Origin of the sequence: Mucilaginibacter sp. cycad4, from assembly GCF_034263275.1 — a bacterium.
Classification (GTDB): Bacteria; Bacteroidota; Bacteroidia; order Sphingobacteriales; family Sphingobacteriaceae; genus Mucilaginibacter.
The window spans coordinates 576,714-1,038,086 of sequence record NZ_CP139559.1 but is presented as its reverse complement, the minus strand read 5'-3'; the positions used below and the strand labels follow the sequence as shown (position 1 = coordinate 1,038,086).

The window sequence follows — 461,373 nt, the reverse complement described above, 5'->3', positions numbered from 1 at the left end:
GCCAATACCCATATAAGGATCGCCGGTTAACGCGCCCGACAGGTAATTTGTTGCTGTTTTTATGGTTTCAAAGCGGGTAAAAGCATTGATAAAGCCACCTGTTTTATAATAAGGAGAGTACCCTAAAACTATTTGCACACCGCTTGTAAAATTGGCTGCCATACGGCTTATCCAATTTTCGGAGGCCGGCTTACAATCGGCATCCGTAAATAAAAGGTGCTCATTTTTTGAGGCCTTGATGCCTAAGGTAAGGGCAAACTTTTTACCGGTTTTAAAGCGGTCATGCTCGGTTATGGTAACAACTTTCAGGTGGGGGTATTTTTTTTGCATGGCTTCCAGCACCTCATCGGAGGCATCAAAAGAGCAATCATTGATAACAACTACCTCAAAATCGGGATAGTTTTGCTCCAGTATGAAGGGCAGGTTTTCCTCTAAATTACGTGCTTCGTTGCGGGCACTGATAATAACAGAAACGGGGATCAGGACCCGGGGAGGCGGCCCTTCGGTTGGTTTATAGCCTGCAAGGCGGGTATGCCTGCTTACCAGGTAATATAGCTGAACTATAAAACAAAGCTGAAAAAGAATAAAAAGCGCGTCGTGTAAGTACGTTTCCAAACAAAAAAAATAATGAGGCAAATTTGTTAAAAATCAATGAAATTAAGGCTCAATATCAGCGTTAATTTGAAGTTTAATGTACTCTTATTTAATCCCCCTTAAAATAAAAGTACTTTAATTAACATGGTTTTAATATTCAGCACGTTTATAAATAGCTTTTATCCTGCCGCCGCCTTGGAAAGGGCGGGCATGAGGGTTTTTTTTGCTAATTTTGCAACCCTAAAATGAAATTTAACTTAACAGCACAAGACCCGCTTTCAAAGGCCCGAGCCGGCGAGATCACTACCGACCACGGTATCATACAAACCCCCATTTTTATGCCTGTAGGTACTGCGGGCACTGTAAAGGCGGTGCACCAGCACGAGCTTAAACAGGATATTTCGGCGCAAATTATACTGGGCAACACCTATCACCTATACCTGCGCCCGGGCTTAAACACTCTTGAAAGCGCAGGAGGACTGCATAAATTTAATGGCTGGGATGGCCCTGTCTTAACCGATAGCGGCGGCTACCAGGTGTATTCATTAACCGAGGTACGCAAAATAAAAGAGGAAGGGGTTACTTTCCGCTCGCATATTGACGGGTCAAAACACCTCTTTACTCCCGAAAATGTGATGGATATTCAGCGCATAATTGGTGCCGATATAATCATGGCCTTTGATGAGTGCACCCCCTACCCATGTGATTACAACTATGCAAAACGATCGATAGAAATGACCCACCGCTGGCTGAAACGCTGCTGCGACAGGTTTGACAGCACCGAGCCAAAATATGGTTACAGCCAAACACTTTTCCCCATTGTACAGGGTTCGGTATATAAAGACCTGCGTGTACGGTCGGCCGAAGTAATAGCTTCATACGAGCGTGAAGGCAATGCCATTGGTGGCCTTTCGGTAGGTGAACCGGCCGAGGAAATGTATGCCATGACCGAAATTGTATGCAATATATTACCACAGCAAAAACCGCGTTACTTAATGGGTGTAGGTACGCCTGTAAACATTTTGGAAAACATAGCCCTGGGTATTGATATGTTTGATTGCGTTATGCCAACCCGTAACGCGCGCAATGGCATGCTTTTCACTAAAAACGGAATCATCAATATAAAAAATGAGAAGTGGAAAAACGACTTTTCGGCCATTGAAGATGACAGTGATCTGTTTGCCGACAGGGATTATAGCAAAGCCTATTTACGTCATTTGATCCACTCGGGCGAAATGTTAGGCGCTCAAATTGCAACCTTGCACAACCTCCATTTTTATCTTTGGCTGGTTAAAGAGGCGCGAAAAAAGATCATAGCTGGCGAGTTTTACGACTGGAAAAATAGCATGGTAAAGCGCCTTGGTCAGCGTTTATAACGCTCACAGTAAATAAAAAAAATCTCCAGGAAAAACATGGAAATTAACAATCAAACAACCGGCAGATGAAAGCTTTTTTTTATAGACATTTAAAGATCATCGACAGGTTTATTATTGGCAAATACCTGGGTACTTTTATATTCACGATGGGTATTTTCATGGTGATATCTGTAGTATTTGACGTATCAGAAAAGCTGGATAATTTCCTGAACAAACACGCCAGTCTGCACGATATCGTGTTTAGATATTACGCGGGTTTTATTCCGTTTTATCTTAATATGCTATCGCCGCTGATCAATTTTTTGGCGGTAATTTTCTTTACAGCCAAGATGGCAAACCAAACAGAAATTGTTCCGATCCTGAGCGGCCGGGCAAGTTTTAACCGGTTTCTAAGGCCCTATGTAATTGCCTCATCCATCATATTTGTGGTGTCATTTTTTGCAAATGTATACCTCATTCCGTTTACTAACCGCCTAAAAATCGACTTTGAAAATGCGAATGGGATGATGGATAATGACCCAACCAAAGTGGAGGTACACATGCAGATTGATAAGCACACCTTTGTTTATCTCGCCAATTATGACCCTACAACGCACCTTGGTTACAATTTTATTATGGAAAAATTTAACGGCGATACCTTGCGCGAGAAGCTAATTGCCAATACAATTCAGTACGATTCTGTAAAGAGAATATGGTCGATCAAGGATTATACCGTTAAATATGTAAGGGGAATGAAGGAGCAATTCATTAAAAGCTACACACCAAAAGACACTGTTTTGGATATGCACCCGAGCGATTTTATTGTATATGATAACGTATACCAGGCTATGTCATTAAGCGATCTGAACAAAAATATTGACAAGGAAAAGCTGCGTCGTCCGGAGTATTTAAAGGCTATTTATTTTGAAAAGTACCACCGTTTTGTATACCCTTTATCAGCCTTTGTACTTACTTTAATCGGTGTTTCCATATCATCAAGAAAGGTACGCGGAGGTGTTGGTTTACCCTTGGGGATCGGCATTTTATTATGCTTCGCTTATATCATATTAGAACGGTTTGCGCTTGTATTTTCGGTAAAAGGAGGTATGACACCTTTAGTAGCCGTATTCATTCCTAACATCATTTTCGGCATTTTAGGCTATTATCTACTTTTAAAAGCACCAAAATAATGGCACAAAACGCCCCCTCAAGCCTAAATAAGAACCTTATAATACTCCATTTTACGGTTTTTGTGTGGGGATTTACCGGAATTTTAGGCGCTCTGATTACCATTTCGGCCGTACAATTGGTGTGGTACAGGGTACTTATTGCCTTTGTTTCGCTGTTTTTGTATTTTAAGTTCAATAAAACCGATTTTAAAGTCGACAAAAAAACCCGGATAAAATTGGTGTTTACAGGGGCAATTGTGGGCGGTCATTGGATCCTTTTCTTTGCCGCCATCAAGCTTTCAACCGTTGCGGTAACCCTGGTTTGCCTCTCGTCAATCACACTTTTCACCGCCATTTTTGAGCCAATTATCAATAAAAAAAGCATTTCAAAATTGGAGATTTTGGCCGGGCTCTTAATCATTTCGGGCATCGTTTTGATTTTTAAATTTGAAGGAAGATACACTAAGGGTATTATAGCCGGACTTGTGAGCGCTGTTTGCGCCAGCCTTTTTTCAATTATTAACTCGCGCCAGGTACAAAAATTACAGGCGCCGGTCATAGCATTTTATGAACTATCCGGCGCTTTTGTATGGATCTCGATATACCTTTTTATAACCTCCGGCTATACCCGGGCCATGTTGTTAAAGCCCGCTGATATTGGTTACCTGGTACTGCTTGGTACAGTGTGCACGTCACTGGCCTATGTTGCCGGCGTATCTGTAATGCGCGAACTTTCTGCATTCAGGGTAGCGCTCATCACCAACCTTGAACCGGTGTACGGCATCATTATGTCATTTATTTTTTTTGGCGACATGAATAAAATGACACTTGGATTTTGGGGTGGCGCACTCCTTATCTTGTCTACAATCTTCTTATACCCTGTTGCCCAAAAGCAAATTGTCAGGCGTAAAAACAGGGCCTGAATTTTCACTTTCCTGCATCGTGCTTCATAACTATAGTTGCCTGAACGCACTGCAGCCGACTACCGGAGAGCCCGTGCGAAAACTCAAATACGCGCTATCTTTCCCTTACCCAAATCATAATAGGGGTGAAATCCCCATGCCCGTCTTAGCGATTTTTAGCCCCTCTGAGCGATTCTAATTTTCAGAGACATTCCGGGCTCAATCAACACTTCAGCACAAAACAGCGGCAAAATCCAATTTTTACTTAGTGTATTAAATTCAAATTTAAAAATCAGCTCAGCAACTCCAACATTTTCAATTTTACTCAATACCATCCACTATAAAAATTAAAATAATTCATTTATATAACTAAAATATAAAACTAAAAATCAGATAATTATATACTTTATATAAATAGTTAATTAAACAAAAACAATGCAAGTAAAATTACAAAAAGCTAAAAGTATTAGCAACTCGGGTTTTATTAAGGTAAACAACTTATAATAATTTAAAAATCAAATATTTAAACATTATTATATCAGGTAAAACTTCCGGAACAGGCAACGAGAAGATATGTTTACCAAAGTGTAGTGAAGTAATTATTCAGGAATTAAAAAAAAACGAAGTATCTCTCCTGCTTGTATACGGAATTTATTTACGGGCCATTTTTTTTGCGCTCTCGTGCGATTGTCGCGAAGAAATTTCTGACATAAAAATTTGTTATTCCATCCAATCCAAGAAAGATCAACACCCTTTTTTTAGCGGTTGAAAAATGTGCAAAATTCAACCAGGATTGTGATCGCTCTATTTTTGAAAGAGCGATTATTAATATCGGGTAAAGTCGGGGCGACTTAATAATCGCAGAGATACGGGACATTGATCTGGCAATAAAATTCGAACATAAAAACACCGGGGCTCTGCCCGCCACGGCCCGCCACATTCCAGGGCATCAATTTATCAGAGATCAATTTTTATTAAACATTTAAAAAGCGGATATTGTATTAACTCTAAAACCACATCCATCATGAGCATAAAAACAATAGTCATTGTAGTCATCGCTGTTTTGCTTACCATCGTACTGATGCAAAATACCGACGAGGTTTACTTCAAATTTTTGTTCGCCACTTTCAGGGTATCCAAACTAATGATGATGCTGGTGGTTGCGGTAACAGGTTTTATATTGGGCTTGATCGTGGCATGGCCTAAAAAACAAAAGTTCGATATTGAAGGCTATCATGACGCCATGCACAAAAAAGACGACACCGATACACTAAGTGACGAAGACAGGGAATACATCAGCTAAAATATGAAAACAAAGATTGGATTTATAGGCCTTGGCAACATGGGTACCAGCATAGCCAAAAACCTCATCGACTCGGGGTACCATCTGCAGGTTTACAACCGCACACTTTCAAAGATAGATGAGCTTGGAACCGACCGTGTAACCAAATGTCAGAGCCCTGCCGAAGCAGCGGCAAATGTGCCGTTTTTGATCACCATGGTATCGGATGATGAGGTGCTGCGAGAATCGGCTGTAGGCGACGGCGGAATTTTAAAAACGCTACAGCCAAATGCTGTGCATATCTCCATGAGCACTATTTCGCCTGGTACTTCTGAAGAACTTGCCAAATTACATGAGCAAGCCGGCAGCCGTTACCTTGCCTCTCCGGTGTTTGGCAGGCCCGAAGCGGCTGCTGCGCGTAAGCTCTGGATCTGCGTTTCGGGCGACGAGCAAACTAAAGCTGATGCCCGGCCAATTCTTGATTTACTTGGCCAGGGGGTGATAGATTTCGGCCCTTCAACAGGTGGCGCAAACGTGGTGAAAATTGCCGGCAATTTCATGATCATGGCATCAATGGAAATGATGGCCGAAGCGTTTACCCTCGCCGAAAAAAACGGGTTGAGCAGAACGCAGGTTTTCGAGTTTTTTGGCTCGACACTTTTTAACGCTCCTATTTTTCAAAACTATGGTAAGCTCATTGCAGGTAAGCAATATGAACCTATAGGCTTCAAATCAAAATTAGGCTATAAGGACGCGCGGCTTGCATTCAAATTATCGCAGACAAGCGAGATGCCTATGCCCATTGCAAACGCCGTACACAGCCGCTTATTAACGGCTGTAGCCAAAGGCCGGGGCGAGAGCGATTGGGTAGAAGGAATAGGGCGCGGCGTGAGTGAAGATGCGGGGGTGTGATATTGGGTTTCGGATTTGTTCAAAAGTAAAAAAGCGTCATTGCGAGGCACGAAGCAGTCCCCTGTTAGCAGAGCAGCTATACAAGTTTCTCTGTATAGTTTGGAATTGCTTCGTACCTCGCAATGACGCTTTAATATTTATGCATTTGTCGAGGTTTTAAATTCGCCAGCTGAGCAAATCCGAAATCGAAAATCCGAATTCCGACATCATAAATAGAACACTCCGTTCTCTGCTTCCAAAAATTTCAAATCGGGGGTTTCGGCAAAAATACCGAACACTGATGCACCGCTTCCGCTCATACTGGCGTAGATAGCGCCGGCTTCATAAAGGGCAGCTTTGATACCGCGGATCCCCGCGTGATTTTTAAACACGGTTTGTTCGAAATCATTTTTGATAAACTTCTTCCAATCTGCTATTGGCTCATTGATCAAATCGAACAATGAATCTTTTACCGCGGTTGGTTTTATGCCCCTGAAAGCCTCCCCTGTCGACACGTGAACGGGCGGCATTACCAACACAATTTTGTAAGCTGACAGATCGAGTCTGATATGCTCAAACTCGTCGCCGCGCTCAAAAGCAAACACGGGTTTATTCTCAATAAAGAAAGCACAGTCGGCACCGAGGCGGCGGGCGTAATTGGTCATTTCATCAACCGATAAACCGAGCTTAAATTCATCATTCATCAGCCTGATAAAAAACGCAGCATCGGCCGATCCCCCGCCCAGTCCAGCGCCTATCGGGATGTGTTTATGCAGGTGGATGCTCACTGGTGGCAGGTCATGATCCTGCTTAAGCATGTAATAACCCCTAATGCAGAGGTTATCCTCCATCAGGCCGGGAATATCCAGGCCGGTTGATGTGAAGCTAAGCTTATCGCTTGGTACTACTTCAAGGGCATCTTTAATATCGATAGGATAAAAAATGGTTTCGAGATTATGATAACCATCCGGCCGGCGTTCGGTAATATTAAGGCCAATGTTTATTTTTGCATTCGGAAATAAAATCATACAAAGTAATTAACACGTGATGTATTTGCCAACATCCGTAGGAAACCAAAGGTAGATTATTTTTCTTTGCCCTTTGAAATTGTTCATTAGTTCATTGGTTCATTAGTTCATTGGTGCCTTATCCAATCAACCCCAATAACCACTCACCTAATCAACTACTCACTTAATCAACTAACATAATGAAACAGTATCTCGACCTGATGAGGCATGTGATGGAAACCGGCGCGCAGAAGCATGACAGAACCGGCACCGGTACGGTAAGTGTGTTTGGCTACCAGATGCGTTTCAACCTTAAGGATGGTTTCCCGATGGTGACCACCAAAAAGCTTCACCTCAAATCAATTATCCACGAGCTCATCTGGTTTTTGAGCGGCGACAGCAATATCCGTTACCTGAAAGAAAACGGCGTACGCATCTGGGACGAATGGGCCGACGAAAACGGCGACCTCGGTCCGGTGTATGGTAAGCAATGGCGCTCATGGCCCACACCTGATGGCGGGCATATTGATCAGATCCAGCAGGTAGTAAATCAGCTTAAAAACAATCCCGATTCGCGCCGCATTATTGTATCGGCCTGGAACGTTGCCGAGGTTAACCAGATGGCCCTGCCGCCATGCCATAGTTTGTTCCAGTTTTACGTAGAGCCCCCTAACCCCCTGAAGGGGGAACTGAAGGGAAAACTTTCATGCCAATTGTATCAAAGAAGTGCCGATATATTTTTAGGCGTTCCGTTCAACATTGCATCGTATGCCCTGCTCACTATAATGATGGCGCAGGTATGCGACCTCGAAGCCGGCGACTTTGTACATACCTTTGGCGATGCCCACCTGTACAACAACCATATCGACCAGGCCCGCCTGCAACTAAGCCGCGATCCTCGTCCCCTGCCAACCATGAAGATCAACCCGGAGGTTAAAGATATCTTCTCATTTAAGTTTGAAGATTTCACTTTGGAAAATTATGACCCATGGCCGCATATTAAGGCGGAAGTGGCGGTGTAAGTTTGAACCGTGATTTATAGGATTAGAGGATTGATAGGATTTTACTATCCTTAAAATTTACCACCATCACGTCATTGCGAGGCACGAAGCAATCCCAAACTATACAGGGCGGATCTGCATAGCCCCCTCTGCCTATTGGGGATTGCTTCGTACCTCGCAATGACGCGTTGAAAAATATGGGTGCTTTTAGAAACCCACCCATTTTAATAAACGCAGACACTTTTGAAAAACATGTAGGTTCATCTGCTTAGCATCAATGAACCATTGAACAAATGAACTAATGATACTATCTATAATCGTAGCCATAGCCAAAAACCATGTTATTGGCAAAGACAATAAATTACTCTGGTACCTGCCTAATGACTTGAAACATTTTAAAGATGTTACTACCGGGCATACCGTGATCATGGGGCGTAAAACTTTTGATTCGGTTGGTAAGCCTTTACCCAAGCGCCGCAACATTGTTGTTACACGGCAGGCTATCAGCATTGAGGGTTGCGAGGTGGTACCATCTATTGAGGCTGCAATTGAACTTTGCAGGGCCGAGGATGAAGTTTTTATTGTTGGCGGAGCCGAGATTTACCGGCAGGCTATTCCGCTTACAAACCGCATATATCTCACCATTATCGACCAGGATTTTGAGGGTGATACCTTCTTCCCGGAGTTAAATCCTGATGAGTGGCAGGAAACAGATCGTGAAGATTTTGAGCCCGACGAAAAAAACAAGTATAAATATTCTTTTATCACACTTGTGCGGGGCTAACATTTTTTGTCATGATTTTGTTTTAATTTAAAATTTTGTGCTTACGAAATTTTATTAGATTTGCTGCCTTATTGAAAAAAAGCTTATAAACTAATTTATTACATATTACAAATTCGATGCAAGGCAAAGGGGTTATTAAATTTTTCGCCATACTACTGGCAGTGGTGTGCTTATACCAGCTATCATTTACGTGGGTGGCCCATAAGGTTAGGGAGGATGCCAAAGTATACTCAAAGGGAGATCCTGAGAAAGAAAAAGCTTATTTGGATTCTATTTCCAATCAACCGGTTTATCCGCTATTAAAACACGATTACGCTTATGTATTGCAAAGGGAAATTGCATTAGGCCTTGACCTTAAGGGTGGCATGAACGTTACCATGCAGATCCAGCTCAACGATGTTATACGCAAAGTTGCCAATGACAATCCTGATCCGACTTTTAACCAGGCTTTGGCTAACGCCGATAAATTGCAGGCAAATGCTCAAACCAACCAAAAAGATTACATCGCGTTATTTGTAAGCGAGTACGAAAAGCTAAACCCCAACGGTAAGCTTGCCGCTATCTTTTCAACAAAAGATAACCAGGACCACCTGAAGTTCAACGCTTCAAACAGCGAGGTAAAAACTTATCTTGAGGACTTGGCTTCAACAGCGGTTAAACAATCATTCACCGTTTTGAACACCCGTATCAACCAGTTTGGTGTAACCCAGCCAAACATCCAGTTGCAACAAGGTTCAAACAGGATTTTAGTTGAACTGCCGGGCGTTAAAGAGCCGGAGCGTGTTCGCAAATTGCTTTCAGGCTCTGCAAAACTGGAGTTCTATGAAACTTTTGATAATGCCGAGGCTTACCAATACCTGATCAACATTGACAACCTGCTTGCTGCAAAAAGCAAAACAGTTAAAGCCGATACCGGCAAATCAGCAAAAGCTGATTCTGCCGCTACCATTGCAGCTGCAAAAGCTGATACCGCTAAAGGTGGTTCATTGTTAAGCAAGGTTCAAAAGAACGCTGCTAAAAACGATACTTCAGCGGCTTCATTAAGCAAAACAAAATTAGCCGCGCAACACCCGCTGTTTGCAGTGATGTCATTAAACGTTGGCCAGGGTGCAAACGGCCAGCAGCAATTAGGCCAGGGCCCGGTTGTTGGTTATGCTCCGTTACAGGATACGGCCAAAGTTAACGCATACTTGCACAGTGCCGATGTTTTAGCGGTTATTCCACGTAATATCAAATTTTTGTGGGAAGTAAAACCTATCAAAAACACCAAAACTTTCGCGTTATACGCTATCAAACTTACAGGTGCTGATAACGGGCCGGTATTATCGGGCGACGTAATTAACGATGCCCGTGCAGATAACGACCAAAAAGGCAGCCCTGAGGTTGTGATGATCATGAATTCGGAAGGTGCCCAAAAATGGCGTACTGTTACTGCAGAGGCATCATCAGGCACTAACAAAAAAGCTATCGCCATCGTTTTGGATGATAACGTATACTCTGCACCTACCGTTCAGAATGAAATTTCAGGTGGTGTGTCATCAATCTCCGGTAACTTTACCATTGATGATACCCGCGACTTAGCCAACGTATTAAAAGCAGGCCGTTTACCGGCTCCTGCCCACATTGTATCTGAATCAATCGTAGGTCCGTCATTAGGCCAGGAAGCTATCTCTGCAGGTATTACTTCAAGTATCTTAGGTTTGGTGGTTGTATTGATCTTCATGATTGCTTACTACAACCGTGCGGGTACTGTAGCGGTAGTTGCGGTGATCATCAACATCTTCTTCCTGATGGGTGTATTGACCAGCTTAGGCGCGGTATTAACCGTACCGGGTGTTGCAGGTATCGTATTAACCTTAGGTATAGCGGTAGATGCCAACGTACTGGTTTACGAACGTGTACGTGAAGAATTAAACTTAGGCAAATCATTAAGAATTGCCGTTGCCGACGGTTTCAAACATGCATTGCCTTCAATCCTTGATTCACAGATCAGTACCTTCCTTACAGGTTTAATCCTGTTTGTGTTTGGTTCAGGTCCTATCCAGGGTTTTGCTACTACATTGATGATCGGTATCGCAACTTCATTGTTCTGCTCATTGCTTATCTCAAGGGTTATATTTGAGTGGATGCTTGACAAGGGCATGGATATCAAGTTCTCAAACCCATGGAGCTCACATACCTTTAAAAATGCAAACTTCGCGTTTGTAAAAAACCGTGGTAAGTTCTACATTTTCTCAGGCTTGTTTATTGCTGCAGGTTTGGTATCTATCTTCACCCGCGGCTTTACCTACGGTGTGGATTTTGAAGGCGGCCGTAACTACATTGTTAGCTTCCCTAACAAAACCGTTACTACCGAACAGATCCACGATGCTGTTGATGCTACTTTAGGCCGCAGCACCGAGGTTAAAACTATGGGTACCGATAAATTCAGCATCACTACCAACTACCTGTTCAATGATAACTCAACTGCTGCTGATGCTAAAGTAAGGGCAACCCTTGTTAGCACATTAGCTGCTAAAGCTGAAACTAAAATTACCGACAGCAACATTTTAGGTGGTTCAAAAGTAAGCGCTACTATTGCAGATGAGTTAAAAACATCAGCTATCTACACAGTATTGTTCGCCATCTTCGTAATCTCGGCTTATATCCTGATCCGTTTCCGTAAATGGCAGTTCAGCTTAGGCGCGATGATCGCGACCGCGCACGATGCCTTGCTGGTATTGTCGTTCTTCTCATTGTTCAATGGTTTCCTTCCATTCTCACTGGATATTGACCAGGCGTTCATCGCGGCTATCCTTACTGTTATCGGTTATTCAATTAACGATACTGTGGTAGTATTTGACAGGATCCGTGAGTTCCTTGATCATTCTAATAAGAACGAAAAACCGGAAGAAGTTATTAACAGGGCCATCAACAGCACGTTAAGCCGTACCATTATCACAGCTTTAACCGTGGTATTCGTATTGTTAGTATTGTTCATCTTTGGTGGCGACGTTATCAAAGGCTTCTCATTCGCGTTATTGATTGGTGTACTTTTCGGTACATACTCGTCGATCTGCGTGGCAACACCGGTAATCGTTGACTTTGGAAAGAAAGACCTCAAATAAGAAAAAGAATAAATTTATTAAAAGGCTCCAAAGTAATTTGGGGCCTTTTTTGTTGATGCACAACGCCATAATACTCATTAGGAAAAGCTATAATATCACCGACAGATGGTGTTGCATATCGCGTACAATGAACTATACTTGCACCGTATTTCATATAAATAGTTATTGGCGGCACGGAGATTGCGCTATACTCCCAAAAGTGCATTACGTTGCCCTTAAAAAGTTTTTTAACAGATAACCTGCACAAATGAACACATCAAATAATTCAAAATTTCCACTTGTAGTGATCGTAGGCGGCGGCTTCGGCGGCCTGCAGGTGGCAAAACAACTAAAGGATAAACCTGTAGACGTTTTGATGCTCGATAAGCACAACTACCATACTTTCCAACCCCTTTTATACCAGGTTGCAATGGGCAGCCTCGAGTCCGAGTCGATTGCATTTTCTTTAAGGAAAAATTTTGCCAATCAAAAAAATTTCCGGTTCCGGATAGCCGAAGTAACCAAAGTAGATGCGGAAAACAACACGCTCGAAACCACTATAGGTAATATAGCCTATGATTACCTGGTGATAGCAACCGGCTCAACCACCAACTTTTTCGGCAATAAGGATATCGAACACTATTCCATGCCGATGAAATCGATCCCCGAGGCACTGAACCTCCGTTATTCCATTCTGCAGAATATCGAAGAAGCCCTGCTTAAAGTAGGCAAGGCCGAGCGCGATCCCTACCTTACCTTTGTACTGGTAGGCGCCGGGCCAACCGGTGTTGAGCTTGCAGGTTCATTAGCCGAACTCCGTAACCACGTTTTAACAAAAGATTACCCGGAGCTTAAAAAAGAGGACATGAAGGTTTACCTGGTTGACTTTTTGCCGAAAGTACTGGGGCCTTTCTCCGACCAGGCATCCAACGCGGCCCGCACTTTCCTGACCAATATGGGTGTTGAAGTACTAACAGGCGTAAAGGTTGAAAGCTACGATGGAGAGGAAATTAAGTTTGAAGGCGGTAAAACCATCCGTACCAAAAACGTGATCTGGAGCGCCGGGGTGATGGGCGTTGTGCCCGAAGGCTTTGATAAAGACGTTATTGAGCGCGGAAACAAAATAAAGGTGGATAGCATTGGCCGGGTTATAGGTAGCAATAACATCTTTGCCATTGGCGATGTTGCAGCCATGATCACCGAGGAAACACCTAAGGGCCATCCCGGTGTAGCGCAGGTAGCTATACAAATGGGCCAGCATGTTGCCAAAAACATTATCCACATCATCAACGGGGAGCAAACCTCGCCATTTAAATACAACGACAAAGGCTCACTGGCAACCATTGGCCGTAATAAAGCGGTTGCCGATTTGGGCAAGGTAAAGTTCCAGGGATTTTTTGCATGGCTGGTATGGATGTTTGTGCACCTGATATCGCTTTTAGGAGGCCGTAATAAGGTGATCGTGTTCATTAACTGGGTATCGAGCTATGTAACTTACAATGGCGGCACAAGGCTTATAATCCGCAAATTTGAGCGTGAAGGTTTAACTGAGGAGCAGCATTTGCCTAATACGGTTGATTGAGTTTGAAAAGTCAAGTGAATAATTTTTACTTTAGATTTAAAACCTAAAGTAACAAAGCGTCATTGCGAGGTATGAAGCAATCGCGAACTATGGAGAGCGGACCTACAAATCGGGGATTGCTTCGTACCTCGCAATGACGGCTGTTATTATTCCATTGGAGTTAACTCTTAAAAGATGAACATCAAGATAACCGAATGTCCCCGCGACGCCATGCAGGGCATTCATGATTTTATTCCTACCGATATCAAGGCAGGTTATATCAACCTGCTTTTACAGGTGGGATTTGATACGATAGATTTTGGCAGCTTTGTATCGCCGAAGGCCATTCCCCAGCTACAGGATACCGCTGAAGTGCTAAAAAAACTTGATCTGAGCAGTACCCGCTCAAAGCTGCTGGCTATTATTGCCAACTACCGCGGTGCCGAAGATGCGGTGAAGCATGAAGAGATCACCTATCTTGGGTATCCATTTTCCATATCCGAAACTTTCCAGCTTCGAAATACAAATTCAACCATTGAGCAGGCCTTTGAAACGGTACAGCGGATAAATGAATTGAGTAATAAAAATGGTAAACAACTATTGGTTTATCTTTCCATGGGCTTTGGTAACCCCTACGGCGATGAATGGAACACCGGCATCATTGAGCACTGGGCAGAAAAGATGATTGGCGAAGGAATAAAGAACATTGCCCTTGCCGATACCATTGGCATTGCAGATGCGGCGCAGATCAGCAGTATCTATCCAAATCTTTGCCGCTTATTTCCCGATACAGACTTTGGCATCCATCTGCACTCCACACCCGATACATGGCAACCTAAAATAGCAGCAGCCTATCAAAGCGGCTGTAAACGATTTGATACTGCAATAAAAGGCTATGGGGGTTGCCCAATGGCTAAAGACGACCTTACAGGCAACATCGCCACCGAAAACCTGATAAGTTACCTTAAAATACAAAACGAGCCCACAGGACTTAATATGGATAAATTTCAGGAAGCTGTGGATTACTCGGGGAGGGTGTTTGTCTGAAGTTTAAATAACCTCTCCACTTCGTCATTATAAGTATCCATCAGGAAAATCCTAAAAAAAACCGTAATGACGTATAAAATATCTTAGCGGCAGTGCGCGGGGCCGCGTTAGTGATAGGAGCGGATACCGTCCGTCAGCTGACGGATACTGCCTGTGCAGTATGAGCGTATATCACGGCCCGTTGGCTAACGGGAACACCCATATTTATAAAATCACTCCAAAAAATTCAATTGATAATCAACAACTTACAATCACATCATTATAAGGTACGAAGCAATCGCGAACCATACAGAGCAGCTCTGCACATCGGGGATTGCTTCGTGCCGCAATGACGCGCGTTGAATGTTTTTATTCTTTACGCTGCTGCGATCTTAGCCGCTTTAGATGCCTTATTCTTTACCACCCTGTCAAAGTTTTCCATTACCAGTACAGCCGCACCAATTAACTCAGCATCAAACCCAAGCTCAGATACGAGCAATTCGGTACCGCCGGCAAGGCGCGGGATACAATACTTGTGAAGGGCTTGTTGTATCGGAGCCATTAATATTTTAGCCACTTTGGCGCCGCGACCACTTAATACAATGATGGCCGGGTTCATGATATGGATAAGAATGGCAAGGGCCTTCCCTATTTTATAGCCGGCGTCGGATAACAGTTCGATGGCAAACTGGTCGCCGTTGTTGGCCGCCTCTATAAGGGCATCCCCCATTAGTTTGGAGTGATCTTCCTCATTATATTTTAAGCTGGTTACGCGGCCTTTTTTGATGCCTGCTATAGCTTTTTGGGCTACTACCAATAATGAGGCTTCAGCTTCAAGGCAGCCACGTTTACCGCATTCGCAAAGGGAACCATCTTCCGATAACGGGATATGGCTTAGCTCGCCCGCAAAACCATTGTGCCCACGGAACAGTTTTCCGTTTACGATCATCCCCAGGCCAATGCCCCAGCCCAGGTTGATTACCATAACTTCCTGCTGTGATTTGGCTATACCAAATTTCTGTTCGGCAAGGGCTATCAGGCTCGAATCGTTATCGATATAAGTGGCGATGCCTGTTTTTGAAGTAAGGTAGGCCGTTAAGCTTTGCCCGCCGGCATCAAGGTAAGTGTAATTGATACCTTCGGTAATATTGATGAAGCCGGGCATACCAATCCCAATGCCGGCAATCTTATCTTTAGGGATGCCGCTGTGTGTTATGTAGTTATTTATCTGATCAACCAGCGTGGGCAATGCCTCGGGGTTATTGAGCAGTTTAAGCTCAAAGGTGAGCATATCGGCAACGGGATTATTCAGCAGATCAAACATCTGGATGCGGGCAGTGAGCTGATCGAGCGCTATGGCTAAAATATGCATAGCACTTGACTTTACCGAATACATTAACGGGCGGCGGCCGCCGCTTGAAGGGGCATAGCCCTGTTCAACCACAAAACCCTCATGCATTAATTCGTTTATGGCTTTGGCTATTGAAGGGATACTTTTATCAAATAACTCGCTCAACCCCGCGCAGGACATGGCCTTATTAAAATAAAGCCTTTTAATGATCATATTTTTTAACTGGCTGCCCTTTACCCCTTTATTTGTAAGTTCCATCAACAATTTCTATAGTTTGGTTTATAACAGGCAACACCTTAGTGTTCTGAATTTTATAAAATTAAAAATAAAGTTATTAAGTACAACTGTAAATATTACAGTATTAAACCTGTTGTAAGTACATGGACATCATTAACGTACCATTTGCCTACAACGTACAAAAATATCTATTTATTCGCGTTCGATATAAAATATGCGAAAGTTTTGATTAAAACTTACCATTCCGGATGTTTAAACCCAATAATTTACTACGGCAACAGCCAAAACCGCCAGCCGCTCCAGTATTCATCATACTGCGATCTGAAATCTTTTAAGTGGCGCGATAAGGGTAAGCCGTATGAAACAGCAAAAGCGTTATACATTGGCTCATCACTGAAATTAACAACACCTTTCGTTCTTAAGTTATAAACTTTATACCCCGAATCAACCGACATACAAAGGTTATCGCCTTTTAAAAGATAAGTATCCACATGGATTTGTTCACTTTTCCCTTTGGGTACAAAATAAGCAAACTGGTCACTCTCTCCCATAGCCTCACCATGTCCCAAAGGGATCCGGGATTCATCGCCCAGGCCGTGATCGCCATAATAGGTAAAGGAAAACACGATCAGCGATATACTGACAATTTTATAAACTGCAAATACCCTGAACCATTTAAAACCGGTATACTTTTTCCGTGCTTTTAAAAACAGCACCCATAAAAACCAGACTACAGGTGTGTAAAGCAAACTAAGCATGGATGATTTAATTACAACAAACAAAAAATGGAGCAGCGTAGTCATAAGGCAGTTTAATCTCTTTCAATTTGCATAAACATCCAGCGCTGGCCCTCCAGGTCGGCAGCGCGATAGCGGGTGCCGGGGAAACCATATTCCAATTCGCTCAATATCGTTGCGGCTTTACTTTTAGCAGTTTTGTAGTGCCGCTCAATATCATCCACATAAACCAAAAGCCCGTTAATAATATAAGGCACAGCACTCCATTTGGCAGCGATGTCACAGTTTTGGGCATGGTGCGCCGGGCTTTGATAATGTGGCGTAGGCTCTGCCAGTATCACCAAACTATCGCCCATTTTAAGTTCTCCATGAGTAAGGCGGCCGGCATCATCCATCATCCGCATATTTTCAGTGAAACCAAAAACATCGCACAGCCAGTTCATAGCCGCAATGCCGTCTTCATAGGCAAGCATGGGGATTATTTGTTGGTTATTGTTCATTGGTTTACGCCTGGCTGTTAGCAGCACTAAAGGTAAACTATTGCAGCCTATTTATCAAAGCAGCCTATTTCTCTTCCAATTGCTTCTTAAGCTGCGCTATTTCATATTCTAATTTAAGCACATATTCGTTTTGGGGGGTGAAGGCTTCTTTGATTTCATCAACGGTATACCGGGGAGTGATGTGCTGCGGACAATTCCAGTCGAAGGCTTTTATATCGAATATCATCATCCGTTCAGGACTGTGCTTGTATTCGGCAGGATCGATCAGTTCAAACAATCCGGGGTTATCAGTAAGTTCAACAATGCGTGCATCGGCATAAATCTTGAGCCTTGTTTTTCGGGGATAATCCATTAAAAACAAAGATACCTGCGGATGAGCCAACACATTGCCTACCGAAATGTATTGTTTATTTCCCCTGAAATCAACCAGTCCGATGGTATGGCTATCTATCACTTTGATAAAACCTGCAGGCCCTCCCCTGTGCTGAATATACGGATAGCCATTCTCGCCTATGCTGGCCATATAAAAACTGTCGCGGCTTTCAATAAACATTTGTTCAGATTCGGTAATGCCGTCCTTATCGGCCAAGGGGTTCTCCATACGGGCGTAGGCTTCCCGGCTGCCATATTTTTCCTGTAGTTTTTTAACACCGTCGGTAAAAGCAAAGCGTGCAAAATTCATGATATAACAATTTTAAAGGAATAAAATACTTATGCCCGCCTTGCGGTGCAAGGCGGGCATAAGGGTGTAAACTATAATTATAAACTGAGGATCTTATTTAACCAATTCAGGAATAGCAGGCCAGTCGACAGGTACCTGGGTTAAGGCGTATACATAGTTGGTAATAGTTTTATCGCCAACAGCTACAGCTACATCAATCAGGTTGGCCTGGGTATAACCGGCAGCGTAAAAGTTTTCTACCAACTGATGATCGGCATGGCCTTTATTTTCGGTGATGGATTTAGCCACCTTAACAAGGGCGTCAATTTTTGCATCAAATGAAGCTGAACCACCGCGGATCTCCACTATTTGCTCATCAGTATAGCCATTAAGTTTTGCAATGGCAGTATGGGCGCTTAAACAGTATATACAGTCGTTTACCTCGCTCACTATAAGGTTAACGGCTTCTTTTTCTTTGGCACGCAATGAGGTTTTACCGTTAGAAAGTGTCAAATAATTAGCTAATGCATGATCTGAAGTTGCAAAAACAGCATACAGGTTTGGCACACGGCCTACTACTTTAGTAAGGGTATCAAAAAGGGTTTGGTTTTCGGTTGATACTTGTTCTCTGGTTGGAACTGCGAAGGTTTTCATATTATTTAGTGTTAAAATTTGTTGTTTTGATTTAACACTACAAAGTTGGCAACTTTAGCAGCCCTGCGGAATGGGCAAACTTCCCGACTGCTTGTAATTATTTCCCTTCGGCAACCAAAGCTTTGTTATTTCTGAAATCGGTGGGTGAAAAAGAGGTGTGTTTTTTGAAGAAATTACTGAAATAGGCCGCATCGTCAAAACCAAGCTCATAAGTTATTTCCTTGGCCGATTTATCAGTATAATACAATAACCGTTTGGCTTCAATAATGAGCCGTTCCTGTATCACCTGTAAAGGCGGTTTGTGGTTATACAATGCAAAAAGGTTGGACAATGTTTTTGGTGATTTATTTAATTGCTGTGCATAATAGGCTACGGTATGGTGCTCCCGGTAGTTATTCTCTACCAGTAAGTTAAACTTGCGGATTGTACCAAATTTTTCATCAGCAACTGCCGAACCGGGCAGGCGGTTAGCCTTAGCCAGGCGGGTTACAATAATAATAAGCCGCTTCAGCAGCATCCGGAGCATATCTATCTGGATATTATCGGCAGTTTCAAATTCTTCAATGAAAATATCAAGAAGCCGCTGCATTTTAAACTGCATAGCTTCATCAAGATTAACAAATACCTGCCCGGCGCTGCCATAAAACAGGAAGCCCACGCAGCTTACCTCTTCATCATGGTCAACAATACAATAAAAATCACGGTTAAACTGCCATGCCACTATATTTTCCGGTCGCTCAAAACGAAAGGACTGATTAACCATTAACGGCAGGATGGTATCAGGCAAAAAATCATAATCCACCTCATCTATGGTAACGGTTTGCTTTTCGCTCCGGTTCCAGGCTATGGTGAGATATTTATGCTGACGGTCGCGTGTAAAAAACATCCTGTCGAAATGTTTTTCATTGATAAGCAGCAGCAGATCGCCGCCTGTAGATTGTTCTGTAACCGATAGTTTCATTTTGCGTAATCGCAAAGATATTTAAAAGTAAGGATTAAGCATTAACAACCATCGGTTTATCAGGTCCCGATGACCAGTCGTGCTGAACATTGGTCATGAGTAAAGCATCATCGAACTTTACAGAGCCTTTGGGGAATATGGCTTCATCTTCAAAAAAGCTATTCTTCCTCCTCTCCAAAATCCTCCATTACGCCAAAATATTCTTCCCATTCAGGGTCGTCGCTAACTGTAATTTCGATGGGGAGCTCATCAAATTCGGCTAAGGCATGGTTCAGCCTTTCGCCTGCTATGTCTATATCTGTTGTGTACCAGGCCCACCATCTTTCGCCTTCGCCGGTAAAAACAAAAGCAAGGATGGTTTGATGATCGTCTTCAAAGATCTCAACCAAAGCATCTTCTACCGCACTCATATAATCCTGAATTTCGGGCAGTGGCAATAATGTTTCGTAAACCGGCTCGTAAGTCCAGATCACGTCCATCCGCCACAGGTATGCACCTGCTTCAACAAAATTGATAAGGTTGGGCCTGTACCTTACCAATAAAGGTGTATTTTCCTGGTCATTAAATGCCTCAATGGCTACCCAGGTGTCATCTAACAGCATTGGTAATATTTTATGTGGAAGTTATAAAAAATCGGGGAGGAAATAGGCTTAAGAAGTTTTAAAAACTTCTTAAGCCTTTAACATCTTTTTTTATTCTATCTCAAATTCTTTTTTTAGTTTAATATCAACCGATGAACTACCAATCATCACCATAAATTTACCGGGTTCAACTGTCCAGTTCATGTTTTTATCCAGCAATGCCAGGTCATCGGGGTGCAGTGTAAACTGTACGGTTTTCTTTTCGCCGGGGTTAAGGGTAATGCGATCAAAGCCACGCAAATCATAATCATAGGTGGTAACGCTGCTCACCTCATCCTTAAGGTAAAGCTGCACCACATCGTCGCCTTTGCGCTGGCCTGTATTAGTTATATCAACACTTACCTGGATTAGTCCCTGTGAATTTCCTTTTTCGGGCGATACCTGCAAATTGCTGTACTCAAACGTTGTATAGCTTAAGCCGTAACCATAAGGGTATAAAGCCCCTTTTACACTGGTTTTCCCCCAGCTGTTTTGCCCGCCCTGCTCGGCCTGAGATGAGGGTTTGAAAGGGAAATTATATTCCAGTTGTCCCGTAGTTTTAGGGAAAGTCATTGGCAGCCTTCCACCCGGGTTGTTGTCACCAAACAAGGTTTCGGCAATAACCTGCCCGCTTTGAACACTGGGAAACCAGGCCTCCAATATAGCCGGCACATATTTATTTTCCCAGTTAATGGTTAGAGGCTGCCCGTTGATCATTACCATCACCACAGGCTTACCGGTGGCCTGTAAAGCCTGGATCAGCTTCAATTGCCTGCCGGGCAGGTTCAAACCTGTACGCGATAAACTTTCGCCTACACGGTCAACATCCTCACCTACCACAGCAATCACAATATCCGATTGTTTAGCCTGTGCCACCGCCGAATCTATCCCTGCCTGTTCCTGCGCGGTTAGCGGTGTTTCAATGATCTCGCTCTCCGGCCAGGTAGCATCAATGATATCGCAGCCTTTAACATAGCTAACTTTGGCATCATTGCCAACGTAATTTTTAATACCATCCAATACAGTAACAACCGGGTTGTGCGATGGGCCATACCTGCTGGTAGCGTAGTTGGCTTCCTGAGCCAGCGGACCGGTTACCAGGATCTTAGGATATTTCTTTTTATCCAGCGGCAGCAGGTTATTGTCATTTTTCAGCAACACCATCGATTCCCGGTTCATTTTCAGGCTCATGGCTTTATCCGCATCGGTGTGCACTATTTTATCAGCTGCTTTCGGGTCTTTAACATACGGGCTGTCAAACAATCCAAGCCTGAATTTCACTTTCAGCACTTCACCAACGCGGGTATCAATGATCTTCATCGAAATGCGGTTCTCTTTAATCAGCTCACGCAGGGGCATGATAAAAGTTTGCGGCATAGTAAAGTTGGTGCGCACATTAAGGCCAGCCTCAACAGCCTGCCTTACAGCTTCCTTATAATCGGCGGCTACGTGGTGCTTAGAGTATAGAAACTCAACAGCTTCGCTATCGCTCACTACATAACCGTCAAAGCCAAATTGCTGGCGCAAAAGCTGGGTTAAAAAGTAATAGCTACCGGTTATGGGCACACCATCCCAGTCATTATAACTGCTCATTACCCCCATAGGATGCGCCTCCTGGATCACCCTGCGGAATGGATATAAATATAACTGATGCATTTCCCTCGGTGCCACATGCGGATCGGTACGGGCGCTGCCGTCACGGCCTCCCTTAGGTACGCTATATACTGCGAAGTGTTTAAGTGTTGAGGCTACGCCTTCTTCCTGGATGCCCAGCACCATCTGCTTGCCCATTTCGGCAATGTGAAAAGGGTCTTCGCCATAGCATTCAACCACACGGCCCCAGCGCTGATCGCGGGCAGGGTCAAGTATGGGGGCATAAACGTTGGTATACCCCAGGGCTTTGGCTTCGCGGCCAACGGTTTTACCTGCCTGGTATACCAGTGCCTTATCAAAAGTGCTGCCTATAGATATTGGCGCCGGCAATGGTGTGGCCCGGTCATGGTTAAGGCCGTGGATACCTTCGTTGGTAAAATCAACAGGGATGCCCAGGCGTGTTTCCTCAACAAACCATTTTTGTATGGTGTTGATGGCCGAAGCGTGTTTGCTGAAGGGATATGAATACTGGGTAGGTGCAGCATCCGTATGCGAGGTAAGGTTATTCAGTTCTTCATCAATATTGGCTATGCCATCTTTCCACACTTCGTTTTTCCAGTTGGGTACGGGCATTTCATCTTTCAACACGCGCTTGTAGCCATAGAGGGTGGCCATTTGGCAGGTTTTCTCTTCAATGGTCATCTGGCTTAACAAATCGGCCACACGCTTATCAGTGTTTTGCGCCGGATCTTCGAACACATCCATTTTGCCGTTCTTGTTAAAATCTACCCAGCCTTTATGGTAGATGTTTTTTTCCTGTGCCGATGCAGCCAGGCCAAAGCTAAGCGATAAAGCGGATGCTACGAATACCCGCGGCAGATAGTACTTAATTCTCATGAGGTTGTATTGAAGTTGGTGTTCCAAATATATAAACCTGCACGAGCGCCGCCATGCCCGGGGCCGTATATTTTAACTATATCGTTTGAGTAGGGTGGCGATTAAACCTGCCACTTGCAATATTCACAAACTTTATATTACATTTAGATTTTAAATGAGCTTAAAGCAACCTGTAACCCTAATTTCACAAGCAATTATTCAGGCTGGTATTTGTGTGCCTTTCCTAATTTTAACACTAATCATTTATGGCATCTGCCGGGAAGGCAGCGAGATAGTGGCAGCTATCATGTATGGTTTGTTTGCCATTCCTGGTTACGTAATTGCCGTTTGCAGCTATTTGATATACAATATCATCGAAAACAGGATAAAAACTACCTGGAGCATGCTCAAATATGCTGCTCCACTGTTTTTGCTGATTGTCGGCCTATTGGCATTATCCGGTTATAAACAAAGTGACCGGCAGGTATTTTTTGTTATTATAGCTACCGTTTTATTCATTGAACCCCTTAAGATCGTTTACCGGCGTGTATTGAAAACCTTATAACCTTAACGGGCATCAGCCCAATCGACATCGGTAAAGGCAGGGTTTATTTTATAGTCATTATAGGTGATGCTACTTTTTTGCGCACCCTCGGTTTGTAATTCGGCGGCGGGAAAAACAATACCATCAACCGTTTTAAAACCGGTAAAAGCCGATATCTGTACTACCGAACCCACTTTAGTACCTTCGCCAACCAGCTGATTTTTACCGTCGAGCACTGCAAAACTGGTTACGCCGTCAAAGCTATAGCTCACTATCATTACGTTATTTTTACCTTCCTGTGCCTTAACATTTTGAATATGGTCGAGGTTTTCTTTCCTGAACAATAGCGCCCCTGAGCGGAACCCTTGTTTCAATTGTGCTAAACGCTGGGTCGACAGCGGTTTTTTATTGCCATCGTGCCATTGCCAGCCATTATCACCTTCCATTTGCTCAACTTGTAATAGCTTCCCGCCTTTGCGGATCTCCGAGCGGACACGATGAGCGGGCAGATCAATCTTAATAGTAAAATCAAAGCCTGTCATGGTTGCGGAGATTTGCATGGTTTTAATTGCATTGAGCTTTGCACCACCGTGAACTTCGGCAGCCTTGTTTAATAAGCCCGCAGCATCACTATCACCAGTTTCAGCTGCCTGGTTTCCGGCAGTTGTTTTAGCATTACCGGAAGCCCCGGATGTTGTTTTAGATGAGGATGATGCACTTTTGGGCGCTTTATCCTCCATAAAATAAATATTACCGTCTATAGCAGCCATTACCGGCTTTTCACCGGGGCGGCAAAAGAAGCTATGCGTTTCGGTTTTACCTGTATTATAATTGAGGATAAGTATTCCATCTTTAATCGTATAGGTACCTGCCCCGCTGTCTTTGTGACCTCCTCCGCCGCCGATCCCTTCACCCGATACCATGGTGGCTGAAGAACTATTTTGGCTAAAATTACCCTTCCCATCAAAATAAAGACTTTTTGAGCCCGATGTGCCAACAAATACCTGCCCGGTATTCCCCCCTCCCATGCTACTTGCATGGGTAAATTGATAATAACCGGCTGGTACCCTGTCGGCCGTATTGAGCTTTAGGATACTGAAAGAGCCGGCATCGATATCGCCATCAGATTCAATTTTATATTCCTGTTTGGAACCTTTGAGATACTGCAGTTTGAGCGTATTGCCCTGTACCTGGTAATGGCCGGCAACATGTGTTTTCCAGTCGGGTTTTTCAAGCAGATCGTTAAAAGTACCATCTGGCCTTAACTGGAAAACTACATCACTGCGGCCCATGCCTCCCCCCATAGTAACAGGTAGGGTGATTTCAATACCGGCGTAAACGCCGCTTACATTTTTTGATTGTGCGCCGGCATTAACACCGGCAAAAAGTGTGATAAGCAAACCAAACACAAAAGCTTTCATAGTAGCAGCAGGAAAAAATTTACTATTCAGATTTAACTATCAACTCCTGCACGATAAAAATGTTTTTAGCTTAATGATAAGGTTCTGTTAAATTTTACCAGCCAACTAATACTTTAACTCGGTCCTGAAAAAACCGACAGCCAAACTGTCCACTTGTAAATGAATGGCATGCCTGTTAACCGAAGCATCATCGGTAAAGTATATCGGGGCTTCCTTTTTTAAAGTATCAATGGCTTCACCAAGCATAACGTAATGGCCTACCTTACCGGGCAGTTCTGTGTATTTTGATTTGCCGATTAACTGATGATAATGCCTTGCATTGGTTTTAACCGGGGCTATGCTATCACTTTGCGAGCCTACAATATACAAGGCGCCTTTAATGTCGGCTACCTGCTGTTTACGTGTGAAACCAAAGCCTAATGCGGGCGATATGGAAAAGAAAGCTTTAATTCTTTTATCTTTTAGCAGGGGCACATGTTTGGAATCGGCAATCATGGAGCTATCGTCCAGTAATTTTACCAAACCCGGAAACTCGGGGATCTCCAGTTCTTTGCGGCCTGTGGTTTTGTAATAGTTACGGGCCTGTTCAAAATCGAGCTTTGCACCGGCAAGAACGATCATGGTATAGCCGCCAAAAGAAAACCCGGCTGCCCCTATTTTTTGCAGATCGACAAGGGGGCCAATCTCAGGATTATTCAGCAAGGAAGTAAGGGCAAAGCTGATATCCAGAGGACGCTCCCATGGCTTAACAAATTCAAGAGGAATTTTATGATCGTATGTGTTGCCGTAATGATCGACAGCAGCAACTATGCAACCGCTGTTTGCAATGGCCTGGGCAAGCCACTCCAGCGTTAACCTACCGCCGCCTGTACCATGCGACAGCAGGATAAGCGGTAGTTTATTTGCCGGAAGTTTGCCATTACGTACCGTTGGCTGCCGTAAAAAGGGCGAAAAATGCTGATCTGCAACTTTTAACGTATCCGCAGTAGGATACCAGATTTCGGTAACCACCGGGCGGTTATTGCGGCTTTCATCTTTAAAACTGAAGGTACGCTCACCTAAATTTTGGGCAATCGTAATATGGCCTGATAGCAAGATTATAATAGCGGCGAAGATTTGTTTGCACATCATATTTAGCGTTTATATCACAAAACAAGGCATTTAGTGATTCAAAAAGATTGACAATAGTCAATAAATCATTTTTTTGATTTCAGCCGGCTCAGGGTTTCCTGCGAGATGCCAAGGTAATCAGCAACTATTTTATTGGGCAGCCTTTTGATAATTTCGGGTTGTGTTTGCATCAGGATATTATAGCGGGCTTTTGAATCCAAGGTGATGAGGCTTTCTATTCGCTGTATGGATGCGATATAATCAAACTCAAGGCCCACGCGGTACATGGTTTCAAACCCGGGGATCTCCTGGAGAAGCAGGTCGCGGTCGGCATAACTCAATACCAATAGCTCAGACGGTTCCGGGCTTTGAATAGATGCAACAGAAGGCTCTTTTAGTATAAAACTCGGGAATGCGGTGCCCATGCGCCCTTCAAATATCAGGAACCGGGTTGATTCGTTGCCCTCATCATCGGTTAAAAATACGCGGAGGCATCCCTTTACCACAAAATATAGATGCTTTGCAATGCTCCCCTTTTCAACCAGGATCTCGTTACGTTTGGTGAAGCGGGCTTTAAAACAATTTGCGATCAGCCGCTCATGTTCAGGCGAGAGGATTAATTTACCTTCAAGATGTTGTTTTAAAGCAGGATGCATAGCTGCAATTTATGCACTTAGCATCGGGTTGACAAATTCCTGATTATTTTTGAGCAAGCAAATCCTGGTACAAGCCAAAGTTTTCATCATCAAAACAAACAAATATTAGTTTCTCAACAACATCATCCTCTGCCAAAAAATCCTTAACAGTTTTAACGGCAATTGCCGCGGCTTTATCCTTTGGAAAATGATAGATGCCTGTACTGATATTAGGAAAAGCTATAGTATGCACATCATTTTCGGCAGCAAGCTTCAAACTATTTAAATAAGCGGATTGCAACAGTTCGTCCTCTCCCCGTTTACCGCCGTTATAAACAGGGCCAACCGTATGGATCACATATTTAGCAGGCAGCTTACCGCCGGTGGTTATGACAGACTGCCCGGTTTTGCAGCCACCCTGCCGGGCTACTATCTTACGGCAATCTTCCAGGATCTCCGGGCCGCCGGCACGGTGTATAGCGCCATCAACACCGCCGCCGCCCATGAGCGAGGTGTTTGCCGCGTTTACAATGGCATCGGCTTTAATTTTTGTGATATCGCCCTGTACCAGTTCAATAGTGCCCATAATATTTTAAATTATAGCTTATATAACAAACAGGAAAGTAATTTGCTTTTAAAAATACAACTGCACCATTTTACGCCAGTAACGGGCGCGGTGAGCTTCCTCGTGCCAGATATACAGGCTGTTTTGGATGCCTTTGCCGGCCAGCACCGTACTTAAATATTTGTTATCTTCTAAAAATGCATCTTCTTCGCCCACGGCCAGGATAATTTGAAGGCGCTTGATCTGGTCAATAATTTCGGGACTGTGCAGATCATTTAAAAACTGGTTGGGCATATTGAAATATACATTTTCGTCGCGGTACCCATCAAGCAGGTCGCGAAAATTGCCCATGGCCTGGGTAATATCATAACGACCGCTCATGCCTACCACCTTAACAAATACCGACGGATGTTTAAACGCAATATTAACCGCGTGATAAGCCCCCATACTGCAACCTGCCGAAATAATTGAGCCTGCCGCGTTAAGTGTTTTCATCAATGGTACTACTTCCTGCAAAATGTATTGTTCATAATGAAGGTGCCTTTCCATACGGTGATAAGGGTGACTGAACTCGTTGTAAAAACTTTCGAGGTCGATACTATCAACACAATAGACCTGCAGGTGCCCGGCTTCAATTTTGCTGCGTAAGGCTTCAATTACTTTCCAGTCCTCATAATCATAAAACCGGGCTGTGCGGGTAGGAAAAAATAAAACAGAGGCGCCCGCATGGCCGAAAACCAGCAATTCCATATTACGCTGAAGCGACGGACTGAACCACTTGTGGTACTCTCTTTTCATCTTTTAAACCGCTGAAAGATGACAAATGCGTGTAAACCCTATATTAAGCTAATTTGATACTTTGTGGCATTCGCTGTAAAACTGCACTTTTCCACAAATTGTAACCGGCGCTGCTCAAATGCAAACCATCTTTATCATAATATTCTCGTATTGGTTTACCGGAAGCATCTATCATCTGATTAAATATATTGATGAACTGCCAGTTTTTATGGCGGTGTATTATCTCGTTTTCAATTAAGCTGTTGGTGTACCTGTATTTTTCAACAATAGGCCAGCGGGCAAGGCTTGGCTTAAGCGATATATAATAGCAGGGAATATTACCAAAAAGCCGCTCCACCTCAACAGTAAGCTGCTTAAAAAATATAAAAACCTCTTCGGGATTGCGGCCATCGCCAAGATCATTATCGCCTGCATACACTACAATGGATTCGGGATTATAGGAATGCATTATACGCTCAAAAAACCACACACAAGCGGCCAGGGTCGAACCTCCAAAACCAAGGTTAACGGGCTGCATATCATCAAAATCAGCATCAAGCGTATTCCATAAACGAATGGATGAGCTTCCGTAAAAAATTACCCGCGGCACATAATTAAGTTTCGTTCGCTTAATTTCCAGCTGCTTCACATCCTCTTCGTACCAAATCATATTCTTTCTGTAGTAGGGCCGTATTAATTTAAGCGCTAAAGATAATACAATAGCCCTAACTTAATGTAACTATGATAAAACAATGGTGTTAAAATTACAAAAATGATTATTCTGCCGCCTCTTCACCTTTGGTGCCCAGGTCAACAATATCACCCGCTTTAAAAAGGATAGCCTGCAGCGTAGTACGCCAAACAGGCTTTTTGCGCAGTAAAAACTCAAGGTCCATACCAAAGTGCTTAAACTCCTCCTGCTGTGCATTTTGCATAATAGCTTTGGCCTGGTTATCTTTTTCAACCGAGATCCGCTGCTCGTACCAGTTTATAGCTTCAGCCTCCTCGGTTAATGAAACTATCATCCGGGCAAAGGTTCGGGTTTCGTCGGATAGCTCATTTGCCGGTTCGTGATATTGATCAAATGACATAATACTTTTTTAGGAGATAAGTATTATGTAAACGTTTTTGTTTTAAGTGTGTAAATATTTAGAATGGTTATTAAGCCACATGTTTCCTGATCTTGATATTAACCAGTTTTGATGTCGGTGTATTGCTTTGCTCGGCAACGCTGTTAATGGGGATCAGTACATTGGCCTCGGGGTAATAGGTAGCTGTATTACCTTCGGGGATGTTGTAGGGCACAACTACAAACAGCCTCGCTACCCGTTCAATGCCATCATCGTAATTAAACAAATCAACTTTTTCCTGCGCACTGAAACCGGCTTTTTGCATATCGTTTTCGTTCATCAAAATTACCCGGCGCTCGTTGTGAATACCCCGGTAGCGGTCATCAAGACCATATATGGTTGTATTGAACTGATCATGACTACGGATAGTGGCCATATGGTATTCGCCGGCTGCCAGTTCATGCCTGGGCAACGGGGCGATATTGAAAGGCACAACGGCGCCATTTTTTTCGGTGACAAACTTACCCTCCCGTGCAGCATTGGGCAGGTAAAAACCGCCGGGCAAACGAACTTTTTGGTTATAATCCTCACAACCGGGAATTACTTTGGCTATTGCATCGCGCACAGCATCGTAGCTTTGGGCGTATTTATACCAGTCGACAACCGAGCGGTTACCTAATGTGGCTTTCGCGAGGTTACAAACAATCTGGTTCTCATTCATAAGATGTTCAGATACCGGTTTCAACATCCCTTTTGACATTTGGACAACCCCCATGGAATTTTCGCAGCTTATAAATTGCTCTTCGCCATTTACCAGGTCCTTATCACTTCGTGACAGTGTTGGCAGGATCAAGGCTTCCTCACCATGCACCAAATGACTGCGGTTTAATTTGGTTGATACATGTACCGAAAGCTTAAGTTTACGCATGGCCTGCGCCGTAAACAGGGTATCCGGCGTAGCCGAAAGGAAGTTACCGCCCATGGCAAAAAACACTTTAAGTTTGCCTTCGTCCATAGCTTTGATGGATTCGACAACATCATAACCATGCCCCCGCGGAGGCTCAAAACCAAAAACCTCTTTGAGTTTATCCAACTGTTTAGGCTTGGGTTTATCCCAGATCATCATGGTACGGTTGCCCTGTACATTGCTGTGGCCGCGCACCGGGCACAAACCTGCACCGGGTTTGCCAATGGCGCCTTTAAGCATGGCCAGGTTCACAATTTCTTTTACGGTATCCACTCCGTTTTTATGCTGGGTGATGCCCATCGCCCAGCAAATAATAATGCGGCTCTTATTTTCAATCAGATCAACTGCCTGCTCAATTTCGTTTAATGTTAAACCGGCAGCTTTAGCCAGATCGTCAACCTCATATTGGTTCAGGCTCTCTAAAAAGGCTACATAACCGGTGGTATTCTTTTTAATAAATTCGTGATCGAAAACGCTGCCGGGATTTTCCTGCTCGGCTCTGTACAACAGTTTTTCCATGGCTTTTAGCAAGGCCATATCGCCGTTTATTTTTACCTGCAAATACAGATCGGCCAGTTGTGTTTTGATACCTAAAACACCTTTTATCGTTTGCGGGTTTTTAAAGCCCATTAACCCGGCCTCGTGCAGCGGATTCACTGCAATGATCTTTGCGCCTTTCTCTTTAGCCTTTTCGAGCGCACTAAGCATCCGGGGGTGATTGGTACCAGGGTTTTGCCCCATAATGATGATCACGTCAGTATCGTAAAAATCATTAAGCGTAACGGTACCCTTGCCAATACCAATAGTATCTGCAAGGCCAACACCGGTACTTTCATGGCACATATTGGAGCAATCGGGCATATTGTTGGTACCAAACTCGCGCACAAACAACTGGTACGTAAATGAAGCCTCGTTACTGGTACGCCCTGAGGTGTAAAACGCAGCCTCATCGGGTGATGCCAAAGCATTAAGCTCATCTGCTATTTTTTTAAAGGCGAAGTCCCAGCTTACCGGAGTGTAATGAGTGGCGCCCTTAGCAAGATAAACCGGCTGGGCGATACGGCCTTTTTTGCCTATTTCGTAATCGTTAAGTTTAGCGAGATCCGCCACAGAATTTTCGGCGAAGAACTCACCGGTAAGTTTTTTAGTCGTAGCTTCTTCGGCAAGCGCTTTGGCCCCATTTTCACAATATTCAGCAATTGGCGAACGGTCGTCATCAGGGTCGGGCCAGGCACAGCCTGAACAATCAAAACCACCCTTCTTGTTCATTTTGAACAGTCCCTCCATACCCCTTACTGCTCCGGTTTCCTTGAGTATATCAACCATGGCAACTGTTACAGCAGGGATCCCCGCTGCCCAATCTTTTGGATGTGTTATTTTCAGGCCGAGCAGTTCTTCGGGGTTTTCAGCTGCAGGTTCCTGTTCTGTTTGCTTGCTCATTTCTTTTTAGCCGCTAAGGGATTGGGGTAATTATCGCTCTGATCTTCGGCCACTTCATCCAAACACGTAAAATCTTTTTCAACCAATAAATGCAAACTTCCATGTTTACCTGCATAACCTACCTTATCATCGTCGGCAAAGCCGGCAACCATAGCTTTTGGTGCATATAGTGTTATGGCATTCTCCTTATAGGTTGCCGAAAGGTGCTCATCATCAACCAGCCTCAAAGCATAAATAAGCTGCTGGCTGCCAAAATCGACCGTTTCCCGCACATAACCCTCTTCGGCTAATTTGGCTACATCAGTTTTAGTAAGCCTGTATCTAAGCGAATTACCCTTTATCCTTATTTTCATTAGTATCAATCAGTTTATGCCGATGGAGACGTTAGTACAGCCTCATCGGCAAGGACCATTACGCGGTGCGAGCCTGTATAAATATTAAAGCGCTCATCGCGTAAAAAGCCAATTAGTGTAATATTAAATTCGTTTGCCAGCTCTACCGCCAGGCTTGAGGGAGCGCCTACTGCGGCGATGATACTGATACCTGCCATGGCGGCTTTTTGGACAAGCTCAAAACTGGCCCTACCGCTCAACATCAATACTGTTTGCTGCAATGGCAGCCAGTTATACATCATGGCGGCACCTATCAGTTTATCTAACGCGTTATGCCTGCCTACATCTTCCCTCAATAACAATAACTCGCCCAATGGGGTAAACAAAGCCGAGGCGTGCAAGCCTCCCGTATCATCAAATACGCGCTGATGACGGCGCAAAATCTTCGGCAACTGATTAAGTACAACACTGTGGATCACATTGCCATCATCTGTACCGGCGGTAAAACTGCTTACCGTACGGATGGCGCTGATAGAACCCTTACCGCATACACCGCAGCTGCTGGTGGTATAAAAATTACGTTCGGTATTTTGGAGGTTCGGCAGAACGCCCTCCTCCAATGTCACCAGTATCGTGTTATCCTTGTTTTCGGCACAGGCTATAAAGCTATGCCTGGCCGATTTTACCTCATCGCCATTTTTAATAATGCCTTCGGTAAAAAGAAAACCTGTTGCCAGTTCGGAATCGTGCCCCGGTGTGCGCATGGTTACTGAGATGTTACGGACCTCTCTGGTGTCGGCAGGGCCATATTTCAGCTTAATTTCCAGGGGTTCTTCAATGGCAATACTATCCTCTTCCCTGGCGCTTTGGTTAGCCTTAACTTTTACTACAGGGATATGGATAACTGATGACGAAGACATATTCAAAGATACAATTTATAGCATGGTTTGTTTATGCGAGTTTACCTGTAGAAGGCAAGTTCAAGCGTTTGCGTTTGAATTATTTTTGAGGCAAGCGTCCACATAATAGCCGTTAACTTAGATCAGAAGAGGGTTAACAGGGTTAACAGAAATCTGAACCATATTTATACATTAAATTGACAATCAACATATTAAATAAAAAACAGTATTAACACGTGCAAACCCCGGCAAGGTCAAGCGTTCACACTTAAGTTGCAGGAAAGTAAGCGTGGACGCCTACTTTTTGTTTAGGTTCAAGCGCAGACGCTTAAACCTGCTAATGTTAAATTTAATCCTTTGCTCATTTTGTAAGCTAATTTGAATATTTTTGAGATATGAAGATCAACATACTGGCTTTTGGAGTGGCTAAGGAGATATTTGGAAGCAGCGAAGTTAGCCTGGAAATGACCAACGATGCTACTATCTCCAATTTAAAATACCTGCTTGAACAGCAATATCCACGTTTAAAACAGCTTTCATCATACATGCTGGCGGTAAATAACGAATACGCCCTGCCCGGTGATACCATCCACGAACGCGATGAGATTGCGATCATTCCGCCGGTAAGCGGGGGGTGATCAGTTTGCAGTTTTTAGTGGGCAGTTTGCAGTTCCTAACAGCCCTAACAAATCTATTTGAAAGAATCAAACTAATACGCCAATACAATGTCCATCAGAAGCGCAACGCTTACCGATCATATTTCAATATCAAACCTGCTAACGCAATTGGGCTATCCCGGCACTGAAGATTTTTTGCCGGGAAACCTTGAAAAAATGCTGGGGCAATCTTCATCACGGGTTTTGGTTTATGAAAATGACGGCGAGGTTGCGGGGTTCATCGCTATTGATTTTTTAACGCAGCTGGTAGTTAAAGGCGATTTTATCCGCATCAGCTGTTTTTCTGTAGATGAAAACACGCGTGGTAAAGGCATTGGTAAAGCCCTTGAGGATTATATTACTGAGCTCGGCAAAGAGCACAATGCCGACCGGATAGAGGTACATTGCCATACACGGCGTGTTGATGCACATCGTTTTTATTACAGGCAGGGCTATTCCGAATCGCCTAAATACCTCATGAAATCATTGGCAGATAAAATATAGATTTGCATTGCTATGAAAACACAGATCCTCCTATCGGCCCAAACACTGGAGATCCAATCATGTATCGACTGGATCATGTCGCCCGAATCCGGGGGGATAGATGTATTTATTGGTACCGTACGCAATGCAACCAAAGGGAAAAAAGTTTTAAGGCTCGATTTTGAAGCTTATGAACCTATGGCCGTCAGCGAAATGAACAAGATTGCTGCCCGGGCCTTTGACCGCTGGCCGGTGCAAAAAATATTGATCCATCACCGTACAGGTTTGCTGAATGTTGGCGAAGTACCGGTTGTTATAGCCGTATCGGCGGCTCATCGTGATGCTGCCTTTGATGCCTGCAGATATATCATTGACACACTTAAACAAACCGTCCCCATCTGGAAAAAAGAAAGCTTTGAAGATGGCGATGTATGGGTGGCAGCACATCCTTAGGATTTCGAATTTGGGATGTTCGATTTCGGATTTTTGATTTTAAATTAGAACGAACCGTCATCCTGAACTTGTTTCAGGATCCCACAGGACATGTATACGCCATACTCTTATCGCCTACTTAGCAAGTGGGGTGCTGAAATAAGTTCAGCATGACATAGGGGGAAACTATACCTTAAAAAACTAAAATTTCAATTCCGAAATCGAAAATCCGAACTCCGAAATCAAATCATCTAATCATCACTCCACTCTTCCAATCCACCTTCCAGCGAAAACACATCTGCTTCGGGGATCATTTTAAGGATCAGCTTTACGGCTTCGTCGCTTCGTTTGCCCGATGAACAGTAAAGCACTTTGGTATTCGGGCTGGTAAAGTAGGCCAGGTATTCTTCTACTTCGTCAAGAGGGATATGCGTACCGCCAATGTCATAGGCTTCGCGCTCCTGGATGGTACGCACATCAATAAGTTCTACGGTATCATCCAAAAGAATCCGTTTTTTTAGTTCATCAGCATTAATGGTAGGAATGGTAATGGTTGTTTTTAACCTGCGGATATGCGTTTTAGTAACCGGGCCGATCTTAAAGATGCGGCTTTGCATGCTTTGCGCATCAAAGATGAGCACTTTACCAGCCAATAATTCGCCTGTTTTGGTAATATATTTGATCACTTCATTGGCCTGCATACAGCCAATGATACCGGCCAGCGTAGGGACTACCCCGCCTTCAGTACAGTTAGGGATCTGGGTGGCATCCACTTCGGGGAACAGATCACGGTAATTGGGTGAATTTGCCCCTTTAGGATTGCTGACGTTCCAAACCGCAACCTGCCCTTCAAACTGGTAAATAGCACCGTATACAAGTGGTTTACCGGCCAAAACACAGGCATCATTAAGCAGGTAGCGGGTTTCAAAATTATCGGTGCCATCCAGCACAATGTCGTAGTTGCTGATCACATCCATCACATTATCGGATGTTATTTTGATAGTATGAGGCGCAAGCTTAATACCCGGATTTTGCGCCTGCAGGCGTGAGCAGGCCACTTCAGCTTTATTTTCGCCCTCATCGGCAGGGTTATATAATACCTGGCGGTGCAGGTTACTTACCGATACCAGGTCGAAATCGGCTATGCCTAATGTGCCAATACCCGTTGACGCCAGGTATTGTGCAGCCGGGCAGCCTAACCCTCCTGCCCCAACAACCAGTACACGGGCTTGCTGCAATAATTGCTGGGCTTCCTCACCAAAACCAGGCAGTGCTATCTGGCAGTTATATCGTTGTAAATCCTCATTCATTAGTAGCAACTATTTTATGGTGGATCATTGATTTTACTTTCTCCAATTCTTCGGGCGTGTTTACGTTGGTCAGCGCCTCCTGTTGTGGGGCGTTTAACAATGTAATATCACTATTGATCAAAACCTTGCGCGGACATGAATATCCCTGCGCCAAAAAAGATAACAGTACGGGGTAGCTTTTGGGCTCCCATATGGCTATCAAAGGTTCAGGGAAATCGGTTACCGGGCTATGATAAGCCGTAGCCACCGACGAGCTGTTTCGCCACGCCACTAAATTACGAAGCGTACTTTCATCCATCAGAGGCAAATCGCAGGCAATTACCAGCCAGGCAGCATCCGGCTGTTCGCGAAAAGCCGAAAGAATAGCCCCGTAAGGGCCCAAGCCTGTAAATGTATCCTCAATAACCGGATAAGCCGGGTCAATTTCCTGCTGCTGGCCCGGGCGACCGGAGATATAAACTTCCTTACAAAAGTTTTTAAGCAGATCGGCCATATAATAGCGTTGCTGCTTGCCGTGCCAGTTAGCCGCTCCTTTATCAAAACCCATTCGGGTACTTTTACCGCCGGCCAATACCAGTCCGTTTAAAACAGGTTTGGCCTGTTTTAACGCCGCTTCAAAAAAGGCTACGATCTTTTCCCGTTCATCTATTTTTAAAACAGGGACCTGTTGCCAGTAAGGGATAACCTCCTGTATAAAATCAGGGATCTCACTTGCATTATCGGCTAGCAGAAAAAGCTGAACATTATTGAGCTGACCTATCCTTTTTTGCAGCGAAGCTTTTTTATTAACGTCGATAATAACTACCTGGGCCTTAGCCTGCTGATGATTGCCGTTAACTAATACCAGATCGGCAGATGAAAATTGCTGTTTAAGCTGGTAGGGATATACCGGGTTTTGATAATTGAATTGCTGATAGTTTACCTGGTCGGTATATTCGAGCGAGGCACCGCTCACCAATCTGCCGGGCAGCAAAGTTATATCATCGTTATGTGACATATCCACATAAGCACATTTATAAACCGGCGAAAGTGACCGGATCACATCATCGGCTAATAATTTGATCACTGTACAGGGGCCACCCAAAATTGCCCATTCGTTACGGCCAAAGTTACCTGTGGAAGGCCTGGCAAGTTTGGCGTGTTTTTTATGTGTGCCTGATGGCTGGTTATGATCTTTTAAAGTCACGTTTACCTCCTGTTTTTGAGATCAGTTTGGTTTCTTTTATCACTATATCATGGCTCATGGCCTTGCACATATCATAAATGGTAAGTGCTGCTATTGAAGCGCCTACCAGTGCTTCCATTTCAACTCCTGTTTTCGCGGTGATGCTGGCGGTACAATCAACCACTACCTCCTGCTGTTCATTTATCCGGATAGCAACATTACAGTTATCCAAACCCAGCGGGTGACAAAGCGGGATCAGGTCGCCCGTTTTTTTGGCAGCCATAATACCGGCAATAATTGCCGTTTGAAAAACCGGGCCTTTTTTGCTCTGCAATTCATTCCCTGCTAAAAGTTCAAACACTTCAGCCGGCAAAGCAACCACGCTGCGAGCAGTAGCGGTGCGGTGTGTAACCTGTTTTTCAGTTACATCAACCATATTCGGATCGCCTTGTTTGTTTATGTGGGTTAACATTATGAACCTTTATTTACTTGATTATTTGTCTGAACCTGGATTTTAAGGATTTTTTTGATTACAGGATTTATTTTGTCGCCCAGCGATTATTATTTATCAAAATCCAATAAATCCTAAAATCCTACAAATCATGGTTAAAGCTCCAAACCTTAAACACCTCCCCTGCTTTAAAATTATTCTTTTCAGGCGGAAGTTCTAAAAAGGCTTCGGTATCTGCTAAGTTAGCAAAATCACCCGAACCATTTCCCTCAACAGGGGTAGCTATCAACTGGCCCTGATGGTTACTTTGCAGCTTTACCTGCAGATAGTATTGCAATGCCGGTTGAAACGTAAAATTTTTCCCTAATACCGCATATGTTGTGGCTTTTGCGGGTAAACCAAGTGTTGCGTTAAGCCATGTTAAAAAGTACCGGTGCAGGCACATGAATGTGGCTACCGGGTTACCGGGAAAGGCAAACACCAATGACACCAATGGCCCATTGTTATGCATGCCAAACCAAAAAGGCTTGCCCGGGCGTTGGGCTACTTTATGAAACAGTTTTTCAACCTTTAGGTCCTCAAGTGCCTGGGGGATATAATCAAACTTCCCCATTGAAATACCACCACTCAGCAGCAGCACATCATAGTTTTGCAAACAGTGTTGGATCTTTTCGCTGGTAACAGCTGGCTCATCAGGGATATGCAAAATATCGGCATCAACACCATGCTGTTTTAAAACCGCCTTTACCATATAGCTGTTTGATTTGCGGATCTGGTATGGCAGCGGCGTTTCGTGCACATCAACCAGTTCATCGCCCGACGAAACTACTACCACCCGCGGCATCTTTTTAACAAGCAGGTGGGTTTTTCCTACTGATGCCGCCACACTGATGATAGCTGGGCTTACCAACTGACCTGATGTTGATATAACATCATTTTGTTTTTTATCAACGCCCTGCAAATGCAGGTTCTGCCCTTTTTTTATGTCGCGGGTATGTACGCTGGCCGACCCGGCGATGATCTCCACATCCTCATAACGGATCACTGTATCAACCGAAGCAGGCAATACAGCACCGGTCATGATCTCGATGCATTCGTGGGCCCCATTGATCTGTACGGGTTCGTCACCGGCGGCCTGGGTTGCTTTTATATGGAAAATAGTGGTACCGTTTTCAATGGCTTCATATTTTACAGCTATGCCATCCATGGTTACCCGGTTAAAGGGGGGCAGGTCGCGGTCGGCCTTCAGGTCTTCGGCCAGCACATAGCCCAAAGCCTGTTCAAACGGGAGGCTTTGGGCACCATAATCCCTCATTTGCGCCAGTACCAGTTTTTCAGCTTCTTCAACCGTTGTCATATTATATATAGTTTTTAAACTACCCGCCAATGGTGGCCATTGATTCATGGATGCCGGTTTTGGCTACCCGCGCCCGCTCGGCTTCCCAGCCATCTGCCGGGCGATGGCTAAAAGCATTTAACAGGGCATCCTCCAATACTTCGTCAGAAGCCCCCGCACGCATCAGATCTTTTAAGTTAAGCACGCCATCATCATACAAACAGGTTTTTAATTCGCCCTGCGGTGTTATTCGGATCCGGTTACAGCTACCGCAAAATGTACGCGAATAAGCGGCTATAACACCAATAGTACCCTTATGCCCCGGGATCTGATAATTGTATGAAGTAGAATAAGCCGGATCATCCAGCTTTTTTATTTGCGGATATTTGCCTCTTATTTCATCTAAAATGCGCACGTAGTCCCAGTGCAATCCATCATATACATGGCCATCGCCATTAAAAGGCATCTCTTCAATGAACCTGACACTTACCGGCAGCTCTTTAGCCAGTTCAACCAGCGGGATAATATCCTGAATGTTCTTGCCATCCATCACTACTGCATTGATCTTTACTTCCATATCATTGCTCAACATGGCATCCAAGGCAGCCATCACACTGGCAAATTCGTCGCGGCGGGTAATGGTAAAAAAGCGGTTGGCATCCAGCGTATCCAGGCTCAGGTTTACTGATCGTACACCTATCTTTTTCAGCTCTGGCACATAAGGTGCCGTCAGTACGCCGTTTGTGGTAAGGCCCAGCTCTTTTAAGCCATCCAGTTGGGATATGCCGGTGAGCAAATGCATAATATCTTTGCGTACAAAAGGCTCGCCCCCGGTAATACGGATTTTTTCGATACCCATTTTCACCAGTAAGCGGCAGCATTGCAGCATTTCCTCATAGGTCATGAGCTCGGTACGTGAAAGCCAGTTCAGGCCATCCTCCGGCATGCAGTAAAAACAGCGCAGATTGCACCTGTCTGTCACCGCGAGGCGCATGTAGCTTATCTTCCGTCCATGATTATCTGTTAACAAAATATAGCCCGTTTATCCTGTAAATTTAATTAATAACAGCCATTACACTTTTAAGTTTATGCATGGCAATTGTAAAAATAAGCATTACTATGCTGGGGGATGTTTACGAAATGTATTTTTATTTCCTTTGTTAGTGATATATCTGATCTCAAATAAAATTATAAAAAACTTTGCTGGCTTATACTCAGTTTGTAACAAGCGCATAAAACACAAAAAATCAAATTGTTATAAATGCACGGTTCTAACTAAAACTTTAATTAAACTATTACCGTATTAAGACAAGCATCCGCCCGAAAGAAATTATTAAAAAGGGAGCCCTGAGCCCTAACCAACATAAAACACAGGACCGGAAGCTGTAAAATAGTAATGCATGACAATTAACCAGGCATTACAGCAACAGTTATACTAACACCTAATGTAACAGTTATAAAAAATGACAGGGATTATTATTCTGGCAGCAGGCGCATCAAATCGTTTTGGCTCACCCAAGCAAAATCAAATTTACCAGGGTAAAACCCTTTTACAGCGGGCAATTCAAACTGCACTTACCTGCCTGCATTGCGAAAAAGTTATGGTGGTGCTGGGGGCCAATGAAGGATTAATCCGTCCCAACATAGATGAACAGCTTGTAGATGTTACCTATAATCCGCATTGGAAAGAGGGAATGGGCTCGTCAATAAAAGTTGGTGTAGCCGAAATTTTGCGGCTCGAACCACGTATAACCACAGTGATCCTGATGCTTTGTGATCAACCATTTGTTGATTCATTCCTGATATCACAACTAATGGAAAAAAAGGAAGTTAATGACTGTGGCATCATTGCCTGCGGCTATCGTGATGTTTTGGGCGCCCCGGCTTTGTTTGATATAAAATATTTCCCCGAACTACTTAGCCTGCAAGGGCCCGAAGGTGCAAAAAAAATCATTGAAGCGCACACCGATGATGTTTTTATACTTCCTTTTCCGCTGGGGGCCATTGATATTGACACAGCCGACGATTTAGAAAGGCTTAACCAGGTAGGATAGGAAGATAATTAAGCCGAAGCAACCAGTTTATTTACGCTGCGATATATAAACTCGTTAAAAATATGCCTGCGGGCAAATCTGCCGGGCGAGTCGGCGTTGATCAGTTTGATATAAACCGCTTTGGGCACACCAAAATATTCATACACATTACCATCAAGGAAAGTTACTTTCAGTACCTGTTGCTTGTACTCAAAATCGGCTATGTTTGATAATGTAGTGGTAGCTGTATAATCAGGTAAAGTTTGGGCGCGGGTTTCAGGGGCAATACTTACCAAAAAGTGATAAGCCTCAATAATTGTTTTGCTTTTCTCTTCAGCTTCTACCCTGCTCTCATCCTGGAACCTGTCGGGATGCCATGTTTTCATCATGCTTTTATAAACCGAACGCAACTCGCTTAACTCTGCATTTTCGGTCACGTTCAGGAGTTTCCTGAAGTCGCCAATTTTTTTCATTGTTTATTTAATTCTTTTTTTATTGTCGATGAAGGGATTACAGGCAAAACCAGGCTTAACACCACCATGAAAATAACGGCGCGAAGGTACACTTTTTTAACGAGGAAAAATAGGGAGTTTTATTTATTAAGCAATAATGATATGGAGTAAATATTAGCTAAAACTTTTATTAACATTCAAACTAATTTCATACCCTGTTTGCAGCCTTAATTTGGCAGCACAAATGAATAAAATACGGTGATAGCTGTTTAAATTATAAACTGTATTTTTGCGGGCTATGAAGTTTCCCAAATTTGCCGATCTCATATTGTTTGAGAACGATGACGTTATTGTTGTGAACAAACCGCCTTTTATAAGCTCGCTTGATGAACGGGGCGAAGGCAGCAGCGAGATCAGCATGTTAAGGCTGGCTAAGGCTTATTGGGATGACGCGCAGATTTGCCACCGCCTGGACAAGGAAACATCCGGCGCGCTTATTTTTGCCAAAAATCCCGAGGCTTACCGGTCGGTTTCTATTCAGTTTGAAAAACGTAAGGTTAAAAAAGTATACCACGCCGTTATTGACGGTACACATACTTTTGATAACCTGCTTGTTGATTTGCCTATATTAAATGTTGGCAAGGGCAGTGTAACCATCAGCAGGCAGGAAGGCAAACGTGCAGAAACCTGGTTTCAGTCGTTAAAATATTATAAACATTACACTTTGGTTGAATGCCGTCCTGTCACAGGCCGTATGCACCAGATCCGGATCCACCTGGCTACACAAAGGGCCTCTATAGCCGGCGATGAGATGTATAAAGGCGAGCCTGTTTTTCTCTCCAAAATAAAGCGCAAATACCATTTGGGTAAAGATCAGGAAGAGCTGCCCATCATGAAGCGCTTTGCCCTGCACGCCTATGAAGTAACATTTCGTATCAATCCCGAAACCGAGGTTACCATTCATGCTCCATACCCGAAAGACTTTGAAACGCTTTTGAAGCTGCTTGATAAGTTTGACAGTTAAAATTAAATGGTATAAAGTGTTTGAAATTAACATACGCCAACGTATTTTTATGCTCCATGCCGCGTAGCTTAAAAAAATCCCTCTTCTGTATTTTGCTGATAATATCTGGTGTGAGCTATTCAAAAGCTGATCCATATATATATCTTCCGGAAGACAGTCTTGTTCATTTTTTAAAGATCCAGAACAGGGACCTTCAGGATAAAAAACTGGTTAATTATATTAAGCTCCGTTTTCAGCAAGGGCCCGAAAATACTATCCCGCAGGGTAAAAATGAAGTTTATAAAGAGCTTGATAAATACGATGTGGGCGACAGGGAAGCTTTAAAATACTTTATTGAAAGCATTATTCAAAAACGCTTTTTAAAGCTCACTGAAGCTGAAAGCGCAATGGTTAAAGCCATTAACCAGGCATCAAAGAACAAAGCCGATTTTTTGCTTTATTCGTTTATCAGCCATCTTGCTTTTATTCAAACCGATAAAGGCAACCCTATAGGCGCTATATACAGTTACGGCCTGGCTCAAAAACAAGCTTTAAAACTTAATGACCCGCTATTGCAGGTATTTCTGAATATTAATATATCCGATCTGTATTACAAGCTCAACCTGTATACCCAGTCATTGTATTATCTTAACCAGGCATTTCATATCAAGGAAGAAAATAAGATCGGGGACGACAGGTTTTACACGATAATAAGCTATAACAAGGCCGAAAACTTTTTCAGGATGAAAAATCTTGATTCGCTGCAGCGATGTCATGATGATTTAATGGGGCCAAACAACAAAAGTTATAAACTATTCAGCTACCAAAATCGTACAGCCTATTATATATCGTTGTTAAAACATGATTATAACAAAGCGATAACACAAATCAAAAGTCTTCAAAGTGACAAAAGGTATGTGCCCAACGATGTTGAGAAACAAAACCTGGCCGATGCTTTTTACCTGAACGGGCAGCCGGATTCGGCAAGCTTTATAGCTCACCAGTTGCTTGCTCTTCCATATTCTGATAATCACCCCGAAATAAAGCATCACCTTTATCAATTGCTGGGAAAAATAGCCCGGGACAAGGGCGATTACAAACTGGCTGCCGAGAACTTTGACCTTGCATTAAAACAATCAGAAGAAAGCCTGAATAATACTACGCAGGTGGGCAATGTATCGGCACAAATAAAAATTGATAAAATTGAAACCTCGTTTACTGATACTGCCGAAAAGTACAGGCGCGAACGCCTTATCTTAATCCTCATCAGCATTACCACAGTTTTCATGTTTGCTGTTATTGCCCTGTTATATCGCAGTGCCAGGCAAAAACGGCACTATGAAAAATTATTATACGATACCAAAAAACGCGAGCTGGCTTTTATCAACTCGCACGAGGTACGTAAACATCTAACCAATGTATCGTCCTAAAATAAGTTTACAGTTTAATTGATTAATCCTGCTATAGGTTTACATTATTGATTAGTCCTAAAATAGGTTTACAGATTGACATTTTTTGAATTATAATAACTTTTCCAATTTCGCTGTACAGATAGGTTATTTTGATGTACGATCTCAGGTGTAAGCATATTGCAACTCATGTGAGGCCTTAGCTTATTATAAGTGTTTACAGACTTAGCTAAAAGTTCCATAACCTGGTTTTTATCATTAAGTATATGATGTTCCAGGTACTCCTGTTTCATTATTCCATTTATCCGTTCCGCTACTGCGTTCTCTAAAGGGTCTCCGTTTTCGGTCATGCTGATGATTATTTCATTGTCCTGTAATAGCTTTACATAATCATAGCTACAGTACTGAACACCTCTGTCTGAATGATGTATTAAGCCAGTCAAAGGCTGGTCACTTTCTTTAATGGCCATTTGTAAAGCACTAAGTGTGTGAACTGCATCCAGTGTATCAGCGGCATGATAGCCGACGATCTTTTTACTATAGGCATCCGTTATAAAACTGATATAAACGAATCCCTTCTTTGTCCTGTAGTAAGTGATATCTGACACCCATATTTCGTTCACTTTAGTCGGAATAATTTCTCTTATGCAATTAGGATATTTTCTTAGCCAATGAAAAGATTGAGTAGTATGTATGCGCCGCCTTTTCTTTCTAACTAACAAGTAGTGAGCAGCAAGCAGATCAAAAAGCGCATCCCTGCCCATTTTTATCCGGTGCTCAAGCAAAAAAGGCTGCAGCAAAACATAGAGTTTTTTACCGCCAATAATCGGATGTATGGCCCTTATTGCCCGGACCTCATTTAATAATATTTCCTGCTCAAAGCTTATCGCTTCTGTCTCCCAAAAATGCTGGTAATAGGCCTGCCGGGTAACTCCAAGTAAACAACAGCACTTCACCAGGCTCATCCCAGGGTAGCTGTCTTTAATCTCACGGATTACTTGGTATCGGACTTTTTTCGGATATTGATCTTAAGATCTCTTTCGGCCACTTCTATCATTTTACGATAAAGCTCCTTCTCCAGCAATGCATCTTCAAGTTGCTTTTTTAATAACTTAATTGATGCGCTGTTTTCGGCCGGGACATCCTGATCTTTCTTGGTTGGCATATCATTCGAAGATACATAAATTGTTTTCTTCATCTCCAATCCGAATGATTTGAGCCAAAACGCAATACGGCTATTGCCTAATTTGTATTTCCTTTCAATCGTTGTTCGGCTTTCCTGACCTTCTAAATATTCTTGACAAACTTTACGCTTAAACTCCTCGCTGTACTGGCTTTGCCATTTGCTGCCATACACTTTTGAATATCTTTCCATTTTTGTTTACTGTTGTGTAAACCTATTTTAGGACAAGACACAATATATTAGGCCTTGTTGAGCTGATGAGCGAAAGCAAAGACAAAAAAGAGGAGTTTTTACAGGTTGAAAAGCACCTTTATGATTCGGCCACCAGGCTTGATGACGCTATTAAGAACATCTCCGAAAAATTAAGCGACTAACTTACTATATCAATAATTTTTATCTTAGCCTTATTGGGTGGGGATAAGTAAATCTGCTTGTGTTAGGCCTGCAGGGCCATCCTGTTCAAGCACATTTGCATTATTGATAAAAAACGCCCCTCATTTATTTCCGAAAATATGAAATTGTTAAAAACGCAGTTTTACAGATTCTTTTTTACAGGTTTACAGCTATAATTAACATGTTATTGAAAAAAAATACAAAATTTCTTAACATTTGTAATGAATTTTGTAAAAATAATTTAAATTCGCCTTAATAATTATTGAGATTAATACAAAAACTATAATTAGAACCCCAACTTTACAAATTAATTAAAAAATGGCAACGAAACTCGAGTACATTTGGCTTGATGGCTATAAACCAACACAAAGCCTGCGCAGCAAAACAAAAATCGTTAAAGAATTTAGCGGTAAAGTAGAAGATTTAGAAAACTGGAGCTTTGATGGTTCTTCAACTGAGCAGGCACCAGGTGGTTCATCTGATTGTATCTTAAAGCCAGTTTTTGTTGTTCCTGATCCACAAAGAAAAAGCGCTTACTTAGTAATGTGCGAAGTATTAAGTGCAGATGGCAAACCACATGAATCAAACGGCCGTGCTACTATCGCTGATGATGATAATGATTTTTGGTTCGGTTTTGAGCAGGAATACTTCCTGTGGGATCCATCAACCAGCAAACCACTTGGTTTCCCGGCTGCTGGCTACCCGGCTCCACAAGGCCCTTACTACTGTTCAGTAGGTGCTAAAAACGCTTTCGGTCGCGAGATTGTTGAAGAGCACTTAGATGCTTGTTTAGAAGCAGGCTTAAACGTTGAAGGTATCAACGCTGAGGTTGCTGCTGGTCAGTGGGAATTCCAGATCTTCGCTAAAGGCGCTAAAGAAGCTGGTGACCAAATCTGGGTTGCACGTTATTTATTAGAGAGAATTGGCGAAAAATATGGAGTTGCTATTAACTGGCATTGCAAACCACTTGGTCAATTAGACTGGAACGGTTCTGGTATGCACGCTAACTTCTCAAATACTACTTTACGTACTGCAAACAGCAAAGAAATTTTCACAGCTATCTGCGAATCTTTCCGCCCTGCAGTTGCTGAATGTATTGCTGTTTACGGTGCTGACAACGATCAGCGTTTAACCGGTAAACACGAAACCGCTTCTATCCATGACTTTAGCTATGGTGTATCTGACCGTGGTGCGTCTATCCGTATCCCTCTGTACGCTGTTGACCACAACTGGAGCGGTTACCTGGAAGATCGCCGCCCTAACTCTGCTGCCGATCCATACAAAGTTGCTGCTGTTATCATCAAAACTGTAAAATCAGCTAAGCTTTAATCCCCCTAATAAATAGTTATTATTTAATCCCCCGGCTTTATAAACCGGGGGATTTTTTTTGCACTACAGTCAATTTGTCAATTATATAATTAATCAAGCCATTAGCTTTATACATTCTAAGTTCAGTTCTATTTAGCAACGTTGTTTTTGGCAGAAGTATCTTTTAAATATTGAATATAATCACCCGTGGTAACCTCATGGTAAGCAACTACAGGTAAATTATAAAGATACATCCAACAATTTATTATATCGTTAGCGGTGTAGATCCCCACCTTCTGCCTTATATATTCCTGTGGATGATGGTATAACTTGCCGATACCTTCATAATCGTCAATGACTTTTAATATAGCTTCGGGATCATCCATCATAAAAATACTGCCGTAAATGTAGCGTTCTTCAGTACTACCGATCACAGCGCCGGGATACTCGCCGATATCATAAAGCCGCCCTCTTATTTTCCCATCACCTATAAATTTGCAGTGTTTATTAAGATACGCTGCAAACTCATTACCGGGCTGCAGCAATGTACCATAAACAAATAAAAATTGACTTGTTGTTTCCATAAATAGCCCAAACAAAGGTAAACGCTATTGCGTATTATACACGCACAGGCTATTTTTTTATAGTTTAAGCCATAATAGCTATCTTGCTGCACCTTAACCGGCCATACTTTTATACCATGAACGAAGAACAGATCAAAGCATATATTGAGCAAAATGACATCCAGAAAATAAAATTCGCCTTTGCCGATATTGATGGCATTTTGCGCGGAAAGGTGATCCACCCTAAAAAATTTATTGATGGATTACAAAGTGGCTACGGCTTTTGCGATGTGGTTTTTGGCTGGGACAGCAGCGATGTTTGTTATGATAACGTGCAGTTAACCGGCTGGCAAAGCGGTTATCCTGACAAGCTTTGCCGTATTGACCTGTCGACCCTGCGTAATGTGCCATGGCAGGATGATATCCCCTTCTTTTTGGCCGATTTTAGCAAACCCGACGGCAACGATCTGCCGGCTTGTCCGCGTAGCCTTCTCAAACATATCAAGGCACAATGTAATGATATGGGCTACCACGCCGAGTTTGCTCAGGAGTTTGAATGGTTCAATTTTAAAGAAACCCCGCAATCCCTCGCCGATAAAAAGTTCACCAATATTGAACCGCTTACACCGGGCATGTTCGGCTATTCTATATTGCGTACATCAGAAAACAGCGATTTTTATTACGACCTGTTTAACCTGCTTACCAAATTCAATGTCCCCATTGAGGGCCTGCATACTGAGACCGGTCCTGGAGTATATGAAGCTGCCATACTGCATGATGAGGTTTTAGCTGCCGCTGATAAAGCAACCCTGTTTAAAACCGCTGTCAAGGAAATAGCTTACAAACATGGCATCATCGCATCATTTATGGCCAAATGGACTGAAACGCTGCCCGGCTGCAGCGGCCATATCCACCAAAGCCTGTGGACTAAAGACCAATCAAAAAATCTGTTTTACGATGCCAGTGATGTAAACAAAATGAGCGACCTGCATAAGCATTACCTTGCAGGCCAGCTATATTGCATGCCTCACCTGCTGCCGATGTACGCACCAACCATCAATAGCTATAAACGCCTGGTTGAGGGCGCCTGGGCGCCAACTACCATTACCTGGGGTGTGGAAAACCGTACTACCGCGTTACGTGTTATCAATACCACCGAAAACTATACCCGCCTGGAAACCCGCATCCCGGGCTCTGATACCAACCCTTACCTGGCCATGGCTGCAGCGCTGGCATCAGGCCTGTACGGCATTAAAAATAAGCTTGAGCTAAACATTGAGTCAACAACAGGCAATGGCTACCAGGACAAAAGCAATGGCGTACTATGGCCAAACCTGCATGCCGCCGCCACAGCCATGCAAAACTCCGATATTGCCAAAGAACTCTTCGGCGAAGGTTTCGTTGATCACTTTACCCAAACCCGCCTGTGGGAATACCGCCAGTTTGCCAAAAGCGTTACCGACTGGGAGTTGAAGAGGTATTTTGAGATTATCTGAACCGGAACCGGGATTTGGGGGGATTTTTCAGATTTATAGGATTTTGATTTGCATGAGGGCAAAGATTGTTATGCTGATGGCTCTTCTAGTTTGTTTTCAAAATGAATCAACTTAAACATACCGATATAACTGGTAAAATAATTGGCTGCGCCATGCAAGTGCATTCTACCCTGGGTAATGGCTTTCAGGAAGTCATTTATCAAAAAGCTTTGGAAATTGAGATGGCATTAAACGGCCTTGTATTTGAACGGGAGAAGGAGATGCCAATCTATTACAGGGATTTTCATATTGGAACACGCAGGGTTGATTTCTTTGTATCCTGGATGATTATGGTTGAATTGAAAGCCATCATCCAACTGGAGGATGTTCATTTGGCACAAGCTTTAAATTATCTGGAAGCTTACAATGTAGAGATCGGTTTATTACTAAACTTTGGAAGTAAATCATTAATCGTAAAGCGGCTTCTAAACAAGAAATATAAACCCTAAAGATAAAATCCAATAAATCCTAAAAATCCGTTTAATCCCGGTTCAGAAAAAAGGCCGTAAGTCAAAATCCTAAAAATCCCCCCAAATCCCGGTTCAGAAATTAATAATATATTTACACCCTTAATTATAAACCGAATGCTGCCATTGGCGTAACTTTGCCGGCAGATATATACAAATGGACTATTCTTTTATTATCCGCAAGGCCTGGGAGGGGTATGACGCGTCAAAAACTATCCGCGATATTGAAGATATCAGCGCTATGGTTTCAACCAATCACGTGTACCGCATTACGTTTGATGACGACGATATTATCATAGCCAAGCTCTCGTACTTTGGCAAGTTCGAACATTTTAAGGAGGATCACCGCATTATTCAAACACTGGCAATTAACCTGCTTTACCCGTTTGAGAACTTCCTGGCCCGTTCTTTACAAAAAAACAACCGCGTTTACATCTATCACCATAAACACGGCAAAACCGATGCCTGGGTGGTTTTCTATAACCCTACACGTATTTTACAGCGCCTGCCGCGCCGGCTGGATGAAAACCATATTAAAAAGCTTGGCCAGCAGGTTGGCAAGTTCCATAAAGCCTGCTCAAGGGTTAAAAATGTATTGCCTAAATCATCAAAAACTTTACGTACCGATATCTGGACACTGCAGCAACAGATTGAGACCGACCCAAAACAATTTGGTACCGGTATGCAGGCCGACTTTTTAAAATACCACTGCGAAACCTTTTTAAAGAACCGCTCCAAATACAATATGAGCTCGTTCGAGATCATCCCTGTATTTATCGACTGGAATATCGGTAACTTTTCGGTAACGCCTGATCTTGAGCTGTACTCGCGCTGGGACTATGACTGGTTCAGGATGAGCTACCGTTTACTCGATTTCTATTTCTTCAGTCGGGTAGTTTCTGATATTGGCGACCGTACTGTGTTCAGCTACGTGATTAATACCATGATGGAAGACCGTTTTATCATCTTTTTAAAAGAATACCATAAAGTTAACCCGCTCACTGCCGATGAGATCCGCTTTTTAAAAGAAGCTTATCGATTTTTTATCCTGAATTACGTAATTAAAGATGGCAAGCACTTTTTCAGCGAACAATACGCCAAAAAACTACAGGCTGAGGCTTTCGACATCTATTTACCATCGGTAGACAGGGATTTTGATGCCGAAAAGATCATCGGGGCCTTAAAATTAAAATAGGTTAGCTATCTTTCGGGCTGATTTTATAAAAAGCCCTAAAAACAGATAAGTATGACCAGGATAGACAACTTTAAATCCATAATTGATAAATACGAAGTTGTTTTTTTTGATGCTTTTGGGGTTCTGAAAAACTATGGCGGCCTGCTTCCTGGCATTGAACGTACTTTTTCTTACCTGGCAGAACAAGGCAAGGAGTATTATATTGTAACCAATGATGCTTCACGAAGCCCGGCGCAATTAGCGGAATCTTATACCACCAAAGGATTGACAGCCATAACACCCGACAGGATCATATCATCGGGCATGCTTACCAAAGAGTATCTTGACCTGAAGGTGAACGACGGCATTGTAGCTTATTTAGGTACGCCCGATTCTGCCCATTACATTGACAGCTCGGGGCTGCATACGTTGCCTATCAGCGAAGTAAACGAAAGCAATATTGACAGGGTTAATGCGCTGGTATTTTTAGATGATGAAGGTTTTGACTGGGGACGTGACCTGAACAAATCAGTTAACCTGATGCGTAAACGTACTATTCCGGCCATTGTAGCTAATACCGATCATGCCTATCCCCTAACCAAACATGATGTATCCATAGCAATAGGTGGTTTAGCCAGTATGATAGAAAAAATTGTAGGTAAAGAGTTCATTCGTTTCGGTAAACCGGATTCGCAGATGTTCATGTTTGCCTATGATCTGCTCCGCGAGCGCAGGCCGATCAGTAAAAGAGATATTGTGATGGTAGGCGATACCCTGCAAACAGATATCTTGGGCGGTAATAAATTTGGTTTGGATACCGTACTGGTGCTATCCGGTAATACCCAGGCCAAAGACGCCGAAAACCGCATCACCGCCACCGGCATTGTGCCAACTTATATCTGCGATTCGGCAGTGGTCGAAGCTGGTGGATTGGGATTTTAAGCTTCCAAAACATGTCATTGTTAATGAGGTCCTCCCCTTCCTTTCTACAAATCCTATCAATCTTTCTACGATAACTATTTATTCAGAAAAAGATATTTTAAATGTATGATTTACATTTATTTTTACCAACTTTGAAATCGCTAAGGTATAACTGTCTACCTTACATGTATAAGCCAATTATTACCTGATTTTAAACTAATGGACACTAATTTTGATCTTAAAGAGCACCCTCACAGTAGGTTAAACATTTTAACAGGCGACTGGATCCTGGTATCGCCGCATCGTACAAAACGCCCGTGGCAAGGCAAAGTTGAAGCTACGCAAGCCGACGACCGCCCGCAGTATGATCCGGCCTGTTACCTGTGCCCCACAAATAAAAGGGCCGATGGCAGCGAAAACCCTGATTATAAAGGGAGCTTTGTTTTCACCAATGACTATTCATCACTATTGCTGAACACGCCCGATGGCGGTTTAAATGAAGATGAACTACTGGTAGCTAACAGCCAGAAAGGTATTTGCCGCGTAATCAGTTTTTCGCCAAAGCATGACCTTACCCTACCACAAATGACCACCAAAGAGATCAGCAAAGTGGTTGACGTATGGCAGTCGGAATTTGAGGACCTGGCTTCTTATCCGTGGATCAAACACATCCAGATCTTTGAAAACAAGGGCGATATCATGGGCTGCAGTAACCCGCATCCGCATGGGCAAATCTGGGCGCAAAACAGCCTGCCGGTTGAAGTAGCCAAAGAAACCCAGCAGCAAAAGCTTCATTTTGAGCAAAAAGGAACAAGCCTTTTAGCCGATTACCTCGCATTGGAACTTAAAAAGCAGGACCGCATAGTTTTTGAGAATGAACATTTTGTTGTGCTTGTGCCGTTTTGGGCAGTTTGGCCATACGAAACTATGATTGTAAGCAAAAGGCATATAACAAGCATTTTATACTTTACAGAGCAGGAAAAACATGCCCTTGCCGACGCTATCAGGAGGCTCACCATCAGGTATGATAACATGTTTGAAACATCGTTCCCTTATTCGGCGGGTATGCACCAGTCACCGGTTAATTCGGGCGATCACCCCTACTGGCACTGGCATATGCATTTTTACCCGCCGTTGTTGCGCTCGGCCACGGTTAAAAAGTTTATGGTAGGCTATGAGATGCTTGCCAATCCGCAACGCGATATCACAGCAGAGTTTGCTGCTGAAAAATTGCGTGGTTTAAGTGAGATCCATTATAAAACGAGGGAATAATGAAAAAACGCTATTTTTAAACCAAACTATAACCAACCTATTTATGAGAAACTTAATTAAAGGTATTTCTTTAACAATTTTACCTGCTTGTAGCCTATATTTGGCTGCCTGTAATCAAAATTCAACCTCACAGAAAAACACTACTATGGCGGATAGCACCCAAACCACTGTATCAGCATTCGAAAAAACAATCGATGGTAAACAAACCCATTTATTTACCCTTAAAAACAAAAACGGCGTTATTGCAACCATCACCAATTATGGCGGCCGTGTGGTAAGCCTGTTAGTGCCCGATAAAAATGGCAAGTTAACTGATGTTGTTTTGGGTTTTGATGATGTGGAAGGTTTTGAAAAATCAACCGAACGTTATTATGGCGCTACTATTGGCCGTTACGGCAACCGTATTGCCAAAGGCCATTTTAAAATAGACGGTAAGGATTATCAATCGTCAATTAACAACACCCCCAATACGCTGCATGGTGGTAAACATGGTTTCCAGGAAGTGGTATGGGATGGTAAAATGATCGATTCATCTACCGTAGAGCTTACCTATCTTTCAAAAGATATGGAAGAAGGTTTCCCCGGCAACCTTAATGTTAAAGTAATTTACAGCCTTACCAACGATAATTCATTTAAGTGCCAGTACGAAGCTACAACTGATAAAAAAACAGTTGTTAACCTTACCAATCACGCGTTCTTCAACCTGAATGGCGAAGGCAGCGGTACTATCCTTGATCATTTGGTGCAGATAGATGCCGATAATTATTTGCCGGTTGACGCCGGTTTGATCCCTACCGGGAAACTTGAAAAAGTTGCAGGTACCCCGTTTGACTTCACTAAGCCCGAAACCATTGGCAAACGCATTAACGAAGACAATGTGCAGTTAAAAGATGGCAAAGGTTACGACCACAACTTTGTGCTTAACAAACATGATCTAAGCACTCCTATCGCTACAGTTATTGGCGACAAGAGCGGCATAAAAATGGAAGTGTTTACCGAAGAGCCGGGCTTACAGTTTTACAGCGGAAACTTTATGCAGGCTAAAAACGCAATGAAACGCGGTATCAAAGATGAGTACCGTACATCGTTCGCTATGGAAACCCAACATTTCCCTGATTCACCAAACCAGCCGCAATTCCCTTCAACCGAGTTAAAACCGGGCGATACTTATAAAACCCAATCGCTTTATAAGTTTTCAGTTGTAAAATAATTAACTGGTTCTCCGATATAAAAGTCTCGCCCAAACAGCGGGACTTTTTATTTTATATTAGTACAGATATTAACAGGAAACAAATATTTTATGAGCACCTGGCGAAAACGGGCTATTGAATGCCTCCCTTCCTCAAAAAAAGAGTTTGAAGATCCTGAAACCTCTATTTATGGCGTGTTCATGGAGCTATTACCTGCTACAGTAGCTGCCCATAAAAACAATGATACCGTACAACTCAAAAAGAATTATGAGTTTGCCGAATGGTGTTTGAGGCAAAAATCCGAAGACCTATGGAACGCTGCCGGAGTATCCTTTTATGAACATCTGGGTGATAAGACCGAAACACTTCAGACTATACATCTATGGGTTAAACAGGATACCTATATCAAAATAAGGTCGCTTTTGAAGCAAAGACTTAATGATGCCACTTTGAAAGCCATAGATAGCTTATATGGGCTAAGTAAGGGCAAGTTTAAAATATAATCTTTCCGCTATTATGTTTACCGTCATGATGTACTTGTTAAGCAGATTTAAAACAAAGCTTAACCTTTTATGGTTAAATGGTTAATTAATAACAATCTGTTTATCTATCTATAAAAAACATCATGAGTGATCATTCAACCGAACCAGAAGAAAAAGGATTTTTCGAGAAGGTTAAAGAAACAATTGAAAGCCTTTGGGAAGGCACAAAAGACAAAGCCGAAGACGTAAAAGAAGTAGCCGAAGAAAAATTTGAAGATATAAAGGACAAAGTAACCGCTAAAAAGGCAACCGCTACCCAAAAAGCAGCAGCCACAAAAAAAACGGTTATTAAAAAAGCTGACGAGGTAACTGCAAAAGCAAAAACTGAGGTAGCTGATGTAAAAGCTAAAGCCGAAACGAAAGCGAAAGCCATCACCGCCAAAGTAAAGGAGGATGCCGCTGCCGCTAAAAAAGTTGTTGCCGATGTAAAAGCTAAAGCAGCAACCAAGGCAAAGGCCGTTACAGCTAAAGCAAAAACCGAAGCCACAGAAGCTAAAAAAGCTGTTGCCTCAAAAACAGCTAAAGCGGCTACAACAGTTAAGAAAAAAGCTGTTACTGCCTCAAAGTAATTTACAGCCTTGCAGACTTACGAAGTTTTAAAAAACTTCGTAAGTCTTTGCCACATTTCCTCCTTGCCTACCCTCATTCAACATCGCCTAAAATAATTAGATTAAAATGCCTTGACATTAATTTAATTAATCGTAATATTGCAATATAATTATGGGAATTACCAAAACAGAAATATTCACCGACGAGCAGAACAAACTGGCTGTGCAGCTTAAAGCCATCGCGCATCCGGCACGCATTGCTATTCTTCAGCTCATTATTGAAGCAAAGGCTTGTATCTGCGGCGATCTGTCGACAGAATTAGGTTTGGCCCAGCCCACGGTGTCCCAACATCTTAAGGAATTAAAGAATGCAGGCCTTATACAAGGTACCATTGAAGGTGTAAGCGTTTGCTACTGCATTGAACCCGAAGCCTGGAAAAACCTGAATAATGAGTTGAATAAACTGTTCTCATCATACAAAGACTTTAATAACTGTTGTTAAAATTTTTTGATCATATCAATCGTAATATTGCAATACACAAATGAAAACAAACGAGGAATTAAAAGCATTGGTAAAGCTGAAATACAGCGAAATTGCCTTACAGGATAAGGATATCAATCAATCGTCATGCTGTGGCGCTGGCGGATGCTCAACCGAGGTTTATAACATCATGAGTGAAGATTATACCGAGTTGCAGGGCTACAACGCCAATGCAGACCTTGGTTTAGGCTGCGGTTTACCCACTCAGTTTGCTCAAATTAAAAAAGGCGATACCGTTATTGACCTTGGCAGCGGCGCGGGCAATGATTGCTTTATAGCACGCTCCGAAACCGGCGAAACGGGCAAAGTAATAGGCATTGATTTTACAGAAGCGATGATCAGCAAAGCCCGCGAAAATGCGGACAAGCTTGGTTTTAATAATGTGGAGTTTCGCTTGGGGGATATCGAGCATATGCCGGTAACAGCCAACGCTGCTGATGTAATTGTAAGCAACTGTGTATTAAACCTGGTGCCTGATAAAAACGCTGTTATTAAAGACATCTACCGGGTATTGAAACCAGGGGGCCACTTTAGCATTTCGGACATCGTATTAACCGGCGAATTACCTGAAAAGATCAGAACAGCCGCCGAAATGTATGCAGGCTGCGTATCAGGGGCTATTCAAAAAGAGGAATATCTTGAGCTGATCAGCAAAAATGGTTTTGCCAATATCATCGTACAAAAAGAAAAACCAATTATTATCCCGGATGATATATTGAGCAACTATCTATCGGCAGAAGAAATTGAGGAATTTAAAAACGGTAAGGGCGACATTGTAAGTGTCACAGTTTATGCCGAAAAACCTGAAGTAAAAACATGCTGCGAACCAGGCTGCTGTTAATAAAAAATTATGAAAAATGTATTAGTACTGTGCACAGGCAATAGTTGCCGGAGCCAGATAGCCGAAGGGTATTTAAAGCATTTTGCGGGCAGCAATGTCAATATATACAGCGCGGGTATCGAAACCCATGGTGTAAACCCCAAAGCTATTAAAACAATGGCAGAGGATCATATTGATATTTCCAATCATACCTCAAACCATGTGGATGAGTATACCAACATCCCTTTTGATTATTTAATAACCGTTTGCGATAATGCTAACGAAGCCTGCCCCTACTTTCCGGGGAATGTGAAACGCTTTCATTATAACTTCCCGGATCCGGCCAAAGCCCGCGGCACCGAAGATGAGGTAATGGATGAATTCAGAAAAGTGCGGGAACAGATCAAAGCGTATACCCAACAATTTGTAGAACAGCATTTAACCGAAGCGCAGTAATATGGCTGCCAATAATTGCACGCCGGTTGCTGAACGGAAACGGCTCGGCTTTATTGATCGCTACCTCACCATCTGGATTTTCCTGGCTATGGCTACGGGGGTTATAACAGGATATTTTATACCCTCGTCGTCCGATTTTATCAATTCGTTTTCGAGCGGGACTACTAATATTCCGTTGGCGATCGGCCTCATATTAATGATGTACCCGCCGCTTGCCAAAGTAAAATATGAGCAAATGGGCAGGGTATTTAAAGATGTAAAAGTGCTAAGTGCCTCCCTTGTTTTAAACTGGATAATAGGCCCCATCCTAATGTTCGTTTTAGCTGTCGTTTTCCTGCGCGGCTATCCCGAATATATGGCAGGACTGATACTGATTGGGCTTGCCCGTTGTATTGCCATGGTTGTAGTATGGAATGAGCTTGCCGATGGTAGCCGCGAATATGCGGCCGGCTTGATAGCCCTGAACAGTATTTTCCAGGTACTTTTATATAGCGTATATGCTTACATTTTTATAACCGTACTGCCGCCGCTGTTTGGCTTTAAAAGTCTTGAAATCCATATCACCATACTTCAAATTGCCAAAAGTGTGGGCATCTATCTCGGTATTCCTTTTGCCGCAGGCATTATAAGCCGTTATACGTTGATCAAACTAAAGGGCGAAGATTGGTTTCAGCAAAAATTTGTTCCCTTTATTTCGCCGGTAACGCTTATTGCGCTGTTGTTTACCATTATACTCATGTTTAGCCTTAAAGGGAGGCTTATAGTGCAAATCCCCATGGATGTGGTTCATATTGCCATACCATTGGTATTTTACTTTGCAATTATGTTCCTGCTCAGTTTTTTCATCGGCAAATATTTTGGCGCCGATTACTCAAAAAGCACATCCATTGCTTTTACGGCAACCGGCAATAATTTTGAACTGGCTATTGCAGTATCCATTGGTGTATTCGGTATTAACTCCGGGCAGGCTTTTACCGGAGTGATCGGTCCGCTGGTTGAGGTTCCGGCACTAATAGCACTGGTTAACGTGGCATTTTGGCTTCGCCGAAAATACTATAGTAATGAAGTGATGGCTAAAAACTGAAAGCAAAACGCTTAAGCTTAAAACAATATTTATTCCACAAAAAAAGCGATTGGATAACCAATCGCTTTTTTAATATTATTTAAGTTCCCAATCAGCGAGTTAGGGGCTTAAGCTTCAAACTTATAACCTACCCCTTTTACTGTAGCAACACAATCGTCGCCCAGTTTTTCGCGCAGTTTACGGATGTGTACATCAATAGTACGGTTAGTAACCACTACCGAATCTTCCCAGATGTTTTTAAGGATCACCTCGCGGGTGTAAACTTTGCCTGGTTTTGAGGCCAGCAGGTACAACAGCTCAAATTCTTTTTTCGCCAATACAACTTTAACACCGTTTTTGTAAACCAGGTAAGCTTCACGGTCAATAACCAGGTCGCCTATTTCCAGTTTATTATCAATTACGTCTTCGGCAGGGGCATTACGGCGAAGTATGGCATTTATGCGGCTAACCAGCGCGCGTGGTTTGATAGGTTTTGCAATGTAATCATCGGCACCTACGTTAAAACCGGCAATTTCGGAATACTCTTCGCTGCGGGCTGTTAAAAATACCATAAAGGTATTTTTAAACTCGGGCATGGTGCGCATAATACGACATGCTTCTATCCCATCCATTTTAGGCATCATGATATCCAGTACAATCAAATCGGGCAGGGCTTTCTTCGCTTCGGCAACAGCTTCCTGGCCGTTACGTGCTAAAAACACCTGGTAACCTTCCTTTTTGAGGTTATACTCAATCAGTTCTAAAATATCCGGTTCATCATCAACAATAAGTATTTTCTGTTTTGCGGTGCTGCTCATGTTGCGTTAATTTTTTTGTATAAAAGTATACGCTTTACAACAGCTAATAGTTAAGCTAATATTAACAAATTGTTAAACGTTACCTTATATTAACCGTAAGTTGAGGCTATTTAAATGTTTTATTTAAAAAAGCTTCAAGATCGGCGCCTGTAATATTCTTGGCAACAATGTTTCCCTGCGGATCGATAATGAAATTTGAAGGGATAGCTTCGATGTGGTAAAGCCTTTCTGTAGGGCCTTCAAAGCCGTTTAAATCAGAACCATGGGCCCAGGTAAGCTTATCATCGTTAATAGCTTTTTGCCATGGCGCCTTGTCTTTATCAAGCGAAACACCTAAAATATTAAACCCTTTACCTTTAAATGCATTGTATTGTTTAACCACGTTTGGATTTTCCTGGCGGCAGGGTTGGCACCATGAAGCCCAAAAATCAATCATTACATATTTGCCTTTGTAATCAGACAAATTAATTTGCTTGCCATCAATACCGTTAACGGTAAACTCAGGCGCTTTATGACCAAGTGATATCGGCTTAGCTTTATCCATTTGTGCAATAAACTTTTGCACGGTAGGGTTATCTTTAAAATCGCCCCTGATGTCATCGGCAAATTTAATCAGCTGCGCTTCGTATTTGGTAGGATCGAGCGTTGTAGCCGCATAAAAGCCTGCAAGCGACTTTTTGTTATCGTTCACAAATTTCAAAACAGCTTCACCGCTTTCATTCACATTCTTTAAAAATATAGGCATGTATATTTTCAGCAGCGAATCGTTACGTTCACCGTGCGATTTTTCCTGGTATTCGGCAAATAGTTTGGCGTTTTTATCGCCGTAAAGATTACTGATGCGGTTAAACTCTTTTATTTTATCCGAATCATCAGAACCTTTAATAATGTACTCGTGGTTTTTGTTGTTATTGTCTGTTTCAAAATCAATATCGTCGCCATTTTTAGCGATGAAATCATACAAATTCTCGCCCTGCATTTCGCTGCCCTGCGGCCCTGTACTGCCTATACGAAGTTTAAACAGGTTTGGATAAAGCGCAACATGCTTAAACTCAAACTTGCCGCCCTCGCCCAATGAAGTTGAATCAACAACTTTTAAACCCGAGCTATCAGCCTCAATCAAATAAACAGCTTTAAGATTACCCGGGTTTTTGATAGTCCCCGAAACGGCGAACTGCGATTCGTTTTTACAAGAGTACATGCCCGCGCTAAGCAATAACAGTGCGCCGGCAGCTATATTTTTAACTTCCATTTATTTAGCTTCTAATTCCTTTATCAACAGCTGGTTAGTTTTCTGCGGATCGATCTTGCCTTTTGAGCTTTTCATGATCTCGCCCATAAACAGGCCTAAAACGCCCTTTTTCCCCTTTTGGTATTCCTTAACCTTATCAGGGAACTTGGCGATAGCATCCTTTATAAAGCGGGTTACATCATCGCCATCGGCACTGATCAGCAGGTTAAGTTCTTTAGCCAGATCATCCGGTTTTTTACCCGGTTCTCTGACCATGGCAGGGAACAATTTGTGCGAAGCTACAGAATTATTTATCACCCCGGTGTCAATTAGTTTGATGAGGGAGGCAAGGTTTTGCGGTGTAACAGCAAAGTTACCAATGGTTTGATTATGATCATTCAGGTATGAACGTACAGCACCCATCAGCCAGTTGGCAGCAGCTTTATAATGATCGGTATGTTTTATCAGCGATTCAAAATAAAAAGCGGTATCCCTATCGGCAGTAATTACCGAAGCATCATAGGCCGTTAAACCCAATTGTTCGGTATACTTATGATATAACTGCGCGGGTAATGCAGGCAGGTTTTTGCGAATGTTTTCTACATACTCATTGGTGAGTTTCAGCGGCGGCAGGTCCGGCTCGGGAAAATAGCGGTAATCGTTGGCCATTTCTTTTGAGCGGAGTACCGAAGTTTCGCCGGTATCGGCATTAAAGTTCAGTGTGTTTTGATCGATATGGCCGCCGGCTTCAATAATATTAACCTGGCGTACAAACTCGTGCTCAATGGCCCGTTGCACGTTACGGATGGAGTTAAGGTTTTTTACCTCGCAACGGTTACCGTAAGCTGTCGCGCCTTTAAGCCTCACCGAGATATTGGCGTCGCAACGCATGCTGCCTTCTTCCATGTTGCCGTCACAAATATCGAGGTAGCGTAAGATCTTACGCATTTCGGTCAGGAACTGGCCTGCTTCTTCGGCACTGCGCATATCGGGTTCAGATACGATCTCCACCAGCGGCACACCGGCGCGGTTAAGGTCGATCAACGAATCGGCGTGGTGCTGATCATGCATACTTTTCCCGGCGTCCTCTTCCATGTGGATATGGTGCAGGGCGATATTCTTTTCGGTGCCGTCGGCCAGTTTCACAGGCACATAACCTTTCAGGCATATCGGCGCCTGGTCCTGGCTGATCTGGTAGCCTTTAGGCAAATCAGCATAAAAATAGTTTTTACGGGCGAAGCTATTATTAAGGTTGATAGTGCAATTACAGGCCAGGCCCATTTTAACTGCATACTCAACCGCTTTTTTATTGATAAAAGGCAGTGTACCAGGATGCCCCAGTGATACCGCGCTAACATGTCGGTTAGGTTCGGCACCAAAGGCAGCTGAATCTGCCGAGAATACCTTACTTGATGTGGATAGCTGGGCATGTACTTCGAGGCCTATCACCAACTCGTACTTTTCACCTAATCCGTCTGCGAGAACTGTCATAAAAATAAAAATTCAGCTATGATTTTACTGATGTATAAAAGTCAAATATATAAAGATTAATACAGTAAAAGCACCATTTTGCTTTTAAAACAACGGTAAAAGTACAATTATATAGTTGCAAGGTAGGGGTTATAGAGATTGCACCTGGTGATTGGAGATCAGGTGATGAGAATATTCAATTCAAATATGCCTGTCATCAGCATAATTAAACTTTCCGCACCTTTCGCCGTCTATTTATTTAAAAGGCACAGAAATTGAATAAGTGTCCATACTTAGATAGACACCATGAAAAAATTAATTTTAGGAATGCTTGCAGGATGTTTTTTACTTGCAGCTTCGGTTACAAAGGTAAATGCACAGGTAAATGTAAATTTAAACGTTGGCTTATGGAACCCACCTGCCGAATATGCCGGTGTTAATTATTATTACTTACCCGATGTAGAAAGCTATTATTATGCACCCACCCATCAATATGTTTATTTAGATGGCGGGAACTGGGTTTGGAGGCGCTCATTGCCGCCACGCTATGCCAGCTACAATATTGCAACAGGTTACAAAGTGGCCGTAAACCGTCCAAGAGCGTATACCTACTTTACACACGACCGTGATACCTATGCCCGCTACCGCGGTACAAAGAATGTTATAGTGCGAGACAACTACCGCACCAGGGTGGTGAACCGTACCCGCATTGTTAACCGCACAAGAGTGGTTAATCATTACCAAAAGCCGCATAAAACCGTAGTAAAACGTACCCGCGTAGTTGAACACCGTGGACACAAAAATGGACATCACCATTAATTATCCAATAAGGCTTTTGCTCAAAAAGCATATAAAATAAAAACGACCGCTTCTGTTGAGACGGTCGTTTTTCATTAAAAGTTATAAACCTCCGTCATTGCGAGGTACGAAGCAGTCCCCTATTAGCAGAGCAGCTTTGCAAATCTCTCTGTACAGTTCGCGATTGCTTCGTGCCCCGCAATGACACCGTTTTGATTTTTCCGCGGTCTACCCTACAAAGCTCCTTGCCTTCACCAGCACATTATCCAATCCGCTTACATCACTGCCGCCTGCGGTAGCGAAAAACGGCTGACCGCCGCCGCCGCCTTTAACCTCTTTGGCCAGCTCTTTTACGATATTACCGGCATGCAGGCCATTGTCCTTCACCAGGTTTTCGGCAATCATTACGGTAATGCTTGGCTTACCGTCGAAATCGGCAACCAGCACCAGGAACAAGTTGGATACGATGTCCTTCAGCTGATAAGCCAGGTTTTTAACTGCATCGGCATTGGGCAGGGCCACTTTTTGGGCGATGAAATTAATATCGCCAATAGCTTCTGCTTTTTGAGCCAGCTCGGTTTTTAAGCCTGATGATTTTTCGAGGATCGATTTCTCGATCTCTTTTTTCAGTTTAGCATTTTCGTCCAGCAAACCTTCAATGCTTTTTGAAAGATCCTTTGGATTTTTAAGCAGCTCCTTTAACTGGTTAACCAAAGCGTTTTGGGTAACGATGTATTTTTCGGCAGCAACACCGGTAATAGCCTCAATGCGGCGTACACCGGCGGCAACCGCGCTTTCGGCAATAATTTTGAAGAAACCTATTTGCCCGGTAGCTTTCACATGCGTACCGCCGCAAAGCTCTTTGCTAAAGTTATCATCAAAAGTGATCACGCGCACGTACTCGCCATATTTTTCACCAAACAAAGCAGTTACCCCGCTGCTGATAGCTTCGGCATATAAAACGCTGCGCTCCTCTTTCAGCGGGATATTTTCGCGCACCTTTTGGTTTACGATAGCTTCGATCTGCGCCAGCTCCTCATCGGTAACTTTAGCAAAGTGCGAAAAATCGAACCTCAGGTAATCGGCATTAACTAACGAACCTTTTTGGTTTACGTGTGTACCCAGCACCTGTTTCATTGCAGCATGCAGCAAGTGCGTGGCCGAGTGGTTACTATTAGTTTGGCCGCGTAAAGCAGGGTCAACAATAGCGGTTAAAGCATCGTCAATATCCTGCGGTAATTTATCGGTAAAGTGCACGATCAGGCCGTTCTCTTTTTTGGTATCGGTAACCAGGATGATCTCGCCATCCGGAAAAACCAGCTCGCCCTTATCCCCTACCTGGCCGCCGCTTTCAGCATAAAACGGTGTTTTATCCAATACCAGCTGATATTGCTCCTTACCTTTAGCAGTTACCTTACGGTATTTTACTATATGGGCTACAGTTTCTGTTTCATCATAACCGGTAAACTCAACCGATTCATCATCTTTTAATACGATCCAGTCGCCGGTATCAATGGCAGTGGCTGCGCGGGAACGTTCTTTTTGCTTTTGAAGTTCCTTTTCGAAACCTTCCAAATCAACAGTGAGTCCATTTTCACGAGCCATTAATTCAGTTAAATCTACCGGGAAACCGTAAGTATCGGACAATTCGAAAGCGACTTTTCCGGAAATAACTTTCACATCCCCCAACATAGATTCCCTGAATTTTCTGATACCTGACGATAATGTTCTCAAAAAAGACACTTCTTCTTCTAAAACAACTTTTTGTACAAAATCTTTTTGGTTGTACAGCTCATCAAATACCCCTTTAAACTGTTCTGCTAATATTGGCACTAACTGATTTATAAAGGGCCCCTTAAATCCCAAATATTGATAGCTATATCTTACTGCACGACGTAAAATTCGGCGGATTACATAACCTGCTTTGTTGTTTGAAGGTAATTGACCGTCAGCAATCGCAAAACTTATGGCCCGAATATGGTCAGCTATTACTCGCATCGCAACCGCATTATTCCAATTATCAGTATACTGTCCCCATCGATCTCCATAACCCGATCCATCTTCCTCACCAGCTCCACCTGCTGATCCGCCTCCAAATCCTTCACCAAATCCATCTCCAGCACCATCTCCAGTTCCCCCTAACTGAGCAATTTCATCATCGCTTAGCTCATCGTTAAAAGGTGTCGCAGAAGAATAATAAGTTTTGTGTGATTTTTGTGAGATAAATTGTATAAGTGGCTGGAAAACATCTGTATCGTAATTAGATGTCTTGCCCTGTAGCACACGTACCAGGCGTTCAAAACCCATCCCGGTATCAACGTGCTTATTAGGGAGAGGCTGCAATACACCACCTTTAAGGCGGTTAAACTGCATAAATACGTCGTTCCAGATCTCAATAACCTGGTCATGGTCAGCATTTACTAAGGTAGCGCCGCTTACTTCGGCACGCTCTTTATCCGGGCGGCTGTCAAAGTGAATCTCCGAGCAGGGGCCACATGGACCGGTTTCGCCCATTTCCCAGAAGTTGTCTTTTTTGTTACCGCGGAGGATGTGATCTTCATTCACATACTGTTTCCACAGTTCGTAGGTTTCGGTATCAGCTTCAAGGCCTTCCTTTTCGTCGCCTTCAAAATAGGTAACGTACAGGCGATCTTTAGGCAGTTTGTAAACTTCGGTAAGCAGTTCCCAGCTCCAGGCAATGGCTTCCTTTTTAAAGTAGTCGCCAAAGCTCCAGTTGCCCAGCATCTCAAACATGGTATGGTGATAGGTATCGATACCTACTTCTTCCAGATCGTTATGCTTGCCTGATACGCGTAAACAACGCTGCGTATCGGCTACGCGGGAGGCTTTGGGCGCCGCCTCGCCTAAAAATATATCTTTAAACTGGTTCATCCCCGCGTTGGTGAACATCAGGGTTGGATCGTTTTTAATTACAATTGGTGCCGAAGGAACGATGGTGTGTCCCTTTGAAACAAAAAAATCAAGAAAAGCCTGTCGTATTTCGGTAGCAGTCATAGGGAGCAAAGGTAAATAATAGTCGGGAAGTCAGAAAGTCCGGAAGTCGGAAAGTAGAAAGCGATTAATTATTTCGGATATCGGATTTTCAATTTCGGATTTATTTATTAATTATAGTCGATTTATCCCTCGTTCGTCGATACATATTAGTGCAATTCACCTTATTTGCTTTAAATTTGTATATGGAAACTTTAAGAGTAGACATTCAAAACGAACAGGAGAAACGAGTACTCCTGGCTTTTCTTGATAGTTTGGATTATAACTACCGTATAGATAATGAAAGCGATGCTGTGCTTGAGCAGCAAGCTAAAGATCTGGAGCAGCGAAAAGCCGATTTTTTAGCAGGAAAAACCACATCCCTACCCTGGAGTGAAACCAAATAGCTGACACAACGACGATTAATGTACGCCGGCCAGAGGCCGTGAAATAGCTGACACCCGGCTGGAGCCGGGCGACGGCAAATATTGCGGCAACATACTGGCTAATACAAAATTCCGAAATCGAAATTCCCAATTCCGAAATCAAATAGATACATTTGTATTATGCCTTATAAAGAACGTGAAATAAGCAAGATGTACTACACCATGGGCGAGGTATCGGCCATGTTTGATGTTAATCAGTCGCTTATACGTTTTTACGAAAAGGAATTTGATGTGCTGCAGCCCAAGAAAAACAAAAAGGGCAACCGGTATTTCACTCCCGAGGATATAGAAAATTTCAAGGTCATCTTCCACCTTATCCGTGACAAGGGCTATACTTTAAATGGCGCCAAAGAACACCTTAAAAACAACATGGGCGATACCAGGGATAACCAGCGCGTTATCGATTCGCTCGAAAACCTTAAAAAATTCCTGCTTGAGGTGCGCGACCAGTTGTAATCCTCCGCATAAAAACTATCTTTATTTCTAAAAACTATCGGGTTAACCTATAACCATGCAATCACCTGTAATAACAATCCGTAACTAAAATATGATCGCTAATCATAAGGGCGAGATCCCGGTTGTTATTCTACTCCTCCCTTTTTTATTGGGTATAAGTATTGGTATCCATTTCAGCTCCGGAATATATTTAATGCCTTTGGCAGTTGGTTTTACAAGTCTGCTGATATTATTTCTGCTGCTCAATTTTTATTACAACCGCTTTAAAGTTTACAAAAAACGATGGCTTGGCGGGATAACCATTCACCTGTTATTGTTCCTTGCAGGCTGGATAGCCGCCATCAACAATAACGAGCTTAACAGTCCCAGACATTTCTCCAAGCTCCCTGCACAAACACTGCTTGTGCGCATTAACAATGAACCGCAAATAAAAAACGGACTGATCCGCTTTACAGCCAATGTTGTGGCAAGCATCAATCAAAAACAACCAGCCGTAGCAACCGGGACGTTGATGATCACTATAAAAGACAGCAGCGCAATCAAACTGGCTTATGGCGATGAACTGATCATACCCGGCAAGTACACCCCTATCGACCCTCCTTTTAACCCCGCCGAGTTCAGCTATAAAAAGTACATGGCGCACCAAAACATTTATTACCAGGAGTTTTTATATCCGGGACAATACCGCCTGGTGCAATCACACGCCGGCAACGTATTCATAGCAAACGCATTGGCGCTAAGGCGGGAAATGGTTCAGAAACTAAAACAGCAACTGCATGATCCAAACGCGATAGCTGTAGCTTCTACGTTAATATTGGGTTACAAAGCCGACCTAAGTGAAGATGTATTGCAAGCCTATTCCAAAACCGGCACCATCCATGTGTTATCGGTTTCTGGTGCGCATGTGGCCATCATTTGGGCTTTGCTGGCATTTATGCTCAATTTCCTGAACAGGTTCAGGCACGGCAGGGTGGTCAGGGCGATCATCATTATTCTCATCATCTGGTATTATGCCATGCTCACCGGCTTTTCGCCTGCGGTTTGCCGGGCAGCGGTGATGATCAGCACGGTTATCATCGGCAAAACTTATAACCGGTATATCAACAATTTAAACATCCTGGCTATATCGGCTTTCATATTATTGCTTTATAATCCTTTGTTGATAACCGACGTTGGCTTTCAGCTTTCATACCTTGCAGTTGCCGGGCTTGTTGTTTTACAACCTGTGGTTTATGCATGGTTTACGTTTAACAATAATTGGGTTGATAAAATCTGGCTTCCGTGTTCGGTATCTATAGCTGCTCAGGTTATTACATTTCCGCTGAGCGCTTTTTATTTTCACCAGTTCCCGGTTTATTTTTTGTTTAGCAACTTGTTCATCATCATTCCTACAGCTGTTATTATGTACAGCGGGATCTTTTACCTGCTATTACCACAAATCCCCTTCGTATCTGCCGGCCTTGCCTGGCTGCTCGAAAAAACCATCCTGCTCATGAACTATGTACTGGCATCGGTTGAGCAGCTGCCCTTTGCAAGCATCAGTAAAATTTGGCTTACTGCAACCGAGTACCTGCTGCTTTATGCCATTATTATATGTGTGTTTTACTTTTTGTATGATAGAAAAGCCTGGTTGTTACGAGCGGGCATTGCATTGGTATTCATATTCGCGGTAAGCATCAGCATCAAAAGATATCGCTCATACAGTACAAACAGCATAGCTTTTTTAAATCTGCGTAAAAACACCGGGATAGTATTTAAAAGTAGCAATCACGCCATTATACTAACTAACCTTGCCGATACCGACAAAAACTACAATTATTCCATCAGGCCATACCTGGATAGCTGTAAAATAAGTGATGCTATTTTGTACAAACCCGACCAGGAGATCCGGTCGGCATTTTTAAAAAAACAAGGAGATTTTATACAGTTCCGGGATCAATCTGTAGCCATCATCAATAAAAGCTTTATAGATACTTTATCGAACATAAAACTAAAGACCGACTACCTGTACATTACAGAGAACCCTAAAATTTCGCTTGCTATTATTAATAAAAATCACGAATATCATACCATAATTATTGATGCCACCAATGCCCCTAAAACTGTGCAGCTTATTGTGGACCAGGCACGTGCCCAGCATGTCAATTATGTAGCATTAAAACGTAACAAATCGTTCATAACGGCATCTAATTGAAAAACATATTAAACTACGTACCTTTAAATTTGTCTTTTAATTAATAAAAGTTAATTTGGTATTAAATCAAACTCAAAACATGAACATTAAAATTTTCAATGTTGCTTTAGGCCTTGCCCTTACCGCAACAGCTATCAGCGCAAACGCCCAAAAAGCTTACAAAGAGGGTGTGGTAACTATTTCAACGGCTATGCAGGGACAACAGGTTGAAGCTAAAAGTTATTTCCGCGCCGATTCGGCCGCTATGCAATTTACTACAGGGCCCGCTACCATAAAAATATTAACCGATGCCGATGGCAAATCATTAGTTGTAATGGTTGATGTACCTGTTGCATCTATCAAAAAAGCAGCAGTAGCAACACCAGATGAGGTTGATCAGGCCCTGGCAACCCTGCCTACGCTTACTTTTGCTCCTGGTACCGAAACCAAGGTAATTTCGGGCTTTAACTGCAAAAAAGTAGTTGCTACCGATACCAAAACAAGTAAAACTTACGATGTATGGGTAACCAACGATGTTACTTTACCTGTAACCGGTATTGCTAAATATTACCGCAGCATTGGTGGCTTCCCTGTGCAGTACACTTCATTTTCGCAAGGCCAAAGCACCGAGGTTACTGTTAAAAGCATAACCGAACAAAAAAACCCTGCCGGTACATTCGGGATCCCTGCTGATTTTGAAAAGATCACCCTGGATGACCTGAAAGCTATGAGCGGCGGCAGGTAATCGAAAATATTTCATTAACAATTCATTAAAGGTTCCTTAACATTGTAGCAAATATTATTTTTGTTATACCAATGTTAAGGAACCTTTTCAGTTTTTTCAGATTCTTTGTCTTCTGGCTCGTCTTCTTCGCTATAACGAGGGCTACGTTTGAGATCTATTTTCTGCACAAGCTTGATAACGCCCGGATGGGTGAAATCCTTCAAACGTTTTTCTGGGGCTTAAGGCTTGATGTTTCGGCAACTGCTTATATCTGCATCATACCAATCGTTGTATTCGCCATCAACTGGTTCATTCCAAAGGTTAGGATAAAGCCCATCTGGTTAAAAACATATGTTTGGTTTTGCCTGTTCTGTATCTCGTTAAACACTGTACTTAACTTCAATATTTTTCGCGAGTGGGGCACCAAGGTTAGTTTCAGGGTATTTACATCCTTTTACCATGCCCCTTCAGAGGCAATCGCATCAAGCGGCTCATCGCCGGTTGGTAAATGCATTTTTATCGGGATTGCCTTACTGGCAACAGGCATAGTTTTATCTCATTTCATTATCAATTATCAGTTTAAAAAGCCCGATGCCCGGCCAAGCCTTAAGGTTTCGCTTACCACACTGCTGCTTTTTGTAAATTTTGTGCTGATGCGCGGCGGCTTGCAAGCCAAGCCCGTAAGTCAAAACTCTGCCTATTTCTCCGAAAAGCAGATCCTGAACCAAAGCGCCCTCAACACTGAGTGGAACCTGTTCAACAATGTGTTTGAAAATTTGCGCAAACCTTATAACCCCTATACTTATCTGCAACCACAAGAAGCATTAAAACTGGTTGAAGATTTATATAACGTTAAAACTGACCCGACCACGCAAATACTAACTACTCCACGACCTAATGTGGTGATCATCCAGTTGGAAAGTTATACAGCCGATGTGATCGAATCATTAGACGGAGATAAAGGCGTAGCGCCAAACTTTGAGAAGTTTATCAAAGGCGGATTGTTCTTTAACAACATTTACGCCTCCGGCGATCGTACCGACAAAGGCATTGTAGCCCTTATGAGTGGCTTTCCATCCCAGGCTATCCGCACCATTATCAGTGATACGGTTAAACATAAAAAGCTTCCGGCTATATCTGCATCATTTAAAAATGCAGGTTATGAAACCGCTTATTTTTATGGAGGTAAAAGTAATTACATGAATTTCGATAAGTTCATGACTTCGCACAATATCGATCATATTATCGATGAAGCCAGCTTTGATAACAGCCATATAAAAACACAATGGGGTGTTTATGATGATGACCTTCTTACCCGAAACCTTCAATATTTGGTCCGGCAAAAACAGCCGTTCTTTAACTATGTGCAAACATCATCAAATCATGAGCCTTTTGTACTACCTGTTAAACATCATTTTGACGATGATGCTGATGTAAGCAACAAATTCAGAAGCACAGCCTATTTTACCGACTCGTGCCTGAACGCTTATTTTGAGCAGGCCAGAAAACAATCCTGGTATAAAAACACACTGTTTATATTAGTGGCTGATCACGGCCACCGCCTGCCCCGCAATACCGCCGAGGCTTACGACCCGGCCAAATACCACATCCCGTTATTGTTTTTTGGCGAGGTGATCAAGCCCCAATACCGGGGCAAAAAGATCAGCAAACTGGGCGGACAAACAGATGTTGCGGCTACTCTGCTGGCGCAATTAGGCATGCCTCACAATCAGTTTAAATGGTCGAAAGATTTATTAAACCCCAATACTAAAGATTTTGCTTTTTTTGATTGGGATAACGGTTTCGGCTTTATGCAACCGGGACAGGTTGTATCTTATGATAATTCCGGGCGTACCATGATCTACAATAGCAAGCCCAATGCTGATGTACGGAACACCCAAGCCGCGCTTGCTTATGGGAAAGCTTACCTGCAGCAGGTGTTTACGGAGTACATGGGGTATTGATTATCCCAAACGCGTCATTGCGTTGCGAGACGAAGCAATCCCCTATAAACAGGTCCGCCCTGTACGGTTTGGGATTGCTTCGTTCCTTATAATGACGTGATTGTAAGTTATTGATTATTAAGTGTGTTTTAGGAGACGATTTTTATAATATGGGCGTTGCCTGCGGCCGGGCTGTACGCTCATACTGCACAGGCATTATCCGTTGGCTAACGGACGGTATCCGCTCCCATCCCTAACGCGGCCCACACACCATCCCTGAAATATATTCTACACGTCATCACGGTTTTTTTCAGGGTTGCCCTGACGGTTACTCGCAATGACGGGAGTTTACAAAGCTATTTCCTTACCCAACTGCACAACCCATTGGTTAAACAGTTTGGTTTCAAATTCGACAGATTTTTGAGCGTGCAGCTCCCAATCTGGGGAAAAATGCTGTAGTTGATTGATCATTTCTTCCAGGTGGCCTTCCTCTTCTAAAATGATGGATTTTACGTTCACTTTACTACCCGCCTCGTCAAGGGCATCCTGGTATATAGGATAAAGTTCATCAGCACGAACCTCAATAGCATAGGTAACCAGCAGATAGGCGGCAAAACGGAGTTCAGCACCTTTCAGGTTAAGTTCAGTTTTAAGGTAACGGCACACATCTACATCCAGTTGGTTTAAATAATATTTGCTTGAGCCGGGGGCCAGCAGGTATTCAGCAGCATAAGTTGGTAATGTTACGCCTGTTTTTTCCAGTTGTTTTTTAAGGTAGAAGGCATGACGGTGTTCTTCGGCAGCATGCTTTAATATGATATAAGTAACCGTAAGCGGGTCTTCGCTGGCCGAGATCTTGCGCGCACCGGTGTTTTCCATTAATGATAATGTATTTAACCAGCGAGAGTGCAGTTCGTTATCGGCTATTATAGTAGGTAGTATTTTGTTCAGCATAATTTATAATTCTTCAAGGGCTTGCTCAATTTTGCTGTAAACATAATTGAGTTGCTCATTAGTAATGCAATATGGCGGTAAAATATAAATAACGTTACCTAAAGGGCGCAATATGATCCCTGCGGCCAAAAAGTAATGATACAATTGATCTCTGAGCGAACTGAAGTAGGAAGTATTATCACCTGTTTCCCATTCCATGGCCAGGATCGTGCCGGTTTGCCTTACTGTTTTTATTTTAGGGTGATTGCGGATCTTATCTGCAAATGCAGTATGGGCAGCTTTGATCCTGGCAATATTTTCTGCCGTTTCAGGCTGTTGAAACAGATCCAGGCTTGCTAATGCCGAGGCACAGGCTATAGGGTTAGCAGTGAATGAATGCCCGTGAAAAAGGGTTTTCAGTTTATCATCCGATAAAAAGGCGTCATAAGTCTGCTGCGTACAGGTAGTTAACCCAAGGGCCATGGTCCCCCCTGTAAGCCCTTTGGAAAAACACATGATATCCGGCTCAACTTGTACATGGTTTGTAGCGAAAGGTTTGCCGGTACGTCCGAAACCGGTGAAAACTTCATCCGCAATCAGCATCACTTCCTCCTCACGGCAATGTGCCATCAATTCATCCAGATATTCGGCCTCATACATGATCATCCCTGCCGAGCCCTGAACAAGCGGCTCAAAAATAAAGCAGGCAGTTTGAGATTTGAGATTTGAGATTTGAGATTTGAGACGTTCGATATTTTCTTTGGTAGGGATATCGATAAATTCCACCTCAAAAAGCAAGCTATCAAAAGCTTTGGTAAACGCACTGCGGCCGCTTACAGCCATAGCGCCGAAGGTATCGCCATGATAAGCGTTATTAAAAGCGATGATTTTAGTACGTTGGTCGCCTTTGTTAAGCCAGTATTGCAGGCACATTTTTATGGCTACTTCAATTGCAGTTGAGCCATTATCCGAGTAAAAGGCTTTCTTCTGATTAGCCGGTAAAATGGCAAGCAGGCGTTCGGCCAGTTCAACAGCACCTTCATGGGTAAAACCCGCAAAAATCACGTGCTCCAGTTTATGCAGCTGCTCCGATACTTTTTTAGCGATATAGGGATGTGCATGCCCGTGGATATTTACCCACCATGACGATACCGCATCTATATATTGTTTTCCTTCTTCATCAAATAACAGCGCCCCTTCGCCGCGTACAATGCCTACAGGCGGCTGCGCAGTTTTCATTTGGGTATAGGGGTGCCATATTACTTTTAAATCCCTTTCGGTAAGGCTCATAGTTCGTTTTGTAAAAGTTCAACCACACGCTTATCTGTCGGGAATTCAAAATCGGCTACACTCAAAGCGGTAAGCGGCACCCATCTGAAAGCCTGCAACACCTCTCCTTCTCCGTCAAAATCAAATGCAACGGCTTTAATATTCAAATTAATCGGGGTAATGCTTCTCACCAGATAATATACACTGATCACCTGCGAGTTATTAAAGGCTGATTTTACTGCGAAATCGGTAGTGTAAAAATGACCGACAACTTCAATCTCTATATTGCATTCTTCCATAAACTCGCGTTTAAGCCCGTCAATCAGGCCCTCACCAAGTTCCAGGCCCCCGCCCGGGAATTTTGAAAAACGAATGCCATATTCCTGTTCATCGCTTATCAGCAATTCATCATCATCGTTCAGCAACAGGCCGTAAACCCTTACATTAAAGTATTCCATTATTCAAAGTGTTTTTTATTACGTACAACCTTTTCCATTGTCCAGGCAATGGTTTCGGTTTTTGCTTCCGACCGGATAGGGCAATTAGGCATACTGCAGTAGTGGCAGCAATTGGGCACACAAGGATCAGCGTGGATAAAAAGCTCCGTTTTGATGCCCATATCATTATTGATCATCTTATCAACCAATGATATTTCCGTATGTACTGTGTTCAAATCAAAATAGTTAGGCAGCGTCATGTGACAGTCGATATGCAGCTCATGGCCATATTTCTGCGCACGCAGGTTATGTACATCAATCCATGACTCCCGGCGTTTTTCACTTAAAACATGCACAATATCGGTTACTACCTGAAAATCGGCTTCGTCCATCAACCCTCCTACCGATTTACGCACCAGTTTGTAACTGCTGTATACTATATAAAGGCCAACCAGTATAGACAATACACTATCCAGCCATAAAATCCTTGTAAATTCAATTAATAATAAGCCCACCACCAAACCACCGCTGGTAACGGTATCTGCTAATAAATGCCGACCGTCGGCATCAAGGGTCATAGAGCGAAGTTCTTTACCCTTCCGAATCATGTAATAGCCAAGCGCTCCATTAATGGTACCTGTAATACCTATAATAATAGCGCCTGTAAACAGATCATGGATAATATTGGGGAAGAAAAAGCTGTAAACCGATTTTACGATGATAATGCAGCCTGCAATGCCTATTAATGAACCTTCAATAAAAACAGAAAAGAACTCCACTTTACCGTGCCCGTAAGGGTGATTTTCATCACGCGGCAAAGCCGACAGATAAATACTATAAAAGGCAAATGAGCTTGCTATGACGTTTACAATACTTTCGGCGGCATCGGTAAGTACAAAATTGGAGGCTGTTAAAAAGTAGGCGCCAAATTTCGCCAGCATCAGCACAATCCCCGTTATCAGCGAAATTAATATGATCCTTTTTTGTTGATTCAAAGCAAGGTGTTATTAGGCCGCAAATTTAAAAAATAACAACCGTAAGTAGCAGTAAAGTTATTTTCTATATTTGCCGCGATAACATAATTTATATGAGCGCATTAAGTACCCGGATACAAAACCTGTCCGAATCTGCAACAATTAAAATGGCCAAACTGGGCCGTGAACTTGCCGCTAAAGGTGTCGACGTGATCAGCCTTAGCTTCGGCGAACCTGATTTTCATACCCCTGAACACATCAAGGAAGCCGCCAAGCAGGCCATGGACAAGAACTTCACCTACTACACACCCGTAGCGGGCTACCCTGAACTTCGTAAAGCCGTAGTTGCCAAGCTGAAGAACGAGAACAATCTTGATTATGATTTTAGCGAGATCGTGGTTTCTACAGGTGCCAAGCAGGCCATCGCCAACGCGGTATTATGTTTGGTTAACCCCGGCGAAGAAGTGATCATCCCTACACCTTACTGGGTTTCATACAGCGAAGTAGTTAAATTGGCCGAAGGTAAAAGTGTTTTCATCAACACCACTGTTGATACCAACTTTAAAATTACCCCGGAGCAATTAGAAGCAGCTATTACACCTAATACCAAGCTGTTCATGTTTTCATCGCCATGTAACCCTACTGGCAGCGTTTACACTAAAGACGAGCTGGAAGGTTTGGCAAAAGTATTTGAAAAGCACCCCCATGTTTACATCCTGAGCGACGAGATCTACGAGCACATCAACTTTGTTGACAAGCACGAGTCTATCGCGCAGTTTGATTATATTAAAGACCGTGTAGTGATCATCAACGGCTGGTCGAAAGCGTTTGCCATGACTGGTTGGAGGATAGGTTACACCGCCAGCACTAAGGAGCTTGCCGCTGCTTTTGATAAAATGCAGGGTCAGGTAACTTCTGGTACCTGCTCAATCACCCAGCGTGCCGGTGTTGCTGCTTACGAAGGCGGTTTGGAAAGCGTACTTGAAATGCGTGCCGCATTCAAAAAACGCCGGGATATTGTTTATAAATTATTGAGCGAAATAGATGGGATTAAAGTGAACCTGCCCGATGGCGCATTCTACTTTTTCCCTAACGTTACCTCGTTCTTTGGTAAAAGTTATGAAGGCCGGGTAATTAACGACTCTGACGATTTGAGCCTTTACCTGCTTGAAGAAGGCCACGTAGCCACTGTAGGCGGCGATTCATTTGGCGATCCGTCTTCAATCCGCTTATCATACGCCGCGGCCGAAGATAAGCTGATAGAAGCTATGAGAAGGTTAAAAGAAGCGTTGGGTAAATTGGCGTAATCAGAACCGGGATTTTTGTCTGAACCGGGATTTTATAGGATTAAAGGGATTACCTCGATTTTCTTATCCGTTGCAAATCAAATCCTGTAAATCCGATAAATCCCCCAAATCCTGGTTCAGAAACAAAGGAATCCGCTTGCTGTTCGCAAGCGGATTTTTCTGTTTATTATTATATCAAAAATTATAATCCAAATCCATAAGCTAAACGCAAACCAACCAGGCCATAGTTATTGCTTTGCCCAGAGAAGTTTTCGTAGCGCACGCCTATATCCCATGATTTGGTGGCATAGCCCAAACCTGGAGCAAGGATAAGTTTAGTATTCTTATCAGCCCCGGCAATTGGTGGGTGAACTTCAAAACCGGCACCCACTTCGCCTGCAAAATAAAAGCCATCGCCAACAAAAGCTTTAATACCGGCTTTTACCGGCACTACGCCTAATGATCTGCCTTTTACAGTTATAGTTGTGGTTGAATTAGCATCAGAAAATGACGAGGTATACGATTTACCAAAAAAGTTGTAATAGCCGGATGTAAGTGTAAGAGCCAGGTCATTACTCACACCATACTGCAAGCGCGCTGTACCGCCTAATTCAAAATTTGAAATATCGTGCGCGTTACCTGTAGGGACACCGGCCTCTAAGCCAATGCCAAAGCGTAACGCATTTGCCGGTGTAGTTTGAGCTTTAACATTTGTTCCGATAAAGATAGCCGCCGCAGTAAATGCCGAAGCTATCATTTTAGTCATTGTTTTCATAGTTGTGTTTTTTAGTCAAATTCTACAATGTTCATGTTTTAACTTTCCATTGTATTAACTCCTCCTTAACAAATACTTTGCCATTATTAGCATCATTTACTATCGAAGATATTATTTAAACTATTAAAACAACCGCGTTTAATCCAATCATCCATAGCTTAATAATTGAAAATCAGCTCTGTTTAAAGTGATAAGATCAATACAAAACAATTACTGGTTAGTATATTTCATAATTACCAGCTTTATTAAAAACTGCCCTGCATAAACTTCAAAAGTGTATACTAACACCAAATTTCGAGGCTATAAATGGTTAAATAGCGAAGTATAGCAGTATACCAAACCTGCTGTAAAACAAAAAAGAGAGACTTGCGCCTCTCTTTTTACAAAACTTTAACAATTATTAGGCCTCCGGCCCGTGCTTTTTAGGGTCATAATTCTTTTCAAGCTCGGCAAGTTTCTCTTTACCATAAGCCATTTTGGTGATCAGGTAAAATAAAACCGGCACTATAAATATAGCTAAGGAAGTGGCGGTAAGCATCCCTCCAAATACTGTCCAGCCTATGGTTTTACGGGCTTCGGCACCGGCCCCTGATGAGATCATCAATGGCACCACACCTAATATAAAGGCCATGGATGTCATGATAATAGGCCTTAACCGAAGGCGTACGGCTTCAAGCGTCGCTTTTTCTAATTCCATGCCCGCGTCTACACGTTCCTTGGCAAACTCCACAATCAGGATGGCGTTTTTGGCCGCCAAACCTATCAGCGTTATCAAACCAATTTGGGCATATACGTTATTGGTCAGATCGGGCCAGAAAGTAAGGAACAGGATAGCACCAAATGCACCCAACGGTACCGATAACAATACAGAGAACGGCACCGACCAGCTCTCATACAACGCCGCCAGGAACAGGAACACAAACCCGATTGACAGCGCAAAGATGTAAACAGTTTTAGAACCCGACAATAATTCCTCACGGCTCAGGCCCGAAAACTCGTAACCATATCCCTGCGGCAACACCTGTGCAGCTGTTTCCCGCAGAGCGGTAATAGCGTCACCGCTGCTATAGCCGGGTTTGGTACTACCATTGATCTCGGCCGAACGGAACAGGTTATAGTGTGATATCAGCGGTGAGTTTTCTATTACTTTGTATGATGTTAATGTACTCAGCGGCACCATGGCACCGGCAGAGTTACGCACAAAATACTGCCCTATGTTTTGCACATTGGTACGGTAGCTGGTATCGGCCTGTGCCACTACCCTGAAGTTACGCCCATAAATGGTAAAATCGTTAATATAGGTACTGCCTAAATAAGTTTGCAGCGCGTTGTTGATATCAGATATAGCTACACCCAGCTTTTTAGCTTTCTCCCTGTCGACAGTTAACTGGTAAGCCGGTGTACTTGCCGTGAAGAAGGAGAACGCCCTTGCAATTTCCTTACGCTGATTAATGGCCCCCAAAAACGAACGAAGTGTTTTTTCAAATACCTTGATATCCCCGCCGGCTTGTTTTTCTTCCAAAATGAAGGAGAAACCGCCCGTGCTACCCAAACCAGGGATTGCAGGCGGTTGAATTACCACCACATTGGCTTCCTTATATTTAGCCAGTTTTTGATTTAAACGACCAACTAATGCAGTTATCTGCTGTGATTTTTCTTTACGCTCATCCCAGGGTTTAAGCTGCACAAATATGGTTGCACTGTTTGATTTGCTTGCAAAGCTGATGGCATTTAAACCTCCCAAAGCCGCGTAGTGCGCAATTTCGGGTACGCTATCAAGCGTTTTCATCATATTGTGCAATACATCCACGGTACGGCCGGTTGATGACGCTTCAGGTAAGTCAAAGGTTATATATACACGACCGTCGTCCTCCAGCGGGATAAACCCTGATGGTTTGCTTCTGAATAACAATATCGCGCCAATGATAATACATACCAGTACAATGATCACGTATTTAGAGTTCTTAATGCTCTTGTCAACGGTATTACGGTACCTGCCGGTTACACGCGTAAACCAGGTGTTGAATTTAAAGAAGAACCTGTCCAGTCCCCTTGATTTCTCATCGATCTTATGCGGTTTTAATAATAAGGTACACAATGCCGGAGTTAATGACAGCGCCACAAAAGCTGATATCAATACCGATATAGCGATGGTGATAGCAAACTGTTGATATAATCGTCCTACTATGCCCGGTACAAAGCCTACAGGCACAAACACTGCCGCAAGGATCAGTGCAATGGCAATTACCGGTGCCGAGATATCGGCCATGGCGTGCTGGGTTGCCTCCTTAGGGGTCATCCCCTCTTCATCCATATAATGCTGAACAGCCTCCACCACCACAATGGCATCATCAACCACAATACCAATAGCAAGCACGAACCCGAAAAGGGTTAATGTATTAATGGTAAAATTGAGCGGAATAAAGAAGATAAATGCGCCTATAATAGATACCGGGATAGCCAATACCGGTATCAATGTAGTGCGCCAGCTCTGCAGGAACAAGAACACCACGATAATTACCAGTACCAAAGCTATAACTAAAGTTTCCACTACCTCACTTACTGATACCTTAACAACAGTTACGGCTTCAAAAGGTACCACATAGTCAATATCCTTGGGAAAGCTCTTTTTAAGCTCATTCATTGTGGCATATACATTGTCGGCTGTTTGGAGCGAGTTACTGTTCGGGGCCTGGTAAACCAGCAGGTAAGAAGCCCTTTTGCCATCAACAAATGAGTTACCCGAATAGTTGAATTTACCAAGCTCAATCCTGGCAACATCCTTAAGATGTACTACACCACCGTTGTTAGGCTGGGTTTTAACAACCACGTTGCCAAACTCTTCCGGTTTACTTAAACGGCCTTTTACAATTACCGAATACTCAAAGGTTTGTCCTTTTAATTGCGGTGTTGCACCTACCGTACCGGCAGCTACCTGCGCATTTTGTTCCTGCAGGGCAGTGGTTACGTCGGCGGCGCTCATACCTAAGGCAGCAAGCTTATCGGGATTAAGCCAGAGACGCATACTAAAGTCGTCGGCACGGGTAACAACGTCACCAACACCCTTGGTGCGCAAAACAGCGTCTTTTATAAATACGTTGGTATAGTTATCGGTAAAAGTAACGTCGTGGCTGCCGTTAGGGCTGTACATAGCCACGAGCATTAATATACTCGGGTTACGTTTACGCACCACCATACCCAAACGCTGTACTTCCTGCGGTAAGGTTGGCAGGGCGATCCCTACACGGTTTTGCACGTCGAGGGCGGCGATATTGATATCAGTACCTACGTCAAAGTTAACGGTCATGCTCATTTGCCCGTTGCTGCTGCTGTTACTTTGCAGGTAGGTCATGCCCGGTACACCGTTTACCTGTACCTCAACCGGCGTAGCTACTGTTTGTTCAACCGTTAGTGCATCGGCACCGGTATAAGTACCGCTTACAGATACGGTAGGCGGTGTAATATCGGGGTACTGGCCTATTGGCAGGCTGGTTATTGACAGGATACCCACTATTAATATCACCAGGGATATAACAATGGCGGTAACCGGTCGTCGTATAAAAGTATCTGCGATCATTCTTTCTTTATATTAAGTTTTCCAGGGTAGATGTGCCCCTTGTTCCGCTTAAAATTCCTTCTGTTGATATCAAAATTATTTTTTAGGCGCTGCACCTGCCGGCGCGGCTGATCCGGTAGTTACCCTGCCTCCATCCCGTAAACGTTGAAATCCGTCGGTAATCACCTTATCGCCTTGTTTTATACCACTCATTATCACCACATCCTCATTAATGCGCGGCCCTAATTTTACTTTCACTTGCTTTGCAATCGTATCGCGCCTGTCTTTAACCGATTTATCGGCTGCAGTATCTTTTACAACGGTATCCCTGGTGGCAAATACAAAAAATTCGCCCATTTGCTCGGTTACCGCTTTAAACGGAATCTGCACCCGCTCGCCCGATTGGCTGTTCAGCACCTGCAAAACACAGCTCATACCATCCTTCAGCACATCATCCTCGTTCGGAAACTGGATCCTTACCCTAATGCTGCCGGTTTGATTGCTAACGCCCCTGTCAATCGCCAGTACTTTACCTGTTTTGTTGTATTTACTTCCATCGGGCAACACCAGTTTAAAGGTACTGTCGGTACTTGATTTTTGAAGACCATAAAAGCGGTTGATATCCTGCTCGTTGATCACTACGTCAACGCCGATAGGATGCTCGGCCGATATGGTGTTCATCAATGTAGTACCTGCTGCCACCTGTGTTCCAAGCCTCACCTGTGAGATTCCTATGCGCCCTGTAAAAGGTGCGGTAATGGTGGCATATGATAAATCGGTACGGGCCGACTCAAGCGCGGCCTTAGCTACAGCAACCTGGCTTTTATTGGTTTCGTAAGTAGCCTGCGCCTGATCCACTGTCTGGCGGGCAATGGCATCGCTCTTAAGCAGCATGTTATACCTGTCAATGTCTTTTTGTGCTTTAACCAGATTGGCCTCGGCGCTTAATACATTGGCTTTGGCCTGGTCAAAAGCGGCCTGGTATTTGCGTTTATCTATTTCATATAATACTTTTCCCTTTTGCACAACATCGCCCTCTTTAAAAAATATACCGGTTACAAAACCCGGTACCTGGCTGCGCAGTTCGACGGTGTTTACCGAAACCACAATACCCTGGTATTTATCATAGTATATTGCTTCGGCTGTTTTAGCGTCGGCAAGGTATACAGGGGTTGGGGACATGGCCGCCGGCCCGCCCTTTTGAGGTTTACCGCATGATGCCCATGTTAAAAGTGCTGCAGGGGCTAACCAATATATATATGTATGTTTCATGTAGAATAGGTTGTTCGTGTGTTGCTGTAGTTTTTTGTTTTTTTATGACGATATTTTATGGCTGCTGTACAGGCAGGATCCCCAGGGCCCTCTGCAGGTCAATTTTACTGCTGAGCAAATTGAACAGGGCATTATAATAGCTCAGTTCGGCTGTACGCAGATCAGCCTGCGATACAATCACATCCAGGTAGGTTTTTACCCCCTCGCGGTATTGCAGGCTTACTACCTTATATACATCTTTTGCAAGTGTTACATTTTCGCGAATGAGCTGGTAGCTGGTATAATTGCTTTTATATGCTGCCAGGGCCTGGGTGTACTCGGTATAAATACTATTTTTTGTATTGATCAGGTCCAGGTCGGTACGTTCAACCTGCAGCCTGGCTTTGGCAAGGTTTTGCAGGCGTTTTGTCCCCTGGAAAATAGGTACAGCCAGTGTTAAGCCAACATAACCTGTAGGGAAAGACTTGTTATACAAATCACCAAAATCATGACTGAAGTATGCATGCTGGTAGCTGCCTACTGCCGATAATGAAGGCAAAAACCCAAAGCGGTAGTAATTTACGTTGAGATTATTGAGCGCTTTTGTTGTTTCAAGCAAACGATATTCGATGCGGTTATTTACGTTAAGCGACTGCAAAGTATCAATACTGGCCTCCTGCTCATACCGGCTCGAATCATACGAGAGGCTTAACGGTGTAGCCGCGCCTACGCCCATGATCTGCTTTAATAAAGCCGTTTTACTTTTGATGGCTTCCTCGGTTTGCTTACGGGTAGCTAATGAATTATTTAAAGCAATGGTAGCCTGCTTATAATCTGTAGGATCGGATACACCGGCGGTATACCTGCTTTTGGCATCCTTCAGGCTTCTTTGTAACCTGATGATATCCTCGTTTGTAATGTCAAGTTGTTTGCCGGATAGTAAAACATCAAAAAAAGCTTTGCTTACATCGCTTACTACATCAATCTGGCTGCTTAAGGTGTTCTGTTTATAGTACTCCCGTGAATATCTTTTGGCCCTTGAAGCAAGAAATACATCGTTGTTATATAATACCTGCGAGGCTGTAACGCCCAGGGTTGAAAGGTTACGGATGCTGCCTGCATTGCTGGGGATGTTAGCACCCGACGCACCGGCCTGCGGACTGCCCTTATAGTAATAATTATAAAGGCCCGAACCATTGACCTGCGGCAGCCAGGCCGACAGGCCAATTTTAATATCACGCTCATTAATCTGTTCATCAATTGAAGCCTGCCTTACCGTTGGTTGGTTACGTAAAGCAAAGTCAATAGCCTGCTTTAGCGAAACCGGGCCGCTGATACTATCAGCTGCAGTTTGGGCATAACTATTGCTGTGTAAATTCAATGTTAAATTAAGTACAAGAAGCGCTAAAAAGTACTTGTGTTTTTTCATACGGTAGCTATAGATAACAATGTATATCAGGCAAAAATCATAAGAAAAAATTTTATAATTAGTGCAGGATTGTTATGGGGAATGCGAATATGTAATTAATATTACTAATTTAAAATCAGGAACAAGAATTTTACGTAAAAAATTACAAAAACTCGGGATAGTGTCAGCTTTTTGGGCTTTTTACAAAAAAATGAAAATAATAGGCTCGATATAAATAAAAAAATTAATTAATTTGCCGTGTAAGAATTTGTGTGCTTCTTAAGTAGTATTGATACGTTAATAGGCATTATTTTAAAAAAATTTACACACACCGTATAAGTTATATGCTTATTCATGGTATTTTTACACAAAATTTAAGCAGAGTTAATATACATGGTTAAAAAACTACATGGGAAAATCGCTCAGTTTCAAGTAGCAAATATGCTGCGTGAACGGGGGTTATATCCTTATTTCAGGCCTATTGAGTCTGCACAAGACACTGAGGTAATTATTGACAACAAGCGGGTATTAATGTTTGGTTCTAACTCATACTTGGGCCTTACCAATCATCCAAAAATCAAAGAAGCTTCAAAAAAAGCAATTGACAAATATGGCACAGGCTGTGCCGGTTCACGTTTTTTGAACGGTACACTTGATATCCACATTGAGCTTGAAAACAGGCTGGCCAGTTATGTAGGTAAAGAAGCCACTGTTTTATTCAGCACAGGTTACCAGGTTAACCTTGGTGTACTTTCGTGTGTTACCGGCAGGAATGATTATATCATACTTGATGAGTATGACCATGCCTGTATCATTGACGGCAGCCGCCTGTCGTTTTCAAAAGTGATCAAGTACGCCCATAACGATATGGCCGATCTTGAGCGCAAATTAAGCATACTTCCTGAAGATGCTGTGAAGATCATTGCAGTTGACGGTATTTTCAGCATGGAGGGCGATATCGTTAAATTGCCTAAAATTGTTGAGCTTGCCGATACCTACGGTGCCAACATCATGGTTGATGACGCGCATAGCCTTGGTGTAATTGGTGATAAAGGCGCAGGTACCGCTTCACACTTTAACCTTACCAATGAAGTTGACCTCATCATGGGTACCTTCAGTAAGTCATTAGCCTCATTAGGTGGTTTCATCGCCAGCGACCAGGACACTATTGATTATATCAAACACCGTGCACGTTCATTGATGTTCAGCGCAAGCATGCCTCCGGGCTCTGTTGCCAGCGTAATTGCAGCATTGGATATTATTGAAACTGAGCCCGAAAGGATCGAAAAATTATGGGATAATACCAATTATGCCATGAAGCTTTTACTGGAAGAAGGTTTTGACCTTGGCCCTACCGAAAGCCCTATTTTACCGATCTACGTTCGTGATAACGAAAAAACATTCGCAGTTACCAAACACCTGCAGGCATCTGGTGTATTTGTTAACCCGGTTGTATCCCCTGCTGTTCCTTCCGATTCGTCGCTGCTTCGTTTCTCATTAATGGCTACCCATACCTTTGAGCAAATTGACGAAGCCGTTGAAAAACTGGCAAAAGCCTTTAAAGAAGTTGGTGTAACCTCTTCTGTTAAAGAAAAAATATAATGAAATACCCTTTTGTGCATTTAGCTGCTTTTATTTTAAAGTAAGCTAAATGCACATTTTTATTTAAAGCATACCAATTTGCTTTATTAATCATTTACCACACATGATTACAATAGTAACGGTTAAATCAAAAAAAGAACTGGCTTCATTTATTGATTTCCCGCATGACCTTTACCAGGACGATCCTTACTATGTTCCTGAGCTGTTTATTGCCCAAAGGGATTTGTTAACCAAGCACCCTTTCCATAAGCACAATACCGTACAACCGTTTTTAGCTTATGACGGGGATAAAATTGTTGGCCGGATAGCTGCTATCCTCAATAACGGCCATAACGAATACAGCCACGTTAACGATGGCTTTTTTGGTTTTTTTGATTGTATAAACGATACAGCTGTATCTAACCTGCTTTTTGAAACGGTTACCAAATGGCTTAAAGAAAAAGGCGTTACCGGCAAACTGTTAGGGCCTACCAATTTTTCGACCAATGAACCCTGCGGGTTGTTAATACAAGGTTTTGACAGTTCACCATTCCTGATGAACACCTATAACTTTGCCTATTATGCCAACCTGGTTGAAAACTTTGGCTTTACCAAAGATGTTGACCTGATAGGATGGCACTGGGAAGGGCAAGCCTATGACGATAAATCGGTACGGTTATTAAACGCGCTTGAAGAACGGTTAAAGCGAAATGATATCGTTATCCGGAAGATCAACCTTAAAAACTTTAAGGAAGAGGCTGCTAAGCTGCGCGAAGTCTATAACTCGGCCTGGGACAAAAATACTGGTTTTGTGCCCCTGACCAACGAAGAGTACGATTACCTGGCCAAAGATCTTAAACTGATCCTCGATCCTGATTTTGCCATCGTTGCCGAGCAGCGCGGTAAAATTGTTGCATTTGGCCTGGCTTTGCCTGATTACAACGATATCTTCAAAAAAATAAAACGCGGCCGTTTGTTGCCTACCGGTATTTTCAAATTGCTGTTCGGCAAAAAGAGCATCACGGGGATCCGCATTTACGCTTTGGGTGTTATTGAAGATTACCGTAAAATGGGCATCGAAGCCTGTTTATATGGCACCATCATCAAGGAGTATAAGGCCAAGGGTTATAAACATGCAGAAGCCGGCTGGACACTGGAGAATAACGATATGATGAACCGTGCCATTGAAGCCATAAAAGGCGATCCGTATAAAAAATACAGGCTATATCAAAAAGCGATATGAGGGAACGGGTTTTAATAACCGGTGCAAGCGGTTTTGTTGGATCTCATTTAATTGAAGAAGCCATGCAAAACAACCTGGAGGTATTTATAGCTGTACGCAAAAGCAGCAAAATTGATCACCTGAAAAATTTAGACATTCAATATATTTACCCCGAATTTAACAATAAGGAAACATTAAAAAAACAACTGGCAGAAATAAAACCCGACTATATCATACACGCAGCAGGTGTAACCAGCGCCCGCTCCGAAGCCGAATATAACCGGATCAATGCCACATATACCCATAACCTTGCTTCGGCAGCTTATGAGGCCTGTGCCGACTTAAAAAAGTTTGTACTTATTGGCAGCCTGGCCTCGGTTGGGCCGCTTAATACGTTAACGGGCACTATAACCGAAGAAACCCCTCCGCATCCTGTTACAGCATACGGCAGGAGCAAACTGCTTGCCGAAGAGAAACTAAAAACAATAAGCGGCCTAAATTATACCATACTACGACCTACCGCGGTTTACGGGCCAAGGGATACAGGCATATTTATATTTTTTAAACAGATAGTGAAGGGGATTGAGCCATATATAGGCAATGCACAGCAAAAGCTCAGCTTTATATATGTTAAAGACCTGGCCAAAGCAAGTATCAAGGCCTTGTATGGTGGTAATAACAAGACATTTAACCTCAGCGACGGCAATTTTTACAACCGTTATGAGTTAGGGAACATTACCAAAGAGGTGTTGATGCTCAAAACGATCAAATTTCATCTGCCTGTAAATTTTGTTAAAATGATTGCAGCTGTATCTGAAAAAATAAGTTCTTTGAGCAACAAAGCTGCGGTACTGAATATTGAAAAGCTTAATGAATTGACCGCCATTAACTGGAATTGTGATATTGAAGCAGCTAAATCCGACCTGGGATTTTATCCTTTATACAACCTGCAAAACGGTATGGCCGAAACGCTAAAATGGTATAAGGCCAACAAATGGCTTTAGCCAATTAATTTTAAATAAATAATAGTTACATAAATGAAAATCAACATTACACCTGCTAAAGGTAAGCTTGGTATCCTGATCCCCGGGTTAGGCGCTGTAGCAACTACCTTAATTGCCGGCGTAGAGGCCGTAAAAAAAGGCATCTCGCAACCAATTGGCTCCCTTACTCAAATGGGTCACATACGTTTAGGAAAAAGAACCGAAAACCGTAACCCGAAAATTAAAGAATTTGTTCCTTTAGCTGATTTGAACGATATCGTATTTGGCGGTTGGGATGTTTATGAAGATAACGTATTTGAAGCTGCCTCAAACGCCCAGGTACTGGAAGCAGGACTTTTACATTCGGTTAAAGCCGAATTGGAAGCTATTAAACCAATGAAAGCTGCGTTTGATAAAAACTACGCTAAAAACCTTGATGGTACCCACGTTAAAACCGGAACCAGGCTTGAGCTTGCCGAGCAGGTAATGGCAGATATCAAAAACTTTAAAGAGGCTAATGGTCTTGACAGGGTTGTGTTGGTATGGTGCGGTTCAACCGAGATCTATTATGAAGCATCGGCTGTACACCAGTCATTAGCTGCTTTTGAAGAAGGTTTGAAAAATGATGACAAGCTGATAGCCCCAAGTATGATCTATGCTTATGCGGCTTTAAAATTAGGCGTACCTTTTGCTAACGGCGCCCCTAACTTAACAGTTGATATCCCTGCATTGATCGAACTGGCTAAATTAACCAAAACCCCTATTGCAGGTAAAGATTTCAAAACCGGTCAAACCTTAATGAAAACTGTATTGGCACCAGGCCTTGCAGCACGTTCATTAGGCGTACATGGCTGGTTCTCAACTAACATTTTGGGTAACCGCGATGGCTGGGTTCTTGACGATCCGGATAACTTCAAAACTAAAGAAGTATCAAAACTGGGTGTATTGGAAGATATCTTCAAACCAGAAGATAACCAGGAGCTTTACGGTAACATCTACCACAAGATCCGTATCAACTACTACCCTCCGCATGGCGATAACAAAGAGAGCTGGGATAACATCGACATTTTTGGCTGGTTAGGTTACAAAATGCAGATCAAGATTAACTTCCTTTGCCGCGACTCGATCCTTGCTGCGCCTATCGCGCTTGACTTAGCTATCTTCTGCGACCTGGCTAAACGCGCAGGCATGAGCGGCATCCAGGAGTGGTTATCATTCTACCTGAAATCGCCTCAAACAGCACCAGGTTTACATGCAGAAAATGATATCTTCAAACAACTGATCAAATTGGAGAATACCCTTCGTTACCTGATGGGCGAAGACCTGATCACCCACCTTGGGTTGGATTATTATGACGATATGTTCGCGACCGAATAATCGTTAAATTACTAAATACCGTTAAAACAGCCGTAAGCAACTAAACCCTGCTTTGCGGCTGTTTTGTTTTTGTGAGGTAAAAAAATCCGGGGGGCGGGTAACATTATTTTAAAGCTACAGTCTTATTACCGCTAAGTATAAATTGTTAAATAATGTTATTTGTATAGCCCGGCAGCCTTCCTGCCGACAACAAAAACAATAAATTATATCTAATTATCAGCACATTACACAAATAACAACATAGTAAACCGAGAAGTAACGGGCATACTAATAGCAGCTCAGGGCCGTTGTTTGGATTACTATAGCTACTTAATATAATGATATAAATAGCTGTAAACAATATTTGACTTTTTGACCACATTAGTCTGTTCTGATTTTTTTTACCTTTGGCCTGTTAATTGTAAACTCCGTAATAACCATCTGCCGGGAGTGTACAAAACAGGGTAAGCGCGGGGAGATTCAGGGGGCGGAATAACAAAAAACATACAGGGGCAGGCTTAATAAATCTGCCAAAGATATTTGAATAATTAATACACACCTCTTTATCCAATAATAACAGTATTGAGCTGAAAAAAGAAGTTTGTATTTGCACAATTGCACAAAGTACATGGATTGTAAAAAATTTTATAAAAGCTTATTTTTCTTAATACTGTTCTTTTCTGCTTCGGCATTATATGCACAGCAAACGGTAATAACGGGTACCGTTACCGATGCAGGTAACAAACAAACCCTGCCTTCTGTTAGTATTTCTTTTACAGGCAGCACTACCGGTACCACCACAGATGTTAACGGTAAATTTCGCCTGGCCACAAACAATCAGCAATATAAACAAATCAAAATTTCGTTTTTAGGTTATAAAGATGCCTTTTTAGCTGTTGTTCCCGGTAAAGAGCAGGTTATAAATGTGAGGATGTTCCCGGCTTCGCAACAACTTAACGAAGTTGTGGTAAAATCGGGAAAAAAACCTAAATACCGTAACAAAGATAACCCAGCCGTTGAGCTGATCCGTAAGGTTATCGAAAACAAAGAAAAGAACCGTCCCGAAGCATATAACTACGTAGAGTACAAGGAATACGATAAAATGATGTTTGCGCTGAGCAATGTATCGGCCCAGTTTTCGGACAGGAAGTTTTTCCGCAAGTATAAGTTCATTTTAGATAACCGCGATAGCTCATTGATACCGGGTAAATCACTGCTGCCTATTTACCTTGATGAAAAACTGCAGCAGGTTTATTACCGTAAAAACCCCGAAAAAACGAGGGAAGATATAACCGGCCAAAAAAGCGTTAACTACGGTGCGGGTATCGATAATGAAGGCCTTACCCAATATTTCAAGCACCTATACAACAAGGTTGATATTTATACCAACAACGTATTTTTGATAACCAGCCAGTTTCTTAGCCCTATATCTGATAACTCGCCAAATTATTATAAATACTTTATTACCGATACCGTTGTTGATGCACATAATAACAAGCTGGTGAAGCTTGACTTTACCCCCCGCAATACAACCGACGTACTTTTTGAAGGTAGTATCTACATTACGCTTGATGGTAACTACGCTGTACAAAAGTGCGACCTGACCATCAATAAACATATCAATATCAACTTCATCAGGTCGATGACCGTTAACCTGGAGTTTCAGCAAAACCCTGATGGCCGCTATCACCTGAGCAAAAGTACCACCATTGCAGATTTTGGCGCATCCAAAAAAGATGCAAAGAGCGGTTTATTTGGTATCCGTGCCATAACCTACAGCAATTACGTTGTTAATAAGCCCCGGCCCGATACAACTTACCAGGGATCTCAATATGCCGAATTAAGCGATGAAGTGAAACACCGCCCCGAATCGTTCTGGCAGGAAAACAGACCAGATACTTTAACGCTTGCAGAATCAAAAGTTTATAAAAACATCGACAGCCTGCGTAACATGCCTTCGTTTAAACGTACGGTTGATATAGCAACCCTCCTGCTTGCAGGTTACAAAGGCTTTGGTAAATTTGAGTTAGGCCCCGCCAATACATTTTACAGCTTTAACCCGGTTGAAGGTTTCCGTTTACGTGTAGGCGGTCGTACCACGCCCGAATTAAGCAAACGTTATTATTTTGAAACTTATGCAGCTTATGGATTTAAAGATGAGCGCTGGAAGTACTTTTTAAGTGCAACGTATTCGCTTAACGATAAATCTATCTATCGTTTCCCTCAAAATTATATCAGGGCAAGTTTTCAGCGTGATACCAAGATCCCTGGTGCAAGCCTGCAGTTTGTACAGGAGGATAACTTTCTTTTGTCATTTAAGCGCGGCGTGAACGATAAGTTCCTGTATAACGATTTTTACAGGTTTGATTATTTACACGAACTGGAAAGCCATCTTTCGTTTGCAGCAGGCTTCAAAAAATGGACACAGGAGCCGGCAGGGTCATTATATTTTGATAATACCATTAATGATCTGCCAAACTCGGTTCATCACTTAACTACCACCGAGCTTACCGGAAGCATCCGCTGGGCACCTCATGAGCAGTTTTACCAGGGCAAGATCTACCGGATCCCTATCCCTAACAAATACCCGGCCTTCGAACTTGATTACGCGCAAGGTATTAAAGGCTTATTTGCCGGCGAATACAACTATCAAAAACTTGATTTCCGTGCCGATAAGCGCTTCTACTTTTCGCAGTTAGGTTATGCAGATATCAACGTTTCGGCGGGTAAAATATTCGGTTCGGTACCGTACCCTTTGTTAACCATACACAGGGCCAACCAAACTTATGCATATGATATCGATTCATACAACTTAATGAACTTTTTGGAGTTTGTAAGTGATAAATATGCCAGCTTCAGGATAGACCAGCACTTCAGCGGTTTCTTCTTTAATAAAATACCTTTATTAAAGAAACTGAAATGGCGCGAAACCGCATCTTTAAAAGTATTATACGGCGGCCTGTCCGATCAAAACAATCCGTCAATACATCCGTCATTATATCAATTGCCGGTTGGCACCGATGGTGTGCCGATCACTTATACATTGGGCAAAACACCTTATGTTGAGGGTAGTGTTGGTATTGAAAATATATTTAAATTTATACGCATAGATTTTGTGAGGCGCTTTAACTACCTTGACCAGCCAAACGTTGCCCAATGGGGGCTGCGCACCAGGGTTAAATTCGACTTCTAATCATCGCACCTAAATAAGCAAAGAGAAAAATGGAACAGCAAACAACAACACTTAGGAGATCTTTCAGAACCAGCCTGCAATTAGGCATTTATAAGGTTATTGATCCGTTTGTGAAGATCCTTATAAAAATAGGCTTAACCCCCAACGCCGTTACCACTATCGGTTTTGTACTTAATGTAGGCGTTGCGGGCATATTTATTTTAGGTGCAGAAGAAGGCAACCGCGGCGACCTGAGCTATGTTGGCTGGGCCGGCGGCCTGATCCTTTTTGCTGGTTTATTTGATATGCTTGATGGCCAGGTAGCCCGCTTAGGCAATATGAAATCAACCTTTGGCGCTTTGTACGATTCGGTACTTGACCGCTACAGCGAATTGATCATGTTCCTGGGAATTTGCTATTACCTGGTGGCACATCACTACTTCCTGAGCTCGATAGCTGCATTTATAGCGCTGATAGGCTCAATGATGGTTAGCTACGTACGTGCCCGTGCCGAAGGTTTAGGAGTTGAAATTAAAGGGGGTTTAATGCAAAGGCCAGAGCGTGTAGTAACCATAGGCCTATGCGCAGCACTTTCGGGTATAGTAGCCCAGTATATTGGCGGTAACTATAAATTGTTTATCCCCGGCATCAAATTTCATGTATTTGAAACTATATCGATATTTACAATCCCGCTGGTAATACTTGCTGTACTAACTAATATCACCGCATTTAACAGGCTCAGAGATGCTAAAAAAGCGTTAACGAAACTGGAGGAAGGGGAAGAATAGTTTTTAGTCCGGAAGTTGGCAAGACCGGTAGTTGGAAAGTCACAAGTTTTTAAGTCTGAAATTACAATCTTCGGACTTTCTGACTTCAGACTTCCGACTCAAAACTAATATCTTTGCTAAAATTGCCTTTTGTTGGTTAAAGGCCAGCCATCTTTAATAAATTAAAATACACCATAACAGGCAGAGAGATCCTAAAAACATTTTAAACCCTGATTATAACAATGAAAAAGAAATATATATCCAACTCGCAGGAATCTGTGCGAATGTTCAAGAGCGACTTTTTGGAAGGTTTATCAAAGGTACATTACACTGTTCCTTTGTATATTTTTGTACCTGTTATTGGATATTGCAGCTATAAATTTTTCGATTTAGGATTTGATGTGTTAACCTATCTCGGCCTGTTTATTTTCGGGCTTTTCATTTGGACTATCACCGAATACATCATGCACCGTTTTGTATTTCATTACCAGCCAAGTGAAAAACTGGAATGGGCACAACGCCTGCATTTCATTATGCACGGTGTACACCATGATTACCCGAGCGATGCCAAGCGCCTGGTATTGCCCCCTTCATTAAGCATTCCGCTGGCTACGGGCTTTTTCTTTTTGTTTAAATGGATATTGCCTGTAAACTACATTTGGGGCTTTTTTCCGGGCTTTATTTTAGGGTACCTGTTTTATGACATATCACACTATGCCATGCACCACTTTAATTTTAAAAGCGGGCTGTTCAAAAAAATAAAACAACACCATATGCTGCACCACTACCAGGATCCTGAAAAAGGTTATGGTGTGAGTTCACCTTTCTGGGATAAAATTTTCCGTTCAGATTTCTTAAAAAAGTAGCAATGACCAATGCCAATACTGGCGTAACGGTAAATGTCCGCTCGATAATTATTGTTTCGCTGCTTTCCATTGCTTACCTGGCGTTTTCAACTTTCCTTATTGGTTATAAACCGGATGAGCTTACGCTGGTAGTTATTTTCAATGTGCTGTTTTATGCATCAGCAATAACCCGCAAGTTTATATTGGGCTTCACTATTTTCATAGTGTACTGGATCATTTTTGATTACATGAAAGCCTTCCCCAATTACAATTACAACCCGGTACATATTGCCGAGCTTTACAATGCCGAAAAACACCTGTTCGGCATCCATTTTAACGGGAAACTGCTTACGCCTAACGAATACTGGCTGGCCAACAGTAACACTTTTATTGATGTGTTATCGGGCTTGTTCTACCTGTGCTGGATCCCTGTGCCGCTGGGCTTTGCCGCTTACCTGTTCTTCAAAAACAAAAAGCAGTTCCTTAATTTTTCGTTAACGTTTGTCCTGGTGAATATCCTGGGTTTTATAGTTTACTACACCTATCCTGCCGCACCGCCATGGTTTGTTCAATATCACGGGTTTCATTTTATTCCGTTAACTATGGGTAACACTGCCGGGCTGGCCAGGTTTGATGCCTATTTTCATGCCGGGGTTTTTAAAGGTATTTATACCAAAGGTTCAAACGTGTTTGCTGCCATGCCTTCGCTGCATTCGTCATACCCGGTTATAGTGCTTTACTATGGCTTAAAAAACAAGCTGGGACTTGCTAATATCTTTTTTGCAGTGGTAACCGTTGGTATCTGGTTTACGGCTGTTTATGCAAGCCACCATTACGTGCTTGACGTATTGGCCGGCATCACTTGTGCAGCATTAGGCATTACCTTATACAATGTACTGTTAAAGCAATTTGCAGGCTTACGATTAGCTCTGAATAAATACGAACGGGTGATCTCTTAAACAATCGCATAGTAAAAAATCTTTTCTGTATACTATCCTATGCATCAAAGCTGCTGCTGTGGAAAACGCGCGGGCAATTGTTGATTAATATTTTCAGGGTTATCCTCCTGAAAAACAGCCTGTACGCTTCAAAACAAATAAAAAACTGCACGACTTTGACAATCACCTATTGAAACGCCCTTAAACAGGCACACTATTTGCCTAATTATAAGTGGATTATTGTATTTTCGAGTAATCTGTTATATGAAGAGACTTATTACCTTACTTTTTATTCTGACAGCCACATTTAAATTATCAGCACATGCCGGTGACCTGGATAGCCTCAAGCAAAAATTACAGGTTACCAGCGACTCGCTAAAAGGCCCCATTTATACACAAATAGCTGCTTATTATTTGGGATATGATACCGTATCAACCCGACGAATGAAATACTATTTTCAAACCGAGGCGCTTAATTACACTATGCTTGCCCTACATACTTACTCAAGCTATAATGATACCTTAGGCTTACGTACAAGCTTTAACGCTTTGGCTAAAGTATACCGCTCACAGCGTAAATTTAGCCAGGCCAAATGGTTCATTTTGCAATCGAACACCATATCACGGCAAAGAAAAGATACCCTTAACATTATCAACTCACTTATCGAGCTGGCTGCCATTAAAAGCGACATCAAGGACTATAAACTCAGCATGAAAGACCTGAACGATGCTTTAACTTTATCGCTCAAAACCCACGATCCTAAAAAGGAATCGATAGTGCAGGTAGGCTATGCCGAATTGTACCGAAAAATGAACGATTACGATAAAGCTGCCGTTGCCATTAAACGCCATGAATTTTTGGACGATAGCCTCAATCAGGTTACTGTTGATAGCATTGCCAAGGTAGCCACAGCCGATTCGATCAGGATCAAAAAGCAGGATTCGGCGATAGCCAAAAAAAAAGTATATACCAAAAACTCCAGGCGCAGGCCAATGCTAAGGTACGCCAGGCACATAACGTCATTGTCGTTCTCATCGGCACCACTCTTGTTCTCGTCGTTATAGCCCTTATTATCATTTACAGGCGAAAGAAAACCGGCCGCTGGCGTTCAGCAATCAGAAGGCCGAAACAATAATTTAAACCACAGGCGTTTAAAAGTGTCAAAGCACTAAGATGAAAAAATTGATAGTATTATTTGCTGCATTGTTTTGGTTTGCGAATGCCTACAGCCAAAGCAGCAAACAATTCAGGACCGAGTTTTTAAACAGCATTAACGCTACCCGGCAAAAGGGCTGCAATTGCGGCAGCAAATATTTCCCACCGGCCCCTCCCCTCACCTGGAATAATGATTTGGAAGACGCAGCCATAGGCCACGCTAAAGACATGGCCCGCAAAAGCTATTTTAGTCACGATAGTAAAGACGGGCGCAGCATGGAAGACCGTATTGTTTACGCCGGTTATAAATTTAAAGGGTTCAAAAGTTTTGCCATAGGCGAAAACATTGCACAGGGCCAGCAAAGCATTGCAGAAGTGATGGCCGGCTGGTTTAAAAGCGAGGGCCATTGCCGTAATCTCATGAACCCCGATTTTAAAGAAGTCGGTGTGGCTGAATATAAAACCTACTGGGTACAGGATTTTGGGGGCAGAACATCATTTTCGGCTCAGCAACAAAAGTTGATTAAATCAGGGAGATACAGGCTAATACAGGAAAAGCCTGTGGAAGGGCATTGAACCGGGATTTTATAGTTTTTTTCGGAAGGCAAGATTAACCTGTCCGCTTGCAGACTTTTTCAGAACCATGATTTTCGGGATTTGAGGATTATTAAGATTTTCGAATTGCAAATCAAATCCAATTAATCCAAAAAATCCCCCCAAATCCCGGTTCAGATTATTCTGCTTTCGGTTTTGGCTCCCTTGGGCCGCGTTTGTAGATAATCAGGCCGTTCAGAAAATTACGCAGGATCTGATCGCCGCAGGGTTTAAAGTTGGGGTGATCATCAGCACGGAATATAGCGCCAATCTCGGCTTTGGTAATCCTGAAGTTGACAAGCTCTAAAACCTTGATGATATCATCATCAGTAAATTTCATAGCCACCCGCAGCTTTTTCATGATATCGTTATTACTCATAGTATTCTTCTTTTAATAAACAAAATTACCTCGAAATTTCCATCTTCACCTTTTTGCCTTTAATTTTTTCGGCCTTTACCTGTTTTACTACGCCTTCTATCTTATCGCGTTTAATGGCAGCGTAGGATGAGTAGTCAAGCACTTCTATCAAACCAAGGTCCTCCTTTGCCAGGCCGCCTTTTTTTAGCAGCAGGCCTACAATATCCACTTTATTAACCTTATCCTTTTTGCCGGCGGCTATGTACAAAGTAACCCATGGCGATGCTGGTGGAAAGATCAGCTTTTCGGGCAATTCCTCAATCTCGGGCAATTGCTTTAGGTATGGCAACTTTTCATCTGGCGTTAACATCAGGTATGATGTGCCTTTGGCATTCATGCGCGCCGTGCGGCCGTTACGGTGTAAAAAAGCCTCCTCATTATGCGGCAGCTGGTAATGCACCACATATTCTATCTCAGGGATATCCAGCCCGCGCGAAGCCAGATCGGTGGTGATCAGCAACCTGTGGCTTCCGTTCCTGAATTTTAACAGGGCCCGTTCACGGTCGTCCTGCTCCATCCCTCCGTGAAAAACATCATGTTCCAGCCCTTTATACCAAAGTAACTCGCTAATCCTGTCAACCGCTTCACGGTGGTTACAAAACACCAGGGTTGCTTTGTTTCCTATTTTACAGATCAGGGCAAACAGCGCATCAAGCTTATCGGCAGCTTCGGATATCACCGCCTTCTGTTTAATATCAGGTGCCGAAGTAACATTACTTAAAAAGTTCACCTCAACAGGTTTAACAATACCTGTGAAATCCGGGATCTCATTCATTTTTGTGGCCGAAGTCAATATCCGCTTTTTAACTGCGGGCAGTTGCCTGATGATATAAGTCATATCTTCCTGGAAACCGAACTCAAGCGCCTTATCAAACTCATCAAGAATGAGCGTACGTACAGTATCAGTACTAAAATTTTCTTCGCGCAGGTGAAAGGCGATCCGGCCTGGCGTACCAACCAAAACTGCAGGCGGATGCGAAAGATTATTGCGTTCAATTTTTACGGCATGGCCGCCATAACAGCAATTGATCTTAAATCCAGTACCCATAGATTTCCAAACCTGCTCAATTTGCAGGGCAAGCTCACGCGATGGTACCAGGATCATTACTTGTACTGTAGTTATACCGGCATCGAGCAGGTTAAGCAAAGGCAGTAAAAAACCAAGCGTTTTCCCCGAACCTGTAGGTGATAAAAGGATCACATCGCCTTTTTTAGCGGCACTAAGCGCGGCAAGCTGCATCGGATTAAGGGCAGTTATGCCGAGGTTACTCAATGCCTGATCAATCATGGTTTGTTTTTGTTGAGGGGCAAAGATACGGTAAAAATTATTGGAGCTGATTACCGGTGTTGGTTTAGGCAGCTATCAACCGGAGGGTTAGCTTAAGAGGTAAAAAGCGGGGGAATATGCGATTCCCCTCTTGAGACGGGTGCAGGGGTGTGTTTCTGCTTTGATAAACCAACCGCAGAAACACACCCCTGCTAACGCTCATTCCTCCGCGCCCCCTCTCAAGAGGGGATTTTTTGCTTTAGTTCCTTATTCCGCTATCTCCGTTTTAAAATTATGCTTGATAAACCTTGCAACCTTTTTAGCTTCCCGATGGCTTAGGTTTCCCATACAGGTATATTCCCATTCGTGCATTTTATCGTCAAAAACAATATCTCCAAGATCTGTTTCCCCTTCGCTTAACCTAAATACACCGGTGACATACACATGTGTACCGGGTATCAGCTGGTGTACCGCTTCAATGCTGATCTGGCGTATACCATCTTCGGTATCCAGATCATAAATCACCGACTTTTCCATGTATCAACTACAATATTAAGCCCGTTTTGTTTAAATAATTACTTAAAGGTTGGCCTACCAGCCCATGATTGCCATAACCCGGGTAAATTCGGGTTGCAACGCAGCTTTGATTGTTACTTCCCCGCCGGTTACAGGGTGTTTAAAAGTTAACTGCGAGGCATGCAGCAGCATGGTTGTCATTTCCCATTGCTCTAAAAAAAGCTTATTCTGTTTGTTGCAGCCATGGGTGCGGTCGCCAATAATGGGGTGAAAAATATGGCTCAGGTGCTTGCGTATTTGGTGCATACGCCCGGTTGTGGGCACAGCCTCGAGCAATGAATACCTTGAGGTAGGGTGTTTACCAAAGGCGATATCAAGTTCGGCTCTTTTAAGGGTAGTGTAATTGGTAAATGCGTTCTGCAAAGTCCCGTTCTCCTTACGCAGCGGATAATCTATATCTTCTGCATCAGGCGTGTGGCCTCTTACTATGGCCAGGTATTTCTTGCTCACCTGGTTTTCCATAAACGCTTTTTGCATGGCAATCTCTACCTCTTTATTAAAAGCAAAAAGCAGGATCCCCCCGGTTTTACGGTCGATACGGTGAACTGGGTTAACTTTCATGCCAATTTGATCGCGGAGCAATTGCAGGGCAAACTCTGAAGCATCGGCTGCTATGGCCGACCGGTGTACCAGCAATCCATGAGGCTTGTTGATGGCAATCAGGTGCTCGTCGCGGTATATGATCTCTAACATGGACATAATTACAAGGCTGCGAATTTACGGCAGCATTTTGGTTTTATTTCTGATCTCTACATTAAAATACCTCACAAAACCTTTTTAAACAGCTTTTAAAAGTTATTGATGTAAAAAAATAATTTTAAATAGTATTGCTTTTCCTATCTTTAGTTCACACCTAAAAATACAATTAAACTAATGGCTACCACAGCAAACCAGGCAAGTGCTAAACAGGCCGACGACATTAACGCGGCCCGCACCCGTTTATTTTCGTTGGATGCCCTCCGGGGATTTGATATGTTTTGGATCATGGGCGGCGAAGAGATCTTCCACGGCATGGCCAAAGCTACCGGCTCACCTTTCTGGGGCGCTATTGCCAACCAGTTCACCCATCCCGACTGGAATGGTTTTCACCTGTATGACCTTATTTTCCCGCTGTTCCTGTTTATGGCAGGCGTATCAACTCCATTTTCAGTTGGGCGCGAACTGGAAAAGGGCAAAACACGTCGGCAATTACTGCTCCGTGTTATAAAACGGGCTTTTATTTTAGTATTGCTCGGCCTGGTAGTAAACAACGGATTAAAAATTATGCCTGTTTCAGAAATCCGCTTCCCCAGCGTATTGGGCCGTATCGGTATCGCTTATATGTTTGCCAACATCATTTACCTGTACAGTACCGAGCGCTGGCAGATGTTTTGGTTCGGCTTTTTCATCATCGGCTACTGGCTGCTGCTTAAGTTTACTTCGGCCCCGGGCTTCCCTATGGGCGACCTGACCATGAAAGGCAACTTTGCTTCATATGTTGACCGCAGCATACTACCGGGCAGATTGTATTTGGGCATCCACGATCCTGAGGGACTTTTTTCAACCATTCCGGCTATCAGCACCGGCATATTAGGCATCCTTACCGGCCTGCTGCTTAAAAAAGGCGGTATTACCCAAATGCGCAAAGTAGCTACCATGGCTGTTGTGGGTGTGATCTTCCTTATTCTCGCCCAGATCTGGAACCTTGATTTCCCGATCAATAAAAACCTATGGACAAGCTCATTTGTGCTCCATGTAGGCGGTTTAAGTTTATTGCTGATGGCCTTATTTTATTATGTCATTGATGTAAAAGGCTATCAGAAATGGGCATTTTATTTCAGGGTGATAGGCATGAACTCCATCCTGATTTATATTTCGGGCCACTTTATTAAATGGAGTTATACTACCGAAGGCTTTTTTGGATGGATAGCCCAGTTAGTTGGCGATCCATATAACATTGTGGCGATGGCTATTTGCTTTGTGATGGTAAAATGGGTGTTTTTGTATTATTTGTATACAAAGAAAACATTTTTGAGAGTATAAAGGAACCATGATCAGAAGGATTTTAGGATGACCATGAATTAAAAACAAGGGCTATCCTAAAATCCTGTTCGTCATGACTCTGATTTTGTGTAATCTTCCAATCCTATAAATCGAGGTTCTCAGACATCAATAATATCCTAAAATCCTATAAATCAAGGTTCTGTTTATTCCAAACTTGCTGTTCCTCCGGCGTTAAGTAAGTCCAGGCCATAATTCGGCTTACCTTTTGGCCTTGCGACATATTGATGGTTTGCACAGCTTTTACGCCTTCTTTTTGAAGGGCATTATATAAGATCCTGAGATTTTCTTTTTTTGAAACCAGCGTGGTAAACCATAAAACCTGTTTTTCAAAAGCCTTGCTCTGCGCAGCCATCAGTTTCAGGAATGCGGCTTCGCCGCCGGGATACCACAATTCGGTATTTTGGCCGCCAAAATTAAGTATAGGTTGTTTATCCTTTCGTAAACCCAGGTTATCCCATTTACGGGCCGAACCGGCAGCAGCCTCTTTTGCCGAAGCGTGAAATGGCGGGTTACAAATGGTAAGATCAAATAACTCGCCGGGTTTAATGATCCCTTTAAATATATCTGCCTTTTTGCTTTGCTGCCTCAATTCAACAGCAACCTTTAACTGGCTGTTTTGTTCAACAATACTTTTTGCCGATGCCATAGCCTCCAGGTCGAGCTCGGAACCAACAAAGTTCCAGCCATATTCTTTGAAACCTACTATAGGATAAACCAGGTTAGCACCTACCCCAATATCAAGCACACGTACTCTCCTGCCTTTACGTACAACACCGTTATTAACAGAAGCAAGCAGATCGGCCGCGTAGTGGATATAATCGGCACGGCCCGGTATAGGCGGGCATAAAAAACCTTCGGGGATATCCCAGTGGCTTATACCGTAATGATGTTGCAGCAATGCCTTATTAAGCGTTTTCACTGCTTCCGGATCGGCAAAATTAATGGTAAAATTATCATACTCATTGGTACGCACAAATGGCCTCAAGGCAGGTGTGGCTTTTATCAATGCTTTAAAATCATACCCCTCGCGGTGTTTATTACGCGGGTGCATATTGTTTTTAGCCTCGGGCTGGTTGGATTCTTGTGCTGGCAAAGGAATAGTGTTTTTAGTTTATGATTAACCTACAATGCCATTCAGATCGGCAGGCGAATAATTAATAGATTTTAATGTTTTATGATCAGATGTGCGGTACACCAGGTACAAGCCGTCTATCTCTTTATAGTACGCATCCGTATCGGCCGTATTTTTATAATGTTCGATAGTTTTTTCGGCCTCTTCAACTGTTTTGCAGGCTTTGCTCATGTTGGAGCGGTGCACTTCATCAAACAACTCTTTAAATTTTGAGCCAAGGCCAAATTCAAGTACCGCACCTGATAATACATATTGCAAATCGCAAAGGGCATCAGCTACTTCAACCATGTTATTGTCATTAACGGCCTGCTGCAGCTCTTTTAATTCTTCGGCAATAAGTTCGATACGCAGATCGCAGCGTGCTTTTGAGGGTATTGCAGGTTTTTCAATTATAGGGTGTTTAAAAGTGGTATGAAATTCGGCTACCTGGGTTAATGCACTTAAATCTTTGATCATGTTGTTGTAGGGCGATAAATAAACGGCTAAGTTAAGAATTAACCCGAAGGCTTTCAAAAAATTAGTGCAACGCGTCAGGGAAATCGCGTTTAAAACATTGTAGAAGAATTAAAAGCAGATAAGCGAAATTACACACTAATTTTTCCGAATTAATCGAATTACACGAATGTTTAATATAGAAAGAATTTTAATTCGATTAATTGTGGCATACCTGCAAGGTAATTCGTGTGAAAATTCTTCTCTGCGATTTCTTCTAATAATCACAATTATTTAAAAGCGATTTCGCTGTGCAACGGGTATTAAGAGCCGAGCTTATAAACAGAACAATAAATAAAGCAGCAACACTTAATAGCGCTGATTATCAATTAATAAAAAGTTAACATAAATAGCAATTGTTAACATAAACATAATATTAAAAACACATTATATTAACCTAACTTTGCATCGCGCAGAAAAAACTCCGCTTCAATCGATTTTCTAATCCATTCACATGAAAAATATAAAAGATAAAGCCGCTACCAAGCAAGCCCGTAAAGTTCTTAAAAAACAATTAAAAGAAAAATTAGTGATCCAGATTGAAACCCTGGTAAGCGAATTTGGTCCTGATACCAGCAAAGCTAAAAAGGCTATCGACAAAGCTGCAAAAAACCTGGCAAAAACGTTGGCGGCTAAATTAAGCCCTGAAGTACATGCCGCACCTGCCGAGCCAAAAGTAAAAAAAGAGAAAAAAGGTGATACTGTCACTGAAACTAAACCCGCAAGCAAAAAAGCTAAAGCTACCGAAGCTGAACCAACTGCTTAATAGTACCACAAAATATTTCGTTTCTTAAATCCAGGAAAGCCAATTATTAAGTGTTTATTACCTTAATAATTGGCTTTTTGTAATTATTACTGATGCCTAATCAATAAGCATCTGGATTATGTCAGTATAAGAAGAACTAAAGATGGGCTTATAACAATGAACCTTCGGTCCCGTTTGATGCCGTTCAGATGGGCGAAAACGGCCGCGCTTTTTTGCCCGGGTAGGCTTTACATTTTAAATAATTAACTGACCGATTCGATACAGGTTACCCCGATTATGGGGCGACCTTTTTTATTTTGCAGAGAACTTAGCGCTATTATTTAAAAGCAGATTTTTTTTAATTGCAAGAGGATAAGGCAAAGTATCGCCCGCTGATTGATACAGGTATAAATCATAAAACAGTACTTTTTCTTTATCCCTTTTTTTAAATACAGCAAATTTGTATTTAGGCCTGTAAGACGAAAAATTGAGCTTTATGGTATCATTATTCAGCGTGTAGGTTCCACCCTCTTTATCTATGCCAAAACAAACCGATCTTATATAAAAAGTTTTGTTCTCTTTTAACTTAAGGGTAGTTGTGCAATTGGCCACACCTTCATTAAAAGCAATTAAAACATCTTTATCTTCAAGGCTTTCAAAATTAATGATCCCATAAGGCTGCCATACAATAAGTGATAACAAAAGCGCAGCAATACCTGTTGTCCAAACCACTGATCTGTTTTTAAACCGGTTACGTATAATACGATAAAATTGAACAAGCAGGCTTACAAAAAGCACCAGGAGTGTCAATACGCATACCGGGAACAAAAGCATGTTCCATCCTCCGAGCATGCCTTCCCAATAATAGCTCGTATTAATTAATACAAAAAGTATTAGTGCACCCGGAAGCAGGGTTTTGTTTCTGACCATTTTTAAATTGTGACTGTTAAATATACAAATCCAAACAGGATCTTAACCCCGTACTTTGATTACCCATACCAAAATCAAGGTAATTTGCGTTTACAAAATTGAAATTCAACGTAACATTTACCCGGGCTAAAACTCTAACTTTGAAACGCTCTGCTGAAGTCAACGTTAGCTCCGGCGCGAAAAATGTAAACATGCCTATCCCCAATCTACCGAAAACCCACACAGACGACCAGTTATTACAATTGATGGCCCGCGACAACCGCGATGCTTTCACCGAGCTGTATAACCGGTACTGGGATAAAACCTTTGCGGTAGCTTACCATCGTTTAGATGATGAGCATGAGGCCGAAGAAGTGGTTCAGGAAGTATTTTTAAGCATCTGGCAGCGCCGGGCAAGCCTTAAGTTAACCCATACAATGGCTACCTATCTTTCGGTAGCGGTTAAATACAAGGTGATCAATCATCTCGATCGCCAGTACAGAAAACAACAGCACCTGGATGAACTCGCTTTTACCTCGCCCGAAACAGACGACAGCACCACTCAATGGCTGGAGGAAAAAGAATTGCGCGAACGGCTCGACCACAGCATCAGTCAGCTACCCGAGAAATGCCGCATCGTTTTCCTGCTTAGCCGTGATGAAAATAAAACCTATGCCGAAATAGCTGCAGCATTAGGGATCACGCAAAAAACGGTAGAAGCACACATGTCAAAGGCATTAAGTTCGTTAAGGCAATCGCTGGGTATTTCTCTGCCGGTGCTAATTTTACTCCTCAGTTAACATATGCTTCAATTTTTAACATAATGAAGCGCGACACAGCCCGATTCAAGGATCTTTGATTCAATTAGCTTTAAGCCTACATTTCCCTTTAAACCTGCAGCTTCCAGCAAACTTCTCCCCTCGCCTACAATTACGGGATGTATAACATAATGGAACTCATCAACCAAACCAAGTTCAATGAGTTGTAAGGGCAGGTTCACACCTCCTATCGAAATATTACCACCGGTCTGTTGTTTCAGTTTGCGGATCTCATCTCCAGGGTTTGCCTGAGTAATTCGCGAGTTTTTATCGTCAGTACCGGTCAGCGTCCGGGAGAAAACGAGTTTTTCAATACTATCAAATGCCTGTGCAAATTCTTTTTCCTCTTTGGTTGATATAGGATCTTTGGCTGCATCCGGCCAATACGGAACCATTAGTTCGAAGGTTTTACGTCCGTATACAATCAGGTCTACACCATCCATAAGTAGGGTAAAATACTCTAATATATCCTTGCCGCCGCTAAATTTGGTGTGGTCGCAGCAACCATCTAAGCTCAGGTTAATGCCGTAGATTACTTTTCTCATTTGATTGGTTTTAATTGGCTTTTTTTAAAATTAGTAAATTTCAACCTACATAACTTATACAGATTTCTATCTCACCAAAAAGAAAAAACGATAACGGTAAATATTTTTCATTTTTCACTAAGGGTATCTGCTTTCATCACTGACTATATGTGCAAAAGGTTGAAAGATCAGTTACAATGGAAAACAACACCTACAACGTAAAGGAGCTTGCTCATAAGTTAAAACAAGGCACCATCAGTGCTGACGAAAAAGCCTGGCTCGATGCCTGGTATGCCAACTTTAGCGATGAAGAAGTATTGTTATCGGCTTCAAAATACCAAAACCCCGAACAGCTGCGGGAAAGTATTTTGAGCAAGATAACCGCACAAATGGAAACACCGGGGCAACCTGCGCGTAAGGTAATTACCTTATGGCGAAACATAGCTGCTGCAGCGGCTGTAGTATTGCTGATTACGTTTGCCGCGCTTTACAAAAACCAGGTATTGGAAGTTATTGATCCTGCCAAGCAGGTTGAGCTGGTTACGGCTCCGGGCAAACACCGGCAAATCAGCTTGCCCGATGGTACCCGGATCTGGCTTAGTCCCGGGAGCCGGATTAGCTACCCCAACAAATTCAGGACCAGGGAGCGTTTGGTAAAGCTGGAGGGCGAAGCGTTTTTCGATGTAGTACATGACGAGGACCACCCTTTCGTTATCCAATCGGGACAGCTTAAAACCGTGGTATTGGGTACCAGCTTTAATGTTAAAGCCTATCCCGACCAGATCATCTCCGAAGTTACGGTTATCAGCGGAAAGGTGGCGGTACAGGAGCATAACCTGCCCAAAAGCCGGCAAGCCATCATGGTACTTAACCAACGGGCAGTGTATAACAAAACCGACAGATCGTTAATTAAGGAAAATTATCCCAATGCCTCAAAATTCCTTTCACAACGTACCGGTTTGTTCAGTTATGACGGGGCCTCCCTGCAAACCGTGGTTGACGACCTGTCGCATCAGTATGGTATCCGCATGAACCTTGCGCCGGATATCACCCAAAAAGGCTTTTATGGTCATATTAACACGAATGAGCCTATCGACAAAACGTTTAATAAACTTTGCGCCGTGATGGACCTTCGCTGGAAGCGGGTCGAAGACCAATATTTCCTGCAACCTTTATCATCCAACAATTAACCTTTTCATTCTAAAACATCATCCCTAAAGGATAAAAAACCACACCAACAATTTAAAGCAACTATGAAAACCAACAGACCGGCATGGCCCTCCATGCTGATTTGCGAAATAACGCGAATACCCTTCCGAACGGCACTCTGCATGTTGTTATTTTTAATGATAGCGCTAAGCAATGCCCAAGCCCAGGGGCCTTTAGATAAACCCCTTACTATCAGTATCAATAACGAACCGCTTAAACAGGCTTTGGATAAGATCACGGCTGCCTGCGGCGTAAGGTTCACCTATAACGAAACTGTTGCCAAAAGCACGGTTAAGATCAGTGTCAACGCCCAAAATCAATCTTTAGGCGATGTATTACGCAAAGCCCTCGCCTCGCATCCCTTTAGTTTTACGGTGCTGGATAATGAAGTACTGATCAAATATGATGAGACTAAGACAAAAAAGCGGGCAGCCGCCCCGGCAGACGGAAAATACACCGTAAGCGGCACCATTAAATCAAAACAAACCGGCGAAACAATCATCGGGGCAAGCATCAGGGTTGCCGGTGCAAACGCGGGTACATCCAGTAATGAATACGGTTTTTATTCGCTCACGCTGCCTGCCGGCGACCACGAGCTTTTGGTAACCGCCATGGGGCAAAAAGCCGCAGTTGTTCCGGTATCATTAGCCGGTAACCTTCGTTTAAATATTGAGCTGGAAGACAATGCCCAGCAATTGCAGGAAGTAACCGTTAAAGCAGCGCCTGCCGGCGCACGCGACCTGGCCAGCCCGCAAATGGGCGTTGAGCACCTTAGCATCCAGGAAACCAAAAACATTCCCGTGCTGCTTGGTGAGCGCGATGTGATCAAAACCATCCAATTGCTGCCGGGCATCAAATCTGCCGGGGAAGGCAGCGGCGGGTTCTTTGTCCGCGGCGGTGCAACCGATCAAAATTTGATCCTGCTGGATGAAGCGCCCGTATACAATGCATCGCATCTGCTGGGTTTTTTCTCCACCTTTAACTCGGATGCCATCAAGAACATCAATATTTATAAAGGCGATATGCCCGCGCAATACGGCGGCAGGCTTTCATCCGTACTGGATATAAAAATGAACGATGGTAACAACCAAAAGTTTGGTGTAAGCGGCGGCATCGGCCTTATCGCAGCGCGCATCAACGCCGAAGGGCCTATTCAAAAAGGCAAATCATCTTTCCTGATTTCGGCCCGAAGAACATATGCAGATGTATTTTTAAAACTATCTAAAGATAGCATAGCCAAAAACAGCCAGCTTTATTTTTATGATGTAAACGCCAAGGCCAATTATGTTTTAGGGGATAAAGACCGGTTGTTTGTTTCAGGATATTTTGGCAAGGATGTGCTTAAGGCTGCCGATATAGCCGGCATTAACTGGGGCAATACCACGGCTACCCTGCGCTGGAACCATATTTTTAACAGTCAGCTATTTTCAAACACCTCGCTCATTTACAGCAATTACGATTACAAGCTTAACATTAAACAGGATGTGAACGAATACAATATTTATTCACAGATCCGCGATTTCAACTTTAAGGAAGACATGCAATGGTATGCCGGCGGCAAAAACACCATCAGCTTTGGTGTAAACAGCATTTACCATACCATTAAACCGGGCGAAATTTCGGCCACAGGTAACTCCGGCGTTATCTCACAAAGCCTGCAAAACAGGTACGCCCTTGAAAACGCTGCTTATGTTACCAACACATGGAAAGCAACCGACCGCTTTACATTAACTTATGGTGTACGCCTGTCGGCCTTTACCATACTTGGTCCGGGCGATTATTATGATATTGATGCTGATGGGAACATTGTGGGCTCTAAACATTACACTTCCGGCCAGGAGGTAAAAACCTATGTTAACCCCGAGCCCCGCATTGCAGCAGCTTTCCAGCTAAATGACGTAAGCTCTATAAAGGCATCGTACGCCCGTAATGCGCAAAACCTGCATTTGATCTCCAACTCTAATTCGGGTTCGCCAACAGATAAATGGGTAGCAAGCACCAACCTCATCAAACCCGAACTTGCCGACCAGTTCTCTGTAGGCTACTACAAAGACTTCAACGATCATAACTATGAATTTACCGTTGAAAGCTACTATAAAAAGCTGCAAAACCAGATAGATTACCGCAATGGCGCCAATGTGTTCACCAACCAGCCGATAGAAACACAATTGCTTTTCGGAAAAGGCCGCGCCTATGGTGCCGAGTTTTTACTGAAGAAGAAAACCGGCAGGCTTAGCGGCTGGATCAGCTATACGCTGTCAAAATCTGAACGGATGATTGATGGCATCAATAACAACCAATGGTACAATGCCAGGCAGGACCGTACCCATGACATTGCCATTGTAGCCATGTATAAAGCAAGCGAAAAATGGACATTCTCGGCCAATTTTGTGTATTATACCGGCGATGCCGTGACCTTCCCGAGCGGCAAATACCAGGTTGACGGCGTAACTTATTACTACTATACCAACCGCAATGCCGACAGGATGCCGGCCTACCACCGCTTAGACCTGGGGGCCACCCGACAACTCAAAAAAACGGCGAAGTTTCAATCTGATTTAACCTTCAGTCTTTATAATGCTTACGGCAACCCTAACGCTTACCGCATATTTTTCCGCGATAATAAAACCGATGCAAGCCGTACTGAAGCCGTACGTACTACCCTGTTCACCTTTGTACCTTCGGTTACCTATAACTTTAAATTTTAAGCCGATGAAAAACACTATAAAATATATAACCATTATGCTTTTTGCAGCAGCATTAAGCAGTTGCGAAAAAGCCATCGACCTGAAACTGAAAGACACCACCCCGCAATATGTGGTTGAAGGTGTATTAACCAACCAGGCCGGCGGCTGCAAAGTATTATTAAGTAAAACCAAAAACTTCACCGATAATAATGATTTCAATGGCATAAGCGGCGCTATCGTTACCATTGCCGACGACAATAACAATGTTTACCCGCTTACAGCTACAAGTACCGGCATTTACCAAAACAGTACTTTAACAGGCACCTCCGGCCATACCTATCAGCTTAGTGTGAATATTGATGGCAAAACATTCACTTCAAGTTGCTTAATGCATCCCGCTGTTCCTTTAGATAGTATTTACCTGGTTAAAGACGAGCTTGAAAATAACAAGGACGGCACCCCGCGCAAATATGTTACCGTTCGATATGACGACCCTATAGCTACCAAAAACTATTACCGCTTTGTACAATATGTAAACGGCCGCAAAGAAGAAACAATTATGCTGGAAGACGACGAATTTACCAACGGGCAGGAAGTGAACAACAACCTGCGGTTTGACAACAGTAACGACAACCCTGCAAGGGACATCCGCCCCGGTAATGAGGTAACCATCGAAATGATGAGTATTGACCAGGCCGTGTACAAATACTTTTACAGCCTCAGTAACAGCGCCAACGGCGATGGCAATAACGCCGCCCCGGCAAATCCATTAACTAATATTAAAGGCGGCGCATTGGGCTATTTTAGCGTGCATACGGTGGAGAGGAAGACTTTGACAGCGCCATGAGCCCCCAGCCCCTTAAAGAGGGAGTTTTGTATGTAAATCATTTAAGAAACACTCGCCCAAAGCGGGTGTTTCTTATTTAAATCGCTTTTTTTCTCCCAGGGGAATTTGCTGCCTGTTACCATCATTCAAATAAATTCATAAATTTAGCATGTGCAAGATTACCTTTTATTCATAGATACCGAAACTTCCGGCCTGCCCAAAAAGTGGGACCTCCCCTATTGCGATAACGACAACTGGCCTTATGCGCTGCAGGTGTCATGGATTGTTTACACCAACAACATGACAGAGATAAAGCGCGAAGATCATTATATTAAGGATAATGACTTTACCATCAGTCCAAAAGCATATGCTGTTCATGGCCTTACACAGGAGTATTTGGTTGAGCACGGCGAATGGCGCAGGGATGTAATGACTATGCTGGCCAATGATCTGCTTGAATATGAACCATTGGTAATAGGCCACTTTATTGAACTTGACCTGAATGTGGCCGGCGTTGAGTTTTACCGCACAGGGATCGTCAACCCGCTTCAAAATTTAAAAACCTTTTGTACTATGCTGGCTACCACCAAATGGGTACAAAATCCGCAGACCAAGTATTTAAGGCTAAACCAGTTGTACGAGGTACTGTTTAACAAAACATTCGACAGGCAGCACAATGCCCTTGAAGATGCCGAGGCTACTGCCGAATGCTTTTTTGAAATGCTGAAACGCGGCGACATTACCGAAGAGAGCGTAGCACACCAGGAAGTTTACCTGCAAAAGATCCGCTCCGAAAAAAAATACCTTTTACCCGCAGCCATCGTTTTAATATTGATCATCATCATAGCTTTTTGGTTATATGGTTCAACGTCTTGATTTTTTAAGTAAAGTATCCCCTTTTAACCTGCTCCCTGCCGAGGTACTTGAACAGGTTGCCGACCAGTTGCAGGAGATCCGCTATAGTAAGGACACGGTTATCTACCAGCAGGAAGTAACCAAAATGCGCGGCGTGGATATCATAGCCGAAGGCGAGTATGAATCCTTTTTTTATGATAGTCAGCAAAACAAACGTTTGCTGGAGCATCATTATTCGGGCTACTGCTATGGCGGTATTTCGGTATTGCTTAATCGCAAGCAGTCTATCCGTACGGTGATTGCTAAAAAGGGTACCACCGTTTTCTTTTTGCATCGCAAAGATTTTCGGTCGCTGTGCAAAGCGTACGAGGATTTTGTACAATACTTTACTGCCGATTTTGGCAAACGGATGCTCAATGATGAGTTTGCCCATTTTTATAAGCGCCCGGCAACTTTTGAGGAAAGCTATATAGCTTCCGAACAAATGTACTCGCGCAAGATTGAAAGCATTGAGTATCGCGAAATAGTCTCCTGTTCGCAAAGCACACCGGTTTATGAAACTGCCCGGTTAATGGCTAAACATAAGGTGAGCTGCATTTTTATCCGCGATGAGCAAGCCAAAATTGTAGGCTATGTAACCGATATTACCCTGCGCGATAATGTGGTTTCCAAACAGGCGGATACTGCTCAGCCTGTTGGCAGTGTCATGGATAACCCTATCGTTTGCATCAGCACCAATGCTTATGTATACGAGGCTATTTTGATGATGTTCCGCACCAAAACACGGTACCTGCTCATCAAAAACGGGGATGAGTTTGTAGGCAGCATTAGCAGGAATAAATTATTGTCCGAGCAGGCGCAATCGCCCCTGGTGTTTATCCAGTCGGTTAAGCAGGCCATCTCAGTACAGGAGCTTAAGCGCAAATGGGAATCGGTACCGCAAATGGTTACACAATTGCTTGGCCGTGGTGTAAACGCCGAAATTGTGAACCAGGTAATCACCACCATTGCCGATACCATTGCCATAAAGGTAATTGAAAGCGTTATTGCAACCATGGGGCAGCCACCCGCCAAATTTGTTTTTATGGTGCTTGGCAGCGAAGGCCGTAAAGAACAAACCTTTAAAACCGACCAGGATAACGCCATTATTTATGAAGATAAAGCCAATGAACACCGCGAAGAGGTACGCGAATATTTCCTGAGCTTTGCGCAGCAGGTATCTGAAAAGCTGGACCATATAGGTTTTAGTTTTTGCACCGGCGGCTACATGGCCCAAAACCCTAAATGGACACACTCCCTATCCCACTGGAAACGCAATTACGAAAGCTGGATGACCGAAGCTGTGCCCGAAACCGTGATCCAGTTCTCCACTTTTTTTGACTGCCGTTACCTGTATGGCGAGGCCGGCATTATGGACGAGCTGAAAGAGTTTCTGGATGAAGAACTACAAAAACCTTTGGGTAAGATCTTTTTCCATATGGCTAAAAATGCTTTGCAGTACGAGCCACCGCTCACGTTTTTCAAAAATATCAAAACCTTTACCAAAGGCAGCCAGGAGGTTTTCGACATTAAAAAATCAATGACCCCAATTGTTGACCTGGTGCGGATGTATGCCCTGCGTCACCGTATTTTTGAGGTAAATACGGGAGAGCGATTGAAGGCATTGAAAGAAAAAGACGTATTCAATGAAAAGGAGGTTCACGAGTTAATCCAGTCGTACTATTTTTTAATGGGCCTGCGCCTCCGCAACCAGGCCTCCCAAATTATCCAGGACCGCACCGAACCCGATAATTACATCGACCCCGATAAACTCACCAAAATTGAAAAAGTAGCTTTAAAGGAGATTTTTAAAACCATAGATAATTTTCAAACAAGGATAAAGCTGGAGTTTACCAATAATTTGTTTGGGTAAGGGGATGGTATATTTAATCCACCGTCATGCCGAACTTGTTTAGGCATCCCACATGCAAAGAAGCACCAACCTTTCCCGTGGGATCCCGAAACAAGTTCGGGATGACAAGAGTTTTATCTAACGTCATGCCGAACTTGTTTCGGCACCCCGCGTGCTAAGAAACACGTGAGCTAAGCAACCGGATAATATCAATCCAATTCCAAATCTTCCTTTAAATCCTTAATCGTTGGGTTAATAGATTTGATCAGGTTGATTTTCCAATCCTTATGCCAATTCTTTAATTGCTTTTCTCTATCAATAGCATCGGTTATTCTATGAAAGTGTTCATAATAAACCAAGTCATATAAGCGATACTTCTTCACAAATAATGAACCTTCTCCATTAATATGCTGCCAAATTCTTGCACGGAGATCGCTTGTGACGCCGATATAAAATGTAGTACGATAGGCATTGGTCATAATGTAAACATGACCTTGTTTATCTGGCATTGTGATTGGGTTAGTTATGCCAAATTAAGACATTCCTTACTCAAAACAAAACCTCATTGTTTTACATGCTGCAGACCCGGCACATGAGGTGCCGAAACAAGTTCGGCATGACATAATTAAAAAATTGTCGTCATGTTGAACTTGTTTCAACACCACACTTGCTAAGCCGCATGCTAAACAAATCGACTACCTTTCTCGTGGGGTGCCGAAACAAGTTCGGCATGACATAATTAAAAAATTGTCGTCATGTTGAACTTGTTTCAACACCACACTTGCTAAGCCACATGCTAAGCAAATCGCATACCTTTGTTGTGGGGTGCCGAGCCAAGTGCGGCATGACGATGATTAAAAAATTGTCGTCATGTTGAACTTGTTTCAACACCACACTTGCTAAGCCACATGCTAAGCAAATCGCATACCTTTCTGGTGGGGTGCCGAGCCAAGTTCGGCATGACGACAGATTATAGCATTTTACAACTTCCCTGCCTTCTTCAAAGTAGCAGCGGCTTCAACCATCATTACACCGCTTAACTGGGTAGTAAGGTCTGTTGTTCCCGATGGTTGCTTTTTCCAATCCGGGCTGATCATAAGCGATGGCCTTTCGATACCTGCTGTGTACAAAGTTTCGGCGTTAAATTTGAGGAAGCTGATAAACTTAGTCCTATCGGTTTCAGCAACATCCTGATCAAGGGCCAGTAATGTAAGATACCTGATCAGGATCCCCTTAAACAAACCACCATCGCCCTGTCCTTCCGATTTCAGGATCCCGCCGGGTGAAATATCTGTATCATTAATGGTGGCATTGGCAGTGTTTACAGCATCAGTAAGGTAGGCGGCATCTTTGGTAACATGATAGAGCTCCAGTGCTGCGCCAATAAATATCCCCTGGTTATAGGTAAACTTCCACTTGCTGATCTGCCCGTCGCCATTGGCGTTTATGCCATCCCAGATAATACCCGAAGGATCAAGCAGGGTTTTCTTTAGCCAGGTATATAATCTTTTTGCTGTCGCGAGGTCGGCCTCATTTTTTTCCAGCGCATATAAGCGGGCGGCAAAAATAATGGCAGGTGCATTTGCAGGTGTGTTTTTATAATCCAACTGATTTTTGCGCCAGGCTATACCGCCACCCTGGTTATTATTCTCGCCGGTTTGGATGTCTGTCCAAAGCGTGTGGGCAGCTGTAAGATAAGCGGCATCATTTGTGGCACTATAAGCGCGCAGGTTTGCCAGATCCAGCCATTCCATATCGTCATAAAAATTATTGGAAAGACCGCCATTAGTGGTTTTAATCCCGGCCAAAAGCGAGCTCATTCTTTGCTTATAGACATCATTATTGGTGCGCAGGTAGGCATCGGTAAAAACATCCAGCGTATGGGCATTGGGCCAGTAATTAAAGGTGGTGCTACCCGCGTTATTTGCTACGAAGTAATTCCCGTTTGCTGATATGAACGTGGTATATGTTTTTTCCTGTAAGGAATCTGCCGTTTCGGCGTACTTATATTCCACCTTTGCCGAAGCTTTATTTCCGTACAGCGGGAAAGGTTTGTCCTTTAAGCACGATGAAAAAGTCATGGCCATAGCGCCCACAAGGGCAACATTGGCTATGTTATTGAATAGCTTATTTTTCATAAAATATCTTTTATCATCAACCTGCCGCCATGCGTTTAACAGCATAGCAGCAGGCAGCGGTTAATATTATTTAACAGTAACAATGTGGGTGTAGGCGGTCGCATCGGCGCTAAAATCAACTACGATATCTGCGTTGTGATTATCGGCTGCCCCGGTAAACTTAAAGCAGAAATCATACTGCGCATTATTAACCGGCACCATGTACCAGAATGATTTAGCTGTATTGGCATCCGGGCGACTGTTATCTGAGTTTTTGCTTCCGTAAAACTGGGTTGAACTATTGCCGGATGCGTCTTTAAGAGTAAAACGGAACTTATAACGCTCGTCCCTACCCCATGACTCCTGGTGGAAAACGATAGAAGCATTATCAATTTCCCATTTACCACCTGCTTTGTAAGGGATCGGAAACCAAACTTTATTATCGGCAGCAAACCATAAACCAACTTCTGTCACTTCGGTTATCGCAGCTGAGGCCGAAGTAAAGTCAACCACAATACGTTCAACCTTGGTTGCCCCGGTTACAGTGGTATTACCATCTTTTAAAAGTTTAACGCCATCGATAGAATAAGTGGCAGGTGTGCCCGTATTACGTTCGGCAAAGTGATAGGTACCCGCTTTTATTGATGTCCAGGCCTCGAATACACCGGCGGCGGTTTGCTTAAAGTGTACAGCTTTACTTAAGTCTTCGCCGCCTTCGGTAGCTGAACCGGTTAGGTACAGATCGGCAGGAATATCGGTAAAGCCGGCAGCACGCTGAACCTCAATAATGCTTGAAGCAGTTGCCTTAACCACATTGATGCCTTTTGATGACATTACGGTCCATTTCAATTTACCGGTGGCCTGCGGCTGGATCCCCGCCAGATCGGCCACCTTATTCAGGTCTTTATAAGAGATGGTAAGTTTGTTGTACAAACCGTTAGCATCTGAAGGAATGGTATAAACAGGTTTTGAGAAATCACCGCCTTCTTTATCAAAAGCCACTTCATATAACACCAGGCCATTGTCTTCGGCATGAGCTTCGGCCCATTCAAAAGTGGCCGAACCGGTTACCGGCTCCAGTTGAATGAATTTGTTATTTGCAGGAGCAAACAGGTTGGTTACTGCCGATACCTGTGTATGCTGCAAGGTTTTATCCTTTTTACAGCCTGTTAGCATTAAAATGGTTATGATGCCTGCCATAAGGCAGTATGTAATATTTTTCATGATCGTAATTGATTATAATGTCTTTTTTATAAATAATTATTGATTTACCAGCCCGGGTTTTGAGTTAGGTTAGGGTCAACGGCGCGCTCATCGCGCGGGATTGGCCACAGGTAGTTTTTCCCCTTGTCAAAAGTGCGCAGGTTAGCCCTGATATAACCGTTATCAACAGATGCAGGGCCATACTTGGCACCATGCGCCCAGCCGTTCAGAACGGTTTCGGCAGTATGCCAGCGGCGGATATCAAATACCCGCAGGCCTTCCATAGCCAGCTCTACACGGCGCTCATTACGCACAATATCTCTTAAGTCGGCCTGTCCGGCTGCGCTGAAGTTAAGTGCAGGAGCATCGGTAAAGCCAGCCCGGCTGCGCAGCGCTTTTATCGTTTTATCCCAAACACCGGCATCCAACTGCCCAAGCTCATTTTTAGCTTCGGCATACATCAGCAGTACATCGGCATAACGGATCAGGATCAGGTTTAAGGCAGATTGAAAATTTACGGCAGATGAAGGGTCGTAATATTTACGGGTATAATAAGCAGTAGGCGAGCTTACTTTGCCAGGCGCATATTCATCAGGCTTGGTAGCGCCGGGATCATCGCCCGGTTTGGTGTAAATTACCTGAACGCTGTTATCGGGCTTTTTCCATTTATAACCATTGTACACAACCGTATTGGTAAGCCTTGGGTCGCGATTTACATATGGATTGTTTTCATCGTATCCCGAACCCGCATCCGTGATCTTTTTGCCGTTTTCCATCAGGTAACTGTCAACCAGTTCCTGGGTTGGGGCAAGGGCGTTTAAGCGGGCACCAACAGCAAGCGGCGCCATATCAAAAAAGTTGCTGTATGTGCGCACATCCGGAACAAATTCCAGGTCGAAGATCACCTCGCTGTTGTATTCATTTTGCGGTAAAAACAATCCCTCATATGACGGGAACAGACTGTAGGTGCCATTGCTGTTATCATTCATCAGCTTTTCGCAGGTAGCGGCAACTTCCTGCCAGCGGCTTTCATACAGCAGCACTCTTGCTTTTAAGGCGATAGCTGCACCTTTGGTGATACGCCCTCTGTCGGCATCTTTATAAGCGGTATTAACCGGCAAATCAGTTGTGGCGGCATCAAGCTCCTTCAGCACAAAATCAACAACCTGTGCTTTTGGCGTGCGTGCAATGCTTTTTGATTGGTCAATACTGATGTCTTTATCAAACAAAGGCACATCGCCCCACCAGGTTTCAAGCATAAAATAATGGAAAGCACGGATAAACCTTGCTTCGGCTTTCATGCGGGCTTTCAGCGTTGCATCCATAGCAGTTACCCTATCTACATTCTCTAAGAAAATGTTGCAGGTTTTTATGCCGCTGTAATGGAAGCCCCACTCCTGTTTGATCCGCCCCAATGATGGATCGTAAGTACCTGCGGCAAGCGAGGCTGCACCCTGGTTATCTCCGCGACCATTGTACGCGTTATCCGACGCTCCTTCATTATAGAAGAAATAGTCGTTGCTAAACATTTGCGAGTAGGCTGTATTAAGTACCGCATCGGCCTTTTCGGTGGTTGTCCAGAAATTGCTGTCGGTGAACTTATTGGTTGGCGCCAGGTCGAGCTTTTTACAGGCCGATATACTGGCCAGTAATACTAAGAAGGCGGTTTTATATGTCGAATATTTTTTCATGATAGATAGTATTATAGGGTTACATCTAAACCAAAACCATAGTAAATGGGCGTTGGGTAAGACCTCGCGCTGTTAGCGCCACCTGCCCCCAGGTTACTGTTAAATTCTGTCGATTCAGGATCGATAAACTTCACGCCCGAAAACGTAAGCAGGTTTTGGCCCGACACATAAGCCCTCAGTTTTTGTAAGCCCAACAATTTGGCCCATGCATTTGGAAGTGTGTAGCCTACCTGTACATTCTTTACGCGCAGGTATTTGCCATCAAACAAATACATATCTGAGCCACGCCTGAAGTTGTTTTCGTTTGACTGGCTTCCGCTGGCTGCAAGCCTCGGGAAACGGGCGTCGGGATTTTGAGGTGTCCAGAAATCAAGCTCATGCTGGTAAATAACCTGCGAATAGTTTACGTGGAAAGGCTCAACCTGCTCACCCCTGATAAACATACTGCGTTTACCCACGCCCTGCAAAAACAGGTTAAAGTCAAAACCTTTATAACTTACATTGTAGGTAAACCCAAAAGTTAAACGGGGGAACGGGTTGCCGAAAACAAACTTATCGTTATCATCAATTACTCCATCGCCATTAACGTCCACATAGCGGTTATCGCCCGGTGATACGGTTAAGCCGGTTGGCTTAGGCCCGTTTTTAATATCATCCAGGTTTTGAAAATAACCATCGCGCTTTAAGGCAACATATGAGCCTATCGGCAAGCCTACCCGGTTGATCACCTGCATCTCATCATAGCTTTTCAGCTGATCGCCGCCTTCGAGGTAAAGCACCTTGTTTTTGCTGTCGGCTACGTTGAAGCTAAAGGAATGTTTAAAGTTTTGCGTAGTAAGGTAGTAGTTAACCGTTAGCTCCCAGCCGTGGTTTTGTACTTTACCCGCGTTATAGCTTGGCAAACCGGCGCCAAACGTTCCCGGTACAATTGGGGGCAGCAGGATATCGCGGGTGGTTTTATTGAAGTAATCAATAGCAACGGTCAAACTGTTTTTCAGGAAGCCGGCATCAACCCCAATGTTAAGTGTTGCAGCACGCTCCCAGCGCAAATCGGGATTGGCAAAAGCTATAGCTGTACCGCCTACACCTGAGTTGTTAAAGCCATAAGCATTTTGGAAAGGGCCGTAAGTACGCAGGTATTGATAATCGCCAACACTTTGGTTACCTAAAATACCGTATGATGCACGCAGTTTCAGATCGCCGATATTGTTGCGGTAGTTTTGCATGAAGCGCTCCTCGGTAAAGCGATAGCCACCCGATACCGAAGGGAAGAAAGCGCCACGGTTTTGTGGTGCAAATTTTGATGAAGCGTCTACACGAAAATCAAACTCACCATAGTACTTGTTCATGTACGAGTAGCTTGCCCTGCCAAACAATGAATTAAGGCTGGTTTCGGTAGTAGCATTATTTGAAGCCGTTGAACTTGGATCAATGATAGTACCTGTAGTAGGTGTGCCCAGTTCAGGATCGGTATATTTTAGGTGGATGCTGTTTGCCTTACTGGTTGTTGATTCATTCGCTACACCTACAAGCACGTCAACATTGTGCGATTTATTGAAGGTTTTAGCATATTCGGCCAGTAACTGGGTATTGGTAAACAGGTTCTTGTTATTATCATCGTTGGTGTTCCTGTCGGCCCCATAAGTGCCTGAAGGATAAAAGTTAACCTGCTTAACCCTTGTAAACTGGTGATTTGCAAGTAACCGTCCGCCAAAAACGGCTTTGAGCTTAAAGTCTTTGGTAACCGACAGTTCGGCATTTAAGTTGCCCAACAGGTTGTCATCATCATGGGTACGATAGCCGCCCTGCTCCAGGATCCCCAGCGGGTTAAACTCGGTCAGTACATCATTGGTAAGGTACCGGCCCTGATCATCCTTTATTTTATAATAGGTAGGTGTACGGCCCGCATCAACAATCAAAGTCCCAGTGCTGTAGGAGTGTTCGCGGATTTCAGAGCGCGAATAGGCAAGGATACTTGTGAGCTTTAACTTACCGTAGTTACTGGTTAAGTTCATGCGGTAGTTATAGCGCCTTAAGCCGTAATCCGGCCCAACAAGATTGCTGCGCTGATCGGTCACCCCGGCAGATACCAGGAACGAGGTGGTAGCATTACCGCCTGTTAAGCTCAAGTTGTGACTTTGTTGCCACGAATCTTTTAAAATAGCGTCCAGAAACCATTGCTGATCGCCCTGCTGCTGAAAGTTGCGGATATCCTGCGGACTATAAATTGGCTGCAAACCGGCATTAACCATAGCCTCGTTGCGTAAAATGGCATTTTCATAGCTGTGTACCGGTTTATAGCCCACATGCGGCGATTGGATACCTGCCTGCCCGTTATAATTAACCGTAGTACGCGAGTTATTTTTACCTTTTTTAGTAGTAACCAAAATAACACCATTGGCCGAACGCGAACCATAAATAGCTGCTGAACCTGCATCTTTCAATACCGAAAGACTTTCGATGTCCAAAGGGTTAAGCAGGTTGATATCGCCGCCGGTAATACCATCTATAACCACCAGGGGTGTATTATCATTAAGCGTGCTTACCCCCCTGATGTTCACATTGGCATAAGCTCCGGGTTCGGAGCTGGTTTGCTGGATGATAAGGTTGGGCGACGTGCCTTGCAATGCCTGCGTTAAGTTTATGGAAGGCTTTGATTCAATGGCTTTAGCGCTGATCTGATCTACCGCGCCAATAACGTTTGAACGCCGCTGGGTACCATAGCCTACCACCACCACCTCATTAAGCGAGGTACGTTCGGGAACCAGTTGCACATTTATCGTGGCCTCATTGCCAATAGGCTGCTCTTTAGCTGCATAGCCTATAAAGTTAAATACGAGGGTTCCATTGGCATCAGGTACATCAATGGTATAATTACCATTAATATCGGTCACTGTGCCTATGGTGGTGCCTTTAACCCGTACGCTTGCGCCGGGTATAACTAAGTTGTTTTCGTCGGTAACTTTACCTTTGATTTTGATGGGTTGCCTGGGGCCATGCTCAATCCCTCCCGTATTGCTTTCAATTTCGGGCTTTTCGTCAATAACAATAACATCGTCAATGATCTTATAGCTGAGATTGAAGGGAGTTAATACCTGATCAAGTACTTCCCTGATACTTTTGTCTTTAACCTTAAGCGTCACAACATAAGTTGGTTTAAGTACATTATCGGCGTAGGCAAATTTGATATGCTTTTCGTTCGAGATCTTATCCAGCGCATCGGTTAGCTTGGCATTTTTTAATTTGAGCGTAACCGATACCTCCAGGAATTTTTGCCCGAACGAGTTGTTTGCCACGGCCGTAAAGCACATCAGGCAAACCACAAAGCAGGCAAGCGAGGTAATTTTCATTAATATTAATACATGACGAATTACTCCATTTGAAAATAGAGATATATTCATAGATTTGAGAAAATTAAAGTGTTTGAAATTCAAGTGTTTCGTTCTGAATTGGACCTCTAAACGCTGCACTTATTAATAACCCGGCATTTTAGTTTAACCCTGTCAAAATCCCTTTTGAGCAGGGTTTTTTAATGTATTTATGTTATCATAGCTTGTATTTAGGTTAACTGATAATTGGTATCTCTCTTTTTATTAATTGGTTTTTATGTTAACAGCCCCGGCCTTTTAGCTGATAAACAGAGCCTTTTTGCACGGCTTTGCCCTTCACCAGTTTCGATATGATCTTCATGATATTCTCCAGCGAAACATTGGTAAAATTTGCTGTAATGGAGCATCGTACAAGGTTAACATCGGCCTTTACGGTTACGTTGAAGTGGCGGTTAATGGTATTGAGCACCTCGGTCAGCGCCATGTTTTTAAACACCAGCTCTCCATCCTTCCAGCTGCTTAGCGCGTTTACATCCACCTGTTTATTTTTGGTGACCGATAGTCCGTCTTTATTAAATACAACCTCCTCGGCAGGCGTTAAAAAGGTTGTGATACTTTTTGCCTTACCTGCAGGTGTAACCACCCCTACCTTGCCACTCAAAACATCAACCTTAATAAAGCGTTCATTAGTGTAGGCCTTGATGTTAAAACTGGTACCCAATACCTGGGTGCGCACTTGCCCGGTGTGTATAATAAAAGCCTTTTCCGGGTCGTGGGCTACATCCAGGAAAGCCTCGCCTTCAAGCTTAATCTCGCGTTTTTCGCCACGGAAAGTTTCGGGGTAAATAAGCTTACTGCCTGCATTTAACCATATTTTGGTACCATCGGCAAGTGTAAAGTTTACAGTTTGCCCGTTTGCTGCGACCAATTGTTTATCGGCGATAGGATCAAGGCTATCGAGCAGCGCATAGCGGTAATGGTAAGCTGCCGTTACCGAAATACATAAACCCGCAAGAAGCGAGGCAGCAACCATCCATCTTTTTGATTTGCCACGGTTTTTCTTCTCGGCATTATCTAAAACAGCATTGATCCTGCTGTATACACCATCAGTATTAAATTCCACCTTATCTCCGGCCTCGTTTTGTACGCTGCGGAGATCAAGCTCGTCGAGATATTTATTCACAAGCTCTTCCTGCAAATGCCTGTCATTTGCGCCGGATCGTTTTTTTCTGAAAGGGAATTTTGCCATGGTTTATAATTGCAGGATGCAATAAACCGGGGTACCCCCCAAAGCAATTGAAAATATTTTTTGAGATTTATTTACCAAACATATGCAACAACAGCAAGGCCACTACCGACGGCAGGTAGTCGGTTAAACCGGTGCGCAGATATCTTAAAGCAATAGTGATCTGGTTTTCGACGGTTTTAATGGAAATATTTAGCCGGGTGGCTATTTCTTTATTGCTCAAATACTCTTTACGGCTCAGGGTAAAGATCTGCCTGCATTTTTCGGGCAATTGAGCTACGCCATCTTCCAGTAAATGAGCAATATCATCCTGGAACAGCTTGCTATCAGCCGAATATTTTTCGACCAGTGTTTCAATCACGGTAAGATCTACCGATGCCTTTTTTGTGCGCAGATAAAATAACACACGGTGCCTGATAGCCACTTTGAGGTACGCCTCAAGCGAAGTGATATTTAATTGGTTGCGCTTTGTCCATAAATCAATAAACAGCTCCTGCACCAGGTCTTCACAAACATCTTTATCCCTGAAAAGGTTATAAGCCGCATAAAACAATTTCGACGAATATTTATGGTACAGGATTTCAAATGCCTTACGGTCATCAAGCCTTAACTGCTCCAATAACCGGGCATCAGGCCACATTTGATATTCCTTATTGTGGAGCATAAGCGGCGGTAAAACGGTTTACTGATTGGTGAGGCATATTTACAAGAAAATTTTTAAATAAAAAAACTTTTAAATATTACTCAGGCCAAATACAGTTACTCTGCCAGGTAATAAACATAAAGAAATGGTGTTTAATGCCTTAAATTTTAGTTGATTGAATAGTTCCCCCTCTTGCCCCGCCACTTCCCAATCCCTACCTTTGTATTATGTCAGTCGCTCAAAATATAAAGGTTGCCGTTGATGCCGTAGTATTTGGATATACCTCCAAGGAGGGATTGTCTGTACTGCTTATCAAACGCAATATTGAGCCTTTTAAAAACAGCTGGGCATTGCCGGGTGGCCTGGTAGCTGATCATGAGTCGTTAGAGGAAGCTATTCAGCGGGAGTTACGGGAAGAAACCGGCGTTAACATCACTTACCTGGAACAACTGTACAGCTTCGGCCAGCCGGGGCGCGACCCTCGTAACAGGGTGATCTCCATAACTTATTACGGACTTGTAAGACCCGATGCCTTTGTTGTTAAAGCCGCTACCGATGCCAGTGATGTAAACTGGTTCAACATCAAAAAGCTCCCCGCCCTCGCGTTTGATCATACCACCATCATCAGCGTAGCACGCGACCGCCTCAAAAGCAAAATGCTTTATCAGCCCGTGGGTTTTGAGCTGCTTGAGGAAAAATTCCCTTTCTCCGAACTCGAAAAGCTCTACCTTGCCGTGCTCGACCGCCCTATCGACCGCCGTAACTTTAAAAAGAAGATCACCAAATACGGCTTCCTGGAAGAAACCACCGAAAAACAAGCCCTCGAAGGCGCCGGCCGGCCGGGTAACCTTTTCCGCTTTAACGAGGAAAAGTATTTTCAGTTGAAAAAAGAAGGAATTAGCTTCGAGATATAAAGAAAGCCCCCTCTAAACGGCGTAGCCCTCATGAGCGCTAAAAATAAACCACTTGCGAATAATCTCCCCCGGTTGGGGAGACTTTTAACCACATTCGTCGTTCCGAATTTATTTCGGGATCCCAAATGCTAAGTGTTCGCTATGCTTGCGCCTCTGCTTATGGGGTGCTGAAACAAGTTCAACATAAACAGATTCGTCATCCCGAATTTATTTCGGGACCCCACATGCTAAGTGTTCGCTATGCTTGCGCCTCGGCTTGTGGGTGCTGAAGCAAGTTCAACATAAACAGATCCGTCATCCCGAATTTATTTCGGGACCCCACATGCTAAGTGTTCGCTATGCTTGCGCCTCGGCTTGTGGGTGCTGAAACAAGTTCAACATAACCAGATTCGTCATCCCGAATTTATTTCGGGTCCCCACATGCTAAGTTCGCTATGCTTGCGCCTCTGCTTATGGGTGCTGAAACAAGTTCAACATAACCAGATTCGTCATCCCGAATGTATTTCGGGATCCCACATGCTAAGTGTTCTCTATGCTTGCGCCTCGGCTTGTGGGGTGCTGAAACAAGTTCAACATACCCAGATCCGTCATCCCGAATTTATTTCGGGACCCCACATGCTAAGTGTTCGTTATGCTTGCGCCTCGGCTTGTGGGATGCTGAAACAAGTTCAGCATGACGGGTTTATCTTACCAATATTATAAAACCTCCCCCCCAAAATTTAAAAAATAATTTGCGTATTAAAGACACATATTTATATTTATGTACAATTAACGCAAAATAGAAATGAAAACAGGAGTAATTATAGCATGCTTTCAAACGCCGTACCTGCATGAGAGTCAGAGGCAACTGATGGCGCCGACCTGCCTTTAATGATAAAAGACGGCTCTATTAGCGAAGAACACATTGAATTGTTTAATTTCATCACCGGCAAATACCTTAAAAATTAAAGCCATGAAAAAGGAAAATCTGATCCTGTTAGCCGACGCATATAAATACGCCCACCATAAATTTTACTACCCCGGCACCACCAATATTTACAGTTACCTGGAAAGCCGCGGGGGCATGTTCAACGAAACCGTTTTTTTCGGTCTGCAATATATTTTGAAGGAATATTTACAGGGCATTGCCTTTAACCAGGTTGATTTGGATGAAGCGGATGAGTTTTTAAAACAGGTATTCGGGCGTGACGATGTGTTTGATTGCAGCAAGTTTCAGTACATATTGGACAAATACAACGGCCATCTGCCGGTACGCATTAAAGCAGTGGCCGAAGGTACCAGCGTACCCACCGGCAACGTGCTCATGACCATTGAAAACACCGACCCGGAATGCTACTGGCTCACCAACTTCCTCGAAACCCTGCTGATGCAGGTTTGGTATCCCTGCACCGTAGCCACGCTAAGCCACGAGGTTAAAAAAACAGTTACCCAATACTATGAGGAAACCGCGACACCCGAATCTTTCGGCGGGATTGGTTTTGTGCTGAATGATTTTGGTTTCCGCGGTGTGAGCAGTGTGGAGAGCGCCAAAATTGGCGGCGCCGCCCACTTGCTTAGTTTTGCAGGCAGCGACAACCTGGCCGGATCTGGTATGGCGATTAAATACTACCATGCAGAAAAAGTATATGGCTTAAGCATCCCCGCTACCGAACACAGCATTTGTACCCTGCTTGGCCAGGAAGGCGAGCTGGAGATTTTTAAACACGTGCTACGCAGCTTCCCTACCGGCGTTATTGCCTGTGTAAGCGATAGCTATAACATTTTCCGCGCCTGTAGTGAATACTGGGGCGAAGACTTGAAACAGGAGGTCCTGAAACGCGACGGCACCCTGGTGATCCGCCCGGACAGCGGCGACCCGGTAATGACCCTGCTGGAGATTTTTAAAATTCTGTTTGATAAATTCGGCTTTACTACTAATGCCAAAGGTTATAAAGTACTGCCGCCGCAGGTTAGGGTGATCCAGGGCGATGGGGTAAACTACACCGAGATCGGCCTGATTTATAAAGCCCTTAAAGCAACCGGCATTAGTGCCGAAAACCTGGTGCTGGGCATGGGCGGCGCATTGTTGCAAAAGGTCGACCGTGATACCCAAAAGTTTGCGTTAAAATGCAGCAGTGCGGTAATAAACGGCGAAGAAGTTAACGTTGAAAAAAGCCCTGCCGAAATGGATGCCAAGGGCAACATCATTACCAGCTTTAAAAAGAGCAAGGGCGGCAGGCTCAAACTGGTAAAAACTCCGGAGGGTTACAAAACCATTCACCAAAACGAACAACCCGAACTGGCCGACCAACTGCAAACCGTTTTTGAAAACGGCCATATTATTAAAGAATTTACCTTTGACCAGGTAATTAATACGTTAAACAACTAACCAATTCATTAGCTTTCAACCCTGTGCATTCAGCTTTATGCTCTATAAATAAAAATGAAAAAACTACTCTTTGCCATAACCGGATACGAATACCTTGCCGAAAAAGTGCTTGCCCTTGGCCATTGCGAACGCGGTGAGATTGAAGTAAGCCACTTTACCGACGGCGAACGTTACCAGCGCATCCTCTCTAACGTGGAAGGCAGGGAGGTACTGCTGATTGGCGGTACAGTGAGCGACAGCGCTACGCTTGAATTATATGATCTTGCTTCGTCACTGGTAAGCTACGGAGCCGATTCGCTTACCCTCGTGATCCCCTACTTTGGTTACAGCACCATGGAGCGCGCCGTTAAACCCGGCGAAATTGTGACCGCCAAAACCCGTGCCCGCCTGCTCTCGGCCATCCCTAAATCAAACCGGGGCAATAAGGTCATGCTGTTCGACTTACATAGCGAAGGCATCCAATACTATTTTGAGCAGGACCTGTACCCTGTACATGTGTACTGCAAGGATATTGTGATAGAAGCAGCCACCCGATACGGCGGCGACAACTTTGTAATGGCCAGCACCGATGCCGGCAGGGCCAAATGGGTTGAATCGTTAGCCAACGATATGGGCGTAAATGCCGCCTTCATCCTCAAACGCCGCCTCAAAGGCGACCATACCGAAGTAAGCGCCATCAATGCCGACGTAGCCGGCAAAACGGTGATCATTTATGACGACATGATCCGCTCAGGAGGCAGCATCGTAAACGCCGCTTTAACCTACAAAAATGCCGGCGCCGGGGATATTTATGTAATTACTACGCACGGTTTGTTTGTGAACGATGGTATTGGGAAGCTAAAAGCCTGCGGGGCTATTAAAAAGCTGATCTGTACGGATACGCATGTGAATTGCCGCGACTTAGAAAATGATGATTTTGTGGAGGTGAGGACTGTGGCGGGGTTGATATGTTCTTAATATCCCTTAAAAAATGAAATGCATCTGATTAAGTAACCTGAATTAAGTTAACACGCTAAATCCAATTAAGATGAACAGGCTTATATTGATAGGTAACGGTTTCGATTTGGCACACGGTCTGAAAACTGATTATAATAGTTTTATTTTATGGTATTTAAAAAAATGTTTAATACAAGCATTTAATCCTAATAACTTACATTATGAGGACAATCTTATTTCAATTGATACGATCATACCTAATCACCCATTGAAGTTTAGCAACTCAATTGATAAAGAGATTAATGGAATTTCTGCCTTGATAGATCATTATTATAAAACCGATTTTAGTGCTTTGCTTGATCACGAATGGCTATACCCCAATTCAAATGAAAGGACAAAAAACCCCTTCAAAATTAAGACAAAGTCCATTTTTTTCAACTCTCTTATCAGAAAATGCTCCCATGCAAATTGGGTTGCCATTGAAAATGAGTTTTATAAATCGTTAAAAATACACCTAAACAATACAGCGTCACAAAATCAATTAATTCAACTTAACAACTCACTACGTGCTTTAATAGATGAACTTGAAATCTACCTTTCAAGTATTAATAACAAAGTTATGATAGAAGGATATAAGGATCTACTTTTATCAAATAACGACAATTGTATGATTTTAAATTTCAATTATACAAATACCATTGAAAATTACATAACCGACGAGTTTATTGGGAACGCAAAAAAATATCGAGAAAATAATTTTCTCATAAATTATATTCATGGTAAACTAAATGATATTGAAAACCCATTGATATTTGGATTCGGAGATGAAATTGACGAAGACTACCGTAGAATGGAGTTAATGAACAACAACGCTTTTTTTGAGTTTATTAAATCATTTTGGTATTTTAAAACCGATAACTACAGTAGATTAATTGACTTTTTAAATCATGATTATTATGAAGTTCTAATCGTAGGACATTCCTGTGGGTTATCTGATAGGACTCTATTAAATATGATTTTCGAACACAAATATTGTGAGGCTATTGAGATTATTTATCATCAACGAGAAGAAAGCAATAACTACACGAATTTAACTTATGAAATATCGAGACACTTTAAAGATAAAATTCAATTGAGAAAGAGGCTGGTTCCGTTTCCAAAGTGTAAGCCAATGCCTCAATACACTCCTTAGGTCTCGGCTCATTTATAGAGCCGACTGGCCTATTTGAAATAGTCACGAACTATGTTACCGATATGTCCATCATTCTTATAAACCGCAAGCTTAAGTTTTATTAGTCGAATACGGCCTACAGCGAGAGATACATCAAATGTTTCTGAAATTAGTTTGAGTAGATTTAACGCTTGCACTTGATTTACTGGCTGTGAGTCTACAAAGAGATACCCTTTATGAATACCATTTTCCTTAAAAAAACGATTAACTAAATTTTCTAATTTTGGCCGAGGAAGTAACAATGTACTTGCGAATAAATTCGCTTGAATCTCAATACGACGTTCATTATCCATGTAATTAGGATTTAACACTTCAAGCGTTGCTTCGTCATCATTTTTTTCCTTCACGGCACCTTCAAGTAGCTTACGATGCAGTATCATATGACCAACTTCATGAGCAAAAGTAAAACGCCACCGGTGCGGATCATCTCTTAGGCGGGGATTAACTCGAATAACTTCACTCTCAAAATCAATACTCCCCAACTTTTCATAAGGCATTTCATCATCAATCTCGAACACGAAAGGGTATTTAGAGATTAAAAATGCAGCGAGCTTCTCGATGGATAACTTCTGACCATTGTTAATGTCATGGTTATATAAACGATCTACTATATTTTCTATTCGTTCATCAGTTAAGAAAGGGACTGATATAAATTTCTCTTTATGGCGGTAAATATCTATTATCCCACTCTCTATCAAAGCATCTGGCAAACCGTCAAATAGTATACCATTAAGATAACCAATAAATTTAGGCAACTTATCTGATGTAGTATAAAAGTAATCAGCTAAACGTTGTAGGTCGAGTCCGCCTTTTTTTTCGTGACGGTAGTTTATCCATTGGTACTCATCATTTGGATCGAGGCGAACAACTCCTATTTTAAGCGATTTTGCCAGTTCCAATGCCCCCGATTGGAGTTGATTATTCGTAACGATGATACCTTTGGTATCATGTTCTCCTATTTGACGAATCTTTGACTCAAACTCCTCGACATCATCAACAGTCACACGATGATTGTAATGTTTACATTCAATGATACTGAGAATTGAATATGGCACGTCAGGTTTCAGCCTTGTCTCGACGGTAACATCAAAAATAATATCGTTTTTCCTTTTGAATGAATAGTATGCCTTCTTGCGAAACACTTGACTTTTCTTACCTGGCACATAAAATTCATCCTCATTCAGTAACCGCTGAATCATTTGTGCTACACGATCTTCGAAAGCGTTACCTTTTTTTGTGGTATTCATGGTTTAGATAAAAGAAAATGCAATATAAAGGTTAATTCTCTTTTAATCTCTAACTGGTCGAAGTTTAGCGATAACGTAACTTCGTCCTATAATGTGTTAACCCAACTGGGGTGAGAATGCAGCATCTTGTCCTAAAATAGGGTTACAAAGGTCTGTATGAATAACTTAGTGTCTACAACACGACCTCCGCTGGTGCGCTCGTGTCGCGCGTTCTCAACACTAACTGTCCTATGGGTCATGGTATTTACACCCACATTCTCTACCTTTACAAATACCATGTTAATCCACAAAGAAATTAGAGGCGACGAACTTTACTTGTATATGAACGGCAAACTCATTTACAAAAGATGGCTTGGTACAGGGGCATCAAAAGTATTTGACGTTATAGCTTATAATAAAAATACGCTTGTAAGTATAAAGGACCCGGAGCAGCAGGAAAAACGCGAACTGATATCAGTTAGTGCCCTATTAAAATTAAAAGCAACGGCAGATGGTGGGAGGCGAACAGGAATATTAAGCGGATACAGGCCAGATCATGTGTTTGAATACCCCGAAAACGACGGCATACTTGAAGCATATATGGGCGATATTACCTGGTATAGCGGGATTGCAATTGAGCCGGGAGAAGAAAAAGTAGTAACTGTTAGATTTTTGCTCCGTCCGCAAATAGGACAATATCTGAGCGTGGGCCGGAAATGGCGAATACACGAAGGCCCTATTTGCATTGGGGAGGCTAAAATAATCGATTTTATTTGAAGCCTCCTAAAATGTGTTAAGCTTTCAGGCACTTGCCTTATAAAAATGCCTGATACTCGCGCGATCAACCTTTTGTTCAGCGTGCCACAGTTCATAATTATTTTGAAGATTTATCCAAAACTGCGATGTATTGCCGAATGCCTCAGATAGTTTGATAGCAAGTTCCGGGCTAATCCCCGTATGGCCATTAACTATAGCTGAAAGGTTGGCACGGGCCATACCCAGGCCTTTCGCTACTTCAGTAATGGTCAGTTCCTGTTCATCAATAAACATTTCTTTTAAAATGAAGCCGGGATGATTGGGCGGTAATTTGCGTTTCAACATAATATTTTCCTTTTTAATGATAGTCGATATAATCAACATCATGAATATTTCCATCCTCAAACCGGAAGATGAGGTTATTTTGAAGTAAGCTCTGATATAAATCCTTCAAAGGATTTCACAATTAATTCTTTCAACGGGTTATTATTTACTATCAATAAAGATCCGTAAACAGTAGATCCTTCATAGGGGATTTCACTGTTATACTTATCAATTGATGAATCCAAATCACGAGCCCACATATTAAACACAATTTTTCTATGCCTGGAATAGCCATCGTCACCAAAGCAAAAATAAATTAATGCCTTGTGATCATTTTTATCAAAGAAATCATTTACTGCATTCATTATTGTAGATCTGATTCTTCCGTCAAATTTTGATTCATAGGGAATGCAGTCATGATATCCATCCCGACTGAATCCGATATTATAAATAGTGTGAATATTTCCTTCCGAATCGGGAAGTGAAGATTCTGAGAAGTAAATAAGGTAATTGTGATTTAGGTCAGATATAAAATTGTATGATCCGTCCTCATTTATAGTAAAGCTATACGGGAGATACAATTTTAATTCCTTTAAGAGTAGACAAGCTTTCGCCGTTTTTGATTGCCTGGGCAATTCTCTTTTTATCCTCAATCATTTTTACGATAGGGTTAACAGCCTTAACGGTTACTACTCCCTTGTATTTTTTGTCGCGTTCCATGATCTGATAATTAATTAAATTTCAAATAAAAACATCACCAGTTACAGCGAAGTTTACAAAACTTAAATTATTATCTACACCAAAAAAGTATATCGATTTGACATCCATATACAAAATTAGTTTAAATAATATTTTGTGTAATTAACTATTACCAAGAGGCCAAACAGCGGAATCCGTCACGCGCGTGGTGTTGATTAAGTTAGTTATCGAAAGCTATAAATATTCGGATCTGCACGGCTCCTCAACTCGGAATTGCGCACTGGGAATGACCCGCTAATAATTGTAACTTATATTGTTTAATACCAAATATATGCCAAAAATTTGATTAAAGTATTTGCAATAATCAAATGTATGACGCTAAGAAAACGTGGCGATTGGTTTGTTAATAGTCGTTGCATTGCAGCTATTAATAGCTTTTAAATGCCATTTTAAAGTCTTCTGTCGCTATATCTTGCTGTTTAATACGTGACAACATTAGTTATATAGAGATAATTGATTTAATAAAGTTTTTTGATTTTTAATTATTTCAAATTGTAACAAAAAAATGACAATTATAATTTATTAAACTCATCTACCGCAAACAGTTTTTTAAAACTTAGCAATTTTACATAAGGCGCAGCGCATACGGTAGCGTTGAATTTATAAGCTAATCTCCTGCAGCCACAATCGTAACCTACATCAACAACACCTTCCAGGCATCCATTACCCGTCCGTTATCTAACAATTGTTTGGCTTTTAAATGCAGGTGCAGGGTGCGGGTATGGGTATGGCTGTCACTAATGGCGGCATTAACCAGTTCTTTCATTTCCCCCACACTGGTCGAAGTTTAGCGATAGCGTAACTTCGCCCTAAAATGATTTAAGCTTTCAGCTTAACTTTATGACGGCAGTAAATCCTTTATTGCTATTCAGGCCACGCAAGCAAAATGCTTGAGTTACGCTATCGCTAAGCTCCGATCAGAATTAGAGTTTTCCGGATCTTCATCACCTCGAAATACTAAAACTACCGCTTATCTCCACCACCTCACCGGGCGCCCATGCCGAAAAATTGAGATTAGTTTTAGTTTTAAACGTTCCCTCAATTAAGGTGTCGCTCGTTTTATATTTTGTGATCTGGGTTGTACCACGTTCGTAAAGCCCCCAGGTCATGGTGTAATTATTTAAAGGTATAGAAAAGCCGCAGGTATACAAATCAACTTTTCCTCCTTTAAAGCCAAGGTAAGTCAGAAGAAAACCCTGTGTTCTGTCGGCACTGTGCGCAGAGATCATGGTTGTCGGGCTACCATTCCAGGGTTCAAAGATCTCGCTCATCGACAGGCTATCTTTAGGCGTTTCAAACGTATAGGTTTTTCCCTTTACATTTATTGTTACCTTACCGGTTTGCGGTACGGTACACAATGAAGCCAAATAGGCATTTTTAATCCCGGCCCTTATCGGGTTATTGTTGTTTTGATGAATAATTTTATTTTGCTCATCATAAACAACCAATTTACCATTGTTACCGTTGAACTCACAGAGAAGGAAGGTAAACTTAAAATAGCCATTGTTATCAAGATTACTCAGCATCTTTTTGCCGTTAAAAGTAAACTCGGCCCTGCCCTTCACGCCGTTAAATCCGCAATCTTCTATTTTACCCTCAAAGGTGGTTATGTATGGCGCCAATTTAACAACCAGTGGTTGCTCTAATTTTTTATCGACCGCAATTGGCGGGATTAAAAAGGCGTTCAACATATCATAACACGGCGATGCTACGGCTGTACGTATTTGTGTATTGGCCGGCGCGTAAATTAATGCAACGCCTTTCGAGTTAATTCTTACGCCCGAAAAACTATTAACGGCGTAATTATCTATACCACAATCAAGCCTAAAAAAGCTGGCCGGGTTTGAATTGCCATCCGTTACATAAGCCCTGAGCAAAGCTTGCGGATAAGCTGTGCCCCATTGCAAATAGGATAAGCTTGTTGTACTACCGGTAAAATATTGTCCGTTCAAGGTGGCGTCACCGGCTTCTTTCCAGATATCATCGGCTTCGTCGTAATTCCATATCTTTATTGAGTTGCTTTTATTAATGTAAACATATCGCCAGTCAATTTTATAAGTATAATTAACCGGCTTTACCAGTTTAAGCAGTTGCCCGGTGTTGCCATAAACCTGCACATTCATCCCTCCCCAATGGTCTAACACAACGTTCTGATTCGTTGCCGTTAAAGCCCTTGTATCCCCCGGCAATTTATCCGCATATTCACTAATGATATTGGGAGGCATTTTTACGGTTACGTTTCCATTATAGGCACTTCCGTCTTGATTAACAAAGCTATTAGGCTGAAAAACCAGCGTAGCATAGGTGGTGGTGATGGTACCGCCGCTCGCCGATCCGAAACTTCCGGCGGTTTGTTCCAAAATTAAAAGGTAAGAGAGGTTTTCTATCGTACTATTCTCTTCCAGCGTAAAGGTTTTACTGAATTTAAAATACCCTTTTTTAGATATCGAAAGTTTTACCTTATCAGCGTTGCTTACTTTGCCGGTATACTCAAACAAGCCGGAAGCTGAAGTTGTGATTTTATGTCCATCTATAGTAACATCCACTCCTTCGGACGCAGAGCCATCAGGGTTTTTGATATCACCCGATAGTCCAATTTCTGTCACTCCCGGACCGGGTGCAGGTGGTGGTATTATTTCTTTTGCGTTTTCTCCTTTTCTACATCCGTAAAAAAATAAAACTGCAAAACACAGTATGATAAGGCGGTTTAGTTTCATGCTCAAAAATAGCTAATATACACCTCATTGTGAAAATCAATCGCTATTTAACTTCGTCCTAAAATGATTTAAGCTTTCAGCTTAACTTTATGACGGCAGTAAATCCTTTATTGCTATTCAGGCCCCGCAAGCAAAATGCTTGCATAGTTTTAGGTCGAAGTTAGGTTACCGCTAAACTTCGACCAGGGCTTCGCCTATCGGCCACGAAGCTGACGAAGCTACGCTTCGTCATATTTAGAGAAGGCACAAAACTAAGTTTTCCGGCTTTAAGCAATGGTGGCAGTACTTTGTCACCATCAAAATTCAAACAACCAGCTTTATTTAAAAAACATCAAAAAACGGATAAAAATACACTCAAAAATCCGCCCTTATTTTCAGCAAGTGTGAAACACCAGGCAGATACTCTATAAAGTTTTAAATACTGGTTATCATTAATTTAACAACGTTTCATACCAAAACACAAACAACTGATTATCAAACAGTAGCATTTTTAACCCGTTCCATTATTTTACTCTCAAAAAATGGAACACGTGAGTTTTTAAGAAAAAGAGGCACCAGGCTTTTTTCAATTTTTTTTGGGAATCAAAAAATTGGGACACCTCATTTGTTACAATGATACCCGGCCATAAAGGCACTTGCGCTTTATTTCAGCGACAAAAAAAGGGCAATCATAACTGCTAATTCGGGAAAGAACTGAAAAACTGTTTGAAGTATCTAATATAAAAACCAAGATACCCGGCGACTATTTAATCAAGTATTTAAGATTAGAAATATGAATAGGTGCAGGTTTATATTTCAATGAATATCCCTGCCGCGCTGATAACACAGCTTTAATTTCAGACACAATGGATAAGGCTATCTCTTCGGCGCCCTCGGCACCTATATCTAACCCTACCGGGCCGTAGATGTTGTTCATTTGTTCTTCGCTGACAGATATGCCTGCGTCCTCAATTTCTGCCAGCATCCGTTCTAGTTTCTTTTTGGGGCCGAGGATGCCGATATAAGGTAAGGGTGCAGGCAATAATTCTTTAAGGAGTGCTATCTCATAATTATAATTGTGGGTCATCATAACGATGGCCGTACGATCATTGATCTTTATATGCGATAATACATCGGTTGGTTTAGCAGTTACGACATTTTGAGCAAACGGAAAGCGCTGCTTAACTGCATAATTAGGCCGGCCATCTATCACCGTAATATTCCAGCCTAAAACCGCAGCTATTCGCGTTAAAGGAATTGCGTCGTTACCTGCCCCCGCAATCACAAGCGAAATAACGGGTTTAATATGTTCAACAAAAGCGGTATACTCGGTATCAGCCTGATAAACCCGTATTTCTGATCGCTGCTCCTCCAGTACCCTTATGGCATCACTTACCAAAGCAACCTGGTATTGCAGGTGCCCGGGATGGCTTACTGTCAGTTTATCTTCGGTAAGGCAAAGGCAAGTACCGGGCTGGGGCGCTTTTCTGTCTTTAATAGAAAACACGGTTGCCAGTACGGCGTGCCGATCGTTGCTGATGATATTTTTCAGCAGGCTAATAGGGTTATTGACATCGCCGGTTATGGGTTCAATAAGAATATGGATAATGCCGTTACAGCCCAAACCTACGCCCAGTTTGGCATCGTCATCGTCGGTAGTATCATAAGTTACCAGTAAAGGTTGCTGCTGCAGGATCACCAGGCGGGCTTTGCGCAGGGCATCGCCCTCCAAACACCCTCCGCTGATAGCACCGGTAAGCTGCCCGTCCTCAGTAATCAGCATGCGTGCACCGGCCCGGCGGTAGGCAGAACCTTCCACCAATACAACAGTAGCCAGGGCAGTTTTTTTACCCAGCGCATGTGCCTCATCATAGGCGGCAACAATGTCAATGATCTCTTTCATCAGCAGCTTTACAGCTATATCAGTTTATCGGGTGTTATTGGCAGTTCCCTAACCCTTTTGCCCGTAGCGTTATAAATGGCGTTTGCCAAAGCAGGAGCTACCCCTATCAACGAAATTTCGCCAATACCTTTGGTGCCTACCGGGTTTAAAACAGGATCGGGCTTATCAATAAATATAGCTTCTATCTGCTGGATATCGGCATTTACCGGCACGTGGTAATCGGCAAAGTTACCATTAATGTAACGTCCGTAGCGATTATCAAAAATGGCTTCTTCGGTCATGGCCATGCCAACACCGCCAACCGCGCCGCCAATCATCTGGCTGCTGGCGGTTTTATGGTTCACTATTTTTCCGGCATCAACACAGGCTACTATCTTTTTGATCCTCACCTGCCCCGTAAGCGGGTGTACATGCACTTTTGCAAAATGCGCCGAAAAGGAATACATGGAGTATTTTTGTGCCTCGGGATTACCTTTCGATTCCTGTGTAAGCTCAACCGACGGCATGTTACTTTGCTTTAACACGGCAACATAATCAATAGGCTCCGTACTATCGGCTGGCTTGCCGGCCATGGTGTACAGCTTCTGTTTCAAAGCCACGCACACATCATGCACCGCCGAGCCAACAGACGATACCGTTGCCGAACCACCCTGCGTTGGCGCATTAGGAAAAGCCGAATTGCCCAGCTCAAACGTGATCTTATCCGCGGGAATCCCCAAAGTATCAGCAGCTATCAACACCATTGATGTGCCTGTACCCGGGCCAATATCGCTGGTAGCACTCTGAATATTCACGCTGCCATCGGCCATTAACTTTATTTTGGCCATGGCATTGCCCCGGTATGCACCAAATGCACCGCAGCCTATCCCATAGCCTACCAGCCAGTCGCCCTCTTTATTGGTGCCGGGTTGTGCTTTACGATCAGCCCAACCAATGGCCTCTGCCCCTTTCTGATAACATTCCTTAAGGTATTTGCTCGACCATGGCTTGTTCCGTTCAGGATCGGTATCGGTATAGTTCCTTAACCTTAACTCTATAGGATCGAGATTAAGTTTGTAAGACAGCTCGTCTAACGCGGACTCCAACGCAAAGGAGCCGGTAGCCTCCCCCGGACCGCGCATAGGCGCAGGTACGCCAACATTTAAAGGCACTACCTTGTAAAGTGTATTAACATTAGGACTGTTATATAAAAACTGCGATACATTTACCGCCCCTTCTGTAAATTCCTCATAAACGGCCGTTTGCGAATGCGATTCATGGGTAATACCAATCAGCTTACCATCGGCAGTTGCGCCCAGGCCTATTTTTTGGATGGTTAAAGGGCGATAGCCTACCTGCGTAAACATCTGTTCGCGGGTAAGCGTAAGTTTAACCGGGCGTTTTACCAGTTTGGCTGCCTGTGCAGCTGCAATTTCATGCGGCCAGGTGCGTAATGAAGAGCCGAAAGCCCCACCAACAAACCTCGAATTGATCTGCACATTATCGGGGTTAAGCCCGAATGCCGCAGCAATAGAACGCTGTGAACCTTTTACCCCCTGCGATTTGGTATACAGCGTAACCTTATCATCTCCATCCCAAAAAGCGGTGGTAACGTGCAGCTCCATGGGGTTATGCACTTCGGTAGGGAGCATATACTCCTCCTCAACCATTACCGGGGCATTTTTATAGGCATTCGCCTCACCGCGCACATAATCTTTATAATTACCTTTTTGCGGGGTTACCCCCTTATCTATGTTTTTATGAAAATCAGTTTCAAAAGGCTCATTATTGTAAGTTGCTTTAACCAGACTTGCCGCATAAGTAGCCCGTTCAAAGGTATCGGCAACCACAAGCGCCATAGGTTGCGCGTTAAAGTAGATCTTGTTATCGTTAAATAGCTTCAAGCCCCGCACCGGCCTTTCGGCCCCGGCCTGGTAGCCAGGCACTTTTGGCGCATTAAATGGCGTAATAATAGTCAGTACCCCCGGTGCGCGCTCGGCAGCTTTGGTATCAAGCGCAGTTACCGTACCCGAAGCAATGGTTGCCGAAACCAGCACGCCATAGCTAAGGTTGGGCAGTTTATATTCGCCGCTGTATTTAGCTCCGCCGGTTACTTTTAACCGGCCATCTACACGGCTTAAGGAATCGCCAATTGCGTCTTTTTTCATGAAGATCAGTGTTAAATCTATTAGCTAAATAGTCATTAATTTATGATGCAAGGCCGGTTGCCATTTTTAAGGATTGTACAATGGCATTAGGGGCAAGCCTTAACTTAAACTTGTTATACTCATAGGCCTTTGCTCCCTGCATGGCAATTTGCGCAGCCTGCTTAAAATTATCCTCGTTAACAGCTTTACCTTTTAAAAATGCTTCGGCAGTGGTTAAACGCCATGGCTTATGTGCCACCCCACCCATGGCCAGCCTTGCGCCTGTAATAGTATTATTTTCGATATGCAAAGCAGCAGCCACCGAAACCAGGGCAAAGGCATATGATGTGCGGTCGCGAATTTTCAAATAGTAAACATGCTGGTTATAAGCAGATGATGCAACAGGCAGATCAACCGCGGTGATCAGCTCGCCTTTTTGCAGGGTATTATCAAGTTCGGGATGATCTCCTGGCAAGCGATGAAAATCGCCAATCTTAATGGTTCTCGGGCCTTTTACACCTGTTACATGGATGGTGGCATCCAACGCAGCCAGTGCTACGTTCATATCGCTGGGGTTAACTGCAATACATTTATCACTTGCGCCAAAAAGGGCATGCATACGGTTGATCCCCTCCAGCGCTCCGCAACCGCTTCCGGGTGTACGTTTATTGCAAGGCATAGCAGTATCAAAAAAATAAGGACAGCGGGTACGCTGCATAAGATTCCCCCCAACGGTGGCCATATTGCGCAGCTGCGGCGAAGCACCGGCATTGATAGCCATCGCCAGCAATGGGTACTGTGCCTTTACATAATCATGCTCGGCAACCTCGCTATTGGAGGCTAATGCACCGATATGCATACCCGAGGCAGTTTTCTCTATCTTTTTAAGCGGGAGGCGGTTAATATCCACCAGCTTATCCGGTACCACCAGTCCCATTTTCATCATATCAACCAAATTGGTCCCGCCTGCCAAAAAGTACCCGTTTGGTTCTTTCGCCAATGATTTAATGGCGGCAGCTTTTTCGGCTGGTCGCGCATATTGAAACTGGTTCATACCATATCTCCTTTAACTTCCTGAATAGCTTTAACAATATTGGGATAAGCGCCGCAACGGCAAATGTTACCGCTCATAAACTCCCTGATCTCGGTTTCAGAACCGGCATGCCCCTCTTTAAGCAAAGCCACAGCCGACATGATCTGCCCCGATGTACAATATCCGCACTGAAAACCATCATGTTTAATAAAAGCCTCCTGCATGGGGTGCAGCTCTTCCTCTTTGGCAAGGCCTTCAATAGTGGTTATCTTTTTACCATCATTTGTTAATGCAAGGCTCAGGCATGAGTTAATGCGTACGCCATTTACATGCACGGTACAAGCACCGCACTGGCCGCGGTCGCAACCTTTTTTGGTACCTGTAAGGCCGAGATGTTCGCGCAGTACTTCCAGCAGGGTTACACGTGGTTCAACCATCAGTTCCTGCTTCACACCGTTCACCTCCAGGTGCAGGGCTTGCTTTTCAAAAACGCCGGCAAGTTTCTCATCCCATTGGTTTTCGGCCGCTTTAACCACAGTACCCGGTGTTAAGGCAATGCCCGTTAACAGCGATGTTTGCTTAAGGAAATCACGGCGCGTTCCGTTTGAGATGTCTTCGCCGTCGGTTGGAGTGCAGGGCTTTGTTGTAGACATAGGTACAGCGATTTATAATTACACCAAGATAGCACTTTTAATATCAATAATTCCGTAACAAATTTGTTTTGAACAATGAAAAATCCAATCGCTTGTGTTATACCATTGTTTGTTCCTGCTTATTTATTTTATAATATTGCTCCAGTTCTTTCAGCCGTTCGATTTGCCCCGGCCGGGGATTAATGAAAGTGCGTACCCTTTTTACAAGATTGAAGGCATCCTGAAATGTAAGGCCTGTTTTAAGAAGATAGGCAATTGTCATGGTTGGCCCCCGGCCCAGGCCTTGCCTGCAATGAATATAAACTTTGCCGCCTTTTTTTATTTCAGCATCTGCAAAATCAGCGCCTTTCATCAGGATATCCATTGACGGCGGTGTATTATCAACTGTGGGTAAATGCAGGTAATGAAAACCCTCATATTGAGCCTCGCTGTATACCGAATGTATCCGCATATTGATTATCGCAGTGATACCCAATGCCTTCATTTTTCTTAAACCGAGTAAGTTATACTGGCTGCCTAAAAACAGGTTGGCCGTGATCTGGCTTCTTTTAAGTGTAGGCATCCCCGCAAAAACACGGTAAATGTTATCATATATCTTCTGGAAGAATATGATAACCAACGTTATGATACTTTTTATTTTACTTAACATATCAACTTTCATTACGGGGTACCAATATATTTATTGAAGCAGGTATTACTTCAATCTCTATCTTTTTTGCCTGCTGTTCAAAATCATCACAGATAAATTTTTGATCGGCTTTGGTGCGGATCACCACCCGCCTGCATTGCCAGTGCCTAACTGCATCGGTTTTGTTTTGAAGTAATGCACTACCTGCTATTTTGAGTATAGAAGTAAAGCTGTTGTCTTTTAATAAAATAACATCCAGCAGTCCATCCGTAATACTGATACCCGGCTGAAGTGTAAAATCACCGATGCCTATATTGCCCGAGTTGGTTACCGTTAAAGAAACCGCCTCTTCTTCAATCACCTGATCATCTATTTCGAGTTGATACTTAACCGGCTCGGCCTCGTTTATGGTTTTGATAGCGGTAATGCCATAGGCCAGCTGACCGATATTATCTTTCAGCTCCCGATCTGCCTGCAGCACCATATCGGCCATGATTCCGCAATTTACCCTCAACAAAAATGGCTTGCCGTTCATCATCCCCATATCAACTGCGTTTAACTTACCGGTGTTATTTTTGAGCAGTTCAAGTGCCAAAGTTGTTTCCTGCGGGATATTTAACTCTTTAGCCATAACATTGGCCGTCCCTCCGGGGATTATCGCCATGGGGGTAGTTGTACCATGCAGGGCGGCCGCTACCTCAGTAACGCATCCATCGCCACCATACACCGCTACTAATTGCGACTTGCCAACAAGAGCTTTGGCTATGCTACCTGCGCTTGTGTTTCTTTTAGTTACGCTGATGTCCCAGCCGATGCCGCTGCCATCCAGTACTTTGTTGATGTATGATAAAATGGGTTCCTCTTTACCCGAAGCCGGATTGATGATAAAATGGATTTGTTTGAATTTCATTTGCAGGCTGTTATGCATTGGGTTAACAGCTCCGGCTGTGGTTGGTTTTATTTAAGTGATGTAATCTGTTTGTGCAGTAATTAAACGTTAACTTTATATTATACTGTTTGCTATAATGAAAATGATCCCACTTTTTAAATGCAGGAATTTGCGGCAGGCCGTCGGTTTTTATACCAATGTGCTTGATTTCAGGCTCAAATACCCTGAAGCCACGGCTGATGACGGCGTTATTGACCTTATAAGTGAATTTGGAGAGCTGCAGCTAACCGTATATGAAAGCGACCGCTTGTTTGGTTCGGTGGTAAATGTTTGGGTTGATGATGTGGATAGCCGGTTTATACATTACGTATCCCGCGGGTTGGATACCTCTGTTAAAAAAGAGTCGCCCGTTCACCAGGGACCAACGGATCAAACCTGGGGAACGCGCGAGTTTTATGTTACCGATATTGATGGAAATACTTTACGCTTTTGCCAGCCGCAAAGTTAATTCACTAATAAATAACGTATTTGAAAGCTTAATGTATTGGTTAATCAATAATGATATGTGCCTGAACCGGGAGAAATCTTACCCGCTATAACAAGTTTGATAAATTCTTTAATTTGCTTAATCCAGAAAAAATCCAAAATCAAACATACGAGACTCCCAATATTAATGGTGTTCCCTACGGGCAGGGCTTTCCGCTCATACTCCACAAGGCATTAACCACAAGGCCGGTATCCGCTACTATCCTGAGGACACACTTTTTTATGCAGGGACTAATTGCATATTAAACTGTAGTGCCAATTTTTCAAGTTGCTTCCTTTTCTGTTCTTTTAAATGGTTTTGATAGGCCTCTATTCCTTTTTCTACAAACTCACTGCCATTAGTCATTACCCTATAATAATAGCACGCTATCTTTCGCGCTATTGCCTTTATGGCGATAGGACTTCCCCGCCTTGCACGTATTCTCCGACCAAATGCCCCAAGAGCGAGGTGTTTGCTGTTCAATAGACCCTGGGCCAGATTTCTGAATATCAGCCCTGCATTATTTTGACGCTTCATCCGTACCCGTTTATGCATCTTTCCCGAACTCGATTTCATCGGTGCCAGTTTCAACCAGCCACTAAAGTGCTTTTCTGTTGGCCAGGGACTCATATCTGTTCCCACCTCGCTTACGATCTGGAGAAAACTGTAATCGGTTATTCCTGCTATGCCTATCGGGTCTTTGCCTCCTGTCAATTTCAGCAAAGGCTTATGCAGGTTATCTATTTCAGGTTTATGGTAACGAATCGGTTTGCGTTTTACAGCTGTTTCAATATCGTCTTTATCTTTTGACATATCTTTTAACTGACGCTCTATCTCTGCATCGCATTCTTTTATTAAACTATTGTAATAGCAACAGGTGCCATAAGCCTGACGCAAGGCGAACAGATGCTCCTCGCTATAATGCCCCTCCAGTGATTTAATCACCAGATCTCTTTTCTTTTCCAGTATCCGCTCATGACATAATTCTGCCAGCGTAATGGCATCTCTTTCGCCTCCAAGTATGGCTGTTATCATGCGTATTCCGCTCGCTCCGCTGATATCGTTAATCACTTCTGTAAAACGGATATTCATTTGGGTTAGAGCTTTCTGCATCAAGTGAACCTGTGTGGCGGCGGCACGGATATGATCTTGCCGCAAACGGAGGTAACTTCTAACTTTACGCATTTCAATTTCCGGTATAAAACTTTTCCGTAAAAGGCCATAGCCATGCAATTGACGAAGCCACTGACAGTCTTTCACATCGCTTTTTCGACCTGGGACATTTTTTACATCACGCCCATTTACAAGGTAAACTTCTACACCCGCTTCCTCCAAAACTGTGTATAGTGTTATCCAGTAAACACCCGTGGATTCCATCGCTACTGTATTGATACCTAAAGAAAGCAAGTAATCACGGATCGCGTTACAGTCTGCCGTAAAAGTGGGGAAGATACGGATCTGATCTTCGCCTGCATCTACAAAGAAATTTCTGCTGCCAATATCTATCCCTGCCGCATTGGGATGGACGATCTCAAGTGTTTTTGACATAAGCCTAATGGTTAAATAAATAAGCTTTAAGGCCTGCTGCTTATAAAATTCGATAGCATCCTGCACGGGAATACCGCTCTATAGAACGGCATCACCAATAAACCTTTCAATAAGCAACTGGAACAAGATTCCCTATCAGGTAATTAACACTAATTTGTAGCACTGTTACTTCCTGTAAAGCCTTATCCAAATTTAAGGCATGTCCCTTTATAAACCAACCGGAAACCCGGCCAGACTTCCCTAACACAAATGCTTGGTATGAGAGCATGTTTACTGAACCAACTTAACACCTACAGGTGCATTAACGGTAGTTTTTACTTTTCCATCGGCCTGCTTAACATGTTTAATTTTCACAATACCATACGGGGTTGGATAAGTGCCTTCGGCAAAACTGAGATCGCCCAAATGTGGTTCAATTTTAATTACCTTACAGCCCGGAGCAATTACCTTCACCCCCAATACATACTCGGTTAACCAGGGTGTTGGCCCTGATGCCCAGCCATGCGAAAGACTGTGCCTGAATCCTTTATAACAATAAGCGCCATAATCACCATGGATATCTTTTTTCCCATCTGGTATCAGTTCGTCTATCCGCGAGGCATTGGGGAGCCAGTCGATATTAAAATCTTCCCAAAAGGTGGTGGCACCCAAATTCAGCATCGGCCCCCAAAAGTTGCGGATAGCGTCAATTCCACCCCGGTAATCGCCGGCTTTGGCTTTGGCCAGCAGCATATAGTATCCAAAAAAGGTAGAGTAATTATGCACCCCACCAGCAGAAAGGATCTCATTTGCCTTTTGGGCAGGCCACAAGCCCGACAAACCCAATAAAGCTGCCGCCTGTTTTGAACCGTTGGCGTCGGGTACATTGGTTTTAAGCTTGGCCACCGCGGCTTCACATTTTTTTGCAGTGGCAGGATCATTCAGTATTTTGCAGAGTTCGGCACCGGCATTGAGGGTCATAACCAGCATAGCCTGTAAACCGGCATGGATAGCGGGTTTATTTTCGCTCGATGGCCAGTCTAAAAACCTACCCGCGCCGTCCAGTTTTTCACTGCCGTTGGCATTAACCTGTACAGCGTACTGATTCAGCAATTTTACCAGGTAAGCTTTTTGCTGTTGCAGGTATTTGAGATTACCGGTGTACATATACCAATCGTGCTGGATCAGGATCCACCACATGGAGTAGGATACCATCCCGTTCATATAACCGGGCAAGGGGGTAATATCCCGGGCCAGGTCAAGACTTTTGGGTACTACGGCATTGTCGCCAAATACAGCAGCAATGGTCGATGTTTCGGGATGCATATCTCCTACCCAAACCAGGCGGTCGCGTTTAATACCATCCCAGAGGTAATCCTGCATGTTGAGGTGCACGGTGTAGGCACCGGTAAGCCAGATTTTATTAAGCAACGTATCGCTGCATTTAAATGAGCCCAGGTAAGGAATATCGCGGTAAATAAAAATAGCCCTTGCTTCTTTCAGTTTAAGCTGGCTATTCTCATCTACCAGGTCTATCCGCACAAAACGAAAGCCGGTATTGCCTATTTCCAGCTTGCCCAGCCATGGCAGTGATATGATCATATCGCGCATGGCATGGTCGTTAGTAGCGCCTTTTATAGTATCGATATTTGACATGGCCTCGCTGGCCGATTCACCAAAACGGATACGCACCCTCACCGGCTTGCCGCCCCTTGACTGATCGGTTACCAATTGCAAACCGCCGTGCAGTTCCTTACCAAAATCAAGCAGTAAACCAGGTTTGCCCTTTTCATTACTTTGGAGAATGCACAAGTCACTACCCGAAAGATCGGCCTGCCCGTCACCTCGTTTTAAAAGTTTTTCGGCATTGATAATATTGGTAGCTGCATCGGGCGATTTCCAAAGGACGCGGACCGGTGAAAGATATTTCCTCACCGTTTCTGTCGATTGTGCTTCGGCAGAGCGTTTAGCGTCAAAAACCGGCGGGAGTTCCTGGGCCTGGTTGATAAAACCGGTGATGGATAGGATGATGATGAGTAATATTTTCTTCATTTAAAATGCCTTTTTACAATGTTTTAAAAGCTACCCTCTTGAGAGGGGGTGCGGTGGAAAGCATGGTGGCAGGGGTGTGTTTCGTCGCGCGAAAGAAATACACCCTTCCGCCCCTCTCAAGACGGGAATCGCACAAGTCCTTGCTTTTTACCACCGCCGCCCGGCCGTTTTTATCAATACACTACCAATTTAATAGTCACCGGCCCTGTTAATCCCGAAGCTTCCAGCTGGCTATCGGGCTTATATGGATTCACGTTGGTCCAGGTGTGGCGTTCATTAGCGGGTAATTTACTATCGCCAATTAAACGGTTAACCCAGGTGTTCACCACCTCAATATCTACGGTGTTATTGCCCGGTTTAAGCGCATTGGTTATATCAAGCTGATAAGGGGCCGTCCATACGCCGCCAACTGCAATACCGTTCACCTTTACTTTGGCCATGGCTTTTACCTGTTCCAGGTTAAGCAGCAGGTGTTTGTCCTTTTCAATTCGGGCAATATTAAACGTATTATGGTAAACTGCCGGGCCCGAATAATATTTAATTTCATCCTCCGGCCTCAATGTCCAGTCAATCAGTTTATCAAAGGTAACCGGGTTTGCAGGCCCCCATCTTTTAGCATCAAAGGTAACCTGCCATGGAGTATTTACGTCAACCAAAACCTGCTGATCGGGGAAGTTTTCATATTTACCGGCGTTTACATTGGCTGGTTTCCTGAAAATTATAAATATGCTTTGATAAGCATCGAGTTTAAGCGGCACAGTAGTAATACCTCCCTCCTGTTTATAATTGGGCAGGTTACGGCTACCACCGGTTGTGGCATCCCAAAATTCCGGTGCTTTTCCCTGCACCCTGAAAGCTGCGTTAATATCTATTGATTGTGCGGTTTGGTTGGATACAAAATACATATCACCATCGCCGAGTTTACGGTGAATGAACAGCGCCTGCCCTACGGTATTAAACTTACAATCGGGCGTTACATTAATCAGTTTCAATGCGTGCTCCAGATCCATTCCGTCAATAACCATACCCTTGCCATACCTATGAATATTTACCGAAACACTATCGATATTACCCCAAAGTACTGCCGCCATCTTTTTGATCTCCGCATCAGCAGTGCCGTAATTTTGCAGACTTGGTGAGCGCTCAGGTTTGGGGCCTAATACAGTCAATCCATCATTAACCAATCTGGTAATGGTTTTCAAAAGTTCGGGCCGCATGGTTGCCAGTTTGGGCAATACCAATAGTTTGTAGCTCATGCCGCCAGGCAACGCCAGCCTGCCATTAACAATTTTAGCTCTTCCATTCAGCAACTCGGCATTGATATAATCAAACGAATAGCCTTGCGGCAGTTCCGGGTCACGTACACCTGTCATTTTAGGGGCATCCTCGCCGATAAAATAAGCTACATCGGCTACATATTTACCCTGCCTCAGCATGTAATTACACCGTTTGATATAGCTGATAAACATGCCCATATCATAAAACCAGGTATTGTTGCGGTTAAACTCGTTGGAGAACCAGGCATTTGCCCCCGGCACCCTGTTATCGGCCGGCTGCGAGATAAATACATGCAATAAGGTATTGTTAATCCCCTCGGTAAAAAAGCGGTCACCACGTTGTTTCATCATGGCCGGGTAGCGTGTAAATGATCCGCCTGCACAGGTAAACGACTCGGCCGAAACTTTGTTTTTACCGTAGATATGCGCCGATGACGAAGCTGCCCGGTTTTCGATATTACCCAGATCACCCTCGCTCCAAAACTCGCCACCAATCTCGTCCGACTGACCACCGTACTGCAAAAACTCACCCGGAAAACCCCAGTGCCCGTAGTTTTCCAGCCAGGTGGTAAGGCCGTGCTTGTGGCTCACATCCCGCAGGCCGCCAACATAATCGTAAGCAACTTTATCTGCAATAAAACGCCGTAAATCCCACAAAAACCGGTCGCTTTGATCCTGGCTGCCAACTACGCTGCCGCTTAATACGGGCAGGTACGGCAGGGCATCGTACCCAAATTTTGCTTTGAAGTTTTTAAGCAGTTCATCCGTCCAGTTTTGGCTGCCTGTTTCGTAACTATCCTCAACAGCTACCTTAAAGCTTTTGCGGTCGGCTGCGGGGATGCGTTTCAGGATCTGGCCAAGAAAAGCGTCAAAATGTTCGGCAATATGCTTTTTGCTCATTTTGTCAACTTCTAAACCACGGCCTTCAGGCGGTGCGGGAGCGTTAGTAACCTGAGTGGGTGTCATACCGGTGCGCATAATGATCCAGTTGCCGGTGGGTACGTCCCATTTCAGGGTGCCATCAGCCTGCATATATTTGGATATATCGATCACTTTTTGCGGATTGATCATATATTGCTGGTCATCAACTACCGGCTGCGGCTGCCATTGGTATTCCTTCCAATACGGCAGCGGTGTCTGATACATTTTTGCCAAAGTTTTTTCGGCATAACTCTCCACATTAGGCGAGGCCGAAATTTTAAGCTCAGCTATATCACTGCCCTGCGAGCCTGCGCTGAATACAATACGAAAGCTTTGGCTTGTTGTTGCCGGAATAGAAACCGCGGCAGGTGCATACGGACTGAAGCCGACATTAAGGTTAGGGTTGCTCCTATCCACCACAAAATGTTTGATGGTTTGGTAAAAGCCTGCGGCATCACGGGCCAGGATCTCTCCTTCAAAGCGTAATGCCTTATGCGCCGGATAAAAAACAAAGCTGCGCGCAGTATATGGCGAGGCGGCATCAATAGTTATTGATGGCTTTGGATTGTTAGGAATGGTATACACGGTATTTTCGTCGCCGTCAACGAGGTTATTAACGTGCGGATCAACAGGTAAGGAACTAATGAATGAGCTTGCCATTCGCTCTCCGTAACCCGCAGGTGCCGGGAAAGCTATAACCTTTACATCCTGGAATTGCTTTTGAGGTTGATCAAGCTTTTTATCAAGCTTTACCGGCCCTTTAGCAGCTAAAGTTGAGGAAGCAAGGTACCTCATGGCCTGTTGGGGCTTAACCCAGGGCCCGCCCGACTGGCTCCAGCCCGGGCTGTTGAAAATACCTATATCGATATTGAGCCTGGTAGCGGTTTTGAGTGCCGTATGTAAAATATCCCACCACTCGGCCGAAAACATTTTCACCTTGCCGTAGGGAATTTCATCCAAACCAATGTTACCGATGAACGCCCGGTTGATGCCCACCTTTTTCATCGATTCAAGGTCTTTAACCACACCTTCTTTAGATACATTACCCGAAATCCAATACCAGTACACACTGGTTTGAACAGAGTCGGGTGTGGTTTTAAAACCGCTGTAGAGTTTATCTGGTTTAGGTATTTTAGTTTGGGCAAAACTTTTGGTGCTTAAGCCAAGCACATTAACCAAAAGCAGTGCAACAAAGGCCTTTTTGTAGATATTTTGCATCAGGAAGATTATAATATTTCAGCCACTCAACCCGGAGGCCAAATGATACAGATTTATGTGAAAGCCGGTAAGTTTATAATTAAAACAATACTAAAGCTTTCATCATGATTTGGCATCCTGTACTATCTTTTCTTGAAAATATATGATGTTATCGGATGGCGTTTCCGTCCCTATCCGGGGATCAAGTAAAAAATAACCTGAGTTGCGGAAGGTTTAGCCCGGCGGTGCAGTATTCACAAATAATATCAAAGTCATTAGCCTGATCAGGCAGGAGGTTCAGTGCAGCGTGGACAATGGGATTATCATCAACAATTAAACTTGTTGTGGGCAGACTGAATGATATTACGGAGATAATCATTTTACTTTTCGCTCGTGGTCTTCCGTTTGCATCCGGAAGACCATTTGAGCCGAAAAGCGTTATTTAAACGGGGGATCATTTTATCTGAAATGTGACCTCAGCATCCAGGCCATGCCTTCATGTGTTTCCATTAAGCCGGTAATAAAATCGCTGGTACCGGCATCATTAAACTGATTAACGAAAGGGTTGATATTACCGCGGATAAACTCGATGATACTTTCATGGTCTTCAAGCAATTCTTTCAAAAAGCCCGGGCTATCGTTTTTGTGATCGAGTTTCTCGGTTAAATGGGTAAGCTGTAACAACTGGGTTAAAGTAGCCGGTGCGTAATGACCTATTTTACGGATGCGTTCGGCCACGCTGTCCATAATTTCATCAAGCTCATTGTATTGCTGTTCAAAAAACACATGCATTGAGTGAAAGTCGGGACCTTCAATATTCCAGTGGGCGTTACGGGTTTTGGTGTACAGCACAAATTCGTCAGCCAGTAATTTGGCTAACTGATCTGAAACGGCCTGGCGGTCTGCCTCGTTAATTCCGATGTTTGTTTTCATGATATATGTATTTTGTGATTGTTATTTTCGTGTTAAGACATATTCATATTTTGGTGAATGCTTACACCTGCTGAACAGCCTTTTTGCGGTGCCAATATAACGTAAATGCGGTTACCTCAAAGTAAAAAATCAACAGTACATCATGATCATGGTATGTGTATGACAAATCCTAATCAATAGATGACAATACAAGCATGGTAAACACCAGGGCCCCGCGGATCATGGCCTCCGCAGTATGCAGATTTCGGGAGTAGCATCATGAAATTAGTCGTATTGCATTTACAGCCGGCGTCAACTTAGCAAGCAGACAAAAACAATCGTTAAAAGCTATTTTCAGGCAGATGATCTATCAGGCCAGGATCATTTCAATATGGTCGATACCATCCTCATCATAAATTTCACCATCAATTTTAAAGCCCGACTGTTCATAAAATTTGACAGCATAGTACTGTGCCCCTATCCGGATAGGCACATCTCCATAAATCTTTTTTGTTTGATCGATAGCGGTTTGGGTTAGTATTTTACCTGCACCTGTACCGCGTACCTTTTTGCTGCTTACTATACGCCCTATTGACGCTTCGGCATATGATTTACCAGCGGGTACAATACGGGCATAGGCCATCAGCTCCTGATCCTCATCAAACAGCAGCAGATGATGGCAGGCATAATCTTTACCATCGGCATCTAAAAACACACAATTTTGTTCCACTACAAATACCTCGCTCCTGAGTTTTAATAATTGGTACAACTCGGTAACGGTTAAATCATTGAAAGCTTTGCAAATTGGGGTATAGTTCATGGTATTTGACTTTTCTCTCGCAAAGGCACAAAGTTTTTTGGCGATTTGCTTTGTGTGGCTAAAGTAAATATTTCTGATAAAAGCGGAAAGTATGGCCGGCTATTTAAAAAAGCGTCATCCCAAACTTGTTCGGGGGCCTACAGGACAAGCCTCCCCGCTAAGCAATTGTACCCGGTATTATTAACTTTTAAAAAATCATTGCAAAAGAGGCTATCGTTTAACATGCCGAACACTAACCGGAGCCGCATGCACAGCCCGTTCCAGCGCCGAGTGGTAGGTTAGTGTTGTATTAGTGGTTGCGTTAAGTGCTATTTTATTTTTTGTAACTGTTGCTGTAGTTAAATTACCTGTTAATGTAAGTGCCTTGTTCAGCAAAGGATCGGCCGGATCCCCAAATTGTTTAAGCGGGAGTTCGGAAAATTCATCAACCTGGTAATCTGGTACCAGGCCACTGCTGTAGTCCCCGTTTCCGTTGGCATCATATAACTTAAATACAAGCGGATGAAGCACCAGGTTTACAAGGGCGGGCTTACGCTCATCGGCAATAGCAAAACTTGCCATATCTTTTCCTATGGTTGTTTGCCCGATTTGTATAACCGAGGCATAGGGCTTTAATGTGTTAATCAGCAACTCGGCTGATGAAGCAGTTGCAGCTGTGGTGAGCACTATTATCTTTTCCGGGGATATGCGCCTGCTTTTAATTTCCGAAAATAACTGGGGCTGATAATCGTTTTCGAGCATGGTTTGCTGAAAAGTGCGGTTGCTCCGCCCCCCGTTTTTGTTGGCCTGGTATATAACAAACGTCTGGGATGCCTCGGTAGGGGTTAATACCCCTGCTATCTTAGCCGCCGAAGATACATCACCGCCGGGATTATAACGGAGATCGATAATGAGGTTTGAAATTCCGGCTGATCCCAATTTTTGCAACGAATCGAGCATATTGCGATCAAATACACCGTTAAAGGCATCATAAAAAACATAGCCCGTTTTTTTCCCTGCCGAGCTAAATGTTTTGGTAAGATATACCGGCTGTTCGGTAAAATAAAGGGCGGACAGGGTAAGTGTTCCTGTGTTGATAAAGGTCCCGGCATTTAACCTGGCTAATTGCAGCTTAATATTGCCACCCTGTTTCAAAATGTGCTGCACCTCACTACTGGTGGTATTGTTAATGACAATATCGTTAACCGCGTTAAAAAAATCGCCCCGCTTTAACCCGGCTTTGTCTGCTGCACTGCCCGGCACCACCAAAGTTACTGTAGCTGTTAGTGTTCCGGGAGCTGTGGCAGAGGTCAATAACGCATAATCAAACCCGTAATACCCGAACGAGGAGTATTCAGTTTTTATCTCATCCGGATCATCAAGGTATGAGAACCTGTCGGCACTGTTAAGCAGGCCTTTGAAAAATGAGGTCACCGAATTATTTTCTGAGGGATCTTTAGGTAAAGTTTCATTCCAGTAATAGTATACCTGCATGCTATCCAGGATCCATTGCCGGCTGGCTGGCAAATTACCGGAGACGACATTTTCTTTTTTGCACGACAGCGCAGTGATCATTATCAACATTAAATAAAAAAACAGAGAGCGGGCATTAACCTTCATTTTTATCAATTTGAGCAATTCCTGACTACTATACGCATAGTAAGGATCTATTCCCTATTGAGGTTGATAATTTTTGTGCTGATAGTGCCAAATTAAAAAAGATCAAAAACCCAATAGGGAATCAGATCGTCCCCGGCGTATTACCAGTAATAAAGAAAGAAAGAAAGCAAACACACCACCACATGGCCGACACGATCACCAAAACATTACTCAAAAAATATTTTGAAGGGAATTGTACCCTTGATGAAAAAAAGCAGGTTTTAAAATATTTAGAGCAGGATGATCAGTCGGTATTGGATGAGTATATTATGGAACAGGCCGCAATGGGCAACCGGGTCGAAAGCCCGGCACCTTTAAAAAAACAGTTTTTTGACCGGCTCAGCTCAGTTATTGATAAACCGGAACAACGAAAAATAATAAGTTGGAAACCCGCGACTGTCTATCGCGTTGCAGCCGGCATAGTTTTACTTATGACCGTTGGTATAGCTTACTGGCTTACCGGGAATAACAAAAATGAAAGAACGCAACAACTGGTTACCGTCAGTAACCGCGAAAATTTCACTCATAAAATTGTGTTAAGCGATGGTACCCGGGTTTGGCTTAATCCTAACTCTTCTATTAGCTATAATAAAAGCAATTTTTCGGATAGCAGCAGGGAGGTTACCATGACCGGCGAGGCTTTTTTTGATGTAAGCCATGATGCAGCCAAGCCCTTCAGGGTTACATCGGGCAATATCATTACCCGTGTTTTGGGCACTGCATTTAATATAACAGCTTACAAAAACGAAAAAAATATCAATGTGCTGCTTGTGCGCGGGCGTGTACAGGTATCATCGGGCAGCCAGCACCTGGTGCTTACGCCCGGGCAATTGCTTAGTTACAACAACAGCAGTACTAATATCGATGTGCATAATGTTCAGGTTGATGGCAAAATGGATGCGTTTACCAGTGGTAAAATGGTTTTCGACAATATACCGCTGTCTACAGCAATTAACCGCATAGCCGATGCATACGCCGTACACATTGATTTTAAAGACAGTTCATTACTTAAAAACAAAATGATAACCGGAGCTTATACCCGCAACACAGCCGACGAAGTGTTGCGCAGGGTACTGTTTATACACGGATTGAAATTTAAAAAGAAGGGAGAGCATGAATATATCATAACCGACTAACCCTATATTAAAAAATGGGAATACCGCGGCAACGGTATCCCCTAAATTTTGAAATAAGTCCTCGAAAAACGTTATCAAAAAATTTATGTACGTATTTACTAATAATAAGTTCTTCAAACAAAAAAAAATCCATTTCACAGTTCAATTACTCTTTTTTATTGTTTTTTATTCCATATCCCAAGCCGGTGCCCAGGCAAATATCAGCCAGCTTCGCAACCCTGTAAGTCTTACCATAGCTTCGGCCAATTTAGATGAGGTATTGGTTCAATTGAAAAAGCAATCGGCGTATGATTTTTTTTACGATAAGGAAGCCGCTAAAAAAACAAAAGTTAACAACCTTAAATTCAGCAACGCCCCCCTGGGCAGTGTGTTAACCGATCTGAAGAAAAACCTGGCGCTTGAGTACAACCTTGAAGGCCGGGAAATATCGGTAAGGATAGAAAAACGCCCGACACAAACTCCGGCAAAACAACAAAAAGACGGCAAAATTACCGGGAAGGTGCTTGATGATAAAGGCGAAACACTACCCGGTGCAACAATTAAACTTATAGAAGCCAATAAAGCCATGCAAAGCGGCCCTGATGGTTCATATTTGTTTGTAGTACCTCAGGGAACGTACACCATCGAAATCACTTACATTTCCTTTCAATCGCAGCGGATCTCGGGCATTGTTGTAAATGAAGACAAAAGTACACCGCTGGATATCGCCCTTAAACCGGCCTCAAATGCATTGAGCGAGGTGGTTATCAGGTCTGATTATAAAAAAGCCTCGATAGAAGGGTTGTACGCAAGGCAAAAAAACAACGCTGCGGTATCTGACGGCATTACTGCCGAGCAGATCAGTCGTACGCCGGATAACAATACGGCCCAGGTACTTACCAGGGTTAGTGGCTTGCAGGTATCACAAAACCGTTTTGTGGTAGTGCGCGGAATGAGTGATCGTTATAACAACGTATTATTGAATGGCGCACCGCTGCCCAGCAGTGAGCCTAACCGCCGCGATTTTGCCTTTGATGTTATCCCAAGCTCACTGGTTGATAACATCGTGGTAAATAAAACTGCCACACCCGATTTGACCGGCGAATTTACCGGCGGCCTTGTGCAGATAACCACCAAAGATATCCCCGACGAAAATTCCGTGCAGCTTACCATTGGCGGCGGCTACAACAACCGTGCTACCGGTAAAGATTTTATAAGCGGGCACCGCGGTACAGCTAATTATTTTGGTTTTGCAAACGATTACCAGCGCAAACCAACCGGCATGAGCCTGGGCGCTTATGATAATTTGGCATTGCGGATTGTAGATAATTCTGCAACGGCCGGTCAAAAGGCACAGGTAGCGAAATTTTTAGGCACCTTGCCCGATAACTGGGCTTTACAAAAATACACCGCGCAACCTATTCAAAGCTACCAATTTACAGCGGCCCATAGCTTCCCGTTTAAGGATAATTCAACGCTGGGCGTTATAGCAGCCCTCACCTACCGCAATGAACAACTGAACAACCAGCATGATGTAAATATATTAACCGATAAAGACTACAAAGGGACCGACTATATATTCAACACACTTTGGGGCGGTAGCCTTAACCTTGCGTACACCAGCGGCCGTAATAAGTTCACCCTTAAAAACACCTATAACCGCCGTTTTAATGATGAATATTTCACGTTTGCAGGCGCTAATTTAAGTGATAGCCGCTACGGCAACGGTTATAGCGATCAAACTATTATTAATCAACTGTTTCAAACCAATTTTACCGGCGAACATACGCTCGGTAAACGCGGAATAAAAGCTGATTACGGTTTTGCCCTGGCTACTGTAAACCGCGACCAGCCTTTTTCACGGCTAATGTACCAGGTAAAAGCTACAGACAGCCAGTATCCCGACTATTATAGCTATAACTTTAACGATGCCAATATAAATTACGGCAATATTTTCTATTCCAATCTGGCCGAAAAACGTTATACATGGCAAACCAACCTGCAGTTTCCTTTCCATTTGCGCCAGTTAAACCAGTCGGTAAAAATTGGGTACCAGGGCAGCTATCGGCGTGCCGATTTTGGAGCAGATTTTTACCGCATCAAAAACACGCCTTTTAACGCTGCGGGAGACAGCCAATATGAGGGCCTGGCTTATTACGATGTTTATAACCCGAAACAGTTTGCCAACGGAAACCTGTACCTATATCCTACAGTTGCGCAAGGAAACGGAATAACCAGTTTTGGCGCAGGCTCCGGTTACAGAGGGCGGCAAAACTTAAACGCTTTTTACGGCATGGTTGATCTAAAGCCGCTAAAAAACCTGCGGCTGATAATGGGTATGCGGTACGAGCGTAACCAACAAAACGTTTTTACAACTACCCGTGGTAAAGCGGATGCCGGCGGGACGTACCCAGTTGTTGATAGCCTGATCCAATCAAAAAATAACGACTGGCTGCCATCAGTTAATGCCATTTATGCTTTAAGCCCAAAAATGAATGTAAGGGCGGCCTATTATAAAACCGTAGCAAGACCCGATTTCAGGGAGCTATCCTTTTTTAGCTATTTTGATTACGACCTGTTTGTTACTGTAAGCGGTAGTAACCTAAAGCGTACTACTGTGCAAAACTTCGATCTCAGGTATGAGTTTTATCCCTCTCCCGGCGAGATTATCTCGGTTTCGGGATTCCATAAAAAGTTTACTAGTCCTATTGAAGTTGTAGTTTCCACGTCATCGTCCCGCTATCAATATTATGTAAACCTGCAATCGGCCAAAAACACCGGTTTTGAGGTTGATGCTCGTAAATCGCTCAATTTTATATCACCTTCTTCATTTTTTAAAGACCTATACCTTTCTGGCAACTTTACATACATAGATGCCAGTGTTGACCTGGGAACGGCTTTCAATAAAGACGCTGATGGTAAAGTAGTATCCAGTAAGCGAAACCGGCCATTGGTTGGTCAGTCGCCATATATTATCAACGCAGGGATTCTGTACACCGGCAGCCACTTCGGTTTTAATGCTACTTATAACCGCTTCGGGCAGCGCATTGTATATGCATCGCCCGATCGCTCGGAAGATCTGTATGAAAACGGCAGGAATGTTATAGACCTTCAGCTGAGCTACAAATTCATGAAGGATAACAAAGCTGAGTTTCGCCTGAATGTCAGCAACCTGCTTAACAGTCAGATGTTTTACTACAGAAACCATTACCAGGCAGATAAAGCACAAACAGGGCAACCAATCCCTACTGTGCAGCCGTATCCGGGTGATGGTACCGCCCCGTTACCCGTTGAACAAATTGACCCTAAAGGCACAAAATATAATGCCCGGTATGACACCAAAATATATACCTGGCAGTATGGTACTACTTCCACCCTCAATTTTATCTATCGCTTTTAATTGTAACCATCATATAAATTTTAAGAAGAAAGGAAACCAAACATCTATCTGAAAAACAAAAAGCCTGAACTGCTTACCGGCTAAAAAGGTGAAGCCAATTAAAACCAAAATTGAATAAACAGAACCAAATTTCTATTTATTTAAAAAAACACACTATGAAAATGCAATTTAAATCCATCAGTTTATTTGTACTTGCTGCAGCTTTAGGCTTTAGCAGTTGTAAAAAAGAGGCGGCCGTTAACACTCCAAATGGTGATTTCGACCGCTCATCAAAAGCGTTATTCCCTGATACCCATACACTGCCAACAGCAACAGGTACCATCAGCGGCCTTATTACCAGTAACATTACCCTTACTAATGATAAGGTATGGTTTATTAATGGCCCAACCTTTGTTGATAGTACTGTTACTATCACTATACAGGCAGGTACTTATGTTAAGGGCATGGCAGCTTCAACTACTACCAGCGGTTTCCCATCATACCTGGTAATCAGGAGAGGTGCTAAAATCAATGCTGTGGGAACTACTGCTAACCCTATTGTATTTACATCAGCAAAAGCATCCGGTCAACGTGCCAAAGGTGATTGGGGTGGTGTTGTACTTTTAGGCAAAGCGCCAACCAACCAGGCCAAACCACAAATTGAAGGTATCCCGGCCACACAGATCCCGGCAGGTTTAGCAGGTAAAGACGCCATCGGTTACGGTGGTTCTACCGAAGCTGATAACTCAGGTACTTTGAGAAACGTACGTATTGAATTTGCAGGTGTAATTGTTGACGCCGCTTTGGGTAACGAGCTTAACGCACTTACTTTAGGAGGTGTTGGCGCAGGTACTATCATCGATCACGTACAGGCATCATACGGTGCCGATGACGGTTTTGAATTTTTCGGTGGTTCGGTAAACGCTAAATTCCTGATCTCATACGGCAATGATGATGATGATCTGGATTTTGACCAGGGTTACCAGGGTTCAATTCAGTTTGCCCTTGCCGCTAAAGATCTGAGCCTGCCTTTCTCATCAAGCCCTAACGGCATCGAGAGCAATAACATTTCATCTCCTATTGTTACTACAGGCGGCCCATTCGCAAGCCGTTTAACTCAGCCGGTTTTATCAAACATTACCTTTGTTGGTGGTGCTACTGCCGGGCCGACTGGCGGTATCGGACATCTGTTCCGTGTTGGTTCAAGTTACAAAGTACGTAACTCAATTAACTTTGGCTTTAATGCAGGTGCTACCTTGATTAACACTACCGGCAGTGAGTATTCAAACAGCTATGTCCATGGCTTTACATCGGCTGTTACAGGTGCTGCTTTAACCTCAACCGCAGTAACTTCGTTAACCGGTGCAAATCCAAACACTACTATCAAGCTTGTTAATCCGTTTAGTGCTACTTCTCCTGATTGGAGAATCCAGGCTACAGCTCCGGCAGGTATCAGAACCGGTGCAGTATTCACTGGCCTTGCCGTTACCCACCCCGGCGGTACCTTCAGTGCGTTTGATACCACACCTGCTTATTTAGGTGCATTTGGTTTGCAAACGGCTACCCGTTGGGATAGTGGCGGCTGGGCTTCATACGAGCCGTTTACCAATGCTTACTAATTAAAATTTATTTGACCGGTTATAATTAAAAGATCCAGGTACCGTGAGTTAATACTCACGGTACTTTTTAAATTGAAGTTTATGAAAAAAATCAAACTCCTGTTTTTATTTACACTCATTAGTCAGTTTTTCTTCGCCTGTAAAAAAGATGGTGAGCTCATTGAAGCAAAAAGCTACGGCAGCATAACTATAAGCTCAACAACAACTGCAGATGTGGGCTTACTTTTAGTTGATATTGACGGTAAGATAACAGACACTTTAAAAGCCCCTTCCTCTGTTAAAAATATTAAAGCATATACCGGTAAACGCAAGCTAAAAATATACAAGCCAGGTAAAGCATCCACCCCGATAATAGATACCCTGTTTAGCCTGAAGGATAATAAGGCCAAACTGACGTTTTTGTATACGGGTAGTTTAAAAATTATTGGAGGTGGCTATGATGGCAGTATCACGCCTGCAAAGGGAAACAGCCTGGTACAATTTGTTGATCTTGAAAAATCATTGCCTGCATTGGTAAACATGAAGATATATGAGGTTTACTTTAACGATGCGGGCGATCTGTTGTACGATGAAGTTGCAACTGTTAAAGCAATAAACAAAACAAGTTTCAGCACTTATGTTGAGTTATCGCCGCCTAAGCATGGTGATTTTAGTATAGGCTATTATTATGAACTTTTTAATGCTGCAAACAATAAAAAATTGGTTGATCTGCTCACTGATTTTCCATCTGTATTATTTGATCCGCAAACTCCTGTTTTTCAGGAAAACAAGGTAATGTCATTGGGCATAATAAAAGACCCGAATGCCGGTGTTTTCACTACTACCATCATCTACGATACCCAACTCAAATAGCCCAAATTAACAATCAACAACATATAAAATGAAAAAGGCCGGTTCCAAATAACCGGCCTTTTAAATGCAATTTATCCATCAGATAATTTCTTATCGGGATATCGGCAAAAATACATTTTTATATCGTTTAATTTAGTGTAATTTTAATATTAACTTTAAGTATAAATCTATCAAATAAATTAATATTCATCATGACAAGCTACGCCAATCATTGCTAAACTAAGCAAGTAGCAGCTGAACTACCAGTACCACAGTTAACGATGATAAATTGCCCGCTTGATAAGCGAGTTTAACCTGTTTCCTTATTTCTTTTGATGCTTCATTCAAATGATTATCCACCGTTTTTGATGAGATCCCAAGACTGAGCGCGATATTTTTATAGCTGAGGCCATCTTCCTTAAACATGCGATAAACACGCTGCCGCTTTACCGGCATTTTATCAATGATCTCTTTGACTATGTTTTCGTACTCCTTTAATTCGGCCGGGCCCTCCGAATTAACTGAGGAAGCGGCCAGGTATTTTAATTCATCCCTGGCAATTTCCTGCCGGCACCTTTTCCGCAGTTCATCCCTGAAAACGTTACGGGCATATACGTATATTATGGGTGTATAATCGCCATGGTCCTCCAGTTCATCCAGTTTCTCCCATAGCTTTATATATGCTGTTTGTAATATATCATTGGTTTGTTCCTCATCTCGTGTCAGCTTTAAAAAAGTATTCCTGAGATTGTCAAAAGTATCGCTGTAAATTTCTTCAAAACGGGTTAACCGGGCAGGTTTATCAGCTAATTTCATATGCAGGTTTTACGTATGTAAATTATTCTCCTGATATTAACTGAATGTTAAAAGCTTAAGATATTTTTTGAATATTGTTCTTTATAAAATAAATAAAAACAGAAAACTTTGTCTTGAAACGGTTACCCTAATGGTTTACGAGCGTATAAATATCAATCTTGCAGTTAATATATATTTTAGTGATGTTTCCTGATGATTGATTTTATATCGCCACCCAGGATCATCAAAGTCTTAAATAGTGCGTACAGCTTTTTTTCAACAATCCGTGATTCCAACCTGGTAAAAAATTATTTTTGCAGCCTGATAATTAATCATTCTATTGCCCAACATGTCCGCATCTCATTCCCTGTCGCCGGTACAGGCCGATCTTGTACGAATTGTTTCAAAATATGTGCTGCTTGAGGAAAGCCGGAGAAATTTAAAAGGCCGCTGCCCCTTTCATAAAGACCAGGCAACATCACTGATGGTATCGCCCGAAAAAAATATTTTTCAATGCTTTGGCTGCGGTAAAGGCGGTGGCCCCGTTGAATTTGTAATGGCCATTGAACACAAAACCCGCGAAGAAGCTATTCAAATCATAGCAGGAAGCAATTAAGTTTTATAATAAAAAACGGGGGAAATCTTTGATTTCAACTGAGTAGACATCGTGTTTCGTTCTTAATGATGAATATTAATACAGCTTTTTAACCGCCTTCATCCATTCCCGGGCAATAAGCTCATGCCCGGCAGGCATGGGATGGACACCATCCCAAATCCAATGCTCAGCTTTAGCCTTTTGTAAGGCCTTGTTAAAAACATCCTGCAACGGTACGTAAATGGCATTAAATTTTGAGGCAAGCATTTTAACTGCAACCTGCCGTTTTTGAACTTCGGATGCCCATAATTCAGGATTCTTGCTTACCATGCCTACCGGCAAAATGAAGGGTTCTAATAAAATAAGCTTAACGTTAGGTAATGCAGTTTTAGTTTGGGTTAACAGCCGCTCATAAGTGTTGCCGAAATCTTCGGCAGTTGCCTTATCTCCCTGCGTTATTACCCTATGTACATCGTTAATACCTATAAGTATGCTCAATACATCGGGCTTAATATCAAGGGTATCCTTTTGCCAGCGCGCGGCAAGATCGTTTATAGTATTGCCACTGATACCCCGGTTAAAAAACTGGTAATCACGGCCAGGATAGTCAAAGTTAATTCTGGCAGTTATCAGGTAAGCATAACCCTGACCGTAAACGTGGTTCCAGTCTTTATCATAGCTCCGGCCGCCATCGGTTATGGAATCACCCTGGAACAGGAAAGTTTTCCCAACCCCATCGGGTAGATATTGATCATCTTTTGTTGAGGCTGCCACCAATCCGGTTGCCGCTACTGCCGCCGCGCCTGCCAGCGAAGCTGTCTTTAAAAAATTTCTTCTGCTGTTGCTCATAAACTGCTTACTAACTGGTATGATTTTCCTTTTTTTGTATTGATCACCAGCTCATACCCCTCTTGTACTTTAACAGGAGCGGTATTTATGCCTTTAGCTGTCAATTTTGATTTGGAAATGATACGGCAGGTACCTCCTGTTTTTGACACGATGTTGGCATTTGCAACCTTCCCGTTTATCCACTTCATATTTACAACAAAGGCTCCCCGTGCAACAAGGCCTTTTATCTCGCCATTGGCCCAGGCATCGGGTAATGCTGGTAACAGATGTACATTCCCGTCCTGGCTTTGCAGCAGCATTTCGGCCAAACCGGAGGTACCACCAAAGTTGCCATCTATCTGGAATGGCGGATGGGCGTCGAACATATTGGGGTAAAGCCCCCCGCCCTCACTATAGTTGTAACCACTTTCGCCAGTTAAGCGGAGCAGATCGCGATACAATTTGTAGGCGTGGTTGCCATCCCTCAAACGTGCCCAAAGATTTACCTTCCAGGCCAGGCTCCAGCCAGTACTTTCATCACCCCGTAACTCTAACGACCGCTTTGCAGCCGCTGCCAGCTCAGGGTTTGCAGTCACAGAAATTTCATTAGCCGGATAAACAGAATATAAATGCGATACATGGCGATGATGCGGATCGGGCGATTCCTGGTCTTTGTACCATTCCTGCAGCTGACCTTTGCTGCCTACCTGGTACGGGAGCAGCTTAGCTTTTTTGGCGATAAGCGAATCCCTGAAAGCAGCATCAACACCCAATACTTTACCCGCCGCTATCAGGTTATCAAACAGATCCCGGATGATACCCATATCCATTGTAGTGGAAACAGAAACATCCCCGGTTTTGCCTTCAGCATAAATAAAATCATTCTCGGGCGACATAGACGGAGCGGTTACCAAATGCCCCTGACCATCGGGCACCAGCCAATCAAAAGTAAATTCAGCAGCGCCTTTCATTAGTGGATAGGCGGTATTTTTCAGAAACTCTTTATCGCCGGTGTATAAATAATGCTCCCATAGATGACGGGTTAGCCAATCGCCGCCCATTGGCCAATTAGCCCATTTGGGGTCACCATGACCCAGATCGCCTACAGGGTTGGCTAACGCCCAGATATCGGTATTATGGTGCGTCACCCAGCCGTTAGCATGGTAAAAATCTTTAGCAACTCCGGCTCCAGTTTCGGATAACCCTCTGATCAGGTCAAATAGAGGCTGGTGCATTTCGGACAAATTGCAATCCTCGGCCATCCAATAATTCATTTGCACATTAATATTGCTGGTATAGTTGGAGCTCCACGGTGCACGTAATTCCTTATTCCAGATACCCTGCAGGTTGGCAGGTACGCCCGGTGTTCTTGAACTGCTGATGAGCAGGTAACGGCCATACTGAAAATACAGAGCTTCAATACCAGGATCGGCGCCCTGATTTTTATTATAAAGCGCAAGCCGTTCATCAGTAGGCAATTCGGCATGGCTACCTTTATTATCATTAAATTTGATGCTTACCCGGTTAAAGTAGCGATGATAATCGGTAAGATGAGCGGCAAGCAGTTGTACATACGGTTTTGCAGCAGCCTTATCAAGATTTTTAGCAGCTATTTTTTCGTCTCCATCCGGGCATTGGTTATAAGCTTTAAAACTGGTGGCGGCGCTAATATACAGTGTCACAACAGACGCCCCTTTCACCGTGATACCGCTCGTATCGGCAGTTATTTTACCATCATTACTTACGGCTTTAGCCAACACTTCATAACGCATGCCCCGGCACTTATCATCATCGGCGTAAACTATTGGATTTTTTGAATCAACATAACTTGGCTCAACATGGGCAGGCGCTTTGCCGCTCAGCTGCAATACATTGTTATTCAGCACTCCTTTTTGAAAGTGGAGCTGGCTGTTTGTATTTATACTGAGGTTGATCTGCTTAGGCTTATCGGCTGTGATCCTGATCACGATCACCTTATCGGGCGCCGAAGCAAAGATCTCGCGTTTGTAATTTACACCGCCAACAGTATATTTTGTTGAGGCAACAGCATTATCAATATTCAGATCGCGGTAATAGTTACCGCTTTTACCGCCGTTGTAGGATTGTTTGATATGCAGATCGGCCATGGGCAGGTAACTTTCAGAATACAATCCCTGCATTTTTTTTGTAAGATCGTGCGCTTTCTGATAGTCACCTTTAAACAATGCTTCCCTTACTTGTACAAGGTATTGAAATGCACCGGGGTTAACATTTTGTTTTACCGGTCCGCCCGACCACAGTGTAGATTCATTGAGTTGCAATAACTCATCATTAACCCCGCCAAAAACCATGGCACCTAACCGGCCGTTGCCTATAGGCAAGGCCTCCGTCCAAACTTTTGCGGGTTGTTTATACCATAAAGTATTGTTTTGTGCATTTGCGTTAAACACAGCCAGTTGCATGCATAGCGGTAAAAACACAAACAGGAGTGTTGCTTTCAGACCTTGGTTCATAAAGTAGGGTACAATTGTTTTTACAAGTATAACAATGCAACAGTTATAAAAAATAATGCTTATTGGCATTTTTATATCCAAAACGGTTTATGCAGGCCAAAATCTATAAATAAAAAACCCGCCTTGCGGGCGGGTTTTCGTCAGTTGGTAGTTAGTTATTATGCAATTATCTTCTTTCGTTATAAACCTGGAATTCGGCTATTGATACCTGGTGATCGGCTTTATCTACAGAGATCCGTACTTTGCCGGCCCAGACCCTATCAAAACGGTGTACTTTTATCTTATTAGCATTCTCACCATCAAACAATGGCTTCCAGCTTCCATTTAAATAATACTCCAAACGGTAATGTGAAATATTTGGCTTTTCTTCGGCAATAACAATAGTGTTCAGTGCCTGATCTTTCTTAAAATCTATCTCATACCACGGGCTCTTAACCGTTGGGTTTGATACCCATGAGCTGTGAAAATCATCGTCATTGGCAAAATCCATGATAGCCGAATCATCGCTCCAGCTTGAGCTTGCCGGTTGATTTTTAGCAATATTTGATGAAATGATCGGCGCGTCGAGTTGAGAGAGCTTCGCAACCGGGCCTTCGTTTTTCCATAATTTACCAATCTCCTTAAGTGCTGCGAGTGCATTGTCATCAAACAAACCATCGCGGTTAGGCGCCACGTTTAGGATAAAATTACAGTCGACATTATTTAATGGTTTAAGAATGTCATTAACCAACTTGGCAGGTTCTTTAACAGGAGCCGTTGGATGCTTTGTTTCCCAAAACCAGGTTGACTGCAGCGGCAAACAGGCAATGGCCGGCATACGGTTATCCTTGGTTGATACCCGTTGCCCCGCTCCCATTTCATAAGTTTTGATATCGGTATAATACATACCTTCGGCAGGATATTTGGCGCCGTTAAGGTCCATTACCAGGCAATTTGGCTGTAATGATTTTACCAACGTATAGATCTCTTCAAACGGTACGTCATCATACGAGATCCTTGACCAGGGGGCATCCCAACCGTCAATAATCAGTGCCGAGATTTCGCCATATTTAGTCATCAGCTCGGTGATCTGCGCTTTAACCATATCGATATGCTTTGGCGTGATCATGTTTGGCCTTAACCTGTGGTGCGTATCCAGAATAGAATAATACAAAAACACTTTCAAGCCATTAGCCCTGAAGGCATCGGCATATTCCTTAACCACATCCTTTTTTAGCGGACTGTTCATCACGTTATAGTCGGTTGTTTTGGTATCCCAGATACAAAAACCGCTATGATGCTTAGTAGTGATACAACCGTAAGTCATGTTGGCTGATTTGGCCGCCTTTGCCCATTGGTCGCAATCCAATTTTTTGGGATTGAAGATAACCGGCAACGCCTCCGGATCGGCCCAGTCCTGATCCATATATGTCGGGATATTAAAGTGTATGAACATACCGAAGCGCAGGTCAACAAATTCCTGCTGAAGCTGGGCAAGTGGTTTGGCTGATTGAGCGGTTGTTTGTGCTTTTAGTGAGAATGAAGCAGCACAAAGTGCTATGAAGCATATAGCTCGTATTTTAAACATGATTGGGGTTGGTTAAATTGATAAAACGTTTTAACACCTGCAATATCACGTTTAAATTTAATGTTTAGATTATCGGAAATTGACATTACATTCAGCTTATTTGGCGTGACTGAGAATAAACAAGCCGCCACTCGGCTCCAGCCGGGTGGCAACTACTTTGCGGCCTCTGGCCGCCGGATTTAACGTTTGTTTGCAATGGGCGCTTAAAGTGGCTTGGCGATTGCATCACGTGATCGTGTTACAAAGGCAAGCCCACGTTAAGCACTCATTATAAATAAGCGCAAGAGCGAGTGCAAGATATCTTGTTTTATCTACGACGGCCAGAGGCCGTCAGATAATTGCCACTCGGCTGGAGCCGAGCGGCGGCGAATTTTTTTATTATATATCCTTAAAACAAATCCGGATAATCCGTAATTACACCATCAACACCTAAACTTTTCAACTGCTCTATCTCAGCTTTTGTATTTACTGTCCATGGTAATACTTTGATCTTTGCGTCATGGCATTTCTTTACCAGGTCGGCGTTAACCAGTTTATAATCCGGGCTGTAGATGAATGGAGTAAAACCTAAGTCGGCCATATTATCTTCAAACGTTTTTTTGTTTTCGATGAGATAAGAAGTACGTACATCCGGATATTTTTTGTGGATGACCTGCAACGTGCGTTTATCAAACGATTGGATCACTACATAAGGCAGGACCTCCTTTTTGATCAGAACAGCCATTAACCGTTCCACAAACTCGTCCGGGCCGGGATTATAAATACCATCCCCGGCAGGTGAGCATTTGGTTTCGATATTATAGAATACCGGCTTTTTATGGTTTACCTTAATATAATTCTGTACCGAATCAATCAATTCGGATAACAGGGGCATATAGATTTTGATCTTTTTCTGGCGCGGAAATTTGCTGTATGGTTTTAAACCTACGTCGTATTTCTTCAAATCCTCATAGTTCATTTTGTAGAGGATCAGATTTTTTGCTTCTTCTTTGCTGATTTCTTTGCCATCAGGCGTAAGCGAAAAAAGCGGGTTGATGTATTCATCGTGCGATAATACCACCTGCCCGTCGGCCGTGATATGAGTATCCATCTCCAGTGTTGTAACAGCCCCCAGGTCAATAGCATTTTTCATAGCAGGAATGGTGTTTTCGGGCATCAGTCCTCTACCGCCGCGATGCGCTTCAGCACTGAACGAAGGAAAATCCGCATTTTTAAATTCCATGTTTTTAACAACAGTAAAGCCTGATAACAAGATAAGGCTTATTCCGGCAACAATGTTTAATTTATTTTGCATCTAATTCGCTTGAATATTTATTTCCGAAACGATCTGTAGCTTCAACCCTCACCTTTTTAACCGATGGCTCAAAGTGCGCTATAAACAGGTGCCCCGTTTCATGAGGCTCCACAAAATGACGCCCTGCCGGTAACTGATCGCCTTTATACAAACTTACCGATAAGGGGTCATATCCCTGCTCTTTTGATAAAGCCCCCATCGGTTTGTCATCTAAATAATACACTACCTTCCATTGCGGGTCATAGTTCCATACATTGGCAATGAGGCGCATCTGGTCGGTTAGTTTTTCGGCGTAAACACTGATCTGGTTTTCGGCAGGTAAGCCTGTTGATTTATAATACCATTTCAATTCGGTACCGTTTACCGAATACACGCCATAACCGCGCGGGGTACCGTCAACACAGATCGGGCCAGTCCACCAGCCGCCGCAAACGGTGCCGTGATTATGTTCAAAAATACGGTTGGTGATGTTGTTATCATGATAATGGGTATGGCCCGACATAATGTGTACATTGGTAAAGCCATCCAGCACTTTATAAAAATCCTGATTGTTCTTTACCTGGTTATACACAGGGATATGCAGGTTAATGATCAGTAATTGATCGTTCTTTACATATTGCAGGTCTTTCGCCAGCCAGTGTAATTGATGTTCAGTAATGTAGCCATCATACTCACGCTCAACACCTAAATAACGCACATTATCAAGCACTACGTAATGAGCCTTGCCCCTGTTAAAAGAGTAATAAGTTGGCCCATAAACCTGTTTGAAAGTAACATCCGAGGTTTCATCACCTCCCATACGGTAATCCATGTCGTGGTTACCTATCGCCTGAAAAAAAGGAATGCCCATTTGAGCCACTGCTTCGTTATAAGCCGGAAACAGCTCATGGTTATCCCAAACGATATCGCCCACACAAATACCATGCACCAGTGCATTTTTACCTAATGATTTTATAGTGGCGATGGTATCAGGAACCGAAGTATCCATCATCTGCTTAACATCCTTCTTATTTTTCACCTGCGGATCCGCCCATATGATAAAGTGATGGTTATTATCATCGGCCTTTAAAGGCTCAAGCCTGAAATCAAACTGAGAGCTGCCTCCAATGTTTTCGTAATGTTTGGCAACATTATAATCGGTTTTAAACTCATAGCCTGATGGGGTACTCATGAATATGCTTTTAGCTTTTTCATTTGGTGTAAGCTCATAGTTGCCCTTGTCATCGGTTAGCACTACCGAAAAACCGTCGGATATTACAACATCTTTTATCCCTTTTTTACCCGAGGTAACACGTCCTTTTACGGTATCGGCAGTTAATAATTGAGTAAGTCCATTGGCGCGGAGCGAAATAAATGCGCCGCCGGTTATCAGGCCAACGCCCTGTAAAAATGATCTTCTGTTCATTTAGATTATATTTTAGCCTCACCCAACCTTCTCCTTTGGAGAGGGCTTTAACAAATGGGAAGCAAAGCCCCTCTCCTTTGGAGAGGGGTTGAGGCTTTAGTTTTGAATTGTTGTAACGCCCGTAGCCGTTTCAATGGTACTTATGGGCGATGTAAGTGTAAGCGGAACGCTGGTCACTGTACGGCCGCTTACCCATCTGCCGGTAAGCGCATCATAAACACCGCCCAACTGGCTGAATAACCCATCCGTTGGCAAAGTGAGCTTTGAGGTGTTGGTACCGCCGCCATAAAAACCTTGCTCCGTACGGGTTACCGGGTTAATAGTACTGTAGTAATCAGTATTGGTAATGCGGTAACCAATTTCAGGCGGGCCAGGAGAATAAACTGTTCCGCTGCCGCCGTACATAATCACATCAAGCGGAACACTTGAAGCCGTAACGGTTGTGCCGGCAAATACGGCTACCCCCGCAACGTTACCGCTATTAGCCAGCAGGTTGGATGTTACGTTGCCAAAGTCGGCACCCGGGATTTCGGCATACATGGTGCTGTTGATCCAGTTTGACGAACTGATGTCGGTTGAGCCTTTGCCCCAGATATTTTTATAACCACCAACATAAAAGAATTCACCTTTTTTTACCGAGCCTGATGTAAGGTTAAATTTATAGGTTTTTGCCAGCCCCTGTGCCCAGCCGTTTGCCGGTGCCGGGTTAGTACCCGCATTATTACAGGTTACTACGGCATAATTAGTTACCGAAAAGTCGATATCCTTAGTTGCTTTAAACTGGATATATTCATAATCACCATCGCCGCCCGAAGGATTGGTCAGGTAACCGGTTATGATAATTGGCGACGGTTTGGTTGCCGCAAGCGTAAACACATCATCGATGGTACGCGGCCAAAGCTGCATTTTGGTATCGGTGCCTGATGTTACCGCAAACGGGATGCCCGTAAAATTAGCGCTGAACGGCAATTCGGTAGTTGCGAAAACAGCGTTTGCCTCCGTATGCATCATTATTTTGCCAAATCCATCATTAAGTGTTTTATCACCCGCAAAGGTTTCGCCCTGCTGCGGCTCGGGATCAGTCACCGCTTTGGCTATAGTAATCAGCGTGCCTTCATAAACATCCGGCGAAGCTAATAATGTAGCCGACGGAACAGATTGTACTTTGATTGGCCTGTTATCGGCAACTTTATTTATCGATGCTTCTGTGAGGCCTTTAACACGCATACTGCCGTTCACCTTAGTAAGTGTAGCGCCGTTAACCTGCACTATTACCGAATCGCCTGGAACATAGTTTGCAGCTGCACTGCCTATTTCAAGAGAAATACCCCTTACAGCATTACGGCGGTTATTTTGCACCACCAGTACGCCGGCCGGGCAATTGCCTGCCGCTGCGTTTGAGATCACCACACCTACAATTTCCTTTGCTCCGCCCATATTGCTGCTGCTTAGCACAACATCCGAGCCTTTGTAAATTCCCTTCAGGTCAACAACGGCAATGATCGGGCTTAACGTGCCTTCGGCATAGTTGTTCTTTTTGCATGAATTTATACTGATGGATGTTACAAGCACCAGTAATAAATATATTTTTTTCATTTTATGGATCTCTTAGTTTAAAACCGGTTGATTATTGTTTTTGCCACCATACCTGTGTACTGATCTCATCGGCACCCTGTGCGGCCACTGCGGCTTTGTAACTATCCGGATTGGCCGATTGTACATAAACCGGGTATTGCAGCCTGGCCGGCATGATACCGTTGTTCCTTAAACCATTACCTTTTGGCAATACGGGGTGACCGGTGCGGCGATACTCAAACCATTGTTCAAAATCGGTGTAAAACATCGAATAGTATTTTTGAACGTGGATCATCTCCATTTTTTCGTCAAGCGGAGCGGCATTGTCCCACACAATATCAGCAGCGGCTAAGTAGCCGTCAATCGGATCGGTATAAGTCGGGATCCAGAAAGTGATGCCCGCCTGTACACCATTTTTGTAATAAGTAGCCGCATCACCGGATATCCAGCCCTTTGCAGCAGCCTCGGCCAGGATAAACTGCAATTCGGAATAATTCATGATATTACCCATCAACGGATCGTTCATTAATGTATATGTTGATGTGGTAGACAAGAAATATGATTTGATGCCGACATTCTCGCCCGGCGCATAACCGCTCGGGATCCCCTGGATACCGCCCTGGTAACTGGAAATTGACCAGCGGTTTTTAACCAACCTCGGATCTGCCCATTTAGCAAGATTATTCACAAAAAATTCGCAAAGACCGGGTTGTCGCCAGTCCTGCTCGCGTACGCCGCCTATAAACGGAGATGTTAAAGCACCGGAACCCGTCCACCTTAAAACCGCCGACTCGTCATTACTTGCCATGATAGGATAAGCTGCGGGGTTGGTATCAATCATCTCCTTAATTTTGGCTATCACCTGTGCAGAAACATCAGCCTTGCCCGATACCCTTAACAGCAACCTTAAATAAAGCGAGTTACCAAACTTACGCCATTTTGAAGCATTACCGTTAAATACAGGATCGCTGCCGGCAACAACATTTGCCGATGCGTTAAGCAGGGTATCTGCAGCTTCCAGGTTTTTGAAAATATCCAGGTAAATGTCCTTTTGCTTATCAAACTTAGGCGTAAAGTTTCCATCCTTGCCTTTATTTGAATCAAAGTAAGGCACATCGCCATAAGTATCGGTAAGCAGGGAATATAACCATGACTGACATATCAGCGAAATACCCATATACGTTTTATTATAGGTAACCTCCTTGCTGGCTACGGTATAAATATCTTTAAAGTTGGTTAACTGGGTATACCATGCATTCCAGGTAGCATCGGCCCAGGTGCGTTTGATATCATACCTGAACACCTTACCCTCCGAATCACCAGGATCAACAGTAACCTGCATCAGCTCGTTGTTGAAATTACGGGCGCGAAGCATATTAGTACCCAAAGTATTTACCAGCGCCGGTGCCAGCAATTGCTGCGGCAGGGCATTTGGCGTGCCGTTGGGATCAGTATTAAGTTCAATAAAATCCTTTTTACATGATGACATTATGCTAACGAACAACATCATCATTGATATAAGTATATATCCGTTCCTTTTCATATTGTTAATTATTAAATGCCAATAACTATGTTAAAACCAAATGTGCGGGTTGATGGAAACTGAGCAATCTCAAATCCCTGTACAATGTCGCTGCCCGAAAGGGTACCGAATTCAGGGTCGAAGATTGGCCACTTGGACCATATGTACAAATCACGGCCGTATACACCAACTGTAGCCCGTTGCAAACCAAGGCGCTTAACCAAACGAGGGCTCAGTGAGTAATCAAACCTCGCCTCACGGAATTTCAGGAAGTTGGTTGAAGACGTATTGCCTTCGGCGTTGTCAATACCATAATGAGAGCGGTAATAACCGTCAACATCTGTAGCAATAACGTCATTCGGTCTGTAGCTTCCGTCAGGGTTTTGAATAACGCCCTTGCCTATGATGCCGTTATACCTGCCTGGCAAAGTAAGCGTTGTTTTACCCTGCTCGGCCAGTTTATAATTTGATAGCGAGTAAGATACACCGCCAACCTGGGCATCAAACAACAGGTGCAGGTTAAATTGCTTATACCTGAAATCGTGTCCCATGCTTGCTTTCCATTTTGGGATGGTATTGCCTAAATAAACCAGTCATTTGATAGCCTGGCAAAACCGGTAGACGCGTCATAAACTATCTGCCCGTCAGGCGAGCGTAAATAGCCACGGCCATACATATCGCCCATGCTGCCTCCTACCCGTGCCACAATCTGGCCTCCGCCGGTTGGGCCGTTGCGTAATACAACCGCGCTATCGGCAAGCTGTTCAATGGTATTTTTATTTGCGCTGAATGTTGCAGTAACATTCCAGCTAAACACATTGGCTTTGCGTATAGGAGTACCGTTCAATGAAATCTCGATACCTTTATTGCTTACCTTACCAACGTTAATAACTGCCTGGCTGTAACCCGACGACTGATCGACAGTGCGGCTAAGGATCTGATTTTTAGTGTTGCCGCTGTATAAAGCGATATCAAAACCTAAACGGTTACTAAACATCCTCGTTTCTGCGCCAATCTCCAGCGTTGTAGTACGTAAAGGCTTCAGGTCGGGGTTTGACAGTGTACGGGGGTTTTGTAAACCACCGGCATAAGTGCTGCCGGCCGATACATAATTAAATGTTGTTTGATATGGCGTTGTCGAGCCGCTCCCTACCGCTGCAAGCGATGCCCTCAGCTTTGCATAATCAATAAACTTAGGCATCTTAAATGCCTCTGATGGCAAAAAGCTCACGCTTGCCGATGGATAATTGAAACCTACCTGGTCGGTACGGATATCGGTAGCAAGGGTGCTGATCCAGTCTTTACGGGCAGTTAAATCAAGATAAAGGTAATCTTTGAACGATGTTGACACCAAACCGTAAATGCTGTTGATGGCATACCTTGATTTATATGGCAGTGTAACCAGCGGGCCGGCATTATTAGCCATTGAATATACGCCGGGGTATACCAGTGAGTCGGCACGTACCTCATCGCGGTTATAGTTATTGCGCAGCATACTGCCGCCGGCAGTAGCGGTAATGTTGATGTCGTGCGTTATTTTCTTGTTGTATTTCAACAGGAAGTCGCCGCCTTGCTCTTCCGAATAAATATTTTGGGTACGGTATGAACCTTTAGGGTATTTGGTACCAGCATCAAACGGCCGTTGCTGTGCACGTTGTTCGTAACCCATATCTAAGGTAGCGCGGACCTGTAAACTCAACTCTTTAGTAATGCTGTAAAGCGCTTCAACGTTTCCGGTAACCGAATTACGGTTTGATTTGTTGATAAACTCATTTGATACCGCATAAGGGTTTTCAGGAAATGAGCTGAAAGGATAAAATATAGCTTTACCATCCTGCCCGTTTTTCCAGTAGTTTTTCAACCAATTCAAATCGGCATTTGGCTGCCAAAAAATAAACCAATACATCAGCGACTGGTTACCGTAACCTGCGCCAGGTAAGTTATCGCTATTTCTGTTGTTATAATTTACTTTAGCATTGATAGTTAACTTATCGTTGATTTTGGAGTTAACCGACAGGGCAATGCTGTTACGGGTATAGCCGGTATTTGGCGTTATCCAATGATTGGTAACATTGGTTGCCGAGAAACGGGCCGTTGTTTTATCACTGCCGCCGTCAACGCTTACCGAATTGGTAAAAGTTTGCCCTACATCAAAAAAATCACGGATCTGATTTTTGTATGGCACCCACGGTGTGCGTGTTGTACTTTGCTTCTGGGTAACCGGATCAAGCTGGTAAAAAAGCTGACCATCAAATTTAGGGCCGTAAGCCGAACTTGTTGAGCTGGTGCTTGCCCCATCAGGCCCTGCGCCAAAAGAGTAATAACGCGAACCGGCTGTACCTTGTCCGTATTCATATTGCAGATCGGGCCAGCGGTTTACACTTTCAAGGCTGGCATTTGAGTTAAAAGTGATCCCCAAACCGCTATGTTTTTTTCCTGATTTAGTAGTAATGATAATAGCACCATTGGCACCACGTTGGCCGTAAAGAGCAGCAGCACCCGGTCCCTTCAACACGGTTACCGTTTCAATATCCCCGGGGTTGATATCATTCAGGTTGCTGCCATAATCGGCCGGCATATTGTCGCTGCTGGTACCGTAGGCAGATTCGCCGGAGTTGCTTGTACGCCTGCCGCTGCCATTATTGATCACTACACCATCAACTACTATTAATACTTCGTTATCGCCTGTAAGGTTATTTTCACCACGAAGGATAATTTTGTTTGATCCCGCCGGACCGCTGTTTGAGCGGATCAAATTTAAACCAGCTACCTTGCCAGATAATGCATCTGTCCAGTTACCCGAAAGAGCGCCGGTCAGCTGATCACCTTTAATTACAGGTGCCGAATAACCCAAACTTTTATCTTCCCTTTTTATACCGAGGGCTGTTACTACCACCTCGTTAAGTTTATTATCAGCAGGGTTAAGTGTGATATTTAAAACGGTATTTGCGTTTGAGCTAACACTTACGTTTTGGATCCTTTTGGCTTCGTATGCAATAAAGCTCACCTCAACCGTATAAGTACCAGGTACAATATTTAAAGTGTATGAACCATCAGCTCCACTAATAGTGGTGGCGCCAGCTCCGGGTATTTTAATAGTAGCACCGGGAAGCGGCTGACCTTGTTCATCAACCACTTTCCCTTTAATGCTACCCCTATCCTGTGTTTTTGCAATGATGAGGATATTACGTTCGCCTGCAGCTCTGTAGGTGCAGGTAGTTCCTTTTAAAAGCAGATCAAGTGTTTCGCCTAAAGAGCGATCGGCTTTTGCTATGTTTACTTTGCGTTTATCATCAAGCAGGCTATTATTATAGCTTATAGAGATATCGCTTAATTTTTCAATTTGCTGAAAGGCATCCTTTAGCATGGTACCATCGGCACCAAAAGTGATCCTTTTGTTTATTACTGTTTGAGCCTTAGCGTTTATGCCGCCAAAAGGCAATTGTAAAAAGAACAGCATGGTTAATAACCATAACTTTTTCATATATTTACTTTAATTTATACTTGTCTAACCGTGAGTTTAAATTGTCAAAATCTGAAGCCTGGGGTTGTTACCAGCAACGTCCAGGCTTTTACCAATAGCCGGGTAAATACTATTTCATGATGCTCCCTCCTTTTTGATTATTGTTTGAAATAAATAGCTGATCGCCTTTTTGCGTGTAGCCTAACCCGGATAACGCGCTAAGGGTTTCCATGGCATCTGTCAATGTCATTCCCTTTAATTTAGCCGTGAGCTTTACATTACCAAGGTCCTGCTCTGTGAACCTGATCTTAACACCGTAATGATGCTGAAGCGAAGCTGCTATTTCATTATAAGTTGTATTGTAGAAAACAAATTCATTATTGATCCACGAGCTTACTGCCGATGCATCGATATTATTAAAAGTATAAATGCCGTTTTGGGTATTGATGCTAATCTCCTCGTTCTTCACCAGGTATTTGACCATTTGGGGCTTTCCCTGCCCATTGGCCATTACCCCAACCTTGCCGCTTTGCACGGTTACAGCTACCTTATGCTCGGCCAGGTAAGCTTTAATATTAAATGAAGTGCCCAGTACTACTGTGGTAATGTCGCCGCTTTTTACCACGAAAGGTTTAGCTTTATGAACCACATCAAAAAAAGCTTCACCGTCAAGCATTACGTCGCGCTTTTCGCCATCAAAATTCTTTGCATACTTAAGTTTACTCCCACCGCCCAAATAAACTACAGAGCTATCGGGCAGTTGTATTTTAGAATGCTTACCATCGGCATTACTGATCTCTTCATAAACCGAGGCCGGCGATTGTTTAAAATAGAAGTAACCAAACCAGCCCGAAGTACAAATAAGCACACAAGCGACAGCATAAGCTATCCAGTTAAATTTAGGACCGCGTTCTTTTACAGATATTTGAGATTGGGTTATATGAGCATTGATCCTCGCCCAGCTGTTTTCAGTATGTTCGGGCTGTTTAAAATAGGTTTTGGATGCTTCCAGGATCTGGATGGTTTCACTGAACTGGGCAAGGTTTTCCGGGTTTTCCTCAATCCATTCCTGTAACTGCGTTAAGCCATCATCACTGATGGTTTTCTCAAAATATTCAACTATTAAGCGGTAACTATTATCTTCCATTAAATCTGTCTCTGCAATAAAGACTGATTTTACGTAGCCGGTACGTATCGAAAAAAGTTAAGTTTACATTAAGAAATCATTAATCACCATACAAGTTCGATTAAGGAAAATTAAGCCCAATTAATAAAAATTGTCATTTCGATTGAGCAGCGGGGGCCGGGTACCCGGGGCGAAAGAGAAATCTTCTACGTCAGAAACGACAATTTTGCAGAGTTCATAGCCCGGTGTAGAAGATTTCTCCTCACTCCGACAGCACAATCCCTCCTGTTCGTCGAAATGACATTTTTAAATCAGAACTCACATTAACTCTCAGAAGTAAAATTGTGCTGGCCTTTTAGCAGCTGACGAAGCTTTTTGATAGATTGATAAAGTGTGGTTTCAACGGTACGTACAGAAATACCCAAAACTTTAGCTATCTCATTTTTATCAAGGTTATCTATCCGGCTCATGAGCAGCACCTGCCTTTGGCTGGCAGGCAAGGTATCAATCAGGCTGAGTATTTTATTGTACGATTCGCGGCCCGAAAGAATTTTAAAAGGGTTATCCCTATCTTTCAACACATAACCCTGTAGGTCGATGTCTTCGATAGAATGTACAGGATCTTTCTTTTTCTGAATATAATTTAAGGCGAGGTTTTTTGCAGCCACAAACAGGTAGCTCTTTATATTGAGGATGGCTGTATCGCGGTTATCCCAAAGTTTAATAAAAAGATTTGCGATAATCTCTTCGGCAATGGTATAATCTTTAGTGTACACCGCGCACAGCTGGCATAAAGTTTTGTAATAACGATTAAAAAGTGTTTCAAGGGCAACGGGATCGCTTTGCTGTAAAAGCCCCATCAACGCTTCATCAGTAAGTGCAGGATACATGCCAAAGAGTTGTTTTGCCTCAAATGTAAGACTGCGATGTTAGGATAATGTTAAGAGAAGACAAAACAACAGAAATGGCTTTTAATATAATATAAAGCATCATTGTGAGGAACGGGATATAGCAGTTTTACTTAACCGTTTTTAAACAGCTTCTAAGAGGCTTTGGGGTAAGCAATGGGGCTCGAACCCACGACCCCAAGAACCACAACCCTTACAACTTTCGATACAAAGACAGGTTCAAATGTTTTGGTTGAGGAAAAGAAGGCGGACCGGCAGAATTCCAGCAATGGATCGAAAGCAAAAGTAACTGAACTTGTAAGGCAGTCCCGTTCAATTTTGTCATACACCCGGTTCCAGTTCATTTTTAGTTTAGCGCGCCCATTTGTATTCAATGTCCTTTATACCCAAGCAACAGGCCTTTATAAAGCTGCAATTCTCTTTTTATAGCCGCCTGCTGTTTAGCGGTAACCTTTACCACCTGGTAATACTTATCGCCCGAATATCTCAGGCTTACCTTTTTCGCGCCGGCAATTTTAACCAACATCGGAATATTCTCATCCGGAACGCTCATATCGCACCATTCCCAGATCGAACCATCCCCGCTGTCCCTTTTAAATTCCGGGGTCAACGTGGAGTTCTCCCCGTCTGCGTTGATGATCATTTCATTGATAAATAACCAATCATTGGAGACATACTGCGTAGCAAAGCGAAGCATCGGGCCTGAGCTATCGTTCATAATATAAATATAAAAACCATTGATATTGACGTACCGTGGCGAACTTTGATCAGCTATTTCTATATTGCCTGTAAACTTATCCGCTTTCCTGTATGCCTTCCGGTAAAGTTTTTTAAATGTCTGGGAGTCGATTTGGATGCCACTCAATGCATCCAGGATAGGTTTATAGGGGTTTTCCTCTTTCTTCGAACTTTCGGCAACGGTGGTATCATTCCTGGTCGTATCCGTTACTAAAGAATCAGCATACTTCACATCCCCCGGAGCATTATTATTGGCTATAAGCGCGCCTCCTATGATCACCATGACCACTACCAGCAGGGCAACGAAATAACCACCGTTATTGTTTTGAGGTTCGGCCTGGCTTACCGAAATGTCCTGCCTCCTGGTAGGGGCTGTTATTTCCTGTTCCGCGGACGGTGTAAGATAATCACTGCCGCAGTAGGGACATTTTAATTTCTTTGCTGCATCCTGCACCAACGGGGCGCCACAATTCGTACACTTGGATAAGTTTTCAAGTTCCATAAATAATTTACGAGACCAATGTAATAATTCAGGCTGAAATTCCGCTTGCACAGCAGTATTTTACAAAATCAGCGCATGCAAAAAATCTGCATCTTCAGCGCAATAACCTCTCAAAGCGATATACTATTTTCATGTTAGGATAATGTTAAGAGAAGGCAAAACAACAGAAATGGCTTTTAATATAATATAAAAGCGTCATTGCGAAGAACGAAGCAATCCCAATCTATACAGAGTGGATCTGCCAGCCGGGGCTTGCTTCGTTCTTCGCAATGACGCCTCTTTTTGTTCTCGGACAGCTTGTGTCTCCTCAGGGCCTCTCGTAGAGGACCCTGAGGTTCACCGCGTACTAAACAGAACAGCGAATCTGCATGGCGCATACATTAGAGTCCTCTATGAGAGACTCTGATGAGACGTTAATGACGCTTTTTTGTTTTTGAATAGCTGTATGACAGCTATTCCGGAAGCAACATTGTTACGCTATGCCAGGAAAAACACTTCTTTCAAAGATATACTTACCGGCGAATGATCGGCATTTGTATCCATAATATCGGCCATGTATGCCCACCATTTTTTCATAATAGGACTATCGGGCAAATGATCAAGGGCTTCCTGATCTTCAACATCCATCACACCAAAAAGCCAGTGCGTATCCTCATCTAAAAAGATGGAATAATTACTGATCCCAACATCCTTAAGCAAACTGCTTAACTCGGGCCAGATGACATTATGCCGCGCCCTGTATTCGGCGGCCCGGCCTTCGTGAAGTTTCATTTTAAATCCTACTCTTGCCATTATCAATGATATTTATTAAAAGTCTGTTAATTACTTTAGCTACAGCAATCAAAAGCTTTAGCTTTGTGCATTCTGCTTTTAGCTTTTATTTATGGTTTTGCCACATCCAATATAGGTTTATCAATTCCAGATAACTGATCTTGCTGCGGTTTTAACAATTCAAGCACCTCAACATCATTATACCCTTTCTTTAACCACTCAACCGGCAGGTATAAAGTTTGCTGCGGGCCAATGCCCCAGTACCTGCCAAGGTTATGGCCGTTTACCCATACCACACCCTTACCCCAGTTGCTCATATCAAGATAGGTATCGCCCAATTTATCCAGCTTAAAGCCGCCTTTCCTTATCATCGGCGATTGTTCATTTTGTTTCGCCCCGGAGAATTTAACAGCGTTTAAATCATGAAACGGCAGCGAATACATTTTCCAGTGTTGCAATTCCCTGCCATTTAAAAGCACTTGTTGGGTGATCCCTTTTTTGTTTTGCAAAAGATACTTACCAAAATTGATCCTGCCCAGGTTTTCTACCAAAATATCAAGCGTTACTTTACCTGCCGGGAGTTTTAAGTAAAGGCTATCCTGGTTAAGCCTGCGATCAAGCGTGCCTGCTTCTTTACCGTTGATCATGATCACTGCATAATCCCTAAGTTCTTTAAGCTTAAGCTGTCCGCTTTTGCTTCCGTTTAAAATGGTGCGGTATAGTACAAAACCATAATCCTGGTGCAAGTCTTCAAATGTAAGCGGCGTAATATTTTCTTTAGCTGCCGGTAAAGTATTTAATAAACTTACCGATTGTGTTAGTTTAACAGCTGGTATAGTAATTACCGGTTTAGCTGCCGGCACATCGGGCAATCGCATACCGGCAGGTAAATGCTTCTGAATCACCTGCCTGAACTGCATAAATTTCGGTGTAGCGTTACCCGCCTCATCTAACGGCGCATCATAATCATAACTGCTTGTCTGCGGCTCATAAGGCGAGGTATCTTTAAAATTAGCGCCATTCATAAACGCACGGGTTGTGCCGCCGTGAAACATGTACATATTGATAGAGATGCCAGCTGCCAGTACAGAATCAAGCCTGCCTGCATAACGTTCGGCCGGGATGGTGTGATGAGCAGTTCCCCACCAGTCGAACCAGGCCGGGTACCATTCGGCAATATAATACGGGCCTTTGCCGTCATGATTCTCATTGATGATCTTCTTTACTTTTGCAGGATTATCAAGGCCATTAACGGCGGGCAGCAATCCGGGCAAATGACCGTTCACCAGGTCGGGTGCCGGATCGCAGGTATATAGCAATCCGTCAAAACCGGCTTCTTTAAAAAACTTCTGATTAATGCCCAGGTATTCTTTATCGCTGCCGTACGAACCATATTCATTTTCGATTTGTACCATCAGGATATTACCGCCATGATTTATCTGCAGCGGGGCCAATTGCTTGCCAACCTCTTTAATATAGCTTTGATACTCCTTAAGATATTGAGCCTCTTTACTGCGTACCTCAAGGCCTTTTTCGTTCTGCAGCCAGTAAGGATATCCTCCAAATTCCCACTCTGCACATACGTACGGGCTTGGGCGAAGGATTACCCACAGGCCTTCCTGCTGGGCTATACGTACAAACTCCGCCACATCATTGTTACCGGTAAAATCAAACTTGCCTTTTTGCGGCTCGTGCAGGTTCCAGAACACATAAGTACCTATGGTATTTAAGCCCATGGCCTTAGCCATTTTCATGCGGGCTCGCCAGGCCTCACGCGGTACGCGGGGATAATGCATCTCCCCCGAAATCATCTGGAAAGGTTTCCCGTCAAGCAGGAAAGCCGCATCGCCTAATGCAAAGGTATGTTTGGGTGCCTGGCTGAAGCCGGTTATGCCCAGACTTAAAAATGTTAAAAAGGATATAATAGTTTTTTTCATTGTGGTGGCTATCGGTTCAACGCTTCCGCGCTTTTTTGTTTGTAATAGTTTTGAAGAATATAAAATGCTTTCTTTTTGTTGCCTTTGTCATCATAAAGGCCCTTGCGGTTCCAGCCTTCCTGGTAAAGGGGGTTATTGCGTTTTGGCGACCGGAAATCGGCCATTACCCATGGCGACAGCCCCACAAAATTTGCAGGCATCCGCTTAAACATGGCTACCTGCTCTTTAAAGTACCATTCCTGGTATTCTTCACTGAATCGGGTCAATGAGTCGGCATGAAAGCCGGTTTTAGCTTCGGCCCCTGTTTCACTGATAAACAACGGTTTGTTATAAGGTGTGCTCCAGTTTGTGGTGCGGCATTTATCGGGCAGGCCGCCATACCAGCCAAGGTATTCGTTAAAAGCAACAAGGTCAACAAACTCGCCCAGCGGGTCATCCACCACATTCAAATCTTTACCCGAACTGTAGTTTACCTCAAGCGCAGCCGATACCAGGCGGGTATTATCCAATTGTTTGGCTTTAATAATAAGGCTATGCATGAAATTGGTGCGGGTTGGGCTTACTGGTGTTTCGTTGCCTACCGACCAGATAATTATACTGGCGCGGTTATGATCGCGGGTGATCATTTCATTGAGCTGAACCTTTGCCTTTTCAAGCACCGCGGCATTGCCAAAATCAATCGTCCAGTAAACCGGGATCTCCGACCAAACCATAATACCCAGCGAATCGGCCAGGCGGGTCATTTTTTCATCATGAGGATAATGCGCCAGCCTTACCATATTGCAGCCAAGCTTATGCGCCTGATTTAGCAATTGTTCGGCATCCTGCTGGCTGTATGCTCTCCGTACATCCTGTGGTATTTCGCCGTGGATACAGATCCCCCGTAAAAATACAGGCTTGCCATTTAACAATAACTGCGGACCGTGGGCCTCAATGGTGCGGAACCCTATCCTATCTTCTGTTTTATCGGCACCGGAACTTATGATAACTTTATACAGCTTAGGCGTTTCTGGCGACCATAGCTGCACCTTTGGCAATTTAAAGCTCACCTGTGTGAGTGCTCCTGTGGTAGCAAATTGCTTACTAAACTTAAGCTCGGGTATTTGTACAGTGATATTTTGACCGGTTGGCGGAGTATCACTCAGTTTAACCCATCCGCTTACCTCCGGTTGCTTAGCGGGAGCTGTACCATTAACAGGCGTTTTAAGCTGGATCAAAAAATCACGGATATAGGTGGCCGGCACTTCAACCAGTTTTACATCGCGGGTAATACCGCCGTAGTTCCACCAGTCGGTATTAAGAGTGGGTACTTCATCGGCGTAGCGTTTATTATCAACCTTAACAACCAGCAAATTATCTTTATCCTTAAGCAGCCCCGCCGAAACCTCGAAGTTAAAGGGTGTAAAACCACCTTTGTGCATTCCAAGCTTTTTGCCGTTCAAATACACATCAGCACGATAATTTACAGCTCCAAAATAGATGTACTGCCTGCTGTTATCGGCATATTTTACATAGTCAAATGATTTTTTGTACCAGATAGTACCCTCGTAGTAAGTAAACTCGGGCTTTTGATGGTTCCAGTCGCCGGGTACGTCAATACTATATTTATCAATGTAACCGTGCTCCTTCTTCTCAGTTTTGTTAGCCGGGATGCCGCTATTCCAGTAAGCATCACCATTTTTTTCGTTAAGCTCCTTGTAGCGGTAATCATAAAACCCGGTTTCGTAGGGGTCAACAATGTACTGCCATTTGCCATTCAGATCAAGCGATTTACGGCTTTGGATATTGGTAATGAGGCTATCCTGTGCAGCAACTGTACCTGCAATGAACAGCAGGCAGCATAAGCTTATGAAATTTCTCATGTTATTTCTTAAAAACATCAAGGTTCCAGTTATCTACCCAGTTTATTTCGATGTCATCGCCCTTAAAGCTGATAGGCAGCCACAGGTAACGGCCATCAATAGCATCTTTAGGTGTCCATTTATCGGCTATAAAGATGAACGCATCTTTTTTACCGGCCACAGGCAATACATGGGTACTTTGACCGCCATAAGTGATTTGGCTATCCGGCCCCTGGCATGGATTACCGTGATAAGTCCACGGCCCCCAGATGGATTTTGCACTGAACCAACGGGCAGCATTGGGCGCCCAGCCGGTACAACCCGAACCTATCAGGTAATAAACTCCGTTGCGTTTAAATAAGGCAGGTGCTTCGGTTTGATGGCCGATGTATATGCGAATAAACTTGCCGGTGTGACCGGTATAATCGGGTGTAAGTTCTGCCAAATCAAGTGTATAATTCTCTTCGGATGAAAAAACATGGTAAGCTTTGCCGTCGTCATCAACAAAAACGGTCATGTCGCGGGCCATCTGGCCGCCTGGCAGGTCGCGGCAAAAAAACTTATCGGTTTCATGGGCCGGATTAATGCAGTTTATTTTATCTCCCCCGGGAGTAAGTGCCGGGTAAAACGGCATCTGCCCCGGATTTGGACGATAGCTTTTAACGAATTTATACGGGCCGGTCACCTTATCACTTACGGCAACTCCAGCACGGGCAGCGCTGTAGCCTTTGCCTAATAGCTCCAGGTGAAACCACATTACATATTTTTTGGTCTTTTTGTTATAGACAACTTTGGGCCTTTCTAAAATGCAGCCTTTTGCTATATCATTTGCGGTATCGGGTGAAACACTCAGCGAGATCCCCTCATCCTTCCAGTTATACAAATCTTTTGACGAATAGCAATGAACCCCAACCATTGCCCTGTTGCCGGCATCGCCGGCAATTTTATGTTCGCCAAACCAATAATAAACCCCATTATTATACAAAATGCCTCCACCATGGGCATTAATGTGTATCCCTTTGTCATCGGGCCAAATAGCGCCGGGGTTAAAACTGGTTAATTTAGTTTGCGCGCGTCCAATGACGCTTAACAGCAAAAAGGCCGGCAATAAAAAGCGATAATATTTCATATAAGATGTTTGTATTATTTTCTGATATCAAGTGCATGATCGGCCGGTGCATCCTGGCCGCTCCAGATTTTAACGGCAGTCCATGGTTCATCTGCATCGGCCCAAAACGGATCAGTTTCGGGCAAGCCTAACGGCACAAAAACTGTGGCGCAGAAATACAGGCTGCCGGTTGTTATGTAAAAATCGGCCAGGCCGGGCTGCTTGCCATATAAACCCATATTAAGCCAGCCATCAGCAGTAAAGGTTTGAGGTGCACCAAGCGTTTTTTTGATCATGGCGGTTAGCGCACATCTTACCTGTGCAGGTTTCAAACTTGCAGGCAGTTGTTTTTTGTAGGCCATATTAGCCAGGTGATGAAATGCACCGCCGCGGTAAACTATTGACCGCCCTATAACCGGGTAACTTCCATCGGCATTAATGAGTCGTTCGAGCACCTCGGCATAACGCTGACCAACGGCCAGTTCGCGCTGCTGCTCACGCGCGTAAGTTTTCTTTTTAGCATTAACCTCTTCCAATATGGTGCTCAGGTTGGGGTGGATCACGATGCTGTTATAATAATCAAGATGAAAGCTCATCCCATCCGAATATAAGCCGTCACCAACGTACCAATGCTCGGTAAATTCGCGGATGCCAAATTCAACCCTTACCGGGTCGTAACCCAAGTCGTACTTGCAAAAAAACGCTTCTATCATTCCCGAAAACAGGATCCAGTTTGAGTAAACCGGCACGGTTGCGCGGGTAGTCTTCATTACTTCAACCACCTGTTTTTTAATAGTTTCATCAAGATGTTCCCATAGCCAGGGGCTCCTTACCAATGCAAAAGCCACAAATGACGCATCAACCAATGGCTGACCACCGCTCCATTGCAGATAGTCTTTAGCCTGCGGATTAACCGCGTTTGCAATAGCTTTCAAAGCCCAGGCCCTGTATTGCTCACGAAGCTTTACTTCGGCAGGATCACCGCCCTCTAATTGTAACCATGGCGCTATGCCGCACAACGTACGTCCAAAAGCTTCGAGGTAACCCACTTTGATCCGGCTTTCCTTATTGTCGATCCTGTCGGATACCAGCATGGGCATTTTTTTTTTAAGCTGATCGGCTGCAAGGTTACTGATCACCGGTCGTGCTACTTTATCCATGTAGTTTAACCACAATTTCCTGTCAGATAACTTTGCTGTATTTTTTTTGCTTTGGGCAGACACACCAAAGGGCATCGCTATTAGTATAAAATAAACTATGAGCTTTTTCATCCGGACTATTTATTTGTTTATTACGCTTTGATTTAAGTTCCAAGCTGAAAGTATTATGTCGAAAGTTCCAAGTCTTCAGTCATTTTTTCTAAATACTTTTCTTAAGACTTTCAACTTGAGACTTAGGGTTTAAGACTTCCAATTTCAGGGTTTCCATTCCAATACCTGTACTTTGGTGGGCGCCATGTTGGCCTTACCCTCACCATCAACCTGTGTTACCTGCTGTACAAACAGGTTAAGAATCTTTTTATCCTTCCATAATTCGGTATCATAGGTTGGTTCCCATTCGCCTACAGATATGGTTGTCAAATCATTAACCCGCCAGTTCGCTGTTTTCAGATCGTTATTTATAGCCACAGAAACTTTATCGCCGCGCTCGGTATCCCTGAAAACAATCGCTGCTGATTGTTTTCCATTATTGTTCCAGGCTATTATTTGCGGACGTGATATCGGGATACGTTTTGTACCCGTTCCACCGAGGGTGAAAGCCGTTTTCCTGAAACCAAGATTGGCCAAATGCCAGTTATCACCGATTTTAAAAACAATATGATACTGCGGTATTGCTGAACTGCTATCGCGCCAATAGGTAGCAATAAAAGGATTGCCCTTATCATCGGCAAACATGGATGTTTGATTGATGAGCTCACTGCGCTGTGGTATTTTACAAGCATACTCTGCATTGGCAGCATTAATTGGAAGTGCATATTTTTCGCCGGTTGATTTTTCCCAGCTTCCCCCCCCGTCATTTGAACGGGCGTAGCACATATCATGATTACTTGCCACATCCGGGCTTTCACGCCATACCCATGAAATATGGATAATTCCTTTTTTATCAATGCACATTTGCCAGTAGGCATTGCGTTTGCCCTCGCCATCGATAAGGTTTTGCTGTACATTAACCCATTTTTGTGAGGTTATGCTATATCGGTTCATCACCAGATTACCATTGCCCGAACCACCATCGCGGTAAACAAATAACAGGTCGCCGCCCCGTAAACGATAAAATTCGGGATAGCTGACCCTGTTTTCGCCAACTCCCGTCATACTTTGCGGATCTGATAAAATAAGGCTGCCGGGCTTAATGCTTTTAGCATAATTTAAAGCCTGGTTATGGTGGCCCCAGGCAACATGCAAATAGCCGGCACCATCAACCATAATACTGATATCCTTATGGGCATCGGCTGCGTCAGCCTTATATTGTGTTGTGGCAACCTGCCAGTTGGCCGAGCTGCTTTTTCTTTTAGCCAACATCAATACCTGGTGGTTGTTATAATAGGCGGCATATTGTTCGCCCTTAAAGGTAACGAGCGAGTTTTTGCGGAATATAACCGTATTAACCGAGTTATTTGCCCATCCCAGGCCTATGGTATTGGTAGTTACCTTAGTGCTTTGCGCCATTGCAGGCGCAGCACCGCAAAACAGGATACATAGTAAAAGTTGGTATTTTAAACGGTATAGCTTCATAAAAAGTAAAAGTAAGGGCAATCAATATTGCCCTTACTTTTTATTTGTGTTTTAATTAATAACCCGGGTTTTGCTCCAGCACCGCATCTTTATTCAGCTGAATTTCAGACAGCGGGATTGGCAGCAATAAATTCTTAGCTGCGAGCCCGGTTGTAGGGTGCTGTACATCGCCCGAATTCAGGCGTAACGAACGTTCAACCAATGTTCCGGTACGCATCAGGGTTTGGCGTCGGTTTTCCTCACCGATAAGTTCTCTTGCGCGTTCATCTAACACAAAATTAAGTGTCATTTGATCAGCAGTTACCTGCGGTGCGTTGGCCCTTGTCCTTAATACATTGATCGATGCAGCAGCATCGGCGGTTTTGCCTTGTTTAAACTGTGCTTCGGCAAGCAGCAGGTAGGTTTCACCTAAACGCATCATGATAAAATCCTTGATCATGGCATAGCCAAACGTATCATTAGGGTCAAATGCACCCCATTTGGTTGTGCTCGGGCAGATTTTATATAAAGTATCCGGACCGGTAAATGGCACTACTTGCCCATATTTGGCATTTGTTGGATCGTTATAATAGTAACGCCTTTTAATACTGTATTGCGAGTTACGCATATCCCCGTTAGGATAAAGGCCATATAGTACCCAGTTACTTAATCTTAACCTTCCTATACTGCGTCCTCCTAATGTATCACATGGCAACAAACCTGCTATATTGTAGTAAGCAGCTCCCCAAACCCTGCGTTGCTGGGCATTATCTGTATTGCCACCAACTACAGAGCTTGGATTTTCCTGTTCCAGTACCCAAATAGCTTCAGAATTGCCCTGCGCGCGTCTTTCGTTACCATACACAAACATATCCGAATAATAATCACCTGCACCGCTTGCCCTTACACCATAACGGGCTTTGATCAGGCTAAATTTACCACTGCTAATAACGGCCTGTGCTTGTTGCTCGGCCAAATCATTTTTACCGGTACGCAGGTAAACCTCGGCCAAAAGCTGCATGGCCATATATTTATTAGCGCGACCAATTGGTTTACCCTGAACATTAAGTTTAACATTACCAGGACCATTTAAGTCAGACAGATTGGCACTGGCATATGTAAGATCGCTAATGATCAGGCTATTTACATCATCAAGGGACGCGCGTACAAAATTTGTTTTTGGTGTAGTAAGCGGAGTTGTGATCAGTGGCACTTTGCCAAACAGGGTTGCCAAATTATTATACGCATACGCCCTGAAAAACTTAGCCTCAGCTTCTACCTGTTTTTTACCAACTGCTCCTATTTTTGTTGTCGACGGATTTTCGGCATTATCAATTATAGCGTTGGCATTGTTGATTAGCGCATAGTATTTGCCCCAAATATAACTGGCGGCGCCATCTGTTGAGGTAAGCTGGGCATAGTTATAATAAGGGACTTCAATACCCTGCTGGTTGGCTGTAGCATTAGCCACGTCAGTGCCTACCTGCCAAACACTTGGCCAACCCTGGGCACTTGAATATGTTAAAATGGTGCTTTCGTAATTGTAGAGTCCAACTGCGGCAGCTTCAAAACCTAATGAATCGGTAAGTGTTAACGGAGTGTATGATGAGTATGGTTTTTCATCAAGGTATGATTTTTTGCAGGATGCAAATGCGGTAATAAGCACTGATATTGAAACCAATATGATCGAATACTTTTTCATGTGTTTATGTTTTATCAGTTTATTTTAATGAAATATTAGCGCCGAAAACAAAAGTGCGCGTTACAGGATAGTTATTGGTCCAATCGGATGCAAATGCTGATTGATTAAGCCCCGAATTTGAGGTACCCCTGGTATAAGAAGTTTGCTCAGGGTCCCAGCCTATCCATTTGGTAAAGGTGTGCAGGTTACGGCCGCTCGCATAAAATGTTAGGCCATTCAAATGCAGCTTATCAAGTATGTTCTGCCCTACCACGTAACTTAGTGTTACGTCCTTGATGCGGGTATAGCTCGCATCTCGCGGATAACCATAACCACGCGTATTGGTATATGCCAAAGATTGAAATGAATTATTGTTGTTAGTTGGTGTCCAATAGCCTATTTCGGCAGGAGTATTCCTTCTGCCCGATTCATCAGCATAATTTAAATCGGTGTTGTTGCGCATCATTCCCTGCGCTGTCTGGATAAATATACTCAGGTTAAACTGTTTATAGTGGAATGTATTGGTTATGCCACCAGTCCATTTTGGTGCGGTCTGGCCTTGTATTACGCGGTCACCATCGGCAGTAATTTTGCCATCGCCATTAATGTCGGCAAATTTTAGGTCGCCAGGCTTGGCTCCCGGATCCTGTTTGGAAGCATCCTCGCCTGTTTGCCAAACGCCGGTCATTTTGTAATCATAAATTACGCTTATAGGTTTGCCAATGAACCAGCGATTTCCCAAATCGTCTTTACCATCGCCATACAGATCTACAATTTTATTGCGATTTAGTGCGTAAACTATATTTGATTCCCAACGAAAATCTCTACCGGCGATGTTTCGTGTATTCAGGTTAACTTCTAAGCCTTTATTTGCTACTTTGCCTATGTTGTCCCAAACATTTGAATAACCTGTTATAAGCGGCAGACTCCTTTTTAACAATAATCCTGAAGTATGAGTACTGTATGCATCAACCGAACCGTTAATACGGCTTCCCAGCAAAGCAAAATCAACACCAATGTTAGCCCCTGTAGTTGTTTCCCAGTGGAGGTTACTGTTACCTAAATTACTCGCCTGTACACCAATGGTACTTACACCATTAAATGGAGACCGTACAGTTCCGTCGGTAGTAATGGTTTGATAAACGTTGATAGCTTCGTTACCGGTTTTACCATAGGAGCCCCTTAATTTTAAAGCGTTAATGAGTTTTGAGTTTTTAAGAAAGCTTTCCTGGTCAATGTTCCAGCCTAAAGCTGCTGACGGAAATACACCATACTTGGTTGTATTAGCCCCAAATACAGACGAACCGTCGCGGCGGGCGGTGACAGTAACCAAATATTTACCAGCATATGAGTAGTTTACACGTCCCATTTGCGAATTTAAGGCATACCTGTCCGAATATGAAGTTGCGGTTTGGGTAGCGCCTGCACCTAAATTATTGAATGAAAGTTCATCATTAACAAACCCTGTAGCAGCAGCAGTTGAGGTAAAATATCTGCGACGCTGAGCGCTGTACAAGCCGGTAAAATCAAAATGGTGCTTACCAATGTCTCTATTGTAATACAATAAGTTTTCGATGGTGTACGTATTTGTTTCAGAGCTGGAAGCGCTGGCTGCACCGAGTGGAGTATTTGCCAAACGCCCGCTATAGCTATCAAGCCTTGTTGGCAGGTAAGTATAACCCGCGTTTAAACGATACTTTAGTCCTTTTAAAACGCCGCCAAATTTCACCTCGGCATAACCATTACCATTAAGATTTACGCTACGGTTTATCTGATCGGTAGTCAGGCCTAATAATGGGTTAACATATAACTGCTCAGGCTTCATCGGATAAATAGCGTACGTACCATCGGCATTATATTCGTTACCATATGGGCTCATGGCAGTTGCATTTAACAGGTTTGCGCGCCCTCCATCATAATTATTATTGGCGAAATAGGATGACATGCCCACCGTTAAAAAGTTGGTTACATTGATATCAAGATTTGAACGGATGCTTACCCTGTTATACTGGTAGCCTTTTAATACACCTTTTTGTTTCAGATAATCACCTGATACATAGTATTTGGTATCAGGGCTACCGCCGGAGATGCTCAGGTTATGGTCCTGCATAACACCCGTTTGGGTAACTTCTTTTATCCAGTCAATGGTTTTACCGGCAGTATAGTTTGGTAGTTCGGTATAATTAGGTACGGGGCTGGTTTGTGTTTGCCCTGTTTGCGACATATAATCGGCATATTTTTGAATATATGAAGCGGGATCACGGGGCTCAAGCATATGGGCTATATTTTCAACGCCGGCATAAGCATTATAACGGATCACCGGTTTGCCTGTATTACCTCTTTTTGTGGTGATCAAGATTACACCATTTGAGCCGTTAGTACCGTAAATAGCGACCGCAGAAGCATCTTTAAGTACTTCCATCGAGGCAATGTCATTAGGATTGATATCGTTTAATGATCCCCCGCTTTTACTAAGCGGGATACCGTCAACAACTACGTACGGGCCTGTACCTGCATTGATTGAATTTTGGCCTCTCACACCGGCCAGTGGTTGAGCTCCGGGAACAGAAGAGGATGTTGTGATATTTACACCAGCTACGGCTCCTTCTAAAGCCTGTAATACGTTAGTTACCGGCAGTTGTGATAACCGCGCCTTAGGAACCGATACAACCGAACCCGTAACATCCGAACGTTTTTGCGTACCATAACCAACCACAACAACTTCATTAAGCTGCTTGTTACTATCGTCAAGTACTACGTTCAATGTGATAGTATTTTTAGTAACCACAATGCTTTTAGTAACCATGCTCACGAAAGAGATCCTTAGTGTGGAACCTTCGGCAACTTCAATTTTAAAAGCGCCGTTAACATCAGTTGTGGTTGACTGGGTTGTGCCCTGGATGTTTACCGTTGCTCCTGGCAACGCGCTACCTGTGGCATCTTTTACAACGCCTTTTACATTAATTTTTGTTTGCGCGTTTGCTATTTGAGTTATGCCCACCAGCAAGATCATCAAAAGCCATACGGAAAAACTGTTTAAATGAGTAAATCTATATTTCATAATTTAATTGGTTTATAGGGTTTATTTTATTTGAATTTTGGGGTTGCGTCCAGTGCTTACCCAGGGCGATTTAACACCACAGCGGATACACTCCAACTGTGCATTTTTGAAACTTTCATTGTATTAATTTTTAGTTTATGAATTGCCGGCAATAAAACATTGGTGCTGATTATTGCCTGTCGGTTGAAACGAAATAAGCGTAATTTGGCTTTGCGAGAGAGGGGTAAAACTATAAATTACAGGGGTCAAAATGTACAAAAACACGCCATTTTATCGGGTTTTGCAGAATACGACAAAAAATAAGTGTCAAATTCACTTTTATTTTTTCCGGGAAGCTTTTCCGGCGATGGCGTACTACCCTGATCAAGGCAGGGCTTATTTGGAGGAGTTTTTCTCAAACTCGTTCATACGATACGAAATTTGAAAACTGGCGCGGTGTTTTTTGATAAAATCAGACGGGTTGATGCCGTATTGTTTGAAGAATTGTTCGCGAAAATATTTTACATCACTAAAGCCAACCTGGAACGCGGCTTCATTAACATTACAATTGGTTTGGATCAATAATTCGGCAGCTTTGCGCAGGCGCACAAACCGGATAAAATTATTAACCGACTGCCCGGTGATGTTTTTAAGTCGTTTAAATAAGGTTGCATAGCTAATGCCAATCTCTTTGGCCAACACATATACATCAAATTGGTCATCGGCAAAGTAATGCTCAATCACCGAAATACAATTATTCAGAAAATCCTTGTTTTCCTGCGAGATACTGCGGCCGGTGCTTTTCTTGGTAACTTCCTTATAAAAATAGTTTTGAAGCTCGGTTTTATTGCGCAATACACTTTTTACCCGTGCAATAAGGAGTTCTTTATCAAAAGGCTTGCGTAAAAAATCAATAGCGCCCTCCTCTATACTTTTTAACATGATATCCGGCGTTGTATCGCCGGTTAAAAGTATAACGGGGATGTGGCTTATGGCCTGGTCTTCCTTTACAATCCGGCACAGGTCAAGCCCGCTGATACCATCCATTACAATATCGCTTATAATTACATCAGGGATATGTTTTTTAATCAATTCAAGACCTGTGGTACCGTCCTGGGCCTCGATTACGTTATACCCCGGCGTAAAAATCTTTTTGATGTATGAACGGATCTGGTCATTATCATCAATCACCATAAGTGTATGCCTGGCCGAACTGAATAACTCTAATGCAGCCAGTTCCCCTTCTTCCGGGATAACATCTTTGCTATCACCATCAATAAGCTCATTCACATAGGTGTAGTCCGGCACCATATCGTCAACTATAGCATCCCCGGAAAAATGGGTTTTACCCTTTGGCAGTTTAAGCACAAAAGTGGTACCGCCATCAGGATTGTTGAAGTAGTTGATATTACCTTTATGACTTTCAATAAAAACCTTAACCAGGTATAAACCTATACCAAAACCTTTGCGGAAATAGTTTTTATCCTTCGCCTGGTAAAATTTATCAAACAGCCTGTCGCCGGCCTCGGCATTTATACCTATGCCGCTGTCCCTTATTTTAAAATACACATGAAGGTCGTCCTGTTCAATAATAATATGAATAGTACCACGGTCGGGAGTAAATTTTATAGCGTTTGAGATGAGGTTAAACAGGGCTATTTCGATCTTCTCCAGGTCGCCGTATACTTCAATGCTTTCGGTGCCGCTTTCCAGGCTATAATTGAGCTGTTTAATTTTGGCCTGCTGAATAAAGCACGAATAAACCTCATTACATAAGCTCACAAAGTTTAATTTGCTCACTTTTAGCGATGCATTTTCACTTTCCGTTTTTCTGAAAAGCAATAAATGATCAACCAAACCCAGCAGGCGGCGCGCGTTGCGGTATATCGTGCTCAACTCTTCGGTATTGCCTTTGCTTTGATTAAGGAGATCCTTTATCGGGTTAATGATAAGTGTTAGCGGCGTCCTGAACTCGTGCGATACATTGGTAAAAAAAGTCAGCTTCTTTTCGTTAAGCTCTTTTTCTTTCTCCACCTGCAGGTTGGCCAGTTTCACCTTAAACCTGAGCCGGGCCTGGTTTAATCTGTACCTGTAAAACGCGTAACCTATGGCAACTATTAACGACAGATAAATTAAATAAGCCCACCAGGTGCGATACCAGGGAGGCAGAACAATTATCTTAAGGGTGATGGGTGCCGCCGTCCATTGCCCTTCTGTATTGGTGGCTTTGACTTTAAGGATATAAGTACCCTCGTTAAGGCGCGAAAAATAAGCCGACTTTAGTTTACCTACATAATTCCAGCCATGGTCCCAGCCTTCAAGATAATAGGCATACGAGATCTTTTCAGGGAAGGAGTATTCGAGCGCGGTGTAACTGATGTTCAGGGTGGCCTGGCTAAACGGGATAGTTACTTTTTTTAATTCATTTAACGGCAGCTTTTGCGCATAGCCACTGTCGAGTTCGATGGATACGTTGTTTATTTTAAAATCAGAAAGCATGAGCCGGGGCTGATGTGCGTAAGGCGCAATGCTATCGGGCGAGAAAAGATTGAACCCTTTTATCCCACCGAAAAGCATTTTTCCCGATGCCAGCTTTAGCGCTGCATTATAGTTAAACTGGTTGCTTTGTAACCCATCGGATGCATTATAATTGGTGATCTTTTTTGTTGTTACATTAAAGTTAGAAAGGCCGTTATAAGTACTGCACCATAAATTCCCGCTGTTATCTACCAATATATTCAGCACAGTGTTGCTTGGTAATCCTGCCGATTCGGTATATCTTTTATACTGATGGGTGTTGGTATTATATTGAAGCAACCCTCCGCCTTCGGTACCAATCCATAAATTGTGTTTATTATCATCGGTAATAGCCCTGATGGCCTGACCGATAAAATAAACCTGGTGTTTTTTATGCTGAACATCTATTTTGATGAGACGGCTGTAATTTCCCGCCCACAAATTACCCGCATGGTCTTCAAAAAGCGCGTGGATATTTACCAGGCTGTTATCAAAAAGTTCAAACTGATCTTTTCCACGGTTGTACAAGAACAAAGCACCTCCCCAGGTGCTACCAGCCCACAGGCGATGCTGTGAATCTTCATAAAGCTTCCAAAAATTCCGTTCCTCCTTTTTATCTACAGGGTTATAGCAACTATAATGTTTAAACCGTCCGGTTGCATTATTAAACGCATCAATACCACCGTTAAAGGTTGCCACCCATATTTTGTTGGTATAGTCGTTTAAAATACTTACAACAAAATTGCTGCTGATAGCTCCCGGAATATTTTGATGTACATAGGCTGTAAAAGTATTGGTACTTGTATTCCAGAAATTTAGCCCTCCGCCATCGGTGCCAACCCATACATTATGCTGTTTATCTTCGCAAAACGACAAGATAAAATTATTGATAACGCTATTTTTATTAAAAGCATCATGTGCAAATACATGAAATGAAGCCGGCTTACGATCAATAATGTTTACACCACCCCGTAAGGTTGCGATCCAGATCCGGGATTCATTATCCTCATAAACAGCATCAACGGCACCGCTGCGTAAACTATTGGGCGTTTCGCCCGCATTGATATAGGTGAGGGTATTGGCCGCCGGGCTCCACACTTTGATCCCTCCGCCGTTAGTTGCGATCCAGATATCGCCGTTTTTTGTTGTGGTGAGGTTAAAAATATTGTTGCTGATCAATTTGTTGAGCCCATTATCAAGCCTCGTAGTTTTCAGGGTAACGGGATCATACATCAACAATTCATTACCTGCGCCTGCAATTACTTTACCTTTTCCATCAATGGTCATACAGCCTGCATATGCCAGCTCAGGAGCTACGATTTTTATCTTTTCAGCTGCGGCATCGTACCTGCCAAGCCCAACCCCGTTTACCAGTACCCAGATAGTGCCCTGCTTATCTATCTGGGCAGCAATGGTATTAAACCGTTGTTTTTTTGCATCATACAAGATCTCCTTGCCGATGGTATCTGTTTTCCCAAACTTCAGGAAGCCATATGTCCCATTGGTGGCGAAAACATTACCCGACCGGTCGGCGACTATTTCATTGATGTTAAACCCGATTTTAACGGGCTGATGCTTTTCATTATAACAGTAAAGTGCATGAAAGCGGGAATCGGCATAATCAAAATACATGAGCCCTTTTTCAGTTCCTGTATATATTCGTCCGCCGCAGGCATTGATGGATTTAATGTGATTATTAACCAGCGAATTTTTATCGCCCCAAATATTCCTAAAAACCTTAAAGGAGTAGCCATCATAACGGTTAAGTCCGTCATAAGTCCCCATCCACATAAAGCCATATTTATCCTGCGTAATACAGGTTACGGCGTTATTTGAAAGGCCATCTTCAATGCCTAAATATCTAACCGGAAAACCCGGGCCTTTTGCTGAGGTTATAAAAGGATAACATAAAAAAGAAATAAGCAAAAAAACCTTTAATCGCTGAAACATTAGCCGGGTAATCAATAACTGGTTATCTCCAAAGATATTAAAATGTAACAGCCTTTCATTCGCAGATTTTATCCTGTTTAGGCACGGCAGGAATAACAACACGGCAAAAGCGTATCAAAATATACAAAGAAAATAACCCTATATTGAAGACAAATAATTAACAATTAATTATATTTGAGATATTATAAACCGGTTCTTAATAAAACATTTATTGTATATAGTTATCACCCTTAAAATAAGGGAATGCAATAATTATGCATTTAAGTGATCGCATAATTATTGCAGGTTATACTGCTTATTAAAAACATTTGATTAAACATTTACCTGCATTGACTAAGTATTTATTTGTTTTTTATGTTTGCCTGTGGGGGCTTACTTCCCGTGCTCAAAATATACTCCGGGTTGATAAAACTGTTCAGCAACATAAGTTTACCCTTAACGAGGTAAAATACCTGCAGGATAGCACGGGGAAGCTAACTTTCCGGGATATACAGAAAATGAGCTCCTCGTTTACCGAAAACAGCTCATACTACCCCAGCAATCACCATAAAAACTCCACCTACTGGTTCCGCGTATGCATGTACTTTAGCGAACCAGTGAACAACAACAGTATCATTGAGCTATTTGATCAAACAACCGATGAGGTAATGGCTTATATGCCTGATACAACAGGCGGCTATATCAAAAGTGAATCGGGCGCTAACCTTAATTTCAGCAGCAGGCTTTTTCATCATAAAAACTTTGAGTTTCTGATCGGAGATACCAAACCTGGCTATCATACTTATTATTTCAGGATCAAATCGCACAATACGGTGAACGTTATCATAGTTTACCGCACCATTAATTACTTTATTCATTATGCGCTTAATGAATATTTAACCTACGGCTTGTTTTATGGCATGATCCTCATTTTTTGTTTCCATAACCTGCTTATGTTCCTCGCAGTTAAAAAGAAACAATACCTCTATTACGTATTTTACATTTTAAGCGTGGGCCTTTACGAAATGAGTGCCGATGGCATTGCGTTCCAATATTTATGGCCGGGGGCGCCTGGTTTAAATAATTACGGTAACGGCGCCGCCCTATATTTTACCAGTATTTGTGCCCTGATATTCAGCAAAGAGCTATTGCAGGTTAAAACAAAAGCACCGCAGTTTAACAGGCTAATAAATTATGTGTTATTGCTGCGCACTACCTATTTTCTGTACTGCCTTATTTTCAACAATTCGTTGTTTGTATATAAGTTTGTTGAAGTGATCCCGTTATCGCTGGCTTTTGCTACCGGTGTGTATATCTATAAAAACGGCTACAAGCCGGCCCGCTTCTTTGTGCTGGCCTACTCGATATTGTTTGTGGGCTTTATTGTTAAAGCACTCACAGCTCTTGGTTACACCTATTTTTTACCAGCCCCTATAAGTTACTATAGCCTCAGCTTTTGTTTTATTATTGAGATGGTATTGTTATCATTTGCCATTGGCGACCAGGTAAGGATCCTTCGAAAAGAAAAAGATGCAGCCCATGAAGAAACCATAAGGCAAATGCAGCTAAACAGCCAGTTAAAGGATTCGATTAACGAAGAACTGGAGCGTCAGGTTGAAGTCCGCACGCATGAACTGGTTGAAAAATCAAATGAAGTAAGGCAACAAAGCCAGATCATCGAAAACCAAAACAAGGAACTGTTGCGGGCCAATCTGCAATTAGAGAAGCAGGCAGGCGAAATATTACGAATGAATGTTTTACTTGAAAAAGATAATGTTCAGCTGAAAACCAATATTGAAAAGGTTACCGAATCACGTGCTCTATCTACAGAACTGGGTTATGAAGAATTCAGCGCCAAGTATCCAGACCAGGAAACCTGTTTTAAATTCCTATCGGCTTTAAAATGGAAAGATGGTTTTATTTGTACCCGCTGCTCGAATACAACGTATTGTGCCGGAAGGCTGCCGCATAGCCGCAGGTGTACCAAATGCAGTTATGAAGAATCGGCCTTGCATAATACCATATTTCAAAACAGCCGTATTCCCATTAATAAGGCTTTTTACCTTACTTATCTTATTTACAGCACTAACGGTACCATATCATCGCACCAGCTTTCCGAAAAGCTCGATATCCGGCAAAGCACCTGCTGGACCTATGCCATCCGCATAAAAAAAGTGCTGCAGGAAAAGAAAAAATCGCGAAAGAAGAATGATCAACAAGGTTGGACGGTGTTGGTGATGTGATTTATTTGATCTGTTTTTTCCCTACTGACTTTGGCTTTACGTCGAGGTTCCCTCAGGGTCTCTCATAGATTTAGGTTTACCGATAAAATCTAAATGAGTACTAAGCAGCGGTTACAAGGTAAGTTACGATTACGAGACTCCGCTAGAGTCCATTATTTCTTTAAACTTTGTCTATAAACACGTGGCCTCTCTGAGGCCGCTTGGCAGGTCAGCCATACTGATCTGTCTCGTCCTAAAAAAAGTTTACATTTTATGAGATAGTCCTGTTATGTATTTACAAGTGTAGTGATGTCCTGTGATACGTTTACAATGTTAGTGTTTTTGCGATAATAGTTCTTCCACAATTTTTGAGGTAGCAAGCTTTTATCATGCACATGTTGGGGCGTTAGCAGACCGATACTGAAGTGTGGCCGGTGTTTGTTATACAACTCGATAGCTCTATCCAGTAATTGTTTTGCTTGTTGCTTATTCTCAGGCCGGTGATGCTTAAGATATTCTTCTTTAAGAATGCCGTTCATTCGTTCAGCAACGGCATTCTCTAATGGGTCACCGTTCTCGGTCATACTGATCTTGATGTATCTGTCCTGTAATAGCTTTACATAGCTTTCTGTGCAATATTGCACTCCCCGGTCCGAGTGATGTATAAGTGCCTCCGGCAATTGTTCAGGCAGGTCTTTTAAAGCCATTTTCAAGGCCTGTATCGTTTCGATCGTTTCTAAGGTATCAGCCAAATGATAGCCAACTACTTTGTGCGAATAAGCGTCCGTTATCAAACTGATGTACAAATGTTCTTCTTTTACTTTCCAGTAGGTGATATCGCTTACCCACAGTTGGTTAGGCCTGACGACCTCCAGGCTGCGTATGATATTCGGCCATCTGTTGAACCGGTGACCCGACCAGGTCGTCACATGCCGCCTGCGGCGTTTCTTTACTAACAGTCCATTAGCTGACAACAGGTCGAACAGTGCATCCCGTCCCATTTTAATGCCATGATCAAGCAAAAAAGGGTGCAGCTTTTCATAAAGCTTCCTGCCACCCATTGCCCGGTGGTCTTGGCGAATGCTGACAACCTCCTGCAATATAAGTGTATCCTCTATTCCAGATGCTTCTTGTTGCCAAAAGTGCTGATAATAGGCCTGACGGGTAATACCAAGTAACCGACATAATCGTACAAGGCTGATCCTTGTATACATGTCTTTCATCTCATGGATCACTTGGTATCCGACTTTTTTCGGATAGGAATATTAAGATCACGTTCAGCAATCTCGATCATACGCTTGTACATTTCACTGCGAAGCTGCTCATCTTCAAGCTGACGTTCGAGTTCTTTGATGCGTTGTTGTTCTTGCGACAAGGCACCTGTAGGCGGATCTTTATGGGGCTTCTTTGCGGGCAAGGATAGTGGTTTTACTGATGACAAATATCTGTCTTTTTCCGAAACTTCTGCATAACCTAACTTCTGCATCCAACGCGTTATGCCACTATGTATCTTGATATCATATTTCCTCAACAACGCCTTTTGACTAACACTGCCAGCCAAATACTCTTTGATAACTGAATGCTTAAATTCAAGTGAATAATGTCCTTTTCCATCAATAATGATCTTTTCCATGTAGTTTATTTTTGTGTAAACTCATTTCAGGACAAGACAATCTGTTATAAAATATTGCCAGCCCCATTGGGGCAACGTGTTTATAGCACATTGTCTTGTCCTGAAATGAGTTTACACAAAAATAAACTACATGGAAAAGATCATTATTGATGGAAAAGGACATTATTCACTTGAATTTAAGCATTCAGTTATCAAAGAGTATTTGGCTGGCAGTGTTAGTCAAAAGGCGTTGTTGAGGAAATATGATATCAAGATACATAGTGGCATAACGCGTTGGATGCAGAAGTTAGGTTATGCAGAAGTTCCGGAAAAAGACAGATATTTGTCATCAGTAAAACCACTATCCTTGCCCGCAAAGAAGCCCCATAAAGATCCGCCTACAGGTGCCTTGTCGCAAGAACAACAACGCATCAAAGAACTCGAACGTCAGCTTGAAGATGAGCAGCTTCGCAGTGAAATGTACAAGCGTATGATCGAGATTGCTGAACGTGATCTTAATATTCCTATCCGAAAAAAGTCGGATACCAAGTGATCCATGAGATGAAAGACATGTATACAAGGATCAGCCTTGTACGATTATGTCGGTTACTTGGTATTACCCGTCAGGCCTATTATCAGCACTTTTGGCAACAAGAAGCATCTGGAATAGAGGATACACTTATATTGCAGGAGGTTGTCAGCATTCGCCAAGACCACCGGGCAATGGGTGGCAGGAAGCTTTATGAAAAGCTGCACCCTTTTTTGCTTGATCATGGCATTAAAATGGGACGGGATGCACTGTTCGACCTGTTGTCAGCTAATGGACTGTTAGTAAAGAAACGCCGCAGGCGGCATGTGACGACCTGGTCGGGTCACCGGTTCAACAGATGGCCGAATATCATACGCAGCCTGGAGGTCGTCAGGCCTAACCAACTGTGGGTAAGCGATATCACCTACTGGAAAGTAAAAGAAGAACATTTGTACATCAGTTTGATAACGGACGCTTATTCGCACAAAGTAGTTGGCTATCATTTGGCTGATACCTTAGAAACGATCGAAACGATACAGGCCTTGAAAATGGCTTTAAAAGACCTGCCTGAACAATTGCCGGAGGCACTTATACATCACTCGGACCGGGGAGTGCAATATTGCACAGAAAGCTATGTAAAGCTATTACAGGACAGATACATCAAGATCAGTATGACCGAGAACGGTGACCCATTAGAGAATGCCGTTGCTGAACGAATGAACGGCATTCTTAAAGAAGAATATCTTAAGCATCACCGGCCTGAGAATAAGCAACAAGCAAAACAATTACTGGATAGAGCTATCGAGTTGTATAACAAACACCGGCCACACTTCAGTATCGGTCTGCTAACGCCCCAACATGTGCATGATAAAAGCTTGCTACCTCAAAAATTGTGGAAGAACTATTATCGCAAAAACACTAACATTGTAAACGTATCACAGGACATCACTACACTTGTAAATACATAACAGGACTATCTCATAAAATGTAAACTTTTTTTAGGACGAGACACATTAAAGGAATGTCTTTTCGGCTCCGTAGGCGCCTCGTATTGAAATTCAGGCCGGGAAATTTTGTGGGTAAACTTAAATCTATGAGAGACCCTGAAGGGACAATAAACCGAGCGACAATAAAAAACCTCTTTGCATGACTAATAATTCTGCTGACTAAAATCAACGGCAATGAATCTATTGATCTGCCAGCCGGAATTTCCATCCCCAGGGAGATAGCCACCCTCCCATTTTCCATCTCCCAAATTCCATTTCCATTATAATAAAACAGGCTTTAACCACCTCCCCGATCCCCTCAAACTGTCATTTTTTAAATTATTTTCACTTTTTTTTCTTGTTCACAAAGCGTATCAGCTGCAAAAGCAAACCGGGTGTAACCCGCTGTAAATACGCCACTTCAACGTTTGAGTTTCTCGTTATCAAAACGTATCAAAATCCATTTAAATATCTTAAAATCAATAACTTACATACAATCAACCTATTGCATTATTGGTTTATTCCACGTTAAATTTACCCCCACCAATTACCAATTAGTAATACGCTTAACCAACAAATTGTCCATATGAAGTAAAGATTGCACAGCAGTACCTAACTGCATTGCTATGGTGTAAACCAGGTTTACCTATAGCCTATTCCGGCAGCCAATGCTGCTTAACCAACTAAACAGCAATTAATTATGAAGAAAAAAATTACGCTAATTTTTGTTTTACTTATTACAATACTAACACGGTCCTTTGCACAGGACGTTACCGTGAAAGGTATTGTTAAAGACAGCCAGGGTCTGCCAATACCTGGCGCCACTGTAAAAAACAAGTCAACAGGTGCCGTAACGGTTACGGATATAAAAGGCAGCTATTCTATTACAGCCAATAGCAACGCAACACTTATATTCAGCTTTGTGGGCTCTGCCACACAGGAGCAGCCAATTAAAGGCCGCACAACAATTGATGTAACACTGGCCGATGCCAACAAACAACTGGAAGAAGTTGTAGTAATAGGTTACGGCACACGTGCCGTTAAAGATGTTACCGGTGCCATCAGCAGTGTTAAGGCCGAGAAACTGGAAAATGAACACCCGGCCAGTGCTACGGATATTATCAGGGGTAATATCCCCGGTATTTCTGTTGGCCTGAACACTTCGGCCAAAGGCGGCGGTACGGGCGATCTGCAGATCAGGGGTAAAGCCTCTCTTTCGGGCAACGTTCAGCCTGTTATAGTATTGGATGGTGTTATTTATCCCGGTCAGCTGGCTGATATCAACCCTAACGATATCGACCGTGTTGACGTACTGCGTGACCCCAGCGCTCTTGCCGTATACGGTGCGCAATCGGCAGGTGGTGTTGTAGCTATTACCACTAAAAAAGGTAAAAAAGGCGGTACGCAGATCACCCTGAATGCCAATTTTGGCATAGCGCAATTGCTGCAAAATCAAAAATATTATACGGGCGATGGCTTCCTTAACTGGCGTGCCGACGGAGCCCGCAGCTCTAATACTTCAAACCCTTATTATTATTACAGCAATCCTAACCAGTTACCTGATGGCGTTACGCTTGATCAGTTTCTTAATGGTGCCAAAGGCGATCCAACTACTATCTGGCTGCAGCGCTTAGGCTTATTCCCGAACGAGATTGCCAACTACCAGGCCGGAAAGATGACCGATTGGTCAAAACTGATCTTCCGCAATGGCTTTCGCCAGGATTATACAGGTAGTTTCTCCGGAAGTTCAGAAACAGTTAAATACTACGTATCCGGCAACTACACCAAAAACCAGAACCTGATACAGGGCGGCCAGTATACCGACGGCCGTTTCCGTGTAAACCTGGAAGGCAAAGCCGCTAAATTTTTAACCCTTGGTGTAAACGCCCAGTTTGCAAGCCGCGACGAAGGCGCCGCCAGCACGCCGCTCAGCAACCAGGGTATTGATGCTACCGAAGCCGACTGGACCCAGATCATCAACTCATCCCCGTATGGCGACGTTTATAATGCCGATGGTTCCTTACGCCGGATAGATACTGACGATAGCGGCTTGAACCAGCGTAACCCTTTCCTGGGTAACCGCTACAATCAAAACGTAGCGGTTCAAAACACCCTGTTCTCTGTACTTTTTGCCCGTCTGGATCTCCCTTTCGGCATTAAGTATACGGTGAATTATGCGCCAGCCATCGAATCGTACCGGAACTTCTTTTTCCGTCCCGTAGCTAACCCTAACGAACTTTCGGGCGGTACTGCTATCCGTACACAGGAAAACCGGTACAGGTATAACCTCGATAACATCTTAAGCTGGAACAAAACATTTGGCATCCATAGCTTTGATGCAACCTTCCTGCTTAACAAAGAAAAATATCAAACCTGGTATACCAATGCTTCAAATACACAGTTAACACCAACCGACATCCTGGGTTACCACAACATAGGTGCCGGTAATTTACCTGTTGAAAGCAGCGATGACCGCATTTATAATGCAGATGCCATTATGGGAAGGATCAACTACACCTTATTAGGCAGATACATAGTTACCGCCACTGTACGCCGCGATGGTTTCTCAGCTTTCGGTTTGGAACATCCGCGGGAGGTTTATCCTTCGGGAGCAATTGCCTGGGTATTCAGCGATGAAAGTTTCATGAAAGGCGATGCTTTTAAATGGCTGGATTACGGTAAATTACGTTTCAGCTACGGTGCAAACGGTAACCGTACTTCAACTACTACTGCCGATCCTTCAATTTCATTGGCTGTATTAGGTGGCGTTAAATATCCAACGGCAAACAACTCTGGTACAGTTACCAATAACAGCGGTATTTATGTAAGCACCCTGCAAAACGCTCAGTTGAAATGGGAACGCACCGTAGGACCAAACATCGGTCTTGATTTCACCATATTGCACAACAGGCTTAGCGGCTCTATTGATGTTTACGACCGTAAAACTACCGACCTGCTTGTTAAACGCAGTATTCTTGATGTTCAGGGCTACAATTCATTAAACATTTTGCCGGGTGGCGCTAATAACTCCAACCCGTATACCAACATTGGCCAGGTTAACAATAAAGGGTTTGAAATTTCACTTGATGGCAAGATCATCAAAAGCGAAAACTTTAACTGGAATGCCAGCGGAACGTTTTTCTTAAATCGCAACAAAATCGTTCACCTGTATGGTGCATTCCCGGTTACCGATGCAAATGGTGTTACTACCAATGTCGAAAAAGACGATATCGGCAATGGCTGGTTCATTGGTCACGATATAAACGCTGTTTGGGATTACAAAATCCTGGGCGTATGGAAAACTGCAGATGCTACCGAAGCTGCTAAATATGGCGCTAAACCCGGTGATTTTAAACTGCAGGACGTAAACGGCGACTTTAAATTCACCAACGACGACAAGCAATTTTTAGGTTCAACCAATCCACGCTTCAGCTGGTCGTTACGTAACGATTTCAATTTCCTTAAACATTTTGATGTATCGTTCCTGCTGGTATCAAGCATTGGGCAGCTAAGGCAGTATAACCAGGCACTGAACAACCCCGGCAGCGTAGGTTTTGCGCGTATGAACTCGTACGTATTACCTTACTGGACACCTGATAACCAGATTGATGATTATGCACGCTTAAATTCAGGTTCATCAGGCACAACCATTAACGTTTGGCGTAAAGCTTCGTTTGTAAGGCTGCAAACCGCTTCTATTGGTTACACTTTCAGTCCGCAACTGATTAAACGCCTGGGTATCTCAAGCGCCAAATTATTTGTGAATGCAAGCAATGCCGCTGTGTTTTCAAGCTGGCCGCTTTGGGACCCGCAAAACGGCGGCCCTACACCAAGATATTTATCAGCCGGGTTTAACGTAGTTTTTTAAAGGAGGGATTTAATACATGAACAAGATAAACAAAAACATCGTGGCTGCAGCTTTAACAGCGGCAACCATATTTATAACCGGGGGCTGTACCAAGCGGGCCGATCTGTATCCGCAGGCACCTTCTAAATTTACACCCGACGTAACTTATACTTCACCTGCTGCATTTAAAGCTGCTTTGGCTACCTTAAATGTAAGCGTCAGGTTTGAGTATTTTGGCGACTCGGCCCCATTGCTTACCGAATCGATATTTACTGATGCTGCCGTTGAGGGTACTACCGATAAAACCACACCTGCACAGGATCTGAACGCGCGCATCACCCCTACCGCCAACTTAAACAGCGACGATTATAACAAGATAGGCCGTTACTGGAGCGCCTGGTACCAGGGCATCCATGACTGTAACGTTATTTTATCAAGGATAGATAACATCAAATGGCCATCGGATGCTGATAAAAACCTGGTAAAGGCGACGGCTTTATTTCACCGGGCTTACCGTTACTATCGTTTGGTTCATGAGTTTGGCGATGTGCCATTGCTGCTGAAAGAAGAATCCGCCGTAAACACTGGCTACTTCAGCACACAACGCATCGTTATCCTGAAACAAATGAAAACCGACCTGGAGTTTGCCGTAGCTAACCTTACCGATGCAAATGCTAAAGGCGATATTTCAAAAGGGGGAGCTGCCCACCTTTTAGCTAAAGTTGATTTAGCGCTCGGTTTATTTGATGACGCTATCGCGGCAGCTAACATTGCAATCAACGGCCCGTATCACCTCATGACCAATCGATTTGGCATAGTTGCGGGCGATGCTTCAAAAAACATTATCTGGGACCTTCATCGTCCCGAAAACAAAGCATTGGGAACAAATGCCGAGGCTTTATACGTAGTGCTCGATCGCGAAACGCTTGACGGCGCTACGCCAAACGGATCACAGGTGATGAGGAACTGCGTGCCTATGTGGCATAACGGCACTATCCTTACCCCCAGCGCATTAAAACCAGGGATCTCAGATAAGGTTACCGAAGAATTCCCGCTTACTTTATGGTATGGCCGTGGTATTGGCCGTTTACGCGGTACGCCTTATGCTACCAAATACATCTGGACGGATAATACCGACTTAAGGCATGCTCCCGGTAACTGGATGAACATGACCGATTTGGTTTATAATAGCCCAGCCATTAAAACCTCCGATCCTGCATGGTATGGTAAGCATCTTGAGCAATATACCGATGCTAATGTTAACCAACGCTTTCTGAACGGAGCAAAAGATACCATCCGTGCCTGGTTTGGCTGGCCGCATTATAAAGTGTTCATAGGCTCGGGCCCCATTGCGCTTGATAAATGGTGGAGCCCTCCCCGCGGTACTAACACCGACTGGTATGTTTTCCGCTTGGCAGAAACCTACCTGCTGCGCGCCGAAGCCTACGTATGGAAAGGCCAAACCGCACTTGCCATGGATGATATCAACAAGGTAAGGGCACGTGCAAATGCACAGTTGTTAACCGATCCGGGCAAAGTTAATATCGGCACCATACTTGACGAACGTCAAAGAGAACTGTATTGGGAAGAGCCACGTAAAACCGAGCTTACCCGTATCGCTTTCATCTTTGCGCAAACAGGAATTGCCGCTTACAACGGAAAAAGCTACAACGTGGCTAATTTTTCCACAAGTAACTTCTTTTACGACAGGATCATGGAGAAGAACGACTTTTACAAAAATCCTAACGTTGTAACCAACTCGGGTAATCACTTCACCATTTCGCCATATCACGTTTTATGGCCTATCCCGCAAAGCGAGATCGACCTGAACGTAAATGGCCATATCAACCAGAGCAAAGGATACGCGGGCGCCGAAACCAATATCCCTCCGCTTGATAAAATAGTACCTTAATTTTTTGAATTTGTAACATTTGAGCCGGGCGTTAGTCAATTGACTAACGCCCGGTTTTTTGTATTATGTAGATTTAAAAGCATAAATAATTAACCGGGAGCACATTCATTTATTTGTTTTTTTTACATATTTAATCATTATTTAAACCTGATATCGAAAAATATGGGCCTGTTCAATATCCTTCGTAACGAATTTATAGATGTAATAGAGTGGGTTGATACCACCCAGAATACGCTTGTGTGGAAATTTCCGCGCCACGACAATGCCATAAAAATGGGTGCAAAACTCATTGTTCGCGAATCGCAGGCGGCTGTTTTCATGAATGAAGGACGTATTGCCGATGTATATGCTCCCGGCACTTATGAGCTTCAAACTCAGAATATGCCTTTGTTAACTACTTTAATGAGCTGGAAATATGGGTTTGAAAGCCCCTTTAAGGTTGATATATTCTTTGTAAGCCTGCGCCAGTTCACCAATCAAAAATGGGGAACTAAAAACCCGGTAATGATCCGCGATGCTGAATTTGGACCGGTACGGCTGAGGGCATTTGGTTCGTTTAACTTTAAGGTTCAGGATCCTAAAGTATTTATTAAGGAAATCGCTGCCACTAATCCTGATTTCATCATTGAAGATATCAATGAGCAGTTGCGTAACACCGTTGTTTCGCGAGGGATGGATGCTGTAGCCGAATCAAAAATAAACGTTCTTGACCTGGCAGCCAACTACAACGAAATGGGCAAATTCATAACAGAATCTATCCAGCCCGATTTCGCTGAACTTGGTTTAAACCTAACCAAACTATTAGTCGAAAATATCTCCCTGCCGCCCGAAGTTGAGCAGATGCTTGACAAACGCAGCGAAATGGGCATATTAGGTAATCTCGGCGCTTATGCACAATTCCAGGCTGCCAATGCTATAGAAAAATCTGCCGAAAATACCATTGGTGGTAACTTGGGAGCTGCCGGTATGGGTTTGGGTGTTGGCGCAGCGATGATGGGCCAGGTTGGCAATATCTTTCAGCAAAATCAGGTTACTCCTAATAATACCGGTAGTGATGTTCCACCTCCTCCACCCCTTCCGGGCATCCAATATCATATTGTCAAGGACGGGAAATCAGACGGGCCACACTCCCTTAACGAGATCAGCACTATGGTTGCGGGCGGGGCCTTAAGCAGGGAGAGCATGGTTTGGAAAAAGGGCATGGCTGCATGGGCGGCCGCATCATCTGTTGAAGAAATAGCCGAATTGTTTAATAATGTACCTCCGCCGATAGCCTGATCTGCAACTATTCCTAAATCTATATTTTCCAAATGAACAACCAGGTTAATCCATCAGCTATAAACAATTCTTTAAATTGTTCGGGCTGCGGGGCATTACTGCACTTTAATCCCGGCACTCATAACTTATTGTGTGATTATTGCGGCGTGAGCAACGCTATTGAGAATGCCCCCGATAGCCGCGACATTGCACCTTATGATTATGAGGAGTTTGTTACCGGTATCGATAACAATAAACAAAGCGCCGATCTGAAGGTGGTAAATTGCAAAAACTGCGGTTCGCAAACTATTCTCGATCAGTTTGTAACCTCGGATAAATGCCCGTTTTGTACTGCTCCCCTGGTATTGGATCTGGAAAGCGGACAGCAGTATGTGCCGCCTCATTATATTTTACCATTTGCCGTTACCCAACAACAGGGTGTTGATTTCTTCAAAAAATGGCTTAAAAGCCTTTGGTGGGCACCAAACGACCTGGCTAAAAAGGTGAGTGATGCATCATCAGCATTAAAAGGTGTTTACCTGCCCCATTGGACCTATGACACTTATACCATAACCGATTATAGCGGTGAGCGTGGCGATTACTACTATACTACCGAAACCTATACGGAAACTGTTGACGGTAAAACACAAACCAAAACCAGGCAGGTACGCCATACCGATTGGTCATATGCCTCTGGAAGAGTGGAGTGCGATTTCCGCGATTTGATGGTACCCGCCAGCAACTCATTACCCGAAAAAACGCTAAACAAACTTGGCCCCTGGAATTTTAATATGCTGGTTAAGTTTGATGAACGCTATATGAGTGGTTTCCGTTCCGAAACTTACCAATTAGACCCGGAACAAGGTTTTACTAAAGCAGCAGAACAAACCGTTGGAACTATAAATTCGGCCATACGAGACGACATAGGCGGAGACGAGCAAAGAATAGACAGTACTGATACCCAATATCTCGATAAAGCTATAAAATACCTGATGCTGCCGGTTTGGGTAAGCGCTTATAACTATAATAACAAGATTTATCAGTTCACAGTTAATGCCAGTACCGGTGAAGTTATCGGCCAGCGCCCGGTAAGCGCCATTAAAATTATCCTGGCCGTGCTGTTTGTAATAGCGTTGATAATAATTGGGGTGATCTTATATCAAAACGCGCATACTGCATAAAAAGCTACCCTAAGACACAAAGCATCCAATCATTTTTACGTAGAAAAACATAATTGCGTCCCCTATAGACAAGCTCCCTTTCCAGCCCTTGCCTGTCGTAATTTGAATGCGGGATACGCATATGATACGTCTCTACATTTTAAAAAGATCATTTTTAACAAGCTTCTTTACCCATCCGAAATAAAAAATGAAATAAATTTGCGTAACTCACAGGTTACACATATATTTGAGTAACTTAAAAGTTACCTATCATGGCAAAGATTATTCAACACCAATTATTTTATCCGCACCCACCCGCAGTGGTTTGGGAATTTCTAACCGATCAGGAACTGATATCGCAATGGCTTATGCCCGGCGATCTGAAACCTATACCGGGCCATGAATTTCAGCTCAGGGCCAAACCGATGCCGGAGATGGATTTCGACGGGATTTTTTATTGCAAGATCCTGGAGGTTATCCCCTTAAAAAAGCTCTCCTATTCATGGAAATTCGGGCCGGGCAATGGCGAACTAAGCAACTCGACAGTGAACTGGACGCTAACTGAAAAAGATAGCGGCACCGAACTTTTGTTGGTACACCGTGATTTTAAAGACTCTGTAAATCCGTTGATGTTTGAATCGATGGAAAAAGGCTGGTTAGTGCTTATCAACAAAATGCTGCAAATTATAAACGCAGAAAAAGATGGAACAGCACGGGCTTGATGTATTCCAGGTAATTGCCGACCCAAGCAGAAGGCAGATCCTGCACCTGCTTTCAAAAGACAGCCGTACAATAAACTCACTGGCCGAGAACTTTGACATGAGTCGGCCGGCCGTTTCAAAGCATATTAAAGTGCTTTACAATGCCGGATTTATCTCCATACAAGACATCGGCAGGGAAAGGCATTGTGTGTTAAAACAGGACGGCTTTAAAGAATTGCAAGCCTGGTTAGCCTACTATGATAAATTCTGGGGCGATAAACTGGACAAACTGGGAGCTTTAATGAACGATAAAATGAACAGAAAATGAAAGATCAGGATTTAACTATAACCATTTCGGTAGATAAAACCCCAAAAGAAGCTTTTGATGCCATCAATAACGTTCGCGGATGGTGGTCGGAAGAAGTTAAAGGCGGCACAGAAAAACTCAATGACGAGTTTACCTACAAAGCCAGGGACCTTCACCGCTGTACCATGAGATTAACAGAAGTTATCCCCAATCAAAAAGTGGTTTGGCTTGTACTGGACAACTATTTTAGTTTCACCCAAGACCAAACCGAATGGAAAGGCACCAAAGTGATTTTTGAAATTTCCGAACAGGAAGGGAAAACACACATCCGTTTCACACACCAGGGCCTGGTCCCTCAGCATGAATGTTATGAGGTTTGTTCAAACGCCTGGACAGGTTATATTACCGGCAGCTTGTACAACCTCATTACTACGGGTAAAGGAGAGCCTAATCCTAAAGAAAGTTAGGAACAATGTAAGGTTTTAATATCCGGTCAAAAGGATGAACTGCGTCTCCTCGCCGTCAGGTTGAGTGTCAAATCCCGCTGACGCTGAAAGGAATAATTACAAAAGCAGTTGAAGACTTACGAAGTTTGAAACTTCGTAAGTCTGGATTCAACGACCTGTCATGCGTAAGGACAACGCACCTTCTTCGCCTTAATGCTCGACCTTACAAATTATAAAATTTCATCCCAACCTTATACTACTATAAATTAGGGTTGGCGTCCTTTTCAGATTGAGGTATCGGGAATAACAAATGGTTATCATCAACGGTGACACCAACAACGGCCATTGCAGCTTTTAACTTTCCTAAGCGTAAAAGATCCCAGCGGCGTTGTCCTTCTCCGCAAAGCTCACGTGCCCGTTCGGCCAGTAAAGCATTTATAAAAGCATCTCCGGTAGGTGTGTTTGTTAAATTCAACTGATCTGTAGGTAACGATAAACCTGCCCTTGCCCTTACTATATTTATTCCGCTAAATTTGTTAGGGTCGGCCGGATTAATATTATTCATAGCCTCTGCTTGCAACAGGTAAACTTCGGCCAAACGTAATACAAACCAATCCGACCTGGAATTATTATCCTGTTTCCACTGGCTGTCCCTGAATTTATAAATAAAAGGGGTTACAGTTTGGGTTACGCCCTTACTGTCAACGGCCTGGTTAGATATGCTATAGGTTTTACGCACATCCCTGGTGCCATCCGGAAAGCCATTATTGAAAAAGTTATTTTGGGCAAAAAATGATCCGTACCCGCCTAATACCGTTGGATAAAACATCCGTAATATAATATTGCCAACGTTTGGCGCTGTCCCGAACCGCACGGCAAAAACAATCTCTTTGTTATATTTATTATCCGAACTGAAGATACTGGCGTAATCGCTAAGTAAACTGTATGAGCCGTCATTAATTACCTTATTACATTCGGTGAGCGCATCCTGGCTATCGGTAGCCTTTGCTGCATCTGATTTGGCCCGCGTTAAAAATACCTTTGCCAATAAAGCAGCTGCCGCGCCAGAGGATACCCTTCCCTTATTGGCTGCCGCGATATTTTTCTCCACATAGCAATTGGCTTCCGCAAATTGAAGATCGGCAACAACCTGGTCATAAAGTGCTGCAATAGAAGCTTTTTTAGGATATAGGTTTGGATCGGTAGCCGTAACCGGCTCTGTGATAAGCGGCACTTGTCCAAAAGCCGTAAGCAGGTTAAAATATCCTAAGCCACGCAAAAAACGGGCATTACCAATAATATTTGCCTTTTCAACCGCATCCATCGAAATTGGCGGAACATATTTAATAACGTCGTTGGCATTTTTGATCATTTTATAATCATTGATATACCAATTGGCAATTTCGCCGTTTACGGCGGCAAAGGTGTGGTTGGTTAGCGAGTTCCTGTCGGTTGATGAGCCGGGTGCAGCATACATCAAATCCGAAGCATTATCCGATACCGTGTAAACCGTACGCTGATAAAAGGTTTGAGGCTGCATAGTACTAAAAACACCGTTTAAAGCCGCAACTGCATCGCCCTGGTTTTTGTAAAAATTTGTGGGCGTTAAAAAGCTGTATGGCTGCTCGGCAAGAAATTTCTTACACGAGGTAAGGCTGAACGCAATTATCGCAACAGCCATTAAAATTCTTATCTTCATATAATGATATTTGATATGTTTTTATTTAAAATCCTAATTTAACCCCCAACAAAAGGGTACGTGGCGGCGGATATGAATTAACATCGGCCCCGAGGTTTAAATTCTGACTGCCTGGGTTCAGGTTCTGTGTACCCGCATTCAGATTTTGTGCACCAAAGCTGTTTATTTCGGGGTTATAACCTGTGTATTTTGTAAAGGTGTGTAAGTTTTGAACCGTAAAATATACTGTTGAGGTCTTAAACACCCGAGATTTTGGCGAAACCGGTACATTGTATGCCAGCGATACTGTTTGGATCCTTAAATAACTTCCGTCTTCCAGGTAGTTATCTACCACACCTGCATTACGTATAGACGTGCTCAGAACTCGCGGGATGGCATTGCTGGTTCCGGGACCATTCCAGGCATTAGCCATATAGGTATATACGTTTGCTGTAGTGCCATTACTGTGCGCATAACTGGTAAGGTTAAGCACTTTATTACCTTGTACCCCCTGTGCAAAAATGGTAAGGTCAAAGTGTTTGTAGGAAAAGGTGTTATTGACACTATAAATAAACTTCGGAGCCGCCTGCCCTATAATTTCCCGGTCGTTGCCATTAATGATCTTATTTCCGTCAACATCGCGGATTATGGCATCCCCCGGCACTACGCCTGATATACCTGCAGCGGCAATTTGCGCCGGGGTTTGATATACGCCATCAAAATGATAGCCATAGAAGGACCCGATTGGCTGACCAATCCGTAAAATGGAAGGGGCAAGACCATTGGTTACAATGTATGGGCCTGTGCTGCCTACCATGATATTATTGGTGCCGTTCATATCCAATACTTTGTTTTTGTTTGCGGCGTAAGTAATGGTGGTTGACCAGTTGAAATTTTGCGTCTCGATGTTTCTTGTATTTAAAGAGAGCTCGATCCCGTGGTTCCCTACCTTCCCTGCATTAAGCAGGATGCTTGAAAAGCCCGACGACTGGGGTATCGAAAAATTAAGCAACAGATCGCTGGTTGTTTTGCGATAGTAATCGGCAGTAAGGCTAATGCGGTTATTAAAGAACCCTACATCGGCGCCAACATCAAAAGAAGCGGTAGACTCCCAGCTTAATTTTGGATTGGCAATGTTATTTGGCGATACGCCAACCACGCGTGTTGTAGAAGTACCTAATGAGTAGCTGTTAATGGCATATTGAGATAATGATTGATAAGAGCCTATTTCCTGGTTACCGGTAACCCCGTAGCTCGCCCTGATCTTCAGGTCTGAAATCTGTTTTATATTTTTAATAAATTTCTCTTCCGATGCTCTCCAGGCAAATGCTCCGGACGGGAAATAACCCCATTTTTTGGTTGCCCCAAAACGCGAAGACCCATCAGAGCGCATGGTAAAAGTAAACAGGTACTTTTCCATTAACCGGTAATTGATACGGCCAAAATAGGAAGCGATGGTATTTTTATAAGTGTTGGATTGTGGCGTTAAAACATTGGCGCCTAAAGCCAGGTTATCGGTGCCTAAGTTATCTGTAAAAAAGCCCTGGGCGCTGCTGCTGAAAGCCTTGGTTTTAAACTCCTGTAATGAAACACCTGCCACGGCATCAATTGCATGGATCTTGTTAAATTGCTTATTAAAAGATAATGTGTTTTCATTTAGCCAGCTATAGCTGATATTATTTGATGAATAAGCCGATCCGTTGGTTTGCTGCCCGATGTACATGGTAGTGGGCAGGTATGAATTTTCGTTGGTGTTATTATAGTCTACCCCAAAACTGCTTTTAAATTTAAAGCCGGGAATAAATTCATACTCGCCAAAGGTATTGATCAGCCCGCGCGAATTAGCAATACGGTCTTTGCCCAATTCCACAGCGGCAACCGGGTTTCCATAAGTGCCAACATATGCGGCCGGCGCATTTGCAAATGTATATGCTCCGCTTGCATCTTTTACAGGTACAATAGGGCTCATACTCAGGGCGCCGCCGGCAGCGCCATACCCTACTCCTGTTATACTTGGGTCAACCGCCTGTACATTATATGATATTTGAGAAGAAAAGCCCATCTTAATCTTCTTACCAATATTTCTGTCAAGGTTTAAACGGATCAGTTCGCGCCTGAAACCGGTGGCCCTCATAATACCGTCCTGATCAAAATGGTTCAGGCTAAGGTAATACCGGGCTTCGTTGGTACCGCCGTTAAAGCTAAGCTGATAATTTTGAATAGGCGCAGTGCGGTACAGCTCATCCTGCCAGTCGGTACCTTTCCCAAATCCGGCAATCTGCTCATCTGTATAAGGCAGGGCTTTGGCGGTGGCCGGGTTAGCCGCGTTGTATTCGGTATAATATTGATTCAGGTATTTGCCAAACTGTGTAGCATCCATCAGCGGAATTTTACGGGCGATGTGCTGCAAGCCAGTGTATGATTCAAAGTTTATATTATGCTGCCCGGCTTTCCCCTTTTTTGTGGTGATAAGTATTACCCCGTTAGCACCGCGGCTACCATAAATTGCCGTTGCGGAAGCATCTTTTAAAACTTCGATAGATTGTATGTCGCTGGGGTTGATGGAGCTTAGGTTTCCAACACCTGCAAAGCCATCTATAACATATAAAGGTTCATTACCCGAATTTATTGAATTGGTACCCCGTATGCGGACAGAAGTAGCGCTGCCGGGCTGCCCGTCTGATTGTGTAAGCTGTAAACCGCTCACCCTTCCCTGTAACATTTGATCGGCCCCCAACACCGGTGTTTTATCCAGATCTTTTCCGCTTATAGAAGCAACTGAACCGGTAAGGTCGCTTTTACGCTGGGTTCCGTATCCAACCACAATCACTTCACTCAGTTTCTGGCTGGCTTCATCTACCTTTAAAACTATATTGATTTGCGTTTTTGTACCAACCTCTACAGTTTGCGAAAGATAACCGATATATGAAAACACCAGAGAGGCCCCCTCGGGCGCCGATACACTGTATTCGCCACCTGCATTGGTTACCGTACCGGTATTTGTACCAAGTACCTTTACACTTACCCCCGGTAACGAGTTGCCCTTATCATCAAGTACCTTTCCCTTTACATCTATGTTTTTAATAATGGAGCCTTTCAGGGCTATAATTACCAATCCGTTATCAGTTACCTGGTAATCAAGGCCGGTATCTTCAAGGATCTTGTTTAATACATCGAGCAACGGCACATTGTTAACATCAAGTGTAATTTGCTTGTCTTGCGGCAACAATTGTTCGCTGTATAAAAAGCGGGTTTTTCCCTTTTGCTCAAGTGTATAGATGGCTTTTTTCAGCGACGCATCTTTAAGGTTAAAACTAACCTTTGCATTTTGCGAATAACTGTTTGCCGATACATCCAAACAAAACAGAAAAGTCAGAACAAAAATCCAGTTAAGCATCAATAAAAATTTTCGGTAATGGGGCACAGAAAATACTTTATCATGAAGTATTTCTTTTTTCATAATTTTACGGTGTTAATAATTAAATAATCGGTTAGTTATCAGCAGCATCCTGTTGCTGATTAATGGATCGATGCATAGCGGGGAATATTCGAGCATTTCCCGCTTTTTTATTTCAATCCTCTTCTTTAGTTAATGGTCACTACGTCATTGGCGGTTATCTTAAATTTAAATGGCCTTATTATTTGCATTCCTGTTAATGCCTGGGTTAGCGTTTCGTTTTCAAGAATACCCGTAAACCTATAGTTGGCCACGGTTTTATTATTAATTTTAAAGGTTACGTTATACCACTTCTCTAACTTCGGGGCCAGTTCTTCAAAAGATTCATCTTTGAAAACCAGCTTATTTTGCACCCATGAGGTCTCTTCAAAATAATCTTTGTTTGATATTTCAACCGGTTCGATGTTTTCTATAACCATTTGGTTATGAATTACCGGGGCAAGGCGTTTATCTGTATGCTCATTAGGCACATTTTCATTTAATGCTAATTTTTCTTTGGGCCGCAGCAAAATCTTCCGTTGCGGGTCGCTGTTAAGCGATAGTTCTATCAATCCCCTGATGAGTGTTGTCTCAGTAACAGGGTCATTAGGATATGCTTTGATATTAAAAGCGGTACCTAAAACTTTTACAGCTATTTTTTGAGTATGTATTATAAAAGGGTGCTTTTTATCTTTAGCCACATCAAAAAAGGCTTCGCCATACAACCTTACTTCCCGGCGGTCTTTATACAGCATGGAATCATTATACTGAAGCTTACTGTTGGTATTGAGCCAAACATTAGTGCCATCCGGAAGTACTATTTTTTTGCGCATTCGTTTTCCGCATACAATTTCTGTATCGGGTACATATGCAGCATTGGTGTTGTTTTTATGGTATAAGAGGTAAAAAGCGAAACTGCTTATCGCAATGAACGAGGCGGCTATCAGCCAACGTTTAATAAGGCTCTTTTTTATTGTGGCTGGCTGGCCTGCATCTTTATATCCATCAAATTCATAACTGTATTTTTGCTCGTGCAGGTCAAAGGCTTTATCTATATCAGTTTCTTCCGGAAGTTCATTTTTAAAAGCAATCTGGTTTAACACTTCTTCGTAATACAAAGCCTCGGGAAATGATAGCAGCCATTCATCCAGTTCCCGAAGTTCCTGCGGAGTGGCCTCACCGGCCAGTTTCCTGGTTATTAACTGTATAATCCTTTCCTGCTCCATCAATGATGAAATGTTTGGTGATAAGCCCCAAGGACAACAGAAACAAAAATTCTCCCTAAAAGAAAATTAATATTTTTTTACTGTACCGAGGTTAAACTCTTTTTTGATGGAGACAGACAAGCGCCTGGAAGCAATAACAAGTTGAGAATCAACTGTTTTTATGGATATATTAAGAATTTCAGAAACTTCTTTATAACTCAGGCCATCTTCTTTTACCAGCCTGAAAATCATTTTACACCTGGTAGGTAATTTGTTGATGGCATTATTCAGGCTTTGCTTCAATTCATCATTAATCAATATCCACTCGGGGGTAGTATCAATTTGCAAATTGATAGTAATATCATCTAAAGAAACTATCCTGCCGCGGGAGTTGCTCTTTAAAATATTTAAGCAGAGGTTCTTAGCGATAACAAAGGCATATACCTTGATATTATTGATGGAAGTAATTGTCTTCCGCTTTCGCCACAAAGTGATCATTACATCTGATGCAACTTCTTCTGCCAGTTCGGGTGATTTTAACAAGCAGTAAGAAAAGTGTTTTATGGATGGAAAAAGCAACCCAAATAACTTTTTGTAAGCAATATAACTGTCATGCACAGCTATTTCTTGGACAATATCCGTTAAGTCAGATAAATTGTGGGGCATTTCTGATTGCTTAAAATTAATATAGGTTTATTGCGATCCAAGATCGGTATCGGCTAATACAAACTAAAATAAAATAATTGTATTAAACTAATAGCATTTACAGACCAACTTTCCCCGGATTGCAAACTAATTAATATGCTATATAAATGTAAATCAACGCATCACTTGCTAAAAATGCTTTCAATTTCATTAATAGGTAAGTTAATTGAACACGAAGGGCCCAAAAACACAATAATAAGTTTTTAAAGAAAATAAAATATATGGTAATTATGCTTAATGCTTAGCCAATTTAGCTTAATTAAATATTAACCTGTTACATTTTTCAACCAGGTCATTATTTAACAAAATCTGATCAACAAAAAACAGTATTATTGTTACATTAACAGTTAAAAACGCTATTGCTTTTCAATTCTATTCTTCGATATTTGATTTAGTCGCGCATAAGCGTCGGCTTTAACCAGTTTACCTTTTAATCAGCAAAAAATGCAGGTACCTGCCCCCTGACGGTACTCGCATTTTGAAGAAAAACAACCTGCAAATCAAACTATTTACTACATGGAAAAATCACGCCGTACCTTTATCAGGCAGGCCTCGTTAGCCGGGGCCGGAATTATGCTTGCCCCCAAAAGCTGGAGCGCACAAAGTTATAAACGTATCATTGGCGCCAATGACCGGGTCAGGGTTGGGGTGGTAGGCTTTTCAGACAGGCACAAAAGCTCGCATGTGCCCAGTTTCATGAACCATTATAAAGAACTCAACTTTGATGTGGTAGCCGTATCTGATATCTGGAACAAACGGCGTGAGGAAGGCTCTGCCCTCTGGAAAGAAAAAATGCAGCATGATGTAAAGGCTTACCGCAATAATGAAGAATTATACGATAGTAAAAGCGTGGACGCCGTATTCATCAGCACTGCTGATTTTCAGCATGCACGCCATGCTATTGAAGCGGTAAAGGCCGGCTGTGATGCTTATGTAGAAAAACCATTTGCCGAAACCATGGAAGATAACCGGGCTGCCTTAAAAGCCGTAAAGGAATCGGGTAAAATTGTGCAAATTGGGTCGCAGCGCAGAAGCGGCGCTAATTATCATGCAGCCAATGAATTTATCAGTTCGGGCAAGTTTGGCCCTATCACCATGGTTGAGCTTACCTGGAATGTGAACCAACCAGGCCGCTGGCGCCGGCCAGAGTTATTAGGACAGTTGAAGGAACAGGATACCGACTGGAAACGCTTTATCATGAACCGGCCTTATGAAGATTTCGACCCGCGTAAATACCTGGAGTACCGCCTGTTCTGGCCATACTCGTCAGGATTGCCCGGACAGTGGATGAGCCATCAGATTGATACCGTACACTGGTTTACCGGCTTAAAACATCCGCGCAGCGTAGTTGCCAACGGCGGTATCTATATGTGGAAAGATGGGCGCCGCAACTGGGACACCATACTGGCTGCATTTGATTATGGTCCGCTTAATGATCCTTCAACCGGCTTCCAGGTTACGTTTGGCTCACGCATGCACAATGGCGATGAGCACCCGGCAGAAATTTACTATTCAAACGGCGGCGAGCTTAACCTCATCACCAATACAGTATCGCCAAAAGGAGGTCTTACTCAAAAAATGGCCGATGCCATGCACATGAAGGCAAACCTGCTGCCTGAGATTAGCCTGGCCAACACAGAAAAGGTGGTAGCGTCGGCCAATACCGGAGGTGATGTACTTACTTCAAACCACGTACGCAACTGGATGGAATGTGTGCGCAGCCGTAAGCAGCCAAACGCCCCGGTTGAGGCCGGTTACAGCCATTCGATAGCCAACATCATGACCAATGCAGCTGTCCATACCGGCTACAAGGCCACTTTTGATGAAGCTACCCAGGAGGTAATGGCTAATGGAAAAGTTTTTAAATATTAATTGCCGGAACAGTCACAAACATTATTGACTTTGGCTGTGCCCTGTCATTAGCGCACGGCCTTTTTTAACCTTACATCAAGCAATGAAGATCATAAAAAAACTGGGACTTGCCGTTGCCGCAAATATGCTATTGTTTCCTGTAGTACAAGCTCAAAAAGCCGAGCCCGTAAAGCTGGTAAAAGCAACAAATAATAAAATAGATATCCTGGTAGGTGGAAAACCCTTTACCAGTTTCCTGTATCCGGATACTTTAGAAAAACCTGTGCTCTACCCTTTGCGGTCGGCAAACGGCACATTGGTAACCCGCGGCTTTCCGCTGGCCCCACGGCCCGGCGATCCTACCGATCACCCGCATCACATAGGGTTATGGTTTAACTTTGAAAATTTGAACGGGCTCGATTTCTGGAATAACTCCTATGCCATACCGGCCGCTAAAAAGAATGGTTATGGCTGGATCCGCACCGACAAAATTTTGGAAACAAAAGATGGGACGAAAGGCATATTGGCTTATCATGCTAACTGGACAAATCAGCAAAAGCAAGTGATACTGGAAGAACAAACGCGTTTTGAATTTAGCGGAAACGCCCAGGAACGGATCATTGACCGTGTAACTACGCTTACTGCAGACACAGATGCTTTTTTTAAGGATGCCAAAGATGGGATGCTTGGCATACGCCTGGCCCATGAGCTTCAGATTCCGGACCCTGCCGACCAGAAATTTACCGACGATAAAGGCAATGTAACCATAGTAAAAGGAGGCACCGACAAGGTAGCCAATGGCACTTACCTCACCAGCGAAGGCAAAACAGGAAATGATGCCTGGAGCACCCGCGGCGTATGGTGTAAGGTATACGGTAAAATAGGAGCCGATTCGGTAAGCGTTACCATTATCGATCATCCTCAAAACCCTAATTACCCTACTTTTTGGCATGCCCGGGGTTACGGACTGTTTGCAGCCAATCCGCTGGGCGAAAAGGTATTTACCAATGGCAAATCTGAAAAGAACCTTACTTTAAAGAAAGGCGAATCAGTAACATTCAGGTATCGGATCATCATACACAATGGCCCTCAAACCAACAGCGCAGCGCAATTAAACCAAGCGGCGGTGGCTTTTAAGTCATTTAAATAGCATCATACTAACAAACCAGCCGGGATATTTATAAGGATTATTATTTAAAATATCCCGACTGGTATGCTGCTTAACCAAATTTCCGGCCGTGGCCTTAAAAAAGGCAGATTTCGAATCAGATTAAGCATGGTGCCCGTTAATGACCTCTCCAATTATTGGCTATAGAAGCATTTGAGCAAATTAAAGTGTTATAGGACGACCCGTTTATTTTTTAGAATGCATGGTCAATGGATACAGAACATCCTCAAATACATTAAGAAGATAAAGCCCCTAATATGTCTATCAATTTTGTGTGCCTTGTCCATTGCTATCGCCCTGCTTTAAATCGTCATTGTTAACGCCGCGTTTCTTCTTAGGCATCTGCGGACCAAAATTCATTTTGCCGAAATTATAGGCAAAACTAACGCCAAAAGACCTGAACGGCACCGAGAACCTGCTGCTTTGGCTAAGCGGGCCGCTGTTGATATTGGAGGTAAAGTCTTTGTAATCCTTAAACGGTTGTGTAATATTCAATCCAATGGTTCCGCGTTTTTTCCATACATCCTGCTTCAAACCGATCACCCACAAATTGAAAGATGGGTTTGTTCCCTGGAAGGTTCTCCTTGCCGAGTTCTGGATCAAAAAAGTTTCGGCAGATAGTGCCTTGTTTATTTTCACAGTTCCGCTAATGAAGGCATTATACTGAACATAGGTAGACTGGCTTGCCTGCTGCAGACTACTAATCACCTGCGGTTTATAGGTAAACGCATTAACGTTGCCCCGTATGGTGAGCACCTTGAACAGTTCTGTTGAACCAAAGAAGGTTACGCCAATAGAATTATTGTTACCAACGTTAAGGTAATTGGTAAGGGAAACATCCCTGGTAACCGGGTTACCGTTATTATCCACCGTTGTATAAGGCACAGTACGCACATAGCTTTCAATAATATCATCGGTCTTCCTGTAATAAACGGAGGCATTGATCACACTGCTTTTAATGAAGGTAGAATAGGTCATTTCTACGGTCTGCGTAATTTCTGGTGACAATTCCGGGTTACCCTGGGTTTGGTTAAGAGGGTTGCTGGTGTTCAGAAACGGGTTTAAATATTGCAGGCTCGGCCGCTGGATACGCTTACTATAGCTTAGCTTCAGTGTTTGGGTAGGCGTTAAAGCCTTGGAAATCACAAAGCTTGGAATAAAGTTGGTATACGTATTATCAAAAGGCGACAAGCCTGCATTAACATTGCCCGAATTTCCATTAATTTTTGTATTCTCTAACCGGGCACCTGCCTGTACAGTAAAACCATCTTTCAAATTTGCCGTAAGCAAGCCGTAGCCCGAGTACACGTCCTGATCGTAACTATAGGTGTTGGATGTGGCCGCATTAAATACGTATGCGCCTGACGCATCGGGATTGAAAAAATCGTATTCGCTGGAGATCCTCCTTAAAATACTTTTCGCACCTGTTTCCAGCTTAAATACCTTGCTGATCGGCAGTACGTAATCCAGCTGGTAAGTATACTCGTTATTGGTGCCGTTGTTAACCGCACGCTGGTTTTGGGTAAAAGCAGAATATTCTGACAGGTAATTTACATCAGATGTACCATGTGTCCATTGAAAAGCAAAGCTTAATTCTTCACCTTCCTTTTTAAACTTGTGGGTAAAATCGTTATTCCAGTCAAAGTTGGAGACTTTAAATTCGTTACTCGTTAAGGCTGTATAATCGATATTTCCTTCTGATGCTGAATTATTACTATTTACTGAATTGCCTTTATTTTTAAATGCCCCTCCCCTGAGGCTAAAAGTGGAGTTAAACGTATTTTGATCATCAAAATCGTATCCCAAAGATGCCGAACCATTGGTAAAATGACGATTTGATGTACTTTGACCGTTTGATGAGGATGATGTACCCAGGTCGGAATTTCGACTGCTGAAGGATTGATAGGTGGTTTGCGGCCATCCAACGTTATAACCAAGGTTGGCTGTAATGCTTAACTTATTTTTGTTAAAGTTGATATTTCCGCTCTCATTGTTTTGGCGGGTACCTATGCCCATATTGATGGAGCCGCTCACACCGGCAACCTCCTTCTTCTTGGTGATAATATTGATGATCCCGGCCGAACCTTCCGCATCATATTTAGCCGACGGCGCCGTTATCACTTCAATGTTCTTGATCTGATCGGAAGGCATGGATTTCAAAACGTCGCCGGCATTGGTTACCAAAGCTCCTGAAGGCTTGCCATTGATCAGTATCCGAACGTTCTGATTTCCGCGCAGGGAAACATTGCCGTCCATGTCAACCGAAACCATGGGCACTTTGCGCAGGATATCAGAAGCATTGCCGCCGGCACTGGTCACATCTTTTTCTGCATTAAAAACTAATTTGTCAATGTGGTTCTCCACCAGGGCTCTTTGCCCGGTAACCTGAACATCAGCCAGCATCTTGGCGCTTGGCGAAACGGTAACCTGCCCGAGGTTCCTGTCGGTTTTGGCTCCCGTTAAAACAACGCCCTCAATTGTTTTGGTAGAGTAACCTATAAAAGCAATTTGGACGCGATAAGTTCCCGGCGCTACACCGGTAATTTTGAAGCTCCCTTTCTGATCTGTCAGGCTGCCGTTCATCGGGGCAGCTATCCCTGCTTTAAATACGTTTACAGTCGAATAGTCCAGTGGTTTTTTAGTCAGGGAGTCGACTACCATTCCTGAGATAGTTCCATTACCCGTAGAGAAGCCTGACGGCGGGCCCGCTGGTTGTTGGGCTTGTACGGTTCCCGCTGCTAATAAAAACCAGGCTATCATTTTCAATGCCCGCAGGCTTGTTGTATTTTTTAAGTTCGACTTGTAATTTTCAGTTCCCATATTCGAGATTTTGAAACAAAGCAAAGTAAATACCTTGATCAAAATCTGCAGAATAGACGGATCGGCTTTAATAATAGACCAAACGAACGTTAGAGTCTATGGCTTTGTGATTGAGGAATTTTCAATAAAAGCTATAGATCAAAGCTGCCATTCTATCTATTAATTCCCGTAAATCGTCTATTCCTCAAAAAAAAGAAAAAAACATTTTGTCATTTGCGGCATCCCGGTGAGATGGGATTTAGTTGATTACTGTATTTGATACAGTATGGTGCGTTTTGCCTGAGAAACAAAACGCACTTTTTTCTGCTATTTTTATAGTAAAATTCCCGATATGGCTTTTTCAGGCTTAAAGAAGATCTTTTTCTCAGTTCACTTTTATATAGTGGCCTGTTTATTAGCGTTAATGTTATTCCCATTATCCTGGCCCTTAAAACTCCCGGGTGAATTTTGGATCAAACAGGTATTGATACACTTGGTATGGGCAACATTATTCTATGCCAATCTGTTTTACTTTACGCCCCAATTAATTTACAAAAACAAGGCTATATTATTTGTTCTTTTGATGATAGCTATTCTCGTCTCCGTTGTATACTTAAACAATTGGTTAGATGAAGTAACCGGCTGGAAGGCCGTATTTACCAAAGTTTACAAAAACCCGGGTAAAAAATCATCTGACGATAACCATTCCTATAACTATTGGACTATTATAACTGCACTTGTTTTACTCGGTGTGAGTACAATCATCGCAGTCTCCAGGAAGATCAAGGCCGACCAGGAAGCCTTTCGTACTACCGAACAGGAAAAAATCAGCTCCGAACTTTCTTTTTTAAAAGCGCAGATCAATCCGCACTTCTTTTTTAACATCCTGCATACCATTTATGCGCTCGCTGATAGCAACCCTGCGGCATCCAAAGATGCAGTTTACACGCTTTCGCATATGATGCGGTATGTTATTTATGAAACAAAGAACGATTTGACTGACCTGGAAAAGGAGATCAAATTTATTGAGGACTATATCAAGCTGATGAAGCTGAGGCTGAGCGATGATGTACAGATCATCTTTGAAAAACAGGTCAACTTAAAAAATCACGAAATAGCTCCCATGCTCTTCCTTCCATTTGTTGAAAATGCTTTTAAACATGGCATCAGCGGGGTACACCCCAGTTACATTTATATAGAGATCAGCCAATCTGCCGAAACGTTGAAGCTGGAGATCAGGAATTCCCTTTTTGAAGAACAAACCGCTCACATGGAAGATAGTAATGGAATCGGTATAGTAAATACTAAAAGAAGACTCGACCTGTTATATCCCGGGCGCTACACCTTATCCGTAAACCGCGACTCAAATATCAGGGAATTCATTGTAAATTTAACTTTCCGTTTCAAATGAAAATTGACTGCATAGCTGTAGACGACGAACCGATAGCTTTAAAACTGATTGCCTCCTACATTGAGCAAACCCCATTTCTAAATTTACAGGGTACATTTAGCAACGCTATCGAAGCGCTAAAAGCTATTCATAAACAACCTGGCCTTCAATTGATATTTTTAGACATCCGGATGGCCGACCTAAGCGGTGTGGAACTGGCCCGGATCATTGAACAAACCGGCAAGAAAAAAGGCCCGCGCGTTATATTTACAACAGCTTATGACCAATATGCATTAGAGGGCTTTAAGGTAAATGCGTTAGATTATTTATTGAAACCATTTAGCTTTGTTGATTTTTCAAAAGCGGCTACCAAAGCTTATGATTATTTTGAGATTTTGGAAAGCGCTCAAAATAATATAACTCCGGGGATGCCCGTTGAAAAGAATTATATTTATCTTAAGGTTGATTATCAGCTGGTAAAAGTTAATATAGCCGACATCCTATATATCGAAGGGCTCAAAGATTATGTAAAGATTTTCCTGGCAAACCAGGATAAACCGTTGTTGACCCTTACAAGCCTGAAAAACCTGGAGGAGAAACTCCCGGCCAGCATTTTCCTGCGAATCCACCGCTCGTTTATCATATCCAAAGAGGCAGTCAAATCCGTTACCAAAAATTCTGTCCAGATTGAAAATACTACAATACCTGTAACCGAACAATATAAAGAAGTTTTTGCTGCATTCCTGAAAGATTGGTCTTGATCATTTTTTTTCAGGCCCTGTATGTTTTAGGATAAATAAAAAAGGAGATAATCAAATTGACTACCTCCTTAAGGGGTAAATGATGGGGCTCGAACCCACGACCCTCGGTACCACAAACCGATGCTCTAACCAACTGAGCTACATCTACCGTTTTCGAGAGTGCAAAAATAGAAAACTATCGGTTATTTGCAAACTCTTTTTTAAAATTACATTAAACTTACCTATTCAGTTTAGAACGATTATAATTAATAGGTAGTTTTGTAATTATGGCTGAGCAATTAATTGAACTGAATGTAACTGGCATGCATTGTAATAATTGCGCCATGTCTGTCCATAAATTCCTCGAAAAAAAGGGTTTACATAATATCCTGGTTGACTTCGCGAGCGAAGAGGTAAAATTTTCAACCAATGACGAAGCCAGGCTCCCCGAAGTGATCAAAGGCATAGAAAACTTGGGGTTTAAAGTTATTGATGACATCAATACCCACTCGGTGCCGTTTTATGAACGGGTAGAAAACAAATTTATCTTCTGCGCCATCTTTACCGCTCCGCTTTTACTGCACATGGTACTGCCCTGGCATTTCCTGCATCAGCCCGTAATTCAGTTGCTGCTATGCCTGCCGGTTTTTATTGTTGGTTGTTTACATTTTGGCAAAAGTGCCATCAGCTCGCTTAAAAGCGGTGTCCCCAATATGGATGTGCTTATTTTTGTGGGTTCAACCTCGGCATTTATATATAGCCTTATTGGCACCATCCAAAACCTTGGTCCGCAGTACCAATTTTACGAAACCTGCGCCACTATAATTACCCTGGTATTGCTTGGCAATGTGTTTGAAAAACGTTCGGTAAGCCAAACCACCTCCGCGGTAAAAGACCTGATCAAATTTCAGGAGGTGAATGCTAATCGCCTGGTAAATGGCAGTATCGAAATAATTAATGCCAAAGATGTACGCCCCGGCGATACGCTGCTGGTTAACCAGGGTGATAAAGTGCCGGTTGACGGCGAGATCCTTTCTGGCCAGGCATCCGTTGACGAGGCTATGCTTACCGGCGAAAGTATCCCGGTTGAAAAGCAGAAATATGATAAAGTTATTGGTGGCACTATACTAATTAACGGCAACGTTCATATGCTGGCAACCCGTGTTGGCTCAAATACCATCCTTGCTCAAATCATCGATTTAATGAAGAAAGCTCAGGCAGCTAAGCCGCCCGTACAAAAACTGGGCGATAAGGTTGCAGCTGTATTTGTACCGGCGGTAATACTGATAGCACTTATTACTTTTGTACTTACCTATTTTGTTGGCGGTTCGGGTTTGCAACATGCTATCATGAATGCCATTGCGGTACTGGTTATCTCCTGTCCCTGCGCTATGGGATTAGCCACCCCTACTGCTGTTATGGTTGGGTTGGGCAGGGCAGCCAGGAACGGTATCCTGGTAAAAGGAGGAGATACGATAGAAGCTGTTACCAATACCAAATATGTAGTGTTTGATAAAACAGGTACCCTTACAACCGGCAAGTTTACCGTTAATGAGATTAGGATTGAGGACGGTACCGATATAGAGCACGTCAGGGGCATGATCACTGCTATTGAGGAGCGATCTAATCATCCTATAGCCAAATCGCTTGTAAACGGTTTAAAAGGATTACCTCAGCAAAAGCTCATTTTAAAATCGGTTAAAGAGGAAAAAGGCCTGGGCATGCGGGCCGAAGATATCCAAGGCAATAATTACTTTTTGGGTACAGCCAAAACAAACCACGAGGCCAATTTCAACATTGTACTTTATAAAAACCAGGTACTGATGGCACAGATAGCCGTTGATGACCAGGTAAAACCCGAAGCAGCCACACTTATAAGCCAGCTTAAAAAAATGGGCATTATCCCGGTACTGTTAAGCGGTGATAAAAAAGACCGCTGCCTTAGTGTAGCCAATCAATTAGGCATTACTGAAGTACACGCAGAACGGCTTCCTGAAGATAAACTGAAGGCAATTGACATCTATAAACAAAAAGGCAAAACCATTATGATAGGCGATGGCATTAACGATGCCCCTGCCCTAACCCATGCCGATGTTGGCGTGTCTATGAATGATGCCAGCCAGGTTGCTATCCAGTCGGCCAGTGTGGTGCTGCTTAATACCGATCTGCACTCAGTGACCAAGTTTTTACAGATCAGCAGGCATACGCTGCTTACCATAAAACAAAACCTTTTCTGGGCCTTTGCTTACAACATTATTGCCATCCCGGTAGCTGCTATGGGCTTCCTTAACCCAATGGTTGGCGCGCTTACCATGGCATTTTCGGATGTGGTAGTGATCGGTAATTCGTTGAGATTGAAGATTAAGAAAGTTGGCCCCCCAACCCCCTAAAGGGAGAGTTTTGGTTTATTAATTCGTCAAAACTATTTATTAGTTCCCCCTTTAGGGGGTTAGGGGGCTTTACTATATTTGCTTCATGATTGAGATTTTTACAGACGGGGCTTCAAGCGGTAATCCGGGGCCGGGTGGTTATGGGGTGATATTGCGTTCGGGACAGCATTACAAAGAGTTATCTGAAGGGTTTCGCAAAACTACTAACAACCGCATGGAACTAATGGCCGTTATTAAAGGCCTGGAAGCTCTTAAAGCGCCCAATCAGGATGTAATGATCTTCTCCGATTCCAAATACGTTATTGATGCTATCGAAAAACGCTGGGTTAACGGCTGGGTAGCAAAAGGCTTTGCGGGCAAAAAAAACAAAGACTTGTGGATGCGTTATTTAGAGGTCAGCAAGCTTCATAAAATTAAATTCACCTGGGTACGCGGCCATAACGGGCACCCCGAAAATGAGCGTTGCGATCAGTTGGCAGTGGCAGCGGGCAAGCGCCCTCCCCTGCTTATTGACTCGGTTTTTGAGGCAGAGAATGCGAAGGCCGGGATGATGTGATGGCATTTTAACCACTTAATCAACCACATACTTTAACCCGCAAGCTCAATCACCTGAAGATCCTGAATCTTATCCCCATCAATACTGAACCTTAACAGCGTACGTACTTTATGCCATCCCTGCTTGCCAGCCGCGCCGGGGTTCATGTGCAGGCAATTGATCTTTTTATCAAGCATCACTTTTAATATGTGCGAATGCCCTGTGATAAACAGCTTCGGCGGATTGCTATAAATCTCGGCTTTTATATTTTGGCTGTACCTTCCGGGATATCCGCCGATATGGGTCATCCACACGTCAACATCCTCGCATTTAAAGCGCAGGTGTTCGGGATAAACTATCCTTACGTCTTTATCATCAATATTGCCGTATACGCCTTTTAAGGGTTTAAAAGCGGCGAGTTTGTCGGCTAACCCAATAGTGCCGAAATCGCCGGCATGCCAGATCTCGTCGCAATTTTCAAAATGTTTAAAAACGGCATCGTCAAGATAGCTGTGGGTGTCGGAAATAAGGCCTATGCGGGTCATGGGAGTAAAGATAGCAGTAAGAAGAGATAAGAATCAAGAGTAAAGATTCAAGACGGGGTTAAAATATCGTCAAAAAATCCTGCAGTATCCCACGGTACATTTCCGTGTATACTTTTGGTTTATCGTAAATAACAAACTTATCGGCAATTAGTGGTTCATTGCTCCTTCCAAAAGCAAGCATTTCCCTATGTGCTGCATCATCCTTAAAAGAATGTATAGTGGTTATCTTTTTTAGATGAAGTCCATACTGCTTAACCAGGTCTTTAACTAACTCTGCTGTATCCACCGGCAATATCAACCAACCGGTCCCTTGTTCTGTAAGCCGCGCTGCAAGCGTTGATATCAATCGTTCAAAAAAACCCTCAGCAGCGTGTTTTGCCAAATTGATCTTCGCCCCCGGCGATTGCAGAGAATTAATATAAAATGGCGGATTGGATATTACGAGGTCATATTTTTTTTCAGGATGGCTTTCAAAAAACTGTTCAAACCCTGTAGAGAAAAGTGTTAACCTATTTTCAAATGGTGAATTGGTGAAATTGCTTTTCGCGGTAGCAGCGGCTTGTTCATCGATTTCAACCGCGTCTATTTTCGCGTTTATAAACCGTTGTGCAAGCATTAAGGCAATTACACCTGTTCCGGTGCCAATATCCAGGATATTTGAAGACGTACCTTCGCCGGCCATGGCGCCGAGCAATACCCCATCAGTATTGATTTTCATGGCACAACCGGTTTGGTCAACGCTGAATTGTTTGAAACGGAACATGGTGCGAATTTATCTTTTATTATGCTGAATAGGGTGCTAAATATATTTCTACTATATAACAAACATCGGCCCGCTCATTCGCCGCGGGAAAGGCTTTTTCTTTTTCTTGATAAAAAGAAACAAAAATCAAGACAGAAAAAAGCTTCCCCCCACAGGCCATACTCCCTGGCCCGCTTTTCTGTCAGGCCTTTGCCCGCTTTTATTTTGGGATTAGTAATTGTATTTATACAACTATAAACTTAACACTTCTTATCCTCCGATTTCATGCATCTGTCTTTCTTGTCTCCTGATTCTTGATTTCCTGAATCTCCTTACCCTCCCCTCCCCATCAGCAGGAAAGCTTCGGGCGAAAGCGGGCAGAACAATTAGCTCCACCCAAACCCTCCCCGGAAGGGAGGGCTTAAAAAAAAATGCAGATCGAAAAAGTCTCCCCTTCCGGAGGAGATTTAGAGGGGGCTTCCTTGTGCGGCAAAGAAGTCTCCCTGCCGACTTGACTTTTTGGATACTTTTTTGGCGACAAAAGTAACAGCCCTTCCCGCGGCGAATGAGCGGGCGAATGATTGTTAATAACAACAAAAGTTATTTAAAACAAAACAGACCTACCCCGTGGGGTGCCGAAATAAATTCGGCATGACTCTTATCTTATTTTTATTGCAAAAAAAGTCTCCTCTTTAGGGGAGATTTAGAGGGGCCTTTCATACAACTCCAGCGGCAAGCCATCCGGATCAGCAAAAAAAGTAAACCTTTTATCGGTACACTCATCTACACGGATAGCTTCGACATCCACACCAAAAGAGGAAATATGTGCTACCGCCTCATCCAGGTCATCAACCTCAAAAGCTAAATGGCGCAGCCCCGCAGCTTCCGGGCGCGATGGCCTTGCAGGGGGATCAGGAAAAGAAAAAAGCTCGATCTGGTAGAGGTCGCCCACTTCCAGATCGAGTTTGTATGATTGTCGTTGTTCGCGGTAAACTTCGCGGACTATTTTTAAGCCGAGTACCTCAGTATAAAACCGTTTGGATTTTGCATAATCCGAACAGATGATAGCTATATGATGTACCCGGTTAAGTTTTAACATTATTCGCCTAAAATACCGTGAAGGATATTAGCATGAACCATTTTCAGGTCGGTAACATGACCGAAGGCATCTTCATCGACAGTTAAGCCACCGTTGGTTACAGTACCAAGCAGGGTAAATTCAACTTCGCTGGTAGCCATTACCTCAACAAAACGCTCCTCCTCTTCGGGTGCAACACTTACCACTACCCTGCCTTGTGCTTCGCCAAACAGGAAGGCATCTTTACGGATGCTATCATCAGTAGCTATATCAAAACCAAGTCCGTTAGGCATCGACGACTCCAACAGGGCAATATATAAACCACCGTCCGCAACGTCATGGGCCGATTCAACAACTCTGTGTTTGATCAGTTCCTTAACCGTTTGCTGCATATCGTACTCTTTATCAATATCGAAATGCGGTGCAGGGGCTTTAGTTATTTTATGCCATGAAGCCAAATATTGTGATGAAGCGATATCATTAACCGATTCGCCGATCAGGTAAATCAGGTCGCCTGGTTGTTTAAAATCGGCAGTCATGATATTTTCAACATCATCCATCACACCCAGCATACCAATAGTTGGCGTAGGGAATACCGAACCACCATCGGCCGACTGGTTATAGAAACTCACGTTACCACCGGTAACAGGGGTTTCAAACTTGCGACAGGCATCGCCCATACCTTTAATAGCACTCACAAACTGCCAGTAAACTTCAGGAATGTAAGGGTTACCAAAGTTTAAGCAGTTGGTAATAGCCACCGGTTCGCCGCCGGCGCAGGTAATGTTACGTGCAGCTTCGGCAACGGCAATGGCAGTACCTTTGTATGGGTCGGCGTAGACGTAGCGCGAGTTACAATCAGTAGTTAATACGATAGCCTTGTCGGTATCTTTTACAGCAACAACGGCAGCATCGCATGAGCGGTTAGCGGTCATGGTTTGTACGCCTACCATGCTATCATATTGGTCGGTTACCCAACGTTTTGAAGCAATATTGGGGTGACCTACCAGGTGCTCAGCAACCTCAACAAGGTTTGCAGGCTCGGCAACATCGTCGATATTAAATTTCTGATTTTCGGCAAAGTAAGCAGGCTCGCGGTATTCGCGCTGGTAAACAGGGGCACCACCACCTAATACAAGGTCGTCGGCAGGTACATCGGCAACTTTCTCGCCATGCATGAAGTACTCTAAACGCTGGGTATCGGTAACTTCACCAATAATGGCGCAGTTCAAATCCCATTTGTCAAAAATGTCTTCAACCTCTTTTTCGCGGCCTTTGTGAACCACGATCAGCATGCGTTCCTGTGATTCAGAAAGCAGGATCTCGTATGGTTTCATATTGTCCTGGCGGGTTGGCACTTTATCCAGGTCTATCCGCATGCCATGCTCGCCTTTGGCGCTCATTTCTGAGTTTGAGCAGATGATACCGGCAGCGCCCATATCCTGCATACCAACAACGGCGCCTGTTTTAATAACCTCCAGGGTAGCTTCAAGCAATAGTTTTTCCTGAAAAGGGTCGCCTACCTGAACGGCAGGAAGGTCATTTACCGAATCTTCGGTAATATCTTTAGATGCGAAAGCCGCACCGTGGATCCCGTCTTTACCGGTAGCCGAACCAACGATATAAACCGGGTTGCCCACACCATAAGATGTAGCCGAAACGGTTTCGCCTGCCTTAACAATACCGGCCGACATAGCGTTAACCAATGGGTTAACATTATAACAATCGTCAAAAAACAATTCGCCGCCCACGGTTGGGATCCCGAAAGCGTTACCATAGTGGCTGATGCCTTTAACTACACCTTTAACCAACCATTTGGTTTTGTCGAGGGTTAAATCGCCAAAACGTAATGAGTTAAGCTGAGCGATAGGCCTTGCACCCATAGTGAATATATCGCGGTTGATACCGCCCACGCCTGTTGCAGCACCTTGATAAGGCTCAAGCGCCGAAGGGTGATTGTGTGATTCGATTTTGAAGGCGCAGCCAATGCCATCGCCAAGGTCAACAAGACCGGCATTTTCTTCACCTGCCTTAGCCAGCATCCGCGGACTATCCTTAGGTAAAGTTTTAAGCCAGGTGATTGAATTTTTGTATGAGCAGTGTTCGCTCCACATAACCGAGAAAATAGAAAGCTCGGTAAAGTTGGGCACACGCCCTAATATTTCATTTATACGTGCAAATTCTTCGGGTAAAAGGCCCAGATCTTTAGCGGTTTCAACGGTGGTTAATTCCTGGTGCTCCAATGTAATATTGTTTTATTTGAAAGGATGCGCAAAAGTATGAAAAAAGGCGGAAAGGGAAAAGGTTAAAGGCGAAAGGTTTGGGAAACGCCCACATGAGTATTGGATACACTGTAACAAAGCGGCTGTCCCAATTTCTTGCTTCCCGAAAAAAAATAAAAAAATCTCCGGCGTCCTTTTTTAAAAAATGAGAGTGTTCCAAATTTTGAGTGTGAAAACGCGGAACACCTTTTTATTGAAACACTTTGATAATCAAATAATTAACTATTCACTTGAAACATAACTAAGTAACTAACAATCAGCGATTAAAACTTTTAAGAGTATAAAACTATGTTAAAGTTTAGATTTTTTATCCGCGATTTATTTCGTTCTTTTTTTGAACTTTTTTGAGTTTTTTCAAAATCAGTGCTTCAAACTTAAGAAGTACTAGCAAAATAGCGACACCATTGTTGTGGGTTAAAGTTATTAAAAGGGCATTTAACTTTTCACCTACACCTCATTATAGTCGCTAAAGTGGTCAGTTAGCAAAACTATTTTGTAGTTAATCCATATCTTCCAACTTTACAAGCCCACTCTTTAATGCGAACAAAATTAAGCCGGGCCTATTTTTAATATTAAACCGAGTGAAAATTGAAGCACGATACCCATCCACCGTCTTAGGACTAAGGAACATTTTATCAGCTATTTGTTCATAAGTCAAATCAGAGCAAGCAAGCTTAATAAATTTACGTTCGTGTTCTGCGAGGCTTTTCCAAATCGAATTTCCGTCCATTTCATCATTTTTCCTGACTACGGATGCCTGCTGCTGGTATGAACCAATGAGTTTTCCTGTCAGAAAATCTGTGTAATAATATCCTTTGTTTTTAATGGCATGCAAGGCCTGGTGAATATCATCTACCTCGATATCCTTTGATAAATAACCCCTCACGCCAAGTGTAATCATACGAACGATGGCTTCTTCAGTTGTAATCATAGATATAACAAGGACTGCTATTTCCGGGTGATTGGTGCGCAGCCATGACATAGCCTCATAACCATCCATATCCGGCATATCCATATCTAGGATAAGGATATCCGGAAGCGCTTTTTTATCTAATTTCCTGATCATATCCTTACCACTTTCAGCTTCTAATACGACAAGATAGTTCTCTTTATCAGCTAGGCCGATCAACGTAATAAGACCTTTTCGAAAAAGATTATGATCGTCAATTATTGCGATTTTCACCAGAGGGGTTCGATATGCCATATTCAATTAGTTTGTTAATGGTATTATAAGGTCTACTATCGTACCATTGCCGGGGCTGGTAGTGATTTTTAATGATCCTTCTATAATCCTTGCACGCTCCGCAATATTTAGTAAGCCCGTACTCTCCCGTTCAACACTAAGCGACTTAGCCATATCCAAGTCAAAACCTATTCCATCATCGGCAATTTTCAAGTAAAGATTTTCCTGTTCGTAGTCGAGATTTACAAAGATAGAACTAGCCTTAGCGTGTTTAATAATATTATTGAGAATTTCCTGACATAAACGAAAAAGGACAATTTCCTTTCCGGCCGGAAGTGTAGCTGGCACACCAGTTTGTTGATATTGCACTTCATAACGCTTTGTATTTGTCAATCTTTGAAGTTCGTTTTCCAGTGCCCTGTAGAAACCTGACTTCATGATGAAATTCGTGTTTAGTGATACGCTTAGCGCTTTCACCTCTCCCATTAGTTGCTTGGTTAGCAATTTTGTTTCACTAACCTGTTCATGAACTTCTCCCGAACATTGGGGTAAAATTGCCGCTAGGTTGATGTTAATCAATGAAATCAGATGACTGAAATTAGCGTGTAATTCTTTGGCCATATGATCAAGGGTTCGTTCTTGTATTTCCAGCTTCGATTGCAAGATCAGCTGATTAAATGATTCTTTCAAGGATGAAACCTCTTGTGCATGAAGAAATCTTTTTTTTTGCTGCCTAAAGAAAAAGAAGGTTAGCAGCAATACAAAAAACAGAAGCAGTATAGTTGAAATAACAATTATCAGGACTGTTTCCTGAGTGACGGCATTTTGCATAAGAAGGCAATTAGGTAACAGATATACATAACTATATTGAGTATTAGCAGAATATTGAACAATGCTATAGCTAGCGAGAGATTAGTGTGGCTCAAATAGTTGATCGAGATAAAATAAGGCAAGCTTACGGTATTAAAGATAAAAGCGCCTAATGAGATCCAGAACAATGGTTGCCGTTGTACAGGCAAAGGAACCCTTCGGTTTAATTCATGTATAAAATACATAATACTACAGCAAATGACCAACGCGTTCCCAACGATAATTGTATATGTATTGAGCTCCTTAATCGATTGAATAAACGTGACATTCAGGATACTGAATATCAGATAACCGATCATCACCGGCTTTTTAATTTTCCATAATATCGGTTCGTCGGCCGTAAGGGAAAAGAACAGAAAATAAAACAGGTACTGGGGTGGTAAATAAATATTATATATCCAAAGATTCGCGTTTGGAAAATCCCAGTACCTGTTGTGATGTAAAAAAAACTTCCAGCTGATTGCGAACAACTCATTTAACAGGGTTGCCATCAGAAACAGCGAAAAATACCGATAAGGTTTTGCCCATTGATTTTTAAAAGAACGTAAACTAACCACTGTACTGGCAATCAGCGGTATCAGATATAAATAATAGACAAAGTTTGGCATCACTCAATGTACGCATTATCGGTGAAGTTTTCTGCTCTTTTTAACAGATGGGAGGGCACGGCGATCCGACATTGAAATCTCGGGTTTGGTCTGAATCCAACGAGCGAGACTGAAAATCCGGCGCATCTTCGATTGTGATATCTGCCTGACGTCCTTTTTCATCAGCTTGAGTCATTACCATTAAGAGGCATAACTGCCCCTCATAATTTTCATTTTCTCCATACATACCAAAATGAATCCTCAAGCCGTCGGCATTGGCCTTTTCCATTTCCGCCAATAACTGCGTAATGTGGTCGCGGGTATACCAAACCGATTTTGTATCCGGTTTACTAATAACCTCACTTAATAAAGGATGTTTTGACTCCTGAAACCTGTTGATCCGTTCCTGAGTAATTGTTTGGCCCACAAAAAAGAAGGGCAGCGGTTGTGCATTGTCTTGCTTTAACATAACATTTAATTGAATAAAAATGAGTTGCAAGTATAGTGCAGCGACACAGGGGTAATCAATACCTTGGTTTGGACGGAGGTCGTTAATCACCTTATTTGTAACGAAAACTGGGTTTTATCAGGAAAAGCCCTTGCAGTTTATAGGATAATTCCCTTTTACAACCCACATGAAATCTTTCGATGCCAAGTTTCAAATTCCCAAAAATCAGCGAAAACGATGCTACTGAACCACTAAACATACGTTTTAGGATTTCTCCTGTCTGATTCAGGTTTTTTCTCAGAAGGTTACGATCTAATTTTGAGACTCAAACAAACCCATTTATGGCATTATATACAAGTGATTATTTAAAGCGTACCGCGCAGAATAAAACCTTTAGTGAAAGGATAGAACTTTCAGCGCAAAAAGACAGACAACATGGAAGCTTCGATGTTTTCCTTTGTCACAGTTATCTTGACAAAGATGAAGTCGAAGGCCTGTATATTGAGCTCACGCGACTTGGCTTGAAAGTGTACGTTGACTGGATAGTTGACCCACATCTTGACCGTAACAATGTTACCAAAGAAACGGCTGAACTTGTCCGTCAGCGCCTTTATTCTTCAAAGACATTATTGCTTGCACTTTCCGCAAACGCCAATCTTTCGAAATGGGTGCCCTGGGAGTTAGGTTATGTAGATGGGCACACTCGGCAATGTGGTTTAATCCCGGTTTCAAAAGACAATACCAATAAGGCGTCTTTTACAAGGACAGAGTACCTCTTGCTATATCCATATATCGAAAAACCAAATGACTTTAACCTTTTCAACGACAAATTGTGGGCAGTCGAAAATGCTAATAGCTATGTCGATTTCAAGACCTGGCTTAGTGGTAGTAAACCAAAGTACGCTTCAACAAGATTTTTCTAATTAGTAAATTTAAACAAATGGCAGACAAAAAAATCATTTTTATCGCGTTCGCAATCGAAGACGAGCGTCAACGCGATTTTCTTAAAGGACAATCAACGCTTGGTCATTGCCCTTTTGAGTACATCGATCTTTCGGTTAAAGAAGCTTATGTAACCGACTGGAAAGAGAAAGTCCGGACAAGGATCAAAAAGTCACATGGAGTTATTGTATTGGTCAGTAAGAACTCAAAAGATTCATCTGGACAAGCATGGGAAATACAATGCGCGAAAGAAGAGAGGAAACAAATCCTGGCAATTTGGGCTTATGCGAATGATAGAACAACTATTCCTGGCTTATCCGCTAAGGTATGGAGCTGGGAAACAATCGGCAATTTTATTGATAATCTTTAATATCATGGGGATGAAATTAGCATTAATAGTCGGTATTAATTACTACGAACATGGTAGCGGACTGACTGGTTGTGTAAACGATGCATACAGCGTTGAAAGCATGTTAAAACGAAATGACGGCGGATCCATAAATTTTGATTGCAATCTTTTAACCGCATCCGGAAAATCCGATAGCATTTCCCGCGCCAAACTTAAGGATTCAATATCGCAGCTATTCGGCACGCCTGGTGTAGATACGGCTCTATTTTACTTTGCAGGCCATGGACATATAGAATCGGCAGGAGGTTATATTCTAGCTTCTGACGCTCGTCGAGGAGATGAAGGCGTTCGCTTAGGAGAAATAATGAAATTTGCAAATGATTCACCTGCGATAAACAAAATCATAATATTGGATAGCTGTCACTCCGGACTCGCTGGCGCAGACCCAGGCAATGATAAGCTATCTGTTTTGGCTGATGGCATGACAATTCTCACAGCTTCCAGAGCCGATCAAACAGCGGCAGAGAAAGATGGCAGTGGTGTTTTTACAACTCTAATGGTAGACGCTCTTAGTGGTAGTGCGGCTGATTTAGTTGGACATATTACTCCGGGCAGTATTTATGCACATATAGACAAGTCTTTGGGAGGATGGGGACAGAGGCCAATTTTCAAAACGAATATTCAACAATTTGTTTCATTACGTGAGGTAACGCCCCCCATATCTCGTGATGATTTGCGTTCCCTAGCAGATTATTTTCCGAGACCAGGATTTAAATTTCAGTTAGATCCAACTTTTGAGCCAGAAAAAAGAGGTAGAAAGAGGGGTACTTCTGCACCGGTCGAAGAAAATACTAAAATATTTGCAAGGCTACAAAAGTTTAACAGATTAAACCTTTTGGTACCCATTGATGCGCCGCACATGTGGCACGCGGCCATGGAAAGCAAAACATGCCAACTTACTGCACTAGGAGAGCACTATCGGCAGCTTATCGAACGGGGTAGGTTATAGATATATTATTCACTTTATTTTAAATTAAAAAAATGAACACTTACATAATAGGATATGATCTGGATAAGCCAGGTCAGGATTATACCCACCTTATCGAAGAAATAAAGAAAATTGGGACTTGGTGGCATTGCTTGGATTCTACCTGGCTGGTTAGATCGGCGCTTTCCGCGAAAACGATCAGAGATCAGATAGTGAAATTAATGGATAAGAACGATAAAGTTTTAGTAGCAAAATTATCAGGCGAAGCAGCATGGTTCGGTTTTGATAAAAACTGCAATGACTGGCTTCTAAAAAATATCGCCTAAATGATAAACATCATTGTTTCAAATGTAGTTAATTGTTCGCATAGGTTATTAGCGAAAACTTTTTTAATCAATGATCTAATTATCGGCAAAGCCTGATTTATGGACAAAAACTTCATTCTTTTAATTGGCGCCCTTGCCGGATTGACAGGGGCGCTGATTACCCAATTGTTCACCGGACTTTTTTCATATCTGAACGATATGAGAAAACAAAGATATGAGCTCAGAAACCAGTTCAGGCTTAAAAGATTGGATATCGGCGAAAACTTTTATTTTATCAATACCGAACTCTTATCAATGGTTCGAAAAAATGTTGACTATTGGCGTAATTTATGGAGGGACCGCAATGATGAAACGCTCGCATTTATGAAAAGGGAAATGGGAAAACTAGACGCTTATCAGGTTAAATTGCGTACCGAAAACTGGAAGTATAACGTAGTCGATGTCTATTTCAATCTACCGTTCAATATAAGCGAAATGGAAAAAGTAAATGAGATATCGCGTAAGTTATATATTGCGGTAATCGATATTGCAAATAAAATACAATCAATACCAGCAGCTGAACGGGAAGAACTTTTTAAGCCCTATAATATCGCTGTTTTTAACCTCTGTTCACATTACGAACAAGTGCATGATAAGATAAGCGAAAACATCTTAGCAGTAAAAGCAGAACTGCTACGGGAATTTCAAAGCGAAATAACAATGCGTAAAAGATTGAACAGGACTTCGGAACGTCTGATTTGAACGACTATTCACAATATCGACACAACACGGCGTACTCGTGACATTACAGCTGCCAACCATTGCCATTCCCCCAACAAATCCCCGCTGCCACACAAGCAGCATGCTTACCTTATTTTAGGACGAAGTTATGCTATTGCTAAACTTCGACCGGAGCAAAAACCAAAACAATTATCCAAACCGCCCCCCTCATCCCGCCCAACCCGCATCTCATCAATTATCCCGGCACAATCATCAATTCCCAAAACCCATACCGTTAACATTCCTTATTTTGTTATCAAAAACCAATAACCGGTATGAAAACATCACGCTACCTTATTTTCATCGCTTTAATATTTTGTGGCTGCTCGTCAGCACCCCAAAACGATAATCTTGCCGCCGACAAAATCGCGCTTGAAAAAACCAAAGCCGCTTTTGTAACAGCATTCGCCCATAGCGACGTGAAAGCATTAGTAGCCTTGCACCATCCTGATATTGTTAAATATTTCGGCGGCAGCAATGTGGTTACCGGTCGCGCGGAATTGGCTAAGGGATTAACGGCCATGTTCCGCACATCAAAAATGGAATTAATCCAGAACCAGGTTGAAAGTACCGCGTTTAATGGCAACACCATTATCGAAACCTGCATATTCGCGTTCAGGGCAACCCCGGTAAATGGCGGAAAATCGACTATCGGTCGCGGACGGTCAATGACTGTTTTTGTCAGGTATAAAGACAGCCCCTATGGTTGGGTTTCAATAAGGGAAATGGCCCAGGCTGCTCCGGACGACCAGAAATAATTCCGTTGAGTCTCCACCCCAAATAAAGCAATCAGCTCATTACATTCACGTAAAAACCGAATCTCAAAAACGTGGTTCAACGCATTGCTTTTCAATATTTTATAATTAATTTAATTCATCCTAACTATAAGGCAATCATACAGGCCAACAATTGATACTTGCACAGCACAATTGTGCTTTTACTATAAGTAATACAGTTAAAGGTGAAAACAAATGAAAACACGCGATCATAGTTTTTGGCCGTTTACGCCAAAGGTGAGTATCATTACCGCCGTTGTTGTTTTATTGGTGCTCCTGCTGATCACCGGGGCGCTTCGTACTTATACCGGCTGGCCTGCCGACTCAGCCAACAACACCGTTTTAATCGGCATTTTTATCCTTAGCCTGCTCCCCATTGTCCTTGCAATTCTCAACGTAGTTATCGAGCGCGGGGGCAGCATAGGCTATGGCGATCTCAAGATCGACTTTTCAAAAATCCAGCAGCTGTCAAATTCGGGTTTTACTGTGCCCGCCAATATCGGGGTGCGGGGACAGTATGTTGCCGACAGCGGCACTTCCAATATCCTCGAAACACTACGCGCTGCCACCTCTTCGGGCGTAGCGGTGATCGACCTTGAAGATGGCCACGCCTGGTGGGAAACCCGGTTGTTAGTTTTGTTGGCCGGCGCCGACCGCCTTAAAAAACCCGATAAAATTGTTTTTGTAGCTACTGTTGAATCAAGGGAGCAAATTTATTTAGGCTGGGCCCGCCCCGGCGACCTGCTGGAACAGTTGCTAAAAGAAGACCCACGATACTTAAGAACCTTTTATGCCGCCCGCGCGGCTGCCGCGCAATGGGCGTTATTAGGCCCGTTAGCCGTTTTGCCGCCTGGCAGTTATTATCCTGCCCCGCCGCCACCGCCCTGGATGCAGGGTATACTTGCCCTGAACCACGCCTGGATGGCATTTTCAACCACCACTGGTTTACCTAACGAATTATTAACCGAGCAGCTATTACAGAACGAACTTGGCCAAACTATTGAAAGCACGGGCGGCGCAAAGCATATCAGCACCGTACACCTTGATAATTTGTTTAAGCCGGCACTGATAAAAAAACAGATAGACAAAAACTGGGATAATGAGCAGCAAACAAATGCCCTGTTTGCCAATGAAGATCCCTTTATTGTGATAACAGAAAGTGGAAAATACTCGGCGATAGTTTCGGCACAGTCTTTATATAATGAGGTATTAAGAGGCTATTTAAAAACAGCTTAATTAAGATTTTATTGAAAAAGGCGTCATAGCTTCATTACTTATAATAACGCGACTGTAAGTTACTGATCATTAAATGTGTTTTCCTGGGCAATATTGTGAATATGAGCGTTGCCTGCGGCCGTGCTATCCACTCATACAGCATAAGCATTTTCCGTCAGCTGACGGACGGTATCCGCTCCTATCACTAACGCGCCCCCGCGCATCATCGCTAAAATCTATTTTATACATCACCGCAATTTTTTCCGGGTTCCCCGGGTGGTTACCCACAATAGTGTCTTTTATTGTTTTTAATGTAGAGACGCATCACATGCGTCTCCCGCATGCAAATTCCTGAACTTAATGACTTACAAACCGGCTTGCCCTATGAAAGACGCATGTGATGCGTCACTACCAAAAAATGTTTTATCTGTTCTTAAACAACTTCCGGGAGGCACCATGGATAACAAAAAGCCCCGCTTGCGCGGGGCCGAAACAGTTAGCTACTATATAACACACATTTAATTAAAAACACACAGCAAATTATTACCTATTCTTCTGTCGCTAACTGAAAGCTTATTGGGATGCTGTACCTAACCCGCACATTCTGGCCATTTTGCACACCCGGTTTCCAGGCTTTGGCCAGCTTTAGTACACGGGTAGCCTCTTCATCAAAACCATAACCGGCACCGCGGTCAACCTTGATATTTGAAAGCGTACCGTCTTTTTCAATAATAAAGCTCATGAACACCTTGCCCGAAACACCCTGCTCCTGCGCTACCGGCGGAAAGCGAAGATTTTTCTGTAGAAACTTGGCCCATGCTGCAGCCCCGCCAACAGGTTCGGGCATCACTTCAAGTACTTCGCCAAGTGTATGAACGCCATCATCAACTTTGGCGGTTCCGGTTCCTCCGGGTCCTGGGTCTTTTGAGTCGATAACGTTCCCCGTACCACTCGGCCCCTTAACATCTGCAGGACCAATAGCAACGTTTTTCAGTTCGTCCATTGTAGGTGGATCCGTTGGAGGATCATTTGGCACTACCCGCAAATTGGTAAATGCCTTAGCTTCTACAGGTGAAGCAGCTTTTTGTGGCGGCGCCGCTTCCGCAGGAGGATTTGGTTGCTTAACAGCTTCTACGGGTGGTTTGGAGATATCAACCGGAGGTTTGAGTGTCACCTCGTGAAACACATATACAGGTTTTGGCTTTGCTTTGAAAATAATTGCGGCAGCCGATAAAAGGGCTACTGCTGCAAAGGCGATCCCCATGGATTTTGCCATGGTACGCCCATAGCTTTGCCTTAATTCATAAGCGCCGTAATTTTTGTTGCGATGGTCAAATACAAGGTCGAGCCACTCGGCATTGTACAAATCAAATTTGGTGATAAGCATAGTTTCAGAATTAAATTTCAATTATAACGAATATACTTATATTATATTTTGTATAAAATTAAATTCATCGAAAATAATTCCGTTTAGTTTTTCATCAAATTTTCATCTTCGCACAAAAACCGCCAAATCCTAATAACTTATTTAAAAAATCAACAACAAAGTCAATTTTTATTATCAATTAAATAAAAACAGTACAAAAACATTCATTTAAACTTAATTTTAATATATAAATCATTAAAATCTTAAAATATTTTAAAAAAAAGTGCAGTTATTTTATTTTTTTATTACTTTTAGATATGGTTAACAGGCTTTATAAACTTATCGCCTTATTTTTTTTACTCTTTAGCGGATTCACTGCATCCGCCAAGGGTGAATTATACCATTATTACCACAAAACGGCAAAAAAAACCACAATATCCGCGGCAATCCCACATCATCGCCCGTTAAATTTTGAATTCGCACTCCATAATGCACTCACGCCTGTTATTAATTTACAACAGCATAGGGGTGCACATTCTTTACAGGCCTTTGTAGCAACGCCCGGCGGTTACACCATTAAATTTAAATACCTTGATTTTATTTGCGGACTGGATACAAGTAAACTCTCCCGGTTTCGCAAGCTCATCCTTTTTCCGTTTCACGATTTTTGGTAGGTAAAAAACAATTTCAACCCACATGCCCTGATTAAGCATTGCGGGATTATTGTTTTTTAAAAAAATTTAGTTTTAATGCTGTCCGGTATTTTTGATTGGATACCGGGCAGTATTATTCAAACCTTTATTTTTTCCTCCCTTAAACCCAAAACATGAAAAAATTCATACCCTTCGGCATACTTTTAATTGTAATTGTATTAGCCCTTATATACCCTTCAGTTACTCTTACAACCATTAAAGACAGCAAAATTGATACAGGTGATACTGCCTGGCTATTAGTAAGTACCGCCCTTGTACTGATCATGACCCCCGGCCTGGCATTTTTTTATGGTGGCATGGTGAGCAAAAAAAACGTACTGTCAACCATGCTGCAAAGCTTTGTTTGTATGGGCGTAATTACCGTTATATGGGTAATATTCGGCTTTAGCCTTGCTTTTGGCGAAGATGAGTTTGGCGGATTTATCGGCAACCCCGGCACTTTCTTTATGATGAAAGGTACATTAGGCAACGCCACCTGGGAACTGGCCCCAACTATCCCGCTGATACTATTCGCTATGTTCCAGTTAAAATTCGCGGTTATCACCCCGGCCCTCATCACCGGCGCATTCGCCGAAAGGATCCGCTTCAACTCATACGTTATTTTCCTTTGCCTGTTCATGATATTTATATACGCACCGTTGGCCCACGCCACCTGGCATCCAAAAGGTTTCCTTTTCGGAAAAGGCGTACTTGACTTTGCCGGCGGCACTGTGGTACACATGAGTGCAGGCTGGGCTGCTTTAGCATCGGCTATATATTTAAAAGGCCGTAATGAAACATCCCATAATCCGGCCCGTATCAGCTATGTGTTATTAGGCACAGGCTTATTATGGTTTGGCTGGTTTGGTTTTAACGCAGGTTCGGCATTAGGTTCGGGCACACTGGCAGCAACCGCTTTGGCAACAACCACTACAGCATCAGCTGCAGCTGCAATGGCCTGGATGTTCTTTGATATCCTGCGCGGTAAAAAACCAGGTGTACTGGGTGCCTGTATCGGTGCGGTTGTAGGCCTTGTGGCTATCACCCCGGCGGCGGGCTATGTAACCATTCCCCACTCTTTAATTATCGGTATCGTAGCGGCGGTAGTAAGTAACCTGGTTGTGATCTGGAGAACAAAAACCAGCATCGATGATACACTCGACGTATTCCCCTGCCATGGCGTAGGCGGTATGGTAGGTATGTTATTAACCGGTGTATTTGCACACCAAAACGTAAACGCCGCCAATACAACCGGCAATGGTTTATTTTACGGCGAAACACACCTTTTCATTGTTCACTTAATTACACTTGTAGGTGTATCAGCCTTCGCTTTCTTCGGCTCATTCATCTTATTAAAGATCACCGACATGATCAGCACACTGCGTGTAACACCAGAAGAAGAGCTTGCAGGCCTTGACATCAGCCAGCACGACGAGGAACTGTAACCAGATCCTACCCCTACCTGATTAAACTCAATTAACAACATAAAAAATAAGCCGCACCCTTTACAGAGTGCGGCTCTTTTATTTCATCTTGCACATTATTGGCTGCCTGCTGCAAACCTGCAACTGTAAACTCAAGAAAACTACCATTCTTTAGTCGATACCCTCTTCACTTTTTTAACCTCCGCCGGCTTTTCAAGCGACGACGTTTTAAGCATATAAGCCTTTAAATTATCGCCCACATGCTTACTGCTGCTCACCACCTGGTTTAAGCAGGCGTTAAAATCGGCCTTTGATAATTTTTCGGATGCTTTTTCCAGGGCAACATCCTTACCATGAATATGTTCCACATTACCATAACGGTTACGCTGATATGGCTGATAAACAAAATCCGTTAACCAATAACGGTATTTACCATCTTTTACCTCTACCTTAAGCGTATAACTTAGCTCGCCGCCTTCGCTATTACCCATCAGGCCTTTTTTGTTAACCAAAAAAACACCCGTACCGGTAAGCGCATTGCCATCTTTATCAGCCTTTGCCAACTTAAGCACCTTTTTAGGATAGGCTTTAGTTAAAAAATACAATCCCCTGCTATAAAGCGAATCCGCAATGAAGCCGGGCTGGTCGACCGTTTTATAATAAATGTATTTATTATTCTCATCAAAAGCCAGTGAATCCTTCTGCGCAAGAGCGCCTGATGAAAAAAGGAGACCAACAAAGCCTAATAGTATCTTTTTCATGTAACAAATATAAAAGCCGCTCCGGATAATCCCGGAACGGCTCGCGATAAAAATAGATTAAAATCAATTTTTTTTTAGAAAGCGTATACAGCAGCTACAGCAAACTGACCGGCTGATTTTGAAGGATCGCCGGAGTGATTGATGAATGAAGTAGATGAACCATGATCTAACCTGATTTCGGGAATGAAAGTAAGCGGGCCCGATTTGATATTTGCGGTAAAAGTAAATGCTTTAACATTTTCGCCCGGAGGAGGGCCAAAAGTTTCCAATGCACCTTTTTTAGTTTTGAAATATTCGCCCCTCAAACCCAAAGTTACTGTTTTTGATACAGCCAACTGCGGATATAAAGCAACACCGCTGAAACCGCCGCCATTATCAGGCGCAGAGTACGTGGCACCATTTAAGCCGAGTTTAAAGGCATCGGTGATTTGATAGGCAGTTGTCAAGTCAACTTCGGTACCTGAAGTACTTCCGGTAGCAAGGTTAATGTAGGCAGTCCAGCCTTTTACAGGAGACACGAACAACTGTGAGCCAAAAGTATTAACCTTATGCGCTGAGGTATAGTAGTTCCAGGTATCATTAAAAATACCGGCCATTAAACTTACTTTATCACTAAAGGCATAAGTTAATTTAACACCAGGGTTTTGGAACGGACCATTGGTAAACAGGTACGAAGTTGAGTAGTTGAAGTTACCTACAGGGCTGATAACCTCATAACCAATAAAGGTAGCCATATAACCACCGGTAAGGTTTAATTTATCGGTAAGATCATACGACACGTACAAGTTCTGAATATGAAATGAATCACCGTCCGGGCCATTTGGAATTGACTGGCTTTGACCGCGCGGACCAAATGAAAGCTCGCCCACAAATGCAGCTTTACCTACCTTTTTCTTCAAACCCAGATCAATCATACCAATTGATACTGAATTATGATCACTTGCAAAGCTGGTAGGGATTTGTGAGCCTTTGTCAGCAAAATCATATTTATAGTAGGTATCTACCGAACCGTAGATCACCAGAGGGGCATCCGAGGTTGTTTTAACCGTGTCCTGAGCCTTAACCGTAAAGGCCGCAATTGAAAAAAATGAGAAGAGTAGAAATACTTTTTTCATGATAACGATTTAATTGTGAATTGATAAACTATTTGTTAATTGTTGTTTTTGGGGTTATTTATATATAAATAACTGATTATTAATTATTTATACACACAAGGATCATTTATGTGTCGGCATAAAAAATCCCTGTGCGGTTGGCAACGGCAACGTCAATCAAAACAGCCCACCACTTTCTCCAACCGCACAAGGCATCAAATATCTTTTCTCAGTTATTCAACTTATCAGGCTTCAGAAGCAACCTTGGCGCCATTATCAAAAAGGCCGCTTAAGCTGATCTCATCATCCTGAACAGGGTAAACTTCGATACCGTGATCAAACACGTCGATACCACCGGCACCTGTTTCACCATGCTCCTCGATACGCAATTTCCATGGATGACCTAATTTGTTGATCACAAACATCATCGCAAAGCTCACTACGAATACTGCAAGAGTAATGGTAAAGCTACCGATCAGCTGAGCTTTTAATACGTCAAAACCACCGCCGTAAAATAAGCCTGTTACCGGGGCCGAGTTATCAGCACCTGTTGGGCCTGTAGCGCCATATTGACCCGAAGCAAATAAACCTAAAGAGATAGTACCCCAGATACCGTTAAAACCGTGTACAGATACTGCACCCACCGGATCGTCGATACGGAACCACTCAACCAGATAAACACCACCAAAGATGATAAAGCCCGAAATTGCACCTAACATAATAGCACCGAATGGGCTAACCCAGTAACAAGGACAGGTAATAGCAACTAAACCTGCAAGGAAACCATTAATAGTAAAGGCTAAATCAAATTTGCCTTTTGTTGGGCCAAACCACAAAGCGGCAAGCATAGCGGTAAAACCACCGGCGCAGGCAGCAAGCGTAGTGTTGGCAGCAACACGGCCAATACCCTGCATATCCATTGCTGACAATGTTGAGCCGGGGTTAAAACCATACCAACCAAACCAAAGTAAGAAACCACCTACAGCAGCAACCAATAAGTTATGACCTGCAGGCAAACCGCCTTTTTCTTTATCATCACGGGCAAATATGCGGCCTAACCGTGGGCCTAATACCATTGCACCTGCAAGCGAGGCTACACCACCGATAGTGTGCACCACTGTTGAACCTGCAAAATCGCGGAAAGGCTGAGCGCTTATTGATTTGAAGAAGCCTGATGTTCCCATTGTAGCAAGGAAACCATCCGGACCCCATGCCCAGTGACCGATGATAGGATAGATAAAGCCGGTAATACCGATACTGTAAAGAATATCGCCACGGAAGCTGGTACGACCGATCATTGCACCTGACACGATGGTTGAACAAGTATCAGCAAAAGCATATTGGAAAATCCAGTGTGCCAATACCGGGATGCCGGTTGAACCGTAAGTTTCAGGAGTATTTTGAAGGAAGAACCAGGTTTTGCCGTCAGCACCGCCCCAGCCAATAAAGCCGTTGCCATTGCCAAACATAAAGGCGTAACCAATAGCGTAAAACAGTAAACCACAAAGACAAGTATCAAAAATACATTCCATCAGCACGTTAACAGTTTCGCGCTTACGGGCAAAACCTGCTTCGAGCATAACGAAACCTGCCTGCATGCCAAATACCAAAAAGGCAGCAACCAGTGTCCAAACAGTATTAACCGTGTTAATTAATGCTGTTTCATGGGCGGTATAAGTTTCGGCGGCGTTAGCTTTTGTACCGAACATACCTGGCAAAACCATCATTGCGGCAAAAACCAGCAACAAGCCAATCATTTTCCCTGTAAAAATGGTTGCTCCCAGCGCCCATTTTTCACGTGTCAGCTGTCGGACTGCACTTAGGAAGTTGTGTTTTGTAGAAACTACTTTCATCGTTTAATTTAGTTTGATTGTTTTTTAAAAATTAATTAGTTTGATTGTTGTATTTAAATTTAGTTTGATTGCCATCCTGAATTACAAAACACTTTTCATCTCCAAATCCTTCATCCTGCCTATAACTTCCTTCATTTTTTTATAAAAAGTATAATAATTGGCGTGTTTTCGTAAATTATTTTCTGAAATTAGGTAGTATTTTTAAGAATAACAAATTATTAACGATAAATTAATGGTAAAAAATCAAAAAATTATGAAAATCGCAAAAACAGGCCCTTTAGAATGTCATTTTTTAATTATTTAAAAATACTATTTTCAATATAAATTCATTTATGTCATTAAAAAAATCAAAAAAAACTGATTTTTACAGTTTAAAGTTTCATTTATACCAATTTAAAATAAAAAATCCGGATAAATACATTAAAAAAGCAGAGTTTTATTCATTTCAGATAAAAATTTCAAACGATTTAAGATTTTCCTTTAATTTTTTCACATTTCTTAATCATTAGGTGGTATGTTATATTTCACTTAATTTTGCCCGATATTTTAAAGGATAGTTATATTTTTGAACACTAACCTTTATTTAAACCTCATAAAATATGTCCAATATTCGTTTTAAAGCCTTACAGGATGTACTTTCAAGAACTATCCCTGAAGTAAAACCGCCTTCACCAAAAATTTCCGATTATTTCGGATCGAATGTTTTTGATAAAAAGAAGATGAAGGAATACCTTTCATCAGAGGCTTACCAGGGAATAGTAAATTCAATTGAAAAAGGTGAGCCAATCCCCCGCGACCTGGCTGAACAGATTGCTTCGGCAATGAAAGCCTGGGCTTTGGGCAAAGGCGCAACCCATTATACCCATTGGTTTCAACCGCTTACCGGCACTACTGCCGAAAAACATGACGCCTTTTTTGAGCCCACTGCAGATGGCGGCGCTATAGAACGTTTTTCGGGCGATGCCCTTGCCCAGCAGGAACCTGATGCCTCAAGCTTCCCGAGCGGCGGCATCCGTAATACTTTTGAAGCGCGTGGCTATACCGCCTGGGACCCTTCTTCACCTGCCTTTTTAATGGCGCGTACCCTGTGTATCCCCACAGTATTTGTATCGTACACGGGCGAAGCACTTGATTATAAAGTACCTTTACTAAAGGCATTAAACGTGCTTGACAAAGCAGCCGTTGATGTTTGCCATTATTTTGATAAAGGCATTGAGAAGGTAAACGCCTCCTTAGGTATTGAACAGGAATATTTTTTGATTGACCTGGCCTTATTTAATGCACGCCCCGATCTTTATTTAACCGGCCGCACTTTATTCGGCCATATGTCGGCCAAAAACCAGCAGCTGGAAGATCATTATTTTGGTTCCATACCTGAGCGCGTGTATGCTTACATGCAGGATATGGAAGCAGAGGCGCTGCAATTAGGTATCCCGCTTAAAACCCGTCACAACGAGGTTGCTCCATCCCAGTTTGAATGTGCACCTATATATGAAGAGATCAACCTTGCTATCGACCATAACCAACTGTTAATGGATTTGATGGACCGTGTTGCCAGGCGCCATAACTTTAAGGTGCTGCTTCATGAAAAGCCATACGCAGGCCTTAACGGTTCGGGCAAGCACAATAACTGGTCGCTGATCACCAATACAGGCAAGAACCTGCTATCGCCGGGCAAAACGCCTAAAAACAATCTCATGTTCCTGGCCTTTTTTGTAAACACCATAAAAGCGGTACATGAACATGCCGATCTGCTAAGGGCATCCATTGCATCAGTTAATAACGATCACCGTTTGGGTGCCAATGAAGCCCCTCCGGCCATTATATCCATATTTTTGGGCAGCCAGCTTAGTGACGTGCTTGATGAGATAGAAACATCCCGCATCAGCAAAAAAATCAAGGAAGAAAACCTGTTATGGCAGGGCATCCCTAAGATCCCGCAAATTTTGCCTGATAATACCGACCGTAACCGTACCTCACCTTTTGCCTTTACCGGTAACAAGTTTGAGCTGCGCGCTGTAGGTTCATCAGCCAATTCGGCCAGTCCGATGACCATTCTTAACCTCATCGTTGCCGATCAGCTTAAAAAATTCAAGTATGATGTGGATAAGCTGATGAAAAAAGGCGAGAAAAAAGACCTTGCGTTACTAATGGTTATCAAAAAGTACATCAAAGAATCAAAAAACATCCGCTTTGAGGGAAATGGTTATAGCGAAGAATGGGAAAAAGAGGCTGCGTTAAGGGGTTTGCCGAATGTTAAAACCACACCAAAAGCCCTTGATGCTTTAATAAACGATAAGTCAGAACATCTTTTTGCCGAAACCGGCGTATTCACCGTGCGTGAGGCGCATGCACGTCACGAGATCTTGCTTGATGCTTTCTACAAAAAACTACAGATAGAAGCCCGCGTAATTGGCGAGATGGTGATGAACGTGATTATTCCGGCAGCAGTTGCCTATCAAAGCAAACTGATTGAAAATGTAAAAGGACTAAAAGACATTGGCCTGGATAAATCAACTTACGCTTCGCAGCTTGACATCATTAACAGGATCTCCGAGCATGTGAACTTCATTAAAACCAATACCGAGCAAATGGTTGACGAGCGCAAAAAAGCTAACGTTATCGACGATCTTCGTCAGCGCGCTATTGATTATGATGAAAAGGTAAAATCATTCTTCCAGCCTATCCGCTACCACGTTGACAAACTGGAGCAACTGGTTGATGACCGCCTGTGGCCGCTGCCTAAATTCAGGGAACTGTTATTTATTAAATAAGATCTTAACACGAATTGCCACGAATTAAATCGAATTACACTAATCATAGTTCGATAAATTTTGTGGCAATTCGTTTTTTTATTTTAATCCCATGACCTGCCTGCGTGGATTATTGACCTGAATTATTCGGCCCCCATCTCCTCCCTTAACTCTCACAAACAAGCAAGGCAATTCGGGAAATTCGATTGAATTTGTAAAATTAGTGCTTATGCAAACAAATCGCTCGCCTTATGCTGCTCAATAATTACTTCACGATATTTTGATAGCAATGCCGATTTGGATATAAAGCCGATAAAAACCTCATCTTTTACCACCGGTAACTGCCATACGTCAATGGCATCAAAGGTATCCATAACGCTGCTGGCTGGTTGATCATAGTCAATTATGGCCGGGGGTTCAATCATGATATCGGCTATACTTTCATCCGCGATATCTTTATTGAACAAGCGCCGGCGAATGTCGTCTATCAATACAACGCCTTCAAGACTTCCATCCCCTTTAAGCACCGGAAAAATATTGGCATCGGTTTTAGCCAGTACCTGGTAAAATTCGCCAACCGGCATTTGTTTATCAACAGGAGTATATTTGCGGTTAATGATACTATCAAGCATTATACTGTTAAGCATGCCGTAATCCTGCCCCGGATGAATATTGTCATGATAAATCAGCTGGCTCCAGTACATATTATGGGGCGATGAATAGCGCGATATGATGTATGATATAGCCGATACGATCATAAGTGGAATAAACAGCACATATCCACCGGTAATTTCGGCTATCAGAAATATGGCAGTTAGCGGAGCATGCAATACACCGGCCAGGGCACCTGCCATACCCACAGCAATAAAATTAACTGTATTTAAATGTATCAGCCCGGTTTGATTAACGCCGAAGGCCACAAACAGCCCCAGAAAAGCGCCCGTGAACACCGTAGGCGCAAATGTACCGCCATTACCACCCGCACCGATTGTAATGCCCGCGGCAATGATTTTCGAAAACACCAATGCTCCTATAAATAAAAGCATTACAAGCGGCTCGGAAAGCCAGTCGGCAAAAAAGCTCTCCTCTTTTAATACATTGATATTACCGTTTAAAATTTCAGTGAGATAATGATATCCCTCGCCAAACAATTGAGGAAACACCGCAATGATCAACCCTAATATCACACCGCCGACAATTGCCCGCATGTATCGGTTTTGCTTTTTAAGGATCCCACCTTCAAGTTTACCACCTACTTTGGATATATAAATAGCTATCCATCCGCTTAATATGCCAAGCAGCACGTAAAATGGCAGGGCGTTCATTGCCCAGCCTTCTGTAACCAAATGGAACAATTGCCCCGAGTACAATAATTTGGATACCACTACCCCCGTAGCAGAGGCTATTAATAAAGGTATAAAAGTGGGAATGGTGATCTCTCCTATTAATATCTCCAGTGAAAAAAGCACCCCGGCAATAGGGCTGTTAAACACTGCCGCTATACCCGCCGAGCATCCTGCTGCTAACAATACCGTTTTTTCATAAGGTGTAAGCTTAAAAAACTTACCTACGTTTGAGCCAATGGCTGTACCCGTGCAAACAATAGGCGCCTCCAATCCTGCCGAACCGCCGAAGCCTATAGTTAATGAGCTTGTTATTAAATGCGAATAAATATTGTTGGCTTTGATGTTTGAGCGGTTCTTTTTGATATTGATGAGCACCTTACCTATCCCTTTTTCGATCTTATCGCGGTTAATCAGGTGCTGGTACAGCACGGTACCCAAAATGCCGATTGCAGGCAAAAACACGTACGCTATATGATAATACAGGTGCGAAGAGATATTTCGACTTAGCTCTTCCATTAAATGTACTAAAAACTTAAGGGCTACGGCCGCCAGTCCGCCCATAAAACCTACAAACACGCTGCAATAAATTAAAAAGTTACGTTGGCTATTGCGTTTTAGCCGCCAGCGGTTTATTTTGTAGGAAAGCGTTTTTAACATAAGAAGTACATACTACCAATCCGGCTGATGAAGAGTTATGAGCGCGAATTGCTTTAGATTAAGCTGATAAAACAGGCTGATCATATACACCAGTCTATTTTCTTACAAAGAAACACAATTTCAGTCAATTTTATTAATCAGATCACATTCATAATTCAAACTCCATATAAGGAGTAGCACTCTTTCTTAAAATTAAGGTTAATAGCATTATATTTGCCCATGATTTCTTCGCAAAGATATGATCAGCGTGGCGTATCAGCCTCCAAAGATGACGTTCACAATGCCATAAAAAATATAGACAAAGGCATTTTCCCAAAAGCTTTCTGCAAAATAGTACCCGATATCTTAACCAACGATCCTGAGTATTGCAATATTATGCACGCCGATGGTGCCGGCACTAAATCGTCCCTGGCTTATACTTACTGGAAAGAGACGGGAGATATATCCGTATGGCGCGGCATTGCGCAGGATGCCATTATCATGAACCTGGACGACTTGCTTTGTGTTGGCGCAACGGATAATATCCTGCTATCATCAACCATCGGCCGCAATAAGGGACTCATTCCCGGCGAAGTTATTGCCGCAATTATTAATGGCACCGAAGAGATTTTAGCCGAACTGCGCGAGGCCGGCATAGGCATCTACTCCACCGGCGGCGAAACTGCCGACGTAGGCGACCTGGTACGTACCATCATTGTTGATTCGACAGTTACCTGCCGTATGAAACGCGAAGATGTGATCTCAAACCACCGCATTGAACCCGGCGATGTAATAGTTGGCCTTGCCTCGTACGGACAAGCCAGCTATGAAAAAGAATATAACGGGGGTATGGGCTCAAACGGCCTTACATCGGCCCGTCATGATGTGTTCAATAAAAACATTGCCGATAAATTCCCCGAAAGCTATGACGCGGCCATCCCTTACGATCTGATCTTTTCGGGAAGTAAAAACCTTACCGATGCCATTGATATCGGCAATGGCCAAACCGTAACTGCAGGCAAGCTTGTTTTAAGCGCAACCCGCACCTACGCCCCAATCATTAAGCAAATTTTAGATGGTTATCGCAGCCAGGTGCACGGCATGGTGCATTGCAGCGGCGGCGCACAAACTAAAGTATTGCATTTTGTTGAAGGTTTGCATATCATAAAAGACAACCTGTTCCCTGTACCACCACTGTTTAAACTCATCCATGAGGAATCAAAAACCAGCTGGCAGGAAATGTACAAAGTATTTAACATGGGGCATCGTATGGAGCTTTATGTACCCGAAGCCATTGCCACCGAACTGATCAGCATTTCAAAAAGCCTTAGTGTTGATGCACAGATCATAGGCAGGGTTGAAAAAGCAGATACAAAAAAAGTAACAGTAACCTCGGAATTTGGGGTGTTTAAGTACGAATAAATAGTTTTCACAATATAAAAATAGAAAGGCGCTTAGGGTAAACCAAGCGCCTTTCTATTTTTCACAATAAAACAAAAAAAGTCCCGACCAAATAGCCGGGACTTTTATATAACATATAAGTTATTCTTAGTTGAAGATATACCTTACACCTATTTGCGCCTGGAAGCGTGAGAAGGTGCTGATATCGTTTTGGAATGACTTAGTAACAGGAATTGCGTTATTTGCATCAAGATAAGGGAATGCATACTGAGCTTTGCCGGTTGTGGCATCTTTACCCATATACCTTAACACAGTAGTTGCACCGTTGTTGAAACCACTGTAAGATACTTGATATAAGCCCCAGTTACGATTCAACAAGTTGGTAAAGTTGATTACATCGAAAGTAAATTCTAATGTGTTTTTAGTTTTACCTGCCTGGATCATGAAGTCTTGTGCAAAGTGTAGGTCTAACCTTTTGAAGGTTGGCAATATAGCACCATTCCTTTGAGCAAACTGACCTCTGTGTGCACTTAAGTATGAATCCTGGTTAATGAAGTTGTTTAACTGGTTCCAGATTTGTGCTGGGGTACGAGTATCAACAGTACCGTTAGCAGCAGTTGGAGCAGCAACTAATGTTATGTCGCCCTGGCTTTTAGGGATGTACATTAAGTCGTTGGTAGCACCGTCGTTGTTCGGGTCATTGGCAGTAATGTAAGATACCGCACCGCTGTTAGCAGCTTCAAATACTAAACCAACTGTAGTAGCTAAGTTTTTAGCGTATTGTTTACGGTAAGATACGGTAGCAATGATACGGTTTGGTTGTACGTATGAGCTGTTTGAAATATTGTCGGCGTTAGGGTTACCGGCAACATACCTGGTGCTCCAGATAGTGCTTGCAGTTGAACCACCGTCGTTAACATCTTTCGATTTGGTATAAGTGTATGCAAAGCTTGCAGCAAAACCATTGGTGAAGCTTTTTTGTAACTGACCGGTAATGAAGTATGAAAAACCTTTTGAAGTATTCTTCATATAATATAAACCGGTAATAGCCGGGTTTTGTGCAGTTGCTGCAGCTGCAGCAGGAGTAGTATTTTTTAAATCGTAACGGATTTGACCTTCAGGGCCTGCAAAAGTGCTGTAACCATCAGAAAGAACAAGGTTCTGGTGATAAATTGCACGGATATCTTTAGTGTAAGCACCTTCGATTGTACCGATGATACCGCCAGGTAATTTTTGGTCGATAGCTAAGTTCGTTCTCCAGATTTTTGGATATTTCAGGTTTGGATCAGCAACGTCTAACTCATATGAAGTTGCAGCTACTGCGTTTGAAGGCCTGTTTTTGTTAACATTTGGATCAAACACTAACTGACCGGCATTAGCAGGAGTAGCATTTGCTTTGGTAATGGTGTATGAACCGAATAACAAACCGTTGTTTGACGCCTGGTTTGAGATCCATACAAATGGTACCGAACCGGTGAATAAACCAGAACCACCACGAACCTGGGTAGAACCATCGCCATTAACATCCCAGTTAAAGCCTACACGAGGTGATAACTGAACCCTGTTTTTCGGCAATTTAGAAACATCAACATGAGTACCGCCCTGAAAAGTTAGAGCTGCAGCATTTGAGTTTGCAGCCAAAGTAGTAGGGAATACATCATAATCAGCCCTTAAGCCGTAAGTTAACCTGAAGTTATCAGTTACGTGGAACCTATCCTGTACGTAAAAACTGTAGATAGAAGCTTTTATTTTAGCAAACGGGAATGAATTACCTACTGCAGAATAACGTAGCGTGTAAGCTGCTGCCGGCAAGCCGTTTATGAAGTCAGAAGCTGAGTTATAGGTATATAAACCATTGTAATCAGGAGCAAAACCATTGGTGTAGCTCTGGATTTGGTTACTGGTACCTATTGTAAACTCGTGTTTACCAGAGAAGATGGTTAAATCGTCGGAAAACTGGAAAATATTGGTATTTAACAAGTTTCCGGCTGTATAAAGCTCCGAACCAAAGCTGGTTGCTGTTGCGTTGGCAGCAGTTACTACGTTACCATTGGCGTCACTTGTACCGTTACCGATATCAACCATAGGAATAGTTGAGCTACCAAGGAAGTTACGGAAATCTCTTAAGGCAGAGTATCCAACAGTAAGTTTGTTTGAAACTTTGTTGCTGAAACGTGTATCTAACTCAATAATACCAATGTTAAAGTTGTTGTTGATAGTGTAACCTGAACCGTAGAATGGCAGGGTAGACACACCTGGTGCACGTGTAGTACCATAACCAACACCGCCATTAACAATACCTGAGTTACTTGCAGGCTGATCTTTAAATGATTTTAAGTAAAAATACTTAGCACTTAAAGTGTTGTTTTTATTGATGTTCCAATCAATCTTAGCAGTTAATTTATTGCTTGATGTACGGTAGTTGTAACCTTGGTAAACACCAGGATCATAACCAAAAGTTGCAAGTTTTTGTTTGATAGCATCAAGTGTAGAAGCTTGTACCTGTGATACGTTTGCACCACTTGCGCCTGAACCGCCAGCTACATAAACAGCTGAAGGTGGTTGAGTGATTCTTTCCTGCTCACCAGATACGAATAAGAATAATTTGTTTTTGATAATCGGGCCGCCTACAGCAACACCATCTGTATGGTAATTTACGTCAGTTACGTTCAGGTTGGTTGGGCCAACATGGTAACCTTGCAATTTTGAACCACGGGCAAAATAGTAAGCAGTACCTTTAACTTCATTAGTACCTGATTTTACCACAGTGTTAACACCTGCACCGGTAAAGTTACCCTGGCGCACGTCATAAGGGGCAATATCAACCTGGATCTGGTCAATCGCGTCTAATGAAATTGGCTGTGAACTTGTTTGACCACCCAATGTACCTGATAAACCAAATGAGTTGTTGAACAAAGCACCGTCAACAGTAATGTTATTGAAAGTACTTGAACGACCGCCAAATGATAAACCATTTGCAGATGGAGTCAATTTAGTAAAGTCGGTTAATGAACGGGCAATAGTTGGCAGGTTTTCAATTTGCTGACGGCTGATGGTTTCGCGGGCGCCGGTACGTGAAGAGTTGATCACTTTACCTGCAGTACCTCTAACAGTTACCTCTTTTAATGAAGTAGTGTTATCAGCAAGTTGGGCAGCGATTCTTTGATCCTGACCAATTGAAAGGTTAATACCTTCCTGAACATAATTTGCGTAACCAATAAAAGTTACTTTGAAAGTGTAGGGGCCACCTACTCTTAAGTTAGGGATGTTGTAACGGCCGTCGGCACGGGTTACAGTTGAATACACAGTACCTGTTGGGATGTGTGTAATTGTTACGGTTGCACCGGGAATAGCACCTTTAGCATCGGTAACGGTACCGTTAATGCTGGCGGTGGTTACACCCTGGGCTAATACGCTCTTACCAGTGAAGAACGAAAAGCCGATGAGAAGTAATAAAAGAAGGTAATGCTTCCTCATAAATTGCTTTTTTATTATACGTTTAATTAATTGGCGCAAAGATAATTAATGAACTAATTACCAATGTTAAGTTAACGTTAACAATTATTATATATTTATCAACATTTTACATTATAAGCATAAAAACCATAAAACAATCGTCAAAAGCGATGAAAATATTGCAAATAATATGGTTTAAATCATATCCGGACTTAATGATTATATTACACGTTTGCTTTTATGACACAGCGCAGATACAAATAACCGCCGGCAAGTCATATATACCGGCAGTACATTTTTTGGTTTCAGCCCTTTTACTTAGCTTTGGCATTCAAAAAATAGGGGCCTGCGGAAAAACCACAAAAATCCGCACAGCTTATTTACCTTTGAAACGAAATTAAAGTATATCAATAATAATATGGATTACGATGTAATTGTTATTGGGTCGGGCCCGGGTGGCTATGTTGCTGCTATCCGCGCTTCCCAGCTTGGTTTAAAAACCGCCATTGTCGAAAAAGAATCATTAGGCGGTATCTGTTTGAACTGGGGTTGTATCCCAACCAAGGCTTTATTAAAAAGCGCCCAGGTTTTTGAATACCTTAACCACAGTGCCGATTACGGTATTAAAATTAACGGCGCCGGCGAAGTTGATTTTGCCGCAGTTGTTAAAAGAAGCCGTAACGTTGCCGATGGCATGAGCAAGGGTGTTCAGTTTTTGATGAAGAAAAACAAGATAGATGTTCTTGTTGGCTTTGGTAAATTGAAAAGCAAAGGCGTTGTTGAAGTTAAAGCTGCCGATGGGTCAGCTAAAACTTACAGTGCAAAACACATTATATTAGCAACAGGCGGCCGTTCGCGCGAATTACCTAACCTGAAACAGGATGGTAAAAAAGTTATCGGTTACCGCCAGGCCATGGTGTTACCTCAACAGCCTAAATCGATGGTTGTAGTTGGTTCGGGTGCTATAGGTATTGAGTTTGCTTATTTTTATAACTCAATAGGTACAAAAGTTACTGTGGTTGAGTTTTTGGATAATATTGTTCCGTTGGAGGATGAGGATGTATCAAAAGGCTTAAACCGTATCCTTAAAAAACAAGGCATCAACATCATGACCAGCTCAAATGTGGAGTCGATTGATGCCAGCGGAGATCTTTGCAAGGTAACTGTAAAAACAGCTGCCGGTACTGAAGTACTTGAGGCCGAGATTGTTCTTTCTGCAGTAGGTATCGCTACCAACCTTGAAGGCATCGGCCTTGAAGAAAACGGCGTTAAAACCGAGCGCGGTAAAGTATTGGTTGATGATTTTTACCGCACCAACGTTGAAGGGGTTTATGCTATAGGCGATATTGTGAAGGGTCAGGCCCTTGCTCACGTAGCATCTGCCGAAGGTATTATCTGCGTTGAAAAAATTGCAGGTCAAAATCCGCATCCGCTTGATTATAACAACATCCCGGGCTGTACTTATTGCTCGCCTGAAGTTGCTTCTGTTGGTTATACCGAAAAAGCAGCTAAAGAGGCAGGTTATGAAATTAAAGTGGGTAAATTTCCATTCTCGGCGTCAGGTAAAGCAAGTGCTGCCGGCGCCAAAGATGGCTTTGTAAAAGTGATATTTGATGCCAAATACGGCGAATTCTTAGGCGCTCACATGCTTGGTTACAATGTTACCGAAATGATTGCCGAAGTAGTCACAGCCCGCAAACTGGAAGCTACCGGTCACGAGATCATCAAATCGGTACACCCTCACCCAACCATGAGCGAAGCTGTAATGGAAGCCGCCGCCGAAGCTTACGGCGAGTGTATCCACTTGTAAGCCCCCTAACCCCCTAAAGGGGGAACTATAGTTCATTATAGCCATAAATTGATGTATTAAGCATTTAATTTATGGCTATTTTTGTTTTCAAACATTCTCTATGGACTATCGTCTATTGACCATCGACTAAAAAAATGAAACTACACACCATCGATACCGGCTTTTTCAAATTAGACGGCGGGGCTATGTTTGGCGTTGTTCCGAAAACCATCTGGAACAAAACTAATCCTGCCGATGAAAACAACCTTTGCACCTGGGCCATGCGCTGCCTGCTGGTTGAACATGAAAACCGTTTGATATTAGTTGATACAGGCATAGGTAATAAGCAAAGTGAAAAATTCTTCAGCCATTACTACCTTCACGGTAATGCAAGTTTGGATAGCTCGCTGGCTTCGCTTGGTTTTCACAGGGATGATATTACCGACGTATTTTTAACCCACCTGCATTTTGACCATGTAGGCGGCGCTGTTGTACGGGATGGCGAAAACCTGCTACCTGCTTTTAAAAATGCTACTTACTGGAGCAATCCCAAACACTGGGACTGGGCAGTAAACCCCAACGACCGAGAAAAAGCGTCTTTTTTCAGAGAGAATATTATACCGATACAAGAAAGCGGCCAATTACAATTTGTTGATGCTGAAGACGGTATTGATTTTATGAAGGATTTTGATATCCGTTTTGTATCCGGCCATACCGAATCAATGATGCTGCCGCTTATCAATTACAAAGGAAAGCAGATCCTGTACATGGCCGATCTGTTGCCGTCTGTCGGGCACCTGCCTATCCCCTATGTAATGGCTTATGATATGTTCCCACTGCAAACACTTGCCGAGAAAAAGCTCTTTTTAAACGAGGCTTTGGAAAAAGAATATGTACTATACTTTGAGCACGACCCAGTTAACGAATGCTGCACTTTACTGGCAACAGAAAAGGGCATCAGGGTTAAGGACACGTTTAAGCTAAGCGACCTATGACCGTTGATTGGTTTTGATTTCGATGATTCCGTTGATTCTTTATATAGAGTCTATTAATAATTTTCACATAAGGATTGCAAATGGCATTGATAATCAAATTATTAGATTTAAGCTTTGTGCATTATGCTTTTAGCTTTTATATAACTCATAAAACACAAAAGGCATCCCTCGCGGATGCCTTTGTCAATTGATCGGTTTAGGTAAAAAGCCTCGTCAATTATTTCAGAGCAGCCGGATCATAAAGCTCAGTCGCGTTTGCAGCAGCTAACCTCTAATCTCCAACCTCTGATCACTATGAGAAAGGTTTAGGTATAAAGAACGCTCTTTCTTCGGCAGGTTAAAGCGGTTAACCACTAATCGCCAGCCTCTGATCTCTTCAATAAAAAGGTTTAGGATTTTGAGTTATTTGTACTCTTCCTCAAAAATCTCCAATCACAAACCTTAACCATGATGCATAATTTATCAGGATTTCATAACCTGTTTACAAATTTTATACACCAGGATATTTCAATTATTCGCCTTTAGTGGTGGCGCCGCCTTTGCCCTGGTTTTCGATCTGCAGTTTTTTAAGCATTTCGGTACCAATCAGCGCATCTATCATACCGCCGCTACCGCCGTCTTTACCGCTTACCAGTATCTCAGGAACCAACCTGATGCCCGCGGCAGCCAAAGCTTCGGCTACACGTACTATGGCATATTGTTCGGTACCCATGGCTTCGGTTTTTTGTTTGGTAACCTCGGCTTCTGATAAACCTATGGCTTTGATCTTGGCACCTTCGGCCATACCGTTCACCTCTGTGGCATTAGCGTCGGCTTTGGCATTCACAGTTTTGGCTTCGGCATCAGCTTTGGCTATCGTGATCCTTACCTCGGCATCGGCCTTGGCGTTGATGGTTTTAGCTTCTGCCTCACCTTTTGATGCGGCAACCCTTGAAGCAGCCATTTGGGTGTTGATCTCAACCTGGCGGGTTGATTTCACTACCTCAGGCTGCATATCGGCCCCCGCACGGGCGCTTTCAAACTCCTTACGTTCAATCTGCGCATGACGCTGAATCTCGTAAGTAACCTTTTCCTCTTCGGCCAGTTTACGATCGGTAAGGGTTTTCATCAGTGCGGCCGGCGGCACGATGTCACCTATCAGGGTATCCACACCAATTACGTTATAGGTTTCCAGTACACGGCCAATGTGCTCGCGGGCATCTGTTTGCCTTTGGATACGATTGGCCAGGAAGCCGATCACATCACTTTTTTGGGCCGAGTTACGGAAGTAGTTGGCAATGGTTGGTTCCAGTACCTGCGATACCAGGTTTTTCATTTTACCGAACCTCGCTATCACTTTCGGTGCTTCGTTGCGTGGCACGTGGATGATCTGTGACACATCAAGGTTAAAAGTAAAACCATCGCTTGACCTCACCGTAATGGTACACAGGTTTTTGTCCAATTCGTGCGATTCGGTACGGCTGTCGGCCCAGTTCAATACGATGTTTGTTGTAGGTACAATTTCAACGGCGTGGGTATAGATGTTTACCGGGTGCTTGCCCGGGTCGAGCGGTTCGTCCCAAACGCCTTTTTCGTTCCGTTTAACAATGTTACCATGCTTAAAATTATCGCCGCTGGTATCCTTGCCTTCGGGGCCTACGAACGAGTTAACAACACCTACATAACCAATCGGGATATAGATCATATCCACCTGTTCAACGCTCACAAACCACGGGTTAAGGTAGTAGGTACCTGCCAGTATCACATCTTCCTGCAAACCTTTACGGCCGCCGGCTGTGATAAAAGCTATTGGGTCCTGGTAGTTCTTATGCCCGGCAACTGATTCGCCTGCTATCTCGCCCTTATTCAGCGGTTCACCATCCAAAGTGGTAATAATCCCCACCTTGTTTTCATGGATCTGGGTTATGGGCACCATCTCAATATCAAACAAAAATGCGTTGATACGGTAGCTACCCGGTGTAAGGAATGCGGCCTGCGGGCCTTTTTGACCATTGTTATCCAAAAATGCTACCGCATCCTGAAACTTATCACAATCAACCGGCTTGCCCAGTACACGACCGGTATCAAAGGGGGCGCCGTCTTTAGCTTTTACAAGGCCCAGCTTGTTTTGCTCAATAATGGTAAAGGGCTGCATGATAATGGTATACTGCCATGGCCACATTTTCCAGTACAGGCCCGGCGCAAGGGCACGGCCCTGCATACCAGCTTCACCTTTGGTAGCAATGATACGGCCATCGGGCAGGCGACTATTACCTGTAAGGGCAAACTTCTTTATCACCAACCCGATACGATCGTCAGGAACGATGACCATACCGCAAAATACGCGCAAAACAAATTTGTACATCAGCAATAACACTATGACGGGTATAACCCACCACAGACTAACAATTAGATTGTCCATTTTTTTAAAGATTGTTTTTGATTTTTTTAACGGAACCCTTAAGGTGCGGGCCCTCACAATACTTATAGCTTACCTGGAAGAGTACCTTGGCTATATAGTGTCATTAAGACAGTTGTAATTATGCTTTGTTACGAAAAATCTTAAAAATATTTTAGGAGTACCGTCAAATACATGTAATTAGTTGATACACAGAAAGTAAATTTTATAACGATTTTCAGGAAACATTTTACGACTGGCTTAGTTAAACAAGTATCATATTGTTTAATGAATATTTAACATTACCGCTATGAGTATCCCCAAAGACACCAAAAAAGAAGGCACCAGGATAAGTCCAACAGAAGCGGGTGGACAAAAGGCCAAAGAGATCAAAACCGAAGGCCCGCTAAGTGAAAAAGACGAGGTGAAGCAGGCTGAAGAGCGTACCAGGAAAGGCACAAAAAAATAATAGTGTAAAGTAAATAGTACTAAGTCTCGAGTCATAAGTCCCCTTCTCTTTTCTCTATACCTGAAACTTAATACTTAACTCTTTAGACTAAAGACTAAGCCTTGGCTGAGTCTCGCCTTCATTCGCGCTTTCAATTTCAAAAGCAATTGTATAGTTTTATCCAAACATTTTCTGTTATGATAAAACAAGGCTTTTTATTGTTTGCTGTTGTGGTGTTTTTTATAGCATCATGTAAACCTGAAGTTTCGGTTAGGACGCTTACCGGTAAATGGAAATATATAAAAATTGAGCATCCAAATGCAAGTCCGCCGGATACGGTAAAACAAGCCGAGTTGGATGCTAACGTACCTTATATCCAGTTTACGCCCGAAATGAAATTCCTGATTGTGTGGGGCGGCAAATTCTTGTCGCACGGATCTTTTACGCTGAATGGCAGTAACATGAATGTAACCGAGAAACTCCCTGATGGCAAAACCCGAAATTTTGTTTTTTACGTTTCGGAACTAACCGAAAACAAGATAGTTTTTGAAAGCACCGGCCCAGATGGCTCAAAGGTAACCGCGCTGCGGGCAAGTAAATTTTAACAATTTCAATCAGGTAAATCCTTCAATCCTAAAAATCAAGGTTCAATGCGCCACCACAACATCATTACTGGCCTCAACCTTGTTTTTTATAAACCGCTTGCCAATAAATACAATCAAGAGTGCCAAAATTGATGAGGCTGCCATAACTGCCGCCATAGGCAGTGAGCTGTGTTGTTTTATTACCGAGATACCTATAGATGATAAGGCCCCCACGGCCATTTGCGATGCGCCTAATATTGCAGAAGCCGAACCCGCATTTTTAGTAAAGGGAGCAAGGGATAATGCAGATGTATTTGGGGCACAAATGCCAACACAGCACAATACCCCAAATATCATAGCTATGGTACCACCTATCCCGAACCAATGATTTAATGAGCCTGCCAAAAACATGATGGAAATAATCACCATTAAAATAAGTGATGCGCCTATCATTTGTTCGCTTTTGTATTTTTTTATCAGCACGCTGTTTAGCTGACTTGAACCGATAAATCCTACCGAAAGCCCGGCAAAGATCCAGCCGAACTGCTTCTCGCTTACTTTAAAGCCCTCAATAAACACAATAGGCGATGACGAAACATAGGCAAACAAACCCGCGAATGCGAACGCGCCGCCTATGGCATAAGTTACAAACTGAGCATCTTTTAAAACTGTTATAAAGTGCCCTATGATTGGTCCAGGTGCTAAGGAATAAGCAGGATCGGGCTCATAGCTTTCAGGGAGCCAGAATATGACTGCCAGCAATATCAGCACTGCTATAATGGTCAACACCAGGAAAATGATCTGCCATTCAAAAGCCGCGGTGATGTAACTGCCTGCGGTAGGGGCCAGCATTGGCGATGCACCGAGCACCAGGATCAGCAATGAAAATACCTTGGCATTATCCTCAACCGGAAACAGATCGCGCACCATGGCCATAGCCGCCACGCTTGCTGCACAACTGCCTACCGCCTGGAAAAACCGAAGCGCGATAAGCATTTCGAGTGATGATGAAAAAAAACACCCCATCGATGATACGATGTAAAGTCCAAGCCCCCAGTACAATGGGTTTTTACGACCAAACCTGTCAAGCAAAGGTCCGTAAAGTAATTGCCCGGCAGCGATGCCAATAAAATAGCTCGATAATGATAGCGCTACCTCATCGGTGCTGGTATGCAGGTATTTGGCTATGGCTTTAAAGCCTGGCAAGTACATATCGATAGAAAAAGGGCCAAGTGCCGTGAGCGAACCCAATATAAGGATTAGTACTGTATATTTTTGTTTGGTCATGTTTTTTGTTGATGGTTGATGGTTCATGGTTGGTAGTTCATGGATCATCGCAATATTGGATTATAGTATGGGATGGTTTTTCAATGTTCAAGCAATCATTCATAGGCTTATCACCATGAACTATGATCCATGAACTACAGCCCCCTAAAACGCCTCGCCTAAATTAAGACTTATTGACGAGAAGTTTTTGCTCACTCCATAATCGAGGCTGATATTGGTGCCCGCTTTTTTATTGAACTTAAAACGCAGGCCTGTGCCGCCAGCCGGGTGCCAGTATACAAACGCATGGTTCTCGGGCTCGGTAACCGAGTTTACGTTGGCAAATACCACAAAGCCCAATAAACCATTGCGGGTGATATCGCGGCGGTATTCAGTTTCAAAGTACACCAGCCTGTCGCCCCGGTAACGGCTTTGCGGAAATCCCCTGCCCGACCGCTGATAAGGTTCCCAGCCAAGGCTTGGCAGGTTAAGATATGGTGTGCGCGGCGTAAGTGTTGTCCAGTAATAAGCCCAGAAAGCCAGCACGTTTTTAGGTCCGGTGTTGGTTAGCTGTATATACTTGCGCATATCAATGTATAATGACCGCCAATCGGTGTGGCTTCCAAACGCCTTGGCATTAACCCGGTAAACCACGTTGGCATAAGCCCCGGGCAGCGGATTAATAGAGTTTTTGCGCGAATCGTACAATAAATTGAGTGTTATGCCCGATGAAAAAGCATCCTGATCAGCAGCGGTGCCATATTTATAGCCGGTAAACTTACGCAGGTTTTGATCGCCGTTGCTTTCAATATCCATGTAATAGTCAAGATTATAGCCTAAACCCGCATAAAAGTATGGCTTTACCTGCTTTAATACGCTTTGATAAAAGCGGAGGTAATTATAATTTATCAAAAACTTATCTCCTGCCCCCTGGTTGCCCCCTAAGCCCCAGGTATATTGCGGATAAACCATCAGCCGGGTATCGCCCTGTATATTCCACTCGTTATTATTAAGCCAGATATTTGACCGGATAGGCAAGCCATACCTCCCTTTCAAATTAAAATAAGGAGTAAAAGTAAAGCTTGATAAGTTAGTAGTGGCCTCATCACCGAGGTAGAACCCCGCTGTTGTTGAAGTAAACAATGCTTTTCCTCCGCTCCGCCCGTCAGTTGTTGAGGTAGGAAAAACAGAAAAGTAGATTTTCTTTCGTTCAGTTGCCTGGTGCCGGGGCTTTATTTTAAAAAGCGAACGTACAATGTCAATAACATCCCGTTGCGGTACTGTATCTTTTTTTATGCTGATGGTATCGGTAACCGGCTCCTGAGCCAGCACCATTGCCGGAATCAAACATAAAACTATTACAGATAACCCTTTTACCATCGTGCTTTAAACGAAAAATATTGCCTTGCTGTTTGGCCGTTAATAAGTTTAATAACGGATAAAACAGGGCAATCGCTTCAATTTAGCTAAATTTTAATTTAAATAAAAAAGGCCTGTAATTATTAAAAGTTACAGGCCTTTATAACAACCATTTAAATTAATGATAGGTTGTTTGTTTAGTTACCGTGGTTTTAGTTGTAGTATAATGGTGATGGGGATGTGCCCTGCGCCAGGCAATGCGTGCTGCGCGTTTTCTTTTTTCCTCGCGCCTGCGGGCCTCGTTACCGATAATATAACCGCCCCCGGCACCCAGCGCGCCGCCAACTACGGCGCCGCCTGCACTATGCGTAATAAGGCCACCCGCAATTGCACCGCCTGCTCCACCTATGATTGCGCCTTTGCCTTGTTTACTTATTCCCTTTTTCTTTGTTGTTTGTGCGTTGGCAGTGACACTGATGGATAGCATCAGGCCAATTAAAAAGCACATATATAAAGTACATTAAATATTTACAATTAATTTAGCTAAATTCTTTCCGAGATCATTTTCAACTTTGAAATCCTGCATAAAGACGTCAAAGCTATTGATCCGGTCTTCCAGATTGTGAACATACCGATTATGAGTAATCTTCTTTCTCATATACCACCAAACCCGCTCAATGGGATTCAGGTCGGGAGAATACGCTGGAAGGTATAGTAATTCTATCCTGTGCCTGTATCGCTCCAATATCGGTTTCAGTCTTTTGGCGTGATGGTAGGGCACATTGTCCAGAACCATTATCACCTTACGGTTCCGGTACATTTTCGCCACCAATAGCAGGAAACTAAAAAAGCTGACAGTATTGCCTTTGTCGGCTTTACCGGTGATTACAATCCCGGTTTCAGGTTCAATACAACCAAACAAAGTTTTCCTTTCTCTTTTTCGTTGCTTTTGATTTATTTTCGGCTGCTTACCTTTTTCTGCCCACATATACGAAACTGTAGCTGTGTTTGACAAACTTGCTTCATCCTCAAATACGATTACCGCATCAGCTTGCCGAAACTCCCGGAGTTTTTTTTAAAACATTTACCTTTTCTTCCCTGTCCTGTGCTTCGGGATACAGGCCTTTACCCTTTTGAAATGTCAAACCTAACTTCTTTAATATATTGTATATCTGCGCTTTTTTATATTCAACCTGATATTCCTTCCTGATCAGTTCAATCAATAACGGCCCTGTCCAGGTGGCGCTGTTAAATCCATAATCATCGGGCTGCTTATTTAACAATACAGCTTTTATCGATTGTAGCTCATCATTCGTAAGCCGGTTATTTCTTCCCGGTTTTACCTTATCTATTAATGCCTCTATCCCGCCTTCATTTAAACGGTTTACCCAATTGCAAATCGACTTAAAAGACGTTTCGTAAATCGATTCCAACTCCTGTGGCCGCTTACCTAAAGAAACCTGGTAACAGGCGTATAATCTTATCGCCTGTTGATACTTCTCGTCTTTCCTCAATAGGGATCGTAACTCTTCTGAAGTATAATGTTCTATTTTTAATGCTACTTTGCTCATGTAAGCAAGTTACATTTTTTTTCTTTAATTGTAAAAATATATTAGACTTTATATATATATCATTAGCTTTTTCATAATGGTATGTATTTAATAAGTGTTACCACAAAACACTCATACAAATAGCAGACCGTTATCAAAAATAACAGCTCAAAAATTCAATAACTGAACATTAACTGACAAAATGTTATTTCAGGAAAGCCATTACAGCTTTTGAAAATTGGGGAGTGCGGCTGGCGCTGTTATGATCGCCCGGAACGTGAACAAGCTTTGAGCCGGGAATGAGCTTATGAAGAGCAACCTCGTCGCCGTTATCGTGATCTTCGGTTCCGTCAATGAGCAGCACCGGGATTTTTACCTTTCCTAATTCCTGTTTGCTGGTTGATGGCTGCCACTTTTGCTGATAGGCCAAAGCAAGTTCATCAAAAGGGTTACTGTGGATGTATTTGATCATCCCATCAACATCATGAAAGCTGGTATCGCCCATTAAAGCCTTATAAGCATGAATCCTTCGCGGCCATTCGGGATTGGTATAAGCATCGCCCATGCCACCCATTACCGCCTTTTGAACCCGTTTATCCAGTACAAACACGCGCGAAGTAATGATGGATCCACGGGAGTATCCAACAATATCATATCGTTTCAAGCCAAGGCTTGTGGCCAGGCCCATGATGTCTTTGGCTTCAGCGTCATTAGCATAACCGGCATCGTCGTGGGGCTTGTCCGACCAACCGTTGCCCCGCTGGTCCAGTATGATCACTTTATAACCAGCCGTTAACAGATCATTATAAAGCTGTCCTTTTTTCCAGCCTTCGCCCGTGCCCGAAAAACCATGTACCAGTATCACCGGGAAGCCATCGCCTTTCACTTCATAATGAATTTTAACACCATCAAACGAAGTATAATAGCTGCCGGGAGCAGTAACCGGCTGCGCTAATGCACCATTGCCGGTGATCAGCATAAAAATTAACAGCGCTAAACTTGCCGATAGTTTTTTGATAACAAACATATTTTTATTTAATAAACAGGTTAATAACAGTTACTCCCACAAGCCCTATAACAGAAACAAGCGTTTCCATTAGTGACCATGATTTTATAGTATCCTTAATACTTAAATTAAAATACTCTTTATACAGCCAAAAACCCGAATCGTTTACATGCGAAAACGCCAGGCTGCCAGCTCCAATAGATAATACCATTAAATTGGGATTGACATGGTTTTGCAAAACCAGCGGCGCGACAATGCCTGCGGCTGTTAGGCCGGCAACTGTTGCCGAGCCCAAACTAACGCGAATAATAGCGGCTATCACCCAGCCTAATAACAGCGGCGGCAAATTGAAAGATTGCAGTTGCGATGCTATCTGGCTGCTTACACCGCTGGCCGTTAAAACTTCCTTAAACGCTCCCGATCCTGCTATGATCAATAATATCAACGCCACATCCTTCACAGCATCGGTAAAGTTGCCCGCAAGCTGGCCCATGCTTTTACCTTGTTTAATACCTAAAGTATAGGTGGCAACCATAAGCGCTATCAGCATAACAATTGACGGATCGCCAAGAAATGTGATAAGCTTTGATACGCCCGGATCCTTTATGTTAAGATATGGAAAAAACGCGGTAAGCATTAAAAGCAACACCGGCAATAAAGCTGTAAAAAAGCTATTGAACGCACCGGGCAGCTTTTCGGCAGGCAATTCTTCGGCCCGGAAAGTAGCCAGCGGCTCCGACGGGATCTTTTTAAGAAATTGTGCAAACACCGGTCCTGCAAGTATAATAGCCGGAATAGCTATCATAAGCCCGTAAATAAAGGTAGTTGCCATATTAGCATGAAATAAGGCCACTAATGCTGATGGCGATGGGTGCGGCGGCAAAAAACCATGTGTTACCGACAGCGAAGCCAGCATAGGCAAACCTATATAAACAGCAGGCAGTTTATATTTGTAAACTACCGAAAATATAAGCGGTACCATCAACACGAAACCAATACCATAAAACAGCGGAATACCTATAATAAACCCGGCGGCTACCAGGGCCCATTGAATATATTTTTCGCCTACAGCAGCAACAAGCACACCAGCTATTTTTTGCGCTGCCCCGCTCACAGCAACAAGCTTACCCAGCATAGCTCCGAGGCAAATAATGATAAGCAGCTGGCCTAAAATATCACCCATGCCTTTTTGCACGGAGGCGGTTACTTTATTAATGGGTATGCCCAGCAACAGGCCTGCTATTATCGAAACAATGAGGAACGCAATAAAGGGATTTATTTTTACCAGGCTCACCAACAAAACCAGTAAAACAATACAAAAAAAGATAGTTAACAGTACCATTAAGTTATAGGTTATGTGTGGCCAGCGGTGTGTAACCAGCGTATTGTACACCCGCTGCTGCCAACTAAAGTAATAACAAAATTTGAGTTTAGTGTTTTTAATGATAAAAGCTTTATTAACCCCACCCCAGGTGTCAATAAACCCTTACTTTTGTCATTATCTATTTAAAAGCAAGCGATTTGTGTAACTAATATACAACGTGTTGCTATTTATAGCATTGTTTCATTAATTTTATAAAAAATAGTTTTAATTTTGCATTAAAGTTTTATCCGATTAAGATTAAACCCAAACCACTATTTTACAGGATACTGTAACTTTAACGCATACTTTAATACCTTTTCGGCATTTATTTCTTTAACTTTTATTATGGTAAAGCGTATTTTAGTATTGGATGACAATCAAGACATACTTGATATTGTTCATGAAACCCTCACTTATGAACAATTTGAAGTTAAAAGCACATCAATAAGCACCGACGTGCTTCCGCTGATTGAGAGCTTTGAACCTGATCTTGTTATACTTGATTACCGGGTGGCGGGTACCAATGGCGGCGAAATTTGCCGAAACATAAAAGTACACCCTAAATTTGGCAATACTCCCGTTATTATATTCTCGGCCTATGTGAACAATGAAAATGAGCTTATCAGCTACGGGTGCGACGCAATAATCAATAAACCATTTGATTTGACCGAACTTGTTGAAAAGGTTAATAACCTGCTTTAAAAAACGCACTCCCACCCTCAACGGTCAATTTTCTTCTCTCCTTGCATTGTTTATTTAACCTTTATTTCATCTCTTTCTTTTGCTAAACCGGGGCAATAATTATAAAAAAAGCAAAGAAAGCGCCTTAAAGCATTCAGCGTTACAAATACAGCATATTTTTAACGTATAAATTGATTAATTATCAATATTTAAATAGCATAGTTAAAATATTGGTAATTATTTTAACTTTGTTTATAGGTTAAAAGCAAAACAATTAATTAAATACAATAAGCCCCTGATTGTATTATGGTACTATCAATAAACGAACGCGAGAAAACGGAAGTAAAAAAGGCGCCGATATGCCCAAGGTGTAAATCGGAGCTGGATAACCGTGTGCCCAGAGGCTTTTTTGTGAAAAAAGTCCTGTTTTTTCTCCCCTTAAAAAGGTATATGTGCTATAAATGTCAGCGCAAGCGTTATGTATTACGATAATTAATTTAATTAATTTCATAAAAAGAAATTAATACCTACTTAAAAGTATTTTTCCTTATTTTCTTCTTCACCAATAATATAGATATTGTATTTTGGCTTCCCGTTATTTTAAAACCCGTGGAAGAAAACGAAGCCAAGTCAAAAAAGAAATATTATTGTTCAAAATGCGGAAACCCTTATCACTTCCAGATGCGAAGAAATTGGTTTTTAAAAAATGTCCTGTTTTTTGTACCTGTCAGGAAATACTTTTGTGCGAAGTGTAAAAAGTCGGCTCACGTTTTTATCAAATAATTTTCAATCAACCAATTTTTTGGGATGTATTTATATCCTGTAACTTCAGAAAAATGCAGATAACCTGCATTTACACTCCTTTTACTGTTATTTTGGAACACCGACCTTATTTGTATACAATAATATACCTGTTGTATACCGTTATAAGTACAGAATTACAGAGCATTTCTTTATAAAACCCGCACAAAATACAAATTGGGGATTAAGATAGTTAAGCATAATACTTGGTATAAAAATTGCTTAACCTGTTTTAATATTGAATAAGGCCTTATCGCATTGAGAAATTTTTTTTGCTGATACATTTTTTAACAGATTACCTATGCGACGGATATTAGCGGTGGACGACGACAAAGATATTTTAGAGATCATAAAATATATACTGGAAGATTCAGGCTATGAGGTTGATACCTTAACTGAAGGCAGAAATTTGTTTGACCGGATAAAGCAACATGAACCCGATTTAATTTTGCTTGACATTATGCTTGGCAACTTAGATGGGCGTGAACTTTGCAAAGCCCTTAAAAACCATCAGGAAACTAAAAACATACCTGTTATATTAATTTCGGCCAGCCATAATCCGGGTATGCTCAGCCAGACCGGATCGCCCGATGATTTTATAGCCAAACCTTTTGATATTGATGTTTTGCTAAATAGTATAAACAGGCAATTAAGAAGTGCCGCCTGATATACAGTATATGCCCCAAAAAAACGGAGCAGACGAATACCCGCCTACCCCGTCAAATCAAAACAAAACTAAAAACTAAGCATTTATATTAAATGCATTTTCCCGTTTAGCGCGGTTACGCAGCTTAAAGAAAATGACAAGGTTTAGGAAATGCATACCGCCCAATATTAAAATTATCCAGCCCACTTTATAACTCAATACCTCAACTACTACCTGCATACTGGCTATACTGCCATACTCCTTAAGGGCCAGGCTCATATAGCCTATGTTTACCAGGTAAAAGCCTACCACCAGCAGCTTGTTTACAGAATCGGCCAATTCATGGTTGCCGTGAAAAATATCTACTAAAAATATACGCCCGTTTTTAAACAGCACCTTAGCAACCCATACGGTTAATGCTATACTTGCCAACAGGTAAATAACATAGGTTAAAATAAAGTAGTTCATGATGTTAAAGATTTAGTTATTATTAATTATTTAGAATTTTCAGTAAAAATTGAAATTTTTATTTAAAAAATTATTTAAACACTTTCAATATCGAACCAAAAAACCAGTTCTCTTCGGCCTTGAGCATGGTATCAAGTGTCTTGTTCACGTTGTTAGCCAGTTTATTTATATCAGTAACCGTGGTTTTAAATGTTTTATAAGCCGGATCTTTTGCATCGCCATCTACCCCGGCCAGCTGATCAAGTATTTTAATGATCGGTGTAAGCTCGCGCTTTTTACGTTCTTCGGCAACGCGGCGGGCAATAGTCCACACATCTTTTTCAGCATAAAAAAACTCCTTGCGCTCACCTGTTTTATGCTGCTTTTCAACCAACCCCCAATCAATCAGGTCGCGCAGGGTCATGTTGGCATTACCGCGTGATATGCTCAACTCGGCCATCACTTCTTCCGTAGTCAAAGCCTCCGGCGAAATCATTAGCAAAGCATGTACCTGGGCCATGGTGCGGTTAATCCCCCACTCCGATCCCAGCTTACCCCAGGCCTCAATGAACTTTAACTTTGCCTCTGCCAATTCCATGCACAAATATAAACAAGTTTTTAAACTTTCAAAAAAAAATGAAAATAAGGTTAGAGGTTAGAGGTTAGTGTCATAGAGGTTAGAGGGGAATGCGCTTTCACTTGCTTTGTTTTAAAAAATGCAACATACATATACACTATATTAGCTGCACAGGGGGGCAAACGTGTTGTAGAACACCCGGTTTACCAAAACAGCCCTGCCAAGTTGTATTAAATTACTTGACCACCACTATAGCCATACCATCATGCTCCTTGGTACCTACCGTTTGTATAATAGTGGCTGTTATCAGTTCGTTAGCGGCAAGCGCTTTATTAAAACGCTGTACTCCAATAACCCTTTCATCATCGCAATTATCATCAAGTACTTTGCCTTCGCGGATCACATTATCAGCAACAATAAGGGTACCCGGCCTGGAAAGCTTAAGCGCCCATTCAAAGTATTCGGTATAGGGTGGCTTATCGGCATCAATAAAGATCATATCAAACGGGCCTTCATCTTCGGCATCAAGGGCAGCGAGGCTCTCCATTGCTTTGCCTACTTTAATATCAACTACAGGATCCAACCCTGCTTTGATGATATTCTGGTGGGCAACATCGGCATAAGCCTGCTCCAGCTCAAGGGTAATGAGCAGACCGTCTGCAGGCAGCGCGCGGGCCAGCCAAATAGTACTGTAACCACCAAGCGTACCTATTTCGAAGATCTTTTTTGCACCGCATAAACGGGCCAGTACCTGTAAAAACTTACCCTGGTTAGCCGATACATTGATGCCCGGAATACCGGCGTCCTTCATAGATTTCAAAGTACCTTTCAGCACCGCATCTTCATCGTCAAACAAATTACCTATATACTGATCAACCGATTCAAAAAGTGAAGTATCCATATTTGTTTATTGGGTGTGATAAAATTAAAACTATTTACCGAAAACCACTTTACCTCCTGCCACCGTCATTGTAACTTTTATATCGTAAATTTTATTGGGATTAATAGTGGTAGGGTCCTGGTTAAGCACTATCAAATCGGCCAGCTGACCGGCTATCAGCCTCCCTTTTTTGCCTTCTTCAAAAGTGGTATAAGCGCCACCGTAGGTATAGGCTTTGATGGCATCCTCGGCATCAATACATTGATTTGCACCTATCACTATCCCGCCATCCTTTGTTTTACGGTTAACGGCACTGCCCAGCCTGATCATGGCCGGGTAAGGGGAGATAGGCGCATCCGAGTGCAGGGCGTAAACAATGCCCATATCCATAGCTGTTTTAGTTGGGTGCAGCAGGGCCATGCGTTTTTCGCCATACACCTGCATTTTTTCGCCAAGTTCATACATATAGCAATGGAATACAGGCACAATTCCATCGGTCTTTATCTTATCCAGGATCCCCTGGCTGGTAATGCTGCAATGCTCAATCCGGTGACGGGCCTCACCACGCGGATATGCTTTTTGTGCTTTTTCAATGGCCGAGATCACCATATCTATCTCGCGGTCGCCGTTGGAGTGGCAGGCTATCTGCAGCCCGGCCTTATGGATAGCCAGGAACAGGCTGTCAAGCGATGCCTGGCTGCGGGCTGCCGGAATGCCATAATAATCCTTTTTACCTGTAACCGGGTTGATCATATCATACGGCTCATAAAGCCAGCAGGTTTTACCGCTTAAGGAGCTACCGTGTACAACCTTTACCCCTTCAATGCGTAAATGCCCGGTATTACTTCGTTGTATTTTACCGCTGATGAGGTCGGCTGCGTATGGGGTCCCCATCAGCAGGTTAAAACGCATCGGGAAGCCTTCGGCAACCAGTTTACGATATACCTTTACTCTTTCAGGTGTTGTCCAGGCATCGCCTATACTGGTTACCCCGCTGGCCAGCACGTTGTTGAAATACTTACGATAACCTTCAATTTCCTCGTCGGCGGTTGGCTGAGATGGATATTTTATTTGTTTTGATTTGCGCAGATAAGAAGCAGCCACCTCCTTACAGATCCCATCAGGGCGCTTGCTGTTGGGGTAACGCTCAAATGCACCACCTGCCGGATCATCTGTATTTTCGTCGATACCATTCATCTCCATCAGTAACGAGTTTGCCGCCGAAAGGTGCCCGCTTACATGCGAAATAATGATGAGATGATCGGTAGAAGCCTTATCCAAACTATCACGGATGGGCTGCCCGCCCAGTTTAGTTTCATTATATCCCACGCCCCTGATCAGCATACCTTTAGGGATAATAGCTGCTTTACGCTTGAGTAAGGTAATCAGGTTTTTCATGGAGGTCACGGTGTCCAGTTTAAGCGTTGAATAAGGCTTATCAAATGTATAAAGCGGCGCCGGATGCTGGTGCACATCATTAAAGCCCGGCAGCACCGTTTTCCCTTTCAGGTCGATAACTTTTGTTCCCTTGCCAATGTATTTGCTAATGATTTGAGCCGAACCTTCGGCAATGATCTTTTCACCAGCTATTGCTATAGCCTGCGCACGGTCGCCCTTTTGTTTCAGGGTGATGATATTACCATTGGTTAAAACGAGGTCGGCTTTTTGAGCAAAAGCGGATACAGATAGTATTAATAAAAATGCCAAAAGGCAGGTATATTTCATGTTAATATAATAAACAATAATTAAACAAAAAGCAGCGGAACAGCCTCAATAGTAAACTGTTCAGGATCAAACACCATGACCCCGTTGTTGAACAGGCAACGCGCAACGCAGGGTCCATAAAGCCATTGTAACTGATGGGATAATTTGTATTTGCCAAAAGGATTACGTTCGATATGACCTTCATTGCAAATGCTTACGCCTTCAAAGTGCATGTGACCGCTAAAGCCGGTGCGGCAACCATTTTCCTCAATAAAGCTCAGATGCTCATGATAGGCATCGGCTACCTGCGGAAAGCTGGCTTTAACGCCGTGCAGATCGGGGTAGGCAAAATGTGAAAAGAATACCTTATGCCCGTTAAAATCGCGCACAGCAAATTCGGGAACGGATTCCAGCCAGGCTTTATCCTGCGCGGTCATCAGGGCATTAAGTTGCACCTCCTCAAATAAAAGCACACGGCCATCGCTCCATTTTTTACGTTCGAAAAAATCAAGCTCGTACCAATTTTCCGGGAAGCCTAAACCGCCGTCATATTTGGGCAGTTTTTTTACCTGGTACAGATCGTTGTTGCCAATAACTACTGTGCTGCAATTGGCCCTGATCATGGCAATACATTCGTGCGCGCTGCGGGTATCAAGGTAATAGTAGGTATTGACCTTATACCCCGCAATATCTCCAAGGCAGATCACCTCGGTACAGCCGGCTTTTTCCAATACATCAAAGGCCTTGCGTAAGGCTACAATATCTTCGTGGATATCGCCTAAAATACCTATTTTCATGTTTGAGCTTAAAGCAGAAGGCTGAAAACTTAATGCTGTTCACCCCTTGCTGTCATTATTTTATACGCTGGTGTTCAGCCTATTTAGTTCTGTTTGTTCGACGGCCAATGGCTGTATGGCTACGCTGTAGTCGGCCCGGTATTTGGTTATCCCGTCAACAAAAACATGCGATACCGAAGCGAATGATTTTTCACTGCTAAATGCAACCAGGTCTGCTTTTTTACCGACTTCAATGCTGCCGGTTTCGGCGTCAAAGTTTAATAACCTTGCGGGGTTTAATGATACCATGTTAACCGCTTTACTCGGATTGATTCCATTACCCATCATTTTAACCACGCTGCCCAGCATGGTTGGAAAGTGATAATCGCTGCACAGGATATCGCACAGGTCCTCGGCCATGGCATCAATACTTGAAAGGTTGCCGCAATGCGAGCCTCCCCGGTAGTAGTTCGGAGCACCAAGACAGATCCATAGGCCAAGCTCTTTGGCCTTACGGGCTGCGGCTAATGTGGTAGGCATTTCAGATAAAGTAGCTCCGTAATATTTTCCTTCCTCTACGTGTTCGATAGTAGTATCGTCATGGCTGCCAAGGATATATTTATCCTTAAACGTTTCATATATCTGTGCACGGTTATTGATCTTGCTTGTTTTATCCATTTGCTTTTGCAGGCGGGCCATAGCTTCATCGGGGGTTATTCCAAAAGCTTTGGTACGCAGCTCGATCTGCTGTTGCAGCGTGTATTGCCTTTGGCCGGGGATATGATCATTATAAACCACCATGTACAAACTTTCCAGCTGGCGCATAGGCTCCAGGTAATCAGGTAATCCCTCAGAATTTGGATCGATACGGGCATGCAGAAAATGGCGCACCAGCAGCGAATGGCGGGCAACATCAATCTGACGCGAAAGTTCCATAGCCTCACCCAGGCTCCTGTTTTTTTCTTCATTATCTGAAAAACTTACCGCGCTGAACACCGTGGTAATACCACAGGCCGCTGCACGTGTATCCATAAAGTGAAGTGCAAAAGGCAGAGGAAACCCTGCGCCCGAACGCGGATAAAGCTCTTTTTCCAGGTAATCGGTATGGATATCAATACAGCCGGGAATAAGCCACCGCCCTTTCAGATCAATACCTTCGGGATAGTATTTATCCTTTATTATTTCGGATATAATACCATTTTCAATCATAACCGAGCCTGTAAAATCCTCAGTCGGCGTAACAATACGCGCATTGGAAAGCAGATGCGTGTTCATTTAATTATTAATATATTTTATCGATGGTAAAAATATATTTCAATTGTTAGCGCGATATTAGGTTGAGGTGAGAGGTTGATTTAGTTGATTGGGTGAGTAGCTTTCTTAAAGATATCATACGAGTAAACATCAAGGCAACCTGAAAAAAAATCGTTATGACATGTAAAATGTATTTTAGGGATGTTGTGCGGGGCCGCGTTAGGGGTTGCAGTGAAAGCCCACAGTGCGGGTTGGCTTTGCGGGCAGGAAAAGCGAGGACTTGTAACGTGAGCCCGGCCCGTTAGCTAACGGGAACGCTCAAGCTTATAAAGCCGATCGAAAAACATACCTAATAATCAACAACTTAAAATCATGTCATTATAAAGAACGAAGCAATCGCACGGAAGCAAAATCGCTCTGTATAGCATGCGATTGCTCCGTTCCTCGTATGAAATAGTTTTTTCAACCCGATCAACCATTCCAGCTTGCGCTCGTTTTGCCTTGCTACTTACCTATTCAATCAGAAACGATATTTATCAAATCATGCGGTACGTTAATAACACCGATCACAGACTGTAACAGGGGTTAACAGGGTTAACACATTTCGATAACTTTCTAAATATATAACTGAAAATCAATTACTTAACACAACAGAGAATTAACACGAAAGATTCACTAAAAATATTAGCTCATGGCCGGTATTATCGCCGACCGGCAAGTATCAAACGGCCTTTGGCCGACGTACCACCGCATGACGCGCCAGAGGCCTGGAAATAACTGCCGCCCGGCTGGAGCCGGGTGGTGGCATCTCTTAATTCTGAAAATTCTTTAATTCTGATTCAGACCACTTATCCAGTCAACCACCCACCCAACAATCACCTCAACTTCCCTTCCCCCAAGATCTTCTTCCTCAAATAGTCCGAAAGCTTTTCAACTAAAATAACCAGTACAATGATAATAGTGATAAGCGCGGTAACGTCTTTATAGTGCAGCACACTTTTGGCCATCTGCAATTGAAAGCCAATACCTCCACCCCCAAAAATACCCAGGCTAATTGCCGCACGCATGTTCACATCAAAGGCATACAGCAGGTTTGCTATAAATGAAGGCATAATTTGAGGAATAATGGAATACCGGATAACCTGTAGCCTGCTTGCCCCTACCGAAAATATGGCTTCACCCGGGCCGCTCTCCGCATTTTCAATAATTTCTGTAAAAAGTTTGCCAAACGACCCTATGGTAACAATAACCAGTGTAAGCACACCCGAAAAGGATCCCGGCCCAACTGCTATCACGAATATAAGCACTACCACCAATGCCGGTATAACCCGCAGCATAGATACAAACACCTGCGTTACAATGCGCACAGCTTTATAAGGCATAGTGTTGGATGCCGCTAAAAAGGCCAGTACAAAAGCCAGGAGGCCACCATACAATGTACCTAAAAACGCCATGGACAGCGTTTGCAATATGGATACGCCTGTAGATGTATTTTCATACAGCATCTGGTAATTGGGCATAAACATTTCGCCAAGCAGATCACGCACATAATGAAACTCCGTAAAGAACATTATGGGGTTAAAGTTCAGGTAAATACAGGCTATTGATATGAGAATAGCCGATACCATAAAAATGGTTGCCTTTTGTTTATATCTTTTTGAAGGCATAGTAATGTCGACCGTACTCATTGCAATGCCCCCTCTACTTTAAATTTTTTCCTTAACAGGTATGATAACCGCTCGGTACCGAAGATCATGAGTACAATCACGATCATAGCCGTTGATGCCCGGTGATACTGCAGCATACTGAACGAATAATCAAGCTCATAACCTATGCCGCCGGCACCAATTGCTCCTAATATTACCGATAAGCGGATATTGATCTCAAACCTGAACAGCGAATATGAAATAAGACTGGGTATAATTTGCGGCATTACCCCAAACCAGATGATCTGCAGTTTATTGGCGCCTAATGACTCCATCGATTCGATCATTACCGGGTCTATCTCTTCAATAATATCGGCTAATAATTTGCCCAGCATACCAATACAGCCTAATGATAACGCCACAATGCCCGGCATCGAGCCTAAACCAAAAGCGGCTATCAGCAATAACAGGATCACTATTTCGGGTACCGAGCGCTCCAGCCCTATCAGGAAACGGGCCATATTGCGTACCCAGCTGTGCGAGATATTGGAAGCTGCCAGCATGGCAAATGCAACTGAAAGTATGGTACCGAATATAGTACCTAACAGCGCAATGATAATGGATTGAAAGGCCGGCTCAATCATATCCTTAAAGGCAGCCCAATCAGGAGGAAACAAAAACTGCAAAAAGGAAATACCTTTAATAAGACCTGTTTCCAGCTTATCAAACGTAGCGCCGCAAACTATCGCTGCTCCTTCGGTTACGGCGATGAGTGCTATCAGCGGGAGCACAAATTTGCGGTACCGCTTAAAACTGTATGTGGCCTGCCCGGTCATATCTTTACAATTTCGGGTGTTGGCACACTATGCTCATGCTGTTCCATTTGCGCCAGTTCTTCGCCATAGATATCTTCAAGGGTTTGGTTGGATAGTTTGGGGTCGCCATCATAAATAACCTGGCCATCTTTTATGGCGATAACGCGGGTACAATATTTTGCAGTCATTTCGGGCTGATGAAAAACGCCTACAACAGGGATATTTTCTGATAACGGGCGGATCAGCTTCATGATTACCTTGGCGTTGCTTGGGTCGAGATTAGAAATCGGCTCATCAGCCAGCAACAACATAGGCGACTGGAATATAGCCCTTGCAATAGCTACGCGCTGCATTTCACCGCCGCTTAAACTGCCGGTACGGTTTTGCGCCAGGTGCGCCATCTTTACTTTTTCCAGTGCCAGGAGCGCTTCCTCGGCCTCTTTATCGGTAAAACCATAAACCAGGCTCCGGAATGTACTGATCTGCCCCAATCGTCCAATCATCACATTCTCCAACACCGTAAGACGTTTCACCAAATGGTATCCCTGGAAAATCACCCCTATCCGCTCGCGAACGTGGCGCAATTGTTTTTTGTTGATCCGGCAGATATCATTCTTTTTGCCATGTTCATCCTCTACCAATACCGAACCTTCATCGGGTTTTAATAAACCATTGAGGCATCGCAGCGTAAGCGTTTTCCCGGCCCCGCTTGGTCCCAGGATCCCCACAAATTCTCCTTTTTTTACGGTAAAATCGATACCGTTTAACAGCTTACGCCCATTGGGCAATGTTTTGGTTAAACCTTTTACTTCAATCATTGTGCTTATGCTTTAATGTACTGTCTTGTTCATGGTTGATAGTTCATGGATAAATGAATAAGAATCATAACAATCTATCAAACCCTTTACTACGATCTATGAACCATCAACTATGAACCCATTCTTTGAACCATGAACTATCAACCATGAACCATCACTTAATTACGCTTAGGTCTTTAATTCCGGATGCTATTGACCTGATGCCGTTATACATCGAATCCTGCACAGTCATGTATGAATAGTTTTCGGGTTTTGTATGCAACAGTTTCATATAGGTCAAAAAAATACCCGGCTCATCTTTGGCCAGGTTCAGGTATAAGTTCTGGATCTTTTTAACAAACTCCTTATTAAGGTCGTTACGCGCAACAATCGGGCTGCCTACAATAGGTTGAGACTGCCATAGCACCCTGATCTGATCTTTTTTCACCAAACCTTTACGCTCTGCAATCTCCAAACCATATTCGGTAGCAGCGCAACCAACATCAATTTTACCCGAGGCTACCGAAAGCACCGAAGTAACGTGGCTGCCGGCAAAAATGGTTTCTTTAAAAGCGTTTTTATCCGGGTTTAAGCCCACTGTGGTAAGGTACGCGCGGGGTATTAAATGTCCCGAAGTTGATGCCGGATCCGCAAAACAAAGGGTTATGTATTTGGCCTTCGCCTTCAAATCGGCAATGCTGTTAATGCCACTGTGAGTATTGGTGAAAATGGTACTGTGATACATGGATTGCTTCCCATTTTCGCCTGTTGTTATAATAGGGGTAATATCATGTTTTTGCGAAGCCAGTACATACGAAAAAGGACTAAGGTAAGCAATATGCGTTTTCTTAGTCTTTAAAGCTTCAATAACCGACGTATAATCATTAGTGTAAATGAACTCCACCGGCATCCCCAGCTTTTTCTGAAGATATTGCTGAAATGGTTTAGCAGCGCTTTTAAGTGCTCCGGGATCGTCAGTACCATAATGAGCAATAACCAGCTTACCCGGAATACCGTTGGCATCCAAATCAATGCTGTTATGGCAGCTACAGAATATCAGCAGTATGCTTAAAAAAAACAGGCTTGCAATCAGCTTCTTCATCGTTATATGCTATTTAAAACCGGTTACTTATTTTGATTTCAGATCTTTTATACTTCCCGCAATTTTACGCAAGCTGTTATATGCAGAATCCTGCACGGACACGTAAGCCATATCCTGCGGATTGGGCCAGTACAGTAAAACGTATTTTTTAAAGGCTTCAAAATCGTCGCGGTTGGCGGTAAGGTAAGCCTGCTGTACTTTTTTAATAAAGTCCTTGTTCAGGTCATCACGTATGGCGATGGCGTCATTTACGATGGGCGGCGACGTCCACAATATCACAATATCCTCACGCTTAACAATATGCTCACGGATCAGTTTATCTAAAGCAAGCTCACTGGTGGAGCAGCCCACATCTACCTTTTCCGACTTAACGCTTAAAATTGACGCTGCGTGGCTTCCGGCAAACATGGTTTCCTTAAAAGCCTTATCAGGGTCGAGCCCAATGGAGTCAAGGTATCCACGGGGAATAAGATGTCCTGATGTAGAAGCCGGATCGGCAAAACAAAGCGTAAGATCCTTAGCGCGGGCTTTAACATCGGCCATGGTTTTAAGGCCTGTTTTTTTGTTGGTAAAAATAATACTGTGGTATATGGTGGCCTTGCCATGGATACCCAGCGTTACAATAGGCATCAACCCGGGCTTTTGCATGGCCAGGATATACGCATAAGGCGTTAAATGCGCCATGTGGATTTTTTTTGATCGCATGGCTTCAATCAGTGCCGGATAATCGGTAGTGTAAAAAAACTCTACTTCCATGCCTAATTTTTTGGAGAGATAGGCGGCAAAAGGATCAAGCGCAGTGCGATATTGAGCCGGGTTATCGCCCCCATACGATCCGATGAGTAATTTACCGGGTACACCACTGGCATCCAGGTCGGCCTTGTTTTTGCAGCTGCCGATGGTTACCGTAACCAGTGCAGCCAGCAAAAAATGCATAAATGCTTTCATATTAGTTTGCTTTTAAACTTTTAATGCTGCCTGCAATTTTCCGCAAGCCGTTATACAGGGTATCATTAGCTACCATATAACTGCGGCGGGTGGTATCTTTTATAAAGATTTTCACGTAGGCCTTCAGGATATCCGGGCGCTCCTTGTTCATATCAAGATATGCCTGCTGAATACGTTTTTGGAGATCTTTATTAATGTCGCTTTTGACAACGATAGGGTCGCTTACGATGGGGTCTGACGTCCAAAGCACCCTGATATCACCATCGTTGATCATTTTAGCCTTGGTCATCAGCATAAAAACAAGATTAGTTGTACAACCAATATCAACTTTACCCGATTTTACCGACAATACTGAAGTGAGGTGGTTACCCGCAAAAATGGTTTGTTTGAAAGCTGTATCAGGATTAAGACCGATAGAATTTAGATAGGCCCTGGGTATCAAATGACCTGAAGCCGATGCCGGCTCCACAAAAGCGAGGGTCAGTTTTTTTGCGCGCGCCTTCACATCATCCATAGTTTTGATACTACCATGCGCGTTGGCCATGATCACACTTTTATAAGTAGTTGGTTTTCCATTATTGCCCAGCGTAACCAGTGGATTAAGTTTAAGTGTACGGGAGGCAATAACATAAGCAAAAGGCTGCATATCAGCCATGTGTGCTTTGTTAGCCCTCAACGCTTCTATCACCCCGGTATAATCATTACTGTAGATTAGCTCCACCGGTATTTTGAGTTTTTCCTGCAGATAGTCGCGCATTTGTTCACGGATCTTTTTGATCTCATCAATACCCTCGGCCTGTACAACGGCTATGGTCAATGTTTGGGGCATGCCATTGCTATCCAGCGCGGTTTTGTTTTTGCAGGCCGAAAATGCCGTTAAGGCAATGAGGGCAAGAACAGTGATCAGTTTTTTCATGGTGATGTTTAACAGTACTTATCAATGAATACTTCTAAATTGAACAGATCGTTAAAGTTTTGTTCCAGGGTCTCGCGGTCCCAATCCCACCATTCGCTGGCAAGCAGCTTTTCAATAGTGGTATCGTTAAAGCGCTTTTTGATCACTTTGGCAGCAACGCCCACCGCTATTTCATAAGGGCCAACATCCTTGGTTACTACAGCTTCCGAACCAATGATTGCCCCGGTGCCAATGCTCACGCCCGGCATGATCACCGCGCCATGGCCAATCCAAACATCATGGCCAATGGTACATTTATGGTCGCGGCGCCATTGAAAAAACTCCTGGTCATCTTCGCCTAAGCCATAATGGGCACGGCGATAGGTCATGTGGTGCTGTGTAACCCGCCATTGCGGATGGTTTCCCGGATTGATGCGCACACTATTGGCAATGGAACAATATTTGCCAATTTCTGAATAAATGATCTGCACGTTGCCTGCGGTATAGCTATAATCACCAAAGGTTGATTCCACCAGCCAGGTACCGGCGCCGAGGGCCGTCCATGGACCAAGGCTGCTGTGGCGCACAATACATGTGGGATGAATGTAGGGTTCCAGTCCCAACTGGTGTCCTTGCTTCTGTTCGGTAACCGGCGGGTAGTTTTCAAAATATTTCATCAGGAAAAATTTGATTAAAATTGATGAACAGGATAGTTATCCTTCTTCCTAAAATCGGCGAGGTGGTGATATCTCCTGAGGCCGGTAACTGCTATATTAAAGTAGTTATCCTCAATGGCCAGGCTTTCGTTAATTTCGTTAATGACCCCGGCTAAATGCTCTTTTTGATTTTTATTGAGGTTTTGTTCGATGTAGGTTAAGGTGATATGACCGATGAAAGGCCGGGTCATTTTTACATCCAACTTTGCCAGTTGCTCATCAGCATAAAAAGCCGATCGGAAATTAGCGATATGGTTGTAATCCTCCTCATCCTCAAAAACGCCCAAAATGCCTATGGCTGTACCAAAAATGCTCAACCCGGCCATTTTCATACGGATAAGCGCTTCACCTTCGGTAGATGGAATATTGTTTAAAGCTTTAGATACTATAGATGGATAAGTTTGTTCCAACCCGGCGTAAAGGATCTGTTGTTTGAACCTATCGGCCGATAAGGTATTGGCTACAGTTTGATGAAAACTTTGAGGAGGGAGCTGGTAAAAAGCATTACGGGGAGAAAGGTTTAAGCTAAGCTCTTTTTGGATGGCGGTTAACCTGTTGGTAAGCGGCTCATTACCGGGGTTTTCATTCAGCATAGATACAACGGCAAAGCCCTCATATTCCAGTGGTTGCCAGCTATCGTTTTTATAAATAAAATTACCGGATGGCCTGGTTTCTAATGCCTGTTCCCTATTCCGTTCAGCCGAAATTTCGTAAATCTGCCTTTTGTTATATTCATCAAATGCAAGATCCATGGTGCTTGCTGTTGCCTGCTTATAGCTCATTGGTTAATGATAAATTATTATCGGGTTGATAGTCCTTATTATAATTTATTTTATTGCTGGCCTGCGCCACCATGTGCCCCCTTACAATGGTATGTGTTACCATCGGGATACCATCCAACAGTTTTACGATGACCAGGTCGGCATCTTTGCCGGTTTCAATACTGCCGGTATGATTGCTGATCCCTACTGCTTTGGCAGGGTTTAGGGTAGCCATTTTTACGGCTTCGGGCAGCAGCATGCCCTCTTCATTGTATAACTTAAATATAGCGTGAATAATGGCAGGCGGGTAATAATCAGAGCAAAGCGAATCAACCGCTCCCTGCAAAACCGCATCCTTCATGTTGAGGTTGCCCGAAAGCGAGCCGCCCCTTAATATGTTTGAAGCACCGCCAACCACATGCATCCCTAATTTGGCAGCATGATGAGCGGTTTCCATAGTGATCGGAAATTCGCAGATATCTATGCCTAAGCCGCGCATATAATCCACTTTTTCCACGCTGTCATCATCATGTGATGCCACGGGGATATGTAATTGCTGCGCGTGTTTGATCATGGCTTCCAGTTGCTCACCTGCAACAATGGGCATAGCCAGCTTATCAATAAAAGCCTGTTCCGCTTCCTCAGCCGATTTACCCATTTTCATGGCAAAGGCTATAAAGTATTCCTTGCTGATCTGCCCCTGTCCCGGTGTATGGTCCATTACAGATAGTAACTGCACATAGCCTTTATCCATCAATTCAAGGCAGTTTTCATAAGCTTTTACGCCTGATAGTTCAAAGCGTAAATGGATCTTGTTATTTAAAAGTGTGCTGCCTTTTGAAGCCCTGTGAACGGTTTCAAAAACCTCATCGCGGGTGTATTTACTGCGCGAGTTCAATTCGGCCATGTCATAACCTAAGTGCATAGAGTGATAAACGGTGGTAAAGCCGCATCCGCTCATTTTACGTTCAAGTTCCCTAAAAGCTACATTAATGGGGATATCAGCACCCGAACGCGGTACGATCTCGGCATCCATTGCATCAGTATGGATATCGATAATGCCAGGCATCAGTATAGCACCATCTGCATCGATGCTGAAACCCGCAAGTTGCTCGTCAATTTGTGAAGCTATATGGGTAATAATGCCATGCTCAACCAGAACCGATGTGTTTTGAAGCACTTCGGACGGGGTAATTACCGTGGCATTACTGATAATGAATGATCTCATTTTAACGTGTCTTTTCTTTTTTTTAATTCCCCCCTTGGGAGGGGTGTGTTGGGATTTTGTGATGGCAGGGAGGGGTTGTACGCCTTGTTTCATTAATATGCATGGCGATGAAATCCCTCCCTACACCCTCCCAGGGGAGGAAATCGCACAATCCCGTGCTTTTTATTTCTTCCGAACAATTCTCTACGTAAAGCCAACCGCTCCCCCAATCAACTACTCACCTCCTCAAGCAACTGCCACCTCATTGATCCTCCCAAACTGCAGATCTATCCGCCTGTCGCAAAGCCTTTCCAGTGTATATTCATCATGCGAAATGCAAAGCACTGAAGTACCGTTTTGCTTCAACCCCAGGATCATATCAATCACCACATCCTTAGTGCGTGCATCAAGCGAAGCTGTTGGCTCATCTATCAGCAAAAACCTTGGCGAAGCGATGATAGCGCGGGCCACATTGATCCGCTGCTGCTCGCCTCCGCTGAATGTTACCGGGAAGGCATCGAACAGTTCGCCGGGTAGGGCAAGTTCTTCCAGCATTTGCTTTGCCTTATCGCGGGCAACATGTTTATCTTTTTCTACCCTGAACAGGTTTTCGCAAACCACATCAACAGCAGTAACCCTTGGTATTACACTTAAAAACTGCGAGCAATAATTAATCTCGGTTTTACGGAGCTCAATAACGCGGTGGTCATCGGCTTTCACCAAATCAAGCTGACCATCTTTTGAAGTATAAATGATCTGACCTGTTGATGCCAGGTAAGTGCGGTAAATACACTTCATCAAACTTGATTTACCCGAACCCGATTTGCCGGTAAGCCCGATGATCTCACCCTCCTGCATCGTAAAATTAATATCGGTAAGGGCCTCAATTTTTTTATTATTGAGGATATGCAGGTTAAACACCTTGCTCAGGTCATTTACTTCTAATATTTTCATCATTAATTAAATAGATGATCTAAAAATTCCATTTACAACAAGGAACTTACTAACAGCTGTGAATATTCATGCTGCGGGTCCTGCAGGATCTGGTCGGTTAAACCGCTTTCAACTATGCGGCCATTTTTCATCACCATTACCCTATCGGTAAGCATGCGGATAACCGACAGATCATGTGATACCACGATCATGGCGATACCAAGATCGGTTTGCAGCTCACGGATCAGATCAAGCACTTTGGCCTGCACCGATACATCCAAACCGGTGGTTACCTCATCCAAAAACAATAGCGGCGGATTATTGGCGATGGCCTTGGAAATTTGTACCCTTTGCTGCATCCCGCCGCTGAATGTACCGGGACGGTTATCCATGCGCGGCACAGGGACTTCGGTTTTATTAAGCAAGTCGGAAGCCCTTTCACGGATGTTGCCTACGTTCATCTGCCCGGCCATGATCAGTTTTTCGGCGATATTGCCGCCTGATGAAAAACCGAAGTTGAGGCCGTCGCGCGGGTTTTGGTACACCATACCCATCAGGTTGTTGCGGATATATCGTTTGCGCTGGTTTGATTCTTCAAGGATGTTCAGCAGCCCCTCATTGTAAGGCTTGAGCCAGGCTGCACCAAAAGTTTTTTCCAGGTCGAAGTACAGCATTTTAACAACCGTACTTTTGCCCGATCCGCTTTCGCCTACAATGCCCAGTACCTCACCGGGGTAAAGGTCAAAACTGATATTGGCGCAGGCTACGATACTTTCCGTTTCCGGGCAGATATTGGAGCCAAACCCCGGACCTGTCAAAGCCAGTGTACGGTCGTTAGGTTCGCCATATATTTTGGTGAGGTTACGCACACGCAGCAACCAGTTATCCTCGTTAAAGGCCATATTCTTGCAGTTGGTCTATGTATGTATTGCTGTATTGACGGGTTTCCTGCTTTTCGCTCTTTTTATCCAGGAAGTTGCTGTCGCTGATCACATATTTGCGCGAGCCCTCGTCCGAATAGATCTCATCAAGGAAAGCCCTTTTGTAACCGGTTTTATAGCACTCGCTCTTGCTGAAATCTTCTATCTCAAAGTTTACATCCTCAAATTCCAGCGGCTCAACATCAGTGAAAGGAGGTACAGCATACAGGCGTTTTTCGCGCCCTGCGCCAAATAAAAACAGCGTTTGGGCCTGGTTCAGGTTCGGCGTATCCCAGCGTGGTATTGGCGATGGCGACATGATATACCTGCCATTTACCATTACAGGATAACCGGCGCCCTGCATAATAGCACCGTGGCGCACATATGATTCATAAAGCGATACATACATCTTAGCATAATCAGCTTCGGCATGCATTTGCAGGGTTTTGTATTCATAACGTTCAACCATACGCAAAGGTTCGGGCAATGGCACCTGGAAAACAATGATCTGCTTATCGGTCAATTCTTCCTCCGTAATGCGGTGGCGGGTTTGGATCAGCGTGGCTTCGGCTGTATCAAAAGTGGTTTCGCAGCCGGTCATCCCATTTACAAACTCGCGCAGGTTGCAGGCATTAACGCTTGCATCGCTGCCCTGGTCAATGATCTTAAACACATCTTCCTTACCGATAACGGCCAGCGTAATGTGCAGTCCCCCGGTACCCCATCCGCGTGAAATTGGCATTTCGGGTGATGAATATGGCACCTGGTGACCCGGGATTGCCACGGCCTTCAGCAGCTTACGGCGGATCTCCTTTTTGGTAGCCTCATCAATAAAGGCAAAATTGTATTTGTTGGTATACTTGGTATTTTCAATCATGATGTAGCGCTTTTAAACCGATTGCATCTGGATCATTTGCTGTTCAACCTCTTTGTTAGCGTTGTTGTTACGCTCAACCGCAGCACGGGTATTGCTCAAACTCGACTGGAAGGTAACGTAGTGCGGCAACTTGAGGTGATTGGTAAAACCCATGGCCTCAACACCTTCAGTATGGTATAGAACAAATTCCTGGTCGTTGGCCGGCGCACCCATTTCGGGTCGACGCATGGCGGTATCCAGCGTGCTCATGCAAATCACCTTGGTTTCATTATGGCCAAAGCACAGTCCGTAGCCAATGGTAAAATATGGCGGCGTGCCTTTTTTTGCGGCTTTGCTACCGGTTATCATCTCATTTTCGGTAACCTCAATTTTGCCTATGTAACGGTTACGTCCGCCTGCATCTTTAACACGTACCGGAACGGCACCAAAACGGAGTTCGCCTACCGTTGGGTGTACGCTGCCAAAACCACGCTGGCTGCTGTAACCCAATGCCATTAAACCGCCGGTTTCGGCACGGGCCATCATTTGTAACCTTGCCGAGCGGGGCGCAGGGAATTTGATAGCTTCGCGGGTGATATCAATAAGGCTGCGGTCTTCAGTTGGGTCAGCCGGGGCCAGCAGGCCCTCCTGCTGCAGCAGGTCAATCACTTTACCAAAAGTGCTGATGCCTTCCAGTTTTTCAGGGTCGATCTTAGCGTCAAAGTCATCCAAAAATGTTTTTATGTCGATGGCTGTTTCGATAGCTTTAGCAGTATCAAGGGTGCGCTGGGTATAATCACGGGTTGGGCCAAGGATTTGCCCACCCGGAATTTCGCGGAACGATGCAGAAATCTTGCGTTTAACAAACATCTCCCTTGTATTGATCACCTGCGAATAATAATTACGCTGTAAGGTGGTGCGGAAAGCCCTCAATATAAAAGCAGCTTCGTATACATCGCCTTCAGCTTGTTTTAAAGCTATGGCAGCGTACTCGGGAGCGTAAATACCTCCTTCGCCCATCACCTTGTCAATAGCCAGGCGCATTTGCGCCCGGATCTGTTTTATATCAATAGGGGTTGTATTTCCTTTTACACGGTAAAACTCAGCCAGTTCGCTTGCGTTGTGAATAGCTTCGGTGCCGCCCTTTACTGCTACGTATCCCATGGTTTAGTTTGTTTTAATATAAGTGAAGGCGTTACTGCGCGGAATGCACAGCAGGTTATTTTGCCTGTCGGTAATGATCAGATCAACGCCCAAAGGATATTCGGCGTTTTGCTCTTTGATATAATTAAGCAAAGCCGGATTTATCCCTCTTACAAAAACCTGTGCTTCACCGTTAACACCTGGGCCTTTAAGGGTTATTTCTAAACCATTTTCGATGGATTGTTCGCTAATAAGTTCAGCTTCGGCTATCAATGCAGCACTATCTTCAGGATATACAGGCGTACCAACGCGAGCTTTTTCCAAACCCCGGCCATCATGGTTTTCGGTCAAAAAAATATATTCGGCAGTATCAATACCGGCCTGTTGTGAGGCAGTGTTTACCAACAGGTACTGTGCAATATCAGCACTGTTATAACCGGCTATATAATAAGTAGTATCTGCATTTAGCAAAGCAAAACCGGTAAGCGCCGATGCCTGGTTTAAACCTACCGGCGGCATAATATCCATGGCAGGGAAAGTACTGATCTTTCCCGGGCGGGCCATGCTATCCAGCAAAAGCCTGAAATGCTGCTGCGCATCGAAAACGGTATCGTAATGTAGTTCGGTTTGCATATTATTCCTGTTCCATCAGTTTAAAATCAACGCGGGTGCGCATGATCTGGTTATATTCCAGTTGCTCAGCTTTTCTGATCAGTTGGTGTTGTTCGGTTAATAAGGCTTCAACATCTTTCAGATCAGCACCCGGCAATTGGGTTAAAGCATCAATAAATGCTATGCAATAACTGCGAACAGGCTCATCGCCCAGGCAAATACCGTAACCGCGCTGACCATTTACAATTACCTCGCATTCGGTAGTGAGGGCCTCCCCCAAATAAAAATCCTGGAACTCAACCGAATCTTCGGCCTGGATCATGGTCATGCAGGTTGACGGAGCTTTGGCAATTATTACTTCAAAATTTTCTTCAATGGAGGCAACAAAGTCCCGGAGAGGTTCCAGTTCGCACTCGCACAATATAAAATCCTGTTCTTCCATCGGGCTTAATGATTTAAATCAAAATTAGGCCGCAATTATTTGCGAATAATTAGGGAAGGGATATTGTTTTGTTAGGGGATTGTTAGGTCTGAACCGGGATTTTTTTTTTTGAGGGGGGGGGATTTTTCGGATGCACAGGATTTTGCTTTTCCCCGGCGGCCGTGTCCTCACGGCCGCATTTGTCTGAACTCGAATTAAAGGAATAATAAGAATTTATTGAATTTGCTTAGTATTCTGTTAATTCGCTTAATCCTATAAATTCGGGCTTAGACAATAAGCAGCTGTATATTCAAAATCCTGTGCATCCGAAAAATCCTCCCAAATCAAGGTTCAGGCTCACACAAACCGCTCATTAAACCTATATCCTACTGACCTTACTGTTTCCACAGCATCTTTATATTGCCCAAGCTTTTTACGCAAACCTGCTATCTGCACATCAATGGATCGTTCGGTGGCAAAATATTGTGAGCCGTTGATACGCTCGATGATCTGGTTGCGGGAAAAAACCTTGCCCGGTTGTTTGGCCAGTAATTCGAGCAGTTTAAACTCACCAATGGTGAGCTCCAGCAGTTCATTATTGATATAAACCTTGTAACTTACCAGGTTCATTTTAAGTACCCCGCATTCAATAGTTTCTTTTACTTCTTTGCGAGCGCTAATTATGTCATCAATATTTTTGCGGCGCAGAATCTTTTTTACCCGGCTCATCAGCTCGCGCATACGGATGGGTTTGGTTACGTAATCCTCGGCACCAACTTCGAGGGCGGTTACAGCATCAATTTCGTCATTTTTGCCGGTGAGCATTACCAGGGGGATATCGCGGGTGGATGGGCTCATTTTAAGGTTGCGGCAAAGCTCGAGACCGTCCATTTCGGGCAGCATCCAGTCGGTAACCAGCAGATCGGTATTATCGGCGTTGATATACTTAAGGGCATCAACGGCGTTGAAGAACATTTTAACCTCATAGCCTTCCTGAACCATATTATATTTCAGAATTTCGAGGATATCATAATGATCATCAATAATTACCAGCCTATGTTTCTTCATACCGCCATTTTACCATACGATATTAATTAACACAGTTGAAGAAAAGATTAGCCCATTGTTAAATCCTAATAATAAAAGGTTGATTTCCTGTTAAATTAAACTCAAAACAATACAAAGCAAATCAATTGCTAACCATTTGCTAATAATTTAAGAATAACCGGGTAATTATCCCGTAAGCGCATTATTAATAATAAAGCAATTCAATGACTTTAATCAAAAACTAATCATCAGCTAATAATTACCGAATGTTGATTGTACAATTTAGATTGCTGATATTGCTGGAGTGGAAAATGTTAAAATTATCACTATAAATACATGGAAATGTGATGGTGAATACCGGGTGCGCGTGGGCATACTTGCCAAACAACTTAAACAACTAAAACCCCACGTTATAGCCTGCCAGGAATGTTTTTACAGCGAAGAAGCGAATGCCGATACCCTAAAGTTTTTGGCTAACGAATTAAATATGAACTACTGTTTTTTACCCGGCCGATCGAAAAAGCGCCTGTTTGAAGACAGGATGGTTAACAGTACATCGGGCCTTGGCATATTATCTGTTTACCCGCTTACCGAAACCGGCAGCTTTGATTTGCCTATAGTACCCGAAGATAACGACCGCAAAGCTTTCCGGGCAAATGTAAACCTGCCATCGGGAAAAACGATTACTGTTACAACTACCCATCTTACCCACCTGAGTCAGCATAAAGGCTTGAGAAAATCCCAGGCCGAAGCGCTTGCCGGTTTTGTTAGCGCAAGCACAGCACATCCATACCACATTATTTGCGGCGATTTTAATGCCACGCCCGATTCGGAAGCGGTTATGGCTTTCAGGGAATTATCAAAAGCAGCTGATTGTTATACCCAAGCTAACGGTACCGAACCGAGATACAGCCTTGCCGAAGCTTATTACAAGACAAACAAACAGGTATGTGTTGACCAGATCTTTACCTTACCGCTACCCGGCACGGACAATTACCCTCGGTTTATCAATTCGGCAGTTGTATTAAATATACCCGACGAAGCAAGCGGCCTTTACCCAAGCGACCATTTTGGCATCACCACAACACTCGTAATACCCTGACCGTGAAAACACCTCACGTATTAGCCATCGGTAGTTTTGCAGTGCACGGCACAGCCAGCCTAAAAACATTCACCACCATTTTGGGCGAGCGGATTTTGCCGGTACCAAGCCTTATGCTCAACGGCCTCACCAATATGATTCTTGTCAAAAAGCTTGATGTGCCGTTTACAGAGCTACTACAAAGCTCGTTTGAGCTGGCAGTAAACCGTGAGCTCGAACTGATCCTGTACATCGGCTATTTAGGCAATGCCCAACAGGTGGATGTTATTACGGAAATGATTAACACCTATCGCCCTATCATAAAAACCATTATTGTTGACCCGGTTTGCGGCGATCACGGGCGTACTTATGTGCCTGCAGATATAATAGCCCGCTGGCCCGACCTCATTAAGCTGGCCGATCTGGTTTTCCCAAACCTTACCGAAATAAAGATCCATACCGGTTATGAACCTGATGGTACAGGAGCCGATACCTTTTATATCGAAACATTCAGAAAGCAATATCCCGATGTGCAACTCGTTATTACAAGTATTAAAACCGGGGATAATAGGATAGGCATTCAATATTATAAGGATGACGAATGCTACAGCCATTCACATCCCGTATTATCAAAAAACTATGGCGGCACGGGCGATGCATTTTTGGCAACATTTATTCTCAACCATTTTTATAATGCATTGAGTTTTGATGCGGCCTTAAAAACTGCTGCCGATCAAACTTACGAGCTGATCAAAAATTCCATCAACAGGCATTCAAACGACCTTACCCTTTCAACAATAAAACTTTTATAACCCACCATGAGTAAGCTATTTTATGTTATTGGCGCATCCGGAGCCGGCAAAGACACGCTGATGAATTATGCCCGCAAGCAAATTAACGGATCAGAAAATGTGGTATTTGCGCACCGGTATATTACCCGTCCACCGTTTTCAGGCAATGAGAACCACGTTAGCTTAACTAATGAGGAATTTGCATTGAGGAGCAAGGCCGGCATGTTTGCATTAAGCTGGGGCAGCCATGATAAATATTATGGCATTGGCCAGGAAATAAACAGCTGGCTTAACAAAGGCTTTAATGTGGTGGTCAACGGGTCGCGCGAGTATTTGCCCGTTGCGCAGCGGCTTTACCCCGATCTGGTAGTGATATTAGTAACTGCGAGTCCCGAAATTATTGCCGGTCGCCTGGCCGGGCGTGGACGGGAAAACGCTGAAGAAATAGCCAAACGAATAGCCCGTACTGCCGGGCTCAATACCAACCTTGAAAACTGCATCGAAATACAGAATGACGGCGCCATCGAAGTTGCGGGGAACGAACTGGTAAACCTGATCTCTATAACAGAAAAGCAACTGGCTTAAACCTGCTTCACAAAGCCGGAAGAGCGGATAGTATAACCCATTTTTTGATAAAAGGCGTGGGCAACCTTCCGGTCGTCGCGGTTGCCGCTGTTGATGATCACTGTGTTCAGGTCTTTTTCAATGGCGTAATCTTCGCAGGCTTTAATCAGTATTTTACCGATCCCCAGGTTACGCAGGGTTTGTTTTACCACAAAGGCAAGCACACGCAGATATTTGCCATTCTTTTCATAATAGTTACCCTTTACCAAGCCGGCCATGCCAACTATTTCATCGTTATAAACCGCTAAAATTGTTTTATAATCCGGGTGTACAAGTATAGGCTCCATGCGCACCCGCATTTCGGCTACGGTGGTTGGGTAGCTCAAATCGGTCATGAGTGCGGCAATGGTTTCAATATCGCCCACATGGGCATCCCTTAGTATTACCTGGTTTAGCATTTTTATACGGTGATGAAAAACTACTTGCAGTTCAATAAACTGAACGCAAATGTAGTTGAACAAAACTCTGTTTTAATTATTAGCCGTTTATTAGCAAGCTGTTAAAAGGCGACGCAGCGGGTTATAAGATTAAACAGAATTTGAAGGAAAGGGCCTTTCTCAACCACCTCATTGCGGGTAACCCCCAGGGAAACCCCGGAAAAAATGGTAATGACGTAGAAAATATATTTTAGGGATGTGTACAGGCTGTGTTAGCGATAGCAGAGGAAAGCCCACAGCGCGGGTTAGGTTGCGGGAAGGAAAAGCGAGGACTTGTAACGGAAAGCCCGGCCCGTTAGCTAACGGGAACGCCTATATTATAAAACCTGTCAAAAAAACACGTAAAAATTGACCACTTACATTCACATCATTGTAAATCCCGAAGCACTCACCGATTTTACAAATGGACTTGAATGGTTGCTCTGCTTATAGGGGATTACCACGCTGTACTTGCAATGACGGGTGATACTTTAATGCTTTTAAATGATTTCTTAAAACATTATAATATACCCAAAAAGGGGTATTTCAAGGAGAAAATATTAAGTCTATTTTTAAAAAATACTTAGAAAAGTATTTAAATACCGAACCTAAACCCTATCAATATATAACTTAGCCATCTGCCCTGAACAGCAAATGGCTTTTTTATTTATATAGAAGTTTCAATTAATCGCTACCGACTATCTTAAAGTAGCATAATTATAAAACTGCAACCTGCCAGTGCCTTGTACGGTAATAGTTTTTGTTTCAGTTGCCCCCTGAGCGTTTTTGAGCGTAATACGTACCTGGTTATCTCCTTTTTGCAAAGGGACCCGTGCGTAAGAAATATAAGCAGGCAGGCTTTGCCAGTTGCGGGTATCGGCCTTTTCAGATAGCAGGCTGTATAGCTGGATACCGTAACCAAGCCCTTCCAATAACCCGTTGGTTTTACCATCGCTTTTGGCGGCGGCGCGTATTGAATACTCGGCTATCTTTTTCACCGCAAGGCGCGACAGGATCCCGCTCATTTCTTTTAAAGCACGCTGTTGTAATGTTTTAAATGCCAGCTCATTGATATCTTCCGCCTTAACTAATGACGCATCCTGGTTATTAACTGAGACACTTGCGCTTGAATAGTATGGCGTTTGCGCAACATACTTAGGAAATGCTACCCGCAGACTTTCAACTGATTTGGTATTTACCCTGTTCCTGTCGCCATCGTAGTTAAAAGGAATTACCAAACCTCCGGCAGCATCGGTAAAAAACAAATCGCCGTTACTGTTACGGATGAGACTAAAGAACAGATCGACCTGTGTTTTTACCGGGGCAAGACCGTTCTCCCAAAAAAGAATCAGCTCCCCACCTTCTGATGGTTTTACAGGTTCATATTTAATGCCAAAGGTTGTTTCAAACTGATCAGCTTCAGTTGTAAAGCCGTTTAGCTTTGCGGTCCGAATTACATCTTCTTCCAGTTCAACGGGCATTGGGGTACCGTAATAAGTTTTATCAGGACTTTTAAGATAGATCTCGGCAGCGTTCCTGTACGATATAAATGCATTGTTTACATCATTGTTGCTTTCATACAGCATCCCCTGCAGTATCAGCGAAAACGCATCGTTTGAATAACGGCTATCTTTATTATTATACTTGTCACCCTGTTCCTGAGCCTGTAAAGTAATGCGGCGGGCTTCGACAATGGCATCCTCTGTTTTATTCAGGTACAAATAATTGAGTGCCTTATAATAATGGATCATGAACTTTTCAAAATCCTCGCCTTTATACCGCTGCGATGCAGAGTTAAGCAAAACGCCAACAGCAGCATCCGATGCGCTGGTCAAGCCTTCATCAAGCAACTGGTCGGCCTGGTTAAAGTAGTTATTGCTATTTTCGTATTCGCCTTTTAAATGGCAAATCCTCCCCTTCTCCATCAGGTACAGGAGCTTATTTCGGGGCTTTTGAATCAGGCTGTTATTATCAAGCTCCTTCTCAGCCTGTGGATAATTACCGGCAGATACATTTTTATAGTAAGGTGCAACGCTTTGATTATAGGTTGAACACGCCGATAAAAAAAGCATCAGCCCGATAAAAGAAAATACCCGGAGAATATGCGTACGTAAGTTGACCATTATTAAATGCAAACTGCCCCGAACACAGGCATACCATGTTCAGGGCAATGATGTTTACCAGCTTTAGTTTTTAACGTATTTGGCAATTTTCTTTTCGCCTATCCAAACCACTTCATTTGTTTGGATATTGGTAAGCTCCAGATTTACCTGGTAGTAAACAACTTTTTGGCGTTTGTGCGAATCAACTATTGAATTGATTGAACCCTGCAGTATATAATCGGCACCGTTTTCCAGGCCAAATTTTTTCATGCTCGAAACTGTAGCATTTGTTTGCTGATCGGCCTTTTCGGCACGTAACTCATCACGTTTTTTACCGCCCTGTACCAAGCGTACTTTTTGCGACTGGATGAATGAGCTTTCAATATCGGTTAAGAATGTTTCGGCATCAATATGTTCGTGGCTTTTATTTTGAACAAAGCCCACTATAACTACCGGGCGTTTACCCTGGTGCTCGTTAACGTGAGTATCAATCCAGTTAGCACCTAAAATTTTGCCGGTAAGCTCATCGGCTGCCATTCGTGCATCACTGTTATTCCAGTTGCCGCTAACATCAATAGTTTGGTCGGTGCTAACGCGTGTAACCTGCCTTGAACATGAGGCTATAAAAATCCCTGAAACTGCTATTGCAGCAACTGTTAAAATCCTGTTAAATTTCATTTGTAGTATATTATAAATTATGATGTGTTAGATTGAATGCTGCTTAATTTGTTACCAGCCAAAGCCGATGCCGATGCTTGTACGGCCACCCCAGCGGCCACCATAATAGCCGCCCCAGCGATTGCCCCATCCATAGTTTGAAAATGGCGAATAAGAGTAGCCGCCATATAAGCCCCATGACGGTGAATAATCATAATATCCGTTCATGCGTTCCTCATGCCGCCACGCGCGGTTTTGGCGGCGGCGTTCCAGTTTGGCTTCATACCAATCGTAAGCTTTGTAAGTATTTTGTATGGTTACCCCGTGCAGGCTGTTCAGGGTATCGGCAACCCTGATATATTTTGCCTGGCTTTCCATGTAGCGTGGGTTTTGATCAGCAACCAACGATGCAGTTTCCTGGGCTTTTGCGGCGCCGCTAAATAAACCGCCTAAAAGCATCAAGCCTATAATAAAGATATTCCTTTTCATTGCGCTTAATTTAATAAGTAAAGTTACGTAAAATGCACTCCAAATATTACACAGGCGCCGGGCGTAAACCGTTAAATTATGTTAATCGGGAACTTTTTTACTTAATTATGAATTGCAGCAACACCATACAGCTTTTTTAACCGTGAAAATCGCCTGTATCACTGTCACCATCGGTCATGACGGCGCGTCATGATGATATATTTTAATACATTTAACATCATGAAAAAATCAACCTATACCCTGTTCATTATTGGCTTGGCCGCAATGCTGCCTGCCTTCGCTGCAAATGCGCAAACCAACGCCTTTAAACCAAAAGATCAGCAGTTATATAACACCATTGCACACATGGATAGTGTAATGTTCAACGCCTTTAACAGTCGTAATTTGGAAGTAATGAAAACACTGTTTGCACCCGACGTTGAATTTTATAACGATGGTAAAGGCCTAACCGGTTATGATGCAACCATCGCCGGCTTTAAAGGGATTTTCGAGAACAAACAAGCCGCCGACCTGCGCCGCGACCTCCTTAAAGAAACGCTTGAGGTTTACCCCATGCCCGGCTTTGGCGCTATTGAAATGGGAACTCATCGTTTCACTCATACCGAAAACGGACAACCGGTAATAGGCCTGATGAAATTTGTACACGTTTGGAAGTATAAGGATGGGCAGTGGAAAGTGACGAGGGTAGTAAGCGTGGGGCATTAGGATGCTACGGGTCCAACAAGGATTTTTCAATTCCCCGCTCAAGAGCAGGAGTGTTGCATTCTACTATAATTTGCAGGTTCAAACGCCGCGCTTAAACCTGCAATTGCGCTATTTCTAACTAATCTTTAATACCCACCCTCAAATCTCTTCAATACGAACTCACATTACTATAATCAACATTAGTTACGCCGCTGTAGTCGGGCACAAAAGTATTCTCGCTGCTGATGGCCATATCAAACTCAAACGATGCCGGATAAGGTGTGTTCAACAAGCTGCCTTTGGGAATGTAAGGGAACAGCTCGCCATAAGTCAGGATCTGGCTGTGGTTAACACGACGGTAAATATACATGCGGTGCAGGTCGCAGGGTTTGGTTAAGCCGGCGGCACCTATCATTTGGATGGCGCTGCCCACGGTTTGCCGGTGGAAGTTAGCCACACGTACTTTTTTATCATCCACTACCAGGCCCTTCATCAGGCTTTTATCCTGCGTAGCCACACCGGTTGGGCAGGTATTCGTATTGCATTCCAGCGCCTGGATGCAGCCAAGGGCGAACATCATGCCACGCGCGCTGTTGCACATATCGGCACCGAGGGCAAAATTCTTTACCAGGTCAAAACCCGTAGCTACTTTTCCGGATGCTATAAGCTTGATATGTTTTTTAAGGTCGAAACCGGTCAGCGCATCATAAACAAAAGCCAAAGCCTCGCGCAATGGCATCCCTACCGAGTTACTGAACTCAAGCGGGGCAGCGCCGGTGCCGCCTTCTCCCCCGTCAACAGTAATAAAATCGGGAGTAATGCCTGTTTTGACCATAGCCTTGCAAATAGCTAAAAACTCGCTTTTATGACCAACACACAATTTAAACCCGACAGGCTTTCCGCCTGAAAGGTCCCGAAGCTTTTGAATAAATACCATCAACTCCAATGGATTGGTGAACGCGGTATGGTATGGCGGCGATACCACGTCCTCCCCCATTTCTACCAGCCTGATCCGTGCAATTTCGGGCGTTACCTTGGCAGCGGGCAATATCCCTCCATGACCAGGCTTTGCCCCTTGCGACAGCTTGATCTCGATCATTTTAACCTGTGGTAAAACAGCGCGTTCGGCAAAGGCATCGTAGTTTATAGTACCATCCTTATGGCGGCAACTGAAATAGCCGGTGCCTATTTGCCAGATGATATCGCCACCCGGCTGCAGGTGATAATCGCTCAGACCGCCTTCGCCGGTATTGTGGGCAAAGTTGTCCAATCTGGCCCCGCCATTTAAGGCGAGGATTGCGTTCATACTCAATGAACCAAAACTCATGGCCGAAATATTGAACACACTGGCCATATATGGTTGCTTACAGGCCGGTCCGCCTACTTTTACGCGCGGATCCATATTTAATTTATGGTGATCAATTGCTGCAATGCTATGGTTAAGCCATTCGTAACCGTTATCATAAACATCAAGCTCGGTACCGAAGGGCCGGGTATCATCAACCATTTTAGCGCGCTGATAAACCACACTCCTGTTTTGGCGATTGAAAGGCGTGCCGTTGGTATCGCTTTCAATGAAGTACTGGTATATTTTAGGTCTCAACTCCTCCATCAGGTACCGCAGATGACCAAACACCGGATAATTGCGTACAATGCTATGCTTAGGCTGCACCATATCATAAAAACCGAGAAGATAAACAGGCCCCATGAACAGGAATGACCATACCGCCGGCGGCCAGATAATGCTCCAGGCAGTAAGCATGCTAAATATGATGAAGAACGAAACAACAAAGAGCTTTCTCATGGACGGTTAATTTTATATGAAGCGGCTATTAAGTTTTATAAAAATAGATTTATAATTTAAACAATAGGCCAAATTTGTGGTTAAGAAACTTACTCAATGTCGTTTTAAAGTCACAAAATAAAATTAGATGTTTAAACATCTAATTTGTACTTATATTTGTATCAACAAAAAAGAAATAAAAATCATGGCAACAGAAACAGCAACAAAATGGGTTATCGACCCTATGCACTCAGAAGTACAATTTAAAGTTAAACACCTGGTTATTTCAACCGTAAGCGGTTTTTTCAAAAGCTTTAACGGTGAGTTAATAACTGATAACGATGATTTTGAAAATGCTGAAATTGATTTCTCATTAGATATCAACAGCATTGATACCAACCAGACACAACGCGACGAGCACTTAAAATCAGCCGAATTTTTCGACGCTGAAAAATATCCTCAGATCACTTTCAAATCAACTTCATTTACCAAAACTGATGATGAAGAGTATGAATTGAAAGGTAACCTTACTATTAAAGATCAAACCAAACCGGTAACCCTCGACGTAGAATTTGGCGGCTCCGCAGCTGATTTTTATGGCAATACTAAAGCTGGTTTCGAGATCAGCGGTAAAATTAACCGTAAAGATTTCGGTTTAACATGGGACGGCGTAACCGAAGCCGGTTCAATTGTAGTTGGCGAAGACATTAAATTGTTGATCAACATCCAGTTTACCAAACAAGCTTAATTGTTTTAATACTGTTGCTGTGTTTTAACATTTAAAATGCCGCTGTTGTTAAAGGATCCAAACAACACGGCATTGTTGAAGCGGCAAACAGGTTAAAATTAATGATAGAAAAAGCCATTCGTTTAACGCGAATGGCTTTTTGGTTGTAGCTTCCAACCAAACTTACGAAGTTTTGAAAACTTGGTAAGTTTTCTTCATACACCATAATAACATGATTTTAAGCGTGTTTTAGCGCCGTTATTAAACTAAGTAGCGCTATATTTGTTCTTATACTTATGTTAATTAAAATATATCCCGAAAACCCTAATCCTAAAGCTATTGAGCAGGTGGTTGAAGTGTTAAAGAAAGGCGGTTTGATCATTTACCCTACCGATACCATTTATGGTTTGGGATGCGATATCACCAATCACCGAGCCATCGAGGCTATTTGCAAAATCAGAAACATCAAACCCGAAAAAGCTAATTTCTCGTTCATTTGTTACGATCTGAGCCATATTTCTGATTACATCAAACCCATTGATAATACAACCTTCCGCGTATTGAAAAAGGCTTTGCCCGGGCCGTTTACATTTATATTCAATGCCAGCCATATGGTGCCCAAAATGCTCAGCTCCAACAAAAAAACAGTCGGTATCAGGGTACCAGACAATAATATAGCCCGCGAAATTGTGCGTGTATTAGGTAATCCTATTCTCTCAACGTCTATCCGCGATGATGACGATATTGTTGAATATTCAACCGATCCGGAACTGATCCACGAGAAGTATGAAGACCTGGTGGATATTGTAATAGATGGCGGTTATGGCGACAACATCCCATCAACCATAGTTGACTGCACTACCGGCGACTTTGATATCGTGCGTGAAGGTAAAGGTGATTTGGAGTTGTATTTGTAAGGAAAGTTTGATAGCGCTATAAACAATTCGTCATGCTGAACTTGTTTCAGCACCCCACAGGATAATTAGGCGATTTGCTAATCATAGGGCTTAGCACGTGAGGTGTTGAAACAAGTTCAACATGACGAAATTTTATTTTTGAAAGATTGGATACCTGGAAACCCTTACGGCCTTATCCCCTTTACAAACCCATCAATCTTATCCATATAACCTTCCTCGCCTAAAAGCTTTACAAATTTGCTACCTATAATTGCCCCGTTGGCATAATCACACGCTTTAGCAAAGCTGCCGCTGTCAGTAATACCAAAACCAATAATAGTTGGATTCTTCAGCTCCATCGCGGTAATGCGTTTGTAATATTCTTCAACGCTATCACTCAGTTTCAGGTTATAGCCGGTTATTGTTGATGACGACAGCAGGTAGATAAAACTGTTGCTCAGATCATCAATTTGGCGGATGCGTTCTTCAGATGTTTGCGGGGTTACCAGGAATATGTTGCTCAGGCCGTTATCGATAAAATATGACGAGTACATTTTTTCATATTCATAGATCGGCAGATCGGGTACAATAATACCGTCAACACCTACTTCGGCAGCCTTTTTACAAAACCGTTCAACACCATACTGTGCAATGGGATTAAAATAGCCCATAAGCAAAATAGGAATGCTTACCCTACTGCGCAGTTCGGCCAACTCTTCAAACAAAACCTTAAGGCTCATGCCGTTTTCCAAAGCACACTCTGAACTGTGCTGAATAGTTGGCCCATCGGCCACCGGATCAGAATACGGGAATCCGATCTCCAGGAAATCGGCACCTGATTTTTCAAGGGCTTCGGCAATATCAACCGTAGTATTCAATGCAGGATAACCCGCTGTAAAATAAATGGATAGCAGGTTGTTGTTTTTTGATGCAAAAAGCTTTTTTAAACGGTTCATTGTATGTTATTTGTCGATGGACGATAGACCACAGTCCATAGTTTGTTAGTATCTTATTGTCGATATTGGCATCCGGCACGGCTATGGTCTATGGACCATCAACTATGAACCAATTAATAGCCGAAATAGTTAATATAAGTATCCAGGTCCTTATCTCCCCTACCCGAAATGCAGATCACCACATTATCGGTAGGTTCAAACTTCATTTTCTCCAATTGAGCCAAAGCATGAGCCGTTTCAATGGCCGGGATAATGCCTTCCAACTGGCAGCAAAGCAAGCCTGCCTGCAAAGCCTCATCATCTGTAATGCTTACGTACTCGCCGCGATGGCTTTTAAATAAATGCGCGTGCTGCGGACCAATACCCGGGTAATCCAAACCTGCCGAAATAGAGTAAGGTTCAACAACCTGTCCGTCTTCGGTTTGCATTAAGATGGTACGGCTACCGTGCAATACACCTTCATTTCCCAAAGCCGTTGTAGCTGCAGATTCACCGCTATTAACACCTTTACCGGCAGCTTCAACGGCCACCAGTTTCACGCTTTCATCATCCAGGAAATGATAAAACATCCCCATGGCATTGCTGCCGCCGCCTACGCAGGCCAATACGTATTGTGGTAGTTCGCTGCCTGTATGCTCTACAAGCTGTTTTTTTGTTTCAGCAGAGATAATAGACTGAAAACGCGCAACCATATCAGGGTATGGATACGGACCAACTACCGAACCTATGATATAATGCGTATCAACAGGGTTGCCTATCCAGTCGCGCAGGGCCTCGTTAGTAGCATCTTTTAATGTTTTACTGCCAGATGTTGCCGGTATCACAGTAGCGCCCAGCATTTTCATGCGCGATACGTTAGGTGCCTGGCGGGCCATATCAATTTCACCCATATAAACCACGCATTCAATACCCATCAGCGCGCATACGGTAGCTGTTGCTACACCATGCTGTCCGGCACCGGTTTCGGCTATGATGCGTTTTTTGCCGAGGCGTTTGGCCAGCAGGATCTGCCCTATGGCATTATTGATCTTGTGCGAACCTGTATGGTTCAGATCTTCGCGTTTAAAGAAGATGTTGGCTCCGTATTTTTCCGAATATCTTTTAGCATGATATAAAGGAGAAGGGCGGCCTACGTAATTCTTAAGCAGATCATCAAATTCGGCTTTAAAACCATCATCATTTATGATATTGAGGTATTGCAGCCTTAATTCCTCTACGTTAGGGTATAGCATTTCGGGGATATATGCTCCTCCAAAATCGCCATAATAACCTTGCTCGTTAACTCCGTATTTCATCTGTTGTGTTTTATTTTTGATGATGTTAAATGCCTCTTCTAATTTTTCGATATTCTTCAAACCCGGTTCAATTTCAAACTTGCTGTTAAGGTCAACCCCGTAAAATTGAGGATGGCTGATTGTTTTAACCTCTGCTATGTTTTCAAGTCCCACCCCTCCCGATAAAAAGAAAGGAATTTCCTGTTTATATTGATCAAGAATAGCCCAGTCAAACGTTTTGCCCGAGCCGCCATACTCCTTTGTTTTGGTATCGAACAGGAAAAGATCGACATTGTTGGCATACTCTTTTAGCTGTTCAAAATCAAAACCCTCATTAAGGCCAAAGGCTTTGATCACCGTTACACGGCCCTTAAAACCTCCACAAAACTCAGGGCTTTCATCGCCATGCAGTTGAATGGCATTAAAACCATATTCGGCAATCAGCTGTTCAATATTTTCGGCGCTTTCATTTACAAAAACACCGGTTTTTTGAATGGAAGCGGGTATAGCTCGCAACGCATTAACAGGCAGACCAACCACATATCGGGGCGATTTTCCGTAGAAAATAAAACCCACGTAATCGGGCTGTAAGGCGATAACCGCTTCAATATTTTCAGGATGTTTTAAACCGCAAACCTTTATTTTCATGGCTTAGTTTTGTAATAAAGTATTAAAGCTTTTCAGCGCCTTTTTACCAAGCAGCGCTTCTTCGGCTTCATAAAAACAATCGCCAAAAGTTTTTTCGGAGCCAATGGTTTTAATAGCCAGCGCAGCATTAGCCAATACTACGTTATTTTGAGCCGGGGTACCATCGCCCTTAAGTACATTACTGAATATAGCTGCAGAAGCCTCAACAGTGTCGCCACCGATGATCTCTTTAGGATCGAGCAATTCAAAACCCAGATCTTCAACACTGTTGATTTTTTCACCGTCTGCCGAAAAGGTCTTAAAATCGCAGGTTAATGAGATTTCGTCATAACCCTCCAGCGCGTTTATAATGGTATATTTTGTAGTTGATTTTTGATAAAGATAAGCATATACCCGGGCAAGCTCCAGGTTAAACACTCCTACCAACTGGTTATCGGGCTTGGCAGGGTTAACCAGGGGCCCCAGCATGTTGAAGAAGGTTTTAACGCCAAGTTCCCTGCGGATAGGTGCCACGGTTTTCATAGCCGGGTGAAACAACGGCGCATGCAAAAAACAGATGTTAGCTTCATCCGTACTGCGTTTCAGTTTATCCATATCATTGGTAAACTGGTAGCCCAGGTATTCCATCACGTTTGATGAACCGCAGCCCGATGATACCCCGTAATTACCATGTTTGGCCACTTTGTACCCTGCACCCGCAACAACAAATGAAGCAAGCGTAGAGATGTTAAAGGTATCCTTACCATCGCCTCCTGTACCGCAAAGATCAATAAGGCCTTCGGTTTCCAGGTCAACAGGCAGGCAAAGCTCCAGCATTGCATCACGAAAGCCTTCCAGTTCTTCAACGGTAATGCTTCGCATACAATACGCCGTCATGAACGCTGCCATTTGCGCGTTGTTGTACTTACCCTGCGCAATGTTCATCAAAATACTTTTAGATTGTTCCCTGCTAAAGGTTTTGTGTTCAAAAAGATGATTCAGTATCTGTTTCATTTGCCCCCCAACCCCCTAAAGGGGGAGTTAATATGCATAATTAGTAATTCCGTCTTCTTCCCCCTTTCGCTAATCACTCCCCCTTTAGGGGGTCGGGGGGCGGCATAAAAAAAGGGTTGCCGTATGGCAACCCTTTTTGAATATATCTTTTAAACAAACATGGAATTGCCTTACGATTACTCGTTAAGCCACCACCAATTGTTGTTTAATTTTGTCATTGTTACTTGTTGGCACAAATATGTAAATAGTTTTTATAAAAACAAACAGAACAGTACATTTATTGAATTATTGATTTACTGAATTATTGAATTTAGCTACTAAATTAGCAGAAGATCAAAGCAAACTGTCAACATTTTATAAAAATCGATAATTCAATAACTCAATAATTCAGTAATTAGCTCCATGGCTATACATAAAGAGAAAATAAATCCGGAAGATGATCTTGGCTTTGGTACCCAGCCGGTTATTAAAAGCCAGCCGGTTATAAATAAGGATGGTTCTATCAACGTAAAACGTACCGGCCTTCCATTTTTTACTACATCAAACAACTACCACTCGCTCATCACCATGAGCTGGCGAAAGTTTTGGGTCATTGTTTTTAGCTGCTATTTTATTGTAAACATTATTTTCGCACTCATTTATTTTTCGTTAGGCCCCGATGTGCTGGACGGCAAAAGCGGCAATACCGATTTTGACCGTTTTATGGATGCCTTCTTTTTTTCGGCGCAAACTATATCAACTGTAGGTTATGGCCATATCAGTCCCAGAGGTATGATCCCCAATACCATTGCAGCGCTCGAATCCATGATGGGCCTGCTGGCTTTTGCTTTGGCCACAGGTTTACTTTACGGTCGCTTTTCGCGCCCTTCGGCCAAGATCATGTATAGCCGTAACGTACTTATTGCCCCCTATCGTGATGGCGGTAAAGGTTTGATGTTTCGCCTGGCCAACGAACGCAGAAATATCCTCATCGACCTGGAAATGGAAGTAGTTTTCAGTTATAACGATGAAGAGAACGGCAAAACAGTACGTAAATTTTTTCAGCTCGAACTGGAACGGAAACTGGTTAGCATCCTCACCCTGAACTGGACAGTAGTTCATCCGCTTGATGAAAACAGCCCGATTAAAGATATCACGCCAGAGGAACTCGAACGCAGGCAAGCCGGCCTTTCGGTTATCCTGAAAACTTTTGACGATACCTTTTCACAAACCATCCACTCCCGTACTTCATATCAGTATGACGATTTTGTATGGGGCGCTAAATTTAAACCCGCCTTTGAACGTGACGAAACAGGCCGCGTTGTTCTGGACCTGAGCAGGATTAGTGCGTATGACATCGTTCATTAGGTCATTGCGTCATTAAGTCATTGACTTTTCGCCTGCAAAAAATGACTCAATGACCTAATGATTCAATGACTAACGGAGTAGCGGGTCCCGTTCTTTAGTGAAATGTTTATAAACCATTTTATCCAAAAAAGCCGGTACAAGTTTGCTTAGGGCTACCGTAAGTTTGCCCTGGCCGGTGAGGGTTAATGTGCGGGCCCGGCTTTCTATGGCATCAACAATATGTTGGGCTACCTCATCGCTGCTCATCATTTTTTGTTCTTCGAGGGTGCTTTCGCCTTGTTGTTTGCCCTCACTGTTTAAGGCTGTATTACGGATATTTGATGCTGTAAAGCCAGGGCAGGCCGTTAATACATGAACGCCGGTTTTGAGGTTTTCAACCCTCAATGAATCCAAAAAGCCGTTCATAGCAAATTTTGACGCCGAATAGCCTGAACGGCCAGGCAAACCTTTATATCCTGCAATAGATGATACACCTACTATACTGCCCCGGGTTTTAGTAATTTCGGGCAAGGCATATTTAATGCAGTTAACCATACCCCAAAAATTAACGTCCATCACCTGTTTTAGCACATCCACTTTTGCATCCTTAAACAGGGCGCGCATGGTGATGCCTGCGTTGTTGATCAGTACATCAATTTTACCAAAAGTGATAAGGGTTTGCTTAATGAGCTGCGCGCAATCTTCCTCATTGGTAACATCACATTGCACGGCAAGGGCTTTTATTTTATAGTCCTTTTCCAATTGCTCGGTAAGCTGGCAAAGGGTAACATATTGCCTTGCTGCCAGTATTACATTGGCACCGCGTTTGGCACATTCATAAGCAAGTGATTTTCCGATGCCCGACGAGGCGCCGGTGATGATTACGACTTTATCATTTAACTTCATACGAAGGAGGAATTAGCTGCGGGATGCCTTCCACCTTAAGTTCGGGCACCTTAAATAAATATTTGGACGCGAAGATAATCATCGCCCCATAATATTCCTTAATGTGTGCCCAGCTAAATTTAACCTTGTTTTGTATATTAAAATTGATGATATAGGTTTTGGGGAAATAGTAGTTTTTAAACCCGGCAAGCCTGATGCGGTATGAATAATCAATATCATAACCATAAGTATGAAAACGCTCATCCATCAATCCGATATGGTTAAGCGCCTCTTTACGCAACAGCATAAAAGCACCATTAATGATATCCGATTCAGACGTTTGAAACTCTTCAACCCAATCTTTACTCTGCGGACTGGTGAGCCTTGATTTTGAAAAGTGTTTTGCCAGGCCGGTTAGCTTGAAAAAGGTTTCCCAGGGTTTGTTAAAGCCGCGTTTTGACTCTTTTAAAAATTTGCCTTCAGGAGTTATCATACGTACCCCCAAACCACCGGCATTGGTATGCAGATCCATAAATTCAAGAGCTTTTTCAATGGTCTTCTTGCCTGTAATAGTATCCGCATTGACCAGTAAAATATACTCGCCTATAGCCAGTTTAAGTGCATGGTTATATGCCCGGGCCATACCCTCGTTTTTATCGTTGGCTATTATCTTTACATCAGGAAATTCAGTATTTAACATGGCTATCGACTTATCGGCCGAAGCATTGTCGACCACAAAAACCTCGTGACTAACGTCCTGCGCGGCCCTGACTACTGCATTCAGGGCAATTCTGAGCAGGTTGCAGGTATTATGGCTTACAACAACTATAGATAGTTTCATGCTATTTAGATAGTGAATTTTCGTACGGAACACGGGTAGCTATGGAACGGCCCAAAGTTATCTCGTCTACGTACTCTAATTCACCACCAAAAGCTATGCCACGAGCTATGGTTGTTATCGTAATATTGTAATTTTTTAATTTTTTATGAAGATAAAACAGTGTTGTATCACCTTCCATGGTGGCGCTGAGGGCAAAAACCACTTCTTTTACCTCGTTATCGGCTGTTGGTTTAAGACGTTCAACCAGGGTATCCACCTGCAAATCTGACGGTCCAACGCCATCCATTGGCGATATTAAGCCACCCAGTACATGATAAACACCATTAAACTGATTGGTATTTTCAATGGCCATTACGTCGCGGGTATCTTCAACTACGCAAATAAGGCTGTGATCACGACGATGTGATGAGCAGATCTCGCAAACCGGCTGATCAGAGATATTATGGCAAACCCGGCAAAACTGAATCTCGTTGCGGAGCTTGGTTACCGCGGTACTAAAACGTTCAACATCCTGCTTATCCTGGTTAAGTAAATGCAGCACCAAACGCAGGGCGGTTTTTTGACCTACCCCCGGTAATTTAGCGAATTCGGCTACGGCATTTTCCAGCAATTTGGACGAGAAATTCATTGTGCGAAGGTAGGGAATTTAAGTCGGAAGTCCGAAAGTCTGGGAAGTCGGAAAGTCCGGAAGTCGGGTAAGTCCGAAAGTTGGATGCCTGTAGATTTAGAAAATTAAAAGTAGAGAAGTTATGGTTGGCAAATCTTACAATGTATTTGTATTTTGCAAAAAATCCTCCGGACTTTCGGACTTACCCGACTTCCGGACTAAATAAAAATCTTTCGGACTTTCGGACTTGCCGACTCTCGGACTTACCCGACTTTCGGACTTTCCGACTTCCGGACTTAAACAACACCTATGTCGCCAGGAGTATTATTGTCATTCATCATCGGTTATTTTTTGGTATTGCTGATCATCTCGTGGCTTACATCAAAAAAATCTTCAGATAACGATACTTTCTTTGTAGCCAACCGAAATTCCAAATGGTACTTAGTTGCCTTCGGGATGATTGGTACGGCATTGAGCGGGGTTACTTTTATCTCCGTTCCCGGTAAGGTTGGCACCGATGATTTTGCTTATTTCCAGTTTGTGCTGGGCAACGCGGCAGGTTTTTTTATCATAGCTACTGTATTACTCCCCTTATATTACCGACTTAAACTCACATCCATTTACAGTTATATTGAAGGCGCTTTAGGTGTTTGGAGTTATAAAACGGCGGCAGCTATATTTTTGGTGAGCCGGGTTATCGGTTCGGCATTCAGGTTATACCTGGTGGTAATCGTACTGCAGAAGTTTATTTTCGACAGCTACCATGTTCCCTTTGCTGTTACGGTGCTAATTTGTTTGCTGCTCATTTGGTCGTACACCTTTAAGGGTGGTTTGAAAACCATTATCATTACCGATAGCCTGCAAACGTTTTTCCTGGTGCTGTCAGTTTTCCTATCCATTTACTTTATTTGTCAAAGCCTGCACATGAATATTTTTGAAGCTGCCGAAACCATCAAAAACAGCAGCTATTCTAAAATATTTTTCTTTAATGATTTTATGAGCAGCAAGCTGCATTTAGGCAAACAGTTTTTAGGTGCTATGTTTATCACCATCGGCATGACCGGCCTTGACCAGGACCTGATGCAGAAAAACCTCAGCCTTAAAAACATCAAAGAAGCGCAAAAAAACATGTTCAGCTTTGTTGGCGTTTTCGTAATCATCAATATCTTTTTCCTGAGTGTGGGCGCTTTGCTTTATATGTACGCCGCTAAAAACGGCATCAATGTTACCAAAACCGACTACCTGTACCCTACCATCGCCCTTCAATATTTAGGATTGGTTCCGGCTATGGTATTCATGCTGGGGTTAACGGCAGCTACCTTTGCCACTACCGACTCGGCACTTACAGCGCTCACTACTTCTTTTTGTGTAGACTTTTTAGGCTTTAACAAGCGCAACGATGTAAACAGCAAAAAAATGGTTGCTGTAAGGCATTGGGTACACATAGCCTTTTCGGGGCTGATGTTCTTGACCATTATTATATTCAACGTCATAAACAACGAGGCTGTAGTAAGTGCTATATTCAGTGTGGCATCCTACACTTACGGCCCCTTGCTTGGCCTTTATTCATTTGGCTTGTTTGTAGGCAACAGACAGGCAATGGATAAACTGGTACCTTTCATTTGCGTACTCTCTCCTGCTATATGTTATTTATTAAATGCCGAATCAAAATCAATTTTAGGCGGATATGTTTTTGGTAACGAACTCATCATTGTAAATGGATTAATTACATTTATCGGGTTGTGGGTATCCTCTTCGAGGAAGTCCGAAGTCCGTCAGTCGGAAAGTCCGAAGATAGGATGATTAAAAAGTTAAATGACTAATAAACCGGAATCAATTTTCTTTGTACTTTGCATTAATTAATATAAGATAAAACTTCCGGACTTTCGGACGTTCCGACTTTCGGACTGAAAACACACTTCCGACTTTCGGACTCCCGACTTCCGGACTAAAAAAAGGATATGACCGGAGAAGATAAAATAAGACAAGCATTCGAGAACAAAAACTGGCAGGAAATTAAAGTTACCGACTCCTGGCAGATCTTTAAAATAATGGCCGAATTTGTCGACGGCTTTGAAAAACTGGCCAAAATAGGCCCATGCGTATCCATCTTTGGGTCAGCACGTACACACACCGATAACAAATACTACCAACTGGCTGTAGAAACAGCCCGCCTGCTTACCGAGCATGGTTATGGTGTAATATCAGGCGGCGGACCGGGTATCATGGAAGCAGCCAACAAAGGCGCTTATGAAAATGGCGGTAAATCGGTTGGCCTCAACATTGAACTGCCTTTTGAGCAGTTCCACAATAAATATATCGACAGGGATAAGATCATGGAGTTTGATTACTTCTTTATCCGCAAGGTTATGTTTATGAAATACTCGCAGGGCTTTATCATTTTGCCCGGCGGCTTTGGCACTATGGATGAATCGTTTGAGGCTATTACCCTTATCCAAACCGGTAAAATTGCCCGTTTCCCAATCATTTTTGTTGGGGTTGAGTACTGGAAAGGCCTGTTTAAATGGGTTGAAGAAAAAATGCTGAACGATCAGCACAATATCAATCCCGACGACCTTAACCTTTATCGTGTGGTTGATACCGCCGAAGAAGCTGTTGAGCACATCACCCGTTTCTATAACAAATACGTGCTTAAGCCAAACTTTTAACAGGCAATACAAACAAAAATGCCGCTCCAACAGGGCGGCATTTTTGTTTGATATAGTTTTATTGATATAACGTTTTGTTTGGCTAAAAACAATCATTCAGTTGTTTTTATAGCAGGATTAATTTGTTTTAACTCTCTAATAAATTGATCGATATTTTGGGGCGAAATATAGATATCATCGTATTTTTTATATTTTATGATAATTCCTTTGGCTGATAACGAAGGCTTTAAACCTATAAAAAAATTCTTAGTCTTAACTATCTCAACGATAGTATCGATTTCAATAGTTCCATTTAACAAAGCTGACTTATAAAATAGTTGATTGCCATTAATACTGTAATAGGTGTCATACCACATCCAAATTAAATAGATCATTACGGCTACCAATATACAAGACCCTACGTAGGCTTTATCTAAAAAGCTAACCACTATCATTATCGCAATAAAAATGATTAACGCAATGAAGATAAATGATTTGCGCGAATAATATTTCACTGTGCGTCTTTTTGTCTAAAATACAAATTATTACCTGTTTATCTAACAACGTATACTTACCCAACCGCTGCCCGAAGAAATTTCGAACAGCGAACGTGAGTTTACTTGCTTTAACTGTTCTCACGAAAAATGCCGCCCTAATGGTGCGGCATTTTTGTTTGATATAGTTTTAGGTTTGCAATCAGTTATTTCATGTTTTGTTTTGGAGTAGCAGCAACTTCCGCGGCTACCGGCGCTTTTGCCATGTCAATCATTGTGCTCACTTCGTCTACCAGTCCATCAGCCGAACCATCAAAGCCTACCACCTTAAACCGGATATTGCCGTTTTTATCAATAATAAACTTGCTCGGTATGCCGGTTACACCAAATTGTGATACCACTTTTGACTGCCTGCCATCGCTGCCTTTTTCATCTATCAGCACGTTGAAAGTGTATTTATTTTCGGTAATGAATTTCTTTACACCATCAATATAATTATCGCCGTTTTCCCAGGTATCAACAAACAGGAATTTCACATCCTGATCGTCCTTATATTTATTTACAGCCATTTGCATTCCCGGAAAAGATGCTTTACAAGGGCCGCACCAGGTAGCCCAAAAATCAACTATAACAATTTTGCCTTTTAAGTCGGCCAGCGAAACGGTGTTTCCCTCAAAATCTTTAAGGGCAAATTTGGTGGCTGGCTCGTTGATCATTTGTTTAGCCACCTCTTCTTTCTTTTTGTTTTTTGCAATATCTGACAAGTCAGCCAGGTATTGATCGTAACCTGCTTCGCCACCTTTTAAGCCAACATAGGCCTTTTTTAGCTCGTCCTTTAAAGCCGGGGTAACTTTAGCTGCCTTAAATGCGCCCTCAATTACATCTTTTGATTCGGCATATTTGCCAAGGGCATTTAAAATAAGTACGTAATGCTCATTGGTGATAGGGTCATTATCCTTGCTATCTGCATAAACTTCTTTTTGATATTTAAGGGCCTCGTCATATTTTTTCTCTTTATATAAAATGAATGCATAACTATCAGCATACATGTTATATACATCCTTGTTTTGCTTTTGCATGCTCTTTACCGACATAAACGGCGAAGCCCCGGGATGCTTCATTTTTTCAATAACGATGTCCAGCGATTGTTTTGACAACTTTTCTGCTTCCCCGAGGCGCTCATCTTTTTGGGCCCAACCATAAGCTATGTTATTGTAACTGTTTGCAATACTTGATTTATTTTGCACCTGTGCTGCATAAGCATTAAAAGCAGCAGTATTACCATCAGTTAAAAAGCCGGTAGCCAGTTGTCCTCTTATGTAATCTATGCGTGAGCCTTTATCAGTGGCCATATCCGGGAATTTGGCTATATATGCTTTATAAAGCGAATCTTTTTTGTGCACATCCTTTTCGCGCATCATAGCAAACTCTGCTTCGTTTTTTACAGATTCACCGTTAGGGTATTTAGCTTTGATAATCTCGCCCAATGAATCGGCAGAAGCCTTTTTGCTCCGCCAGTTCAGGATATTAGCGGCCAGGATCAGGTCTTTTTCTACTGTGCTTTTTTCAAGCGATTTAACTTTGGCCTCTAACAGGGCAGCAGTAGCCGGATCTTTCTTCTTTGCTAATATGTAGTAGTAATTAAACTGGTATGGTTTTTCGGCCTGCGGATATGTATCGTATTCCTTTTTAAATAAGGACAGGCCTTCTTCCTGGTCGGTCTTTATTTTGGCAAAATTGCTGCCAACCCCACTGGCCAATATATAACCTTTTGCTTCATAAGCACCCTGAACAGGTTTTTTATCTTTATAAACTAAGTATACGTACCCTTTGTCATTATTATTATCAATATCACCGTTACTAAAGATCTTTACAAAAAAAGCTTTCGCCGTAGCAGGAATCGTAAAATCGCCGGAAAGTAAAGTACCATTAGGTTTTAGTTCGAGGTCAGCTGCCGGGTTATCCTTCCCATCAATGTAATATACCTCTGCGCTGATATCCTTTTTTCCGGCAACGGGCGTACCCGCCGGATCATAGTTAATCTTAACTTTTTCAGCTGGAGATGGATAATTATCAGATAATGTAAGATGGTTACTTTGTGCAAAAACATTTTGCATAGCCAGCAATGCCGGCAATAACATCATTGATTTGTGTGGTTTCATAGGTTTAACTAATTATATAGTTCAAGTTAAGTACTAATTATTATAAATACAATTATTTTAACAATTATTAACGTTAATAATTTATTTTGCGCCATGGATAAGTCCGCCAAGAATAAACCCCAGGGAGCTTTAGGCTTCATATTTGTTACTTTACTGATTGATGTGGTAGGCTTAGGGATCATTATACCTGTACTGCCCAAACTAATTGAAAAACTGATCCACGCCGGGCTTAGCGAAGCTTCGCTTTATGCTGGTTTTTTAACGCTGGCCTATTCGGTAATGCAGTTCCTGTTTTCGCCAATGATAGGCAACCTGAGCGATAAGTATGGCCGCCGTCCGGTTTTACTTTGTTCCTTATTGGGTTTTGGCATTGATTATCTGTTTCTTGCCTTTGCACCATCCATATGGTGGCTATTTTTAGGCCGGGCCATTGCGGGCATCACCGGCGCCAGCTTTACCACAGCATCGGCCTACATAGCCGATGTAAGTACGCCAGAAAAACGCGCCCAAAACTTTGGGATGATAGGTGTTGCCTTTGGCCTTGGCTTTATCATTGGCCCGGCAATTGGCGGTGTGTTAGGTAAAATGGATGTTCAATATCCGTTTTTTGCGGCTGCCGGCTTAGCCTTTTTGAATGCCATTTATGGATTCTTTATCCTGCCAGAGTCGCTGGACGATGCCCATCGCCGTCCCTTCGATGTTAAAAGGGCGAATCCGCTGGGCTCATTGCTGCAATTAAAAAAATATCCTTCGGTAATAGGTTTAGCATTGTCACTGTTCCTGGTGTACTTTGCAGGCCAGGCCGTACAAAACGTTTGGACATATTTTACCTTCGAAAAATTTAAATGGGGCGAGGATACCGTTGGTTATTCCCTTGCCTTTATAGGGCTGATGATAGCGCTTGTTCAGGGCGGCCTGATGCGTGTGATACTGCCCAAGCTGGGCATGGAGCGCTGCATTTGGGTTGGCTTGCTGCTATATAGTATCGGCCTTATCCTGTTTGCCATGGCAACCCGGGGATGGATGATGTTTGCCTTTATGGTGCCTTATGCCCTTGGCGGTATAGCGGGCCCGGCATTACAGGGCATCATGACCAACCAGGTACCGGCCAATGAACAGGGCGAATTGCAGGGCGGCCTCACCAGTTTGATGAGCTTAAGCGCAATTTTTGGCCCCTGGGTGATGACCACCTTATTTTACTATTTTACTAATGATAAAAGGCCTTTCTTTTTGCCGGGGGCGCCATTTATTTTAGGTGCGATACTGATGCTCATAAGCGCTTTGCTTGCTATCCGTAATTTCAAAAACGTTAAAAAAACCTCGGCGAAGGATGTTGATGCTATAGCTACGTTGCATTAACCGTTTTATAAAAAAGCTTAATGCAGAATGCACAAAGCTCGCCCGTTGTTGGTGTTGTCACCAGCAACATTTTGGGCTCTCGTATTTTTATAATATCGGAACACCATTATTAAAAGACAAGGCGTAAAGTTGTTGGTGACAACACCAACAACGGCAAGTGCGGGATTGTGCGATTCCCTTCCAGGGGAGGGAATTATAAAATCTGCCGGCCGATTGTTGTGATAACACCAACGACGGCAAAAAAGAAGCAGGTATTAATCAAAGATAAAACTGTAAAACAGCCCATAACAAAACTTTTAACCCGCTTAAACCTTTATCATTATTAATGAGCGCCAAACCTAAAAAAAAACATACCGCCGCCTTAGGGTTTATTTTCGTAACGCTTTTTATTGATGTACTTGGTTTAGGCATCATCATCCCGGTAATGCCCTCCCTGCTCGAAAAACTGGGCAATATGGATGTTAGTACCGCGGCACAATACAACGGCTACTTAACCTTCACCTACGCCTCTATGCAGTTCCTGTTTTCATCGTTGCTGGGCAATTTGAGTGACAGGTACGGTCGCCGGCCGGTATTATTAAGTTCGTTGTTAGGTTTTGGGATCGATTATTTTTTTATGGCCTTTGCTCCTACCGTAGCATGGTTGTTTATCGGGCGGGCAATAGCGGGCTTTGCAGGGGCCAGCAATACCACCGCGACCGCTTATATTGCCGATATCAGTACCGGTAAAAACCGGGCGGCAAATTTCGGTTTGGTTGGAGCAGCATCCGGACTTGGATTTATCATTGGCATAGGTACCGGCAGCTTCCTGGGTGCATTGAATATAAGGTTTCCGTTTATGCTCGCTGCCGCGTTGGCGCTCCTGAACGCAGCATATGGTTACTTTGTATTGCCCGAATCATTGAACATCAAAAACCGCAGGCGTTTTGAATGGAAAAAAGCCAATCCCATCAGCTCGTTGCGTAACTTGTCTCGTTATCCTTCCTTAACCGGCTTGATCGGTGCGTTTTCATTAGTATACATCGCTCAAAAGGCTGTTGAATATGTGCTGTCGTTTTATGTAACTGAAAAATTTGACTGGTCGCTCAAGAGCATCGGCTTTTTGGGGTTCTTCATCGGCATAGTACTGGTATCCATACAAGGCGGGCTCATCAGATTTACCATCCCTAAATTTGGACAGGAGAAAAATATTATAGCCGGCTTATTATTTTACACCATAGGTTTAAGCCTCATAGCTTTTGCCAACCAGGGCTGGATGATGTATGTTTTTATGGTGCCCTATTGTCTTGGAGGCATTTCCGGGCCATCATTACAGGGTATGATCACCAGTACGGTATCAGCCAAAGAGCAGGGCGAATTGCAGGGCTCGTTAACCAGTATCAGCAGTTTGGCAGTGATCATTGGGCCGCTATTAATGAGTTCGGTGTTTCATTTGTTCACCCATCGCAATACTTCAACCTATTTTCCGGGCGCACCTTATATATTGGGAGCTGTATTGATGCTGATAGCTGTTTTTTTGGCGATCAGGAGTTTTAAGAAAGCCGGGGTGACAGATTCAAAAGAGGTGGAGGTGATACCATAGGAGCATGCAAGCCCCACCCCAACCCTCCCCGGAAGGGAGGGCTTTAAGAAAGTCTCCCCTGCCGGGGGAGATTACTCGCGATTAATTTGTTTTTAGTGCTCATGAGGGCTACGCCGTTTAGAGGGGGCTAATCCAACCCGCTCACCCCGCCCGATATTACAAACTTCATTACATCGGCTGCACTCTTATCCATCGGTTTTACCTTATCGGCAGCAATGATGATCACCTGGCCTGCAAACGAGTAGGAATACGGAAAATACACAGCTACTTCACCAGGTAAACCGATCTTTGCCAGATCTTTCTGAACCAGGAAACCTATCTTTTTTAAACCGAACTCATTTACCTCAACCAATACCGGTTCATTAAACTTTTTCTCTTCACCAACAAAAGCTTCGGTCAGATCTTTTATTGACGAATACAGGAACGCGAAGATGGGCAAACGTGCAAACCAGCGCTTAAACCAGCCTTTAATGGGTTCGGTGATTACATTGGTAACCAACACCCCCATGATCATGATAACCACCACTACGTTCAGGATCCCCAAGCCGGGGATATATACGTGTTTACCTGCCTTATCAACTAAAAGATCGCTCAGGTTAAGGGCTTTATCAATACTGGCTACCGCCCAGTACATCAGGAAAATGGCTGCGCCTATGGGCACCACCACCAACATCCCTTTTACAAAATACCTGAATAATACCCGCGCTAACCTGTTCATCTTAAGCCCCTGATTTCTACTCGTAAAAGTACACCCTTTTTACCCTTTGCGAAATATTAGTTAATATTTCGTAGGGTATCGTGCCTATTTGCTTAGCCAGTTCCTCAATGCGCTGGTGCTCATCAAATATGATTACCTCGTCGCCTTCACGTACATCAAGGCCACTTACATCCAGCATACACATATCCATAGTGATGTTGCCTACCGTTGGCACCAGGGTACCTTTTACCAGCATTTTGCCAACACCTTTGCCAAAGGCACGCAGGTAGCCATCGGCATAACCGATCCGGATGGTGGCTATTTTACCGTCTTTAACAAGGCTCCCGCTGCGGCCATAGCTGATCGTTTCCCCTTTTCCTATCTTTTTAACCTGGGCCACGCTCGTTTTTAAACTGGCTATAGGCTGCAAACCTGCATCAGATTCCGGCACCGACGAATCGATCCCATACAAACCTATCCCTAATCGAACCATATCATAATGTGCCGAAGGCCAGCGGATAATGCCAGCCGTATTGCAAATGTGCTTGATCACCTTATAACCCAGCGTGCGTTCTATCTCCTTAAAAGCCTTTTCAAAGCGCTTGATCTGCTTTTTGGTAAACTCGTCATGTTCAGGGGCTTCGCTCGCAGCTAAATGTGAAAACACCGACTGCACCCGTACATAGCGGTTGGCCTCCAGCATATCGCACAGGGTTTCTATCTCATAGTTTTCAAAACCCAGGCGGTGCATACCGGTATCAATTTTAAGGTGAACCGGGTAGCCGGTAATGCCCTGCGCCGAAGCATAACCCACAAAATCATCTAACAAACCAAAACTGTAAATTACGGGCTCAAGCTTGTATTCGGTAAGCTTATCAAATGCCGAAGCTTCGGGGTTGAGCACCTTGATGGGCAGGTTAATCCCAGCCTGCCGTAAAGCTACCCCCTCATCAATATAGGCAACCGCCAAATAATCAACCTTATTATATTGCAGCATATTGGCAACCTCAAAAGTGCCGCTGCCATAGCTGAAAGCCTTTACCATTGCCATTACTTTTACGCCAGGTTTAAGCTTTGATTTATAAAAATTGAGGTTATTTAGTAAGGAGTTCAGGTTGATCTCCATTACGGTTTCATGTGCTTTTTGGGCTAATGCACGGCTCACCTGCTCAAACTCAAAGCTCCTTGAACCTTTGATCAGGATGGTTTCATCCTTAAAATTGAGCGCCTTTAATTGCTGTAACAGTGTGGCGGTATCGGCATAAAAATGCTGTTGGGCTATGTCAAAATATTGCTGGTGGCTGAGCAGGGCTTCCCCTACCCCAACAAATTTATCAATCTTTTTAGCCCGGATCAATTCGGCTACCTGCTTATACAATACGTCCTGCTGCAGGCCCGACTGGTAAATATCCGAGAGGATCAGCGTCTTTTTTTGATGCTGATTTTGCTGCGACAGAAAATTAAGCGCTATCTCCAGCGATTGCAGATCCGAATTGTATGAATCATCAATAACCGAGCAGTTGTTTACCCCGTTTTTTAACTCCAGGCGCATACTTACGGGGGCGAGGCGCTCGATGCGCTTATCCGCCTCTACAGCACTGTAGCCTAAAGCCAGCATAGTAGCCCAGCAGGTAATGGCATTTTCCACCGAGGCCTGGTCGGTAAAAGGCACAAGGCATTCGATCTCCTTGCCCTGGTAACGGGCACGGAAATAATAATTTTTGGAGATCACTGTCTCGCTGAAAACATACAGGTCAGCCTCACGAAATTTACGGCTCCAGGTAAAAGTTTCTCTAGTCGCGATGTCTTTTTCATAACCAATCAACTGATCGTAATTGTGGATCAGCAGCCTGCTGTTTTTAAATAGCCCAAGTTTTTCCAGGAGCTTTTGTTTTGGCGATTCAAATCCCTCGTCATGCGCAGGGCCAATGTGGGTAAGTACCCCTATTTCGGGCTTAATGATAGCTTCCAGCTTATTCATTTCGTTTACAGTGGAGATGCCCGCTTCAAAAATCCCCAGATCGTTTCGGTCGTTGATTTGCCATACAGAAAGCGGTACACCAATTTGCGAATTATAACTTTTGGGATTGCGTACAATATTTTTATCAGCCGAAAGCAACTGGTAAAGCCATTCTTTAACTATAGTTTTACCATTGCTGCCGGTAATACCGATCACTTCCAGTCTAAAACGGCCGCGGTGATAAGCAGCTAATGTTTGCAGGGCGACCAGCGGATCAGTCACTATCAAAAAGTTTGCACCGGGCAGGTTAAACTCAGGACCATGTTCTACCACAAAATTGCGCACACCGCCTGCGTAGGCTTCGGCAACAAACTCATGGCCGTTTCGCCTGCCGCTCAGGGCAAAAAACAAGCCTTCGGCAGGGTTGTTGATCCTGCGGCTATCGGTAAAAAGTGCACTGATAGTATATTCTTCAACAATGTTGCCATCTGCCTTGATGATCTTTTTTATAGCGCTTATAGTGTACGTGTTACTGGGCATGTTGCTAATTTGGAGATATTAAAACAAATAGAATAATTTTTAACGAATTTTGGCTTTTAAATGGATCAGCCCAAATCAATTAAAATTACCGACGAGAAAATTGCCCTTGCAAAAGCCGAACACTTTTGTGCCTACCAGGAGCGAGCCCAACAGGAAGTACGCGACAAACTTTACGAGTGGGGGCTATGGCCTGAGGCTGTTGAACGCATTATAAGCCTATTGATAGAGGGCAATTTCCTTAACGAGGAACGCTTTGCACGGATCTATGCTAAAAGTAAATTCAACCAAAAAGCATGGGGACGCATTAAAATTAAACAGGGCCTTAAGCTTAAACGAGTACCCGATGTATTGATCAAAAAAGTCCTCCTTACTATTGACCCTGACGATTATTTGACTGCATTAACCCACTTATTACAAAAAAAAGAGGCTACCCTAACCGAAAAGAACCAGTTGAAGCGCCGGTACAAGCTGCAACAGTACGCCATGGGCCGCGGATTTGAAGCTGAGCTGATATCTGATATTTTGAAAAACAGCGAGTTATAAACTATTTTCAAAAAAATTAAATTTTTCCTTGCAGAGTATGCATTTCTGCCTATATTTGCACTCCCGCAAACGAGATAAGCAGCCGGTTAACGGAAGCCAACTCAAAGCGAGAAAAATACCAATGCGAAAGTAGCTCAGTTGGTAGAGCACGACCTTGCCAAGGTCGGGGTCGCGAGTTCGAATCTCGTCTTTCGCTCAAAGCCCTTCCTGTTAAAAAAGAAGGGTTTTATTTTTAAAAGGTTAGACACCTGCTCAGATGGTGGAACTGGTAGACACGCAGGACTTAAAATCCTGTTCCCGTAAACGGAGTGCGGGTTCGATTCCCGCTCTGAGTACAAAAGCAGAGTAAAATCGCTTCAAAAGCCCTTAAATCAAATGATTTAGGGGCTTTTCGTTTAAAAACCCCGCCAAAAGATTCATTCAATCACATGTTTTAGTTGAACGATTCGTTGAACTCGCAAGAGCAAAGAAAATCGTTCAACGAAAAGCCTACAAACAACTGTATATCAAGATGTTCAACACCTAAACATCTTGATAAAAAAGCCATTAAAATCGACATTTGTTTAACCTTTTTATTGAATGATTATGTTGGAAAAAAGCTTCGGGTTAATGTTCTTCATGCGCAAACCCAAAAACAGTCCAGATGGTACTTATCCTATCTACCTGAGAATTACGGTTGATGGTAAATCCAGTGAACTGTCTACGAAAAGAAAATGTCACACCGCCACCTGGAATGCAAAGACCGGACGATCAACCGGCAGCAAAGAAACCATAAGGGAATTAAATTCTTTCCTGGATGCACTTATGCAGCAGGTTTATCAGGCTAAGCGGCGACTGATGGAAGCAGATAAGGAACTAACATCTGAGGCCATAAAAAGAAACATGATGGGGACAGACGAAGAAAAAAGAACAATCATTGAAGTATTTAATAAGCATAACCAACAGTTGAAAGCACTTGAGGGGACGGAATTTGCACGCAATACCATCAAGCGATATGCAACAACGCTGGAGCATACAAAGTCTTTCCTGACGTGGAAATATGGCACAGAAGATCTTGACATTAGAAAATTAGATCATGAAACTATAGCGGGATTTGATTTCTGGTTAAAGGGCATTCAGAAGTGCAACCATAACTCGACCATGAAATACCTGTCCAATTTTAAAAAGATTGTTCTGATTGCTGTTAAAAACAAGTGGTTACCATCTGATCCCTTCGCAAATTTCAAATTCACTAAAAAGCCGGTTCAGCGCCTGGCTTTGACTGACCACGAATTAAATGCCATCGCGACAAAAAACTTTAAAAATGAACGCCTGCAAAGCGTAAGGGATATTTTTATTTTTAGCTGCTATACCGGTCTTTCATACACGGATGTTCAAAAATTGCGGGCCGACGAAATTCATATTGGCATCGATAAAAAACTATGGATATTTACAAACCGACAGAAAACAGGCACTGCGACCAGATTGCCACTAATGCCTGAAGCCTTAGCCATTGTTGAAAAATATAAAAAACATCCCAAATGCATTGTAACCGGATTGCTCCTGCCTATTTTAAGCAACCAAAAGATGAACTCCTATCTGAAAGAAATAGCAGATACCTGCGACATAGATAAACCGCTCACATTCCATATCGCCAGGCATACATTTGCTACTACGGTTACACTGAATCATGGCGTGCCTATAGAAACAGTTTCAAAAATACTGGGACACTCATCCATTAAACAGACGCAACATTATGCGAAATTGACTGATAATAAAGTTAGCGATGATATCAACCAGCTAATTGCTAAACGCAAGCAGATAGGTTAATAATAAAATAAACAGCATTTATAATAATTCAAAAAATGCTAAGGCAATTGGATATCCTTATAACGCTTCAAACCCTTTCAAATAGATAAATTATTTTAGTTATTTTTGTATGACAACATTACCACAACTCATGCGCAGCACAGTAAAAGATGTACGCTCCAAATCGATATTTGAGTTATCCGCACAGGAACTGTCCGACAGGCTTCGTCCGACCGCTGACGCCGTTAAGCGTGAAACATTCACTAGGAACGGTTATCTCACTTACTACGATAAATTCGTTTGTCCCGATACCAGTTACATGGTACATGAGTATCGCGATAGAAAAGAGCTGGTACAAATAGATGATAAAGGTGCAGCACATCTGATCAAAATCCTTTAGTTATGACCTTGGACAACCCGCAACTACTGATCGTAGCGGGGCCGAACGGTGCAGGTAAATCTACCTTTTCAAAAGATTTATCCGCTGCCGGTGCATTTATCTTTGATGCAGATAAAGAGGCTGCAAAGATTGAAGCACGTTATCCCGGCCTGCCAGGCGAAAGCGTTTCTTACGCAGTTGAGCAATATTTTCTGGACTGTGTAGTGAAAGCATTAGACAATAAAACAGATTTTACAGTAGAAACAAATTTCAGGGATGCCGCGTTGATGAATACCGTAAACCGGTTCAAGGAAAACGACTATGTTGTCAACATAGTTTATATCGGGCTGAGCGATGTTAAGCAATCCATGGATCGTGTAGGCGCACGAGTAAAGGGAGGTGGTCATTTTGTGGACACAGGTAGCATCCATTATAATTATATCGAAGGATTAAAAAACTTTGAATACTTCGCGGATCGTTTCGACAATCTGGAATTCATTGATGCCAGTGAAAATTTATACGAACTAAGGTTACTACTAAGCGTACAGAACCGACAAGTTGTTTTTGTCAGTAATGATTTGCCAAAGTGGGCTAAGCCTGTTATATCGTCAATAGTAAAGCAATTCAATCCCAGTTTGCCGAAACGAGACGACGATAATAAATATCGCCGTGGGCGACGGCGCTAAATGGTAAGATTCAATGCGTATGTCCATTTAAATAAGGAGGCCGTCGACTTCCTTTACCAATTTTTATATTTGTATTTGACAAGGCGAGAGCATGGCAGCGTCACCTAGTCTTTTATACACGATAATGAACTTGCCGCCATCGATACAAAGTTTGAACCCTATTTTGAACTTCACGAAATCGAAGACGTCTTTGATTTATTTGATGGTGTTCAATCCGCTCCAAATGATGCTATTACCGGCAAGCTCATTGGGAAAACACAACGCGATTTACCTATTGAACTTAAGAAAGCTGTAATAGAGGTTTACAACAAATATTTTGTTGATTAAGGTAAATCGTCCAGATAGAGCCGACTCACGAATAATTACAACCACACTAAGTCATTCACCGCTTAAACAACCGGAGCTGTTAGCAGGAAAACTGTCAAGGGCCACGGCGATAGCCGTGGTTTACATGCCCTTGACGGTTTTCCTGCGTAGCTACCTTTGTGGCTGCGGTGCTGTGACTAACCTATACCCCGCGGGCTGGAAAGTCAGGTGCGTATGAGGAACGAATACACTCCTGCACGTGCGACGGCTAGGCTGGCGGCGTAATGGAACCCGGAGCGAAGCGCGTGGTGTAATGAAGCCGCCTGCCGCAGCCGCATGGCCTTTCACGTCAGTCAAAAAATGGAAAAAACGCTTTTAAATTTAAATATTTAATGCGAGATCTGCTGGCCCTGGGATTTTTTCTTTCGTTTTTTCTTTTGCTCGGTTTCGCTTTCCGGGACAATAATAGCACCTGCTGAGTACATCGGTTCCAGCATCACTTCCAGGAAACTTGCCGCTGTCTTACCCGCTGCCGAAAGCATACCGGTCGTTGTCGTAAACAAGCCTTCCGCAACTCCCTGGGCCAGTTCATTAGCCACCGACCTGCTTTCATAATTCCGCGAAGCTCCTTCAGCTAACATGCCCAGCTGTTCCCGATGCGATAGCTCACCGTTTTTCTGCACATTGGAGTATGCCATGGTATCTTTAAGCTGCCTGTCAAATTCAAAAAGGCTGTCAAAAAGAGATTCCCCGCTCTGTTTGAATGCCACCCGGTCAAACTGCCCCATCTTTTTAGAATGCTCCGCATTCTTTCCCCTTGAGGTATTCATCGGGCTAAGCTTGATCTTATTGGTTATATCCTTACGGCTGACAATAACCTGCACATGCATCTGCTCACCTTCTTTACGGTCGCCCCGCTGTTTCAAACCTTGTTTTACTTCCGGGTCATTATAGCTGCAATAACGATAGTTTTCCAGCTTGGCGAACCATAAAAGGTCTTCATTAGTGTTTACACCATCCCGGTTAAAGTTTTTTGCATAGACATCCATCACCCTGACTGCGAAACCCTTCATTTGTTCTTTAGCACCATTTTCGCCATACTGTTCTTTCAGAAACCTGATCTCTTTCTGGCTTGGGCTAATATTGACCAGGAAAAACTTAGCATCGTCTTTACCGAGCTTGGCGACATTATTGTCGATACTGCGCATGACCTCGTAAGGCTCGATCCTGATCTGCTGGCCATTGAACCAATATTCAGGTTCCTGCTTATGGTCAATCCGGTTTTCTTTTTCCAGGTAATTTACCAACCCCGCGCTGCTGCCTTTGTTCGCCGCTTCTTTACTATCTGTAATATTGATAAACATAAGTTGTCCCCTAAACCTCAAATCGAAAATAAAATCCATGATCAAAGCAAACTGACCTGTGATTTGGTAACAGCGATCAGCTCATCTTTTTCCCGGCCCGATGTCATGATCCCGAAAGCCTCCCTTGATTTGATATAACCGTCAAGGATAAACAAAAACTGTTTTTTCAGATGCTCCTTACTTTTTTGGCTTTTCGAGATCGTTTCCATCAATGCATTTATTTCGGTTAACTTTTGCGCCAGCACATGCTGGTTACTCAGTAAATCCGTATTCGCCTTGAGGACTTGGGTATTAAAACTTTCGATGATCTTAACTTGCGATACAACCACCCTGTCCATTTCAGTTTTGATCGGAATGAGCAGCATGTTCTCCTGACTTCTGATAAATCCGATATACTGCTGGTGATTCTTCATCAGCGCATTTTTTAATAACTCATCATTTAGGTCCAGTGGGTCTTTCTTGCTTTTATAAAAGTAATCGACCATCTGGATAAAAACCTGCCGCTTAGTCCTGCCCAGTTTAAGGGCGATCTTTTCAAACTTCTGATCTACCGTGACCGGGTATCTTACTGATCTCACATTGATATCTTCCATACTCATCGTTTTCAAATTGACGGCATAGCTGTATATACAATTATGCCTTTATTCTTATTTAAAGGATACCGCAGAGTATCCTGTTTTCTTTTATCCCATAGGTGGAAACGCCCTAAAGTATCCCCGGAGGATACGTAAAACCCCCGTAGCGAAGCGTAGGGCAAGCAAAGTAGGGCTCTGCCCAACTTCCGCTTGCTCCCCCCGCTTTCGCGAAGCGACCGCCGCTTTTCTTCCTGATTTGCGAAGCAAATCATTACCGATGCAGCTTTTTGCTGCACCGGATTTATTATATCTATATATTTGCATATCCATATATCGAAATAACCAGTTATTCCGATATACAGCTATTAGTATCGCCCGGTATACAGGTATACAGGTAAACAGATACAAAGTATCGGGCTACACTTCCCAACGGGCAGGCCAGTAAACCTGGCTGCCGAGTTTGGGATGGTATGACGGCTCATAACGGATGTAACCATATTCATCGAGTTCTTTGATACACTTGTGATACGTTGCAATGGATGCGACTTTGGAAAATGCCATGAGCGTTTTCCGGGTTACACCAAACGGACTTATAAAACCACTGCGTTGCCAACAGACAAACAAACCCGTAAATAAACTGAGGTGCGTTGACAACAACCGGTTATCTTTTTCCATGCGTCTGACCAGGCTTGCATAACCCGCCAGTTCTTTAACAATTTCCTTCTGTAATTTCATTTGCCCTCACCCTCCAGAATCTTGTTGATATCTTCCAGTTTATAGTACATGATGCTGCCTACTTTGGAAAAACGTAGTGTGCCATTGATCCGAAGATTTTGCAGGGTGCCGGGTGAGATACCCAGCAGCTTCCTCACCTCATTGCTTTTTAGCCATTTCTTAGATTGCCCCTGTCCAGGCTGTAACAGTAGTTTGATCTCCGTTAATAACTCACTTTTAAACTCTCTTAAATCCTCTCTGGTGATCAATTCGATTGCTGTCATTTTAATATATTTTTATCGTGTATAATTCTTGCCCAAATTTGAGCAAGCCCTATTTTATTGCTTGGGGCTTTAATAGGGTGACCCCCAAAATTTTTTTATTATATATTGTTTAGTTTCGCACGGTGATGCCCTCCTTTCTTTATTAAACCCGTTCAATGGAACAATAAAATGCCGGCCACTGAATACAATGATTCAAAAGAGAGGGCTAAAACAGCAAAATGAATGACCATTGCAGGCGTTTGGTCACGAACGAAAAGACAAAAGCCTATTTCTTAGGCTTCTGAATAATTTTGAAGAGTTTGTCTTTTTCAGAGATGATCGTGTATTTCGGCGGCGGATTGTCTTTATCGGCAGGAAAATAGTTGTGGGCGGTATCGATGGAGATGGGTTTATCACCATGTACAAAGTTCTTGGCGATCAGTTTATACCAGGGGCTTTCTGTTTGGCTATTGACGAGTTTGTTGTCATTTGGCAGGATCAATGTTCTCATCTGATTAACCAAATCTATAAACACCGGCAGGCCTCCTTTACTAATCACGATCTTTTCACCGGCTTCGTATTTAGCGGCTTCTTTAACCTGACTTTCCAGTTCTTTTATTCTTGTCTCTAACTGGTCGATCAGTTTATTTTTATCGGTGATGACCGATTCCAACGGTTGTGTTTTATGCCACTGATCAATGGTTTTAAGGAATGCCAGAAACACTTCCAGTTTAGCTGTAAAAATCAATCCTTTGGCATAGGTGCTACCTGATGGCTTAAGGCCTTTATAGTATTTGATCCTGCTTGTTATGATATCATAAACATGTTCAAAAAAAGCTTCTTCCTGTGAGGGGTTACCTTCTAGGTAATAATCTAATTGATAATTATAGAATAGCGCATACTCGTTGTCCCTTATTCTGTAGATCTTATCCAGAAAGAAATTCAGCGCAAAAATTCTGTCTGTAAATATTAACCATCCGATATCGTAACGGTGCGGGAATAGCTCAAAACGGCTACGGAATTTGAAGTAGGTGTCTGAAGGCATAAATTTTAATATAGCTAAATAAACGATATATTATAGCTTTAGTTTATCTGATTTAAAAAGAGAAATTATTCTGGCATCAATTATAAGTGGTTTGAGGCCTGTTACGGACTCCTTTTTTGAAAATTGAATCTTGCCCCACCTCTTGAAGAGGCGAAAAAGTGGATTTACCCCATTCAAAGTTGGTTTAATGGCCTGGTCCCTCAAGAATACGAGTATGTGCCATCCGTCAAAGCGGCTAATAAATCTCTTTGCAAAGAAGGCGCTTCATAACTGAGGCACCTTCATAAAGTTAAAGTTGGGAAAAGGCAGTAAACAACCTTAGGATTATTGGCTGTTGGTGGTGAATGAAATATTTTCTACATGTTCTCCTACGAAGAAGCCTGCCATATCAGAAGTTTTATACCATCCCGGCTTAGCAGGCATGTGATCGCTGATCACTTTCCCGTTGATCATGAGGTTTACAAAACAGATATTTTTTACTTTATGCAGATCATCGTACCCCGCAATAATCGATGTGGATGCATTGTTACCATTATAGCTGATGTTTTTGAATACCACATTCTCGATTCCCCGTCCTGGCGAGGTGCAGTATTTCTTATTGAAAAAGACGCGTAAATTCACGAGTTGTCCATGTCGGAAATCTTCTATTCGGATATTCTCAAAGCGCACATTTCGGATAAGGTTACTGTCTCCTGCATTTAGGCTTAGACAGCCCTGGTAATCATATTGCATTTCCATATGATCAAGAATGTCAATATTTATATAATTGAGTTGCTCCAGAACGTCCGGTTTGGGTGTGTTGCCGTGTGTTCCTACCAGGATAGGATGAGCGACGTCAGCCCATAACGTCGAATTTTGCATAGTAACATTTCTGCAGCCTCCGGTAAATTCACCACGAGTGCCATACACTGTAGTACAATCGTCGGAGTTTCTATTAAATACGCCATCAAATAATACATTATTGCTGGATACCACATTCATGCCATCGCCCCATTTATAATAACTGATTGCCTTCACGTTTCGAATGGTCACATTTTCCGAGCCCCCGGTAAAACATTGCGAGCAAATAACTCCCTCAATCGTCACATTTTTAGAAAAGGCTATTCTTACACCCCTGAACGGCGCTTGCTCGATGATCCCTCTTCCTAAAACCTTTACATCCCACGCATGCTGAATTAAAATCCTTCCTTTCAGAATTGCCCCTCCGGCCAGATAAACGGTTTTTCCGGAGGTCACCATTAATTCTCCGCCTGGAACTTCATGTATCCCAGGGCCATAATAAATTACGTTAGGATCCTTCGGGTCGGGAACGAAGTCTTCCACGCAATTGGCAAACAATTGCAAATTATGAAAGATATCACCGTTCACTTCAATCGAAAGATTTGCAGGTTTTGATAGTTTGAAAAAGATCGTGTGCCCTTTTAACTGATGTTTAATATCATATGACAACGGTCTTATTTTTGCCGTATTAACAGGTCCTTTATTATAGGTAACTGATACCTCTACCTCACCAGCAAAGTCAAAATATGCCAGGGAGGAATTTTGCTCCTGGTGAGTCGTGCCCACAACCCGGTCAACTTTGATAAGATATTCGGGAAGGTCCTGCCATTTTCCATCTGGTTGACGGACTTGAACGGTGAAATCGTTGTTTTGAACCGCTCCGGTTGGTGCTGGATAAGTTTTAAGCTGATTTTGAATTTTCTCTGCCCGAACTGGTGTGATTATAATAAAAAAGCAAAGTGAAATAACTGAGGAAAGCGAAAGGCGAATTATTCTTTTAATGGTTGTCATGTAAAGTGTGAAGCTTTTATACTAACTAAGACGAGTAATTTCTTTCCATATACTCATGGAATATGTACAGAATCATTCGCATTCTCTACCGTGATCTGTCTATGGATCAGATTTTGGAAGAATTTGTCTTATTCAGAGCAAAGGAGTAGTCGTTAACCTACCGAACCGGTAGCTCAGTGATATCTCATGGGTAGCATTATTAAAGCCACCCAGGTTGGCTGATGAGATACCTAACTGGTAGCTGTACCCTACATGAAAGGCATTTATATTTAATGTAAGAATCCCTGCCATCGTCTTATCGGTACGGTAGTTGATGCCAAGCCCCAGGGTCTCTTTTATATACAGTGTACCAGATATATCCGCAACAAGCGGCACCCCTTTTGCATAGGCAACCAATGTTGCGGGTTTAAATTTGATATCCTCGTTGATATTGGTCAGCAATGCTCCCGAAAAGTAATAATGGCTCCTGAAATTGGAATTGTTTTGTACAGATGCGGTACCCAAACTGGTTATCGTGAGCTCGGGTGCCGAGATCCCCAGGTAATACCAGCCGGTATAATAGATTACGCCAAATCCAATGTTGGGTTTGGTTCCCCTTACATCATTCCTGAAGGTTGGATCAGAGGAATCCAATGTAGAATAATTGGCCGCATAGCTCCGTACACCCGCATTGAGCGATACCGCTAAATAACTGTACGGGTCCAATTGAATCCCTTTTGCAAAATAGGCATTTACTTCGGTTTGATGTTCTATAGCCAACTGGTTATTAAATACGATCAGTCCTGCGGCACCGTCGATAGATTCGATTGGCATGTTCCCGTTGATCAGGTAGGTTACCGGCGCCCCGTCTATCCCCACCCATTGCTTGCGCGCCAGGCTATGAATTGATCCGGCTTTATCCAAAAGGGAATAGGCCGGGTTAAACGGTGTTAAGTTATCCATATACTGGGTATAGCTGAAAGCCTGCTGCTGTGCAACAGCGCTGTTGCCTGTTACTATAAGTAACAGGCACAGGCTGAATGCAACAATTAGGGGAATTGTGTCATTATAAATTTTATTCATATGACGCGCTATCAGTATTTAATGATGATGAAACCTGTTTTATGTTTGTTTTCTTCGCCTTTCTTATATTCCAGCGTGTAAAAATAGGTACCGGGCTGTTGCAGGGCACCGCTTATGCTGGAGTGCCCGTCAAATACTTTCGAGCTGTTATCATAGCCCTTCGTTTCAAATATTTTAACGCCACTGCGGTTCATGATCGTTAATCTATTATCCGGATAGGCTGTTAATCCGTCTATGATCAGCACATCATTAATACCATCCCCGTTAGGAGAAAGACCCTGATGTACTATAATTCCTTCATTGCTTATCTCGCGCTGCGGCGGGGCTACTGCCACAGGTGCACTCTTTAATGACATGGAGCCTGCTGAAGGTTCTGTACCATAAATAAGCTGCCCTTTATAATAAACAGTAATATGGTTATTCTCTTTCATCACGTCTTTGGCCAGGTACGAGTAATCATTCAGCTCATTAAAGCTCGACCAGTCTGCTTTGGTAATACGATACTGGATATTGCCCGATGAACTTAAAGGATAAAGGGGCCCTACTGAGGAATTTACCGCAAGCTCCAAATAAGTATCGGCTCCGGTGAGTGCAGTACTTAATGGCACAAAATTACCGCTGATGTTACCGCTGCCTTTTTTAGCATAATCTATCCAGTAGTTCAGGCTCTGTGTGCCGTCTTTGGTAAACCAGTAACGGGCCGTAATGTCGCCAAAAGCTACCGGTACATTCCCGGTATTATTAATGGCCAGGTAAGTGCTGATAGTATTGCCGCTGGTACCGGTGTTTTGATTCTGGTAAAACACGTTCAGGCTGGTAATCGGCGCAGCAACAGCCGGCTCGGTTCCCCATATCAGCATCCCGTTGCGGTAAAGCGTGATATGGCTGTCGTTGGCATAGCTGCCGGTATTGCTTTGATAGGAATAATCATCAGCCTCGTTCAACAATCCCCAGTCCTGGTTGGCAAACCTGGATTGTATTTGCCCGGTATTGTTGCCAGCGCCCAGGTTCCCTGTTGCGGTGAAACTATATTCCATGTAACCCAGGGCGCCATTCCGGGGCTGATCCAACGGAACATATTTCATTTTTACATTGCTGTTCCCCAGTTGGGCATAATCTATCCAGGTATTAAAGCCGGCATAGTTTTCGGCAGTGAACCAGTAACGCATAGTTAATTCGCTGTATGCCACCCCTACAGAATCGGCATTCACGATCTTCACATAAGGGCGGATAATGTTATTGGTAGGTTGACCGGCATCCCCGTCCTGATATTGTACCTGCAGGTTAAGCGGGATAACCGTCAATGTCCGGCTAAGCGTAGTATCTTTATAAGTTGTATTGCCCGGCTGGCTGGCGGTAATAATAGTTGTACCGGTGCCGGTGATATGAACCAGCCCGTTGGTTACCGTTGCAACGCCTGTATTACTGCTGCCAAAGCTTACCGGCAGGGCCGATGAAGCGGTTGCCGAAACATTAAAATCAGCATCGCCTGGTCTTTTAGCGGGCAGGGAATTGAAAGTAATAGTTTGAGCCAGTTTGTTTATGGTAAGGCTCTGGCTTACCGAACTTGCAGGAAGATAAGTAGCATTTCCGTTTTGCAACGCTGTAATGCTCACCGTACCTGCTCTTTTGATGTGAATTTTACCATTTAAGATGCTTGCAACCGTTGTATCGGCGCTTGTATAAGATGCCAATAAGCCTGAGCTTGCTACCGCACCCGCATCAAAATCGGTATCATTTACATTTTTCGACGGAAGTACGTTGAAGGCGATAGTTTGAGCCGCTTTTTGAACCGTGAGTGTTTGATTTATTGACGTCGCCGCTTTGTAAGCAGTGTTTCCGGCCTGGGAAGCGGTAATGACCGTGGTGCCGGCTGCTTTAATATGGACATTCCCGTTAACAACAGCTGCAATTGTAGTGTCTGAACTGGTGTATGTTAGTGGAAGGCCCGAAGTTACCAAAGCACCGGGAGCAAAGTCTGCGTCTGTTGCAGATTTGACAGGTATAGCGGCAAAATTTATAATTTGATCGCCTAACAGATCTGAAGCTATTTCTGAGGAATTCAACGCTCTACTGTATATTTTAAAATTATCGATAGACCCATTGAAAATCGGATCAGGGAACTGAGATTTCCCCAGGTAGTTAAGCGTGGTATTGCCAAGCGCTGAGGGTTTAATAGTGATGTTTGTTGATGAAGCGACAGATGTACCGTTTATGTATATCGTGGTGGTGTTTCCGGCCCTTGTTATCGCCAGGTAGGTCCAGGTATTTAATGGGAACGTATAATTATAGCTAAGGTTCTGTTCTGCAGGCGAACCGTTCCTGGTACCATAGCGAATAATAGACTTACCACTTGAAACACCGGCCTGAACCGTAAGGAACATATATTGCGTAGTGCCCAACCCAAAATCAAACACACGCATCCAGCTGCTCAGTGCATCCATTCTTACCCATGCAGATATGGTAAAATCATTTAGCGTACTCACAATACCCGCTGGAAGCGTGGCATATGAAGTAGCTGTACCATCCAATTTAAGAGCGGTTCCGTATTGTCCCGCATTACGGGTTGCTGTGGCAGCTAATGTGCCGTGATTGCCCCCCCAACTGTCGATGGCTCGTGTTCCGCTCGTTTCATCAAATTTAAGGTAACTGGCCTGGCCGACATTAGGTAATGCTGCAACCTCCGTGCTCGGCGACATTTCCCTTACGCTATCAACCGAAGCAACTACATAGTAATAAGTAGTTCCATTGGTAATATTGGTATCGGTAAACTTATTAGTGTTCACATTTCCGATAGTAGTATAAGGCCCGCCTGATGTTGTTGAACGCTTAACATTATACGTAAATCCCTGAATAGCACCCCATTCCAGGATGTTTTTAGCATCACCTGCAGCAACAATAACATTGCTTACTACAATACTCTGTATAGTTAACGTGATGGTTTGCGTACCTGTACTACTTCCATTGCTGGCAGTTAAGATTACAGGAAAAGTACCGGATACAGTTGGCGTACCAGATATTACACCGGTAGCGGCATTTATGCTTAAACCGGCAGGTAAACCTGTTGCAGCAAAATTGCTGAGTGGCTTATTGGTAATAGTATAAGTAAATGGCCTGCCAATTAAAGTGGTTGGTGGAGTGCTATTTGCAATGACAACAGACAACGCTTTTGTTTGTGATGTTGCCGGCCAATAAACATTATTTCCACTTTGTGAAGCAGTAATGGTTGAAGTTCCTGTGGCTAAAACATGAACTTTACCATCTACAATTTTTGCAACCGTGGTATCCGAACTGGTATATGTTACCGGAAGCCCCGAGGAAGCCGTAGCAGCCGGATCAAAATCATCATCGCCCATTAATTTTGCGGCGATAGCATTCAGCGTGATGCTTTGACTTGTATAACCTGCAGCAATTTCAGATGCGCTTAAAGCCCTGCTATAAATTTTAAACTCATCAATTGAACCGTTAAACATCGGATCACCCCATTGAGATTTACCCAGGTAATTCTGGGTGGTACTATCAATAGCAGAAGGCTTGATCGTAATAGCTGTAGTAGTAGCAACTAAAGAACCGTTAATATACATGCTAAAAGTACTGCCCGCCTGGGTAACTGCAAAGTGGGTCCAGGTATTAAGCGGAACGGCATAATTATATGTTAAGCCTTGTTCTGTACCTCCGTTCTTTATCCCAAAACGTACCTGCCCGGCAGTTCCTGTTTGCACGGATAAAAACATGTACTTGGATGTTCCTGTCCCAAAGTCAAAAATACGCATCCAGTTAGCCAACGCATCCATTTTCACCCATGAGGATATCGTGTAATCGGATAAAGGCTTCACTATACCTGTTGGCATGGTAGCATAAGATGTAGCGGTTCCGTCCAGTTTAAGTGCTTGTCCGCTTCTGCCAACACTTCGGCTTGCAGTAGCTGCTAATGTTCCGTGGTTTGCCCCCCAACTGTCAATGCTACATGTTCCGCTTGCTTCATCAAATTTGAGGTAGGTCATTTGCCCTGTATTTGGTGTCGCTACCACTTCTGCACTAACAGGGCTTTCGCCTATACTATCTACGCCAGCTACTACATAGTAATACGTAGTTCCGTTACTCACATTCGTATCCGTGAACTTTGTACCCGAAACAGTTCCGATGGTAGTATAAGTTCCGCCCGATGTAGTTGAGCGTTTAACATTGTAATTAAATTGGGGAATTGGGTTCCATTCGATAATGTCCTTCGCATCGCCGGAGGCAACCATAACGCTCCCTACCGTAGTGCTCAGAATTGTTAATGATAAGGCGGCTGTATCTGCCCCCGCTTGATTTGAAGCGATCAAAGAAACAGAGAAAAGCCCGGGCGTAGTTGGAGTTCCGGATATTACACCGGTAGAAGTATTTAAGCTTAAACCTGCAGGAAGGCCGGTAGCAGCAAAGCTAGTTGGCGATTTAATACCTGTAATGGTATACGTAAATGACCGGCCAATCAGTGCTGTATCTGCTGATGCGCTGGTAACAGCAACAGGTATGGTACGATCATCAAGCAGTACCACATCATTACCAGTTCCACCTTTGTAAGTGATACGAAAATTGTAGCCGCTTGCCGAAATAAGTGACATTTCAGGCAGATCTTTGAATATACCGTTGATAGGCGCGGTGCCGGTATTGTTGACAATGGTATATGAAGTGCCTGATGGAAGTGTACCCGTAATAGGAATTAATTGAAGTTGCGGATTATTTAACGTTATAGTTTTAACCGTGACGCTATCGCCAGCACCTGTACCTAAATTAAGTTCGGCCTGGTAGGTAGCATCAGATTTTAAGGTAAGACTGGCAACACTTAAATTACCGATCTTTAAAAACCCGGGTTCCAATATCGCGCCTGTGCCTAATCCTGTTCCAAGTGTAGCCGACGACTGACTTAATCCCCAGCCTCCCAATGAACCTGCTTCTATAGTTATCGGGCTGCCAAAAACGCCATTAATTGCATTATTATTTAATAATAATTTCCCGCCTTTTACCGTAGTAGTTCCTGCATAGGCCTGGTTGCCCCACATTTCTAAAATTCCTGTGCCTATCTTTACGACAGTCAAACCACTGCCATTAGCGTTAATGGTTCCGCCATAACTGGAATAAGTATTAAGGGCGCCAATACTGATAACAGGTGCACCGCCAGCATCGGCCCGGATATAACCACGGCCATTAAGCGCACCAAAGTTTAACGTTCCATTTGCAAAACCGATACCTTGACAATCTACGGCATTAGCATCTAACAGCCAGGTTGCATTTGCACTTCCCGATTCAGGCACTCCAAAACGTATTCTCTGCCTGCCACTTCTCAGCTTTGAAATAAAGGTGCCCGTAAATTGGCTGTTGTCGCCCAGGAGATTAAGGCCGGCATAATCATTTCCGTCATGCTGCAGGGTACCAGAGCCTAATAGCTTTCCGTAAAGAGTTATCGCATTAACGTCTTCATACATATAACTGGTTCCGGGCAATACCCGGATGTCGTTATACAATAAAAGATCGGCACCGGCTGTAGCTTGCAGCGCTCCCCCATTCATTTGAACTTTGCCTACACCCAAAGGCCCTGCTGTAGGATTGCTCGCTGTTCCGGTTCCAATGCCCGCTGCCGCTACAGTACCGCTAACAATAATGGTGTTTCCTGAATAGGTATTGTTACTATTTCCTTTAACGTATAAAACAGCTGCCCCTGATTTCATTAAAGAACCAGTACCGCTCATCCCCCCATTCAGAACAACATCGCCTGTGGTATTCACATTTAGCTGATCAGTTAGCTGTATAGGGGTGGTTAAAGTCTGAGTTTTTGATGAGTTATTAACCAAGTCATTCTTCAATGTCAGGGTACTACCGGAGATGGTATTATTTGCGTTGGCATCTGTGCCAAACTGAATTCTTGAGGCTACCAAACCAGTAATATTATTGGTTAATGTGCTATCACGTGTTTCACCAAAAGTTAAAATGGCCGGATTTACCGGAACTATATTTTCAACCCAGTTGCCTGCAAGGTTCAACGAATCTGTAATGGCTGTTGGGCTCCATGTAAATGAGTTTGCGCCAGGTACGCCAAATGCTTCCGGCGAATTAGCACTTTCCTTGGTGGCGCCTACAGAAGAAACGACATAATAATAAGGGCTTCCATTACTTACATTGATATCGGCATACAAATTAGTTGACACATTGGCTACTGTAGTGTAAGGGCCTCCACTCACTGTTGCCCTTTTTACATTATAGGTAGCTGCTCCTGAAGCATTGTTCCAGCTCAGATCAACTTCGTTGTTTTTATTAACCACAGTTGGCTGTGCCGGGGCTGCAGGAGGGACAGAAGCAAAAAGTTCATTTGAATTACCGCTTTCCTTATCCCCCGTAAGGGCTGTAATAACATAGTAATTATTCACTTCCGGTACAGGAGATACATCTGTAAAGCCAGTACCTGTAATTCCCGCCTGGATCGTTGTATAAGCTCCTCCTGAGGTTAACGACCGTTTTACCGAATAACTCGTAGCGTTTGCAGAAGCTGCCCAAGTGAGATTAATTTGTGAAGTGTTAACTATCGATGCGGCAGCAGAAGCCGGTGCAGCCGGTGCCTCGTTATTGATCGCGTTTAGTATAAGCGTTGCTGTGCCTGTTCCGCTGGCATTTGTAGCAGCTATGGTAATTTCGCTTTGTGCTATTGTAGCAGGCGTACCGGAAATGACGCCGGTTGCGGTATTAATGCTAAGCCCCGAAGGTAAACCACTGGCACCATAGGAAGATGGATTAGCACTGGCACCATAGGAAGATGGATTAGCACTGGCAATGATGCTATAACTGAACGGTGCACCAATGGCAACTGTTGCTGTGGTGGCACTGCTGATCTCCGGAGATCCGGTAGGTGCGGTTTGACTAAAGGCCACATTACTAAATGTGGCAGTATTTAATGCCGAAGCATTATTTGATAAAGTATAAAATCCGGCATAAAGATTAGTTGGGAAACCTGTTGCAGAATACCAGCAACCATCATTAGTCCAGTTAACACCATCCTGTGTATGATACACAAATATGCGGGTGCCTACGCGCTCAATTTTTAACCACCAGGGTGCTTTGGGCTGCCAGTGCCTGCCGGCGCCGCCGGTAGCGTTAAGAAACAGATCATAAAAAGCTGAACCTGGCGCCAGCGATTCGCGCAACATAACGCCGCAACCGCCGCTCGTGAGCGACATATTCTCGACTTTTACCACCAGGCCGGCATCGCCGCTAACTTTTTTGAAATTGAAGCTGAAGGCTGTACTAGTGGATGTGCCGGCACCTTTAAGTGTCCAGATCCCGTTATTGTAGGTGGCACTGCCTGCCAATCCGGTATTGCCGATATCTATATTGGTTAAGTTACTGACCGCCTGCACATGATCGGCAGGATAATATACAGGGGATAAGCTATGTGCGGTTGATGTATCGGATGATTTCAGATATAAAAAGTCACCACCGGCCGGAGAATAATTAGTGGCCCCGGACTGCATCAATGCGGCCCTCATCCTGTCGGTATTGGGGGTGGCTATCCCCTTACGTACATTATAAGCGCTGTAAATGAGGTTGGTCATATCGCCGGCCCTTGCTCCGGGCTGAATCCCCCAGCTGGTCCAATAACTTGCATATCCCCCAAACGGGATATAAGTCATGGTAGCTCCGTCAAAGGCGTATTTATGATAAAGCTCGCCGATTGCCAATACCCGGTTATCCAGTTCGGCAAACATATCTATCCCCTGCTTGTAGGCAACTTCTGCGCCCCAGGCCAGGGCAGCTGCCTGCACGCGCCAGTGATCATCGCGGCCTGCATCCCCAACTTCGCCATTGGGCAGTGAATTACGCATGCCTCCCCCGGCATCCATCCTGTAAACTTCCACTGCCTGATTAAACCGGGTGGCATCATCACAAAAAACGGACGCAGCCAGGGCTATTTTTAACTGAAGAGCGCCTTTGTTCTGGTCGCGTAAGGGACCAGGCACCCAGGAAGTTGGAAATAATACATTAGCAAAATAATTTTTTACATGCTGTGTATTGGCCGCGGTCCAGCCGGGAAAAGTAGAGCGGAGTATTTCGGCACTTACGCCCCAATACTGGGCATAGTCGCCAATATCCAGCATAGATTCATTTCCACCCCAGGTGGTATTGGTTACCGCCCAGCCATCAAGTATATTAGTAGCTTTTCGGGCATAAGTTGAATCTCCTGTAAACCACCACATAAACGCCAGGTTGTGGATAGCAATCATATCATTCTTCCATTGTCCGTTATTCAAATCGGGAGCACGGGTTACGGTTTGCTGCGGCGCAGCAGGAGAGTAACTTAGTTGGGAATGGTAGTCACTCTTAAATGTATTGTAGGCCGAAAGCCAGGGCTCTTTGGTAATATTGGCTTTGAGCTGGTCCAGGTCGGCCCAGTTAAAGGCCACACCGGGATGTACAAAAGTTTGTGCCTTCACAGGTGAAATACCTGAAAGAATCAGGCCGATACTGGTTAGTAAAAGAAAAACGGGTTTTCTTTGCCTTATCCGTTTCAATTGGTCAAGTAAATGTTTCATCATATCGGGGTTTTAACTTAGGTTAGAAACTCATGAAAAGTTTTATATATGACTGATGATGTATTGATTAAATACTCTTTGCTTTAGAGATTTCGGTAAAAAAAGATTATTATTTAATTACGACAGTTGATCAGTCAACCGCTTGGTAAATCAGGCCGTGCAAATTGAATTTTGACAGCATTGGAGACCGGTTATATTATGTATGCCAATGCGGTGCGATTTAAGCACATGGCCCGCCAATGCCTGTTGATATATCAAGCAGAAAGGAGATCAGAAAATTGAGTGAAACTATGATAAAAAGAGTGGCCGAATTTGGCAACGTTATATATTAACTCCCCGGCGCTTTTAAAAAATTACGGCGATATTTTTTAATATAGTCTGAAGGGTTTATTCCGAAAACCTTATGAAATTGTTTCCGGAAATAGCGGGAATCATTGATACCAACTTCGTACGCAACTTCTTTAACCTGGATATCTGTTTTGATCATCAGTTCAGCTGCTTTTTTAAGCCGGATATAACGGATAAATTCGCTGATAGATAGGCCCGAGATAGATTTAACCTTTCTAAACACATTCGATCTGCTCATTCTCATTTCCAGGATTAATACTTTTACATTAAAATCTTTATCCTTAAGATGCAGCTCAACAATCTCAGTTGCTTTTTTCAGGAAAGCACTATATTCCTCAGAAACCTTTTCGTTATTACTTTGAAGGGTAACATCATTAATAAAGTATTTTTTTAATGAATCGCGTCCCTTTAATATGCTTTTAATCCGGGCTAAAAGTAATTCTCTTTCAAACGGCTTTGTGATATAATCATCTGCACCGCATTCAATACCTTTAAGTTTAATCTCCGGTGATGTCGTTCCGGTAAGCAGAATTACAGGTATGTGGCTGAACTCATCTGATTCTTTAACATTCGAACAAAACTCTACACCGCTTATTCCGGGCATAACGATATCAGATACTATGATATCTAATTCTTTGCTTCTGACAATGTTGAAGGCATCTTCGGCGTTCTCTGCTTTAAAAACATTATAATGATCATGAAGAATTTGTTCAAGAAAATTCCTTATTTCAGTATTATCGTCCACTACAAGGACATTAGGTTTTCGTTCGACAACATCGCTGAAAACCTGATCCATACTTTTTGATATGGTTTTTTCGTCTTTAGATGCAGGCTCCGGAAAATCAATATACAGTTCGCCAAATAGATGAGCATCGGAAGATTTTTTTTCGTTTCGAAAATCCGGAGAAATGTTATCCATGTTCTTTGGCAATTGATAAGTAAACACCGTTCCTGCCTCGTCATCACTCGTATAGGTTAAGCTTCCTTTTTGCATTTCTGCAATTTTTTTGGAAACAAATAAGCCAATACCAAAACCACTTTTCCTCGCCGATTCTTTACGGTGATTAAGCCTGAAAAACTTATCAAATAATTGATCTCCAACATGAGGGGGGATGATAGGCCCTGTATTTTTCACTAACACCGAAACGCTATCAACACCATCCCTTAAAACAAAAGATACACTCCCCTTTTCGCCACAATATTTAATCGCATTAGATAAAAGATTAAACAACACTATCTCGATTTTCTCCCTATCGGCAAAAACAGGCAAACTGTTTGTTACATTATCAAAATGATATTTGATGTGTTTTGCCTTTATCTGGTTATTAAAACATAAAAACACTTCATTGCACAGTTCACTTAAATTTAATATCTCGGGCTTTAGCTCAGATACCTCGTTCTCGGCGCTTTTAAATAACAATAACTGATCTACCAGGCTCAAAAGCCGCCGTGTGTTTCTGTAAACAGCGCCCACATCAACAGAATGAATATTTACGCCATCGCTGTTAAGCAAGTCTTTTATCGGATTGACTATCAGGGTTAAAGGCGTCCTTAGTTCATGAGCAACATTTGTAAAAAACGATATTCGTTTTTCATTTAATTCAGCCTCCTTGACCGCTTCAAGAGCAGTTAGTTTAACTTTATATTTAAAAAAATCTTTTTGCCTTTGATAACGAATATAAGTATATACCCCCCCTCCGGCAAGTGTCAGATAGAGGCAGTACATCCACCAGGTTCGATACCACGGAGCTAAAACAGTAATCCTGACCATACGGCTTCGGGGATTCCAAACGCCGGACGCATTGGTAGATTTAATTTCGAGTGTATAACTACCGTCCATCAAACTTGCATAACTGATAGACCGAACTCCGTTTTTGATATAATTCCAGGCCTTGTCTTTTCCTCTTAGAATATAGGCATACTGTATTTTTTCAGGAAACGTATACTCCAAAGCTGCAAATTCGAGCGAAAACAATGATTTCTCGAATGGTAACGAAATACGATTAACCTCCTGAATATCAAAAGCATTATCAACATACTCACTCTGTGCTGTTATGGAGGTATTTAAAACATTGACACCTGTAACAGTTAGGGCCGGGAAATTTTTATCTGCTTTAATGACAGATGGGTTGAACACATTAAAGCCTTTTATGCCGCCGAATAATAATTCGCCGGAGCTTAATTTCGCCGAAGCATTATAGTAGAACTGATTTGACTGAAGACCATCATCAGCATGATAATTTTCAAAGCTTAATTGCTTGGGGCTAAGTTTGGATAAACCATTATTAGTTGCCAGCCAAATATAGCCCTGGTTATCTTCCTCTATATTTAAAATACCGTCATTGGGCAAGCCATCTTCTTCAGTATAAACCGAAAATTTGCTATTTCCTGGTGTTAATCTCCATAAACCACTCCCCTGTGATCCAATCCATACATTACCGGTTTTGTCAATTTTAATGGCTCTTACACAACTACCTATGTGATATTGGATAACTGCTCCGGATTTCTTGTCGAGCTTTAAAATACTATTTACCGTACCAAGCCACAGGTTACCCCAGTGATCTTCTGCAATGGAAAATATATCCTTATAAACAGCATACGGAACACTTTTAAACTGCTTGCTTGTTTTATCAAATTTATACAACCCCTTTGTTATATTATGTGCAGAAGGGCCTCTGAGACAACTTACCCAAATATCGTTTTCCCTATCCATAAATAACCGGAAAGCATATATACTTCCCATGTTCTTTTGCTGAAACTGAACTTCTTCAAATGTTTGAGTTGCTTTATTAAACCTGGTAACCCCAGAACCATATGATCCAATCCAAACATTGCCTTTATCGTCTTTTATTATCGATGGAATTTGATTGGCCCCTAAATGATCTTTATCGACTTTAAAAAGATGCTCCCTAAAATTATTGGTTTTCCTGTTCCAGATACTAATCCCTTTGCCATCCGTCCCAATCCAGATATCATCACCATCTTCACAGAACGAAAAAACCGTGTTATGAGCTAAACTATTACTGTTAAAAGGTTCATTTTTGACTGTTTTAAAAATATCCTTCTTTTGGTCAATAATGTTAACTCCCCCTCTAATCGTTCCGATCCATTTTCGCGATTCCTTGTCAATAAAAATTGTACTTATTGCATTACTTAATAAAGATTTTTCAGATTGCGTGAAGGCCTTTAATACAGTTTTCGCAACAATGTCTAGGGAGAACAGTCCGTCACCATCCGTTGAAACCCATAATACACGGCCATCCTCGAAACAGACGTCCATGATACGGTTAACGGTCAATCCACCTGGAATGTCAAAAGGCTCTACTTTGTCGGTACCTTTATACAATTTAAATAGCCGCCCTACATTGGTACCTATCCACAGGTTCCCGCCTGAGTCGAACGTCATGCATTTTCCGTTTTTTATAGCTGAATTGACAATCTCAACACGGTTCAATCTGGAATTGTAAACGCATAAACCAACTCCTCTGCTTAATAGCCAAACGTTGGAGTTTTTATCTAAGCTAAGTGATTCGACACTATAATCTGTCCGCAAAACAGCATTATCATACAAAGGTATTTGATGCAATACCATAGAAGAGTGTTTCAAAACCAATAAGCCCGAACCAATCGATCCCACAAAAACATCATTGTCTTTTTGGGCCTTTAAACACAGTACCCAAGTACTAAAAGGCAAAACAGAACGATCAGGCAAACTTGCAGATATATAGCTTGCATTTGAAAATTTCAGACTTTTATAATCTAAAATGCTAAGCCCCTTCGATGTTCCTACATACAATTTACCATCGGGGGTTCCGGTTATACTATATACAGTGTTATCGTTCAAACTATACGGATCACGAACTCTTTTTCTATATTTTGCAAAACTATAACCGTCAAAGCGATTCAACCCGTCTAACGTGCCAAACCACATAAAACCATATTTGTCTTTATAAATACTGGTTACGGAGTTGTTGGATAATCCTTGTTCTAAACCTAAATAACCGAGATTTTGGGCGAAAGACGGATTTATAAATGCGATGAAGAGAAAAACAAAAATAATAAGAGATCGACAGGGCATTATGAATTCCGTTTAATAGGGTTACAGTGGCTCAAAATGAAATGTTGCAACAACAATCTTTATAATCAACACAAACACAAGTTAAGGAAAAAGGCATAATTATTCGCCGCTTTTTGTCCGAACCATTAAACCCATTTACTAAAAAATGAACCTACTACCTACAACCAAATATACTTCATCTAAAACTTATTTGTAATTCTAATGCACGCAAACTAAGTGATGGCAAAACGGCTTGTACAAAATGTCAGGCTACACGTAGTTCATCTTCGGCTCCATACAATTCCCTCAACGTTTGAACCGCCCTATATACATGATTTACAACCGATTGATATTTTATACCAGTCATCGATCCAATCTCGGCACAAGTCAGTCCTTCAAAAAATCGGAGCCGAATTATTTCCTGCTGGCGATCGGGCAAGCGATTTAACGCGTATTCAATCATTCTTCTTTGCTTAAGCGTCGCTTCTTTTTGCGTAATTTCATCTTCTATCGAAATCTGGAGATCTAAAAATTCAATCCTTGCCATCCTGGTTTCAACAAGGTCTTTGCTCCTTATAAAATCAAGACAAACTGATCGCATAACAGCAAAGAAGTATCCTTTAACGTTTCCAATTGGACCAATCGATTCCTTCCTTAGCCATAATTTGATAAACACCTCCTGTATCAGATCATCGGTAAGTTCTTCGTCATTTACCATCCTGTTGCCTAAAGTATATAGCACAGGATAAAGATTTTGATGGATTATGGAATATGAACGTTTATTACCTATACAAACCTCACTCCAAAGGTTGGATAGCTCCTCTAAATTTTTCATCATAATGGTTTTCTCAATTAGTATCTCGCAATACCCCGAGTTGATATTTTTTTGTTTATATTGGTTCTGTATTCTCCCAAAACTCCTATCTGCCCGAGCGGTAAGGGAGTTCCTAACCACCTTTTAAACGCTAAATTGTTAAGCCGTTAAAAAAGGTTGTTAGCCGGTGGAGTACGCTAAACTATCGCAAATTTGAACTCGCTGAGAGGCCTATAACGTCCAATCGAAGGGGGTATAATAGATCAAAACGGGCCTGATTTTACCTTCTGTCAGTTTTTAATTTTTAACGCAGGGAATAAATGGGTTGAGCTTTAATCATCGCTGCTTATAATTAAAGAAACTTTGGGAATAATTAAATCGACCCTTTGGCTAAAGAGGTCTTAAAATGTAACCTACGGGGCTTAATGTCTCGTTTTGGTTAGTTATACATTAATTAGATAACTTAGATTTATTGACGCAGGCATTCCTTCTAAATTGAACCTAAAGGTTAATTTAAGAGAAATTATATAACGAAATAAGGAATTAGCAGCTCCCTGAATCAGATGTTTAGTATCAGCGGGGTATCCTGGTCAAGTAAAAACAAGATTTGATTAATAGGTCCATAAAAAGCCCATTGCAAATTCTGCCATTATGCGTAGTGTTTAAAAAGAAAAGAGTTGAAGTTTAGAAATTAACTTCAACTCTTAAAGTACGCGGTAAGCTATAGGTACGTCAATAACCTGCTTTAGGCGTTGTTAAAATTGAGCATCAAAATTCCACCTTTTAGCCAAAGCCTCTGCCTCCTTTTTTGTTAGCTGAATAACCGCACAGTGCTTAGGAGAAGAAAAGTTAGTCGCTTTCATGGGCCCTTCGTTGAAATGTCCAAGATTCTTAAAATTTATAAAATCGCTGGTTTCACTAAAGCCGAAATTGTTAGGCGTTATGCCATAGATATCGTAAATAAGGACCCATTTTTTTTCGCCGATCCGTTTGAATACCGTTGGTGCTTCGCATGCTTTAGGTTCCGGGTCGTACCATTTGGCATCGTAAACGTATTCCTTATTTAGTGATTTGGATACCGCTTGCTTAATACCGGGAGTACCATCATGAGGAACATAAAACAGGTGATAATTTTTCCCTACACGGGTTATATCGGCATCGATATAGGATATATCTTTCGGATATTCGAACAATAATTCCGGAGCTGTTTCCAGTTTGGTAAAATCGTCGTTTACATAAGAATAATATATTTTGTTTTTGCCGTTTTTAAAACGCATAGTAAAATAGATCATCATTTTCTTCTGATCCTTATCATAGATGGTTTCTGGTGCCCAGGCGCAACCTATATCTTCCAGGCCCGGAAAAGCCTGATCTACCCTGACTATGCTGCGGCTCCAATTGATCAGGTCCCATGATTTCATCAGCACCATCGAGCGATTATTTCCCCAGCCATACTCCTTATCCCTTTCCCATTCGGTGTCGCGATAGCCCGCTTTTTTAGCGAAGATGTGTAAATCAGTCATTGCTAAATAAAATGCGCCATCAGGGCCACGTGAAACATGAGGGTCGCGAATTCCTTTCTGTAAGGCAATTGTATCTCCCGCCATTACCGGCTTCCCGTTATTTATATCTGTAAATGAATAACCATCTTTACTCAATGCCATATAAAGGCTGTGTGTCTCGTCCTTAAAATAAACCATCAGGTAAGCACTCATATCCTTCTCCTTAATTTTTTTCTGGGCTACAGCCTGTTGGGATATAAAGGTTATGACGACTAAAAGCTTAAGGGCTACGATTGTTCTTATTTTCATTGTTAAATTAGTTTGTTTTATTAAGACCGGTTTTCTGGAAATCCTATTTCGTTTTAACTCTCAGTATGGTGAATGAATATGGCGGCAACTCTGTTGAATTAATTTCGGCAAGGGGAGCCTCTGCAATTACCGGCATAACATTTTTATCGGTAAGTTGCCCCTGCAATACCGTTTTCGCGATTTTTGTTCCCACGGGAGCTACATTCTTAAAATCAGTTTCGGCTTTAACAGCAACGGGAAGTAAGTTCACTAATTTAATGATCAGGTCCTTAGATTTTGAATCGCGTACTACTGATATAGCCACCCGCTTTTTTACCCCATCCTGGCTATCAGACAGGGTTACCGAAGCCGGCAGGTATTGGTCCCCTGAATTTTGGCCATACATTTTTTGCACCTGGTAAGCAGCCGTGAGCTTAACTTCGGTATTGTTAAAATATATCATATCAGGGTTCCATTGGGTGTGGCCTTCTTTGGCAAGCAAGGGAGCATAAGAACTCATGCTTACCACATCCGCATTACGCTCCAGTGAAGTTAAATAAATAGCTTCAGATAAGGCGGATTCAAAATTAGCGCCCCGCCCTGGCACCGTTGCTGCATACTCACCCAGGTAAACTTTAGGTTTTGACCGGTCATAACTGTCGTAAAAATCCTGATTGTTAATAAACCAGCCTGCTTTATTATAGTAATGCTCGTCAACTATTGGAATCTTTAATCTGGATGCAACATCCCAGCCTTCCCGATAATCTGCACCTTCAAAACTTGGCCCGGCGGTTCCGATGACTATTATCTCGGGATGAACCTTTTTCAAAGCATTAACAATCATTGTAAACCGTTCTTCAAATATGTCGGTTATCATATCCTCGTTCCCAACACCGATATACTTTAAATTAAAAGGTTTGGGATGGCCGGCCTGGGCGCGTATTTTTCCCCATTTGGTATTAACATCCCCATTTGCCCATTCTGCCAGGTCGATTATATCCTGAACGTATTCATCCATTTGTTCCATCGGGATTCCGCCTTGCTGCCCGTTTCCTCCATCCCGGGAATTTTGGCAAGAAACGCCGGCGGCAACTACAGGGACAGGCTCGGCCCCTATGTCTTCGCAGAATTGAAAATACTCGAAATAACCTAACCCAACAGTTTGATGGTAATGCCATATATTACGTTGTGGTTTGCGCGCTTCCAGCGGCCCGATGGTATTTTTCCAACGATAAATATTGTTTAAACCGTCTCCATGAGCTAAACACCCCCCGGGGAACCTCACAAAACGAGGATGAATATCAGCGATAGTTTTTGCCAGATCGGCCCGCAAACCATTCGATCTGCCTTTATAAGTATCCTGAGGGAATAGAGAAACCAAATCAACAGCCAGCCTGCCAGCCTGGATAGCCTGCAATTCCAATTTCGCATCGGTAACGGTGGCATTTGAAGTAAGAACAGCTTTCAACTTTCTCCAGGGGCCCGAAGCAACAGCTACCATGGTTTCTCCAAACACTTCTCCATTATTCCCAATTAAACGAACTTTCAGATTTCCTTTCCCTTTATCTAATAGTTTAGCAAATAGAGAGAAATTATACTTTTCACCTTTTTTTAAAGCTATGCCATCAAAGCCAGAATTGATAAGTGAGCCTCGATTCGCACTTGTTTTTAATACCGCATAGTGAAGATTATTGGGGTGAACTGGGGCAATAGAATCAATTGTAAAACTCCCCCCCACTCCTGCTGAAGACCAGGAATGAGAATGGGTCCAGCTTTTGTCACTTCCAAACTTATCATGTAAGTCGTATTCAAAGTCCCTGTTTTGAATGAGTTCTGCATATAAGCCTCCGTCGGCAGCATAATTGAGGTCTTCAAAAAAGATGCCTATCAAGGTATTACTTATTGGTTTGGCATTTTCTGCATTCAACGTAAATTTTGCTTCAATTGGTTTTAGTCCGGCAAACCGGTAAGCATCTTGCTGCGTCGTTTCCTCCTTTGCAATATTTTTGAAATTTCTAAGTTCGTACGCTTTAATCAGCTGGTCAACTACAGCCCATTCAACCCGATGAATTTGCCCGCTTACTTTACCAGAAGACAGGTTAACTTCAACTGAAGGGATGTAATCTTCAGCGGAAATTTCTCTTCCGGGGTCGTTTCTTTTAAAATCTTTTGTTTCAACTGCGAAAAACTTCCCCTTGGCATCTGTATAAGTAACCAAATAGTTTTTTTGGTTCAAATCAAATTTAACTCCGGGGCGAAGAAAATTCTGCCCTTTGCTTACCGCCGGATAACTCTGACGATTCCAGTCAATCAAATTCTCTGATGCTGCATGGGCGTAAATCTGTTCAGTAGCATTCAAACTCCATATACAATGCCACATCTTATCTGCACCAAAAATCACAAATGGATTAAACATCTTTTTCTGGGAGCCACCAGGGCCATAATCGCTTCGTAAAAATCCGTTTCCTCCTCCAATCAGGTTCCAATTCTTTTTATCAGGGCTCCATGCAAACTGAAGGCCCACCGAAGGGTTATTGGCTCCATACGAAAATAGATAAACGGAATCGGGCTGATCAACCAGAACAGGTTTTGAAGCAAAAGCGCACTGTATTAACAACACATGAAGTATTCCGACGAGCTTTAAAATTCGATTCATTTAGTTATAAGTGTATTTATCTGTGTGATTTCCTTTTGTTGATGCTTATTTATCTATTTATATAAAAATAAAACAGACTTATCTCCAGTTAACGGGATTGTTCTATTTCTATATTCCAGTTCACGGGTACATAGGTATTACCATGTTGTCAATACACCTTAACTTCCCACAAACCGGGCGCGCCGGACAAGATGGTTAATTTGAGGAAACGGGTTTTCCCTATTTTATTGACCACTTCGGGAGAGTGAATCACCTGCGATGCGGGTGTATTTACTGTTTTCCATGCATGCCCATCTTCCGATTTCTCGATTTTAAAACTATGCCCCAGTGTAGATTTTACGAAAAAGAGCTCCAGGCTATTCACCCGCCTTATTGTACCAAGATCAATCTGATACCAAGGCTCCTTATCGGCATTGTCGCTCATCCAAAAAGTTCCGTTTGAACCGTCAATAGCATTTTCTGGTTTAAAATCCATTATACGCTGAACGCTTACAAGTTCAGTTTCAACAAATTTGGGAGGCATAGCAATCAACTTATCAATTACCGTGTTGATAGTTGTTTTGATAACGGTATCCCTTCTCGCGCTCGAAGCCGTAACTTTAACAGGATGTATGAGGGTATTTTTGTTCAAATTGGGTATTTCCGCAATCCCGGTAGTATTTACCTGTGCGGGCTGAATGGTTCCATCGGCGTTAAACTGTAAGCGGTTAACAAAAACCTGACGGGTTGTGCCTCCCTGGCCGTATTCCAGATAAAAAAACAGATAATTATCTGAACCGGGGATACGCAGCACATTACCATGGCCCGGCCCCCAAACGCCTTTCGCAACATCGGATTTGAATACCATATCCTGCTCCGGGGCAACAAAGGGGCCCAATGGGCCGGTTTTACTCATCATATAGGCATAAGCATAGTTGGCTCCGCCCGATAATGTATAAAAATAGTAATAAATACCGTTTCGCTTAAATAAGAAGGGCCCCTCGGAATAACCGGATCTCTTGGTTGGAATAGATACTTCCAGGCCTTCAATAGTTTTCCAGTCTTTACTCAGTTTAGCCGCTTTTCTTCGGCGCCAGAAAATATAAGCCTGCCCATCCTCATCTACAAAGGGGTCTCCATCTATATCAGCCACGACAGGCTTAGTCTCTTCACTTTCTTTTTCTGGCTGATTAGAGAAAACACCTGATCCATTGCTGAATTTAAAAGGGCCTTCCGGCCTCTTTGCCGTTAAATGATAAGTACCGAGCCTTGCATCAGGCTTAACAATGGTAGCATACAGGTGATAAAGGTTATCTTTTTTAATTACCACACCAGGGGCCCAGTACCTGAAATATCCCGTTTTCTTTTTTCCTTCGGGGCCATAGGTGTAAGGTTTGTTCCAATCAATACCCTGAAAAAGTGTCCCTTTATAACTCCAGTTAACAAGGTCTTTTGAGGCCCAAACAACGGGCGGCCCCATTTCCTTCAAATCACGGTCAATATCGGCCGTTCCATACAAATAATACGTACCGTTAAAATTAACCACGGAGGGGTCGGCAACATAATCCGGGATAACCGGTTGAGGTAAAGGCTGATTATTCTGCTGCGCTTTAACTGCAAGCCCAACAAACAATAGCCATAATAAGACTAAATTTTTTAATAAACTATTATTCATAAGAGTAACTTACTTAAGTTTCCGATCAAACAAAGGTCTCCTTAGCGCACCGCCGCTAATGTTAATATTCGCATAATGACTATTTTATTGGATCTTACTTAGTTGATAGGCTTATACCTGAAATTATCCAATATCACAGCGCCTTCCTTTCCAGCTGACATAAAACCTGGCCGCAATGCAAAAAAGCCGTGATATTTGTTATGGTTGAAACCTGATACCTGTAAGCCGGATTGGAAAATTACCCAGTTTTTGCCATCCTTGCTGGCATGCATATCGCAGGTATTCCGGTTGTTTTTAATTTTAAGATAAAAATGCCTTCCCAGTGCCACAGATTTGTTGAGGTGCGCGTCTGCATTCTTATAAATGGTAACACTTTTACCATTGGATGTAATGCCAGCGAAAGCTTCCTCATTGTAAAACAAAATCAACCCGCCGGTACTTCTCCCGGTTAAACTCACTTCTACCTGGGCTTCATAACTTGTATCCGGAACTGTGGTTAATAAAAGCTGTGCATTCGCCGGACCAGAACCCTTAGCCTTTAAATAAAGGCTGCCATTTTTTAGCTGAATGACATTCGTATCATAGCCTTTCCAGGCTGTCCATTGCAGCCCGAGCGTCGTTTTATTGAAATTATCAGATAGCATAAAGCCCGATGAATATTTTTCTTCTTTTGTTCCGGAATCCATCTTTCCTTTTGCCGTTTTGAACCAACCATCTGCTGTCCACTCAATAGGTTCAATAAGGGTTTGGCGTCCTAAAGTATGATATCCTTTTTCATAAGCATGGTATACAATCCACCAGTTTCCTTTTATATCATCAATTAATGTCCCATGGCCTTTAGACCACCATTTCTCATCTGCACTATAGGTATGGACAATTGGATTATACGGAGAATTTTCCCACGGGCCCTGGATGCTTTTTGAACGGGCGGCTACCACCATGTGGCTGGTTGCCGGACCCGCGGTACCTCCTTCAGCAGTTAGCATATAGAAATAATCTCCCTTCTTAACAATCTTCGGAGACTCCAGGCATTTACATTCGGTAATCCAATCTTTGGGATAATCCCAACCAGTGTAAACGTCTTTTATATTGCCTGTTACAGAAAGCCCGTCATCAGATAAAGAAACCATACCACCGGCAGAAACGAACAAATAACGCTTACCTACTTCGTCTACTGCATGTCCGGGATCAATACGAGTCACCTTTAAATCAATAGGTTTACTCCAAGGGCCGCGTATATCATTCGCCCATATTACCCAGTTTGAGCCATTGGCCGGAAAATAAATATAATACTTACCCTTATATTTCAACAGGTCGGGAGCCATGGCCGATCCAACCAGATCTGGCATGGCCCGTGTTATCGGCTCCCAGTTAACCAGGTCTTTCGAATGCCATATTAAAAAGCCGGGAGAATATGTAAACGGTGAATGCGTCATGTAAAAATCATTCCCGTCACGCATAATACTCGGGTCCGGATAATCACCTCTTAGGATAGCCTTTGGATACTCTTGTGCAGACGTACAATAGGTAAGCCCTGCAAATACCATTAAAAGAGTGATTTTTTTAAAGAAATTGGATACGATCATATTTATTTACAAAGCTTATATTTCTAAAGTTTCAAATGAGATCCCGGTAATGGGCATGCTTAATCTTTTTTCTTAGCACATAAAGTAGCGTCACATGGATATGCGGAAGTTATGTATCATGAAAATATGACTGGTTAAAAAGGAGCCTAATACTCTACCATCAGGAAATTTTTTTTTATTTTCCGAATTTTTATGTTTCTCAACATGATCGCGCAACAGCCGCAGGCCGATGGCATATTTTGTATCAATGCCATGTAAGAGCAATAATATCAATCTACAAAGCCAGAGTTGCATTTTAACGACCTGGGTAAGCTAGATCAGTGATAACACATAAAAATTCAGCTTGAAACGCAGCAAATTACTTTTTTAGGCCTCGTAGTTTATCTAAGCAAAATGCCGAAATCACCGAATGAAATACCTGTTAGTTATAATGATATGATGTACTTTTTCAATCATGATCTGTGTGCACAGCAGCAGGAATTAAAACACATAACGGGCTAATTCAATGGCCTGATAATAACGGCTATTCCCCCCTTTGCTCTAAGGCTGACATTCAAAATTCCCGTATATTTTAAATTGGTAGTCCTTTTACGAATTCCGCCATTATCGTCGTCTTCGTATATCGTTGCCTGATATGACTTTGATTTATTGAGAAACCCAAGCCTAACTTTCCCGGTCCATGGCTCCAAACCCGCCGCCCCTCCCAGGAACCAATCCTTACCCTTGCGCCTGACGACACAAATTCCTTTTCCAATATCACCACAAACATATTTGCTTTCATCCCACACTGTCGGGACGTACTTAAAGAACTCTATCTCCTGTTCACCCTGGTAGTCCTGGGAACGCCCATACCAGAATATAGCTTGTAACGGATCAAAATAAACGACTGTAAGGGCAAGTTGCTGCGCTTTACTCACTTTAACATTTTTGTTGTAGGAATTAATCATGTTGGGATAACAAAAAGTAAAATCAGCAGCACCTGCAAGAAAACGTGTAAACGGAAGTACAGTATTATGAAAAGCGTCAGGGCTGTTTTCATCACCACGAATGCCTTCAGAACTGAGCACAAAAGGATACCTTCGGCTTAGTCCGGTAGGTTTGTAATGATCATGTACATTCAACACAAAACCATAATTGTTTACTTTTTTCATAGCCGTATCAAGCCATGATAGCCCTCTTTGTGTGCCACCATCAACAAATCCGAATTTAATACCGGCGATGCCCCATTTTTTATAGAGTGGTAACAGCGTATCTAACTTCGCCTTAAGTCCAACATAATTGACATAAAGAATGACACCGATGCCTTTCTGTTTACCGTGGGCAATAATTTGCGGTAAATCAAATTCGGGCAAAGGCCTGGTGGGATCAGATACGGTTCTGAACTCGGCGCCGTACCAGCCTGCATCGATCAATATATATTGAAAATTCATTTTTGAAGCAAAATCAACGCCATCGAGGGCGCCCCGGGTGTTGATGGGTACCCGGAATACTTTTCCGGGCACCACGGCTGCAGGGCCCCTGGCTGATAGAGGATTAACAAGTTTCAAATTCAGTTGACTAAAATCATGCAATCCGACCGCTGTTTTGCTGAAACTGATAGTTCTCCATGGTGTCACTAAACTGTCCCTGAAAACGACCATGGTATCTTTTTGAACGGAGGGAGCATTGTGTCCCCTATAAAGCGTATCCACATAAAACCGGAATGCAAGGCTATTGGGCTTTTCCCCTCGTATAAGCACGCATTTGGTGTAATTTCTGTTATCAGCTTCCCCAACGCTGATATAACCACAGCCCGCCGCAACTAGTGTTGAAGGAAGGTCACTGGCTCCCGCCAGAGAATCGACCTTTACAAGCCTGAATACCGATTCCTCGTGATATTGATAGATTGTGCTTACGTTTGCAAAATTCATCTCTGTACCCTCTTCCAGCAGGCGTACCGGCCGCCTCGGCAAATTATAACAAGCATACCGAAAGGCCAGGCTGCCATTATATAACCTCACGTAAATTTGGAACATTCCGGTTGCTGTACGGCACTTTAAAATGCCCGCCTCGTAATTATCTTCAATCACTGCATCTTCACCAAGCGGCCAGGAAAACCTGGAACTGACTTTTAATTTGCTTACCGAAGGGGCGGACCGAAGCGAGTCAAGAACTGGCCCGTCCGTTTTAATTCCCAGCGCCGACCAATTAACGATCACCCGGCCGCCAGATGTCATCCTGTAAACAAGGCGATTCCGTTGATTAAGCTTGATTTGAACTACGGTACGTCCATCCGGAGAATGTATCGAGGTGATAAGTTGAGCCGCGCCGGTGTTTTTGGCGAATGCCGTTGATGCGAAGAGCACAGACAAAAAGCCTAATAACGTTACAATATACTTTTTTGAATAAAACATAATCTCTCTTATTATAAAATAAGACAAAACAATAGCCAAAATATACTCAACTCATTGAGTTGATTTTGAATGGCGCATTAAACACAAAAAGTAATCTGGCCTTAATAAAGTGGGAAAATATATCGGCGTAGTTGTATGCGATAACAACAATAACTGAGTACCAAATTAAACGAAAATAAATGAGTATAACCGGCTGTAAGAATTCGTCCTTCCCATATAACATCCGACACTGTTTTTGGAGGCTTCTTAAAAGATGCCTTGCTTAATGATATTTCGCCATGGAACACCCTTTCTAACAAAAATTAAATAATTTGAATATGCTCCTCAAAAAAAATTCAATTCCATTCATAATATTCTTTGCTGCTATGTTCAACGTGCAAACAACGCGCGCGCAGCATGCTGACCGTATTTCCCCCGGAGAATTATGGCCTGACGATCATGGGGAACATATACAGGCCCACGGTGGCGGGATAACCAAAGTAAAAGACAAATATTACTGGTATGGTGAAGAAAGAAGACGGGGACTGGACAGCAATATACGTTATGTAAGCTGCTACGTTTCTAAAGACCTTATGAACTGGAAATTCAAGGGGGATGTAGTGGCATTTACAGACCCTGAAAACCTGGGACCTAAATGGATACTTGAGCGTCCGAAAGTATTTTTAAGTAAAAAAACCGGCAAATTCGTTATGTATTTTCATCTCGATAACGCTACGTATAAATATGCCCGGGTTGGGATAGCGGTTTGCGATCGTCCGGACGGGCAGTTCCGATATCTGAAAAGCTTCCACCCGTTGGATCACGAAAGCAGGGACATTGGGCAATTTGTCGACGATGACGGAGCGCAATACCTTGTATTTGAAGACCGGCCACTTGGCTTCCATATTGTTAAACTTACAGAAAATTGCCTCGGTATAGAACGGGAAATGTGTCTGATCCGCCAACACATGGAAGGCGGCGCAATTGTTCATTACCAAGGCTTATATTATGCAATAGGCTCAGCATTAACTGGCTGGAGACCGAATGCGAACAAATATGCTACCGCCACGTCGCTTGAAGGACCATGGTCTGATTTCAAGGATATCGCGCCAAAAGAAACCAACACGTATAATTCACAGTCAACACTACTCCTTAAAATTTCGGGAAGGAAAGATACGACTGTTGTATTTCTCGGAGATATCTGGAAGCCCAGGTCCCAATGGGATTCCAGATATCTCTGGATGCCGGTGGAAATCGGAAATGGCAGAATGTGGTTACCGAAACCTGTCCCCTTTAAAATTAATGTCCGTGAAGGTTCCACATTCAAAGCCGATTAACCGGCTGCTCTGCGGCGAATTACATTTAACCTGTCCTTAAGTACCTGTATGAATCGCGCCGCTTGATCATTTCAAACGGAATTTGTGGTCTTTTATCAGAACCGGCAGCTCTTCTACTGTTTTTTTTGATAAAAATTTTAATATGATGAGTATGCCGCTTCGCAGGATGAAGTCATCCTTGAAGAAGCACAATTCAGGCTTTAAAAATCATATTTCTGATAATCAAAAATTAAACCATGAGTCGTTTTAAACGAAGAAATCACCTGTTACGCTTATTGAAGATTCTTGCTATCATGCATGACACACTTAAAATTACAGGTGGATGGCGAAATCATCTAAGTGTGATACGCCGTATGTTTTCCATTTCACCAACAGGCGGCAATAGCAGCCGTTTCGCTAGTTAACCAACAGCACAACCAATTAATTAAACAATGAATAAATTATGAGAAAAGCAGTACTTAATTACAAGCTGTATGCTACGTTATTTACCATCCTACTGGCATTGGTAAGTTTTCGCGGCTATGGCCAGTCAACGGTATCGGGGCAAGTTACCGATGCAAAGACCCACGAAACAATTATCGGCGCCACAGTGAAGGTAAAGGGCACATCAACAGCAGTTGCGACAGATGTAAAAGGCAATTTCAAAATAGCCGCTTCGCAGGGTGACATCCTGCAAATCAGCTATCTGAGTTTCAGTTCATTAGAAGTTGAAGCGGACACCAAAACGATTATGCACATCAGCCTTAGCGCTGTGCCGAATGACCTTAACGAGGTAATTGTAGTGGGCTACGGCACCAGGAAAAAGGAAACGCTAACGGGTGCGATCTCCCAGGTCGGATCTGAAGTGTTCAGAGACAGGCCGGTACCCAACGCGGCGCTTGCGCTGCAGGGAGAGATTCCCGGTTTGGTTGTTACAAGAAATTCTCCCAGGCCGGGCAATGAAAATTTGACCATCAGGCTACGCGGGGAATCGTCTACTTCGGCTGTTTCACCGCTGATTATCATTGACGGCGTACCTACTGTAGCAGATTTTGAGATCAGTACATTAAACCCTAATGACATTGAATCAGTTACCGCACTTAAAGATGCATCTGCCGCAATTTACGGTGCACGTGCACAGGGAGGTGTATTATTGATTACCACCAAGCGAGGTAAGGGAAAAGCCCAGGTTAATTACAATCCCAGTTACAGCATTAATACAGTTGCTAAAACAGTTCCCTGGGGTAGTATGATGCAATGGGCCAGCCTTTATCTTGAAACATCAATGCAAGACAGGGTCGACGCATCAGGCAACCCAATTCAGTTTCTTCCACAGTGGACACTTGCCAACCTTCAAAGAATGTCAAACGGCGAATCATTTGATTATACGCAACCGAGCGGGTTGGTATCGCATTATGCCGATAATAACTGGCAAAGCGCGCTCTATGGCAATTCAGCTTCTCAACTACAGAATCTCTCGCTCACAGGCTCAACAGATAATACCGGCTATGCAGCTTCTTTGGGGTATTCTAACAACAAGTCAGTTCTTAAAACAGCTTATGACGGCGAAATAAAATATAATGCCCGCTTTAACTATGATTACCAGATCTCTAAAAAAGTTAAATGGCAATCCGGTATCGCGTACGATACAAGAACGGTAAAAAGTCCCAGAAATGGCGTTGGAGCAGGCTTTTTTGATGCCCCCATTTTTCCCGTTTACAACAGCCTTGGTAAATATTATGATGATTATGGCTACCGTAACCCGGTGGCGATGACACAAGCCGGTGGCCGTATCAGGAATACAGACAACTTCTTCCGTTTCAATACCAGGCTCTCGGCAAATATCATTGACGGTTTAACAATAAGCGGAACGGCGGCAATCACCAAACGTGATGGCATGAAAAACGAATATAATCAAACTTATAATCTTTACAGCTGGACCGGAGACCGTGTAACTTCAACAATTTATAATCCAGCTTTCGTAGGAGAAACAATCTCAAATACCGTTTACAACAACTTTGGTGTGCTTGCGGATTACAATAAGACCTTTGCACAAAAGCACAATATTGCAGTTACATTGGGCAGTACTGCCGAGCTGCAGGAAGACAGGGTTTTGGGTGCTCAACGTACAGGTCTGTTATACCCGGGCCTTTACGACCTGAATACCGCGACCCCGGTAAACGCGACCAATAATAGTTCAGACGTTAAGGTAGGACTTACATCGTACCTTGGACGTTTTGACTACGATTATAATAAACGCTACCTTCTGGAACTGATTGGCCGTAGTGACGCCTCTTCCCGTTTTGATGCTGATCACCGCAGGCAAAACTTTTACGGCATTTCAGCCGGGTGGGCCTTATCAGAAGAAAGTTTCATGAAGCCGTTGAAATTTGTGAACTACCTTAAAGTGCGCGCGGACTATGGAGAAACCGGCGGACTCGGGGGCGGCACCAATGGCTTATCAAGCACAAATGGTGCAATTGGCCCTTTCAACTATGTATCCGGCATCGGCGCCGGAACCGCAATATTTGGTAATACAGCAGCCGTACAGGGTACCAATTCTATCTCCAATATATACAATGTTGCACTGACCTGGGAACGGATGCTGAACAAAAATATAGGAGTTGACTTCACCATGTTTAACAACAAGCTTAGCGGATCCTTTGATGTATACGAACGTAAAAACACAGGATTAATTCTCAGCTTGGTTTATCCTGCCGTATTAGGTGCGAATGCGCCCCCAAGCAATGCGGGCAACCTCAGGGTACGAGGTTTTGAAGCAACACTCAATTGGCGTGATAAAATTGGTGAGGTTTCCTACAATATCGGGCTGAATTTAAGCAACAACAAAAACCTTTTGGTTAAGCGAACCGGCGCAACTGCTATCGCTCCCGGACAAAACCTGCCGTTACAAGGATATCCGCTCAATTCGCTTTTCCTTTACAAGACGAACGGTGTATTCCCAACGCAGGCAGACGCAGACGCATATACCGCAAAATACACGGCAAACACTGTAGGTAATCTGGGTGCTATGACCGGAAATAGCAAACTGCGTGCCGGCGACCTAAGCGTTGTTGATTTAAACGGTGATGGCGTTTTGAATACAAGTGACCTGTATTTTGCAGGTGATGCTGATCCGCACTATACATTCGGTACAAATCTTGGGATACGCTGGAAAAATTTCGACCTCTCCGGCTTCTTCCAGGGAGTACTTAAACAAAATTTATTACGTGGCGGGAATGGCAGAGCTCCATTTTTCCGCAACTACCTAAATATCAACACGTACTATATTGGAAAAACATGGACACCAGACAACACCGACGCCCTTTACCCAAGATTGTCATTTGACAATAGCCGGAATAACTGGAACTGGGCAGTTAATGACGTAAACATGGAAACTCTCCGTTATGTTCGACTGAAAAACATGATCGTCGGATACACCCTTCCAAAACAGTGGATGGACAAATTGGGGATAAAGCGGATACGGGCATATGTTTCCGGAAACGACCTGCTGACATTCTCATCTGTTAAGGATGGCTTCGATCCAGAAAGAGGAACATCTTCTGACAGCAGTTACCCTTTCATCAGGACATATACATTTGGATTGGAAGTTGGATTTTAAAATATTGTGGATAAATGAAAAAGTTAAACTATATAATAGCGCTCTCCCTGATTATCTCAGCCAGCGCATGCAGAAAAACATTTTTAGATCTGAACCCGATCGACCAGCCTACTACGGCCTCGTTCTTTCAGAACGCTGCCCAGTTCAAATCATTTTCTAATGATTTCTATAATAAAATGATAGGCTTTCGTCCTGTTAAGTCAGATGTTCAGGGCGCAGGCAACAGTAATATTTACGATTTTATGGATGCAGGCACCGATTTGACCGAAGCTATCAGCGCTTATGGGCAAGGCGCAGTAGCGGTACCGCAAACCGACATTTACTGGCTAAATACCTATGCATATATCCGTGCCAATAATGTATTGATTGAGGCGGCAGCAAATTACGCAGGCGACAAAGCGGCAATCAAACAATATGTGTCAGCAGCCTATTTCTTTCGCGCGTGGCACCATTTTTTCCTTTTAAAAAGATACGGGGGAATACCGCTTGCCATCAAAGTACTCAGTGTCAATTCCACCGACCTTCAAGCACCGAGAAATACTCGCTACGAAGTGGCAAACCAGGTATTAAAAGACCTTGATGTTGCCATTGCAGGCTTGCCTTTAGAGGCGAGTATAGCTGCTGCTGATAAAGGACAAGTGAGCCAGCAGGCTGCCAAAGCTTTTAAAGCGCGTGTATTACTTTATGAGGCCACCTGGGAAAAGTACGTTAATACCACTACCGACTGGGCTCAAGATCAGAAAAAGGCCGACAGTACAATAACATGGCTTACCCAGGCGGCAAACCTGGCTTCGCAGATAATGACAGACAATACCTTTTCTTTGTTTAACGGTGTCGATACGCTGAGCTATTATTATATGTTCAACCTTGATGATGCAAATTCAAATCCGAAAGGGTTGACCAAAGTAAGCAACAAGGAATATATCCTGTCAAGTCATTATGACTTTACACTGCTACAAGGAAATGCCAATTTAACCCATACATTAGTGGGTTGGGGACCATCAAGGAAAATGATGGATATGTATTTGTGCACAGACGGTCTTCCTTTCACAGTGTCACCCTTGGCTAAAGGATACGCAAATATGACCGACGAATTTGATAATCGTGAATGGAGACTGCGCAGTTTGGTGGTTATTCCCAAAAAGAAATATTGGGGCTTCGGAGTAACAACGGGGGCCAATTATAACTTAGCTAATTATTTAACTACATTCAATTTTCCGGCTATAATAAAACCTTATTACCCAGACCTGTACAACAGTTTAAACGGCGGGTATCCGAACCGTAAATTCTGTTCCGAAGAATCTACAAGAGCCGACTACCAGGAATCTTATGATTACCCGCAAATACGCCTCGCAGAAGTTTATCTGATTTATGCCGAAGCCAAATGTGAACTGGGTGGAGGTTCTATATCAGACGCGGATCTGAACATATCGATCAACAAAATCCGGGCACGTAATTATGTTGCACCACTTACCAATGCATTGATTGCTCCATATCCGAGCCTTACCATGCTGGGTGAGATCAGAAGAGAACGGGCACTTGAGCTTTATCTGGAAAACAGCCGCTATGATGACCTGAAACGCTGGGGCATAGCCGAAACTGAGTTGAATAAGTCGATCGAGGGTATGGTTGTGCAATACAACGGCCAACCAACCGAAGCGGCTACAGGCACTAATCCTATTACAAAAAACCCGATTTATAATGCCAGTAAATTTGTTTATGGCATCGACAATCAAACAGGTGCGGTGATACTGGACCCGGCAAGCAACCGCAAATTTAAGCGAATGCATTACCTCCTTCCGATTCCAAATGATCAGCGTTCTTTAAACCCTAATATTGTCCAAAATCCGGGCTACTAATAAAAAGAGACCGTATCATATACAAATGATGCGGTCTTTTTTCTTAAGATGTTTATGCCAGAGCATTGGTTTTATATAAATATGGCTCTTAGCGACGCTTAAGTATCCAAAACAAAAATCAGATTTATGAGGAGGAATAACTGTATCAAATCATTTCTGGAAATTTGAAAATAATTGGATACCGCTCAAGGCGATCCAATTTTTATAAAAAAATCATTTTTCGAACTTTCCTATGATCAATCGTTTTGTATATTTGTAGTACAACGATTAATGGCTAAATGGTGTTGTATAAATCGTTGAATGATCTTCTAAGAACTTATAACTCATTATAATTTAAGGCGTTACAAAGCGGGTTCGATTCCCGCTCTGAGTACAAAAGGAAACAACACAGGGTCGTTGTTTCCTTTTTTTATGCCCCTAAATTTCTATTAATCAAACGGTTATAACATTTAGGGGTATCGTTATTTTTCACATTGGTGAATTATATGTTTTTGCCATATGATAAAGAAAATCCAAGATAAGTGAGAGGTGTTTCTTTTTCATTGGGTTGATGTTATCAGGATATAAAATGACTGGAGCCACCATCCCGGTGGTTCCAGTCATCTTTTTAACTTTTATTATTTTTCTTTCAGGCAAGGCATAAACCCTGTTTCCTGGTTGACATTTTTATTAATTTCCTAAGTTAGGATTTAACTGAAGTTCGCCGGCAGGGATAGGTAAATAATATTGCGGCGTTCCAATCACTGCGTTTTCTGACGGATCCCTGCTCGCAATAACCTGGGTTAATAGCTGCAAGCGGGTTATATCAAACCACCTGGTATATTCACCCGCAAATTCCCATGCTCTTTCATTAATTATCGCTTTTATAAAATCTGTACTTGATAAACCAACCAGGGGAGTTAAACCTGCACGCGACCGTATGGCGTTAACACTTGCATAGGCCTGGTCGTTAACAGCACCGCTCCGGGCTTGGGCCTCGGCATATATCAATAAAACATGTGCATATCGCATCATTTGAACGGTACCATTTGAACCATCGGTACTTCCTTCAACAGGAGCCCTGAATTTCTCAAAATAGGGATGTTTTACGGCATCACTTTGCCATGGTATGGTAGTACCGTCAGATTTTTTAATAACCGTATGAAAAGTAGCATCCTTTCTTGGGCCGGCCGGGAAATCATTGAAAAATTTGATTTCCGTAAAGTAATCATCCCAGCCGTTTTCTTCTCCCGGCATTGCAGAAGAACCATAAAGCGCATTAGAGTTAAACCAGTTACAGGTACCGCAATTATGAATGGCAAAAACCTCTTCAGCTGTTGTTGTTCCTAACCTCGTATTCTGCCATAAGGTGTTCAGATCAGACACGAGGTCGAAACCATAGGCAGCCTTATTGTCTATTACATCCTTCGCTTTTGCAGCAGCCAGCGCATATTTGGAATTATCATTAATGGGCCAGCCGCCTTCTGTAAGGTATACATCTGCAAGCAGTGCCGATGCAGCGCCTTTGGAAGCCCTTCCTGCGTCCAGTTTTTTATTCTGCATTTGTTTTTCAGCATTCAACAAATCGCTTTCTATCAATTTATACACATCTGCAGGAGCAGACGGAGTAACCTTTAAAACTTCAGGACTGTAAACTTCTGAAGCGATCAATGGGATTTTTCCCCATAATCTGATAAGCCAGTAATAATCAAGGGCACGCAGGTAATAGGCTTCGCCGACAATCTGAGTAATGGTTGCTGCATCGCCTGTGGTCGATTTATAGTTATTAATGATGTTATTGGCGCCCTGTATAGATTTGTAACAGCCGTTCCAGATATTGAGCATCCTTCCGTTAAGATTGGAAACATGATACTGATCAAATTCCCGCAGATCAGCTTTGTTACTGGCCGGGTGGGTAGTCAGGTCATCGGAACCCATTAACACCGCAACTACTGCTGCTGTGTTAAACCCGCTTACCCAGGTGGTTGATAATGGTTTATAAGCACCTACCAATGCTGCATTTAAACCGGCCACCGTACTTAAGGCCTGTGCTCCTACAACCTGCCCTTTGGGATCTTCTTTCAGCGCTTTTTTACAGCCGAGCACAGAAAGGATCATTGATATAATTAAAATCTTTTTCATAATTAACTTTTCAATATGTTTTAAAACTTGAATACCGCGCCTGCATTAAATGTCTTTGAGTTGGGATATGAGCCAAAATCAATACTTTGGGTAACATCCGAGCCCGAACCGGCATTAGTTGATTCCGGATCGAACCCTTTATACCTGGTTATGGTAAACAGATTAGTGGCACCTACAAATAACTTAAGGTCAACACCTTTAATGGTACCTTTTGGCAAGTGATAAGAAACATTCAAGTTCTTGAGCCTTACAAAATTTCCATTCTCCAAAAAACGGCTTGATTCAAAATAGTCCTTATTGGTAGAACTGAATGCGGGGATGTTTGAAGTTTCATTAATACCGGGTATATACCTGTTCAAAACCCCTACGTTGGTAGCCTGCTTGGCATCTGCATTAGCGGTTATCGAACTGGCGTAAGTATAATCCAGTTTACTAAAGCCCAATAAGGATTGTACAAAAATATTTACCGAGAAATCACCATATGTAAAAGTGTTATTCCAGCCCAGCGATTGTTTAGGCGTACCGTTTCCGATGATCTGAAAATCACTGCCATTTATGGCATTGTCGCCATTCAGGTCCTGGTAATGTGAATCACCTGGCTTATTGCCATACTTTGCAGCTTCAGCCGCTTCGCTGGGTTTCCAGGTACCCAAATACTTCAGTCCCCAATATGATCCGAGCGCATAACCTGGTTTAATTATAAATTCAGGTTGGGTAGACAGGCCAGCACCCGCATTTGCTACAGTTTTGTCTGAAAACACACTGGCTAACGAGCCTAAACTTTTAACAAGGTTTTTTTGAAATGTTATATTAAACGAGCTTGACCAGGTAAACTTACCCGATTGAACAGGTGTACCCCCAATGTTAAATTCAAGCCCGCTGTTTTTCATTTTTCCTACATTACTAATAATGTTACCACCACCTGCATAAGCTGGCAACGGAAGGGATAAAAGCAGGTCCCTGGTGTTTTTTATATAGGCATCGGCAGTAAAACTTAACCGGTTATTAAATAAAGAGAGGTCTAAGCCCAGGTCTTCTGCCTGTGTTGTTTCCCATTTCAGGAAAGGGTTTGCGGCATTACCAAGTACAATCCCTGAAGAAACCGACGTATTGTTAAAGCTGTTGGCAGCCGAAAACGCGTCGCTGAGATAAGTGGACAGCGTGGCATATGGATTAATAGCCTGGCTCCCTGTTAAACCCCAGCTGCCCCTGATCTTAAAGGTGTCAAAAACGTTTAGTTTTTTAATAAAGGGTTCTTCAGAAAGTTTCCAGCCTAAAGCAACCGATGGAAAGGTGCTTTCCTGGTTAGTGGGTTGAAATTTTGAAGATCCATCCCTCCTCACCGAAACTGTCAGCAAATATTTGTCTTTATAAGCATAGTTTACCCGGCCTAAATAAGAAATCAAAGCCGACCCTGAATAGGTTGAGCCAGCCGACTGCGTAGTGGACAAGGCAAGATTATCAAACCCCAGGTTAGCAAATGTAAGGTTATTGGCATTGGCGCTAAACCCCGTTGAAGTATATTTTTGTTGCTCAAATACAGCCGTAACATTTAAGCTATGCACGTTGTTAAATATATGAGAGTAATTTAACGTATTGGTATTTTGCAAATTAAACAACTCCGTAGATGTGCGGCTGGCATTTGGGATGTTATTGGTTACAGATGGCCCGGAATAGTTTTTTCCCTGTATGTTTTGATAATCAACGGCAAAGCTTACATCCAATGAGAGATCCTTGAAAAAATGGTAGTTTGCTCCCCCGTTTAACGTTACATTGGAATTGTCAACGACGTTTTCTACATCATTGGCCAATGCTACGGGGTTATAGCGAATAGAGCCCAACGGATCGACAAGGGTATAAGTGCCCGCGGCCGTCCTTACCGGTGTAGTGGGGGCCCATGCCAATGCCTGGTTAACAGAGCCTCCTGTACCTTGATTATTTGTATTCAGGTTTTCTCTCCTTATAGCCGAAATATTAAGCCGGGTGGTCAGTTTATCTGAAAACTGTGAATTAATATTTGACCTGAAAGCGTAACGCTTGTAGTTTGAGTTGATAACGATACCATTTTGATTTAGATAGTCTCCTGAAATAAAAAATTGTGTTTTGGCATTGCCACCGGAGTAGCCTAATTTATACTCCTGCCCGGGTGCTGTCCTAAAAACCTCATCCTGCCAGTTAGTTCCGCCATTAGCCCTGAAATTATCTATCTGAGCCTGGGTAAAATAAGGCGCCAAACCAAGAGCGGCATTTCGCGTATTCACCGTAGTAGCAAAGTCGGCTGCACTTAACAGTTCCATTTTCTTGAGAACCCTCGATGTATAAAAAATAGGCGTAAGCGTTATTTCCTGCTTTTGTGCATTCCCTTTTTTGGTGGTTATCAAAACCACCCCGTTTGCCCCCCTGCTACCATAAATTGCTGTGCTTGATGCATCTTTTAAAACCTCGATATTAGCTATATCGTCAGGGTTCAGATTGTTAAAATCACCTCCGATAAAACCATCAATCACATATAACGGATTGTTATCCCCAAGTATAGAGTTAGAACCCCTTACCCTGATCTTCACATCTCCCCCGGGCGCACCTGAGTTGCTAACCACCTGCACCCCGGCAACCCTGCCTTGTAGAGCTTGGTCGACACGGGTAACAGGCTGGTCTTTAAAATCTTTCGATGACAGACTGGATAAAGAACCGGTAACATCTGACTTCCTCTGGGTACCATAACCAACAACTACCACTTCGCTAAGCTTACCCAGGTTTTCATGCAGAGTGATAGTCAAAAACGTTTCTTTGACTTTTGCGATGAATGCGTAAGATTGATACCCGATAAATGCAATCTCTATTTTATCACCCTCATTTGCTGTTATGGTAAATTCGCCGTTTGCATTGGCCACGGCATGGCTATTAGCGCTTTTATTGGTAACTGTGGCTCCGCTCAATGGCCTGCCTAATGAATCTACAACCTTTCCCGAAATGTCTATTTTCATTAAAACAGTCGTTTTCAGTTCATTGCCTTGTAAAAGCTCCTTCCGGGTTAAGACAATATTATTTTTGACGAACTTGTAAGTTAAAGGCAGATCCTTTAAACTCGCCTTCACTGCATCCTCTACTGATGCGTCCTTTATCTTGACAGTGATTTGCGTGTTTGGTAAATCATTGCTGTCATAAAAAAAGGTGTAACCGCTTTGTTGTTCAATATTATGCAGCACTTTTTTAACCGGGGCGCTTTTTTCGTTGAGCGTGATTTTTTGTCCGAATCCTTTTGCACTGACCTGTGCAAGAGCTATAATAAGGATGAACATTGTTAGTTTCATGATCAATAGCAATCTATGTGGCAGCCATAGGGAAGGCGCACCACGTTTTAAAGTATTTAATTTCATACTTTTGTAATGTTTGGGTTAATACGTAAAAAATAGACTCTAACTGGTTTTATCTTTCCGCTATCCGGCGGACAGAAAGGGTTAACTCAAACTTGCCGGACGGTGGGCCAACACTTTCCGGCTTATTTTTTTAACCCCCAAGTAATTACTCTTGTAAAATTTCTTTCATTCTTCGTGGATTTAATGGTTTATGAACTTGGTTTATGGGGTAGTAGTAGCTTATTAATGGTTAAGGGGTAACAATAATTTTTTTGTCCTCAAGTTTGAAATTTACCCTGGTGAACTTCAAAATATCAAGTACTTCCGAAGCGCTGATATTCCGATGGATTTTTCCGGTAAATGTTCGCGTTGGAATTTTACCTTCATATTCAATTTTTACTTCATATGCTCTTGCCAGCTGCCTCATCACTTCTCTCAAGTCGGTCTGGTCATAACTAAACAACCCGCTTTTCCAGGCAATGGCTTGCTCTACATCTGTGTCGCTGTTTATTTTAATATTGTTTGAATCAAATCCGATTTGAGCTTGCTGTCCTGGCGTAAGCATGGTAGCCCGACCGGCCTTACTTATTTTGATACTCCCCTCCAACAGTGTGGTTTTCATCTGCGCTTCATCATCATATGCATTGATATTAAAGTGCGTGCCAAATACCTGAACGGTTTGCCCGTGGGTAGTTACGAAGAACGGCCTGGCTTTGTCATGTGCCACTTCAAAATACACTTCGCCCGTAGTTTCTACTTTTCTATCCTTACCGGTGAACGCAACCGGATAGGTCACAGACGAAGCCGAGTTTAACCACACTTTTGTACCATCAGATAACTGGAGCGAATATTGTCCGCCGCCGGTAGTCATGGTGTTGTAAATTGGTGAGTTGTCGGTTGCGCTATTTTGCTGATTGGTAGAATAGGTAACTATTCCGTTATTGGCCTGACGAATTACCATATTTTTCTGCTGGGCCAACTGACCATTATGTTTTGTGTCGAGTATAATCTGCCGGCCCCCGGCAAGTGTTAATGTGGCTTTGTTGCCTATTGGCGCGATATCATCATGCCTGGCATGCGCCACCTTTTGAGGTTCAAGCCTTTGCGACAACAGATAGCCTCCAAGGGATAATACTAAAATGATAGAAGCGGCTATGGCAATTCGCGGCCAGATGGTTATTTTTTTTACCGGCTTTATTTCCGAATCTATGTAATCATCTATATTTAACTTCATTGATGATTTTAACCTGTCTTTTTGCTTCTCTTCCAATAAAGCAATCACATCTACATCAGCTATAAAAAGGTTATAATAAGCGTGTAGAAAGTTTTCTTCTTCTTTGGTTGCATTCCCTTCAAGATAGTTAGTAAGAATTACTAAAAACAGATCTTTTGTCATCGGTCTATTATTATTGGTATACACATGAGACATTCAAGCAGGAAAATCCCACGCAGAAAAAAAATATTTTTTACCCCCTGGATTTTTTTCGCAGAGCTGGTTTTTCGACAGATTTGACCAAAGGCAAAATATCGACTATAAGTACAGACAGGTAAAAAACATTATAAAAGAAGTTTTAAGCACCGATAAGAAAAAAGGAAACTGCTGATAGTTACCGGTTCGAAATAAGAATAACGGCAATAAATGTCAGCGAACTTCTGAGCAAAGTTAAAGCTCTTGTAAGTTGATTCTGCACAGTTTTTCGGGAGATATTAAGTTGTTGGGCGATTTCAAGGGTAGACAAATCCTCATGAAAACGCATTTCATATATCAATTTCTGAGCGGGTGCCATAGATTTAATCAACAATTCGTAGGAGTTGACCAGCTCTTTTTGCAATATTAATGCATCGGCTTCAGAACAGCATGCCCTTGCTTCCATAACTAAATCAGAAATACAAATAAACCGACTCTCTTTTTTCAGGAGCCTGAATATATTATTACGGACACAGCTAAATAAATATGCTTCAAGGTTTCCGATTAGATTAGCTTCACGATGAGCCCATAGGTAGATAAACACTTCCTGCGTAATATCTTTTGCTACATCACCGTCCCTCAACTTTCTGAATGCCTGGGAATATACTGTATCCCAATGTCTTTCATATAGTTCGGTAAAAGCCGTTCTGTCACTTTTTCTTACTAAAAAGAGTAGTTCATGATCGGTATATCCATCATATTCGGACATTCAGCTTCTTTGAATTAGGGGATCTAAAACGGTTTATAAATTGATGCTAAAGCTATGCAATTGTAACGGGAATGTTATAAAAAATTACACTTAAGTAACCTCATTGGTAAGAATCCCCATTAACCCCCTCTTGAATAAACCTCTTACGACAGTTTCACTTGATGCCCTTATAACTTTCGCCAGGTTTTGGTGAGGAGAAAGCCCTGCAATAGGCTCCTTCAAGGCTCCGACAACAAAGGTATTGGTTTGGGATCAAAAACATATTCAATTGCCGAAGACGGATTATAATTTGCCACTTGAGCCCCTGATTTTACATCTTTACTAAGTTCGAGCACGTCTGGTGCAGGACCCGACCCGGGTTTTAAAGATTGAATTTTACCAGAACGAATCATCTCATGTGCAATTAACGAAGCTGCTACAGAAGTCTGCATGTCCTCCGCGAAGACCTTATCTCGGGAGCGCGCTGGGCCATCGAAAGCCATTAAAAATGCCAGTACGTTTACATCGTCGGGATGCTTCAAAAACTGTTGAAAAATTGGAACTTTAAACAAATTATATAAAGTCTAATATATTTTTACAATTAAAGAAAAAAAATGTAACTTGCTTACATGAGCAAAGTAGCATTAAAAATAGAACATTATACTTCAGAAGAGTTACGATCCCTATTGAGGAAAGACGAGAAGTATCAACAGGCGATAAGATTATACGCCTGTTACCAGGTTTCTTTAGGTAAGCGGCCACAGGAGTTGGAATCGATTTACGAAACGTCTTTTAAGTCGATTTGCAATTGGGTAAACCGTTTAAATGAAGGCGGGATAGAGGCATTAATAGATAAGGTAAAACCGGGAAGAAATAACCGGCTTACGAATGATGAGCTACAATCGATAAAAGCTGTATTGTTAAATAAGCAGCCCGATGATTATGGATTTAACAGCGCCACCTGGACAGGGCCGTTATTGATTGAACTGATCAGGAAGGAATATCAGGTTGAATATAAAAAAGCGCAGATATACAATATATTAAAGAAGTTAGGTTTGACATTTCAAAAGGGTAAAGGCCTGTATCCCGAAGCACAGGACAGGGAAGAAAAGGTAAATGCTTTAAAAAAAACTCCGGGGGGTTCGGCAAGCTGATGCGGTAATCGTATTTGAGGATGAAGCAAGTTTGTCAAACACAGCTACAGTTTCGTATATGTGGGCAGAAAAAGGTAAGCAGCCGAAAATAAATCAAAAACAACGAAAAAGAGAAAGGAAAACTTTGTTCGGTTGTATTGAACCTGAAACCGGGATTGTAATCACCGGTAAAGCCGACAAAGGCAATACTGTCAGCTTTTTTAGTTTCCTGCTATTGGTAACGAAAATGTACCGGGACCGTAAGGTGATAATGGTTCTGGATAATGTGCCCTATCATCACGCCAAAAGACTGAAACCGATATTGGAGCGATACAGGCACAGGATAGAATTACTATACCTTCCAGCGTATTCTCCCGACCTGAATCCCATTGAGCGGGTTTGGTGGTATATGAGAAAGAAGATTACTCATAATCGGTATGTTCACAATCTGGAAGACCGGATCAATAGCTTTGACGTCTTTATGCAGGATTTCAAAGTTGAAAATGATCTCGGAAAGAATTTAGCTAAATTAATTGTAAATATTTAATGTACTTTATATAGATCTGCCTGCATCGAAAGTATGTCCAACGTAAAAAGTATTGGAGCGGCGTTTTTCCGTCTTTTTCCCGGTTTGATCTGACCTTGAAGGAGATGCCAAAGCTGGTTTGTGCTTTCATGACGTTTGGTATGAATTGATGCCTTTTGTGAATTCTGGTAAAAGAAACTCGCTCAAAAGGCAGTCAAAATATCGCAAAACGGGTCAAAAAAAAGCCATTTTAAAACGAGGTGGCCAGACATTTTAATAAAACTCCAAATAAATGGCTTATTTAGAGTTTTATGGAGTAGTTTTTGTATTCGCCGCAATAGTAGCTTATTGTAGTGATGGCTGCTTATAGATATCAAAAGTATGGATCGCTAAACAAGCCTTACCCGAAGTAACTTTCAATCTAACCTTTGATGCTGTTACCGGCTTAAATTTAACAAACCATTTATAGCCGATGGCTTGTTTTTCGGTTGCTTCCGGAATAGGCATCCATTTTTTTCCGTCCGAGGAATAATCCACAGACCAGCCTGTTGTACGGTGTCCCAATTCGATAACCTCCTGTAACATCAATACGTCAAATGTCTTCTTCCTGCCAAGGTTAAAAGTTATGGTATCCGTAACTGCATTATCACTTGTAGCATAATAAGTGCTTTCACTATCATCAATCATATTGGCCGGTTTATAGTTACCACCGCGTGGATGAAGTGATTTGATACTTGCTCCTGCCGCCAAATTATTCTTAAATGTACCGTTGATTAAACGGTGTAAGCTATCCGCTCTTACCGAGTCTATTGCAGGGATCAGCCCCCGCTTATCTGGCGGGAAGTTTAATAGCAGCACACTATTATGACCAACAGAATTGAAATAAAGGTCCCATAAAGCGGCAACGCTTTTAACATGGGCATCTTCTTCCTGGTGGTAAAACCAGCTTGGGCGAATGGATACATCTACTTCGGCCGGTACATACGCCGTACCGTCAACTTCTCCATGATTCAATTGGGGAATGTGCGCTGCTTCCTCTTTAATAGAAACCGGGTTGATAGTTGACCAGCACGGATCTCCTGATAATCCCGATTCATTGCCCATCCAGCGGCAGTCGGCATAGCGATATGAGTTTTTGGTCCCGAACACAACACAATTGGGTTGCAATTTGCGCACAGTATCGGCCCAACGGTCGTAAAAGGTCGATTTAATTTATTGAACGACACCTCGTCCCAGATCCATAAACCGATCAGCATAGCCACAGCCATACCCACGGCAAGGCCACTAATATTGATGAACGAAGAAACTTTGTTCCTGGTCGTATTTCGCCAGGCGATCTTTAAATAATTTTTAAACATATGATTGCGGTTTACCTGGTTCGAAATTACCGAAGCGGGCAGGTAACTATATGTCAAATTATAAGATGACAGTTGTTTTTTATACGCTGCAGGCGTTTCTCCAGTCAGCTGTTTGAATGCGCGGTGAAAGGTACTTAGCGAGTTAAAACCGGAATCATAAGCTATTCCTTCCAGAGTGAAATGATCATATGCAGCATCCTGCATCTTACAAGTTACTTCCGCTACGCGGTATCCATTGATGAAATCATTGAAGCTTGTTTTAAGCACCGTATTGATGATCCGCGACAAGTCGTGGGTGGTCAACCCGAGCTTTTCAGCCAGTCTGGTCAAACTTAGTTCCGGTCTTTGTAATAAGCGCCGTTCTTCATCATTTGTTTAAGCCAGCCGGCTTTATACTTAAATTCATCCGGCGATGGTAATTTCAAAAAATAGGGTTCATCTGCCGGCAATCTAATTTCTGGCATTAAGATCACTCTTCCGGCCGCTCCTATTGCCAGGGCGGCCAAAAGGAGACATAAGAAATCAACTGACAGGGTCGACTGATTATCGTTGTATAGGTAAGCGATGATCGCGAAGGGAAGCCATAATAGCCATAAAATGGCAAAACCTGTCAATAGGTTGTTCAGCCAGCGTAATTTCAGTCGATAACGGTCGCCCCTGTTAAATTTCAGGTTCCGCGAAAAGTCTTTGATCAGATTGTGAGCGGCATACAAATAAACACAAACCGAAATAAATATCAGTGAACGGAACACTGTGTTCAGGCCCGGAAAACTTGGCGTATAGCAAATATTCACCCAGATTTCTACCAGCAAAGGGCAGAAATGCAGCAGATCGCGGGAACGAAATTTATAGTCTGGCTTTATTATGCTCCATACATAAAAATAGATGAGCGGACCTAAGGCCAGCGAAAATTGCGGCGCGGCCAGGTTCCAATCCGGAAAAGTACTTTTCAGATGAATTTCAGTTCCGCCGACGCGGATTGCAGTCAAAACGGCAATGAGTAAGATCAGGGCAAGGATCCGGTTGGCGGTTTTGTTGCCTTTTGGGGTGATGAACAACATCAGGCTGAAAGTAAGCCCAACAAATATTGTTCCCAGAAAAGCCAGGTCATAAATATTGATATTGAAAGTATGCGGTTTCAAGTAAAGTGCTTGAATCAATCCCCGTTCCAAAATCATAATCTGTTAATGTACTGAACAATACACGCTCACAATTACATAAGATGTTCCAAAACCGAACATTGCTACGTTCGGTTTTGGAACAGCATTGAGATTGAGCTATATATTTTGACCCGTCCTGAAATAGCTATACAGATTTGTGAGTAAATCCTGTAATACCTTATACAAGTCATAATTGAAGATAATATGGGTATTCCCGGCCGTTGAACACCGTCTTCTGGAAAAAATTGCTGAATCTTCCGTTACACTTTGACCAGGTTAATCTATTAATCCAAAAGTAAAGGAAAAGCGAATCAATAAAGATATTTCGCAGGATAAGTTATCTATTTTGATGGGGGGTAGCCCAAGATAGTTCCGAATTTACACTGGAGGCGGCGTATCATGTGTTTATTCATTCTCAAACGTTATTTGACGTGCTATATAATATGGTCACCGCAGGCAAGCTATCCCCGAAGGCGGAATACTCAATTTCCGAATACCTGTACCGGCTTTCAATTTGCTAACCCGTACTTTTTTTCCTTCACAGTCAAATATTTCAGCTCTATAACTTCTTGCTGCCATTAACTTTACCAATACTCCATCGGTGGTTTTCGCGTTAATAACGTCAACAAGAGGTTTATCTAAAAGAAGTGGTTGGCTTTGATCGCTATAAATGCCAGCTATCAGCTTACTTCCGTCTTCGCTGCTGAGCACCGGGTAATTCATCTCCGGACCATAAGCCCTGAACTTGCCGCTCACCAAAATATCTTTGTTTTTGAGCCAATAACCTGTATAAAACCTGATCATATTCAGGTGTGATGCCGGGATATCTGTTAATCGTACGGAAAGCTGCGGAACGGAGAAGATCACATTCAGAAACTGCAGGGCAGCAACGGCTGCCCCATCTTCATAATTCCAGGTAAGCATATCAGAATGGACCGCCGTCCCGCCAGCCAGCAACCTGATATCCGTTACCCTGATCCGGTTTGTGAGCGCAGCCGCAGCACAATCTCCGGCCCTGAACATATTGCCATATTTACGCATCGCCGGGCCCGTGTAGGATTGCCGAAACTCGATCAGGATATCCGGTTTTATAGCCGTAAGTGCATTCCTTATTTCTGACATCAACGCATCAACACCCGCATAAACAGATCTGTAATCTGCTTCACTACTAACAACCGGCGGCTCATCGGGTTGATTAGTGAAACTATCGATAAAATCAAGTTTAAACCCGTCAAGCTTCCATGACCTGAGCGCATGAACATACCTCTCAACTATGAATTTTCGTACTTCGGGGTATCTTGGGTCAAGTATGGCTGCCGACTGACGATTGCTCCTGTATAAGAATTTATTCTTAAAACGCTCATAAGCTTCGGCATGATAGCCCATAAAAGGCACCGAGTACCAAAGCAGGCATTTCATTCCGGCTGCATGGACCTTCTTAACAAATTCGGGCATACTTTCAAAACGCTTTGGCTTCCAATCACCGGTAAATCCATATCCCCCGGATTTATTTACTGTTTGCCAGCCGTCATCTACAATAATTCCGGTATAACCCAGCTTGCGTGCTTCCACACATTCTTTAAGCAGTGATGCCTCATTAAAATTCTGATGATAGCTATACCATGTTGAATATAATGGTTGTTTTGCCGCTGCGGGAATATTTGCTGGACGATATTCCGGCATCCCGGCCCACCATGTACTTACTTGCATTAAGGCGTCTTCATATCTTTCGTCCAGGTCATTCAGCATAAGTGTTACCTGATATGACCTGTTATTTCGTTCTTCTCCTGAAAGAGCAATGCTTACATTACCATTGAGCACGGCGTTATCTTCATCTACTCCCGCAGACAAGGTTGTTTGGTGGAATGCATCGGAAAGGGCAACTGTTAACCTGTTTTGCCCTGCATCATTATACATAGCTAAAACAGGCGCCTGGCTGGCAAGGTTAGCCTGTACTTTGAGGCCCGCATGCATAAAACGTGCCTCGTTACCATTAGTGGTCCAAAAACCGGTGATGTCCCGGAGTGGTGAACTCCATTTAATATTAATTTCATTTTTAAACGCGCTGGTGGCAGTGAAGCGGCAGATTAGGAGTAAAAACCCATTCTTAGATTGCTCATGACTGATATTTACGCTTACACCTTCCTGTTTGGGAATAGTGAATTTGAAGGTACCCGCCTGGTATTCCTGGGCATTTACGTATTTAACCAGCAAGCAAAATATCAATAATAGTAATTTCAAAGCATGATCGGGCATAAAGCTTTTCTTGCCTCTCGGGTTAGATATGATAATTTTCATATATTAATTCGGGGATCGATAAATATTTATTTGATGGTAAGCGTCTTTTTCGATGCCAAGTCTTTTAGTTCATAAAGGCGGCGGATGTTGCTATCGTTTTTTCCGGTTATGCTGATATGATTCGATCGCGCACCGCGCACCCGGAAAAGAAGAGGGATTACCTGATCTGATGTATAATGTTCAAAACTCAGTCCGGAGACCTCGTCGAGCTCTACCAATGGAACATCGGCCATGGGAGATAGCGCTTTTAAATCAGCTATGCGGATTTCATGTCCATCTTCAATGTACACAGCCGGCCTGGCCTCACTGCCGGCCGGTTTAAACTGAATATTATAAAGACTGATGTTGTTAACATGCCTGAGATATATGCCGTAAGCCGGCAAACTGGTGCCGAACATCCGGTTTTCGGGATAAGCACGCTCCTGCTCAGGAACTTTAGCCATGTATTCACTTGTTTCCCCTCCTCCCGGGCTTTGAATATTGATATCATGCAGCACAATATTTTCAACCTTAAAATTTGGAATAGCTGTAATACTGCTCGCTATGCGGCTCACGCTTTTGGCCGTTACATTGCTGATCATTACATTCCTGATAGCCCCTGTAGGGTTGCTCCTGCTGCCAAGCCTGATAAACAGCGGAGTTTGCACACCATCCATCACGATGTTGTTGATATTAATGCCGTCCATCACCCCGCCGTCAACTATCTCCAGTGCAATTCCGGCAAGCCCGGTCACAGGCTCCTTTACCCCCGGCACACTCCGTTCCCAAAAACGAAAACGCGATTCGGAAGCTCTTCGCAAAACACAATTGCTTACGCTGATATTCCTGAAACCGCCTACCGAAGCAGTCCCCATTTTAATAAAATTACAATTGGAGGCAAGCACGCAGTTTGATACAACAACGTTTTGGCAAATGAAACTGCTGTCACTTTTAAAACACAAGGCGTCATCGTCGGTATCGATAATGCAGTTACTGACGGTTACATTTTTACTGTCGATATCCAGTCCATCATTATTAAAATTTACGTGAGCATATATGTTGATCCCTTCAACATTAACCTGGTCATTATAAAGCAGGCGAAATGTCCAGAAAGCGGAGTTTTTAAGGCTGATGCCGGAAACCCTTACTTTACGGCATTTTTTGATCATCACCAAGAATGGCCTGTCGGGCGCATTGTCGCCTTTAAAAAATGCCTCCCCGTTCCCGTTAATCTCTCCGTAACCTGTAATACCCACATCAGTTGCGTTTAACGCGAATATTAATCCCCGCTCTCCGCCAAATTTGGGGTAATCCGCACGGTCCCTGCTTCCCGAAATTTTTGCTCCCCTCTCCAGGTAAAGTTCAACATGGCTTTTTAAATGTATGGTACCCATTAAAAAATCTCCCGGTGGAACCACCACCCGTCCTCCTCCACCGGCGCAGCATGCATCAATGGCTTTTTGAATATATTTTGTAGATAGTTGGTTGCCGTTTCCTATCGCGCCATAATCTGTAATCAAATAATCGGCAGCCAGCGTTATACCCGGAAAAGCAAGGCAGGCCAAAAGCAGCGTAATGACCTTCTTCATCGGCACCATCATTTAATGTTTGTTGTTGAGAATTGAAGATTCGGTACAGACAGAATGAGCTGATCAAACAGGTATGATCCGGCAAAAGGGAATAACGGGAGCAAATAATTTCTCATAATTTATTTAAGTGTTCAAATTGGTAATTGCCTCCGCAAGAGAGCCGGGAGACAATAAAGGCGAAACTATCAATTAGTATATTTCAGGTTAAATGCATTTTCGGGCATAGTCAAGCAGAATGTGCAGACAGGGATTTTTCATTATTTTACCTGTATTATTGCTAACAGGCTTGTCGTTTTCAAATAATATGGCTGGATGCCAATTCAAAAAATCTCAAAAAAATAACACCAACTGTAATAAAGTAAGATTGCATTTTAGCATATTTGGGGACCACCTAAAAACTCAATTACTCCACTGATGCCTTTTGCACGATCGTTGACTTAAGAATGAAAAACCATGATTATTTGCTAAAATGTACTCAGTTAATTGAGGATAAAATGCAGTCGGGCCCGAGCGCTGACTGGATTGATTATCATTATACAATGCTCCATGAGCAGATCTTTGAAGCAACCAAAACATCGATCAGTGTCCGGACGTTGAAACGTATTTTCAAGGTAAACGATACCTATGAGCCGCAGATCGCGACCAAAAACGCGATGGCACAATATCTCGGCTATAAAGACTGGACAAACTTTTTAAAAGAAAACTCCGACAACGAGATCAAGCCCGCTGAAAGCCCGGCCCCTGCCCCTCCTATTAAACCGGAAGTTATTGCCGGTAACAAACGGCCAAAGATAGTATTTTGGGCAACCGGGGCATTTCTGTTAATCACGGTTATCGTGGCGGCAATGTTCTTTTTTAATCAGCCGGAAGTTACCTTCAATGTAAAAAACACATCAGGGCATGCGCCGTTAACTGCAGCTATCAGTTACAACCTCTCCCGTTTGAATTATAAGAATGCTTTCATAGATTTTGGAAGCGGAGGCGAATATAAGTTATTGCTTGGCCCTAAAGGTGAAATGACCTATCTGTACAAGACACCAAATTTTTACAAGATGAGGTTGATTGCTGATGGCCGCGTATTGTCAAAAACTACAGTTGATGTACAAACAAAAGGATGGGTTTGTTATGTAGGCAACAATGACCAGAATGCCCGGGTGGTAACCGATTCAAGCAAATTCGGCGATAAGAGTTCCTTGTATTTTGCGCCTTCAATAATAAACGGGCTTAATATAAACACCAAAGAAGAATACTGGGTTGATTACCGCAACATCAAAAATTTTCACGTGGACGGTGATCAAATGACTGTAGAATTTCGACTCCGTAACAGCCAGGATATGGGCGGGTTTGATTGCTTTGACACCAGCCTGGAATTTACAGGCGAAAGCGGCCGGGGTCGTTTTAAATTTGTAAAGCCCGGCTGCACCCAATTTGCTGATACTGAATTTGGAGACACCCAATTAACGGGAAACTTCCACAACCTGTCGTCCCTCGGCGTTGACCTATCAAAATGGACTGTGGTACGCATCGAAACCCGGAATAAAACCAGTATGGTTTACATCAACAATGTTTTTAAATATAAAACAGTATACAACGTTCCCATCGGGAACATCCGGGGCCTTTTTTGCCGGTTCAAAGGATCAGGACAGCTTGATTTTATCAGGGTATATGATCATCAGCATCGGTTGATATACGGCGATGAGTTTAACCATTAACAGGAAGAACCTTCGCCTTTTAAAAGATTGAAAACGCAAAACCCTTAACTTTATATATGAGGCACCTATGGAGTTTAACAAAACTAAAAAGACAACTCCGTAGGAGTTACGTGTTTATAGCCGAAAGACAAATCAATTTATTGGCTCCGCAGGCGCCTCCTTCTAAGAGCGATTTTTCTGTTTCAAGCCTTACTTTTTTAGTTTCTTTAACCTCTAATTTTCAGTAAACACCTTTGCAATGATCGGGGCAAGCAGGCTATACCCGGCAGCATTAGGATGAAGCCCGTCACCAAACAATTCCTCTTTAATTTTGCCTGATTCATTAAGGAATACAGTTCCGGGATTGATGTATTTGATATTCATTTCCCGGGCAAGCTTTTCAATAGAACCGTTAAGAAGGACTACCCTTGCTTCCATATTTCGGCGCGGCATGATCCCTGAAATAATTACCCTGGTTTGAGGTTGCCTTACTTTAGCGGCGGTTACAAGCTGCCTTAGCCCTTTAATAATTTCATCATTGGTATTTGATTGCAGGTTATTGATACCGATCATGAACAAAATATGATCAGCATTAAAGCCGTCCAATTCATCATGATAAATCCTCCAGAGCACATTTTCAATCCTATCCCAGCCAAAACCCATATTCTGCACAGCTAATGGCTGCAAATAAGTGTCCCATGAATCTTTTCCCCGCGCGATGGTTGATTGTGGCAGCCCGCCCCAGTAGTGAATAATGGAATTGGCAAATATGATATTTTTGGGGGCCTTTTGCCTGATAAAAGCCAGTTCATCTGCATGCCGTTGCCGCCAGTCGTAGTTTCTGTCGCGGTGCTGGGTTAACGCTTTTGTAGCTGAAATTTCGCCATCCGGTTCCTGCAGTGCAAAACGCACTTGCGAATCAAAAGCAGCCCAATCATCTGCCGCCGGGTGGCTTAACACATATACGCTTTTTAATCCTGCTGTTTGCCTGCTTATTTCCTTCAATGCTGCCTGTGTTTGCTTAGATAGAGCATGCTCACAAGGAACGATAAAGACAGGAATACCCGCCTGTTGCACCAGCTTGGCATCCTTAACAATTTCATTTATCATACCGGCACCCCTGTAAGTACAAAGCTCCAGGAATACTGCTTTTGTACCGGGCTTTATACTTTCGGCTAAGAACGCTTTCCGATCAGTTTTCGCATCAAAAACAACAACGGGCCTGTCCAGTTCCCTTTCCAGCGCCGCCGGCCAGCTTCTTCCTGCTTCGCCCCCCTTATCCTCCAACACCTGCTTGTAAATAACAATTTGCTTTTCGGGCTGAAGCGGCAACAGCTCGAACTGGCTTTGTGCATCTGTACTGATGGCAATATCCGATGGCAGCTGGCCTACCGGCAAAAACAACCTGTATTCGATACTCCTGCGCGGTTGGTGGTTATCCGTTGAAATGTTTTGAAACGACAATAGAACCGAATCCGTTTCTGATCGAGATCCCTCAAATTCAGTCCATTTACCATCATCATCCAAAGCATATAGCTTACAAATGTTATCCGAAGCTTTTTGGGTAGTATTTTGAGCTTCTCTATATGCTAAGCGAATAACAATATTGCTGGTATTCGTAACAAAATTCAGATAAGGGTAGTTACCTTTCCCTCCCGGTATCCCATTCAAAACTTGTTGAAGCGGTGTGTGAAACTCAGTCCACTTAATTCCTGTTGCCTGGGCTAAGCAATATCCCGGGATCATCGAAACAAGGAAAAGGAATATGTTTAATCTCTTAAATTTCATAGATGCGTTTTTATAAAACTGTCCGCTGAAATGCTTCAGCGGACAGTTTTTGATATTAATGGTCCAAACAATGTTAAAGTATTTTCTGCTTCTGAATACTTATTTTTCAAAACCAAACTCAACTTCGTTTGCCCAATGCGTTTTCCAGTCAGGGTGAAAGGCCCTGGCATTTAATTTGGAAACACTCCTGTCTTTAGGCAGTTCCATTGTGGCAGCAGGCGAAGCATTGTCATTTACGCGGAACGACAATTTGATCTTCTTTCCGCTTTCCAGCGCCTTATGAACGTCCGGTATTTCCGACCAGGGGATGGCGCATTCAGTAATGAGCGTATTCCCGAGCCTTTTAATAACCAGCTGGCTGTTCTTTACCGGCCCTTCGCCTGCAGATTTTGGCTGGCGGGGAAAGAAGTGCTTCCTATTGAGCTGCGGCGTTAGCAAGCGCCACATTTCTGTACCTCCGCCATATTCCGGCGCTACGCTGTTCATGGCGTACTCATAATCGGTATCCTTATAACCTGTATACCCTGGCATGGTTCCCGGAGGGTTTGCAAGCATACCATCGGCTCCGGCAGGCAGTACATTAAATGCCAGGATCACATTATCGTACGAAAAGCCAAGCCCCGAATTATCCGGGGTTACAGGATTTTTACGATAGGTATAATGACGTACGCCATCGGGCCATGGAAGCGGAAGTTTAACTTTCACCTCGGGAATGCTGAGTTTTACACCTTCGGGCATCTTTGCGGCCGTCCCCACGATATTATATCCGTTTTTTCCGTAAAGCCCTTTCCAACTGCCCCTGCTATCCAGGTCTTCCTTAACAAAAACGGCTTTGTCATGAACCTCCTGATTAGCTGGATCATCGAAGGAGATCCCGGCAACTTTTACCGATGTCCACCAGTTATAGGTGCGGAAAACTATTCTTACCTTACCTGCAAGATCAAAGGTTTCAAATGCCCCCTGCCATAAATTATCTATTTTTCTTCGTAAAAGAAAATTGCCGGTCTGAGCGTCAAATACTTCAATGGTAGCATTAGGCACCCTGATATTGGGCATATAGAAAGACACCCTGGTATACTTTTGTGCTGGCAGGCCCAGATCGATACCGAATGCGTAAGCTACATCACTACTCGAGAGGAAGTGCATGATCCGTCCGTTTCCAACAGGCATTTGTAAAGCGCCATTGTCATTGCTTTTTGAGGGGACGCTATCCTCTTTGGCGATAAGCGTCTTATCCATATCCATGATATAAGCAGTATCAGGATAAAAAAATGAATCGTCGGGCCTGTTTTCGAAACGATAAGTGCCCGGATGCGGCGTATTATCGGCGACCTTAGCGGCGAAGTAAAAGTTTTTATCGTCGTAGGCGAAATAACCGTTAGCATAACCCTCCGCCCTGTTATCAAAGTTTTTGAACGGATACCAGGCAGCTTCCGTAAGGCTCACACTTTCCGTTCCTTTACTGCTTACCGTTTGCGGTATAGCCTGTTGCCACTCGTCCAGGTTACCATCCACCTTTACCGGGATCTTTGAAATGGTGTTAACATGCATCTCCTCATTCAACACAGCAATACCATCTTTCGGCGTTTTGATGCGGGCACTTAAAGGATAAACATTGGCACTGTTAGCTTTACCTTTGATTATTTGCAGTGGCACAGTGATAGTTTCGTGAGGGCGGATACTTATGTTTTTGCTGTATGCCAATTCAAAATCCGAAAGCGTAGCCTGCAATTGCCCGCTTACCGGCCGGTTAAGAATATTAGTTAGCTGAAGATTAAGTACGGCTTTTTGCTCAATGCGCGCCGTCATATCTTTAGCAATAATTTCAATTGGCTCATATCCTGAGATCCTGGCGTGCTCCATAGCCTTAACAAGCCTGCCGAAAGAGCCTTTTGTTCCATCAGATTTGAGGTAATACCCCTGTGTATTAAGCGGAACCCGGATATTCCCTGTTTCAGACGGAATAAGATTGCCGTAAAAATCATACAGCCTAAAGTGGCTATCGGCAGGGATAACCATTGAGCCTCCCGAAAGCGGCTGATTTATTTTCAATAAGCGTTGCAGGCTATCTTTCTGAGCGGTGCTAAGCGATTTATCATTCAATTGCTTTCGGATCAGTTCTTTATCCTCAATTTCCTTAAGCCCCCTAACGTTCCTGAAAAGCAGGCGTTCGGTACCAAAAGCCTCACCAATGTCACCACATACAACCGCTGTACCGTCGTCAGGGTTATGGCCATTACCGTCAAACAACATTATCCAGGGCAAGCCTTTTTTAAACAACAGCCTTTTAAAATCCCTTTCTCCAACCAAATGCTGCACCGCGCCTACTCCAACAGCCGGTGACCAGGCATCGGGGATCCTGTCGATCATAACATGACCTGAATTTGTCATTACTTTTTGTTTAAAATATTCAGAGCCCCTGCCCCCTGTTGACAGGTATCCTGCGTAGATGCCCATAGAACGGTCATAGCCGGTAGACCTGTTGGTTGCTACAGTCAGCCCGATGCGGTCATCTGTGTTGCCCACCCAGCTTTCCGTGTCCCAAATCTTCACCCTGCCTTTCGGCGATTTGCGGTTGACCCACTCCGGGTAAATGCTTGGGGTTTCCATACCCTGGTAATGGATGGAACAAAAATCGAAGATGGGCAGGAAGGTCATTTTGCCATCAGCAAAAAGTTTGTCCCAGGCATTCGAATTCGAGTCCCCTCCCCCTACTAATACATCAGCCCCTTTTTTGCGGCCATCTAAAACCGCATCGGCCATCGCCTTATAAATTTCCCGGTATCGCGGAATATCAGATTGCCAGCCAGAAATTGAACTTCCTTCCCATGGTTCATTCCACAAAGAAACTGCTGTAACCGGCCCCTTCGGCCAACCCTGATCGACACAGAACCGGTTCACGAATTTTGCAAAATCAGGATCGGAAGAAGGCCCCCAAACCCAGTCCTGCTTGGTTTTACGCATCACGCCCTCATCGTTTAACAACGGCCTGGGCATATCAAGCGGTAATTTTGCAGTACCTGCACCAAACATCAACAAGACTGTTATATTTCTGTCGTGGTATTTTTTTAGTTTCTCATAAAGTACAGATAATTTGCCCTGATAATCGGCATCTGTAGTTGGGAAATAATCAACCCCCATCCTTATTGCCTGAACGCCAAGCCGCTGCAGAAAATCCGGATCCATATCATCCAGCGACTGCTTGGGATATTGCAGCCTTTTAGGATTGGCCGCAAAGGTTCTTACCACACTGCAAACAAGGCGGCGACCGTATTGACCCAGGTCAAGAACAAGGGCATATCCTCCAAAAGTGGCCGGGATCAGTGGCTTTACATCTATATTGGTAAAGCCTTTAGTTTTAATTGAAACGGGCAGATTTGTTGAAGAAACCGTGGCAAACTTTACCACTTCGGGCAGCCAAACATCATTGGGCCTGCCTTTGGTACCATACCGGATAATTTCCAGTTTACCCGTAACCTCAAGGGGACCATCAAGGTTGTTGACAACCTGGATGGTATAGCCCGGCTGTTCGCCGGGCCAAAGTATATTGGTATTGGTACTGGAACGGATGAGGGCAACGTCATAGTTATATTGCCTTAAGCCCGTTTTGAGATTGAAAACCTGGTCATAATTTACCCATTGCTCCGGAGAAGTCATTTGAGCAGTTACGAAAAGCGGGCTTCCCAACAGCAACAGGAACAGGCATTTTAGTAGTATCGAATTAATTGTATTCATTTATAGCTGCGGTTATTATTGGCCCGGTGTCCATTGATAAAGTACCACCTTATTAGCATTGTAATCATCTTTGGTTACCAGGTATTGCCCGTTTGATTTTCTGTAAGCGCTAATGCCGTACATCGAATCAACATCGTTACCAACGTAAACATTATTATTGGTGGTCATGCTCAATACCAGGGTTCCGGTGGCAAGATCAAAAATATCAATATTAGGTACTGCGTAATAGCCCACAAATACATAATTACCAGAAGCTGTTAACGATTTGGCCTGGCCCCTGGTAAGCGTAATTACGGTATTTGGCGTACGGTTGCCTGCCTTCCATCCGTTATAAACTTCTATCCGGTTACCAATCAGCGTCCAGTCGGCGCTTCCTCCGGCCAGTATCATCCGGTCGCCATTGGGTACATAGGCCAGGCGGTTGAGGGGAGCTATCGTTGTGGGCACAGCTGTACTCACAGGCGAAGCCCAGATTGGCTTTCCGCTGCCGGCAAAGCCCGTAAGCTCATAATATTGAATAGCGTTGGTTTTATCCTGTGAGATCCAGACACCTCCCAGCGAATCTAAGGCGAAGCCATTCCTTACCTTGGTAAAAAAATCGCCCGGGATACCGATATACCCGTCGGTATTCCTGTTAAAATAAAAGCTGTAGAAGGTATCAGGGTTTTGACCGCATGCTATCAGGATCCTTTTTCCGCCAACATTGGCGAAATGTCCGAAATGCAGGCCTCTTGATGGATCACCGAGGTTAATACGAGGGTCGGCCGGGTAACGGAATGGGTCTATGGTATTGCCTTTAAACCTTCCCCCTCCGGTACCACTATAGGTATAAAAAATGTTTCCGCTGTAAAAATCAGCGCCATCTGTCCCGGCATCCGCTCCGGCATTGCCTTCAAAATTGAGCGCTTGTAGTACCCATAATAATGTTCCGGATGTGCTGTAACAATGAATATCGGTAGCACCGTTGCGCCCTAAATCCCATGATCCCCCCCACGGGTTATTGAGCACATACAGCTTCCCGGTATTGTCCTTTCCTATCCCTACTACCCTGGTAAACCGCTTATCCCCGGTTTGCCCGCGGATACCGGTTGTTGATTCCAGGTAGCCACCGGTAACACCAAAAGTAGATTGCAATTGCGGAGTTGCCGACAGGTTTGAATAAATTTTGATATTTTGATCAGGTCCCTGGTCACCGATATAAAGTAACCCTGCTGTATTATCGCAATAAAGTGCGGAAGGCCGGCTGTTGGTTCCCATATCAATTACCGCACCGGCAACACCTGTAGTACTGTAACTTTTTACCTGTCCTGTGCTCATCTGGGCAACCCACAGGTTGGATTGGCTGTCCATCGCTAAAGCTCCCGGCTCAGTAACCGTCCACTCTCTGAGCAAAACGCCTGCATTACTATATACGCCAATCCTGTTTCCGGCAAAATCGCTTACAAAAATCTCGCTGCCGTTTACCACTATCCCGCGAATAGCGTCACCTGTTCCGTTACTTGCTTTAAACAGCAGGTTTCGCGTTTTAGTGCTTCGGCCATAGCGGCCGATGTAGCCTGCATTCGGGGCTTCCTGGGCTGTATAAATAGACGTTGAATCGCCGCTAATAGCGCTTCCCTGCGAATCTTTAGTACCGCCCATTGCCCCGATGGTAGCACCATTTTGGTATATACCAATGTTCCTGCTCTTTTCATCCCAGCCCGATGCTGTATAAACTATACCATCTGGCGAAACCCACATTGACCGGGCCGCATTACCTACGTGATTGTCAACATCTGCAAAATTGTTCCCGAACCAGGTTACGGTATAATCGTTTACTGAGGCGGGCAGGTTTTGATTACCTGTGGTTAAGGCCGGTTTTGAATGACCATCACCGGCTATAATTTGCTTTTTACAACTGGTACCAAATGCGGCAAAACAGGCCAGCAGCACATAAATTACTTTCTTTTTCATAGATCTCATTGTTGAAATTAATAACCAGGGTTTTGTTGTAGCTTAGGGTTACGGCCAACTTCACGCAGTGGTATGGGCCAAAGCATTTGGTTAGCAGAGATTCCAAGTACCGCAGTAGCGCGGCCCGTTCTTACAAGGTCATAAAAACGTTGTCCTTCAAAGCACAGCTCCTTCATCCGCTCGTTCTCAATTGCCTGTGTAAGATTATAGCCGTTAGTTACATCATTTGCACTGGGAAAATCCCGGACAGAGGCCGTTGTTACCGGCAACCCAAATGCCCTCCTCCTGATCATGTTAAGCGCTTCTGTTGCCTCGGCAACCTGCCCAAGGTTGTTAAGCGCCTCTGCACGGACCAGGATGATATCGGCAAGTCTGATTGCTATGATATTGGGGTCGGTACCATTGGTAAGCCTTAAGTATTTCCCAACATACGGCACGGGCGGTGTGGCCGGGCTATTGCTCACCGACACGTTTTTCCTGATATCACCGGTTTCAAAAGCGTTGATGATTTTATCTGTAGGTACTATCTGGTAGCTGCCGCCCTGGATACCTGAAGGGGCCGGCGTAGGTACATACAAACTGAATAAACCATTACTTTCAGACGATGAGCTTACATACTGGATTTCAAAAATAGATTCGTTGCTGTTTTTGGATGAAGCTGAAAACATGGCCGAGTAAGCAGTAGCGCCCGAAACAAGGCTGTAGGTAGTGTTATTCATCACCTCCAATGCTTTCGCGGCAGCATTATTGTAGTCCTTCATGCTTAAGTATACTTTGGCCAGTAAGGCTTTTGCTCCACCCTGGGTAGCCCTGCCACGCGTATCAATATTGGAAGGGTAACTTAAGGGAAGATTGGTTTCGGCATTTTTCAGATCGGTCACGATCTGGGCGAATACCTGGTCAGACGTAGAACGGGCAATGGTGAAATCGGCATTGAACGAATCATAAGGCGTAGTTACGAGGGGTACGCCTCCATAGGCTTTCACCAGGTTAAAATAAAAATAAGCCCTTGTAAAATATGCCTCGGCCAAAATCCTTTCTTTTTGCCCGGTGGCGAATAAGCTACCGTCAATGTTCGGTACATTTTTCAGTACATCATTACATCTGCCAATGCCTGTGTAGTTATTTTGCCAGTAAGAAGCAACTATGGCGTTATCTACCGTGATGCCATGCTGCGAAAAAGGGCTATAATTGATAAGTAAAGCACTGGCCAGATCTGAGGCAGCATCAAAAGCCACTGGATATTGGGTAGATAATGCCTGAACAGCATCATAAATCCCTGTGGCGGCGGCCTCCGCATCTGCCGGCGTTTTATAAAAATTCTCTTCGGTGATTTTATCCTGCGGAACCTGGTCAAGTACCTTGGTACATGAATTAAACAGCAATACGGGTATTAGGAGCGTTATTAAAAACTTTTTCATGATTGTTGAATTAAAAACTAACATTGATGCCTGCGCTTATGGTACGTGGTTGCGGCTGAACAGCGTAATCGATACCCAGCTGTGAATTTTTAACCGACTGATTTTGCGCTTCCGGGTCATAACCTGAGTATTTTGTCCACAACGCAAGGTTTTGCCCGCTCACAAATACTTTTGCCGACTGGATCCGCATTCTTTTTAAAAAGGTTGAAGGGAGATTATAATTCAGCGTAATGTTTTTCAGCCTGAGAAACGAGCCGTTTTCTACCCAGCGCGAAGACATTTCGCCGTTGGTGAGGCTATTGGTAACAACCGGGTCATTAAAGATTGCTTTAGGCACGTTGGTATTGGTATTAGAAGGTGTCCATCGTCCCAAAACGGTGGTACTGCCATTGTTGTATCCAACCATACGCTCCAAGATTGCCCGGGTTTGGTTATATACCTGGTTACCGTATGAGAAATAAAGGAAAACACTGAGGTCAAATCCCTTATAACTGAATGTATTGGTAAAGCCGCCCGTGAATTTTGGCAGCGCATTCCCGATGATAACCCTGTCGGCAGCATTGATCTTTCCATCGCCGTTGGTATCCTGGTAGATCATATTTCCGGTAGCAGGATCTACACCCAAACTCTTGTAGCCAAAAAACGACCCGACAGCTTCGCCTACACGATAGATACTGGTTGGAAGCGTTGTGCCATAAAGGCCGGGCAAACTTTCTGTAAAATCGGAGCTGCTGGGATCGCCTACAACCAATTGAGGAAGCTCGGTGATCTTATTCCGGTTAAAAGACATGTTATAGTTAGTGCTCCACCGAAATTTACCCCTGATATTATCGGTACTCACGTTGATATCAATACCCTTGTTTTGCAGTTTGCCTATGTTAGCACCATTCGTCCGGGCGAAACCAGATGTATAAGGCAGATCGAGCTTGAAGATCAAACGGTTGGTTTGTTTCAGATAGGCATCAACAGTGATATTGACGCGGCTATTGAAAAGAGAAAGGTCAATCCCGAGGTTGGTTTGTGTGGTTGCTTCCCAGCTTAAATCTTTATTTGATAAGGTTGAAGCAGCAATACCCGGCTCTGTGCCATAATTAATGGCGGTAGCGTAAGTAGCCAATGATGGAAAATCATTTCCTAAACCTTCCTGGCTCCCCGAAACGCCGATACTTGCACGCAGTTTCAGATCATCGATAAAATGCTGATTCTTCATGAACGACTCGTTGCTAATGCGCCAGCCGCCGGAGATTGTCGGGAAAAATCCATACTTCTGGTTGTTACCAAAGCGCGAAGACCCATCAATACGGGCAGCTACCTGTACAAGGTACCTGTCCTGGTAATTATAATTGACACGACCGAAGTAAGAAAGCAAGCCAGATTTTGAGCGATAATCGCTTGCTTCGGTACGATTGGTAAAACCGGTTATCGCCTCGATCAGATCTGTAGCGCTGGTATTCCCTGCCGCGCCGATGCGGCGGATACTGGTTACCTGGGTACTTTCGCCTATCACTCCCGAAAGTGAATGCCCTTTGGGCAAATTAGCTGTATAGGTTAGGGTGTTCTCATTCAACCAAAGCATCTGCGTAAAAAAGTCGGCCGCACCGGTAGCTGCACTCCTGTTGTTGATCTCTGTGGATTGATAACGATCATCCTGGATGCCCTGGTTATCCATACCGAAACTTGTGCGGAACTTCAGGTTGGGCAGAATAGCATATTCGCCAAAGACATTGCCTACATAACGATCAACAATGGATACAAAACGGAGGTTATTGGCCAGCATTACCGGGTTGGTAGCCCTGCGGTTAACGTCATAGTAATAGCTCCCATCGGCGTTGTAAATTGGATAATTTGGATTATATATCAACGCATTGGCAAGTACCGATTGCCCGGAGAAACTATTGTCGATACGATTGTTCAGGGAGTGCATGCCGTTAACGCTGATGCCTATTTTCAGGTTATCAGTAGCTTTATACTCCAGGTTTACGCGTCCGTTAAAACGCTTAAAATGCTGCTGCCCTACAACTGTACCTGTTTGATCCAGGTAACCGAATGATAAATAATGGGTAATGTTTTTATCCCCGCCCGATACAGATAAATTGTACTCAGAAATAGGCGCGTTCCTGAAAATTGCATCCTGCCAGTTGGTATTGATGCCGGTTTTAACAATTGCAGGGTCAACAGGCAGGTTAGCATTGGCGCGTTCTTCGGTTATCAGGTCAACATACTGATCGCCGTTTAGCAGGGGAAGCCTTTTTGTTACGGTTGCAACACCTGTATAGGCATTAAAATTAAAGCGGGCCCGTCCGCTCTTGCCTTTCTTGGTTGTTATCAGGATCACACCGGCCGCAGCACGAGAGCCATAGATAGCAGTTGCCGCAGCATCTTTCAACACCTCGATAGATTCAACGTCATTGGGGTTAATGTCATTGGTAGCCGTGATCCGTTGCCCGTCTCCGCCAAGCGGCGATACACCCGCAGGAATATTGTTCATCGGAACACCATCAATTACGTACAAAGGCCTGTTTTCACCAAATAAAGAGCCATTACCACGGATACGGATATAGGTTTCATCGCCTGGTGCGCCCGAGTTTTGAACCACCTGCACACCTGCAACTTTTCCCTGCACAGCGGCGTCAAGATTGGTTACCGGCACCCTGGCAATGTCCTCCCCTTTGATAGAGGATACAGACGATGTCAGGTCTTTACGGGTTTGAGTGCCGTAGCCAACAACCACGACTTCATTGAGTGAGGTTGATTCTTCAACAAGTTCAACAGAGATACTGGTCTTTGTACCAACAGGAACTTCCTGTTTCACAAAGCCTACCATGCTGAATACCAGGATGGCATTATCACCAGCCTTGATGGTAAAACGCCCGTTAGCATCGGTAATTGTTCCGCCTTTTTGCCCTTTAACGGCCACCGTTACACCAGGCATCGGCTGTCCTTTGCTGGTAACGGCACCCGTGATAACATTGTCCGGAACAAGGTGAAATGTGCCGCTATTAACTGCGGAATATGCATTTGCACAAGCTGCTGTACTGCTAAGGGTGATACAGCTTACAATTGCAGGTATAGCGCAAAGGCTTAATGCTTTATGCTTATACTTCCATTGAAGTAAAAATAATTTCATAATTGATTGTTAATTGTCAAATTGGTTTCGTGCCTGGTGACGCTAAATCTTTAGAAGCCCATTAAGGTGATTTACTAAACCGCCAACCCATATCCCGGCTGCATGCACGCCGGACGATCACGAGTTTAGCCGGATAAAAAATCCGCTCCCCGAAAAAGCGCCATCATTATAATTGGTTAACATCATCCCAAATTCATGGGCATCATTTGCAACTAATGCCAGATAATTCAGAGACTACTGTCAAGGCAAACATATTATTACTGTTATCAAAACGTATCGGGCAGATTCAGGCATTTACATGCAAAATCAAGAAAGCGCATTAACTTCGGGAAGTATGGAATTGCGAACCATTAGAAATATCAATTAGGCGACGAAAAACTGGGTTAAATCAAATCACTAATTCTCCGCCAAACATTATTTAATCAGGATAAAAATCACTGAAAATAAATCACTTACGTAACAATACTCCAATTACCCTTTTCGTACGCCAAATGTAGCGTGGCCTTCACCCTCCGGGATTCTGTTCTTTTGGCGGCCGGCAGATCCTCGTCGACCATCCTCGAAGCAAGGTTAAAAAGTATGTTCAAATCACGACGCCTGTTCATATAATACGTGGTGTGTGAGCCGAGAAGTTGCAGGAACTCTTCGATCCCGGAGGTGGTTAAATTCCGGATCGACATTTCACGTTCGGCCTCATCAAGAAATTCCATGAAATAATTAAAAGAGTAACGCAGGTTGTTCTTGTGATATTTGCTGAGATCTGAGGCCAGTTTTTTGTCCAATGCCAGTTAGAACAGCAGGCCGATTGGATCATTTTTAACTTTCTTGTTCATTGGGCAAAAGTCCTTCACCGATTCCGAAGTATCCCCATAACTTTCCGAAAGCCCAGGCTAATATTGATATGGCTTAAAGACCAGTTCCGGTAATGGCTTCTAAAACAAATCATTGAAAAACTGGCAAAACCGGAATGAACGCAAATCACAACTGTGATTTGATTTATTTAATGGTCATCCTGAAGTTAGTGTTCAAAAAACACCCCACACTAATTTCTTCACCTTAAAAAGGAAAAATTACAGCAATCATTCACTTTCATCCTCCGAATTTTTACGCTTATAATTTAGCGATAGTTAATAATGAGTCTTTTGCACGGGAGACTGCAACATTCAACATATTTACTCCAGCATCAAACAAATAGCTATTCCCAACATCATTTGCATACCTGTTTCTTTATATTTCGTCAGGAACCCAATTAACCCTTAAATAATGAGATAATTTTAATATATAGTCAAGAGTTTTACCATCCCTACAGGCAATACAAATACGGGGCAGTTTAACGATTTTACTGGTTGGCGGGCCAGCAGGAAGGTCAAAGTCACTTCGAAGCGGTTCGGGTTACTGGGTTTAACTTCTAAGGTCGTCTTTTATTTTCTGCCGGTGCTGTATACCCCATTTCGTTAATGCGCCAACAACCTCTTCAAGCGTGTGGCTATAGGGCAATAATTCATACTCAATCATTACAGGATATCCGACGGATACCTTTTTTATGATAAATCCGTTTAGTTCCAGCTCTTTAAGCTCGCTGGAAAGTACCCTCGCAGAAATTCCCTTAACCTGCCTCTGGAGTTCTGTGAATCTGTTGTTGCCTCTTGCCATAGCAATAATGATCATCAATTTCCATTTCCCTCCTATGGCGTACAACGCATCACTCACAGCACTTAGTATGGTAGCACATTCTTCTGTAAACTCCTTATTGTCTATCGGTTGATTTTGCTTGTTTTCAATCTTCATTATTTCAATTACTTAATTATTAGTTACTAACCTTTAGGTAACTGCTAACAAAATGTAAGCAAATGTAGTCTATTTTTACCTTCATAAAACATTTTCAAATACTAAATAACGTAAAATCATGACATCAGAAATTTTAAAGATCAAAGAAGAATTAAGAGGCCTCATAGATGCGTATGCATACTTAGGCGATGAAAAAAAGATTAAGGAACAAATGGGCTTGCTTACACCGGATGCTATCTATAAAGCTTATATGGGAGACTTTTTAGCAGCAAATGTTTCCGGTACCGAAAACCTGGAAAAAGAATTTAACGGGCACGCAGCACTGGTGAAAACCTATTTCACCCTGAATGGGCAGCATATCGTAAAAATAGACGGAGATACTGCAACGGGCGTGTCTTTTTCCCAAATCAAAATGATCAGGGAATCTGAAGGAAAGAATATTATTTCAGACTACAGCGTCAAATACAATGATACCTATGTGTGCCAAAATGGAAAATGGTTAATCAAAGAACGTATTGGTTATTTCATTATCGTAGAAGCAAGAGAGCTGAAGAATTAATCAAAGCGGGGCGATACAGCTTCGGGAAATTGACTTATCTCAAACAAACAAATAAGACTTTGTGATCACAAGCGGCAACAGGGCGATTACCGTGTTGCCGCTGAATATTTGCGGCCCATAGCGAACTAGTTTGCAATACGGCTGCTGCTTATACCAGTCTTCGGGTTTGAATTACTTAACTTTGCATTATGGATACCGCACAGACGCGTTCAATCTCTGAATTCAACAGGGAGCTCAAACTCAAAGGCTTCAACGTCTTCCAGATAGAAGAAGATGGTGCGGCAACCCGTACCTATAGCAGAAAAGATTTTTACAAGATATGCCTTACCACAGGTAAAAGCGTTATACATTATGCCGACCGGAGTTTTGAAGCAGAAGGCACAGTTTTGTTCTTTGGTAATCCGCATATACCTTATTCATGGGAAACGATCTCCACCACTTATATAGGCTATACCTGTCTGTTTTCGGAAGAGTTTCTGAACGTCTCAGAACGAAGCAACATGCTGCAGCAATCGCCGTTTTTTAAAATAGGTGGCACGCCCATACTGACGATCACAGAGCAACAAAGAGCATTTTTAAATACGATATTTCAGAAAATGATCAACGAGCAGCGAAGTGAGTATGCTTATAAGGATGACCTGATCCGCAATTATATCAACCTGATCCTGCACGAAGCCATGAAGCTGCAACCATCAGCGCATTTTGATCAGCATAAAAATGCAACGTCAAGAATAACAGCGGTTTTCTTTGAATTGCTGGAACGGCAATTCCCCATTGAAAGTCCTGACAAACCCCTTGGATTGAAAACCGCACAGGATTACGCACAGCACCTTGCCTTACATGTGAACTATCTGAACCGTATGGTTAAAGTGGCGACAGGTAAATCTACAACCACGCATATTGCCGAACGGATCATCCATGAGGCCAAAGCGCTCCTGCAGCATACTAACTGGAACATTGCAGACATTGCCTATGCCCTCGGCTTTGAGTATCCCAGCTATTTCAACAACTATTTTAAACGCATAACGGGCACCAATCCAACTTCCCTGCGCGGCGCAGGAGTTTGAAACTCTTAACTATTGGTTTGATTCTCATAAACAGCGAAGCCACAATCTGCCCGAACTTTGCGTTATGAACGACATCTTCGACAGACTTAAGTCCGGAGAACTGGTTGAGCTTACTGATCCTGATTTTTTTAAGGTGAATGAAGTTGTGAGCAGGACACTGGCATTATCGCCATTGCTCAACGCGGCAACCAGCGTGGGCGAGATCAGGGAAAGGCTTGGCGAGATCACCGGCACAGCGTTAGATAAAAGCACTGCTGTATTCGCGCCTTTTTATACCAACTTCGGGCGCTTCATTAAACTGGGCAAAAACGTTTTTATCAATCATGCCTGTTCCTTCCTGGACATGGGAGGTATTACACTGGAAGATGATGTACTGATCGGCCCGAAGGTGAATCTGATAACGGAAAACCATCCCTTAGATCCTGCCGCCAGGCGGGGGCTGATCTGCAGGCCCATTTTAATCAAACGCAAAGCATGGATCGGCGCTGGCGCCACAATCCTGCCGGGCGTAACCATCGGCGAAAATGCGGTTGTTGCGGCGGGCGCAGTGGTTAGCAGGGATGTTCCGGATAACTCCATTGCAGGCGGTATTCCCGCAAAAATTATCAAAACTATTTAAAAACATGCAAAAACTACTTATTGCCATAACGGCCCTGCTGATGCTTTGGGGCCGCGCTGATGCACAGATCAAAAACAGCCAAAAAGCCGTAACAATGAAAGAAATATCATCAAAGGGGTATACAACCTTTAAGGTAAGTAACCAGGTTACTTTGTATGCCGTCACTTTCTACAACCAGTTTCAGATGAAAGTAGCCGGGCATCTGTTTATTCCCGGGAGCCTGGACCGGGGCCAACAACATGCAGCCATTATTGTTGGGCATCCTATGGGTGCGGTGAAGGAACAAAGTGCCGATGTTTATGCCTCAACCCTCGCCGACCGTGGGTTTATTACCCTGGCAATCGACCTGTCTTTCTGGGGCGAAAGCGACGGGCAGCCGCGCAACGCGGTATCACCTGATATTTACGCAGAAGATTTCAGTGCGGCAGTTGACTATTTGGGCACCCAACCATTTGTGAACCGGGAAAAGATTGGCATAATCGGGGTTTGCGGCAGCGGTAGCTTTGTTATCAGTGCAGCAAAGATCGACCCGCGCATGAAAGCTATCGCCACGGTAAGTATGTATGATATGGGGGCTGCCAACCGCAATGCTATACGTCACTCGCTAACCCCGGATCAAAGAAAGCAAATCATTGCAGATGCAGCAGAACAGCGTTATGTGGAGTTTACAGGTGGTGCAACAAAATACACCGGCGGCACAGTGGCTAAGCTGGATGCCCATACTGATTCTATACAACGCGAATTTTATGCCTTTTACCGCACGCCGCGCGGCGAATACACGCCTAAAGGAGCAACAAAGGCAACCACAACACATCCAACATTGACCAGTAACGTCAAATTCATGAACTTTTATCCGTTCGACGATATTGAAACCATATCACCGCGGCCCATGTTATTTATTACCGGCAGCAACGCACACTCGCGGGAGTTCAGCCAGGAGGCTTACAAACTGGCCGGAGAACCAAAAGAATTATACATTGTTCCTAACGCAGGGCATGTCGATCTGTATGATAAGACCGATCTGATCCCTTTTGATAAATTAACCGCTTTTTTTAACAAATACTTAAATTAAAACAATAACGATATCATGGAGATCATTAAAAACGGGGCGCAACCATCATCAAAAGGGCCGGAAGCCTGGTTTACCGGTGCCGTGCGCATAGACCCTTTATTTCAAAAGAAAGCAGCCACCAAGGGTGCCGGGGCATTGGTCACATTTGAGCCGGGTGCCAGAACGGCCTGGCATACCCATCCGGCAGGTCAAACGCTCATTGTCATTTCCGGTTTGGGATGGGTACAGCGTGAAGGTGGCCCTGTCGAAGAGATCAGGCCCGGCGATATAGTGTGGTTTGAACCAAATGAAAAGCACTGGCATGGCGCTTCGCCGGATAAGGCCATGAGCCATATTGCCGTTCAGGAAGACGTTAATGGCGAGGTAGTAACCTGGATGGAAAAAGTAACCGACAGCGAATATTCAAAATAGCAAACAATGGAAACAACAGTAAAAAGCATATGGTACTGAAGCGGCAGATGCGCCGATCCATAATATAGAGATCCGGCGCAGAAATGTGATGCCCGCCGATGTTGAGATCGACATCCTTTATTGTGGTATCTGCCACTCTAATCTGCACGCGATAAAAAATGATTGGGGAGGTACTACTTATTCCGTTGTTCCTGGTCACGAAATCGTTGGCCGCGTTACGCAGGTGGGTAGTGAGGTCACCAGGTTTAAGGTGGGCGATCTGGCCGCGATCGGCTGCATCGCAGACAGTTGTGGTCACTGTAATCAATGTCATAAGGGCGAAGAGCAATTTTGCGAGAATGGCTGGACAATAGTATTTAATGCACCCGACAAAATTTCCGGCGGCGTAACCTGCGGCGGCTTTTCAGAAAAAATCGTCGCCAAGGTAAACCATGTGCTCAAAATGCCGGATAATTTCTGAAATAAACCTATAACTATAACATAAAACTTTGTAGTAACTATTTCAAGTATGCTTTACGGAAATTCGATAGCTTTCTTAAAGATGTTAAATGCAGAATGAAGTAGAAGTAACACCGGGGCCAAATCTTAGCCCCGGCGTTTAAAAATAAGAACTTAATAAATGCCCGACCACGTGTATGACGGAGCAACAACAGTTTGAGAGGTATTACAATAAAATAAACTCCCCCATCCAACTTCATCGGTAATGGTAGCTGTAGCGCCTTCGTTTACATGGCTTGACATCACCTGCTCGGTATAGGGCATACTCAAACCCCGGTAACGGTGATAGTAATTATAAGCCATGTACCAGATAGGCCGGTAATTACCACGGTTAGACGTTGAAATAGCAGCAATAGGAGGAGTAACCTGCCAGATTGGTGTTGCGGGGGTTACGGAATCCCAGGTCGCGCTATTTCCAAGATTATATTTAGCCGTATATTCCATCGCCTTACCAATCACCCCGCTGCGCGCGTCATAAAGCGATTTGTCGCCCTGATTATAGGCCATTTGAGCCCACTCCAGGAAACTGGCCAAACACAATTGCGTATAGTATTGGTCACGGCCGCCCTCAACAGGCTGACCTGTAGATAAAAATGCAGTTACATTTGTACCATTGTCGGCGCCATTGGCAGCAGTCCTGTTAAAGTATTCAAGCGATAGGTTATAGGCCGTCTGGCTTTCGCAAAAAATACCATATGCCATCATAAATTTACCCGCACTGGATCCCCATGACGGCCAGCCGGCCACAACAAACGGACTTGTTTTACTATAAGTTGCAGCGTAGGCGGCATAGTAATTATAAAAGATCTTGAAGAGATTTTTATAATTGGTTTTTTTTGTTGAGGTAAGGCCCGAATAGTTGTAAACCATATCTGCCCCATAAATCATAAAATGCAACCCATAGCCATTACACAACTGCCAGTCGTTGTCGGGATATTGGATGGAGGTACAGGTTGAGGCCCATGCATCAAGCAATTGAATAACCTTGTCGGCATAACTGCTTTGGCCAGTCATATTCCACATAACGCCGTTTACAAACATAGCCATTGCATCATTTTCGTAATCGCTTTTGTATAAATTACGGCCTACCTGGGCATGTGCATGTGGTGCATAACTGCTGGATAAAAATGTAGCATAATTGCTTTGAAAATTAGCAAAAGTTGTTTTGTAGGGCTCCACATTAGCCATTGCCTGGGCATAGGCATACTGCATTTGCGGCTTGGTCAGTACAGTTCCGGGATGTATGAAATCAATCGTCGAGGTTTTTAAGTTGCCATTTGATTGGTTGGTGGCCTTTGTAGCTGCCAGGCCTTTTTTTTCTTTAGAGCAGCCGGTGAACATTGCAAGCATAATGATACTCACATAAAACAAAGTTTTTCTCATAATTTTTCTAAAATTTAATTGGTAAAATGTAATTAGTACGATTTAACAAGCACCAATTTTTCAGTAGCATTTCCTTTGCTTCAGGCAATAGCTCACCTGTCGCGCTGATTTAGCACCGTCAAACATTTTTATTAAGTATTGATTTTAACTGATAATTGGCGATCAGTTTCCGGGTATAATGAGAGAATTTTATACCGGGCATGAGCATAATTGATCCATCCCCGGATCAATTATTAGGTTTAAAGTGTTTTTAATTTATTTCATCAGCTTGGGGTTTAAGTAATACATATTGAGTTTGTTAGAAGAAGCATAACCATGGTTTAATATTTTAAGTGTTTCAATTATTTTTCAATAAAAAAAGATTGTTCTACGGGCACCGCAGTTTGCAGTTTCGGCTCATGGCTATTGCCATATTGCCAGGCCACTACTGTAACTTTTACCGGAAACCTGCTGCGCAGCGGAATAGCTGCAATATTTAGTTTGCCTCCTGATAATTCGGCAGGACCTTCCAATACATAAAACCCTACAGGTACTTTTGCGTCCGAGCTGGCTTCCAATTTTATTCCTTTCGCGTATTGCTTTTGATTAGGGATTGGGGAGAATGTAATATACTGCTCCTTCCCTATTGTGTTACGCGGCGGCACAACCATCAATGATTGCTGTACGGCGGGTTTATAACCAGCATCTCCCGGATGCGTTGCGGCAAACCAGAGCTCATAACTATGCGGATTTTCCCAATAACCGGCCTGCGGACTTAACCTGAAAGTGGAATCATTTAACTTAATAACCGGGCCTGTAATCCGGTTAATAGCTATAGGAATATTTCCGGCAGCATGCCCTATAGCAGAACCAACCGGCATGCCAGCCCAAACAGGTAAGCGGGGACTGCCTCCGGGCACAGTATCATAAAAAGCAGCATGGAGTTTAAAAGTAACCCCATCGGCCTCAGGTTCAAATTTCAGGTTTACCTGCTGATGCGTATTGCGCTGTTCAACCATTTGGCCATGCTGTACATAACCTATTAACTGTGGTTTTTGATTACGATGTTTCGCCTGGTAAACTGTTGTTGCCCGGGCTGTTTCTTCATCAAAATACCAAAAGGCTTCTGAAACATCGCCCTTATACCTGCCTACCGGTGCAGCATCTGCGGCGGGCAGTTCATTATAGCGCCATTTATCAACCAGCCAGCCGGTTTTTGTGGGGTCGATATCAATCAATTTCGGTGCAGAACCCGGAGGTGCATTTTTTGGTAAGCGGTACTGCATGGTTTTTTTAATGTAGAAGGCAAGGTAGCCGATTTTTTCCGGCGTGGCAGCAAAATGCCCCTGGGCCGGGTTGGATAGCATACTCAACGGCAACAGCGGATGGTCCTGCCTTTCCTTTAATCCCTCATCGCTCCAGGTATTAGCAGCTTCGTATTCGCCCATCGTTTCCAGGCAAGGGATGTAATCCAGGCTTTGATCTTTGCTCCAGATATCGGGTGCAAAAACATTTCGCACATATGGCCATTGACCGCTTACCGAGATGCAAGCCAGCGTACGCGAGGGGTTCAACGCACCGAAATAGTAAGGTGCACTTGCAGCTGCCGAATGCCCCATGGGTATTACCGGTGTTGTTTTTAATTCGCCGTAACCTGAAATATCGGCAAGCTCATTAACCAACGCGTTAAACTGATCTCCGGCGCCTTCGTTAAATAAAAACTTAAGGTTAAAAGCGGGGCTAACCCAGATCTCCGCAACACCCAGTTTACCCATTTCAATTCTAAATTCCGGATCTTCCAATATGAATTGCTCCTCCATATTGTTTTGGGCGAATATGACGGCCTTCACCTGTTTACAATTTGGCGATATCCATAAAAATGCCCTTGACGGGTCCCTGTTAGTACCAGCAGGCTTAACCGGCACCGACCATTGCCAAACAGCGGCTTGTGCTACCGGCAGAACCGCCAACATCAGCGCACTTAAAAAAATAAAATAATGACAATACCTTCTCATAATTCTAATTCAATACAATTTCAGCATCGGTGCTTGCGGGCATACTAAAACACCATTGTTTATTGCCGCCCTGATTTACCAGCTCGCCTTTTATCGTCACATTATTGAGTGTGATAGTATGGTGAGCAGGCAATATGCCGGCTGGCAAATAAAGCTTCACCGGGTGATCGGCAGTAAAATGCAGCTTGCCTTGCTCCAGCCACAATGCGGCAGATACCAGCTGCGATGATGTTAAGCTGTAACCACTTCGGGTTATACTTACCCCCTTACCTAAAAACAGCCGAACCAGTTTATTCCCGGTAATGCTGATCACACCGTATAATCCTTTAAACTGCATGTCCTGAAAACCAACCTGCTGAGTTTCGGCGTGTGCAAATATGTAATCGTTTTGCCCGGATTTATTATTGACTATTAACCCTGTAAAGCCTGGTTCATTACCAAAAGAACTGATGCTTTTAATAGCAGTTCCGTTATTTGCAGCCCCTGATGGCTCATAGATAGCTGCAAAAGGCCTGCTCCATGCCTCGCCTGTTTGACGGACAACAACCGTAGGTAAAGGCATGTTGGCGATGCTATCCGGGATCATTTCATTTTTGCGCCAGGCCTTTGATGGCGGCGCCTTTACACTGAATACTTCCCTGTCGGCATAACCCTTCATCCACATATTCATGAATATGCTGTCCCTGCCGGGGATACCTAAGTTGAAGCGGGCTTTAAAATCATGATCGGTTTGGATCGATTTTTTATCGTAGAAATAATCGTAGCCTACCAGTTCTGTATTGGCGAATGTAAGTTTCTCGGTTGGCCGGATATTGAACGGTTTATTGTTGTTATCCGATAAAGTTACCTGCTGCCCAAGGTTATGGTAGATATAATCATGTGTTTTGTCCTTGCCATCTTTACGCCTCGACCTGAAAATATCTACATAATACCCGGTTGAATCACCGGTGCGGATAATACTCATCAGCCTGTTTTGATCGGCATTGGTTTCGGGCTCAAGGAAAGAAACGTCCGAAAATGTGATGCCTTTAAAATAACCGGCTTTTTGTGCCGATTGAGGATAACAGGCGTTGAGTTTTAAGGGGTGGTTACTTTTCATAGCCGGATAAGATGAAATGCCATCAACCACTACGGTATTATGCGCCGGAAACTGTGAGTAATATTCGGCATAATCGGTTTGAAAGTAGCTTCCACCAATACCGCCTTCAGGTGCAAGTACTATCCCCCTGCCATAAAGCTCCATAGCAATGCCGTTGGCATGCATGTGATTGCCGCTGGAACCAGCTTGTGAAATCATTAGCCCTGTGTTTACATCCAGGCCGTTACGCTGTACCATCCAGCTTACATTGGGCGACCAAAACGTTGCCGTAAGGTAATCACCCGGCAATCCTTCTTTAACTGTATCAGGAATAGTAATAGGAGGATTGCCAAACAGCGCATTGAAACCCATTGGGCGCATGGCTGTTTCGGAGCTTTCCTTCTGTGCTATAGCATTCATGGTCTTTAACATCCGGCTGTAAATGGCCTCCTGTCCAGCTTTGTTATTCACACGGGCATTACGGATGAGGTCGGAGATGGCGTCAGTACGGAGCTTACCGTAATGGGTATCACCGAAACCAACTATGTAACCATTGGGATACAGGTATTGTGCATAAGCCAGCACTGCTTTGGGCAATACAGGAATTTGTTTGAGGAGATCGGTATGCAGCGTACGGTCAAACAGGTTTACAAACCCGGTAAAATCGGCAATTACATTTTGGGAATAGCCGGGACACTCGCCCCAGATAGCCATTACCGGGTCATAGCCTTTGAGCAGTGTGGTCAAACTCCATTGGCGGGTAGAGGTTTTATTCAGGATCTGGTCGAGATAATACTGACAACCTCTTTTATCTGCATACTGATTATCATTTTCGAGGATGATAGCGATATCTGCTACAAACTTGGCTTCTATTAAATCCCAGTTATTAAAAGGCACCCCATTTTTGATAATAAGATCTGCCCATTTTTTAAATGTAACAGCATATACAGGTAATTTTTCAGGGTGATGTTTTTTGATATAGGGGAAAAGAAAATCGTACCCGGCGGTTAAAGGTTCCAGCACATCTTCATGGATCACTTCAAAAGCAGATAAACCTACCAGCGTTTGATCATGACCATGATTGAGATCAACGGGCTCGTTCCGGTATCCCATCCCTGTGATATAGGGATCCAGGATAGAATAGGCAAAGGCAGCATACTTTTCATCGCCGGTAAGCCAGTAAAGCATTGCCGCGTTCCGGGCCTTTTCAATGATCTCGATATTGATGGACTCGATGATCCGCCCGGTTTTTGACTGCTCAACCCACTCCCATGGCTTGCCGGGCACAGTTCCGTTTTGCAGGTACAATTTACCGTATTCATCCATGTGAGGCTTGATGTCTTCCAGCTTCGGGCGTATATATTGGGTGGCAGCGTCCCGCGTCCCGGTAAACCTTACGGTAGGCACCAGTGCATGACCGGTTGCATAAGCATAGATTCCATTTTTAATAAAAACATCCGTATAATGCTGTTTCCAGTACATCTGCAACCGCGACGACATCCATGTGCTGTCTGTTTGATAACGGGAAACATTTGCATCTGCGTCTGCCCAGATCTGGTTAAAGGTTGTCGTTGCCCAGCCTTCATTTTTTATAAGTGCGTTAAGCTTATCCCTGCCTGTGCTTTCATCAGCAAGCAGGCGGGGATGGCCTTTTACATTTACACTTGAGATATCCATCTGTTGTGCCTTCACAGATGTAATTGTAATTAACCATAGCAACAAACCACATAACACAAGGCCGGTCTTCACGTTTTGCCTTTCCCAATGCTTCTTTATCATCTTATTATTTTTCAATTTCATAGTCATTTATGTCCATGCTTAGCCGCCTATTCTTATCAATTTAAATCCCAATAAACCACATAGCGCTGGCGGTGCAGGTTATAGTAAGGCCCGAGTGTAACCTGCGTTCCATTGGTTGTGCTGGTGGTTTTAAAAGTTAATAGTTCTCCTTTAACCGGTGTTATTGTCCCGGCAATATTCTCATTATGGATCTTCAATCCATGAATAAGATTTGCCGGGATGTTATAGTTATAATCATAATACTGGTAGGGATCGGTGGCGTCATGATAAGGTGCGTGCGCCGGCATTGTTTCGGTACCCATTTCACCTGCCAGCACTATCGGCCCATACATAACAGCAGCTATTTTAGGATTATCCGGGGTTGGTTCCAGGTGCAAGGTCATCGGGTAGGTTATTTCTACCTTGTCACCAGTTTTCCATTTACGGTTCAGAGCGATATAGCTTCCAGGTGACTGGTTAACTTTGATGTTTTTACCATTTATTTTTATCACTGCTCCGTTGCGGGCCCATTCAGGGTAACGGATGTAAAGCGATAAGCTTTCTGCATTTGCAGAATCGATGATGAGTCGTGTGGTCGCCTCTTCGGGGTAAGCAGTAACCTGCCTTAACTTCAAACCTTTCGCTTTCCAGGTCAATATAGAAGGAATGAACAGGTTTACGTAAACGCCCTGATCGCTATGATAATAGATTGCTTCGCCGTATTTTGACTGACTTTCAAACCCCGAGCCTACACAACACCAAAACGAACTATCGCGGGTACTGTACAGCCGGAAGGCCCCGGCTTTTAACGGCGTAAAATAACATACCATACCGGTTTTGGGATCCTGCTGCCCCAAAATATGATTGTATAAAGCCCGCTCATAATAGTCGGCATATTTCACGTCGGCATCCCAGGTAAACAGGTGGCGCGTTACCTTAAGCATATTGTAGGTATTGCAGGTTTCGCCGGTATAGCCGGTTATAAATTTTGATATTTTCCCTGGTTCGATAAAGTGTTCCTTATCGCTGTTACTGCCGATTACATAGGTTTGATTATGGATCACATTGTCCCAGAAATTACTTACGATGGCTTTGTCCCTTGCATCTCCTGTTAATTCATAAGCACGGGCCTCACCCGTGATTTTGGGAATAACGGTATTGGCGTGCATCTTGTTAAGCTTATCTTCCCCGGCGGCTAAGGGGTCAAGCACGGCATGATGATAAAACAGGTCGCCAAGTTTTTTATGCTCCGGATTACCTGTTATGGAATACAGATTATACCAAGCTTCGTTCATACCGCCAAACTCGTTTCTGAGCATTAACGCCAGTTGGTCCTGGCTCAGCGGTGTTATTTTTTTGTATGCCCATGATGCCATTTTACTGACCACATCAAATGCTTGCGTATTGCCCGAGTACCAATAGGCATCAATTAAACCGGCAGTTATTTTATGCAGGGTGTACCAGGGCGCCCAAACGCTTTTTCCTTTAATGTTTCTGTCGATATAATTTTGCGGGAAAGCGCTTAAATAGCCATCTTCATTCAGGGTAGCCTGCACCTCCGCAAGCCCTGCAACCAGGCTGTCTATCTTTTTCTTAAAAACTATATTACCGGTGGCAGCATATTGAAAAGAAAGCCCTGATAAAAGGTGGCCTATGCTGTGCCCCCTTAGTTCCATATCCAAAGCTTCCCAGCCGCCAAGCGGAGCAGGCATTTTGGTTTTACTTGCTTTATCGTCTGTCAGCATCCCGGCATTTACCCTAAAACTATGCAGCAAACGGTTAACCGGTAAGGATAGCATCCATTCGCCTTCACGGTCCATATTATTCTTAAAGCGGCTATCAAGCAGTTTCACATCCTGCAGGTCAAAGCTGTATGCTTTAACATCGATCTTGGGTTCAACTTTTATTTCAGACTGATGCTGGCCAGCATATTGAGCAGATCCCTCCAAAGGCAGCACCAACAATCCAATCCACAGGAACCTCTTAATTCTCTTCATTTTCTTTATTTTATCGTATTCAAAAAAGCCAGCAGTTTTTCATTGAACCCATCCGGGTTTTCAAGGTTACTGACATGTCCCGCGTGAGGAATGATCATCTGCTTAGCCGACGGCAACACTTTCAATAATCTATCGGGAACGTTCGCATCAACATCACCGGTGAGTACCATTACCGGAACGGTTATTTTTTGTGCCCTTAACCGGGCTTCAGCTTCGTTACCCAGCAAAAAGCGGGGCTCAGGATGCTGAGGCTGCCAGGCATCCCATTTATAGATCATGTTCCAGACAGGCAGCCTCAAATTTTCGATAATTTTACCGTTGCGTTTGGTCAGCTTGTTAAACCATTCTTGTTTACCGGCCTGTACTCCTTTTGCCTGCCATGCTTTGATCTTTTTATGTTGTGTTTCGACCTCTTCTGCAGTCCAAGGATGATTGGGTCCGGGCACGTCAAAGAAATCACCACTGGCTGCTGTTGCAGAAAGTAAGCGACCGGGGTAAAGTGCTAAAAAATCTGTAACGATAAATCCTCCTAAAGACAGGCCTACGATGTGCGCTTTTGCAATATGCAGCTGATCCATTAAAGCTCTCAGGTCATCGGCATGCAGGGCTTTCTGATTTTCAGCCGGCATTGACGACCAACCATATCCCCGCAAATCATACCGGATTACCCGGTATTTTTTTGCAAGCGCAAAAAACTGCGAGTCCCATTCCGTACGATCAAATGAGTGGCCATGGATCAGGATAAGCGGCTCGCCTTTTCCTGTTTCTTCATAGTAGAGTTTAGCACCATCAGTTGTCGTAATATAACCGTGTTTTACATTGCTCACGCTCGCCTGGGCAAGCACATCCCTCACCAACAGCGGCAATACGGGGCTGCCTAAAAACGAATTAAAGCCATTTTTCATTTCAGCTACGCGGGCAAGCATAAATCCATAAACATGGTTCTTTTTATCGATCCAGGGATAAGCCCCCGCCCAACTCGGGCTGCTGATCAGTGTGGCGTTACCTTTGGCATCAACCTCCTCCCGCCATTCACCAAGTCCATAAATATCCTTTCGCTCACTGGCCCGGGTGTTCTCAACATAAGGGTCGGTCATTTTAGCATTCCCAACCTGGTCGGCCTGCATCTCCTGTATAGCTTTTAATGATAAGATGCGCTTGCCTTGATAAACTCCGTTGTGAATGATCATGTTTAAAAAACGGGCATAATCTTCCAGTCCGGATGTCGCTCCGCCGCCCAGCATGGGGTTTTGGCCACCAACATCGCTTACGGGCGTAAAATGGGTTAACCGCATGCCTAAGGGCTTTGCTATTTTTTCCTGGAAGATTGTTTCCCAATCCCTCCCTTCAGCTAATTCGGCCATGCGACCGGCTACCTGCATAGCAAGGCCGCCGTATTTAAATTTGGTACCGGGAGCAGTATCGGCAGCCAGATCGACGATATGAGCTACCGATTCCTTCAGGGTTTGATAGTTATCAGCATGCCGGCCTTCCGGCTGATAATCAGGGTACCCGGCAGTATGCGAAAACAGCTGCCTCAAAGTGGCATCCCCTTTTTGATCTTTAAATTCGGGCAGCCATTTTTTAACCTTGTCATCCCATGATAATTTGCCTTCATCAACTACAGCAGCTATAGTAGCAGCAGCAAGCCACTTGCCTGCCGATGCTATATAGGCCACCGTTCCCGGAGTATAATTGCCGAAATATTTTTGGTGGATAATCTCGTCGCTCTTAACTATAATTACAGATGCTCCTTTGTAATAACCGCTGTCAACCCAGCCGCCGATCTTCCTGTCCAGGTAAGAAAAGTCATAAACCACAGGTATTTTTGCTTTCATCTGTGCAAATGCTCCACTAACTACAGCGGCCTGTATGAGGGTTGAGATGATTATCCGGGCGCTTTTCATTAGTGCTTAACTTTATAAAATTTGGCGCCGAATAAAAAGATCACCACGTAGCATATAATCGGCAGGTAATAAGCGTGCGCTACACTATGGTTGGCTATCTGCCCCATGATCATCGGAAATATTGCGCCGCCTACTACACCCATCGCTATAAAAGATGAAGCTTGTTGTGTATGACTACCCAGATTTTTAATCCCCAAACTGAAAATGGTAGGGAACATGATGCTGAAAAAGAAGTTGATCATCAGCAGTGCGATGTATGATGTCCAGCCCAAGCTTTGTGCAACTATCAGGCACATTAAGATACTGCCGCAAGCAAATGCCGCTAATAATTTATTAGGCGCGATATAGGTCATTAACGAGGTGCCTACAATACGCCCCAGTGCCATCATCCCCATAAAAACGATCATAAAATATCCGGCCTTTTCATTGCTGAAATGCATAATATCTACGCCATAATTGATAAAGTATGCCCAGGTGCCGGCCTGTGCAGCTACGTTAAAAAACTGAGCTGCAACCGCCCATACAAAATGTGCATGCTGATGTAGTTTTTTTGAGGGCTCAACATCTATATTAACGGCGTCCGGATCAATTACCGAGGTTTCTGCATGTGGATCAGTTAACGCCGGAATTTTCAAAAACATAAAAGCAACCGCTATGAGTATGATTACACAGCCAATGGCTACATATAGCGTTTTTACGGAGGTAAGATCGGTTGAGCGTACCGTATCCGAACTTAGCAGGAAATAGGAACCAATAGCAGGGCCGATCATAGTACCTACCGCGTTAAAGGTTTGCGCAAAGTTTACGCGCTGGTCGCTCCGGCGTTGATCACCCAATGCAGCTGCAAAAGGATGCGCAACGGTTTCTAAAGTAGCCATACCACAGCCCATAATAAACAAGGCTATCCGAAAAAAGGTAAATGAGGCTGCGTTGGCGGCAGGCACAAACAAGAATAAACCCGAGGCAAATAAAATCAGCCCAAGGATTACACCCGGTTTATAACCAAACTTCTTTAAAAAATACCCTGCGGGGATACTCATAATAAAATAAGCCCCAAAAACGGAGAACTGGATTAAGCCGGATTGGGATTTGGAGAGATTGAGCACATTTTGAAAATGCTTGTTCAGCACATCGCTCATGGAGTGGAGTAATCCCCACATGAGAAATAGCGAGGTTACAAATACAAAAGCTACGATAAATCTTTTCTCGGTAAAAGCTGGTTTATTGGTCATATTGTTTATTGAAATTAATTACCCGGATGATTGGCGTTAAATAAGATATTAACTCCCGACCTGCTATCAAAGCCTGCTGCAGCACCCATCAGGGCTGCATCTTCTCCTAATAGAGCCAATTTTATTTGCAAACTTTCAGAATGTGATGTTAACCGGCTGGTGAGTTCATCCAGAAACATCCCTGATGCTTTTGCTATATTGCCACCAATAACAATTACATCAGGTTTCTCAGCCAGGACGATATCGTTAAGGAATAACGATAAGTTAGCCGTAAACTCATCAAATATGGTCCTCACTACAGCGCTGTGTTTGGACATTAATATTAACGCGCTCACCCCGGTAGCGGACAGGCCGGTTATTTCACGATATCGCCGTAAGAACCACCTGGTAGAAAAGTAATCATCTGCAATACTATCTTTATAAAGCCGGCTACCCAGGTTTAAATCATTCACAATACCATCAACACTCCAGGCAGATCCAAACCCCGTGCCCAGCGTAATCCCAAGTACCTTACGGGAGCCGGTGCCTGCCCCTGCCACAACTTCACCCTGTAAAAATGCTTCAGCATCATTCCGGAACAGGATAGCTGTGGCATCTATACCGAGTACTTCCGACAAGTATAACTTAATATTTAAACCATAAATGGCCTCATATTTATGCAGGTCTTTGATCAATGAGATCCCATTTTCATAATCAAACGGGCCCGGCATTGCCAGGGCAACCTGCTGAACCGGAGAACCGAATTTTTCATAAGCCTGTTTCAATGCCGCCGCCCAGCTTTTAAGTATTTCAGCTGCTGTCCCCTGGGAGTCTACACTTAACCTGGTACGGGTATCTTCAATGATCATCTTTTTTCCCAGATCAATGACCGCTGCTGTAATATGTGTACCGCCGATATCTGCGCTGATTACATAATTATTTTTATTCTGTTGGCTCATGTATAATATATTATTTTATAGATTATTTTTCCGGGGTAAGATAAACCGCCCCCCCGCCCGATGGCAGCAGGGCAAGTTTTAATACTGTTTTACTGTTTACACTTTTACTGCTGACCTTAACATGGGTTGCTGTATTCACCAATGGATCATCGCTGTAAATCGTCGCGTTATACTTTTTGCCGGGTTCTAAAAAACTCAGGTTAAGTTTAACCTGGCGCGCATCATTGTTGGTGATAGTGCCTACAAACCAATCTTTTCCGCTCCTTCGGGCTGTAGAGATGTATTCACCGGGCATTCCCTGCATTATTTTTGTTTCATCCCAGGTAGTTGGGATCTTGTCCCAAAATTCCAGTTCGGGCTCATTATGCTCTGCCGAAGGTTTGTCATACCAATACAGTGTTTGCAGCGGGCTATAATAAATAGCTGCCAGCGCCAACTGGTGAGCATGAGTAGTTTTAATGCGTTTATCAAAATAACAGATGGTATAATCAGCAGCCCCGGCAATGTACCGCGTAAAAGGCAGCACCGTGTTATGCGTGGCATCAGGCATTTCTTCGTTACCACGGATCCCTTCGGCCGACATCAGGTTTGGCCAGGTACGCTGCTCACCGGTCGGCCGCCAGTCGTCATGAATATTTACCATGATATGTGCCGCAGCAGCCTGCTGAATTGCTTTTTCAACCCAGGTTGTCCAACGATGCGAACCCTGCTGCACAAAACCAAACTTTACGCCCTTAACACCCCATTTATGATAGATGGCAAACAAACTATCGCTTTGGGCATACAGCCCCTGCTGATTAACATAGAGCCAAACGCCCACACCTTTATCATTTCCATATTTAATTATACCAGGCAGGTCAAAATCAGGTATAGCTACTTTGCTGGCATCTGAGCTAAAGCTAAACGCCGGCCCATACCATTTCCAGTCAAACAGGATATACTGCAGGTTATGCTTTACCGCAAAGTCGATATTTGCTTTTGCATCGGTAGTGGTTTGTGCCATTACCCGCATAATTTTACCGGGCTTAATCCAATTGGCATTAGTTATTCTTGATGGCTCGTTGAGGTTAAGCATCATATAGTTATGCTCAATCAAATCACCTGGCTTTTCGGCTATCATGATTGCCCGCCAGGGGGTACCTACAGGCGAGATCAGCTGTGCCCCGCCAAACATCGAGGTTACCAGGGTGGATGGTTTATCAGCACTTAGTTTAAATTTGGTACGTGCATAATCAATTAGCTGGGCTTCTCCGAGCGCCGCATACAGGCCATCGGGGAGTTCTATAGTTAATGGCCGTTCACTTTCGCCGGGCCAGTTTTTCAGGGGCAGTTTATAATATGGCGCCTGCGCCCAATTGGCAAACCAAGCCTGTGTACCTTCAGGCAGGTGGAACTCATTATTTTCTGCCGTGATGTTATAGTAGGTACCTTTAGGGTTTTCCGGGAAATAATACCTAAACGCTACACCCTCATTGTAAACCCTTACCTGTACCTGCATTACATAAATTGGGTTGTCATCTTTCATCAGCGTAATATTGATTGCGTTGTAATGATCTCTAATCATAGCCTGCTCTCCGGTAACGGGCACCCAGGTTGTATCATGCCGGGAGGAATCAACCCCGGTGACCAGCAGGTTTTCGCACCAGTTTTTATGCTGATCGACCTTCAGCGCCATAGCTTTTTCTGAAAGGTCATTATCCAACTGCAAATCAAGGGCCGACGGCAGAATTACCGGTTTGTTTTTATAATCCACGCTATAGTACATGGTACGCTTCCCGGCCTCAGCTTTTTGACGAAACCTGAATATTATATTTTTATCCGGCGACCGGAGGCTAAGTACAGAATCTTTTATTCCCTGTCCCTGAACCACGCCTATAAAGCAGCTTAGCCACAAACCTGTAATCAATATTATTGCGTTTTTTTTCATGTCAAATAGTATTATCCCCAGGTAAGACAAATAATTTCACGATTTATAATCATATCAAAAGCAATTAGCAGCAATAATTACAAAGGAGGTTACCGATCATCCTGAGGGATAACATGTTAAGGATAATTCCTCCATTCTTTTTATATGAGCATTAGTAAATCCAAAGCCGGCCGGAAACCGGCTTCGGATTCATTGAATGTTCTTGAAAACTTTAGCTTAATTATTCGGGATATCCGCCAGGTTTTTATACGAACGTATCCAGTCAACCTTCGCTTTTTCGCCGCTTGCACAGTCGCCAAAATCAAGGTAAATACCACCGGTTGCAGAAGCTGTCGGGAACGTCGGAAAGCCATCATATAAGCCTGATTTTGGTGCCCATTTAATGACATAGACCTGCGTACCTAAAAGTGTCATGTCTGTTTTACTAACATACCTGTAATCATGGTTGGTGCCGCTGATGTTCCAATAAGCCTGAACAGCCCAGTCGTCGGTGCTCTTTTTTAGTTTGGGGATCTGGGTAACCTTAACAGCAAGATAAGGATAGGTTACAGGATCTAACAAAGCAGAGCCCTGGTATGCGCGAACATACGTACCAATTGACCCGGACACTTCTAACTGGCCATTGGCAACCGCCACTTTTGAATTTTCGGCCCAGGGTACGCCACCCCAGCCGGCCAGTTCATCAAACTCCCATCTTAACGCGCCCACAGCCACCGGTGTTAAACCGCCTGCCAACGGGTGGTAAAACAATAAGCTCCCCCAGCCGGTACCATCGGTAACCGTGCCGTCGGTTTGCCGTTCAATAGGCGTGTGCTGCTCCAAAACGCGCTGGGTATAAGGCATAGCAGCCCCAAGCCTGTTATGAAAATGATTATAAGCCATATAGTATATCGGGCGGAAAATGCCCCTGCCATCTGTAGCTATAGACGGGTATACCCATTGTCCGTAAATCTCTGGAAAAGCTGTATTGAATGGCACATCTTCGCCAAGGTTGTATTTAGCGCTGTATTCAAAAGCTTTTAGTATTACACTGTCTTTGGCCACCCACATATCGGGCTTTCCCTGGTTATAGCCCATTTCACAAAGCTCTTCAAAGTTGCAAAGGCCCAACTGGGCGTAGCCCTGTTTCCTGCCCGACTCCTGGTTTTGCCCCGTAGGTAAAAAGTAATGGGCAACTGTGCCATCGCCGCTTCCTGAATAAAAATAATTGTAGGCGGCATCAAACATTCCCTGATCGTCGAGGAATATGCCCATGGCCATCACAGCTTTTGCATTATCGCTATCCCAGGTTCCGTTAGCACCACCAGGAATTGCAATGCTTTTGATTACCGGGTACCAGATGTTACGGAACATATCCTTACATTTCTGTAAATCCTCTGCCTTCCAGCCTGAGTAATCACGTACCAGTTCGGCGCCGTTGGCCATAATAAATCCATTAAATCCTGCACACAGGTAAACATCAGGCCCGGTGCTTGTTATTGTTTTTAAAGTAGATGACCAGGCGTTAAGCATGTTAATGGCATTATCGGCGTATTTATTATTACCGGTAAGTTTCCACATCAATCCCTGGCAAAAAATAGCGTACGAATCGTTTTGAATTATATTGGCATAATCAATTCCATCTTTTGCTATAATAGATTGATCGCGGGTTATCAGTACAGTTGGCCCCTGCATTTTATAAGATATGGATGCCCAGGAGGTGCTTTGCAAAGCTGCAAATGAGGTGTTCCACGGATCGGAAGATGATGAAAGCTGGGTTTTGATATAATCAATTGACTGTGTTGTGAGTAAAATACCCGGATGCACAAATTTGGTAGCTCCGTTTGGATTAGCTACACCCTTACTGCTTTGCTCTACACCATACAATGACGGTGATTTTTTGCAGGACATTGTTACCAATATGGCACACAACGCCATTAACCATAAAGTAGGTTTCATAATTTGGTCTTTTTTAATATTTTGTATTTAGGCTGATCTGGTTGAGTTAATAATTACCAACCCGGATTTTGCGTAAGCTTGCTATTTAACTTGATCTGGTCCTGGGGAATTGGCAGTAAGTAGTTTTTATCTGCCCATTTACGATTGTTATCGATGATTAAAACACCGTTTGCATCCTGCGGTATGGTGTTTGCGCCCGGCCATATGGCGGCAAACTCTGTACCGGCCCATTTGATGCCCAACGCCGGCATCGGCATTTCCGTTTCAGCGGTTTTCCAGCGTTTAAGGTCATCTATGCGGAAGCCTTCATTATATAATTCGATGGTTCGCTCCCTCCTGATCTCCGTTTGCATATTTAACCCGTTGACAGTTACAAAATCATTGGTCAGTAATGGCATAGTGCTGTTTACACGGTGCCTCACCTGGTTTAATGAAATATTTAAATCGGCATCAGAGATCGATCCGTTACGCTCATAAGTAGCCTCGGCGTAATTCAGTAACACTTCAGCATACCTGATCACCGGGTAATCGTATGACTCGTAAGTGTCGGCCACCTTTCTTTCCGATGCCCATTTCTGGTTTTGATAACCTGTACCAAAATTAGAAACCAGCGGTTTAAAACCGGCATTGGCAATATCGGCAGCATCGTTTTTCCAGGTGATACGATAGTTGGCATTGTTCCAGTAATCATTTCCATTTACCATTAAGGTGTATTGCATACGTTTATCCCTGTTGGCAAATTCAGACCTGGCGGTACCATAGCCTTTAAATAATGGCGATTTTTCAATAGGCAATCCATCGCTGCATAAATAAAGATTAGCGAGTTTGCGGGTTGCCCAATCTACAAGGCCATTGGCAAAAGTAGTTTTGGTTATGTTAAGATTAGAGATCCGGATACTTTCATCATAACGGTTTGAAAGGATATACTCGGTATTTGCTGATTTGGTAACACTTGCCGGATTAGATTTGGTATTTTCAAGTATGAACATATACTTCTGCGCCGAATCGCCTAAAGCAATGCTTGCGCCTGTTGTACCAAACAAGGCGTATTGCCCGCTGGTCATCACAGCTTTACCTGAACTAATGGCTATATCCAATAATGTATTGGCGCGCGTGGTGTTCCCTCTTGATTTTTGCCAGGTTCCTTCATAAAGGGCCACCCTTGACAACAACGCCCCGGCAGCACCCTTGCTTACGCGTCCTTCATCTGCCGATCTAAGCGCACTTTCAAGTGGCAGGTCGGCAATTGCGGCGTTAAGATCGGCTATAATAAAATCGGCAACTTCATCTCTCGAATTCCTGGCTGCCATTAACAAGGGGTCATTGGTATCCAATGGTTTCGAAACAATGGTTACCCCGCCGAATATTTGCAGAAGGTCGAAATATACATACGCCCTGAAAAACTTGGCTTCGGCTACGTACTGGCTAATTTCGGCCGGTGTGGCATATGTTGAAGCTTTGTCTAAAAGAAAATTGATATTCCGGATCCGCTGGTAATCTGTATTATACGTTCCGTCTGTTTGAACAACGCTGTTGGTCCCCTGACTGTAAACATTTTTAGTGCTGTTGGTTAACAGATCCGATCGCAGATCGCTGTGCACACCATCCGTAACGGTACCGGCAAACGTTCTTTCATATAAGTAAAATGCATTTGCCGCCAGTTTAAAGTCGCTGGCTTTTTTCCAATAAGCAGCGTCAGACAAAGTATCCTGCGGGTTTAAGTTCAATGCTTTTTTGCAACCTAATACAGCAGTAATCAATGTGAGCGCTACGATATATTTATAATTAAATCTTTTCATGTTTTTAAAAATTAGAAGGTAACGTTTACACCGGCGGTTAAATATCTGTAAAATGGATAGCGGCCATAATAAGGGCTCCCGTCTGTTGTGATCACATTTCGCGGTGCTTCCGGGTCCCATCCATCTTTTATTTTAGTTATTTCCCACAGGTCGTTTCCTGAGATATAAACACGCAGTTTTGATATAAAATTGGTTGCAGAAATCAGTTTTTGAGGTAACGTATAACCTATTACCGCATTTTTTAAACGCAGGTAAGCACCATTTTCAACCGACCATGAAGAGGGTTGATAGTTATAGGAGTTGACAGTACCGTTAGTTGAGTATTTAGGATAGTAAGCGCCGGTATTTTCTGGTGTCCAGTTATTGTTTACTGACTGATTGGTAGTATTCAGGTAAACAGCGCTAAAGGGTACGCGCCATACATCGCCATTGCGGAAGATGGTCCTGCTGCCTACGCCCTGAAAAATTACAGATACATCAAAGCCTTTCCATTGTACCCCTGCATTGAAAGAATAAGAATACCTCGGATCATCGGTACCTAAATACTTATAATCGGCGCTGGTTATTTTGCCATCGCCATTTAGATCTTTATAAGAGTTATCCCCGATGTGAGTTGTATAGGATCCGCCCGGGATGTCAGAGCCGGCAATTAATTTAGTTGCAGCATCTGCCTGCTCCTGTGTCTGGATGCGGCCTGCATATTCCAAACCAAACACCGAACCAATAGGGTATCCCTGCGTTGCAGCATTGTAGCCGCCGTAAATAGTTGTGGCCCCGTTTATGTTGATCAGTTTGTTTTTGTTATAGCTGATATTACCACCAACGTTGTACCTGACTTCCCCAATCTTATCGGCCCAGGTTAAGCTAACTTCCCAGCCATTGGTTTTCAGGTGGCCTATATTTGCCGCAGGGGCCTGTGCTCCCAAAATTGAGGGATAGGTTTGCGGTAAAAGCATATTACTGTTATCTTTTATAAAATACTCGGCTGTACCGGTTAAACGACTGTTCAGTATCGAGAAATCGAGCGCAATGTTGCTGTTTCTGATGCGCTCCCATGTCCTGTTCAAACTCACCAGGCTATTTGTTGGGCCAACGGTTACGGCCTGTCCCGAACCAAGGACCGGGTTATTGCTGGTTACGGTGCCTGTTTTAGTTAAAACCAATTGCTGAATGTAATCATATAAACCAATCCCGCTTTGATTACCTACAACTCCGTAGGATGCCCTCAACTTTAAATCATTAAAGAAAGTAACCCCCTTCATGAAGTTTTCCTGGCTAATCCTCCAACCCGCAGAAAAACCGTAAAAAGCCTTCCACCTGTCTTCTTCAGCAAATTTGGAAGACCCATCATATCTGAAATTGGCTTCGAGCAGATACTTCTGTTTATAGGCATAATTTACCCTGCTGAATGCCGAGCCTATGGCATAATGATTTTTTGCCTCGCTATTGGTTTGGTTACCAATACCTGTTAATGTTTTAATATCCTGTGAAACCGGGTTCAACACAGTAGCATCAAAATAATCATATTCATCGCGTTCGTACTGGCTGCCTGCGGTAACGCTCACTGAATGATCAGTGTTGAAGGTGTTTTTATATTCGAAATAAGCATTGGCATTATAGTAATCTTCGCCAAGGTTTGCACGTTTAAAATAGGCTGCATCCTGAGTAGGGTTGGTAACACCAGGCACCGTGCCTAAATAATTATACCACTGAATTGAATTTTGTTGTGTATAACGGTTTGCATTGTTTGTGTTATAGCCCAGGGTGGCAACAAACTTTAGGCTTTTTAAAATGTCATAATTGACTTTTTCATTGATATAAACATTTGCTTTGGTTAAACGGTTATCCCCGCCCAATTTGGCCTGCCAATTGGGGTTAAGCTGACCGCCCCAGGCATATGGCCCGCCGTTAATGGTTGATATGGGCATACCAGGCTGAGCATATTGCCCGAGTACGTTGTTGATCAGCGTGGGTGTTAAAACGTCATTCCGGTCATAGGCTATATTTGATTCGATTTTTACTTTGCTGCCGATAAGGAAGTCATTAGCCAAACGTACGTTATATCGTTTGTTGGAATTATTCCCCCAGCGCAGGATACTTCCATCGTCCATGTACCCTAAAGAAATACGATAACCTGCCTTGTCGGTACGGCCGGCAACACTTAAGTTATTTTGAGTAGAGTTGGCAGTTCCCCATAAAACATTAGTCCAGCTGTTGTTAAAAAACACATAATCATTTACATCACTAAAGTTTGGTAAGGGGTTACTGCCATAAGTTTTGATATCTATATAATTATTCAAATTGGCCAAAGCCAGCTTACCATACTTGATCCAAACATCGCTATCGTCAAACCCATCATTTCTCCTGGCTGTTATGACGCCGTTGGCCCATTGTTCCACGTTCATTAAATGTGGCTGAAGCCCTACAATTTTGCTCGAAAAAGAGCCATCATATTGTACTACAGTTTTACCGCTTTTGGCTTTTTTAGTAGTGATCAGTACTACCCCGCCTGCGGCCCTTGCTCCGTAAATAGCAGCCGACGCATCTTTCAGGAACGACATACTTTCAATATCATTGGGATTTATAGCATCCAGTGACCGAACGCCAATGGCAGCAACCCCATCAATTACCACTAAGGCATCTGTAGGGTTTATGGAAGATGCACCCCTAATATTAATATTCCATCCCTCGTTGCCGGGAGCTGCAGAACCTCTTGTGATCAGCACTCCCGGTACCTGCCCCTGCAAGGCCTGGAATGGATTGGCCAGGCTCCCCTTATCTTCAAATGCTTTGGCATTAACCGTTGCTACCGAACCGGTTAGCGTAGCCCTTTTTTGGGTACCATAGCCAACCACTACTATCTCATTCAGCTTATTATCTGTTACTATGAGCTTAACATTAATGATAGACTGGCTACCTACAACCACTTCCCGTGAATCAAATCCAACGAAACTGAATACGAGTGACGCATTGGTCTCGCCCGAAGGTATGGTAATGGTATAAGCGCCATAGACATCCGTTACTGTATTAATGACCTTTCCCTTAAGCGTCACCGTAACACCGGGAAGCGGTTCACCCTTCTCATCGGTAACCTTACCTTTTACAACTATTGCCTGCACCATCGCCGGTTCCGGCTCAGGCAATTTACGCTGTACTACAATAAGCTTATTTTTTATTGTATAAGTTAACGGCTGATTAAGGAAACAGGCTTTCAGCACCTCGGTTAGCGGGGTATGTTTAAAATCTACACTTACCGGATTCGATCCGTTAAGCATTTCATCAGTATAAAGAAAGGTATAACCTGTTTGATTTTGGATTTCATTAAATACCTGTACAATAGGGGCATTTTTACCTGAGAATGTGATATTTTGCGCATGACCTGCAAATGATACCTGGACAAAAGCTGTGATCAATAAAACGATGGTAAGTTTCATCACCAACAGAAATTTATGGATATAGGCAGAGTGCCTACACCCGGTAAGAGCATAAAATTTCATATCTTTGAAATGTTTGGGTTTAATTGGTTTATCGTTGTGGATCAATAATATATCGGTTATAAACTCAAACATCAGCCGGGAGTGTTCGCTGCACTTCCGGTTTCATTTTAAGTTTATACCATGAGTAGATTTATGGCATAACTATAACCCTCCTCTCAATAATTTTAAAGTGTACTAATCCTGTTAATTCAAGCGCGTTTAAAACTTCGGTTATATTTTCAGAACGCGGCACCGTCCCTACAAAGCCCTCATGTGTTATAGTGCCCTGGTATTGTACACTTACATTATACCAGCGGGCCACCTTACGCATAATAGTTTCAATACTTTCATGTGCAAAATTGAAATTTCCGTTCTTCCATTCCACGGCCTGCGCCGCATTCACTTTGGCCACCTCTATTTCGCCATTTACACGGGCCTGTTCGCCGGGGACTATAAGCTTTTGCTTATTTCCGGAAACTATTTTTACAGAGCCTTCCAGCAGCGTTGTGTTAGTTGATTTTTCATCGGCATAACCCATAATATTAAAGTGGGTGCCCAATACTTCAACTGTTGAATGATTTACTGTTACCCTGAAAGGCATGGCCTTATTTTTTGCAACTTCAAAATAACCTTCCCCTGATAATTCAACATTCCGTTCTTTACCTGTAAAGGCAACCGGAAACTTAAGAGAAGAAGCCGCATTTAACCAAACTTTGGTACCATCGGGCAAAACAACCTGGTATTGCCCGCCGTTTGGCGTAGATATAGTATTGTAGCCGGATAGTTCCGTACCATTCTGCCGCTTTTGAGAGGCATCATATACTAACTTTCCATCGGCTGTTTTGTTAATTATGCTATTTTGCTGATTAGCCAAAACTCCTTTTTTGGCACTTTCAAGTACAATCTGAGAGCCGTCGGCCAGCGTAAGTATTGCCTTATTTCCGCCCGGGGCTATCCTATTCCGGCTGGTATTATTTGCGGCGATTTGTTGTTTAACCAGGCTATTTCTGAATACTACCCCAATGGCAATGAACAATAAGATGGTAGCTGCGATAGCAGTAAGCTTTTTAAATGAAGTTTTAGGCCGAATGCTATGATCCCGGTAATCTTCATTTTCCACAGCTCCAAGCCTTGCTTCAATTTTAGCAAACAGTTCGGGGTGATTAGCAGGCTCCCGGGCAGGAAGGTTTTTAAAAAAATCGCCATACTGCTCCAACAAAACTTCTACCTCTTCATCCGGAAGTGATTCAAGCCATTTTATAAAAAGCTCGTGCTCCTGTTCCGTATGCCGGTTCTCAGAAAATTTTTCAAGGAAATTATTCCGTGCTTTTTCGTCCATATATGTGTAAGACGACCGGGGAGAAATAAAGGATGACGCGAAAAAAAATATTTTTTAAATAATCGCCGGTAAGAGTGGGGATTCCCGGATCAGGTTTAAAATAAATGCTTCCAGGCGCCAATAAGAAGCACCCCGACGGTAAGCTCGCCATGGGCAAGCATATGTTTTCGTACAAAGTCCATACCGCTGTATAATTGTTTTTTTACGGTGGCTTTAGAAATAGACAGTTTTTCAGCAATTTCATCCAAAGAGAGCTCATCTTTAGTACGGAGCTCCACAATCTGCCTCCTTTTTTCAGGAAGCATATTGATCGCATCCTGTGCCATCAGGTAAAAATCTTTGTAATTTATCTTTGCATCCGAGCGCTCAGAGCTCTCTTCGGAAGTGGGCTGGACTATAACCAGCACTTTCGCCTCGGTTTTACTTTTTTTGATCTGATCCAATAAAAGATTTTTGGCAGAACGATAAACGTAAGATTGAAAAGAAACAACATTTACCAACGACTCCCTGCGCTCCCATATCTTTATAAAAACACATTGAACAATCTCTTCAGTTAACCCGGCTGATCTGCAGATCAGATAAATATAGCGGTATAAATTATTAATATTCCTGTTATACAATACAGTAAAAGCCTTTCGGTCTCCTTTTGAGAGCCGGTTTAATAATTCACCCTCATCTAACTGTATTAGCATTCTATCTTAGTTAACTATATTAGCGTAATCCGAAAAACAAACTGCTTTCAATGAGCACATTTAAGTAAGGAATACCTATGAAATTTTTAATCAATAAAACTATAATTAATCCGGCTTAGAGACTATGTTATAACTGGTTTTCAAATGTAATAATTATTTTACCAAACACAATTTTCTGAATTTTAGTTTTTTATCTAAATATAGATTCAGAATTCGCTCCACAATCATCAGGAAGCCATAAATGCGCCCTGCTAATCTCCCGTTATAAGTATTTAAAAATGAGGAAATTAATTAAAAGACACTAATTGCTTTTTTGTTGTTCAAAAATCCCGGGATCAAGCAGATTTTTTGAACCATTCTGAATGCGTCTTGATATAAAATCAACGCAAATTGATGTCCCTGATTTGTTACAACAGAAAATATCCCGGATAACCAAATGAACCGTCTCCATTAAAAGACCACTTTCCGGCATTTAATAATCAATATACCGGATACCTCCGGGCATCCCCCGTATGGGTGCGCTAAGAATATTCCGATGGCTTTGCTAAAATCCTTTTAAAAATTTTGAGTATAAAAGTCTCACTCTCCTGTCTTATTCAATAATCACAAGTCCGGTTCCGTCAAGACCAATACAATAACCAATTATAATGTTGTGCATTTCTGTTCGGGATATATCCGAACATGTTAAGATTAAGTATGAACGAAACCAATATTCAGGACTTACTACAGAAAATAGTTTTTGAGGATGACCAGCAGGCTTTCAAAATGCTGTATTTTCAATACTATAAGAAATTATATAATCTCGCCTCCTTTTATGTGCGATCTGCCGAAGCTACTGAAGAGGTAGTAAACGATACCTTTATTTCGATCTGGTCACGGAGGAAATTTTTGGCAGACATTACCGACTTCACTTCTTATATCTATAAAGCGGTAAAAAACAAATCGCTGAATTTCCTGAAACAAAGAAACTTCCCAATACATTTTAACATCGACGATATCAAAGCAGAAATTGAAGATGTTACCCTCAATATCGAGGATCAAATGATCGTGGCTGATTTCCAGCTTTTGATCGAACATGCGGTTAACAACCTGCCCGCACAATGCAGGCTGGTATTTAAAATGATTAAAGAAGATGGCCTTCCGCACAAGGAAGTTGCCGAGCTTCTTAATTTATCCGTAAGGACCATCGAATACCATATGAGTATTGCCTTGAAAAAACTATCGGAAAGCCTGAATTACAAAAAAAATACGCCCCAGGTTTCCTCCAAATAACCCCGCTTTCATTTTATTAAAAAATATTTTTCATCCTTCCCCGTGCCGGGCAATTTTTGGTTGTCTATAAGATTAGAAAACACTTATGGTCAACAATACCTGGATACTTATTTATAAAAAGCTGAATAATACAGCAACTCCGGAAGAGCTGGAAGAGATCGGCCAGATCTTGAAGGAAGATGGCGGGGCCCAATACCCTATTGCTATGCTGGAGCATCTCTGGCGATTATATCCGACTTCTAAAGAGTGCGATAATGAGCCAAAGGAAGAACAATGGGCACAACTGCAGGCCCAGCTAAATAACGCGCCTGCTGTTTTTGCAGAAGATGAGTGCGAAGCACCTGTTAATTCGGAAACGAACCAGCCGGCGCATCCCGGCAGGTACAAATATCTGCTAATAGCAGCGGCCGTCGCCGTTTTATTTTGCAGCAGCATAGTACTGGTTTATTTCAGATTACCTGACAATAAAAGCGGGATTTGTGAGATCAAGGTACCTACCGGGGGGATGACAAACATACAATTGCCCGACGGAAGTACGGTTATCCTGAATGCAGGCAGCAAGCTTACATATAAAAACACATTTGATGCCAGGCACCGGGAGATAACCTTAGCGGGCGAAGCTTTCTTCGATATTGTCAAGGATCCGGCACATCCGTTTGTGGTGACGACGCCGACTATAAAAATCAGGGTTTTAGGTACCCGGTTCAATGTCAGATCTTATCCGGGTGATAAAACTTCGGAAGCAGCTTTGATACGCGGTGTCATTGAACTAACTGTACTGAAAAATCCCGACCGGCAAATTATTTTAAAACCTTCAGAAAAACTGACGGTATTCAATCAGCCAGCTCGTGCATCAGCATTCAGTCGCCGGCCGTCGGATACTACATCCAAAGCAATAGTTGAGCTCAGCGAAATACACCAGGACAAAAAGGATTCTTTACCGTCGGAAGCCATCTGGATCAAAAACAAAGCTGTTTTTGATGCCATGGAATTTGAGGATGTTGCAAAAATGATGGAGCGAAAATACAGCACCACTATCATTTTTAAAAAGGAGGACCTGAAAAAACTGGTACTGACGGGAAAGTTTGAAAACATAACCCTTGACAAGGCGCTGCAGCAACTAAAGCTGATAAGCAATTTCAATTATCAAATTATAAACAACCAGGTATTCATTTATTAAATTTTAAAACATGCGTATGATGAAATAACAGACCAGCTATAAAAAAGAACGGGAAATGCTCCAACATTCCCCGTCAAATGGTACAATAACTACCAGTCCGTCTTAAATAAACCAATTAGTTAAATACCCTTGATACTAAATTATGAAAAAAAATCAAGGCCGCATATGCTATTTGCGGCGTGAACGACTTTTGAACGTTCTTCTCATGACAAAATTTATACTTTTCCTGATCATTGTCTCAACACTGCAATCCTATTCCAAGGGTTTCGGGCAGACCGCGATCAATCTTAACCTGAAAAATGTAAGCCTGAAGACTGCATTCCGGGAAATCGAAAAAAAGTCTGACTATCATTTTCTTTACAATGATGAAACCATCAGGCACATTGACAAGCTTAAATCTATTGAGGTGAGTAATGCATCCATCCACGCGGTGATGGACCTGCTGACCAGTAACACTGCCATTAAATACCAGCTTGGTGAAGACAATACCGTTATTATTTACCCGAAAGGAGCACAATTAAACGCTCTTGTGGTGAAAGGCAAAGTAACGGATGATAACGGCCAGCCTTTACCCGGCGTTTCTGTACGGCTAAAAGGTACATCCACAGGTACCCAAACAGATCTGAATGGCAATTATTCATTAAACGTCCCGGATGGCAACGTTTACCTGGTATTCACTTATACCGGCTTTGAGGCCCAGGAAGTTAATGTTGACAGCCGGGCAGTCATCGACGTAAAACTGAAAGCTAAAGATAATTCGCTTAGCGAAGTGGTGGTAGTTGGCTATGGTGTTCAACGCAAATCTGACCTTACCGGGGCGGTAACCAGCATAAAAGGCGCTGACCTAACCAAAATAGGGGGCAGTAACGCAGCTGAGGCGTTGCAGGGAAAAACACCTGGCGTGCAGATCCTGAGCCAGGGTGGCCCCGGCGCTGCACCTACAGTATTGATACGCGGGCTCGGCACAAACGGAGACCCTACCCCACTATACGTTGTTGACGGTATGATGGTGACCAATATCAGCTTCCTTGCGCCGAATGATATTGCTTCGATGGAAATTTTAAAGGATGCTTCTGCTACCGCCATCTATGGATCGCGGGGAGCAAACGGTGTTATTCTCGTAACTACTAAAAAAGGAAAGCCTGGCAAACCGGTCATCAATTTTTTAACAAGTCAGGGATTTCAGTTCCTGACACGTAAGTTTCATGTTGCCAACGGCCAGGAATACGCACAATTAGTCAATCTGTTTAAAACCAATGCAGGCTTAGCACCGGTTTATGATAATATCAGCCAGATAGGCCCCGGAACCGACTGGACCAAAGAAGTAACACGGAACGGAATTGTAAGTGATTATCAACTTTCTGTAGGCGGTGGCAGCGAAAATGTCAATTATAACATCAGTGCCAGTTATCATAATGAAGATGGCGTATTGAAATATACCAACTACAACCGTTTAACTTTACGCGCTGATAATGAATACAAGATCAGCAAAAAGTTAACCTTTGGGCATAACCTGTCATTGGCCAGCAGTCATTATAATGGCGATGGTGGTTCCAATACAGGCAGGGGTATTAATTCAATAACCCGCATATCGCCCCTGATCCCTGTTTACAAAAGCGATGGCTCATTTTCATCAGGACAGGATGTGGACATCGTTAACCCATTTGCCGAGCTTTATCTTCATAAAGATGTTCAAAACCATCCGCTGCAATTTGTTGGCAACGGGTACCTGAATTATGAGTTATTTAAAGGCCTTACATTCCGGAGCAGCTATGGTGTAGATTATACTTTGAATAATATCAACAGGTATACACCTCCGTACAACCTGGGTGCCAACCAAAGCAGTTTAACCAGTATTGAAAATGGATATACCACGGTTTCCACCTGGCTATGGGAGAATACGCTGACTTACGACAAACAGTTGGGCGCCGCTCACCATCTGAACTTATTAGCAGGTTATACTGCTCAGAACACCGATTTTCGCGGGGTAGATGTAACCGGAAACGGGCCGCTGACCACAACTGACCCCAACTACCGTTATATCCAGGTTTATCCTCCCTCAAACATCAGTTCACTTGGCGCGTTGCCATCCAGCGAGTCTATCCTTTCTTATCTTTTCAGAGCTAATTATAGCTATAAGGACAGGTACCTGTTAACTGCATCATTCCGTGGCGACGGGTCATCAAAATTTGCTGAAGGACACCGCTGGGGATATTTTCCATCGGTAGCCCTTGGATGGCGGGCCTCTGAAGAGAAATTCCTGAAAAATGTGTCGTGGATAAGCAACCTGAAAGTGCGCGGTAGTTGGGGCCGGATAGGCAGCAACAAAATCGCCAATTACCAAACTTTCAACTTGCTTAACCAGGAAACAACTTACGATGGTGTATTTAACGGCGTTTTCTATCCAATGGCAACAATCGTAGCCGCATCAAACCCTAATATTACCTGGGAAGTTTCACAGCAAACCGATGCCGGCATCGAATTTGGCACACTAAAAAACAGATTACGCTTTGAAGGCGACTATTATCGCAGGGACACCAAAAACCTGCTATTGATATTGCCTGTTCCGGGTGGCTCTACAGGTACCGCCCCTGCATATTCCAACGCGGGGACTGTACGGAACAGCGGCGTGGAACTGGCAGTAAGCTGGAACGACCGTATCGGCGGGCTTGGATATGGTGTAAAAGTAACCGGAACGGCTAATAAGAACAGAATTTTGGACTTTAAGGGCCTAACTTCTTATACGTCGGATTTCCAGGTGCCATCTACCCACGTGTCAAAAGCGGGCGCCCCTATTGGTGACTTTTATGGTTATCAATCCCTTGGCATTGTGCAGACCCAGGCGCAGATTGATCAGTTAAACGCAGCAGCTGCATCGAAATCAGGTAACCCAACTAAACAATACTGGTCGGGATTAAAGCCGGGCGACCTGCTGTTCAAAGACGTAAACGGCGACGGTTTTGTAGATGCGAATGACAAAACAGATATCGGTTCGCCCTATGCAAAATTTGTGGGAGGTTTAACGCTTTCAGCAGATTACAAAGGCTTTGACTTCACCATCGATATGATGGGCAGTTTCGGCGGTAAGATCTATAATGATACCAGGAACCAGTTTGTAAGCTCCGGGCTGTCCAACCTGAATGTTGAATGGCTGGATTCATGGACCCCTACCCACATCAATACCACCATTCCGCGTTATGCTGTTAACACTTCAACAACGCAATCATCCGACTTCAACATTTTCGACGGCACTTATATCAAAGCACGGTTCATTGAACTGGGATATACTTTCAACAAACAGCTATTGAAAAAGGTTGGAATTTCCGGGCTTCGCGTGTATGTTAACACCACCAATCCATTTTACATAACCAAGTACAAAGGATTCTCTCCTGAGGTTTCAAATGCTTACGGGGTTTCAACTATAGGTGACGATTTCCGGACATATCCGGTTTCAGGCACCGCCAGATTAGGTATAAACTTAACTTTTTAAATAAGAAATAACAGTTATGAAAAATATTATAAAATTCATTGTTGTTTTGGAGCTTTTTGTGACATGTTCCTGCAAAAAGAGCTTTCTTGATAAAGAACCGCTGGGAGTGCTTTCAAGCGCAACCTTTTCGGCCGACACAACAACACTTGGTTTGGCGGTAAACCGCCTTTATGGTTCCATTGCCTGGAGGGAATTCCGGATAGGGCAACACCAGTATTCAACAAAAGAGATGTGCGGGGATGACTTTATTGTGGGCGGTAATGCTGACTTTAAAGTGTTCCAGGATTACAGCTACCTCACAGATAACTACATGATAGAGCGGTACTGGGGGCGGGCCTTTGAAAATATCCACTACTGTAACGTAGTAATTGACCGCACATCAACTTTGAAAGCTCCTTATTCGGCGCAGCTATTCGAAGCACAGGCCAAATACTTCAGGGCCTATTATAACTTCGACCTGACCAATGTATTTGGAGATGCACCGCTGCGGGACCACGACCCGGTATCAACTGCTGAATACAATATTCCCAAAAGTTCACATGCGGATATCATTAAACTGGTGATCTCAGACCTTAAATATGCCATCGATCACTTACCAACAAGGGGCCAATGGGGAACGGCTAACCTTGGCCGGGTGACCAAAGGCACAGCGCAAGGACTTTTATCGAAGGTTTATCTTTATGAGCAGGATTATGCTAATGCAAAGTTATATGCCGAAGCAGTTATCAACGGCGGCGAATACAGCCTTTATAACAATTATCGCAACCTGTTCAGCCCGGATCAATTGTATTCTACTGAAAATATGATGCCCGGGGGATTTATTTACAACCCATCCCTGTCTGCCGGACGTCAGTACGGACCTTACCTTCAATACCAGGGGCTTCCCTCACTGGGTTCAAATGGTGATATCTTCCCCTCACCTAACCTTGTTAGCAGTTATGAAAAAGGCGATCCAAGAATGAGCGCGACTATTTTTACAAAAACCGACATCATTCCCGGCTTTAACAACAACCAGCCGGTAGCATTCCCGGCATCAACCAATTATGCCAATAAAAAAGTGATCTGGCCATATTCATACTGGAACGGCGGTAACTTTAACTTTCAGAGTGTTAACCCGATGTATCTCAGATATGCCGATATCATTCTGATAGCCGCTGAAGCCAATAATGAGCTGGGGAATACATCCGACGCGCTGAAATACCTGGAGATGATCCGTTTCAGGGCCCGCGGTAATAAAACATTCGCTGCATCTGTTACAGCAGGCGAAAATGATGGAGCGGGCATCCTTCCACAAATTACAACTACGGATAAAACAGTATTGAGGTTAGCCATCTGGCATGAACGCCGGATTGAGCTGGCCCTTGAATTCAACCGCTGGTACGACCTGGTAAGATATAACAAAGTGGCTGGCCCCAACGGCAGTTCAGGCACCGGTTATACAGAAAACCTGCTGAGGACTGTTTATGGGAGAACTAATTTTAACTACGCTAAATTCAGTCATTTCCCGCTTCCGCAAACTTTTGTCACTTCGTCAAATGGTGTACTCAAACAAAACAGTGCATGGTAATTAGGAAGCTTTCTTTGCAGCGGTTCCGGTAATGGCATTTTTTCATTTCGGTCTCCGGACAAACACATAGTATGTCAAAATTAAATCGCCCCGTAAACAAATTCGTTTACGGGGCGATAATTTTTCAGGTATCTGGTTACTTAGAACTTATGATCTAAGCTTTATTACCCGTCCTTCCCAATAAAGGCACATTTAGCCCGAGAGAAATGCCCGGCATATTTCCTTCTTTTTTAAAGCTTAAAGGTCCCGGCAATCGTGTTTAATGGCCCGGCTACTTTACTTCTCACCATAAAAAGTGATCGTGATCACTTTTTATGGTGAGAAGTATCATATTGAACACTAAATCCATTCGTGATCTTTGTCATAAATAAGGAACGCTGATGGAGAATGCCGCGCTGCTAAAAGCAATTATTGAAAATGCCATAGACGGCATTATTACCATAAACAACCACGGAATTATTGAGTCTATCAATCCGGCAGCATGTAACCTGTTTCAATATAGCCCCGGCGAAGTAATTGGTAAAAATGTATCCGTTTTAATGCCGCCTCCCGATAAAGAACAGCACGATGGCTATATAAACCGTTATCAAAATACAGGCAAGCCGCATATTATAGGCTTCGGCCGTGAAGTTAAGGGGTTAAAAAAGAACGGTTCTATATTCCCTTTCCGCCTGGGGGTAAGCGAAGTGCAGTTTTCAGGCCGAAAGATCTACACCGGTTTTATCCATGACCTCACACGTGAAAAGGAAGCGGAAGAAAGGTTAAAGGACTATGCCAATCATTTGGAAGAGTTGGTGGAGGAGCGTACAATTTCTTTAAAACATTCGGTAACCGAATTGCTGCAGGCTAAAGAGGAAGTTAGCCAGTCGTTAGAGAAAGAAAAAGAACTTGGACAGATGAAAAGCCGTTTTGTATCAATGGCCTCGCACGAGTTCAGGACCCCGCTGAGCAGTATCCAGCTTTCGGCCATTCTTGTTGAAAAATACGCGCAGGAGTTTAGCAGCCCTAACATCAGCAAACACATCGCCAAAATAAAAACGTCGGTAGGTAACCTTACGGGTATCCTGAATGATTTCCTGTCGCTCGAAAAACTCGAAGCCGGGAAGGTGGAGCCCTTATTTACCGAATTTAACCTGGTAAAATTTGGTGAGGAAATAACCGAAGAAATGCAACTGGTAGCCAAACAAAACCAAAACATCATTTATCAGCATACCGGTACCACCAGTGTTTTTAAATTGGATTCGGCGCTATTAAAAAATTGCATCATCAACCTGATCAGCAACGCCATCAAATACTCGGGCGAAAATACCTTTATTGAATTTAACACAGAGGTGGCCCGCAATCAACTGGTTGTTGTGGTTAAGGACAATGGTATAGGCATCCCCGAAAGTGACCAGAAGCACCTGTTTGAAGCCTTTTTCCGGGCACACAATACCGGCAATATCCCGGGTACCGGCCTCGGTCTTAATATAGTGGCCCGCTACGTGGGCCTCATCAATGGCACAGTACAATTTGAAAGCAAAGTTAACTACGGAACATCATTCACGCTCACATTTTCGCAATCATGAAAAAAAGTATCCTCATTATTGAAGACAATACAGATATCAGGGAAAGCACCGCTGAAATACTGGAGCTTTCCGGCTACCTGGTATTGCAGGCCGGTAATGGCAAAATTGGTGTCGACCTCGCTATAAAGCATAAACCGGAACTTATTTTGTGCGATATCATGATGCCCGAGCTTGACGGGTATGGCGTATTGTTCATGCTCAGTAAATCGCCCGAAACGGACAATATCCCCTTTATATTTTTAACCGCAAAGGCCGAACGGGTGGACTTTAGAAAAGGAATGGAAATGGGTGCCGATGATTACCTTACCAAACCTTTTGACGATATAGAATTGCTTAATGCTATTGATAGCAGGCTGAACAAAAAAGAAAAACAACAAGCGTTTTTTAGCAGGTCGCTGCAAAAAATAGAGCATTTGGCCAGCAATTCGCGCAACGGCGCGGCCGAGTTAAATACACTGATAGCCAGTCGGAAAATAAGACAGATAAGAAAAAAACAAGTATTATTTTATGATGGCGATACCCCGCAGGGAATTTACCTGGTGATGGAAGGCAGCATAAAAACATTTAAACTGGCCGAAGACGGCAGGGAGCTGATGACCGGTTTATACAAAGCCGATGACTACCTCGGCGTACATGCCCTGTTGCTTGATGATGCTTATGGCGAAACAGCCGAAGCAACCGAGGACGCGGCCATATGCCTGCTGCCGAAAGATACCGTTTTAACCATGCTTGACCGGTATCCTGACCTTGGCCGGCAGTTTTTGAAATTACTGTCAAACAATATCAAAGAAAAGGAAGAGCAGCTCATTGAACTGGCCTATCATTCGGTAAGGAAACGGCTGGCGCAGGTATTGGTAAGGCTGAACAAGCAAAACGGCGAAAAACAGGAGTTTAAAATATCAAGGGAAGAACTGGCATCAATGGCCGGTATGGCTACCGAAACGGTAAGCCGCACGCTTTCTGATTTTAAAGAGGAAGGCCTGATAGAAAAGAAAGGTGCAACCATCAATATAACAGACCTTAACAAGCTGGTAAAGATGAGAAACTGATAAGGGTCATTTTTATCACTGACCGCGCTCATGGTTTTGCCGGTATCATCCGTGTAGTTTTGTTTAATATAAAATGCACACAGATGAAAGTTGTAGCTTACAGTATCAAGGCATTCGAAAAGGAATTTTTGGCCAGGGCGAATCAAAAAAAACATGACATTACCCTTATATCTAACCCGCTAAACTCTGAAACCGCGGTTTATGCCGAAGGTAAGGAAGCAGTGGTTGTTTTTACCAACGACGATGTATCTGCCTATGTAATCAATCAACTGGCCGATCTTGGGGTTAAATATATTGCTACCCGGTCGGTCGGTACAGATCATATAGATAGGGAAACAGCAGCTTTGCGCAATATAAAACTGGCTAACGTACCCGAATACTCGCCGCAGGCTATTGCCGAACATACTATTGCTATGGCGCTTGCCCTGAACAGACATTTAACCGAATCAAATGCCCATAGCCACCTGTTCGACTTCAGGCTGAACGGCCTTATGGGCTTTAATTTATCCGGAAAAACAGTTGGCATTATTGGCCTGGGGCATATAGGGCAGGCGGTCGCCGCTATCTTTAACGGCTTTGGCTGCAGCGTTATCGGCTACGATCCGCTTAATAAGTCAAACCTGCCGGGAGTTGAACAAGTGACTATGGATCAATTACTTTCTATGGCCGATATCATTTCATTACATGCCCCCCTATGCCCCGAAAACTATCACATGGTCAATGATGATACCCTTGCTTTGATGAAAGACGGCGTGATGCTCCTGAATACGTCGCGCGGCGGTTTAATTGATACTGAAGCGGCATTACAAGCCCTTGAAACCGGTAAAATAGGTTACCTGGGGCTTGATGTTTATGAAAAAGAAAAAGGCCTGTTTTTTGAGCAGCATCAACATGATACCGATAAGGACCCGCTGCTGGAAAAACTGATGACCTTTAAAAATGTGCTCATTACCCCGCACCAGGCATTTTTAACCAATGAGGCATTGCAGCAAATAGCTAATCAAACCATAAAAAACCTTGATCAGTGGCAGGCTAATAAGTGCGTCGGGAATGCGTGTGTATGTTCAAAAAACTGCAAAGCAACTGCCGAGCTATCAACGGTTGATACAACCAAAACTTAATATTTTATGAAAATACCCCAGCATCTTATTGATAAATACAACGTTGCAGCTCCCCGTTATACCAGTTACCCTACAGTACCCTACTGGAACAGTGAAAGTTTTGACAAAGAGGAATGGCGAAAATCGGTGTCGGTTTCTTTTAAGGAGAGTAATGACCGCGACGGGATTAGCTTATATATCCACCTGCCATTTTGCGAAAGTCTGTGCACCTATTGCGGTTGTAATACCCGCATCACCAAAAACCACCGGGTGGAGGAGCCATACATTAAAGCTGTTTTGATGGAATGGGCCATGTACCTCAATACATTTGAAAGCAAACCCGTTATCAGGGAAATACACCTTGGTGGCGGCACCCCTACATTTTTTAAACCCGAACACCTGGCCATACTGATCAATGGTATATTAAATTCATCAACTATCCATCCCCAGGCCGAGTTTAGCTTTGAGGCACACCCCGCCAATACAACTGTTGATCATTTACAGGTTTTATACAATCTTGGTTTCAGGAGGATAAGCCTCGGCATCCAGGATTTTGACCCCAGGGTTCAGTTTATCATTAACCGCATCCAGAGTTTTGAACTGGTAAAGCTGGTTACCCAGCAGGCACGACGGATCGGGTATACATCGGTTAACTTCGATCTGATTTATGGCCTCCCGCTTCAAACGCTCAACGGGTTAAAGGATACCATTGCCCAGGTGGCGAAATTAATGCCCGATAGGATTGCTTTTTACAGTTATGCCCACGTACCCTGGATAAAACCCGGCCAGCGCCGTTTTACCGAGAATGACCTGCCCGATGCCAATGAAAAAAGGGCTTTGTATGAATGCGGACGCGAATTATTTACGGCGTTGGGTTATCATGAAATTGGCATGGACCATTTTGCCTTGCCTACGGATAGCCTTTACCTTGCCGAACAAAACGGTACGCTGCACCGCAATTTTATGGGTTACACCCATCAGTACACCCAATTAATGATTGGCTTGGGCGTATCTTCCATAAGCGATAGCTGGTATGCCTTTGCCCAAAATGTAAAAAATGTTGAAGAATACCTGCAATTGGTTAACGCCGGCCAGCTACCGGCATTTAAAGGCCATATGCTTACAACAGATGATCTGAGCATTCGCAGGCATATTTTAAATATCATGTGTAACGGCAAAACCTGCTGGAACCTGCATAACGAAACAAGTGAAGCTTTTTTAGAGGGGCTGGAACGCATGCGCCAGTTTGAACAGGACGGACTGGTTGAGCTAAACTCATGGTGTATTACTGTTACGCCCATGGGTAAACGCTTTTTACGCAATATATGTATGGCGCTTGATGCCCGCCTGTGGGCCGACAAGCCCGCCACGCAGTTATTCAGCATGACGGGATAAGATTTTGACATTACCGACTATTAGCTAAACAAAGAAACCGGGAATCGATCCCGGTTTCTTTGTTTTAGATACTCAGCAATTGGAGTTTCTCTTCTGATATGATCAGGTCCTTCAGCATCCGCTCCAGGTAATCCTGGGTTTGGTTGCTTATTTGCGGGATCAGTTGTTTGTAGTATGTAATGCCCTGCTGTAATTGATCTTTGAATTTGAGCAGGTATTTTCCTTTCTTTTCGTTAAGGTTTGCTACATAGTCCGAAATGTCTTGTTTAAGGTAATCTATATAGAGGTTCAGCTCATTGATAAACATATTAGGACGGGTTGTTGCCTCAAGCAGGTTTATGCGGCCATAAATGTGGCTAACCATATCATCAAGCGTATAAACCCCTGAAAAGAAGGCGATATTTGGCCCCGGGCAAATGGTTACTGCCCTGTTTTCCCGGGCCTTCAGGATATCGTTTTTGATATATGCAGATGCACAGAGCCCTTCACATAAGCAAACCTTTTCGGTAACGGCATCTATCTGTTTTTGAATTTCATCTGCCGGCAGCTCACTTTGTTTTAGCTGTTTTATTTTCAGATGCTGGTACTCACGTGATGCTGTGCAAATGGGATGCTCGGTAAACTCGGTATTTGATACTAAATACTTTTTGTTGCAGGGGCTGCCCGGCCTGCCATTTGCTATCCTGCTAAGTCGTTGCTCTTCGCCCGAGCTTTTGCTGAAGTTGTTGAACAGGATACCCAGCGGCGATGATGAGCTTACGTAAAAATCATCATGCCCGGCACCGGCCAATTGTTGCAGCGTATGTTCATCAACATTGGTGGCTTCGGGTACCAACAGAAAAGGGCTGCCCCAGCCGGTGGCATCCATCTGGTAATGCTCCCGCAAAAAAAAATCTTCCTGCATGGTACCTATCCCACCCTGTACGCTGATCTTTTGCGACGGACCGGCCTCTGTAAACCCCCTTTCGGCAAGTGCCGGTTGATAAAGGGCAAGCAGTTCGTGCATCATATTTTCCCTTTTCTGTTTAAACTCTTCCAGGATCGGCCCAAGCAGCAGGCCATCAGTAGCAAAAGCGTGCCCGCCACAATTCAGGCCCGATTCAATCCTGAACTCCGATACCCACAGCCCCTTCTTTGCCAAAAACTTAGCCTGGATCAGCGCCGAACGAAAATCGCTCACCTTTAAAACGATCCGTTTACGGAGCTCGTTATTGCCATCAGGATAAAAACACTTAAAAGTTTCCAGGTAACTGTACAGCCTCGGGTTCATCCCCGCCGAAAGCACCACTGATGAATCCAGGTCACTCTCAGCAAAACCTTTTAAAGCAGCAAGCGCGTCGGTATGGGTATCGCCTGTATAATTGCCCTCTGCATCAAAGTTCATCTTGTCAACTTTGGCCATGATATTTACGTCAATAGCGCCTTTGCTCATTTTGGCCCGCAAAAGGTTTTGAAAGATCTGTTTACGTTCCCCCTCGGGATAATCGTTCATCAGGTCGTAACCCTGTTTTAAAGCCGAAGCTTCGGGCAGCAGGTCAAAGTAACGGTCGATGTCCATTCCCTGGTTAAACGGCAATTGTTTAAGTTCTTCAAACTGCTTATTTACCAGCTCGTTTAATAAATTAAGATAGGCTGTTATCCGTTTTGACCGGCTGTCGGGCCCGCTTTTTAAAATAGGCGTAAATGGCAAACCATCTTGAGTTGAATGATACCGCCGCATACGTTCAATGAGCTCATCATCAACAATTGAAACAACGGACGAGATACCATATCGGGCCACTTTTAGTGGTGTATCAACAGAGTATCCCAAACCTAAAACAGGTATATGAAAGCTGTGCATATAATTAATTTAATATTTGTTTATTTAGAATAACAGGCGGCTCATCAGTGCCCCTCCGGCTTTACTTACAAATAACAGTTGCGCTGGCCGATGGCGGGCTTAAATAAGGGATATTCATAGCGAGCCCGCGCAGCAAAAACCAAATACCAAGGCATAGCATAAAATAGGGAACCACCCTGTTCATCTTTCTGCGTATGCCCTGGTTAATAAATCCGCTGCCCACAGTAACGGCCAGCATTAAAGGCAGAGTGCCCAAACCAAACCAAACCATATACTGTACAGAAGCACCCACTGATGAAGTATTTACCGCACCGATGAGGGCCAGGTAAACAAAACCGCAGGGTAAAAAGCCATTTAACAATCCTATGACCAAATGCCCCGCCCGGTGCTGCAACGCATAAGTGAGCAATGCGTTAAAAGGCTTCAACAGCCAGCCGCTCCTGCTTTCTTTGTAAATTTTCAGCTTCCATAATCTCGAAAAAGCAGCCAGCAGAATTAGTATCCCGCTAATGATGCTTACCCCCTGCTGCAAACCTGAAAGCCACAATTGCTTACCGATGAGCCCGGTTATCAACCCGAGGGTTGCATAACTTATAGTACGCCCAAGGTTATACACCAACTTATCCCACAACAACAGCCAAAAACTACTGTGGTTAACCGGTATAGCGAAGGCGAGCGGGCCGCACATCCCTATACAGTGAACACTGCCAAACAAGCCTATAAAAAAAGCGATTTGACTGGTGCTCATGGTATAAATATTTCTTTGGTATACAGATATTTTTTGCCATTGCTTTCCCAATTGAAAACAAGCTGCCACCTGCCACGCTTTGCATTAGTCAGAGGGATATTAACATTGCCTGCCGCATTGCTTTGCAGGTTGATATGCTTGTCCATTTTACCGTCGCCCGGGCGTTTTAAATCTACGGCTCCATTTGAAGGGCCTGCAAACTTCACTAAAAGGATATTGTTGTTAATGCTGATTGATGGCTGTGCCTTATCGCTAAGTACCTGCTTCTCTTTATCGTAATCGGCATTAAACGCAAGCCCTTTTTCGTAATAATGCGGATCGACATCGTCGGGCTGCCTGAACATGGCAACGCCCATAGCTACAATGTAGCTCATAAAAGCCAGCATGCCTATTACTATCCCTTTCCCCCAGTTCATATGTTTAATCATTTGTTGGTGCTATAAAATTGGTTTTAACAGATTGAACCACTTTACCGCCAAGCAACAGGTTCAGTTTAATGGTAGTTTTGGCGGCATGTACCTTTGATGCAGGCAGCATCACAAAAAACACCGTTTTAGCCGATCCGCCTTTTGCAACCGGTCCCGGCGCCTGGATATAACTGATCTTAACAGCCGGATCATCCGCCCCTATCCTGATCACTTTATCCTGATTGGTTTTATTAATGATCTCGGCGTTATAAATATTACTGACGTAGCCGCCCGGCTGTTGCTGGTAAAGCATCCCCGCACTGCGCATAACTGTGATATCCATATCGCTCCGGCTGAAAATAAAATAACCAAGTACCGCTATCAGCACGGTTATTACAGCGGTATATCCCATCATGCGCCCGGTAAACGATGGCTTTTCTTTCAGCCTGATCATATTTTCGGAAAAGTAGCCAATCAGGCTGCGGGGCTTTCCTATCTTGTCCATTACCTGGTCGCAGGCGTCTATGCAGGCGGTGCAGTTGATACATTCAATTTGAGTCCCTTTACGAATATCAATGCCTGTAGGACAAACAGCAACACACAGGCTGCAATCAACGCAATCGCCTTTCAGGTTAAAGGGGTCTGCATAACGGCTTAACTTGCCTCTTGGTTCGCCCCGCACATCATCATAAGCTACGACTAAAGTATGTTCATCAATTAATACACTTTGTAAGCGCCCGTAAGGGCATATCAATGTGCAAACCAGTTCACGTACCTGACTGTAAATCAAGTAAAATACAATAGTGAATACCCAGATACTGATAAAACCCACCCAGTGGGCTGTAACAGGCTCAACAATAATTTTAACAAGGCTTTCGCTGCCGATGATATAAGCCAGGAAAGTGTTAGCGATCAGAAAGGATATCAATACAAACAAAGCGTGCTTGGCTGTTTTTTTGATGATTTTTTCCCGCGTCCAGGCACCGGCGTCAAGCTTTTTACGCTTATTGGCATCCCCTTCTATCCAGATCTCTATCTTTCTGAAAACCATTTCCATAAATATGGTTTGCGGGCAGATCCATCCGCAGAAAATGCGACCGAAAGCAATAGTAAATATCACCACGCAAACCAAAAAAACAAGCGAAGCCAGCACGAACAGAAAAATATCCTGCGGCCAAAACACCTGTCCCAGTAACACAAATTGCCGGTCTATCACATTGAGCAGCAACAACGGCTGGCCATTGATTCGTAAAAACGGTCCTGCAAAAAAGAAGATGAGATAAAAATAGCTTAACCAGCTTCTCCATTTATAAAACCTGCCTTTACGTACCAGCGGATACATCCACTGCCTTTTCCCGTTTTCTTTTGCCGCCAGTAAGCCGTCCATGATCGTTATATTTTTGCTATCGTTTTGCCTTTTGAGGCGATGTCATCTGCATCCTTTTCGCCCTGTGGTTCTTTAGGATTGGCCGGATTACTGCCATGCAATGATTTTATGTAGTTTGCCACATCCGAGATCTGTTTGGGTGATAGTTGTTTCTCCCAGTTGGGCATCCCTTTGGCCTGTACACCGTATTTTATGGTTTTAAACACATCATTGATCTTACCTCCGTGCAACCAGTAATCATCGGTAAGATTGGGGCCAACTACCCCCTGTGCATGGTCGCCGTGGCATGGAACGCAGCTTTGTTTAAAAATTGCCTGCCCCGAAGTTAGTACTGCCTGATCGGTAACGAGCTTAACTGTAGTTTCGTCAACCCGGTTAGCGGCCTTGCTCAGGTATTCTTTTTTGGCAATATCAGCCCGGGCCATCTCAGTTTTGTATTCATCATATTGCAACTGTCCTAAGCCAAATACATGATAAATGAGGATGTAACCAACGGCAAAAATAATGGTGATATAAAATAGGTAGCTGAACCAGCCGGGAATAGGATTATTAAGCTCCTGGATACCGTCATAATCATGCGCTATGATCAGCTCCTTTTCTTCAGACATCGGCCTTAGCGACAGCAATTTATTCCAAACCTCTGTTTTAGGCTTTTTAACCTTTTTAGCGGGTTTCATCTCTGCTATGATCTGTTCTTCTGTATATCCCTGCGCCCGGAGCGTTATTTTTGTCAATACCCTAAGCGCCCGGAGCAATACCAGCATAGCTACAATAAACAATGCCAGCATGGCTATAATTGCGCCATACCCTATCTCGTTCATCAAATAGCCCGGTATCAGGCTATCATCGGCGGCCATTACCGGCTGTATTAATATCATAAATACAAGTAAAATTAACAGGCGGCGGTATTTCATAAATTGTAAGGATTAAGAGGTTCACCATAACTATCCTTCAAAGGCAGATTACGCATATGATCTACATGCTGTTTCCTGAGCCTGAAAAGCAGGATAGCTACCACAATAAAAAATACGAGGAAGATCCCCAGAGAAAATAACAGGTAACCCTGGGCACCCGAAATGTGTTCTGTAAATTGCTTAAACATGGCTTTTGTTATTTAGCGGCGGTTTTGCTCGCCTTGATATCGGTACCCAAACGTTGCAGGTAGGCTATCAGAGCTACTATTTCTTTATTGTTTTTAACCTTGATATGATCGTTATACAGGTTATCGGCAATTTCTTTTTCCTGTTCACGAAGATCGCTGTTGGCTATTTTTTCATATCCTTCGGGATACGGGACACCCAGCGTACGCATAGCCTTTATTTTGGCGGCTGTGGTAGCGGTATCAAGATTTTGGGTTAACAGCCAGTCATAGTTTGGCATGATACTCCCCGGCGACATGAGGCGAGGGTCCATCAGGTGGTTATAGTGCCAGGCATTGCCATATTTGCCGCCCTCACGTGCCAGGTCGGGCCCGGTACGTTTTGATCCCCATAAAAAGGGGTGGTCATACACAAATTCGCCTGCCTTACTGTATTCGCCATAACGCTCGGTTTCTGAGCGGAAAGGTCTTACCGTTTGCGAATGGCAGTTTGAGCAGCCTTCTCTGATATAAATATCACGCCCCTGCAACTCAAGCGGAGTATAAGGCTTTACAGCCGCTATAGTTGGGATATTTGATGATATGGTTAGCGTTGGCATCAACTCAATAAAAGTACCTACCAGTATTACCAGCAATGCGGCTATCATCATTTGTATTGGGCGGCGTTCCAATACCCGGTGCCATGTTTCTTCGTGCCCGGTTTTGCTTAAAGCGGGCAGCGGCATGGCCTGGGCAGGTTCATTAGCCGCGAGCTTGCCCTGCAGCGCGGTGCGGCAAAGGTTGTAGGCCATTACAATAACGCCCAGCAGGTATAATCCACCGCCTACAGACCGCATAACATGCATAGGCAATATGCGCATGGTGGTTTCTAAAAATGCGGGGTATTTCAGGATCCCTTCGGGCGTAAACTCTTTAAGCATTAAACCCTGGGTAAAACCGGCCCAATACATTGGCACGGCATAAAACAGGATCCCGAGCGTACCTATCCAAAAATGGAACGAAGCCATCTTTTTTGAATATAACTGTGTTTTATAAATACGCGGGATAAGCCAGTAAAGGATGGCAAAGGTTAAAAAGCCGTTCCAACCCAAAGCGCCAACGTGTACGTGGGCAATTATCCAATCGGTAAAGTGGCCTATGGCATTCACCTGTTTCAATGAAAGCATGGGGCCTTCAAAAGTGGCCATACCATATGCTGTTAGGCCAACTACCATAAACTTCAGGATCACATCATCACGAACCTTATCCCAGGCCCCGCGCAGGGTGAGCAAGCCATTGATCATGCCGCCCCAGCTTGGTGCTAACAGCATAATAGAAAAGGCCACACCTAATGACTGCGCCCAACCAGGCAGCGTGGTGTACAATAAATGGTGCGGGCCGGCCCAGATATAAATAAAAATGAGCGCCCAAAAGTGCAGGATACTTAATTTATAGGAGTAGATAGGCCTGTTGGCCATTTTGGGTAAAAAGTAATACATCATGCCCAGGTACGGTGTGGTCAGGAAAAACGCCACCGCATTATGGCCATACCACCATTGTACCAACGCATCCTGTACGCCTGCATATACCATGTAGCTTTTAAAGGCCGATACCGGCAGCTCAAATGAATTTACAATATGCAATACGGCTATGGTAACAAAGGTGGCTATGTAAAACCATATGGCCACATATAAATGCCGTTCGCGGCGTTTAAATATCGTACCAAACATGTTAATGCCAAACACAACCCAGATCACAGTAATGGCAATATCAATTGGCCATTCCAGTTCGGCATACTCATGCGAGGTGGTTAAACCTAAGGGCAACGTAATAACAGCCGAAACAATAATAAGCTGCCAGCCCCAAAAGTGAATTTGACTAAGGGCATCGCTAAACATCCGCGCTTTTAACAGTCGCTGTAATGAGTAGTAAACACCCATAAAAATAGCGTTACCCACAAAAGCAAAGATCACCGCGTTGGTGTGTAAGGGCCTGATACGGCCAAATGTGGTGTATTGGTTGCCCATGTTCATTCCCGGGCTATACAATTGTATGGCTACGATGAGGCCTACGGTCATCCCAATTATACCCCAGATCACCGTGGCGATACCAAAATTCCGGACGATCTTGTTGTCATAGTAAAAATTTTCGGGCTGCATATGATATTAAATAATTTGATGGTGTAAAAGTATTGAGGGGCCGTTGCCGGCAGAATGATGACGGTTTGCCTGAATAATGACATTGGTCATTTTTTATCTTTATCGGCCGGTTCATCATCCAGCAGGATCCTTACCGATGGGGTATACAGATCATCATGCTGACCGTTGCGCTGGGCCCAGAAAAATGCACCTAAAAACACGAGCGCAAGCAGTACGCTGCACCCGATCAGGAAATAAATAATGTTCATGATAGTTTCCTTTTTTTAGCGGCGAGGTGTGTCGCTATGCTGGTGAACGAAATTATGGTTGCGGTGCTTAATGGCATCAATATGGCAGCTATGAGCGGTGAAAGCCTGCCGCTTACCGCATAGCTTAACCCCAATAAGTTATAACAAAGCGATATAAAAAACGAGATGTGGATAATGGTAATGCTATCCTTTGAAAATTTAAGAAATGCGGGCAATAACCTGAGTGAGCGCCCATCCAAAATAGCATCGCTGCCGGGCGAAAAATTGTTTACGTTATCCGTAATGGCTATCCCCAAATCACTTTGTTTTAAAGCACCTGAATCATTCAGGCCGTCGCCTATCATCATTACCTTTTTGCCGGCCAGCTGTAAAGCCTTTATAAAATCGAGCTTTTGCTGTGGCGATTGGTTAAACAGCATATATCCCTCCCCCTTAAAATAAGGCAGTAAATTGTTCCGCTCCCGGTCCTGGTCGCCTGATAGCAGGTAAATTTTATACCCCGTAGCCAGCCGCGTAATATCTTCAAGCCCCTCACGATACTTATTAACAAAACTGAAATAGCCGGCATACCGTCCGTCTATCATCAGGTGTACTTCGGTTGATTTTGCAATATCCACCCCTCCTGTTAAAAACGGCTGGCTGCCAATTTGAACATTATGCCCATCAACCCAGGCTGTGATCCCCTTTCCGGCTATTTCCCGGTAATTACTTACCCGGAGTTTATCTGCTCCCTGAAGGTAATCGCAGATCTGGATACTTAAAGGATGGGCCGAATTGCTGCATATACTGTATATCAGCCGTTCCTGGTAACTGCTTAGCTGCGCGTTATTGCTCACGCCATTCTCGCCGCCGATAGTAATGGTGCCGGTTTTATCTAAAACGATGGCATTGATACGGGCCAGTTGTTCAACAACAGCGGTATTTTTGAGGTAGAAGAAATTGCGATCAAAAATGCCCAATGCCGCCGACATGGTGAACGGTGTACTTAAGGCCAGTGCACAGGGACAGGCTACAATCAGCACAGCTGTAAATGCCGAAAAGGCCCGGTAAACATCGGCCGGCAACCAGAAAACTAATGAACCCAATGCAATCACCAGTAAAACAATGGTGAAATACTTGCTTACCTTTTGGTTGAAAGTTTGCATCCGGTTGTCCTGGCTGCGGCTAAAAGCTTCATTGTTCCACAATTGGGTAAGGTAGCTTTGTGATACAGGTTTAATTACCTCCAGTTCAATAGCTTCGCCCATTTGCCGGCCGCCGGCATAAACCACTTCACCCCAAACCTTTGTCACAGGCACCGATTCGCCGGTAACAAAGCTAAAATCAATCCGCGCATCGCCACTCAGCAATATCGCATCGGCCGGTATGATCTCATTACTGCGAATACGGATCCGCTGACCTACTTTGAGGGCTGATAAGGGCAGCGGCTTTTCAATAGCGTTATCAACAGCCTGTACAGCAACAGGGAAAAACGAGCGGTAATCACGCTCAAAAGAGATATGGTAATACGTTTTTCGCTGAACAAATTTGCCTACCAGTAAAAAGAACACCAGCCCGCAAAGCGTATCGGCAAAACCGGCTCCTGTATGCGTCAATACTTCTGCGAGGGTGCGCAAGAAAAGTACGGCTATACCAAGTGCCAGTGGAAAATCGATATTCAATATTTTATTACGCAGGTTTGTATAGGCCGATTGAAAATATTCCCTCCCGCTGTAAAAAACAACCGGCAATGAAAATACCACATTTAACCAGCCAAAAAAATGCCTGAAGGTTTGCTCATATTCCGATAATCCCAAATACTCGGGAAAACTGAGCAGCATCACATTACCAAAACAAAATCCCGCTACGGCTATTTTTTTTACGAGGTTATCGCCTGTGCCGGTTTGTTGTTTTTTAATAACATCCTGGAGGTTAATAAGCGGCTCATAGCCGATATCAACCAATAGCTCCACAACCTGCCTTAAACTTATCTCCCTGTTATTAAAGCGCAGGTTTACCTGTTTCTTTAAAAAATCAATCCGGCTGTAATAAATGGCGGGGTTAAACCTGTTTAACTGCTCAAGCAGCCAAATACATGAACTGCAATGGATGTAAGGGATATAAAGCGTTAATATGGTAATGTTTTCGTCTGTAAAATCAACCAGGTCGGCTGTGATTGAAGGATCATCAAGGTATTCAAACCGCTTTTGCACATGGCTGCGGGTTGCGCCGGGATGTTCATTATAGCTGTAGTAGTTACATAGCCCGCTATTGGATAGCACCTGGTAAACACCTTTACAGCCCGCGCAGCAAAAATCTTTGCCATCCAATACGTAATGATCTTTGTCACAATCGTTACCACAATGGTAACAGGTGGTTTGGGTAAGTATATTTACAGCCATTGATGATCTATTTATAAAATCAAAAATGGCTGTAATCCGGCACCTGAAAAATGATAGCTGTTGGATGGAAAAGTGATGAATATCATTTTTTATAGCTAAACAACAAGGCCAGCATGCGTTGCTATACAATAGCATAAGCCCCCTTCCATCGCCCGTTTTTAAAAATGCAGCGACGGAAGCCCTTCCGGCAGTACCAGCAGAGGTATTTCAATATGATGCGAAAGTTTTTTAGTATAACTGACGCCAAACAGGCGCTCAAGCGGGTTAACTTTACGGTGTACCATCACCAGCATATCGATCACTCCGTGTTCGCTGAGCCAATCGAGCCCGCGCATTATGCCGGTAGCTTTAATATGCCTGTAATAAATTTTAGGGTAGTTGGCTTTGCAGGTAACTTCATTTAAAAAAGCTTCAACCTCCTGTTTTTCATCACCTGTTTCGTATTTCTCATCGGTAACGTGGGCTATCAATAACTCTGCATTAAAATAGCGTGCCAGGCTTGCTACCGAATGGATCATTTCTATATCGCTGCTGTTCAAATCGGTAGCAAAGGCGATTTTTTTTACAGGGTGATACTTTACTTGTGACGGGATCAGTAAAACCGGGAAAGTAGCATCGCTGATCATATCCTGTGTATTGCTCCCTAAAAAAAACCTGCTCATGGCCCCCGCTCCCGACATGCCCATAACAACCATTACACTCTTTTCCTCATCTATTTTGCCTGTTACTACATCAATCACCTCACCTACATCGCAGCAGGTAGTGATAACACCCCGGTTTGAGCCTGCTTCGGCGTAAGGTGTTTCCTGTTGTAAGGCCATTGAAAGTTGCTTCAGTTCCTTATCCGCATCTTCTTTGAGCGAGGTATAATCTTCTAAAGGCCAGGCTATCTGCGCTGCCATAGGCGTTTCCGAAGGTATTTTAATGGCATGGCATAATATCAAGCCTGCTTTGATATTTTGCGCAAGGTTTATAGCATAGTTCGCCGCGTTTTTTGCAGGCGCCGAAAAATCGGTGGGTACTAAAATAGTTTTCATGGCTTAAAGGATTGATTAATGGATATGGTTAATGTTTTTTATTATTTGGTTCGATATTATAAAGCTGGCTTTCAACCCGGTTGTCAAGGTTATATATGTCGTTATATTTAACCAACTGCCCGTCAACAATGGCTGCTGTAATGTAAGTGACCCGGATTGGCAGCGGCTTATTCAGTACAAAATCCTTAACTTCATTATTCATCAGGGCTTTATGCATCGGTTTTATAAAGGCTTCGTTGCCATCTGCCTTTAATAACAGTTTTGCCAGTTCCTCGCCCCGTTCAATCCTGATACTGCCATTGCTTGTGGCCCTTGCCTGTTTTCTGAACAAACCTTGATCCGGCACACCCGGCAATTCGATCCCTGCTTCGTTGCCGGGTATGAAATAGATGGAGCCTGCCTTTCGTTTCCCGCCCGCGGCCGTGTTAAAAGACAAATTATTGGAACTGAATTTATCAGTCGACCTTGCTTTTATCACCTCTGCGCCCGCCGCCGTTGCAAAGTTGGTAAGGCTGGTTGCCAAAGCTGGTGTCGGCGTTGCCGGTTTCCCTACAATTACTTTAAAACTAAAAGTGGTATCGGCCCGCACAAGCTTTAATAAGTACGTTGGGATATTGATCTGGATATAAGCGCTGTCGTTGATCTCAGCCCAGCGCAGCCGTTCCATATTGATAGCGATCTTCCGCACATCAGCCTCAGGCGTTTCATAACAATCGCCATCATAAACCCCCTTGATCATATACAACTGGTGTTGAAATGCCTGGTAATCTTTATTTTCGGGCTGCACCTTTACTATCGCATCCATAAACGCAGGCTGTGTAAGCGCGTTTGTTAAAACCCCGGCAGTGTCGAAACCGTTAACTGCGCCCCCGTCAATTTTTGCAGGTGTGTAGTAAGGGTTTAGCTTACCAAAATGCAGGTTATTGATAAAAGCTAACATCGCATCGGTAAGCATGAGCTCAAACCGTGCTATTTGCCTGTTACTTATTTTTCCGGGCTGTTCAAGTATGGTATGTAGTGTAGCATACAGTAATTCTTTGGGATGATAGTCCTCATGCCTTAAGCCAAACTGTAATACACAATCAATCAGCAGCATTGCGGCCCAGGTTTTATTCTGATCTTTTTGCTCCACCGTCCATATGGGTGCAGAATCGCGCTGCTTGTAAAAACGTTTGACTGATAAAGGAAAATATAACCCCTGGTTCCCCTGTTTATTGTTCAGTTGCCTGCTGATCTCGGCAGTAACCGAGGTATCGGCATTGCTTGGGTTGGTCGTGTTGCTCCTGGCGGCCTTTGCAGCAATTGTAATACCCGCTATAAAAAACACAAGAAAAACAACGGGTATTTTACGGACAGCTTTATTGGTTTCAAATGTTTTCATAACATCGTTTTTGATGATGTAAAGTTGCAGCGTGCCGGGTATTAAAATAGTGACGAGGGTCACTTATCGACCTGATTGTAAACACCTATAAAACAGCATCTAACCAAAAAAGCCTATAAGGAAAGACTATTGCGCAGCATTATAAACTTGAGAGAACCGGCAACCTCCGAAAATCATTGCTAAAGGCTAAGTAATAAAGCCCGAAGGATGGGTGCTTGACTTTGCCCTGATCAACACGTGGTGAAACCCATAGTTGCCCAGTTGGATCATACCATTATGAACGAGGTCTCCGGCTTGGGAAACCCCACGGCCGAAAACCTGGCCATATGGATCCGGAACAGCATAACCAGGCAATTGAATGGGCTTGTTAAAATTGAATTAAAAGAAACGCCAACATCTGGTGTTGTTTATGATGGAAAATAGCGTAGTTATCATTCGCACTTTTATAGATCTTCCCGCAGTTTAGTGATTGAATGTCCCATATCATAATAGCAGGTGATTTCCATCATTATTTAAGCCGCTAAATTCCGCAAGCTTTGTATTAATCAATAAACTATTAATCATAAGCCATTGAAAATATGATACCCAAAAAAATGAAAGCTGCTGTAGTGCATGAATTTGGCCAGCCTTTGCAAATAGAAGAAATGCCGGTACGGGAGCCGGGCCGGTATGAAATACTGGTTAAAGTAATAGCCAGTGGTGTTTGCCATACCGACCTGCACGCAGCAGACGGCGACTGGCCGGTTAAACCCAAAATGCCGCTGATCCCCGGCCACGAGGCCATTGGTTATATAGTAGCCCTCGGGCCTGATGTTAAAGGCCTGAAGGAAGGTGATATTGTAGGCGTACCGTGGTTGTACAGCGCCTGCGGATGCTGCGAATTCTGTATCACCGGCTGGGAAACGTTATGTAAGGACCAGAAAAACGGCGGTTATAGCGTTGACGGCGGTTATGCAGAGTATGTGGTGGCCGATTCCCGTTATGTTGGGCATTTCCCGGCAGGCTCGGATTGCACCGCAATGGCGCCGATTATTTGCGCGGGCGTCACCGTTTACAAAGGCCTGAAAGAAACAGAAACCAAACCCGGTGAATGGGTGGCTATTTCCGGCATAGGAGGCCTTGGGCATTTAGCTGTACAATATGCCAAAGCCATGGGCATGCATGTTGCGGCTATTGATGTAGACGACACCAAGCTGGAATTAGCCAAAAGCCTTGGCGCCGAGCTAACCGTTAATGCCAAAACTACAGACCCAGGCACGTTTTTACAAAAAGAAACAGGGGGCATGCATGGGGTGTTGGTTACCGCTGTATCGCTCATAGCATTTAAACAAGGCATATCTGCGTTAAGAAGGAAGGGGACTATCGCGCTGAATGGGTTACCTCCCGGTAGTTTTGACCTTCCCATATTTGAAACCGTGCTGAACCGCTACACCATCAGGGGATCAATTGTAGGTACCCGTAAAGATTTGCAGGAAGCCATAGATTTTGCCGTGGAAGGAAAAGTTAAAGCCACCATACACACCGCAAAGTTAGAGGATATCAATACGGTTTTGGCCGACCTGAAAAATGGTAAGGTAGACGGGCGGATAGTACTTGAGATAGCTAAACCCTGATTGAAGTGCACCCCAAAAGTTGGACGAAGTTAGATATTAATTATTCAGGTACTTAAGCGACATATAGTTTTAAGTTGGATTGGCCCTACTAACAATCTTGTATAGTTAAAATAGGATTTAATCACAAATCTGTATAGCTATTTCCGGACGGGCCAGGGGAGTTAACAGGGTTAACAGAATTTAGGGTTAACATTTACATATGTAATTAATAATCAAATAACTAAGTGATTTTTATACAAAAATATGTTAACCCCCTTTTGTATAAATATTATCAGCTAAATTTCAATTTATAGGTAAACACAACACCAGGGGCGGTCAATTTGATTTATGATACAGCCTCTTTTTTTTGCGGGCAGCGTCAACATTATACTTGCTTCGGGACCGCTATTCCAGTAGTGAACCGGGCGTAAAAACCTGGTATATGAAAACTGCGTTCAACCAGGAAAGGGATAAGCTTTCACGAAGCTAAGACGGCAGAACAACTGTTTAAATTATACCGCCCAGTCATCGCTATCGCTCTTGTTTATGCGAAAAAGAATGCCCGATATCCAAAGCAGCGCACCAGTGAGCAATATCTTCTGATGCATTTCAGGCAAGCGATGACCAGGACTGGTAAACCATAAAAACATCTCTGCCAATAACACCATTATCATGAGCAAACCGATGAGCATCTCATTCCGTTGTTGCCTGTCCATATCCGTTAAATTCTGTGAGGTTCTTCTGCCGGAAGATACCCCGGACAATCAATTTGATATTACAGGTTAACTCTTCAAGTGTACAGGATATCGACTTGATTTTCACCGGGATTTCGTCCGTCGTTTCCATCAGGTCGATATGCAGTAAATCGGGGCCCGAGGGTTCCCTTCCCTTAAAGCTGTCAAAAAGCAGTTCAGCGAAATTTCGGTCATTACCCAAAAAATACTGCCCATAACTATCAAATCCCACCGGTGTTCTCACGCTCAGCAAAATATAAAACCCGAGTTCCATAGCTATAAATTAGAGGCTCCTGCTTTAACAGGAGCCTCAATTAAAAAACTATCCCACTTATTTAATTTCGATTTGTCTGCGTATTGCCTTAGCCTCTTCGCGTTTAGCAATATCGATCTTCAGGACGCCGTCTGTATAAGTAGCCTCAATATTTTCGGCATTGGCGCTGTCGGGTAACGTAAACGAACGTACAAATGAACTGTAACTATACTCCCGTTTACTATAATTTTTTTGAACGTCGCTGCTTTCGTTTTGACGTTCTACCGAAATGTTCAGCACATTGCGGTCGAGGTTGATCTTAAAATCTTCCTTTTTCAGACCGGGCGCAGCCAGCTCAACATGATAATGATCCTCGGTTTCGCTGATGTTAGCTGCGGGAACGCGTGCTACCAGGCGGTCATTAAAAAAAGAATCGTTGAAGATTGATTCAAAAACATCATTAAATGATGGTAATAACGAACTGTTATTCTTTTTGTCGGCATTAAATTTAACCAATGTCATAGGTCTTCCTCCTTAATAAATTAATGATTAAAACTTATATTAATTAAACCGGTTCACTTAGTTCAAAGCTAATGCCAGCAGGGTAAACAACTTGAAATCACTGAAAAAATTTCACAAAAAATGTATTTTTTTCAGTTCGACCTGACAAATATTCAATGTGCCATCGTTTTAACGGTCGCGCTAAATAAAGCAGTAATGGGTGATATTTTCACTGCAGCATGTCATTGGTAGAATTGCAGCAAATTGAAATCTACCCATCCTTTTGGGCCTAAAACAATAACCATTTTATTTTGGTTAAATTACAAAGTACAAAATCATGGTACCTGTAAGGTTAATAACAGATGATGTAAGCAGAAGGATTACTTATTTTTATTCCAAACCATTTTATACCAGTTTTGGATTGATGTTTACCCTTTGCTTTGGAGCCCCGTTAGTTGTTTTTTTTGGCAGCATGGGCGGCTGGATAATATTTGTACCGTTACTGCTAATCTGGGCCGGCATCTTTTACCTGGTCCTTTCCGTTAAAACTAAAAAATCAAAAAAGCCAAAGAGGTTTATGAATTTGGCTATGAAACAACTATCTATTTCCAGGGCTTAGATTATAATTATAGCGTACAGATAAACGGAGCGCCGCAACCGGTGATCCTGCTCCGCACGAACAACGAGATTATCAAAGTAAAAACATTTAACCAACGCGTGATCAGGGCATTTGATGTTCCCGTTCAAAAGGCTTATATAATGGATAAATACCCGGACATTATATTGCCTGAAAATCTTTTTTCGATAAATATGGCTAATCCATCAACCAAATTAAGGTCGATCGATATGTAGGCAAATTACTATAAAAATAACCCCATCCCCAAACCCTGACTTGGTGAAAGGCCAAAGGCTTTCCTTTTTACTTACTTATTTAAACAAAAAACCGGTCCTGCAAGTGGATAATATATTCCGTTAAAACTAACGGAGCTGTCAAATAATGACAGCTCCGTTAGTTTTATATTAGAGGTAATTTTGGGGAAATCTTTAATAGCCGTTGTTTTGCGGATATGGAGTACCCGACAATACGTTATTAATTAAAGATTGCGGAATTGGCCTGCGCGTATGATAAGCCTGGATGTTCGGCGCCCCAAGCGCGTTATACATTTTTACACGCCTTACCAACTGCTGTGTCCGTACCAGGTCATACCAGCGGCGGGGGTCACCATAAAGCTCGCGGCTGTACTCCTCTAAAATTAAATCCATACCACAAAGCGTTGAACCCGAAGTGGTATTAGGAACAGAAAGCTGGGCCAGCTGTGCAGGTGTTAAAGCCATTGCCGCGGCATTAGTGGTATTGTCCGCGCCCATGGTAGCTGCTGTTACCCTGAATTTATTTTTAGGGATAAAGAGCCCGTCGGCCGGTGTACGGTAAGCCGCCCGCTGCCTGATCGTATTCAGGGAAGCTGCAGCTGCAGTTGTATTGCCCAGCATATAATTGGCTTCTGCATTCATCAGGTAAACCTCCGAAAAACGCATTAAAGCAATTGGCCTGCTTGAAAAATCAAGGATCCCTGTACGCAGCGGGTCATCAAACTTTTTCACCGTCGGAAAAACTGTATTGTTGTATTGTTTTTGGGTGACGATTAAACCTTTAAAATCATCTCTCCGGGCCATGGTGACGTCCTCGCTTGTCATCAGGATAGCCGTATCGCCATCTAACGGCGGCTGGTAAGCGGTTAAAGAAACATTGGATGCCGGAGTAAGCACACCTTTTAAACCACCTGTGCTGGTTGTACCCGCGGCGGCTTTGGTATTGCAGATCCAGAATGTTTGAAAGGTAGCGTCAAAGCGGGTATCATGAACCTGGTCGGCAAAGGCCACCTGCATAGTATAAGGCACATTGGGCGCAAGGCGTACGTAAGGGCGGCCACCATAAACGTCACGCAGCATGCCTGTTTTCGCACTCATCTTTTGCGGAACCGCATCTATTCCGGCAATGTTATCTATCCCGGTTGAAACATAGTTAAAGCGTGCCAGTACATAAAGCTGATTGATGCCATAGCCCCCCGAGCCCTGTTGTGTATAGCCGGAATAAGTAGGATCTGTGATACCATAATCAATAGCAAACATATTTTCCTTGCCGTAATCATTGGCCGGTTTATGGACATCATTATAATCCTGCCACAAATCCAAACCGTAAGTGCCTTTATTGTTGATCAGTGCTGCAGTCAGGTCGGCCGCTTTTTGAAAGTCGCCGCTTTGCTTAGCCTCCGTATATCCCCTGGTTAGATAAGCTTTTGCCAGGAAAGCATTTGCAACCGCAACCGTGGCTGTTTTACCAACCCCTGCTGCCGAGAAAGGATTTGAACTGGTAATGGTAGGGGGTAATGCGGCCGCAGCATCTGTAAAATCCTGGATGATGAGGTTGTAGATGTCGGCAAGTTGCGCCGGCGCATCAGCTGTTGTGGCCTTGGTGATAAAAGTAGTATGCAAGGGGATCCCGCTTTTCTGCGTGGCTGTAAGCCCTCCGTAGGTTTGCACCAGATAAAAATACAGGAAGCCCCGAAGAAACTTTGCCTGGCCAACATATTGTGTTCTGGCAGTGGCGTCGGTAATTGACGATGCATACTGTAAAACACCGTTTAACGTATTGATGTCTACATATAAACCCATTAAATCGGGTGTATTTGATGAATTGATCCCATTGTACGAATTTAGTATCGGGGGATTAGTTCCGGCGCTGCCGCCGGGAATATTTTCATCTGTTCCGTTATAAAAAAACACAATTCCCTCGCCCGAGAAGGCGCCCCGCAAATCGTTGTATACACCTGTAACCGCTGCCTGAACGCCTGCTGCCGTACCAAAATAACTTGGGTAAAGCTGTGCCCTTGGGGTTTCTACCAGTGTCTTTTTACAGCTGCTTGAGGCCGTTAATACTGCTGCTGCAGCAATAATAAAGCTGGTTTTATTAAATATTTTCATAGCTGCTTTCTGAATTAAAATCTTGCATTAATGCCCAAAATAAAATCACGTGTTTGCTCTCCGGCACTGATCCCTACGCCGCGGTATGGAAAATTGCTTGCATTGTTAGGATTGTAACCGCCTATATTACCGCTTGCTGATACCGAAGCGGGAGCAAGGTTATAAACAGATTCGGGATCGGGTACAGAAAAGCTGTGTTTCATAATAGGCGCGTAAATAACAAAGGGGTTAGTAACGTTTGCATACACCCTCAGTGAAGTCATGCCCAGCTTTTTGACTACTCCAACCGGAATATTGTAGCCTAAATTGATGCTTTTTGCCCTGATGAACGAACCGTCATAATATTGCAGTGTGGAGTAATAGCTGCCCTGTTTCTGAGCGTTTGGCTGAGGAAATGCATCGGTAGGGTTAGTTGGTGTCCAATAATCTATAACCGGTTGATTATGTCGCCCCAGGTTCAGGAACTGCCAGCCATTTGTGCCGGAGTCAGACGAGGAAACGTATGGCACAACGGTGGTAAACTTCATGCGGCCCTGGATAACAATGCTTAGGTCAAAGTTTTTGTAACTAAACCGGTTGGTTAAGCCAAAGGTATATTGAGGCTGAAAGTTACCGATGACCTGGTTATCCTGGAAGTTAATTTTTCCATCGTTGTTGAGGTCCTGAATTTTGATCTGGCCGGGTTTGGCGCCATAAACAGCAGCTTGTGCAGCTTCGCCGGCTTGCCAGATACCAATTTTTTTCACATCATAAATTACGCTCAATGGCTGCCCTACAAACTCGCCTGCATCAATGTTCTGCGTTGCACCATTCGGCAGGGAAACAATATGCTCACGGCTGAAAGCCATGTTATAATCGGTTGACCATGAAAAACCACCCAGGTTACGAATGTTTAGGCTGCTCAGCGTAATTTCAAGGCCTTTGTTGGCAGAGGTGCCCAGGTTTGAAATTTGTGAAGAGGCACCATTGGTTATTGGTAACTGGTTTGGCAAAATAATGCCCGTGGTTCTTTGTTTATAAACCTCAATTGAACCGGTAAGGCGGTTTTTCAGTAAGGCAAAATCTAAAGCGATATTATAGTCACTGGTTCTTTGCCAGCTGAGGTCCTGGTTAACCAATGTGGTTACCCGAACACCCTGGGCATCGCCGGCGGTTACGCCGCCATACTGATATTTTGATGAGCTTAGCTGCCCTAAAGTGTTATACGGGCCGATACTGTTTGTGGTTGAGGTTTGACCATAACCTGCACGCAATTTCAGGTTATCAATAAACTCAAACCGTTTCATGAAGTTTTCATTACTGATTACCCAGCCCAAGCCTATAGACGGATAAGTAGTGCGCTGATGCCCGGGAGACAGTGCCGAGTTAGCATCAGAACGGATAGTAGCCGTAAGGTTATACCGCTGATCAAACGCATAATTAAGGCGGCCAACCCAGGATACCAGGCCCTGCTCGGTATATGAACCGCCTACCGAAGTAATGGTACTTGCCAAACCAAGGTTTGCATTCCGGTTGGCATCAGACGGGATACCTGTTGCATTGATATTTGAATTTTCATTATGCTGAAATTCTGAGGTAAAACCTGCTACAAAGTTAATGGAATGCTTCTCTCCAAAGGTGTTATCATAAGTGAGCAAATGCTCCTGGGCTAAGCGGTACTGATAATTGTTAGTTGTACTTGCGTTAGTTTTAGCAATAGTTACAATATCGGCCCCGTTGATACCATTATAAGTTCCCTGTAATGATTGGGAAAAGTTATAATTGATGGTATAGCGATATTTTAAGTGAGCAATCGGGGCAATCTCTGCATAAGCAATGTCATTGTTAATAAATCCGCGGGTATAATTGTAATACTGATCAGGAGAACGGCCCGGGATTAAAGGGTTTATTGCTGTAGCATCAATTTGGCCAACCTGCGGCAAAATATTTAAAGATCCGTCGGCATTATAAGGGTAGGTCAACGGGCTCATATACCGGGCATTGCCAAGTTGATTTCCTCCGCCAGCGTTAATCAGGCGCAGCGTGGTTAGTGTGGTTAATCCAAATTTGATAACCTTGTTTATCTTATGGTCGATAGATGCATTTAACGAAATACGTTTAGTATCGTTGTTTGGCTCCAGGGCGGTGTTTACACGGTAACCGGCGCCAACTGTAAACTGTGTTCTTTCACTTCCACCGGATACCCTTAAGCTCTGATCCCAAACCATAGCCGGCTTAATAAGTAGCTTAGCCCAATCGGTACTTACACCTTCATTCAAGGCCTGCAGTTCTGTCGTAGTCAGTGCATTCGGATTAGTACTGCCGCTGCCCTGCGCTATAGCGCCGGCAAGCGCATCGTCCTGGAGCTGTGCAAACTGCTTACCGTTTAGTAATTGCAGTTTTCCTTCAAGCCTGCTCGTACCTACATAAGAATCATAAGCCGTAACCGTTTGCCCTACACGCCCCCTGTTGGTGGTAATTAAAAGTACACCGCCCGAAGCACGTGACCCATAAATAGCTGTTGCCGAGGCGCCCTTTAATACATCAACACTTTTAATATCATTAGGATTGATGTTTTCGATGAAGTTATAATAAGGCTGGCCGTCTAACACAATTAGCGGCTGGTCGGCCGTGGCGCTGCTTATTGTACGGCTGCCACGAATAGTAATTGCAGGTCCACTGTTTCCATTAACAACATCCAAACCGGCTACGCGGCCTTTCATTTGTTCAAAAACGTTGGCCGAGGGAATTTCCTGTAAAGTTTTGGCGCTAACAGTAGCTATTGTTCCGGTTACATCCTGTTTCTTTAAAGTTCCGTATCCTACTACTACCACCTCATTGAGGTTACCGGAGTTTTTCACCATCGGGATGACTCCTAAGTTAGCCGACCCGGCTGCTATTGTTTTTTCATAATCAGCATAGCCGACAAAAGAGATGGTGATCTTTCGCGTATTGGCAGGAACATTCAGCGTAAAGTCGCCGCTTATATTTGTAGTAGTGGCAGTTGTTGTACCCGTAACTTTTACGGTGGCACCTACCATGGCTTCTCCTTTTTCATCAACCACCTTGCCATGCAAAGCGATGTTTTGTGCAAAAAGAGATAAGGAAAACAAATTAACCGATACGATGATCAGGATAATTTTCCAAAATTTAATGAGTTGAAATTTTTGCATATCAACAAGAAATAGTGATTTAATAATTATTGATTAGTACTTTACCAGTTGCAGCGGGGAACTGCATCCATACACCCGGACTACGTTTGCTTTTTGATCATATTATATTGGTTTAATATTGGTTTCTTTTTAAAACTTCTCTCAGAATCGCTGTACAATAAGCCTGAAATAACTACGCAATCGATTGCATTTTTTAACGTAAAAATTCCTTTATGGTTAAACGACCACTTATTGAAATCCCCTGATCAAATATTAAATTGGTTTAAAATTTAATTGGTGTGTCTATCGACCTGACATCTACAAACACCGTAAAGTTCTGTAATTGATGTTTATCACGATAGTTGATATTACCAAAAAACATAGGGCAAATGTTCAAAAAAATCATATTTAGCTATTAAAAGTTAAAATCAGAAGGCGGCAATCAAAACTATAACAAACTAATTTTCAATAACATAGAAACATAACATATAAACTTTTTAACAATCTTTAGATCTCTCGGTTAAACTGCTCACTTAAAATTATAAACAACCCACTATCGCGTTACTTAGCGGGTTGTTTATCAATGGCTATTTCTTCAATGTTTCCGGCGGCCCCAGGTAACTTGGTTTTTCGCCGCCCAGGTCAACTACTAATTTTTGTAATACCACACCAGGCTGCACCATCCAGTATTTTAGCGTATGTTTTCCAGGGGTTAAAATATGGTGATCTGATTTTTTGATGATGATGTTATTTGCCACCCATCCCCGCCAAACGTTTACATCCTTGTAAGTGTTAATGGTAACAACCTGAGGTTTCTCATCATCAACAGAAATTGCATATTGCAATCCTTCCTCTTCGTTGTGAAAATTAAGCGTAGGTGAAAAATATGCCGCTACCCGGATGTTGCCGCTATCATAAGTATAAAAGTCATATGCTGTATGCGGATGATCAAGCCCTGGTTGTTGTGTGGCAGCAGTAACCGGAAAAGAGCTGATCCCGGAGCCCGTCCTGCCGATATCCGGTATAACTTTCCACTTGATGCCACCTGTGTTAACAGCCCTGCTAAAATGCCCTGCTTCTATAGAAACATAGCCGTCCCGTTCAAAAAACACTTTCTCCTTTGTTTTCGGAGGTATCAGTGATCCGGCAGTTTTAATGACACCAGTTGATACCGCTGCATTTTCGGTAGAAGCATTGGCCGCAACGTATTTCACTTCGGGCATCTTATTAGCAGGCGGATCATTCCAGGTCCTGTAACCGATATGTACCTGGTCCATCATATGGTCCCATTTACCACCGGCAAGGTCCCTGTTATACTGTACCGAAATCAAGGAATCTTTTTTAAAAAACTCTTTTGCCTTATCAGCATAGCTGTTTGCCAGCCTGTCGTTCCTGCCGGCATACCAGCGGTTCAAAGCAACGGCCTGGTACATTTCATGAAGGTTAGCATTTGCTTTTAAGGGGTGCAGCACCAGTTCAAAAAAAGCATCGCGATAATCGGGGGATAGTTCGGCATTTACCTTTTCGGCCCTTGCCAGCAGATCATTGAACTCATTAACCACAGTTTGCGCCTCATTATAATTTTGGATACTGTAAGTGTTGGCATCTACCAGTTCCGGTTTTCGCCTTGCTGTATACCTGGCATAAAGCCGCATAATGTCGCCGATCTCTTTGGCGTGTTCGGCACCAAACTGGTTTTCGGCCCATTTGGTATAATAGGTATTTAAATTATCCTCATCCCATCGCGTCGGGTTCCATGCATAATCAAGAAAGAAAGAGATTGGAAATTCCATGGGTTTGAGATCGCCAACATTAACAACCCAAACCTGCCTCACTTTATACTCCCAGGCCAGGTGCATCTGTTCCCACACCCGGGCAATATTATTGGTATTGATCCACTTGTAGTTACGCGGGTCACCTACATAGTCAAAGTGATAATAGATGCCGTAGCCACCGCTCCTTGGCTTATCACTTAATTTAGGGAGTTTGCGGATGTTACCCCAGTTATCGTCCGACAGCAGCAGGGTTACATCATCCGGAACCCTCATGCCCTTGTCATAATAATCCTGTACTTCTTTATACAAAGCCCAGATCTGCGGTGTCTGGGATGCAGGTTTTCCGGTTACCTCCCGGATAATTTGACGCTGATCGTTAACAATTCGTTCCAGTAACGCGGTCGCCGTGCCTTCCGTCATGGGTTTATCACCATCCCCACGCATGCCAATGGTAACCAGGCTTTCATGCTTGCCCATATTAATGATTCCCTGCCGCCAAAAACTACGCAAAAGAGAATCATTCTTTTCATAATCCCACGGCCCCTGGCCATACCGTTTCCATTCCTGCTGCGCGCGCTGCATAGGTTCGTGATGCGATGTACCCATTACAATACCCCATTTATCGGCAAGAACAGGATCCATTTTATCGTCATCATTGAACGCATTGCTCCACATAGCCGGCCAAAGGTAATTCGCTTTTAATCTAAGCAGCAGCTCAAATACTTTTTCGTACACCAAATGGTTAACCCCTCCAAACTTTTCCTTCGTCCACCTTGAAAAAGCAGGAGCCTCATCATTAATGAAAATACCGCGGTATTTTACCTTAGGAGCATCTGTAAATGGCTGTTTGGCTTGTACATAAATTGCAGCCTTCCGCTTTACCGGTACATCGGCCCACCAGTACCAGGGCGAAACCCCCATTTGCCCCGACAATTCAAAAACACCATAAGCCGCGCCTCTTTTATCGTTACCGGCAATAATTAATGCCTGATCAACCCCTTTAAAAGGGGATTTAACCACCTGTACCTGGTAACCTTCCCATTTACCTTTAACCTGATCGACACCGATCTTTTTTTGCTTGATCAATTGCTGCAGAAGTTTGGATTTTCCAACGGTACCGATAATGATGAGGTTATTTGCCGAGCCGACTGACGATGACAAAACAGGTTTACGGCCGCTCACCATCTGAACATCCCCGGCAAATAAATTAGCAACAATCTGTACCAGGGGATCATCTTCCTTATCGTAAATGATCGTGGCGGCCTGCCCATTGGCAAACACCGGAAATGCTCCGGCATCCTTATGATCTGAAACAATAATTTGTGCAAAAAGGGTACAGGGTAACAGGCTGTACAGCAGAAGAAGTAATTTTTTCATTGAGATGATATAAATAAACAAATAAGACATGCTCGGTTTATCACATTGATATAGAGCTTATTGGAATCATTAACCTACCGCGCAGGCCGGCCGGCAGCTATTAACCGGCTTATATGAAGGGATAAAGAAGATAAAAAATGGATACGCTGCTAACAGGCTAATGATTGACATTATGATACCCGGTAAAACTATTTTACTGTACATGTTCAGGAATTGGTTTTAAGAATAAATCTTCTCCTGTGTGTTTTAAACACCAGGAAACTTGGGCCCTAAAGTACAGTGATGGGTAATGTTTGGAGTTGTTGATTGTTGAACGTTATGCAACAAATGTTTAATAGTGCTATTTTTTTTTAAATAAAACTTGGCAAGAGCGATTTAAAAGTCACTCCCGCAAAGTTTATCAAGCTTCCTGTGTTACCTGGCGATCTTTTCGTTTGGAATGCTGATATTCCGATGGCAGCATGTTATATTTAGCCTTAAACTTGTTTGAAAACCAGCTGGGGGTTCCAAAGCCGGTCATATAGGCAATCTGGGCCACATTATAATCGCTCTTTTCCAGTAAAATTACAGCCTTATCCAATTTAACCGACCGGATGTATTCAAGCGGTGTTAGGCCGGTAAGCTCTAACAGTTTTGTATAAAGCGACCCGCGGCTCATCCCCACATGCCTGCTCAACTCCTCCACTGATAGCTCCGGATCATTTAATTTATCTTCGATATACCTGACAACATTATTCAATAACTTTGCATCACCTGATTCGATCTCGACATCATTACCACACACATGGATCTGTTTGGAATAAGTATCCTTCAGTGTGCGGTTAAGCATTAACAGGTTTTTTATTTTGGCATTCAGGATCTCGAAATTAAACGGTTTGGTCAGGTAATCGTTAGCACCTGTTTTCAGTCCTTTGAGCTGTTCTTCTTCTCCGGTTATTGCCGTTAGCAGGATAACCGGGATGTGAGCAGTACGTTTATCGGCCTTAATTTTTTTGCTAAGTTCGATGCCGTTCATCTCCGGCATACTGATATCACTGACAATCAGCTGCGGATGACAGGAGAGTGCTTTTTGCCAGCCTTCTTTCCCATTGGCGGCCTCTACTACCTGGTAATGCACTTTCAGGTTATCTTTAAGATAATACCTCATCTCCTCGTTGTCTTCCACCAGCAAAACAACCGGAACCCGGACAGAAGCGCCGGCCGCCGCCAGTTCGGATACAACTGAATCGGATCCTGTGTTTTCTTCGGAATGTTCATCGATGCAAGGTATTTCCGGTTCATCCAGAACCGGCAATGAGGTTACCGGTAAGTTAACAGTGAACATACTTCCTTTGCCTGGGGTACTTGCTACAGCGATGGTTCCGCCATGCAATTCAACAAATTCGCGGGTTATTGAAAGCCCGATGCCACTGCCCTGATTAAGGATGGAAACCGCATTGTCGTATTGATAAAAACGCTCGAAGATCTTTTGCTGAACTTCGGCAGGAATGCCCGAACCATTATCAATAAACTCAAGGCGAAGTAAACATTTTTCACCGGCAACGCTGCTTTCATCGCAGGATACGTTGAGCGCTACCGTCCCGCCCTCGCTGGTAAATTTAAACGCATTCGACAACAGGTTAAAAATTATTCGCTCAATTTTATCATGATCAAAGGCTGCCAACAGGTATTCGGGCTCCGCATTCAACCGAAAATCGATCTTTTTCCGTTCTGACAGGTCCCGGAACGAGTCTGCCGCTTCTTTGATAAATGCAATAATGTCTCCCGGAACCAGGTTCAGCTTTAGTTCCTGCTCTTCCATTTTCCGAAAATCAAGTAACTGGTTCACCAGGTTTAACAACCTTCTGGCATTCCTTCTCATCACATGTACCTGGCCGGAAATGGCTGGATCAATTGGTATCGACAATAATTTATCGGCAGGGGCCAAAATCAATGAAATAGGCGTACGAAACTCATGACTCAGGTTTGTCAGGAATTTGATCTTCAGCAAATCAAGTTCATGAAGCTTTTCAGATTCCCGGCGTTCCTGCTCTATCAGTTGTTTTGCCTTCGCTTTTTCCTGTTCAAGATAAAACTGCGTCTTTATCTTTTGAATACCCCGGCGCCTGATATAAAACAACAGGCATAATAGGATGAGCACATAGGCGATATATGCGTAAACCGTGCGCCATAATGGCGGCTGCACTTCAATATGAATGGTGCTAACCTGGTCGTTCCAGGTACCATCGTTATTGCTGGCCCTAACCTGAAAAGTATAGTTCCCGGGATCGATGTTGGTATAATATGCCGTTTTGGAGGTGCCGACAAAGTTCCATTCCT

Annotated in this window: 362 protein-coding genes, 3 tRNA genes and 1 pseudogene (2 of these 366 running past the window's edge); 138 read left to right on the top strand and 228 right to left on the bottom strand. The window is 43.3% G+C overall.

Annotation, left to right across the window (positions count from 1 at the left end):
* Positions 1 to 615 carry the 5' portion of a glycosyltransferase gene (locus tag SNE26_RS04370; protein ID WP_321558152.1) on the bottom strand. It extends 507 nt beyond the left edge of the window, so the window shows 615 of its 1,122 coding nt (coding positions 1-615); the start codon lies at positions 613 to 615; its stop codon lies beyond the left edge, outside the window.
* Between the two features lie 224 nt (positions 616 to 839).
* On the opposite strand from SNE26_RS04370, the gene tgt reads away from it, so the two are divergent.
* The 5 genes from tgt to SNE26_RS04345 all read left to right on the top strand — a co-directional run bounded on the left by tgt (position 840) and on the right by SNE26_RS04345 (position 6,214).
* On the top strand, positions 840 to 1,970 hold the full coding sequence (gene tgt / locus SNE26_RS04365; protein WP_321558151.1) for a tRNA guanosine(34) transglycosylase Tgt: 1,131 nt from the start codon (positions 840 to 842) through the stop codon (positions 1,968 to 1,970).
* A 65-nt stretch (positions 1,971 to 2,035) separates the two neighbouring features.
* A complete protein-coding gene (locus tag SNE26_RS04360) occupies positions 2,036 to 3,139 on the top strand; it encodes an LptF/LptG family permease (protein ID WP_321558150.1) in 1,104 nt (367 codons plus the stop codon).
* Entirely contained in the window at positions 3,139 to 4,041 is a 903-nt protein-coding gene (locus SNE26_RS04355; RefSeq protein WP_321558149.1) for an EamA family transporter, read from the top strand. The genes SNE26_RS04360 and SNE26_RS04355 overlap by 1 nt, the downstream gene beginning before the upstream one ends.
* A gap of 1,003 nt (positions 4,042 to 5,044) precedes the next feature.
* Positions 5,045 to 5,323, top strand: coding sequence for a LapA family protein (locus SNE26_RS04350; RefSeq protein WP_321558148.1), 279 nt, complete (start codon positions 5,045 to 5,047; stop codon positions 5,321 to 5,323).
* 3 nt (positions 5,324 to 5,326) lie between these two features.
* A complete protein-coding gene (locus tag SNE26_RS04345; protein ID WP_321558147.1) occupies positions 5,327 to 6,214 on the top strand; it encodes an NAD(P)-dependent oxidoreductase in 888 nt (295 codons plus the stop codon).
* Positions 6,215 to 6,420: 206 nt separating this feature from the next.
* Here the strand turns inward: SNE26_RS04345 and ispE are convergent, their stop codons facing one another.
* Positions 6,421 to 7,221, bottom strand: coding sequence for a 4-(cytidine 5'-diphospho)-2-C-methyl-D-erythritol kinase (gene ispE, locus SNE26_RS04340; RefSeq protein ID WP_321558146.1), 801 nt, complete (start codon positions 7,219 to 7,221; stop codon positions 6,421 to 6,423).
* Between the two features lie 179 nt (positions 7,222 to 7,400).
* Here ispE and SNE26_RS04335 point away from each other — a divergent pair, with 179 nt between their 5' ends.
* The 5 genes from SNE26_RS04335 (at position 7,401) to SNE26_RS04315 (ending at position 14,679) form a co-directional block, all read left to right on the top strand.
* Positions 7,401 to 8,222: a thymidylate synthase gene (locus SNE26_RS04335; RefSeq protein ID WP_321558145.1), complete on the top strand. Its 822-nt coding sequence runs from the start codon at positions 7,401 to 7,403 to the stop codon at positions 8,220 to 8,222.
* A gap of 280 nt (positions 8,223 to 8,502) precedes the next feature.
* Entirely contained in the window at positions 8,503 to 8,985 is a 483-nt protein-coding gene (locus SNE26_RS04330) for a dihydrofolate reductase (RefSeq protein WP_321558144.1), read from the top strand.
* A 116-nt stretch (positions 8,986 to 9,101) separates the two neighbouring features.
* Complete coding sequence (gene secDF / locus SNE26_RS04325) at positions 9,102 to 12,092, top strand: protein translocase subunit SecDF (RefSeq protein WP_321558143.1); 2,991 nt, start codon at positions 9,102 to 9,104, stop codon at positions 12,090 to 12,092.
* A 247-nt stretch (positions 12,093 to 12,339) separates the two neighbouring features.
* On the top strand, positions 12,340 to 13,653 hold the full coding sequence (locus SNE26_RS04320; protein WP_321558142.1) for an NAD(P)/FAD-dependent oxidoreductase: 1,314 nt from the start codon (positions 12,340 to 12,342) through the stop codon (positions 13,651 to 13,653).
* Positions 13,654 to 13,827: 174 nt separating this feature from the next.
* A complete protein-coding gene (locus SNE26_RS04315; RefSeq protein WP_321558141.1) occupies positions 13,828 to 14,679 on the top strand; it encodes a hydroxymethylglutaryl-CoA lyase in 852 nt (283 codons plus the stop codon).
* 355 nt (positions 14,680 to 15,034) lie between these two features.
* Here the strand turns inward: SNE26_RS04315 and SNE26_RS04310 are convergent, their stop codons facing one another.
* The 9 genes from SNE26_RS04310 to SNE26_RS04270 all read right to left on the bottom strand — a co-directional run bounded on the left by SNE26_RS04310 (position 15,035) and on the right by SNE26_RS04270 (position 22,869).
* Positions 15,035 to 16,267, bottom strand: coding sequence for an ROK family protein (locus SNE26_RS04310; RefSeq protein WP_321558140.1), 1,233 nt, complete (start codon positions 16,265 to 16,267; stop codon positions 15,035 to 15,037).
* A gap of 248 nt (positions 16,268 to 16,515) precedes the next feature.
* Positions 16,516 to 17,049, bottom strand: a complete 534-nt coding sequence (locus SNE26_RS04305; RefSeq protein WP_321558139.1) for a hypothetical protein — start codon at positions 17,047 to 17,049, stop codon at positions 16,516 to 16,518.
* 8 nt (positions 17,050 to 17,057) lie between these two features.
* Positions 17,058 to 17,483: a VOC family protein gene (locus SNE26_RS04300; protein ID WP_321558138.1), complete on the bottom strand. Its 426-nt coding sequence runs from the start codon at positions 17,481 to 17,483 to the stop codon at positions 17,058 to 17,060.
* A gap of 64 nt (positions 17,484 to 17,547) precedes the next feature.
* Positions 17,548 to 18,165 carry a pyridoxamine 5'-phosphate oxidase family protein gene (locus SNE26_RS04295; protein ID WP_321558137.1) on the bottom strand — a complete coding sequence of 206 codons (618 nt, stop codon included), beginning with the start codon at positions 18,163 to 18,165 and terminating at the stop codon, positions 17,548 to 17,550.
* 93 nt (positions 18,166 to 18,258) lie between these two features.
* A complete protein-coding gene (locus SNE26_RS04290) occupies positions 18,259 to 18,798 on the bottom strand; it encodes a carboxymuconolactone decarboxylase family protein (RefSeq protein ID WP_321558136.1) in 540 nt (179 codons plus the stop codon).
* 97 nt (positions 18,799 to 18,895) lie between these two features.
* Entirely contained in the window at positions 18,896 to 19,759 is an 864-nt protein-coding gene (locus SNE26_RS04285; protein WP_321558135.1) for an AraC family transcriptional regulator, read from the bottom strand.
* Positions 19,760 to 19,793: 34 nt separating this feature from the next.
* Positions 19,794 to 19,937: a hypothetical protein gene (locus SNE26_RS04280; RefSeq protein ID WP_321558134.1), complete on the bottom strand. Its 144-nt coding sequence runs from the start codon at positions 19,935 to 19,937 to the stop codon at positions 19,794 to 19,796.
* Positions 19,918 to 20,361: a DUF695 domain-containing protein gene (locus SNE26_RS04275; RefSeq protein ID WP_321558133.1), complete on the bottom strand. Its 444-nt coding sequence runs from the start codon at positions 20,359 to 20,361 to the stop codon at positions 19,918 to 19,920. Before SNE26_RS04275 ends, SNE26_RS04280 begins: the two co-directional genes overlap by 20 nt.
* Before the next feature lie 90 nt (positions 20,362 to 20,451).
* On the bottom strand, positions 20,452 to 22,869 hold the full coding sequence (locus SNE26_RS04270; protein ID WP_321558132.1) for a glycoside hydrolase family 3 N-terminal domain-containing protein: 2,418 nt from the start codon (positions 22,867 to 22,869) through the stop codon (positions 20,452 to 20,454).
* A 154-nt stretch (positions 22,870 to 23,023) separates the two neighbouring features.
* Here SNE26_RS04270 and SNE26_RS04265 point away from each other — a divergent pair, with 154 nt between their 5' ends.
* Entirely contained in the window at positions 23,024 to 23,413 is a 390-nt protein-coding gene (locus SNE26_RS04265) for a hypothetical protein (protein WP_321558131.1), read from the top strand.
* A 2-nt stretch (positions 23,414 to 23,415) separates the two neighbouring features.
* Here the strand turns inward: SNE26_RS04265 and SNE26_RS04260 are convergent, their stop codons facing one another.
* From SNE26_RS04260 to fdhD, 10 genes are all read right to left on the bottom strand, one after another.
* Positions 23,416 to 24,813: a hypothetical protein gene (locus SNE26_RS04260; protein WP_321558130.1), complete on the bottom strand. Its 1,398-nt coding sequence runs from the start codon at positions 24,811 to 24,813 to the stop codon at positions 23,416 to 23,418.
* 105 nt (positions 24,814 to 24,918) lie between these two features.
* Positions 24,919 to 25,944: a hypothetical protein gene (locus tag SNE26_RS04255; protein WP_321558129.1), complete on the bottom strand. Its 1,026-nt coding sequence runs from the start codon at positions 25,942 to 25,944 to the stop codon at positions 24,919 to 24,921.
* 65 nt (positions 25,945 to 26,009) lie between these two features.
* Positions 26,010 to 26,579: a Crp/Fnr family transcriptional regulator gene (locus tag SNE26_RS04250; protein WP_321558128.1), complete on the bottom strand. Its 570-nt coding sequence runs from the start codon at positions 26,577 to 26,579 to the stop codon at positions 26,010 to 26,012.
* Positions 26,580 to 26,622: 43 nt separating this feature from the next.
* Positions 26,623 to 27,144, bottom strand: a complete 522-nt coding sequence (locus tag SNE26_RS04245) for an O-acetyl-ADP-ribose deacetylase (protein ID WP_321558127.1) — start codon at positions 27,142 to 27,144, stop codon at positions 26,623 to 26,625.
* Positions 27,145 to 27,192: 48 nt separating this feature from the next.
* Positions 27,193 to 27,921, bottom strand: a complete 729-nt coding sequence (locus SNE26_RS04240) for an alpha/beta hydrolase-fold protein (RefSeq protein WP_321558126.1) — start codon at positions 27,919 to 27,921, stop codon at positions 27,193 to 27,195.
* A gap of 43 nt (positions 27,922 to 27,964) precedes the next feature.
* A complete protein-coding gene (locus SNE26_RS04235) occupies positions 27,965 to 28,570 on the bottom strand; it encodes a GDSL-type esterase/lipase family protein (protein WP_321558125.1) in 606 nt (201 codons plus the stop codon).
* Between the two features lie 106 nt (positions 28,571 to 28,676).
* Positions 28,677 to 28,991, bottom strand: a complete 315-nt coding sequence (locus SNE26_RS04230) for a hypothetical protein (RefSeq protein ID WP_321558124.1) — start codon at positions 28,989 to 28,991, stop codon at positions 28,677 to 28,679.
* A gap of 70 nt (positions 28,992 to 29,061) precedes the next feature.
* The gene (locus tag SNE26_RS04225; RefSeq protein WP_321558123.1) at positions 29,062 to 31,377 is read right to left on the bottom strand and encodes an FdhF/YdeP family oxidoreductase; all 2,316 of its coding nucleotides are present in this window, start codon (positions 31,375 to 31,377) and stop codon (positions 29,062 to 29,064) included.
* Positions 31,374 to 31,730 (bottom strand): hypothetical protein, encoded by a 357-nt coding sequence (locus SNE26_RS04220; RefSeq protein WP_321558122.1) that lies wholly within the window; start codon positions 31,728 to 31,730, stop codon positions 31,374 to 31,376. The genes SNE26_RS04225 and SNE26_RS04220 overlap by 4 nt, the downstream gene beginning before the upstream one ends.
* Positions 31,731 to 31,744: 14 nt before the next feature.
* Positions 31,745 to 32,629, bottom strand: a complete 885-nt coding sequence (gene fdhD, locus SNE26_RS04215; RefSeq protein WP_321558121.1) for a formate dehydrogenase accessory sulfurtransferase FdhD — start codon at positions 32,627 to 32,629, stop codon at positions 31,745 to 31,747.
* 374 nt (positions 32,630 to 33,003) lie between these two features.
* Here fdhD and SNE26_RS04210 point away from each other — a divergent pair, with 374 nt between their 5' ends.
* The 3 genes from SNE26_RS04210 (at position 33,004) to SNE26_RS04200 (ending at position 34,200) form a co-directional block, all read left to right on the top strand.
* Entirely contained in the window at positions 33,004 to 33,246 is a 243-nt protein-coding gene (locus tag SNE26_RS04210; RefSeq protein ID WP_090526447.1) for a MoaD/ThiS family protein, read from the top strand.
* An 87-nt stretch (positions 33,247 to 33,333) separates the two neighbouring features.
* On the top strand, positions 33,334 to 33,768 hold the full coding sequence (locus SNE26_RS04205) for a GNAT family N-acetyltransferase (protein ID WP_321558120.1): 435 nt from the start codon (positions 33,334 to 33,336) through the stop codon (positions 33,766 to 33,768).
* 12 nt (positions 33,769 to 33,780) lie between these two features.
* Complete coding sequence (locus tag SNE26_RS04200; RefSeq protein WP_321558119.1) at positions 33,781 to 34,200, top strand: molybdenum cofactor biosynthesis protein MoaE; 420 nt, start codon at positions 33,781 to 33,783, stop codon at positions 34,198 to 34,200.
* A gap of 230 nt (positions 34,201 to 34,430) precedes the next feature.
* Here the strand turns inward: SNE26_RS04200 and SNE26_RS04195 are convergent, their stop codons facing one another.
* The 5 genes from SNE26_RS04195 to moaA all read right to left on the bottom strand — a co-directional run bounded on the left by SNE26_RS04195 (position 34,431) and on the right by moaA (position 39,471).
* A complete protein-coding gene (locus tag SNE26_RS04195; protein WP_321558118.1) occupies positions 34,431 to 35,489 on the bottom strand; it encodes a HesA/MoeB/ThiF family protein in 1,059 nt (352 codons plus the stop codon).
* Positions 35,482 to 36,675, bottom strand: a complete 1,194-nt coding sequence (locus SNE26_RS04190) for an NTP transferase domain-containing protein (protein WP_321558117.1) — start codon at positions 36,673 to 36,675, stop codon at positions 35,482 to 35,484. The genes SNE26_RS04195 and SNE26_RS04190 overlap by 8 nt, the downstream gene beginning before the upstream one ends.
* A complete protein-coding gene (gene moaC / locus SNE26_RS04185) occupies positions 36,656 to 37,126 on the bottom strand; it encodes a cyclic pyranopterin monophosphate synthase MoaC (protein ID WP_321558116.1) in 471 nt (156 codons plus the stop codon). The genes SNE26_RS04190 and moaC overlap by 20 nt, the downstream gene beginning before the upstream one ends.
* Positions 37,127 to 37,247: 121 nt before the next feature.
* Positions 37,248 to 38,462: a molybdopterin molybdotransferase MoeA gene (locus tag SNE26_RS04180; RefSeq protein ID WP_321558115.1), complete on the bottom strand. Its 1,215-nt coding sequence runs from the start codon at positions 38,460 to 38,462 to the stop codon at positions 37,248 to 37,250.
* Between the two features lie 19 nt (positions 38,463 to 38,481).
* Positions 38,482 to 39,471, bottom strand: a complete 990-nt coding sequence (gene moaA / locus SNE26_RS04175; protein WP_321558114.1) for a GTP 3',8-cyclase MoaA — start codon at positions 39,469 to 39,471, stop codon at positions 38,482 to 38,484.
* Between the two features lie 433 nt (positions 39,472 to 39,904).
* Here moaA and SNE26_RS04170 point away from each other — a divergent pair, with 433 nt between their 5' ends.
* Positions 39,905 to 40,495, top strand: a complete 591-nt coding sequence (locus SNE26_RS04170) for a nucleotidyltransferase family protein (RefSeq protein WP_321558113.1) — start codon at positions 39,905 to 39,907, stop codon at positions 40,493 to 40,495.
* A gap of 8 nt (positions 40,496 to 40,503) precedes the next feature.
* Here SNE26_RS04170 and SNE26_RS04165 read toward each other — a convergent pair whose 3' ends face one another.
* The gene (locus SNE26_RS04165) at positions 40,504 to 40,947 is read right to left on the bottom strand and encodes a KTSC domain-containing protein (RefSeq protein WP_321558112.1); all 444 of its coding nucleotides are present in this window, start codon (positions 40,945 to 40,947) and stop codon (positions 40,504 to 40,506) included.
* A 277-nt stretch (positions 40,948 to 41,224) separates the two neighbouring features.
* Between SNE26_RS04165 and SNE26_RS04160 the strand changes: the two genes are divergently transcribed.
* Positions 41,225 to 41,950: an RluA family pseudouridine synthase gene (locus SNE26_RS04160; protein ID WP_090526425.1), complete on the top strand. Its 726-nt coding sequence runs from the start codon at positions 41,225 to 41,227 to the stop codon at positions 41,948 to 41,950.
* Between the two features lie 110 nt (positions 41,951 to 42,060).
* Positions 42,061 to 43,359 carry a hypothetical protein gene (locus tag SNE26_RS04155; RefSeq protein ID WP_321558111.1) on the top strand — a complete coding sequence of 433 codons (1,299 nt, stop codon included), beginning with the start codon at positions 42,061 to 42,063 and terminating at the stop codon, positions 43,357 to 43,359.
* A 68-nt stretch (positions 43,360 to 43,427) separates the two neighbouring features.
* Here SNE26_RS04155 and SNE26_RS04150 read toward each other — a convergent pair whose 3' ends face one another.
* Positions 43,428 to 44,303 (bottom strand): IS3 family transposase, encoded by an 876-nt coding sequence (locus SNE26_RS04150; RefSeq protein WP_321554928.1) that lies wholly within the window; start codon positions 44,301 to 44,303, stop codon positions 43,428 to 43,430.
* A 29-nt stretch (positions 44,304 to 44,332) separates the two neighbouring features.
* Positions 44,333 to 44,713 (bottom strand): hypothetical protein, encoded by a 381-nt coding sequence (locus tag SNE26_RS04145; RefSeq protein ID WP_321554927.1) that lies wholly within the window; start codon positions 44,711 to 44,713, stop codon positions 44,333 to 44,335.
* A gap of 519 nt (positions 44,714 to 45,232) precedes the next feature.
* Between SNE26_RS04145 and SNE26_RS04140 the strand changes: the two genes are divergently transcribed.
* Complete coding sequence (locus tag SNE26_RS04140; RefSeq protein WP_321558110.1) at positions 45,233 to 46,243, top strand: glutamine synthetase beta-grasp domain-containing protein; 1,011 nt, start codon at positions 45,233 to 45,235, stop codon at positions 46,241 to 46,243.
* A gap of 128 nt (positions 46,244 to 46,371) precedes the next feature.
* Here SNE26_RS04140 and SNE26_RS04135 read toward each other — a convergent pair whose 3' ends face one another.
* Positions 46,372 to 46,806, bottom strand: a complete 435-nt coding sequence (locus tag SNE26_RS04135; protein WP_321558109.1) for a gamma-glutamylcyclotransferase family protein — start codon at positions 46,804 to 46,806, stop codon at positions 46,372 to 46,374.
* Positions 46,807 to 46,922: 116 nt separating this feature from the next.
* On the opposite strand from SNE26_RS04135, the gene SNE26_RS04130 reads away from it, so the two are divergent.
* From SNE26_RS04130 to arsB, 12 genes are all read left to right on the top strand, one after another.
* A complete protein-coding gene (locus SNE26_RS04130) occupies positions 46,923 to 48,281 on the top strand; it encodes a glutamine synthetase family protein (RefSeq protein WP_321558108.1) in 1,359 nt (452 codons plus the stop codon).
* A gap of 101 nt (positions 48,282 to 48,382) precedes the next feature.
* Complete coding sequence (locus tag SNE26_RS04125; RefSeq protein ID WP_321558107.1) at positions 48,383 to 48,769, top strand: GxxExxY protein; 387 nt, start codon at positions 48,383 to 48,385, stop codon at positions 48,767 to 48,769.
* 175 nt (positions 48,770 to 48,944) lie between these two features.
* A complete protein-coding gene (locus SNE26_RS04120) occupies positions 48,945 to 49,982 on the top strand; it encodes a hypothetical protein (protein WP_321558106.1) in 1,038 nt (345 codons plus the stop codon).
* A 51-nt stretch (positions 49,983 to 50,033) separates the two neighbouring features.
* Positions 50,034 to 50,903 (top strand): HAD-IIA family hydrolase, encoded by an 870-nt coding sequence (locus tag SNE26_RS04115; RefSeq protein ID WP_321558105.1) that lies wholly within the window; start codon positions 50,034 to 50,036, stop codon positions 50,901 to 50,903.
* A gap of 198 nt (positions 50,904 to 51,101) precedes the next feature.
* Positions 51,102 to 52,154 (top strand): UDP-glucose--hexose-1-phosphate uridylyltransferase, encoded by a 1,053-nt coding sequence (locus tag SNE26_RS04110; protein WP_321558104.1) that lies wholly within the window; start codon positions 51,102 to 51,104, stop codon positions 52,152 to 52,154.
* Between the two features lie 145 nt (positions 52,155 to 52,299).
* Positions 52,300 to 53,364 (top strand): aldose epimerase family protein, encoded by a 1,065-nt coding sequence (locus SNE26_RS04105; protein ID WP_321558103.1) that lies wholly within the window; start codon positions 52,300 to 52,302, stop codon positions 53,362 to 53,364.
* 90 nt (positions 53,365 to 53,454) lie between these two features.
* Positions 53,455 to 53,847 carry a hypothetical protein gene (locus tag SNE26_RS04100; RefSeq protein WP_321558102.1) on the top strand — a complete coding sequence of 131 codons (393 nt, stop codon included), beginning with the start codon at positions 53,455 to 53,457 and terminating at the stop codon, positions 53,845 to 53,847.
* Positions 53,848 to 53,969: 122 nt separating this feature from the next.
* Positions 53,970 to 54,455 (top strand): hypothetical protein, encoded by a 486-nt coding sequence (locus SNE26_RS04095; protein WP_321558101.1) that lies wholly within the window; start codon positions 53,970 to 53,972, stop codon positions 54,453 to 54,455.
* Between the two features lie 151 nt (positions 54,456 to 54,606).
* On the top strand, positions 54,607 to 54,936 hold the full coding sequence (locus SNE26_RS04090; protein ID WP_321558100.1) for a metalloregulator ArsR/SmtB family transcription factor: 330 nt from the start codon (positions 54,607 to 54,609) through the stop codon (positions 54,934 to 54,936).
* 40 nt (positions 54,937 to 54,976) lie between these two features.
* Positions 54,977 to 55,816 carry an arsenite methyltransferase gene (locus tag SNE26_RS04085; protein WP_321558099.1) on the top strand — a complete coding sequence of 280 codons (840 nt, stop codon included), beginning with the start codon at positions 54,977 to 54,979 and terminating at the stop codon, positions 55,814 to 55,816.
* Positions 55,817 to 55,825: 9 nt separating this feature from the next.
* Positions 55,826 to 56,251 carry an arsenate reductase ArsC gene (locus SNE26_RS04080; protein ID WP_321558098.1) on the top strand — a complete coding sequence of 142 codons (426 nt, stop codon included), beginning with the start codon at positions 55,826 to 55,828 and terminating at the stop codon, positions 56,249 to 56,251.
* 1 nt (position 56,252) lies between these two features.
* Entirely contained in the window at positions 56,253 to 57,335 is a 1,083-nt protein-coding gene (arsB, locus tag SNE26_RS04075) for an ACR3 family arsenite efflux transporter (RefSeq protein ID WP_321558097.1), read from the top strand.
* 107 nt (positions 57,336 to 57,442) lie between these two features.
* Here the strand turns inward: arsB and SNE26_RS04070 are convergent, their stop codons facing one another.
* From SNE26_RS04070 to gatB, 3 genes are all read right to left on the bottom strand, one after another.
* On the bottom strand, positions 57,443 to 58,132 hold the full coding sequence (locus SNE26_RS04070) for a response regulator transcription factor (RefSeq protein WP_022831601.1): 690 nt from the start codon (positions 58,130 to 58,132) through the stop codon (positions 57,443 to 57,445).
* A gap of 106 nt (positions 58,133 to 58,238) precedes the next feature.
* Entirely contained in the window at positions 58,239 to 59,384 is a 1,146-nt protein-coding gene (locus SNE26_RS04065) for a TlpA disulfide reductase family protein (RefSeq protein WP_321558096.1), read from the bottom strand.
* Entirely contained in the window at positions 59,385 to 60,854 is a 1,470-nt protein-coding gene (gatB, locus tag SNE26_RS04060; RefSeq protein ID WP_321558095.1) for an Asp-tRNA(Asn)/Glu-tRNA(Gln) amidotransferase subunit GatB, read from the bottom strand.
* A 285-nt stretch (positions 60,855 to 61,139) separates the two neighbouring features.
* Between gatB and SNE26_RS04055 the strand changes: the two genes are divergently transcribed.
* Positions 61,140 to 61,652 carry a hypothetical protein gene (locus SNE26_RS04055; protein WP_321558094.1) on the top strand — a complete coding sequence of 171 codons (513 nt, stop codon included), beginning with the start codon at positions 61,140 to 61,142 and terminating at the stop codon, positions 61,650 to 61,652.
* Between the two features lie 207 nt (positions 61,653 to 61,859).
* Here SNE26_RS04055 and alaS read toward each other — a convergent pair whose 3' ends face one another.
* Positions 61,860 to 64,646: an alanine--tRNA ligase gene (gene alaS / locus SNE26_RS04050; RefSeq protein ID WP_321558093.1), complete on the bottom strand. Its 2,787-nt coding sequence runs from the start codon at positions 64,644 to 64,646 to the stop codon at positions 61,860 to 61,862.
* A 182-nt stretch (positions 64,647 to 64,828) separates the two neighbouring features.
* Between alaS and SNE26_RS04045 the strand changes: the two genes are divergently transcribed.
* The 5 genes from SNE26_RS04045 to SNE26_RS04025 all read left to right on the top strand — a co-directional run bounded on the left by SNE26_RS04045 (position 64,829) and on the right by SNE26_RS04025 (position 70,385).
* Complete coding sequence (locus SNE26_RS04045; protein WP_321558092.1) at positions 64,829 to 65,029, top strand: addiction module protein; 201 nt, start codon at positions 64,829 to 64,831, stop codon at positions 65,027 to 65,029.
* A gap of 159 nt (positions 65,030 to 65,188) precedes the next feature.
* On the top strand, positions 65,189 to 65,524 hold the full coding sequence (locus tag SNE26_RS04040) for a MerR family transcriptional regulator (protein ID WP_321558091.1): 336 nt from the start codon (positions 65,189 to 65,191) through the stop codon (positions 65,522 to 65,524).
* Between the two features lie 91 nt (positions 65,525 to 65,615).
* A complete protein-coding gene (locus SNE26_RS04035; protein WP_321558090.1) occupies positions 65,616 to 67,718 on the top strand; it encodes a ComEC/Rec2 family competence protein in 2,103 nt (700 codons plus the stop codon).
* Positions 67,719 to 67,797: 79 nt separating this feature from the next.
* A complete protein-coding gene (locus tag SNE26_RS04030) occupies positions 67,798 to 68,442 on the top strand; it encodes a hypothetical protein (protein WP_321558089.1) in 645 nt (214 codons plus the stop codon).
* Between the two features lie 71 nt (positions 68,443 to 68,513).
* A complete protein-coding gene (locus SNE26_RS04025; RefSeq protein WP_321558088.1) occupies positions 68,514 to 70,385 on the top strand; it encodes a sulfatase-like hydrolase/transferase in 1,872 nt (623 codons plus the stop codon).
* Between the two features lie 327 nt (positions 70,386 to 70,712).
* Here the strand turns inward: SNE26_RS04025 and SNE26_RS04020 are convergent, their stop codons facing one another.
* The 4 genes from SNE26_RS04020 to SNE26_RS04005 are packed head-to-tail and all read right to left on the bottom strand — an operon-like array spanning position 70,713 to position 73,998.
* Entirely contained in the window at positions 70,713 to 71,318 is a 606-nt protein-coding gene (locus SNE26_RS04020; protein WP_321558087.1) for a hypothetical protein, read from the bottom strand.
* A 3-nt stretch (positions 71,319 to 71,321) separates the two neighbouring features.
* Complete coding sequence (gene bioA, locus SNE26_RS04015) at positions 71,322 to 72,587, bottom strand: adenosylmethionine--8-amino-7-oxononanoate transaminase (protein WP_321558086.1); 1,266 nt, start codon at positions 72,585 to 72,587, stop codon at positions 71,322 to 71,324.
* Positions 72,584 to 73,024, bottom strand: a complete 441-nt coding sequence (locus tag SNE26_RS04010; protein WP_321558085.1) for an NUDIX domain-containing protein — start codon at positions 73,022 to 73,024, stop codon at positions 72,584 to 72,586. Before SNE26_RS04010 ends, bioA begins: the two co-directional genes overlap by 4 nt.
* Positions 73,024 to 73,998, bottom strand: a complete 975-nt coding sequence (locus SNE26_RS04005; protein WP_321558084.1) for a cation diffusion facilitator family transporter — start codon at positions 73,996 to 73,998, stop codon at positions 73,024 to 73,026. The genes SNE26_RS04010 and SNE26_RS04005 overlap by 1 nt, the downstream gene beginning before the upstream one ends.
* A 92-nt stretch (positions 73,999 to 74,090) precedes the next feature.
* Here SNE26_RS04005 and SNE26_RS04000 point away from each other — a divergent pair, with 92 nt between their 5' ends.
* The gene (locus SNE26_RS04000; protein WP_321558083.1) at positions 74,091 to 75,284 is read left to right on the top strand and encodes a pyridoxal phosphate-dependent aminotransferase; all 1,194 of its coding nucleotides are present in this window, start codon (positions 74,091 to 74,093) and stop codon (positions 75,282 to 75,284) included.
* Between the two features lie 181 nt (positions 75,285 to 75,465).
* Here the strand turns inward: SNE26_RS04000 and SNE26_RS03995 are convergent, their stop codons facing one another.
* The 4 genes from SNE26_RS03995 to SNE26_RS03980 all read right to left on the bottom strand — a co-directional run bounded on the left by SNE26_RS03995 (position 75,466) and on the right by SNE26_RS03980 (position 82,274).
* Positions 75,466 to 76,038 carry a hypothetical protein gene (locus SNE26_RS03995; protein WP_321558082.1) on the bottom strand — a complete coding sequence of 191 codons (573 nt, stop codon included), beginning with the start codon at positions 76,036 to 76,038 and terminating at the stop codon, positions 75,466 to 75,468.
* Between the two features lie 400 nt (positions 76,039 to 76,438).
* On the bottom strand, positions 76,439 to 79,615 hold the full coding sequence (locus SNE26_RS03990; protein WP_321558081.1) for a multidrug efflux RND transporter permease subunit: 3,177 nt from the start codon (positions 79,613 to 79,615) through the stop codon (positions 76,439 to 76,441).
* Between the two features lie 75 nt (positions 79,616 to 79,690).
* On the bottom strand, positions 79,691 to 80,866 hold the full coding sequence (locus SNE26_RS03985; RefSeq protein WP_321558080.1) for an efflux RND transporter periplasmic adaptor subunit: 1,176 nt from the start codon (positions 80,864 to 80,866) through the stop codon (positions 79,691 to 79,693).
* Between the two features lie 55 nt (positions 80,867 to 80,921).
* Positions 80,922 to 82,274, bottom strand: a complete 1,353-nt coding sequence (locus tag SNE26_RS03980; RefSeq protein WP_321558079.1) for a TolC family protein — start codon at positions 82,272 to 82,274, stop codon at positions 80,922 to 80,924.
* Positions 82,275 to 82,646: 372 nt separating this feature from the next.
* Between SNE26_RS03980 and SNE26_RS03975 the strand changes: the two genes are divergently transcribed.
* From SNE26_RS03975 to SNE26_RS03930, 10 genes are all read left to right on the top strand, one after another.
* Positions 82,647 to 83,855, top strand: coding sequence for a pyridoxal phosphate-dependent aminotransferase family protein (locus SNE26_RS03975; protein ID WP_321558078.1), 1,209 nt, complete (start codon positions 82,647 to 82,649; stop codon positions 83,853 to 83,855).
* Positions 83,856 to 83,958: 103 nt separating this feature from the next.
* Entirely contained in the window at positions 83,959 to 85,077 is a 1,119-nt protein-coding gene (locus SNE26_RS03970; protein ID WP_321558077.1) for a GNAT family N-acetyltransferase, read from the top strand.
* Positions 85,074 to 86,060 carry an NAD(P)-dependent oxidoreductase gene (locus SNE26_RS03965; protein ID WP_321558076.1) on the top strand — a complete coding sequence of 329 codons (987 nt, stop codon included), beginning with the start codon at positions 85,074 to 85,076 and terminating at the stop codon, positions 86,058 to 86,060. The genes SNE26_RS03970 and SNE26_RS03965 overlap by 4 nt, the downstream gene beginning before the upstream one ends.
* 33 nt (positions 86,061 to 86,093) lie before the next feature.
* Positions 86,094 to 87,416, top strand: coding sequence for an inositol-3-phosphate synthase (locus SNE26_RS03960; RefSeq protein ID WP_321558075.1), 1,323 nt, complete (start codon positions 86,094 to 86,096; stop codon positions 87,414 to 87,416).
* Positions 87,417 to 88,023: 607 nt separating this feature from the next.
* Positions 88,024 to 90,588, top strand: a complete 2,565-nt coding sequence (locus SNE26_RS03955; protein ID WP_321558074.1) for a DUF5686 family protein — start codon at positions 88,024 to 88,026, stop codon at positions 90,586 to 90,588.
* 29 nt (positions 90,589 to 90,617) lie between these two features.
* Complete coding sequence (locus SNE26_RS03950) at positions 90,618 to 91,355, top strand: CDP-alcohol phosphatidyltransferase family protein (RefSeq protein ID WP_321558073.1); 738 nt, start codon at positions 90,618 to 90,620, stop codon at positions 91,353 to 91,355.
* A 221-nt stretch (positions 91,356 to 91,576) separates the two neighbouring features.
* Entirely contained in the window at positions 91,577 to 92,200 is a 624-nt protein-coding gene (locus SNE26_RS03945) for a sterol desaturase family protein (protein WP_321558072.1), read from the top strand.
* Between the two features lie 2 nt (positions 92,201 to 92,202).
* Entirely contained in the window at positions 92,203 to 93,138 is a 936-nt protein-coding gene (locus SNE26_RS03940) for a phosphatase PAP2 family protein (RefSeq protein WP_321558071.1), read from the top strand.
* A gap of 243 nt (positions 93,139 to 93,381) precedes the next feature.
* Positions 93,382 to 94,182, top strand: a complete 801-nt coding sequence (locus SNE26_RS03935) for a hypothetical protein (protein WP_321558070.1) — start codon at positions 93,382 to 93,384, stop codon at positions 94,180 to 94,182.
* Between the two features lie 109 nt (positions 94,183 to 94,291).
* Complete coding sequence (locus tag SNE26_RS03930) at positions 94,292 to 94,849, top strand: CAP domain-containing protein (RefSeq protein WP_321558069.1); 558 nt, start codon at positions 94,292 to 94,294, stop codon at positions 94,847 to 94,849.
* A 157-nt stretch (positions 94,850 to 95,006) separates the two neighbouring features.
* Here SNE26_RS03930 and SNE26_RS03925 read toward each other — a convergent pair whose 3' ends face one another.
* The 4 genes from SNE26_RS03925 to SNE26_RS03910 form a co-directional block, all read right to left on the bottom strand.
* On the bottom strand, positions 95,007 to 95,246 hold the full coding sequence (locus tag SNE26_RS03925; protein WP_243486578.1) for a DUF1456 family protein: 240 nt from the start codon (positions 95,244 to 95,246) through the stop codon (positions 95,007 to 95,009).
* Positions 95,247 to 95,271: 25 nt separating this feature from the next.
* On the bottom strand, positions 95,272 to 96,573 hold the full coding sequence (locus SNE26_RS03920) for a DEAD/DEAH box helicase (protein ID WP_321558068.1): 1,302 nt from the start codon (positions 96,571 to 96,573) through the stop codon (positions 95,272 to 95,274).
* A 246-nt stretch (positions 96,574 to 96,819) separates the two neighbouring features.
* On the bottom strand, positions 96,820 to 97,089 hold the full coding sequence (locus SNE26_RS03915; RefSeq protein ID WP_321558067.1) for a hypothetical protein: 270 nt from the start codon (positions 97,087 to 97,089) through the stop codon (positions 96,820 to 96,822).
* Positions 97,090 to 97,143: 54 nt separating this feature from the next.
* Positions 97,144 to 97,821, bottom strand: a complete 678-nt coding sequence (locus tag SNE26_RS03910; protein ID WP_321558066.1) for a pseudouridine synthase — start codon at positions 97,819 to 97,821, stop codon at positions 97,144 to 97,146.
* 180 nt (positions 97,822 to 98,001) lie between these two features.
* Here SNE26_RS03910 and SNE26_RS03905 point away from each other — a divergent pair, with 180 nt between their 5' ends.
* Positions 98,002 to 99,150, top strand: a complete 1,149-nt coding sequence (locus SNE26_RS03905; protein ID WP_321558065.1) for a DUF5009 domain-containing protein — start codon at positions 98,002 to 98,004, stop codon at positions 99,148 to 99,150.
* Positions 99,151 to 99,295: 145 nt separating this feature from the next.
* On the opposite strand, the gene rlmF is transcribed toward SNE26_RS03905, so the two are convergent.
* Complete coding sequence (gene rlmF / locus SNE26_RS03900) at positions 99,296 to 100,264, bottom strand: 23S rRNA (adenine(1618)-N(6))-methyltransferase RlmF (RefSeq protein ID WP_321558064.1); 969 nt, start codon at positions 100,262 to 100,264, stop codon at positions 99,296 to 99,298.
* A 24-nt stretch (positions 100,265 to 100,288) separates the two neighbouring features.
* Positions 100,289 to 100,759, bottom strand: a complete 471-nt coding sequence (locus SNE26_RS03895) for a nucleoside triphosphate pyrophosphohydrolase family protein (RefSeq protein WP_321558063.1) — start codon at positions 100,757 to 100,759, stop codon at positions 100,289 to 100,291.
* A 490-nt stretch (positions 100,760 to 101,249) separates the two neighbouring features.
* Here SNE26_RS03895 and SNE26_RS03890 point away from each other — a divergent pair, with 490 nt between their 5' ends.
* Positions 101,250 to 101,561: a hypothetical protein gene (locus SNE26_RS03890; RefSeq protein WP_321558062.1), complete on the top strand. Its 312-nt coding sequence runs from the start codon at positions 101,250 to 101,252 to the stop codon at positions 101,559 to 101,561.
* Positions 101,562 to 101,852: 291 nt separating this feature from the next.
* Here the strand turns inward: SNE26_RS03890 and SNE26_RS03885 are convergent, their stop codons facing one another.
* Entirely contained in the window at positions 101,853 to 102,470 is a 618-nt protein-coding gene (locus SNE26_RS03885; protein WP_321558061.1) for a hypothetical protein, read from the bottom strand.
* A gap of 140 nt (positions 102,471 to 102,610) precedes the next feature.
* On the opposite strand from SNE26_RS03885, the gene SNE26_RS03880 reads away from it, so the two are divergent.
* Positions 102,611 to 103,249: an RNA polymerase sigma-70 factor gene (locus SNE26_RS03880; RefSeq protein ID WP_321558060.1), complete on the top strand. Its 639-nt coding sequence runs from the start codon at positions 102,611 to 102,613 to the stop codon at positions 103,247 to 103,249.
* A gap of 8 nt (positions 103,250 to 103,257) precedes the next feature.
* On the opposite strand, the gene SNE26_RS03875 is transcribed toward SNE26_RS03880, so the two are convergent.
* Positions 103,258 to 103,812, bottom strand: coding sequence for a dihydrofolate reductase family protein (locus SNE26_RS03875; protein ID WP_321558059.1), 555 nt, complete (start codon positions 103,810 to 103,812; stop codon positions 103,258 to 103,260).
* Between the two features lie 176 nt (positions 103,813 to 103,988).
* Between SNE26_RS03875 and SNE26_RS03870 the strand changes: the two genes are divergently transcribed.
* From SNE26_RS03870 to SNE26_RS03850, 5 genes are all read left to right on the top strand, one after another.
* Complete coding sequence (locus SNE26_RS03870) at positions 103,989 to 104,981, top strand: FecR domain-containing protein (protein WP_321558058.1); 993 nt, start codon at positions 103,989 to 103,991, stop codon at positions 104,979 to 104,981.
* A gap of 63 nt (positions 104,982 to 105,044) precedes the next feature.
* On the top strand, positions 105,045 to 107,708 hold the full coding sequence (locus SNE26_RS03865; protein ID WP_321558057.1) for a TonB-dependent receptor: 2,664 nt from the start codon (positions 105,045 to 105,047) through the stop codon (positions 107,706 to 107,708).
* Between the two features lie 4 nt (positions 107,709 to 107,712).
* Positions 107,713 to 108,534 carry a DUF4249 domain-containing protein gene (locus SNE26_RS03860; protein ID WP_321558056.1) on the top strand — a complete coding sequence of 274 codons (822 nt, stop codon included), beginning with the start codon at positions 107,713 to 107,715 and terminating at the stop codon, positions 108,532 to 108,534.
* 150 nt (positions 108,535 to 108,684) lie between these two features.
* On the top strand, positions 108,685 to 109,389 hold the full coding sequence (locus SNE26_RS03855) for a 3'-5' exonuclease (RefSeq protein WP_321558055.1): 705 nt from the start codon (positions 108,685 to 108,687) through the stop codon (positions 109,387 to 109,389).
* A complete protein-coding gene (locus tag SNE26_RS03850; protein WP_321558054.1) occupies positions 109,373 to 111,280 on the top strand; it encodes a DUF294 nucleotidyltransferase-like domain-containing protein in 1,908 nt (635 codons plus the stop codon). Before SNE26_RS03855 ends, SNE26_RS03850 begins: the two co-directional genes overlap by 17 nt.
* 188 nt (positions 111,281 to 111,468) lie before the next feature.
* On the opposite strand, the gene SNE26_RS03845 is transcribed toward SNE26_RS03850, so the two are convergent.
* The 7 genes from SNE26_RS03845 to SNE26_RS03815 all read right to left on the bottom strand — a co-directional run bounded on the left by SNE26_RS03845 (position 111,469) and on the right by SNE26_RS03815 (position 121,509).
* The gene (locus tag SNE26_RS03845; protein WP_321558053.1) at positions 111,469 to 111,768 is read right to left on the bottom strand and encodes a GIY-YIG nuclease family protein; all 300 of its coding nucleotides are present in this window, start codon (positions 111,766 to 111,768) and stop codon (positions 111,469 to 111,471) included.
* A 471-nt stretch (positions 111,769 to 112,239) separates the two neighbouring features.
* Positions 112,240 to 113,397, bottom strand: a complete 1,158-nt coding sequence (locus SNE26_RS03840) for a glycoside hydrolase family 76 protein (RefSeq protein WP_321558052.1) — start codon at positions 113,395 to 113,397, stop codon at positions 112,240 to 112,242.
* Positions 113,398 to 113,463: 66 nt separating this feature from the next.
* On the bottom strand, positions 113,464 to 114,600 hold the full coding sequence (locus SNE26_RS03835; protein WP_321558051.1) for a SusE domain-containing protein: 1,137 nt from the start codon (positions 114,598 to 114,600) through the stop codon (positions 113,464 to 113,466).
* Positions 114,601 to 114,644: 44 nt separating this feature from the next.
* The gene (locus tag SNE26_RS03830) at positions 114,645 to 116,270 is read right to left on the bottom strand and encodes a RagB/SusD family nutrient uptake outer membrane protein (RefSeq protein WP_321558050.1); all 1,626 of its coding nucleotides are present in this window, start codon (positions 116,268 to 116,270) and stop codon (positions 114,645 to 114,647) included.
* 11 nt (positions 116,271 to 116,281) lie between these two features.
* Positions 116,282 to 119,620: a TonB-dependent receptor gene (locus tag SNE26_RS03825; RefSeq protein ID WP_321558049.1), complete on the bottom strand. Its 3,339-nt coding sequence runs from the start codon at positions 119,618 to 119,620 to the stop codon at positions 116,282 to 116,284.
* 259 nt (positions 119,621 to 119,879) lie between these two features.
* Positions 119,880 to 120,848 (bottom strand): FecR domain-containing protein, encoded by a 969-nt coding sequence (locus SNE26_RS03820; protein ID WP_321558048.1) that lies wholly within the window; start codon positions 120,846 to 120,848, stop codon positions 119,880 to 119,882.
* Between the two features lie 67 nt (positions 120,849 to 120,915).
* Positions 120,916 to 121,509, bottom strand: a complete 594-nt coding sequence (locus SNE26_RS03815) for an RNA polymerase sigma-70 factor (RefSeq protein ID WP_321558047.1) — start codon at positions 121,507 to 121,509, stop codon at positions 120,916 to 120,918.
* A gap of 206 nt (positions 121,510 to 121,715) precedes the next feature.
* On the opposite strand from SNE26_RS03815, the gene SNE26_RS03810 reads away from it, so the two are divergent.
* The 4 genes from SNE26_RS03810 (at position 121,716) to SNE26_RS03795 (ending at position 126,898) form a co-directional block, all read left to right on the top strand.
* Complete coding sequence (locus tag SNE26_RS03810; protein ID WP_321558046.1) at positions 121,716 to 122,402, top strand: NUDIX domain-containing protein; 687 nt, start codon at positions 121,716 to 121,718, stop codon at positions 122,400 to 122,402.
* Positions 122,403 to 123,354: 952 nt separating this feature from the next.
* Positions 123,355 to 124,770: a nicotinate phosphoribosyltransferase gene (locus SNE26_RS03805; RefSeq protein ID WP_321558045.1), complete on the top strand. Its 1,416-nt coding sequence runs from the start codon at positions 123,355 to 123,357 to the stop codon at positions 124,768 to 124,770.
* Between the two features lie 54 nt (positions 124,771 to 124,824).
* Positions 124,825 to 125,727: a ribose-phosphate diphosphokinase gene (locus SNE26_RS03800; RefSeq protein ID WP_321558044.1), complete on the top strand. Its 903-nt coding sequence runs from the start codon at positions 124,825 to 124,827 to the stop codon at positions 125,725 to 125,727.
* A gap of 70 nt (positions 125,728 to 125,797) precedes the next feature.
* Positions 125,798 to 126,898 carry an AbiH family protein gene (locus SNE26_RS03795; RefSeq protein WP_321558043.1) on the top strand — a complete coding sequence of 367 codons (1,101 nt, stop codon included), beginning with the start codon at positions 125,798 to 125,800 and terminating at the stop codon, positions 126,896 to 126,898.
* Between the two features lie 29 nt (positions 126,899 to 126,927).
* Here the strand turns inward: SNE26_RS03795 and SNE26_RS03790 are convergent, their stop codons facing one another.
* Positions 126,928 to 128,184: an ImmA/IrrE family metallo-endopeptidase gene (locus tag SNE26_RS03790; RefSeq protein ID WP_321558042.1), complete on the bottom strand. Its 1,257-nt coding sequence runs from the start codon at positions 128,182 to 128,184 to the stop codon at positions 126,928 to 126,930.
* A 276-nt stretch (positions 128,185 to 128,460) separates the two neighbouring features.
* Between SNE26_RS03790 and SNE26_RS03785 the strand changes: the two genes are divergently transcribed.
* Positions 128,461 to 128,940, top strand: coding sequence for a hypothetical protein (locus SNE26_RS03785; RefSeq protein ID WP_321558041.1), 480 nt, complete (start codon positions 128,461 to 128,463; stop codon positions 128,938 to 128,940).
* 24 nt (positions 128,941 to 128,964) lie between these two features.
* Here the strand turns inward: SNE26_RS03785 and SNE26_RS03780 are convergent, their stop codons facing one another.
* The 11 genes from SNE26_RS03780 to SNE26_RS03730 form a co-directional block, all read right to left on the bottom strand.
* Positions 128,965 to 129,264, bottom strand: coding sequence for a HigA family addiction module antitoxin (locus SNE26_RS03780; RefSeq protein WP_321558040.1), 300 nt, complete (start codon positions 129,262 to 129,264; stop codon positions 128,965 to 128,967).
* 74 nt (positions 129,265 to 129,338) lie between these two features.
* On the bottom strand, positions 129,339 to 129,824 hold the full coding sequence (locus SNE26_RS03775) for a DUF6169 family protein (protein ID WP_321558039.1): 486 nt from the start codon (positions 129,822 to 129,824) through the stop codon (positions 129,339 to 129,341).
* Positions 129,808 to 129,963 (bottom strand): hypothetical protein, encoded by a 156-nt coding sequence (locus SNE26_RS03770; RefSeq protein ID WP_321558038.1) that lies wholly within the window; start codon positions 129,961 to 129,963, stop codon positions 129,808 to 129,810. The genes SNE26_RS03775 and SNE26_RS03770 overlap by 17 nt, the downstream gene beginning before the upstream one ends.
* A 673-nt stretch (positions 129,964 to 130,636) precedes the next feature.
* Positions 130,637 to 130,768, bottom strand: coding sequence for a hypothetical protein (locus SNE26_RS03765; RefSeq protein ID WP_321558037.1), 132 nt, complete (start codon positions 130,766 to 130,768; stop codon positions 130,637 to 130,639).
* 178 nt (positions 130,769 to 130,946) lie between these two features.
* Positions 130,947 to 132,719, bottom strand: coding sequence for a hypothetical protein (locus tag SNE26_RS03760; protein WP_321558036.1), 1,773 nt, complete (start codon positions 132,717 to 132,719; stop codon positions 130,947 to 130,949).
* 742 nt (positions 132,720 to 133,461) lie between these two features.
* On the bottom strand, positions 133,462 to 134,601 hold the full coding sequence (locus SNE26_RS03755) for an XdhC family protein (RefSeq protein WP_321558035.1): 1,140 nt from the start codon (positions 134,599 to 134,601) through the stop codon (positions 133,462 to 133,464).
* A 14-nt stretch (positions 134,602 to 134,615) separates the two neighbouring features.
* Positions 134,616 to 136,748 (bottom strand): xanthine dehydrogenase family protein molybdopterin-binding subunit, encoded by a 2,133-nt coding sequence (locus SNE26_RS03750; RefSeq protein WP_321558034.1) that lies wholly within the window; start codon positions 136,746 to 136,748, stop codon positions 134,616 to 134,618.
* Between the two features lie 40 nt (positions 136,749 to 136,788).
* Complete coding sequence (locus tag SNE26_RS03745) at positions 136,789 to 137,781, bottom strand: xanthine dehydrogenase family protein subunit M (protein WP_321558033.1); 993 nt, start codon at positions 137,779 to 137,781, stop codon at positions 136,789 to 136,791.
* Positions 137,778 to 138,413 carry a (2Fe-2S)-binding protein gene (locus SNE26_RS03740; protein ID WP_321558032.1) on the bottom strand — a complete coding sequence of 212 codons (636 nt, stop codon included), beginning with the start codon at positions 138,411 to 138,413 and terminating at the stop codon, positions 137,778 to 137,780. The genes SNE26_RS03745 and SNE26_RS03740 overlap by 4 nt, the downstream gene beginning before the upstream one ends.
* A gap of 97 nt (positions 138,414 to 138,510) precedes the next feature.
* Complete coding sequence (locus SNE26_RS03735; protein WP_321558031.1) at positions 138,511 to 139,062, bottom strand: dual specificity protein phosphatase; 552 nt, start codon at positions 139,060 to 139,062, stop codon at positions 138,511 to 138,513.
* Position 139,063: 1 nt separating this feature from the next.
* Positions 139,064 to 139,951 carry a diacylglycerol kinase family protein gene (locus SNE26_RS03730; RefSeq protein ID WP_321558030.1) on the bottom strand — a complete coding sequence of 296 codons (888 nt, stop codon included), beginning with the start codon at positions 139,949 to 139,951 and terminating at the stop codon, positions 139,064 to 139,066.
* A gap of 121 nt (positions 139,952 to 140,072) precedes the next feature.
* Here SNE26_RS03730 and SNE26_RS03725 point away from each other — a divergent pair, with 121 nt between their 5' ends.
* Entirely contained in the window at positions 140,073 to 140,438 is a 366-nt protein-coding gene (locus SNE26_RS03725; RefSeq protein ID WP_321558029.1) for a VOC family protein, read from the top strand.
* A gap of 258 nt (positions 140,439 to 140,696) precedes the next feature.
* On the opposite strand, the gene SNE26_RS03720 is transcribed toward SNE26_RS03725, so the two are convergent.
* The 6 genes from SNE26_RS03720 to SNE26_RS03695 all read right to left on the bottom strand — a co-directional run bounded on the left by SNE26_RS03720 (position 140,697) and on the right by SNE26_RS03695 (position 150,716).
* A complete protein-coding gene (locus SNE26_RS03720; protein ID WP_321555135.1) occupies positions 140,697 to 142,004 on the bottom strand; it encodes an IS110 family transposase in 1,308 nt (435 codons plus the stop codon).
* Positions 142,005 to 142,274: 270 nt separating this feature from the next.
* Positions 142,275 to 144,035 (bottom strand): alpha-L-rhamnosidase C-terminal domain-containing protein, encoded by a 1,761-nt coding sequence (locus SNE26_RS03715; RefSeq protein WP_321558028.1) that lies wholly within the window; start codon positions 144,033 to 144,035, stop codon positions 142,275 to 142,277.
* 173 nt (positions 144,036 to 144,208) lie between these two features.
* Positions 144,209 to 147,451: a glycosyl hydrolase gene (locus SNE26_RS03710; protein WP_321558027.1), complete on the bottom strand. Its 3,243-nt coding sequence runs from the start codon at positions 147,449 to 147,451 to the stop codon at positions 144,209 to 144,211.
* Positions 147,452 to 147,889: 438 nt separating this feature from the next.
* On the bottom strand, positions 147,890 to 148,363 hold the full coding sequence (locus SNE26_RS03705) for a DNA starvation/stationary phase protection protein (protein ID WP_321558026.1): 474 nt from the start codon (positions 148,361 to 148,363) through the stop codon (positions 147,890 to 147,892).
* Between the two features lie 349 nt (positions 148,364 to 148,712).
* Complete coding sequence (locus tag SNE26_RS03700) at positions 148,713 to 149,162, bottom strand: GNAT family N-acetyltransferase (protein ID WP_321558025.1); 450 nt, start codon at positions 149,160 to 149,162, stop codon at positions 148,713 to 148,715.
* Between the two features lie 210 nt (positions 149,163 to 149,372).
* The gene (locus tag SNE26_RS03695) at positions 149,373 to 150,716 is read right to left on the bottom strand and encodes a S41 family peptidase (protein WP_321558024.1); all 1,344 of its coding nucleotides are present in this window, start codon (positions 150,714 to 150,716) and stop codon (positions 149,373 to 149,375) included.
* Between the two features lie 227 nt (positions 150,717 to 150,943).
* Between SNE26_RS03695 and SNE26_RS03690 the strand changes: the two genes are divergently transcribed.
* From SNE26_RS03690 to SNE26_RS03675, 4 genes are all read left to right on the top strand, one after another.
* A complete protein-coding gene (locus SNE26_RS03690; protein ID WP_321558023.1) occupies positions 150,944 to 151,936 on the top strand; it encodes a FecR domain-containing protein in 993 nt (330 codons plus the stop codon).
* Between the two features lie 85 nt (positions 151,937 to 152,021).
* Positions 152,022 to 155,315 (top strand): TonB-dependent receptor domain-containing protein, encoded by a 3,294-nt coding sequence (locus tag SNE26_RS03685; protein ID WP_321558022.1) that lies wholly within the window; start codon positions 152,022 to 152,024, stop codon positions 155,313 to 155,315.
* Positions 155,316 to 155,470: 155 nt separating this feature from the next.
* On the top strand, positions 155,471 to 156,913 hold the full coding sequence (locus SNE26_RS03680; protein ID WP_321558021.1) for a hypothetical protein: 1,443 nt from the start codon (positions 155,471 to 155,473) through the stop codon (positions 156,911 to 156,913).
* 81 nt (positions 156,914 to 156,994) lie between these two features.
* Positions 156,995 to 157,765, top strand: coding sequence for a hypothetical protein (locus SNE26_RS03675; RefSeq protein ID WP_321558020.1), 771 nt, complete (start codon positions 156,995 to 156,997; stop codon positions 157,763 to 157,765).
* 219 nt (positions 157,766 to 157,984) lie between these two features.
* On the opposite strand, the gene SNE26_RS03670 is transcribed toward SNE26_RS03675, so the two are convergent.
* Entirely contained in the window at positions 157,985 to 158,560 is a 576-nt protein-coding gene (locus SNE26_RS03670; RefSeq protein WP_321558019.1) for a sigma-70 family RNA polymerase sigma factor, read from the bottom strand.
* Positions 158,561 to 158,888: 328 nt separating this feature from the next.
* On the opposite strand from SNE26_RS03670, the gene SNE26_RS03665 reads away from it, so the two are divergent.
* On the top strand, positions 158,889 to 159,155 hold the full coding sequence (locus tag SNE26_RS03665; protein WP_321558018.1) for a CHC2 zinc finger domain-containing protein: 267 nt from the start codon (positions 158,889 to 158,891) through the stop codon (positions 159,153 to 159,155).
* A gap of 75 nt (positions 159,156 to 159,230) precedes the next feature.
* Here the strand turns inward: SNE26_RS03665 and SNE26_RS03660 are convergent, their stop codons facing one another.
* The 21 genes from SNE26_RS03660 to SNE26_RS03560 form a co-directional block, all read right to left on the bottom strand.
* Complete coding sequence (locus SNE26_RS03660) at positions 159,231 to 159,983, bottom strand: SGNH/GDSL hydrolase family protein (RefSeq protein ID WP_321558017.1); 753 nt, start codon at positions 159,981 to 159,983, stop codon at positions 159,231 to 159,233.
* Positions 159,980 to 162,454, bottom strand: coding sequence for a glycoside hydrolase family 95 protein (locus SNE26_RS03655; protein WP_321558016.1), 2,475 nt, complete (start codon positions 162,452 to 162,454; stop codon positions 159,980 to 159,982). The genes SNE26_RS03660 and SNE26_RS03655 overlap by 4 nt, the downstream gene beginning before the upstream one ends.
* Before the next feature lie 166 nt (positions 162,455 to 162,620).
* A complete protein-coding gene (locus SNE26_RS03650; protein WP_321558015.1) occupies positions 162,621 to 164,021 on the bottom strand; it encodes an alpha-L-fucosidase in 1,401 nt (466 codons plus the stop codon).
* 388 nt (positions 164,022 to 164,409) lie between these two features.
* Complete coding sequence (locus SNE26_RS03645; RefSeq protein WP_321558014.1) at positions 164,410 to 165,243, bottom strand: glycerophosphodiester phosphodiesterase family protein; 834 nt, start codon at positions 165,241 to 165,243, stop codon at positions 164,410 to 164,412.
* A gap of 61 nt (positions 165,244 to 165,304) precedes the next feature.
* On the bottom strand, positions 165,305 to 166,720 hold the full coding sequence (locus tag SNE26_RS03640) for a calcineurin-like phosphoesterase family protein (RefSeq protein WP_321558013.1): 1,416 nt from the start codon (positions 166,718 to 166,720) through the stop codon (positions 165,305 to 165,307).
* Between the two features lie 96 nt (positions 166,721 to 166,816).
* The gene (locus SNE26_RS03635; RefSeq protein WP_321558012.1) at positions 166,817 to 168,316 is read right to left on the bottom strand and encodes a DUF5689 domain-containing protein; all 1,500 of its coding nucleotides are present in this window, start codon (positions 168,314 to 168,316) and stop codon (positions 166,817 to 166,819) included.
* Between the two features lie 31 nt (positions 168,317 to 168,347).
* A complete protein-coding gene (locus SNE26_RS03630) occupies positions 168,348 to 169,838 on the bottom strand; it encodes a SusD/RagB family nutrient-binding outer membrane lipoprotein (RefSeq protein ID WP_321558011.1) in 1,491 nt (496 codons plus the stop codon).
* A gap of 11 nt (positions 169,839 to 169,849) precedes the next feature.
* Positions 169,850 to 170,368, bottom strand: coding sequence for a hypothetical protein (locus SNE26_RS03625; protein ID WP_321558010.1), 519 nt, complete (start codon positions 170,366 to 170,368; stop codon positions 169,850 to 169,852).
* A gap of 29 nt (positions 170,369 to 170,397) precedes the next feature.
* The gene (locus SNE26_RS03620; RefSeq protein WP_321558009.1) at positions 170,398 to 173,301 is read right to left on the bottom strand and encodes a SusC/RagA family TonB-linked outer membrane protein; all 2,904 of its coding nucleotides are present in this window, start codon (positions 173,299 to 173,301) and stop codon (positions 170,398 to 170,400) included.
* Positions 173,302 to 173,410: 109 nt separating this feature from the next.
* Positions 173,411 to 174,427: a FecR family protein gene (locus tag SNE26_RS03615; RefSeq protein WP_321558008.1), complete on the bottom strand. Its 1,017-nt coding sequence runs from the start codon at positions 174,425 to 174,427 to the stop codon at positions 173,411 to 173,413.
* Positions 174,428 to 174,729: 302 nt separating this feature from the next.
* Positions 174,730 to 175,296 carry a sigma-70 family RNA polymerase sigma factor gene (locus SNE26_RS03610; protein ID WP_321558007.1) on the bottom strand — a complete coding sequence of 189 codons (567 nt, stop codon included), beginning with the start codon at positions 175,294 to 175,296 and terminating at the stop codon, positions 174,730 to 174,732.
* 388 nt (positions 175,297 to 175,684) lie between these two features.
* A complete protein-coding gene (locus SNE26_RS03605; protein WP_321558006.1) occupies positions 175,685 to 176,554 on the bottom strand; it encodes a zinc ribbon domain-containing protein in 870 nt (289 codons plus the stop codon).
* A 477-nt stretch (positions 176,555 to 177,031) separates the two neighbouring features.
* A complete protein-coding gene (gene rhaM / locus SNE26_RS03600; RefSeq protein WP_321558005.1) occupies positions 177,032 to 177,346 on the bottom strand; it encodes an L-rhamnose mutarotase in 315 nt (104 codons plus the stop codon).
* An 89-nt stretch (positions 177,347 to 177,435) separates the two neighbouring features.
* The gene (locus SNE26_RS03595; RefSeq protein ID WP_321558004.1) at positions 177,436 to 179,262 is read right to left on the bottom strand and encodes a beta-galactosidase family protein; all 1,827 of its coding nucleotides are present in this window, start codon (positions 179,260 to 179,262) and stop codon (positions 177,436 to 177,438) included.
* 8 nt (positions 179,263 to 179,270) lie between these two features.
* Positions 179,271 to 181,124: a glycoside hydrolase family 2 TIM barrel-domain containing protein gene (locus SNE26_RS03590; protein WP_321558003.1), complete on the bottom strand. Its 1,854-nt coding sequence runs from the start codon at positions 181,122 to 181,124 to the stop codon at positions 179,271 to 179,273.
* A gap of 1 nt (position 181,125) precedes the next feature.
* Positions 181,126 to 182,232: a glycoside hydrolase family 43 protein gene (locus SNE26_RS03585; RefSeq protein WP_321558002.1), complete on the bottom strand. Its 1,107-nt coding sequence runs from the start codon at positions 182,230 to 182,232 to the stop codon at positions 181,126 to 181,128.
* Between the two features lie 14 nt (positions 182,233 to 182,246).
* Entirely contained in the window at positions 182,247 to 183,482 is a 1,236-nt protein-coding gene (locus SNE26_RS03580) for a DUF2264 domain-containing protein (RefSeq protein WP_321558001.1), read from the bottom strand.
* A 144-nt stretch (positions 183,483 to 183,626) separates the two neighbouring features.
* On the bottom strand, positions 183,627 to 184,946 hold the full coding sequence (locus SNE26_RS03575) for a BNR repeat-containing protein (protein WP_321558000.1): 1,320 nt from the start codon (positions 184,944 to 184,946) through the stop codon (positions 183,627 to 183,629).
* A 55-nt stretch (positions 184,947 to 185,001) separates the two neighbouring features.
* Positions 185,002 to 186,627: a RagB/SusD family nutrient uptake outer membrane protein gene (locus tag SNE26_RS03570; protein ID WP_321557999.1), complete on the bottom strand. Its 1,626-nt coding sequence runs from the start codon at positions 186,625 to 186,627 to the stop codon at positions 185,002 to 185,004.
* A 19-nt stretch (positions 186,628 to 186,646) separates the two neighbouring features.
* Positions 186,647 to 189,667: a TonB-dependent receptor gene (locus tag SNE26_RS03565; protein ID WP_321557998.1), complete on the bottom strand. Its 3,021-nt coding sequence runs from the start codon at positions 189,665 to 189,667 to the stop codon at positions 186,647 to 186,649.
* Positions 189,668 to 190,042: 375 nt separating this feature from the next.
* A complete protein-coding gene (locus tag SNE26_RS03560; RefSeq protein ID WP_321557997.1) occupies positions 190,043 to 194,113 on the bottom strand; it encodes a two-component regulator propeller domain-containing protein in 4,071 nt (1,356 codons plus the stop codon).
* A 329-nt stretch (positions 194,114 to 194,442) separates the two neighbouring features.
* On the opposite strand from SNE26_RS03560, the gene SNE26_RS03555 reads away from it, so the two are divergent.
* Positions 194,443 to 196,335, top strand: a complete 1,893-nt coding sequence (locus SNE26_RS03555) for a 7TM diverse intracellular signaling domain-containing protein (RefSeq protein WP_321557996.1) — start codon at positions 194,443 to 194,445, stop codon at positions 196,333 to 196,335.
* Positions 196,336 to 196,601: 266 nt separating this feature from the next.
* Here SNE26_RS03555 and SNE26_RS03550 read toward each other — a convergent pair whose 3' ends face one another.
* Together SNE26_RS03550 and SNE26_RS03545 are read right to left on the bottom strand one after the other, a co-directional pair.
* A complete protein-coding gene (locus SNE26_RS03550) occupies positions 196,602 to 197,537 on the bottom strand; it encodes an IS3 family transposase (RefSeq protein ID WP_321554647.1) in 936 nt (311 codons plus the stop codon).
* Between the two features lie 8 nt (positions 197,538 to 197,545).
* Complete coding sequence (locus SNE26_RS03545; protein ID WP_321555051.1) at positions 197,546 to 197,947, bottom strand: hypothetical protein; 402 nt, start codon at positions 197,945 to 197,947, stop codon at positions 197,546 to 197,548.
* A 130-nt stretch (positions 197,948 to 198,077) separates the two neighbouring features.
* Between SNE26_RS03545 and SNE26_RS03540 the strand changes: the two genes are divergently transcribed.
* From SNE26_RS03540 to SNE26_RS03500, 9 genes are all read left to right on the top strand, one after another.
* Complete coding sequence (locus SNE26_RS03540) at positions 198,078 to 198,479, top strand: hypothetical protein (protein ID WP_321554648.1); 402 nt, start codon at positions 198,078 to 198,080, stop codon at positions 198,477 to 198,479.
* An 8-nt stretch (positions 198,480 to 198,487) separates the two neighbouring features.
* The gene (locus SNE26_RS03535) at positions 198,488 to 199,423 is read left to right on the top strand and encodes an IS3 family transposase (protein WP_321554647.1); all 936 of its coding nucleotides are present in this window, start codon (positions 198,488 to 198,490) and stop codon (positions 199,421 to 199,423) included.
* Between the two features lie 718 nt (positions 199,424 to 200,141).
* Positions 200,142 to 203,309: a SusC/RagA family TonB-linked outer membrane protein gene (locus tag SNE26_RS03530; protein WP_321557995.1), complete on the top strand. Its 3,168-nt coding sequence runs from the start codon at positions 200,142 to 200,144 to the stop codon at positions 203,307 to 203,309.
* A gap of 16 nt (positions 203,310 to 203,325) precedes the next feature.
* A complete protein-coding gene (locus SNE26_RS03525) occupies positions 203,326 to 205,200 on the top strand; it encodes a RagB/SusD family nutrient uptake outer membrane protein (RefSeq protein WP_321557994.1) in 1,875 nt (624 codons plus the stop codon).
* A 162-nt stretch (positions 205,201 to 205,362) separates the two neighbouring features.
* Positions 205,363 to 206,478, top strand: a complete 1,116-nt coding sequence (locus SNE26_RS03520; protein ID WP_321557993.1) for an SPFH domain-containing protein — start codon at positions 205,363 to 205,365, stop codon at positions 206,476 to 206,478.
* A 32-nt stretch (positions 206,479 to 206,510) separates the two neighbouring features.
* Entirely contained in the window at positions 206,511 to 207,638 is a 1,128-nt protein-coding gene (locus SNE26_RS03515) for a hypothetical protein (protein ID WP_321557992.1), read from the top strand.
* 251 nt (positions 207,639 to 207,889) lie between these two features.
* A complete protein-coding gene (locus SNE26_RS03510) occupies positions 207,890 to 208,339 on the top strand; it encodes an SRPBCC domain-containing protein (protein WP_321557991.1) in 450 nt (149 codons plus the stop codon).
* The gene (locus SNE26_RS03505) at positions 208,320 to 208,646 is read left to right on the top strand and encodes a metalloregulator ArsR/SmtB family transcription factor (RefSeq protein WP_321557990.1); all 327 of its coding nucleotides are present in this window, start codon (positions 208,320 to 208,322) and stop codon (positions 208,644 to 208,646) included. The genes SNE26_RS03510 and SNE26_RS03505 overlap by 20 nt, the downstream gene beginning before the upstream one ends.
* Positions 208,643 to 209,092: an SRPBCC domain-containing protein gene (locus SNE26_RS03500; RefSeq protein ID WP_321557989.1), complete on the top strand. Its 450-nt coding sequence runs from the start codon at positions 208,643 to 208,645 to the stop codon at positions 209,090 to 209,092. Before SNE26_RS03505 ends, SNE26_RS03500 begins: the two co-directional genes overlap by 4 nt.
* Positions 209,093 to 209,330: 238 nt before the next feature.
* Here SNE26_RS03500 and SNE26_RS03495 read toward each other — a convergent pair whose 3' ends face one another.
* The 4 genes from SNE26_RS03495 to SNE26_RS03480 form a co-directional block, all read right to left on the bottom strand.
* Complete coding sequence (locus SNE26_RS03495) at positions 209,331 to 210,770, bottom strand: RagB/SusD family nutrient uptake outer membrane protein (RefSeq protein ID WP_321557988.1); 1,440 nt, start codon at positions 210,768 to 210,770, stop codon at positions 209,331 to 209,333.
* 25 nt (positions 210,771 to 210,795) lie between these two features.
* Positions 210,796 to 214,209 carry a TonB-dependent receptor gene (locus tag SNE26_RS03490; protein ID WP_321557987.1) on the bottom strand — a complete coding sequence of 1,138 codons (3,414 nt, stop codon included), beginning with the start codon at positions 214,207 to 214,209 and terminating at the stop codon, positions 210,796 to 210,798.
* A 125-nt stretch (positions 214,210 to 214,334) separates the two neighbouring features.
* Positions 214,335 to 215,411 carry a FecR family protein gene (locus SNE26_RS03485; protein ID WP_321557986.1) on the bottom strand — a complete coding sequence of 359 codons (1,077 nt, stop codon included), beginning with the start codon at positions 215,409 to 215,411 and terminating at the stop codon, positions 214,335 to 214,337.
* Between the two features lie 66 nt (positions 215,412 to 215,477).
* Positions 215,478 to 216,056: a sigma-70 family RNA polymerase sigma factor gene (locus tag SNE26_RS03480; RefSeq protein WP_321557985.1), complete on the bottom strand. Its 579-nt coding sequence runs from the start codon at positions 216,054 to 216,056 to the stop codon at positions 215,478 to 215,480.
* A gap of 555 nt (positions 216,057 to 216,611) precedes the next feature.
* On the opposite strand from SNE26_RS03480, the gene SNE26_RS03475 reads away from it, so the two are divergent.
* Together SNE26_RS03475 and SNE26_RS03470 are read left to right on the top strand one after the other, a co-directional pair.
* Positions 216,612 to 217,967: a Gfo/Idh/MocA family oxidoreductase gene (locus SNE26_RS03475; RefSeq protein WP_321557984.1), complete on the top strand. Its 1,356-nt coding sequence runs from the start codon at positions 216,612 to 216,614 to the stop codon at positions 217,965 to 217,967.
* An 82-nt stretch (positions 217,968 to 218,049) separates the two neighbouring features.
* Positions 218,050 to 219,096 (top strand): PmoA family protein, encoded by a 1,047-nt coding sequence (locus SNE26_RS03470; protein ID WP_321557983.1) that lies wholly within the window; start codon positions 218,050 to 218,052, stop codon positions 219,094 to 219,096.
* Between the two features lie 282 nt (positions 219,097 to 219,378).
* On the opposite strand, the gene SNE26_RS03465 is transcribed toward SNE26_RS03470, so the two are convergent.
* Positions 219,379 to 221,934 carry a TonB-dependent receptor domain-containing protein gene (locus SNE26_RS03465; protein ID WP_321557982.1) on the bottom strand — a complete coding sequence of 852 codons (2,556 nt, stop codon included), beginning with the start codon at positions 221,932 to 221,934 and terminating at the stop codon, positions 219,379 to 219,381.
* Positions 221,935 to 222,496: 562 nt separating this feature from the next.
* Here SNE26_RS03465 and SNE26_RS03460 point away from each other — a divergent pair.
* Both SNE26_RS03460 and SNE26_RS03455 read left to right on the top strand, forming a co-directional pair.
* Complete coding sequence (locus tag SNE26_RS03460) at positions 222,497 to 223,324, top strand: sensor histidine kinase (protein ID WP_321557981.1); 828 nt, start codon at positions 222,497 to 222,499, stop codon at positions 223,322 to 223,324.
* Positions 223,321 to 224,064, top strand: a complete 744-nt coding sequence (locus SNE26_RS03455; protein WP_321557980.1) for a LytTR family DNA-binding domain-containing protein — start codon at positions 223,321 to 223,323, stop codon at positions 224,062 to 224,064. Before SNE26_RS03460 ends, SNE26_RS03455 begins: the two co-directional genes overlap by 4 nt.
* A gap of 74 nt (positions 224,065 to 224,138) precedes the next feature.
* Here the strand turns inward: SNE26_RS03455 and SNE26_RS03450 are convergent.
* Positions 224,139 to 224,212 (bottom strand) — tRNA-His (locus tag SNE26_RS03450).
* 118 nt (positions 224,213 to 224,330) lie between these two features.
* Here SNE26_RS03450 and SNE26_RS03445 point away from each other — a divergent pair.
* Together SNE26_RS03445 and rnhA are read left to right on the top strand one after the other, a co-directional pair.
* Entirely contained in the window at positions 224,331 to 226,433 is a 2,103-nt protein-coding gene (locus SNE26_RS03445; RefSeq protein WP_321557979.1) for a cation-translocating P-type ATPase, read from the top strand.
* An 85-nt stretch (positions 226,434 to 226,518) separates the two neighbouring features.
* Entirely contained in the window at positions 226,519 to 226,989 is a 471-nt protein-coding gene (rnhA, locus tag SNE26_RS03440; RefSeq protein ID WP_321557978.1) for a ribonuclease HI, read from the top strand.
* Between the two features lie 32 nt (positions 226,990 to 227,021).
* Here the strand turns inward: rnhA and SNE26_RS03435 are convergent, their stop codons facing one another.
* The 7 genes from SNE26_RS03435 to SNE26_RS03405 form a co-directional block, all read right to left on the bottom strand.
* A complete protein-coding gene (locus tag SNE26_RS03435) occupies positions 227,022 to 227,513 on the bottom strand; it encodes a metallophosphoesterase family protein (RefSeq protein WP_321557977.1) in 492 nt (163 codons plus the stop codon).
* 58 nt (positions 227,514 to 227,571) lie between these two features.
* A complete protein-coding gene (locus SNE26_RS03430) occupies positions 227,572 to 228,276 on the bottom strand; it encodes a methyltransferase (RefSeq protein ID WP_321557976.1) in 705 nt (234 codons plus the stop codon).
* A gap of 682 nt (positions 228,277 to 228,958) precedes the next feature.
* Positions 228,959 to 229,354: a VOC family protein gene (locus SNE26_RS03425; protein ID WP_321557975.1), complete on the bottom strand. Its 396-nt coding sequence runs from the start codon at positions 229,352 to 229,354 to the stop codon at positions 228,959 to 228,961.
* Complete coding sequence (gene purL / locus SNE26_RS03420; protein ID WP_321557974.1) at positions 229,354 to 231,576, bottom strand: phosphoribosylformylglycinamidine synthase subunit PurL; 2,223 nt, start codon at positions 231,574 to 231,576, stop codon at positions 229,354 to 229,356. Before purL ends, SNE26_RS03425 begins: the two co-directional genes overlap by 1 nt.
* Positions 231,577 to 232,114: 538 nt before the next feature.
* Positions 232,115 to 232,819, bottom strand: coding sequence for a response regulator transcription factor (locus tag SNE26_RS03415; protein ID WP_321557973.1), 705 nt, complete (start codon positions 232,817 to 232,819; stop codon positions 232,115 to 232,117).
* A 6-nt stretch (positions 232,820 to 232,825) separates the two neighbouring features.
* A complete protein-coding gene (locus SNE26_RS03410) occupies positions 232,826 to 233,629 on the bottom strand; it encodes an ATP-binding protein (RefSeq protein WP_321557972.1) in 804 nt (267 codons plus the stop codon).
* 687 nt (positions 233,630 to 234,316) lie between these two features.
* Positions 234,317 to 234,724 (bottom strand): hypothetical protein, encoded by a 408-nt coding sequence (locus SNE26_RS03405; protein WP_321557971.1) that lies wholly within the window; start codon positions 234,722 to 234,724, stop codon positions 234,317 to 234,319.
* A gap of 320 nt (positions 234,725 to 235,044) precedes the next feature.
* On the opposite strand from SNE26_RS03405, the gene SNE26_RS03400 reads away from it, so the two are divergent.
* The 7 genes from SNE26_RS03400 to SNE26_RS03370 all read left to right on the top strand — a co-directional run bounded on the left by SNE26_RS03400 (position 235,045) and on the right by SNE26_RS03370 (position 240,079).
* A complete protein-coding gene (locus SNE26_RS03400) occupies positions 235,045 to 235,626 on the top strand; it encodes a toll/interleukin-1 receptor domain-containing protein (RefSeq protein ID WP_321557970.1) in 582 nt (193 codons plus the stop codon).
* A gap of 17 nt (positions 235,627 to 235,643) precedes the next feature.
* The gene (locus SNE26_RS03395) at positions 235,644 to 236,015 is read left to right on the top strand and encodes a TIR domain-containing protein (RefSeq protein WP_321557969.1); all 372 of its coding nucleotides are present in this window, start codon (positions 235,644 to 235,646) and stop codon (positions 236,013 to 236,015) included.
* A 10-nt stretch (positions 236,016 to 236,025) separates the two neighbouring features.
* Positions 236,026 to 237,003 carry a caspase family protein gene (locus tag SNE26_RS03390; RefSeq protein WP_321557968.1) on the top strand — a complete coding sequence of 326 codons (978 nt, stop codon included), beginning with the start codon at positions 236,026 to 236,028 and terminating at the stop codon, positions 237,001 to 237,003.
* Positions 237,004 to 237,035: 32 nt separating this feature from the next.
* Positions 237,036 to 237,308 carry a SinR family protein gene (locus tag SNE26_RS03385; RefSeq protein WP_321557967.1) on the top strand — a complete coding sequence of 91 codons (273 nt, stop codon included), beginning with the start codon at positions 237,036 to 237,038 and terminating at the stop codon, positions 237,306 to 237,308.
* A gap of 99 nt (positions 237,309 to 237,407) precedes the next feature.
* Complete coding sequence (locus tag SNE26_RS03380) at positions 237,408 to 238,049, top strand: hypothetical protein (protein ID WP_321557966.1); 642 nt, start codon at positions 237,408 to 237,410, stop codon at positions 238,047 to 238,049.
* 293 nt (positions 238,050 to 238,342) lie between these two features.
* Positions 238,343 to 238,825: a nuclear transport factor 2 family protein gene (locus tag SNE26_RS03375; protein ID WP_321557965.1), complete on the top strand. Its 483-nt coding sequence runs from the start codon at positions 238,343 to 238,345 to the stop codon at positions 238,823 to 238,825.
* Between the two features lie 213 nt (positions 238,826 to 239,038).
* Entirely contained in the window at positions 239,039 to 240,079 is a 1,041-nt protein-coding gene (locus SNE26_RS03370) for a hypothetical protein (protein ID WP_321557964.1), read from the top strand.
* A gap of 526 nt (positions 240,080 to 240,605) precedes the next feature.
* Here SNE26_RS03370 and SNE26_RS03365 read toward each other — a convergent pair.
* Positions 240,606 to 241,445, bottom strand: coding sequence for an energy transducer TonB (locus tag SNE26_RS03365; protein ID WP_321557963.1), 840 nt, complete (start codon positions 241,443 to 241,445; stop codon positions 240,606 to 240,608).
* Between the two features lie 805 nt (positions 241,446 to 242,250).
* Between SNE26_RS03365 and SNE26_RS03360 the strand changes: the two genes are divergently transcribed.
* The gene (locus tag SNE26_RS03360; RefSeq protein ID WP_321557962.1) at positions 242,251 to 243,561 is read left to right on the top strand and encodes an ammonium transporter; all 1,311 of its coding nucleotides are present in this window, start codon (positions 242,251 to 242,253) and stop codon (positions 243,559 to 243,561) included.
* A 140-nt stretch (positions 243,562 to 243,701) separates the two neighbouring features.
* Here SNE26_RS03360 and SNE26_RS03355 read toward each other — a convergent pair whose 3' ends face one another.
* The 3 genes from SNE26_RS03355 to SNE26_RS03345 all read right to left on the bottom strand — a co-directional run bounded on the left by SNE26_RS03355 (position 243,702) and on the right by SNE26_RS03345 (position 247,248).
* Positions 243,702 to 244,301: a DUF4468 domain-containing protein gene (locus tag SNE26_RS03355; RefSeq protein WP_321557961.1), complete on the bottom strand. Its 600-nt coding sequence runs from the start codon at positions 244,299 to 244,301 to the stop codon at positions 243,702 to 243,704.
* 74 nt (positions 244,302 to 244,375) lie between these two features.
* A complete protein-coding gene (locus tag SNE26_RS03350) occupies positions 244,376 to 245,416 on the bottom strand; it encodes a porin (RefSeq protein ID WP_321557960.1) in 1,041 nt (346 codons plus the stop codon).
* Between the two features lie 224 nt (positions 245,417 to 245,640).
* Complete coding sequence (locus tag SNE26_RS03345; RefSeq protein WP_321557959.1) at positions 245,641 to 247,248, bottom strand: ammonium transporter; 1,608 nt, start codon at positions 247,246 to 247,248, stop codon at positions 245,641 to 245,643.
* A gap of 599 nt (positions 247,249 to 247,847) precedes the next feature.
* On the opposite strand from SNE26_RS03345, the gene SNE26_RS03340 reads away from it, so the two are divergent.
* Positions 247,848 to 250,022, top strand: a complete 2,175-nt coding sequence (locus tag SNE26_RS03340) for a glutamine synthetase III (protein ID WP_321557958.1) — start codon at positions 247,848 to 247,850, stop codon at positions 250,020 to 250,022.
* Between the two features lie 206 nt (positions 250,023 to 250,228).
* On the opposite strand, the gene SNE26_RS03335 is transcribed toward SNE26_RS03340, so the two are convergent.
* Positions 250,229 to 252,004: a chloride channel protein gene (locus SNE26_RS03335; RefSeq protein WP_321557957.1), complete on the bottom strand. Its 1,776-nt coding sequence runs from the start codon at positions 252,002 to 252,004 to the stop codon at positions 250,229 to 250,231.
* Positions 252,005 to 252,223: 219 nt separating this feature from the next.
* On the opposite strand from SNE26_RS03335, the gene SNE26_RS03330 reads away from it, so the two are divergent.
* Entirely contained in the window at positions 252,224 to 253,405 is a 1,182-nt protein-coding gene (locus SNE26_RS03330) for an AIR synthase related protein (RefSeq protein ID WP_321557956.1), read from the top strand.
* Between the two features lie 126 nt (positions 253,406 to 253,531).
* On the opposite strand, the gene SNE26_RS03325 is transcribed toward SNE26_RS03330, so the two are convergent.
* The gene (locus SNE26_RS03325; protein ID WP_321557955.1) at positions 253,532 to 256,861 is read right to left on the bottom strand and encodes a TonB-dependent receptor; all 3,330 of its coding nucleotides are present in this window, start codon (positions 256,859 to 256,861) and stop codon (positions 253,532 to 253,534) included.
* Positions 256,862 to 257,258: 397 nt separating this feature from the next.
* Here SNE26_RS03325 and lpdA point away from each other — a divergent pair, with 397 nt between their 5' ends.
* Positions 257,259 to 258,650, top strand: a complete 1,392-nt coding sequence (lpdA, locus tag SNE26_RS03320) for a dihydrolipoyl dehydrogenase (RefSeq protein WP_321557954.1) — start codon at positions 257,259 to 257,261, stop codon at positions 258,648 to 258,650.
* 134 nt (positions 258,651 to 258,784) lie between these two features.
* A complete protein-coding gene (locus SNE26_RS03315) occupies positions 258,785 to 259,624 on the top strand; it encodes an MBL fold metallo-hydrolase (protein ID WP_321557953.1) in 840 nt (279 codons plus the stop codon).
* A 511-nt stretch (positions 259,625 to 260,135) separates the two neighbouring features.
* Here SNE26_RS03315 and SNE26_RS03310 read toward each other — a convergent pair.
* Entirely contained in the window at positions 260,136 to 262,025 is a 1,890-nt protein-coding gene (locus tag SNE26_RS03310; protein ID WP_321557952.1) for an SPFH domain-containing protein, read from the bottom strand.
* Between the two features lie 286 nt (positions 262,026 to 262,311).
* On the opposite strand from SNE26_RS03310, the gene SNE26_RS03305 reads away from it, so the two are divergent.
* Both SNE26_RS03305 and SNE26_RS03300 read left to right on the top strand, forming a co-directional pair.
* Positions 262,312 to 262,470, top strand: a complete 159-nt coding sequence (locus SNE26_RS03305) for a hypothetical protein (RefSeq protein ID WP_321557951.1) — start codon at positions 262,312 to 262,314, stop codon at positions 262,468 to 262,470.
* Positions 262,471 to 262,646: 176 nt separating this feature from the next.
* Positions 262,647 to 263,054 carry a hypothetical protein gene (locus SNE26_RS03300; RefSeq protein ID WP_321557950.1) on the top strand — a complete coding sequence of 136 codons (408 nt, stop codon included), beginning with the start codon at positions 262,647 to 262,649 and terminating at the stop codon, positions 263,052 to 263,054.
* Positions 263,055 to 263,096: 42 nt separating this feature from the next.
* Here the strand turns inward: SNE26_RS03300 and SNE26_RS03295 are convergent, their stop codons facing one another.
* From SNE26_RS03295 to SNE26_RS03265, 7 genes are all read right to left on the bottom strand, one after another.
* Entirely contained in the window at positions 263,097 to 264,368 is a 1,272-nt protein-coding gene (locus SNE26_RS03295; protein ID WP_321557949.1) for a multidrug effflux MFS transporter, read from the bottom strand.
* Positions 264,369 to 264,464: 96 nt separating this feature from the next.
* Positions 264,465 to 265,679, bottom strand: a complete 1,215-nt coding sequence (locus SNE26_RS03290; RefSeq protein ID WP_321557948.1) for a hypothetical protein — start codon at positions 265,677 to 265,679, stop codon at positions 264,465 to 264,467.
* A 157-nt stretch (positions 265,680 to 265,836) separates the two neighbouring features.
* Positions 265,837 to 266,166 (bottom strand): hypothetical protein, encoded by a 330-nt coding sequence (locus tag SNE26_RS03285; protein WP_321557947.1) that lies wholly within the window; start codon positions 266,164 to 266,166, stop codon positions 265,837 to 265,839.
* 12 nt (positions 266,167 to 266,178) lie between these two features.
* On the bottom strand, positions 266,179 to 266,697 hold the full coding sequence (locus SNE26_RS03280; RefSeq protein WP_321560020.1) for an IS630 family transposase: 519 nt from the start codon (positions 266,695 to 266,697) through the stop codon (positions 266,179 to 266,181).
* Between the two features lie 7 nt (positions 266,698 to 266,704).
* Positions 266,705 to 267,229: a helix-turn-helix domain-containing protein gene (locus tag SNE26_RS03275; protein ID WP_321554978.1), complete on the bottom strand. Its 525-nt coding sequence runs from the start codon at positions 267,227 to 267,229 to the stop codon at positions 266,705 to 266,707.
* 184 nt (positions 267,230 to 267,413) lie between these two features.
* On the bottom strand, positions 267,414 to 268,235 hold the full coding sequence (locus SNE26_RS03270; protein ID WP_321557946.1) for an alpha/beta hydrolase: 822 nt from the start codon (positions 268,233 to 268,235) through the stop codon (positions 267,414 to 267,416).
* Positions 268,236 to 268,239: 4 nt separating this feature from the next.
* On the bottom strand, positions 268,240 to 269,556 hold the full coding sequence (locus SNE26_RS03265; RefSeq protein ID WP_321557945.1) for a gluconate:H+ symporter: 1,317 nt from the start codon (positions 269,554 to 269,556) through the stop codon (positions 268,240 to 268,242).
* A gap of 366 nt (positions 269,557 to 269,922) precedes the next feature.
* Between SNE26_RS03265 and SNE26_RS03260 the strand changes: the two genes are divergently transcribed.
* Positions 269,923 to 270,279, top strand: a complete 357-nt coding sequence (locus SNE26_RS03260) for a response regulator (protein ID WP_274987560.1) — start codon at positions 269,923 to 269,925, stop codon at positions 270,277 to 270,279.
* 1,081 nt (positions 270,280 to 271,360) lie between these two features.
* Positions 271,361 to 271,726 (top strand): response regulator, encoded by a 366-nt coding sequence (locus tag SNE26_RS03255; RefSeq protein ID WP_321557944.1) that lies wholly within the window; start codon positions 271,361 to 271,363, stop codon positions 271,724 to 271,726.
* A gap of 75 nt (positions 271,727 to 271,801) precedes the next feature.
* Here SNE26_RS03255 and SNE26_RS03250 read toward each other — a convergent pair whose 3' ends face one another.
* The 22 genes from SNE26_RS03250 to SNE26_RS03145 all read right to left on the bottom strand — a co-directional run bounded on the left by SNE26_RS03250 (position 271,802) and on the right by SNE26_RS03145 (position 292,183).
* Positions 271,802 to 272,173: a hypothetical protein gene (locus SNE26_RS03250; protein ID WP_321557943.1), complete on the bottom strand. Its 372-nt coding sequence runs from the start codon at positions 272,171 to 272,173 to the stop codon at positions 271,802 to 271,804.
* A gap of 70 nt (positions 272,174 to 272,243) precedes the next feature.
* Positions 272,244 to 272,750, bottom strand: coding sequence for a GbsR/MarR family transcriptional regulator (locus SNE26_RS03245; RefSeq protein WP_188834748.1), 507 nt, complete (start codon positions 272,748 to 272,750; stop codon positions 272,244 to 272,246).
* Positions 272,751 to 272,964: 214 nt separating this feature from the next.
* Positions 272,965 to 273,630, bottom strand: coding sequence for an O-methyltransferase (locus tag SNE26_RS03240; protein ID WP_321557942.1), 666 nt, complete (start codon positions 273,628 to 273,630; stop codon positions 272,965 to 272,967).
* 30 nt (positions 273,631 to 273,660) lie between these two features.
* Positions 273,661 to 275,334 (bottom strand): amidohydrolase, encoded by a 1,674-nt coding sequence (locus SNE26_RS03235; protein ID WP_321557941.1) that lies wholly within the window; start codon positions 275,332 to 275,334, stop codon positions 273,661 to 273,663.
* Positions 275,335 to 275,354: 20 nt separating this feature from the next.
* A complete protein-coding gene (locus tag SNE26_RS03230; RefSeq protein WP_321557940.1) occupies positions 275,355 to 276,110 on the bottom strand; it encodes a metallophosphoesterase family protein in 756 nt (251 codons plus the stop codon).
* Between the two features lie 60 nt (positions 276,111 to 276,170).
* Positions 276,171 to 277,364, bottom strand: a complete 1,194-nt coding sequence (locus tag SNE26_RS03225) for an alpha-D-ribose 1-methylphosphonate 5-triphosphate diphosphatase (RefSeq protein WP_321557939.1) — start codon at positions 277,362 to 277,364, stop codon at positions 276,171 to 276,173.
* An 854-nt stretch (positions 277,365 to 278,218) separates the two neighbouring features.
* On the bottom strand, positions 278,219 to 279,031 hold the full coding sequence (gene phnE, locus SNE26_RS03220; RefSeq protein WP_321557938.1) for a phosphonate ABC transporter, permease protein PhnE: 813 nt from the start codon (positions 279,029 to 279,031) through the stop codon (positions 278,219 to 278,221).
* Positions 279,028 to 279,825, bottom strand: coding sequence for a phosphonate ABC transporter, permease protein PhnE (gene phnE, locus SNE26_RS03215; protein ID WP_321557937.1), 798 nt, complete (start codon positions 279,823 to 279,825; stop codon positions 279,028 to 279,030). The genes phnE (SNE26_RS03220) and phnE (SNE26_RS03215) overlap by 4 nt, the downstream gene beginning before the upstream one ends.
* Positions 279,822 to 280,622: a phosphonate ABC transporter ATP-binding protein gene (locus SNE26_RS03210; protein WP_321557936.1), complete on the bottom strand. Its 801-nt coding sequence runs from the start codon at positions 280,620 to 280,622 to the stop codon at positions 279,822 to 279,824. The genes phnE (SNE26_RS03215) and SNE26_RS03210 overlap by 4 nt, the downstream gene beginning before the upstream one ends.
* Before the next feature lie 154 nt (positions 280,623 to 280,776).
* A complete protein-coding gene (locus SNE26_RS03205) occupies positions 280,777 to 281,703 on the bottom strand; it encodes a phosphate/phosphite/phosphonate ABC transporter substrate-binding protein (protein ID WP_321557935.1) in 927 nt (308 codons plus the stop codon).
* 27 nt (positions 281,704 to 281,730) lie between these two features.
* Positions 281,731 to 282,651: a phosphate/phosphite/phosphonate ABC transporter substrate-binding protein gene (locus SNE26_RS03200; RefSeq protein ID WP_321557934.1), complete on the bottom strand. Its 921-nt coding sequence runs from the start codon at positions 282,649 to 282,651 to the stop codon at positions 281,731 to 281,733.
* A 1-nt stretch (position 282,652) separates the two neighbouring features.
* Positions 282,653 to 283,567 carry a phosphate/phosphite/phosphonate ABC transporter substrate-binding protein gene (locus SNE26_RS03195; RefSeq protein WP_321557933.1) on the bottom strand — a complete coding sequence of 305 codons (915 nt, stop codon included), beginning with the start codon at positions 283,565 to 283,567 and terminating at the stop codon, positions 282,653 to 282,655.
* 8 nt (positions 283,568 to 283,575) lie between these two features.
* A complete protein-coding gene (locus SNE26_RS03190) occupies positions 283,576 to 284,223 on the bottom strand; it encodes a hypothetical protein (protein WP_321557932.1) in 648 nt (215 codons plus the stop codon).
* A gap of 14 nt (positions 284,224 to 284,237) precedes the next feature.
* Complete coding sequence (locus tag SNE26_RS03185; RefSeq protein ID WP_321557931.1) at positions 284,238 to 285,044, bottom strand: hypothetical protein; 807 nt, start codon at positions 285,042 to 285,044, stop codon at positions 284,238 to 284,240.
* The gene (locus SNE26_RS03180) at positions 285,034 to 286,251 is read right to left on the bottom strand and encodes an alpha-D-ribose 1-methylphosphonate 5-triphosphate diphosphatase (protein ID WP_321557930.1); all 1,218 of its coding nucleotides are present in this window, start codon (positions 286,249 to 286,251) and stop codon (positions 285,034 to 285,036) included. The genes SNE26_RS03185 and SNE26_RS03180 overlap by 11 nt, the downstream gene beginning before the upstream one ends.
* Before the next feature lie 225 nt (positions 286,252 to 286,476).
* Complete coding sequence (locus SNE26_RS03175) at positions 286,477 to 287,187, bottom strand: ATP-binding cassette domain-containing protein (protein ID WP_321557929.1); 711 nt, start codon at positions 287,185 to 287,187, stop codon at positions 286,477 to 286,479.
* Positions 287,188 to 287,216: 29 nt separating this feature from the next.
* On the bottom strand, positions 287,217 to 288,065 hold the full coding sequence (locus tag SNE26_RS03170; protein ID WP_321557928.1) for an ATP-binding cassette domain-containing protein: 849 nt from the start codon (positions 288,063 to 288,065) through the stop codon (positions 287,217 to 287,219).
* A complete protein-coding gene (locus tag SNE26_RS03165; RefSeq protein WP_321557927.1) occupies positions 288,055 to 288,960 on the bottom strand; it encodes an alpha-D-ribose 1-methylphosphonate 5-phosphate C-P-lyase PhnJ in 906 nt (301 codons plus the stop codon). Before SNE26_RS03165 ends, SNE26_RS03170 begins: the two co-directional genes overlap by 11 nt.
* A gap of 12 nt (positions 288,961 to 288,972) precedes the next feature.
* Entirely contained in the window at positions 288,973 to 290,103 is a 1,131-nt protein-coding gene (locus tag SNE26_RS03160) for a carbon-phosphorus lyase complex subunit PhnI (protein WP_321557926.1), read from the bottom strand.
* 3 nt (positions 290,104 to 290,106) lie between these two features.
* Positions 290,107 to 290,715, bottom strand: a complete 609-nt coding sequence (gene phnH, locus SNE26_RS03155) for a phosphonate C-P lyase system protein PhnH (RefSeq protein WP_321557925.1) — start codon at positions 290,713 to 290,715, stop codon at positions 290,107 to 290,109.
* A gap of 1 nt (position 290,716) precedes the next feature.
* Complete coding sequence (locus SNE26_RS03150; RefSeq protein WP_321557924.1) at positions 290,717 to 291,136, bottom strand: phosphonate C-P lyase system protein PhnG; 420 nt, start codon at positions 291,134 to 291,136, stop codon at positions 290,717 to 290,719.
* Positions 291,137 to 291,472: 336 nt separating this feature from the next.
* Positions 291,473 to 292,183 carry a response regulator gene (locus tag SNE26_RS03145; RefSeq protein ID WP_321557923.1) on the bottom strand — a complete coding sequence of 237 codons (711 nt, stop codon included), beginning with the start codon at positions 292,181 to 292,183 and terminating at the stop codon, positions 291,473 to 291,475.
* 283 nt (positions 292,184 to 292,466) lie between these two features.
* Here SNE26_RS03145 and SNE26_RS03140 point away from each other — a divergent pair, with 283 nt between their 5' ends.
* Genes SNE26_RS03140 through phnN form a run of 3 tightly spaced genes read left to right on the top strand, consistent with a single transcriptional unit; the run spans position 292,467 to position 294,619 of the window.
* Positions 292,467 to 293,264 (top strand): endonuclease/exonuclease/phosphatase family protein, encoded by a 798-nt coding sequence (locus SNE26_RS03140; RefSeq protein ID WP_321557922.1) that lies wholly within the window; start codon positions 292,467 to 292,469, stop codon positions 293,262 to 293,264.
* Positions 293,265 to 293,266: 2 nt separating this feature from the next.
* Positions 293,267 to 294,055: a bifunctional hydroxymethylpyrimidine kinase/phosphomethylpyrimidine kinase gene (locus SNE26_RS03135; RefSeq protein WP_321557921.1), complete on the top strand. Its 789-nt coding sequence runs from the start codon at positions 293,267 to 293,269 to the stop codon at positions 294,053 to 294,055.
* A gap of 6 nt (positions 294,056 to 294,061) precedes the next feature.
* On the top strand, positions 294,062 to 294,619 hold the full coding sequence (phnN, locus tag SNE26_RS03130) for a phosphonate metabolism protein/1,5-bisphosphokinase (PRPP-forming) PhnN (RefSeq protein ID WP_321557920.1): 558 nt from the start codon (positions 294,062 to 294,064) through the stop codon (positions 294,617 to 294,619).
* Here phnN and SNE26_RS03125 read toward each other — a convergent pair.
* The 4 genes from SNE26_RS03125 to SNE26_RS03110 form a co-directional block, all read right to left on the bottom strand.
* Positions 294,616 to 295,056, bottom strand: coding sequence for a GNAT family N-acetyltransferase (locus SNE26_RS03125; protein WP_321557919.1), 441 nt, complete (start codon positions 295,054 to 295,056; stop codon positions 294,616 to 294,618). The two genes, phnN and SNE26_RS03125, sit on opposite strands and share 4 nt — an antisense overlap.
* A gap of 716 nt (positions 295,057 to 295,772) precedes the next feature.
* Positions 295,773 to 297,197, bottom strand: coding sequence for a hypothetical protein (locus SNE26_RS03120; protein WP_321557918.1), 1,425 nt, complete (start codon positions 297,195 to 297,197; stop codon positions 295,773 to 295,775).
* A 63-nt stretch (positions 297,198 to 297,260) separates the two neighbouring features.
* A complete protein-coding gene (locus tag SNE26_RS03115; RefSeq protein ID WP_321557917.1) occupies positions 297,261 to 297,854 on the bottom strand; it encodes a penicillin-binding protein activator LpoB in 594 nt (197 codons plus the stop codon).
* A gap of 51 nt (positions 297,855 to 297,905) precedes the next feature.
* Positions 297,906 to 298,322, bottom strand: coding sequence for a hypothetical protein (locus tag SNE26_RS03110; RefSeq protein WP_321557916.1), 417 nt, complete (start codon positions 298,320 to 298,322; stop codon positions 297,906 to 297,908).
* Between the two features lie 219 nt (positions 298,323 to 298,541).
* On the opposite strand from SNE26_RS03110, the gene SNE26_RS03105 reads away from it, so the two are divergent.
* Positions 298,542 to 299,027 (top strand): nuclear transport factor 2 family protein, encoded by a 486-nt coding sequence (locus SNE26_RS03105; protein ID WP_321557915.1) that lies wholly within the window; start codon positions 298,542 to 298,544, stop codon positions 299,025 to 299,027.
* 148 nt (positions 299,028 to 299,175) lie between these two features.
* Here the strand turns inward: SNE26_RS03105 and SNE26_RS03100 are convergent, their stop codons facing one another.
* Positions 299,176 to 300,810, bottom strand: coding sequence for an FMN-binding glutamate synthase family protein (locus SNE26_RS03100; RefSeq protein ID WP_321557914.1), 1,635 nt, complete (start codon positions 300,808 to 300,810; stop codon positions 299,176 to 299,178).
* 184 nt (positions 300,811 to 300,994) lie between these two features.
* Between SNE26_RS03100 and SNE26_RS03095 the strand changes: the two genes are divergently transcribed.
* On the top strand, positions 300,995 to 301,537 hold the full coding sequence (locus SNE26_RS03095) for a YceI family protein (RefSeq protein ID WP_321557913.1): 543 nt from the start codon (positions 300,995 to 300,997) through the stop codon (positions 301,535 to 301,537).
* Between the two features lie 31 nt (positions 301,538 to 301,568).
* Here SNE26_RS03095 and SNE26_RS03090 read toward each other — a convergent pair whose 3' ends face one another.
* Complete coding sequence (locus SNE26_RS03090) at positions 301,569 to 301,742, bottom strand: hypothetical protein (RefSeq protein ID WP_321557912.1); 174 nt, start codon at positions 301,740 to 301,742, stop codon at positions 301,569 to 301,571.
* A 70-nt stretch (positions 301,743 to 301,812) separates the two neighbouring features.
* On the opposite strand from SNE26_RS03090, the gene SNE26_RS03085 reads away from it, so the two are divergent.
* Positions 301,813 to 302,433 carry an L-threonylcarbamoyladenylate synthase gene (locus SNE26_RS03085; RefSeq protein ID WP_176628334.1) on the top strand — a complete coding sequence of 207 codons (621 nt, stop codon included), beginning with the start codon at positions 301,813 to 301,815 and terminating at the stop codon, positions 302,431 to 302,433.
* A 164-nt stretch (positions 302,434 to 302,597) separates the two neighbouring features.
* Here the strand turns inward: SNE26_RS03085 and trpA are convergent, their stop codons facing one another.
* The 4 genes and pseudogenes from trpA to trpD all read right to left on the bottom strand — a co-directional run bounded on the left by trpA (position 302,598) and on the right by trpD (position 306,283).
* Positions 302,598 to 303,368, bottom strand: coding sequence for a tryptophan synthase subunit alpha (trpA, locus tag SNE26_RS03080; RefSeq protein ID WP_321557911.1), 771 nt, complete (start codon positions 303,366 to 303,368; stop codon positions 302,598 to 302,600).
* Between the two features lie 113 nt (positions 303,369 to 303,481).
* Positions 303,482 to 304,663 carry a tryptophan synthase subunit beta gene (gene trpB / locus SNE26_RS03075; protein WP_321560019.1) on the bottom strand — a complete coding sequence of 394 codons (1,182 nt, stop codon included), beginning with the start codon at positions 304,661 to 304,663 and terminating at the stop codon, positions 303,482 to 303,484.
* 39 nt (positions 304,664 to 304,702) lie between these two features.
* Positions 304,703 to 305,290, bottom strand: a pseudogene (locus tag SNE26_RS03070) (phosphoribosylanthranilate isomerase); the annotation flags it as partial.
* A 3-nt stretch (positions 305,291 to 305,293) separates the two neighbouring features.
* Entirely contained in the window at positions 305,294 to 306,283 is a 990-nt protein-coding gene (gene trpD, locus SNE26_RS03065) for an anthranilate phosphoribosyltransferase (RefSeq protein WP_321557910.1), read from the bottom strand.
* Positions 306,284 to 306,685: 402 nt separating this feature from the next.
* Between trpD and SNE26_RS03060 the strand changes: the two genes are divergently transcribed.
* Positions 306,686 to 307,630 carry an ion channel gene (locus SNE26_RS03060; protein WP_321557909.1) on the top strand — a complete coding sequence of 315 codons (945 nt, stop codon included), beginning with the start codon at positions 306,686 to 306,688 and terminating at the stop codon, positions 307,628 to 307,630.
* A gap of 69 nt (positions 307,631 to 307,699) precedes the next feature.
* Here SNE26_RS03060 and SNE26_RS03055 read toward each other — a convergent pair whose 3' ends face one another.
* The 3 genes from SNE26_RS03055 to recR are packed head-to-tail and all read right to left on the bottom strand — an operon-like array spanning position 307,700 to position 309,963.
* Positions 307,700 to 308,515, bottom strand: a complete 816-nt coding sequence (locus tag SNE26_RS03055; RefSeq protein WP_321557908.1) for an SDR family oxidoreductase — start codon at positions 308,513 to 308,515, stop codon at positions 307,700 to 307,702.
* Positions 308,502 to 309,335: a glycosyltransferase family 2 protein gene (locus SNE26_RS03050; RefSeq protein WP_321557907.1), complete on the bottom strand. Its 834-nt coding sequence runs from the start codon at positions 309,333 to 309,335 to the stop codon at positions 308,502 to 308,504. Before SNE26_RS03050 ends, SNE26_RS03055 begins: the two co-directional genes overlap by 14 nt.
* Before the next feature lies 1 nt (position 309,336).
* Complete coding sequence (gene recR, locus SNE26_RS03045; RefSeq protein ID WP_321557906.1) at positions 309,337 to 309,963, bottom strand: recombination mediator RecR; 627 nt, start codon at positions 309,961 to 309,963, stop codon at positions 309,337 to 309,339.
* 288 nt (positions 309,964 to 310,251) lie between these two features.
* Here recR and SNE26_RS03040 point away from each other — a divergent pair, with 288 nt between their 5' ends.
* Both SNE26_RS03040 and SNE26_RS03035 read left to right on the top strand, forming a co-directional pair.
* Positions 310,252 to 311,745, top strand: coding sequence for a sodium:solute symporter (locus tag SNE26_RS03040; RefSeq protein ID WP_321557905.1), 1,494 nt, complete (start codon positions 310,252 to 310,254; stop codon positions 311,743 to 311,745).
* 158 nt (positions 311,746 to 311,903) lie between these two features.
* Entirely contained in the window at positions 311,904 to 312,611 is a 708-nt protein-coding gene (locus SNE26_RS03035) for a TIGR00730 family Rossman fold protein (RefSeq protein ID WP_090533093.1), read from the top strand.
* Positions 312,612 to 312,703: 92 nt separating this feature from the next.
* Here SNE26_RS03035 and SNE26_RS03030 read toward each other — a convergent pair whose 3' ends face one another.
* A complete protein-coding gene (locus SNE26_RS03030; protein ID WP_321557904.1) occupies positions 312,704 to 313,045 on the bottom strand; it encodes a PH domain-containing protein in 342 nt (113 codons plus the stop codon).
* 245 nt (positions 313,046 to 313,290) lie between these two features.
* Positions 313,291 to 315,246 carry a TlpA disulfide reductase family protein gene (locus tag SNE26_RS03025; protein ID WP_321557903.1) on the bottom strand — a complete coding sequence of 652 codons (1,956 nt, stop codon included), beginning with the start codon at positions 315,244 to 315,246 and terminating at the stop codon, positions 313,291 to 313,293.
* Positions 315,247 to 315,339: 93 nt separating this feature from the next.
* On the opposite strand from SNE26_RS03025, the gene SNE26_RS03020 reads away from it, so the two are divergent.
* Both SNE26_RS03020 and SNE26_RS03015 read left to right on the top strand, forming a co-directional pair.
* On the top strand, positions 315,340 to 316,605 hold the full coding sequence (locus SNE26_RS03020; RefSeq protein ID WP_321557902.1) for a TCR/Tet family MFS transporter: 1,266 nt from the start codon (positions 315,340 to 315,342) through the stop codon (positions 316,603 to 316,605).
* Between the two features lie 325 nt (positions 316,606 to 316,930).
* Positions 316,931 to 318,187, top strand: a complete 1,257-nt coding sequence (locus SNE26_RS03015; RefSeq protein ID WP_321557901.1) for a TCR/Tet family MFS transporter — start codon at positions 316,931 to 316,933, stop codon at positions 318,185 to 318,187.
* Between the two features lie 127 nt (positions 318,188 to 318,314).
* On the opposite strand, the gene SNE26_RS03010 is transcribed toward SNE26_RS03015, so the two are convergent.
* Together SNE26_RS03010 and SNE26_RS03005 are read right to left on the bottom strand one after the other, a co-directional pair.
* Positions 318,315 to 318,905: a DUF502 domain-containing protein gene (locus SNE26_RS03010; protein ID WP_321557900.1), complete on the bottom strand. Its 591-nt coding sequence runs from the start codon at positions 318,903 to 318,905 to the stop codon at positions 318,315 to 318,317.
* Between the two features lie 16 nt (positions 318,906 to 318,921).
* Positions 318,922 to 321,384: a bifunctional UDP-N-acetylmuramoyl-tripeptide:D-alanyl-D-alanine ligase/alanine racemase gene (locus tag SNE26_RS03005; RefSeq protein WP_321557899.1), complete on the bottom strand. Its 2,463-nt coding sequence runs from the start codon at positions 321,382 to 321,384 to the stop codon at positions 318,922 to 318,924.
* Positions 321,385 to 321,444: 60 nt separating this feature from the next.
* Between SNE26_RS03005 and SNE26_RS03000 the strand changes: the two genes are divergently transcribed.
* The 6 genes from SNE26_RS03000 (at position 321,445) to SNE26_RS02975 (ending at position 324,780) form a co-directional block, all read left to right on the top strand.
* Positions 321,445 to 321,927, top strand: a complete 483-nt coding sequence (locus tag SNE26_RS03000) for a regulatory protein RecX (protein WP_321557898.1) — start codon at positions 321,445 to 321,447, stop codon at positions 321,925 to 321,927.
* 123 nt (positions 321,928 to 322,050) lie between these two features.
* Positions 322,051 to 322,123, top strand: a tRNA-Gly gene (locus tag SNE26_RS02995).
* Positions 322,124 to 322,177: 54 nt separating this feature from the next.
* Positions 322,178 to 322,262, top strand: a tRNA-Leu gene (locus SNE26_RS02990).
* A gap of 244 nt (positions 322,263 to 322,506) precedes the next feature.
* Positions 322,507 to 323,736 carry a site-specific integrase gene (locus SNE26_RS02985; protein WP_321557897.1) on the top strand — a complete coding sequence of 410 codons (1,230 nt, stop codon included), beginning with the start codon at positions 322,507 to 322,509 and terminating at the stop codon, positions 323,734 to 323,736.
* Between the two features lie 130 nt (positions 323,737 to 323,866).
* Positions 323,867 to 324,115: a hypothetical protein gene (locus SNE26_RS02980; RefSeq protein WP_321557896.1), complete on the top strand. Its 249-nt coding sequence runs from the start codon at positions 323,867 to 323,869 to the stop codon at positions 324,113 to 324,115.
* Positions 324,116 to 324,117: 2 nt separating this feature from the next.
* Complete coding sequence (locus SNE26_RS02975; protein ID WP_321557895.1) at positions 324,118 to 324,780, top strand: zeta toxin family protein; 663 nt, start codon at positions 324,118 to 324,120, stop codon at positions 324,778 to 324,780.
* A 695-nt stretch (positions 324,781 to 325,475) separates the two neighbouring features.
* Here the strand turns inward: SNE26_RS02975 and SNE26_RS02970 are convergent.
* The 15 genes from SNE26_RS02970 to SNE26_RS02900 all read right to left on the bottom strand — a co-directional run bounded on the left by SNE26_RS02970 (position 325,476) and on the right by SNE26_RS02900 (position 355,762).
* Positions 325,476 to 326,450 (bottom strand): DUF5712 family protein, encoded by a 975-nt coding sequence (locus SNE26_RS02970; RefSeq protein ID WP_321557894.1) that lies wholly within the window; start codon positions 326,448 to 326,450, stop codon positions 325,476 to 325,478.
* Positions 326,451 to 326,491: 41 nt separating this feature from the next.
* Entirely contained in the window at positions 326,492 to 327,043 is a 552-nt protein-coding gene (locus tag SNE26_RS02965; RefSeq protein ID WP_321557893.1) for a BfmA/BtgA family mobilization protein, read from the bottom strand.
* 399 nt (positions 327,044 to 327,442) lie between these two features.
* Positions 327,443 to 327,760 (bottom strand): hypothetical protein, encoded by a 318-nt coding sequence (locus SNE26_RS02960; protein WP_321557892.1) that lies wholly within the window; start codon positions 327,758 to 327,760, stop codon positions 327,443 to 327,445.
* A complete protein-coding gene (locus SNE26_RS02955; protein WP_321557891.1) occupies positions 327,757 to 328,023 on the bottom strand; it encodes a helix-turn-helix domain-containing protein in 267 nt (88 codons plus the stop codon). Before SNE26_RS02955 ends, SNE26_RS02960 begins: the two co-directional genes overlap by 4 nt.
* 265 nt (positions 328,024 to 328,288) lie before the next feature.
* Positions 328,289 to 329,047, bottom strand: a complete 759-nt coding sequence (locus tag SNE26_RS02950) for a hypothetical protein (protein ID WP_321557890.1) — start codon at positions 329,045 to 329,047, stop codon at positions 328,289 to 328,291.
* A gap of 324 nt (positions 329,048 to 329,371) precedes the next feature.
* Entirely contained in the window at positions 329,372 to 330,838 is a 1,467-nt protein-coding gene (locus SNE26_RS02945) for a glycosyl hydrolase family 28 protein (protein WP_321557889.1), read from the bottom strand.
* A 132-nt stretch (positions 330,839 to 330,970) separates the two neighbouring features.
* On the bottom strand, positions 330,971 to 331,900 hold the full coding sequence (locus SNE26_RS02940) for a PorP/SprF family type IX secretion system membrane protein (protein ID WP_321557888.1): 930 nt from the start codon (positions 331,898 to 331,900) through the stop codon (positions 330,971 to 330,973).
* An 11-nt stretch (positions 331,901 to 331,911) separates the two neighbouring features.
* On the bottom strand, positions 331,912 to 340,467 hold the full coding sequence (locus SNE26_RS02935) for a LamG-like jellyroll fold domain-containing protein (protein WP_321557887.1): 8,556 nt from the start codon (positions 340,465 to 340,467) through the stop codon (positions 331,912 to 331,914).
* 325 nt (positions 340,468 to 340,792) lie between these two features.
* The gene (locus tag SNE26_RS02930) at positions 340,793 to 344,890 is read right to left on the bottom strand and encodes a two-component regulator propeller domain-containing protein (protein ID WP_321557886.1); all 4,098 of its coding nucleotides are present in this window, start codon (positions 344,888 to 344,890) and stop codon (positions 340,793 to 340,795) included.
* Between the two features lie 244 nt (positions 344,891 to 345,134).
* Positions 345,135 to 345,707, bottom strand: a complete 573-nt coding sequence (locus SNE26_RS02925) for a sigma-70 family RNA polymerase sigma factor (protein WP_321557885.1) — start codon at positions 345,705 to 345,707, stop codon at positions 345,135 to 345,137.
* A 731-nt stretch (positions 345,708 to 346,438) separates the two neighbouring features.
* Positions 346,439 to 347,494 carry a glycoside hydrolase family 43 protein gene (locus SNE26_RS02920; RefSeq protein ID WP_321557884.1) on the bottom strand — a complete coding sequence of 352 codons (1,056 nt, stop codon included), beginning with the start codon at positions 347,492 to 347,494 and terminating at the stop codon, positions 346,439 to 346,441.
* A 43-nt stretch (positions 347,495 to 347,537) separates the two neighbouring features.
* On the bottom strand, positions 347,538 to 350,129 hold the full coding sequence (locus tag SNE26_RS02915; RefSeq protein WP_321557883.1) for an alpha-L-arabinofuranosidase C-terminal domain-containing protein: 2,592 nt from the start codon (positions 350,127 to 350,129) through the stop codon (positions 347,538 to 347,540).
* A gap of 148 nt (positions 350,130 to 350,277) precedes the next feature.
* A complete protein-coding gene (locus SNE26_RS02910; RefSeq protein ID WP_321557882.1) occupies positions 350,278 to 351,783 on the bottom strand; it encodes a family 43 glycosylhydrolase in 1,506 nt (501 codons plus the stop codon).
* 98 nt (positions 351,784 to 351,881) lie between these two features.
* Positions 351,882 to 353,369 (bottom strand): family 43 glycosylhydrolase, encoded by a 1,488-nt coding sequence (locus SNE26_RS02905; RefSeq protein ID WP_321557881.1) that lies wholly within the window; start codon positions 353,367 to 353,369, stop codon positions 351,882 to 351,884.
* Positions 353,370 to 353,866: 497 nt separating this feature from the next.
* Positions 353,867 to 355,762, bottom strand: a complete 1,896-nt coding sequence (locus tag SNE26_RS02900; RefSeq protein ID WP_321557880.1) for a glycoside hydrolase family 97 catalytic domain-containing protein — start codon at positions 355,760 to 355,762, stop codon at positions 353,867 to 353,869.
* Positions 355,763 to 356,079: 317 nt separating this feature from the next.
* Between SNE26_RS02900 and SNE26_RS02895 the strand changes: the two genes are divergently transcribed.
* From SNE26_RS02895 to SNE26_RS02885, 3 genes are all read left to right on the top strand, one after another.
* Positions 356,080 to 357,078, top strand: coding sequence for a family 43 glycosylhydrolase (locus tag SNE26_RS02895; protein ID WP_321557879.1), 999 nt, complete (start codon positions 356,080 to 356,082; stop codon positions 357,076 to 357,078).
* A 442-nt stretch (positions 357,079 to 357,520) separates the two neighbouring features.
* Positions 357,521 to 360,679 carry a SusC/RagA family TonB-linked outer membrane protein gene (locus SNE26_RS02890; protein ID WP_321557878.1) on the top strand — a complete coding sequence of 1,053 codons (3,159 nt, stop codon included), beginning with the start codon at positions 357,521 to 357,523 and terminating at the stop codon, positions 360,677 to 360,679.
* A 14-nt stretch (positions 360,680 to 360,693) separates the two neighbouring features.
* The gene (locus tag SNE26_RS02885) at positions 360,694 to 362,538 is read left to right on the top strand and encodes a RagB/SusD family nutrient uptake outer membrane protein (RefSeq protein ID WP_321557877.1); all 1,845 of its coding nucleotides are present in this window, start codon (positions 360,694 to 360,696) and stop codon (positions 362,536 to 362,538) included.
* Between the two features lie 669 nt (positions 362,539 to 363,207).
* On the opposite strand, the gene SNE26_RS02880 is transcribed toward SNE26_RS02885, so the two are convergent.
* From SNE26_RS02880 to SNE26_RS02860, 5 genes are all read right to left on the bottom strand, one after another.
* Positions 363,208 to 364,659 (bottom strand): RagB/SusD family nutrient uptake outer membrane protein, encoded by a 1,452-nt coding sequence (locus tag SNE26_RS02880; RefSeq protein WP_321557876.1) that lies wholly within the window; start codon positions 364,657 to 364,659, stop codon positions 363,208 to 363,210.
* A 20-nt stretch (positions 364,660 to 364,679) separates the two neighbouring features.
* The gene (locus tag SNE26_RS02875) at positions 364,680 to 368,036 is read right to left on the bottom strand and encodes a SusC/RagA family TonB-linked outer membrane protein (RefSeq protein WP_321557875.1); all 3,357 of its coding nucleotides are present in this window, start codon (positions 368,034 to 368,036) and stop codon (positions 364,680 to 364,682) included.
* Between the two features lie 229 nt (positions 368,037 to 368,265).
* Complete coding sequence (locus SNE26_RS02870) at positions 368,266 to 369,411, bottom strand: FecR domain-containing protein (protein ID WP_321557874.1); 1,146 nt, start codon at positions 369,409 to 369,411, stop codon at positions 368,266 to 368,268.
* A 211-nt stretch (positions 369,412 to 369,622) separates the two neighbouring features.
* A complete protein-coding gene (locus SNE26_RS02865; RefSeq protein ID WP_321557873.1) occupies positions 369,623 to 370,192 on the bottom strand; it encodes a sigma-70 family RNA polymerase sigma factor in 570 nt (189 codons plus the stop codon).
* Positions 370,193 to 370,410: 218 nt separating this feature from the next.
* Positions 370,411 to 370,743: a hypothetical protein gene (locus tag SNE26_RS02860; RefSeq protein WP_321557872.1), complete on the bottom strand. Its 333-nt coding sequence runs from the start codon at positions 370,741 to 370,743 to the stop codon at positions 370,411 to 370,413.
* A gap of 57 nt (positions 370,744 to 370,800) precedes the next feature.
* On the opposite strand from SNE26_RS02860, the gene SNE26_RS02855 reads away from it, so the two are divergent.
* Both SNE26_RS02855 and SNE26_RS02850 read left to right on the top strand, forming a co-directional pair.
* Entirely contained in the window at positions 370,801 to 371,325 is a 525-nt protein-coding gene (locus SNE26_RS02855) for a helix-turn-helix domain-containing protein (protein WP_321557871.1), read from the top strand.
* A gap of 7 nt (positions 371,326 to 371,332) precedes the next feature.
* Positions 371,333 to 371,851 carry an IS630 family transposase gene (locus SNE26_RS02850; protein WP_321560018.1) on the top strand — a complete coding sequence of 173 codons (519 nt, stop codon included), beginning with the start codon at positions 371,333 to 371,335 and terminating at the stop codon, positions 371,849 to 371,851.
* 324 nt (positions 371,852 to 372,175) lie between these two features.
* On the opposite strand, the gene SNE26_RS02845 is transcribed toward SNE26_RS02850, so the two are convergent.
* The 5 genes from SNE26_RS02845 to SNE26_RS02825 form a co-directional block, all read right to left on the bottom strand.
* Positions 372,176 to 372,934, bottom strand: a complete 759-nt coding sequence (locus tag SNE26_RS02845) for a discoidin domain-containing protein (protein ID WP_321557870.1) — start codon at positions 372,932 to 372,934, stop codon at positions 372,176 to 372,178.
* On the bottom strand, positions 372,841 to 373,518 hold the full coding sequence (locus tag SNE26_RS02840) for a helix-turn-helix domain-containing protein (RefSeq protein ID WP_321557869.1): 678 nt from the start codon (positions 373,516 to 373,518) through the stop codon (positions 372,841 to 372,843). Before SNE26_RS02840 ends, SNE26_RS02845 begins: the two co-directional genes overlap by 94 nt.
* Positions 373,519 to 373,520: 2 nt before the next feature.
* Positions 373,521 to 374,330 carry a hypothetical protein gene (locus SNE26_RS02835; protein WP_321557868.1) on the bottom strand — a complete coding sequence of 270 codons (810 nt, stop codon included), beginning with the start codon at positions 374,328 to 374,330 and terminating at the stop codon, positions 373,521 to 373,523.
* 465 nt (positions 374,331 to 374,795) lie between these two features.
* Positions 374,796 to 376,646 carry a glycoside hydrolase family 36 protein gene (locus SNE26_RS02830; protein WP_321557867.1) on the bottom strand — a complete coding sequence of 617 codons (1,851 nt, stop codon included), beginning with the start codon at positions 376,644 to 376,646 and terminating at the stop codon, positions 374,796 to 374,798.
* A 26-nt stretch (positions 376,647 to 376,672) separates the two neighbouring features.
* Positions 376,673 to 378,214, bottom strand: coding sequence for a glycosyl hydrolase family 28 protein (locus tag SNE26_RS02825; RefSeq protein WP_321557866.1), 1,542 nt, complete (start codon positions 378,212 to 378,214; stop codon positions 376,673 to 376,675).
* 443 nt (positions 378,215 to 378,657) lie between these two features.
* On the opposite strand from SNE26_RS02825, the gene SNE26_RS02820 reads away from it, so the two are divergent.
* Positions 378,658 to 379,926: a hypothetical protein gene (locus SNE26_RS02820; protein ID WP_321557865.1), complete on the top strand. Its 1,269-nt coding sequence runs from the start codon at positions 378,658 to 378,660 to the stop codon at positions 379,924 to 379,926.
* Positions 379,927 to 380,139: 213 nt separating this feature from the next.
* Here SNE26_RS02820 and SNE26_RS02815 read toward each other — a convergent pair whose 3' ends face one another.
* The 7 genes from SNE26_RS02815 to SNE26_RS02785 form a co-directional block, all read right to left on the bottom strand.
* Entirely contained in the window at positions 380,140 to 381,693 is a 1,554-nt protein-coding gene (locus SNE26_RS02815; protein ID WP_321557864.1) for a GDSL-type esterase/lipase family protein, read from the bottom strand.
* A gap of 99 nt (positions 381,694 to 381,792) precedes the next feature.
* A complete protein-coding gene (locus SNE26_RS02810; protein WP_321557863.1) occupies positions 381,793 to 385,428 on the bottom strand; it encodes a hypothetical protein in 3,636 nt (1,211 codons plus the stop codon).
* A 15-nt stretch (positions 385,429 to 385,443) separates the two neighbouring features.
* Positions 385,444 to 387,381, bottom strand: a complete 1,938-nt coding sequence (locus SNE26_RS02805; protein ID WP_321557862.1) for a hypothetical protein — start codon at positions 387,379 to 387,381, stop codon at positions 385,444 to 385,446.
* A 17-nt stretch (positions 387,382 to 387,398) separates the two neighbouring features.
* Positions 387,399 to 388,802, bottom strand: coding sequence for a RagB/SusD family nutrient uptake outer membrane protein (locus SNE26_RS02800; RefSeq protein WP_321557861.1), 1,404 nt, complete (start codon positions 388,800 to 388,802; stop codon positions 387,399 to 387,401).
* A 10-nt stretch (positions 388,803 to 388,812) separates the two neighbouring features.
* A complete protein-coding gene (locus SNE26_RS02795; protein WP_321557860.1) occupies positions 388,813 to 391,929 on the bottom strand; it encodes a TonB-dependent receptor in 3,117 nt (1,038 codons plus the stop codon).
* Positions 391,930 to 392,381: 452 nt separating this feature from the next.
* Positions 392,382 to 392,711 (bottom strand): hypothetical protein, encoded by a 330-nt coding sequence (locus tag SNE26_RS02790; protein WP_321557859.1) that lies wholly within the window; start codon positions 392,709 to 392,711, stop codon positions 392,382 to 392,384.
* A 619-nt stretch (positions 392,712 to 393,330) separates the two neighbouring features.
* Positions 393,331 to 393,717, bottom strand: a complete 387-nt coding sequence (locus SNE26_RS02785) for a helix-turn-helix domain-containing protein (protein WP_321557858.1) — start codon at positions 393,715 to 393,717, stop codon at positions 393,331 to 393,333.
* 118 nt (positions 393,718 to 393,835) lie between these two features.
* Between SNE26_RS02785 and SNE26_RS02780 the strand changes: the two genes are divergently transcribed.
* From SNE26_RS02780 to SNE26_RS02755, 6 genes are all read left to right on the top strand, one after another.
* Positions 393,836 to 394,276 (top strand): nuclear transport factor 2 family protein, encoded by a 441-nt coding sequence (locus SNE26_RS02780; protein ID WP_321557857.1) that lies wholly within the window; start codon positions 393,836 to 393,838, stop codon positions 394,274 to 394,276.
* A 188-nt stretch (positions 394,277 to 394,464) separates the two neighbouring features.
* On the top strand, positions 394,465 to 395,343 hold the full coding sequence (locus SNE26_RS02775) for a helix-turn-helix transcriptional regulator (protein ID WP_321557856.1): 879 nt from the start codon (positions 394,465 to 394,467) through the stop codon (positions 395,341 to 395,343).
* A 64-nt stretch (positions 395,344 to 395,407) separates the two neighbouring features.
* Positions 395,408 to 395,962 carry a DapH/DapD/GlmU-related protein gene (locus SNE26_RS02770; RefSeq protein ID WP_321557855.1) on the top strand — a complete coding sequence of 185 codons (555 nt, stop codon included), beginning with the start codon at positions 395,408 to 395,410 and terminating at the stop codon, positions 395,960 to 395,962.
* Between the two features lie 4 nt (positions 395,963 to 395,966).
* Complete coding sequence (locus tag SNE26_RS02765) at positions 395,967 to 397,034, top strand: alpha/beta hydrolase (protein ID WP_321557854.1); 1,068 nt, start codon at positions 395,967 to 395,969, stop codon at positions 397,032 to 397,034.
* A 15-nt stretch (positions 397,035 to 397,049) separates the two neighbouring features.
* Positions 397,050 to 397,445 carry a cupin domain-containing protein gene (locus SNE26_RS02760; protein WP_321557853.1) on the top strand — a complete coding sequence of 132 codons (396 nt, stop codon included), beginning with the start codon at positions 397,050 to 397,052 and terminating at the stop codon, positions 397,443 to 397,445.
* 88 nt (positions 397,446 to 397,533) lie between these two features.
* The gene (locus SNE26_RS02755; RefSeq protein WP_321557852.1) at positions 397,534 to 397,905 is read left to right on the top strand and encodes an alcohol dehydrogenase catalytic domain-containing protein; all 372 of its coding nucleotides are present in this window, start codon (positions 397,534 to 397,536) and stop codon (positions 397,903 to 397,905) included.
* A 152-nt stretch (positions 397,906 to 398,057) separates the two neighbouring features.
* On the opposite strand, the gene SNE26_RS02750 is transcribed toward SNE26_RS02755, so the two are convergent.
* The 13 genes from SNE26_RS02750 to SNE26_RS02690 all read right to left on the bottom strand — a co-directional run bounded on the left by SNE26_RS02750 (position 398,058) and on the right by SNE26_RS02690 (position 421,422).
* Positions 398,058 to 399,326, bottom strand: a complete 1,269-nt coding sequence (locus tag SNE26_RS02750) for an alginate lyase family protein (protein ID WP_321557851.1) — start codon at positions 399,324 to 399,326, stop codon at positions 398,058 to 398,060.
* A gap of 341 nt (positions 399,327 to 399,667) precedes the next feature.
* Positions 399,668 to 401,320: a hypothetical protein gene (locus tag SNE26_RS02745; protein WP_321557850.1), complete on the bottom strand. Its 1,653-nt coding sequence runs from the start codon at positions 401,318 to 401,320 to the stop codon at positions 399,668 to 399,670.
* Positions 401,321 to 401,324: 4 nt separating this feature from the next.
* Complete coding sequence (locus SNE26_RS02740) at positions 401,325 to 404,177, bottom strand: heparinase II/III family protein (RefSeq protein WP_321557849.1); 2,853 nt, start codon at positions 404,175 to 404,177, stop codon at positions 401,325 to 401,327.
* A gap of 56 nt (positions 404,178 to 404,233) precedes the next feature.
* Positions 404,234 to 406,174 carry a beta-L-arabinofuranosidase domain-containing protein gene (locus SNE26_RS02735; protein WP_321557848.1) on the bottom strand — a complete coding sequence of 647 codons (1,941 nt, stop codon included), beginning with the start codon at positions 406,172 to 406,174 and terminating at the stop codon, positions 404,234 to 404,236.
* 5 nt (positions 406,175 to 406,179) lie between these two features.
* Positions 406,180 to 408,081, bottom strand: coding sequence for an alpha/beta fold hydrolase (locus SNE26_RS02730; protein WP_321557847.1), 1,902 nt, complete (start codon positions 408,079 to 408,081; stop codon positions 406,180 to 406,182).
* Entirely contained in the window at positions 408,081 to 409,313 is a 1,233-nt protein-coding gene (fucP, locus tag SNE26_RS02725; RefSeq protein ID WP_321557846.1) for an L-fucose:H+ symporter permease, read from the bottom strand. The genes SNE26_RS02730 and fucP overlap by 1 nt, the downstream gene beginning before the upstream one ends.
* 14 nt (positions 409,314 to 409,327) lie before the next feature.
* Entirely contained in the window at positions 409,328 to 410,251 is a 924-nt protein-coding gene (locus SNE26_RS02720; protein WP_321557845.1) for an ROK family protein, read from the bottom strand.
* Between the two features lie 22 nt (positions 410,252 to 410,273).
* A complete protein-coding gene (locus SNE26_RS02715; RefSeq protein ID WP_321557844.1) occupies positions 410,274 to 412,178 on the bottom strand; it encodes a glycoside hydrolase family 97 N-terminal domain-containing protein in 1,905 nt (634 codons plus the stop codon).
* A 216-nt stretch (positions 412,179 to 412,394) separates the two neighbouring features.
* Complete coding sequence (locus SNE26_RS02710) at positions 412,395 to 414,116, bottom strand: alginate lyase family protein (RefSeq protein WP_321557843.1); 1,722 nt, start codon at positions 414,114 to 414,116, stop codon at positions 412,395 to 412,397.
* A gap of 53 nt (positions 414,117 to 414,169) precedes the next feature.
* On the bottom strand, positions 414,170 to 415,915 hold the full coding sequence (locus SNE26_RS02705) for a RagB/SusD family nutrient uptake outer membrane protein (protein WP_321557842.1): 1,746 nt from the start codon (positions 415,913 to 415,915) through the stop codon (positions 414,170 to 414,172).
* Between the two features lie 11 nt (positions 415,916 to 415,926).
* The gene (locus SNE26_RS02700) at positions 415,927 to 419,412 is read right to left on the bottom strand and encodes a TonB-dependent receptor (protein WP_321557841.1); all 3,486 of its coding nucleotides are present in this window, start codon (positions 419,410 to 419,412) and stop codon (positions 415,927 to 415,929) included.
* A 130-nt stretch (positions 419,413 to 419,542) separates the two neighbouring features.
* Positions 419,543 to 420,730: a FecR family protein gene (locus SNE26_RS02695; protein WP_321557840.1), complete on the bottom strand. Its 1,188-nt coding sequence runs from the start codon at positions 420,728 to 420,730 to the stop codon at positions 419,543 to 419,545.
* A gap of 95 nt (positions 420,731 to 420,825) precedes the next feature.
* On the bottom strand, positions 420,826 to 421,422 hold the full coding sequence (locus SNE26_RS02690; protein ID WP_321557839.1) for a sigma-70 family RNA polymerase sigma factor: 597 nt from the start codon (positions 421,420 to 421,422) through the stop codon (positions 420,826 to 420,828).
* A 681-nt stretch (positions 421,423 to 422,103) separates the two neighbouring features.
* On the opposite strand from SNE26_RS02690, the gene SNE26_RS02685 reads away from it, so the two are divergent.
* From SNE26_RS02685 to hemN, 8 genes are all read left to right on the top strand, one after another.
* On the top strand, positions 422,104 to 422,694 hold the full coding sequence (locus SNE26_RS02685; RefSeq protein ID WP_321557838.1) for an RNA polymerase sigma-70 factor: 591 nt from the start codon (positions 422,104 to 422,106) through the stop codon (positions 422,692 to 422,694).
* Positions 422,695 to 422,779: 85 nt separating this feature from the next.
* A complete protein-coding gene (locus SNE26_RS02680; protein WP_321557837.1) occupies positions 422,780 to 423,874 on the top strand; it encodes a FecR family protein in 1,095 nt (364 codons plus the stop codon).
* Between the two features lie 205 nt (positions 423,875 to 424,079).
* Positions 424,080 to 427,364, top strand: coding sequence for a SusC/RagA family TonB-linked outer membrane protein (locus SNE26_RS02675; RefSeq protein WP_321557836.1), 3,285 nt, complete (start codon positions 424,080 to 424,082; stop codon positions 427,362 to 427,364).
* A gap of 16 nt (positions 427,365 to 427,380) precedes the next feature.
* The gene (locus SNE26_RS02670; protein ID WP_321557835.1) at positions 427,381 to 428,931 is read left to right on the top strand and encodes a RagB/SusD family nutrient uptake outer membrane protein; all 1,551 of its coding nucleotides are present in this window, start codon (positions 427,381 to 427,383) and stop codon (positions 428,929 to 428,931) included.
* Positions 428,932 to 429,311: 380 nt separating this feature from the next.
* The gene (locus SNE26_RS02665; RefSeq protein WP_321557834.1) at positions 429,312 to 430,499 is read left to right on the top strand and encodes a PAS domain-containing sensor histidine kinase; all 1,188 of its coding nucleotides are present in this window, start codon (positions 429,312 to 429,314) and stop codon (positions 430,497 to 430,499) included.
* Positions 430,496 to 431,548: a response regulator gene (locus tag SNE26_RS02660; protein WP_321557833.1), complete on the top strand. Its 1,053-nt coding sequence runs from the start codon at positions 430,496 to 430,498 to the stop codon at positions 431,546 to 431,548. The genes SNE26_RS02665 and SNE26_RS02660 overlap by 4 nt, the downstream gene beginning before the upstream one ends.
* A gap of 83 nt (positions 431,549 to 431,631) precedes the next feature.
* Positions 431,632 to 432,669, top strand: a complete 1,038-nt coding sequence (locus tag SNE26_RS02655) for a 2-hydroxyacid dehydrogenase (protein WP_321557832.1) — start codon at positions 431,632 to 431,634, stop codon at positions 432,667 to 432,669.
* 6 nt (positions 432,670 to 432,675) lie between these two features.
* On the top strand, positions 432,676 to 434,043 hold the full coding sequence (gene hemN, locus SNE26_RS02650; RefSeq protein WP_321557831.1) for an oxygen-independent coproporphyrinogen III oxidase: 1,368 nt from the start codon (positions 432,676 to 432,678) through the stop codon (positions 434,041 to 434,043).
* Positions 434,044 to 434,107: 64 nt separating this feature from the next.
* On the opposite strand, the gene SNE26_RS02645 is transcribed toward hemN, so the two are convergent.
* From SNE26_RS02645 to SNE26_RS02595, 11 genes are all read right to left on the bottom strand, one after another.
* On the bottom strand, positions 434,108 to 435,883 hold the full coding sequence (locus SNE26_RS02645; RefSeq protein ID WP_321557830.1) for a hypothetical protein: 1,776 nt from the start codon (positions 435,881 to 435,883) through the stop codon (positions 434,108 to 434,110).
* Positions 435,884 to 435,944: 61 nt separating this feature from the next.
* Positions 435,945 to 436,631 (bottom strand): sulfite exporter TauE/SafE family protein, encoded by a 687-nt coding sequence (locus SNE26_RS02640; RefSeq protein WP_321557829.1) that lies wholly within the window; start codon positions 436,629 to 436,631, stop codon positions 435,945 to 435,947.
* Positions 436,628 to 437,047, bottom strand: coding sequence for a FixH family protein (locus tag SNE26_RS02635; RefSeq protein ID WP_321557828.1), 420 nt, complete (start codon positions 437,045 to 437,047; stop codon positions 436,628 to 436,630). The genes SNE26_RS02640 and SNE26_RS02635 overlap by 4 nt, the downstream gene beginning before the upstream one ends.
* A 4-nt stretch (positions 437,048 to 437,051) precedes the next feature.
* On the bottom strand, positions 437,052 to 438,425 hold the full coding sequence (ccoG, locus tag SNE26_RS02630) for a cytochrome c oxidase accessory protein CcoG (protein ID WP_321557827.1): 1,374 nt from the start codon (positions 438,423 to 438,425) through the stop codon (positions 437,052 to 437,054).
* Between the two features lie 5 nt (positions 438,426 to 438,430).
* Positions 438,431 to 439,303 (bottom strand): cbb3-type cytochrome c oxidase N-terminal domain-containing protein, encoded by an 873-nt coding sequence (locus SNE26_RS02625; RefSeq protein WP_321557826.1) that lies wholly within the window; start codon positions 439,301 to 439,303, stop codon positions 438,431 to 438,433.
* Between the two features lie 32 nt (positions 439,304 to 439,335).
* A complete protein-coding gene (locus SNE26_RS02620) occupies positions 439,336 to 439,527 on the bottom strand; it encodes a hypothetical protein (protein WP_321557825.1) in 192 nt (63 codons plus the stop codon).
* A gap of 8 nt (positions 439,528 to 439,535) precedes the next feature.
* On the bottom strand, positions 439,536 to 441,662 hold the full coding sequence (gene ccoN, locus SNE26_RS02615; RefSeq protein WP_321557824.1) for a cytochrome-c oxidase, cbb3-type subunit I: 2,127 nt from the start codon (positions 441,660 to 441,662) through the stop codon (positions 439,536 to 439,538).
* Between the two features lie 86 nt (positions 441,663 to 441,748).
* Positions 441,749 to 441,910, bottom strand: a complete 162-nt coding sequence (ccoS, locus tag SNE26_RS02610; RefSeq protein ID WP_188833850.1) for a cbb3-type cytochrome oxidase assembly protein CcoS — start codon at positions 441,908 to 441,910, stop codon at positions 441,749 to 441,751.
* Positions 441,907 to 444,291 carry a heavy metal translocating P-type ATPase metal-binding domain-containing protein gene (locus tag SNE26_RS02605; RefSeq protein ID WP_321557823.1) on the bottom strand — a complete coding sequence of 795 codons (2,385 nt, stop codon included), beginning with the start codon at positions 444,289 to 444,291 and terminating at the stop codon, positions 441,907 to 441,909. The genes ccoS and SNE26_RS02605 overlap by 4 nt, the downstream gene beginning before the upstream one ends.
* A 158-nt stretch (positions 444,292 to 444,449) precedes the next feature.
* Positions 444,450 to 445,328: a universal stress protein gene (locus SNE26_RS02600; protein WP_321557822.1), complete on the bottom strand. Its 879-nt coding sequence runs from the start codon at positions 445,326 to 445,328 to the stop codon at positions 444,450 to 444,452.
* A 28-nt stretch (positions 445,329 to 445,356) separates the two neighbouring features.
* Positions 445,357 to 446,709, bottom strand: a complete 1,353-nt coding sequence (locus SNE26_RS02595) for a hypothetical protein (RefSeq protein ID WP_321557821.1) — start codon at positions 446,707 to 446,709, stop codon at positions 445,357 to 445,359.
* 237 nt (positions 446,710 to 446,946) lie between these two features.
* Between SNE26_RS02595 and SNE26_RS02590 the strand changes: the two genes are divergently transcribed.
* Together SNE26_RS02590 and adhP are read left to right on the top strand one after the other, a co-directional pair.
* Positions 446,947 to 447,132 (top strand): 6-carboxytetrahydropterin synthase, encoded by a 186-nt coding sequence (locus SNE26_RS02590; RefSeq protein ID WP_321557820.1) that lies wholly within the window; start codon positions 446,947 to 446,949, stop codon positions 447,130 to 447,132.
* Between the two features lie 155 nt (positions 447,133 to 447,287).
* Positions 447,288 to 448,322 carry an alcohol dehydrogenase AdhP gene (adhP, locus tag SNE26_RS02585; protein ID WP_321557819.1) on the top strand — a complete coding sequence of 345 codons (1,035 nt, stop codon included), beginning with the start codon at positions 447,288 to 447,290 and terminating at the stop codon, positions 448,320 to 448,322.
* 491 nt (positions 448,323 to 448,813) lie between these two features.
* On the opposite strand, the gene SNE26_RS02580 is transcribed toward adhP, so the two are convergent.
* Genes SNE26_RS02580 through SNE26_RS02570 form a run of 3 tightly spaced genes read right to left on the bottom strand, consistent with a single transcriptional unit; the run spans position 448,814 to position 449,810 of the window.
* The gene (locus SNE26_RS02580) at positions 448,814 to 449,017 is read right to left on the bottom strand and encodes a hypothetical protein (protein WP_321557818.1); all 204 of its coding nucleotides are present in this window, start codon (positions 449,015 to 449,017) and stop codon (positions 448,814 to 448,816) included.
* Positions 448,995 to 449,309, bottom strand: a complete 315-nt coding sequence (locus SNE26_RS02575) for a hypothetical protein (RefSeq protein ID WP_321557817.1) — start codon at positions 449,307 to 449,309, stop codon at positions 448,995 to 448,997. Before SNE26_RS02575 ends, SNE26_RS02580 begins: the two co-directional genes overlap by 23 nt.
* 57 nt (positions 449,310 to 449,366) lie before the next feature.
* Positions 449,367 to 449,810 (bottom strand): Hsp20/alpha crystallin family protein, encoded by a 444-nt coding sequence (locus tag SNE26_RS02570; protein WP_321557816.1) that lies wholly within the window; start codon positions 449,808 to 449,810, stop codon positions 449,367 to 449,369.
* A gap of 316 nt (positions 449,811 to 450,126) precedes the next feature.
* Here SNE26_RS02570 and SNE26_RS02565 point away from each other — a divergent pair, with 316 nt between their 5' ends.
* The gene (locus SNE26_RS02565) at positions 450,127 to 450,408 is read left to right on the top strand and encodes a hypothetical protein (protein WP_321557815.1); all 282 of its coding nucleotides are present in this window, start codon (positions 450,127 to 450,129) and stop codon (positions 450,406 to 450,408) included.
* 425 nt (positions 450,409 to 450,833) lie between these two features.
* On the opposite strand, the gene SNE26_RS02560 is transcribed toward SNE26_RS02565, so the two are convergent.
* The 4 genes from SNE26_RS02560 to SNE26_RS02545 form a co-directional block, all read right to left on the bottom strand.
* Positions 450,834 to 452,771, bottom strand: a complete 1,938-nt coding sequence (locus SNE26_RS02560) for a RagB/SusD family nutrient uptake outer membrane protein (RefSeq protein WP_321557814.1) — start codon at positions 452,769 to 452,771, stop codon at positions 450,834 to 450,836.
* 14 nt (positions 452,772 to 452,785) lie between these two features.
* Complete coding sequence (locus SNE26_RS02555) at positions 452,786 to 455,923, bottom strand: SusC/RagA family TonB-linked outer membrane protein (protein ID WP_321557813.1); 3,138 nt, start codon at positions 455,921 to 455,923, stop codon at positions 452,786 to 452,788.
* Positions 455,924 to 456,489: 566 nt separating this feature from the next.
* The gene (locus tag SNE26_RS02550) at positions 456,490 to 459,054 is read right to left on the bottom strand and encodes a glycosyl hydrolase 115 family protein (RefSeq protein WP_321557812.1); all 2,565 of its coding nucleotides are present in this window, start codon (positions 459,052 to 459,054) and stop codon (positions 456,490 to 456,492) included.
* Between the two features lie 400 nt (positions 459,055 to 459,454).
* Positions 459,455 to 461,373, bottom strand: partial view of a two-component regulator propeller domain-containing protein gene (locus SNE26_RS02545; protein WP_321557811.1) — the 3' end only. It continues 2,170 nt past the right edge of the window; only the last 1,919 of its 4,089 coding nucleotides appear in the window; the start codon falls outside the window, past its right edge — the gene reads right to left on this strand; it ends in the stop codon at positions 459,455 to 459,457.

Excerpts from the sequence above, each read along its gene's own strand:
- SNE26_RS02575 (WP_321557817.1), bottom strand. The coding sequence starts at position 449,309 with ATGGAACTCGGGTTTTATATTTTGCTGAGCGTGAGAACACCGGTGGGA.
- SNE26_RS04360 (WP_321558150.1), top strand. The coding sequence starts at position 2,036 with ATGAAAGCTTTTTTTTATAGACATTTAAAGATCATCGACAGGTTTATT.
- SNE26_RS03710 (WP_321558027.1), bottom strand. The coding sequence starts at position 147,451 with ATGCAAAATATCTACAAAAAGGCCTTTGTTGCACTGCTTTTGGTTAAT.
- SNE26_RS03585 (WP_321558002.1), bottom strand. The coding sequence starts at position 182,232 with ATGAAATATTATCGCTTTTTATTGCCGGCCTTTTTGCTGTTAAGCGTC.
- SNE26_RS04035 (WP_321558090.1), top strand. The coding sequence starts at position 65,616 with ATGATCGCTAATCATAAGGGCGAGATCCCGGTTGTTATTCTACTCCTC.
- SNE26_RS03545 (WP_321555051.1), bottom strand. The coding sequence starts at position 197,947 with ATGGAAAAGATCATTATTGATGGAAAAGGACATTATTCACTTGAATTT.
- SNE26_RS04070 (WP_022831601.1), bottom strand. The coding sequence starts at position 58,132 with ATGAGCAGCACCGCAAAACAGAAAATACTTATTGTTGATGATGAACCG.
- SNE26_RS02960 (WP_321557892.1), bottom strand. The coding sequence starts at position 327,760 with ATGAAATTACAGAAGGAAATTGTTAAAGAACTGGCGGGTTATGCAAGC.
- ispE (WP_321558146.1), bottom strand. The coding sequence starts at position 7,221 with ATGATTTTATTTCCGAATGCAAAAATAAACATTGGCCTTAATATTACC.
- SNE26_RS03200 (WP_321557934.1), bottom strand. The coding sequence starts at position 282,651 with ATGAAAGCATTTATGCATTTTTTGCTGGCTGCACTGGTTACGGTAACC.
- SNE26_RS02985 (WP_321557897.1), top strand. The coding sequence starts at position 322,507 with ATGATTATGTTGGAAAAAAGCTTCGGGTTAATGTTCTTCATGCGCAAA.
- SNE26_RS02735 (WP_321557848.1), bottom strand. The coding sequence starts at position 406,174 with ATGAAGAGAATTAAGAGGTTCCTGTGGATTGGATTGTTGGTGCTGCCT.
- SNE26_RS03455 (WP_321557980.1), top strand. The coding sequence starts at position 223,321 with ATGAAAATTGACTGCATAGCTGTAGACGACGAACCGATAGCTTTAAAA.
- SNE26_RS03290 (WP_321557948.1), bottom strand. The coding sequence starts at position 265,679 with ATGGTAAAAGGGTTATCTGTAATAGTTTTATGTTTGATTCCGGCAATG.
- SNE26_RS03730 (WP_321558030.1), bottom strand. The coding sequence starts at position 139,951 with ATGAAATTCAAACAAATCCATTTTATCATCAATCCGGCTTCGGGTAAA.
- SNE26_RS03795 (WP_321558043.1), top strand. The coding sequence starts at position 125,798 with ATGAACAGGCTTATATTGATAGGTAACGGTTTCGATTTGGCACACGGT.
- SNE26_RS04140 (WP_321558110.1), top strand. The coding sequence starts at position 45,233 with ATGGCAACGAAACTCGAGTACATTTGGCTTGATGGCTATAAACCAACA.
- SNE26_RS04240 (WP_321558126.1), bottom strand. The coding sequence starts at position 27,921 with ATGAAAAGAGAGTACCACAAGTGGTTCAGTCCGTCGCTTCAGCGTAAT.
- SNE26_RS02980 (WP_321557896.1), top strand. The coding sequence starts at position 323,867 with ATGCGCAGCACAGTAAAAGATGTACGCTCCAAATCGATATTTGAGTTA.
- SNE26_RS02925 (WP_321557885.1), bottom strand. The coding sequence starts at position 345,707 with ATGATGAAAAATTTAGAGGAGCTATCCAACCTTTGGAGTGAGGTTTGT.
- SNE26_RS03770 (WP_321558038.1), bottom strand. The coding sequence starts at position 129,963 with ATGGAACGCGACAAAAAATACAAGGGAGTAGTAACCGTTAAGGCTGTT.
- SNE26_RS03275 (WP_321554978.1), bottom strand. The coding sequence starts at position 267,229 with ATGAGCAAAGTAGCATTAAAAATAGAACATTATACTTCAGAAGAGTTA.
- SNE26_RS04350 (WP_321558148.1), top strand. The coding sequence starts at position 5,045 with ATGAGCATAAAAACAATAGTCATTGTAGTCATCGCTGTTTTGCTTACC.
- SNE26_RS02560 (WP_321557814.1), bottom strand. The coding sequence starts at position 452,771 with ATGAAAATATTTAATAAAACCAGCTTTATTATTGCTGCAGCAGCAGTA.
- SNE26_RS02570 (WP_321557816.1), bottom strand. The coding sequence starts at position 449,810 with ATGACATTGGTTAAATTTAATGCCGACAAAAAGAATAACAGTTCGTTA.
- SNE26_RS02825 (WP_321557866.1), bottom strand. The coding sequence starts at position 378,214 with ATGAAGAAGGTCATTACGCTGCTTTTGGCCTGCCTTGCTTTTCCGGGT.
- SNE26_RS03955 (WP_321558074.1), top strand. The coding sequence starts at position 88,024 with ATGGATTGTAAAAAATTTTATAAAAGCTTATTTTTCTTAATACTGTTC.
- gatB (WP_321558095.1), bottom strand. The coding sequence starts at position 60,854 with ATGACAGTTCTCGCAGACGGATTAGGTGAAAAGTACGAGTTGGTGATA.
- SNE26_RS04135 (WP_321558109.1), bottom strand. The coding sequence starts at position 46,806 with ATGGAAACAACAAGTCAATTTTTATTTGTTTATGGTACATTGCTGCAG.
- SNE26_RS03465 (WP_321557982.1), bottom strand. The coding sequence starts at position 221,934 with ATGGGAACTGAAAATTACAAGTCGAACTTAAAAAATACAACAAGCCTG.
- SNE26_RS03735 (WP_321558031.1), bottom strand. The coding sequence starts at position 139,062 with ATGTTAAGTAAAATAAAAAGTATCATAACGTTGGTTATCATATTCTTC.
- SNE26_RS03010 (WP_321557900.1), bottom strand. The coding sequence starts at position 318,905 with ATGAACAGGTTAGCGCGGGTATTATTCAGGTATTTTGTAAAAGGGATG.
- SNE26_RS04245 (WP_321558127.1), bottom strand. The coding sequence starts at position 27,144 with ATGGGCACTATTGAACTGGTACAGGGCGATATCACAAAAATTAAAGCC.
- SNE26_RS03335 (WP_321557957.1), bottom strand. The coding sequence starts at position 252,004 with ATGTTAAAAACGCTTTCCTACAAAATAAACCGCTGGCGGCTAAAACGC.
- SNE26_RS03690 (WP_321558023.1), top strand. The coding sequence starts at position 150,944 with ATGGCCGACACGATCACCAAAACATTACTCAAAAAATATTTTGAAGGG.
- SNE26_RS03610 (WP_321558007.1), bottom strand. The coding sequence starts at position 175,296 with ATGTATCCTGCACTTACTGATGAAGCGTTGATGGGGCTTTTACAGCAA.
- phnH (WP_321557925.1), bottom strand. The coding sequence starts at position 290,715 with ATGCAAACCGAACTACATTACGATACCGTTTTCGATGCGCAGCAGCAT.
- SNE26_RS02550 (WP_321557812.1), bottom strand. The coding sequence starts at position 459,054 with ATGAAAAAATTACTTCTTCTGCTGTACAGCCTGTTACCCTGTACCCTT.
- trpD (WP_321557910.1), bottom strand. The coding sequence starts at position 306,283 with ATGAAACAGATACTGAATCATCTTTTTGAACACAAAACCTTTAGCAGG.
- SNE26_RS03235 (WP_321557941.1), bottom strand. The coding sequence starts at position 275,334 with ATGAAATATACCTGCCTTTTGGCATTTTTATTAATACTATCTGTATCC.
- SNE26_RS02740 (WP_321557849.1), bottom strand. The coding sequence starts at position 404,177 with ATGATAAAGAAGCATTGGGAAAGGCAAAACGTGAAGACCGGCCTTGTG.
- SNE26_RS02595 (WP_321557821.1), bottom strand. The coding sequence starts at position 446,709 with ATGAAAACATTTGAAACCAATAAAGCTGTCCGTAAAATACCCGTTGTT.
- ccoN (WP_321557824.1), bottom strand. The coding sequence starts at position 441,662 with ATGCAGCCCGAAAATTTTTACTATGACAACAAGATCGTCCGGAATTTT.
- SNE26_RS03000 (WP_321557898.1), top strand. The coding sequence starts at position 321,445 with ATGGATCAGCCCAAATCAATTAAAATTACCGACGAGAAAATTGCCCTT.
- SNE26_RS02665 (WP_321557834.1), top strand. The coding sequence starts at position 429,312 with ATGGAGAATGCCGCGCTGCTAAAAGCAATTATTGAAAATGCCATAGAC.
- SNE26_RS03920 (WP_321558068.1), bottom strand. The coding sequence starts at position 96,573 with ATGATTGATCAGGCATTGAGTAACCTCGGCATAACTGCCCTTAATCCG.
- SNE26_RS03205 (WP_321557935.1), bottom strand. The coding sequence starts at position 281,703 with ATGAAGAAGCTGATTGCAAGCCTGTTTTTTTTAAGCATACTGCTGATA.
- SNE26_RS03765 (WP_321558037.1), bottom strand. The coding sequence starts at position 130,768 with ATGAAAGAACTGGTTAATGCCGCCATTAGTGACAGCCATACCCATACC.
- SNE26_RS04105 (WP_321558103.1), top strand. The coding sequence starts at position 52,300 with ATGGCGGATAGCACCCAAACCACTGTATCAGCATTCGAAAAAACAATC.
- SNE26_RS03245 (WP_188834748.1), bottom strand. The coding sequence starts at position 272,750 with ATGGAATTGGCAGAGGCAAAGTTAAAGTTCATTGAGGCCTGGGGTAAG.
- SNE26_RS03325 (WP_321557955.1), bottom strand. The coding sequence starts at position 256,861 with ATGAGGAAGCATTACCTTCTTTTATTACTTCTCATCGGCTTTTCGTTC.
- SNE26_RS02685 (WP_321557838.1), top strand. The coding sequence starts at position 422,104 with ATGTTAAGATTAAGTATGAACGAAACCAATATTCAGGACTTACTACAG.
- SNE26_RS04345 (WP_321558147.1), top strand. The coding sequence starts at position 5,327 with ATGAAAACAAAGATTGGATTTATAGGCCTTGGCAACATGGGTACCAGC.
- SNE26_RS03040 (WP_321557905.1), top strand. The coding sequence starts at position 310,252 with ATGTCGCCAGGAGTATTATTGTCATTCATCATCGGTTATTTTTTGGTA.
- SNE26_RS04000 (WP_321558083.1), top strand. The coding sequence starts at position 74,091 with ATGAGCGCATTAAGTACCCGGATACAAAACCTGTCCGAATCTGCAACA.
- SNE26_RS02775 (WP_321557856.1), top strand. The coding sequence starts at position 394,465 with ATGGATACCGCACAGACGCGTTCAATCTCTGAATTCAACAGGGAGCTC.
- SNE26_RS04230 (WP_321558124.1), bottom strand. The coding sequence starts at position 28,991 with ATGTCATTTGATCAATATCACGAACCGGCAAATGAGCTATCCGACGAA.
- SNE26_RS03310 (WP_321557952.1), bottom strand. The coding sequence starts at position 262,025 with ATGGACAATCTAATTGTTAGTCTGTGGTGGGTTATACCCGTCATAGTG.
- SNE26_RS03430 (WP_321557976.1), bottom strand. The coding sequence starts at position 228,276 with ATGTTCCGTTTCAAACAATTCAGCGTTGACCAAACCGGTTGTGCCATG.
- SNE26_RS03160 (WP_321557926.1), bottom strand. The coding sequence starts at position 290,103 with ATGGGATACGTAGCAGTAAAGGGCGGCACCGAAGCTATTCACAACGCA.
- SNE26_RS04310 (WP_321558140.1), bottom strand. The coding sequence starts at position 16,267 with ATGGAACTTACAAATAAAGGGGTAAAGGGCAGCCAGTTAAAAAATATG.
- SNE26_RS02895 (WP_321557879.1), top strand. The coding sequence starts at position 356,080 with ATGCTCCTCAAAAAAAATTCAATTCCATTCATAATATTCTTTGCTGCT.
- SNE26_RS04130 (WP_321558108.1), top strand. The coding sequence starts at position 46,923 with ATGAACGAAGAACAGATCAAAGCATATATTGAGCAAAATGACATCCAG.
- SNE26_RS04255 (WP_321558129.1), bottom strand. The coding sequence starts at position 25,944 with ATGATGTGCAAACAAATCTTCGCCGCTATTATAATCTTGCTATCAGGC.
- SNE26_RS03295 (WP_321557949.1), bottom strand. The coding sequence starts at position 264,368 with ATGATCCATGAACTACCAACCATGAACCATCAACCATCAACAAAAAAC.
- SNE26_RS03460 (WP_321557981.1), top strand. The coding sequence starts at position 222,497 with ATGATAGCTATTCTCGTCTCCGTTGTATACTTAAACAATTGGTTAGAT.
- SNE26_RS03095 (WP_321557913.1), top strand. The coding sequence starts at position 300,995 with ATGGCAACAGAAACAGCAACAAAATGGGTTATCGACCCTATGCACTCA.
- SNE26_RS03410 (WP_321557972.1), bottom strand. The coding sequence starts at position 233,629 with ATGCAAAATGCCGTCACTCAGGAAACAGTCCTGATAATTGTTATTTCA.
- SNE26_RS03470 (WP_321557983.1), top strand. The coding sequence starts at position 218,050 with ATGAAGATCATAAAAAAACTGGGACTTGCCGTTGCCGCAAATATGCTA.
- SNE26_RS03025 (WP_321557903.1), bottom strand. The coding sequence starts at position 315,246 with ATGAAACCACACAAATCAATGATGTTATTGCCGGCATTGCTGGCTATG.
- SNE26_RS04065 (WP_321558096.1), bottom strand. The coding sequence starts at position 59,384 with ATGGAAGTTAAAAATATAGCTGCCGGCGCACTGTTATTGCTTAGCGCG.
- SNE26_RS03385 (WP_321557967.1), top strand. The coding sequence starts at position 237,036 with ATGAACACTTACATAATAGGATATGATCTGGATAAGCCAGGTCAGGAT.
- SNE26_RS04285 (WP_321558135.1), bottom strand. The coding sequence starts at position 19,759 with ATGAAACTATCGGTTACAGAACAATCTACAGGCGGCGATCTGCTGCTG.
- SNE26_RS03925 (WP_243486578.1), bottom strand. The coding sequence starts at position 95,246 with ATGAGTAATAACGATATCATGAAAAAGCTGCGGGTGGCTATGAAATTT.
- SNE26_RS03105 (WP_321557915.1), top strand. The coding sequence starts at position 298,542 with ATGAAAAAATCAACCTATACCCTGTTCATTATTGGCTTGGCCGCAATG.
- SNE26_RS03180 (WP_321557930.1), bottom strand. The coding sequence starts at position 286,251 with ATGAGATCATTCATTATCAGTAATGCCACGGTAATTACCCCGTCCGAA.
- SNE26_RS03560 (WP_321557997.1), bottom strand. The coding sequence starts at position 194,113 with ATGTTTCAGCGATTAAAGGTTTTTTTGCTTATTTCTTTTTTATGTTAT.
- SNE26_RS02710 (WP_321557843.1), bottom strand. The coding sequence starts at position 414,116 with ATGAAACCTACTTTATGGTTAATGGCGTTGTGTGCCATATTGGTAACA.
- SNE26_RS03805 (WP_321558045.1), top strand. The coding sequence starts at position 123,355 with ATGAAAAAGGAAAATCTGATCCTGTTAGCCGACGCATATAAATACGCC.
- SNE26_RS04305 (WP_321558139.1), bottom strand. The coding sequence starts at position 17,049 with ATGACTACGCTGCTCCATTTTTTGTTTGTTGTAATTAAATCATCCATG.
- SNE26_RS04055 (WP_321558094.1), top strand. The coding sequence starts at position 61,140 with ATGAAAAAATTAATTTTAGGAATGCTTGCAGGATGTTTTTTACTTGCA.
- SNE26_RS02755 (WP_321557852.1), top strand. The coding sequence starts at position 397,534 with ATGCCCGCCGATGTTGAGATCGACATCCTTTATTGTGGTATCTGCCAC.
- arsB (WP_321558097.1), top strand. The coding sequence starts at position 56,253 with ATGGCTGCCAATAATTGCACGCCGGTTGCTGAACGGAAACGGCTCGGC.
- SNE26_RS03120 (WP_321557918.1), bottom strand. The coding sequence starts at position 297,197 with ATGGTCAACTTACGTACGCATATTCTCCGGGTATTTTCTTTTATCGGG.
- SNE26_RS02670 (WP_321557835.1), top strand. The coding sequence starts at position 427,381 with ATGAAAAATATTATAAAATTCATTGTTGTTTTGGAGCTTTTTGTGACA.
- SNE26_RS04355 (WP_321558149.1), top strand. The coding sequence starts at position 3,139 with ATGGCACAAAACGCCCCCTCAAGCCTAAATAAGAACCTTATAATACTC.
- SNE26_RS02640 (WP_321557829.1), bottom strand. The coding sequence starts at position 436,631 with ATGAGCACCAGTCAAATCGCTTTTTTTATAGGCTTGTTTGGCAGTGTT.
- SNE26_RS03030 (WP_321557904.1), bottom strand. The coding sequence starts at position 313,045 with ATGATAGTGGTTAGCTTTTTAGATAAAGCCTACGTAGGGTCTTGTATA.
- alaS (WP_321558093.1), bottom strand. The coding sequence starts at position 64,646 with ATGACTGCTACCGAAATACGACAGGCTTTTCTTGATTTTTTTGTTTCA.
- SNE26_RS03035 (WP_090533093.1), top strand. The coding sequence starts at position 311,904 with ATGACCGGAGAAGATAAAATAAGACAAGCATTCGAGAACAAAAACTGG.
- phnN (WP_321557920.1), top strand. The coding sequence starts at position 294,062 with ATGAGTAAGCTATTTTATGTTATTGGCGCATCCGGAGCCGGCAAAGAC.
- SNE26_RS04100 (WP_321558102.1), top strand. The coding sequence starts at position 53,455 with ATGAGCACCTGGCGAAAACGGGCTATTGAATGCCTCCCTTCCTCAAAA.
- SNE26_RS03435 (WP_321557977.1), bottom strand. The coding sequence starts at position 227,513 with ATGACCCGCATAGGCCTTATTTCCGACACCCACAGCTATCTTGACGAT.
- SNE26_RS04300 (WP_321558138.1), bottom strand. The coding sequence starts at position 17,483 with ATGAACAATAACCAACAAATAATCCCCATGCTTGCCTATGAAGACGGC.
- SNE26_RS03595 (WP_321558004.1), bottom strand. The coding sequence starts at position 179,262 with ATGAAAAAAACTATTATATCCTTTTTAACATTTTTAAGTCTGGGCATA.
- SNE26_RS03675 (WP_321558020.1), top strand. The coding sequence starts at position 156,995 with ATGAAAAAAATCAAACTCCTGTTTTTATTTACACTCATTAGTCAGTTT.
- SNE26_RS03810 (WP_321558046.1), top strand. The coding sequence starts at position 121,716 with ATGTCAGTCGCTCAAAATATAAAGGTTGCCGTTGATGCCGTAGTATTT.
- SNE26_RS03265 (WP_321557945.1), bottom strand. The coding sequence starts at position 269,556 with ATGGTACTGTTAACTATCTTTTTTTGTATTGTTTTACTGGTTTTGTTG.
- SNE26_RS02695 (WP_321557840.1), bottom strand. The coding sequence starts at position 420,730 with ATGGACGAAAAAGCACGGAATAATTTCCTTGAAAAATTTTCTGAGAAC.
- SNE26_RS04260 (WP_321558130.1), bottom strand. The coding sequence starts at position 24,813 with ATGAAAGCTTTTGTGTTTGGTTTGCTTATCACACTTTTTGCCGGTGTT.
- SNE26_RS03375 (WP_321557965.1), top strand. The coding sequence starts at position 238,343 with ATGAAAACATCACGCTACCTTATTTTCATCGCTTTAATATTTTGTGGC.
- SNE26_RS03535 (WP_321554647.1), top strand. The coding sequence starts at position 198,488 with ATGAAAGACATGTATACAAGGATCAGCCTTGTACGATTATGTCGGTTA.
- SNE26_RS03475 (WP_321557984.1), top strand. The coding sequence starts at position 216,612 with ATGGAAAAATCACGCCGTACCTTTATCAGGCAGGCCTCGTTAGCCGGG.
- SNE26_RS02635 (WP_321557828.1), bottom strand. The coding sequence starts at position 437,047 with ATGAACTGGGGGAAAGGGATAGTAATAGGCATGCTGGCTTTTATGAGC.
- SNE26_RS02565 (WP_321557815.1), top strand. The coding sequence starts at position 450,127 with ATGGTACCTGTAAGGTTAATAACAGATGATGTAAGCAGAAGGATTACT.
- SNE26_RS03825 (WP_321558049.1), bottom strand. The coding sequence starts at position 119,620 with ATGAAAATTACCTCGCTTGCCTGCTTTGTGGTTTGCCTGATGTGCTTT.
- SNE26_RS03020 (WP_321557902.1), top strand. The coding sequence starts at position 315,340 with ATGGATAAGTCCGCCAAGAATAAACCCCAGGGAGCTTTAGGCTTCATA.
- SNE26_RS03015 (WP_321557901.1), top strand. The coding sequence starts at position 316,931 with ATGAGCGCCAAACCTAAAAAAAAACATACCGCCGCCTTAGGGTTTATT.
- SNE26_RS03150 (WP_321557924.1), bottom strand. The coding sequence starts at position 291,136 with ATGGAAGAACAGGATTTTATATTGTGCGAGTGCGAACTGGAACCTCTC.
- SNE26_RS03670 (WP_321558019.1), bottom strand. The coding sequence starts at position 158,560 with ATGAAATTAGCTGATAAACCTGCCCGGTTAACCCGTTTTGAAGAAATT.
- SNE26_RS02890 (WP_321557878.1), top strand. The coding sequence starts at position 357,521 with ATGAGAAAAGCAGTACTTAATTACAAGCTGTATGCTACGTTATTTACC.
- SNE26_RS04320 (WP_321558142.1), top strand. The coding sequence starts at position 12,340 with ATGAACACATCAAATAATTCAAAATTTCCACTTGTAGTGATCGTAGGC.
- SNE26_RS04335 (WP_321558145.1), top strand. The coding sequence starts at position 7,401 with ATGAAACAGTATCTCGACCTGATGAGGCATGTGATGGAAACCGGCGCG.
- SNE26_RS02950 (WP_321557890.1), bottom strand. The coding sequence starts at position 329,047 with ATGCCTTCAGACACCTACTTCAAATTCCGTAGCCGTTTTGAGCTATTC.
- secDF (WP_321558143.1), top strand. The coding sequence starts at position 9,102 with ATGCAAGGCAAAGGGGTTATTAAATTTTTCGCCATACTACTGGCAGTG.
- SNE26_RS03950 (WP_321558073.1), top strand. The coding sequence starts at position 90,618 with ATGGAACAGCAAACAACAACACTTAGGAGATCTTTCAGAACCAGCCTG.
- SNE26_RS03210 (WP_321557936.1), bottom strand. The coding sequence starts at position 280,622 with ATGATTGAAGTAAAAGGTTTAACCAAAACATTGCCCAATGGGCGTAAG.
- SNE26_RS03750 (WP_321558034.1), bottom strand. The coding sequence starts at position 136,748 with ATGAAAAAAGACGCAATTGGCGATTCCTTAAGCCGTGTAGATGGCCGG.
- SNE26_RS04045 (WP_321558092.1), top strand. The coding sequence starts at position 64,829 with ATGGAAACTTTAAGAGTAGACATTCAAAACGAACAGGAGAAACGAGTA.
- SNE26_RS02760 (WP_321557853.1), top strand. The coding sequence starts at position 397,050 with ATGGAGATCATTAAAAACGGGGCGCAACCATCATCAAAAGGGCCGGAA.
- SNE26_RS03255 (WP_321557944.1), top strand. The coding sequence starts at position 271,361 with ATGCGACGGATATTAGCGGTGGACGACGACAAAGATATTTTAGAGATC.
- SNE26_RS04165 (WP_321558112.1), bottom strand. The coding sequence starts at position 40,947 with ATGAAAAAAATTGGCGACTTCAGGAAACTCCTGAACGTGACCGAAAAT.
- SNE26_RS04025 (WP_321558088.1), top strand. The coding sequence starts at position 68,514 with ATGTTAAGGAACCTTTTCAGTTTTTTCAGATTCTTTGTCTTCTGGCTC.
- SNE26_RS03415 (WP_321557973.1), bottom strand. The coding sequence starts at position 232,819 with ATGGCATATCGAACCCCTCTGGTGAAAATCGCAATAATTGACGATCAT.
- SNE26_RS03940 (WP_321558071.1), top strand. The coding sequence starts at position 92,203 with ATGACCAATGCCAATACTGGCGTAACGGTAAATGTCCGCTCGATAATT.
- SNE26_RS03350 (WP_321557960.1), bottom strand. The coding sequence starts at position 245,416 with ATGAAAAAAGTATTTCTACTCTTCTCATTTTTTTCAATTGCGGCCTTT.
- SNE26_RS03990 (WP_321558081.1), bottom strand. The coding sequence starts at position 79,615 with ATGATCGCAGATACTTTTATACGACGACCGGTTACCGCCATTGTTATA.
- SNE26_RS02935 (WP_321557887.1), bottom strand. The coding sequence starts at position 340,467 with ATGATGAAACATTTACTTGACCAATTGAAACGGATAAGGCAAAGAAAA.
- SNE26_RS04200 (WP_321558119.1), top strand. The coding sequence starts at position 33,781 with ATGAAAACACAGATCCTCCTATCGGCCCAAACACTGGAGATCCAATCA.
- SNE26_RS03845 (WP_321558053.1), bottom strand. The coding sequence starts at position 111,768 with ATGCCAGATAAACAAGGTCATGTTTACATTATGACCAATGCCTATCGT.
- SNE26_RS03240 (WP_321557942.1), bottom strand. The coding sequence starts at position 273,630 with ATGGATACTTCACTTTTTGAATCGGTTGATCAGTATATAGGTAATTTG.
- SNE26_RS04080 (WP_321558098.1), top strand. The coding sequence starts at position 55,826 with ATGAAAAATGTATTAGTACTGTGCACAGGCAATAGTTGCCGGAGCCAG.
- SNE26_RS03305 (WP_321557951.1), top strand. The coding sequence starts at position 262,312 with ATGAGTATCCCCAAAGACACCAAAAAAGAAGGCACCAGGATAAGTCCA.
- SNE26_RS03530 (WP_321557995.1), top strand. The coding sequence starts at position 200,142 with ATGAAGAAAAAAATTACGCTAATTTTTGTTTTACTTATTACAATACTA.
- SNE26_RS03115 (WP_321557917.1), bottom strand. The coding sequence starts at position 297,854 with ATGAAATTTAACAGGATTTTAACAGTTGCTGCAATAGCAGTTTCAGGG.
- SNE26_RS03250 (WP_321557943.1), bottom strand. The coding sequence starts at position 272,173 with ATGAACTACTTTATTTTAACCTATGTTATTTACCTGTTGGCAAGTATA.
- SNE26_RS03860 (WP_321558056.1), top strand. The coding sequence starts at position 107,713 with ATGAAAAACACTATAAAATATATAACCATTATGCTTTTTGCAGCAGCA.
- SNE26_RS04110 (WP_321558104.1), top strand. The coding sequence starts at position 51,102 with ATGGACACTAATTTTGATCTTAAAGAGCACCCTCACAGTAGGTTAAAC.
- SNE26_RS02645 (WP_321557830.1), bottom strand. The coding sequence starts at position 435,883 with ATGCACAGCTTTCATATACCTGTTTTAGGTTTGGGATACTCTGTTGAT.
- SNE26_RS03230 (WP_321557940.1), bottom strand. The coding sequence starts at position 276,110 with ATGAAAATAGGTATTTTAGGCGATATCCACGAAGATATTGTAGCCTTA.
- SNE26_RS03715 (WP_321558028.1), bottom strand. The coding sequence starts at position 144,035 with ATGAAGAAAATATTACTCATCATCATCCTATCCATCACCGGTTTTATC.
- SNE26_RS04295 (WP_321558137.1), bottom strand. The coding sequence starts at position 18,165 with ATGAATTTTGCACGCTTTGCTTTTACCGACGGTGTTAAAAAACTACAG.
- SNE26_RS03650 (WP_321558015.1), bottom strand. The coding sequence starts at position 164,021 with ATGTTTAAAATACGAGCTATATGCTTCATAGCACTTTGTGCTGCTTCA.
- SNE26_RS03960 (WP_321558075.1), top strand. The coding sequence starts at position 86,094 with ATGAAAATCAACATTACACCTGCTAAAGGTAAGCTTGGTATCCTGATC.
- SNE26_RS03835 (WP_321558051.1), bottom strand. The coding sequence starts at position 114,600 with ATGAAAAATATTACATACTGCCTTATGGCAGGCATCATAACCATTTTA.
- SNE26_RS03270 (WP_321557946.1), bottom strand. The coding sequence starts at position 268,235 with ATGTTTGTTATCAAAAAACTATCGGCAAGTTTAGCGCTGTTAATTTTT.
- SNE26_RS03170 (WP_321557928.1), bottom strand. The coding sequence starts at position 288,065 with ATGGCCTTTAACGAGGATAACTGGTTGCTGCGTGTGCGTAACCTCACC.
- SNE26_RS03380 (WP_321557966.1), top strand. The coding sequence starts at position 237,408 with ATGGACAAAAACTTCATTCTTTTAATTGGCGCCCTTGCCGGATTGACA.
- SNE26_RS04150 (WP_321554928.1), bottom strand. The coding sequence starts at position 44,303 with ATGAGCCTGGTGAAGTGCTGTTGTTTACTTGGAGTTACCCGGCAGGCC.
- SNE26_RS03665 (WP_321558018.1), top strand. The coding sequence starts at position 158,889 with ATGTCCGCATCTCATTCCCTGTCGCCGGTACAGGCCGATCTTGTACGA.
- SNE26_RS03395 (WP_321557969.1), top strand. The coding sequence starts at position 235,644 with ATGGCAGACAAAAAAATCATTTTTATCGCGTTCGCAATCGAAGACGAG.
- SNE26_RS03630 (WP_321558011.1), bottom strand. The coding sequence starts at position 169,838 with ATGAAAAGGAACGGATATATACTTATATCAATGATGATGTTGTTCGTT.
- SNE26_RS02910 (WP_321557882.1), bottom strand. The coding sequence starts at position 351,783 with ATGAATAATAGTTTATTAAAAAATTTAGTCTTATTATGGCTATTGTTT.
- SNE26_RS02620 (WP_321557825.1), bottom strand. The coding sequence starts at position 439,527 with ATGTTTAAGCAATTTACAGAACACATTTCGGGTGCCCAGGGTTACCTG.
- SNE26_RS03885 (WP_321558061.1), bottom strand. The coding sequence starts at position 102,470 with ATGGTCAGAAACAAAACCCTGCTTCCGGGTGCACTAATACTTTTTGTA.
- moaC (WP_321558116.1), bottom strand. The coding sequence starts at position 37,126 with ATGTTAACCCACATAAACAAACAAGGCGATCCGAATATGGTTGATGTA.
- SNE26_RS03815 (WP_321558047.1), bottom strand. The coding sequence starts at position 121,509 with ATGCTCCACAATAAGGAATATCAAATGTGGCCTGATGCCCGGTTATTG.
- SNE26_RS04145 (WP_321554927.1), bottom strand. The coding sequence starts at position 44,713 with ATGGAAAGATATTCAAAAGTGTATGGCAGCAAATGGCAAAGCCAGTAC.
- SNE26_RS03740 (WP_321558032.1), bottom strand. The coding sequence starts at position 138,413 with ATGTCTACAACAAAGCCCTGCACTCCAACCGACGGCGAAGACATCTCA.
- SNE26_RS04235 (WP_321558125.1), bottom strand. The coding sequence starts at position 28,570 with ATGATTTGGTACGAAGAGGATGTGAAGCAGCTGGAAATTAAGCGAACG.
- SNE26_RS03905 (WP_321558065.1), top strand. The coding sequence starts at position 98,002 with ATGGCTACCACAGCAAACCAGGCAAGTGCTAAACAGGCCGACGACATT.
- SNE26_RS02940 (WP_321557888.1), bottom strand. The coding sequence starts at position 331,900 with ATGAATAAAATTTATAATGACACAATTCCCCTAATTGTTGCATTCAGC.
- ccoS (WP_188833850.1), bottom strand. The coding sequence starts at position 441,910 with ATGAACATTATTTATTTCCTGATCGGGTGCAGCGTACTGCTTGCGCTC.
- SNE26_RS02920 (WP_321557884.1), bottom strand. The coding sequence starts at position 347,494 with ATGAAAATAAGAACAATCGTAGCCCTTAAGCTTTTAGTCGTCATAACC.
- SNE26_RS03100 (WP_321557914.1), bottom strand. The coding sequence starts at position 300,810 with ATGAGAAAGCTCTTTGTTGTTTCGTTCTTCATCATATTTAGCATGCTT.
- SNE26_RS02875 (WP_321557875.1), bottom strand. The coding sequence starts at position 368,036 with ATGAAATTAAATACTTTAAAACGTGGTGCGCCTTCCCTATGGCTGCCA.
- SNE26_RS03110 (WP_321557916.1), bottom strand. The coding sequence starts at position 298,322 with ATGAAAAGGAATATCTTTATTATAGGCTTGATGCTTTTAGGCGGTTTA.
- SNE26_RS03980 (WP_321558079.1), bottom strand. The coding sequence starts at position 82,274 with ATGAAAAAACACAAGTACTTTTTAGCGCTTCTTGTACTTAATTTAACA.
- SNE26_RS03820 (WP_321558048.1), bottom strand. The coding sequence starts at position 120,848 with ATGGCAAAATTCCCTTTCAGAAAAAAACGATCCGGCGCAAATGACAGG.
- SNE26_RS03695 (WP_321558024.1), bottom strand. The coding sequence starts at position 150,716 with ATGATCACTGCGCTGTCGTGCAAAAAAGAAAATGTCGTCTCCGGTAAT.
- phnE (WP_321557938.1), bottom strand. The coding sequence starts at position 279,031 with ATGAGTACGGTCGACATTACTATGCCTTCAAAAAGATATAAACAAAAG.
- SNE26_RS03330 (WP_321557956.1), top strand. The coding sequence starts at position 252,224 with ATGATTTCTTCGCAAAGATATGATCAGCGTGGCGTATCAGCCTCCAAA.
- SNE26_RS03965 (WP_321558076.1), top strand. The coding sequence starts at position 85,074 with ATGAGGGAACGGGTTTTAATAACCGGTGCAAGCGGTTTTGTTGGATCT.
- SNE26_RS03190 (WP_321557932.1), bottom strand. The coding sequence starts at position 284,223 with ATGAAATATTTTGAAAACTACCCGCCGGTTACCGAACAGAAGCAAGGA.
- SNE26_RS04030 (WP_321558089.1), top strand. The coding sequence starts at position 67,798 with ATGAACATTAAAATTTTCAATGTTGCTTTAGGCCTTGCCCTTACCGCA.
- SNE26_RS04170 (WP_321558113.1), top strand. The coding sequence starts at position 39,905 with ATGACAGGGATTATTATTCTGGCAGCAGGCGCATCAAATCGTTTTGGC.
- SNE26_RS02750 (WP_321557851.1), bottom strand. The coding sequence starts at position 399,326 with ATGAGAAAAACTTTGTTTTATGTGAGTATCATTATGCTTGCAATGTTC.
- SNE26_RS03680 (WP_321558021.1), top strand. The coding sequence starts at position 155,471 with ATGAAAATGCAATTTAAATCCATCAGTTTATTTGTACTTGCTGCAGCT.
- SNE26_RS03060 (WP_321557909.1), top strand. The coding sequence starts at position 306,686 with ATGGCTATACATAAAGAGAAAATAAATCCGGAAGATGATCTTGGCTTT.
- SNE26_RS02820 (WP_321557865.1), top strand. The coding sequence starts at position 378,658 with ATGAAAAACCATGATTATTTGCTAAAATGTACTCAGTTAATTGAGGAT.
- SNE26_RS04040 (WP_321558091.1), top strand. The coding sequence starts at position 65,189 with ATGCCTTATAAAGAACGTGAAATAAGCAAGATGTACTACACCATGGGC.
- SNE26_RS02975 (WP_321557895.1), top strand. The coding sequence starts at position 324,118 with ATGACCTTGGACAACCCGCAACTACTGATCGTAGCGGGGCCGAACGGT.
- trpA (WP_321557911.1), bottom strand. The coding sequence starts at position 303,368 with ATGAACCGTTTAAAAAAGCTTTTTGCATCAAAAAACAACAACCTGCTA.
- SNE26_RS03760 (WP_321558036.1), bottom strand. The coding sequence starts at position 132,719 with ATGAAACTAAACCGCCTTATCATACTGTGTTTTGCAGTTTTATTTTTT.
- SNE26_RS04120 (WP_321558106.1), top strand. The coding sequence starts at position 48,945 with ATGGACTATTCTTTTATTATCCGCAAGGCCTGGGAGGGGTATGACGCG.
- bioA (WP_321558086.1), bottom strand. The coding sequence starts at position 72,587 with ATGAGCCTTACCGAAAGGGATTTAAAAGTAATATGGCACCCCTATACC.
- SNE26_RS03590 (WP_321558003.1), bottom strand. The coding sequence starts at position 181,124 with ATGAGAAATTTCATAAGCTTATGCTGCCTGCTGTTCATTGCAGGTACA.
- SNE26_RS03145 (WP_321557923.1), bottom strand. The coding sequence starts at position 292,183 with ATGAAGAAACATAGGCTGGTAATTATTGATGATCATTATGATATCCTC.
- SNE26_RS03405 (WP_321557971.1), bottom strand. The coding sequence starts at position 234,724 with ATGTTAAAGCAAGACAATGCACAACCGCTGCCCTTCTTTTTTGTGGGC.
- SNE26_RS03125 (WP_321557919.1), bottom strand. The coding sequence starts at position 295,056 with ATGCTAAACCAGGTAATACTAAGGGATGCCCATGTGGGCGATATTGAA.
- SNE26_RS03655 (WP_321558016.1), bottom strand. The coding sequence starts at position 162,454 with ATGAACCAAGGTCTGAAAGCAACACTCCTGTTTGTGTTTTTACCGCTA.
- SNE26_RS02805 (WP_321557862.1), bottom strand. The coding sequence starts at position 387,381 with ATGAAAAAGAAAGTAATTTATGTGCTGCTGGCCTGTTTTGCCGCATTT.
- SNE26_RS03830 (WP_321558050.1), bottom strand. The coding sequence starts at position 116,270 with ATGAAAAAATATTCGACATATAAAACCGCCTTCTTAGTATTACTGGCC.
- SNE26_RS03700 (WP_321558025.1), bottom strand. The coding sequence starts at position 149,162 with ATGAACTATACCCCAATTTGCAAAGCTTTCAATGATTTAACCGTTACC.
- SNE26_RS02660 (WP_321557833.1), top strand. The coding sequence starts at position 430,496 with ATGAAAAAAAGTATCCTCATTATTGAAGACAATACAGATATCAGGGAA.
- SNE26_RS03185 (WP_321557931.1), bottom strand. The coding sequence starts at position 285,044 with ATGAGCTATAAGCAGGCAACAGCAAGCACCATGGATCTTGCATTTGAT.
- SNE26_RS03625 (WP_321558010.1), bottom strand. The coding sequence starts at position 170,368 with ATGGGACACGATTTCAGGTATAAGCAATTTAACCTGCACCTGTTGTTT.
- SNE26_RS03975 (WP_321558078.1), top strand. The coding sequence starts at position 82,647 with ATGGTTAAAAAACTACATGGGAAAATCGCTCAGTTTCAAGTAGCAAAT.
- SNE26_RS03890 (WP_321558062.1), top strand. The coding sequence starts at position 101,250 with ATGAAAAATATAAAAGATAAAGCCGCTACCAAGCAAGCCCGTAAAGTT.
- SNE26_RS04270 (WP_321558132.1), bottom strand. The coding sequence starts at position 22,869 with ATGAGAATTAAGTACTATCTGCCGCGGGTATTCGTAGCATCCGCTTTA.
- SNE26_RS04085 (WP_321558099.1), top strand. The coding sequence starts at position 54,977 with ATGAAAACAAACGAGGAATTAAAAGCATTGGTAAAGCTGAAATACAGC.
- SNE26_RS03840 (WP_321558052.1), bottom strand. The coding sequence starts at position 113,397 with ATGAAAAATAAGCTATTCAATAACATAGCCAATGTTGCCCTTGTGGGC.
- SNE26_RS04275 (WP_321558133.1), bottom strand. The coding sequence starts at position 20,361 with ATGCTGTTAGATGACACCTGGGTAGCCATTGAGGCATTTAATGACCAG.
- SNE26_RS04020 (WP_321558087.1), bottom strand. The coding sequence starts at position 71,318 with ATGCTGAACAAAATACTACCTACTATAATAGCCGATAACGAACTGCAC.
- SNE26_RS03285 (WP_321557947.1), bottom strand. The coding sequence starts at position 266,166 with ATGTGCTTTTTAATTGGCCTGATGCTATCCATCAGTGTCACTGCCAAC.
- SNE26_RS03260 (WP_274987560.1), top strand. The coding sequence starts at position 269,923 with ATGGTAAAGCGTATTTTAGTATTGGATGACAATCAAGACATACTTGAT.
- SNE26_RS03480 (WP_321557985.1), bottom strand. The coding sequence starts at position 216,056 with ATGCCCCACAATTTATCTGACTTAACGGATATTGTCCAAGAAATAGCT.
- SNE26_RS03175 (WP_321557929.1), bottom strand. The coding sequence starts at position 287,187 with ATGATGAAAATATTAGAAGTAAATGACCTGAGCAAGGTGTTTAACCTG.
- SNE26_RS02830 (WP_321557867.1), bottom strand. The coding sequence starts at position 376,646 with ATGAAAATTATCATATCTAACCCGAGAGGCAAGAAAAGCTTTATGCCC.
- SNE26_RS02915 (WP_321557883.1), bottom strand. The coding sequence starts at position 350,129 with ATGAATCGAATTTTAAAGCTCGTCGGAATACTTCATGTGTTGTTAATA.
- SNE26_RS03195 (WP_321557933.1), bottom strand. The coding sequence starts at position 283,567 with ATGAAAAAACTGATCACTGTTCTTGCCCTCATTGCCTTAACGGCATTT.
- SNE26_RS03500 (WP_321557989.1), top strand. The coding sequence starts at position 208,643 with ATGAAAGATCAGGATTTAACTATAACCATTTCGGTAGATAAAACCCCA.
- SNE26_RS04315 (WP_321558141.1), top strand. The coding sequence starts at position 13,828 with ATGAACATCAAGATAACCGAATGTCCCCGCGACGCCATGCAGGGCATT.
- SNE26_RS03360 (WP_321557962.1), top strand. The coding sequence starts at position 242,251 with ATGAAAAAATTCATACCCTTCGGCATACTTTTAATTGTAATTGTATTA.
- SNE26_RS03370 (WP_321557964.1), top strand. The coding sequence starts at position 239,039 with ATGAAAACACGCGATCATAGTTTTTGGCCGTTTACGCCAAAGGTGAGT.
- SNE26_RS03515 (WP_321557992.1), top strand. The coding sequence starts at position 206,511 with ATGAACAACCAGGTTAATCCATCAGCTATAAACAATTCTTTAAATTGT.
- SNE26_RS03870 (WP_321558058.1), top strand. The coding sequence starts at position 103,989 with ATGGAAAACAACACCTACAACGTAAAGGAGCTTGCTCATAAGTTAAAA.
- SNE26_RS03720 (WP_321555135.1), bottom strand. The coding sequence starts at position 142,004 with ATGTCAAAAACACTTGAGATCGTCCATCCCAATGCGGCAGGGATAGAT.
- SNE26_RS02955 (WP_321557891.1), bottom strand. The coding sequence starts at position 328,023 with ATGACAGCAATCGAATTGATCACCAGAGAGGATTTAAGAGAGTTTAAA.
- SNE26_RS04095 (WP_321558101.1), top strand. The coding sequence starts at position 53,970 with ATGAGTGATCATTCAACCGAACCAGAAGAAAAAGGATTTTTCGAGAAG.
- SNE26_RS03490 (WP_321557987.1), bottom strand. The coding sequence starts at position 214,209 with ATGAAAAAAGAAATACTTCATGATAAAGTATTTTCTGTGCCCCATTAC.
- SNE26_RS02705 (WP_321557842.1), bottom strand. The coding sequence starts at position 415,915 with ATGAAAAGATTTAATTATAAATATATCGTAGCGCTCACATTGATTACT.
- SNE26_RS02765 (WP_321557854.1), top strand. The coding sequence starts at position 395,967 with ATGCAAAAACTACTTATTGCCATAACGGCCCTGCTGATGCTTTGGGGC.
- SNE26_RS03445 (WP_321557979.1), top strand. The coding sequence starts at position 224,331 with ATGGCTGAGCAATTAATTGAACTGAATGTAACTGGCATGCATTGTAAT.
- SNE26_RS02800 (WP_321557861.1), bottom strand. The coding sequence starts at position 388,802 with ATGAAAAAGTTTTTAATAACGCTCCTAATACCCGTATTGCTGTTTAAT.
- SNE26_RS03225 (WP_321557939.1), bottom strand. The coding sequence starts at position 277,364 with ATGAACACGCATCTGCTTTCCAATGCGCGTATTGTTACGCCGACTGAG.
- SNE26_RS02690 (WP_321557839.1), bottom strand. The coding sequence starts at position 421,422 with ATGCTAATACAGTTAGATGAGGGTGAATTATTAAACCGGCTCTCAAAA.
- phnE (WP_321557937.1), bottom strand. The coding sequence starts at position 279,825 with ATGACCGGGCAGGCCACATACAGTTTTAAGCGGTACCGCAAATTTGTG.
- SNE26_RS03780 (WP_321558040.1), bottom strand. The coding sequence starts at position 129,264 with ATGTTGAAACGCAAATTACCGCCCAATCATCCCGGCTTCATTTTAAAA.
- SNE26_RS02555 (WP_321557813.1), bottom strand. The coding sequence starts at position 455,923 with ATGCAAAAATTTCAACTCATTAAATTTTGGAAAATTATCCTGATCATC.
- SNE26_RS03390 (WP_321557968.1), top strand. The coding sequence starts at position 236,026 with ATGAAATTAGCATTAATAGTCGGTATTAATTACTACGAACATGGTAGC.
- SNE26_RS03055 (WP_321557908.1), bottom strand. The coding sequence starts at position 308,515 with ATGAAGTTAAATGATAAAGTCGTAATCATCACCGGCGCCTCGTCGGGC.
- SNE26_RS04330 (WP_321558144.1), top strand. The coding sequence starts at position 8,503 with ATGATACTATCTATAATCGTAGCCATAGCCAAAAACCATGTTATTGGC.
- SNE26_RS03895 (WP_321558063.1), bottom strand. The coding sequence starts at position 100,759 with ATGATCAAAGATTTAAGTGCATTAACCCAGGTAGCCGAATTTCATACC.
- SNE26_RS03615 (WP_321558008.1), bottom strand. The coding sequence starts at position 174,427 with ATGGAAGATAATAGTTACCGCTTAATAGTTGAATATTTTGAGAAAACC.
- SNE26_RS02855 (WP_321557871.1), top strand. The coding sequence starts at position 370,801 with ATGAGCAAAGTAGCATTAAAAATAGAACATTATACTTCAGAAGAGTTA.
- SNE26_RS03525 (WP_321557994.1), top strand. The coding sequence starts at position 203,326 with ATGAACAAGATAAACAAAAACATCGTGGCTGCAGCTTTAACAGCGGCA.
- SNE26_RS02810 (WP_321557863.1), bottom strand. The coding sequence starts at position 385,428 with ATGAATACAATTAATTCGATACTACTAAAATGCCTGTTCCTGTTGCTG.
- SNE26_RS03660 (WP_321558017.1), bottom strand. The coding sequence starts at position 159,983 with ATGAGCAACAGCAGAAGAAATTTTTTAAAGACAGCTTCGCTGGCAGGC.
- SNE26_RS03790 (WP_321558042.1), bottom strand. The coding sequence starts at position 128,184 with ATGAATACCACAAAAAAAGGTAACGCTTTCGAAGATCGTGTAGCACAA.
- SNE26_RS02970 (WP_321557894.1), bottom strand. The coding sequence starts at position 326,450 with ATGTTTATCAATATTACAGATAGTAAAGAAGCGGCGAACAAAGGCAGC.
- SNE26_RS02780 (WP_321557857.1), top strand. The coding sequence starts at position 393,836 with ATGACATCAGAAATTTTAAAGATCAAAGAAGAATTAAGAGGCCTCATA.
- SNE26_RS03935 (WP_321558070.1), top strand. The coding sequence starts at position 93,382 with ATGAAGAGACTTATTACCTTACTTTTTATTCTGACAGCCACATTTAAA.
- SNE26_RS03995 (WP_321558082.1), bottom strand. The coding sequence starts at position 76,038 with ATGAAAACAATGACTAAAATGATAGCTTCGGCATTTACTGCGGCGGCT.
- SNE26_RS04115 (WP_321558105.1), top strand. The coding sequence starts at position 50,034 with ATGACCAGGATAGACAACTTTAAATCCATAATTGATAAATACGAAGTT.
- SNE26_RS03485 (WP_321557986.1), bottom strand. The coding sequence starts at position 215,411 with ATGGAGCAGGAAAGGATTATACAGTTAATAACCAGGAAACTGGCCGGT.
- SNE26_RS03800 (WP_321558044.1), top strand. The coding sequence starts at position 124,825 with ATGAAAAAACTACTCTTTGCCATAACCGGATACGAATACCTTGCCGAA.
- SNE26_RS02680 (WP_321557837.1), top strand. The coding sequence starts at position 422,780 with ATGGTCAACAATACCTGGATACTTATTTATAAAAAGCTGAATAATACA.
- SNE26_RS02625 (WP_321557826.1), bottom strand. The coding sequence starts at position 439,303 with ATGATATTAATACAGCCGGTAATGGCCGCCGATGATAGCCTGATACCG.
- rnhA (WP_321557978.1), top strand. The coding sequence starts at position 226,519 with ATGATTGAGATTTTTACAGACGGGGCTTCAAGCGGTAATCCGGGGCCG.
- SNE26_RS02730 (WP_321557847.1), bottom strand. The coding sequence starts at position 408,081 with ATGAAAAGCGCCCGGATAATCATCTCAACCCTCATACAGGCCGCTGTA.
- SNE26_RS04125 (WP_321558107.1), top strand. The coding sequence starts at position 48,383 with ATGAATCAACTTAAACATACCGATATAACTGGTAAAATAATTGGCTGC.
- lpdA (WP_321557954.1), top strand. The coding sequence starts at position 257,259 with ATGGATTACGATGTAATTGTTATTGGGTCGGGCCCGGGTGGCTATGTT.
- SNE26_RS04220 (WP_321558122.1), bottom strand. The coding sequence starts at position 31,730 with ATGAAAATAAGGATAAAGGGTAATTCGCTTAGATACAGGCTTACTAAA.
- SNE26_RS02930 (WP_321557886.1), bottom strand. The coding sequence starts at position 344,890 with ATGCCCTGTCGATCTCTTATTATTTTTGTTTTTCTCTTCATCGCATTT.
- SNE26_RS03550 (WP_321554647.1), bottom strand. The coding sequence starts at position 197,537 with ATGAAAGACATGTATACAAGGATCAGCCTTGTACGATTATGTCGGTTA.
- SNE26_RS03580 (WP_321558001.1), bottom strand. The coding sequence starts at position 183,482 with ATGAAAAAGCTCATAGTTTATTTTATACTAATAGCGATGCCCTTTGGT.
- ccoG (WP_321557827.1), bottom strand. The coding sequence starts at position 438,425 with ATGGACGGCTTACTGGCGGCAAAAGAAAACGGGAAAAGGCAGTGGATG.
- SNE26_RS03570 (WP_321557999.1), bottom strand. The coding sequence starts at position 186,627 with ATGAAAAAGTATTCGATCATATTGGTTTCAATATCAGTGCTTATTACC.
- SNE26_RS03725 (WP_321558029.1), top strand. The coding sequence starts at position 140,073 with ATGATCCCACTTTTTAAATGCAGGAATTTGCGGCAGGCCGTCGGTTTT.
- SNE26_RS03945 (WP_321558072.1), top strand. The coding sequence starts at position 91,577 with ATGAAAAAGAAATATATATCCAACTCGCAGGAATCTGTGCGAATGTTC.
- SNE26_RS03645 (WP_321558014.1), bottom strand. The coding sequence starts at position 165,243 with ATGGAATTTAAAAATGCGGATTTTCCTTCGTTCAGTGCTGAAGCGCAT.
- SNE26_RS03005 (WP_321557899.1), bottom strand. The coding sequence starts at position 321,384 with ATGCCCAGTAACACGTACACTATAAGCGCTATAAAAAAGATCATCAAG.
- SNE26_RS02900 (WP_321557880.1), bottom strand. The coding sequence starts at position 355,762 with ATGTTTTATTCAAAAAAGTATATTGTAACGTTATTAGGCTTTTTGTCT.
- SNE26_RS03315 (WP_321557953.1), top strand. The coding sequence starts at position 258,785 with ATGAAACTACACACCATCGATACCGGCTTTTTCAAATTAGACGGCGGG.
- adhP (WP_321557819.1), top strand. The coding sequence starts at position 447,288 with ATGATACCCAAAAAAATGAAAGCTGCTGTAGTGCATGAATTTGGCCAG.
- SNE26_RS02745 (WP_321557850.1), bottom strand. The coding sequence starts at position 401,320 with ATGAGAAGGTATTGTCATTATTTTATTTTTTTAAGTGCGCTGATGTTG.
- SNE26_RS03340 (WP_321557958.1), top strand. The coding sequence starts at position 247,848 with ATGTCCAATATTCGTTTTAAAGCCTTACAGGATGTACTTTCAAGAACT.
- SNE26_RS03090 (WP_321557912.1), bottom strand. The coding sequence starts at position 301,742 with ATGGTGTATGAAGAAAACTTACCAAGTTTTCAAAACTTCGTAAGTTTG.
- SNE26_RS02870 (WP_321557874.1), bottom strand. The coding sequence starts at position 369,411 with ATGACAAAAGATCTGTTTTTAGTAATTCTTACTAACTATCTTGAAGGG.
- SNE26_RS03400 (WP_321557970.1), top strand. The coding sequence starts at position 235,045 with ATGGCATTATATACAAGTGATTATTTAAAGCGTACCGCGCAGAATAAA.
- SNE26_RS03620 (WP_321558009.1), bottom strand. The coding sequence starts at position 173,301 with ATGAAAAAGTTATGGTTATTAACCATGCTGTTCTTTTTACAATTGCCT.
- SNE26_RS02815 (WP_321557864.1), bottom strand. The coding sequence starts at position 381,693 with ATGAAATTTAAGAGATTAAACATATTCCTTTTCCTTGTTTCGATGATC.
- SNE26_RS02770 (WP_321557855.1), top strand. The coding sequence starts at position 395,408 with ATGAACGACATCTTCGACAGACTTAAGTCCGGAGAACTGGTTGAGCTT.
- SNE26_RS03605 (WP_321558006.1), bottom strand. The coding sequence starts at position 176,554 with ATGGAACTTGAAAACTTATCCAAGTGTACGAATTGTGGCGCCCCGTTG.
- SNE26_RS03575 (WP_321558000.1), bottom strand. The coding sequence starts at position 184,946 with ATGAAGCTATACCGTTTAAAATACCAACTTTTACTATGTATCCTGTTT.
- SNE26_RS02845 (WP_321557870.1), bottom strand. The coding sequence starts at position 372,934 with ATGGGCAATGAATCGGGATTATCAGGAGATCCGTGCTGGTCAACTATC.
- SNE26_RS02795 (WP_321557860.1), bottom strand. The coding sequence starts at position 391,929 with ATGAAATTATTTTTACTTCAATGGAAGTATAAGCATAAAGCATTAAGC.
- SNE26_RS02785 (WP_321557858.1), bottom strand. The coding sequence starts at position 393,717 with ATGAAGATTGAAAACAAGCAAAATCAACCGATAGACAATAAGGAGTTT.
- SNE26_RS04195 (WP_321558118.1), bottom strand. The coding sequence starts at position 35,489 with ATGAATGAGGATTTACAACGATATAACTGCCAGATAGCACTGCCTGGT.
- SNE26_RS02600 (WP_321557822.1), bottom strand. The coding sequence starts at position 445,328 with ATGAAAACTATTTTAGTACCCACCGATTTTTCGGCGCCTGCAAAAAAC.
- SNE26_RS04210 (WP_090526447.1), top strand. The coding sequence starts at position 33,004 with ATGAAGATCAACATACTGGCTTTTGGAGTGGCTAAGGAGATATTTGGA.
- SNE26_RS03785 (WP_321558041.1), top strand. The coding sequence starts at position 128,461 with ATGTTAATCCACAAAGAAATTAGAGGCGACGAACTTTACTTGTATATG.
- SNE26_RS03565 (WP_321557998.1), bottom strand. The coding sequence starts at position 189,667 with ATGAAATATAGATTTACTCATTTAAACAGTTTTTCCGTATGGCTTTTG.
- SNE26_RS04205 (WP_321558120.1), top strand. The coding sequence starts at position 33,334 with ATGTCCATCAGAAGCGCAACGCTTACCGATCATATTTCAATATCAAAC.
- trpB (WP_321560019.1), bottom strand. The coding sequence starts at position 304,663 with ATGAAATACGGAGTTAACGAGCAAGGTTATTATGGCGATTTTGGAGGA.
- SNE26_RS03970 (WP_321558077.1), top strand. The coding sequence starts at position 83,959 with ATGATTACAATAGTAACGGTTAAATCAAAAAAAGAACTGGCTTCATTT.
- SNE26_RS03355 (WP_321557961.1), bottom strand. The coding sequence starts at position 244,301 with ATGAAAAAGATACTATTAGGCTTTGTTGGTCTCCTTTTTTCATCAGGC.
- SNE26_RS03850 (WP_321558054.1), top strand. The coding sequence starts at position 109,373 with ATGGTTCAACGTCTTGATTTTTTAAGTAAAGTATCCCCTTTTAACCTG.
- SNE26_RS03755 (WP_321558035.1), bottom strand. The coding sequence starts at position 134,601 with ATGAAAGAGATCATTGACATTGTTGCCGCCTATGATGAGGCACATGCG.
- SNE26_RS02700 (WP_321557841.1), bottom strand. The coding sequence starts at position 419,412 with ATGAAATTTTATGCTCTTACCGGGTGTAGGCACTCTGCCTATATCCAT.
- SNE26_RS03930 (WP_321558069.1), top strand. The coding sequence starts at position 94,292 with ATGAAAAAATTGATAGTATTATTTGCTGCATTGTTTTGGTTTGCGAAT.
- SNE26_RS02675 (WP_321557836.1), top strand. The coding sequence starts at position 424,080 with ATGACAAAATTTATACTTTTCCTGATCATTGTCTCAACACTGCAATCC.
- SNE26_RS03985 (WP_321558080.1), bottom strand. The coding sequence starts at position 80,866 with ATGAAACATACATATATATATTGGTTAGCCCCTGCAGCACTTTTAACA.
- hemN (WP_321557831.1), top strand. The coding sequence starts at position 432,676 with ATGAAAATACCCCAGCATCTTATTGATAAATACAACGTTGCAGCTCCC.
- rhaM (WP_321558005.1), bottom strand. The coding sequence starts at position 177,346 with ATGGCAAGAGTAGGATTTAAAATGAAACTTCACGAAGGCCGGGCCGCC.
- SNE26_RS03520 (WP_321557993.1), top strand. The coding sequence starts at position 205,363 with ATGGGCCTGTTCAATATCCTTCGTAACGAATTTATAGATGTAATAGAG.
- SNE26_RS02880 (WP_321557876.1), bottom strand. The coding sequence starts at position 364,659 with ATGAAAAAGATTTTAATTATATCAATGATCCTTTCTGTGCTCGGCTGT.
- SNE26_RS03865 (WP_321558057.1), top strand. The coding sequence starts at position 105,045 with ATGAAAACCAACAGACCGGCATGGCCCTCCATGCTGATTTGCGAAATA.
- SNE26_RS04225 (WP_321558123.1), bottom strand. The coding sequence starts at position 31,377 with ATGAGCAAGCAAACAGAACAGGAACCTGCAGCTGAAAACCCCGAAGAA.
- SNE26_RS04290 (WP_321558136.1), bottom strand. The coding sequence starts at position 18,798 with ATGAAAACCTTCGCAGTTCCAACCAGAGAACAAGTATCAACCGAAAAC.
- SNE26_RS02720 (WP_321557845.1), bottom strand. The coding sequence starts at position 410,251 with ATGAGCCAACAGAATAAAAATAATTATGTAATCAGCGCAGATATCGGC.
- SNE26_RS03505 (WP_321557990.1), top strand. The coding sequence starts at position 208,320 with ATGGAACAGCACGGGCTTGATGTATTCCAGGTAATTGCCGACCCAAGC.
- SNE26_RS03425 (WP_321557975.1), bottom strand. The coding sequence starts at position 229,354 with ATGTTAAAACTTAACCGGGTACATCATATAGCTATCATCTGTTCGGAT.
- SNE26_RS03875 (WP_321558059.1), bottom strand. The coding sequence starts at position 103,812 with ATGAGAAAAGTAATCTACGGCATTAACCTGAGCTTAGATGGTTGCTGC.
- SNE26_RS04180 (WP_321558115.1), bottom strand. The coding sequence starts at position 38,462 with ATGACAACGGTTGAAGAAGCTGAAAAACTGGTACTGGCGCAAATGAGG.
- SNE26_RS03510 (WP_321557991.1), top strand. The coding sequence starts at position 207,890 with ATGGCAAAGATTATTCAACACCAATTATTTTATCCGCACCCACCCGCA.
- SNE26_RS03640 (WP_321558013.1), bottom strand. The coding sequence starts at position 166,720 with ATGAACAGAAGATCATTTTTACAGGGCGTTGGCCTGATAACCGGCGGC.
- SNE26_RS04010 (WP_321558085.1), bottom strand. The coding sequence starts at position 73,024 with ATGGAATACTTTAATGTAAGGGTTTACGGCCTGTTGCTGAACGATGAT.
- SNE26_RS03165 (WP_321557927.1), bottom strand. The coding sequence starts at position 288,960 with ATGATTGAAAATACCAAGTATACCAACAAATACAATTTTGCCTTTATT.
- SNE26_RS03085 (WP_176628334.1), top strand. The coding sequence starts at position 301,813 with ATGTTAATTAAAATATATCCCGAAAACCCTAATCCTAAAGCTATTGAG.
- SNE26_RS03300 (WP_321557950.1), top strand. The coding sequence starts at position 262,647 with ATGATAAAACAAGGCTTTTTATTGTTTGCTGTTGTGGTGTTTTTTATA.
- SNE26_RS03635 (WP_321558012.1), bottom strand. The coding sequence starts at position 168,316 with ATGAAAAAAATATATTTATTACTGGTGCTTGTAACATCCATCAGTATA.
- recR (WP_321557906.1), bottom strand. The coding sequence starts at position 309,963 with ATGAATTTCTCGTCCAAATTGCTGGAAAATGCCGTAGCCGAATTCGCT.
- SNE26_RS02885 (WP_321557877.1), top strand. The coding sequence starts at position 360,694 with ATGAAAAAGTTAAACTATATAATAGCGCTCTCCCTGATTATCTCAGCC.
- SNE26_RS02715 (WP_321557844.1), bottom strand. The coding sequence starts at position 412,178 with ATGAAAAAAAACGCAATAATATTGATTACAGGTTTGTGGCTAAGCTGC.
- SNE26_RS03685 (WP_321558022.1), top strand. The coding sequence starts at position 152,022 with ATGTACGTATTTACTAATAATAAGTTCTTCAAACAAAAAAAAATCCAT.
- SNE26_RS02965 (WP_321557893.1), bottom strand. The coding sequence starts at position 327,043 with ATGGAAGATATCAATGTGAGATCAGTAAGATACCCGGTCACGGTAGAT.
- SNE26_RS03915 (WP_321558067.1), bottom strand. The coding sequence starts at position 97,089 with ATGGAAAAGTCGGTGATTTATGATCTGGATACCGAAGATGGTATACGC.
- SNE26_RS04090 (WP_321558100.1), top strand. The coding sequence starts at position 54,607 with ATGGGAATTACCAAAACAGAAATATTCACCGACGAGCAGAACAAACTG.
- SNE26_RS03495 (WP_321557988.1), bottom strand. The coding sequence starts at position 210,770 with ATGAAGATAAGAATTTTAATGGCTGTTGCGATAATTGCGTTCAGCCTT.
- SNE26_RS02655 (WP_321557832.1), top strand. The coding sequence starts at position 431,632 with ATGAAAGTTGTAGCTTACAGTATCAAGGCATTCGAAAAGGAATTTTTG.
- SNE26_RS03050 (WP_321557907.1), bottom strand. The coding sequence starts at position 309,335 with ATGAAACTATCTATAGTTGTTGTAAGCCATAATACCTGCAACCTGCTC.
- SNE26_RS02905 (WP_321557881.1), bottom strand. The coding sequence starts at position 353,369 with ATGATCGTATCCAATTTCTTTAAAAAAATCACTCTTTTAATGGTATTT.
- SNE26_RS03345 (WP_321557959.1), bottom strand. The coding sequence starts at position 247,248 with ATGAAAGTAGTTTCTACAAAACACAACTTCCTAAGTGCAGTCCGACAG.
- tgt (WP_321558151.1), top strand. The coding sequence starts at position 840 with ATGAAATTTAACTTAACAGCACAAGACCCGCTTTCAAAGGCCCGAGCC.
- SNE26_RS03745 (WP_321558033.1), bottom strand. The coding sequence starts at position 137,781 with ATGAACCAGTTTCAATATGCGCGACCAGCCGAAAAAGCTGCCGCCATT.
- SNE26_RS02945 (WP_321557889.1), bottom strand. The coding sequence starts at position 330,838 with ATGACAACCATTAAAAGAATAATTCGCCTTTCGCTTTCCTCAGTTATT.
- SNE26_RS03540 (WP_321554648.1), top strand. The coding sequence starts at position 198,078 with ATGGAAAAGATCATTATTGATGGAAAAGGACATTATTCACTTGAATTT.
- SNE26_RS04265 (WP_321558131.1), top strand. The coding sequence starts at position 23,024 with ATGAGCTTAAAGCAACCTGTAACCCTAATTTCACAAGCAATTATTCAG.
- SNE26_RS04160 (WP_090526425.1), top strand. The coding sequence starts at position 41,225 with ATGAAGTTTCCCAAATTTGCCGATCTCATATTGTTTGAGAACGATGAC.
- fdhD (WP_321558121.1), bottom strand. The coding sequence starts at position 32,629 with ATGTCTTCGTCATCAGTTATCCATATCCCTGTAGTAAAAGTTAAGGCT.
- SNE26_RS02580 (WP_321557818.1), bottom strand. The coding sequence starts at position 449,017 with ATGGACAGGCAACAACGGAATGAGATGCTCATCGGTTTGCTCATGATA.
- SNE26_RS03705 (WP_321558026.1), bottom strand. The coding sequence starts at position 148,363 with ATGAAAACAAACATCGGAATTAACGAGGCAGACCGCCAGGCCGTTTCA.
- fucP (WP_321557846.1), bottom strand. The coding sequence starts at position 409,313 with ATGACCAATAAACCAGCTTTTACCGAGAAAAGATTTATCGTAGCTTTT.
- SNE26_RS02865 (WP_321557873.1), bottom strand. The coding sequence starts at position 370,192 with ATGTCCGAATATGATGGATATACCGATCATGAACTACTCTTTTTAGTA.
- SNE26_RS04250 (WP_321558128.1), bottom strand. The coding sequence starts at position 26,579 with ATGCATCCTGCTTTAAAACAACATCTTGAAGGTAAATTAATCCTCTCG.
- SNE26_RS03365 (WP_321557963.1), bottom strand. The coding sequence starts at position 241,445 with ATGCTTATCACCAAATTTGATTTGTACAATGCCGAGTGGCTCGACCTT.
- SNE26_RS02605 (WP_321557823.1), bottom strand. The coding sequence starts at position 444,291 with ATGGCTGTAAATATACTTACCCAAACCACCTGTTACCATTGTGGTAAC.
- SNE26_RS03910 (WP_321558066.1), bottom strand. The coding sequence starts at position 97,821 with ATGTTAGAGATCATATACCGCGACGAGCACCTGATTGCCATCAACAAG.